The sequence below is a fragment of the Cryobacterium sp. AP23 genome (assembly GCF_054075385.1).
Genome location: NZ_CM133415.1, coordinates 336,033 through 797,405, shown reverse-complemented (window position 1 = coordinate 797,405; position 461,373 = coordinate 336,033). Strand labels below are relative to the sequence as shown.

At 67.5% G+C, this 461,373-nt stretch carries 408 protein-coding genes, 12 tRNA genes and 1 other RNA gene (2 of these 421 running past the window's edge); 210 read left to right on the top strand and 211 right to left on the bottom strand.

Annotation, left to right across the window (positions count from 1 at the left end; genetic code table 11):
- On the top strand, positions 1–85 hold the 3' portion of the coding sequence (locus ACU5E9_RS03680) for a fructose-bisphosphatase class II family protein (RefSeq protein WP_456812276.1). 836 nt of this gene lie to the left of the window's left edge; only the last 85 of its 921 coding nucleotides appear in the window; its start codon lies off the left edge, out of view; the stop codon is at positions 83–85.
- 74 nt (positions 86–159) lie between these two features.
- Here ACU5E9_RS03680 and ACU5E9_RS03675 read toward each other — a convergent pair.
- Positions 160–232, bottom strand: a tRNA-Val gene (locus ACU5E9_RS03675).
- A gap of 159 nt (positions 233–391) precedes the next feature.
- Here ACU5E9_RS03675 and ACU5E9_RS03670 point away from each other — a divergent pair.
- From ACU5E9_RS03670 to ACU5E9_RS03575, 20 genes are all read left to right on the top strand, one after another.
- Positions 392–463: transfer RNA gene (locus tag ACU5E9_RS03670), tRNA-Gly, on the top strand.
- A 58-nt stretch (positions 464–521) separates the two neighbouring features.
- Positions 522–595: transfer RNA gene (locus ACU5E9_RS03665), tRNA-Cys, on the top strand.
- Between the two features lie 38 nt (positions 596–633).
- Positions 634–705: transfer RNA gene (locus ACU5E9_RS03660), tRNA-Val, on the top strand.
- A 131-nt stretch (positions 706–836) separates the two neighbouring features.
- Positions 837–1,013 (top strand): DUF4383 domain-containing protein, encoded by a 177-nt coding sequence (locus tag ACU5E9_RS03655; protein ID WP_456812275.1) that lies wholly within the window; start codon positions 837–839, stop codon positions 1,011–1,013.
- A 101-nt stretch (positions 1,014–1,114) separates the two neighbouring features.
- Positions 1,115–1,186, top strand: a tRNA-Gly gene (locus tag ACU5E9_RS03650).
- Between the two features lie 57 nt (positions 1,187–1,243).
- A tRNA-Cys gene (locus ACU5E9_RS03645) sits at positions 1,244–1,317 on the top strand.
- Between the two features lie 24 nt (positions 1,318–1,341).
- Positions 1,342–1,413, top strand: a tRNA-Val gene (locus tag ACU5E9_RS03640).
- A 174-nt stretch (positions 1,414–1,587) separates the two neighbouring features.
- Complete coding sequence (gene thrS, locus ACU5E9_RS03635) at positions 1,588–3,579, top strand: threonine--tRNA ligase (protein ID WP_456813492.1); 1,992 nt, start codon at positions 1,588–1,590, stop codon at positions 3,577–3,579.
- Between the two features lie 3 nt (positions 3,580–3,582).
- The gene (locus ACU5E9_RS03630; RefSeq protein WP_456812274.1) at positions 3,583–4,227 is read left to right on the top strand and encodes an HIT family protein; all 645 of its coding nucleotides are present in this window, start codon (positions 3,583–3,585) and stop codon (positions 4,225–4,227) included.
- Positions 4,228–4,312: 85 nt separating this feature from the next.
- Positions 4,313–5,215, top strand: coding sequence for a pyridoxal 5'-phosphate synthase lyase subunit PdxS (pdxS, locus tag ACU5E9_RS03625; protein ID WP_456812273.1), 903 nt, complete (start codon positions 4,313–4,315; stop codon positions 5,213–5,215).
- Between the two features lie 11 nt (positions 5,216–5,226).
- Positions 5,227–5,820: a pyridoxal 5'-phosphate synthase glutaminase subunit PdxT gene (gene pdxT, locus ACU5E9_RS03620; RefSeq protein ID WP_456812272.1), complete on the top strand. Its 594-nt coding sequence runs from the start codon at positions 5,227–5,229 to the stop codon at positions 5,818–5,820.
- Positions 5,821–5,856: 36 nt separating this feature from the next.
- Entirely contained in the window at positions 5,857–6,390 is a 534-nt protein-coding gene (locus tag ACU5E9_RS03615) for a DUF1697 domain-containing protein (RefSeq protein WP_456812271.1), read from the top strand.
- A 142-nt stretch (positions 6,391–6,532) separates the two neighbouring features.
- Positions 6,533–7,297 (top strand): YebC/PmpR family DNA-binding transcriptional regulator, encoded by a 765-nt coding sequence (locus tag ACU5E9_RS03610; protein WP_456812270.1) that lies wholly within the window; start codon positions 6,533–6,535, stop codon positions 7,295–7,297.
- Between the two features lie 7 nt (positions 7,298–7,304).
- Positions 7,305–7,910: a crossover junction endodeoxyribonuclease RuvC gene (gene ruvC / locus ACU5E9_RS03605; protein WP_456812269.1), complete on the top strand. Its 606-nt coding sequence runs from the start codon at positions 7,305–7,307 to the stop codon at positions 7,908–7,910.
- A gap of 53 nt (positions 7,911–7,963) precedes the next feature.
- Positions 7,964–8,617 (top strand): Holliday junction branch migration protein RuvA, encoded by a 654-nt coding sequence (ruvA, locus tag ACU5E9_RS03600; RefSeq protein WP_456812268.1) that lies wholly within the window; start codon positions 7,964–7,966, stop codon positions 8,615–8,617.
- Positions 8,614–9,663, top strand: a complete 1,050-nt coding sequence (ruvB, locus tag ACU5E9_RS03595; RefSeq protein ID WP_456812267.1) for a Holliday junction branch migration DNA helicase RuvB — start codon at positions 8,614–8,616, stop codon at positions 9,661–9,663. Before ruvA ends, ruvB begins: the two co-directional genes overlap by 4 nt.
- Positions 9,664–9,764: 101 nt before the next feature.
- On the top strand, positions 9,765–10,202 hold the full coding sequence (gene yajC, locus ACU5E9_RS03590) for a preprotein translocase subunit YajC (RefSeq protein ID WP_456812266.1): 438 nt from the start codon (positions 9,765–9,767) through the stop codon (positions 10,200–10,202).
- 65 nt (positions 10,203–10,267) lie between these two features.
- Positions 10,268–12,019: a protein translocase subunit SecD gene (gene secD / locus ACU5E9_RS03585; RefSeq protein ID WP_456812265.1), complete on the top strand. Its 1,752-nt coding sequence runs from the start codon at positions 10,268–10,270 to the stop codon at positions 12,017–12,019.
- Positions 12,019–13,029: a protein translocase subunit SecF gene (gene secF / locus ACU5E9_RS03580; RefSeq protein ID WP_456812264.1), complete on the top strand. Its 1,011-nt coding sequence runs from the start codon at positions 12,019–12,021 to the stop codon at positions 13,027–13,029. The genes secD and secF overlap by 1 nt, the downstream gene beginning before the upstream one ends.
- A 95-nt stretch (positions 13,030–13,124) precedes the next feature.
- Positions 13,125–15,377, top strand: a complete 2,253-nt coding sequence (locus ACU5E9_RS03575; RefSeq protein WP_456812263.1) for a RelA/SpoT family protein — start codon at positions 13,125–13,127, stop codon at positions 15,375–15,377.
- Between the two features lie 15 nt (positions 15,378–15,392).
- Here the strand turns inward: ACU5E9_RS03575 and ACU5E9_RS03570 are convergent, their stop codons facing one another.
- From ACU5E9_RS03570 to ACU5E9_RS03560, 3 genes are all read right to left on the bottom strand, one after another.
- Positions 15,393–15,947, bottom strand: coding sequence for a hypothetical protein (locus ACU5E9_RS03570; RefSeq protein ID WP_456812262.1), 555 nt, complete (start codon positions 15,945–15,947; stop codon positions 15,393–15,395).
- Positions 15,948–16,078: 131 nt separating this feature from the next.
- On the bottom strand, positions 16,079–17,311 hold the full coding sequence (locus tag ACU5E9_RS03565) for a DUF349 domain-containing protein (protein WP_456812261.1): 1,233 nt from the start codon (positions 17,309–17,311) through the stop codon (positions 16,079–16,081).
- 160 nt (positions 17,312–17,471) lie between these two features.
- Complete coding sequence (locus tag ACU5E9_RS03560) at positions 17,472–18,278, bottom strand: peptidylprolyl isomerase (protein ID WP_456812260.1); 807 nt, start codon at positions 18,276–18,278, stop codon at positions 17,472–17,474.
- A 165-nt stretch (positions 18,279–18,443) separates the two neighbouring features.
- On the opposite strand from ACU5E9_RS03560, the gene ACU5E9_RS03555 reads away from it, so the two are divergent.
- From ACU5E9_RS03555 to ACU5E9_RS03495, 13 genes are all read left to right on the top strand, one after another.
- Positions 18,444–19,781, top strand: coding sequence for a replication-associated recombination protein A (locus ACU5E9_RS03555; RefSeq protein ID WP_456812259.1), 1,338 nt, complete (start codon positions 18,444–18,446; stop codon positions 19,779–19,781).
- A 246-nt stretch (positions 19,782–20,027) separates the two neighbouring features.
- Entirely contained in the window at positions 20,028–20,657 is a 630-nt protein-coding gene (gene rpsD / locus ACU5E9_RS03550) for a 30S ribosomal protein S4 (protein WP_066595696.1), read from the top strand.
- 107 nt (positions 20,658–20,764) lie between these two features.
- On the top strand, positions 20,765–21,130 hold the full coding sequence (locus ACU5E9_RS03545) for a DUF948 domain-containing protein (RefSeq protein ID WP_456812258.1): 366 nt from the start codon (positions 20,765–20,767) through the stop codon (positions 21,128–21,130).
- A gap of 152 nt (positions 21,131–21,282) precedes the next feature.
- Positions 21,283–21,504 carry a hypothetical protein gene (locus ACU5E9_RS03540; protein WP_456812257.1) on the top strand — a complete coding sequence of 74 codons (222 nt, stop codon included), beginning with the start codon at positions 21,283–21,285 and terminating at the stop codon, positions 21,502–21,504.
- Positions 21,505–21,597: 93 nt separating this feature from the next.
- Positions 21,598–24,252, top strand: a complete 2,655-nt coding sequence (gene alaS, locus ACU5E9_RS03535; protein ID WP_456812256.1) for an alanine--tRNA ligase — start codon at positions 21,598–21,600, stop codon at positions 24,250–24,252.
- Positions 24,253–24,255: 3 nt separating this feature from the next.
- Complete coding sequence (ruvX, locus tag ACU5E9_RS03530) at positions 24,256–24,735, top strand: Holliday junction resolvase RuvX (RefSeq protein ID WP_456812255.1); 480 nt, start codon at positions 24,256–24,258, stop codon at positions 24,733–24,735.
- A 2-nt stretch (positions 24,736–24,737) separates the two neighbouring features.
- Entirely contained in the window at positions 24,738–26,225 is a 1,488-nt protein-coding gene (gene mltG, locus ACU5E9_RS03525; RefSeq protein WP_456812254.1) for an endolytic transglycosylase MltG, read from the top strand.
- Positions 26,218–27,177: a shikimate dehydrogenase family protein gene (locus ACU5E9_RS03520; protein WP_456812253.1), complete on the top strand. Its 960-nt coding sequence runs from the start codon at positions 26,218–26,220 to the stop codon at positions 27,175–27,177. The genes mltG and ACU5E9_RS03520 overlap by 8 nt, the downstream gene beginning before the upstream one ends.
- Positions 27,178–27,182: 5 nt before the next feature.
- Entirely contained in the window at positions 27,183–28,391 is a 1,209-nt protein-coding gene (gene aroC / locus ACU5E9_RS03515; protein ID WP_456812252.1) for a chorismate synthase, read from the top strand.
- A gap of 1 nt (position 28,392) precedes the next feature.
- Positions 28,393–29,031, top strand: coding sequence for a shikimate kinase (locus ACU5E9_RS03510; RefSeq protein ID WP_456812251.1), 639 nt, complete (start codon positions 28,393–28,395; stop codon positions 29,029–29,031).
- A 5-nt stretch (positions 29,032–29,036) separates the two neighbouring features.
- Positions 29,037–30,125, top strand: a complete 1,089-nt coding sequence (gene aroB / locus ACU5E9_RS03505) for a 3-dehydroquinate synthase (protein WP_456813491.1) — start codon at positions 29,037–29,039, stop codon at positions 30,123–30,125.
- Positions 30,126–30,223: 98 nt separating this feature from the next.
- Entirely contained in the window at positions 30,224–31,822 is a 1,599-nt protein-coding gene (locus ACU5E9_RS03500) for a M1 family metallopeptidase (RefSeq protein WP_456812250.1), read from the top strand.
- Between the two features lie 181 nt (positions 31,823–32,003).
- A complete protein-coding gene (locus ACU5E9_RS03495; protein ID WP_456812249.1) occupies positions 32,004–33,359 on the top strand; it encodes a transcriptional regulator in 1,356 nt (451 codons plus the stop codon).
- 25 nt (positions 33,360–33,384) lie between these two features.
- Here the strand turns inward: ACU5E9_RS03495 and ACU5E9_RS03490 are convergent, their stop codons facing one another.
- Positions 33,385–34,059, bottom strand: a complete 675-nt coding sequence (locus ACU5E9_RS03490) for a DUF6518 family protein (RefSeq protein WP_456812248.1) — start codon at positions 34,057–34,059, stop codon at positions 33,385–33,387.
- Between the two features lie 170 nt (positions 34,060–34,229).
- Between ACU5E9_RS03490 and exaC the strand changes: the two genes are divergently transcribed.
- The 6 genes from exaC to ACU5E9_RS03460 all read left to right on the top strand — a co-directional run bounded on the left by exaC (position 34,230) and on the right by ACU5E9_RS03460 (position 38,975).
- On the top strand, positions 34,230–35,753 hold the full coding sequence (exaC, locus tag ACU5E9_RS03485) for an acetaldehyde dehydrogenase ExaC (protein WP_456812247.1): 1,524 nt from the start codon (positions 34,230–34,232) through the stop codon (positions 35,751–35,753).
- A gap of 96 nt (positions 35,754–35,849) precedes the next feature.
- Positions 35,850–36,317 carry a DUF779 domain-containing protein gene (locus ACU5E9_RS03480; protein WP_456812246.1) on the top strand — a complete coding sequence of 156 codons (468 nt, stop codon included), beginning with the start codon at positions 35,850–35,852 and terminating at the stop codon, positions 36,315–36,317.
- Between the two features lie 34 nt (positions 36,318–36,351).
- Positions 36,352–36,801: a type II 3-dehydroquinate dehydratase gene (locus tag ACU5E9_RS03475; protein WP_456812245.1), complete on the top strand. Its 450-nt coding sequence runs from the start codon at positions 36,352–36,354 to the stop codon at positions 36,799–36,801.
- 78 nt (positions 36,802–36,879) lie between these two features.
- On the top strand, positions 36,880–37,440 hold the full coding sequence (gene efp / locus ACU5E9_RS03470; protein WP_456812244.1) for an elongation factor P: 561 nt from the start codon (positions 36,880–36,882) through the stop codon (positions 37,438–37,440).
- Positions 37,440–37,859 (top strand): transcription antitermination factor NusB, encoded by a 420-nt coding sequence (gene nusB, locus ACU5E9_RS03465; RefSeq protein ID WP_456812243.1) that lies wholly within the window; start codon positions 37,440–37,442, stop codon positions 37,857–37,859. Before efp ends, nusB begins: the two co-directional genes overlap by 1 nt.
- A 123-nt stretch (positions 37,860–37,982) precedes the next feature.
- Positions 37,983–38,975, top strand: coding sequence for a DUF4190 domain-containing protein (locus ACU5E9_RS03460; protein ID WP_456812242.1), 993 nt, complete (start codon positions 37,983–37,985; stop codon positions 38,973–38,975).
- Between the two features lie 42 nt (positions 38,976–39,017).
- Here ACU5E9_RS03460 and ACU5E9_RS03455 read toward each other — a convergent pair whose 3' ends face one another.
- Together ACU5E9_RS03455 and ACU5E9_RS03450 are read right to left on the bottom strand one after the other, a co-directional pair.
- On the bottom strand, positions 39,018–39,755 hold the full coding sequence (locus ACU5E9_RS03455; protein ID WP_456812241.1) for a hypothetical protein: 738 nt from the start codon (positions 39,753–39,755) through the stop codon (positions 39,018–39,020).
- A gap of 397 nt (positions 39,756–40,152) precedes the next feature.
- On the bottom strand, positions 40,153–40,728 hold the full coding sequence (locus ACU5E9_RS03450; protein WP_456812240.1) for an HNH endonuclease signature motif containing protein: 576 nt from the start codon (positions 40,726–40,728) through the stop codon (positions 40,153–40,155).
- A 1,364-nt stretch (positions 40,729–42,092) separates the two neighbouring features.
- Here ACU5E9_RS03450 and pyrR point away from each other — a divergent pair.
- The 29 genes from pyrR to pyk all read left to right on the top strand — a co-directional run bounded on the left by pyrR (position 42,093) and on the right by pyk (position 76,652).
- Positions 42,093–42,638, top strand: a complete 546-nt coding sequence (gene pyrR, locus ACU5E9_RS03445) for a bifunctional pyr operon transcriptional regulator/uracil phosphoribosyltransferase PyrR (RefSeq protein ID WP_456812239.1) — start codon at positions 42,093–42,095, stop codon at positions 42,636–42,638.
- Entirely contained in the window at positions 42,635–43,585 is a 951-nt protein-coding gene (locus ACU5E9_RS03440) for an aspartate carbamoyltransferase catalytic subunit (RefSeq protein WP_456812238.1), read from the top strand. Before pyrR ends, ACU5E9_RS03440 begins: the two co-directional genes overlap by 4 nt.
- Positions 43,586–44,947 (top strand): dihydroorotase, encoded by a 1,362-nt coding sequence (locus tag ACU5E9_RS03435; protein ID WP_456812237.1) that lies wholly within the window; start codon positions 43,586–43,588, stop codon positions 44,945–44,947.
- Entirely contained in the window at positions 44,940–45,521 is a 582-nt protein-coding gene (locus tag ACU5E9_RS03430) for a PH-like domain-containing protein (RefSeq protein WP_456812236.1), read from the top strand. Before ACU5E9_RS03435 ends, ACU5E9_RS03430 begins: the two co-directional genes overlap by 8 nt.
- A 3-nt stretch (positions 45,522–45,524) precedes the next feature.
- Complete coding sequence (gene carA / locus ACU5E9_RS03425; protein ID WP_456812235.1) at positions 45,525–46,691, top strand: glutamine-hydrolyzing carbamoyl-phosphate synthase small subunit; 1,167 nt, start codon at positions 45,525–45,527, stop codon at positions 46,689–46,691.
- A complete protein-coding gene (gene carB, locus ACU5E9_RS03420) occupies positions 46,691–49,978 on the top strand; it encodes a carbamoyl-phosphate synthase large subunit (RefSeq protein ID WP_456812234.1) in 3,288 nt (1,095 codons plus the stop codon). Before carA ends, carB begins: the two co-directional genes overlap by 1 nt.
- A gap of 35 nt (positions 49,979–50,013) precedes the next feature.
- Positions 50,014–50,883 (top strand): orotidine-5'-phosphate decarboxylase, encoded by an 870-nt coding sequence (gene pyrF, locus ACU5E9_RS03415; RefSeq protein ID WP_456812233.1) that lies wholly within the window; start codon positions 50,014–50,016, stop codon positions 50,881–50,883.
- Positions 50,876–51,796 carry a guanylate kinase gene (gene gmk / locus ACU5E9_RS03410; RefSeq protein WP_456812232.1) on the top strand — a complete coding sequence of 307 codons (921 nt, stop codon included), beginning with the start codon at positions 50,876–50,878 and terminating at the stop codon, positions 51,794–51,796. The genes pyrF and gmk overlap by 8 nt, the downstream gene beginning before the upstream one ends.
- 139 nt (positions 51,797–51,935) lie before the next feature.
- Positions 51,936–52,193, top strand: a complete 258-nt coding sequence (gene rpoZ / locus ACU5E9_RS03405; RefSeq protein ID WP_066595628.1) for a DNA-directed RNA polymerase subunit omega — start codon at positions 51,936–51,938, stop codon at positions 52,191–52,193.
- 32 nt (positions 52,194–52,225) lie between these two features.
- Positions 52,226–53,488 (top strand): bifunctional phosphopantothenoylcysteine decarboxylase/phosphopantothenate--cysteine ligase CoaBC, encoded by a 1,263-nt coding sequence (gene coaBC / locus ACU5E9_RS03400; RefSeq protein WP_456812231.1) that lies wholly within the window; start codon positions 52,226–52,228, stop codon positions 53,486–53,488.
- Between the two features lie 86 nt (positions 53,489–53,574).
- Positions 53,575–54,768, top strand: a complete 1,194-nt coding sequence (metK, locus tag ACU5E9_RS03395; RefSeq protein WP_456812230.1) for a methionine adenosyltransferase — start codon at positions 53,575–53,577, stop codon at positions 54,766–54,768.
- A 31-nt stretch (positions 54,769–54,799) separates the two neighbouring features.
- Positions 54,800–57,073 carry a primosomal protein N' family DNA-binding protein gene (locus ACU5E9_RS03390; RefSeq protein ID WP_456812229.1) on the top strand — a complete coding sequence of 758 codons (2,274 nt, stop codon included), beginning with the start codon at positions 54,800–54,802 and terminating at the stop codon, positions 57,071–57,073.
- Entirely contained in the window at positions 57,074–57,991 is a 918-nt protein-coding gene (gene fmt, locus ACU5E9_RS03385) for a methionyl-tRNA formyltransferase (protein WP_456812228.1), read from the top strand.
- The gene (locus ACU5E9_RS03380) at positions 57,988–59,508 is read left to right on the top strand and encodes an RsmB/NOP family class I SAM-dependent RNA methyltransferase (protein WP_456812227.1); all 1,521 of its coding nucleotides are present in this window, start codon (positions 57,988–57,990) and stop codon (positions 59,506–59,508) included. Before fmt ends, ACU5E9_RS03380 begins: the two co-directional genes overlap by 4 nt.
- Positions 59,509–59,569: 61 nt before the next feature.
- Positions 59,570–60,235, top strand: a complete 666-nt coding sequence (gene rpe / locus ACU5E9_RS03375; protein WP_456812226.1) for a ribulose-phosphate 3-epimerase — start codon at positions 59,570–59,572, stop codon at positions 60,233–60,235.
- A gap of 68 nt (positions 60,236–60,303) precedes the next feature.
- Positions 60,304–60,567, top strand: a complete 264-nt coding sequence (locus ACU5E9_RS03370) for a phosphoribosyl-ATP diphosphatase (RefSeq protein WP_110127366.1) — start codon at positions 60,304–60,306, stop codon at positions 60,565–60,567.
- A gap of 49 nt (positions 60,568–60,616) precedes the next feature.
- Entirely contained in the window at positions 60,617–61,456 is an 840-nt protein-coding gene (gene hisG / locus ACU5E9_RS03365; RefSeq protein WP_456812225.1) for an ATP phosphoribosyltransferase, read from the top strand.
- A 47-nt stretch (positions 61,457–61,503) separates the two neighbouring features.
- Positions 61,504–62,268: an imidazole glycerol phosphate synthase subunit HisF gene (gene hisF / locus ACU5E9_RS03360; RefSeq protein WP_456812224.1), complete on the top strand. Its 765-nt coding sequence runs from the start codon at positions 61,504–61,506 to the stop codon at positions 62,266–62,268.
- Positions 62,265–62,627 (top strand): phosphoribosyl-AMP cyclohydrolase, encoded by a 363-nt coding sequence (hisI, locus tag ACU5E9_RS03355; protein WP_456812223.1) that lies wholly within the window; start codon positions 62,265–62,267, stop codon positions 62,625–62,627. Before hisF ends, hisI begins: the two co-directional genes overlap by 4 nt.
- Positions 62,624–64,147: an anthranilate synthase component I gene (locus tag ACU5E9_RS03350; protein WP_456812222.1), complete on the top strand. Its 1,524-nt coding sequence runs from the start codon at positions 62,624–62,626 to the stop codon at positions 64,145–64,147. Before hisI ends, ACU5E9_RS03350 begins: the two co-directional genes overlap by 4 nt.
- On the top strand, positions 64,148–64,756 hold the full coding sequence (locus ACU5E9_RS03345) for a Trp biosynthesis-associated membrane protein (RefSeq protein WP_456812221.1): 609 nt from the start codon (positions 64,148–64,150) through the stop codon (positions 64,754–64,756).
- Between the two features lie 75 nt (positions 64,757–64,831).
- A complete protein-coding gene (locus tag ACU5E9_RS03340) occupies positions 64,832–65,053 on the top strand; it encodes a DUF6704 family protein (protein WP_456812220.1) in 222 nt (73 codons plus the stop codon).
- Positions 65,054–65,057: 4 nt separating this feature from the next.
- Positions 65,058–65,840, top strand: coding sequence for an indole-3-glycerol phosphate synthase TrpC (gene trpC / locus ACU5E9_RS03335; protein WP_456812219.1), 783 nt, complete (start codon positions 65,058–65,060; stop codon positions 65,838–65,840).
- On the top strand, positions 65,841–67,082 hold the full coding sequence (trpB, locus tag ACU5E9_RS03330) for a tryptophan synthase subunit beta (protein WP_456812218.1): 1,242 nt from the start codon (positions 65,841–65,843) through the stop codon (positions 67,080–67,082).
- Positions 67,079–67,915 carry a tryptophan synthase subunit alpha gene (gene trpA / locus ACU5E9_RS03325; protein WP_456812217.1) on the top strand — a complete coding sequence of 279 codons (837 nt, stop codon included), beginning with the start codon at positions 67,079–67,081 and terminating at the stop codon, positions 67,913–67,915. The genes trpB and trpA overlap by 4 nt, the downstream gene beginning before the upstream one ends.
- 82 nt (positions 67,916–67,997) lie before the next feature.
- Entirely contained in the window at positions 67,998–68,972 is a 975-nt protein-coding gene (gene lgt, locus ACU5E9_RS03320; RefSeq protein ID WP_456812216.1) for a prolipoprotein diacylglyceryl transferase, read from the top strand.
- A 116-nt stretch (positions 68,973–69,088) separates the two neighbouring features.
- A complete protein-coding gene (gene gltB, locus ACU5E9_RS03315; RefSeq protein WP_456812215.1) occupies positions 69,089–73,666 on the top strand; it encodes a glutamate synthase large subunit in 4,578 nt (1,525 codons plus the stop codon).
- Positions 73,659–75,116 carry a glutamate synthase subunit beta gene (locus ACU5E9_RS03310; protein ID WP_456812214.1) on the top strand — a complete coding sequence of 486 codons (1,458 nt, stop codon included), beginning with the start codon at positions 73,659–73,661 and terminating at the stop codon, positions 75,114–75,116. The genes gltB and ACU5E9_RS03310 overlap by 8 nt, the downstream gene beginning before the upstream one ends.
- A 90-nt stretch (positions 75,117–75,206) precedes the next feature.
- A complete protein-coding gene (gene pyk / locus ACU5E9_RS03305; protein WP_456812213.1) occupies positions 75,207–76,652 on the top strand; it encodes a pyruvate kinase in 1,446 nt (481 codons plus the stop codon).
- Between the two features lie 334 nt (positions 76,653–76,986).
- On the opposite strand, the gene ACU5E9_RS03300 is transcribed toward pyk, so the two are convergent.
- Positions 76,987–77,072, bottom strand: a tRNA-Leu gene (locus ACU5E9_RS03300).
- A 38-nt stretch (positions 77,073–77,110) separates the two neighbouring features.
- Between ACU5E9_RS03300 and ACU5E9_RS03295 the strand changes: the two genes are divergently transcribed.
- Positions 77,111–77,716, top strand: a complete 606-nt coding sequence (locus ACU5E9_RS03295) for an ANTAR domain-containing response regulator (RefSeq protein WP_110127353.1) — start codon at positions 77,111–77,113, stop codon at positions 77,714–77,716.
- Positions 77,717–77,828: 112 nt separating this feature from the next.
- Here ACU5E9_RS03295 and ACU5E9_RS03290 read toward each other — a convergent pair whose 3' ends face one another.
- Positions 77,829–78,269 carry a PaaI family thioesterase gene (locus tag ACU5E9_RS03290; RefSeq protein ID WP_456812212.1) on the bottom strand — a complete coding sequence of 147 codons (441 nt, stop codon included), beginning with the start codon at positions 78,267–78,269 and terminating at the stop codon, positions 77,829–77,831.
- A gap of 84 nt (positions 78,270–78,353) precedes the next feature.
- On the opposite strand from ACU5E9_RS03290, the gene polA reads away from it, so the two are divergent.
- The 15 genes from polA to ACU5E9_RS03215 all read left to right on the top strand — a co-directional run bounded on the left by polA (position 78,354) and on the right by ACU5E9_RS03215 (position 99,016).
- A complete protein-coding gene (polA, locus tag ACU5E9_RS03285) occupies positions 78,354–81,014 on the top strand; it encodes a DNA polymerase I (protein WP_456812211.1) in 2,661 nt (886 codons plus the stop codon).
- Between the two features lie 128 nt (positions 81,015–81,142).
- Positions 81,143–82,819, top strand: coding sequence for a DUF885 domain-containing protein (locus ACU5E9_RS03280; protein ID WP_456812210.1), 1,677 nt, complete (start codon positions 81,143–81,145; stop codon positions 82,817–82,819).
- A 145-nt stretch (positions 82,820–82,964) separates the two neighbouring features.
- The gene (gene rpsA, locus ACU5E9_RS03275; RefSeq protein ID WP_456812209.1) at positions 82,965–84,422 is read left to right on the top strand and encodes a 30S ribosomal protein S1; all 1,458 of its coding nucleotides are present in this window, start codon (positions 82,965–82,967) and stop codon (positions 84,420–84,422) included.
- A gap of 157 nt (positions 84,423–84,579) precedes the next feature.
- Positions 84,580–85,224 (top strand): dephospho-CoA kinase, encoded by a 645-nt coding sequence (gene coaE / locus ACU5E9_RS03270; protein WP_456812208.1) that lies wholly within the window; start codon positions 84,580–84,582, stop codon positions 85,222–85,224.
- A 9-nt stretch (positions 85,225–85,233) separates the two neighbouring features.
- The gene (gene uvrB / locus ACU5E9_RS03265; RefSeq protein WP_456812207.1) at positions 85,234–87,297 is read left to right on the top strand and encodes an excinuclease ABC subunit UvrB; all 2,064 of its coding nucleotides are present in this window, start codon (positions 85,234–85,236) and stop codon (positions 87,295–87,297) included.
- A gap of 84 nt (positions 87,298–87,381) precedes the next feature.
- On the top strand, positions 87,382–90,252 hold the full coding sequence (uvrA, locus tag ACU5E9_RS03260; RefSeq protein ID WP_456812206.1) for an excinuclease ABC subunit UvrA: 2,871 nt from the start codon (positions 87,382–87,384) through the stop codon (positions 90,250–90,252).
- Between the two features lie 13 nt (positions 90,253–90,265).
- Entirely contained in the window at positions 90,266–92,269 is a 2,004-nt protein-coding gene (gene uvrC, locus ACU5E9_RS03255; protein ID WP_456812205.1) for an excinuclease ABC subunit UvrC, read from the top strand.
- A 59-nt stretch (positions 92,270–92,328) separates the two neighbouring features.
- On the top strand, positions 92,329–93,204 hold the full coding sequence (gene rapZ, locus ACU5E9_RS03250; RefSeq protein ID WP_456812204.1) for an RNase adapter RapZ: 876 nt from the start codon (positions 92,329–92,331) through the stop codon (positions 93,202–93,204).
- A gap of 56 nt (positions 93,205–93,260) precedes the next feature.
- On the top strand, positions 93,261–94,241 hold the full coding sequence (gene whiA, locus ACU5E9_RS03245) for a DNA-binding protein WhiA (protein WP_456812203.1): 981 nt from the start codon (positions 93,261–93,263) through the stop codon (positions 94,239–94,241).
- Positions 94,242–94,399: 158 nt separating this feature from the next.
- Entirely contained in the window at positions 94,400–95,026 is a 627-nt protein-coding gene (locus ACU5E9_RS03240; protein ID WP_456812202.1) for a superoxide dismutase, read from the top strand.
- Positions 95,027–95,103: 77 nt separating this feature from the next.
- Complete coding sequence (gene gap, locus ACU5E9_RS03235; RefSeq protein WP_104166280.1) at positions 95,104–96,108, top strand: type I glyceraldehyde-3-phosphate dehydrogenase; 1,005 nt, start codon at positions 95,104–95,106, stop codon at positions 96,106–96,108.
- Positions 96,109–96,122: 14 nt separating this feature from the next.
- Positions 96,123–97,337, top strand: coding sequence for a phosphoglycerate kinase (locus tag ACU5E9_RS03230; protein WP_456812201.1), 1,215 nt, complete (start codon positions 96,123–96,125; stop codon positions 97,335–97,337).
- The gene (tpiA, locus tag ACU5E9_RS03225) at positions 97,328–98,119 is read left to right on the top strand and encodes a triose-phosphate isomerase (RefSeq protein ID WP_456812200.1); all 792 of its coding nucleotides are present in this window, start codon (positions 97,328–97,330) and stop codon (positions 98,117–98,119) included. Before ACU5E9_RS03230 ends, tpiA begins: the two co-directional genes overlap by 10 nt.
- Positions 98,120–98,234: 115 nt before the next feature.
- A complete protein-coding gene (gene secG, locus ACU5E9_RS03220) occupies positions 98,235–98,486 on the top strand; it encodes a preprotein translocase subunit SecG (protein ID WP_066595498.1) in 252 nt (83 codons plus the stop codon).
- 161 nt (positions 98,487–98,647) lie between these two features.
- Positions 98,648–99,016, top strand: coding sequence for an RNA polymerase-binding protein RbpA (locus tag ACU5E9_RS03215; RefSeq protein WP_066595496.1), 369 nt, complete (start codon positions 98,648–98,650; stop codon positions 99,014–99,016).
- Positions 99,017–99,135: 119 nt separating this feature from the next.
- Here the strand turns inward: ACU5E9_RS03215 and pgl are convergent, their stop codons facing one another.
- The 6 genes from pgl to tkt are packed head-to-tail and all read right to left on the bottom strand — an operon-like array spanning position 99,136 to position 107,324.
- Positions 99,136–99,906 carry a 6-phosphogluconolactonase gene (pgl, locus tag ACU5E9_RS03210; RefSeq protein ID WP_456812199.1) on the bottom strand — a complete coding sequence of 257 codons (771 nt, stop codon included), beginning with the start codon at positions 99,904–99,906 and terminating at the stop codon, positions 99,136–99,138.
- Complete coding sequence (locus tag ACU5E9_RS03205; protein WP_456812198.1) at positions 99,903–100,868, bottom strand: glucose-6-phosphate dehydrogenase assembly protein OpcA; 966 nt, start codon at positions 100,866–100,868, stop codon at positions 99,903–99,905. The genes pgl and ACU5E9_RS03205 overlap by 4 nt, the downstream gene beginning before the upstream one ends.
- Positions 100,865–102,406 carry a glucose-6-phosphate dehydrogenase gene (gene zwf, locus ACU5E9_RS03200; protein WP_456812197.1) on the bottom strand — a complete coding sequence of 514 codons (1,542 nt, stop codon included), beginning with the start codon at positions 102,404–102,406 and terminating at the stop codon, positions 100,865–100,867. Before zwf ends, ACU5E9_RS03205 begins: the two co-directional genes overlap by 4 nt.
- Before the next feature lie 40 nt (positions 102,407–102,446).
- Positions 102,447–104,069 (bottom strand): glucose-6-phosphate isomerase, encoded by a 1,623-nt coding sequence (locus tag ACU5E9_RS03195; protein ID WP_456812196.1) that lies wholly within the window; start codon positions 104,067–104,069, stop codon positions 102,447–102,449.
- A complete protein-coding gene (tal, locus tag ACU5E9_RS03190; RefSeq protein WP_456812195.1) occupies positions 104,066–105,190 on the bottom strand; it encodes a transaldolase in 1,125 nt (374 codons plus the stop codon). The genes ACU5E9_RS03195 and tal overlap by 4 nt, the downstream gene beginning before the upstream one ends.
- 40 nt (positions 105,191–105,230) lie before the next feature.
- A complete protein-coding gene (tkt, locus tag ACU5E9_RS03185) occupies positions 105,231–107,324 on the bottom strand; it encodes a transketolase (protein WP_456812194.1) in 2,094 nt (697 codons plus the stop codon).
- Between the two features lie 267 nt (positions 107,325–107,591).
- Here tkt and ACU5E9_RS03180 point away from each other — a divergent pair, with 267 nt between their 5' ends.
- On the top strand, positions 107,592–108,542 hold the full coding sequence (locus ACU5E9_RS03180; RefSeq protein WP_456812193.1) for a heme o synthase: 951 nt from the start codon (positions 107,592–107,594) through the stop codon (positions 108,540–108,542).
- Positions 108,543–108,904: 362 nt separating this feature from the next.
- On the opposite strand, the gene ACU5E9_RS03175 is transcribed toward ACU5E9_RS03180, so the two are convergent.
- Positions 108,905–109,849, bottom strand: a complete 945-nt coding sequence (locus tag ACU5E9_RS03175; protein WP_456812192.1) for a COX15/CtaA family protein — start codon at positions 109,847–109,849, stop codon at positions 108,905–108,907.
- Positions 109,850–110,135: 286 nt separating this feature from the next.
- Between ACU5E9_RS03175 and sufB the strand changes: the two genes are divergently transcribed.
- The 7 genes from sufB to ACU5E9_RS03140 all read left to right on the top strand — a co-directional run bounded on the left by sufB (position 110,136) and on the right by ACU5E9_RS03140 (position 116,820).
- Positions 110,136–111,554 carry a Fe-S cluster assembly protein SufB gene (gene sufB / locus ACU5E9_RS03170; RefSeq protein ID WP_456812191.1) on the top strand — a complete coding sequence of 473 codons (1,419 nt, stop codon included), beginning with the start codon at positions 110,136–110,138 and terminating at the stop codon, positions 111,552–111,554.
- A complete protein-coding gene (gene sufD, locus ACU5E9_RS03165; protein WP_456812190.1) occupies positions 111,555–112,778 on the top strand; it encodes a Fe-S cluster assembly protein SufD in 1,224 nt (407 codons plus the stop codon).
- A 2-nt stretch (positions 112,779–112,780) separates the two neighbouring features.
- Entirely contained in the window at positions 112,781–113,107 is a 327-nt protein-coding gene (locus ACU5E9_RS03160; RefSeq protein ID WP_456812189.1) for a non-heme iron oxygenase ferredoxin subunit, read from the top strand.
- 74 nt (positions 113,108–113,181) lie between these two features.
- Entirely contained in the window at positions 113,182–113,946 is a 765-nt protein-coding gene (gene sufC, locus ACU5E9_RS03155; protein ID WP_120336936.1) for a Fe-S cluster assembly ATPase SufC, read from the top strand.
- Between the two features lie 4 nt (positions 113,947–113,950).
- Positions 113,951–114,280, top strand: a complete 330-nt coding sequence (locus tag ACU5E9_RS03150) for a metal-sulfur cluster assembly factor (RefSeq protein ID WP_088456233.1) — start codon at positions 113,951–113,953, stop codon at positions 114,278–114,280.
- A gap of 172 nt (positions 114,281–114,452) precedes the next feature.
- Entirely contained in the window at positions 114,453–115,103 is a 651-nt protein-coding gene (locus tag ACU5E9_RS03145; protein ID WP_456812188.1) for a TetR/AcrR family transcriptional regulator, read from the top strand.
- Positions 115,104–115,221: 118 nt separating this feature from the next.
- Positions 115,222–116,820, top strand: coding sequence for an ABC-F family ATP-binding cassette domain-containing protein (locus tag ACU5E9_RS03140; protein ID WP_456812187.1), 1,599 nt, complete (start codon positions 115,222–115,224; stop codon positions 116,818–116,820).
- Positions 116,821–116,926: 106 nt separating this feature from the next.
- On the opposite strand, the gene ACU5E9_RS03135 is transcribed toward ACU5E9_RS03140, so the two are convergent.
- Genes ACU5E9_RS03135 through ACU5E9_RS03125 form a run of 3 tightly spaced genes read right to left on the bottom strand, consistent with a single transcriptional unit; the run spans position 116,927 to position 118,364 of the window.
- Positions 116,927–117,769, bottom strand: coding sequence for an SURF1 family cytochrome oxidase biogenesis protein (locus tag ACU5E9_RS03135; RefSeq protein WP_456812186.1), 843 nt, complete (start codon positions 117,767–117,769; stop codon positions 116,927–116,929).
- Positions 117,766–117,993, bottom strand: coding sequence for a hypothetical protein (locus ACU5E9_RS03130; RefSeq protein WP_456812185.1), 228 nt, complete (start codon positions 117,991–117,993; stop codon positions 117,766–117,768). The genes ACU5E9_RS03135 and ACU5E9_RS03130 overlap by 4 nt, the downstream gene beginning before the upstream one ends.
- Complete coding sequence (locus ACU5E9_RS03125; RefSeq protein ID WP_456812184.1) at positions 117,990–118,364, bottom strand: DUF3099 domain-containing protein; 375 nt, start codon at positions 118,362–118,364, stop codon at positions 117,990–117,992. Before ACU5E9_RS03125 ends, ACU5E9_RS03130 begins: the two co-directional genes overlap by 4 nt.
- Positions 118,365–118,528: 164 nt before the next feature.
- Here ACU5E9_RS03125 and fabG point away from each other — a divergent pair, with 164 nt between their 5' ends.
- Positions 118,529–119,239 (top strand): 3-oxoacyl-ACP reductase FabG, encoded by a 711-nt coding sequence (gene fabG, locus ACU5E9_RS03120; protein ID WP_456812183.1) that lies wholly within the window; start codon positions 118,529–118,531, stop codon positions 119,237–119,239.
- On the opposite strand, the gene serB is transcribed toward fabG, so the two are convergent.
- The gene (serB, locus tag ACU5E9_RS03115; protein ID WP_456812182.1) at positions 119,236–119,883 is read right to left on the bottom strand and encodes a phosphoserine phosphatase SerB; all 648 of its coding nucleotides are present in this window, start codon (positions 119,881–119,883) and stop codon (positions 119,236–119,238) included. The genes fabG and serB overlap by 4 nt on opposite strands.
- Positions 119,880–121,124, bottom strand: coding sequence for a glucose-1-phosphate adenylyltransferase (gene glgC / locus ACU5E9_RS03110; RefSeq protein WP_456812181.1), 1,245 nt, complete (start codon positions 121,122–121,124; stop codon positions 119,880–119,882). The genes serB and glgC overlap by 4 nt, the downstream gene beginning before the upstream one ends.
- 81 nt (positions 121,125–121,205) lie before the next feature.
- On the opposite strand from glgC, the gene glgA reads away from it, so the two are divergent.
- The 3 genes from glgA to ACU5E9_RS03095 all read left to right on the top strand — a co-directional run bounded on the left by glgA (position 121,206) and on the right by ACU5E9_RS03095 (position 123,596).
- Positions 121,206–122,387 (top strand): glycogen synthase, encoded by a 1,182-nt coding sequence (gene glgA / locus ACU5E9_RS03105; protein ID WP_456812180.1) that lies wholly within the window; start codon positions 121,206–121,208, stop codon positions 122,385–122,387.
- 40 nt (positions 122,388–122,427) lie between these two features.
- Positions 122,428–123,210 (top strand): ABC transporter ATP-binding protein, encoded by a 783-nt coding sequence (locus ACU5E9_RS03100; protein WP_456812179.1) that lies wholly within the window; start codon positions 122,428–122,430, stop codon positions 123,208–123,210.
- 134 nt (positions 123,211–123,344) lie between these two features.
- Positions 123,345–123,596, top strand: coding sequence for a type B 50S ribosomal protein L31 (locus ACU5E9_RS03095; protein WP_066595443.1), 252 nt, complete (start codon positions 123,345–123,347; stop codon positions 123,594–123,596).
- Positions 123,597–123,689: 93 nt separating this feature from the next.
- Here the strand turns inward: ACU5E9_RS03095 and treS are convergent, their stop codons facing one another.
- Positions 123,690–125,450 (bottom strand): maltose alpha-D-glucosyltransferase, encoded by a 1,761-nt coding sequence (gene treS / locus ACU5E9_RS03090; RefSeq protein WP_456812178.1) that lies wholly within the window; start codon positions 125,448–125,450, stop codon positions 123,690–123,692.
- Between the two features lie 108 nt (positions 125,451–125,558).
- Here treS and ACU5E9_RS03085 point away from each other — a divergent pair, with 108 nt between their 5' ends.
- Positions 125,559–126,461: an alpha/beta fold hydrolase gene (locus tag ACU5E9_RS03085; RefSeq protein WP_456812177.1), complete on the top strand. Its 903-nt coding sequence runs from the start codon at positions 125,559–125,561 to the stop codon at positions 126,459–126,461.
- A 20-nt stretch (positions 126,462–126,481) separates the two neighbouring features.
- Positions 126,482–127,564, top strand: a complete 1,083-nt coding sequence (locus tag ACU5E9_RS03080) for a glycosyltransferase family 4 protein (protein ID WP_456813490.1) — start codon at positions 126,482–126,484, stop codon at positions 127,562–127,564.
- Between the two features lie 30 nt (positions 127,565–127,594).
- On the opposite strand, the gene ACU5E9_RS03075 is transcribed toward ACU5E9_RS03080, so the two are convergent.
- Together ACU5E9_RS03075 and ACU5E9_RS03070 are read right to left on the bottom strand one after the other, a co-directional pair.
- On the bottom strand, positions 127,595–128,161 hold the full coding sequence (locus ACU5E9_RS03075) for a histidine phosphatase family protein (protein ID WP_456812176.1): 567 nt from the start codon (positions 128,159–128,161) through the stop codon (positions 127,595–127,597).
- Between the two features lie 28 nt (positions 128,162–128,189).
- Positions 128,190–129,041, bottom strand: coding sequence for a Sir2 family NAD-dependent protein deacetylase (locus ACU5E9_RS03070; RefSeq protein ID WP_456812175.1), 852 nt, complete (start codon positions 129,039–129,041; stop codon positions 128,190–128,192).
- A gap of 204 nt (positions 129,042–129,245) precedes the next feature.
- Between ACU5E9_RS03070 and ACU5E9_RS03065 the strand changes: the two genes are divergently transcribed.
- Positions 129,246–130,058 carry a TrmH family RNA methyltransferase gene (locus tag ACU5E9_RS03065; protein WP_456812174.1) on the top strand — a complete coding sequence of 271 codons (813 nt, stop codon included), beginning with the start codon at positions 129,246–129,248 and terminating at the stop codon, positions 130,056–130,058.
- Positions 130,059–130,123: 65 nt separating this feature from the next.
- Entirely contained in the window at positions 130,124–131,347 is a 1,224-nt protein-coding gene (locus ACU5E9_RS03060) for a D-alanyl-D-alanine carboxypeptidase family protein (protein ID WP_456812173.1), read from the top strand.
- Here the strand turns inward: ACU5E9_RS03060 and ACU5E9_RS03055 are convergent.
- Positions 131,344–132,159: an SGNH/GDSL hydrolase family protein gene (locus ACU5E9_RS03055; RefSeq protein WP_456812172.1), complete on the bottom strand. Its 816-nt coding sequence runs from the start codon at positions 132,157–132,159 to the stop codon at positions 131,344–131,346. The genes ACU5E9_RS03060 and ACU5E9_RS03055 overlap by 4 nt on opposite strands.
- A gap of 223 nt (positions 132,160–132,382) precedes the next feature.
- On the opposite strand from ACU5E9_RS03055, the gene ACU5E9_RS03050 reads away from it, so the two are divergent.
- From ACU5E9_RS03050 to araA, 6 genes are all read left to right on the top strand, one after another.
- Positions 132,383–134,191: a DEAD/DEAH box helicase gene (locus ACU5E9_RS03050; protein ID WP_456813489.1), complete on the top strand. Its 1,809-nt coding sequence runs from the start codon at positions 132,383–132,385 to the stop codon at positions 134,189–134,191.
- 65 nt (positions 134,192–134,256) lie between these two features.
- The gene (locus tag ACU5E9_RS03045) at positions 134,257–134,736 is read left to right on the top strand and encodes an Lrp/AsnC family transcriptional regulator (RefSeq protein WP_265401035.1); all 480 of its coding nucleotides are present in this window, start codon (positions 134,257–134,259) and stop codon (positions 134,734–134,736) included.
- Positions 134,737–134,788: 52 nt separating this feature from the next.
- Positions 134,789–135,802, top strand: a complete 1,014-nt coding sequence (locus ACU5E9_RS03040; protein WP_456812171.1) for a LacI family DNA-binding transcriptional regulator — start codon at positions 134,789–134,791, stop codon at positions 135,800–135,802.
- A 90-nt stretch (positions 135,803–135,892) separates the two neighbouring features.
- On the top strand, positions 135,893–137,557 hold the full coding sequence (locus ACU5E9_RS03035) for a xylulokinase (protein ID WP_456812170.1): 1,665 nt from the start codon (positions 135,893–135,895) through the stop codon (positions 137,555–137,557).
- An 11-nt stretch (positions 137,558–137,568) separates the two neighbouring features.
- Positions 137,569–138,279 (top strand): L-ribulose-5-phosphate 4-epimerase, encoded by a 711-nt coding sequence (locus ACU5E9_RS03030; protein ID WP_456812169.1) that lies wholly within the window; start codon positions 137,569–137,571, stop codon positions 138,277–138,279.
- 8 nt (positions 138,280–138,287) lie between these two features.
- Complete coding sequence (gene araA, locus ACU5E9_RS03025; RefSeq protein WP_456813488.1) at positions 138,288–139,796, top strand: L-arabinose isomerase; 1,509 nt, start codon at positions 138,288–138,290, stop codon at positions 139,794–139,796.
- A 171-nt stretch (positions 139,797–139,967) separates the two neighbouring features.
- Here araA and cspE read toward each other — a convergent pair whose 3' ends face one another.
- From cspE to ACU5E9_RS03000, 5 genes are all read right to left on the bottom strand, one after another.
- Positions 139,968–140,171 (bottom strand): transcription antiterminator/RNA stability regulator CspE, encoded by a 204-nt coding sequence (cspE, locus tag ACU5E9_RS03020; RefSeq protein WP_035840308.1) that lies wholly within the window; start codon positions 140,169–140,171, stop codon positions 139,968–139,970.
- Positions 140,172–140,417: 246 nt separating this feature from the next.
- Positions 140,418–141,260 (bottom strand): DUF3097 domain-containing protein, encoded by an 843-nt coding sequence (locus ACU5E9_RS03015; RefSeq protein WP_456812168.1) that lies wholly within the window; start codon positions 141,258–141,260, stop codon positions 140,418–140,420.
- A 10-nt stretch (positions 141,261–141,270) separates the two neighbouring features.
- Entirely contained in the window at positions 141,271–144,672 is a 3,402-nt protein-coding gene (locus ACU5E9_RS03010; RefSeq protein ID WP_456812167.1) for an error-prone DNA polymerase, read from the bottom strand.
- Positions 144,673–144,698: 26 nt separating this feature from the next.
- Positions 144,699–146,288 carry a DNA polymerase Y family protein gene (locus tag ACU5E9_RS03005; protein ID WP_456812166.1) on the bottom strand — a complete coding sequence of 530 codons (1,590 nt, stop codon included), beginning with the start codon at positions 146,286–146,288 and terminating at the stop codon, positions 144,699–144,701.
- A 5-nt stretch (positions 146,289–146,293) separates the two neighbouring features.
- A complete protein-coding gene (locus ACU5E9_RS03000) occupies positions 146,294–147,025 on the bottom strand; it encodes a hypothetical protein (RefSeq protein WP_456812165.1) in 732 nt (243 codons plus the stop codon).
- Between the two features lie 84 nt (positions 147,026–147,109).
- Between ACU5E9_RS03000 and ACU5E9_RS02995 the strand changes: the two genes are divergently transcribed.
- The 3 genes from ACU5E9_RS02995 to ACU5E9_RS02985 all read left to right on the top strand — a co-directional run bounded on the left by ACU5E9_RS02995 (position 147,110) and on the right by ACU5E9_RS02985 (position 148,944).
- The gene (locus ACU5E9_RS02995; protein WP_456812164.1) at positions 147,110–147,838 is read left to right on the top strand and encodes an SOS response-associated peptidase; all 729 of its coding nucleotides are present in this window, start codon (positions 147,110–147,112) and stop codon (positions 147,836–147,838) included.
- A gap of 85 nt (positions 147,839–147,923) precedes the next feature.
- Entirely contained in the window at positions 147,924–148,088 is a 165-nt protein-coding gene (locus ACU5E9_RS02990; protein ID WP_456812163.1) for a hypothetical protein, read from the top strand.
- A gap of 7 nt (positions 148,089–148,095) precedes the next feature.
- Positions 148,096–148,944 carry an SMP-30/gluconolactonase/LRE family protein gene (locus ACU5E9_RS02985; RefSeq protein WP_456812162.1) on the top strand — a complete coding sequence of 283 codons (849 nt, stop codon included), beginning with the start codon at positions 148,096–148,098 and terminating at the stop codon, positions 148,942–148,944.
- Positions 148,945–148,956: 12 nt separating this feature from the next.
- Here ACU5E9_RS02985 and ACU5E9_RS02980 read toward each other — a convergent pair whose 3' ends face one another.
- Positions 148,957–149,604, bottom strand: coding sequence for a DUF1345 domain-containing protein (locus tag ACU5E9_RS02980; protein WP_456812161.1), 648 nt, complete (start codon positions 149,602–149,604; stop codon positions 148,957–148,959).
- 128 nt (positions 149,605–149,732) lie between these two features.
- On the opposite strand from ACU5E9_RS02980, the gene ACU5E9_RS02975 reads away from it, so the two are divergent.
- Positions 149,733–150,659: a J domain-containing protein gene (locus ACU5E9_RS02975; RefSeq protein ID WP_456812160.1), complete on the top strand. Its 927-nt coding sequence runs from the start codon at positions 149,733–149,735 to the stop codon at positions 150,657–150,659.
- A gap of 58 nt (positions 150,660–150,717) precedes the next feature.
- On the opposite strand, the gene ACU5E9_RS02970 is transcribed toward ACU5E9_RS02975, so the two are convergent.
- Positions 150,718–151,608, bottom strand: a complete 891-nt coding sequence (locus ACU5E9_RS02970; RefSeq protein ID WP_456812159.1) for a hypothetical protein — start codon at positions 151,606–151,608, stop codon at positions 150,718–150,720.
- A 65-nt stretch (positions 151,609–151,673) separates the two neighbouring features.
- On the opposite strand from ACU5E9_RS02970, the gene ACU5E9_RS02965 reads away from it, so the two are divergent.
- Together ACU5E9_RS02965 and ACU5E9_RS02960 are read left to right on the top strand one after the other, a co-directional pair.
- Positions 151,674–152,054, top strand: coding sequence for a hypothetical protein (locus ACU5E9_RS02965; RefSeq protein WP_456812158.1), 381 nt, complete (start codon positions 151,674–151,676; stop codon positions 152,052–152,054).
- Entirely contained in the window at positions 152,051–153,646 is a 1,596-nt protein-coding gene (locus ACU5E9_RS02960; protein WP_456812157.1) for an ABC-F family ATP-binding cassette domain-containing protein, read from the top strand. Before ACU5E9_RS02965 ends, ACU5E9_RS02960 begins: the two co-directional genes overlap by 4 nt.
- A gap of 9 nt (positions 153,647–153,655) precedes the next feature.
- Here the strand turns inward: ACU5E9_RS02960 and ACU5E9_RS02955 are convergent, their stop codons facing one another.
- From ACU5E9_RS02955 to ACU5E9_RS02935, 5 genes are all read right to left on the bottom strand, one after another.
- Entirely contained in the window at positions 153,656–154,375 is a 720-nt protein-coding gene (locus tag ACU5E9_RS02955; protein WP_456812156.1) for a hypothetical protein, read from the bottom strand.
- 105 nt (positions 154,376–154,480) lie between these two features.
- Positions 154,481–156,952, bottom strand: coding sequence for a GH36-type glycosyl hydrolase domain-containing protein (locus ACU5E9_RS02950; protein ID WP_456812155.1), 2,472 nt, complete (start codon positions 156,950–156,952; stop codon positions 154,481–154,483).
- 471 nt (positions 156,953–157,423) lie between these two features.
- A complete protein-coding gene (locus ACU5E9_RS02945) occupies positions 157,424–157,942 on the bottom strand; it encodes a hypothetical protein (protein WP_456812154.1) in 519 nt (172 codons plus the stop codon).
- Between the two features lie 114 nt (positions 157,943–158,056).
- Positions 158,057–158,398: a hypothetical protein gene (locus tag ACU5E9_RS02940; RefSeq protein ID WP_456812153.1), complete on the bottom strand. Its 342-nt coding sequence runs from the start codon at positions 158,396–158,398 to the stop codon at positions 158,057–158,059.
- Between the two features lie 298 nt (positions 158,399–158,696).
- Complete coding sequence (locus tag ACU5E9_RS02935; RefSeq protein ID WP_456812152.1) at positions 158,697–159,917, bottom strand: hypothetical protein; 1,221 nt, start codon at positions 159,915–159,917, stop codon at positions 158,697–158,699.
- A 927-nt stretch (positions 159,918–160,844) separates the two neighbouring features.
- Here ACU5E9_RS02935 and ACU5E9_RS02930 point away from each other — a divergent pair.
- Together ACU5E9_RS02930 and ACU5E9_RS02925 are read left to right on the top strand one after the other, a co-directional pair.
- Positions 160,845–161,591: a hypothetical protein gene (locus ACU5E9_RS02930; protein ID WP_456812151.1), complete on the top strand. Its 747-nt coding sequence runs from the start codon at positions 160,845–160,847 to the stop codon at positions 161,589–161,591.
- Entirely contained in the window at positions 161,591–162,055 is a 465-nt protein-coding gene (locus ACU5E9_RS02925; RefSeq protein WP_456812150.1) for a hypothetical protein, read from the top strand. Before ACU5E9_RS02930 ends, ACU5E9_RS02925 begins: the two co-directional genes overlap by 1 nt.
- Before the next feature lie 323 nt (positions 162,056–162,378).
- Here ACU5E9_RS02925 and ACU5E9_RS02920 read toward each other — a convergent pair whose 3' ends face one another.
- The 3 genes from ACU5E9_RS02920 to ACU5E9_RS02910 form a co-directional block, all read right to left on the bottom strand.
- The gene (locus ACU5E9_RS02920) at positions 162,379–165,264 is read right to left on the bottom strand and encodes a tetratricopeptide repeat protein (protein WP_456812149.1); all 2,886 of its coding nucleotides are present in this window, start codon (positions 165,262–165,264) and stop codon (positions 162,379–162,381) included.
- 132 nt (positions 165,265–165,396) lie between these two features.
- The gene (locus ACU5E9_RS02915; RefSeq protein WP_456812148.1) at positions 165,397–167,292 is read right to left on the bottom strand and encodes a hypothetical protein; all 1,896 of its coding nucleotides are present in this window, start codon (positions 167,290–167,292) and stop codon (positions 165,397–165,399) included.
- A gap of 1,563 nt (positions 167,293–168,855) precedes the next feature.
- Positions 168,856–170,472 (bottom strand): competence protein CoiA family protein, encoded by a 1,617-nt coding sequence (locus ACU5E9_RS02910; protein WP_456812147.1) that lies wholly within the window; start codon positions 170,470–170,472, stop codon positions 168,856–168,858.
- Between the two features lie 903 nt (positions 170,473–171,375).
- On the opposite strand from ACU5E9_RS02910, the gene ACU5E9_RS02905 reads away from it, so the two are divergent.
- The 3 genes from ACU5E9_RS02905 to ACU5E9_RS02895 all read left to right on the top strand — a co-directional run bounded on the left by ACU5E9_RS02905 (position 171,376) and on the right by ACU5E9_RS02895 (position 174,583).
- A complete protein-coding gene (locus ACU5E9_RS02905) occupies positions 171,376–172,014 on the top strand; it encodes a helicase associated domain-containing protein (protein ID WP_456812146.1) in 639 nt (212 codons plus the stop codon).
- Between the two features lie 389 nt (positions 172,015–172,403).
- Positions 172,404–172,925, top strand: coding sequence for a hypothetical protein (locus ACU5E9_RS02900; protein ID WP_456812145.1), 522 nt, complete (start codon positions 172,404–172,406; stop codon positions 172,923–172,925).
- Positions 172,926–173,437: 512 nt separating this feature from the next.
- Positions 173,438–174,583 carry an RES family NAD+ phosphorylase gene (locus ACU5E9_RS02895; RefSeq protein ID WP_456812144.1) on the top strand — a complete coding sequence of 382 codons (1,146 nt, stop codon included), beginning with the start codon at positions 173,438–173,440 and terminating at the stop codon, positions 174,581–174,583.
- An 853-nt stretch (positions 174,584–175,436) separates the two neighbouring features.
- Here the strand turns inward: ACU5E9_RS02895 and ACU5E9_RS02890 are convergent.
- Together ACU5E9_RS02890 and ACU5E9_RS02885 are read right to left on the bottom strand one after the other, a co-directional pair.
- Positions 175,437–177,314 carry a patatin-like phospholipase family protein gene (locus ACU5E9_RS02890; protein ID WP_456812143.1) on the bottom strand — a complete coding sequence of 626 codons (1,878 nt, stop codon included), beginning with the start codon at positions 177,312–177,314 and terminating at the stop codon, positions 175,437–175,439.
- Positions 177,314–180,532 (bottom strand): hypothetical protein, encoded by a 3,219-nt coding sequence (locus ACU5E9_RS02885; RefSeq protein ID WP_456812142.1) that lies wholly within the window; start codon positions 180,530–180,532, stop codon positions 177,314–177,316. Before ACU5E9_RS02885 ends, ACU5E9_RS02890 begins: the two co-directional genes overlap by 1 nt.
- Before the next feature lie 2,874 nt (positions 180,533–183,406).
- Between ACU5E9_RS02885 and ACU5E9_RS02880 the strand changes: the two genes are divergently transcribed.
- A complete protein-coding gene (locus tag ACU5E9_RS02880; RefSeq protein WP_456813487.1) occupies positions 183,407–184,546 on the top strand; it encodes a metallophosphoesterase family protein in 1,140 nt (379 codons plus the stop codon).
- 497 nt (positions 184,547–185,043) lie between these two features.
- On the opposite strand, the gene ACU5E9_RS02875 is transcribed toward ACU5E9_RS02880, so the two are convergent.
- Together ACU5E9_RS02875 and ACU5E9_RS02870 are read right to left on the bottom strand one after the other, a co-directional pair.
- Entirely contained in the window at positions 185,044–185,460 is a 417-nt protein-coding gene (locus ACU5E9_RS02875; RefSeq protein ID WP_456812141.1) for a hypothetical protein, read from the bottom strand.
- Between the two features lie 445 nt (positions 185,461–185,905).
- Positions 185,906–186,628 (bottom strand): hypothetical protein, encoded by a 723-nt coding sequence (locus ACU5E9_RS02870; protein WP_456812140.1) that lies wholly within the window; start codon positions 186,626–186,628, stop codon positions 185,906–185,908.
- Positions 186,629–187,128: 500 nt separating this feature from the next.
- On the opposite strand from ACU5E9_RS02870, the gene ACU5E9_RS02865 reads away from it, so the two are divergent.
- On the top strand, positions 187,129–187,944 hold the full coding sequence (locus ACU5E9_RS02865) for a metallophosphoesterase (protein ID WP_456812139.1): 816 nt from the start codon (positions 187,129–187,131) through the stop codon (positions 187,942–187,944).
- A 486-nt stretch (positions 187,945–188,430) separates the two neighbouring features.
- Here the strand turns inward: ACU5E9_RS02865 and ACU5E9_RS02860 are convergent, their stop codons facing one another.
- The 9 genes from ACU5E9_RS02860 to ACU5E9_RS02820 form a co-directional block, all read right to left on the bottom strand.
- Positions 188,431–188,955 (bottom strand): hypothetical protein, encoded by a 525-nt coding sequence (locus tag ACU5E9_RS02860; RefSeq protein WP_456812138.1) that lies wholly within the window; start codon positions 188,953–188,955, stop codon positions 188,431–188,433.
- Positions 188,956–189,212: 257 nt separating this feature from the next.
- Complete coding sequence (locus tag ACU5E9_RS02855; protein WP_456812137.1) at positions 189,213–189,983, bottom strand: hypothetical protein; 771 nt, start codon at positions 189,981–189,983, stop codon at positions 189,213–189,215.
- A gap of 522 nt (positions 189,984–190,505) precedes the next feature.
- Positions 190,506–191,048 (bottom strand): HAD domain-containing protein, encoded by a 543-nt coding sequence (locus ACU5E9_RS02850; RefSeq protein WP_456812136.1) that lies wholly within the window; start codon positions 191,046–191,048, stop codon positions 190,506–190,508.
- 216 nt (positions 191,049–191,264) lie between these two features.
- A complete protein-coding gene (locus ACU5E9_RS02845) occupies positions 191,265–192,437 on the bottom strand; it encodes a hypothetical protein (protein ID WP_456812135.1) in 1,173 nt (390 codons plus the stop codon).
- Positions 192,438–192,695: 258 nt separating this feature from the next.
- The gene (locus ACU5E9_RS02840; protein WP_456812134.1) at positions 192,696–193,598 is read right to left on the bottom strand and encodes a hypothetical protein; all 903 of its coding nucleotides are present in this window, start codon (positions 193,596–193,598) and stop codon (positions 192,696–192,698) included.
- Positions 193,599–193,678: 80 nt separating this feature from the next.
- Complete coding sequence (locus tag ACU5E9_RS02835; protein WP_456812133.1) at positions 193,679–195,175, bottom strand: type IV secretory system conjugative DNA transfer family protein; 1,497 nt, start codon at positions 195,173–195,175, stop codon at positions 193,679–193,681.
- A complete protein-coding gene (locus ACU5E9_RS02830) occupies positions 195,175–195,711 on the bottom strand; it encodes a hypothetical protein (protein ID WP_456812132.1) in 537 nt (178 codons plus the stop codon). Before ACU5E9_RS02830 ends, ACU5E9_RS02835 begins: the two co-directional genes overlap by 1 nt.
- A gap of 13 nt (positions 195,712–195,724) precedes the next feature.
- A complete protein-coding gene (locus ACU5E9_RS02825) occupies positions 195,725–196,642 on the bottom strand; it encodes a PP2C family serine/threonine-protein phosphatase (protein WP_456812131.1) in 918 nt (305 codons plus the stop codon).
- Positions 196,642–197,346: a vWA domain-containing protein gene (locus ACU5E9_RS02820; protein ID WP_456812130.1), complete on the bottom strand. Its 705-nt coding sequence runs from the start codon at positions 197,344–197,346 to the stop codon at positions 196,642–196,644. Before ACU5E9_RS02820 ends, ACU5E9_RS02825 begins: the two co-directional genes overlap by 1 nt.
- A gap of 1,025 nt (positions 197,347–198,371) precedes the next feature.
- Between ACU5E9_RS02820 and ACU5E9_RS02815 the strand changes: the two genes are divergently transcribed.
- Complete coding sequence (locus ACU5E9_RS02815) at positions 198,372–199,265, top strand: hypothetical protein (protein WP_456812129.1); 894 nt, start codon at positions 198,372–198,374, stop codon at positions 199,263–199,265.
- Between the two features lie 31 nt (positions 199,266–199,296).
- Here ACU5E9_RS02815 and ACU5E9_RS02810 read toward each other — a convergent pair whose 3' ends face one another.
- A complete protein-coding gene (locus ACU5E9_RS02810) occupies positions 199,297–199,980 on the bottom strand; it encodes a hypothetical protein (protein ID WP_456812128.1) in 684 nt (227 codons plus the stop codon).
- An 856-nt stretch (positions 199,981–200,836) separates the two neighbouring features.
- Here ACU5E9_RS02810 and ACU5E9_RS02805 point away from each other — a divergent pair.
- Entirely contained in the window at positions 200,837–201,949 is a 1,113-nt protein-coding gene (locus ACU5E9_RS02805; protein ID WP_456812127.1) for a DUF4062 domain-containing protein, read from the top strand.
- A gap of 19 nt (positions 201,950–201,968) precedes the next feature.
- Here the strand turns inward: ACU5E9_RS02805 and ACU5E9_RS02800 are convergent, their stop codons facing one another.
- The 6 genes from ACU5E9_RS02800 to ACU5E9_RS02775 all read right to left on the bottom strand — a co-directional run bounded on the left by ACU5E9_RS02800 (position 201,969) and on the right by ACU5E9_RS02775 (position 210,141).
- A complete protein-coding gene (locus ACU5E9_RS02800) occupies positions 201,969–202,595 on the bottom strand; it encodes a GIY-YIG nuclease family protein (protein WP_456812126.1) in 627 nt (208 codons plus the stop codon).
- Positions 202,592–203,239, bottom strand: a complete 648-nt coding sequence (locus tag ACU5E9_RS02795; protein WP_456812125.1) for a hypothetical protein — start codon at positions 203,237–203,239, stop codon at positions 202,592–202,594. The genes ACU5E9_RS02800 and ACU5E9_RS02795 overlap by 4 nt, the downstream gene beginning before the upstream one ends.
- A gap of 428 nt (positions 203,240–203,667) precedes the next feature.
- On the bottom strand, positions 203,668–203,898 hold the full coding sequence (locus tag ACU5E9_RS02790) for a hypothetical protein (RefSeq protein WP_456812124.1): 231 nt from the start codon (positions 203,896–203,898) through the stop codon (positions 203,668–203,670).
- Positions 203,899–204,281: 383 nt separating this feature from the next.
- Positions 204,282–205,472 (bottom strand): GIY-YIG nuclease family protein, encoded by a 1,191-nt coding sequence (locus ACU5E9_RS02785; protein WP_456812123.1) that lies wholly within the window; start codon positions 205,470–205,472, stop codon positions 204,282–204,284.
- The gene (locus tag ACU5E9_RS02780) at positions 205,469–207,439 is read right to left on the bottom strand and encodes a DEAD/DEAH box helicase (RefSeq protein ID WP_456812122.1); all 1,971 of its coding nucleotides are present in this window, start codon (positions 207,437–207,439) and stop codon (positions 205,469–205,471) included. Before ACU5E9_RS02780 ends, ACU5E9_RS02785 begins: the two co-directional genes overlap by 4 nt.
- Positions 207,436–210,141 carry a DNA methyltransferase gene (locus ACU5E9_RS02775; protein ID WP_456812121.1) on the bottom strand — a complete coding sequence of 902 codons (2,706 nt, stop codon included), beginning with the start codon at positions 210,139–210,141 and terminating at the stop codon, positions 207,436–207,438. Before ACU5E9_RS02775 ends, ACU5E9_RS02780 begins: the two co-directional genes overlap by 4 nt.
- Before the next feature lie 66 nt (positions 210,142–210,207).
- Here ACU5E9_RS02775 and ACU5E9_RS02770 point away from each other — a divergent pair, with 66 nt between their 5' ends.
- From ACU5E9_RS02770 to ACU5E9_RS02755, 4 genes are all read left to right on the top strand, one after another.
- Positions 210,208–210,900: a DUF1643 domain-containing protein gene (locus tag ACU5E9_RS02770; protein WP_456812120.1), complete on the top strand. Its 693-nt coding sequence runs from the start codon at positions 210,208–210,210 to the stop codon at positions 210,898–210,900.
- A gap of 812 nt (positions 210,901–211,712) precedes the next feature.
- Positions 211,713–212,132 (top strand): hypothetical protein, encoded by a 420-nt coding sequence (locus ACU5E9_RS02765; protein WP_456812119.1) that lies wholly within the window; start codon positions 211,713–211,715, stop codon positions 212,130–212,132.
- Between the two features lie 832 nt (positions 212,133–212,964).
- On the top strand, positions 212,965–213,849 hold the full coding sequence (locus ACU5E9_RS02760; protein WP_456812118.1) for a hypothetical protein: 885 nt from the start codon (positions 212,965–212,967) through the stop codon (positions 213,847–213,849).
- Positions 213,846–215,570 carry a hypothetical protein gene (locus tag ACU5E9_RS02755; RefSeq protein WP_456812117.1) on the top strand — a complete coding sequence of 575 codons (1,725 nt, stop codon included), beginning with the start codon at positions 213,846–213,848 and terminating at the stop codon, positions 215,568–215,570. Before ACU5E9_RS02760 ends, ACU5E9_RS02755 begins: the two co-directional genes overlap by 4 nt.
- 221 nt (positions 215,571–215,791) lie before the next feature.
- Here ACU5E9_RS02755 and ACU5E9_RS02750 read toward each other — a convergent pair.
- Positions 215,792–215,876: transfer RNA gene (locus ACU5E9_RS02750), tRNA-Leu, on the bottom strand.
- A 168-nt stretch (positions 215,877–216,044) separates the two neighbouring features.
- Between ACU5E9_RS02750 and ACU5E9_RS02745 the strand changes: the two genes are divergently transcribed.
- From ACU5E9_RS02745 to mshC, 3 genes are read left to right on the top strand one after another with little or no spacing between them, the layout of a single operon-like run.
- The gene (locus tag ACU5E9_RS02745; RefSeq protein ID WP_456812116.1) at positions 216,045–217,370 is read left to right on the top strand and encodes a M20/M25/M40 family metallo-hydrolase; all 1,326 of its coding nucleotides are present in this window, start codon (positions 216,045–216,047) and stop codon (positions 217,368–217,370) included.
- A 52-nt stretch (positions 217,371–217,422) separates the two neighbouring features.
- The gene (locus ACU5E9_RS02740; protein WP_456812115.1) at positions 217,423–218,277 is read left to right on the top strand and encodes an undecaprenyl-diphosphate phosphatase; all 855 of its coding nucleotides are present in this window, start codon (positions 217,423–217,425) and stop codon (positions 218,275–218,277) included.
- A 13-nt stretch (positions 218,278–218,290) separates the two neighbouring features.
- Positions 218,291–219,574: a cysteine--1-D-myo-inosityl 2-amino-2-deoxy-alpha-D-glucopyranoside ligase gene (mshC, locus tag ACU5E9_RS02735; protein ID WP_456812114.1), complete on the top strand. Its 1,284-nt coding sequence runs from the start codon at positions 218,291–218,293 to the stop codon at positions 219,572–219,574.
- A gap of 103 nt (positions 219,575–219,677) precedes the next feature.
- On the opposite strand, the gene ACU5E9_RS02730 is transcribed toward mshC, so the two are convergent.
- Positions 219,678–220,622 carry a PAC2 family protein gene (locus tag ACU5E9_RS02730; RefSeq protein ID WP_456812113.1) on the bottom strand — a complete coding sequence of 315 codons (945 nt, stop codon included), beginning with the start codon at positions 220,620–220,622 and terminating at the stop codon, positions 219,678–219,680.
- A 133-nt stretch (positions 220,623–220,755) separates the two neighbouring features.
- Between ACU5E9_RS02730 and ACU5E9_RS02725 the strand changes: the two genes are divergently transcribed.
- From ACU5E9_RS02725 to lnt, 10 genes are all read left to right on the top strand, one after another.
- Positions 220,756–221,433, top strand: coding sequence for an HAD family hydrolase (locus ACU5E9_RS02725; protein WP_456813486.1), 678 nt, complete (start codon positions 220,756–220,758; stop codon positions 221,431–221,433).
- Positions 221,430–222,431, top strand: coding sequence for a tRNA (adenine-N1)-methyltransferase (locus tag ACU5E9_RS02720; RefSeq protein ID WP_456812112.1), 1,002 nt, complete (start codon positions 221,430–221,432; stop codon positions 222,429–222,431). The genes ACU5E9_RS02725 and ACU5E9_RS02720 overlap by 4 nt, the downstream gene beginning before the upstream one ends.
- Positions 222,432–222,541: 110 nt before the next feature.
- Positions 222,542–223,468, top strand: a complete 927-nt coding sequence (locus ACU5E9_RS02715) for an FKBP-type peptidyl-prolyl cis-trans isomerase (protein WP_456812111.1) — start codon at positions 222,542–222,544, stop codon at positions 223,466–223,468.
- Positions 223,469–223,569: 101 nt separating this feature from the next.
- The gene (locus ACU5E9_RS02710; RefSeq protein ID WP_456812110.1) at positions 223,570–224,589 is read left to right on the top strand and encodes a helix-turn-helix transcriptional regulator; all 1,020 of its coding nucleotides are present in this window, start codon (positions 223,570–223,572) and stop codon (positions 224,587–224,589) included.
- On the top strand, positions 224,586–225,611 hold the full coding sequence (locus ACU5E9_RS02705) for a helix-turn-helix transcriptional regulator (RefSeq protein WP_456812109.1): 1,026 nt from the start codon (positions 224,586–224,588) through the stop codon (positions 225,609–225,611). Before ACU5E9_RS02710 ends, ACU5E9_RS02705 begins: the two co-directional genes overlap by 4 nt.
- Positions 225,611–225,952 (top strand): hypothetical protein, encoded by a 342-nt coding sequence (locus ACU5E9_RS02700; RefSeq protein ID WP_456812108.1) that lies wholly within the window; start codon positions 225,611–225,613, stop codon positions 225,950–225,952. Before ACU5E9_RS02705 ends, ACU5E9_RS02700 begins: the two co-directional genes overlap by 1 nt.
- Entirely contained in the window at positions 225,946–226,197 is a 252-nt protein-coding gene (gene tatA, locus ACU5E9_RS02695) for a twin-arginine translocase TatA/TatE family subunit (protein WP_456812107.1), read from the top strand. Before ACU5E9_RS02700 ends, tatA begins: the two co-directional genes overlap by 7 nt.
- A gap of 47 nt (positions 226,198–226,244) precedes the next feature.
- Positions 226,245–226,997, top strand: a complete 753-nt coding sequence (gene tatC, locus ACU5E9_RS02690; protein ID WP_456813485.1) for a twin-arginine translocase subunit TatC — start codon at positions 226,245–226,247, stop codon at positions 226,995–226,997.
- Positions 226,998–227,005: 8 nt separating this feature from the next.
- Positions 227,006–229,450 carry a DEAD/DEAH box helicase gene (locus ACU5E9_RS02685; RefSeq protein ID WP_456812106.1) on the top strand — a complete coding sequence of 815 codons (2,445 nt, stop codon included), beginning with the start codon at positions 227,006–227,008 and terminating at the stop codon, positions 229,448–229,450.
- A 9-nt stretch (positions 229,451–229,459) separates the two neighbouring features.
- Positions 229,460–231,055 carry an apolipoprotein N-acyltransferase gene (gene lnt / locus ACU5E9_RS02680; RefSeq protein ID WP_456812105.1) on the top strand — a complete coding sequence of 532 codons (1,596 nt, stop codon included), beginning with the start codon at positions 229,460–229,462 and terminating at the stop codon, positions 231,053–231,055.
- A gap of 53 nt (positions 231,056–231,108) precedes the next feature.
- Here lnt and ACU5E9_RS02675 read toward each other — a convergent pair whose 3' ends face one another.
- The 4 genes from ACU5E9_RS02675 to ACU5E9_RS02660 all read right to left on the bottom strand — a co-directional run bounded on the left by ACU5E9_RS02675 (position 231,109) and on the right by ACU5E9_RS02660 (position 233,821).
- Positions 231,109–231,471 (bottom strand): RNA polymerase-binding protein RbpA, encoded by a 363-nt coding sequence (locus ACU5E9_RS02675; protein WP_130177507.1) that lies wholly within the window; start codon positions 231,469–231,471, stop codon positions 231,109–231,111.
- A 105-nt stretch (positions 231,472–231,576) separates the two neighbouring features.
- Positions 231,577–232,368 carry a glycerophosphodiester phosphodiesterase family protein gene (locus ACU5E9_RS02670; RefSeq protein WP_456812104.1) on the bottom strand — a complete coding sequence of 264 codons (792 nt, stop codon included), beginning with the start codon at positions 232,366–232,368 and terminating at the stop codon, positions 231,577–231,579.
- Positions 232,358–233,350, bottom strand: coding sequence for an SPFH domain-containing protein (locus ACU5E9_RS02665; protein WP_456812103.1), 993 nt, complete (start codon positions 233,348–233,350; stop codon positions 232,358–232,360). Before ACU5E9_RS02665 ends, ACU5E9_RS02670 begins: the two co-directional genes overlap by 11 nt.
- A 3-nt stretch (positions 233,351–233,353) precedes the next feature.
- Positions 233,354–233,821 (bottom strand): NfeD family protein, encoded by a 468-nt coding sequence (locus ACU5E9_RS02660; protein WP_456812102.1) that lies wholly within the window; start codon positions 233,819–233,821, stop codon positions 233,354–233,356.
- Between the two features lie 93 nt (positions 233,822–233,914).
- Between ACU5E9_RS02660 and ACU5E9_RS02655 the strand changes: the two genes are divergently transcribed.
- The gene (locus tag ACU5E9_RS02655) at positions 233,915–234,673 is read left to right on the top strand and encodes an SDR family oxidoreductase (RefSeq protein ID WP_456812101.1); all 759 of its coding nucleotides are present in this window, start codon (positions 233,915–233,917) and stop codon (positions 234,671–234,673) included.
- A 73-nt stretch (positions 234,674–234,746) separates the two neighbouring features.
- Here the strand turns inward: ACU5E9_RS02655 and ACU5E9_RS02650 are convergent, their stop codons facing one another.
- The 6 genes from ACU5E9_RS02650 to dhaK form a co-directional block, all read right to left on the bottom strand.
- Positions 234,747–235,340 (bottom strand): HdeD family acid-resistance protein, encoded by a 594-nt coding sequence (locus tag ACU5E9_RS02650; protein ID WP_456812100.1) that lies wholly within the window; start codon positions 235,338–235,340, stop codon positions 234,747–234,749.
- Between the two features lie 368 nt (positions 235,341–235,708).
- On the bottom strand, positions 235,709–236,254 hold the full coding sequence (locus tag ACU5E9_RS02645; RefSeq protein ID WP_456812099.1) for a hypothetical protein: 546 nt from the start codon (positions 236,252–236,254) through the stop codon (positions 235,709–235,711).
- Positions 236,255–236,332: 78 nt separating this feature from the next.
- Positions 236,333–236,647, bottom strand: a complete 315-nt coding sequence (locus ACU5E9_RS02640; RefSeq protein ID WP_456812098.1) for a hypothetical protein — start codon at positions 236,645–236,647, stop codon at positions 236,333–236,335.
- A 53-nt stretch (positions 236,648–236,700) separates the two neighbouring features.
- A complete protein-coding gene (gene dhaM / locus ACU5E9_RS02635; RefSeq protein ID WP_456812097.1) occupies positions 236,701–237,432 on the bottom strand; it encodes a dihydroxyacetone kinase phosphoryl donor subunit DhaM in 732 nt (243 codons plus the stop codon).
- Positions 237,433–237,434: 2 nt separating this feature from the next.
- Complete coding sequence (gene dhaL, locus ACU5E9_RS02630) at positions 237,435–238,073, bottom strand: dihydroxyacetone kinase subunit DhaL (protein WP_456812096.1); 639 nt, start codon at positions 238,071–238,073, stop codon at positions 237,435–237,437.
- A gap of 10 nt (positions 238,074–238,083) precedes the next feature.
- Positions 238,084–239,085, bottom strand: coding sequence for a dihydroxyacetone kinase subunit DhaK (dhaK, locus tag ACU5E9_RS02625; RefSeq protein WP_456812095.1), 1,002 nt, complete (start codon positions 239,083–239,085; stop codon positions 238,084–238,086).
- 283 nt (positions 239,086–239,368) lie between these two features.
- On the opposite strand from dhaK, the gene ACU5E9_RS02620 reads away from it, so the two are divergent.
- Both ACU5E9_RS02620 and glpK read left to right on the top strand, forming a co-directional pair.
- A complete protein-coding gene (locus ACU5E9_RS02620) occupies positions 239,369–240,088 on the top strand; it encodes an MIP/aquaporin family protein (RefSeq protein WP_456812094.1) in 720 nt (239 codons plus the stop codon).
- Positions 240,089–240,232: 144 nt separating this feature from the next.
- On the top strand, positions 240,233–241,747 hold the full coding sequence (gene glpK / locus ACU5E9_RS02615; RefSeq protein WP_456812093.1) for a glycerol kinase GlpK: 1,515 nt from the start codon (positions 240,233–240,235) through the stop codon (positions 241,745–241,747).
- Between the two features lie 129 nt (positions 241,748–241,876).
- Here the strand turns inward: glpK and trpD are convergent, their stop codons facing one another.
- Positions 241,877–242,929, bottom strand: coding sequence for an anthranilate phosphoribosyltransferase (gene trpD, locus ACU5E9_RS02610; protein ID WP_456812092.1), 1,053 nt, complete (start codon positions 242,927–242,929; stop codon positions 241,877–241,879).
- 142 nt (positions 242,930–243,071) lie between these two features.
- Between trpD and ctaE the strand changes: the two genes are divergently transcribed.
- The 5 genes from ctaE (at position 243,072) to ACU5E9_RS02585 (ending at position 248,225) form a co-directional block, all read left to right on the top strand.
- Positions 243,072–243,701, top strand: coding sequence for an aa3-type cytochrome oxidase subunit III (gene ctaE / locus ACU5E9_RS02605; protein WP_456812091.1), 630 nt, complete (start codon positions 243,072–243,074; stop codon positions 243,699–243,701).
- Between the two features lie 24 nt (positions 243,702–243,725).
- Positions 243,726–244,538: a cytochrome bc1 complex diheme cytochrome c subunit gene (gene qcrC / locus ACU5E9_RS02600; RefSeq protein ID WP_456812090.1), complete on the top strand. Its 813-nt coding sequence runs from the start codon at positions 243,726–243,728 to the stop codon at positions 244,536–244,538.
- A gap of 81 nt (positions 244,539–244,619) precedes the next feature.
- Entirely contained in the window at positions 244,620–245,693 is a 1,074-nt protein-coding gene (gene qcrA, locus ACU5E9_RS02595; protein WP_456812089.1) for a cytochrome bc1 complex Rieske iron-sulfur subunit, read from the top strand.
- Positions 245,694–245,707: 14 nt separating this feature from the next.
- Positions 245,708–247,306: a cytochrome bc1 complex cytochrome b subunit gene (gene qcrB / locus ACU5E9_RS02590; RefSeq protein WP_456813484.1), complete on the top strand. Its 1,599-nt coding sequence runs from the start codon at positions 245,708–245,710 to the stop codon at positions 247,304–247,306.
- A gap of 136 nt (positions 247,307–247,442) precedes the next feature.
- Entirely contained in the window at positions 247,443–248,225 is a 783-nt protein-coding gene (locus ACU5E9_RS02585) for a methyltransferase domain-containing protein (protein WP_456812088.1), read from the top strand.
- 66 nt (positions 248,226–248,291) lie between these two features.
- Here the strand turns inward: ACU5E9_RS02585 and ctaF are convergent, their stop codons facing one another.
- From ctaF to ACU5E9_RS02560, 5 genes are all read right to left on the bottom strand, one after another.
- Entirely contained in the window at positions 248,292–248,714 is a 423-nt protein-coding gene (gene ctaF / locus ACU5E9_RS02580; RefSeq protein ID WP_456812087.1) for an aa3-type cytochrome oxidase subunit IV, read from the bottom strand.
- Positions 248,715–250,457 (bottom strand): aa3-type cytochrome oxidase subunit I, encoded by a 1,743-nt coding sequence (gene ctaD, locus ACU5E9_RS02575; protein ID WP_456812086.1) that lies wholly within the window; start codon positions 250,455–250,457, stop codon positions 248,715–248,717.
- Between the two features lie 2 nt (positions 250,458–250,459).
- On the bottom strand, positions 250,460–251,347 hold the full coding sequence (gene ctaC, locus ACU5E9_RS02570) for an aa3-type cytochrome oxidase subunit II (RefSeq protein WP_456812085.1): 888 nt from the start codon (positions 251,345–251,347) through the stop codon (positions 250,460–250,462).
- A gap of 235 nt (positions 251,348–251,582) precedes the next feature.
- Complete coding sequence (locus ACU5E9_RS02565; protein WP_456812084.1) at positions 251,583–251,939, bottom strand: HesB/IscA family protein; 357 nt, start codon at positions 251,937–251,939, stop codon at positions 251,583–251,585.
- A 126-nt stretch (positions 251,940–252,065) separates the two neighbouring features.
- On the bottom strand, positions 252,066–253,502 hold the full coding sequence (locus tag ACU5E9_RS02560; protein WP_456812083.1) for a M20/M25/M40 family metallo-hydrolase: 1,437 nt from the start codon (positions 253,500–253,502) through the stop codon (positions 252,066–252,068).
- A 39-nt stretch (positions 253,503–253,541) separates the two neighbouring features.
- Here ACU5E9_RS02560 and ACU5E9_RS02555 point away from each other — a divergent pair, with 39 nt between their 5' ends.
- The gene (locus ACU5E9_RS02555; RefSeq protein WP_456812082.1) at positions 253,542–254,138 is read left to right on the top strand and encodes a DUF3043 domain-containing protein; all 597 of its coding nucleotides are present in this window, start codon (positions 253,542–253,544) and stop codon (positions 254,136–254,138) included.
- A 63-nt stretch (positions 254,139–254,201) separates the two neighbouring features.
- Here the strand turns inward: ACU5E9_RS02555 and ACU5E9_RS02550 are convergent, their stop codons facing one another.
- On the bottom strand, positions 254,202–255,338 hold the full coding sequence (locus ACU5E9_RS02550) for an alkaline phosphatase family protein (protein WP_456812081.1): 1,137 nt from the start codon (positions 255,336–255,338) through the stop codon (positions 254,202–254,204).
- Between the two features lie 112 nt (positions 255,339–255,450).
- Between ACU5E9_RS02550 and ACU5E9_RS02545 the strand changes: the two genes are divergently transcribed.
- Together ACU5E9_RS02545 and ACU5E9_RS02540 are read left to right on the top strand one after the other, a co-directional pair.
- Complete coding sequence (locus tag ACU5E9_RS02545; RefSeq protein WP_456812080.1) at positions 255,451–257,937, top strand: DNA gyrase/topoisomerase IV subunit A; 2,487 nt, start codon at positions 255,451–255,453, stop codon at positions 257,935–257,937.
- A 130-nt stretch (positions 257,938–258,067) separates the two neighbouring features.
- Positions 258,068–258,778 carry an SDR family NAD(P)-dependent oxidoreductase gene (locus ACU5E9_RS02540; protein WP_456812079.1) on the top strand — a complete coding sequence of 237 codons (711 nt, stop codon included), beginning with the start codon at positions 258,068–258,070 and terminating at the stop codon, positions 258,776–258,778.
- Positions 258,779–258,848: 70 nt separating this feature from the next.
- Here ACU5E9_RS02540 and ACU5E9_RS02535 read toward each other — a convergent pair whose 3' ends face one another.
- The gene (locus ACU5E9_RS02535; RefSeq protein ID WP_456812078.1) at positions 258,849–260,927 is read right to left on the bottom strand and encodes a DNA gyrase/topoisomerase IV subunit B; all 2,079 of its coding nucleotides are present in this window, start codon (positions 260,925–260,927) and stop codon (positions 258,849–258,851) included.
- A 200-nt stretch (positions 260,928–261,127) separates the two neighbouring features.
- Here ACU5E9_RS02535 and ACU5E9_RS02530 point away from each other — a divergent pair, with 200 nt between their 5' ends.
- A complete protein-coding gene (locus ACU5E9_RS02530; RefSeq protein WP_130177536.1) occupies positions 261,128–261,364 on the top strand; it encodes a DUF7455 domain-containing protein in 237 nt (78 codons plus the stop codon).
- 48 nt (positions 261,365–261,412) lie between these two features.
- On the opposite strand, the gene ACU5E9_RS02525 is transcribed toward ACU5E9_RS02530, so the two are convergent.
- The 5 genes from ACU5E9_RS02525 to ACU5E9_RS02505 form a co-directional block, all read right to left on the bottom strand.
- Positions 261,413–262,150, bottom strand: coding sequence for a type 1 glutamine amidotransferase (locus ACU5E9_RS02525; RefSeq protein WP_456812077.1), 738 nt, complete (start codon positions 262,148–262,150; stop codon positions 261,413–261,415).
- Positions 262,147–263,421, bottom strand: a complete 1,275-nt coding sequence (locus ACU5E9_RS02520; protein ID WP_456812076.1) for a MurT ligase domain-containing protein — start codon at positions 263,419–263,421, stop codon at positions 262,147–262,149. Before ACU5E9_RS02520 ends, ACU5E9_RS02525 begins: the two co-directional genes overlap by 4 nt.
- Complete coding sequence (locus ACU5E9_RS02515; protein ID WP_456812075.1) at positions 263,422–264,750, bottom strand: RNA polymerase sigma factor; 1,329 nt, start codon at positions 264,748–264,750, stop codon at positions 263,422–263,424.
- Positions 264,751–265,004: 254 nt separating this feature from the next.
- Positions 265,005–266,339 (bottom strand): MFS transporter, encoded by a 1,335-nt coding sequence (locus tag ACU5E9_RS02510; RefSeq protein ID WP_456812074.1) that lies wholly within the window; start codon positions 266,337–266,339, stop codon positions 265,005–265,007.
- Between the two features lie 58 nt (positions 266,340–266,397).
- The gene (locus tag ACU5E9_RS02505) at positions 266,398–267,321 is read right to left on the bottom strand and encodes a proteasome assembly chaperone family protein (protein ID WP_456812073.1); all 924 of its coding nucleotides are present in this window, start codon (positions 267,319–267,321) and stop codon (positions 266,398–266,400) included.
- A 96-nt stretch (positions 267,322–267,417) separates the two neighbouring features.
- On the opposite strand from ACU5E9_RS02505, the gene ACU5E9_RS02500 reads away from it, so the two are divergent.
- From ACU5E9_RS02500 to sucB, 3 genes are all read left to right on the top strand, one after another.
- Complete coding sequence (locus tag ACU5E9_RS02500; RefSeq protein ID WP_456812072.1) at positions 267,418–268,905, top strand: leucyl aminopeptidase; 1,488 nt, start codon at positions 267,418–267,420, stop codon at positions 268,903–268,905.
- Between the two features lie 104 nt (positions 268,906–269,009).
- Complete coding sequence (lpdA, locus tag ACU5E9_RS02495) at positions 269,010–270,383, top strand: dihydrolipoyl dehydrogenase (RefSeq protein ID WP_456812071.1); 1,374 nt, start codon at positions 269,010–269,012, stop codon at positions 270,381–270,383.
- 68 nt (positions 270,384–270,451) lie between these two features.
- Entirely contained in the window at positions 270,452–271,927 is a 1,476-nt protein-coding gene (sucB, locus tag ACU5E9_RS02490) for a 2-oxoglutarate dehydrogenase, E2 component, dihydrolipoamide succinyltransferase (RefSeq protein WP_456812070.1), read from the top strand.
- 65 nt (positions 271,928–271,992) lie between these two features.
- Here sucB and ACU5E9_RS02485 read toward each other — a convergent pair whose 3' ends face one another.
- On the bottom strand, positions 271,993–273,519 hold the full coding sequence (locus ACU5E9_RS02485) for a hypothetical protein (protein ID WP_456812069.1): 1,527 nt from the start codon (positions 273,517–273,519) through the stop codon (positions 271,993–271,995).
- A 145-nt stretch (positions 273,520–273,664) separates the two neighbouring features.
- Between ACU5E9_RS02485 and lipB the strand changes: the two genes are divergently transcribed.
- The 3 genes from lipB to ACU5E9_RS02470 are packed head-to-tail and all read left to right on the top strand — an operon-like array spanning position 273,665 to position 276,042.
- Positions 273,665–274,300, top strand: a complete 636-nt coding sequence (lipB, locus tag ACU5E9_RS02480; protein WP_456812068.1) for a lipoyl(octanoyl) transferase LipB — start codon at positions 273,665–273,667, stop codon at positions 274,298–274,300.
- Complete coding sequence (lipA, locus tag ACU5E9_RS02475) at positions 274,297–275,283, top strand: lipoyl synthase (RefSeq protein ID WP_456812067.1); 987 nt, start codon at positions 274,297–274,299, stop codon at positions 275,281–275,283. The genes lipB and lipA overlap by 4 nt, the downstream gene beginning before the upstream one ends.
- A 48-nt stretch (positions 275,284–275,331) precedes the next feature.
- Positions 275,332–276,042 (top strand): DUF4191 domain-containing protein, encoded by a 711-nt coding sequence (locus ACU5E9_RS02470; protein ID WP_456812066.1) that lies wholly within the window; start codon positions 275,332–275,334, stop codon positions 276,040–276,042.
- 86 nt (positions 276,043–276,128) lie between these two features.
- Here the strand turns inward: ACU5E9_RS02470 and ACU5E9_RS02465 are convergent, their stop codons facing one another.
- The gene (locus ACU5E9_RS02465) at positions 276,129–276,572 is read right to left on the bottom strand and encodes an RDD family protein (RefSeq protein ID WP_456812065.1); all 444 of its coding nucleotides are present in this window, start codon (positions 276,570–276,572) and stop codon (positions 276,129–276,131) included.
- 146 nt (positions 276,573–276,718) lie between these two features.
- Between ACU5E9_RS02465 and glnA (ACU5E9_RS02460) the strand changes: the two genes are divergently transcribed.
- Positions 276,719–278,143, top strand: a complete 1,425-nt coding sequence (gene glnA / locus ACU5E9_RS02460; RefSeq protein ID WP_456812064.1) for a type I glutamate--ammonia ligase — start codon at positions 276,719–276,721, stop codon at positions 278,141–278,143.
- Positions 278,144–278,210: 67 nt separating this feature from the next.
- On the opposite strand, the gene ACU5E9_RS02455 is transcribed toward glnA (ACU5E9_RS02460), so the two are convergent.
- Entirely contained in the window at positions 278,211–281,246 is a 3,036-nt protein-coding gene (locus ACU5E9_RS02455) for a bifunctional [glutamine synthetase] adenylyltransferase/[glutamine synthetase]-adenylyl-L-tyrosine phosphorylase (RefSeq protein ID WP_456812063.1), read from the bottom strand.
- A 41-nt stretch (positions 281,247–281,287) separates the two neighbouring features.
- On the bottom strand, positions 281,288–282,625 hold the full coding sequence (gene glnA, locus ACU5E9_RS02450) for a type I glutamate--ammonia ligase (protein WP_066595282.1): 1,338 nt from the start codon (positions 282,623–282,625) through the stop codon (positions 281,288–281,290).
- A 114-nt stretch (positions 282,626–282,739) separates the two neighbouring features.
- Here glnA (ACU5E9_RS02450) and panB point away from each other — a divergent pair, with 114 nt between their 5' ends.
- Complete coding sequence (panB, locus tag ACU5E9_RS02445; RefSeq protein ID WP_456812062.1) at positions 282,740–283,612, top strand: 3-methyl-2-oxobutanoate hydroxymethyltransferase; 873 nt, start codon at positions 282,740–282,742, stop codon at positions 283,610–283,612.
- A 13-nt stretch (positions 283,613–283,625) separates the two neighbouring features.
- Here panB and ACU5E9_RS02440 read toward each other — a convergent pair whose 3' ends face one another.
- The gene (locus ACU5E9_RS02440; RefSeq protein WP_456812061.1) at positions 283,626–283,814 is read right to left on the bottom strand and encodes an SPOR domain-containing protein; all 189 of its coding nucleotides are present in this window, start codon (positions 283,812–283,814) and stop codon (positions 283,626–283,628) included.
- Between the two features lie 12 nt (positions 283,815–283,826).
- On the opposite strand from ACU5E9_RS02440, the gene map reads away from it, so the two are divergent.
- Both map and ppgK read left to right on the top strand, forming a co-directional pair.
- Positions 283,827–284,693, top strand: a complete 867-nt coding sequence (map, locus tag ACU5E9_RS02435) for a type I methionyl aminopeptidase (protein ID WP_456812060.1) — start codon at positions 283,827–283,829, stop codon at positions 284,691–284,693.
- Positions 284,694–284,709: 16 nt separating this feature from the next.
- Complete coding sequence (gene ppgK / locus ACU5E9_RS02430) at positions 284,710–285,477, top strand: polyphosphate--glucose phosphotransferase (protein WP_456812059.1); 768 nt, start codon at positions 284,710–284,712, stop codon at positions 285,475–285,477.
- Between the two features lie 114 nt (positions 285,478–285,591).
- Here the strand turns inward: ppgK and ACU5E9_RS02425 are convergent, their stop codons facing one another.
- From ACU5E9_RS02425 to ACU5E9_RS02395, 7 genes are all read right to left on the bottom strand, one after another.
- The gene (locus ACU5E9_RS02425; RefSeq protein WP_456812058.1) at positions 285,592–285,969 is read right to left on the bottom strand and encodes a TIGR02611 family protein; all 378 of its coding nucleotides are present in this window, start codon (positions 285,967–285,969) and stop codon (positions 285,592–285,594) included.
- A gap of 73 nt (positions 285,970–286,042) precedes the next feature.
- An RNA gene (rnpB, locus tag ACU5E9_RS02420) (RNase P RNA component class A) lies at positions 286,043–286,416 on the bottom strand.
- A gap of 57 nt (positions 286,417–286,473) precedes the next feature.
- A complete protein-coding gene (locus tag ACU5E9_RS02415; protein ID WP_456812057.1) occupies positions 286,474–287,211 on the bottom strand; it encodes a zinc ribbon domain-containing protein in 738 nt (245 codons plus the stop codon).
- Positions 287,212–287,266: 55 nt separating this feature from the next.
- On the bottom strand, positions 287,267–288,088 hold the full coding sequence (locus ACU5E9_RS02410) for a Nif3-like dinuclear metal center hexameric protein (protein WP_456812056.1): 822 nt from the start codon (positions 288,086–288,088) through the stop codon (positions 287,267–287,269).
- Positions 288,089–288,109: 21 nt separating this feature from the next.
- Positions 288,110–288,613, bottom strand: a complete 504-nt coding sequence (locus ACU5E9_RS02405; protein WP_456812055.1) for a DUF427 domain-containing protein — start codon at positions 288,611–288,613, stop codon at positions 288,110–288,112.
- Positions 288,614–288,618: 5 nt separating this feature from the next.
- Entirely contained in the window at positions 288,619–289,248 is a 630-nt protein-coding gene (locus ACU5E9_RS02400) for a response regulator (protein WP_297371442.1), read from the bottom strand.
- Positions 289,248–290,966, bottom strand: a complete 1,719-nt coding sequence (locus ACU5E9_RS02395) for a sensor histidine kinase (protein ID WP_456812054.1) — start codon at positions 290,964–290,966, stop codon at positions 289,248–289,250. The genes ACU5E9_RS02400 and ACU5E9_RS02395 overlap by 1 nt, the downstream gene beginning before the upstream one ends.
- A 92-nt stretch (positions 290,967–291,058) precedes the next feature.
- On the opposite strand from ACU5E9_RS02395, the gene ACU5E9_RS02390 reads away from it, so the two are divergent.
- Together ACU5E9_RS02390 and ACU5E9_RS02385 are read left to right on the top strand one after the other, a co-directional pair.
- Positions 291,059–291,991, top strand: coding sequence for a universal stress protein (locus ACU5E9_RS02390; protein ID WP_456812053.1), 933 nt, complete (start codon positions 291,059–291,061; stop codon positions 291,989–291,991).
- A complete protein-coding gene (locus tag ACU5E9_RS02385; RefSeq protein WP_456812052.1) occupies positions 291,988–292,848 on the top strand; it encodes a universal stress protein in 861 nt (286 codons plus the stop codon). The genes ACU5E9_RS02390 and ACU5E9_RS02385 overlap by 4 nt, the downstream gene beginning before the upstream one ends.
- Before the next feature lie 76 nt (positions 292,849–292,924).
- Here the strand turns inward: ACU5E9_RS02385 and ACU5E9_RS02380 are convergent, their stop codons facing one another.
- The 5 genes from ACU5E9_RS02380 to ACU5E9_RS02360 all read right to left on the bottom strand — a co-directional run bounded on the left by ACU5E9_RS02380 (position 292,925) and on the right by ACU5E9_RS02360 (position 295,463).
- Complete coding sequence (locus tag ACU5E9_RS02380) at positions 292,925–293,263, bottom strand: hypothetical protein (RefSeq protein WP_456812051.1); 339 nt, start codon at positions 293,261–293,263, stop codon at positions 292,925–292,927.
- 83 nt (positions 293,264–293,346) lie between these two features.
- Positions 293,347–294,057: a GAF and ANTAR domain-containing protein gene (locus ACU5E9_RS02375; RefSeq protein WP_456812050.1), complete on the bottom strand. Its 711-nt coding sequence runs from the start codon at positions 294,055–294,057 to the stop codon at positions 293,347–293,349.
- Positions 294,058–294,064: 7 nt separating this feature from the next.
- On the bottom strand, positions 294,065–294,796 hold the full coding sequence (locus tag ACU5E9_RS02370; RefSeq protein ID WP_456812049.1) for a GAF and ANTAR domain-containing protein: 732 nt from the start codon (positions 294,794–294,796) through the stop codon (positions 294,065–294,067).
- 58 nt (positions 294,797–294,854) lie between these two features.
- Positions 294,855–294,930: transfer RNA gene (locus tag ACU5E9_RS02365), tRNA-Val, on the bottom strand.
- 53 nt (positions 294,931–294,983) lie between these two features.
- Positions 294,984–295,463 carry a peroxiredoxin gene (locus ACU5E9_RS02360; protein WP_456812048.1) on the bottom strand — a complete coding sequence of 160 codons (480 nt, stop codon included), beginning with the start codon at positions 295,461–295,463 and terminating at the stop codon, positions 294,984–294,986.
- Between the two features lie 246 nt (positions 295,464–295,709).
- On the opposite strand from ACU5E9_RS02360, the gene aceE reads away from it, so the two are divergent.
- The 6 genes from aceE to ACU5E9_RS02330 all read left to right on the top strand — a co-directional run bounded on the left by aceE (position 295,710) and on the right by ACU5E9_RS02330 (position 303,371).
- Positions 295,710–298,436 (top strand): pyruvate dehydrogenase (acetyl-transferring), homodimeric type, encoded by a 2,727-nt coding sequence (gene aceE / locus ACU5E9_RS02355; protein WP_456812047.1) that lies wholly within the window; start codon positions 295,710–295,712, stop codon positions 298,434–298,436.
- A gap of 50 nt (positions 298,437–298,486) precedes the next feature.
- The gene (locus ACU5E9_RS02350) at positions 298,487–299,647 is read left to right on the top strand and encodes a PucR family transcriptional regulator (RefSeq protein WP_456812046.1); all 1,161 of its coding nucleotides are present in this window, start codon (positions 298,487–298,489) and stop codon (positions 299,645–299,647) included.
- Positions 299,648–299,760: 113 nt separating this feature from the next.
- Complete coding sequence (locus ACU5E9_RS02345; protein ID WP_456812045.1) at positions 299,761–300,681, top strand: ACP S-malonyltransferase; 921 nt, start codon at positions 299,761–299,763, stop codon at positions 300,679–300,681.
- 30 nt (positions 300,682–300,711) lie between these two features.
- Positions 300,712–301,713 carry a beta-ketoacyl-ACP synthase III gene (locus tag ACU5E9_RS02340; RefSeq protein ID WP_456812044.1) on the top strand — a complete coding sequence of 334 codons (1,002 nt, stop codon included), beginning with the start codon at positions 300,712–300,714 and terminating at the stop codon, positions 301,711–301,713.
- Between the two features lie 62 nt (positions 301,714–301,775).
- Positions 301,776–302,024, top strand: a complete 249-nt coding sequence (locus ACU5E9_RS02335) for an acyl carrier protein (protein ID WP_022883990.1) — start codon at positions 301,776–301,778, stop codon at positions 302,022–302,024.
- Between the two features lie 111 nt (positions 302,025–302,135).
- Positions 302,136–303,371: a beta-ketoacyl-[acyl-carrier-protein] synthase family protein gene (locus tag ACU5E9_RS02330; RefSeq protein WP_456812043.1), complete on the top strand. Its 1,236-nt coding sequence runs from the start codon at positions 302,136–302,138 to the stop codon at positions 303,369–303,371.
- 31 nt (positions 303,372–303,402) lie between these two features.
- On the opposite strand, the gene ACU5E9_RS02325 is transcribed toward ACU5E9_RS02330, so the two are convergent.
- Complete coding sequence (locus ACU5E9_RS02325; protein ID WP_456812042.1) at positions 303,403–303,924, bottom strand: DUF3145 domain-containing protein; 522 nt, start codon at positions 303,922–303,924, stop codon at positions 303,403–303,405.
- A gap of 287 nt (positions 303,925–304,211) precedes the next feature.
- On the opposite strand from ACU5E9_RS02325, the gene ACU5E9_RS02320 reads away from it, so the two are divergent.
- On the top strand, positions 304,212–304,814 hold the full coding sequence (locus ACU5E9_RS02320; protein ID WP_456812041.1) for a PadR family transcriptional regulator: 603 nt from the start codon (positions 304,212–304,214) through the stop codon (positions 304,812–304,814).
- Positions 304,815–304,850: 36 nt separating this feature from the next.
- Here ACU5E9_RS02320 and ACU5E9_RS02315 read toward each other — a convergent pair whose 3' ends face one another.
- From ACU5E9_RS02315 to ACU5E9_RS02295, 5 genes are all read right to left on the bottom strand, one after another.
- Complete coding sequence (locus tag ACU5E9_RS02315; RefSeq protein WP_456812040.1) at positions 304,851–306,599, bottom strand: bifunctional 3'-5' exonuclease/DNA polymerase; 1,749 nt, start codon at positions 306,597–306,599, stop codon at positions 304,851–304,853.
- 36 nt (positions 306,600–306,635) lie between these two features.
- Entirely contained in the window at positions 306,636–307,337 is a 702-nt protein-coding gene (locus tag ACU5E9_RS02310) for a hypothetical protein (RefSeq protein WP_456812039.1), read from the bottom strand.
- 40 nt (positions 307,338–307,377) lie between these two features.
- Positions 307,378–307,451: transfer RNA gene (locus ACU5E9_RS02305), tRNA-Ile, on the bottom strand.
- A gap of 50 nt (positions 307,452–307,501) precedes the next feature.
- Entirely contained in the window at positions 307,502–308,791 is a 1,290-nt protein-coding gene (locus ACU5E9_RS02300) for a glycosyltransferase (protein ID WP_456812038.1), read from the bottom strand.
- A 154-nt stretch (positions 308,792–308,945) separates the two neighbouring features.
- The gene (locus ACU5E9_RS02295) at positions 308,946–309,860 is read right to left on the bottom strand and encodes a DMT family transporter (protein WP_456812037.1); all 915 of its coding nucleotides are present in this window, start codon (positions 309,858–309,860) and stop codon (positions 308,946–308,948) included.
- 39 nt (positions 309,861–309,899) lie between these two features.
- Between ACU5E9_RS02295 and def (ACU5E9_RS02290) the strand changes: the two genes are divergently transcribed.
- Positions 309,900–310,466, top strand: a complete 567-nt coding sequence (gene def / locus ACU5E9_RS02290) for a peptide deformylase (RefSeq protein WP_456812036.1) — start codon at positions 309,900–309,902, stop codon at positions 310,464–310,466.
- A 6-nt stretch (positions 310,467–310,472) separates the two neighbouring features.
- Here def (ACU5E9_RS02290) and ACU5E9_RS02285 read toward each other — a convergent pair whose 3' ends face one another.
- The 15 genes from ACU5E9_RS02285 to recO all read right to left on the bottom strand — a co-directional run bounded on the left by ACU5E9_RS02285 (position 310,473) and on the right by recO (position 326,083).
- The gene (locus ACU5E9_RS02285; RefSeq protein WP_456812035.1) at positions 310,473–311,348 is read right to left on the bottom strand and encodes a sensor histidine kinase; all 876 of its coding nucleotides are present in this window, start codon (positions 311,346–311,348) and stop codon (positions 310,473–310,475) included.
- An 86-nt stretch (positions 311,349–311,434) separates the two neighbouring features.
- A tRNA-Asn gene (locus ACU5E9_RS02280) sits at positions 311,435–311,507 on the bottom strand.
- 84 nt (positions 311,508–311,591) lie between these two features.
- Positions 311,592–312,590, bottom strand: a complete 999-nt coding sequence (locus tag ACU5E9_RS02275; protein WP_456812034.1) for a D-isomer specific 2-hydroxyacid dehydrogenase family protein — start codon at positions 312,588–312,590, stop codon at positions 311,592–311,594.
- Positions 312,587–313,459, bottom strand: a complete 873-nt coding sequence (locus tag ACU5E9_RS02270; RefSeq protein ID WP_456812033.1) for an ATP-binding cassette domain-containing protein — start codon at positions 313,457–313,459, stop codon at positions 312,587–312,589. The genes ACU5E9_RS02275 and ACU5E9_RS02270 overlap by 4 nt, the downstream gene beginning before the upstream one ends.
- A gap of 5 nt (positions 313,460–313,464) precedes the next feature.
- Entirely contained in the window at positions 313,465–315,180 is a 1,716-nt protein-coding gene (locus tag ACU5E9_RS02265) for an ABC transporter ATP-binding protein (RefSeq protein ID WP_456812032.1), read from the bottom strand.
- The gene (locus ACU5E9_RS02260; RefSeq protein WP_456812031.1) at positions 315,177–316,244 is read right to left on the bottom strand and encodes an ABC transporter permease; all 1,068 of its coding nucleotides are present in this window, start codon (positions 316,242–316,244) and stop codon (positions 315,177–315,179) included. Before ACU5E9_RS02260 ends, ACU5E9_RS02265 begins: the two co-directional genes overlap by 4 nt.
- 2 nt (positions 316,245–316,246) lie before the next feature.
- Positions 316,247–317,347, bottom strand: coding sequence for an ABC transporter permease (locus ACU5E9_RS02255; protein ID WP_456812030.1), 1,101 nt, complete (start codon positions 317,345–317,347; stop codon positions 316,247–316,249).
- Positions 317,348–317,488: 141 nt separating this feature from the next.
- Complete coding sequence (locus tag ACU5E9_RS02250; RefSeq protein WP_456812029.1) at positions 317,489–319,123, bottom strand: ABC transporter substrate-binding protein; 1,635 nt, start codon at positions 319,121–319,123, stop codon at positions 317,489–317,491.
- A 180-nt stretch (positions 319,124–319,303) separates the two neighbouring features.
- Positions 319,304–321,160 carry a DNA primase gene (gene dnaG, locus ACU5E9_RS02245; RefSeq protein ID WP_456812028.1) on the bottom strand — a complete coding sequence of 619 codons (1,857 nt, stop codon included), beginning with the start codon at positions 321,158–321,160 and terminating at the stop codon, positions 319,304–319,306.
- Positions 321,148–322,428 (bottom strand): deoxyguanosinetriphosphate triphosphohydrolase, encoded by a 1,281-nt coding sequence (locus tag ACU5E9_RS02240; protein ID WP_456812027.1) that lies wholly within the window; start codon positions 322,426–322,428, stop codon positions 321,148–321,150. The genes dnaG and ACU5E9_RS02240 overlap by 13 nt, the downstream gene beginning before the upstream one ends.
- Positions 322,421–323,584, bottom strand: coding sequence for a tRNA dihydrouridine synthase DusB (gene dusB / locus ACU5E9_RS02235; protein WP_456812026.1), 1,164 nt, complete (start codon positions 323,582–323,584; stop codon positions 322,421–322,423). Before dusB ends, ACU5E9_RS02240 begins: the two co-directional genes overlap by 8 nt.
- Positions 323,585–323,690: 106 nt before the next feature.
- Positions 323,691–323,813 (bottom strand): hypothetical protein, encoded by a 123-nt coding sequence (locus ACU5E9_RS02230; RefSeq protein WP_456812025.1) that lies wholly within the window; start codon positions 323,811–323,813, stop codon positions 323,691–323,693.
- Positions 323,810–324,484, bottom strand: coding sequence for a DsbA family oxidoreductase (locus ACU5E9_RS02225; protein WP_456812024.1), 675 nt, complete (start codon positions 324,482–324,484; stop codon positions 323,810–323,812). Before ACU5E9_RS02225 ends, ACU5E9_RS02230 begins: the two co-directional genes overlap by 4 nt.
- A 52-nt stretch (positions 324,485–324,536) precedes the next feature.
- Positions 324,537–325,364 carry an isoprenyl transferase gene (locus ACU5E9_RS02220; RefSeq protein ID WP_456812023.1) on the bottom strand — a complete coding sequence of 276 codons (828 nt, stop codon included), beginning with the start codon at positions 325,362–325,364 and terminating at the stop codon, positions 324,537–324,539.
- Complete coding sequence (recO, locus tag ACU5E9_RS02215) at positions 325,361–326,083, bottom strand: DNA repair protein RecO (RefSeq protein ID WP_456812022.1); 723 nt, start codon at positions 326,081–326,083, stop codon at positions 325,361–325,363. The genes ACU5E9_RS02220 and recO overlap by 4 nt, the downstream gene beginning before the upstream one ends.
- A gap of 74 nt (positions 326,084–326,157) precedes the next feature.
- Between recO and ACU5E9_RS02210 the strand changes: the two genes are divergently transcribed.
- Positions 326,158–326,901, top strand: a complete 744-nt coding sequence (locus ACU5E9_RS02210) for a trimeric intracellular cation channel family protein (RefSeq protein WP_456812021.1) — start codon at positions 326,158–326,160, stop codon at positions 326,899–326,901.
- Positions 326,902–327,077: 176 nt separating this feature from the next.
- Positions 327,078–327,698 (top strand): hypothetical protein, encoded by a 621-nt coding sequence (locus ACU5E9_RS02205; protein ID WP_456812020.1) that lies wholly within the window; start codon positions 327,078–327,080, stop codon positions 327,696–327,698.
- A 71-nt stretch (positions 327,699–327,769) separates the two neighbouring features.
- Here ACU5E9_RS02205 and leuA read toward each other — a convergent pair whose 3' ends face one another.
- The 6 genes from leuA to ACU5E9_RS02175 form a co-directional block, all read right to left on the bottom strand.
- A complete protein-coding gene (gene leuA, locus ACU5E9_RS02200) occupies positions 327,770–329,536 on the bottom strand; it encodes a 2-isopropylmalate synthase (RefSeq protein WP_456812019.1) in 1,767 nt (588 codons plus the stop codon).
- Positions 329,537–329,693: 157 nt separating this feature from the next.
- Positions 329,694–331,115, bottom strand: a complete 1,422-nt coding sequence (locus tag ACU5E9_RS02195) for an FtsX-like permease family protein (protein ID WP_456812018.1) — start codon at positions 331,113–331,115, stop codon at positions 329,694–329,696.
- Complete coding sequence (locus tag ACU5E9_RS02190; RefSeq protein ID WP_456812017.1) at positions 331,112–331,870, bottom strand: ABC transporter ATP-binding protein; 759 nt, start codon at positions 331,868–331,870, stop codon at positions 331,112–331,114. The genes ACU5E9_RS02195 and ACU5E9_RS02190 overlap by 4 nt, the downstream gene beginning before the upstream one ends.
- A gap of 103 nt (positions 331,871–331,973) precedes the next feature.
- Complete coding sequence (locus ACU5E9_RS02185; protein ID WP_456812016.1) at positions 331,974–332,663, bottom strand: response regulator; 690 nt, start codon at positions 332,661–332,663, stop codon at positions 331,974–331,976.
- The gene (locus ACU5E9_RS02180; protein WP_456812015.1) at positions 332,660–334,585 is read right to left on the bottom strand and encodes a sensor histidine kinase; all 1,926 of its coding nucleotides are present in this window, start codon (positions 334,583–334,585) and stop codon (positions 332,660–332,662) included. The genes ACU5E9_RS02185 and ACU5E9_RS02180 overlap by 4 nt, the downstream gene beginning before the upstream one ends.
- A 103-nt stretch (positions 334,586–334,688) precedes the next feature.
- Entirely contained in the window at positions 334,689–335,573 is an 885-nt protein-coding gene (locus ACU5E9_RS02175; RefSeq protein WP_456812014.1) for a ketopantoate reductase family protein, read from the bottom strand.
- Between the two features lie 96 nt (positions 335,574–335,669).
- Between ACU5E9_RS02175 and ACU5E9_RS02170 the strand changes: the two genes are divergently transcribed.
- Complete coding sequence (locus ACU5E9_RS02170; protein WP_456812013.1) at positions 335,670–336,089, top strand: PPOX class F420-dependent oxidoreductase; 420 nt, start codon at positions 335,670–335,672, stop codon at positions 336,087–336,089.
- An 86-nt stretch (positions 336,090–336,175) separates the two neighbouring features.
- Here the strand turns inward: ACU5E9_RS02170 and ACU5E9_RS02165 are convergent, their stop codons facing one another.
- The 9 genes from ACU5E9_RS02165 to hrcA all read right to left on the bottom strand — a co-directional run bounded on the left by ACU5E9_RS02165 (position 336,176) and on the right by hrcA (position 345,158).
- Entirely contained in the window at positions 336,176–337,897 is a 1,722-nt protein-coding gene (locus tag ACU5E9_RS02165) for a DUF222 domain-containing protein (protein WP_456812012.1), read from the bottom strand.
- A gap of 162 nt (positions 337,898–338,059) precedes the next feature.
- Positions 338,060–338,962: a GTPase Era gene (gene era, locus ACU5E9_RS02160; protein WP_456812011.1), complete on the bottom strand. Its 903-nt coding sequence runs from the start codon at positions 338,960–338,962 to the stop codon at positions 338,060–338,062.
- On the bottom strand, positions 338,946–340,274 hold the full coding sequence (locus ACU5E9_RS02155; protein ID WP_456812010.1) for a hemolysin family protein: 1,329 nt from the start codon (positions 340,272–340,274) through the stop codon (positions 338,946–338,948). The genes era and ACU5E9_RS02155 overlap by 17 nt, the downstream gene beginning before the upstream one ends.
- A complete protein-coding gene (gene ybeY, locus ACU5E9_RS02150; protein ID WP_456812009.1) occupies positions 340,271–340,738 on the bottom strand; it encodes an rRNA maturation RNase YbeY in 468 nt (155 codons plus the stop codon). Before ybeY ends, ACU5E9_RS02155 begins: the two co-directional genes overlap by 4 nt.
- Entirely contained in the window at positions 340,735–341,748 is a 1,014-nt protein-coding gene (locus tag ACU5E9_RS02145) for a PhoH family protein (RefSeq protein ID WP_456813483.1), read from the bottom strand. Before ACU5E9_RS02145 ends, ybeY begins: the two co-directional genes overlap by 4 nt.
- Before the next feature lie 79 nt (positions 341,749–341,827).
- A complete protein-coding gene (locus ACU5E9_RS02140; RefSeq protein WP_456812008.1) occupies positions 341,828–342,190 on the bottom strand; it encodes a histidine triad nucleotide-binding protein in 363 nt (120 codons plus the stop codon).
- 19 nt (positions 342,191–342,209) lie between these two features.
- Entirely contained in the window at positions 342,210–342,956 is a 747-nt protein-coding gene (locus ACU5E9_RS02135) for a 16S rRNA (uracil(1498)-N(3))-methyltransferase (protein WP_456812007.1), read from the bottom strand.
- 12 nt (positions 342,957–342,968) lie between these two features.
- Complete coding sequence (gene dnaJ / locus ACU5E9_RS02130) at positions 342,969–344,078, bottom strand: molecular chaperone DnaJ (protein WP_456812006.1); 1,110 nt, start codon at positions 344,076–344,078, stop codon at positions 342,969–342,971.
- Between the two features lie 60 nt (positions 344,079–344,138).
- Positions 344,139–345,158 (bottom strand): heat-inducible transcriptional repressor HrcA, encoded by a 1,020-nt coding sequence (hrcA, locus tag ACU5E9_RS02125; protein WP_456812005.1) that lies wholly within the window; start codon positions 345,156–345,158, stop codon positions 344,139–344,141.
- 164 nt (positions 345,159–345,322) lie between these two features.
- Here hrcA and ACU5E9_RS02120 point away from each other — a divergent pair, with 164 nt between their 5' ends.
- Together ACU5E9_RS02120 and ACU5E9_RS02115 are read left to right on the top strand one after the other, a co-directional pair.
- On the top strand, positions 345,323–345,724 hold the full coding sequence (locus tag ACU5E9_RS02120; protein WP_456812004.1) for a DUF4870 domain-containing protein: 402 nt from the start codon (positions 345,323–345,325) through the stop codon (positions 345,722–345,724).
- 94 nt (positions 345,725–345,818) lie between these two features.
- Positions 345,819–346,193 (top strand): DUF4870 domain-containing protein, encoded by a 375-nt coding sequence (locus tag ACU5E9_RS02115; RefSeq protein ID WP_456812003.1) that lies wholly within the window; start codon positions 345,819–345,821, stop codon positions 346,191–346,193.
- Between the two features lie 80 nt (positions 346,194–346,273).
- Here ACU5E9_RS02115 and hemW read toward each other — a convergent pair whose 3' ends face one another.
- The 3 genes from hemW to lepA are packed head-to-tail and all read right to left on the bottom strand — an operon-like array spanning position 346,274 to position 350,005.
- The gene (gene hemW, locus ACU5E9_RS02110; protein ID WP_456812002.1) at positions 346,274–347,500 is read right to left on the bottom strand and encodes a radical SAM family heme chaperone HemW; all 1,227 of its coding nucleotides are present in this window, start codon (positions 347,498–347,500) and stop codon (positions 346,274–346,276) included.
- Positions 347,500–348,147 carry a DUF1990 family protein gene (locus ACU5E9_RS02105; RefSeq protein ID WP_456812001.1) on the bottom strand — a complete coding sequence of 216 codons (648 nt, stop codon included), beginning with the start codon at positions 348,145–348,147 and terminating at the stop codon, positions 347,500–347,502. Before ACU5E9_RS02105 ends, hemW begins: the two co-directional genes overlap by 1 nt.
- 4 nt (positions 348,148–348,151) lie before the next feature.
- Complete coding sequence (gene lepA / locus ACU5E9_RS02100) at positions 348,152–350,005, bottom strand: translation elongation factor 4 (RefSeq protein ID WP_456812000.1); 1,854 nt, start codon at positions 350,003–350,005, stop codon at positions 348,152–348,154.
- Between the two features lie 114 nt (positions 350,006–350,119).
- On the opposite strand from lepA, the gene ACU5E9_RS02095 reads away from it, so the two are divergent.
- The 5 genes from ACU5E9_RS02095 to ACU5E9_RS02075 all read left to right on the top strand — a co-directional run bounded on the left by ACU5E9_RS02095 (position 350,120) and on the right by ACU5E9_RS02075 (position 354,256).
- Positions 350,120–351,439, top strand: coding sequence for a sensor histidine kinase (locus tag ACU5E9_RS02095; RefSeq protein ID WP_456811999.1), 1,320 nt, complete (start codon positions 350,120–350,122; stop codon positions 351,437–351,439).
- Positions 351,436–352,077, top strand: a complete 642-nt coding sequence (locus ACU5E9_RS02090) for a response regulator (protein ID WP_456811998.1) — start codon at positions 351,436–351,438, stop codon at positions 352,075–352,077. The genes ACU5E9_RS02095 and ACU5E9_RS02090 overlap by 4 nt, the downstream gene beginning before the upstream one ends.
- 1 nt (position 352,078) lies before the next feature.
- A complete protein-coding gene (locus ACU5E9_RS02085; protein ID WP_456811997.1) occupies positions 352,079–352,903 on the top strand; it encodes an alpha/beta fold hydrolase in 825 nt (274 codons plus the stop codon).
- A 119-nt stretch (positions 352,904–353,022) separates the two neighbouring features.
- Complete coding sequence (gene rpsT / locus ACU5E9_RS02080) at positions 353,023–353,283, top strand: 30S ribosomal protein S20 (protein WP_456811996.1); 261 nt, start codon at positions 353,023–353,025, stop codon at positions 353,281–353,283.
- 142 nt (positions 353,284–353,425) lie between these two features.
- Positions 353,426–354,256, top strand: coding sequence for a hypothetical protein (locus tag ACU5E9_RS02075; RefSeq protein WP_456811995.1), 831 nt, complete (start codon positions 353,426–353,428; stop codon positions 354,254–354,256).
- A gap of 22 nt (positions 354,257–354,278) precedes the next feature.
- Here ACU5E9_RS02075 and holA read toward each other — a convergent pair whose 3' ends face one another.
- The 5 genes from holA to ACU5E9_RS02050 form a co-directional block, all read right to left on the bottom strand.
- Entirely contained in the window at positions 354,279–355,322 is a 1,044-nt protein-coding gene (gene holA, locus ACU5E9_RS02070) for a DNA polymerase III subunit delta (RefSeq protein WP_456811994.1), read from the bottom strand.
- Between the two features lie 170 nt (positions 355,323–355,492).
- Entirely contained in the window at positions 355,493–357,907 is a 2,415-nt protein-coding gene (locus ACU5E9_RS02065) for a ComEC/Rec2 family competence protein (protein WP_456811993.1), read from the bottom strand.
- A gap of 10 nt (positions 357,908–357,917) precedes the next feature.
- A complete protein-coding gene (locus ACU5E9_RS02060; protein ID WP_456811992.1) occupies positions 357,918–358,679 on the bottom strand; it encodes a ComEA family DNA-binding protein in 762 nt (253 codons plus the stop codon).
- Positions 358,680–358,810: 131 nt separating this feature from the next.
- On the bottom strand, positions 358,811–361,408 hold the full coding sequence (gene leuS, locus ACU5E9_RS02055; RefSeq protein ID WP_456811991.1) for a leucine--tRNA ligase: 2,598 nt from the start codon (positions 361,406–361,408) through the stop codon (positions 358,811–358,813).
- A gap of 73 nt (positions 361,409–361,481) precedes the next feature.
- Positions 361,482–363,122, bottom strand: coding sequence for an anthranilate synthase component I family protein (locus ACU5E9_RS02050; RefSeq protein WP_456811990.1), 1,641 nt, complete (start codon positions 363,120–363,122; stop codon positions 361,482–361,484).
- A 61-nt stretch (positions 363,123–363,183) separates the two neighbouring features.
- On the opposite strand from ACU5E9_RS02050, the gene ACU5E9_RS02045 reads away from it, so the two are divergent.
- On the top strand, positions 363,184–363,837 hold the full coding sequence (locus tag ACU5E9_RS02045) for a DedA family protein (protein ID WP_456811989.1): 654 nt from the start codon (positions 363,184–363,186) through the stop codon (positions 363,835–363,837).
- A gap of 58 nt (positions 363,838–363,895) precedes the next feature.
- Here the strand turns inward: ACU5E9_RS02045 and cydC are convergent, their stop codons facing one another.
- The 4 genes from cydC to ACU5E9_RS02025 are packed head-to-tail and all read right to left on the bottom strand — an operon-like array spanning position 363,896 to position 369,742.
- On the bottom strand, positions 363,896–365,671 hold the full coding sequence (gene cydC / locus ACU5E9_RS02040; RefSeq protein WP_456811988.1) for a thiol reductant ABC exporter subunit CydC: 1,776 nt from the start codon (positions 365,669–365,671) through the stop codon (positions 363,896–363,898).
- Entirely contained in the window at positions 365,664–367,313 is a 1,650-nt protein-coding gene (cydD, locus tag ACU5E9_RS02035) for a thiol reductant ABC exporter subunit CydD (protein WP_456811987.1), read from the bottom strand. Before cydD ends, cydC begins: the two co-directional genes overlap by 8 nt.
- A 5-nt stretch (positions 367,314–367,318) precedes the next feature.
- Positions 367,319–368,323, bottom strand: a complete 1,005-nt coding sequence (gene cydB / locus ACU5E9_RS02030; protein WP_456811986.1) for a cytochrome d ubiquinol oxidase subunit II — start codon at positions 368,321–368,323, stop codon at positions 367,319–367,321.
- Between the two features lie 9 nt (positions 368,324–368,332).
- Entirely contained in the window at positions 368,333–369,742 is a 1,410-nt protein-coding gene (locus tag ACU5E9_RS02025; protein WP_456811985.1) for a cytochrome ubiquinol oxidase subunit I, read from the bottom strand.
- Between the two features lie 92 nt (positions 369,743–369,834).
- Here ACU5E9_RS02025 and ACU5E9_RS02020 point away from each other — a divergent pair, with 92 nt between their 5' ends.
- Complete coding sequence (locus ACU5E9_RS02020; protein ID WP_456811984.1) at positions 369,835–370,215, top strand: BlaI/MecI/CopY family transcriptional regulator; 381 nt, start codon at positions 369,835–369,837, stop codon at positions 370,213–370,215.
- A 51-nt stretch (positions 370,216–370,266) separates the two neighbouring features.
- Positions 370,267–371,220: a M56 family metallopeptidase gene (locus ACU5E9_RS02015; RefSeq protein ID WP_456811983.1), complete on the top strand. Its 954-nt coding sequence runs from the start codon at positions 370,267–370,269 to the stop codon at positions 371,218–371,220.
- A 75-nt stretch (positions 371,221–371,295) separates the two neighbouring features.
- On the opposite strand, the gene ACU5E9_RS02010 is transcribed toward ACU5E9_RS02015, so the two are convergent.
- From ACU5E9_RS02010 to ACU5E9_RS01990, 5 genes are all read right to left on the bottom strand, one after another.
- Positions 371,296–372,222, bottom strand: a complete 927-nt coding sequence (locus ACU5E9_RS02010) for an ABC transporter substrate-binding protein (protein ID WP_456811982.1) — start codon at positions 372,220–372,222, stop codon at positions 371,296–371,298.
- Positions 372,223–372,263: 41 nt separating this feature from the next.
- Positions 372,264–372,983: an ABC transporter permease gene (locus ACU5E9_RS02005; protein WP_456811981.1), complete on the bottom strand. Its 720-nt coding sequence runs from the start codon at positions 372,981–372,983 to the stop codon at positions 372,264–372,266.
- Positions 372,980–373,657, bottom strand: coding sequence for an ABC transporter permease (locus ACU5E9_RS02000; RefSeq protein ID WP_456811980.1), 678 nt, complete (start codon positions 373,655–373,657; stop codon positions 372,980–372,982). The genes ACU5E9_RS02005 and ACU5E9_RS02000 overlap by 4 nt, the downstream gene beginning before the upstream one ends.
- Positions 373,654–374,508: an ABC transporter ATP-binding protein gene (locus tag ACU5E9_RS01995; RefSeq protein ID WP_456811979.1), complete on the bottom strand. Its 855-nt coding sequence runs from the start codon at positions 374,506–374,508 to the stop codon at positions 373,654–373,656. The genes ACU5E9_RS02000 and ACU5E9_RS01995 overlap by 4 nt, the downstream gene beginning before the upstream one ends.
- A gap of 125 nt (positions 374,509–374,633) precedes the next feature.
- Positions 374,634–375,293: a TetR/AcrR family transcriptional regulator gene (locus ACU5E9_RS01990; RefSeq protein ID WP_456811978.1), complete on the bottom strand. Its 660-nt coding sequence runs from the start codon at positions 375,291–375,293 to the stop codon at positions 374,634–374,636.
- Positions 375,294–375,488: 195 nt separating this feature from the next.
- Here ACU5E9_RS01990 and ACU5E9_RS01985 point away from each other — a divergent pair, with 195 nt between their 5' ends.
- On the top strand, positions 375,489–376,535 hold the full coding sequence (locus ACU5E9_RS01985) for an App1 family protein (protein WP_456811977.1): 1,047 nt from the start codon (positions 375,489–375,491) through the stop codon (positions 376,533–376,535).
- 120 nt (positions 376,536–376,655) lie between these two features.
- Here the strand turns inward: ACU5E9_RS01985 and ACU5E9_RS01980 are convergent, their stop codons facing one another.
- From ACU5E9_RS01980 to hisD, 3 genes are read right to left on the bottom strand one after another with little or no spacing between them, the layout of a single operon-like run.
- On the bottom strand, positions 376,656–377,690 hold the full coding sequence (locus ACU5E9_RS01980; protein WP_456811976.1) for a quinone-dependent dihydroorotate dehydrogenase: 1,035 nt from the start codon (positions 377,688–377,690) through the stop codon (positions 376,656–376,658).
- 6 nt (positions 377,691–377,696) lie between these two features.
- The gene (gene nrdR, locus ACU5E9_RS01975; protein WP_456811975.1) at positions 377,697–378,185 is read right to left on the bottom strand and encodes a transcriptional regulator NrdR; all 489 of its coding nucleotides are present in this window, start codon (positions 378,183–378,185) and stop codon (positions 377,697–377,699) included.
- A gap of 12 nt (positions 378,186–378,197) precedes the next feature.
- Complete coding sequence (hisD, locus tag ACU5E9_RS01970) at positions 378,198–379,517, bottom strand: histidinol dehydrogenase (protein WP_456811974.1); 1,320 nt, start codon at positions 379,515–379,517, stop codon at positions 378,198–378,200.
- Between the two features lie 71 nt (positions 379,518–379,588).
- Between hisD and ACU5E9_RS01965 the strand changes: the two genes are divergently transcribed.
- Positions 379,589–380,140: a flavin reductase family protein gene (locus tag ACU5E9_RS01965; protein WP_456811973.1), complete on the top strand. Its 552-nt coding sequence runs from the start codon at positions 379,589–379,591 to the stop codon at positions 380,138–380,140.
- A 34-nt stretch (positions 380,141–380,174) separates the two neighbouring features.
- Here ACU5E9_RS01965 and ACU5E9_RS01960 read toward each other — a convergent pair whose 3' ends face one another.
- Both ACU5E9_RS01960 and ACU5E9_RS01955 read right to left on the bottom strand, forming a co-directional pair.
- On the bottom strand, positions 380,175–380,720 hold the full coding sequence (locus ACU5E9_RS01960) for an N-acetyltransferase family protein (protein ID WP_456811972.1): 546 nt from the start codon (positions 380,718–380,720) through the stop codon (positions 380,175–380,177).
- A 2-nt stretch (positions 380,721–380,722) separates the two neighbouring features.
- Positions 380,723–381,499 (bottom strand): lysophospholipid acyltransferase family protein, encoded by a 777-nt coding sequence (locus tag ACU5E9_RS01955; protein ID WP_456811971.1) that lies wholly within the window; start codon positions 381,497–381,499, stop codon positions 380,723–380,725.
- A gap of 144 nt (positions 381,500–381,643) precedes the next feature.
- Between ACU5E9_RS01955 and ACU5E9_RS01950 the strand changes: the two genes are divergently transcribed.
- Both ACU5E9_RS01950 and ACU5E9_RS01945 read left to right on the top strand, forming a co-directional pair.
- Positions 381,644–382,144: a hypothetical protein gene (locus ACU5E9_RS01950; RefSeq protein ID WP_456811970.1), complete on the top strand. Its 501-nt coding sequence runs from the start codon at positions 381,644–381,646 to the stop codon at positions 382,142–382,144.
- A 326-nt stretch (positions 382,145–382,470) separates the two neighbouring features.
- Complete coding sequence (locus ACU5E9_RS01945; protein ID WP_456811969.1) at positions 382,471–384,000, top strand: hypothetical protein; 1,530 nt, start codon at positions 382,471–382,473, stop codon at positions 383,998–384,000.
- A gap of 147 nt (positions 384,001–384,147) precedes the next feature.
- On the opposite strand, the gene dnaE is transcribed toward ACU5E9_RS01945, so the two are convergent.
- The 21 genes from dnaE to ACU5E9_RS01840 form a co-directional block, all read right to left on the bottom strand.
- A complete protein-coding gene (dnaE, locus tag ACU5E9_RS01940) occupies positions 384,148–387,615 on the bottom strand; it encodes a DNA polymerase III subunit alpha (RefSeq protein WP_456813482.1) in 3,468 nt (1,155 codons plus the stop codon).
- A gap of 152 nt (positions 387,616–387,767) precedes the next feature.
- Positions 387,768–388,688 carry an RluA family pseudouridine synthase gene (locus ACU5E9_RS01935; protein ID WP_456811968.1) on the bottom strand — a complete coding sequence of 307 codons (921 nt, stop codon included), beginning with the start codon at positions 388,686–388,688 and terminating at the stop codon, positions 387,768–387,770.
- A gap of 8 nt (positions 388,689–388,696) precedes the next feature.
- Complete coding sequence (gene lspA / locus ACU5E9_RS01930) at positions 388,697–389,281, bottom strand: signal peptidase II (RefSeq protein ID WP_456811967.1); 585 nt, start codon at positions 389,279–389,281, stop codon at positions 388,697–388,699.
- The gene (locus ACU5E9_RS01925; RefSeq protein WP_456811966.1) at positions 389,271–389,951 is read right to left on the bottom strand and encodes a DivIVA domain-containing protein; all 681 of its coding nucleotides are present in this window, start codon (positions 389,949–389,951) and stop codon (positions 389,271–389,273) included. Before ACU5E9_RS01925 ends, lspA begins: the two co-directional genes overlap by 11 nt.
- 138 nt (positions 389,952–390,089) lie before the next feature.
- The gene (locus ACU5E9_RS01920; protein ID WP_456811965.1) at positions 390,090–390,386 is read right to left on the bottom strand and encodes a YggT family protein; all 297 of its coding nucleotides are present in this window, start codon (positions 390,384–390,386) and stop codon (positions 390,090–390,092) included.
- Between the two features lie 6 nt (positions 390,387–390,392).
- Complete coding sequence (locus ACU5E9_RS01915) at positions 390,393–390,905, bottom strand: cell division protein SepF (protein ID WP_456811964.1); 513 nt, start codon at positions 390,903–390,905, stop codon at positions 390,393–390,395.
- 19 nt (positions 390,906–390,924) lie between these two features.
- Positions 390,925–391,641: a YggS family pyridoxal phosphate-dependent enzyme gene (locus tag ACU5E9_RS01910; protein WP_456811963.1), complete on the bottom strand. Its 717-nt coding sequence runs from the start codon at positions 391,639–391,641 to the stop codon at positions 390,925–390,927.
- Positions 391,642–392,826 carry a cell division protein FtsZ gene (gene ftsZ, locus ACU5E9_RS01905; RefSeq protein ID WP_456811962.1) on the bottom strand — a complete coding sequence of 395 codons (1,185 nt, stop codon included), beginning with the start codon at positions 392,824–392,826 and terminating at the stop codon, positions 391,642–391,644.
- A 162-nt stretch (positions 392,827–392,988) separates the two neighbouring features.
- A complete protein-coding gene (locus ACU5E9_RS01900) occupies positions 392,989–394,206 on the bottom strand; it encodes an FtsQ-type POTRA domain-containing protein (protein WP_456811961.1) in 1,218 nt (405 codons plus the stop codon).
- A gap of 22 nt (positions 394,207–394,228) precedes the next feature.
- A complete protein-coding gene (gene murC / locus ACU5E9_RS01895; protein ID WP_456811960.1) occupies positions 394,229–395,662 on the bottom strand; it encodes a UDP-N-acetylmuramate--L-alanine ligase in 1,434 nt (477 codons plus the stop codon).
- Positions 395,663–395,793: 131 nt separating this feature from the next.
- Positions 395,794–396,876, bottom strand: a complete 1,083-nt coding sequence (gene murG, locus ACU5E9_RS01890; RefSeq protein WP_456811959.1) for an undecaprenyldiphospho-muramoylpentapeptide beta-N-acetylglucosaminyltransferase — start codon at positions 396,874–396,876, stop codon at positions 395,794–395,796.
- On the bottom strand, positions 396,873–398,258 hold the full coding sequence (gene ftsW / locus ACU5E9_RS01885) for a putative lipid II flippase FtsW (protein WP_456811958.1): 1,386 nt from the start codon (positions 398,256–398,258) through the stop codon (positions 396,873–396,875). Before ftsW ends, murG begins: the two co-directional genes overlap by 4 nt.
- The gene (gene murD, locus ACU5E9_RS01880; RefSeq protein ID WP_456811957.1) at positions 398,227–399,795 is read right to left on the bottom strand and encodes a UDP-N-acetylmuramoyl-L-alanine--D-glutamate ligase; all 1,569 of its coding nucleotides are present in this window, start codon (positions 399,793–399,795) and stop codon (positions 398,227–398,229) included. Before murD ends, ftsW begins: the two co-directional genes overlap by 32 nt.
- Positions 399,780–400,874, bottom strand: a complete 1,095-nt coding sequence (gene mraY, locus ACU5E9_RS01875) for a phospho-N-acetylmuramoyl-pentapeptide-transferase (RefSeq protein WP_456811956.1) — start codon at positions 400,872–400,874, stop codon at positions 399,780–399,782. The genes murD and mraY overlap by 16 nt, the downstream gene beginning before the upstream one ends.
- On the bottom strand, positions 400,868–402,304 hold the full coding sequence (locus ACU5E9_RS01870) for a UDP-N-acetylmuramoyl-tripeptide--D-alanyl-D-alanine ligase (RefSeq protein ID WP_456811955.1): 1,437 nt from the start codon (positions 402,302–402,304) through the stop codon (positions 400,868–400,870). The genes mraY and ACU5E9_RS01870 overlap by 7 nt, the downstream gene beginning before the upstream one ends.
- A complete protein-coding gene (locus tag ACU5E9_RS01865) occupies positions 402,305–403,876 on the bottom strand; it encodes a Mur ligase family protein (protein ID WP_456811954.1) in 1,572 nt (523 codons plus the stop codon).
- 13 nt (positions 403,877–403,889) lie between these two features.
- A complete protein-coding gene (locus ACU5E9_RS01860) occupies positions 403,890–405,650 on the bottom strand; it encodes a peptidoglycan D,D-transpeptidase FtsI family protein (protein WP_456811953.1) in 1,761 nt (586 codons plus the stop codon).
- 49 nt (positions 405,651–405,699) lie between these two features.
- The gene (locus ACU5E9_RS01855; RefSeq protein WP_456811952.1) at positions 405,700–406,338 is read right to left on the bottom strand and encodes a hypothetical protein; all 639 of its coding nucleotides are present in this window, start codon (positions 406,336–406,338) and stop codon (positions 405,700–405,702) included.
- Positions 406,335–407,324, bottom strand: coding sequence for a 16S rRNA (cytosine(1402)-N(4))-methyltransferase RsmH (rsmH, locus tag ACU5E9_RS01850; RefSeq protein ID WP_456813481.1), 990 nt, complete (start codon positions 407,322–407,324; stop codon positions 406,335–406,337). The genes ACU5E9_RS01855 and rsmH overlap by 4 nt, the downstream gene beginning before the upstream one ends.
- 146 nt (positions 407,325–407,470) lie before the next feature.
- On the bottom strand, positions 407,471–407,902 hold the full coding sequence (gene mraZ / locus ACU5E9_RS01845) for a division/cell wall cluster transcriptional repressor MraZ (RefSeq protein WP_456811951.1): 432 nt from the start codon (positions 407,900–407,902) through the stop codon (positions 407,471–407,473).
- A gap of 384 nt (positions 407,903–408,286) precedes the next feature.
- Positions 408,287–408,667 carry a DUF3040 domain-containing protein gene (locus tag ACU5E9_RS01840; RefSeq protein WP_456811950.1) on the bottom strand — a complete coding sequence of 127 codons (381 nt, stop codon included), beginning with the start codon at positions 408,665–408,667 and terminating at the stop codon, positions 408,287–408,289.
- Between the two features lie 73 nt (positions 408,668–408,740).
- Here ACU5E9_RS01840 and ACU5E9_RS01835 point away from each other — a divergent pair, with 73 nt between their 5' ends.
- Complete coding sequence (locus ACU5E9_RS01835) at positions 408,741–409,841, top strand: polyprenyl synthetase family protein (protein WP_456811949.1); 1,101 nt, start codon at positions 408,741–408,743, stop codon at positions 409,839–409,841.
- A gap of 21 nt (positions 409,842–409,862) precedes the next feature.
- On the opposite strand, the gene ACU5E9_RS01830 is transcribed toward ACU5E9_RS01835, so the two are convergent.
- The gene (locus ACU5E9_RS01830; RefSeq protein WP_456813480.1) at positions 409,863–410,168 is read right to left on the bottom strand and encodes an Rv2175c family DNA-binding protein; all 306 of its coding nucleotides are present in this window, start codon (positions 410,166–410,168) and stop codon (positions 409,863–409,865) included.
- A 285-nt stretch (positions 410,169–410,453) separates the two neighbouring features.
- Between ACU5E9_RS01830 and ACU5E9_RS01825 the strand changes: the two genes are divergently transcribed.
- Both ACU5E9_RS01825 and pknB read left to right on the top strand, forming a co-directional pair.
- A complete protein-coding gene (locus ACU5E9_RS01825; RefSeq protein WP_456811948.1) occupies positions 410,454–411,797 on the top strand; it encodes a LysM peptidoglycan-binding domain-containing protein in 1,344 nt (447 codons plus the stop codon).
- Positions 411,798–411,888: 91 nt separating this feature from the next.
- Positions 411,889–413,847, top strand: a complete 1,959-nt coding sequence (pknB, locus tag ACU5E9_RS01820; protein ID WP_456811947.1) for a Stk1 family PASTA domain-containing Ser/Thr kinase — start codon at positions 411,889–411,891, stop codon at positions 413,845–413,847.
- Positions 413,848–414,195: 348 nt separating this feature from the next.
- Here pknB and ACU5E9_RS01815 read toward each other — a convergent pair whose 3' ends face one another.
- From ACU5E9_RS01815 to ACU5E9_RS01805, 3 genes are all read right to left on the bottom strand, one after another.
- A complete protein-coding gene (locus tag ACU5E9_RS01815) occupies positions 414,196–415,524 on the bottom strand; it encodes a class II 3-deoxy-7-phosphoheptulonate synthase (RefSeq protein WP_456813479.1) in 1,329 nt (442 codons plus the stop codon).
- Positions 415,525–415,669: 145 nt separating this feature from the next.
- On the bottom strand, positions 415,670–416,359 hold the full coding sequence (locus ACU5E9_RS01810) for a lysophospholipid acyltransferase family protein (RefSeq protein WP_456811946.1): 690 nt from the start codon (positions 416,357–416,359) through the stop codon (positions 415,670–415,672).
- A gap of 48 nt (positions 416,360–416,407) precedes the next feature.
- Positions 416,408–417,355 carry an ROK family glucokinase gene (locus ACU5E9_RS01805; RefSeq protein ID WP_456811945.1) on the bottom strand — a complete coding sequence of 316 codons (948 nt, stop codon included), beginning with the start codon at positions 417,353–417,355 and terminating at the stop codon, positions 416,408–416,410.
- A gap of 202 nt (positions 417,356–417,557) precedes the next feature.
- Here ACU5E9_RS01805 and ACU5E9_RS01800 point away from each other — a divergent pair, with 202 nt between their 5' ends.
- Positions 417,558–419,408, top strand: a complete 1,851-nt coding sequence (locus ACU5E9_RS01800; protein ID WP_456811944.1) for an AMP-dependent synthetase/ligase — start codon at positions 417,558–417,560, stop codon at positions 419,406–419,408.
- Between the two features lie 100 nt (positions 419,409–419,508).
- Here ACU5E9_RS01800 and def (ACU5E9_RS01795) read toward each other — a convergent pair whose 3' ends face one another.
- From def (ACU5E9_RS01795) to ACU5E9_RS01785, 3 genes are all read right to left on the bottom strand, one after another.
- Positions 419,509–420,000, bottom strand: coding sequence for a peptide deformylase (def, locus tag ACU5E9_RS01795; protein ID WP_456811943.1), 492 nt, complete (start codon positions 419,998–420,000; stop codon positions 419,509–419,511).
- An 85-nt stretch (positions 420,001–420,085) separates the two neighbouring features.
- Positions 420,086–421,465 (bottom strand): MinD/ParA family ATP-binding protein, encoded by a 1,380-nt coding sequence (locus ACU5E9_RS01790; protein ID WP_456811942.1) that lies wholly within the window; start codon positions 421,463–421,465, stop codon positions 420,086–420,088.
- Between the two features lie 57 nt (positions 421,466–421,522).
- Entirely contained in the window at positions 421,523–424,927 is a 3,405-nt protein-coding gene (locus ACU5E9_RS01785) for a pyruvate carboxylase (RefSeq protein WP_456811941.1), read from the bottom strand.
- A gap of 77 nt (positions 424,928–425,004) precedes the next feature.
- Between ACU5E9_RS01785 and ACU5E9_RS01780 the strand changes: the two genes are divergently transcribed.
- A complete protein-coding gene (locus ACU5E9_RS01780; protein WP_456811940.1) occupies positions 425,005–425,817 on the top strand; it encodes a ParA family protein in 813 nt (270 codons plus the stop codon).
- A gap of 281 nt (positions 425,818–426,098) precedes the next feature.
- On the opposite strand, the gene ACU5E9_RS01775 is transcribed toward ACU5E9_RS01780, so the two are convergent.
- The 5 genes from ACU5E9_RS01775 to ku form a co-directional block, all read right to left on the bottom strand.
- Positions 426,099–426,650: a MerR family transcriptional regulator gene (locus ACU5E9_RS01775; RefSeq protein WP_456811939.1), complete on the bottom strand. Its 552-nt coding sequence runs from the start codon at positions 426,648–426,650 to the stop codon at positions 426,099–426,101.
- Between the two features lie 194 nt (positions 426,651–426,844).
- The gene (gene ftsR / locus ACU5E9_RS01770; protein WP_456811938.1) at positions 426,845–427,543 is read right to left on the bottom strand and encodes a transcriptional regulator FtsR; all 699 of its coding nucleotides are present in this window, start codon (positions 427,541–427,543) and stop codon (positions 426,845–426,847) included.
- Complete coding sequence (locus tag ACU5E9_RS01765; RefSeq protein WP_456813478.1) at positions 427,543–427,956, bottom strand: FHA domain-containing protein; 414 nt, start codon at positions 427,954–427,956, stop codon at positions 427,543–427,545. The genes ftsR and ACU5E9_RS01765 overlap by 1 nt, the downstream gene beginning before the upstream one ends.
- Positions 427,957–428,074: 118 nt before the next feature.
- Positions 428,075–428,659, bottom strand: coding sequence for a CDP-alcohol phosphatidyltransferase family protein (locus ACU5E9_RS01760; protein WP_456811937.1), 585 nt, complete (start codon positions 428,657–428,659; stop codon positions 428,075–428,077).
- Between the two features lie 34 nt (positions 428,660–428,693).
- The gene (ku, locus tag ACU5E9_RS01755) at positions 428,694–429,737 is read right to left on the bottom strand and encodes a non-homologous end joining protein Ku (protein WP_456811936.1); all 1,044 of its coding nucleotides are present in this window, start codon (positions 429,735–429,737) and stop codon (positions 428,694–428,696) included.
- Positions 429,738–429,871: 134 nt separating this feature from the next.
- On the opposite strand from ku, the gene ACU5E9_RS01750 reads away from it, so the two are divergent.
- Together ACU5E9_RS01750 and ACU5E9_RS01745 are read left to right on the top strand one after the other, a co-directional pair.
- Positions 429,872–432,445: an ATP-dependent DNA ligase gene (locus ACU5E9_RS01750; RefSeq protein WP_456811935.1), complete on the top strand. Its 2,574-nt coding sequence runs from the start codon at positions 429,872–429,874 to the stop codon at positions 432,443–432,445.
- The gene (locus ACU5E9_RS01745) at positions 432,442–433,281 is read left to right on the top strand and encodes a DUF1295 domain-containing protein (RefSeq protein ID WP_456811934.1); all 840 of its coding nucleotides are present in this window, start codon (positions 432,442–432,444) and stop codon (positions 433,279–433,281) included. Before ACU5E9_RS01750 ends, ACU5E9_RS01745 begins: the two co-directional genes overlap by 4 nt.
- 13 nt (positions 433,282–433,294) lie before the next feature.
- Here the strand turns inward: ACU5E9_RS01745 and ACU5E9_RS01740 are convergent, their stop codons facing one another.
- Entirely contained in the window at positions 433,295–433,744 is a 450-nt protein-coding gene (locus ACU5E9_RS01740) for an NUDIX domain-containing protein (RefSeq protein ID WP_456811933.1), read from the bottom strand.
- Between the two features lie 111 nt (positions 433,745–433,855).
- On the opposite strand from ACU5E9_RS01740, the gene deoC reads away from it, so the two are divergent.
- Complete coding sequence (gene deoC / locus ACU5E9_RS01735) at positions 433,856–434,569, top strand: deoxyribose-phosphate aldolase (protein ID WP_456811932.1); 714 nt, start codon at positions 433,856–433,858, stop codon at positions 434,567–434,569.
- Positions 434,570–434,609: 40 nt separating this feature from the next.
- Here deoC and ACU5E9_RS01730 read toward each other — a convergent pair whose 3' ends face one another.
- Positions 434,610–435,137: an adenine phosphoribosyltransferase gene (locus tag ACU5E9_RS01730; protein WP_456811931.1), complete on the bottom strand. Its 528-nt coding sequence runs from the start codon at positions 435,135–435,137 to the stop codon at positions 434,610–434,612.
- 64 nt (positions 435,138–435,201) lie between these two features.
- Positions 435,202–435,762, bottom strand: a complete 561-nt coding sequence (locus ACU5E9_RS01725) for a MarR family winged helix-turn-helix transcriptional regulator (protein ID WP_456811930.1) — start codon at positions 435,760–435,762, stop codon at positions 435,202–435,204.
- A gap of 75 nt (positions 435,763–435,837) precedes the next feature.
- Between ACU5E9_RS01725 and idi the strand changes: the two genes are divergently transcribed.
- From idi to ACU5E9_RS01685, 8 genes are read left to right on the top strand one after another with little or no spacing between them, the layout of a single operon-like run.
- Positions 435,838–436,389, top strand: a complete 552-nt coding sequence (gene idi, locus ACU5E9_RS01720) for an isopentenyl-diphosphate Delta-isomerase (RefSeq protein WP_456811929.1) — start codon at positions 435,838–435,840, stop codon at positions 436,387–436,389.
- A complete protein-coding gene (locus tag ACU5E9_RS01715) occupies positions 436,382–437,428 on the top strand; it encodes a polyprenyl synthetase family protein (protein WP_456811928.1) in 1,047 nt (348 codons plus the stop codon). Before idi ends, ACU5E9_RS01715 begins: the two co-directional genes overlap by 8 nt.
- The gene (locus ACU5E9_RS01710) at positions 437,425–438,348 is read left to right on the top strand and encodes a phytoene/squalene synthase family protein (RefSeq protein ID WP_456811927.1); all 924 of its coding nucleotides are present in this window, start codon (positions 437,425–437,427) and stop codon (positions 438,346–438,348) included. The genes ACU5E9_RS01715 and ACU5E9_RS01710 overlap by 4 nt, the downstream gene beginning before the upstream one ends.
- Positions 438,345–439,943, top strand: a complete 1,599-nt coding sequence (gene crtI, locus ACU5E9_RS01705) for a phytoene desaturase family protein (RefSeq protein WP_456811926.1) — start codon at positions 438,345–438,347, stop codon at positions 439,941–439,943. Before ACU5E9_RS01710 ends, crtI begins: the two co-directional genes overlap by 4 nt.
- 11 nt (positions 439,944–439,954) lie before the next feature.
- Positions 439,955–440,278, top strand: a complete 324-nt coding sequence (locus tag ACU5E9_RS01700) for a lycopene cyclase domain-containing protein (protein ID WP_456813477.1) — start codon at positions 439,955–439,957, stop codon at positions 440,276–440,278.
- Positions 440,275–440,640: a lycopene cyclase domain-containing protein gene (locus ACU5E9_RS01695; protein ID WP_456811925.1), complete on the top strand. Its 366-nt coding sequence runs from the start codon at positions 440,275–440,277 to the stop codon at positions 440,638–440,640. The genes ACU5E9_RS01700 and ACU5E9_RS01695 overlap by 4 nt, the downstream gene beginning before the upstream one ends.
- Positions 440,637–441,614: a prenyltransferase gene (locus ACU5E9_RS01690; RefSeq protein ID WP_456811924.1), complete on the top strand. Its 978-nt coding sequence runs from the start codon at positions 440,637–440,639 to the stop codon at positions 441,612–441,614. Before ACU5E9_RS01695 ends, ACU5E9_RS01690 begins: the two co-directional genes overlap by 4 nt.
- A 35-nt stretch (positions 441,615–441,649) precedes the next feature.
- Positions 441,650–442,018 (top strand): RNA-binding S4 domain-containing protein, encoded by a 369-nt coding sequence (locus ACU5E9_RS01685; protein ID WP_456811923.1) that lies wholly within the window; start codon positions 441,650–441,652, stop codon positions 442,016–442,018.
- 9 nt (positions 442,019–442,027) lie between these two features.
- Here ACU5E9_RS01685 and ACU5E9_RS01680 read toward each other — a convergent pair whose 3' ends face one another.
- Complete coding sequence (locus tag ACU5E9_RS01680; protein ID WP_456811922.1) at positions 442,028–443,539, bottom strand: lipase maturation factor family protein; 1,512 nt, start codon at positions 443,537–443,539, stop codon at positions 442,028–442,030.
- Between the two features lie 238 nt (positions 443,540–443,777).
- On the opposite strand from ACU5E9_RS01680, the gene ACU5E9_RS01675 reads away from it, so the two are divergent.
- The 5 genes from ACU5E9_RS01675 to ACU5E9_RS01655 all read left to right on the top strand — a co-directional run bounded on the left by ACU5E9_RS01675 (position 443,778) and on the right by ACU5E9_RS01655 (position 449,300).
- On the top strand, positions 443,778–444,875 hold the full coding sequence (locus tag ACU5E9_RS01675; protein WP_456811921.1) for a LacI family DNA-binding transcriptional regulator: 1,098 nt from the start codon (positions 443,778–443,780) through the stop codon (positions 444,873–444,875).
- A gap of 123 nt (positions 444,876–444,998) precedes the next feature.
- Entirely contained in the window at positions 444,999–446,318 is a 1,320-nt protein-coding gene (locus ACU5E9_RS01670) for an ABC transporter substrate-binding protein (RefSeq protein ID WP_456811920.1), read from the top strand.
- Positions 446,319–446,323: 5 nt separating this feature from the next.
- Positions 446,324–447,295 carry a carbohydrate ABC transporter permease gene (locus ACU5E9_RS01665; RefSeq protein WP_456811919.1) on the top strand — a complete coding sequence of 324 codons (972 nt, stop codon included), beginning with the start codon at positions 446,324–446,326 and terminating at the stop codon, positions 447,293–447,295.
- Between the two features lie 95 nt (positions 447,296–447,390).
- Positions 447,391–448,224, top strand: a complete 834-nt coding sequence (locus ACU5E9_RS01660) for a carbohydrate ABC transporter permease (RefSeq protein WP_456813476.1) — start codon at positions 447,391–447,393, stop codon at positions 448,222–448,224.
- Positions 448,225–448,226: 2 nt separating this feature from the next.
- Positions 448,227–449,300: a glycoside hydrolase family 130 protein gene (locus tag ACU5E9_RS01655; protein ID WP_456811918.1), complete on the top strand. Its 1,074-nt coding sequence runs from the start codon at positions 448,227–448,229 to the stop codon at positions 449,298–449,300.
- A gap of 119 nt (positions 449,301–449,419) precedes the next feature.
- Here the strand turns inward: ACU5E9_RS01655 and csrA are convergent, their stop codons facing one another.
- The 14 genes from csrA to ACU5E9_RS01585 all read right to left on the bottom strand — a co-directional run bounded on the left by csrA (position 449,420) and on the right by ACU5E9_RS01585 (position 460,814).
- Complete coding sequence (gene csrA, locus ACU5E9_RS01650) at positions 449,420–449,680, bottom strand: carbon storage regulator CsrA (RefSeq protein ID WP_456811917.1); 261 nt, start codon at positions 449,678–449,680, stop codon at positions 449,420–449,422.
- Positions 449,681–449,684: 4 nt separating this feature from the next.
- The gene (locus tag ACU5E9_RS01645; RefSeq protein ID WP_456811916.1) at positions 449,685–450,818 is read right to left on the bottom strand and encodes a hypothetical protein; all 1,134 of its coding nucleotides are present in this window, start codon (positions 450,816–450,818) and stop codon (positions 449,685–449,687) included.
- Positions 450,793–452,790 carry a flagellar biosynthesis protein FlhA gene (locus tag ACU5E9_RS01640; RefSeq protein WP_456813475.1) on the bottom strand — a complete coding sequence of 666 codons (1,998 nt, stop codon included), beginning with the start codon at positions 452,788–452,790 and terminating at the stop codon, positions 450,793–450,795. The genes ACU5E9_RS01645 and ACU5E9_RS01640 overlap by 26 nt, the downstream gene beginning before the upstream one ends.
- A 54-nt stretch (positions 452,791–452,844) precedes the next feature.
- Entirely contained in the window at positions 452,845–454,020 is a 1,176-nt protein-coding gene (locus ACU5E9_RS01635) for an EscU/YscU/HrcU family type III secretion system export apparatus switch protein (RefSeq protein WP_456811915.1), read from the bottom strand.
- Positions 454,021–454,779 carry a flagellar biosynthetic protein FliR gene (locus ACU5E9_RS01630; protein ID WP_456811914.1) on the bottom strand — a complete coding sequence of 253 codons (759 nt, stop codon included), beginning with the start codon at positions 454,777–454,779 and terminating at the stop codon, positions 454,021–454,023.
- Entirely contained in the window at positions 454,780–455,055 is a 276-nt protein-coding gene (gene fliQ / locus ACU5E9_RS01625; RefSeq protein ID WP_456811913.1) for a flagellar biosynthesis protein FliQ, read from the bottom strand.
- Positions 455,055–455,861, bottom strand: coding sequence for a flagellar type III secretion system pore protein FliP (gene fliP / locus ACU5E9_RS01620; protein ID WP_456813474.1), 807 nt, complete (start codon positions 455,859–455,861; stop codon positions 455,055–455,057). Before fliP ends, fliQ begins: the two co-directional genes overlap by 1 nt.
- 98 nt (positions 455,862–455,959) lie before the next feature.
- A complete protein-coding gene (fliO, locus tag ACU5E9_RS01615; RefSeq protein WP_456811912.1) occupies positions 455,960–456,436 on the bottom strand; it encodes a flagellar biosynthetic protein FliO in 477 nt (158 codons plus the stop codon).
- Positions 456,437–457,174: a flagellar motor switch protein FliN gene (fliN, locus tag ACU5E9_RS01610; RefSeq protein WP_456811911.1), complete on the bottom strand. Its 738-nt coding sequence runs from the start codon at positions 457,172–457,174 to the stop codon at positions 456,437–456,439.
- On the bottom strand, positions 457,171–458,079 hold the full coding sequence (locus ACU5E9_RS01605) for a flagellar motor switch protein FliM (RefSeq protein WP_456811910.1): 909 nt from the start codon (positions 458,077–458,079) through the stop codon (positions 457,171–457,173). Before ACU5E9_RS01605 ends, fliN begins: the two co-directional genes overlap by 4 nt.
- 71 nt (positions 458,080–458,150) lie before the next feature.
- Positions 458,151–459,056, bottom strand: a complete 906-nt coding sequence (locus ACU5E9_RS01600) for an OmpA/MotB family protein (RefSeq protein WP_456811909.1) — start codon at positions 459,054–459,056, stop codon at positions 458,151–458,153.
- Positions 459,053–459,871 (bottom strand): motility protein A, encoded by an 819-nt coding sequence (locus ACU5E9_RS01595; RefSeq protein WP_456811908.1) that lies wholly within the window; start codon positions 459,869–459,871, stop codon positions 459,053–459,055. The genes ACU5E9_RS01600 and ACU5E9_RS01595 overlap by 4 nt, the downstream gene beginning before the upstream one ends.
- Positions 459,872–460,147 (bottom strand): flagellar FlbD family protein, encoded by a 276-nt coding sequence (locus tag ACU5E9_RS01590; protein WP_456811907.1) that lies wholly within the window; start codon positions 460,145–460,147, stop codon positions 459,872–459,874.
- 142 nt (positions 460,148–460,289) lie between these two features.
- Positions 460,290–460,814 (bottom strand): hypothetical protein, encoded by a 525-nt coding sequence (locus tag ACU5E9_RS01585; RefSeq protein WP_456811906.1) that lies wholly within the window; start codon positions 460,812–460,814, stop codon positions 460,290–460,292.
- A 348-nt stretch (positions 460,815–461,162) separates the two neighbouring features.
- Between ACU5E9_RS01585 and ACU5E9_RS01580 the strand changes: the two genes are divergently transcribed.
- On the top strand, positions 461,163–461,373 hold the start of the coding sequence (locus ACU5E9_RS01580) for a DUF222 domain-containing protein (protein ID WP_456811905.1). Its footprint extends 1,286 nt past the window's final position; only the first 211 of its 1,497 coding nucleotides appear in the window; its start codon is at positions 461,163–461,165; the stop codon falls past the right edge of the window.

Sequence of the window (461,373 nt, the reverse complement as noted above, 5' to 3'; positions counted from 1 at the left end):
CGACCTCGACCGGGTCCTGACCCTCGACGACCTCGTCGCCAGCGACCAGGTGTTGTTCGCTTCAACGCCCGTGCAGCAGCACTAGGCCTGCATCGCGGCCTGCCGTGCAGGCCGCCGCTTAACGACGACAGCCCCCGGGATTCCCGGGGGCTGTTTCGGTGGGCGATGCGGGACTTGAACCCACGACCTCTTCCGTGTGAAGGAAGCGCGCTACCAGCTGCGCCAATCGCCCGAACCACACTCGAAAACCTCTCGACTGCGACATCTGATACTAGACCAGACCGGGCCTCGAACGCACATCGAGACGCCGCGACACGCTGCTTTCCCTCGGTTTGAATATGCGTCGCACTATCGGCTAGAGTCTTCAACGCACGCAGAAATGCGAGCAGTTGCGGATGTGGCGCAGTGGTAGCGCATCACCTTGCCAAGGTGAGGGTCGCGAGTTCGAATCTCGTCATCCGCTCGAATTGAATCGGCCGAAAGGCCGATTCTCTTTGGTATATGTACGGCACAACAAGCACGGTGGATTGGCCGAGAGGCGAGGCAGCGGCCTGCAAAGCCGTATACACGGGTTCGAATCCCGTATCCACCTCCAGCCTGAGAAGTATGGTTTTCGAATACTTTGCAGGACCTGGGCGATTGGCGCAGCGGTAGCGCGCTTCCCTGACACGGAAGAGGTCACTGGTTCGATCCCAGTATCGCCCACCGAAACAAAACCCCCGGCAAACCCGGGGGTTTTGTCGTATCTGCCGCTTGAAGGCGCCGTCAGTCGACCACCATGACAATGACCATGACCCTTGCGGTGACCCTGACCGCAATTTTTTGATCTGGGCGGAGTGATCTACCTCGTCCTGTGGCTCTACGGCCTCTTCATCGATCAGGACGCCGCGGCGAATTTCGTGCCGATGAACACCGCTGACAACTGGCTGCACCTGGGCCTCGGGGTGGTCATGATCATGCTCGGCGTCGCCCTGGGACGCAGCCGTACGAACGTCACATCGGACACGATGTGACGCGCCTGAAGCAACCTGCGGGCGCCGTTGGCGTGTCACGTGCACACGGCGCCCGTCGGGATGCAGTAGAGTCTTTCAAGCACGCAGTAATGCGAGCAGTTGCGGATGTGGCGCAGTGGTAGCGCATCACCTTGCCAAGGTGAGGGTCGCGAGTTCGAATCTCGTCATCCGCTCGAAGTGAATCGGCCGAGAGGCCGATTTTCTTTAGGTGTACACGCTTGACAGAACACGGTGGATTGGCCGAGAGGCGAGGCAACGGCCTGCAAAGCCGTCTACACGGGTTCGAATCCCGTATCCACCTCCAGCCCGCGAGGCAACACGCGGTCCTGGGCGATTGGCGCAGCGGTAGCGCGCTTCCCTGACACGGAAGAGGTCACTGGTTCGATCCCAGTATCGCCCACAGCACGTGCACACGAGTCAAACCCCCGGTTCTCGAACCGGGGGTTTTTTCGTGGCCGGCCGCCCCCGCATCCCCGCAGTCCCGACTCCACTAAAGTTGTCGGGTACGCAAACACAGGGAGATATACACGTGGCTGACGGCTTTGAGCTATTCACCGACCGATCCGTTGTCGCAATGCGCGTCAACGGCGAGCTCAGGGACCTTGCCACCACGGTGACCGAGACGGATGACGTCACCCCGGTGACCATCGACTCGCCCGACGGCCTCAACATCCTGCGGCACTCCGCCGCCCACGTGCTCGCACAGGCCGTGCAGACCGTGAACCCCGCGGCGCGCCTGGGCATCGGCCCGCCCGTCACCGACGGCTTCTACTACGACTTCGACGTGGCCGAGCCGTTCACCCCCGATGACATCAAGGCGCTCGAGAAGGCCATGGACCGCATCATCCGCCAAGGCCAGCGCTTCGTGCGCCGCGTCGTGACCGACGACGAGGCCCGCGCCGAACTCGCCGCCGAGCCGTTCAAGCTCGAGCTCATCGGCATCAAGGGCGGAGCGGCCGACACCGCCGACAACGAATCCGTCGAGGTGGGCGGCGCCGAGCTGACCATCTACGACAACGTCGACCCCAAGACGGGCGAGACCGTCTGGAAAGACCTCTGCCGCGGCCCGCACCTGCCCAACACCCGCATGATCGGCAACGGCTACTCGCTCACCCGCCTGGCCGCCGCCTACTGGCGCGGCTCGGAGAAGAACCCGCAGCTGCAGCGTATCTACGGCACCGCCTGGCCCACCAAGGACGAACTGCGCGCCTACAAGGCCCGCCTGGAGGAGGCCGCCAAGCGCGACCACCGCAAGCTCGGCCAGGAACTGGACCTGTTCTCGTTCCCCGAAGAGATCGGCTCCGGCCTCGCGGTCTTCCACCCCAAGGGCGGCATCATCCGCGCCGAGATCGAAAACTACATGCGCGAGCGTCTGCTCGCCAACGGGTACGACCTCGTCAACACCCCGCACATCACCAAGGGCCACCTGTTCGAGACCAGCCAGCACCTCAACTGGTACCGGGACGGCATGTTCCCGCCCATGCACCTCGACGAAGAGGTCGACGCCGAGGGCAAGGTCACGCGCCAGGGCCAGGACTACTACCTCAAGCCCATGAACTGCCCGATGCACAACCTCATCTTCAAGGCACGCGGCCGCAGCTACCGCGAGCTCCCGCTGCGCCTCGCGGAGTTCGGCACCGTATACCGGTACGAGAAGAGCGGCACCCTGCAGGGCCTCACCCGCGTGCGCGGCCTGACCCAGGACGACGCGCACATCTACGTGACCCAGGACCAGGTGCGTGCCGAAGTCGCGAGCCAGCTCGAGTTCGTCTTCGAGACCCTCCGCGGCTACGGCCTCACCGACTTCTACCTGGAGCTGTCGACCCGCGACCCCAACAAGTCGGTCGGCACGGATGAGCAGTGGGATGCCGCGACCGACACCCTCCGCCAGGTGGGCATGGATTCCGGGCTCGAGCTCGTGGCCGATCCCGGCGGAGCGGCGTTCTACGGTCCGAAGATCTCCGTGCAGGCCCGTGACGCGATCGGGCGTACCTGGCAGCTGTCCACCGTGCAGCTCGACTTCAACCAGCCGGAACTGTTCGACCTCGAGTACACCGCCTCCGACGGCACCCGGCAGCAGCCGGTGATGATCCACCGCGCGCTGCTCGGTTCCATCGAGCGTTTCTTCGCCATCCTGCTCGAGCACTACGCCGGTGCGTTCCCGGTCTGGCTCTCCCCGGTGCAGGTCATCGGAATCCCCGTGTCCGAGCAGTACGAGGACTTCCTCTGGGACGTCCTGGCGAAGCTCAAGGCCGCCGGTGTGCGCGTCGAGCTCGATTCCTCCAGCGACCGGATGCAGAAGAAGATCCGCAACGCCACCCTGCAGCGGATCCCGTTCCAGCTCATTGTCGGCGAGGACGACCGCGCGAACGGTGCGGTCAGCTTCCGGTTCCGTGACGGCACCCAGGAAAACGGTGTGCCCGTCGACGACGCCATCCGTCGGATCATCGCCGCTATCACGACCCGCGCGCAGGTGCTCGGCGCCGCCGACTTCGCCGAGCGCGGCCCTGCCGCCGCTCCAAGCGAGGAGCCCGCCGCCGACGTTCTCCCCGTCGGACTGAGCTAGCCGATGGCCGACACCGACGGGTTCAACACCGACGGGCCCAACACCGACGGGCCGCGCGACACCCCGTGGGACCGCCTGTCCGGCAACCCGCAAGACCTGGCCGACGGGGTCCAGGTGGAGAACTCCGGCGACTTCGCCGCCGTTCCGGATGCCTTCCAGCGCTTGTGGACCCCGCACCGCATGGTCTACATCCAGGGCGGCCAGCAGCCCCACCCCGATGACTGCCCGTTCTGCATCGCACCGTCGATGGACGACGAGAAGGCCCTCATCGTGGCCAGGGGCAAGTACGCCTATGTGCTGCTCAACCTCTTCCCGTACAACAGCGGCCACCTGCTGGTCTGCCCGTACCGGCATGTAGCCACTTATGACGAGGCCACCCCTGAGGAGGTTGCCGAGATCGGTAGCCTGACCCAGGTGGCCATGCGGGTGCTCAAGGCGACATCAGGCTGCGACGGGTTCAACCTGGGCATGAACCAGGGCCGCATCGCCGGCGCCGGTATCGCCGAGCACCTGCACCAGCACATCGTGCCGCGGTGGGCGCTGGACTCGAACTTCTTCCCCATCATCGCCGGCACCAAGGCCATTCCGCAGCTCCTGGGCGACGTGCGCCGCTCTGTCGCGGAGGGCTGGCCGGCCGGGGAATCCTGACCCGTCGTCCCCTCCGCTCTTCATCTTCACCCGTGCCAACGCCCCGGTCGGGGCGGCACCAGACGCAAGGAATAGAATCGTAGCTATGACTGACACCACCTCCACAGAGCAGTTCGGCTCGAGCCGCGTCAAGCGCGGACTCGCTGAGATGCTGAAGGGCGGCGTCATCATGGACGTCGTCAATGCCGAGCAGGCCCGAATCGCCGAAGACGCCGGAGCCGTTGCCGTTATGGCTCTCGAGCGCGTTCCCGCCGACATCCGCTCGCAGGGTGGTGTCGCCCGCATGAGCGACCCCGACCTGATCGACAGCATCAAGGCCGAGGTGTCCATCCCCGTCATGGCCAAGGCCCGGATCGGCCACTTCGTCGAAGCCCAGGTCCTCCAGGCCCTCGAAGTCGACTACATCGACGAGTCCGAGGTGCTGAGCCCGGCCGACTACGTCAACCACATCGACAAGTGGAACTTCACCATTCCCTTCGTCTGCGGCGCGACCAACCTGGGTGAGGCGCTGCGTCGCATCACCGAGGGCGCAGCGATGATCCGCTCCAAGGGCGAGGCCGGCACCGGCGACGTCTCCGAGGCGACCAAGCACATCCGCACCATCAAGGGCGAGATCGCGCGTCTGTCCTCGCTCACCAAGGACGAGCTGTACGTCGCCGCCAAGGACCTGCAGGCCCCGTACGAGCTCGTCGCCGAGATCGCCGCGACCGGCAAGCTTCCCGTCGTCCTGTTCACCGCGGGCGGCGTGGCCACCCCGGCCGACGCTGCCATGATGATGCAGCTCGGCGCCGACGGCGTCTTTGTGGGCTCGGGCATCTTCAAGTCCGGCAACCCGCAGGAGCGTGCCAACGCCATCGTCAAGGCCGTCGCGTTCTACGACGACGCCAAGATCATCGCGGATGTCTCCCGTGGGCTCGGCGAAGCGATGGTCGGCATCAACGTGTCCGACCTCGCCGCACCGCACCGTCTCTCCGAGCGCGGCTGGTAGCTCGCGCTTCCATGACGGTCGGAGTACTCGCCCTCCAGGGCGACTTTCGCGAGCATGCCGATGTTCTGCGCTCGCTCGGCAGTGACGTGGTACTCGTGCGCCGCCCGGAGGAACTGGCCGTCGTCGACGGCCTGGTGATCCCGGGCGGCGAGTCCAGCGTCATGGACAAGCTGACCCGCATGTTCGGCCTTGCCGAACCGCTGCGGGCGGCAGTCACGGCCGGCCTGCCGGTCTACGGCACCTGCGCCGGCCTGATCATGCTCGCCGACACCGTGCTGGATGGCATCAGCGGCCAGCAGAGCATCGGCGGCCTGGACATCCGCGTGCGCCGGAACGCCTTCGGATCCCAGACCGCGTCCTTCGAGACCGACCTCGACGTGCCCGCGCTGGGTGTGGAGCCCGTGCACGCCGTCTTCATCCGCGCCCCGGTGGTGGAGAGCGTCGGCCCCCGGGCCATGGCGCTGGCCACCGTCGCCGACGGCCGCTGCGTCGCCGTTGAACAGGGCAACCTGCTCGGCACGTCGTTCCACCCCGAGATCACGGGGGAGTACCGCTTCCACGAGTACTTCCTGCAGAAGGTACGGAGTGCCGGCTTCCGGGCCTAGACCCCGCAGGTCGTCGGCGTGCGCCAGACTGGGCGCATGACCCGGTACATCGCCCTGCTGCGCGGCATCAACGTCGGCGGTATCAACATCAAGATGGCTGCCCTGGCCGACACCGTGCGCTCCCTCGGCCACACCGGGGTCAAGACCGTGCTCGCCAGCGGCAACCTCGTCTTCGACAGCGACCAGGCGGATGCCGCCGCACTCAAGGCCGGCCTCGAACGGGCCCTCTCCGACGCCTTCGGCTACGAGGCGTGGGTGGTGCTGCTCACCCGGGAAGACCTCGGGGCGGCAGTGGCTGCCTACCCGTTCGAGGACCTCGACGGCTGGCATTCCTACGTCATGTTCGGTTCCGACCCCGCCATGCTCGACGAGCTGCTCACCTCCGCCCCCACCCTCGATCCAGCCGACGAACGGGTCGTGCCGGGCACCGGCGTGCTCTACTGGCAGGTCCGCCGTGAGGTGGGCATCAAGAGCCCCTTCAGCAGCCTCTCCGCCAAGACCCGCTACAAGGCCAGCACCACCAACCGCAATCTGCGCACCCTGCGGAAGATCCTCGACCTCCCTGGCTGAGCCATCCGTGCTCCGGAGCGGCGCGGGTCGGCACTGGGGCTGCCGGGCTAGACTGGCAGGGCACTGACCGGTCAGCACGATCGCGGTGCCAGCAGACGACGCATCAAGCGCGTCGCACGAGCAAGCGACACACGGGAGATTCATGTCCGGGCATTCCAAGTGGGCAACCACCAAGCACCAGAAGGCCGTCACCGACTCGCGTCGGGCCAAGGCGTTCGCCAAGCTGATCAAGAACATCGAGGTCGCGGCCCGCATGGGCGGCGCCGACCTGTCGGGTAACCCGACCCTCGTCGACGCGATCCAGAAGGCCAAGAAGACCTCGGTCCCGAACGACAACATCGACCGCGCCGTCAAGCGCGGCGCCGGCCTGTCCGGCGAGGTCGTCGACTACACCACGATCATGTACGAGGGCTACGCCGCCAACGGCGTCGCGATCATGATCGAGTGCCTCACCGACAACAAGAACCGCGCCGCAGCCGAGGTTCGCACCACGGTCAGCCGCAACGGCGGAAACATGGCCGACCCGGGCAGCGTCGCCTACAACTTCCACCGCAAGGGCATCGTCGTCGTCCCGAAGGGCAACGACGTCACCGAAGACGACGTGCTCGCCGCCGTGCTCGACGCCGGAGCGGAAGAGGTCATCGACGACGGGGACAAGTTCGAGGTCTTCAGCGAAGCGCAGGATCTGGTCGCAACCCGCACCGCCCTACAGACCGCCGGCATCGACTACGACTCCGCCGACATCGCCTTCGTGCCGCAGCTCAAGATCGAGGTCGACGCGGCGACCGCGCGCAAGGTGTTCCACCTCATCGACGCGCTCGAAGAACTCGACGACGTGCAGAACATCTACAGCAACTACGACCTGACCGCCGAGGTCCAGGCCGAACTCGAAGCCGACAGCGAATAGTTCACCGATGACGGTCAGGGTGCTGGGCATCGACCCCGGCCTGACCCGCTGCGGCGTCGGCATCGTCGACGTCGCAGCGAACCGCTCGGCGACCCTCGTGGACGTCCAGGTGCTGCGCAGCTCACCGGATCTCTCCCTCGAGCGCCGGCTGCTGCTGATCAGCGAGGGCATCGAAGAACTCCTGGACAAGCACAAGCCCGCCTTCGTCGCCATCGAACGCGTCTTCGCGCAGCAGAACGTCAGCACAGTGATGGGCACCGCCCAGATCAGCGGAGTGGCGTTGATGCTCGCCGCCAAGCGCGGCCTCACCGTGACCCTGCACACCCCCAGCGAGGTGAAGGCGGCGATCACGGGCTACGGCTCTGCCGACAAGAAGCAGGTGGGCACGATGGTGGCCAGGGTCCTCGGCCTGGCCGAGGTCCCGAAGCCTGCAGACGCCGCCGACGCCCTCGCCCTCGCCATCTGCCATGCCTGGCGCACCGGTGTGGGTGGGGGAGTGCTGCCCACCAGCGGCGCCGTGGCCGCCGGCCGGCGCTCCACCCCGTCCCTGAGCCCCGGCGCGCTCACGCCGGCGCAGCGGGCCTGGCGGAACGCCGAGCGCGGCGGCGTGTGACACCAGCGGCGTGTGACACCAGCACTGTCGGCGGCGCCCCGTAGTCTGTTTAGGTGATCTCTTCTCTGCGCGGCCCAGTCCTTTCCGCCCTGGGCACGACCGTGGTGATTGAGGTCGGCGGCGTCGGACTGGCCGTGCAGGTCACCCCCGCCACTGCCCTGACCGCGCGGATCGGCAGCGAGACGCGCCTCTCGACCACGCTGATCGTCCGCGAGGATTCCCTGACCCTGTACGGCTTCCCCAGCGCCGACGAACTCGCCGTGTTCGAACTGCTCGTCGGAGTCACCGGGGTCGGTCCGAAGTCGGCCCTCGGCGTTCTCGCCGTGCTCACGCCGAACCAGATCGCGCACGCGGTGAACGCCGAGGACGATGCGGTATTCCGTAAGGTCAGCGGGATCGGGCCCAAGACGGCCAAGCTCATCGTGCTGTCCCTGGTCGGCAAGGTCGCCGTCACCGCGGCCCCCGCCGCCCCGGGCCGCCCCGGAGTGGCGACGGCCACCGTCGGCGCCAGTGTGCAGGCCGCCCTGATCGGCCTGGGCTGGTCCGAACGGGTTGCGAGCCAGGCGGTCGAGGAGATCCTTGCCGGAAGCACCGCCGAGTTCGATGCGGAGGAGGCCGGTGTCGCCGCGGTGCTCCGTCTCGCCCTGGCCAAACTCGGCCCGGCGCAACACTCCGGAGCGGCCAACGCTGCGGAGCGCCGCTCATGACCCAGGGCAGCGTTGGTGAGGATCCCGGCGTCGAACTGACCAACCCGGCGCTCGAGGGCGACGCGGAGCTGGCTTTCGAGGGTGCCCTCCGCCCCAAGAGCCTGGACGAGTTCGTCGGCCAGCAGAAGGTGCGCGGACAGTTGCAGCTGCTGCTGACCGCCGCCTCGATGCAGCAGCGCACCCCGGACCACATTCTGCTGGCCGGCCCGCCCGGGCTCGGCAAGACGACCCTGGCCATGATCATCGCCTACGAGGGCAACCGCCCGCTGCGGATGTCCAGCGGCCCGGCGATCCAGCACGCCGGCGACCTGGCCGCCGTGCTCTCCTCCCTCGTTCCCGGCGAGGTCCTCTTCATCGACGAGATCCACCGCATGGCCCGGTCGGCCGAGGAGATGCTCTACCTGGCGATGGAGGATTTCCGCATCGACATCATGGTGGGCAAGGGCGCCGGGGCCACGTCGGTACCCCTGGACCTGGCCCCGTTCACCCTGGTGGGCGCCACGACCCGCTCCGGGATGCTGCCCAACCCGCTGCGGGACCGGTTCGGCTTCACCGCCCACCTCGAGTTCTACGCCGACCCCGAACTCGAACTCGTACTCGTGCGTGCCGCCGCGCTGCTCGGCCTCGCCATCGATCGCGAAGCCATCGCCGAGATCGCTGGACGGTGCCGCGGAACACCGCGCATCGCCAACCGGCTACTCCGACGGGTGCGCGACTACGCCCTCGTGCACGGCGGCGACGCCGACCTCGCTGCGGTGCACGCCGCCCTCGAGCTCTACGACGTCGACGAGATCGGCCTGGACCGGTTGGACCGCGAAGTCATGAACATCGTCCTCACCCGCTTCGCCGGCGGCCCGGTCGGCCTCAACACCCTGGCCGTGTCGGTGGGGGAGGAGCCGGAGACCATCGAATCGGTCGTCGAGCCCTTCCTGGTGCGGATAGGCTTCCTCACGCGTACCCCGCGCGGGCGGGTCGCAACGGCCGCGGCGTGGCGGCACTTTGGGCTGAGCAATCCTCAGGCTGCGCTCACCTTGGATGTCCTATAATTCAGGTTGGTCCGCATATTCGACGTACCCGTTCCCCCCACAAACCCTGCACCACTACTCTGCTGCGGTCTTGAACCGCTCCGGGAAGGTTTCACAGTTCTATGGATCCGTTGACACTCGTCATGCTCGCCGTTCTGGCGCTGCTTGTCTTCTTCATGTTCCGCAACGGCCGCAAGCGCCAGAAGGACACCTTGTCGCTGCAGTCGAAGATGGTTCCCGGCGCCGACGTCATGACCAACTTCGGCCTCTACGGCACCATTGTGTCGATCGATGAGGAAGGAAACAAGGTCGCCCTTGAGATCGCACCCGGCACCACCGTGCAGATCCACCGCCAGACCATCGCCCGCGTCGTCGAGCCCGTCGTCGTTGCCGACGACGTCGTCCTCGATGACACCGTCGACACCGACGCCGGCACCCCCTCCGCTCTGACCGAACCCGTCCTGGGTGAGCCCGAATACGGTCAGCGCACCGCATTCGAGCCGACGACCGATGAGTCAGACGCTGGCAACAACACCGAACCCAAAAAGGGCGACGCGTAACACATCCCCTCTCCGTGCCCACGCCGTTCGGCGTGGGCACGAGCAAAGAAAGCTGAGTTCAATAGGTGGCTAAGTCGTCTCCGACCAAGAAGGCCTGGCGCTCCCTGACCTGGCTTGGCGTGATCATCGTCGGTCTCATCGCTCTCAACGGAGCCGGGGTGCTCACCGGCGGCGGGTCGTGGACGCCGAAGCTGGCCCTCGACCTCGAGGGCGGCACGCAGATCATCCTCGCGCCCAAGCTCGAGTCCGGTCAGACGGTCTCCAACGAGCAGCTCAACCAAGCCGTGTCGATCATCCGGCAGCGCATCGACTCCTCCGGGGTCTCCGAGGCTGAGATCAACACCCAGGGTGGACAGAACATTGTCGTCTCGATCCCGGGCACGCCCGACGATGCGACCCTGAACCGCATCGAATCCTCCGCCAAGCTCGAGTTCCGCCCGGTCCTGGTGGCGTCCGCCCCCTCGGCCGACAGCGTCGGGGACGACTCGACGGCCACCCCCGGTGCCACGGATGCCGCGACGGACGCCGCTGCGGATCCCGCCGCGACGGAGACGCCGGCGCCGGCCACCACGCCGTCCGTCGCTCCCACCGACGCCAGCGACCTGAACAACATCACCCCGGCGCTGCAGGCCCAGTTCGACAGCTTCCAGTGCAGCGACATCGACACCAGCGTCGTCGCACCGGCCGACCAGCCGCTCGTCACCTGTGAGACCGACGGCAGCGTCAAATACATCCTCGGCCCGGTCGAGGTCAGCGGAGAGAACATCTCCGACGCCAGCAACGGCCAGGTCCAGACCCAGAGCGGCGCCACCACCGGCGAATGGGCCGTCAACATCGTCTTCGACGGCACCGGCACCAAGGCTTTCGCCGACGTGACCACCCGCCTCAGCGGCCTCACCGGCGCGCAGAACCAGTTCGCCATCGTGCTGGACGGCAGCGTCATCTCCGCCCCGCAGACCCTCGCCGTGATCACCGACGGCAAGCCGCAGATCACCGGGTCGTTCGACCAGGACACCTCCAAGGCACTCGCCGACCAGCTCAAGTTCGGCGCCCTGCCGATCAGCTTCACCGTGCAGAGCCAGGACAGCATCTCCGCAACACTGGGTTCCACCCAGCTGCAGAGCGGCCTCATCGCCGGCCTCATCGGCCTGATCCTCGTCGTGCTGTACTCCCTGGTGCAGTACCGCCTGCTCGGCCTGGTCACCGTCGCCTCGCTCGGCGTCGCGGCCGTGATCACGTACTTCCTGATCACGCTGCTCTCCTGGCGGGAGGACTACCGGCTCTCCCTTGCCGGTGTGGCCGGTCTGATCGTGGCCATCGGTATCACCGCCGACTCGTTCATCGTCTACTTCGAACGTGTCAGGGACGAACTCCGCGACGGCCGTGGCCTCGTCTCGGCCGTCGAGTCCGGCTGGCGCCGCGCCATCCGCACCATCATCGCCTCGGACACCGTCAACTTCCTCGCCGCAGCGGTGCTGTTCATCCTGGCCGTCGGAAACGTGCGCGGATTCGCGCTCACCCTGGGCCTGACCACCCTGGTCGACCTGCTGGTGGTGGCGCTGTTCACCCACCCGACGCTGCAGCTGCTGGCCCGCACCAAGTTCTTCGGCGACGGCCACAAGCTCAGCGGGCTCGACCCGCGCGCGCTCGGCGCTGTCTACCGGGGACGGGCGCAGTTCCAGGCCCCGGCCGAGGTAGCCGCACGGAAGCAGGCGTCCTCCAGCAAGGAAGCCGCCAAGCGCCAGACCATCGCCGAACGCAAGGCGGCTGAGCTCATCGGTACCGGCTCCAAGCCGACCGACGGGAAGGATTCCTAATGGCCAGCTTCAACCAGTTCGGTAACGACCTGCACACCGGCAAGCTGTCGTTCAACATCGTCGGCCGCCGGAAGCTCTGGTACTCGATCGCCGGCGTGATGATCCTCATCGCCGTCCTCGTCCCCGTTCTGCGCGGCGGATTCACCTTCGGCATCGAGTTCACCGGAGGCTCTGAGTTCGAGGTCTCCGAACTCTCCACCCAGGACCAGGGCCCGGCTGCCGACGCCGTCACCACGGTCGTTCCCGACGCCGTACCCAAGATCTCCGCGGTCGGCACCGACGGCATCCGGGTGCAGACCGACCAGCTCACCCAGACCGAGTCGCGTGGCGTGAGCGCCGCGCTGGCTGAGGCGTACGGGGTGGATGCGGCGCAGGTCACCTCGTCGTTCATCGGCCCGTCCTGGGGCCAGGACATCACCGGCTCCGCCATCCGCGCGTTGCTCACCTTCCTGGTGCTCGCCGGCGTCGTGATGGCCCTGTACTTCCGCACCTGGAAGATGGCCGCTGCTGCCATGGTCGCTCTCCTGCACGACCTCGTGATCACCGCCGGGTTCTACGGAATCACCGGTTTCGAGATCACCCCCGCCGCGGTGATCGGCTTCCTCACCATCCTCGGCTACTCCCTGTATGACACCGTCGTGGTATTCGACAAGATCCGGGAGAACACCCGGGAGGACGGGCCCGAGTCCCGGCGCACCTTCGCCGACTCGGTCAACCTCGCGGTCAACCAGACCCTCGTCCGATCGATCAACACGTCGATCGTCGCCGTGCTCCCGGTCGCGTCGATCCTCGTCATCGGAGCGTTCGTGCTCGGCGCCGGCACCCTGCAGGACATCTCGCTCGCCCTGCTGATCGGCATGCTGGTGGGCACGTACTCCACCATCTTCATCGCCGCACCGCTGTACGCCCAGCTGCGCGAGAACGAACCCGAGATTCGCAAGCGCGACAAGAAGGCCCTTGCCCTGCGGGCGAAGGCCGCCGGAACCCCGCTCGCGGACGTCCCCGCATGAGCCGCCGCGCACGCCGGGAATACGCGGCCCCGGCCGCCGGTTTAACGTTTATCCGCTAGTACAGGGATAATTGCGCCAGGGAATGAGGTACTGAGATGACTGAGACCACCACGCCATCCACCGCGTCCCTGCGCCGCCTTGTCCCGAGGATCTTCTCCAGGGCGCAGCCGGCCGGTGCCGTCGACACGCTGCTGAAGACCGTTCGCACTCACCACCCCAAGGTGGACCTGTCGATCATCGAACGGGCGTACACCGCGGCGGAGCGCGCGCACGAGGGCCAGAAGCGCCGGAGCGGCGAGCCGTACATCACGCATCCCGTCGCCGTCGCGCAGATCCTGGCCGACCTCGGCATCGGGCCCAAGACCGTGGCGGCCGCGCTGCTGCACGACACCGTCGAGGACACCGACTACACCCTCGACCAGCTGCGCGCCGACTTCGGCGACGAGATCACCATGCTCGTGGACGGCGTCACCAAGCTGGACAAGGTCAAGTACGGCGACTCCACCCAGGCCGAGACCGTGCGGAAGATGATCGTCGCGATGTCCAAGGACATCCGTGTGTTGATCATCAAGCTCGCCGACCGGTTGCACAACGCCCGCACCTGGGGTTTCGTGCCCGCGGAGTCCGCCATCCGCAAGGCCACGGAGACCCTGGAGATCTACGCCCCGCTGGCCCACCGGCTCGGCATCCAGACCATCAAGTGGGAACTCGAAGACCTCTCCTTCGGTGTGCTCTATCCGAAGCTCTACGCCGAGATCGAGAGCCTGGTCAAGCAGCGCACCCCGCAGCGTGAAGAGTTCGTGCAGTACGTCATCGACGCGATCAACGACGACCTCAAGGCCGCACGCATCCGCGGCAAGGTGGCCGGCCGGCCCAAGCAGTACTACTCGATCTACCAGAAGATGGTCGTGCGCGGCCGCGAGTTCGACGAGATCTACGACCTGGTCGGCATCCGCGTCCTGGTGAACTCGGTGCGGGACTGTTACGCCGTCCTCGGCGCCATCCACGCCCGGTGGACCCCGCTGCCCGGCCGGTTCAAGGACTACATCGCCACCCCCAAGTTCAACCTGTACCAGTCGCTGCACACCACAGTGCTCGGCCCGAGCGGACGCCCGGTCGAGATCCAGATCCGTACCCAGGAGATGCACGAACGCGCCGAATTCGGCGTGGCCTCGCACTGGAAGTACAAGGAACAGGTCAACGGCAAGAGCTCCGGCCCCGGCCCGCAGAGCGACACCGACATGGCGTGGCTCGCGCACATCTCCGACTGGCAGGCCGAAACGGCCGACCCGAACGAGTTCCTGGACTCCCTGCGCTACGAGATCGGCGCCAAGGAGGTGTACGTCTTCACCCCCAAGGGGCGCGTGATCGGCCTGCCCGCCGACGCCACCCCGGTGGACTTCGCCTACGCCGTACACACCGAGGTCGGCCACCGCACCATGGGCGCCAAGGTCAACGGGCGACTCGTTCCGCTGGAGAGCTCGCTCACCACCGGTGACGTGGTCGAGGTCTTCACCTCGAAGAACCCGGACTCCGGACCCAGCCAGGACTGGCTGAACTTCGTCAAGAGCCCGCGGGCCCGCAACAAGATCCGCCAGTGGTTCACCAAGGAACGCCGCGACGAGGCCATCGAGCAGGGCCGCGACGCCATCGCCCGCGCGATGCGCAAGCAGAACCTGCCGCTGCAGAAGCTCATGAACCAGGACTCGTTCGCCGAGGTTGCCGCGGTCATGCGCTACGAAGACGTGTCCGCCCTCTATGCCGCGGTCGGCGAGGGGCACGTCTCCACCCAGTCCGTGTTGGAGAAGGTCGTCGCCACGCTGCAGAGCGTGGAGGAGAGCGACGCCACCGACCTGCCGTTCGCCCCGAACGGGCGCACGCAGACGCTGCGCAACAACGACTCCGGCATCCTGGTGCGCGGCGCCCCTGACATCCTCGTCAAGCTCGCGCGCTGCTGCACCCCGGTGCCCGGCGACAAGATCGTGGGTTTCATCACCCGCGGCTCCGGTGTCTCCGTGCACCAGTTCGACTGCCACAACGTGCAGGAGCTGCTCAAGGAGCCGGAGCGGATGATCGACGTCGACTGGGCGCCGACCTCCAAGAGCCTGTTCCTCGTGCAGATCCAGATCGAGGCGCTTGACCGCTCCGGGCTGTTGTCGGATGTGACCCGGGTGCTGTCCGAGCATCACGTCAACATCCTCTCGGCCACGGTGCACACCTCCAGCGACCGGCTGGCCATCAGCCGGTTCGTGTTCGAAATGGGTGACACCACCCACCTCGACCGGGTGCTGAACGCGGTGCGCCGGATCGACGCCGTCTACGACGTCTACCGGGTCAGTGACGGTTAGCCGGTACGGCATCTTCTAACCCAGGAGCCCAAGAGCTTCCTGCAACTGCTGCTCGGCGATCCTGGTGAAGGAGATGCCCGGGCGGTCGGTCAGCAGCCGGCTGCCGGTCGCGCCCAGCCCGGCGCGGTCCAGCAGCTCGGCGATGAGCACGGTGTCCGCCCGGTGATGCGGCGACTGGCCCCACCGGGCCAGGTCGATCGCCGTGCGGAGCGGAGTGGTGACGACCAGGCGCCCCAGCAGCATGACGTCATCCGCACCGAGCCGCACCTCCCGGAGGCGCACAGAGGCGTCGGGCCGTTTGCGGGTTCGTGCGCCCAGGTCCACGCAGAATTGGTGTTCGGCCGGTTCGGGTGCCAGTCCGTAGATCCAGGCGGCCGTGAGCCGTTCGGCCGCCGCCCGCCGCGGGGCGAACCGCTGGATTGCTGCCGCGCGGGTCTCCGGCCCGTCCTGGGTGTCGACCGGACACCAACTCCCGCCGACAACGAAGAGTTCTCCGTCCAGTCGGGCGCAGGCCAGTTCGGCCATGGGCAGGTCGGTTTCGGTGAGTGCGGCGGGAAGGAGGGGAGTCATCATGCCAGCATGTGCGGACGCCCCGGCACGCAGAACGGGACCCGGGAATCTGTGGACAGATTCGCGTGGTCCCGTTCTGTGTAGAGCCGGTGCTGTGTATAACCGGTGCTGTGTAGAGCCGGCGCTGAGTGTTACTGGCCGATGGCCTTCAGCCACGCCTTGCGGGTTTCGAGGGCCTCGGTCGCGTCCTTGATCTTGCGGGCGTCCTTGGTCTCCTGCGCTGCGGCCAGTTCGGCTTCGAGCTTGGCGATGGCGTCGTGCAACTGGCCGGCGAGTCCCTCGGTGCGAGCCTTGGTCTCGGGGTTGTTGCGCTTCCAGTGATCGTCGTCGAGCTTGCGCACGGCGGCTTCCACCTTGCGCATGCGCTCCTCGACCGGCTTGACCTGGTCGCGGGGAACCTTGCCGGCGGCGTCCCAGCGACGCTGGACGGAGCTGAGCACCTCGCGGGCCTTGACCCGATCGGTCTCGGTGAGCAGCGCTTCGGCTTCGGTGAGCAACTCGAGCTTGACGACGAGGTTGCCGGCGAACTCTTCGTTGTCCTGGGCGTCGATCTCACTCTTGACGGAGTAGAGCACATCGCCGGCGGCCTTGAACTTGGCCCACATGGCGTCGTCCTGCTTCTTGCCGGAGCGGCCGGCGGCCTTCCAGTCCTCGAGCAGGTTGCGGTAGGCGGGGATGCCGTCCGCACCCTGCGGGGCGAGGGCTTCGGCCTTTTCGATCAGCTGCTGCTTGCGGTTGCGGACGTCCTTGTGGGCACTGTCGAGCTCGGCGAAGAACGCCTTGCGGTTCTGCTCGATGGTGGTGCGGGCGGCACGGAATCGCTTCCAGAGCTCGTTCGCCTCACCCTTCGGGATGCGCGGGGCGTCGTGCTGGTGGGCCTGCCACTTCGCGAAGAGCGCGTCGAGGGCGGCGCTGGTCTGCTTCCACTGCGTCTTGGCGGGGTCCTCGGCGGCGAGGCGCTCGGCCTCTTCGACGATGGCCGCACGCTCGGCGACGGCGGCGGCGCCGGCGGCCTTGGCCTCAACGCTCTGCTGCTCGGTGAGCTCGGTGACGGTGCCGCCCAGGGCACCGAGGCGCTCGGCGAGGGCGGCGAGGTTGCCGACGGCGTTCGCCGAGGCGACCGACTTCGACAGGTTCGCGACCGACTTGGCGATGTCCGCGGCCGGTGCTCCTCCCTTGGCGCGCTGTTCGAGCAGGGTGACCTGTCCGTTCAGCTCGACGTACTTGCGCTCGAAGTAGGCCAGGGCCTCTTCCGGAGTCGCATCGGGGTACTGGCCGACGGCGCGTTCCCCGTCGGCTTCGCGCACGTAGACAGTGCCGGTTTCGTCTACGCGACCCCATGGTTGCTGATCTGTCGTAGTCAAGAGCCTCACCTTAATGATTTGGTTGATTCCCCGCAGAGTCGGTTCCCTCAGCGGGTGAATCCCTGAACAAGCCAGTACTGACACAAGCCAATACCCGCACAAGCCTATTGCAACGCCGCGCGTCGGTCAGCGAATCGACCGAACTGTTATCGCGATCGCGTCATTGGAGGGTGAATCCGGTGATGGTGGTGGGCACGACGGGCGCGCCGTCAGTGGCGCCGTCGACGATGCCGCCGTCGACGATTCCGGTCTTGAGCTCGTCGAGCCCGCTGGTGACCCGGCCGATCACCGAATAGCCGCCGGCCTCATTCGCCGGGATGGTGGTGTCGTCGTAGACGACGAAGAATTGGCTGCCGTGGCTGTAGCCGTCGGCGGCCCGGGCCATGGCGATGGTGCCGGCCGGGTAGACGTCATCGGCCGGGGCGTTCTCGACCGGACCGTAGTAGTAATTCGGTCCGCCGCTGCCATCGCCATTCGGGTCGCCGCACTGCAACACGGAGAAGCCGCCGTTGGTGAGGCGATGGCAGGTGAGCCCGTCGTAGAAGCCGGACTGCGCGAGGCTGATCGTGGATGCGACGGCCTGCGGGGCGAGGGCACCGTCCAGCTCGACGCCCAGGGGGATGTCGTTGAGCGTCAGCGTGCCGGTCCAGGTGCGTCCCTCGGCCAGGTCGGGGGAGGGCACGTCACCCGCGTTCGCACCGGGAGTGGGGGTCACGGCGGCGTCCGTGGGCGACGCGGTGGGCGTGGCGGAGGCGTCCGGTTCGGGCGTGCCGGGGCCGCCATTGAAGTAGAACAGCTGCGCGCCGACGAGGACGGCCAGCACCAGCACGAGGATTCCGCCGGCCAGGATGTTGTCGCGCATGCGGCGCTTGCCCTGGTGCTCGTTGACGGCCTTTCGGGCCTGGTAGGCGCGCACGCGACCTCGTGCCTCGCGGGCTTCGCGATCCTGCTTGTTGCTCGGTGCCACGGGAATCCTCCAAGTGCCGCCTGGGGCGGGAAATCTCAGCAGCCGGGCGCCGACGGCCCGGGACACCTGAACTCTACGCACCCGGGGCCGACGGAGAAAATTCGTGCGGAATTGAGTGACCAGGGGCGGGATCGCACTGTCGGCGGCACAAACTACGCTTGAGCCATGTCTTCTGCCCAGCCCGGCCTGCGTACCGGAGCTACCCCACTCGCGGTGCGCATGCGCCCCAAGAGCCTGGCCGAGGTCGCGGGCCAGCGCCACCTGCTGACCCCCGGGTCACCGCTGGTGAGCCTGGCCAACGACAAGTCGGGGGAGCAGGGCTCGGTCTCGGTCATCCTCTGGGGCCCACCGGGAACGGGTAAGACCACCCTCGCCCAGACCATCGCGCACAGCTCCGGACGTCGGTTCGTCGAACTGTCTGCCGTGTCCGCCGGGGTGCGCGATGTGCGCCAGGTGATGGAGGAGGCACGCACCAGCCGGGACCTCTACGGGCTGTCGACGGTGCTCTTCCTCGATGAGATCCACCGGTTCAGCAAGGCGCAGCAGGATGCGCTGCTGCCGGGCGTGGAGAACGGCATCATCATCCTCGTCGCGGCCACCACCGAGAACCCGTCGTTCTCGGTGATCTCCCCGTTGCTCTCCCGTTCCCTCCTGCTCACCCTCGAGACGCTCAGCGACGACGACCTCGGTATCGTCGTCGACCGGGCCGTCACCGACCCGCGCGGGCTGGCGGACAGGTTCGTGCTCGACCCCGAAGCCCGCGGCGCCATCATCCGGCTCGCCTCCGGGGACGCCCGCCGGGCGCTGACGGCGCTCGAGGCCGCGAGCGTGTCCGCCGCCACGACCGAGGTCGTCGACGGTGACAAGCCCGTCATCACGACGGAGATCGTCTCCCTCGCCGTGGACCGCGCGCTTCTCCGCTACGACCGGAACGGCGACGAGCACTACGACGTGATCAGCGCCTTCATCAAGTCGGTGCGCGGTTCGGACGTCGACGCCTCCCTGCACTACCTGGCTCGCATGATCGAGGCCGGCGAAGACCCCCGGTTCATCTGCCGCCGGATCATCGTGCTGGCCTCGGAGGACATCGGCATGGCCGACCCGCAATCCCTGGTGATCGCCATCGCGGCCGCCGACGCCGTGCAGTACATCGGCATGCCGGAGGGGCGCATCCCCCTGGCCCAGGCCGTGGTGCACCTGGCCTGCGCCCCCAAGTCCAACGCCGCGTACATGGCCCTCGACGCCGCCATCGCGGATGTGCGGAACGGCAACACCGGCCGGGTGCCCAAGCACCTCCGCGACGCGCACTACCCGGGCGCCAAACGGCTCGGGCACGGCAAGGGCTACAAGTACCCGCACGACGACGCGCTGGGCGTGTTGCAGCAGGACTACCTGCCCACTGAGCTGCGTCGCACGCAGTACTACACGCCCACCGAGCACGGCAACGAACGCGACGTCTCCGCGCGTCTCGCCAAGTTGCGCAAGATCATCCGCGGCCAGTAGGGCAAAACAGGGGCCTCAGGCGTGTCGGAACCCCGGCTGAGCGGGCCGGCCTGTGCTAACCTTGACCTCGCCTACAACTGGTTTCGTCATGCGGCTGCGTCGCGACACCACTGTTGGAGTGGATTCGCCCTGTAGCCGGGCGGCCCGTGGCACCCACCCCTCTGATCTCCCATGACGTTCCGGCCTGCCAACAGGCGTGCCCGGTCGCCCTGGTATCCAATTTCCAGTTCCATCCGAAAGGACACTGTGTCTACCAAGTCACGTACCCGCAGTAAGACCCGCCTCTCGCGGGCCCTGGGCATCGCCCTGACCCCGAAGGCCGCCAAGTACCTCGAGAAGCGTCCCTACGCTCCGGGCGAGCACGGCCGCACCAAGCGCAAGACCGACTCGGACTACGCCGTGCGTCTGCGCGAGAAGCAGCGCTTACGCGCCCAGTACGGCATCCGCGAAGCCCAGCTCAAGATCGCCTTCGAAGAAGCGCGTCGCCGCCAGGGCCTGACCGGTGAGAACCTCGTTGAGATCCTCGAGACCCGTCTCGACGCCCTCCTCGTGCGCTCCGCCATCGCCCGCACCACCGCCCAGGCCCGTCAGATGGTTGTGCACCGTCACATCCTGGTCGACGGCCAGCTGGTCGACCGTCCCTCCTTCCGCGTGAAGCCGGGTCAGCTCATCCACGTCAAGGCACGCAGCGAGGGCACCGAGCCCTTCCAGGTTGCCGCGGCCGGCGGTCACGTCGACCTGCTGCCCAAGCTCCCGCCGTACCTCGAGGTCGAGCTCGACAAGCTTCAGGCCCGCCTCGTGCGCGCCCCGAAGCGCATCGAGATCCCCGTGACCTGTGAAGTCCAGCTCGTCGTTGAGTACTACGCAGCACGTTAGTCACCTCCGGGGCGGCCAGCCGCACCGGAACTGAACTACGCTGGAGGGCGGATCACCTAGGTGATCCGCCCTTTTGCGTTCTATCGACCTGAAATGGATGGTGTCGTATGACTGGTGGAGACATTGCCGGCCTGATTGCCGCGGGCGTGTTCGCGATTCTGGTGGCATTCCTCGCGCTCCCGCTGATCAAGCTCGGCCGAGTGTTCGACGAGACCACCCTCGCCATCCGCGACCTCAGTCGCAACGTGACGCCGCTGCTCGAGGAAACGACGAGCACGCTCGCCCAGACCAACCACCAGCTGGCGACCATCGACACCATCACCACGAATGTGGCCGAGGTCACCGGTAACGTGTCGGCCCTTGTCGCGCTTTTCGCCTCCACCGTCGGTGGACCGCTGATCAAGCTCGCCGGGTTCTCCGCCGCCGTGCGGGCCGGGCTCAGGGCGTCGCGTCCCCGGCGCGGCAAGAAGTAGTCCAGTACGCTTGAAACCCTGACCATCCAGGCCGTTTCTGCATCGTTGCAGGATCACCGGCCGACGGTCACCCCCTTCCACTCACACTGAAATTCCACTCACACTGAAATTCCATTCACACCGAGATTTCATTCACACAGGGAGTACATGCCATGAAGAACTTCATCTGGTTGGTCGTCGGCGTCGGCATCGGCTTCGTCGTGGCCCACGAGGTCAACAAGACCCAGCAGGGCAAGCGCTTCTTCACCGACCTCGACGCGAAGACCCGCGAGTTCGGCGAGGCCATCTCCGAGGGCTACCGCAAGCGCGAAGCCGAACTGCACGCCGCCCTTGGCGACGCCGAAGACACCATCGAAGAGCTGTCCAAGCCGTAACCCACGGCCAGTACCACCGGCCAGTTCCACCTTCCCACCGCATTCCCCCCCCCGATCGGATGTACTCCGATCCCCAGTAACAGTACGGACCCCATGCAGACTGCCGACATTCGCGGGCGCTGGCTCGACTTCTTCGCCGACCGGGGACACACCGTTGTCCCGTCGGCGTCGCTCGTAAGCGACGACCCCACCCTCCTCTTCACGGTTGCCGGCATGGTGCCGTTCGTGCCGTACCTCACCGGACTGGTTCCGGCGCCGTACCCGCGCGCAACGAGCGTGCAGAAGTGCATCCGCACCAACGACATCGAAGAGGTCGGCAAGACCCCGCGTCACGGCACGTTCTTCCAGATGAACGGCAACTTCTCCTTCGGCGACTACTTCAAGGAGCAGGCGATCAGCTACGCCTGGGAGCTGCTCACCTCGAGTGAGGCCGACGGCGGCTACGGCTTCGCCGAGAAAGACCTCTGGGTCACGGTCTACGAGAACGACGACGAGGCCTTCGGCTACTGGCGCGCGCTCGGTCTGCCCGAGAACCGCATCCAGCGACTCGGCATGGACACCAACTACTGGTCCACCGGCCAGCCCGGCCCCGCCGGACCCTGCAGCGAGATCTTCTTCGACCGTGGGCCCGCCTACGGCATCGACGGCGGGCCCGCCACCGACGACGACCGTTACGTGGAGATCTGGAACCTCGTCTTCATGCAGTACCTGCGCGGCGAGGGCACCGGCAAGAACGACTTCGAAATCCTCGGCGACCTGCCCAAGAAGAACATCGACACCGGCATGGGCCTTGAGCGCGTCGCGTTCCTCAAGCAGGGCGTGCAGAACATGTACGAGATCGACCAGGTCCGCCCGGTCCTCGACCGTGCCGCCGCGCTCTCCGGCCGCCGCTACGGCGCCGTGCACGACGACGACGTGCGGATGCGCATCGTCGCCGACCACGTGCGCTCCTCCCTCATGCTGATGAGCGACGGCGTCATGCCGTCCAACGAGGGCCGCGGCTACATCCTCCGCCGCCTCATGCGCCGCAGCGTCCGCGCAATGCGCCTGCTGGGCGTGGACACCGCCTCGTTCACCGAGCTGTTCCCCGCGTCCCGCGACGCCATGAGCGCCGCGTACCCCGAGGTCGCCACCGACTTCGACCGGATCAGCCAGGCCGCGTACGCCGAGGAAGAGACCTTCCTCCGCACCCTCGCCAGCGGCTCGAGCGTGCTGGACCTCGCCGTGGCGAAGACCAAGAGCGCCCAGAAGGCTGAACTGCCCGGCGACACCGCGTTCCTGTTGCACGACACCTACGGCTTCCCGATCGAGATCACCCTCGAAATGGCCGAGGAAGCCGGCCTGAGCGTCAACCGTGAGGCCTTCGACACCCTGATGGCGAAGCAGCGCGCCATGGCCAAGGCCGACGCCAAGGCCAAGAAGACGCACCTTGCCGACCTCTCGGTCTACAGCGCGTTCCGGGCACACGGCGAGACCGTGTTCACCGGCTACGACATGCTCCAAACCGAGTCCAGCATCCTGGGCCTGATCGTCGACGGCGCCTCCGTGAACCGCGCGGTCGCCGGCGACATCGCCGAGGTCATCCTCGCCGAGACCGCCCTGTACGCCGAGTCCGGCGGCCAGGAAGCCGACGCCGGCCTCATCGTGGGCCCCGGCTACGAGCTGGAAGTGCTCGACGTGCAGAAGCCCGTCAAGGGCCTGATCAGCCACAAGGTGCAGGTCTCCAGCGGCGAGGTGGGTGTGGGCGACCCCGCCACCAGCGTCGTCGACCCGAACTGGCGCCGCGGCGCCCGCCAGGCCCACTCCGGCACGCACATCCTGCACGCCGCCCTCCGCCAGGTCCTCGGCCCGAACGCGCACCAGTCCGGCTCGTACAACAAGGCCGGCTTCTTCCGCCTCGACTTCTCCTGGAACCAGGCGCTCTCCCCGGCGACCCGCAGCGAGATTGAAGAAATCTCCAACAACGCCATCCGCGACAACCTCGCGGTCACCACCCGCGAACTGCCGCTGGCCGAGGCCAAGGCGCTGGGCGCGATGGCCCTCTTCGGCGAGAAGTACGGTGACCGCGTGCGCGTCGTCGACATCGGCGGCCCCTGGTCCCGGGAACTCTGCGCGGGCACCCACGTGTCCTCCAGCGCGGAAATCGGCATGATCAACCTCGTCAGCGAAGCCTCCGTCGGCTCCACCAACCGTCGAGTCGAATCCCTCGTCGGCCTCGAGGCGTTCCGCGACCTCGCCGCCGAGCGGGCGATCGTGTCGCAGCTGACGAGCAACCTCAAGACCCCCCGCGAGCAGCTGCCCGCCAAGATCATGGATCTCATGCAGAGCCTAAAGGCGGCCGAGAAGAAGATCGCCACGTTCGAGGCCCGCGCGTTGAGCGACCGGGTGCCCGCCCTCGTGGCACAGGCGACCCGGATCGGCGACCTCACGGTCGTCGCCGAGGACCTCGGGGTGCTCAACTCCGCCGATGACGTGCGGATGCTCGTCACCGGTGCCCGGGAGCGCCTGGGCTCTGAGCCCGCCGTCGTGGCCCTCGCCGCGACAGTCGGCGACAAGCCCGTGGTGATCGTGGCGACCAACGCCGCGGCCCGCGACGCCGGAGCCAAGGCCGGCGCCCTGGCCAAGCAGCTCGCCGGGATCCTCGGTGGCGGCGGCGGCGGCAAGGACGACCTCGCCCAGGGTGGTGGAACCAAGGTGGAGTTGATCCCCGAGGCGCTGAACACCCTGCGAACGCTTGTGGCCCGCTAACCCATGCGAACTGGCGTGCGGGTGGGGATCGATGTCGGCACAGTGCGCATCGGGGTCGCCCGCAGCGATTTCCACGGCCTGCTCGCCACACCCGTCGAAACGGTGACCCGGGTGAAGGTGGCCGCGGCGGCTCCTGAGGACCTGGCCCGGATCTCGGCCATCGTGGCAGAACTCGACGCCGTCGAGGTGATCGTGGGCCTGCCGTTGGCCCTGTCGGGACGGCACACGGCCTCCACCGACGACGCCGTCGCCTTCGCGGACGCGCTGGCGTCGACTCTGCCGGTTCCGGTGCGTCTGGTCGACGAGCGGCTGTCGACGGTGTCGGCCCAGGCCGCCCTGCGTACCGCCGGCCGCAGCACCCGCACCCAGCGTCCAGTCGTCGACCAGGTGGCGGCGACTATCATCTTGCAGCACGCACTTGACACCGAACGGGCCTCTGGCAAACCGGCCGGCGCTCCCGTAGAACAGACCGGAAGGCCGTAACCGTGGCGAAAAGTCCTCCGGAGAACCCCGACGCATCCGTGCCGGGCAGCGCATCCGAACCCGGCACCGCATCCGAACCCGGGAGCGCGGGCTCACCCTCCTTGCCTTCGCGCCGGTCCATGCGGGATGCGGCCAGGGCTGCTGAAGCCGAACGCGATCGCGCCGCCGGTGTACCGGCCGGCGCCGCCGTGCCGTCCGCGACCGACGATGCCAGCAGCGCCCGGGCCACCCGGGACAACCCGTTCGCCGGTCTCGGCTTCCAGGCTCCGGGGTCCGAAACCCAGGCGACCACTCCCGGTGGCGCCCAGCCGGCCGACGGCCTCCCCGGCGCCGCCCCGGCCCGACCCGGCCGACCGACCTCCCGCACCAATCGCCGCGCCCAGGTCTCCGCCCAGCTCGCCGACCGTGTGCCGGCGCCGAAGAAGTCCCGCAAGGGCGGCTGGGGCTGCCTCATCGTCGTTCTCGTCCTGCTCGGCCTGATGGGGGCGGCCGCGTTCGCGCTGCAGGGCCCCATCACCCAGCTCATCGCGGCCACCCAGGAGCCCGAGGACTACGAGGGAGCCGGCAGCGGCGAAGTCCTGGTCATGATCCACGACGGCGAGACCGGATCGGACATCGCCCAAACGCTGCTGGACCAGGATGTGGTGAAGAGCTACGACGCCTTCTACGACCTGCTCCTCGCCCAGGCCGACGACCCGGTCTTCCAGCCCGGCGCGTACCTGCTGGCCTCGCAGATGAGCGCGCAGGCCGCGCTGGACTCCCTGCAGGACCCGGAGACCCGTCAGGAGCTCACCGTGGTGATCCCGGAGGGGACCGCCGCCGTTGACGTCCTGACTTCACTCTCGGAGGGCACCGAGATCCCGCTGGCCGACCTCCAGGCCGCGGCCGCGGACCTGTCCGGGTTCGGATTGCCGGCCGAAGCGACCACCCTCGAGGGGTTCCTGTTCCCTGCCACGTACACCTTCGAGCCCGGCACCGGTGCGCACGATGCGATCAAGACCCTCGTCGACCGGCAGTTCCAGGCCCTCGACGAGGCCGCCGTGGCCCCGGCAGACCGGTGGAAGACCATCGTGATGGCGTCGCTGATCCAGCGCGAGGCCGGACTGCGGGACGACTACTACAAGGTCGCCCGGGTGTTCTACAACCGGCTCGACCCGGCACAGTGGGAGAGCGGGCTGCTGCAGTCCGACGCCACGGTCGCCTATGGCACCGGCAATACCCACCTGGTGACCACGACGGATGCCGAGCGCGAGGACGCGAACAACGCCTACAACACGTATGTGCACCCGGGCCTGCCGGTCGGTCCGATCAGCAACCCGGGCGACCTCGCCATCGACGCCGCCCTGCACCCGGCCGACGGCACCTGGTTGTACTTTGTGACCTGGAACCTGGACACCGGCGAGACGATCTTCTCGACCACGTCCGACGAACACGAGGCCGGCGTGGACAAGTGGCTGGCCTGGATGGATGAGCACCCCGAATATGGCTGATTTCACTCCCGCTGATGACACCGCAGGTTCGCCCGATCAGGCCGTACCCGATCAGGCCGTACGCCGCCTGGCGGTGCTCGGTTCACCGATCGCGCATTCGCTGTCACCGGCGCTGCACAACGCCGCCTACCGGGCGCTCGGGCTGCCCTGGCGCTACACGGCCACCGAGGTTGCCGCACCGGAGCTGGACGGCTTCCTCGATAAGCTCACGCCGGACTGGCTCGGCCTGTCGCTGACGATGCCGTTGAAGCACCAGGTCCAGCCGCGACTGACTGACATCGACCGCGTCGCCGCCCTCACGGGCGCCGTCAACACCGTACGCATTAACACCGTCCGCATCGACACGTCCACGGCGGACGGCGTCCCGGTCCTCACCGGGTACAACACGGATGTGCCCGGGCTCGTGCGCGCCCTCGCCGAGGCCGGAGTCGACCGGGCGGTGCGCGTCACCCTCCTCGGTGCCGGCGCCACCGCCGCATCCGCCCTCGTCGCCGCCGCCGAACTCGGTGCGGAAGCCGTGGACATCATCGCGCGCACCCCCGCCCGCGCCGACCCCCTGGTGGACCTCGGCGGCCGGCTCGGCCTGGTCGTGACGGTGTCCGGCCTCGCGGCGATCGCCGCCGCCGACCGGGTCAGCGACCTCGTGATCAGCACCATGCCCGGCGACGCGGAGCTGCCCGCCGAGTTCCCCGCCCTTCTGCGCGCCGACACCCTGCTCTTCGACGTCGGTTACGCACCCTGGCCGACCGCTCTGGCCACGTCCTGGGCCGCGGCTGGCGGCCGTGCCAGCTCCGGGCTGACCATGCTGCTGCACCAGGCACTCCTCCAGGTGCGCATCTTCGTCGGCAACGACCCATTCCTGCCCCTCCCGGACGAAGCCGCCGTGCTTCAGGCGATGCGTGATGCCCTGCCCGCCGGGGCCGCCGGGGCCGGCCACCCTGTGGAAGGATAGAACCCATGCTTCGTTGGCTCACCGCCGGAGAGTCCCACGGCCCCGAACTCCTCGCCATTGTCGAGGGTTTGCCCGCAGGGATCCCGGTCACCCTTGATGAGATCCGCCTCGACCTCGCGCGCCGCAAACTCGGTTACGGCCGAGGCGCGCGCATGAAGTTCGAACAGGATGAACTGAACATCTCCGGCGGTGTGCGCCACGGCCTCACCCTCGGCGGCCCCGTCGCCCTGCGCATCGGCAATACCGAGTGGCCCAAGTGGGTCGACGTGATGAACCCCGAACCCGTCGACGCGGACAAGCTCACCCGCGGTCGCGGTGCTCCGCTCGTGCGGCCGCGCCCCGGTCACGCCGATCTGGTCGGCATGCAGAAGTACGACTTCGATGAGGCCCGGCCCGTGCTCGAGCGCGCCAGCGCCCGCGAGACCGCCGCCCGGGTGGCCCTGGGTGCCGTCGCGCGTGCGTTCCTCGCCGGTCTCGGCGTCGAACTGGTCAGCCACACGCTGTCGATCGGCCCGGTGCGCGTTCCTGAGGGCTCGCCCTTGCCGCACCCGAGCGACGTCGACGCCCTCGACGCCGACCCGCTACGCTGCTTCGACGCCGCCACCAGTGCCCTCATGGTCGCGGAGGTGGACGCTGCCCACAAGGACGGCGACACCCTCGGCGGCATCGTCGAGGTCCTCGCCTACAACCTCCCGCCCGGGCTCGGCTCATTCGTGCACTGGGACCGTCGGCTGGACTCCCAGCTGGCTGCCGCCCTCATGGGCATCCAGGCGATCAAGGGCGTCGAGGTCGGCGACGGCTTCCTCACCACGACCCGCCGCGGTTCGGAGGCCCACGACGAGCTCGTGCAGGTCGACGATCAGATCCTTCGCTCCAGCGACAAGGCCGGCGGCACCGAAGGCGGCATGAGCACAGGCACCGTCCTGCGGGTCCGCGCCGGCATGAAGCCGATCGCCACGATCCCGCGGGCGCTCCGCACCGTGGACGTGACTACCAGCGAAGCCGCACCGGCGCACCACCAGCGCTCCGATGTCTGTGCGGTGCCGGCGGCCGGCGTTGTGGCCGAGGCCATGGTCGCACTCGTGCTGGCCAACTCGATGCTGGAGAAATTCGGTGGCGACTCGCTGGCCGAGACCAAGCGGAACCTGGACTCCTACCTCGCCAGCATCCCGGCGAACCTGCGCACCGCCTCCGCCAGCGACGCTTCCGTCTAGCGTGCTGTTCCTGAGCCCGGAGGCGTCGCGCCCGGCCGAGGGCTGGCCGGCTGCGCCGACGCCCCAACCGGTGCGGGCGCCGGCGGCTGCGGCTGCGGACGCATCCTCGGCCGGTGAACCGCGCCGGGATGCCGACACACCGCTGTACCCGCTGGTCTTCATCGGGCCGATGGCGTCGGGCAAGTCGAAGATCGGCCGCCGGGTGGCCCGCAGCCTGCGTGTTCCGTTCGTGGACACCGACAAGGTCATCGTCGCCGCGCACGGTCCCATCACCCAGATCTTCGCGCAGCACGGCGAGGAGCACTTCCGGGTTCTGGAGCGCGACACCGTCGCACAGGCACTGCAACGACAGCGGGTGATCGTCTCGCTCGGCGGGGGAGCGGTGCTGGACCCGGCCACTCGCGCGCTGCTGCGCCGGTCCACCGTCATCTCGCTGAGCACCACAGCGGAAGCCGTGCGCACCCGTACCAAGAACGCCAAGCGTCCCCTGCTGGCCAACGACCCCGACGCCTGGCAGCGCATCTACGACGAGCGCCGCCCGCTGTACGAGGCGCTGGCCAGCATCCACTTCGATACGTCGACCAGACCGGTCGATGCCATCGCCGCCGACATCGTGAAATGGGTTAGAAAACAATCGTGACCGACATCATCCCCGCAGAGACCGGCACCACCACCATCACCGTCACCGGGGTCGACAGCTACCCGGTGTTGATCGGACGCGGCATCGTCGCCGACGTCGCCGAGCAGCTCGGCGACACCGTCAAGAAGGTGCTCATCGTGCACACCTCGCACCTGGGCGCCCGCGCGGTGGCCCTGCGGGAGAGCCTGCTCGACCGTTACGAGGTCCTCATCGCCGAGGTGCCGGATGCCGAACCCGCCAAGCGGGTCGAGGTCGCCGCATTCTGCTGGCAGGTGATGGGGCAGGCCGACTTCACCCGCACCGACGCCGTCATCGGCTTCGGCGGCGGCGCCGTGACCGACCTGGCCGGCTTCGTGGCCGCGACCTGGCTGCGCGGCGTCAAGCTCGTGCAGATCCCCACCAGTGTGCTCGGCATGGTCGACGCCTCCGTCGGCGGAAAGAACGGCATCAACACCGCCGAGGGCAAGAACCTCGTCGGAACCTTCTACGCGCCGGCCGCGGTGGTCTGCGACCTCGACATCCTCGCCGACCTGCCCCGCAACGAGATCCTCGCCGGTTTCGCCGAGATCGTGAAGGCCGGGTTCATCCAGGTCCCCGAGATCCTCGATATCGTCGAGGCCGACGTCGCCGCGGTCACCGACCCGACCACGCCCCAGTTCCGCCGGGTGCTCGAGCTGGCCATCAGCATGAAGGCCCGCGTCGTCGGGGTCGACTTCAAGGAAGCCGGCCTCCGCGAGATCCTGAACTACGGGCACACCCTCGGGCACGCCGTCGAACACGCCGAACGGTACGGCTGGCGGCACGGCGCGGCGGTCGCGGTCGGCATGATGTTCGCCGCCGAACTCGCCCGGCTCAGCGGCCGGCTGTCCGACGAGGCCGTTGACCGGCACCGCCGCATCCTGGAGTCGCTCACCCTGCCGACCACGTACCCGGTGGGCCGCTGGTCGACCCTGCTGGCCACGATGCAGCGCGACAAGAAGACCCGCAGCGGCATGCTGCGCTTCATCGTGCTGGACGACATCGGCAAGCCCACCGTGCTCGAGGGTCCGGACACGTCGCTGCTGTTCGCTGCCTACCAGGAGATCGGCTCCTAGCTCGTCTCAATCGCTTCCGGGGCCTTCCCGTTTCCGAGAGGCCGCACTACCGTATGGATTCCCTGCACTCCCAACGAAGGGAATGTCCGTTGAATTCAGTGAAGAAGCTCACAACCGTCGCCGTCGCCGGGTTGTCGGTGTTCGCGCTCGTCGCACCGGCATCGGCCGAAATCAGTGCGCTCGGCCAAACGGCGTTCGGTGCGACGGCAATCAGTGCAACGGCAGTCAGTACAGCGGCAATCAGTACAGCGGCAGTCAGTACAGCGGCAGTCAGTACAGCGGCACAGGGCTCCTCCGGGAAGGGCGGGCCGCGCTACACGCCCGGCGCACCGGGAAGCGGTGACGCGTACTTCCCCTACGCCGGCAACGGCGGCTATGACGTGCAAAACTACGACCTCGCGCTCCGGTACGAACCACCGGCCGATCCAGCGGTCCTGACCGGTCAACTGACCGGCGTCGCGACCATCACCCTGCGTGCGACGCAGGATCTGGAATCGCTCAACTTCGACCTGCGCGGCCTCACCGTCACCTCCGTGCGGGTGGACGGCAAGGCGGCGGCCCACGGGAAAACGAAGGGTTCGAACAACGCCGAGTGGTCACAGACCCAGGACGACGCGAACCGAATCTGGGAGCTCACCGTCTCACCTCGGCCAAAGCTCAAAGCAGGCCAGAAGACGACCATCGTTATCGAGTACGGCGGGACCACCGGGCGGCCGGTGGACACCACCGAGGCCCTGTACGGGTGGGTGACCACCGCTGATGGCGCGATGGTGGTCAACGAGCCCGACGGCGCGCCGACCTGGTACCCGGTCAACGACGACCCCCAGGACAAGGCGACCTACACGTTCCGCATCACGGTGCCGGCCGGTAAGACGGCGGTGGCGAACGGCCTGCCCGCCGGGAAGCCCAAGACCAGGGCAGGGTGGACGACCTGGACGTGGCGGGCATCCGACCCGATGTCCAGCTACCTGTCGACGGCGAGTGTCGGCGACTATGCCCTGTCCCGCGACGTGGGACCGCGCGGCCTGCCGATCATCAATGCCGTCGACGATGGCGTAACCGGCGACAACCTCGCCACAACGACGGCGGCTCTCGCGCTGCAGCCCGAGATGATCACATTCCTCCAGACCCAGTTCGGCCGCTACCCGTTTGAGGCGTTCGGCGCGATCGTCGATGACGACACCGTGGACTACGCGCTGGAGACCCAGACCCGTCCGATCTACTCCGAGGTCGCGGACGAACTCACGGTCGTGCACGAGTTGGGGCACCAGTGGTTCGGCAACGCGGTGTCTCCAGCGGATTGGAAGGACATCTGGCTGAACGAAGGCTGGGCGACTTACATCGAATGGCTGTGGGACGAACACCAGGGCACGGTGGAAATTTCCGACCACTTCGCCGAAGCGGTGGCATACCTGGATGCGAACAACCGCTGGGCGGTCAATATCGCGGACCCGGGTCGCGACAGCCTGTTCGTGGGTCCGGTCTACCTGAGGGGAGCGGCCGCCCTGTACGCGTTGCGTGCGAAGATCGGCGATGACGCCTTCTTCGCCGGCGCCCGCCTCTGGCTGGCCCGGTACAACGATTCGACGGCGACCACCGAAGACTTCGAAGCCGTGATGGAAGAGAGTTCGGGCCAGCAACTCGATGCCTTCTTCGACGACTGGCTGCGCGACGGAGACCGCCCGACACTGCCGTAACCCTGTGACGCCGGCCGGGCACGATTCCCCGTCGATTCGTTCCCAGCCGACTGCGCCCAGCGACTATGCCTAGAATGAAACACCCGACCGGCCGCTGAGCCAGGTCGCCGACGACCAGCGCTGATCGGAGGTAGATGTGAGCCGTGCCGTGAGCCACCGAGTCGGGGCCAGCCCATGGACCGTGACTCCCACTGACGCGGCCCTCGCTACCTTCGCCCGGCAAGAGCGTCAGCACGAGGCCGTGATCGGCGATCGGGTAGAGCTCCTGGCCACCGATGCCGCACGCGCCGGCGTGCGCCGCCTGGTGCGGGAGTCCTGGCAGCGGTCGCTCTCGCTACGGCTCGACCCGCTCACCGCCCAGGCCGCGCCGACCCTGGATGCCGACGAACTCAGTCGGCTGCGGGCGCAGCATCCGCTCGCGTCGGTGCTGCCGGTGATCAACCGGTTGCTGGTACGGCACGCCGCCGAGTTCGGCCTGATCGTTGCCGTCGCCGACGAGACGGGGAGGCTGCTCTGGATCGACGGCGACAGCGCCGTGCGCACCCGGGCGGAAGACATGCACTTCGTGGTCGGCGCGGACTGGTCAGAAGCCCGGGTGGGTACCAGTGCGCCGGGCACCGCGCTCACCCTCGACCACGGGATCCAGATCCAGCGCGCCGAGCACTTCAGCCAGCTCGCGCACCCGTTCAGCTGCACCGCCGTACCCATCCACCACCCGGTCACCGGGGCAGTGCTCGGCGTGATCGACATCACCGGGGGAGACGGCGCCGTCGCCCCGCAAACCCTGCCGCTGGTGGAGGCCGCGGTCGCGGCGCTGGAGGCCGAACTGCGCATCCAGAGCCTGAGTGCGCCGCGGCCGGTACCCGTGCGGCCGTCCGGTTTCACCGCGCCGCCTGTGCTGCTCAGCGTGCTGGGAACCGAGCACGGAGCGCTGCACGGGGCGGTGCCGGCTGGACTGCCCGGGCCCTTCGGTGCGCCGGTGCCCGGCACGGGTGACGGTATCGACCTGAGCCCGCGGCACGCCCAGATCCTGCTCCTGCTGGCCTGGCACCGGCAGGGACTCTCCGCGGAACGGCTGGCGGCATGCCTCAGCGACGACCAGCCGCACGCGGTGGAGAACCTGCGGGCGGAAATGGTGCGGTTGCGGCGGGTGCTGGCCCGCAGCCATCCGCAGGTGCGCATCGGCTCACGTCCCTACCGGCTCGAGACCGGCCTGGACACCGATGCCGGTCGCCTGCTCGGCCTGCTCGGTCGCGGCGCACACCGGATGGCCCTGGCCGCGTACCGCGGGCCGGTGCTGCCCGGTTCCACCGCGCCCGGTGTCTCCGAGATCCGCACCGAGGTGAGCGAGCGCCTGCGGCAAACCCTGCTGAGCGACGCCGCGGTCGAGGTACTGCTCGACTACGCACACACCGAGGAGGCCACCTGGGACAGCGAGGTCTGGCGGGCCTGCCTCGAACTGCTGCCGGCGCGGTCGCCGCAACGGGCCGCCGTAGTGGCCGCTCTCACCCGGATCGAGTCAGAGCTTCGCGGTTAGGTACGCGTCAGGCACCCATCAGTTCTCAATTCAGGATGAACGCCCAGACACCCACATAAACGAGCGTTCCCAGCAGCCAGACGCCGACCACCAGCGCGGCTGACCGCGGCGTGAGCCGGCACCGGACGACCGCTCCGAGCAGGAAGACGACCGACAGCACGATCTCGAGCCACCAGTAGACCGGGCTCGTGGTGTCTGCAATGGTGTTGAGCGCCCAGATGCCCTCGCCGAGCAGCACCGCGCTGAGTGGCGTGACCGCCAGAGCGCGCCACACCGGGGGTGCGTGACGGACCAGCGCGGCGGCGGCGCCCAGAAGCGGACCGGCTGCGAGGCCCACGATGGTCCACACCGACGTGAACGGATCCCCGTCGTCGAACCCCCGCCACTCTGTCACTACGCTGTAGGACTCGACGAGCAGTTGGAAGACGACGACGCCAAGGGCGGCGGCGAGCAGCGGCCGGGCGCGCCCCAACCAGACGATCAGAAAGCAGAACATCGTCCAGCCGCCGGCCGAGTTGCTCAACGAATTGAGCCACGCCGGCAGGTACTGCTGGCCGAAGCTGGTCAACCCGCCGAGCAGGACCGCCCCGATGACGGCGACCAGGACGGCGCGGACCGCTGAGGCCCAGGTCTCCCGGTACCACCAGCCGCGGTCGCGTTTCGTCGCTGTGAGGGATCGGGAGGCTTCGAGGGTTTCCATGTTCCCGAGGTTAGGGACAGCAGATTCTGCGGGTCGTCCACCCGGGGGATGACGACCGGGCGCCGCAGGAATGACTTCCGCAACGTTTCGCAACCTTGCTCTTCGTAGGCTCGCCCCATGGTCCGCACTGACGCGGAAGCCATCGACAGAGTCGTCGAACAAGGAGTGAAATGACCGTTTACGCCGCACCCGGCACGCCGGACGCCAAAGTCACCTTCAAGCCCCGCTACGAGAACTGGATCGGAGGCGAATGGGTACCGCCGGTGAAGGGCCAGTACTTCGAAGACATCTCCCCGGTCAACGGCAAACCGTTCACCGAGGTCGCCCGCAGCACCCACGAGGACATCGACCTTGCCCTCGATGCCGCGCACAAGGCCGCACCGGCGTGGGGCAAGACCACTGCCACCCAGCGCGCCGCGATCCTCAACAAGATGGCGGATGTGATCGACGCCAACCGGGAACTGCTCGCCGTGGCCGAATCCTGGGACAACGGCAAGCCCATCCGTGAGCCGCTGAATGCCGACCTGCCCCTGGCCGCGGACCACTTCCGCTACTTCGCCTCCGCCATCCGCGCGCAGGACGGCGACCACGCCGAACTCGACAACGACACCATGTCGTACCAGTTCCACGAACCGCTGGGCGTGGTGGGCCAGATCATCCCGTGGAACTTCCCGATCCTGATGGCGGTGTGGAAGCTCGCACCCGCCCTGGCCGCCGGCAACGCCGTGGTGCTCAAGCCCGCCGAGCAGACGCCGGCATCGATCCTGGTGCTCATCGAACTGATCGGCGACATCCTGCCGCCCGGGGTGCTCAACATCGTCAACGGGTTCGGCATCGAGGCCGGCAAACCGTTGGCGTCGTCGAACCGCATCCGCAAGATCGCCTTCACCGGCGAGACCACCACCGGCCGGCTGATCCTGCAGTACGCCAGCGCCAACATCATCCCGTCGACGGTGGAGCTGGGCGGCAAGAGCGCGAACATATTCTTCGAGGATGTGGCGCAGAAGGACGACAGCTACTACGACAAGGCGCAGGAGGGCTTCGTGCTCTTCGCGTTCAACCAGGGCGAGGTCTGCACCTGCCCCAGCCGGGCGCTGCTGCACAAACCGATCTACGACAGCTTCCTCGGCGGCGCGATCGAGCGCACCAAGCTGGCCAAGCAGGGCAACCCGCTGGACACCGACACCCAGGTGGGCGCCCAGGCCAGCAACGACCAGCTGGAGAAGATCCTCTCCTACATCGACATCGGCAAGAAGGAGGGCGCGAAGCTGCTCCTCGGCGGTGACCAGGTGGACCTCGGCGGCGACCTCAGCGGCGGCTACTACGTGGAGCCGACCATCTTCGAGGGCCAGAACAAGATGCGCATCTTCCAGGAGGAGATCTTCGGCCCGGTCGTGGCAGTGACCAGCTTCGACGACTACGACGATGCCATCTCCATCGCCAACGACACCCTGTACGGGCTCGGAGCCGGGGTGTGGTCGAGGAACGGCACCACCGCGTACCGTGCCGGCCGGGACCTGCACGCCGGCCGCGTGTGGGTGAACAATTACCACAACTACCCGGCTGGAGCTGCTTTCGGCGGCTACAAGAGCTCGGGTATCGGCCGCGAGAACAACAAGCTCGCCCTGGGGCACTACCAGCAGACGAAGAACCTGCTGGTGTCGTACTCCGAAGACGCGCTGGGTTTCTTCTAACCCTGCGTGACCCGTCGGCCGGGGCGATGACAGACGCTCGCCCCGGTCGGTGCCGATCAGGCGCATCCGCACCATCCATGCCTCCAGGAGGACGATATGACCGACACCATTCCCGCTGTACCCGCCGTGGCCGAACCGGCCGAACCGGTCGCTCCGGCGGCGGCGGTCGAGGCCAGCATCACCATCCCGGGGGAGACCCGCTCCAGGGTCGCACTGACCCAGGCCACCGTCGACCTGCTGCGGAGCCTCTGGGAGGAACACGGTCCGCTGATGTTCCACCAGTCCGGCGGCTGCTGCGACGGCAGCTCGCCGATGTGTTTCCCGGCGGGTGAGTTCATCACCTCCGACCAGGACGTGCTGCTCGGCCGGCTCGACATCGCGCCGGCGGGGGAGCCGGCGCAACTCATCGACTTTTGGATCTCCGCCGAACAGTTCGAGTACTGGAGCCACACCGCCCTGCTCATCGACACCGTTAAGGGCCGCGGCGGCGGGTTCTCGGCCGAGGCGCCGCGGGGGGTGCGGTTCATCATCCGCTCGGAGCTCATGGACTCCTTCAGCGCCTGACGGGTCGGGCCACTCGCGGGCCTAGGCTGGGTGCATGCGCTCAGTCCTCGTCCTCAACGGCCCGAACCTCGGACGCCTCGGCAGCCGGGAGCCGGATGTCTACGGTTCCGCCGACCTCGACGACCTGCGGGTGCTGCTCACCGAGGCCGCACCGGACGACGTCACCGTCGACGTGCGCCAGACCGACGACGAAGCCGAACTCATCCACTGGCTGTACGAGGCCGTCGACACGAACACTCCCGTCGTGCTCAACCCGGCTGCATTCACTCACTACAGCTACGCCCTTCGCGACGCCGCTGCCCTAGTCACCAAAGCCGGGGTGCCGCTCGTCGAGGTGCACATCTCCAACCCGCATTCGCGGGAGACTTTTCGGCACACCAGCGTCGTCAGCGCGGTGGCGACCGGTGTCATCGCCGGGTTCGGATTCGATTCCTACCGCCTTGCACTGGACCACATTGTCCGGCTGCACCCCGCTGTCGGCTAGAATGCTCTGAGGCCTTCTGGGCCCATCAGGCCTCACGGCCGCGCACCTTACCAATTGAATCGAACGGAACACCTTTTCATGGCATCTACCGCCGACATTCGTAATGGCGTCGTCCTCAACATCGACAAGCAGCTGTGGGCCGTCATCGAGTTCCAGCACGTCAAGCCCGGCAAGGGTGGCGCCTTCGTGCGCACCAAGCTGAAGAACGTCGTCTCGGGCAAAACCGTTGACCGTACCTTCAACGCCGGCGCCAAGATCGAGACCGAAAACGTCGACCGCCGCGACTTCCAGTACCTCTACGCGGATGGCGACTCCTACGTCTTCATGGACGTCGCGGACTACGACCAGCTCACCGTGTCCTCCACCGTTGTTGGCGACGCCGCCAACTTCATGCTGGAGAACCAGGCCGTCACCGTGGCCCTGCACGACGGCAACCCGCTCTACGTCGAGCTGCCGGCATCCGTCGTGCTCGAAATCACCTACACCGAGCCCGGCCTCCAGGGCGACCGCTCCACCGGCGGCACCAAGCCCGCCACCGTCGAAACCGGGTACCAGATCCAGGTGCCGCTGTTCCTCGAGCAGGGCACCAAGGTCAAGGTCGACACCCGCAACGGTGACTACCTCGGCCGCGTCAACTAGTGAGCGCCCGTACTAAGGCGCGTAAGCGCGCCATCGACATCCTGTACGTCGCCGACATCCGCCAGACCACGATTCAGCAGTCGTTGGCCATGGAAGCCGAGCGCGCGGCCAACGAGCCGGCCCGCATGGTGTCCTGGCTGTACGCCCGCGACATCGTGGACGGCGTCGTGGATCACCGCGACGAGATCGATGAGCTCATCGAGACGTACTCCCAGGGCTGGACGCTGTCGCGGATGCCCACGATCGACCGCGCCATCCTGCGGATCGGCATCTGGGAAATCCTGTACAACGACGCCGTGCCGCACGCCGTCGCCATCGATGAGGCCGTCGAGGCCGCGAAGGTGCTGTCCACGGATGACTCCGCGGGATTCGTCAACGGCCTGCTCGGCCGGATCGCCCAGACGGCGCCATCCGCCTGAACCGACAGCACGAGAACCGGCGCTGCCTGAACCGGCAGCGTCGGTAGTACAACCCGAAGGACCTGCACGACGAGTGCCCGTCCGGTTGCTCTGCGACCGGGCTGCACGAATGAGGGGGAGACCATGACCGTAGACGGCCACGACGAGACCGGGGACCAGACACCGTTCCCTCCGGTCGCTCCAGCGCAGCCGCAGAGCGACCCGGCACCGGCCGGTTACGGCTTCCCGGCCGCGCCGGGGACCTCGCCCCTTGGCGGGCCCGTCGCCCCGCGCACCAACACCCTCGCCATCGTGTCGCTGATCACGGGGTTCTTCTGCTCCATCGCCGCGGTCATCACCGGTCACCTCGCGCTGGGCCAGATCAGGCGCACCCGCGAGACCGGCAAGGGGCTTGCCATCGCGGGCCTGGTGCTCGGCTACTTCGGCATCGTGGCGACAACGGTGGCCGTCATCCTGGCCGTGCTCTTCGCCGCCACCATTGGGTCGTTCTTCTCCTCCGTGTCCGACTCGGCCGGTCCGGTCGGGCCGTCCACCGGTCTGTCCGGCCAGGTCGGCGCCGTCAACCTCGACGATGGCTACCTGCAGGTGGGCACCGGCAGTACTCTCGTCGACCTGTACATCGACCCCATGTGCCCGTACTGCGGCCAGTTCGAAATCGCGAATGGTGACACCCTGGCGGCTCTCGTTGACGATGACAGCATCACCCTGCGCCTGCACTCGCTCACCTTCCTCGACCAGGCTTCGCAGGGCACCGCGTATTCGTCGCGGGCCTCCGCCGCGCTCACGTGCGAGGCCGCGATCAACCCGGCTTCGACCCTGGACTACCTGGCCGCCCTCTTCGTGAACCAGCCGGCGGAGGGGACATCCGGCCTCACTGACGAGGAGCTCGTCGCCCTGTCCACCGGAGCGGACTCGATCGCGGAGTGCGTCAGCGATGGCGACTACGTCGCCTGGTCGCAGCAGAACACGGAAAATGCCATCACGGGACCGATCGAGGGCGCCGACATCCCCTCCATCCAGGGCACTCCGACGGTGCTCGTGGACGGCAGCCAGTACAACGGGGCAATCGACGACGCCCAGGCCCTCCGAGAGTTCATCGTCGGCACTATTTCCTGAGGCTCCGTCCCCTGAAGGCCCGACCCTTCAGGGTTGGGCCGATCACGTTGCCAGCGTGATGCTCGGTACGATCCCGGCAATGGATGCCCACAGTTTCACGTCGTCACCGTCCTGGCGGACATAGGGGTTCCCGTCGTTGTCGCGCGCCTCGAATGAGATCTGGGCCTCCAGGGCCACGCCGATGGCGTAGGTGTGCGATCCGCGTAGCTGAAGGGTGGTGCTGAGGTCGGTGAAGGCGTGCCGCTGGGAACTGATCGGTGATCCGCCCCGGCCGCTCTCGTCGAATGCGAACAGCACGCGAGAACCGAAGGGGCTCAACAGGCTCCAGGACCCGGTGACGGGATCAATCTCCCAGCCCGCGACGTAGGCCGTGCCGCGGTAGGCGAAGGCCGCAAAGCCGATCGGGCCGGTCGGGCGGAACCACCACCGGCTCTCGGCCACGAGTTCGATTTCGGCCGTAACAGAGACCGAGGACAGGCTCGCGCGAGGCACGAGGGCCACTCCGGTGCCGGCGAAGCCGATGTAGCCGGCGTCCATCGATGAGGCGTTCACCCAACTGAACAGCTGACCGGTGCGTTCGGATGCTTCGCTTCCATCCGGCTGGCCGTTGCGGGTGTTGGCCCACCGGTACCGGTACCGGTGGTCTTCGGGCGGGGGAGAGCTCCAGTAGGTGTCGGGGTCCGCGGCCGCGGGGATGTACAGGCTGTCCGGCCAGGTGGCGATGAACGGCGATCTGGGCCGGAAATAGTGCGCGAACAGGGCCTGACGATACTTCTGCACCCCCTGAAGAGTGCGTGCGCTATCGCCGGCCGACGCCTCGACCTCCTGGTGCACAACCTCGATCTCATGTCGCCGCACAAAGCTGATCGGCCCGGCTGGTGCACCGATCTCCGACTCCACGTGAGACGGCTCTCTCTGCTCGGAGCGTGACGTCGCCGCAACCTCCGTCGGTTCCCGCCTGTTTTCCCGGTGGGTACCTGGGGTCTCCCCAACCGAGAGGTCGTCGGCTGCGCTGGGGCCTTCTGTAGCTGGATCTTCTGTAGCGGGGCACACTTTCTTCACCTACTTCGCAGGCACTCGGTTCCGGTGGGGAATGGGTTATGCCCAGCAGGTTAATCTCGGCGCCGGGGTTCCGCGAGGTGGTCGATTCCCCGTGAGCCGGCCTGACAGCGCCGGATTAGAACGGCGGGTTCTCGGGTACCGGTGGCGACGGATGGCGCTGGGGCTGGTGCCGGGGCATCAGATACATGTCGCCCGCGGGTCGCTTCCGAGTTTTCGGTCCCACCGTCGGCGGTTTCGGCCGGGGTGGGCCGATCGGGTTGGCCGGGTCGGTGCGGTAGGTGCGCTGGCCCGGTGAGGTCCAGACCAAAACGCCGCCGGGTTCCTGGATGACCGACCACTGGGAGAGGTGTTTGAGTCGGTGGTGGCCTTCGCAGAGGTGGGCGAGGTTGTCCAGGTCGGTGCCGCCGTCGTATTGCCGGTCCTGGGTGTGGTCGATGTCGCTCTTCACTGCGGGGCGGGAGCAGCCGGGAAACCGGCAGGTCTCGTCCCGCACCCGCAACACCTTCCGCATGCCCTTGGTGATCTTCTGCTGCTTCTTGTCGACCGAGAGGATTACCCCGGATTCCGGGTGGGTGAGCACGCGGGTGAAACTGGGCGCGTTGGCCGTGATCCGCCGGGCCGCCTCGGGCGAGATTGGCCCGTAGCCTTCGAGGGTGGCGGGTTCCTCGTCCAACCCCAGCAGGGTCATCACCGGCGGTGATCATCACGGTGCCGCGGATGCCGGCGCCCAGCCCGGTCGAGGTGATCCCGTCCAGCAGCAGTGCGGCGGTGACGTCCGCGCGGAGCTGGTCGAGGGTGCGGGTCGGCGGTGCGTCGGTGGAGTTCTGCTGGTCGAGCCCGAACGCCTTCCCGGCCCCAGCACTCCCGTCTACGTCCCCGTCTCCGACTCCGATGCCGGCGCTGGCGAGGCGGGCGGCTGCGTCGCTGGCGGGGGTGTGGTCGCCGAGCTTCTTCAGACTCGCTGCTGTGCTGGTGATCCGGTCCCAAGCGGCCTTCGTCTGTTCGGCGGTGCCGTACCAGTGCAGCCAGCCCATCCCGTCGTGCGCGGGCTCCCAGAAGGTGCGTCGCTCCGCCAGAGCGTTCCGGGTGCGGGTGACGATGGACTCCGGATGCCGTCTTTCGCGGAGCCGGCGGGCGCGATCCTTGAACCGGCCGACCGGCTGTGACTTCGCCACCGGCAGCACGGCCTCTTCGAACGCGGCCTGCTCGTCGTCGGGGATGGCGCGGATCTGATCAAGCAGGGTGGTCGCGTGCCGGTAACTGATTTCCCCTTTCGACAGGGCGTCGAAAGTGAGCGGCGCGTAACTGTAAAGGAACCGGGCCTCATCCAGCTGCCGCTCGATGGTGCGTTCGGCCGTGCGGGTCAGGCACGCGGTCTCGGTCACGATGGTGCGGCGGGCAATCTTATGCTCGTCCCACCGCGCATACGCCGCGGCGCGCGCCTGATCGTCGGTCATCGTCGCCGCGTCACGGTCCGCCGTTGCAATGGACTCCCGGTCACCGTGCAGTCGCGAGGACACCCGGGGCTGCTCGCTCCAGTCCTGCAGCCCGACCAGAAGTTCGATCCGGCGAGCCTGCGCCTGCGCGATCAGGCGGTCTTCCGCCGCGATTCGCTCGGTCTGCTCGGCCAGTTCGTCCAGCACTCGCTGGTCCATGGTCGGATCGGGCTCGTACTGCTCGGACGGCGCCGCGGGTGCCGGCGTGGGTGCGGGTCCGGGCTCGGGTGTGGCTGTGGGTTGTTGTGGATCTTGTGGGACGAGTTCCGGAGAGTGGTCGTCATCATCCGGAGCGGGCGGTGGTGCCTGATCGGGGCTACTCATAGTGAGATCGTCTCACCTACCACTGACATTGCGACCCACCCGACCGACCACCTCCACGACGCGTGAGAAGAACCCCAAAACGGGCGGGAATCTAAGGGTTTAGCTCACGGCTCGCGGGAGGGGGCTGGGCTGGAGACGAGGCGGGGAAGGCAGAGACGGGGCCGGGGATGCTAGGGTCGTGAGGTACCTAGACCTACTTTAAGAGCCGTCCTGTGAGACGGGAAAGGAGGTTGGTTTGACGGAGCGCACTGTGCTCACCCAGGCTGACATCACCCGAGCGTTGACTCGGATCTCCCACGAGATCCTGGAGTCCAATCGAGGAAGCGAGAACCTGGTGATCCTGGGCATCCCCACCCGGGGAGTTGCCCTCGCCCAGCGGATCGCAGCGATCATCCAACGCATCGAGCCCGACTCCGCCGCCGTGCGCGTGGGTTCGCTCGACGTGACGATGTACCGCGACGACCTCAACCACACCCGCACGCGCACCCCGTCGCCCACCCAGGTGCCCGGCAGCATCGACGGCGCCACGGTGGTGCTCGTCGACGACGTGCTCTACTCGGGCCGCACCATCCGCGCCGCCCTCGACGCCCTCGGCGACCACGGCCGGCCCAGCGTTGTGCGGCTCGCGGTCCTCGTGGACCGCGGCCACCGAGAACTGCCGATCCGCGCCGACTTCGTGGGCAAGAACCTGCCCAGCGCCACCCACGAACGCATCAACGTGCACGTCACCGAGGTTGATGGCGACGAGTTCGTCAGCATCGACGGAGGCGACCAATCGTGAGGCACCTGCTCTCCACCAAGTCGCTCAACCGCGACGAAGCCATCGCGCTGCTCGACATTGCCGAAGACATGGCGGATGTCGCCAACCGCGAGGTCAAGAAGCTCCCGACCCTGCGCGGCAAGACCGTGGTCAACCTCTTCTTCGAGGACTCCACCCGCACCCGCATCTCGTTCGAGGCCGCCGCGAAGCGCCTGAGCGCCGACGTGATCAACTTCAGTGCGAAGGGCTCCAGCGTCTCCAAGGGCGAGAGCCTCAAGGACACCGCACAGACCCTCGCCGCGATGGGAGCCGACGGCGTCGTCATCCGCCACCCCGCCTCCGGCGCCCCGCAGGTGCTGGCCGCAAGCGGCTGGATCGACGCCGGCATCATCAACGCCGGCGACGGCACCCACGAGCACCCCACCCAGGCCCTGCTCGACGCGTTCACCATCCGCCGTCGCCTGCACGGTGCCGCTTCCCGCGGCCGCGCCCTCGACGGCGTCACGGTCACCATCGTCGGCGACATCCTGCACTCCCGGGTGGCGCGGTCCAACCTTTGGCTGCTCGACACCCTGGGCGCCCACGTCACCTTCATCGCGCCGCCCACGCTGCTGCCGTCGGACACCACCGCCTGGCCGGCGACCATCGGCTACGACCTTGACGCCGCGATCGACGCCGGTTCCGACGTCGTGATGATGCTGCGCATCCAGGCCGAGCGCATGAATGCCGCTTTCTTCCCGAACAGCCGCGAGTACTCCCGCCGCTGGGGCCTGGACGACGAGCGTTTCGCCCGGCTGTCGTCGCATAGCATTGTCATGCACCCCGGACCGATGAATCGCGGCCTGGAGATTTCCTCCGCCGCAGCCGACTCAGAACGGTCCACCGTGCGCGAACAGGTCGCGAACGGGGTCTCCGTGCGTATGGCGGCGTTGTACCTGTTGCTTTCCGGCGACCGAGAGGACCACTGAATGTCGACCGAACGATTCCTCCTGCGCGGAGCCCAGCTGAGCGACGGAACCACCACCGACCTTCTGCTGGCCGATGGCCGCATCAGCGAGACCGGCACCGGGCTCTCGGATGCCGGCGCCACCGTGATCGACGCCGACGGCCTGCTCGCACTGCCCGGCCTGGTCGACCTGCACACCCACTTGCGTGAGCCCGGCTACGAGCAGAGCGAAACCGTGCTCACCGGCAGCCAGGCCGCCGCGATCGGCGGGTACACCACGGTGTTCGCGATGGCCAACACCTCCCCGGTGCAGGACACCGCCGGCGTCGTCGAACAGGTTCTCGCCCTGGGGGAGAGCGCCGGCTACGTCACTGTGCAGCCGATCGGCGCCGTCACCGTCGGCCTGGCCGGCGAACGCCTCGCTGAACTCGGCGCCATGGCCGCCAGCCGCGCCAACGTGCGGGTCTTCTCCGACGACGGCTTCTGCGTCTCCGACCCGCTGCTGATGCGCCGGGCGCTGGAATACGTCAAGGCCTTCGACGGCGTCGTCGCCCAGCACTCCCAGGAGCCGCGCCTCACCGTCGGCGCCCAGATGAACGAGGGCGCCCTCTCCAGCGAGCTCGGCCTCACCGGCTGGCCCGCCGTCGCCGAGGAATCGATCATCGCCCGCGACGTGCTGCTGGCCGAACACGTCGGCTCCCGCCTGCACGTCTGCCACCTCTCCACCGCCGGCGCCGTCGACGTGGTGCGCTGGGCCAAGGCCCGCGGCATCAACGTCACCGCCGAGGTCACCCCGCACCACCTGCTGCTCACCGAGGAACTGGTCGCCGGCTACGACGCCCGGTACAAGGTGAACCCGCCGCTGCGCCGCCGCGAAGACGTGGAGGCCCTGCGCCAGGGCGTCAAGGACGGCACCATCGACATCATCGCCACCGACCACGCACCGCACCCGGTCGAGTCCAAGGACTGCGAGTGGGGCGCCGCGGCCAACGGCATGGTCGGACTCGAATCCGCCCTGTCGGTGGCACACGCCGCCCTCGTCGAGACCGGCTACCTGGACTGGGCCGACCTGGTGCGGGTGATGTCGAGTGTTCCCGCTCGCATCGGCCGCATCGCCGGCCAGGGCCAGCAGCTCGTCGTCGGCGCTCCCGCCGAAGTGACCCTTTACGACCCGAGCGCCCGCCGTGTCTTCGGCCGGGAGAACCTCGTGGGCAAGGGCGTCAACTCGCCCTACCTCGAGATGACCCTGCCCGGTCAGGTCATGGCGACGTTCCACCGCGGCTACGCCACCGTGCTCGACGGCGTGCTGCAGAGCACCGCACAGGTCAACGCCGCCCGAGCCGCCGCAGTCCAGTCCGCCGCAGTGAAGGCTGCCCATGAGTAGCCGCACCGTCGCCACGATCATCACCATCCTGGTGCTACTCGGCGTGCTGGCGCTGATGCTGCGCTCCTGGCGCCGGCGCAGCAAGCGCGACGCCGCACTGCCGGCCGGCTACCCGCAGCCCGCCGAGCGGGGCCGCGAGCTGGCCTCCGCCGCCGCGCTGTACGTGGCCACGACCCCGAGGGACCAGCCGCTGGAGCGGCTCGCGATCCCGGGGCTCGGCTTCCGCGCCCGCGGCGGCGTCTCCGTCACCGCGGCCGGCGTGCTGCTCGAACTGGCCGGCTCGCCCGCCCTGTTCATCCCGGCGGATGCGGTCGAACTCGTCACCGACGCCACCTGGGCCATCGACCGGGCCGTCGAGCCCGGCGGCCTGTTTCTCCTGGGCTGGCGGCTCGCTCCCGCAGGCGCAGACGCTGCGCCCTCGAGCGTCGACAGCTACTTCCGTTTCAGCGACCCCGCCGATCGCACCGCGATCAGCGCGGCCATCACATCTCTCGCGGTGCGTGCCCCCGGCACACCCAACGGCTCCACCGCATCCGGCTCAACAGAATTCGGCACCGAAGAAAGTGAGGTGTAGCCCGTGAGCTACCCAACATCCACACCGGCCCCGGCCGTGCTCGTCCTCGAAGACGGCACCCGCTACGTCGGGCGTGCCTACGGCAGCCAGGGCCAGACCCTCGGCGAGATCGTCTTCGCCACCGGCATGACCGGTTACCAGGAAACCCTGACCGACCCGTCCTACGCCGGCCAGATCGTGCTGATGACCGCTCCGCACATCGGCAACACCGGCGCGAACGACGAGGACATGGAATCGTCCCGCATCTGGGTCGCCGGCTTCGTCGTTCGCGAGCCCGCCCGCGTGCCGTCGAACTTCCGCTCGCAGCGCACCCTCGACGCCGACCTCGAATCCCACGACATCGTGGGCATCAGCGGCATCGACACCCGCGCCATCACCCGGCACATCCGCTCGCTCGGCGCCATGCGCAGCGGCATCTTCTCCGGCGACCGCTACGACATCTCCGAGAGCGAGCAGCTCGAACTCGTGCGCGGCGGAGCCAGCATGCGCGGCCGCAACCTCTCCGACGACGTCTCCACCGTCGAGCCGTACTCGCTGCCGGCCAAGGGCGAGCGCATCGGCTCGGTCGCGGTGCTCGACCTCGGCGTGAAGACCTCCACCCTCAACTACCTCGCCGAACGCGGCTTCGAGGTCTTCGTGCTGCCGCAGTCGGTCACGGCGGAGCACGTGCTCTCGCTGAATCCGTCCGCCCTGTTCTTCTCCAACGGCCCCGGCGACCCCGCCGCGAGCGACGCCCACGTCACCCTGCTGCAGGAGGTGCTGCGCGCCAATGTGCCGTACTTCGGCATCTGCTTCGGCAACCAGCTGCTGGGCCGGGCCCTCGGTTTCGGCACCTACAAGCTGCCGTTCGGCCACCGCGGCATCAACCAGCCGGTGCTCGACAAGGCCACCGGCCGGGTGGAGATCACCTCGCAGAACCACGGCTTCGCCGTCGACATGCCCATCGAGGGCGTGCACGAGTCCAAGACCGGGTTCGGCAAGGTCGAGGTGAGCCACTACAGCCTCAACGACCAGGTCGTCGAGGGTATCCGTTGCCTGGACATCCCGGCCTTCTCGGTGCAGTACCACCCGGAGTCCGCGGCCGGCCCGCACGACGCCAACTATCTTTTCGACAGGTTCAGGGATGTGGTGGTCGCGCACGCGGCCGCCGGAGCAGGAGACGCCAAGTAATGCCCAAGCGCGACGATATCAACAGCGTCCTCGTCATCGGAAGCGGCCCGATCGTCATCGGCCAGGCCTGCGAGTTCGACTACTCGGGCACCCAGGCCTGCCGGGTCCTCCGCGAGGAGGGCGTCCGGGTCATCCTGGTCAACTCCAACCCGGCCACCATCATGACCGACCCCGACTTCGCCGACGCGACGTACATCGAGCCGATCACCCCGGAGATCCTCGAGACCATCATCGCCAAGGAACGCCCGGACGCGATCCTGCCGACCCTGGGCGGCCAGACGGCCCTCAACGCGGCCATCGCCCTGCACGAGCGCGGCATCCTCACCAAGTACAACGTCGAGCTCATCGGCGCCAAGTTCGAGGCCATCCAGAAGGGTGAGGACCGCCAGATCTTCAAGCAGCTGGTGCTCGACGCCGGCGCGGATGTGGCCAAGTCCTACATCGCCCACACCGTCGAAGAGGCCGTCGGCTTCGCCGAGGACCTCGGCTACCCGCTCGTCGTGCGCCCGTCCTTCACCATGGGCGGCCTCGGCTCCGGCTTCGCGTACACCGAGGCCGAGCTCCGCCGCATCGTCGGCGACGGCCTGCACCAGAGCCCCACCACCGAGGTGCTCCTGGAGGAGTCCATCCTCGGCTGGAAGGAATACGAGCTCGAGATGATGCGCGACACCGCCGACAACACGGTGGTCGTCTGCTCGATCGAGAACGTCGACCCGGTCGGCGTGCACACCGGCGACTCCATCACGGTCGCCCCCGCGCTCACCCTCACCGACCGTGAGTACCAGAAGCTGCGCGACATCGGCATCGACATCATCCGCGCCGTCGGCGTCGACACCGGTGGCTGCAACATCCAGTTCGCCATCGACCCGGCCAACGGCCGCATCATCGTGATCGAGATGAACCCGCGGGTCTCCCGCTCGTCGGCGCTGGCCAGTAAGGCCACCGGCTTCCCGATCGCCAAGATCGCCGCGAAGCTGGCCCTCGGTTACCGCCTCGACGAGATCCCGAACGACATTACCGGCGTCACCCCGGCCAGCTTCGAACCCACGCTCGACTACGTCGTCGTCAAGGTGCCCCGGTTCGCGTTCGAGAAGTTCCCCAAGGCCGACGCGCGCCTGACCACCACCATGAAGTCCGTCGGCGAGGCCATGGCCATCGGCCGCAACTACGCCTCCGCCCTGCAGAAGGCGCTCCGCTCGCTCGAGAAGCGCGGCTCCTCCTTCCACTGGGGCACCGAGACCCGGTCGATCGAGGAACTCCTCGCCGTCGCCGAGGTCCCCACCGACGGCCGCATCGTCACCGTGCAGCAGGCGCTCCGCAAGGGCGCCACCATCGAGCAGCTCTTCGAGGCCACCAAGATCGACCCGTGGTTCCTCGACCAGATCGTGCTCATCAACGAGATCGCCGACGCCGTCGCCGCCTCGGACACCCTCGACACCGAGATCCTCCGCACCGCGAAGGACCACGGCTTCTCCGACGCCCAGATCGGCGAGCTCCGCGGCTTCGGCGAAGCGGATGTGCGCAAGGTCCGGCACATCCTCGGCGTGCGCCCGGTCTTCAAGACCGTCGACACCTGCGCCGGCGAGTTCCCCGCCCTCACCCCGTACCACTACTCGAGCTACGACCAGGAGACCGAGGTGGTCCCCAGCGACCGCCGCAAGGTCGTCATCCTCGGCTCCGGCCCGAACCGCATCGGCCAGGGCGTCGAGTTCGACTACTCCTGCGTGCACGCCTCGTTCGCCCTCTCCGACGCCGGCTACGAGACCATCATGATCAACTGCAACCCGGAGACGGTCTCGACCGACTACGACACCAGCGACCGGCTGTACTTCGAACCGCTCACCCTGGAAGACGTGCTGGAGATCATCCACGCCGAAAGCCAGAGCGGCGAGCTCGTCGGCGTGGTCGTGCAGCTCGGCGGCCAGACCGCCCTTGGCCTGGCCAAGGGCCTCGAGGCCGAGGGCATCCCGATCCTGGGCACCTCGCCCACCGCGATCGACCTGGCCGAGGAACGCGGCCTGTTCAGCGGCATCCTCGCCGACGCCGGCCTGCTCGCCCCGCGCAACGGCGTCGCGACCGACTACAGCGGCGCCGTCGTTGTGGCCGAAGAAATCGGCTACCCGGTGCTCGTACGCCCCAGCTACGTGCTCGGCGGCCGCGGCATGGAGATCATTTACGACAGCGCCAGCCTGGCCGACTACTTCACCCGCATGCAGGGCCAGGGCATCATCGGCCCGTCGCACCCGCTGCTGGTGGACCGGTTCCTCGACGACGCCATCGAAATCGACGTCGACGCCATCTACGACGGCCACGAGCTGTACATCGGCGGCGTGATGGAGCACATCGAAGAAGCCGGCGTGCATTCCGGTGACTCCAGCTGCACCCTCCCGCCGGTCACCCTCGGCCGCGCCGAGATCGACCGGGTGCGCGACGCGACCCTGGCGATCGCCAAGGGCATCGGCGTGCGCGGCCTGCTCAACGTGCAGTTCGCCATCGGCGCCGGCGTGCTCTACGTGCTCGAAGCCAACCCGCGCGCTTCCCGCACCGTGCCGTTCGTCGCCAAGGCGCTCGGCATCACGCTGGCCAAGGCGGCGTCGCTGATCATGGTGGGGACCACCATCGCCGAGCTCAAGGCCAGCGGCCAGCTGCCGCTGATCGACGGTTCCCGCGTGCCGATGGACTCCCCGGTCGCCGTCAAGGAGGCCGTGCTGCCGTTCAACCGGTTCCGCACCCAGGAGGGCCTGATCGTCGACTCCGTGCTCGGCCCGGAGATGCGCTCCACCGGCGAGGTCATGGGCATCGACCGCGACTTCCCGCGGGCCTTCGCCAAGAGCCAGCTCGCCGCCTACGGCGGAATCCCGCTCACCGGCACCGTCTTCGTCTCGGTCTCCGACCGCGACAAGCGGGCCGTGATCCTGCCGATGCTGCGCCTGCAGCAGCTGGGCTACACGATCATGGCCACCGAAGGAACCGCCGAAGTTTTGCAGCGGAACGGAATCGGGGCCACAGTGGTGGCAAAGTTCAGTGAAAAGGCCGATGAGTCCGTGGACACCGTCGTTGACCTGATCCGACGCGAGGAGGTGCAGATCGTGATCAACACCCCCAACGGGCGCACCGCCAGGGCGGATGGTTACGAGATCCGCGCCGCCGCAGTGGCGGGCGACCTGCCCCTGTTCACCACCATCGCAGAGCTCTCCGCCGCTGTCGGATCGATCGACTCGATCCGCACCGGCTTCGAGGTCACCAGCCTGCAGGAGTACGCGACGAAACGGGCGGCGGCGCTGTGACCCACGCCGGCGCTGTCAGCCCAGCCGAACCGGTCGTGACGACCGCATCCTTCGGCGAACGCCTCCAGGGCGCGTTCGACCGGTTCGGCCGGCTCTGCGTCGGCATCGACCCGCACGCCTGGCTGCTCACCGACTGGGGACTTCCCGACACGGCAGCCGGAGCTGAGAGCTTCGGCCGCCGGGTGGTCGAGGCCGCTGCCGGCCGTGCGGGCATCGTCAAGCCGCAGGTGGCGTTTTACGAACGGTTCGGCTCCGCCGGGTACGCTGCGCTGGAACGGGTGCTCGCCGATGCGCGCGCGGCCGGGCTGCTGGTCATCGCGGACGTCAAGCGCGGCGACCTTGGCACCAGCGTCGAGGCCTACGGCCAGGCCTGGCTCAGCCCGGATTCCGCGCTGGAGGCCGACGCCATCACCCTCAACCCGTATATGGGTGTGGGGTCGCTGGCCAGCACCATCGCCCTGGCTGCCGAACACCACAAGGGACTCTTCCTGCTGGCGGCCACGTCCAACCCTGAAGCCGCCGCACTGCAGCAGGCGGTGCTTGCCGGGGGAGCGCAGGCCGGCCAGACCGTGGCCGCTTCGGTGCTCAGCCAGGTCGCCGACATCAACGCCCAGACGCTTCCTGCCGGCTCGGTCGGCTCGGTCGGCGTCGTGCTCGGCGCCACCGTCGCCCTCGTCGATTTCGGCATCGACATCCACGCCCCGGCCACCGCCGTGGTCACCCCGGTCCTCGCCCCGGGCTTCGGCCACCAGGGCGCCAATCCCACCGATCTGACGACTTTGTTTGGCGGATACGCTCAAGGCGTTATCGTGAGTGAATCGCGCAGCGTGTTGTCAGCAGGTCCAGACCACGTAGCCGATGAGATAACACGCCGAGTAACTGAAGCTGGAGCGACCCGTGGCTGACAATCGCCCTACCCCACCCGATGTCGACCGTGTCGCGGCCTCCCGCGCCGCCGTAGCGGCCAGACGAGCCCGCGCCGCCGTCAAGGCCCAGGTCGCCGCCGGTGAGCGCACGTCGCTCGACGTGCTCGCCGCCGCCGTCAAGGACCCCAATGGTGTCGAGGGCAGGCTGCGCGTCACCGAACTGCTTGTGAGCATCCCGGCGATCGGCGTAACCAAGATGCAGCGCATCATGACCCGGCTCGAGATCTCGCCGTCCAAGCGCCTGGGCGGCCTCGGCAAGCACCAGCGCGACCGGCTGCGCGACTTCCTCGCCGCCCGGCCCACCGCCCGCCGCGGCGCCCCGGATTCCCGGCTCGTCGTGCTCGCCGGTCCCACCGCCGTCGGCAAGGGCACCGTCGCCGGTTACATCCGCGAACACCACCCCGAGGTTCACCTGTCGGTCTCCGCCACCACCAGGGCGCCCCGCGCCGGCGAGGTCGAAGGCGTCAGCTACTTCTTCGTGGACGACGCCGAGTTCGACCGCATGATCGAAGCCGGCGAGCTCCTCGAGTACGCCACCGTGCACAACGCCTACCGCTACGGCACCCCGCGCGGCCCGGTCGACGCCGCAATCGCCGACGGCAACAGCGTGCTGCTGGAGATCGACATCCAGGGTGCCCGCGCCGTGCGCCGGGCAATGCCGGAGGCCCGCCTGGTGTTCCTGCTGCCGCCCAGCTGGGACGAATTGGTGCGCCGCCTGATCGGCCGCGGCACCGAAGATTCGGCTGAACAGGCCCGTCGGCTGGAGACCGCGAAGCTCGAATTGGCCGCTCAGGGCGAGTTCGATTACCGTGTTGTGAACACCGACGTGGCCGAAGCCGCCGAAGAAGTCGTAGACTTGATGCAGATTCGCAAGACAGCGACGCCGTCGTAGCGCCCGCCGTTCTTGAATTCCTCGCGTCGAATAGGCGCATCATCGTGGCAAACGCAGCGGTTTCCGGCCACGGAAGCCCTCAGCGTGACACCGCGCAGCCCGTACATTTTGCTTGAACTGCATGAAGGAGTGTGACAGCGTGCCCAACAAGCCCACTGGCATCATTGACCCGCCCATCGACGACCTGCTGACCAAGGTCGATTCCAAGTACGCCCTGGTGATCTTCGCGTCCAAGCGCGCCCGCCAGATCAACGACTACTACGCCGACCTGCACGAAGGCAGCCTGTTCGACAACGTCGGCCCGCTCGTCGACTCCACCGTCGACGACAAGCCGCTCTCCGTGGCACTGCGCGAAATCAACGAGGACAAGCTCACCTCGAAGCCCATCGTCGAGTAGCTCGACTTTCGCTGTTCACGTAGGCGCGCAGGATGTCGACTGGTCGCACGATCGTCGTCGGGATAACCGGCGGCATCGCTGCCTATAAGGCCGTCAACGTCGTGCGCGCTTTTGTGTTGCTCGGGGACGACGTGCACGTGGTCGCCACGGCGGCTGCGCTGCGCTTCGTCGGCAAACCCACCCTCGAGGCCATCTCGCGGAACCCCGTGCACACCGACCTCTATGAAGGGGTCGCCGAGGTGCGTCACGTGGCCATCGGCCAGTCCGCCGACCTCATCGTCATCGCCCCGGCCACCGCCAACAGCATCGCCAAGATCGCCCTTGGCCTGGCCGATGACCTGCTCGGCAACACCATCCTCGCCAGCACCGCCCCGCTCGTGATCGCGCCGGCCATGCATACCGAGATGTGGAACAACCCCGCCACCGTGGCCAACATCCAGACCCTCCGGGAACGCGGCGTCACCATCGTGGGCCCCGGAATCGGCCGGTTGACCGGTGCCGACTCCGGACCGGGCCGGATGGAAGAGCCCGACACCATCGTGGAGGCGGCGTTGGCCGCCCTGGCCGCCCACATCGGCTCGACGGGTGTGGCGCAGGACCTCGCCGGCCGGCACGTGCTCATCAGCGCCGGTGGCACCCGCGAACCCCTCGACCCGGTGCGGTTCCTCGGCAACCGCTCCAGCGGACGCCAGGGCGTCGCCCTCGCCGAGGCCGCCCTTGCCCGCGGCGCCACCGTCACCCTGGTCGCCGCGCACCTCGAGGTGCCCGTTCCACCCGGCGTGAGCGTGGAGGGCGTCAGCAGCACCCTCGACCTGGAGCTGGCGATGCGCACCAACGCCGCCACCGCCGACATCGTCATCATGGCCGCAGCGGTCGCGGACTACCGCCCGGCGGAGGTGCAGGCGGACAAGATCAAGAAGGACGTCGCGGGGGACACGCTCTCCCTCGAGCTCGTCCGCAACCCGGACGTGCTCGCCGGCCTGGTGCAGGAACGGCGCCCCGACCAGGTGATCGTGGGCTTCGCCGCCGAAACCGAACCGGACGACGCCAGTCGCCGGGAGCTCGGCCGCACCAAGATCCAGCGCAAGGGCTGCGACCTCCTGGTGCTCAACCGGGTGGGCTGGACCCAGGGTTTCGCCACCGAACGTAACGCGATCGAGGTCCTCGACAGCGCCGGAGATATAGTGATGGAGGCCTCCGGCACGAAGCTGTCGGTGGCCCACCGTATTCTCGACAGCATCGTCGAACTGGAAATTCTCGACAGCATCGTCGAACTGAACAACGGCTCGCAGTAAGCCACTTCTGCCTGTCACGCGCACGACAGAAAACAGCACAACACTCAACCGCAGCACATTTACCACAAGAATTGAGACGAGCCCCGATGAGCGATCTTCGCCTCTTCACCTCGGAGTCGGTCACCGAAGGCCACCCGGACAAGATCTGCGACCAGATCTCCGACACCATCCTCGACGCACTCCTCACCGAGGACCCGCACAGCCGGGTCGCCGTCGAGACCCTCGTCACCACGGGCCTCGTGCACGTCGCCGGTGAGGTCACCACGGCCGGGTACGTCGAGATCCCGTCGATCGTGCGCAAGTGCATCACCGACATCGGGTACGACTCCTCCGACGTCTGGTTCGACGGCCGCTCCTGCGGGGTCGAGATCTCCATCGGTGGACAGTCGCCCGACATCGCCCAGGGCGTCGACGACGCCTACGAGAGCCGCGAACAGGACAGCCTCGACGACTACGACCGCCAGGGCGCCGGCGATCAAGGCATCATGTTCGGTTACGCCACCCGCGAGACCCCTGAGCTCATGCCGATCCCGATCTGGATCGCGCACCGCATGGCCGAGCGCCTCGCCGAGGTGCGCAAGTCCGGTGAGCTCAGCTACCTCCGGCCCGACGGCAAGACCCAGGTCACCATCGGCTACGACGGCATCATTCCCCGCACCGTCGAGACCGTCGTGCTCTCCACCCAGCATTCGCCGTCCGTGCGAACCGAGCAGCTCCGCGCCGAGATCGCCGAACTCGTGATCAAGCCGGTCCTGGAGCGCGTCGACCTCGACGCCAGCAGCCTGCGCACCCTGGTCAACCCCACCGGCCGGTTCGAAATCGGCGGCCCGCAGGGCGACGCCGGCCTCACCGGCCGCAAGATCATCATCGACACCTACGGCGGATCCAGCAGGCACGGCGGCGGCGCGTTCAGCGGCAAGGACCCGTCCAAGGTCGACCGCTCCGGCGCGTACGCCATGCGCTGGGTCGCCAAGAACGCCGTCGCGGCCGGCCTGGCCGAACGCCTCGAGATCCAGGTGGCCTACGCCATCGGCACCGCATCTCCCGTCGGACTGTACGTGGAGACCTTCGGCACCGGCGCGCTGCCGGAGAAGGACATCACCGCGGCCATCCGCGAGGTGTTCGACCTGCGCCCCGCCGCGATCATCCACGACCTCGACCTGCTCCGCCCGATCTACGCCCAGACCGCGGCGTACGGCCACTTCGGCCGCGAGCTGCCCGACTTCACCTGGGAGCGACTCGACCGAGTCGACGACCTGAGAAGCGCAGCCGGACTCTGACGCCCGAGACTCACAGACTGAGCGGCCGCAGATGACTCGCACCGGCCTGACCGCACGGGTGCTGATCGACTCACCCCTGCCGCAGCTCGACCATCTCTTCGACTACGCCATCCCCGACGAGCTCGCGCACCTCGCGCAGCCCGGCGTGCGGGTGCGGGTGCCGCTGCGCTCGGCGAATCGGGTGGCCGACGGTTACATCATCGACCTCATCGACCCCGCGCAGGAGGCCGACGGCCGGGTGGCTACCGGTGCCGAGTCGACAGGTGCTGCCGCGACCCTCGACGGTGTCGGCGCCGGCCCGGACACCGGATACAGCGGCAAGCTCAGCCCGGTGGACTCGATCGTCTCGGCCGTGCCCGTGCTCACCGCACCGGTCTGGCAGCTGGCCCGTCGCCTGGCCGACAGGGCGGCCGGCAACGCGAGCGACATCATCCGCCTGGCCGTGCCGCCACGCGCCGTGCGGGTGGAGAAGGCCTGGCTCGCGGCCCGGGAAGCCGACACGGGCACGGCACCGGCACCGGCTGCTACTGCCCTGCCCAAGCCCGGCCTGCCCAAGCCAGGCCTGGCCGCGCCCGACCTGGCCGAACCGGGCTTCGCCGAGTACCCACCCGAGACCCTCGGCACCATCGTGGCCGAACGCTTGCGAGTCTGCATCGCCGCCGTGCCCAGCCTGGTCCGGCTATCCGGCCCGGCTCCCGAATCGGTCCCCACACCGGCCCCGGATGCCGGCCCGGCCGCAAAACCCAAGGCCGACAACGGCAGCACCGTCGGCACCTGGGCGATCACCATGGCCGAGCTCGCCGTGTCCGCCCTGCGGCGCGGCTCGAGCAGCATTCTCGTGACGCCCGATTTCCGCGACCAGGACCAGCTTCAGGCCGCCCTGCTGATGCTGGCGCCCGCGGACGACGTCGTCCGGGTGGATGCCCGGCAGGCCAACCCCGACCGCTACCGGGGCTTCCTCACCCTGCTGGAGGGCAAGCCGCGCATCATCGTCGGCAACCGGTCGGCCGTCTACGCGCCCGCCCACAACCTCGGCCTGATCGTGATCTGGGATGACGGCGACCCCCTCTACGGCGAACAGCTCAGCCCCTACGTGCACGCCCGCGACGCCGCGCTGATCCGCCGGGAAGCCGCCGACTGCGCGCTCGTGTTCATCGGCCATTCCCGCAGCGTCGAGGTCGAACGCCTGATCGAGATCGGCTGGCTGCGCGCCGTGCACCCCACCAGGGACAGCCATCCGCGGGTGATCCCCACCACCTTCCAATCCGAACCCGACGCCCAGGCCAGGGCAGCGCGCATCCCGTCGGCCGCCTGGCTGGCCGCGAAGGAGGCCGTGCGCACCGGGCCGGTGCTGGTGCAGGTCGCGAGTCCCGGCTACGCCCCGATGCTGGCCTGCCGCTCCTGCGGCCAGTCCGCCCGGTGCACGAACTGTCAGGGCCCGCTGGCGCAGTCCGCCGCCAACGCCACCCCGGCCTGCCGCTGGTGCGGCCACCTCGCCGCCGGCTGGCGCTGCTCCCACTGCGAGGCCAGCCAGTTGCGGGTGGTGACCGTGGGCACCGGGCGCACCGCCGAAGAGCTCGGCCGCGCCTTCCCGGGCTCCCGGGTGATCGTCGCCGACGGCGAGCACACCGTGCAGACCATCGGACCCGAGCCGGCCCTGGTGATCGCCACCCGCGGCGCCGAACCGATACCCCGCAACGGCTACAGCGCGATCCTGCTGCTCGACGGCGAACGGATGCTCGCCCGCGAGTCCCTGCGGGTGGGGGAGGACTGCCTGCGCTGGTGGGCCAACGCCGCGGCGCTGGCCGGGCCCGGCGCATCCGTGATGCTCGCCGGGGTGGGCGGCGCCCTCGCCCACGCCCTGAACACCTGGCAGCCCGGCCCATACGCCGCCGCCGAACTCGCCGACCGCCGGCAGCTGCGCTTCCCGCCGGCCGTGCGGGTGGCCTCGGTCACCGGAACCAGCGTGGAGGTCGAGACCGCCATCGAGTCGCTCGCCGACCTGCCGGGCCTGGACGTGCTGGGCCCGGTCCCGTACGAGCCCGGCGGCGCCGGTGCGGGCGGCCCAGGTCCGGGCGGCCCAGGTCCGGGCGGCGCAGGTCGAACCGATCCCGCCGGACGGCCATCCGGACCGCCGCTGGTTCGCGCCATCGTGCGCTTCGGCTACCCGGCCGGCGATGAAGTCGCCCGCACGCTCAAGGCCGCGATCGTGCGGAACGCGGCCAGCCGCCGCAAGCCCAAGGGCGCCGCATTCCGCCCTGCACCTACACTCAGAGTACGATTCGACGACCCGGAGCTGCTGTAAATGAAACTCGTCTTCGCCGGGACCCCGCAGGTCGCCGTGCCCAGCCTGACCCTGCTGGCCGCCTCCGGCCATGAGATCGCGGCCGTCGTGACCCGCTCCGACGCCGCCCTCGGCCGGAAGCGCGTGCTCACCCCGTCGCCGGTCGCGGCCGCCGCCACCGAACTGGGACTGCCCGTCATCAAGGCCAACCGGCTCGACGCCGCCGCCACCGAGTCGATCACGGCACTGGACGCCGACCTCGGTGTCATCGTCGCCTACGGCGGCCTGGTGCGGGAACCTCTGCTGTCGGCGCCCCGGCTGGGCTGGATCAACCTGCACTTCTCGCTGCTTCCGCGCTGGCGCGGCGCCGCCCCTGTGCAACGCGCCATCATGGCCGGCGACACGGAAACCGGCGCTGCCGTGTTCCAGCTCGTCGCCGAACTCGACGCGGGCGCAGTGTTCGCACAACTCACCACCCCGATCGGCCGGCACGCCACCGCGGGCACCCTGCTCGATGCCCTCAGCCGAACCGGCGCCGAGCTGTTGCGCGGAGTGGTCGACGACCTCGCCGACGGCACCAGCCAGGCCGTGGAACAGTCCGGCGAGGTCACCCTCGCCCCCAAGCTCACCCTCGAGGACGCCAGGGTCAACTGGACGCTGGCCGCCGACCGCATCCACGCGATCATCCGCGGAGTCACCCCGGAGCCCGGTGCGTTCACGGAAATCGGCGGCGCACGCCTCAAGCTCCACGATGTGGCCCCCGCACACGGCCAACCCCGCCTCGCGCCCGGCCGCATCAACGAAATCGACAAACGGGTTCTGATCGGCACCGGCACGGAGCCGCTCGAACTCGTCAACGTACAACCGGCAGGAAAAACCCCAATGAAAGCAATCGACTGGTGGCGCGGAGTGGCAGCAACCGAGGTGATCGCATCATGAGCGGCGCAGGCGACAGCGGTGCTCGTCAGAACGGTGCTCGTCAGAACGGTGCCGGTCAGAACGGTGCTGATCGAAACAGTGCTGATCGAAACAGTGCCGGCCGGTCGCGCGCGCCCCGCCAAGGCGCCCGGGCCGACAGTCGGCCGACCTACGTGGTGCAGCCGGCCCGCCGGGTGGCCTACGAGGTGATCGCGGCCGTCCGCGAGTCCGACGCCTACGCCAACCTGCTGCTACCCACCCGCATCCAGCGCGCCGCCCTCAACACGGCGGATGCCGCGCTGGCCACCGAGCTCACCTACGGCACCCTGCGCATGCAGGGCTTCTACGACCGGGTCATCGCCGAGGCCGCGGGGCGGCCGGTCAGCGCCATCGACCCGGCCATCCTCGACGTGCTCCGCCTCGGCGCACACCAGCTGCTGGCCACCAGAGTCGCCACCCACGCCGCCGTGAACGAATCCGTGGAGCTGGCCCGCCAGGTCGGCTCCCGCTCGGCGACCGGTTTCACCAACGGCGTGCTGCGGGCCATCGCCCGGGTCAGTGCCGACGAGTGGCGTGAACGCATCCTCGCCGACACCACTACCCCCGACGACGCCCTCGCCGCCCTGTACTCCCACCCGGTCTGGGTAGTGCGCGCGTTCCGGCAGTCGCTCAAGCAGGAGGGCCGCGAGAACGAGCTCGAGGAGCTCCTCGCCGCCGACAACGCCGCCCCACGGGTGAACATGGTGGCGCTGCCGGGACTCGCCGAGGCCACCGCAGAGCTGGGCGACGCCAACGACTTCTCGCCCACCGGCTTCGTGCTGGCCGGGGGAGACCCGCACCACCTGATGAAGGAAAGCGACGGGCGCCTGCGGGTGCAGGACGAGGGCTCCCAGCTGGCCGCCCTCGCACTCAGCCGCGCCCGGCCGATCGTGGAGGGCGAGCGTTGGCTCGACCTCTGCGCCGGCCCCGGCGGCAAGGCCGCGCTCCTGGCCGCCGAGGCCCTCAACGGCGGCGCCACACTGGTGGCCAACGAGGTAGTGCCCGCCAGGGCCCAGCTGGTGCGAGCCGCCCTCGCGGCAGTGCCCGCGGATGTCCCGGTCTGGGAAATGGACGGCACCTGGGTGGGCGAGGACCAACCGGAGGTCTTCGACCGGATCCTGCTCGACGCCCCGTGCACCGGCCTCGGCGCCTTGCGCCGCCGCCCCGAGGCGCGCTGGCGGAAGCTACCCAAGGACGTCGCCGAGCTCTCCGACCTGCAGTCGGCCCTGATCCACGCCGCCCTCGGCGCGCTGAAGCCCGGCGGCATCCTCGCCTACGTCACCTGTTCACCGCACGTCGCGGAGACCCGGGGAATCGTGGCGACGGCCCGCAAGGCCTGGGGCGACAAGGTGACACCGCTGGACACCGCGGCAGTGCTCCAGGACCTGGCCGTGCATCCGCTCGACCTGGCCGGCGACCCGGGCAGCGTACAGCTGTGGCCGCACCGCCACGGCACCGACGCCATGTTCATCACCCTGCTGCAGCGCCAGGCCGACTGAGCGACTGCCGACTGCCGACCGACCGGCCGGCCGGCCGGTGGCCATTCGGTAGGGTGAAAGCATGGTTACCCGGATCAACCCGAGCATTCTCGCCGCCGACTTCGCCAACCTGGAGCGGGAGTTCGGCCGCATCAGCACCGCGGACCTCGCCCACGTCGACGTTATGGACAACCATTTCGTGCCGAACCTCACCCTGGGCCTGCCCGTCGTGGAGCGGCTGCTGCAGGTGTCGCCGATCCCGCTGGACATCCACTTGATGATCGAGGACCCCGACCGCTGGGCCCCCGCCTACGCCGAGGCCGGCGCCTACTCGGTCACGTTCCACGCCGAAGCTGCCACGGATGCCGTCGGTCTGGCCCGGCGGCTGCGCGCGATCGGTGCACGGGCCGGCATCGCGCTCAAACCCGGCACCCCGGTCGAGCCCTACCTTGAGCTGCTCGAAGAGTTCGACCAGGTCCTGGTGATGACCGTGGAGCCGGGCTTCGGCGGCCAGAGCTTCATGGCCTCGACCATGCCCAAAGTCGCCCTGCTTTCCGACGCCGTGCGCGAGCGCGGCCTCGACGTCTGGCTGCAGGTGGACGGCGGCATCACCGAGGACACCATCGAACAGGCCGCGAAAGCCGGCGCCAACACATTCGTCGCCGGCTCGAGCGTCTTCAACGGCGACCCGGCCGGCGCGATCGCGCGGCTGCGCGCGGCCGCGACGCTGCACTCCCACGCCCACTAACGCCCGCACGGCACCCGCAAGCGCCCCGCCCGCGCTCCGGGAGCCGTCCGGACCGGTAGCCTGTACAGGTGAAAACTTTCGACGACCTGTTCGCTGAGCTGAGCCGGAAGGCCGTAGACCGGCCGGAAGGCTCTGGAACCGTCCGCGAACTCGACGCCGGCATCCACGCGATCGGCAAGAAGATCGTCGAGGAAGCCGCCGAGGTCTGGATGGCCGCCGAGTACCAGAGCGACACCGAAACCGCGGAAGAGATTTCGCAGCTGATCTATCACCTGCAGGTAATGATGGTGGCGAAGGGGCTTTCCCCGGAGGACGTGTACCGACATCTTTGATGTCGTTCCCCCCTTGTGAAATCCACCCCCAACCTTCGGAAAGATTGACATGTTAAGAATTGCCGTGCCCAATAAGGGTTCGCTCGCCGAGACCGCCGCCCAGATGCTGAGCGAGGCCGGCTATAACGGCCGCCGCGACCCGCGCGACCTGGTCGTCGCCGACCCGCACAACGACGTCGAGTTCTTCTACCTGCGTCCCCGTGACATCGCCACCTACGTCGGCAGCGGCGCCCTCGACGTCGGCATCACCGGCCGCGACCTGCTCCTGGACTCCCGCTCGAGTGCCGCCGAGATCGCCAGCCTCGACTTCGGCGACTCCACCTTCCGCTTCGCCGGCCCGGCCGGCCGGTTCACCGACCTCGCCGACCTCCAGTCCTTGCGAGTCGCCACCAGCTACCCCGGCCTCGTCGGCACCTTCCTCGCCGGCCACGGCGTCACCGTCGACCTCGTCACCCTCGACGGCGCCGTCGAGTCGGCCGTGCAGCTGGGCGTGGCGGATGCCGTCGCCGACGTCGTCTCCACCGGCTCCACCCTGCGCAAGGCCGGCCTGCAGATCTTCGGCCCGGTCATCCTCGAGTCCACCGCTGTGCTGATCACCTCCGAGAACGAGAACCCGGGCATCAACACGCTGCTCCGCCGGCTGCAGGGTGTTCTCGTCGCCCGCCAGTACGTGCTCGTGGACTATGACGTGCACGTGGACAACCTCGACGCCGCCTGCCAGGCCGCGTCCGGCATCGAGTCGCCCACGATCTCGTCGCTGCGCGACCCGAACTGGGTGGCCGTCCGCGTGATGATCCCGCGCGTCGATACCAACCGGGTGATGGACCACCTGTATGAGCTCGGCGCCCGCGCCATCCTCGTCACCTCCATCCACAACGCCCGACTCTGAGCGGACCCCGGCATAATCGAGGAAAGACCCCAGGAAGCGATCAACCCATGAGCCTCGCCGTCAGAGTGATCCCGTGCCTCGACGTGGCCAACGGCCGTGTCGTCAAGGGAGTCAACTTCCAGAACCTGCGCGACGCCGGCGACCCGGTCGAGCTGGCCAAGCGCTACTACGAGCAGGGCGCCGACGAACTGACCTTCCTCGACGTCACGGCCACGGTGGATGACCGGTCGACCACCTACGACGTGGTGCGCGCCACCGCGGAACAGGTCTTCATCCCGCTCACCGTCGGCGGCGGCATCCGCAGCGTCGACGACGTGTCCCGGCTGCAGGCCTCCGGCGCCGACAAGGTGGGCGTGAACAGCGCCGCGATCCTGCGGCCCGCGCTCATCTCCGAGATCGCCGACCGGTACGGCGCCCAGGTGCTCGTGCTCTCGCTGGACGTCAAGCGCAGCCAGCGCACCGCATCCGGGTTCGTGGTCACCACGCACGGCGGCCGCACCGAGACCGACCTGGACGCCCTCGCCTGGGCACGCCAGGCGATCGAGCTGGGTGCCGGCGAGCTGCTGGTGAACAGCATCGACGCCGACGGCACCAAGGCCGGTTTCGACCTCGAGCTGATCACGATCATGCGCGAGCTCAGTAGCGTCCCGGTGATCGCCTCCGGGGGAGCGGGCCGGGTCGAACACTTCCCACCGGCGATCACGGCGGGTGCCGACGCCGTGCTGGCCGCCTCCGTCTTCCACAGTGGAGACCTGACGATTGGCGACGTCAAGCGTGAGCTTGCCGACGCCGGAATGGTGGTGCGCCGATGAACGTCGACGCCGCTCTGGACTCTGCTCTCTTCTCGCCCGACGGGCTGCTGCCCGCCGTGATCCAGCAGTGGGACACCCACGAGGTACTCATGCTGGGCTGGATGGACCGCGAGGCGCTCCGCCGCACCCTCACCGAGGGCCGGGTCACGTTCTGGTCGCGCAGCCGGCAGGAATACTGGCGGAAGGGCGACACCTCCGGGCACGCCCAGTTCGTGCGCTCCGCCGCCCTGGACTGTGACGCCGACACCCTCGTCGTGCAGGTCGAACAGATCGGCGCGGCCTGCCACACCGGCACCCGCACCTGCTTCGACGGTCGCGGCATCGATGTCACCGGCGTGATCCCCGAGGGCGCGCGATGAGCGCCGGCTCCACCACGCCCGCCCAGTTCAGCGACCTGCTCGCCGAGCACCGGGTGATCCCGGTCATCCGCGAGCTTTTCGCGGACGGCGAGACCCCTGTCGGCATCTACCGCAAGCTGGCCGGGGGCAAGCCCGGCAGCTTCCTGCTCGAATCCGCCGAACAGGGCGGGATCTGGTCCCGGTTCTCGTTCGTCGGGGTCTCCTCCTTCGGCGTCCTCACCCAGACCGGGGACGACACCGCCTGGATCGATTACGGCGTCTCCGCCGAGCGTGCCTTCGGCGGCGCCGCGGACCTGCCGCCGCTCGAGGCCCTCGGTTACCTGTACCAGCGCTGGCAGACGCCCCGGCTGGCCGAGCACCCGCCGTTGACCGGCGGCCTGGTCGGGTTCATCGGCTGGGAGGCCATCCGCCAGATCGAACGGCTGCCCAACCGGCCGCCGGCGGACTACGACGTGCCGGGGCAGGCGTTCAGCTTCGTGGCCGACCTCGTCGTGATCGACCACAAGCTGGGCACCGTACAGCTGATCGTGAACGTGCTCAACGACGGCGTCGACGCCACGGATGCGCTCTGGCCCGCCGCCCAGGCCCGCCTGGATTCCTTGCAGACCCGGCTCACCCAGCCGGCCGAGGCGTTCGTGTCCGAGGTCGACCTGGCCGCCCCGGCGTCTCCGGAGCATCGCACCGAACGCGACGACTTCCTGGCCGCCGTACAGACCTCCAAGCAGCACATCGTCGACGGCGACGTGTTCCAGGTCGTCATCTCGCAGCGCTTCGACCAGGACTGCCACGCCGACGCCATCGATGTCTACCGGGTGCTGCGCAGCCTCAACCCCAGCCCGTACATGTACCTGCTCAGCCTCGAATCCACCGCCGGTGAGCCGTACTGGATCGTCGGATCCTCCCCGGAGGCCCTGGTGAAGGTGGCCGACACCCGCGTCTTCACCCACCCCATCGCCGGCTCGAAGCCGCGTGGGGCGACCCCTGAGGCCGACGCCGACTTCGAGACCGAGTTGGCCGGCGACCCCAAGGAACGCGCCGAACACCTCATGCTCGTCGACCTGGCCCGCAACGACCTGCTCAAGGTCTGCCGCGCCGGCTCGGTGGAGGTGACGGAGTTCATGCGCATCGAACGGTTCAGCCACATCATGCACCTGGTTTCCTCGGTCGAAGGCGACCTGCTGCCCGAGATGACCGCGATCGACGTCTTCAAGGCCACCTTCCCGGCCGGCACGCTGTCCGGGGCTCCGAAGCCGCGTGCCCTGCAGATCATCGACGACCTCGAACCGACCCAGCGCGGCGTCTACGGCGGCGTCGTGGGGTACTTCGGTTTCGCCGGTGACGCCGACCTCGCCATCGCCATCCGCACCGCCACGATCATGAACGGCGTGGCGCACGTGCAGGCCGGCGGCGGCCTCGTCGCCGACTCCGACCCCGCGAGCGAGTACCAGGAGTCGCAGAACAAGGCCGCCGCACCGCTCCGCGCCGTCGCCGTGGCCAACTCCATGACCAGGGTGTACTGAGTGTCCTCCCGTCGGATCAAGCCGCTGCTGGTCCTGGCCGTGATCCTGGCCAGCGGCATCGCTCTGCTGGCCTGGACCCAGGTTTGGGTGACCGTGCGGCTCGCCGCCGACGGCACCACCCAGCAGGTGCTCGACGTGACCGGCAGCATCGCCGCCCCCGGCCTGACCGCCCTGGCGTTGGCCGGCCTCGCGCTGGCCGGGGCGCTGACCATCGCCGGCGTCGTGATCCGCATCATCCTGGGCCTGCTCGAGATGCTCCTGGGGGTCAGCGTCATCCTGTCCGCGGCGCTGGTCGTGTTCGACCCGGTCGGCGCGAGCGCGGCAGCGGTCACCACCGCAACCGGCATCGCCGGCTCCGACTCCACCCGGGCGGCGGTGAGCCAGGCCGCGCTGACCTTCTGGCCGTTCCTGGCCCTGGCCGCCGGTGTGCTGATGTTCCTCGTCGGCCTCCTGATCTGCATCACGGCCAAGCGCTGGCCGGGACCGACAAAACGGTACGACACCACCCGGTTCGAACCGGTGACGGATGCCGCCACCGGCCAGACCCGTCCGCGCGACGCCGTCGACGACTGGGACGGGCTCACCAGGGGCGACGACCCCACCGCCTGACTGAGCCCGCCTGAGTCGGGGCAACGCCCCGACAAGATAGACTTGACCCGCACGCCCATTGACCTTAGGAGAACCATGAGCTTCGAGTCGGCAGACCCCGGCCACGGCCATTCGACGGCGGCCTGGACCGCAGTCACCATCATGCTGATCGCGTTCGCCATCGGCACCGTCGCCTTCTTCTTCGAGGTCGTCTGGCTCGTCTGGGCCTCCGCGATCCTGCTGTTGCTCGGCCTCGCCGCCGGCTGGGTCATGGCCAGGGCCGGCTACGGCGCGGCCTCGGTCGACGGAAGTCACTGACTACGTGACCAGCGACCTACTAGCAGAACTGTTCGCCGGCTCGCTCGCCGACGCCGAATCCCGTCGGCTGGAGAGGCCGCACGCGGCGCTCGAAGCTGACGCGCTGGCCCAGGTACCGGCGCTGGACGCCCTGCACGCGCTCGCGCCCGCCGACCAGGTGAAGATCATCGCCGAGGTCAAGCGCGCCAGCCCGTCCCGCGGGCCACTCGCCGACATCACCGACCCCGCCGCACTGGCCGTGTCCTACGAATTCGGCGGGGCCAGCGCGATCAGCGTCCTCACCGAGGGCCGCCGCTTCCTCGGCTCGCTCGACGACCTCGAGCAGGTCAGGGCCGCGGTGTCGATCCCGGTGCTGCGCAAGGATTTCATCGGCAACGCCTACCAGGTGCTCGAGGCCCGCGCCGCCGGTGCAGACCTCGTGCTCCTGATCGTCGCCGCGCTCGACCAGGCGACGCTCGCGTCGCTGCACAGCCTTGTTCTCGAGCTGGGCATGACCCCGCTTGTGGAAACCCACAGCGCTGATGAGGTGGACCGGGCGCTCGACGTCGGCGCCAACCTCGTCGGCGTGAACGCCAGGAACCTCAGCACCTTCGAACTCGACCAGAACCTCTTCGCCAGCCTCGCCGACCGGATCCCGTCCGGCGTCGTGCGGGTGGCCGAGTCAGCGGTCAAGAGCGCGGCCGACGTCGCCCACTACCGGTCCGCCGGTGCCGACGTCGTGCTGGTCGGAGAAGCGCTGGTCACCAGCGACCCCATTCTCACCCTCACCGAATTCTTGGCGGTTTAAATGTCTACTGGAACAGAGTCCCTCGGCACCAATTCACTCCGCGCCCAAAGCGGCCCCTACTTCGGCGACTTCGGCGGCCGGTTCGTGCCGGAGTCCCTGGTGGCCGCGCTCGACGAGCTCTCCGCCGAATACGCCCTCGCCAAGGCCGACCCGGCTTTCGCGGCCGAGCTGACCGAGCTGCACCGCAGCTACACCGGCCGGCCGTCGCTGATCACCGAGGTGCCCCGGTTCGCCGCACACGGCGGCGGCGCACGCATCATCCTCAAGCGTGAAGACCTCAACCACACCGGTTCGCACAAGATCAACAACGTGCTCGGCCAGGTGCTGCTCACCAAGCGCATCGGCAAGAAGCGCGTCATCGCCGAGACCGGAGCCGGCCAGCACGGCGTGGCCACGGCGACTGCGGCCGCCTTGTTCGGGCTGGACTGCGTCGTCTACATGGGCGAGGTCGACACCGAACGCCAGGCGCTCAACGTCGCCCGGATGCGCCTGCTCGGCGCCGAGGTCGTGTCGGTGAAGACCGGCTCCCGCACCCTCAAGGACGCCATCAACGACGCCATGCGCGACTGGGTGACCAACGTGGAGACCACCAACTACGTTTTCGGCACCGTCGCCGGCCCGCACCCGTTCCCGGCGATGGTGCGCGATTTCCAGAAGATCATCGGCGAAGAGGCCCGGCAGCAGGTGCTCGACCTCACCGGCCGGCTGCCCGACGCCGTGACCGCCTGCGTCGGCGGCGGCTCCAACGCCATGGGCATCTTCCACGCCTTCCTCGACGACCCCGAGGTCGCGCTCTACGGCTACGAGGCCGGCGGAGAAGGCATCGAGGGGCTGCGACACGCCGCCACCCTCACCAAGGGACGGCCCGGTGTCCTGCACGGCGCCCGCAGCATGATGCTGCAGGACGAGGACGGACAGACGGTCGAATCCCACTCCATCTCCGCAGGCCTGGACTACCCGGGCGTCGGCCCGGAGCACGCCTGGCTCGCCAGCATCGGCCGGGCCACCTACCTGCCGGTCACGGATGCCGAAGCCATGGACGCGCTCCGGCTGCTCAGCCGCACCGAGGGCATCATCCCCGCCATCGAGTCGGCGCACGCCCTGGCCGGCACCCTTGAACTCGGCAAGCAGCTGGGCCCGGATTCGATCATCCTCGTCAACCTCTCCGGTCGCGGCGACAAGGACATGGAAACCGCCGGCCGCTACTTCGACCTACTCGACGCTGGAGCGCAGCAGCTGTGAACACGAGCACCACCGGCCACACCACCGGCAAGACCGTCAGCACCGTCGAGACCACGATCGCGGCCCGCCGCGCGGCCGGCGGCGGCGCCCTGATCGGCTACCTGCCCGTCGGGTTCCCCACCTTGACCGAGAGCGTCGACGCTGCCGTCGCGATCGCGAAGAGCGGCGTCGACATCATCGAGCTCGGCCTGCCGTACTCCGACCCGGTCATGGACGGCCCGGTCATCCAGGCCGCCACCCAGCAGGCCCTGGCCAACGGCTTCCGCCTGCGCCACGGTTTCGAGGCCGTCGCCGCGATCACCGCGCAGGTCGACACGCCCGTGCTGATCATGACCTACTGGAACCCGGTGCTGCAGTACGGCGTCGACCGGTTCGCCGACGACCTCGCCGCCGCCGGGGGAGCCGGGCTGATCACTCCCGACCTCATCCCCGACGACGCCGGCGCCTGGCTGGCCGCGAGCGAACGGGCCGGCCTCGACCGGGTGTTCCTCGCCGCCCCGTCCTCCTCGGACGAGCGCCTGGTGCAGGCCGTCACCCGGAGCCGCGGCTTCGTCTACGCCGTCTCCACCATGGGCATCACCGGCGCCAGGAGCGACGTCGACTCCGCCGCCCGGGTGCTCGTCACCCGGCTGCGCGAGGCCGGCTCCACCAGCGCCTGCGTGGGCCTGGGCATCTCCACGCCCGCCCAGGTGCGCGAGGTCCTGCAGTACGCCGACGGCGCTATCGTCGGGTCAGCGCTGGTCAAGGCGCTCTCCGACGGGGGAGTCGACGCCGTCGCGACCCTCGCGGCCGAGCTCGCCGCCGGTGCCCGCGATATCCGCGCGGCCATCTAGTCGTCACCCAATAGGGTAAATTGTCCGAGGCGGTCGACCGACCGGCTCGTGAGTGACGCTCGCGTCACGATGAAAGGTTGTTGTGGTGTCGTTTCCCTTGAGCATTCCGAGCCCGGAGTGGAGCTTCTTCGACCTGGGTCCGTTCCGCATCCACGCCTATGCGATCTGCATCCTGATCGGCATCTTCCTCGCCACCGCCGTCACCAGCCGCCGGCTGACCAAGCGCGGCGGCGAACCGGGAGTGGTGCTGGACATCATCCTCTGGGCGGTGCCTTTGGGCATCGTCGGGGCGCGCATCTTCCACGTGCTGACCCACCCGGATGACTACTTCGGCGCCGGGAAGAACCTTTGGGAGGTCTTCGCGGTCTGGAACGGCGGCATCGCCATCTTCGGCGCCCTCCTCGGTGGCGCCGTCGGCGCGTACATCGGCTGCCGCCGCGCCGGCATCCGGTTCTGGTCCTTCGCGGATGCGCTGGCCCCCGCGATGCTCCTGGCCCAGGCCATGGGCCGCCTCGGCAACTGGTTCAATCACGAGCTGTTCGGCGTGCCGACCACCCTGCCCTGGGGCCTCGAGATCGAAACCGCCAACGCGGCCTGGCCCGTCGGCCTCCCCGCCGGCACCCTGTTCCACCCGATCTTCCTCTACGAGATCGTCTGGAACCTCCTCGGCGTCGCCGTCATCCTGATCCTCGAGCGCCGTTTCCGCCTGCGCTGGGGCACCGCGTTCGGTTCCTACCTGATCTGGTACGGCGCCGGCCGCAGCGTCTTCGAGACGATCCGGGTCGACCCGAGCGAGATCTTCCTGGGCCTGCGCACCAACGTGTGGGCCGCCCTGTTCGCCGTCGTCCTCGGCCTGGTCATCATCATTGTGCAGAGCCGACGCCACACCGGCGTCGAACTCAGCCCGTACCTGCCGGGACGCGAGTGGAAGCCGGTCGACCCTGAGGTAGAATCTGGTGAAACCGATTCCGAGCTCGAGGATCACGGCAATGAGGCTGCTGAACCCGTTGAATCACGCGACGTCGACGCCACAAGCACAACCGACTCCCGCCCCTAACCGAGGTCATCCCACCCGGTCCACGGTTTCCGCCCCCATTACCGGGCGGCCGGTATCTCCTCTTCCAGCGGGCCAACGTCGTCCCCACCTGCCAGTCATTTTGTGAGGACGGTCTAATGACCCAGCAACCACTCTTCTCGCGGTTCAGTAGTGTGCCCCAAGAACAGGGTCTCTACAACCCGCACGACGAGCGCGACGCGTGCGGTCTCGCCATGGTCGCCACCCTTCGGGGCACGGCCGGACACGACATCATCACGCGCGCCCTCGACGCGCTCCGCAACCTCGAGCACCGCGGTGCCGTCGGGTCGGATGCCGGCACCGGTGACGGCGCCGGAATCGTCACCCAGATCCCGGACGAGTTCTTCCGCGCCGTTTCCACGTTCGCGCTGCCCGAGGCCGGTCGCTACGCCGTCGGCAACGTCTTCCTCCCCACCGAGCCCACCAGCCGCAGTGCGGTCAAGGGCGCGATCGAACGGATCGCCCGCGAGGAGAGCCTGGTCGTGCTCGGCTGGCGTGAAGTGCCCGTGCGCCCCGACGAGGTCGGCAACCTGGCCCGCGCCGCGATGCCCGCGATCCAGCAGCTCTACGTATCCAGCAGCCGCCTGGCCGAGGACGGACTGCCGCTGACCGGCATCCACCTTGACCGCCAGGCCGTCCGGCTGCGGAAGCGCGCCGAACGCGAACTCGAGACCTACTTCGCGTCGCTGTCCTGCCGCACCATCGTCTACAAGGGCATGGTCACGACACTCCAGCTCGAGCCGTTCTACCCCGACCTGTCCGACGAACGCTTCACCTCGAAGCTGGCGCTGGTGCACTCGCGGTACTCCACCAACACGTTCCCGTCCTGGCCGCTCGCCCAGCCGTTCCGCATGATCGCGCACAACGGCGAGATCAACACCGTGCAGGGCAACCGCAACTGGATGCGCGCCCGCCAGTCCCAGCTCGAATCCGAGCTGCTCGGCGACCTCGGCCCGCTGTTCCCGATCGTCACCCCCGGCGCCAGCGACTCCGCGTCCTTCGACGAGGTCGTTGAACTGCTCAGCCTGTCCGGCCGCTCGCTGCCGCACGCCGTCATGATGATGGTGCCGGAGGCCTGGGAGAACCAGCCGGGCCTGGACCGCGACCGCCGCGCGTTCTACGAGTACCACTCCATGCTCATGGAGCCGTGGGACGGCCCCGCCGCGATCGTGTTCACCGACGGCACCCTCGTCGGAGCCACCCTTGACCGCAACGGCCTCCGCCCCGGCCGGTATGTCATCACCGATGACGGCCTCGTCGTGCTCGCCAGCGAGATCGGCGTGCTCGACGTCGACCCCGCCCGCGTCGTGCGGAAGGGCCGTTTGCAGCCCGGCAAGATGTTCCTCGTCGACACCGAGGCCGGCCGCCTCATCGAAGACGAGGAGATCAAGGGCGAGCTCGCCGCCAGCGAACCGTGGGGTTCCTGGCTGGACGCCGGCCGGATCAACCTCAAGGACCTGCCGGAGCGGGAGCACATCGTGCACCCGCCGGCATCCGTCGTGCGCCGCCAGCGCACCTTCGGCTACACCGAAGAAGAGGTGCGGATCCTGCTCGCGCCGATGGCACGCACCGGCGCGGAGCCGCTCGGCGCGATGGGCAGCGACACACCCATCGCCGTGCTCAGCGAACGCCCCCGGCTGCTCTTCGACTACTTCACCCAGCAGTTCGCGCAGGTCACCAACCCGCCGCTGGACTCGATCCGGGAAGAGGTCGTCACCAGCCTCAAGCTGGGCCTCGGCCCTGAGTTGAACCTGCTCTCCGCCGGTCCGGAGCACGCCCGCCAGGTCGTGCTCGACTTCCCGGTGATCGACAACGACGAGCTGGCCAAGATCCAGCACATCGACACGTCACCGGGCAGCCGCACCACCACCACCATCCGCGGCCTGTACCGGTTCGACGACGGCCCCGGCGCTCTCTCCAGCCGGATCGAAGAGATGTGCCACGAGGTCGACGCGGCTATCGAGGCCGGCGCGCTGTTCATCGTGCTCTCCGACCGGGACAGCTCCAAGGACCTCGCTCCGATCCCGTCGCTGCTGATGATCGCGGCGGTGCACCACCACCTCATCCGCACCGAGAACCGCCTCAAGGTGGGCATCGTGGTCGAGGCCGGCGACGTGCGCGAGGTGCACCACGTGGCCCTGCTGATCGGCTACGGCGCCAGCGCGGTCAACCCGTACCTGGCGATGGAGACCTGCGAGGATCTCGTCCGCAGCGGTTTCATCACCACCGTCACGCCCGAAAAGGCCGTGAAGAACGTGATCAAGGCGCTCGGCAAGGGCGTGCTCAAGATCATGTCCAAGATGGGCATCTCCACCGTGTCGTCCTACGCCGGCGCGCAGACCTTCGAAGCGGTCGGGCTCAGCCAGGAATTCATCGACCAGTACTTCACCGGCACCACGAGCAAGCTCGGCGGTGTGGGCATCGACGTGATCGCCGCGGAGAACCTCGAGCGTTACGCCGGGGCGTACCCGCCGGATGCCGCGGTCACGGTGCACGAACGCCTCGCCACCGGCGGCGAATACCAGTGGCGCCGCGACGGGTCCCCGCACCTGTTCAACCCGGAGACGATCTTCCGGTTGCAGCACTCCACCCGCACCCGCCGTTACGACATCTTCAAGGAGTACACCAAGCTCGTCGACGACCAGTCGGAGAGCCTGATGACCCTGCGCGGTATGTTCTCGTTCAACGTCGGTGCGCGCAAGCCCGTGCCGATCGACGAGGTCGAATCGGTCGCGTCGATCGTGAAGAAGTTCTCCACCGGCGCGATGAGCTACGGCTCCATCTCGCAGGAGGCGCACGAGACCCTCGCCATCGCGATGAACCGCCTCGGCGGCAAGTCCAACACCGGTGAGGGTGGCGAAGACCTCGACCGCCTGCTCGACCCCGAACGGCGCAGCGCCGTGAAACAGGTCGCCTCCGGCCGGTTCGGTGTCACCAGCATGTACCTCACCCACGCCGACGACATCCAGATCAAACTCGCCCAGGGCGCCAAGCCCGGCGAGGGCGGTCAGCTGCCGCCGACCAAGGTGTACCCGTGGGTCGCCCGTACCCGGCACGCCACCGCCGGTGTCGGCCTGATCTCGCCGCCCCCGCACCACGACATCTACTCCATCGAAGACCTCAAGCAGCTGATCTTCGACCTCAAGCGAGCCAACCCGACCGCGCGCATCCACACCAAACTGGTCAGCCAGTCCGGTATCGGTGCCGTCGCGGCCGGTGTCGCCAAGGCGCTCTCCGACGTGATCCTGGTCTCCGGGCACGACGGCGGCACCGGTGCGAGCCCGCTCAACTCGCTCAAGCACGCCGGAACGCCCTGGGAGCTCGGCCTGGCCGAGACCCAGCAGACGCTGATGCTCAACGGCATGCGCGACCGGGTTGTGCTGCAGGTCGACGGCCAGCTCAAGACCGGCCGGGACGTCATCATCGGCGCCCTGCTCGGAGCGGAGGAGTTCGGTTTCGCCACCGCCCCGCTCATCGTCGAGGGCTGCATCATGATGCGGGTCTGCCACCTGGACACCTGCCCCGTTGGCGTCGCCACCCAGAACCCCGAGCTGCGGAAGCGCTTCAGCGGCAAGGCCGACTACGTGGTGAACTTCTTCGAGTTCATCGCCCAGGAGGTGCGGGAGTACCTCGCCGAGCTCGGTTTCACGAGCCTGGAAGAGGCCACCGGCCGCAAGGAGATGCTCAACATCAACGGCGCCCTCAACCACTGGAAGGCATCCGGTCTCAACCTGGCGCCGATCCTGGTCGGCCCGGACTTCTCCGCCCTCGAGCCCCGCCGCGCCCACCGCGAGCAGGAGCACGAGCTGGAGAAGCACTTCGACAACGAGCTCATCCGCCAGAGCAGCAGCGTGCTCGAGCACGGCGGTGAGGTGAAGATCGCCCTGCCGATCCGCAACACCGAGCGCGCCGTCGGCACCATGCTCGGCCACGAGGTGACCCTGCGGCACGGCGAGAACGGTCTGCCGGCCGGCTCCATCGACGTCACCCTCACCGGGTCCGCCGGGCAGTCCTTCGGCGCATTCCTGCCGAGCGGCATCACCCTGCGCCTCGAGGGCGACTCGAACGACTACGTCGGCAAGGGTCTCTCCGGCGGTCAGATCACCGTCCGCCCCGACCGGAGCAGCACCTTCGCCGCCGAGGACAACGTGATCGCCGGCAACGTGATCGGCTACGGCGCGACCCTGGGCAGCATGTTCATCCGCGGCATCGTCGGCGAACGCTTCCTGGTGCGCAACTCCGGCGCCACCGCCGTCGTGGAGGGCGTTGGCGACCACGCCCTCGAGTACATGACCGGCGGACTCGCCGTGATCCTGGGCAAGACCGGCCGGAACCTCGGTGCGGGCATGTCCGGCGGAACGGCGTACGTCTACGGCCTCAGCAGCGACCTGGTCAACCGGGACTCGCTGGACTCGGGCGAGCTGACCCTGTTGCCGCTGGGCAGCGCCGACATCGAAATCGTCGGGGACCTGCTCGAACAGCACCTGGCCCAGACCGACTCGGTCCTGGCCGCGCAGCTGCTTGCCGACCGCGACACCACAATGAAGAACTTCGTCAAGGTACTGCCGCGTGACTACGCGGCCGTCCTGGCAACCAGGCAGAGCGCTGTCGCCGAGGGGCTCGACCCCGACGGCGATGTGGTCTGGAACCGCATTTTGGAGGTAACCAATGGCTGACCCGAAAGGATTCCTGAAGACCACGGATCGGGAACTCCCGCCGAGGCGACCGGTATCCATCCGTCTGATGGACTGGAAAGAGGTCTATGAGGCCGGTGACTCCGCCGTGCTCAAGCGCCAGGCCGGCCGCTGCATGGACTGCGGTGTGCCGTTCTGCCACCAGGGCTGCCCGCTGGGCAACCTGATCCCGGAGTGGAACGACCTCACCTGGCGCGACGAGGGCCGCCAGGCCATCGAACGCCTGCACGCCACGAACAACTTCCCCGAGTTCACCGGCCGGCTCTGCCCCGCACCGTGCGAATCGGCCTGCGTACTGGGCATCAACCAGCCTGCCGTCACGATCAAGCAGGTCGAGGTGTCGATCATCGACCAGGCCTTCGCCGAGGGCTGGGTCACCCCGCAGCCGCCCGGACGCCTCACCGGTAAGACCGTCGCCGTCGTCGGCTCCGGCCCCGCCGGACTGGCCGCCGCCCAGCAGCTCACCCGCGCCGGCCACACCGTCGCCGTCTTCGAACGGGACGACCGGATCGGCGGGCTGCTGCGCTACGGCATCCCCGACTTCAAGATGGAGAAGAAGCACCTCGACGGCCGCCTGGCCCAGATGACCGCAGAGGGCACCCGGTTCCGCGCCGGCGTGAACATCGGCGTCGACATCACCTGGACCGACCTGCGCGCCCGCTACGACGCCGTCATCGTCGCCACCGGCGCGATGGTGCCCCGCGACCTGCCGATCCCCGGGCGCGACCTGCCCGGTGTGCACTTCGCCATGGAGTACCTGGTGCAGCAGAACAAGGTTGGCGCCGGCGACACCGTCGACAACCAGATCGTCGCCGAAGGCAAGCATGTCGTCGTGCTCGGCGGCGGTGACACCGGTGCGGACTGCATCGGCACCGCGCACCGCCAGCTCGCCGCATCCGTAACCAACCTCGCGATCGGCAAGCAGCCCGGCGACAGCCGGCCGGACCACCAGCCCTGGCCGATGTCGCCGACCCTGTTCGAGGTGTCGAGCGCCCACGAAGAGGGCGGCACCCGGCAATACCTGGCTTCGACGATCGAATTCCTGGCCAACGACGCCGGCGAGGTGCGCGCCATCCGCGTCGCCGAAACCGAATATCTCGACGGCCGGCGTGTCCCGAAGGCCGGAACCGAAAGAGAAATTCCCGCCGATCTGGTCTTACTGGCACTGGGTTTCACGGGTCCCGACAGCACCGAACTGACCCATGAGCTGCACGTACCGCTCGACGACCGGAGTAATGTCGTGCGTGATAGTGATTACCAGACCAGCCACGAGGGTGTATTCGTTGCCGGAGATGCGGGCCGAGGTCAGTCGCTCATCGTATGGGCGATCGCCGAAGGGCGCGCTGCCGCGGCAGCCGTCGATCGGTTTCTCGAAGGCGAGACTCAACTGCCCGCCCCGGTGAAGCCGACGGATCATTCGTTTGCCATCTGAGCGAACGAACTGAATTCCGCTGCCCATTTTCTCCACCCAACCGAACGCACCAATGCGCCATACCGGCGCGGAAACCGGAGATCCACCAGTATGAGACGCGCGAAAATCGTCGCCACCCTCGGGCCGGCAGCATCAAGCTATGAGCAGATCCGCGCCATTATCGACGCCGGCGTTGATGTCTGCCGCATGAACCTCAGCCACGGTGACTACACCGTGCACGAGAGTGTCTACGCCAACATCCGCAAGGCCGCCAACGACTCCGGTCGCGCCGTTGCTGTCATGGTCGACCTGCAGGGCCCCAAGATCCGCCTCGGAAAGTTCGAGGGCGGCCCGTACGACCTCGCCGTCGGCGACATCTTCAAGATCACCACCGAGGACATCCTCGGCACCAAGGAGCTGTCCGGCACGACCTACAAGGGCCTGCCGAACGACGTGAAGCAGGGCGACTTCCTGCTGATCGACGATGGCAAGGTCAAGGTCGAGGTCGTCGAAACCGACGGCACCGTCGTGACCACCAAGGTCATCGTCGCCGGCCCGGTGTCGAACAACAAGGGCATCAACCTGCCCGGCGTTGCCGTCAACGTGCCCGCACTGAGCGAAAAGGACGAGGCCGACCTGCGCTGGGGCCTCCGCCTCGGCACCGACCTGATTGCGCTCTCCTTCGTGCGCAATGCGGCCGACATCGACCGGGTGCACGAGATCATGGCAGAGGAGGGCCGCAAGGTTCCCGTCATCGCCAAGATCGAGAAGCCGCAGGCCGTCGAGGCCCTCGAGGGCATCGTCGATGCCTTCGACGCGATCATGGTCGCCCGTGGCGACCTCGGCGTCGAGCTCCCGCTCGAAGCCGTGCCGATCGTGCAGAAGCACGCCGTCGAGCTGGCCCGCCGCATGGCGAAGCCCGTCATCGTCGCGACGCAGATGCTCGAATCGATGATCCACAGCCCCGTTCCGACGCGCGCTGAGACGTCCGACGTCGCGAACGCCGTCCTCGACGGTGCTGACGCGGTCATGCTCAGCGGCGAGACCAGCGTCGGCGAGTACCCGGTGGTCACCGTGCAGACGATGGCCCGCATCGTCGCATCGACCGAAGACCACGGCCTGGAGCGGATCGCTCCGCTCACCAACAAGCCGCGCACCCAGGGCGGCGCCATCACGCTGGCCGCCATCGAGGTCGCCGAGTTCGTCGAGGCCAAGTACCTCTGCATCTTCACCGAGTCCGGCGACTCGGCACGCCGCATGGCGCGCCTGCGCTCCTCGATTCCGATGCTGGCCTTCACGCCCGAGCCCGGCATCCGCCGTCGCCTCGCACTGACCTGGGGCGTGCAGACGTACCTGGTCGACCGCGTGACCCACACCGACTCGATGTTCGGTCAGGTCGACGACATCCTGCTCGGCCAGGGCCTGGCAGAAATCGGCGACAAGGTCGTTGTGATCTCCGGTTCCCCTCCCGGAATCGCCGGTTCCACGAACGACATCCGGGTTCACCGCATCGGTGACGCCCACAACGGTGTCGCTCCGGCGTACGCCCAGCAGTAGGCACCACAGCTTCACCCGCACAGCTTCACCCGCACACCGGCCCCGCAGAGAAATCTGCGGGGCCGGTGTCGTTTGCAGGCGGTGATCGGGTCAAGAGCGGCCGTGCAACGCCGATGGACGCTTGTGCAGCCCGGCGTGGCCCACCAACCCGCCTGAGCGCCGCCGCGGCCTGAGAAGGGCGTGTACGGCCGCTGAGTGCGCGCCGGGCACCGCGCCGGAGGTTCCGGGCCGGTGGCGTCAGTCGGGGGAGTCAGGCCGGGGAGTCAGGCCGGGTGCTGGGGCGGATACACCGCACGCCCGCGGCCGGTATTCCGGCGACGGGCGTGCGATGAAGTGGTACCGGTGGTGGGACTCGAACCCACACGTCCTCTCGAACAAAGCATTTTGAGTGCTCCGCGTCTGCCATTCCGCCACACCGGCTCACAACACCTGCACCAGAATACCGTAGGCTTTTGGCTGTGACCGACCAAGAGACAACTCCAGCACCCCCCCGCCGCGTCGTCGTAGCGGAGGATGAATCCCTCATCAGGCTCGACATCGTCGAGATCCTCCGAGACAACGGATTCGAGGTCGTCGGCGAAGCCGGCGATGGCGAGACCGCCGTGGCCCTGGCCACCGAGCTCCGCCCGGACCTGGTGATCATGGACGTCAAGATGCCCCACCTCGACGGTATTTCCGCCGCGGAGCGCATCACCAAGGCGCACATCGCCCCGGTCGTGTTGCTCACCGCGTTCAGCCAGAAGGAACTCGTCGAGCGCGCCAGCGAGGCCGGCGCGCTGGCCTACGTGGTGAAGCCGTTCACCCCGAACGACCTGCTGCCCGCGATCGAGATCGCCCTCTCGCGCTACAGCCAGATCATCACCCTCGAGGCCGAGGTCGCTGACCTCGTCGAACGGTTCGAGACCCGCAAGCTCGTCGACCGGGCCAAGGGCCTGCTCAACGAGAAGATGGGCCTGACCGAGCCCGAGGCGTTCCGATGGATCCAGAAGGCGTCCATGGACCGCCGCCTGACCATGCATGACGTCGCCCAGGCGATCATCGAACAGCTGTCGGCCAAGAAGTAAGACGCCCAGGCCGGCCAACACCGCCGTCGAGCAACACCGCCGCCGAGCAACACCGCCGTCACGAAAAAAGCGGGTCCCTCCAGGAGGGGCCCGCTTTTTCGTGCGCTCCCGGTCAGGCGCCGGTCGGTTTGTCCAGGATCAGGTTGGTGATGCGGATGGTCGAGCACCGGCGGCCGCGGTCGTCGGTGACGACGATCTCGTGGGTCGTCAGCGTGCGACCGAGGTGGATCGGAGTGCACACGGCGGTCACCCAGCCGGAGGTGGCCGAGCCGGTGTGGCTGGCGTTGATCTCGATGCCCACCGCAAGCTTGCCCGGACCCGCGTGCAGGTTCGCCGACATCGACCCGAGCGACTCACCCATCACCACGTAGGCGCCGCCGTGCAGCAGCATCGCCGGCTGGGTGTTGCCCTCAACGGGCATCCGCGCCACGGCCCGGTCGAGGCTGAACTCGGTGAACTCGATGCCCATCTTGTCGGCCAGGTCACCGGCACCGCGCGCTTTCGTCCAGGCCAGGAAGTCTTCGTCGTGCTGGGGCCTGTCGTGATCGGTCATTGTCACCCTCGTGCGCTCGGCTCAGCCCCATCCGAATGCGGCTTGTAGGCTGGGACTGTGTCGGAATCCAAGAAGCCTACCCTGATGATCATCGATGGCCACTCGTTGGCGTACCGGGCGTTCCACGCCCTGCCCATCGACAGTTTCCAAACCCATGACGGGCAGCACACCAACGCTATCCACGGGTTCCTGTCGATGCTGCTGAGCCTGCTCCGCACCGAGAATCCGAGCCACATCGCCGTGGCATTCGACATCTCGCGGTTCTCCTTCCGCACCCGCGACTACCCCGAGTACAAGGGCACTCGTGCGGTCACTCCATCGGAGTTCAAGGGCCAGGTCCCGCTGCTCCAGGAGGCGCTCAAGGCCCTGAACATCACGACCCTGACCAAGGACGACTACGAAGCCGACGACATCCTCGCGACCCTGTCGGTGCGCGGCACCAACGAGGGCTACGACGTGTTCGTGGTGTCCGGCGACCGGGACACCATCCAGCTGGTCAACAACACCGTCACCCTGCTCTACCCGGCCAGCCAGGGCGTCTCGGCGCTCACCAGGTACGACCCGGCCAAGGTGCGCGAGAAGTACGGCATCGCGCCCGAACAGTACCCGGACATCGCCGCGCTCGTCGGCGAGACCAGCGACAACCTGATCGGCATCAGCAAGGTCGGCGAGAAGACGGCCGTGAAATGGCTGGAACGCTTCGGCAGCCTCGACGCGATCCTCGAGCACGCCGACGAGATCACCGGAGTCGTCGGAGCCAACCTGCGCGAGCAGAAGGACAACGCCATCCGCAACCGCCGCCTCAACCGGCTGGTGACCGACCTCGACCTGCCCGTCGAGCTCGGCGACCTGGAGCGCGGGCCGATCGACGAGGAGGCCGTGCGTGAGGTCTTCGGCCGGCTGGAGTTCCGCACCCTGCTGGAGAGGGTCATCAAACTCGAAAGCGCCAACGGCAACGGCACCAGCACCGACGGCACGGCCGCACCGGCACCGGTCGTCGAGGTCCCCGCGGCGGCGAAGGCCCCGGTGCAGCGCGAGCTGCTCGACGAGGAGCTCGCCACCTGGCTTGACCGGGTGACCACGGCCGGAACGGCACTGTCGGTCACGGTCGAGGTCCTGAACGGTCTGCCGATCGGCTTCGGCCTTGCCACCGCCACCGAGACCGCAACCGTGGCCTGGCAGCCCGGCCGCGCCGACTACCTGCCGCTCGAGGAGTGGCTCGCCGGCCCGAGCCCCAAGGTGATGCACGACGCCAAGCCGCAGGTGAAGGCCCTGATCCGCGCCGGGCTCACCCTGGACGGGCTCGCCATCGACACCCTGGTCGCCGGCTGGCTGCTGCGCCCGGGCGGCCCGGACAAGACCCTGGCCGACCTCGTCAAGCGTTACCTGGACGAGGTCCTGCCCGTGGCCGACCCGAACCAGCTGGTGCCCGACGAGAGCCTGGCCGGCGGCGTCGCCGTCGACTCCTGGTACACCGTGCGGCTCGCCGCCACCTTGACCGGGCTGCTCGACACCGGCTCGCTCAGCGTGCTGAGCGACCTCGAGATGCCCACCCTGATGACCCTGGCCGGCATGGAACTGGCCGGCGTGGCCGTCAACCACGAAGAACTCGCCGCCCTGTCGACCGAACTCGCCGGCACCGCCGCGGAGCTCGCCGCCGGCGCCTACGCCCAGATCGGCCGGGAGGTGAACCTCGGCTCGCCCAAGCAGCTGCAGGAGGTGCTCTTCGACCAGCTCGGCATGCCGCGCACCCGGGCCAACAAGACCGGGTTCACCACGGATGCCGGCGCCCTCGCCGACCTGCAGGCCAGCAACCCGCACCCGTTCCTCGACCTGCTGCTCAAGCACCGTGACGCGACCAAGCTCCGCCAGATCGTGGAGACCCTCGACAAGGCGATCGACGAGACCGGCCGCATCCACACCACCTATGTGCAGATCGGAACGGCGACCGGCCGGATCTCGTCCAACGACCCCAACCTGCAGAACATCCCGGTGCGCACCCAGGAGGGCCGCCGCATCCGCGCCGCGTTCCACGCCGGGACCGGCAGCGAGAGCCTGCTCACCGCCGACTACTCGCAGATCGAGATGCGCATCATGGCGCACCTGTCCGAGGACGCCGGACTGATCGAGGCGTTCAACGCGGGGGAGGACCTGCACCGGTTCGTGGGCGCCCGGGTGTTCGGGGTCGCCCCGGAGGACGTGACGGGCGAGATGCGCAACAAGGTCAAGGCCATGTCGTACGGCCTGGCCTACGGGCTCAGCGCCTTCGGATTGTCCAAGCAGCTGCGCATCGAGTCCCGCGAGGCCAAGCAGCTCATCACCGACTACTTCGCCCGGTTCGGCGCCGTGCGCGACTACCTGCGGCGCGTCGTGGAGCAGGCGAAGGTGGACGGCCACACGACGACCATCTTCGGCCGCCGCCGGCCGTTCCCCGAGCTGAACAGCCCGAACCGGGTGCTGCGCGACAACGCGGAGCGGGCCGCGCTGAACGCCCCGATCCAGGGCTCGGCCGCCGACCTGATGAAGATCGCCATGAACAACATCGCCGCCGACCTGCGCGATCAGGACCTGGCCAGCCGGATGATGCTGCAGGTGCACGACGAACTGATCTTCGAGGTCGCCCCCGGCGAGTGGGACGCCCTGCGCGCCGTGGTCACGCACCGGATGGAAACAGCCGCTGACCTGCTGGTGCCGTTGGACGTGCAGGTCGGCCGGGGCGCCAATTGGGACGACGCCGCGCACTGATCCGGTCACAGTGCTGGGCAGGTCACAGTGCTGGGCAGGTCACGGTGCTGGGCAGTTCACAGTGCTGGGCAGTTCACAGTGCTGAGCGGTTCACAGCGCTGAGCCGGCCCGTGTCCTAGGCTCTGAGGATGACAATCCACGAACAGCGGACGCCCACCCCCGTCGACCAGATTGCCGAGCAGTGGGTCGACACCCTGGTGGCGCTCGACCCCACCGTCGGAACCTACATCGGCCGCGACGCGGACGGTTCCGGCTTCGCGGACTACTCACCCGACGGCCACGCCCGCTACATCCAGGCGGCCACAGAGACGATCAGCGCCCTGGACAGCACGGCGCCGGCCGACGACATCGACCGGGTCACCGTCACCGACCTGCGCAGCACCCTCGCGCTCGACCTGGAACGCTCCAGTGCCGGACTGCAGCTGCGCGACCTGAACGTCATCGCCTCGCCGGCCCAGGAGATCCGCGAGGTCTTCGACCTGATGCCCACCGGCACCGTCGACGACTGGCAGAACATCTCGGCCCGGCTGAAAGCCGTCCCGGCCGCGATCGACGGCTACATCGAGACGCTGCGGGTGGGTATCGAACGGGGCGTCACGCCCGCCCGCCGCCAGGTGGTCGAGGTGCTCGGGCAGGCCAAGCGCAACGCCGCCAACGACGGTTTCTTCAACCACTTCGTCGCCGAGGCCGCCCTGGAGAACGGGTCGTTGCCGGCCTCCCTGGCCACCGACCTCGGCGCCGGCGCCCGGTCCGCCGCCACCGCCTACGAACGGCTCGCCGCGTTCCTTGCCGACGACCTCGCCCCGCGCGCGACCGAGCAGGACGCCATCGGCCGGGAGCTGTACGCGCTCAGCTCGCGCGGCTTCCTCGGCGCCACGATCGACCTCGACGAGACCTACGAGTGGGGCATCCAGGAGCTCGCCCGCATGGTCGAGGAGCAGGAGAGCGTGGCCAGGCAGATCAAGCCGGGCGCCAGCGTGCTCGAGGCGATTGAGTTCCTCGACACCGACCCGGCCCGCAAGCTGCACGGCACCGACGCGCTGCAGCGTTGGATGCAGGAGACCAGCGACCGGGCCGTCGCCGAACTGGGGGAGACCCAGTTCGACATCCCCGAGGAGATCCGGCGTCTCGAGTGCATGATCGCGCCCACCCAGGAGGGCGGGATCTACTACACCGGACCCACCGACGACTTCTCCCGGCCCGGCCGGATGTGGTGGTCCGTGCCCGTCGGCGTCACCGAATTCGACACCTGGCGCGAACTGACCACCGTGTACCACGAGGGCATTCCGGGCCACCACCTGCAGATCGGCCAGGCGGTGTACAACCGGGCGAAGCTCAACACCTGGCGCCGCCAGCTGGCCGGCACCTCGGGGCACGCCGAAGGCTGGGCGCTCTACGCCGAACGACTGATGGAACAGCTGGGGTACCTCGACGACCCGGCCGACCGGCTCGGCATGCTCGACGGTCAGCGGATGCGTGCCGCCCGTGTGGTGCTGGACATCGGTGTGCACCTGGGCAAGAAGGTGCCGGACGGGTCGCAGACCTGGGACGCGGAGTACGCCTTCGACTTCCTGGCCCGGAACGTGAACATGAACGAGGGCTTCGTCAGGTTCGAGGTCAACCGGTACCTCGGCTGGCCGGGCCAGGCGCCGTCATACAAGGTGGGCCAGCGCATCTGGGAAGAGCTGCGCGACGCCGCGGCCGCCCAGGCGGGCTCGGCGTTCTCGATCAAGGACTTCCACCGCCGCGCCCTCGACCTCGGCGGCGTCGGACTCGACACCCTCCGCTCCGCTCTCCTGCCGTAAACCGGGTTGCCCGGGCCGCCCGGAAACAGCTAAGCTTTACTGTCACGCTTGTGACGAACTAGCCGCTGCCAGTCGCGGATTATCCACATTAATCGCACGTCCATCCCTTCTGGCCCGAATATGTCCATCCTGGAGCAACTACTACATGACAATCGCAACGACCGAACGGGCACCCAAGCAGGTCGCCATCAACGACATCGGATCTGCTGAAGACTTCCTTGCCGCGGTCGAAAAGACTCTGAAATTCTTCAACGACGGAGACCTCATCGAGGGCACCGTTGTGAAGATCGACCGCGACGAGGTCCTCCTCGACGTCGGCTACAAGACCGAGGGTGTCATCCCCTCCCGCGAACTTTCCATCAAGCACGACGTTGACCCTTCCGAGGTTGTCAAGGTCGGCGACCTGGTCGAGGCCCTCGTTCTTCAGAAGGAAGACAAAGAAGGCCGTCTCATCCTGTCGAAGAAGCGCGCTCAGTACGAGCGTGCATGGGGCGACGTTGAGAAGATCAAGGAATCCGACGGCGTTGTCACCGGTTCGGTCATCGAGGTCGTCAAGGGCGGGCTCATCGTCGACATCGGCCTGCGCGGCTTCCTGCCGGCATCGCTCATCGAGCTCCGCCGTGTTCGCGACCTGACCCCGTACCTGGGCCAGGAGATCGAGGCCAAGATCCTCGAACTCGACAAGAACCGCAACAACGTCGTTCTGTCGCGTCGTGCACTGCTCGAGCAGACCCAGTCTGAGAGCCGCACCACGTTCCTCAACAACCTCCAGAAGGGACAGGTCCGCAAGGGCGTCGTCTCGTCGATCGTCAACTTCGGTGCGTTCGTCGACCTGGGTGGCGTTGACGGTCTGGTTCACGTCTCCGAGCTCAGCTGGAAGCACATTGAGCACGCCAGCGAGGTCGTCGAGGTCGGTCAGGAAGTCACCGTCGAGATCCTCGAGGTCGACCTGGACCGCGAGCGCGTCTCCCTGTCGCTCAAGGCCACGCAGGAAGACCCGTGGCAGGTCTTCGCCCGCACCCACGCCATCGGCCAGGTTGCACCGGGTAAGGTCACCAAGCTCGTTCCCTTCGGTGCGTTCGTTCGCGTCGCAGAGGGCATCGAGGGCCTGGTTCACATCTCCGAGCTCTCCGGCAAGCACGTTGAGCTCGCCGAGCAGGTTGTGTCCGTCGGCGACGAGGTCTTCGTCAAGGTCATCGACATCGACCTCGAGCGTCGCCGCATCTCGCTGAGCCTCAAGCAGGCCAACGATGGTGTCGACCCCGAGGGCACCGAGTTCGACCCGGCACTCTACGGAATGCTCACCGAGTACGACGACCAGGGCAACTACAAGTACCCCGAAGGCTTCGACCCGGAGACCAACGAGTGGCGCGAGGGCTTCGAAACCCAGCGCGAGAAGTGGGAGCAGGACTACGCTGCAGCCCAGGCTCGCTGGGAAGCTCACAAGAAGCAGGTTGCTTCCGCGAACGACGAGATCATCGCCCCCGGCGATGTCGCGTCCGCCGCTGGCAACACGTTCTCTTCTGAGACCGCCGGCGCCGGCACGCTTGCCGACGACGAGGCGCTTGCCGCCCTGCGCGAGAAGCTGTCCAGCAGCAACTAGCACCACCCACCCGGCCTTCCGCCGGGACACCACAGGCCGGGCCCCTTCGGGGGTCCGGCCTGTGGCCGTTAACCGCCCGCGAGCCGTGAGCACAACCCCGGGATCCCCGACTTGCAGGGGTCAAGCTCACGCCTCGCGAGGTCCTAGCATGGGGAGCGTGTATCTGATTGGGTTGACCGGCGGGATCGCATCGGGCAAGAGCACTGTGGCGAAGCGATTCGCCGAGCACGGGGCGGTCGTGATCGACGCCGACCACCTGGCCCGCGCCGCCGTCGCACCGGGCACCGATGCGCTTGCTCACATCGCGGACATCTTCGGGCCCGATGTCATCGCCGAGGACGGCAGCCTCAACCGGGCCCGCCTGGGCTCCATCGTGTTCGGCGACCCCGCCGCCCTCAGCGTGCTGAACAACGTCGTGCACCCCGCAGTCCGGGCTCTGTCGAGCGCCGCCATCGCCGCCGCCGAACGGGCCGATCCCGAAGCGATCGTCGTCTACGACGTTCCCCTGCTGGTCGAGGCCTCCGTCGGGCACCCGTTCGACCTCATCGTGGTCGTGCACGCCGACGCCGAAACCCGGGTGCGGCGCATGGTCGAGCTGCGCGGCATGGCCGAAGCGGACGCCCGCAGCCGGATCAACTCCCAGGCCGGCGATGCCGACCGGCTCGCCGTCGCCGACGTGGTGATCGACTCGATGGGTTCCCTGGACGACACCCTCGCCCAGGTGGACCGGTTGTGGGAGGGGCAGCTGAACGAGCACCGTAAGGATGCCCACTCCGACTCCAGTGTCGGTGGCGCTCCTTAGACTGGAAGCATGGAACCCACCCGCGCCGTTCACCCCTTCGAGGTCGTGAGCGAGTACACCCCCAGCGGCGACCAGCCGGCCGCGATCGCCGAGCTCACCGGCCGAATCACCGCCGGCGAGACCGACATCGTGCTGCTCGGCGCCACCGGCACCGGCAAGTCGGCCACCACGGCCTGGCTGATCGAGCAGGTGCAACGCCCCACGCTCGTGCTCGCGCACAACAAGACCCTGGCCGCCCAGCTCGTGAACGAATTCCGCGAGCTGATGCCCAACAACGCCGTCGAGTACTTCGTCTCCTACTACGATTACTACCAGCCGGAGGCGTACGTCCCGCAGACCGACACCTTCATCGAGAAGGACTCCTCGATCAACGAGGAAGTGGAGCGGCTCCGGCACTCCACCACGAACTCGCTGCTCAGCCGGCGGGACGTCATCGTGGTGTCCACGGTGTCCTGCATCTACGGCCTCGGCACTCCGGAAGGCTACCTCGAGGCCATGGTCGCGCTGCAGGTGGGACAGAAGATCGACCGGGACTGGCTGATCCGCCGGTTCGTGGCCATGCAGTACCAGCGCAACGACATCGACTTCTCCCGCGGCCACTTCCGGGTGCGCGGCGACACCATCGAGATTATCCCGATGTACGAAGAACTTGCCATCCGGATCGAGATGTTCGGTGACGAGATCGAGGCTCTGTACAGCCTGCACCCGCTCACCGGTGACGTTGTCAGGAAGCTCGACGCGGTCTCGGTGTTCCCCGGCTCCCACTACGTCGCCAGCACCGACGTCATGCAACGGGCGATGGTGACGATCCAGGAGGAACTGGCCGAGCGGCTGGGCCAGCTGGAGCGCGAGGGCAAGCTGCTCGAAGCGCAACGGCTGCGGATGCGCACCTCCTTCGACCTGGAGATGATGGAGCAGATCGGCTTCTGCTCCGGCATCGAGAACTACTCGCGGCACATCGACGGGCGAAGCGCGGGGGAGCCGGGCCACTGCCTGCTGGACTACTTCCCCGACGACTTCCTCGTCGTCATCGACGAGTCCCACGTGACCGTGCCGCAGATCGGCGCCATGTACGAGGGCGACTCGTCACGCAAGCGCACCCTGGTCGAGCACGGCTTCCGGCTGCCGAGCGCGCTGGACAACCGGCCGTTGAAGTGGAACGAATTCAAGGACCGGGTCGGCCAGACCGTGTACCTGTCGGCCACCCCGGGCAAGTACGAGATGGGCATCGCCGACGGCATCGTCGAGCAGATCATCCGCCCGACCGGGCTAATCGACCCGCAGATCATCGTCAAGCCGTCCGCCGGCCAGATCGACGACCTGCTCGAACAGATCAAGCAGCGTGTCGAGCTCAACGAGCGCGTGCTGGTCACCACGCTTACCAAGAAGATGGCCGAGGAACTCACCGACTTCCTCACCGAGGCCGGCGTGCGGGTGCGCTACCTGCACTCCGACGTCGACACCCTGCGCCGGGTGGAGCTGCTCACCGAGCTGCGACAGGGCCTCTACGACGTGCTGGTGGGCATCAACCTGCTCCGGGAGGGTCTCGACCTGCCCGAGGTGTCCCTCGTCGCCATCCTCGACGCCGACAAGGAGGGTTTCCTCCGCTCCTCCACGTCGCTGATCCAGACCATCGGCCGTGCCGCCCGGAACGTGTCCGGTGAGGTGCACATGTACGCCGACCGGATCACCGACTCAATGGCCAGGGCGATCGACGAGACCGACCGTCGCCGGGAGAAGCAGGTGGAGTACAACACCCTGCACGGCATCGACCCCACCCCGCTGCGGAAGCGGATCGCCGACATCACCGATGCCCTCTCTCGCGAGGAGGCCGACACCGCCGAGCTGCTCGCCGGTCGGGATGCGCGGCGCCGCAGTCCCACGCCGTCGGTGCGCAAGGGCCTCGCGGCCAACGGCGCCAACGACCTCGAATCGATCATCGCCGACCTCAACGCGCAAATGCTCGAGGCCGCCGGTGAACTCAAGTTCGAGCTGGCCGGGCGGCTGCGCGACGAGGTCTCCGAGCTCAAGCGGGAACTGCGGCAGATGGAGAAGGCCGGCCACCTGAACTAGCGCCGTGCCCCCGGCGTTCGCTGTGAGCGACCGTCAGGGGCACGTCGGTGGCACGGGAGTGTCGGTGGCACTGCATAGACTCGAATGGTGTCAATTTCAGAGGTAGAGCACGGCTCTCAACTCAGCGTCCGCGGCGCTCGCGTCCACAATCTTCACAACGTCAACCTCGACATCCCACGCGATTCGCTCGTGGTGTTCACCGGTCTGTCCGGGTCGGGAAAATCGTCGCTCGCCTTCGATACCATCTTCGCCGAGGGCCAGCGGCGTTACGTCGAGTCGCTCTCGGCGTACGCGCGGCAGTTCCTGGGCCAGGTCGACCGGCCCGATGTCGACTTCATCGAGGGCCTGAGCCCCGCGGTGTCGATCGACCAGAAGTCCACCAACCGCAACCCGCGGTCCACGGTGGGCACCATCACCGAGATCTACGACTACATGCGCCTGCTCTGGGCCCGCATCGGCGTGCCGCACTGCGCGATCTGCGGCGAGATCATCCAGTCCCAGACTGTGCAGCAGATCGCCGACCAGCTGATGGAGATGGAGGCCGGTGTCCGGTACCAGATCCTCAGCCCGATCGTGTCGCAGAAAAAGGGCGAATTCGTCGACCTGTTCAAGGAGCTCGCCGCCTCCGGCTACTCCCGCGCCATGGTCGACGGCACCCAGATCCAGCTGAACGAACCGCCCATCCTCAAGAAGCAGGTCAAGCACGACATCTCCGTCGTCGTCGACCGCCTCGTGGCCGGTCCCGACCTGCTCAGCCGCCTCACCGACTCGCTCGAGACCGCGCTGAAGCTCACCGACGGCCTGGTGCAGGTCAACTACGTCGACCTCACCGGTGACGACGCCTGGCAGAACTACTCCGAGAAGCTCTCCTGCCCGAACAACCACCCGGTGCAGCTGACCGAGATCGAACCGCGCACCTTCTCGTTCAACGCGCCGTTCGGTGCCTGCCCGGAGTGCTCGGGCCTCGGCACCCGGATGTCGGTGGACGAGGACCTGCTCCTGGGGGATCCCGACCTCAGCATCGCCGAGGGCGTCGTGCTGCCCTGGACCACCCAGGGCAAGGGCCTGTTCCAGTACTACGAGAAGCTGCTCGACGGCCTCGCCCGCGACCTCAAGTTCAAGCTCACCACCCCGTGGAAGAAGCTCAGCGAAGAGGTGCGGACCGCCGTCATGCGCGGCGACAATTTCGAGGTCAAGGTCAAGTGGAAGAACCGCTACGGCCGGGAGATGAGCTACACCTCCGGCTTCGAGGGCGTGGTGCCCTACATCGAGCGCCAGTTCCTACAGGCCGAGACCGACACCCAGCGGCAGCGCTGGGGCGAATACCTGCGTGAGGTGGACTGCCCCGTCTGCGACGGCACCCGGCTCAAGCCCGAGGTCCTCGCCGTGCTGGTGCACGACAAGAGCATCGCCGACATCTGCCGGCTCAGCCTGACGGATGCGCGCCAGTTCATGGACAAGCTCGACCTCACCGAGCGCGAGAAGACCATCGCCGCCCAGGTGCTGCGCGAAATCAAGGTGCGCCTGGACTTCCTGCTGCAGGTCGGACTGAACTACCTCAGCCTCGCCCGGGCCGCCGGCACGCTCTCCGGTGGTGAGGCTCAGCGCATCCGCCTGGCCACCCAGATCGGCTCCGGGCTCACCGGGGTGCTCTACGTGCTCGACGAGCCGAGCATCGGCCTGCACCAGCGCGACAACCGCCGCCTGATCCAGACCCTCGTTGCCCTCCGCGACCTGGGGAACACCCTGATCGTCGTCGAGCACGACGAGGACACCATCAAGACCGCGGACTGGGTGGTCGACATCGGACCCGGCGCCGGTGTCAACGGTGGTCACGTCGTGCACTCCGGCTCCTACGCCGACCTGCTCACCAACACCAAGTCGCTCACCAGCGACTACCTGTCCGGCCGGAAGTCGATCGCGACGCCGGCGACCCGGCGGCCGCTCGACCCCGAACGGGAGATCACCGTGGTCGGGGCTGAGGCGAACAACCTCAAGAAGGTCACCGTCAAGTTCCCGCTTGGCGTGTTCACCGCCGTCACCGGGGTGAGCGGCTCCGGCAAGTCCTCGCTCGTCAACGACGTGCTCTACCGAGTGCTCGCCAACCGGCTCAACGGCGCCCGCAAGCTGCCCGGCCGGCACACCAAGGTCACCGGCCTCGACCAGCTCGACAAGGTCATCCACGTCGACCAGGCCCCGATCGGACGCACCCCGCGCTCGAACCCGGCCACCTACACCGGCGTGTTCGACAAGATCCGCACCCTGTTCGCCGAGACGATGGAGGCCAAGGCTCGCGGGTACCTGCCCGGCCGTTTCAGCTTCAACGTCAAGGGCGGCCGCTGCGAGGCGTGCTCCGGCGACGGCACCATCAAGATCGAAATGAACTTCCTGCCGGACGTGTACGTGGCCTGCGAGGTCTGCGGGGGAGCGCGGTACAACCGCGACACCCTCACCGTGCACTACAAGGGCAAGAACATCGCCGAGGTGCTCGACATGCCCATCAGCGAGGCGGCCGAATTCTTCGAACCGATCTCGTCCATCCACCGCTTCCTCAAGACCCTCGTCGAGGTGGGCCTGGGCTACGTGCGGTTGGGCCAGAGCGCCACGACCCTGTCCGGGGGTGAGGCCCAGCGGGTCAAGCTCGCCACCGAGCTGCAGCGCCGCTCCAACGGTCGCAGCGTCTACGTGCTCGACGAGCCCACCACCGGCCTGCACTTCGAAGACGTGCGTAAACTCCTTCTGGTGCTCAACAGCCTCGTCGACAAGGGCAACACCGTCATCGTGATCGAGCACAACCTCGACGTGATCAAGTCCGCCGACTGGGTCATCGACCTGGGCCCGGAGGGCGGCTCCGGCGGCGGCAAGGTGCTCGCCACCGGCACCCCGGAGCACGTCGCAGCAGTGAAGAAGAGCCACACCGGAACGTTCCTGAAGGAGGTCCTCGCCGCGGGGTAGGCCGAGGAAGAACATGTCTGATGCGTTGAGCTATCGCCCCAAGCCTGGGGAGATCCCCACCGAACCCGGTGTCTACCGGTTCCGTGATGCCGGGCGACGGGTGCTGTACGTGGGCAAGGCCAAGAACCTCCGGGCTCGGCTGAGCAACTATTTCGCCCCGCTGAGCAGCCTGCACGAGCGAACCCGGCGGATGGTGACCACGGCGACGAGCGTCGAATGGACGACGGTGGGCACCGAGGTTGAGGCGCTCCAATTGGAGTGGACCTGGATCAACGAGTTCGATCCGCCGTTCAACGTGCAGTTCAAGGACGACAAGTCCTACCCGTACCTCGCGGTGACCCTCGCCGACGAGGCCCCGCGGGCGCTGGTCACCCGCACCACCGGCATCAAGGGGGCACGGTATTTCGGCCCGTACCCGAAGGTCTGGGCGGTGCACGAGACCATCGACCTGATGCTCAAGGCCTTCCCGATCCGCACCTGCAACAACGCCAACTACAAACGCGCCATGCAGTCGGGCAAGCCGTGCTTCGCCGGGCAGATCGGCCGCTGTTTCGGGCCGTGCTCCGGCAAGGTCGGCATCGAGGAGCACCGGGCGATCGTCAACGAGTTCGTCAGCTTCATGGGCAGCCAGGACCGCAAGCTCATCAACAGCCTCACGGCCCAGATGAAGGAGGCCGCGCTCACCCAGGACTACGAGACGGCCGCCAGGCGTCGCGACCAGGTGAAGGCGCTGAACGCCGTGCTGGAGAAGAGCGCCGTGGTGCTGCGCGACAACGTGGACATCGACCTGTTCGCGATCGAGCAGGACGAACTCGCCGCGGCCGTTCAGCTGTTCATCGTGCGCGGCGGCCGCATCCGCGGTGTGCGCGGCTGGGTGGTGGACAAGGAACTCGACCTGACGATGAGTGAACTCATCGACTCCATCATGCAGACCGCGTACACCGGCGACGCCGTGCCGCCGCGGGAGATCGTGCTGCCGGAACTCCCGGACGACGCCGAGGCCCTCGAGGGCTGGCTGGGCGAGATCGCGCACCGCAAGGTGCGTCTCGTGGCCGCCCAGCGCGGCGAGAAGGCCGCCCTGCTGACCACCGCCACCCAGAACGCCAAGCAGGCGCTGATGCTCTACAAGACCCGGCGCAGCTCCGACTTCGTGGCCAGGTCGAAGGCACTGGAGGATCTGCAGGAGGCGCTGGGGATGGACTCCGCGCCGTTGCGGATGGAGTGTTACGACGTCTCCCACCTCGGCGGCACGAACATCGTGGCGTCCATGGTGGTCTTCGAGGACGGCCTGCCGCGCAAGGACGAATACCGCCGCTTCGGGGTGCCGGAGTCCACCGATGACACCGACTCCCTCTACCGGGTGCTCACCCGGCGGCTGGCGTACCTGGTCCCGGACGACGCCACCCCGGAGGCGCTGCCCACCGGCGGTGTCATCACGGTGCCCGCCGACCCCGGCGCCGAGCTGCTGGTCGGCGACGGCCAGGACCCGGCCGGCACCGTCACCGTGGAATCCGCCGAGCCCGGCGCGGACGCCACGGCGGATGCCGCTGACACCCCCGAGGTCAGCGCGAAACGGAAGAAGTTCCGGTACCAGCCCAACCTGCTCATCGTGGACGGTGGCCAGCCCCAGGTCGCCGCCGCGGCCCGGGCGTTGCGCGAGTCCGGCGTGGAGGGCATCACCCTCTGCGGCATCGCCAAGCGACTCGAGGAGATCTGGCTGCCGGATTCCGACTACCCCGTCATCCTTCCGCGCAACAGCGACGCCCTGTTCCTCATCCAGCGCATCCGCGACGAGGCGCACCGCTTCGCCATCACGCACCAGCGCGCACGGCGCAAACGTGACATCAACACGATTCTCGGAGAAATCCCCGGCCTCGGCCCGGCACGGATCAAGGTGCTGCTGCAGCACTTCGGCTCGGTGACCCGGTTGCGGGAGGCCTCCGTCGACTCCATCTCCGAAATCCGGGGCATCGGACCGACCCTCGCCGAGGGCATCCATCGGCACCTGCGCGCCTGAACCGTGCCCCCGGTCGATAAGCTGGACATTCACTTGTTTCGACCGAAGGCATATCCAGCATGAGCACGGAGACCGAGAAGCAGGAGATGCTTATCGTTACGGGCATGTCCGGTGCCGGGCGATCCACCGTCGCAAACGCCCTTGAGGACCTCGGCTGGTACGTCGTGGACAACCTGCCGCCGCAGATGCTCCGTCCGCTGGTGGAACTCGTCGGCCGCGCCGGCACCAACCTGCCGAAGATCGCCGCCGTCGTCGACATCCGCGGGCGCGACTTCTTCGGCGACTTCCAGGAGCTCGTGCAGGCCCTCCGCACCGGTACCCAGGTGCGCGTCATCTTCCTCGAGGCGCGCGACGACGTGCTCGTGCGCCGGTTCGAAGCGGTGCGCCGGCCGCACCCGCTGCAGGGCGAAGGCACCATCCTGGACGGCATTTCCGCCGAACGCACCCGCCTGGCCGTGGTGCGCGAATCCTGCGACATCGTCATCGACACCTCAGACCTCAACATCCACCAGCTGGCCACGACCATCACCGAACGGTTCGCCGCGGAGAACGCCGCCGGCCTGCACCTCACCGTGATGAGCTTCGGCTTCAAGTACGGCCTGCCCACCGACGTCGACATGGTCGCCGACGCCCGGTTCCTGCCGAACCCGTTCTGGATCCCCGACCTCCGCCCGCACACCGGCCTCGACCCCGAGGTCAGCGATTACGTCCTCGGTCAGGAGGGGGCCAGGGAGTTCATCGACAGCTACGCGGCCGCCATCGGGCCGGTACTGGCGGGGTACCAGCGGGAGAACAAGCGCCATGCCACCATTGCCATCGGCTGCACGGGCGGCAAGCACCGTTCCGTCGCGATGGCCAGGGAACTGGCCCGGCTGCTCCAAGAATTTCCCGGCGTCGCGGTGAGCCTCAAACACCGCGACCTCGGAAGAGAATAACGACTTAGCCGGCGTCAGCACGACGTCCGGCCGGAACAACAGAATGGATATGACGATTGGCACTCACCATCGACGTCAAAGATGAACTAGCCCGCGTCGAGGTCTCCAAGACCACGGTCCGCGCGGCCGAACTGGCGACGATCCTGCGTTTCTCCGGCGGCCTGCACATGATCTCCGGACGCATCGCCATCGAATCGGAACTGGACACCGCGCTCCTGGCCCGACGGGTGCGGAAGGACCTCGCGGAGCTCTACGGCGTGCGCAGCGACGTGACCGTGATCACGGCCTCCGGGCTCCGCCGCACCAACCACTACCTCGTTCGGGTCCTCGACGGCGGCGAGACCCTCGCCAGGCAGACCGGCCTCCTCGACGCCCGCCGCCGGCCCATCCGCGGCCTGCCGAACCGGCTGACCACGGGTTCGAAGGAAGAAATCGCGGCCGTCTGGCGCGGGGCGTTCCTCGCTGCGGGCTCGCTGACCGACCCGGGCCGCTCCGCCGCCCTCGAGGTCGTCTGCCCCGGCAATGAGGCCGCCATGGCCATCGTCGGCGCTGCCGGCCGCCTCGGCATCGTCGCGAAGGCCAGGGAGGTGCGCGGCGTTCACCGTGTGGTCATCCGCGACGGCGACGCCATCGGCGCCATGCTCGTGCAGATGGGCGCGGCCGAGACCGTCCTGAACTGGGAAGCACTGCGCCAGCGCCGCGAGGTGCGGGCCACCGCCAACCGGCTGGTGAACTTCGACGACGCCAACCTGCGCCGCTCGGCACAGGCGGCGGTCGCTGCCTGCGCCCGGGTCGACCGGGCCATGGAGATCCTCGGCGACGACATCCCCAAGCACCTCCGGTACGCGGGGGAGCTCCGGCTGTCCTTCCGCGACTCCAGCCTCGACGAACTCGGCCACCACGCCGACCCGCCCATGACGAAGGATGCCGTCGCCGGTCGCATCCGCCGGCTGCTCGCCATGGCCGACAAGAAGGCCGTCGACCTCGGCATCCCCGGCACCGACGCCAACCTGCCCGCCGACCTCGACGACGTCTGACTCGCCGCGGCCGGCCCGCTTGACCATGTGCGGACTGGCAACGGGGGATAGAGGGGACTAACGTCCCCCGTTCACCTGACTAGACTAAAAAGGTCACTTACAGTGCAGATGGCCGGAGAAATCTCAGCCGCTGCCACATAAATGAGGAGATACGAGTTATGGCCGACTACACCCTGCCCGAACTGGCTTACGACTACTCGGCGCTCGCGCCGAGCATCAGCGGCACCATCATGGAGCTCCACCACAGCAAGCACCACCAGGCTTACGTGACCGGAGCGAACACCGCGCTCGCCCAGCTGGCAGAGGCCCGGGACTCCGGCAGCCTTGTGTACGTCAACAAGCTCGAGAAGGACCTCGCGTTCAACCTCGGCGGCCACGTCAACCACTCGATCTTCTGGACGAACATGTCCCCGAACGGCGGCGACAAGCCGGTCGGCGAGCTCGCCAGCGCGATCGACGACTTCTTCGGTTCCTTCGACAAGTTCCAGGCGCACTTCGCGGCCACCGCGTTGGGCGTCCAGGGTTCCGGCTGGTCAGTGCTGGCCTGGGACTCCATCGGGCAGCGCCTGATCATCCAGCAGTTCTTCGACCAGCAGGCCAACTTCGCGGCCGGCACGGTGCCGATCCTCATGCTCGATGTCTGGGAGCACGCCTACTACCTCGACTACCAGAACGTGCGCGCCGACTACGTCAAGGCGTTCTGGAACATTGTCGACTGGGAGAACGTCCAGGCTCGCTTCGTCGCGGCCCGGGAGAAGACCAGCGGCCTGCTGCTGCTGAACTAGCGTCTCCCTCTTCACACTTTCGGTTTTTTCTTTCCCACCACCCGGCGCCACACGCGTCATCAATAACAGGAGCTATTTTGTCTGTAAAGATTGGCATTAACGGATTTGGCCGCATTGGCCGCAACTACCTGCGCGCCGCACTGGCCCAGGGCAGCGACATCGAAATTGTCGCCGTCAACGACCTCACCGACACCAAGACCCTCGCGCACCTCCTCAAATACGACTCCATCACGGGCCGTCTGGACGCCACCGTCTCCGTCGAGGGCGACTCCATCCTCGTCAACGGCAAGCCGATCAAGGTTCTCGCCGAGCGCGACCCGGCCAACCTCCCCTGGGGCGCCCTGGGCGTCGACATCGTGATCGAGTCGACCGGCCGCTTCACCAAGGCTGACGATGCGCGCAAGCACATCACCGCCGGTGCCAAGAAGGTCATCGTCTCCGCTCCCGCCACCGGCGACGTTGCGACGATCGTCATGGGCGTCAACGAGGAGACGTACGACTCCGCGAAGTTCGACATCATCTCGAACGCTTCCTGCACCACGAACTGCCTCGCACCGCTGGCCAAGGTCTTCAACGACAACTTCGGCATCAAGAGTGGCCTGATGACCACCATCCACGCCTACACCGCTGACCAGAACCTGCAGGACGGCCCGCACAGCGACCTGCGTCGCGCCCGCGCCGCCGCCGTCAACATCATCCCGACGTCGACCGGTGCCGCCAAGGCCCTGGGCATCGTCCTCCCCGAGCTCGCCGGCAAGCTTGACGGCTTCGCGCTTCGCGTACCCGTGCCCACCGGCTCGATCACCGACCTCACCGTCATCGCCGAGAAGCCGGTCACGGTTGAGGCCATCAAGGCCGCGTACAAGGCTGCAGCAGAGGGCCCCCTCAAGGGCATCCTGATGTACACCGAAGACGAGATCGTCTCCAGCGACATCGTGACCGACCCGCACTCCTCGATCTTCGACGCCGGCCTGCTGCGCGTCCTGGGCGACCAGGTCAAGCTGTCCTCCTGGTACGACAACGAGTGGGGCTACTCCAACCGCATGGTTGACCTCACCGAGTTCGTCGCCGAGCGTCTCTAACTAGGGGACACGCAGTGACGCTTCGCACTATCGAATCGCTGGGATCGCTCCACGGCAAGCGCGTCATCGTTCGGTGTGATCTGAACGTTCCGTTGAAGGACGGCCAGATCACCGACGATGGCCGCGTGCGGGCGTCCCTGCCCACCCTCAAGGCCCTGGTTGAGCAGGGTGCCCGTCTGGTGATCGTTTCTCACCTCGGGCGCCCTGACGGCCAGGTCAACCCCAAGTACAGCCTCGCACCCGTCGCGGCTCGTCTGGCCGAGCTGATCGGTTCGCCGGTGGCCTTCGCCGCCGACACCGTCGGCGAAGCCGCCCAGGCCGCCGTCGCGGCACTGACCGACGGCGACATCGTCGTACTCGAGAACCTCCGCTTCAACGCGGGGGAGACCAGCAAGGTCGAGTCGGAGCGGGTGGCTTTCGCCACCGAGCTGTCGGCACTCGGCGATGCCCTCGTGTCCGATGGTTTCGGTGTTGTGCACCGCAAGCAGGCCAGCGTCTACGACCTGGCCCAGATCCTGCCGAGCGCCGCCGGCCTGCTGATTGCAGCAGAGCTCGACGTGCTCGACCGCCTCACCGAGAAGCCGGAGGCGCCGTACACGGTGATCCTCGGCGGCTCGAAGGTGTCGGACAAGCTCGGCGTCATCGGCCACCTGCTCCCGCGGGTGAACTCGCTCCTGATCGGTGGCGGCATGCTGTTCACCTTCCTCGCGGCCCAGGGCCACAAGGTCGGCGCCAGCCTGCTCGAGGCCGATCAGATCGAGACCGTGCGCGGTTACCTCACCGAGGCCGAGCGCCTCGGTGTGAAGATCGTGCTGCCGACCGACGTGGTCGTCGCCTCCAAGTTCGGAGCCGACGCTGAATACGTCACCACCCCGGCCAACGAGATCGAGAACACCCCGTTCGGTGCCTCCGGCCTCGGCCTGGACATCGGACCGGACACCGCGGCAGCTTTCGCCGCGATCATCCGCGACTCGAAGACCGTGTTCTGGAACGGCCCCATGGGCGTGTTCGAGCTGGCACCCTTCGCGGACGGCACCCGCACGGTTGCCGCCGCACTGACCGAGGTGAACGGCCTCAGCGTCGTCGGTGGAGGAGACTCCGCCGCCGCTGTGCGCATCCTCGGTTTCAACGATGACCAGTTCGGTCATATTTCTACCGGCGGTGGCGCCAGCCTCGAGTTCCTCGAGGGTAAGCGACTGCCAGGACTGGAGGTCCTCGGATGGCAGTAAACACGCGTGTTCCACTGATCGCAGGCAACTGGAAGATGAACCTGGACCACCTCCAGGCCATCGCCTTCGTGCAGAAGCTGGCCTGGAGCCTCAAAGACGCCGGCCACGACTTCAGCACGACCGAGGTCGCCGTCTTCCCGCCGTTCACCGACCTGCGCAGCGTGCAGACCCTGGTGGCAGCGGACAAGCTGCCCCTGGCCTACGGCGGCCAGGATGTCTCCACCCAGGAGTCCGGCGCTTACACGGGCGAGATCTCGGCTGCGTTCCTGGCCGCGCTCGAGTGCCAGTACGTGCTGATCGGTCACTCCGAGCGTCGCACCCTGCACAACGAGACCGATGAGGTCGTCGCCGCCAAGGTGACGGCAGCGTTGAAGCACAACCTGGTTCCGATCATCTGCGTCGGGGAGACCGCCGCAGACCTGGAGCTGCACGGCCCGAGCGCCGTTCCGGTGGCACAGCTGAAGGCCGCATTGGCCGGAATCGACGCCGCCGCGGACATCGTGGTCGCATACGAGCCGGTCTGGGCCATCGGCTCCGGACAGGCTGCGACGCCCGAGCAGGCAGAACAGGTCGCGGCCCAGCTGCGCCTGACCCTGGCTGAGGTTCTCGGCCAGGACGTCGCCGACAAGACCCGGATCCTCTACGGCGGTTCGGTCAAGGGCGTCAACATCGCCGGCTTCATGAAGGAGCCGAACGTTGACGGTGCCCTCGTCGGCGGCGCCAGCCTGGACATCGCCGAGTTCTCGAGCATCGTCCGCTTCCAGAAGCACGTCGGACTGTAACGTTCACCCGTCGTGCCCCCTCCGGGGGGCGCGGCGGGTTTCGTCTGCCGTCAGGCTATAATTGCCAGTGGTCTTGGTGGAGCTCTAGCGCCCATCGTTTTGTGAAAGGTTTCGCGTGGAGATTCTCCAGGTTGTATTGCAGGTCTTGCTCGGTATTACGAGCCTCCTGCTCACCATGCTCATTCTGTTGCACAAGGGGCGCGGTGGCGGGCTGTCGGACATGTTCGGCGGCGGAGTCACCTCGAACCTCGGCGCCTCCGGCGTCGCCGAACGTAACCTCAACCGCATCACGATCATCCTGGCCGTATTGTGGATTTCCTGCATCGTCGTGCTGGGCCTGATCACCAAATTCGACACCGGAGCCTGACTCCGGCGTCGGCTCCGGGTTCCCGCATCACGCGCGACCCGTAGCCCGGCGGATATTCACGCACCAGACTCGCGACACCGTCGCACCCGGTTCCTACGGCGGCACCGGACACGAGTTGAACAACCCGAACTAGCCGAACAGTTTTTTAGCGGAGGAACACAATGGCATCTGGTGGAAGCGCAATTCGCGGCTCGCGAGTCGGAGCCGGCCCCATGGGCGAGCAGGACCGTGGTTTTCACGCCGACCGTATCCGGGTGTCCTACTGGGACGCGCTCGGCAACGAAACCGTTCGCTATTTCGCGGCGAACCTGCCCGACGAAGAGATCCCCGACACGATCGACTGCCCGTCCTCCGGCCTTCCCGCCGGCCGGGACAAGGAGAACCCGCCGTCGGTGGTCAAGCTCGAGCCCTACAAGACACACCTCGCTTACGTGAAGGAGCGTCGCACCGAGGAAGAGGCCGAGTCCCTCCTCGAGGAGGCACTGCAGCAGCTGCGTGTTCGCCGCGGGAAGCTCAGCGCCACCAACTAGCTCCTGGGCGCATCCAGCGCCCCTATGGGCATCCAGCGTGATGCACACACGAAAAAGCGCATCGGTTCCGAGGAACCGATGCGCTTCTTCTGTGTCCGGGCGAGGCCCGCCCGGGTGGCTTAGTTCGGTGACGCGATCAGGTTCTCCGGCACCTCGGCCGCGGCCTCACCGTCGACGAAGAAATCGGTGTAGTGACGCCCACGGATACCAGCGACGGGCACCTCATCGCGGCTCGCACCGGCCAGGGCAAGGCCGAGTGCTGAGGCCTTGTCGGTCCCGGACACGACCAGCCAGATCCGCTCGGACGAGTTCAGCACCCAACGGGTGAGGCTGATTCGCTCGGACGGCGGCTTGGGGGAGTTCAGAACCCCGATGACGGTCAGGTCGTTCTCCCGGATGCCCTGCAGGTGCGGGAACAGCGAGGCGATGTGACCGTCCCGGCCTACACCGAGGAAGGTGAGGTCGAACTGCGGAATCAGGGAATCCGCGGCCGCCATCGACTTCAGCTCCGCCGCGTACCGGTCGGCGGCAGCGTCGATGTCCAGGCCCACATCGGAGGCGGGGAACGCGTGGATGTTCGCCGCGGGGATGTCGATGTGGTCCAGCAGGGCGGCGCGGGCCTGAACGTCGTTCCGGTCCCCGTGTCCGCGGGGCACCCAGCGCTCGTCTCCCCACCACAGGTCGATCTTCGCCCAGTTCAGGGTGTCGCGCTCCGGCGCGGCGTTGATCGCTTCCAGAACTGCGGTGCCGGCTTCCCCGCCGGACAGGACCACGTGGGCGTGGCCCTGCTCGTGCAGAATGTCGGCCATCTTGGTGATGAACCGGGTGGCCACCGAGGCGACCAGGGCCGCCTTGTCGTCGTGGACCAGTACGCGCCTGTCGTGCGTCATGACTTGTCCCCGACGGCTGCTGCGGGGGTGGCGGGGCCCGCCAGCTGGGGGAGCCCCTCCGTGATGACCTGGCCGTAGAGTTCGTCCGGGTCCAACCGCCGCAGTTCATCGCTCAGGCAGTCCCGCAGGCTGCGGCGCTTGAGCGTGAGGTCCTGCACCGGCTGTCCCGACTGGGTGAGCGTGGCGATCCCCGGCACCTCGCGCTCGAGCGAGATCACACCGGATGCCCGGGTGAGGTGCACCCCGCGGATACCGTTCGAGTTCTCGCCGGAGGTGAGTTCGTAGTGCACGGGCACCTGCAGGGCCAGCTGGAGCCAGGCCGCGAGGAGCGTCGTCGACGGGGAGTCCAGCGCCCCGGTGACGGAGACCGCCGTGATGCTCTCGTAGGGCGGCTGGTCCAGCACCGCGGCGAGCTGCGCCCGCCACAGGGTGAGCCGGGTCCATGCGAAGTCGGTGTCACCCGGACGGTACGAGGAGCAGATCTGGGTCAGCGCCGCCTGCGGATCGGCCTGGGCGGAGGCATCCGTGATGCGCCGGTAGGCGATCCGTCCAAGCGGGGACTCGGCGGGCACCGCAGGCGCCTCGCCGGGCCACCAGGCCACGACGGGAGCGTCGGGCAGCAGGAGGCCGGTGACCAGGCTCTCCGGGTCGCTGGCGGCGTCTCCGTAGGCGCGCAGCACGATGACCTCGCTCGCGCCGGCGTCGCCGCCGACCCGGATTTCAGCGTCGACCCGCGGTGCGACCTCGGCGGCAGCGGCCTCGGTGGAGAGCACGATGACTCGCATCGGGTGTTCCCGGGACGCGTCGTTCGCGGCTTCGATGGCCTCTTCCTCGTGGCCGAGCTCGGCCGCGATGATGAGGGTCAGCACCCGTCCGAGGGCGACAGCGCCGCCCTCTTCACGGATGCGTACCAGGGCCTTGGAAATCTTGGCAGTGGTGGTGTCCGGCAGATCGACGATCATGGGCGTCTCCAGTTCCGGCCGTCGCGTGACAGCAGTTCGTCGGCTGATGCGGGTCCCCAGGTTCCCGGCCGGTATTGTTCCGGCTGGCCCTGGGTGGCCCAGAATTCCTCGATCGGGTCGAGGATCTTCCACGAGAGTTCAACCTCCTCGTGGCGGGGGAAGAGCGGCGGGTCGCCGAGCAGCACGTCGAGGATCAGACGTTCGTAGGCTTCGGGGCTCGCTTCGGTGAAAGCGTGGCCGTAACCGAAGTCCATGGTCACGTCCCGCACCTGCATGCCGACGCCGGGGACCTTGGAGCCGAACCGGATGGTCACACCCTCGTCGGGCTGGACCCTGATCACGAGCGCGTTCTCACCGAGCGCGGCCGTCTGGCTCTTCTCGAAGAGGTACTGCGGGGCGCGCTTGAAGACCACGGCGATCTCGGTCACCCGACGGCCAAGGCGCTTGCCGGCCCGCAGGTAGAACGGCACCCCGGACCACCGGCGCGTGTCGATCTCCAGTCGCAGGGCCGCGTACGTCTCCGTGAGCGACTCCGGGTTCATGCCGTCTTCTTCGAGGAAGCCGAGGATCTTCTCGCCACCCTGCCAGCCGCCGGCGTACTGGCCGCGGGCGGTGCCGGTGGCCAGGTCTTCCGGCAGTCGCACGGAGGCGAGCACCTTTTCCTTCTCGGTGCGCAGGTCGGCCGCGTCGAACGAGATGGGTTCTTCCATCGCGGTCAGCGCGAGCAGCTGCAGCAGGTGGTTCTGGATGACGTCGCGCGCCGCGCCGATGCCGTCGTAGTAGCCGGCACGACCGCCGACGCCGATGTCCTCGGCCATGGTGATCTGTACGTGGTCGACGTAGTTGGCGTTCCAGATCGGTTCGTACAACTGGTTCGCGAAGCGCAGAGCGAGGATGTTCTGCACCGTCTCCTTACCCAGGTAGTGGTCGATGCGGAAGACGGAGTCGGCCGGGAAGACCGACTCGACGACGTCGTTGAGCTCGCGGGCCGTCTTCAGGTCGCTGCCGAACGGCTTTTCGATGACGACGCGGCGCCACTGCCCGTTCTTCTGCTCGGCCAGGCCGGAGCGGCGCAGCTGCTCGGTCACCTGCGGGAACGCCTTGGGCGGGATCGACAGGTAGAACGCGTGGTTTCCCATGGTGCCACGTTCCCGGTCGAGTTCCTCAATGGTGTCCTTGAGGAGCTCGAACGCGGCGTCGTCGTCGAAGGTGCCCGGCACGAACCGGATGCCCTCGGCCAGCTGGGCCCAGACATCCTCGTGGAATTCGGTGCGCGCGTACTCCTTGACGGAGTCGTGCACTACCTGCATGAAGTCCTGATTGTCCCAGTCCCGGCGGGCGAACCCGACGAGGGCGAATCCTGGCGGCAACAGACCCCGGTTGGCGAGGTCATAGACGGCGGGCATGAGTTTCTTCCGCGACAGGTCTCCGGTCACGCCGAAGATGACGAGGCTGGAGGGCCCCGCGATCCGGTTCAGGCGGTAGTCGGAGGGTGAACGCAACGGATTGAACTCCGGGGTGATTTCCACCGGGGACATGCAGCTCCTTAGAGGATGAAAGCGATACGAAAGGCGTGACTTACCGGACTGCGGCGAAGAGGGTGTTGATGTTCGCAGCCGGGTCGGTCAACGTGAGGGTGAGGACCGGGCGGCCCTGATCGGCGAGGACGCTGGCGTCACCACCGGCCTGGGCCTGGATGAGCTCACCGAAGGTGAACGGGCGATCCGGGATATCGAGGTCCTCCGCGGGGGTGCTGAGGATCTGCAGGAACACGCCCGTTGGCGTGCCACCCTTGTGGAACTGGCCGGTCGAGTGCAGGAACCGGGGTCCCCAACCGAACGTGACAGGACGCTTGGACAGTGTGGCGATGAGGCCGCGCAGTTCGGCGAGCTGGGGGAGCGCGAGACGGTCGACGTAGGCCTGCACGGCCACGTAACCGTCCGGGCCGAGCTCTTCCAACAGCGCGTCGACGGCGCTGGCCAGGTCGCTGGCCGCACCGATGACGTGCGGCGTACCGCGCACTTCGATGCCGTCAGAGATGAAGGCGGCGGGTTCCGGCTCCGGGCGGGAGTCCAAAAGGCCACGGGTCGCAATCTTGGCGGATTCGACATCCGGCTGGTCGAACGGGTTGATCCCGAGCAGCCGGCCGGCGACGACGGTGGCGTATTCCCAGACCAGGAACTGCGCGCCGAGAGTGCCGCTGACGCGGATCTCGCCGGCACCGTTCTCGCCTGCGCCGTCATGGTCCGGGAAGACCTCGTCACCGGCGTCGTCCACGACGCGCAGGATCTGAACGTCGGGGAGCTCCGCCGAGAGCTCGGGAGCGGCGAGGTCGAGGACGACGGGCAGGATGCCGGTGCCGTTCTTGCCTGTCGACTCCGCGATGAGCTGTTCGGCCCAGTCGGCCAGGCCCACGATGTGGGTGCCGTCGGAGACGATGGCCAGCTTGTCGCGCCGTGGGCGTGTCGCGGCGATGGCCGCGCCAAGGATGAGCCCTGGGTTGGCGACGGAATCGACGGCCAGCGCCAGCGAGACCGCGTCGGCCTCGTCGAGGAGCTGACCGATGTCGATGCCGGCGAGGCCGGACGGCACCAGCCCGAACGCGGTGAGCGCGGAGAAGCGCCCGCCGACGGTCGGGTCGGCGGTGAACACCCGGTAGCCGGCCTCGGTGGCGGATGCCTCGAGCGGCGAACCCGGATCGGTGACCACGATGATGCGGTCAGCGGGGTCGATGCCGATGTCGCGGAAGGCGCGTTCGAAGACCCGGCGCTGGCTGTCCGTCTCGACGGTGCCGCCTGACTTCGACGACACCACCAGGGCGGTCGATTCCAGCCGGTCGCCGAGCGCCGCCAGGACCTGGCCGGGCTCGGTGGCGTCGAGGACCGTGAGGTCAACGCCGCTGGTGAGCGTGATGACCTCCGGCGCGAGCGACGATCCGCCCATCCCGGCCAGGGCAATGTGGTCGACGCCCCTGGCCTGGAGTTCCTCGCGCAGGGCGAGGATCTCGGCAACAAGCGGCCGGGACGTGACGACAGATTCCGTCCAGCCCAGGCGCTTGCCCGCCTCAGCCTCAGCCTCGGGGCCCCAGAGTGCGGGGTCGAGGGAGGTGATGCCCGACGCGACGAGGTCGTCGACGAGGGCTGGCAGGGCGGCGCGGACGGCTTCGGCCGCCGCGCCGCTCACCGAGATCTTAAAACTCACTTGGCGGCTTCGAGCGCGGCGGTCACCGTGTCGAGCAGTTCGTTCCAGGAAATGATGAACTTCGACACGCCTTCCTCTTCGAGGACCCGGGTCACGTCGTCGTAGGAAACGCCCTGCGCGGCGATGGCGTCGAGGACCGCGTTGGCCGCGTCGTAGGCGCCGGTGACGGCGCCTTCAACGATGACGCCGTGGTCGAAGGTGGCCTCGAGGGTCTTCTCCGGCATGGTGTTGACAACCTCGGGGGCGACCAGCTCGGTCACGTAGAGGGTGTCGGGCAGGTCGGCGGACTTGACGCCGGTGGATGCCCAGAGCGGGCGCTGCTTGTTGGCACCGGCCGCGAGGAGACCGGAGGCGCGCTCGGTCGTGAAGGACTGCTCGAAGACCTGGTAGGCCAGCTGGGCGTTGGCGACGCCGGCCTTGCTCTGCAGCGCGAGGGCTTCGGCGGTGCCGACGGCCGCGAGGCGCTTGTCAATCTCGGTGTCGACGCGCGACACGAAGAACGAGGCAACCGAGTGGATGGTCGACAGGTCGATACCGGCCGCCTTGGCCTTCTCGAGTCCGCTGAGGTAGGCGTTGATGACCGCGCGGTAACGCTCGAGGCTGAAGATCAGGGTGACGTTGACGCTGATGCCCAGCGCGATCGTCTCGGTGATGGCTTCGAGGCCCTCGATGGTGGCGGGGATCTTGATCATCGCGTTCGGGCGGTTGACCTTGTTCCAGAGCTGCTGCGCCTGGGCGAGGGTCTTCTCGGCGTCGTGGGCGAAGCCGGGCTCGACCTCGATGGAGACCCGGCCGTCGAAACCGTTGGTGGTGTCGTAGATCGGGCGGAAGATGTCGCAGGCTGCGGCGACGTCATCCGTGGTGATCTCGAACACGGCGTCGGTGACGTTGGTGCCCGCGGCGGCCAGCGTGGCCACCTGGGAGGCGTAGGCCTCGCCCTTGCTGAGCGCGCCGGCGAAGATCGTCGGGTTAGTGGTGACGCCGACGACGTTCTTCTCCGCGATGAGGGTCTTCAGCCCACCGGACTGGATGCGCTGGCGGGACAGGTCGTCCAGCCAGATGCTGACGCCTGCGGCCGACAGTGCGGCGGTGGGGGTGCTGGTGGTGGTGGTTTCAGTCATGAAAATCAAATCTCCTTGATTACTGCTGCAGATGTCGCGCTCAGAGCGCGGCGAGGGATTCTTTGGCGGCGGCAACGACGGCTTCGGTGGTGATGCCGAATTCGCGGAACAGGGTCTTGTAGTCGGCCGATGCACCGAAGTGCTCGATCGAGACGCTGCGGCCGCGGTCGCCAACGTACTTATTCCAGGTCAACGCGATTCCGGCCTCAACCGATACCCGCGCGGTGATCGCCTTGGGCAGAACGGCCTCGCGGTACTCGGCGGACTGCTCCTCGAACCACTCGAGGCTCGGCACGGAGACGACGCGTGCATTCACGCCATCCGCCTTGAGTGCCTCGCGGGCGGCCACGGCGAGCTGCACTTCGGAGCCCGTGGCGATCAGGATGACATCCGGGGTGCCGTTCGGGGCTTCGGCGAGCACGTACGCGCCCTTGGCGACGTTCTTCGCCGAGGCGAAGGTCTCACCGCTGGCGTCGCCGTCGCCGCGCTCGAACACGGGGATGTTCTGGCGGGTCAGGACGATGCCGGCCGGGCCATTGCGGCGCTCGAGGATCGTCTTCCAGGCCCAGGAGACCTCGTTGGCGTCGCCGGGGCGCACCACGTCGAGGCCCGGGATGGCGCGGAGGGTCGCGAGCTGTTCGATCGGCTGGTGGGTGGGGCCGTCCTCGCCGAGGGCGACGGAGTCGTGCGTCCAGACGAAGATCGACGGCGCCTTCATCAGCGCGGCCAGGCGAACGGCGGGGCGCATGTAGTCGCTGAAGATCAGGAAGGTGCCACCGAACGGGCGGGTGTTGCCGTGCAGGACGATGCCGTTGAGGATCGCGGCCATCGCGTGCTCGCGGATACCGAAGTGCAGAACGCGGCCGTACGGGTTCGCGGTCCATTCTTTGGTGGAGTGCTCGCTGGGCACGAACGACGAGGCACCGCCGATGGTGGTGTTGTTCGACTCGGCGAGGTCGGCGGAGCCGCCCCACAGTTCGGGGATGACCTGGCCGAGGGCGGTGAGGACCTTGCCGGACGACGCACGGGTGGAGACCTCGGTGCCGGCGGGGAAGACGGGCAGGGCCTCGTCGACGCCGTCGGGCAGGTCGCCGGACAGGATGCGGTCGAGCAGGATCTTGCGCTCCGGGTTGGCGGCGGCCCACGCGTCGAAGCGCACGGTCCATTCGGCGTGCTGCTCCGCGCCGCGGTCGAGGGCCTTGCGGGTGTGCGCGATGACCTCGTCGGACACCTCGAAGGTCTTCTCGGGGTCGAAGCCGAGGATCTCCTTCACGCCGGCGAGCTCCTCGGCGCCGAGGGCGGAGCCGTGGATCTTGCCGGTGTTCTGCTTCTTCGGGCTGGGCCAGCCGATGATGGTCTTGAGGATGATCAGCGACGGCTTGTCGGTGACGGCCTTGGCCGCCTCGATCGCGTCGTTGAGAGCGGCGATGTCTTCGACGTACTCGCCGGTCTTCTTCCAGTCGACCGTCTGCACGTGCCAGTGATACGCGTCGTATCGCGCGGCGACGTCTTCGGTGAAGGCGATGTTGGTGTCGTCCTCGATCGAGATCTGGTTGGAGTCGTAGATCGCGATCAGGTTGCCGAGCTGCTGGTGACCGGCGAGGGAGGAAGCCTCGGAGGTGATGCCCTCTTGCAGGTCGCCGTCGCCGGCGATGACGTAGACGAACTGGTCGAACGGGCTGGTGCCGGTCTCGGCCTCGGGGTCGAACAGGCCGCGCTCGAAGCGGGAGGCGTAGGCGAACCCGACGGCGGACGCGAGGCCCTGGCCGAGCGGGCCGGTGGTGATCTCAACGCCGTCGGTGTGGCCGTACTCCGGGTGCCCGGGGGTCTTGGAGCCCCAGGTGCGCAGTGCCTTGAGGTCGTCGAGCTCGAGGCCGTAGCCGCCCAGGTAGAGCTGGACGTACTGGGTGAGTGAGCTGTGGCCGACCGAGAGGATGAACCGGTCACGGCCGATCCACTCGTTGTCAGCGGGATCGCGACGCATGACCTTCTGGAACAGGAGGTACGCGGCCGGAGCGAGGCTCATGGCGGTACCCGGGTGGCCGTTGCCGACCTTTTCCACGGCATCGGCCGCGAGGATGCGAGCGGTGTCGACCGCCTTGTTGTCGATGGAATCCCACTGCAATGCTGCCACGTGAACTGACCCTTCTGAATGCGTCAAAGGCGGCACGTGTTAATCCCGCGCCGCTGGAGAGTAATTGCCCGCCGACATCCTTATCGGCATCGAGGTGCGCAGGAGGACGCCCGTTTCAGGTGGCTCACAGCTGCATGCACCTTAGATTGGCGAGCCATTCCAGTATACGGACCCCGGCTCAGCGACGTTGTTTCGCGGGTATTGCGCCACTGTCGCGGTGGCGAGCCGGGCGTGAGAGGTGCAGTAATGGCCTAGAATCAAGGCAATATGCGAAGCGCACGAGAAGCAATCGACACGACGGCGGAGCCCCTGGAAAAGGGCACTCAGGACCGTTCCGCACGGGCCCGACGGACTTTCCTGGCGTATCTGTCGCTGACTAAGCCGCGGGTCGTCGAATTGTTACTCGTTGTTACCGCTCCGACGATGATCCTCGCCACCGGCGGCATCCCCGACCTGTGGCTGGTCCTGGCCACCCTGATCGGTGGTGCGTTCAGTGCCGGGTCGGCAGGGGCGTTCAACTGCTACCTCGACCGCGACATCGACCGCCTGATGAACCGTACGCAGGGCCGTCCCCTCGTCACCGGTGAGCTCAGCGACCGGCAGGCGCTGGTGTTCGCCTGGGTGCTCGGCGCCGTGTCGATCGCCTGGCTCTGGGTCTTCACGAACTGGGTCGCCGCGCTGCTCTCGCTGGGCGCCATCCTGCTCTACGTGGTCTTCTACACCATGATCCTCAAGCGCCGCACGGCGCAGAACATCGTCTGGGGCGGCGTCGCGGGCTGCATGCCCGTGCTGATCGGTTGGGCCGCCGTGACCGGTGACCTGTCCTGGCCGCCGTTCATCCTGTTCCTGATCATCTTCCTGTGGACCCCGCCGCACTACTGGCCGTTGTCGATGAAGTACCGCGACGACTACCAGGCGGCCGGGGTTCCGATGCTGGCCGTGGTGCGCGGCCGCGCCCAGGTCGGCCTGCAGGTCATCCTGTACGCCTGGGCCACGGTGGCGTGCTCACTGCTGCTCATCCCGATCGCCGACATGGGCGTGCTTTACACCGTGGTCGCTGCGGCATCCGGCGCGTGGTTCATCTACGAGACCCACCGCCTGTACAACCTCACGATCCGGCACGAGAATGTGTCGCCGATGCGCGTGTTCCACGGGTCGATCGGCTACCTCACGCTGGTCTTCGTCGCTGTCGGCGTCGACCCCCTGCTGCCCTTCTAGCCGTATCCTCAGGCTCGTACGCTCCTCTCGAGGTCTCGACACCCTCGACCAGCGAGTGCGCGCGACCGCTCACCGACCTGCGAAACGACCCCAACCGCTGGTCGAGCCCGTCGAGACCCGGCGAGACGACCTCCGGATGCCGCGGCAGCGACACACACCTCACGAGGTCTCGACAAGCTCGACCGGCGACTGCGCGCGACCGCTCACCGACCTGCGAAACGACCCCAACCGCTGGTCGAGCCCGTCGAGACCCGGCGAGACGACCTCCGGATGCCGCGGCAGCGACACACACTCACCTCACGAGGTCTCGACACGCTCGACCAGCGAGCGCGCGCGACCGACCGGGGCGAACGACTGGGGGCTCAGCGGGCGAGGGAATCCGCGGAGGTGCGCGGGGCCGGGGGAGTGAAGGCGGCCACGGCGGGCTGCTTGAGGTTCAGCACCACGGCGGTCATGGCCGCGGCGAGCACGCAGGCCAGGACCATGTGGATGCCCACGAGGACGGCCGGCAGCCCGAGGTTGGCCTGGACGAGTCCCACGGCCGTCTGGGCGAGCTCGACGCCGAGGAGCAGCAGCACCCAGCGGCGCAGCGGCAGGCGCAGCGTCACCGCCCCGGCAACGAGCACCAGGGTGAGCGCCAGCGTCAGGTAGGCAGGCCAGCTGTGCACGTGCTGCAGGAACTCGGAGTCCAGGCCGTTGCGGGGCGCGTCGGCGTCACCGGCGTGCGGGCCGGACCCTGTGGTGAGGATGCCCACGGCGATGGTCACGGCCACGACGACGGTGGTGAGGTGGGTCACGATCAGGAACCACAGCGGAACGACCCGCTCGCGCGGCCCAGGCGTCGTGTAGAGCCGGTAAACGAACGCGGTGCAGAGGCCGACCAGCCCGACGGAGATGACGAAGTGCAGGCCGACGACGTACGGGTTCAACTGGGTGAGCACGCTGATGCCGCCGATCACGGCCTGGGCGGGGATGCCCAGCCCGGCGAGCAGGGTGAGGCGGAACAGGTCCGTGCGGCTCCGACGCATCCGCAGCACGGCCACGAAGGCGGCGATCGCGACGAGGCCGAGCACGACCCCGAGCACGCGGTTGCCGAACTCGATGACGCCGTGGATGCCCATCTCCGGGGTGTTGACGATGGAGTCCGCTGTGCACTTGGGCCAGGTGGGGCAGCCCAGGCCGGAGCTCGTCAGTCGGACGAGCCCACCCGTGCCGACCAGAAAGATCTGCGCGGCGAGGTACACCCAGCCGAGGACGATGAGACGACGGTCCACTGTGGTGGGCAACCAGTCGATAATCCGCTTCACGGGTTCTGCTCCCTGCTTGTGCGCACGTATGTGAATACGCCGGGTCGCACTACTAATAACATCACTAGCCTGTAGAATTAGGTGTTTCACGGGTTCAGCGTGCGCGACGAGTGTTGTCACATCGCGGCGCGACCGGCCCTTGTTCATCTTAGGTACGCAACGTAGCCATCCACACAACTCACGCGCGCTCGAGCGCTGCACGTTCGACCATCCGGTCGTTTGCGCAGGCCCGGCGGGAATGACCGGACTGATATCCGGGTTGATGTGGGTAGGAGAAGAGGTAAAGATGTCTGACGTTCTACTGGACCGACCCGAGCTCGAGGGGCTGGGGGTGTACGAATTCGGCTGGTCCGATTCCGACGCCGCCGGCGCATCCGCACGTCGCGGTATCTCGCCCGAGGTTGTCACCGATATCTCGAACCTGAAGAAGGAACCGGCCTGGATGCTGGAGCGACGCCTCAAGGCGTTGCAGCTGTTCGAGCGCAAGCCCATGCCCACCTGGGGCGCCGACCTCTCCGAGATCGACTTCGACAACATCAAGTACTTCGTCCGTTCCACGGAGAAGCAGGCCCAGACCTGGGAAGACCTGCCGGACGACATCAAGAACACTTACGAGAAGCTCGGCATCCCCGAAGCGGAGCGCCAGCGCCTCGTTTCCGGTGTCGCCGCCCAGTACGAGTCCGAAGTGGTCTACCACCAGATCAACGAGGAACTCGAAGCCCAGGGCGTCATCTTCATGGACACCGACACCGCTCTCAAGGAGCACCCGGAGTTCTTCGAGGAGTACTTCGGCAGCGTCATCCCGTCCGGCGACAACAAGTTCGCCGCGCTGAACACGTCGGTCTGGTCCGGCGGTTCGTTCGTCTACGTGCCGCCCGGCGTGCACGTCGAGATCCCGCTGCAGGCCTACTTCCGCATCAACACGGAGAACATGGGCCAGTTCGAGCGCACGCTGATCATCGCCGACGAGGGCAGCTACGTGCACTACATCGAAGGCTGCACCGCGCCGATCTACAAGTCGGACTCGCTGCATTCCGCCGTGGTCGAGATCATCGTGAAGAAGAACGCCCGCGTTCGCTACACGACCATCCAGAACTGGTCGAACAACGTCTACAACCTGGTCACCAAGCGCGCCACGGCCGCCGAGGGCGCCACCATGGAGTGGATCGACGGGAACATCGGATCCAAGGTCACGATGAAGTACCCGTCCATCTACCTGATGGGGGAGCACGCCAAGGGCGAGACCCTGTCCGTCGCGTTCGCCGGCCCCGGCCAGCACCAGGACGCCGGCGCCAAGATGATCCACATGGCCCCGTACACGCAGTCCTCGATCGTCTCCAAGTCGATCGCCCGTGGCGGCGGCCGCGCCGGCTACCGCGGTGAAGTGCGGGTGGATGCCGGAGCGCACCACTCCGCCAACACCGTGCGCTGCGACGCCCTGCTCGTGGACACCCAGTCGCGCTCGGACACGTACCCGGCCATCGACATCCGCGTCGACGACGTGCAGCTCGGCCACGAGGCGACCGTCTCGCGCGTCAGCGAAGAACAGCTGTTCTACCTGATGAGCCGCGGCATGCCCGAGGACGAGGCCATGGCCATGATCGTGCGAGGCTTCATCGAACCCATCGCCAGGGAGCTCCCGATGGAGTACGCCCTCGAACTCAACAAGCTCATTGAAATGGGCATGGAAGGATCCGTCGGCTAAATGTCCGCCGCCTCAACTTCAACACCAGCCACCGCCGCACCTTTGTCGGAGGCCTTGCCCACCGCTGAACAGCACGGCATCAAGGAACACTCCGACGGCCGCTTCGGCTTCGTCCCGGTTCAGACCAGGTCCGCCCGGTTCAAGAGCTTCGACGTCGCCGACTTCCCCGCTGTCACCGGCAGGGAAGCCGTCTGGAAGCTCTCACCCGTCGCGAAGTTCACCGACCTCACCGCCGGCGCCCTCGACGGCTCGGCCTACGAGATCTCGGTGACCGAGCACGACGACGTCGACGTGTCCTGGGTCGACCGCACCGATGCGCGCATCGGAACGGCCGGAGCCCCGGAGGAACGCGCCGCCGCGAACGCCTGGAGCGCCTTCGGCCAGGCCCTGGCCATCACCGTCAGCGGTGAGGAGGCCAAGGAGGTCACCGTCACCCGGGCGGCGCTCGGCACGGCACCCCGGGCCGCGCACACCGTCATCGAGGCCCGCCCGTTCAGCCAGGCCGTTGTGATCCTGCAGAACACCGGCGACGCTCGCATCTCCGAGAACGTCGAAATCATCGTCGGCGAATCGGCCAACCTCACGGTCGTGACTGTGCAGGAATGGAACGCCGACGCCGTGCAGCTGGCCAACCACTTCGCCACCATCGGGCGCGACGCCCGCCTCAAGCACGTCGTCGTCTCCCTCGGCGGCGGCATCGTGCGGGTCAACCCGTCGGTGCACCTGGCCGGGCAGGGCAGCGACACCGAACTGTTCGGGCTGTACTTCGCCGACGCCGGGCAGCACCTCGAGCAGCAGGTGTACGTCAATCACGACGCCCCGAACAGCCGCAGCCGGGTCACCTACAAGGGCGCCTTGCAGGGCGTCGGAGCCCGCACCGTCTGGATCGGCGACGTTCTTATCGGCCGTACCGCGCCGGGAACGGACAGCTACGAGCAGAACCGCAACCTGGTCCTGACCGAAGGCACCCGCGCCGACTCCATCCCGAACCTGGAAATCGAAACCGGCGACATCCTCGGTGCCGGGCACGCCAGCGCCACCGGCCGCTTCGACGACGAGCAGCTGTTCTACCTGCAGTCCCGCGGCATCGGTGAGATCGAAGCACGACGCCTCGTCGTGCGCGGCTTCCTCAGCGAAATCGTGCAGCACATCGGATCGAAGCCGCTCGAGGAGCGCCTGCAGGGCGCCATCGAAGACGAGCTCCGCGGAACAGAAGGCAACTGAACATGGCGTCAACGAAGATTTGCGCGCTCGATGAACTCGAACCCAACGAGGCCATCAAGGTCGAGATCGGCGGCGTGTCCATCGCCGTCGTCCGCGACTCGCACGGCGCCGTTTTTGCCATCGGCGACACCTGCACCCACGGTGATATCTCGCTGTCCGAGGGTTTCGTCGAGGGCGACACTCTGGAATGCTGGGCGCACGGCTCCAAGTTCTCCCTCAAGACCGGCCGCCCGCTGACGCTGCCGGCCTACGAGCCCGTTCCCGTCTACCAGGTCGACCTGGTCGACGGCGACGTCTTCATCGACCCCCTGGTCACCATCGCCGTTTGACCCGCCCGGCCGCGAGGCCGCGCCCCACACACTGAACGCCCGCAGCACGCGGACAACGAAAGAGATACCGAAAAATGTCTGTTCTTGAGATCAAAGACCTGCACGTCAGCGTCGAGACCGACCAGGGCACCAAGCAGATCCTGCGCGGCGTCGACCTCACCATCAACGAGGGCGAGATCCACGCGATCATGGGGCCGAACGGCTCCGGCAAATCCACCCTGGCGTACACGATCGCCGGTCACCCGAAGTACCACGTCGACAGCGGTTCGATCCTGCTCGACGGCGCAGAGGTGCTCACCATGACCGTCGACGAGCGCGCCCGCGCCGGCCTGTTCCTGGCCATGCAGTACCCGGTTGAGATCCCCGGCGTCACGGTCACGAACTTCCTCCGCACCGCGAAGACCGCTATCGACGGCGAAGCACCGGCCATCCGCACCTGGATCAAGGATGTCCGCGAGTCGATGGTCAAGCTGCGTATGGACAAGAGCTTCGCCGAGCGCAACGTCAACGAGGGCTTCTCCGGTGGCGAGAAGAAGCGCAACGAGATCCTGCAGCTCGAACTGCTCAAGCCGAAGTTCGCCGTCCTCGACGAGACCGACTCCGGCCTCGACGTCGACGCGCTGAAGATCGTCTCCGAGGGTGTCAACCGGGCCAAGGAGAACACCGGCCTCGGCCTGCTCCTGATCACGCACTACACGCGCATCCTGCGCTACATCAAGCCCGACTTCGTGCACGTCTTCGTCGACGGCCGCATCGCCGAGCAGGGTGGCCCCGAGCTCGCCGACCGCCTGGAAGACGAAGGTTACGATCGCTTCCTCGCCGAGACGCCCGTAGGCTAGAAGCATGGTTTCGACACTCACACCGGCGCGCTTCGACGAGATCGAAGAAGCCCTCAAGGACGTCATGGACCCGGAGCTGGGGATCAACGTCGTCGACCTCGGCCTGATCTACGACCTCGGTTGGGACGACGAGAACGACGCCCTGATCATCCACATGACCCTCACCTCGGCCGGCTGCCCGCTCACCGACGTGCTCGAGGAACAGACGGCAGAGGCACTGGACGGCGTCGTCGAACAGTTCCGCATCAACTGGGTCTGGATGCCGCCGTGGGGCCCGGAAAAGATCACCGACGACGGTCGCGACATGATGCGCGCCCTCGGCTTCGCGATCTGATCCGATAACCGCCAGCCTGGCACCAGCCAGCCAGCCAGCCCGCACGACCCGCGCCCGCGCCGGGACGGATGCCCCGCATCCGCCTCCCAGCGCGGTTCGCGTTTAACGCCGCGCAGGTCGGAAACGCAGCTATGTAACGGCCATCCAGTTAGTAGAGGGGTATTCTACTGAGATGGACAGCCCCCGAACACGCAGCCAGATCCGGCGAGACACCCAGACGGCCGGCACCCGCGGAGACGTGATCGAGGCCGCCGGTGAGCTGATGCGGGAGCACGGCTACATGGGCACCTCGATCGCCGCCATCGCCGAACGCGGCGGCGTCGCCGTGCAGACCATCTACAACACCGTCGGTTCCAAGGTGGACGTCCTGGCCGCAGTGCTCGCCGCGGCCAACAGCACGTCGCGCGCCACCGGCCGATCCGTGGCCGACCTCGCGGCCGGCCTCACCGGCGCCGCCACCCCGGCCGCCGCCATCGGCGCGCTGGCGAGTTGGATCGCCGCCGACAACGAGCGGGCCGCCCCGCTCCACCGTGTCGTGAGCGAGGCCAGCGGGACCGACCCGGAGATCCGCGAACTCGAACTCACCATGGCAGCGCGCAGCCTGCACGCCTACGCGGAGGCGGTCGGTGCGCTCCGGTCCCAGCTGGGCCTGCGCCCCGGCCTGAGCGACCACGAAGCGGCGACGTCGATCTGGGCCCTCGGCCACCCCCAGGTGTTCCACACCCTGGTGGCCGGGCTCGGCTGGTCCACGGACACGTACACCGCCTGGCTGCGGTCCGCCCTCCCCGGCGTTCTGCCCACCGGGCGATTTCCGGCCCGCTAGGTCCACTCCGCCGGGTCTATTCGGGCACATCGGCACCGAAACCGGGCGCGAACAAATATACTGGTGGATTGGCCGTGTTTGGCCGCCCTCCCACGACTCCATCGAATGGACTATTGCTGTGCTCAGTGTGCAAGATCTCGAAATCCGAGTTGGGGCGCGCGTGCTCATGGAGGACGTGAGCTTCCGGGTATCCGCCGGCGACAAGATCGGCCTGGTCGGCCGGAACGGTGCCGGCAAGACCACGCTGACCAAGACCCTGGCGCGGGAGACCCTGCCCACCAAGGGCAAGATCGAAAGCTCCGGAGAGATCGGCTACCTGCCGCAGGACCCGCGCTCCGGTGACCCGGACATGCTGGCCCGCACACGCATCCTCGATGCCCGCGGCCTCGGCACCATCTCTCTCGGCCTCACCCAGGCCGGCATCGAGATGGGCTCGCCCGACACCAAGACCAGCGAACGGGCGATGAAGCGCTACGGCACCCTCACCGACGAGTTCAACGCGCTCGGTGGTTACGCCGCCGAGGCCGAAGCCGCGTCGATCGCCAGCAACCTGAACCTGCCCGACCGGATCCTCGACCAGCCGCTGCGCACGCTCTCCGGTGGCCAGCGCCGCCGAATCGAACTGGCCCGCATCCTCTTCTCTGCCGCCGAGACCATGATCCTCGACGAGCCCACCAACCACCTCGACGCCGATTCCGTCGTGTGGCTCCGCGAGTTCGTGAAGAACTACCGCGGCGGCTGCATCATCATCAGCCACGACATCGAACTGGTCGGTGACACCGTCAATCGGGTGTTCTACCTCGATGCCAACCGGATGGTCATCGACATCTACAACATGAACTGGAAGAACTACCAGCGTCAGCGCGTCGCCGACGCGGACCGTCGTAAGAAGGAACGCGCCAACGCCGAGAAGAAGGCCTCCACCCTGCAGCTGCAGGCCGCCAAGTTCGGCGCCAAGGCCAGCAAGGCCGCTGCGGCGCACCAGATGGTCGCCCGCGCCGAGAAGCTGCTCTCCGGCCTGGACGCCGTGCGCGCCGTCGACCGGGTCGCCAAGCTGCGCTTCCCCGAGCCCGCACCGTGCGGCCGCACCCCGCTGATGGCCACCGACCTGTCGAAGAGCTACGGGTCGCTGGAGATCTTCGCCGCCGTGGACCTCGCGATCGACCGTGGCTCGAAGGTCGTCATCCTGGGCCTCAACGGTGCCGGCAAGACCACCCTGCTGCGGATGCTGGCCGGCGTGGACAAGCCGGACACCGGGGAGATCGTGCCCGGGCACGGCCTGCGGATCGGGTACTTCGCCCAGGAGCACGAGACCATCGACGTGAAGCGCAGTGTGCTGCAGAACATGATCTCCTCCTCGCCGAACATCACCGAGATGGAAGCACGCCGGGTGCTGGGCTCGTTCCTGTTCACCGGCGACGACTCGCACAAACCGGCCGGCGTGCTCTCCGGTGGCGAGAAGACCCGTCTCGCCCTGGCGATGATCGTGGTCTCCGGCGCGAACGTGCTGCTACTCGACGAACCCACTAACAACCTCGACCCGGCCAGCCGTGAAGAGATTCTCGACGCCCTGGCGCACTTCACCGGCGCCGTGGTGCTGGTCAGCCACGATGAGGGCGCCGTCGAGGCGCTCAACCCCGAGCGGGTGCTCATCATGCCCGACGGCACCGAGGACCACTGGAACAAGGACTATCTGGACCTGATCACCCTCGCGTGATCAGGCTCGCCTGACCGGCCTCGACTGACCAGGCCAGGCCGCAGCGCGAAAAACCCGCCATTCCCGAAGGGGTGGCGGGTTTTCGCTGCCCGGCGGGCTGCCCGGGCTAGGAGTGCTGGTCGATCAGCTCATCCTCGATCTCGGCGTCGCTGCGCGGTTTCGCGGCCTGGCGCCTGGCCCGCTCGGCGGCCCTGACCTGTTCCTCCGGCACCTCGGCGTTGATGTTGCGGAATTCCTGCCTGGCGGCCCAGCCCAGCCCCACGAATGCCATCAGGGCGAAAACGAACCACTGGAACGCGTAGGACAGGTGCGGGCCTTCGTCCCGGACCGGCCGCAGGACCGCGGTCGGCCGCTCTGCGGCGGCCGGGTCCTCCGTCTTCATCAGGCCGTAGGCACCGGTGTAGGTGTCCCGGCCGAGTCGCTCCGCGATGCCGGGCAGGTCGATGGTGGCCACTTGGTTGCCGCTGGCGCTGCGTCCGGCCAGGACTGGTTCGCCCTGCTTGAGCCGGGCCACCACCGTCACCTCGCCGGCCGGTGCGGCGGGCACCGCGTCCGGCGAATCCTGGTCTTCCCCGGTGGGGACCCAGCCCCGGTCCACGATGAAGACGTCCCCGTTGGCCAGCAGCAGGGGAGTGAGCACCTCGAACCCGGGATTGATGTTGAAGGTCCGGTTGCGCACGAGCAGTTCCTCATCGCGCAGGTACGTGCCCGTGAGTTCCACCGGTAACCACTTCTGCGATTCGGTGAAGGAATCCAGGCTGGGCAGGGCATCGGTCACCGGGACCGCCTCGGCGTCGAAGTTGGCATCCACCCGGCTGATTTCGGCCTGGGCTTCGGCGCGCCGGGCCAGCTGCCACATGCCGAGCCCGGAGCACACCACGGCGAAGATGATCGTGAGCGCCAGATAGCCTGCCCACTGCCGCGAAAAGAGGAACCGCCAGCCGGTCATGCGTGCTCCGGTTCGGTCGGCGCGATGGAACTCACGGTGAGCGGGAAATCCCGGGTGGAGAGGAAGTTCGACAGGAAGTCGACGTGTTCGCCGCAGGCCAACCAGGTCTTCGTCCGGTCCGCGGCGTGGATGCGCGGGTTCCGCCAGTCCAGCCGCCAACTGGCGGTCTCGCGGCAGCCTGCCCGCGAGCAGTTCGTTTCCGGCGCGTCGCCGAAGCCGATCACAGCGAATCTCCGTCCGGTTGCGGCCGATCGGTGCGGGCCTGATCGGTGCGGGCCTGACCGGTGCGGGCCTGATCGGTGCGGGCCTGGCCGGTGTCACCGGGGGCGGGATCACGCCGGGGGAGCGGGACAACGGCCCCAGGTCGCAGCACCGTCGGCGTCGGCTGGGCGCCGTGCACGTTCGCGGCGACGACGGCGAAGTACGGCAGCAGGATCGCCCCAAGGGCGCACACCAGCAACCACCAGCCGTGCACGAAGAGCATCAGCACGATGCACACCATGCGGATGCCCATGGTCACGGCGTACCGGATCATGCGGCGGCGACGCTCTTCCTCGGGAGAAAGAGGGAGCGTCGTGATCGATTGCTGCTTCATCGTGCCCATCGCTTCACCCGGTGATCACACTCAGTAGGCCTGTCCATGTCGTGAATCCAGCCTACGTCCCCTCCCGCGTCTTCGGGGTCACTTCGGCAGACGCTCTAAGCTGAATAGATCTGTGCCCGCTTCCCCGCGGGCGTTCCCACTGAAAGGACCGCGCCATGGCGACCGCTCGAACAGTTCTGGTAACCGGAGGCAATCGCGGCATCGGCTACGCCATCGCCGAGGAATTCATCGCCCAGGGACACCGGGTGGCCATCACCGCCCGCTCCGGGGAGGGCCCCGCGGGGAGCCTCACCGTGCGCGCCGATGTCACCGACTACGCATCCATCGACGCCGCCTTCACCGAGATCGAGGCCGCCTACGGACCGGTCGAGGTCGTCGTGGCCAACGCCGGGATCACCAAGGACACCCTGCTGATGCGGATGTCGGAGGAGGACTTCACCTCGGTCATCGACACCAACCTCAGCGGCGCCTTCCGGGTGGTCAAGCGGGCGTCCAAGGGCATGCTCAAGGCCCGGTTCGGCCGCATCGTGCTGATCTCCAGCGTCGTCGGGCTCTACGGTTCCGCCGGCCAGGTGAACTACTCGTCGTCCAAGAGCGGCCTCGTCGGCCTGGCCCGCTCGGTCACCCGTGAGCTCGGCGCCCGCGGCATCACCGCGAACGTCGTCGCACCCGGCTTCATCGAGACCGACATGACCGCCGCCCTGCCCGAAGCCCAGCAGGCCGAGTACAAGCGGAACATCCCGGCCGGGCGTTTCGCCTCACCGGCCGAGGTTGCGCGGGTCGTCACCTGGATCGCCGGCGAAGACGCGGCGTACATCTCCGGTGCGGTCATCCCCGTCGACGGTGGCCTGGGGATGGGCCACTAGCCCCTGAGGCCCAGGAGGGGCAGCACCTGGCTGAGGTCCAGGCTGTCGATCACGAGGTCGGCGGAGCGACGCACGATCGGCTTGGCGTTGAAGGCCACGCCGAGTCCGGCCACCCGCATCATGGTCAGGTCGTTGGCTCCGTCGCCCACGGCCACGGTCCCGCACAGGTCGACGCCCTCCAGCGCCGCCCACTCGGTCAGGGCTGTGGCCTTCGCCGTCGCATCGATGATCGGCCCGACGAGCCCGCCGGTCAGGCGACCGTCGGCCACCTCCAGGCGGTTGGCCCGCCAGTGGTCAAGGCCCAGCGTCGCCGCGAGGGGGTCGAGGAGCTCGTGGAAACCACCGGAGACCACACCGATCCGGCTTCCGGCGGCGTGCAGGCCCGCGATGAGTTCGTGCACACCCGGGGTGGGGCGGATGAGCGTGCCGACCTCGACGAAGACGTCGGTCGACAGTCCCGCCAGGGTGGCCACCCGCTCGCGGAGGCTCTGGGCGAAATCCAGCTCCCCACGCATGGCGCGGTCGGTTACCTCGGCCACCTGGGCGAGGGAACCGGCCGCGTCAGCGAGAAGCTCGATGACCTCGTTCTCGATGAGTGTCGAATCGGCATCCAGGACAACGAGGAAACGGGCTGCAGGGATCACGGGTGTACGTGCACACCCTTCCCGACAACGGTGATGCCGGATTCGGTGACGCTGAAGCCGCGGGCGAGGTCGCGGTCACGGTCGACGCCGATGGCGGCGCCTTCGGCGACGACCACGTCCTTATCGAGGATGGCGCGGTGCACGACGGCGCCAGGACGGATCTGCACCCGATCGAACACGATCGAGTCCACGACGTGGGCGCCGGAGTCGATGACGGCCCACGGGCCGACAACGCTGCGCTCCAGGTGGGCGCCGGAGATGACGCAGCCCAGCGACACGATCGAGTCGATCACGGTGCCGAGCGATCCCTTGGCGTCCCGCACGAACTTCGCCGGCGGCGAGTTCAGCTGCTGGCTGAAGATCGGCCAGCTCTGGTTGTACAGGTTGAACACCGGCAGGGCGCTGATCAGGTCCTGGTGCGCCTCGAAGAACGAGTCGATGGTTCCCACGTCGCGCCAGTAGTAGCGGTCGCGGTCGGTGGAACCGGGAACGTCGTTGCGCTGTAGGTCGTACACGCCGGCCTCGCCGCGGGCGACGAAGTCGGGGACGATGTCGCCACCCATGTCGTGGCTGGAATCGGTGCGTTCGCCGTCGCGGCGCACCGCTTCGATCAGGGCGTCGGTGTTGAAGACGTAGTTGCCCATCGAGGCGAACACCTCGTGCGGCGCGTCGGCCAGCCCGACGGCATCCTTGGGCTTCTCCAGGAAGTCCTTGATCCGGTCGGGGGTGGCGGCATCCACTTCGATGACACCGAACTGGTCGGCCAGGCCGATGGGCTGGCGGATGGCGGCAACGGTCGCTTCAGCGCCGGAGTCGATGTGGGCCTGGATCATCTGACTGAAGTCCATGCGGTAGACGTGGTCGGCACCGACCACGACGACAATGTCGGGCTTCTCATCGTGGATGAGGTTCAGGCTCTGCAGGATAGCGTCGGCGGAGCCGCTGAACCAGCGCTTGCCGAGCCGCTGCTGCGCGGGGACCGAGGCGATGTACGAGTTGAACAACCCCCCGGACACGTGCCAGGTCTGCGACACATGCCGGTCGAGGCTGTGCGACTTGTACTGGGTGAGAACGACAACCTGGGTCACACCTGAATTGATCAGGTTCGACAATGCGAAGTCGATCAGACGGTAATGCCCTCCAAACGGTACCGCCGGCTTGGCGCGGTCTTCGGTCAACGGCATCAGCCGTTTTCCCTCGCCGCCTGCGAGAACGATTCCAAAGATCTTCTTGGCCTTCATAACTTCAGAGTAGGGCCATCCGGGGGTTCGGACCAGCGTGCGGGGGTGTGTCCCCGGTTCAGGCTGCGCTAGTTTTACTGCATGCGCGTCGATCTGCTCACCAAGGAATACCCGCCCGAAATCTACGGAGGGGCCGGTGTTCACGTTGCGGAGCTGGTTAAGGCCCTCCGCGCCGACATCGATGTGACGGTGCGGTGCTTCGGCGCCGCCCGGTCCGAGCCGGACACGTTCGCGTACGGCGTGCCGGCGGAACTCGCCGAAGCCAATGCCACCCTGACCACCCTCGGGGTCGACCTGCAGATGGCCCAGGACGTGCAGGGCGCCGACGTCGTGCACTCGCACACCTGGTACGCCAACGGGGCCGGCCACATCGCCAAGCTGCTGCACGGGGTGCCTCACGTCGTCACCGCGCACAGCCTCGAGCCGTTGCGGCCGTGGAAGGCTGAACAGCTCGGCGGCGGCTACCGCGTGTCGAGCTGGATCGAGAAGACCGCGTTCGAGGCCGCGGATGCCGTCATCGCCGTCAGCGGCGGCATGCGGGCGGACATCCTGCGCAGCTACCCGGCGCTCGACGAATCCCGTGTGCACGTGGTCTACAACGGCATCGACCTCGACCGGTGGAAGCCCGTCGACGACCGCGATACCGTTCGCGCCCTCGGCATCGACCCCGACCGCCCGTCGGTGGTCTTCGTGGGGCGCATCACCCGGCAGAAGGGCCTGCCGTACCTGCTTCGGGCCGCCGCGCTTCTCCCGCCCGAGGTGCAGCTCGTGCTCTGCGCCGGCGCGCCGGACACGCCCGGCATCCTCGCCGAGGTGACCGGCCTGGTCGAGGAGCTGCAGAAGGAACGCTCCGGCGTGGTCTGGATCGACCGCCTGCTTCCCCAGCCGGAGCTCTCCGCCGTGCTCACCGCCGGCACCGTCTTCGTCTGCCCCTCGGTCTATGAGCCCCTCGGCATCGTCAACCTGGAAGCCATGGCCTGCGGCCTGCCCGTCGTGGGAACCGCGACCGGCGGGATCCCCGAGGTCGTCGCGGATGGCGTCACCGGGCGTCTCGTGCCCATCGACCAGCTCACCGACGGAACGGGCACACCGACCGATCCGGAGGTTTTCGTCGCCGACCTCGCCCGCACCCTCACCGAGGTGCTGGCGAACCCGGAACTGGCCGCAGAGATGGGCCGGGCCGGGCGGGTGCGGGCCGAGGAAATGTTCAGTTGGGGCCAGATCGCCGCCAGCACGCGGGAGATCTACGCCGGACTGCTCTAGCGTGACACGGGGCCCCGGCGGCGCCCGATAACATGGGGACATGGTCAACGTTCTTCATTTCACCGGGGTTTCCGTCGTCCGGGGTGGCACAACCATCCTCGACTCAGTGGATTGGAGCGTAGACGGCGATCAGCGCTGGGTCATCCTCGGCCCCAACGGCGCCGGCAAGACCACGACACTGCAGATCGCCGCGGCCCTGCTGCACCCGTCCACCGGCACCGCCGAGGTGCTCGAGGAGCCGATCGGCGGCAGCGACCTGTTCGAGCTGCGCCCCCGGATCGGCTTCGCCTCCACGGCGATGGCCCGCCGGGTCCCGGCCAGCGAAACCGTGCTCAACGTCGTGATGACCGCTGCGTACTCCGTGACCGGCCGCTGGAACGAGGAATACGAGGAGATTGACGAGCGCCGCGCCCAGCGGGTGCTCACCGAGTGGAAGCTCGACCACCTCGCCGACCGCAAGTTCGGCACCCTGAGCGACGGCGAGCAGAAGCGCGTGCAGATCGCCAGGTCGATCATGACCGACCCGGAGATCCTGCTGCTCGACGAGCCGGCCGCCAGCCTCGACCTCGGCGCCCGTGAGGAACTCCTCCGGCTGCTCAGCGGCTACGCGAGCGAGCCGAACTCCCCGGCGATCATCATGGTCACCCACCACGTCGAGGAGATCCCGCGCGGATTCACGCATGTGCTGCTCTTGTCCGGCGGCACCGTCGTCAGCGCCGGCCCGCTGGCGGAGGCGCTCACATCCGACACGCTCAGCGAGGCTTTCGGCCTCCCGATCGAGCTGACCGAGACCGACGGGCGCTACGCAGCTCGCGCAATCTGAGCGTCCGCGAGTCCTGGCCACCCCGAGCGTCAAGATTCTGCTAAACTCACTAGCTGGTCCTCGTGACCGGAACACTTTTCTGCCGCAACCGGCGAGCCAGAACCCACCCACCGAAACGCACCAAGGAAGTCTCCATGAAGTCTGACATTCACCCCACATACGCTCCCGTGGTCTTCCGCGACCTCGCGTCGGGTGCGACGTTCCTTACCCGTTCGACGGTCTCCAGCTCGAAGACCATCGAGTGGGAAGACGGCACCACCTACCCCGTCATCGACGTGGAAATCTCCTCCGAGTCGCACCCGTTCTACACGGGCAAGCAGCGCATCATGGACTCCGCAGGACGCGTCGAGAAGTTCAACTCGCGTTACAAGGGCTTCGGCAAGTAGTCCGTCCCGTTTTTCTTCGGGCCCGTTCACGGGTCCGCCCCACAGGGTGATCAGCTTCGGCTGGTCACCCTGTCGTGTTCCCTGCTGGCCGTGTTACCTGCCGGCAGAGAACATGCCGGCGGCGTTCAGACCGCTGGCGTTGAGCCCGGCGGCGTTCGAGCCGCAGTGCAGCCAGTAGAAACTCTGCGCACCCAGGGTGAGCGTGAGGCTGCCCTGATCGTCGAAGGACGGGAACACGGCACCGCCGAACAGGTCGTACAGGCGGGTTCCGGCCATGTCCGGGTCGTCGATGTGCACGGCGACGGGATTGTGCGCGAAGCTGAAGACGCAGAGCACGGTCTCCGGCTGGTCGCCGAAACTGGAGCCTGATCCGGCGTACTCCCGCACGAACGCGAGGATCGACTCGTGGTCCGTCGCCAGCACCCGCAGGGAGCCCATCCCGAAGGTGGGATGCCCTTTGCGCACATGGATGACGTTCCGGATCCAGTGCAGCAGCGACCCGGACTGGGCGAGGTGGGATTCGACATTGGTCTGGGCATAGTTGTACACCAACGACTGCACGACCGGCAGGTAGAGCTTGCCGGGGTCGGCCGCGGAGAAGCCGGCGTTCCGGTCCGGTGTCCACTGCATCGGTGTTCGCGAGCTGTCCCGGTCCGGCAGCCAGATGTTGTCGCCCATCCCGATTTCGTCGCCGTAGTAGAGGAACGGGCTGCCGGGCAGCGCGAACAGCAGCGCATGGGCGAGTTCCAGCTCCGAGCGGGAGTTGTCCAGGAGCGGGGCCAGCCGGCGGCGGATGCCGATGTTCGCACGCATCCGGGGGTCGTAGGCGTACCAGCCGTACATCGCCTGGCGGTATTCCTCGCTGACCATCTCCAGGGTGAGTTCGTCGTGGTTGCGCAGGAACACCGCCCAGCCCGCACTGGCGGGGATATCGGTGGTTTCCGACAGCACCCGCACCAGTTCACCGGCCCGCTGGGAGCGGAGGGAGTAGAACACCCGCGGCATCACCGGGAAATCGAAGGCCATGTGGCATTCGGGCTCGTCCTCGGTGCCCAGGAACGCGGCCACCTCCCGCGGCCACTGGTTGGCCTCGGCGATCATGACGCGTCCGGGGTAGTCGCGGTCGAGGATGCTGCGCAGGTGCCGGATGAATTCGTGGGTGAGTGGTTCGCCCTCACCGTTGCCCTCATCCGATTCGTAGAGGTATGGGATCGCGTCCAGTCGGAACCCGTCGACGCCGAAATCCAGCCAGTACCGCACAACCTCGATGATCGCCTTGTGAACGGCGGGGTTGTCGAAGTTCAGGTCGGGCTGGTGGGAGAAGAAGCGGTGGAAGTAGAACTGGCGGCGCACAGAGTCGAATGCCCAGTTCGAGTCCTCGGTGTCGGTGAAGATGATGCGGATGTCCGGATACTTCAGGTCGGTGTCGCTCCAGACGTAGAAGTCGCCGAAGGGGCCCGCCGGGTCCTGACGGGACTGCTGGAACCAGGGGTGCTGGTCAGAGGTGTGGTTCAACGGCAGGTCGATCACGATCCGCATGTTGCGTTCGTGCGCCTTGGTGACGAGTTCCTTGAATTCGTCGAGCGTGCCGAACTCGGGCAGGATCGACCGGTAGTCGGCGACGTCGTAGCCGCCGTCCCGCAGGGGCGAGGTGAAGAACGGTGGGATCCACAGGGCGTCGATGCCGAGCCACTGCAGGTAGTCCAGTTTCGAGATCAGGCCGGACAGGTCGCCGGCCCCGTCCGCGTTGCTGTCGACGAAGGAGCGGACCATGACCTCGTAGAATACCGCCCGGCGATACCACCGGGGATCCAGGGTCAGCCCGGGGAGCTGTATGGGGGCGGTAAAGCTCACGGCGTTCCTTCCGGTCTCACGCGGGATGGTGCTGATGAGAGTGAGTCTAAATCGATCGGGCCGGTTTCGGTCCAGCCCCGTGAGCCCGGCCAGCCTAAACTGGGACCGATGATCGTTCCCTCGCCATACGCCGACCTGCTCACCGTGATGGATGCCCGTGCCCACACCAGATCCGTGCTGGGCAGCGACACCCGGTACTGGGAGTACGGCGACCCGGCCTCGCCCACCACGGTGGTGATGGTGCACGGTTTCCGCGGCGACCATCACGGCCTCGAAGCGGTCGTGGCCCAGCTGCACGGTCTGCGGGTGATCGCGCCCGACTTGCCCGGCTTCGGCGAGTCACCCGCGTTCGCCGGGCGAGGGCACACCATCGATTCCTACGCCGCCTGGCTCACCGAGTTCCTGCGCCTGTCCGCCATTCCCGGCCGCGTCGTCGTGCTCGGCCACTCCTTCGGCTCCATCGTCGTCGCCGCGGCCGCCGCGGCTCCGGGCGGGCTCCCCGCCGACGACCTGGTGCTCGTGAACCCCATCGCCGCCCCCGCCCTCGCCGGCCCGCGCGGGGTGCTGACCCGGCTGGCCGTGTTCTACTACTGGCTGGCCGCGAAGCTGCCGGAACGGCTGGGCTTCGCGCTGTTGCGCAACCGGGTCATCGTGCGGGTGATGAGCATCACCATGGCCAAGACCCGCAGTCGCCAGCGGCGCCGCTGGATCCACAACCAGCACGACCGGTACTTCTCCGCCTTCGCCGACCGCACGGTGGTTCTGGAAGCCTTCACCGCGTCGGTGAGCCACGACGTCAGCGAGTACGCCGACGCCATCGGCACCCGCACCCTGCTCATCGCCGCCGAAAAGGACGACATCACACCCGTCGCCGCGCAGGAGAGCCTGTGCACGCAGTTCCGCGACGCCCGGCTGCACGTCATCCCCGGCGTCGGGCACCTGATCCACTACGAGGTCCCGGAGGCCGCGGCAGAGCAGCTCCGCATTTTCCTGGACGAGGCCGAGTCATGAGCCGTCCGACCGACCGGCCGCTGCGGATCGTGTTCGACTGCCGGTACACCCGGACCGACCGGCACGACGGCATCAGCCGCTACACCGCTGGGCTCGTCACCGAACTCAGCCGGCTGCACCCGGTGACGATGCTGATCAGCGACCACCGCCAGCTCAAGCTGCTGCCGGCCGTGCCGTGGCAGCTGGTCAGCTCGCCGACGAGCCCGCTCGAACCGCTCGTCGCGCTCACCGTCAACAAGCTCAAACCCGACATCGTGTTCAGCCCGATGCAGACCATGGGCTCGTGGGGCCGGCGGTACCGCCTGGTCCTCACGGTGCACGACCTGATCTACTACCGCAACCGCACCCCACCGAGGGAGTTCTCCGCCGGCATCCGCCTGCTCTGGCGGCTGTACCACCTGTCCTGGGGCCCGCAGCGGATGCTGCTGAACCGCTCCGACGGTGTCGTGACGGTGTCGGAGACCACCGCAGCCCTGATCAGCCGGCACCGTTTGACGGTGCGGCCGGTGTCGGTGGTGCCCAATGCGGCCGATGCCGTGGCCGCGGGGGCAGAGCTCGTTCCGCGCGGCGCACCGGCCAGCAAACGTCTGGTCTACATGGGGTCGTTCATGCCGTACAAGAACGTGGACACGCTCGTGCGGGCGACCGCGGCCCTGCCCGGCTACGAGCTGCACCTGCTCAGCCGGATCGGTGACGCCGAACGTGCCCGGCTCAGCTCCCTCGCCCCGCAGGCGTCGCTGGTGTTCCACAACGGCGTCACCGACGAGGCCTACGTGCGGTTGCTCTCCGAGGCCACGGCGCTGGTGACGACGTCGCTGGACGAGGGCTTCGGCATCCCGTTGGTCGAGGCGATGAGCCTGGGCATCCCCGTCGTGGTCAGCGATATCGAGATCTTCCGGGAGATCGGCGGCGACGCGGCCAGCTACGCGGACGCCACCGACCCTGACGCCGTGGCCGGTGCTGTGCGCGCGCTGGAGCAACCGGGGGAGTGGGCCAGGCGCTCCCGGCTCTCGGTGCAGCAGGCGGCACGGTTCACCTGGGCGGAGTCCGCCCGGCGTCTCCTGACGGTTCTGCAGGGCACCCAGGCCGCCGCCCGGCGCTGACCCCGGCGCTTACCCGGCCGACCGGCCGGCTCAGCGCACCGAGGCGAAGCTCTCCAGTTCGAGCTTGCCGTCCTGCCAGCGGAAGTCGTGCACTGACCCGTTCGGGATGAGCTCGCCGGCGGCGGGACGTTGCCCGCCGGTCGCGTATCGCACCAGCGTGCCGATCACACCGCCGTGGCAGACCACGACGAGTTCCCGACCCGGATGCGCCGCCGCGAGGCGCCCGAGCGCCGGCAGTACACGGTCGAGCACGGCCTGCCGGGACTCGAGCCCGGGCACCAGGGCTCCGTCCGGGAACCGGACCTGGCGCTCGGCGAAGGTCAGGCCCTCGATCTCACCGTGGTGGCGTTCGGTCAACTCCGGCACGACCAGGGGCGCGGGATGGTCCAGCTCCCCGGCGATGATCCGGGCGGTCTCGAGCGCCCGCACGAGGGGGCTCGTGACGATGGCGTCCCAGGGCCTGCCGCGCAGCGCCAGGCCGGTTTCGGCCGCCTGCGCCCGGCCCAGCGAGTTCAGGGGGATGTCGGTGCTGCCCTGGATGCGTTTCTCCAGGTTCCAGTCGGTCTGGCCGTGTCGGACGATCGCGAACCTGGTCATCACAACGCCGCCTTCTGCTGCACGAGAACTAGTCGGTGAGTCGGGTCACCAGCCCGGCGAACGTCTCCGACGTGCCTGCCTCCAGCTTAACCAGGGCGCGGCCATCGCCCTTCGTCGCCCCGCGGTTGATCACGACGATGGGGAGCTTCCGGCGCCTGGCGAGTTCGAGCAGCCGGATGCCGGAATTCACCGCCAGCGAGGATCCCGCCACGATCAGGGCATCCGCGCTGCGCACCAGGGCGGCGGCCGCGCTGAACTTGCCCGTCGGTACGAGTTCGCCGAAGAACACGACGTTGGGCTTGAGCATCCCGCCGCAGACCGAGCAGTCCGGAACGATGAATCCGTCGATGTCGACGACGATGGCATCGCCGTCCGGGGCGATCTCCACCTGCTCGGGGTGCGCGAGTACCGGATTGTCCGCTTCCAGCCGGGCCGCGATGCTGTCACGCCCGAAGGCTTGACCGCAGGACAGGCACACCACGAGGTCCATCGACCCGTGCAGTTCGACGACGTGGGTGGAACCGGCCCGGGTGTGCAGCCCGTCGACGTTCTGGGTGATGACACCGCTGATCAGCCCCGCGGCCTCCAGTGCGACAAGGGAGCGGTGGCCGAGGTTGGGTTCGGCGGCGCGGAACCGGTGCCAGCCCAGGTGGCTGCCGGCCCAGTAGCGTTTGCGGGCGCGTTCGTCGGCGACGAAGGTCTGGAAGGTCATCGGGACCCGCACCGGGGCTCCGGCGCCGCGGTAGTCGGGGATTCCCGAATCCGTGCTCACGCCCGCTCCGGTGAGGACCGCGGTGCGCCGGTCGCGCAGGAGCGCGGCCAGGGCGTCGAGGGATTTCTCGGCGCCCACCGACGGTGTCACGAGTGTCTCAGCCGTCATCGTGCTCCATCCGCTTGACCGCGTCGTCGGCCGGGCCTGCTGGCCTGCCCCGACGACGATGTCCTTCGAGTCTAAACTGGTCAGTTTTCGGCCGTGTTACAGAAACTCCCGGCAGCTGACGCGCTCGCGCCCCGCCGGGCGCGGTTCGTGCCCGCGAACCTGACAGTCTGGAAGCACACACCTCCCAGAAAGGCGGCGGCCTCCGTGCAGATCGTCCCGATTACCGACCTCGACCAGCCGGGCCTGACCGACTATTCCCGGCTCACCGATGTGGCCCTGCGCCGGGTCAGCGAGCCGGCCAACGGCCTGTACATCGCCGAGTCCGCGAAGGTCATCGGCCGGGCGATTGCCGCCGGGCACCGTCCGCGGTCGGTGCTCGTGCAGGAGCAGTGGCTGCCCGACGCGGTGCGCCTGCTCGCGGACTGGCCGGACGTGCCGATCTACGTGGGCACGGCTGCCCTCCTCGAAAAGCTGACCGGGTACAACCTGCACCGCGGCGCCCTGGCCGCGATGCACCGGCCCGACCTCGCCGCCGTCGCCGACATCATCCGTGACGCCCGGCGCATCGTGATCCTGGAAGACATCGTCGACCACACCAACGTCGGTGCGATCTTCCGGTCGGTGGCGGGCCTCGGCGCCGATGCCGTGCTCATCACCCCGCGCTGCGCCGACCCGCTGTACCGCCGCAGCGTGCGCGTGAGCATGGGAACGGTGCTGCAGGTGCCGTGGACCCGGCTGCCGGAGTGGTCGGAGGCCGCGCCGGTGCTGCACGAGCACGGGTTCCACCTGGCCGCCCTCGCCCTCGCCGACGACGCCGTGTCCCTGGACACGTTCGCGGCCGACCCGCCGGAGCGCGTGGCCCTGATCCTCGGCACCGAGGGCGACGGCCTCAGCCGGCACGCGCTGGCGGCCGCTGACACCATCGTGACGATTCCGATGCTGCACGGCGTCGACTCCCTGAACGTGGCCTCCGCCAGCGCGGTCGCGCTCTACGCCCTGCGTCCCACACCGCGCTGAGCGGCCTGCCGCGGCACGCGGCGGCCTTGCCGATCCGGCGTCGCCGCCGTGGTTAGACTCATCGAATGTCTCTCACCCGGCGTCAGGTCTACCACCGTCGGCGCATCGCGTTCTTCAGCGCCCTCGCCGTGCTCATCGCGGCCATCGCCTACCTCACCAGCACCGGCCTCGCTCCCGTTTCCGCCTCCGCGGCCGCGCTGACCGAACCGGCGGCACTCACCCAGGCCGCCGCCACGCCTGCCTGGCCCGACGGCGGTGCCGGTGCCATCGGCGCGGTGGGCTACGACGGGCTGCTGGGGGAGGCGGGCGACCAGACCTCGGTGCCGATCGCGAGCATCACCAAGATGGTGACCTCGCTGGTCATCCTCGAGGCCAAGCCGTTGACCGGGGACGACCCTGGGCCGGAGATCACCTTCACCGATGACGACATCGACATCTACTACGACGCGATCGCCGAGAACGGCTCGGTTGCGCCCGTCGTGTCCGGCATGGTCCTCACCCAGCGCGAAGCGTTCGAGACGATGCTGCTGCCCTCGGCGAACAACTACAGCGTCTCCCTGGCGGTGTGGGCGTTCGGCTCCGTGGACGCCTACCTCGCCGCCGCCGCCGACTACCTCGCCGCGCACGGCCTGACCGGCACGACCGTCGCCGACACCAGCGGACTGTCCGCGGAAAGCGTCAGCAGCCCGGCCGACCTCGTCGCCATCGGCAAGCTGGTCGTGGCGAACCCGGTTCTGGCCGACATCGTGGCCATGCCCACCGCCGAGATCCCCACCGTCGGCACCGTGGTCAACACGAACAAGCTGCTCGGCATCGATGGTGTCGACGGCATCAAGACGGGCACCACCGACGAGGCCGGCGCCTGCCTGCTCTTTGCGGTCGATGTCCCGGTGGGGGAGACCACGGTCACGCTCGTCGGGGTCGTGCTCGGCGGGGACACCCACCCCGAGCTCAACCAGAGCATCCTCACCCTCATCGACAGCGTGACGCCGGGCTTCCGCGAGGTGGACCTGGTCGAGGCCGGCGCCTCCTTCGGCACGTACACGACCCCGTGGGGCCAGTCCGGACAGGCTGTCGCCGAGACCGCGGCATCCGCCGTCGTCTGGTCCGACACACCGATTGACACCGTCGTGGACGTCGAGCAGGTGCGCCTGGCCGACAAGGGCGACCCGGTCGGCAGCGTGGACGTGACCGTGGGAACGCAGACCGTCACCGTTCCCCTGGTGCTCGACACCGACATCACCGACCCCGGGCCGCTCTGGCGCTGGACGCACCCGGGCCAGGTCTAGCCGAGTTCTGCGGCCAACCCGTCCGGTTCGTCCAGCCGAGTCACCGGGTCGGCCGCCGGCCGCTTGGGCAGGATGTGGTCGCCGGAAGACTGGTGCCGCACCCGGCGCAGCACCCAGGGAACCAGGTATTCCCTGGCCCAGGCCAGGTCCTCGCTGCGCGCCTGGCGCCAGGTGGTTCCCGGCATCGGCTCCGGCACCAGCGGTTCGAGGGGATTGGGCACGTTGAGCACGTCCAGGACCATCCGGGCGACCGTGTGGTGCCCGAGCGGGTTGAGGTGCAGACGGTCCGGTGCCCACATCCGCGCATCCTGGATCTCGGTCAACGACCACATGTCCGCCACGATGGCGTCGCGCGCGGTCGCGATGGCACGGATGTTCTCGTTGTAGATCGCGACCTTGCCGCGCAGGCCCCGCAGCACGGGCGAGAAACGCACGTCGGTACCGGTGAACACCACCACGGTGGCCCCGTCGGAACCGAGCAGCCGCACGGCCTCGTCGAACCGGGCCGCGATCGCGTCCGGGTCGCTGCCGCGTCGCAGCACGTCGTTGCCGCCGGCGGAGATCGTGACCAGGTCCGGATGCAGGGCCAGCGCCGGCTCTACCTGCTCGGCGAGGATCTGGTTCATCAGCTTGCCGCGCACGGCCAGGTTTCCGTATGCGAAGTCGTCCGAGCCCAGGCTGAGCATTTCCGCGACCCGGTCCGCCCAGCCGCGGTTGCCGCCCGGGCTGGCCGGTTCGGCGTCGCCCACCCCTTCGGTGAACGAGTCGCCCACGGCGACGTAGCGGGACCACGGATGCTGCTGCTTCGTCATCTGATCCATTCTGCCCTCGTCCGGCGAGCGTCGTCGCTTCTTGATAGGTTCTTATGAAGTGACTACTGCACCTGATTTCGGATCCGCATTCCGGGAACCCTCGAATCGGGAGCCCTCGACTGCTGACAGCAGCGAACCCGGATTGTTCGCCCTGTCCGACGGCTTCGCCCCCGGTGGCTTCCCGACGAACAGCTCTCTCGCTGACGCGGTCGACACCCCGCCGGTGTTCGGCCCCGACCGGGGGCCCGCCGGCACCAGCGCCGCCGAGCACCTCTCCCCGTCGTTCCCCGAGCGCGCCGCCTGGGGCACAGCGAGCAAGCTTCGCGCCTGGCAGGCCGAGGCCCTCGAGGCGTATTTCGAGCACCAGCCGCGCGACTTCCTCGCGGCCGCCACCCCGGGCGCCGGCAAGACCACGTTCGCGCTGCGCCTGGCCGCCGAGCTGCGGGCCCGCAAGGTGATCGACCGCATCACCGTGGTTGCGCCCACTGAGCACCTCAAACGCCAGTGGGCAGACGCCGCCGCGCGGGCCGGCATCCGGCTCGACCCGTACTTCAAGAACGCGCACGGCCGCTACGGCAGCCACTACCACGGCATCGCCGTCACCTACGCGCAGGTGGCCACCCGGGCGGCGCTGCACCGCGAACTCACCGAGGGCAGCCGCACCCTGGTGATTCTGGACGAGGTGCACCACGGCGGTGACGCCCTGAGCTGGGGTGACGCGATCCGCGAGGCCTTCGACCCCGCCACCAAGCGGCTGTCGTTGACCGGGACCCCGTTCCGCTCGGACACGTCGCCGATCCCGTTCGTCACCTACCTGCCGGACAAGCACGGCATCCGGCTGTCCCAGAGCGACTACAACTACGGCTACGGCCGGGCGTTGGAGGACGGTGTCGTGCGGCCGGTGATGTTCATGGTCTACGCCGGGCACATGAAGTGGCGTACCCGGACCGGCGACGAGATGGAAGCCAAGCTCGGCGAGGGCAACACCAAGGACATCACCTCGCAGGCCTGGCGCACGGCTCTCGAACCCACCGGGCAGTGGATCCCGGCCGTGCTGCGTGCGGCGGACAGCCGGCTCACCGAGGTGCGGCACGGCATCCCGGATGCCGGCGGGCTGGTCATCGCGACCGACCAGACCACCGCACGCGCGTACGCGGCGATCCTCGAGGAGATCTCGGGGGAGCCGGCCACCGTGGTGCTCTCCGACGAGAAGGAGTCCAGCGACCGCATCGACGAGTTCTCGCACAACACCCGCCGGTGGATGGTCGCGGTGCGGATGGTGTCGGAGGGTGTGGACGTTCCCCGGCTGGCCGTCGGCGTCTACGCCACGAGCGCCTCGACGCCGCTGTTCTTCGCCCAGGCCATCGGCCGGTTCGTCCGGGCCCGGCGGCGCGGTGAGACGGCGTCGATCTTCCTGCCGAACGTGCCGGGCCTGCTGAGCCTGGCCAACGCCATGGAACTGGAACGGGACCACGCCCTGGATCGCAGCAACCGCGACGACGGCGACGACGGGATGTACAACCCCGAAGACGCCATGGTGGCGGCCGCGAACAAGACCGAGAAGGCCTCCGATGAGCTGGGCGAGGAATTCACCTGGCAGGCCATCGACTCGCAGGCCACGTTCGACATGGTCATGTTCAACGGCGATGAATTCGGTGAACTCGCCGAACCCGGCACCGACGAGGAATTCGACTTCATCGGCATCCCCGGCCTGCTCGAGCCCGAGCAGGTCTCCGAACTCCTCCGCCAGCGCCAGCACAAGCAGGCCAAGCGGGGCTCTGACCGGCGCACAGCCGCGGCCGCGGTGCCGGGGGCACCAGAGGAGGAGATGCCGCTGTACCGCACGCTCAAGGAGCAGCGGAAGCTGCTGGGCAGCCTTGTGGGCATGTGGTCGAAGCTGTCCGGGGAGCCGCATGCCATGGTGCACGCCGAGCTCCGCCGCCTGTGCGGTGGACCGGCCGTGGCCCAGGCAAGCGTCACCCAGATCCAGAAGCGGATCGACCTGCTCCGCCGCCGGCTCGGCCGCAGCTGATTCGCCCACCGGTTTCGGGATCGCAGAACGGTCGATAAACTGACTCGCAACGAAAGAGGGCGAGCATGGATTCCAAGAAAGCGGATCTCGACAGGGTCGACCGGGCCCTGCTGCGCGCCCTCTCGGTGAATGCCAGGGCCTCCGGCGCCGCGCTGGCCGCCGAGATCGGCGTGGCCGAGTCCACGGTGTCCCTTCGGTTGCGCCGGCTGCAACAGCTCGGCCACATCCGCGGCTACCGTGCCAACATCGACCTGGCCGCCCTCGGCGCGTCCCTGCAGGCGCTGATCTCGGTGCGGTTGGCCAAGCACGTGCGTGACCAGATCGACGACTTCCGCAACGCCGCCCCGCACTGGCCCGGCGTGATCGGCCTGTTCCACACCGCCGGGGCCGACGACTACCTGCTGCACGTGGCGGCCGCCGACGCGTCGGACCTCCGCGACTTCGTCCTCGAGCACCTGGCCGAGCATCCGGCCGTCGCCCACACCGAGACGAACCTGATCTTCGAGTACGTCGACGGCGACGGCTGGCAGGACCTAGTCAAGTAGCGGCACCGGCCCGTGGCGGGAGCCGGGGCCCGGACCCCGCGATAATCGACAGATGACTGCTCACTCCGATCCAGAGGACTCCCGGCCCCGCGCCGCGAGCGTGTTCGACGTGGCCAGGGTCGCCGGAGTGTCGCACCAGACGGTGTCGCGGGTGCTGAACGATCACCCCAGCCTGCGCGACGCCACCCGGCAGAAGGTGCTGGCGGCGATGCGGGAGCTGAACTACCGGCCAAACGCGGCGGCCCGCGCACTGTCCTCGAGCAGGTCCCGCATGATCGGCATCCTCTCGACCTCGAGCGGCGAGTACGGGCCGGCGTCCAGTATCGCGGCGGTGGAGACCGCCGCCCGCGCGCGCGGTTATAGCGTCACCATCGCCAACGCCGACGGCCTCGATCCGCAGTCGATCAATGAGGCCGTCAACCACCTCGCGAACCTGTCCGCCGAGGGGCTCGTGGTGGTGGCCCCGCAGGCCCGGGTGCTGGCCGCCCTCTCCGAACTCTCCATCGGGATTCCGTTCGTCACCCTGCAGGCCGCAGGCACCGACGCCCCGGACGATCGCCAGCTCGACCAGGTGGTCGGTGCACGGATGGCCACCGCCCACCTCGTAGCGCTCGGCCACCGCCGCATCGGCCACATTGCCGGCCCGGCCGAGTGGTTGGACGCGTCCCAGCGGCTCGCCGGTTTCCGCGACGAACTGGAGCAGCACGGCCTCGACGCGGGCCTCATCGCCACCGGCGACTGGAGTGCGGCCTCCGGCTACCGCGCCGCGATCGACCTCATCGAACGCGGGGTCACGGCCATCTTCGCCGGCAACGACCAGATGGCGCTCGGTGCGCTCAGCGCCGCCAGCGGCGCGGGGCTGGACGTGCCAGGGGACGTGAGCATCGTGGGCTTCGACGACGTGCCCGAAGCCGCCTTCTACCACCCGCCGTTGACCACCGTGCGGCAGGACCTCGCCGAAGCCGGGCGCCGCGCCGTCGCGTTGCTCCTCGGCGAAAGCGACGCCGTCCCCTCGGTGCACCCACAGCTCGTCGTGCGGGCATCCACGGCGGCGCCGCGCGGATAATCGATGCGACGCGCGACGGGTTGTGCCGTACACTCGTAACCGTGGTCAATCATGTGATCGATCACATTACGAGCCAAAGGAGTCCCGCGCATGACTGAGCACGCCGCAGCGACCGCCGATTTCGACGACACCGAGCGCACCCGTCCCGATCGGGACCAGGCCGCCAGGGACGCCATCCTCGGCGGGCGGGCCTCCCTCGGCATCGAACTGGGATCTACCCGCATCAAGGCCTGCCTGATCGGGGACACGCCGTCCGACGTCCTGGCCGTCGGCAGCCACGACTGGGAGAACGCGTTCGTCGACCGGGTCTGGACGTACTCCCTCGACGACGTGTGGACCGGCATCCAGGCCGCGCACGCCGCCCTCGTCGCCGACATCGAAGCCCGGTACGGCATCCGCCCCGCCGGCTACGGCGCCATCGGCGTCTCGGCGATGATGCATGGTTACCTCGCCTTCGACGCCGCCGACGAGCTGCTGGTACCGTTCCGCACCTGGCGGAACACCACGACCGGACCCGCAGCGGCCGAGCTGACCGAACTGTTCGGCGTGAACATCCCGCTGCGCTGGTCGATCGCCCACCTGCACCAGGCCGTGCTCGATCACGAACCGCACGTCCCGCAGCTCGGTTTCATCACCACCCTCGCCGGGTACGTGCACTGGCGCCTCACCGGCCGTAAGGTCCTCGGCGTCGGCGACGCCTCCGGCATGTTCCCGATCGACGCCGCGACCAGGGACTACGACGCCGACCTCCTCGGCCGGTACGACGGCGTCGTCTCCGTCTCCGCACCCGGTCTCCAGCTCGCCGCCCTGCTGCCCGAGGTGCTCGTCGCCGGTCAGTCCGCCGGTGAGCTCACTGCCGCCGGGGCGGCGCTGCTCGACCCGACCGGGGCGCTGCGGCCCGGCGCCGTGTTGTGCCCGCCCGAGGGCGACGCCGGCACCGGCATGGTCGCGACCTGCTCCGTCGCCCCCCGCACCGGCAATGTCAGCGCCGGTACGAGCATCTTCGCGATGGTCGTCCTGGAGCGCCCGCTCGGCAGTGTGCACCACGAACTCGACGTGGTCACCACCCCCGCCGGCGACACCGTCGCGATGGTGCACTGCAATAACGGCGCGAGCGAGCTCGCCGCCTGGGCCGGCATGTTCGGCCGCTTCGCCACCGCCGCCGGGTCCCCGATCGATTCCGACGCCGTGTTCAACACCCTGTTCCTGGAGGCCCTCGACGGCGATCCGGACGCCGGCGGCCTGCTCGCCTACAACCACCTGGCGGGGGAGCCGATCGCCGGCCTCACCGAGGGCAGGCCGCTGTTCGTGCGCACCCCCGACAGCCGGTTCACGCTGGCCAACTTCATGCGCGCGCAGCTCTACGGGGTGTTCGGCACCCTCAGCCTGGGCATGCGGGTCCTCGCCGAGGAAGGGGTCGAACTCGACGCCATGTTCGCGCACGGCGGGCTCTTCCGCACCGCGGGTGTGGCCCAGAGGTTCCTCGCCGGCGCCCTGGATGCACCGGTGTCCGTCGCCGAGACGGCGTCGGAAGGCGGCGCCTGGGGGATCGCGGTCCTGGCCTCGTACACGGCGGCCGTGGCAACCGGCGTGGACCTGGACCTGGACGGCTTCCTGCGCGAGCGGGTCTTCGGGGACGCTGAATTCGACACGACCGCCCCCGACGCCGCCGACGTCGCCGGCTTCACCGCCTACCTCGACCGTTACTCCGCCGGCCTCGCCATCGAGCGCACCGCCGTCGACACGCTCTCCTGAAAGGAACCACCATGGTCAGCTTCTCGCCCGACATCGACGCCGCCATCGCGCGCACCCGCACCGAGGTGGCGACCCTGCACGCCCAGCTCACCAAGTACGGGCTCGTGATCTGGACCGGCGGCAACATCTCCGGCCGGGTGCCCGGCGCCGACCTGTTCGTGATCAAGCCGTCCGGCGTCGAATACGACGACCTCACGCCGGAGAACCAGATCCTCTGCGACCTCGACGGCAACGTCATCGCCGGCACCCCGGGGTCGGAGCGCAGCCCGTCCAGCGACACCGCCGCGCACGCCTACGTGTACCGGAACATGCCGGAGGTCGGCGGCGTCGTGCACACCCACTCCACCTACGCCACCGCCTGGGCGGCGCGCGGCGAGGCGATCCCGTGCGTGATCACCGCCATGGCCGACGAGTTCGGCGGCGAGATCCCGATCGGCCCGTTCGCCATCATCGGCGACGAGTCCATCGGCCGCGGCATCGTGCAGACCCTCGCCGGGCACCGCTCGCGGGCGGTCCTGATGCAGAACCACGGTGTCTTCACCATCGGCAAGAACGCCAAGGACGCCGTGAAGGCCGCCGTGATGGCCGAGGACGTCGCGAAGACCGTGCATATCTCCCGCCAGCTGGGCGAGAGCCTGCCCATTCCCCAGACCGCGATCGACTCCCTGTTCGATCGCTACCAGAACGTGTACGGCCAAGACCCCAAAGGAGCACTGAAGTGACTAACTCGATCATCCCCGACCTCAAGGCGAACGAGGTCTGGTTCCTCACCGGCAGCCAGGACCTCTACGGCGAGGAGACGCTGAGACAGGTCGCCGAGCAGTCCCAGGACGTCGTCGACCAGCTGAACGCGTCCAGCGACATCCCGGTCACCATCGTGTGGAAGCCCGTCGTCAAGGACTCCGAGGCCATCCGCCGCGCCATGATCGACGCCAACGGTGCTGACAACGTCGTCGGTGTCATCGCCTGGATGCACACTTTCAGCCCGGCCAAGATGTGGATCCGCGGACTCGACGCCCTGGCGAAGCCGTTCCTGCACCTGCACACCCAGGCCAACGTCGAGTTGCCGTGGGCGGAGATCGACTTCGACTTCATGAACCTCAACCAGGCCGCGCACGGCGACCGTGAGTTCGGCTACATCGCCGGGCGGATGAACATCCCCCGCAAGACCGTCGTCGGCCACGTGTCGAACCCGGCGGTCGCCCTGCAGGTGGGCACCTGGACCCGTGCAGCCAGCGGCGCCGCGGCGGTGCGCAACCTCAAGCTGGCCCGGTTCGGCGACAACATGCGCAACGTCGCCGTCACCGAGGGTGACAAGACCGAGGCCGAGATCCGTTTCGGCGTCTCGGTGAACACCTGGGGTGTCAACGAACTGGTCGAGCGGGTGGATGCCGCCAGCGAGTCCGACGTGGACGACCTCATCGCCGTCTACCTCGAGGCCTACAACGTCGCGCCCGAGCTCAAGCCGGACGGTGACCGTCACGAATCCCTCCGCTACGGCGCGAAGATCGAGCTGGGCCTGCGTTCCTTCCTGGAAGAGGGCGGCTTCAGCGCCTTCACCACCAACTTCGAGGACCTCGGCGGTCTCCGCCAGCTCCCGGGCCTGGCCGTGCAGCGACTGATGGCCGACGGCTACGGCTTCGGCGGCGAGGGCGACTGGAAGACGTCGGTCCTGATCCGCGCGGCCAAGGTGATGGGCGCCGGCCTGCCCGGTGGCGCCTCGCTGATGGAGGACTACACCTACAACCTGGTCCCCGGTGAGGAGTCGATCCTCGGCGCGCACATGCTGGAGATCTGCCCGTCGCTGACGACCACCAAGCCGAACCTGGAGATCCACCCGCTGGGCATCGGCGGCCGGGAAGACCCCGTGCGCCTCGTCTTCGACACCGACGCCGGCGCCGGCGTGGTTGTGGCCCTGTCGGACATGCGCGACCGGTTCCGCCTCGTCGCAAACGTCGTCGAGGTCATCGACCTGCCCGCGCCGCTGCCGCACCTGCCCGTGGCCCGCGCCGTGTGGAAGCCCGCGCCGGACCTGGCCACCAGCGCCACCGCCTGGATCACCGCCGGGGCGGCCCACCACACCGTGCTCTCCACCGCGGTGGGCATCGAGGCCTGGGAGGACTTCGCCGAGATCACCCGCACCGAGCTGCTGATCATCGACGAGGACACCACCAAGCGTGGCTTCGCCAACGACGTCAAGTGGAACGCGGCGTACTACCGTCTGGCCCAGGGCATCTAACCGCCCGACCTGCACGCACGGCAACTGTGCCCCGTGCGGACAACTGTTCCCGGTACACCGGGTGCACATGTCCGCACGGGGCACAGTTGTGCGATCCGCCGGTTAACAAAACAACGCCCCCGCCGAAGCGGGGGCGTTGTTGACAGCTTTGTGTAGCTGACGCAGCTCTATTTAGAGGGCGCGGATGTTCTCAGCCTGGGGACCCTTGGGGCCCTGGGTGACCTCGAATTCGACCTTCTGGTTCTCGTCGAGCGACTTGTAGCCGTTCGAAGCGATCGCAGAGTAGTGCGCGAACACGTCGGCGCTTCCGTCGTCGGGAGCGATGAAGCCGAAGCCCTTTTCAGCGTTGAACCATTTCACGGTACCTGTTGCCATTATGAAACTCCTCCAGGAGTGTTAGAAAGGCCCCGACTTTCGAGGCCGTTCGTCGCGGTATTCGTCGTCCGCTTCCGAAAGGAATAAGCGCGCACCGACCGAGATCGATACGTTTTCTAGACGTGCAAGCACTACAACTACTTCGTCAACACTAGCCCACATCGCTCGGTTCTCGTGGGGATCTGTGCGAAAACGAGTTTAAAGTGTTACGAAATCTGACAGAAATGCTCAAATAGGCCTGCCGAGTCACTGTTCGACCGTGACGAAGTCGATGAGCTGCTCCACCCGGCCCAGGAGGGCGGGCTCCAGGTCGGCGTAGCTGCGCACCTGGCCGAGGATCTGCTGCCAGGCGCGGGCGATGTCGGCCTGGTCCTCGTGCGGCCAGCCGAGCGCCGCGCAGATGCCGTGCTTCCACTCGATGGACCGGGGGATTGTGGGCCAGACCGGCAAATTCAGTCTCGCCGGTTTGACCGACTGCCAGACGTCGACGTAGGGATGACCGACCACGAGGACGTGCCTGCCGTGTGGCCCGCGGGCGACGGCGTCGGCGATCCGGCTCTCCTTGGAGTTCGGCACGAGGTGATCCACGAGGACACCGACGCGGCGGGTCGGCCCCGGCTTGAATTCGGCCAGGAGTTCGGCGAGGTTGTCGACCCCCTCGATGTATTCGACGACGACACCCTCGATGCGCAGGTCGGCGCCCCAGACCTTCTCAACCAGTTCGGCGTCGTGCCGGCCCTCGACGAAGATCCGGCTGGCCCTGGCCACCCGGGCGGGGGCATCCGCTACCGCGAGGGACCCGGAGGCGGTGCGGGCCCGGCCGGCCCCAGCGGCCTGCTTCGGTGGCACCAGAACGACCGGCTCGCCGTCGAGGAGGAATCCGGCGCCCAGGGGGAACAGGCGCAGCTTGCCGTGCCGGTCTTCGAGGGTGACGACCTTCTTCTCCACCCGGATGACCGCGCCGCAGAACCCGGTGGCGACTTCCTCCACGACCAGGTCGCGCACTGCCTCGTGCTGGGGCACCACGCGGCGGCCGGCGTCCTTCCAGCCGTTGAAGAGCACGTCCTGGGAGTATCTGTCGTCGTTCACTGAATCGACGCTAGCGGAAGTCCCTCGATGACGTGTGGGCCGCCACGGTCAACGGTTCGAACCGGTCTGCGATGAGGTTCACCACTCCTTCCGGCGAGCGTTCCAGGATGCCGCGAATCATGAGGGCGGGGGACTCCCGGGCGATCCGGCGGAAATGGGTCCACACGCCGACGCTCACGACGACGTTCACGTTGCCGGTCTCGTCTTCGAGGTTGATGAAGGTGACGCCGTTCGCGGTGGCGGGCCGCTGCCGATGGGTGACGACCCCGCCGACCTCGATGCGCCGGCCGCTCTCGCTGGTCGCCAGCTGGTTCGCCGCCAGGGCTCCGCGGGCCTCCAGCCCTGCCCGTGCGTGCCGAATGGGGTGGTCGTCGGTGGACACCCCCGTTGCCCAGAGGTCGTAGGCGACCTGTTCGACCGGTGTCATCAGTTCCAGGAGCGGCGGCTGCACGGTCTCGAGCGAACCGCGCAGGTGGGCGTCGGTGTCGGCGGCGGCCTCACCGGCCGACCACAGTGCCTGGCGACGCTCCAACCCCATCCCCTCGAAGGCGCCGGCGGTGGCCAGCGATTCCAGCTGTTCCGTGCTCAGCCCGGCCCGTCTGGCCAGGTCGTTCATGGAGCGGTACGGCCCGAATTCCTCCCGCTCCGCCACGATCCGCTTGGCCACCGCGCCGCCGATCGCGCGCACGTCGGCGAGACCGAGGCGCACGGCGAGGGCGCCGTCCCTGCGGTGACTCCGATCGTCCACCGGCAGGGTCCGGTCGTAGTCCGGCACCGGCGGCTGGTCCGGGTCGAGGCAGGCGGGCCGTTCGGCCGGAACGCCCGAGCCGTCGGTGATCGCCTCAAGCACCGCGTCGGCGCCGGAGCGCTGCACGTCGGGGCGCAGCACCCGGACGCCGTGCCGGCGGGCGTCGGCGACGAGTGACTGCGGGGAGTAGAACCCCATCGGCTGTGCCCGGAGGAGGGCGGCGAGGAACGCGCCGGGGTAGTGCAGCTTCAGCCAGGCGCTGGCGTAGACCAGCAGGGCGAAGCTGATGGAGTGGCTCTCCGCGAAACCGAAATTGGCGAACGCCTCGATCTTCTCGTAGATGCTGTCGGCCAGGTCTCCCGTGATCCCGTTTCCGGCCATGCCCTGGTAGAGCGTGGCGCGCAGCGAGGAGATCTTCTCCACCCCACGCTTGGACCCCATCGCCCGCCGCAGCAGGTCGGCATCCTCGCCGGAGCATCCGCCCACCGCCATGGCCATCTGCATCAGCTGCTCCTGGAAGAGCGGGACGCCGAGGGTGCGCTCCAGCACCGGCTCGAGTTTGGGATGCAGGTACGTCACCGGTTCCTGGCCGAGCTTGCGGCGGATGTACGGGTGCACCGCGCCGCCCTGGATGGGACCCGGCCGGATGAGCGCGATTTCCACGACGAGGTCGTAGAAGCGCCGCGGTTGCAGTCGGGGAAGGGTGCCCATCTGAGCGCGGCTCTCCACCTGGAAGACGCCGATGGAGTCGGCCCGGCAGAGCATGTCGTACACACCGGCCTCCTCACGGGGGATGCTGCCGAGTGTCCACGTTTCGCCGAGTGCGTCCCGCACGAGGTCGAAGGTGTACTGCAGCGCGGCGAGCATGCCGAGCCCGAGCAGGTCGAACTTGACCAGGCCCATCCAGGCGCAGTCGTCCTTGTCCCACTGCAGCACGGTGCGGCCCTCCTTGCGGGCGTGCTCGATCGGGCAGACCTCGCCGACGGGCCGGTCGGTGAGCACCATGCCGCCGGAATGGATGCCCAGGTGGCGGGGGAACCCGAGCACCCGGCCGGCGAGGTCGGCGACCTGGTCGGGGATGTCGTGTTCGGGGCTGGACACCGCGGACCCCCAGCGCTCCACCTGCTTCGACCAGGCATCCTGTTGCCCGGTGCTGTAGCCGAGCGCCTTGGCCATGTCCCGCACCGCGACCTTGGGCCGGTAGGTGATGACGTTGGCCACCTGGGCGGCATTGAGTCGGCCGTAACGTTCGTAGACGTACTGGATGACCTCCTCCCGCCGGTCGGAGTCGAAGTCGACGTCGATGTCGGGTTCTTCCTCCCGCAGGCTGGAGAGGAACCGTTCGAAGGGCAACCGGTAGAAGATCGAATCGACGGCGGTGATGCCGATCACGAAGCACACCGCCGAGTTGGCGGCGGATCCGCGGCCCTGGCAGAGGATGCCGTTGCGCCGGGCGAACTGCACGATGTCGTGCACGATCAAGAAGTAGCCGGGGAAGTCCTTGGCCTCGATCACGTCGAGTTCCTTCTCCAGGCGGTCGCGCACATTGGCGTTGTAGCCCGGGTAGGCCCGTTCCGCGCCCTCCCAGACCAGGTGGCGCAGCCAGCTCATCGGCGTGTGCCCGTCGGGCACATGCTGCCTGGGCAGCCGGGGCCGGGCACGCCGCAGGGAGAAGGCGAGTTCGTCGGCGAGCGGCACGGTGCGCGCCACAGCGCCCGGGTACCGGTCGAACCGGGCCTTCATCTCCGCCCCGCTCCGCAGGTGCTGGGTCGGCGCCCCCGGCAGCCAGCCGTCCATGTCGTCCAGGCTGCGGTGCGCCCGCACGGCCGAAAGGGCGGAGAACAGCGGGAAGTCCGCCGGCTTGGCGTAGTGCACGTTGTTGGTGGCGAGCACGGGCAGCCCGGCCCGCTCGGCCAGGGCGGCGAGGGAGTCGTTGGTCACCGTGTCCTGGGGCCGGCCGTGATCGAACAGTTCCACGTTGACCGCGTCACGGCCGAAGAGGGAGACCAGGGTGTCGAGTTCGCGGGCTGCCGCCTTCTCCCCGTCGTGGCGCAGCGCCTGGCGCACGGCGCCGGATCCGGAGCCGGTGAGGATGTTCCAGTGTCCGCCGGAGAGTTCGGCGAGCTCCTCGATATCGTAGACGGGCCGTCCCTTCTCTCCTCCGCCCATCTGCCCGCGGGTGAGTGCGGTGGCCAGGCGGTGGTAGCCCTCTTGGCCGCGAGCCAGCACAACCAGGTGGGTGCCTTCGGGTTCCGCGACCCCGTTCTGCGGCCGGCTGAGCCCGAGGGAGAGTTCAGCACCGAAGACCGTGCGGAGTTCGGGGTAGCTTTCCGCGGTCTCGGCCAGGCGTACGGCCCCATAGAGCCCGTCATGGTCCGTGAGCGCCAGGCCGTGCAGGCCGAGCTCCCCGGCTTCCTCGAGCAACCGCTCCGGCGAGCTCCCGCCGTCGAGGAAACTGAAGTTGGAGTGGGCGTGGAGTTCGGCGTAGGCGACGGCGGCCTCGTGCTGTCGGTGAGTCGGAGCCTGGGGCGCGTAGGGCTGGCGGTGCCGCGACCAGGCGGGGCTGTCGCCGCCGTCGGCCTCGGGGGGAGGGCCGCCGGGGCGCCGGTCGGAGAGCTTGCGCTCCAACTCCGACCAGGGGATGGGCGGGTTATTGAATCCCATGGTGGTGAGCTTCTCTCCGGGAATGGTCAGTCATAACGCGCCTCCGCGCACCAACCCTGGTCGTCCAGGGCGAGCAGCCAGGCGTCGCCGGCATCGTCGACGATTTGCATCCGCTGCACGGTGCGGGTCGTCGCGGGGTCCCACCAGCGCTCCTGGACCGGCCAGGGACCCGCCCAGGCCGCGACCCGGCGGTCTGCGGTGCCGGCCGTCCCCGGGGGCGACGGCGTCGAGGTGAAGCCGGCCGGATCGCCGTCCAGCGCACCGCGGTCGTCCACGGCGACCTCGCGGCCATCGGCGGCGAGGAGGCTGACGGGGCGGCGCTGTCGGAACACCGTGGACGGGACCAGCCCGTCGAGGCTGCCGGACCAGGGCCGGGCCGGGCCTCGGGAATCGGCGCGGGGACCGGCGTCGTCACCCCAGGGCACCCAGCGTTGCCGGTCGGCGAGCATCCGCCCGCCACCGACCATTGCGGTGACGACCCCGGCATGGCCCACCAGCCCCTGCACCCGGGTGAGGGCGTGGTGGATGCGCTCATCGGGGCCGGTTCCCCACAGGCCGTCCTCGTGGTTGGCGACGGCGTCGACCCGGTCGGGGGAGAGGACCACGCGCACGATGCCCGCGGCGAGGCCGGACCCCGCCCGCCCGTCGCCCTGCAGCTGCCAGCGCACCCGGTCGATGAGGTCGGTGGCGCTGAACCAGCGCGGATGCCGCCAGGTCCGTTCGGTGATCGAGCCGTCCTCCGTGGTCACGAGGATGCTGACCGCGGTGCAGACGAGGGTCTGTTCCCGGAGGGCGTGCACGAAGGCATCCGCCGTGCTGCGGAGGGCGAAGGCGAGCTGGTCGATACGGTCAAGGGCAGGTTCGAAGTCCTGGCCGCGGTCGAAGACCGGGGTCGGGGTGCGGGGCACGACTTCCTCGCGTTCGTGGCCGGACGCCCGGGAGTGGGCCTGGGCCGCAGCGGCACCGAACCGGCGGTGCACGTCCAGTGCCGGCAGGGCGGCGAACTGGCCGAGGGAGTGCACGCCGAGACGGGCGAGCAGGGTGCCGAGTGCACCGTCGACGACCGCGGAGACGGGCAACGGGGCCAGGAAGGCTGCAGACTCGCCCGAGGGGATGATTCGGATTCGGTCGAGGACGCCCGGCCCGGGTGTCCCGCCTCGCCGGGCGGCCTGCTCGGCGGCGAACGGGCCGTCGGCGATACCGACCCGCGCTTCGGCCAGGCCGGCGGTGCGCAGGTAGTCGAGAAGCGCCAGGGCCGCGGCCTGTTCGCCGTCGTAGTAGCGCACCGGACCGCGCGCGCGGATGGCGCAGGTGCCCGGACGCACCACGGCCACGCCGGGCGTGAGCGCCTCGATGCCGTCGAGCACGGGATCGAACGCCCGGCGGTCCAGGACCGGGTCGTAGGGCAGCACGACGAGGCCGGTGCAGCGGAACTGAGCCTCCCGGAGGGTCAGTCCCCGGCGAACGCCGGCATGCCTGGCCTCGGGGGAACAGGCGTAGACCAGCCCGTGGTCGACCAGGGCCAGCGGGGCGTCCGGGGCGACGTCGGCGGCAGACCGTGCGGCGATCACCGGCCAGTCTGGGCACCAGAGCACGATGGTTCGTTCCCGGTTCATGGCCGTCATCCCGCCGCCGGATGCAGGTGGGCGCCGGTTCGTACCCCGGCGAGGGGTGGACGGTGGAGTGTCTCGGCGGGGCCCAGGTCCATGCCGGGGCCTGGCAGGTGCAGGGCCTCGGCACGACGGGGTCCGTTGCGGTCGGCGACGGCGACGCTGAGGTCACGCCCGGACAGGTAGCCGTGTCCGACACCCAGGCCCTCCCAGCGGGTGCCGGTGACCCGCAGCACGGCCTCGCTCTGCGCCCAGCCCCCTGCAACGATCAGGGTGCATCCCGTTTGCCGCAGGCGCGCGCCGAGCCTGGCCACCTCGGCCGCGCCGACGGTGCGCTCGGGGTGCACGACCACCAGCGGCAGGACGTCCACCAGCGCCGCCGTCACGGCCAGCCACTGGTCGCCGGGGGAGGGCACGAGCACCAGCCGCTCAAGGTCGATGCCGAAGCCGACCGCGGCCTCGACGCCGAAATCGGGCAGGCCGACCACGGCGCCCCACCCGCCGTCCGTGGTCGCCGCGCCCAGGATGGCCATGATCAGGGAGGTGGAATTGTCCACGCTGTAGGCGACGCCGGAGCGCAGCCGTCCCTGGGGCAGCAGTGCGGCCAGGCCGCCCGGGAGGGCGCGCCCGCGCGGCTCCCAGCGGTCGCGTTGCATGCCATTCATGCGTTCCCGCAGCTCGGTGACACGGTCGGCGGCCGTGGCCGGCGAATCGGGTGCAACGGAAGTCAGGGGAATGGACACCCTTCAATTTTCGAACACAGATTCGAATTAGTCAACCGGTGTGGATAACCCGGTCCGCCCCGACCAGCACGGTAACCTGAGCCTATGTGTGGGCGATTCATCATGACCGATTCGGCGCCTGACCTCGCCGCCATGTTCGACATCGAGCACGAGGCTGGCGAGCTGCCGGAGCCGTCCTGGAACGTGAAACCGACAGAGCAGATCCCTATCGTGCTCGAATCGATGAAGTCCGACCCGGCCGTTCGCCGGCTGGAATCGGCGCGCTGGTCGCTGGTGCCCACGTTCTCCCCTGAGCTGTCGGCCGCCTTCGCCACCTTCAACGCCCGGGCGGAGACGGTCGCGGAGAAGCCGACCTTCCGCACGGCCCTGGCCAAGACCCGCGCCATCATCCCCGCCACGGGCTATTACGAATGGCACACCGTCGGCACCCGCAAGACCCCGTACTTCGTCCACTCCGAGGACGGACTCCCGTTGGCGCTGGCGGGCCTGTATTCCTGGTGGCGCAACCCGGCCCTCGGCCAGGACGACCCGGCTCGCTGGGTCCTGACCGCGACCATCCTCACCGCCCCCGCCCAGGGCGCCCTCGCCGACATCCACGACCGGATGCCGGTGCTCTTGGCCGAGGAAGCCTGGGATCGCTGGTTGGACCCGCACGCGGACGGCGACCAGGCCCTCGTCGACGCGGTGGTGGAGGCGTCAACGGAGGAAGCCGCCGGGTTGGCCTTCTACGAAGTCGCGCCGATCACCGGCGAGGATGCGCCGGAGCTCATCGATCCGGTCGGCCCTGAGCGCGAGGTCGGCTACAGCGCGTAGCGACAGCCACACCGGGCGCCGTCGAACCAGTACGCTCGAAGCGAGCCCGGAACGCTTTCGCGGCACCGTTGAGAGGACCCAGCCCATGCACATTGTTTCCTTCGTCGTGGCGATGGCCGCGTTCGTCCTCGGCCTCTGGCTGTTCGGCCTGGCCTTCACCGTGACCGCCTGGCAGGGCCCGATCTTCATCTCCGGCATCCTGGCCGTCAGCGCGGCCATCGCCATCCCCGCACACGTCCTGCGCGACTGACCCCACGGTGCGCGCCGAACAGCTCACCGACCCGATCACCTTCCACGGGGAGGGGCCGGTCTACTCGGCAACTTGGGGAGGGCTTCGCCTGGTCGACCTGTTCGCCGGTGACGTACTCGCCCTGGCCGCCGACGGTGCGGTGACCCGGCGACACGTGGACGCGATCGCGGCAGCCCTCCGGCCCCGGGTCGGTGGCGGCGCCGTGATCGCCGGCGAGCGCGGCTTCATCCTGGAGGACCCGGACGGAACCCTGACCCGCCTGCCCGAGGTGTGGGCCGACCCGACCGTGCGCATGAACGACGGCGGCACCGCCCCGGACGGCTCGTTCTACTGCGGCTCGATGGCGTACGACCAGCGCACCGGCGCCGGGTCGCTCTACCGGTTGGCTGCGGACGGGTCCGTGGGTCTCACCATGACAGGCGTGACCATCTCCAACGGGCTCGAGTGGAGCCCGGACGGCTCGCTGGCCTATTACAACGACACCCCGACGGGACGGATCGGCGTGTTCGACTGGACCCCGGAGGCCGGCCTGACCGGGCTGCGCACCTTCGCCGAGATCCCCGAAGCCGACGGCTACCCCGACGGCCTCACCGTCGACAGCGCCGGCGGCGTCTGGGTGGCCCTGTACGCCGGCGGTGCCGTGCGACGGTATTCGCCGGAGGGAACCCTCGACGAGGTCATCGAGGTCGACGCCGGCCGGGTCACCGCCTGCACGTTCGGCGGCGACGACCTCCGCCAGCTGTTCATCACCACGTCCAGGGAAGACCTGGCCCCGGGGGAGGACCCCCTGGCCGGGTCGATCTTCACCGCCATGCCCGGAGTCGCGGGCCTGCCGGCGAAACCCTTCGCCGGCTAGTCCCGGCCGGAGCTACAGCCCGGCGACGAGGTTGATCAGCGTGGCCAGGATGATCGAGCCGAACAGGAACGACATCAGCGCGTGCCGGAGTGCGACCCTCCGCATGGCCGATGAGGTCAGTGAGGTGTCCGACACCTGGAAGGTCATGCCCAGTGTGAAGGACAGGTAGGCGAAGTCCTCGTAGCACGGCGGCTCCACCTGGTTGAAATCCACCCCGCCGTCGTCGTCCGCGTAATACAACGACGCGTACCGCAGCGTGAACAGGGTGTGCACCAGCACCCAGGACAGCGCAACGGTCACCACGGCAAGGGCCGCGAGCATGACCTTTACCGAGCCGAACGCCACCCGGGCCTGAAGGAGCACGATCAGGATGCTGCCCAGGCTGGCCAGGCTCGCCAGAATCAGGAGGAGATCGGTGATGCCCCGGGAGGGGTCTTCTCTGGTGGCGTGGGCCGCCGTCGTCGCCGCATCCATCGGAGCGATGGTGGCCCAGACCCAGCCGATGTAGAGCACCGCCGCCGCCGCCCAACCGATGGCCGGCGCCAGCAGCCAGTCGACGAACAGGCCGGTCAGGAGGCCGGCCACAACACCGACGACAACCATGACGATGAGGCGGGTGCTGGATCGGTGCACGCGGGGTACCGGGTACGTGGTGTTCACCCGCTGATCGTCCCACGGAATTCCCGGCAGGGCTTGCCGCCCCGACGGTGTCGGCGAGATGCCAGCAACGCTGGTTAAGCTGGTGGCCGAACGAATCTCCCGTTCCAGGCCGAAAGAGACCGCAGAGAATGTCAGACAGTCCGGCCGCGGCCAGCCCCTATGAGGTGCTGGGCGTGAGCCCCTCGGTGACCGACGAGGAGCTGCGACGCGCCTATCGTCGGAAGCTGCGCCAGTCCCACCCCGATGTCGGGGGCAGCCCCGCGTCATTCCACGCCGTGCAGGTGGCCTGGGAACGCATCGGCAGCCCGGAATCCCGCGCCGCGTACGACGGCGCCCGCTACCCGGAGACCTCCTACTCCGGCCCGGGTACACCCGCATCCGCGTCCGCCCGGCCGTCGTCGTCGGGCATGAAGGCCCGGATGCACGGGCACCCTGGCGGGCACTCCCGGCAGCGCTACCTGGCGTTGCTGCGCGAGTGGGCCGGCCGCGGCACCGTCATCGACGACCCCTACGCGCCCGATCTGATCCGGTCCGCGCCGCGGGAGATCCGGCACCGCCTCGCCAAGGCCCTCGCGGAGGAGTCGACCGCCCTGCTGATCTCCGGGCTCGGCATCGGCTACACGGCCTGGCACGACGTCGCCACCCGCGACGACGTCGAGAAGGTCGACCATGTCGTGCTCGGCCCGGCCGGGCTTTTCGCGATCCTCTCCGAGGACTGGGGATCGCCCGTGCAGCTCAAACGCGGCGAACTGGTCGGCGACGCGCTGGAAGCGGGCGAGGAACCGTTGGACGAGTTCGCCACGGCCGCGCGCGTGCTTGCCAAATCGCTGCGGGTGCGCTTCACCGCGCTGATCGTGGTGGCACCGGACGAGGCCGTGCCCGAGCCCCTGTCGCTGCCCGGCCGTGGCCGGCGCCCCATGGTGGTGGTGATCCCGCGCTCCCGCCTGGTCGGCGTGCTGCGCGACGGCATTCCCGGCATGGAACGGGGCAGCTTCGAGAAGGTCTTCGAACTGCGCAGCACCCTGCAGAACGGCATCCGCTTCGTCGAGGACTAGGCCGGCACCGGGACCGCCCGGCGGAGACGCCTAGGCGGGGACGGCTAGGCGGGGACGGCTAGGCGGGGACTGCCTCGCCGAGGCCGAGCTTCTGCACCCAGTAGCCCAGGAACGCGGCGCCGGCCTCATCGTGGATGAGGTCACCCTCGACGATGACCGGGTAGGGCTTGTCGAGGATGCCGTCGGCCGGGCGCACGTCCACGTGGGCCACGTCGTAGCCGGCCGCGTGCAGGTGGTCGGCCATCTTGTAGTCGCTGCGGGAGTCACCCACCGATCGCCACAGCCGGGGGAGTGCGCCGCCCTCGGCGAAGAAGGCCAACGCGCGCTTCGCGGCGTGGTCCTTGTCCAGGTCCACGGATTCGATGTCGGTGGAGATGATGGTGGTGTCGATGCGGAACGGCACCGCCCCGGTCGCGTCGGGGGAGACCGTGTCGCCGAAGCGCACGCCCAGCCCGTGCTCGACCATGATGGCGTACGCGGCCGCCTCGAACGCGGCCTGCGCCAGGTGATAGGCGTCCCGGTCGACATCCGTGCGCTGTTCCACCGACACCATGGCGAGCTTGGTCTCGTCGAAGAACATCGTGTCGGCGTAGTCGGAGGCGACAAGGTCACGGATACGGCCGGCTACGGCTGCCGGCAACGCCACGCTGTCGTCGACCACGACGTCGCCCATCCCGGCGTCGGTGATGGGGAACCACACCGCGCCCTTCTCGCAGACCCCGTACATGCGCATCTCGTGCGGCAGCCCGGCGGTGACCAGCGGGGTCACCACCTGCTCGCTGATGAACTGCGCGGAGCGCCCGGTGATGAAGCCGATCGGCACGTTGGCGCCGGCGAGGGTGATCAGGTCGGTGATGATGCTCGGGGTGGCGATGGTGCGGGTGTCCGGGCTGGCGATCGGGCCATCGACATCGAGGAGCAGGCCGAGGGGGGAAACGGTTTCAGGCATGGTTCATTGAACCAGTTCCCGCCCCGGACCGCTGGTGACGCCGCCACCGCCTATCGTTGAACCTGATGATTACCAGACGAGAAGCAGCGCTTCGCCTCGACATTCCCCTCGAGATGGCGCAGCGCCACGACCTTCCCAGCCGCATGACCGAAGCCCAGCTCGCCGAAATCGAGAAGAACCCACCGGCCTGGCTCGTCCAGTCGCGCGCCAACCGCACCGGCAAGAAGCCGGTCTGGATCGAGCTCACCTGCAGCGTCTGCGGCTTCACCGAGGCCGCACGGCCGAAGAAGTGGTGGCCGACGTTCACCTACCTCTCCTGCGATCACCACGGCTACGACGAGCTCCCGCCCGCCGCCGAGGGCCTGAGCCGCCGTGAGGTGGACGGCATCGGCAGCCGCTTCATCGGCATCGTCGACGCCGCCGAGCACGGGGAGCAGCCCTCATGAGCCTGATCCGGCTGAACGACGTCACCGTGCGTTTCGAGAACACCCAGGTACTCCGCGAGACCTTCTTCCGGCTCGAACCGGGCGACCGGGTCGGCATGATCGGCCGGAACGGCTCGGGCAAGACCACACTCATCAAGCTGATCCTGGGCCAGGTGACGCCCGACACCGGCACCGTCACCGTCGACGACGGCGTCAAGATCGGCTATTTCTCCCAGTTCTCCGAACTGAACGGAGAATCCACGATCACCGAGGTGCTCGACGCCCTGTTCGTGGAAATCAAGGCCGTTGAGGCCGAACTCGCCTCGATCGACGCCGCCATCGCTGCCGACTCCTCGGCCAGCGCCGAACTCGACCGGCTGATCCACCGCCAGTCCGAACTGTTCGAAGACATGGACCGGCTGGACGGCTGGGACTACCCGCGCCGGATCGACTCGGCCCTGACCATCCTGGGCTTCGACCAGGCCCACCGCAGCTGCGCCATCGACGAACTCTCCGGCGGCTGGCGCAACCGCGCCGCCCTGGCCAAAATTCTGCTCGAGGCGCCCGATGTACTCCTGCTCGACGAGCCCACCAACTACCTCGACGTGGCCGGCGTGGAGTGGCTGGAGAACTGGTTCCGCGACTTCAGGGGGGCCGCCGTGATTGTCTCGCACGACCGCACCTTCCTCGACGCCGTCGTGACCCGAATCATCGAGCTGGAGAACTTCCACCTGCACGAGTACCCGGGCAACTTCGGCGAGTACGTCGTGCAGAAGCAGTTCCGCCTCAAGACCCTGGAGGCGCAATTCGTGCACGAGTCCGAACTGCTCGCCTTCGAGTCCGAGGGCATCGCCGACCGGCGCGAGGCGCAGAAGAACGCCAGCCGCAAGCTCGGCGGCCAGCTGGCGACCATCAAGAAGTCCCGCACGCCCCGGCCCGTCGACAAGATCATCACCGAGATCTACGGCAACCTGCACGTGAAGGATGTGCTCTGCCGGGTCGAAATGCTCAGCAAGGCCTACGGCGACAAGGTGCTCTTCAACGACCTGAGCTTCGAGATCCGCCGCGGCAACCGCATCGTGGTGCTCGGCGCGAACGGCAGCGGCAAGACCACCCTGCTCCGGGTACTCACCGGCGAGGAATCGGCGGACTTCGGCGAAGTGGACTGGGCCAAGGGCGCCGGCATGGTGTCGTACAACCAGGTGCTCGCCGAGCTTGACGACACCGACACCGTCAGCCACGCCGTCAACGCGCTCGAGGGCAGCCTGGCGTTCACCGCCACCCGCAAGTCGGTGAACCGGTTCCTCACCATGTTCCAGTTCTCCGAGGCCGACCTCAAGCAGAAGATCGGCAACCTCTCGGGAGGGCAGAAGGCCCGGGTGGCGATGGCGCAGTGCCTGCTCTCCGGCGCGTCGGTGCTCCTCCTGGACGAGCCCACCAACCACCTGGACATGTCCAGCACCCAGGTGATGGAACGGGCCCTGCTGCACTTCCCCGGAGCGGTGGTCGTAGTCAGCCACGACCGGTTCTTCACCGACAAGATCGCCAACCGCCGCCTGGTCTTCGGCCAGCTCGGCGCCGAGCCCGGCGAGGTCGAGGTGGCCGTCGCCTGACCCTGCACCCTAGTCGTGGGGTCCGGCCCGGGTCCCGTCCGGCAGGGTGTCCCGGATGTCCCCGGCTCCGGCACCCAGGTACAACGGCCAGATCAGCTCCAGGCTCCCCGGTGGCTGCCAGACGAGTCCCTCGAGTGCGGCCGCCATGTACAGCGCTTGTCCGGCGGGCCGGCCGGCACCTGGGTCGGTCAGCTCCGTGACGTGATCCACTTCCTTACCGGATGTCTGCACACCGTCCCAGGCTGGCTTCAGATAGGCGACGATTCGAGTGTCGTCCGGCAGCGTTTCCGCACACGCCGTGGACAGGCCGGCCGGCGCGAACTCGATATACACATGCCCGTCGTTGGCGGAGTCCAGTGCGCCATCCACCACGGTGACGTCGCTCACCACGATCACGGAGTTGACCTGGGAACCCGGACCCGCCGGTGTGACGTCGGTCGACGTGCGGCCCGCCTGAATCCGTTCGATCCGGCCCTGCACCACCACCCTGCTCGAGGCCGCCAGGCTGGCCAGCGAGTCGACCGGGTCATAGTCCACCACGCCAGGCGGGGCGCACGCCGCATAGATCTCCGCGCCGGATGCGTCCGCGGCCGGCGGGCTGGACGGCCCGGCGGCGGCCGGTCCGGTCGCCGGCGCGAGAGAGGCGCATCCGGCAAGCGCCAGTGCCACGCCGGCTACCCCGACCAGCATCCGGCCGGGCGGCCGCGCCACACCTCGCGTGTTCTCCATACCCGGTAATGTCCGGCAGAGACGGCCCGGTTCCCCGGCCGGAACCGCCACAACGGGGAAGCGGCCCGGGGTTGTGCCCGAGCCGCCCGCGACCCCACCGGGCCCCTACAGGATCGCGCGCACCTGCACGGTCGTCCCAGCGGCCGCGTACGGCACGGTGCGGCCGTCAATGGCGACACCGTCCACCTCGAGGCTCGCCCGCGAGCCCTCCTGGCCCGAGTTCGCCACCGTGATCACGTACGTGGCCCCGCGCGCCTGCCGGGTCACCGTGAACTCCGCGACATCCGGCCCGATCTGCGGGTCGACCACGAGGCCGTCGTAATCGGTGCGCACACCGAGCAGGTACTGCGACACGGTCACGAAGTTCCAGGCCGCGGTTCCGGTGAGCCAGGAATTCTTGGCCTCACCGTGCCGGGAGGCCTCCTTGCCGGCGATCATCTGCGCGTAGACGTACGGCTCGGTGCGGTGCACCTCGGAGATGTCCTCCCGGTACGCCGGGGTGATCTTGCGGTAGTGGTCGAACGCCTTGGCGCCGCGGCCGAGGACGGTCTCACCGATGATCACCCAGGGGTTGTTGTGGCAGAAGATGCCGCCGTTCTCCTTGTAGCCCGGGGGATAGGTCGACACCTCGCCGAGTTCGATCCGATAGCTCTTGTAAGCCGGGTATTGCAGCACAAGGCCGTGCTCGGAGCCAAGCAACCGGTCCACCGAATCCAGCGCCCGGTACGCCGGGCTGCTCTTCGACGGGGTGCCGTCCTCGTTGTGCTCCACGCCGACGCCGGCCAGGACGGCGAAGCCCTGCGGTTCAATCCAGATCTGCCCCTCGGTGTCTTCGGCGGTGCCGACCTTGTTGCCGTAGAAGTCGTACGCGCGCAGGAACCAGTCGCCGTCCCAGCCGTGGGTGAGCAGAGCATCGCTCATGTCAGCGGCGGCCGTGCGGGCCAGGCCGGCCTGCGCGGTGTCCCCGCGACGGTCCGCAATGGTGGCGTACTGCCCGGCCGCGAGGACGAACTGCGCGGCGATGAAGGTGGACTCCGCCACCCCGCCGGCCTGGTTCTCGGTGGTCTGGAAGGACTCGCCCGGGGTGGTGGAGAAGCAGTTCAGGTTCAGGCAGTCGTTCCAGTCGGCGCGGCCGATCAACGGCAGCCCGTGCGGGCCGAGGTTGTTCCGGGTGAACTCGAACGACCGGGTGAGGTGGGTGTAGAGCGTCTCCGCCAGGTCGTCGTTGTTGTCGAACGGCACGATCTCATCGAGGATGCCGTCGTCGCCGGTCTCCTTGAGGTAGGCATCCACCCCGATGATCAGCCAGGCCGGGTCGTCGTTGAACCCGGAGCCGAGTTCATTGTTGCCCCGCTTCGTCAGCGGCTGGTACTGGTGGTACGCCGACCCGTCCGGCAGTTGGGTCGCGGCGATGTCCAGGATGCGTTCCCGCGCGCGGTCCGGGATCAGGTGCACGAAGCCGAGGAGGTCCTGGGTGGAATCCCGGAAGCCCATCCCGCGGCCGATGCCGGTCTCGAAGTACGATGCCGAACGGCTCATGTTGAACGTGACCATGCACTGGTACTGGTTCCAGATGTTGACCATCCGGTTGAGCTTGTCGTCGGGGGAGGTGACGGTGTACGCGGAGAGCAGGTCGGTCCAGTAGGCGCCGAGCGCATCGAACGCCGCATCCGCGGCCGCGGTGGTGGACAGCCGGGCCAGCAGGGCCTGCGCGCGGGTCTTGTTGATGACCTGCTTGGCGTCGTCGGCCCACTTCTCCTGCCCGTTCTCCGGCGTGTTCTCGACATAGCCGAGCACGAACACGAGGTCACGGCTCTCGCCGGGCTGCAGGGTGGAATCGACCTGGTGCGAGCCGATCGGGTACCAGCCGGAGGCCATCGAGTTCTGCGCCGTCCCGGCGTGCGGAACCTTCGCCTCGGCGAGGGTCTCGTAGAGGCCCACGAAGGTCTCCCGGTCGGTGTCGAAGCCGGCGATCTCCGCATTGACGCCGTACACCGCGTAGTGGTCGCGCCGCTCACGGTATTCGGTCTTGTGGTAGATCGCGCTGCCGTCCACCTCAACCTCGCCGATGGAGAGGTTGCGCTGGTAGTTGGTCTGGTCGTCCTGGGCGTTCCAGAGGCAGAACTCGAGATAGGAGAACAGCGAGAAGGTCTTCACGGTGTCGGAGGTGTTCGTGATGGTGACCTTCTGCACTTCAGCGGTTTCGCCGAGCGGCACGAAGTAGAGGGTGGAGACCTTGAGCCCGCCGCGTTCACCGGTGATGCGGGTGTAGCCCATGCCGTGCCGGGTCTCGAAGAAGTCGAGCTCCTTCTTCATCGGCAGCCAGCTGGACGTCCAGACGTCGTCACCGTCCTTGATGAAGAAGTAGCGTCCACCGGAGTCGGTGGGGATGTCGTTATAGCGGTACCGGGTGAGGCGGCGCATCTTCGCGTCCTTGTAAAAGGTGTATCCGCCCGCGGTGTGCGAGACGAGGGAGAAGAAGTCCTCGCTGCCCAGGTAGTTGATCCACGGGTAGGGAGTCACCGGGGTCTCGATGACGTATTCCCTGGCTTCATCGTCGAAGTGGCCGAACTTCATGCGTGCACCTTTTCAGTCTCGTGAGAGCGCTCTCACAGCGCTTGCGTTGACTCTAGCAGCACGATTGCGGGGCCAACGAGACAGGGGCGGATCCGAAGATCGGGCCACCTTAACGAGACAGGGCCGGATCCGAAGATCCGGCCCGCTTAACGAGACAGGGCCGGATCCTGAGATCCGGCCCGTGAACTGTCTCAACCAGTTCTCGTTGATCGTTGTCTTTCCAACAATCTCCGTAGGTCTTTCAGCAAATCTGGCATGCCTTGCCATTGCTGGGCGCATTTCACCGATGCAGTTTGCGGTTCCAAGCTAACGCCTTTTTCGTTCCAGCTAGGCAACGCCTCTTCCGCGATGTCCGGCCAGACTCCGCAGCAGCTGTGCCGGGATTCTCGGCGGCATAAATCTGCTGGTCGTGTGCTCCGTGCACCGGTTGCACTGTCGTATGGGCATCGACCCCGTTCGACATTACGAGGCTCAGCTTGTGGTCGGCACGCCTTGCCCGATGCAATCGTTGAGGCGCTGCTGTAGGCCGGGTATAAACGCATCCGGATTCGAGCCGATGACATCGAGGTGTTTCCCGAGCGTGGCGGCAAGCTCCCGAACCGTTTCTTCGAACAGCCTTTGAACGCGGTTCGCGTCTTCAATCATGTCGACCTCGGTATCGGGGCCATTCCAGGCATCCGACCACGCGCTGAAGAAGTGGTGAGCGAGACGGTTTCTTTCGCCAACTGCCATAGTCAGTTTCTCTTCCAAGCCTTGGTCGCACGCCAGGGCACGGAGCGCTGCGAACACGGTCCCCATTGTCGAGGTCGAAAGCGTATCGACGGCCTGTTGGAGTTCAGCCCGGGAGGTGAAGTCTTTTGACGCTACCCGCTGCACGTTGACCAAGACTCGCAGCCAGAACTCTAAGGCTTGCGATCCGTGCATTGCTCGGCCATAGGCAGCGAAGACCTTGTCGTCGTTGGCCGAGTGGCCTTGTTCTATAGAGGACATGAATCGACGATATCGGGTGGCCTCTCGCACGGTCGCTTCCGGGCGTTCCCCTCACACCGGATACTGGCTGATCCTCGCTGACCGGGCGCAGCGCGGGGTTCCGTTTGTTGACGCCTATTGCTCGGTGACCGGCTCTGTTGCGAGCTTCTCTGTCTGCTCCCGCACTTTCTTCCGAACCCATGCGACGTTCCCCACCAGATCCATCCAGTTCAGAGCACCTGAACGGTTGATCTCGAACACGTTCTGCTTCAGCAGTTCACGTAGCTCCTCTTCGGTGAGCGGCCCAATTAGGTCAAGCAGGTCCGGAGTGGTGGCAATAGCCCGCGTTGTTGCGTCGGCCCACTGCCGCTCGGCTGCTTTCCTCTGGAACCTGGCGAACAACGCCTTGCTACCCCACCAAATAGCTATCACGACAACAGCGATACCGGTGAGGAGGAGAGTCAGATCGAGCGGCATACTCGGAGTCTATGGCAGGCATTCTCGAGCAAGACCCGCACTGACCGGAGCGGCTCACGGACTGGCCCCCCGCGCCTGCTTCTGAGCGTGCCGGGCGTCGGTGGCGCGAGATCTATACGAAACGTGGAAGCAGCCCCGCGCCCGGACACCGTAAAGGAACCCTCAGCGCGCAGGAGATGCGCGATAGTGGTACCGCGATGCGCACCTGACAAGTGGACTGGGCTGTCGCCTGAAGTAAGGACGGACTCGGATTGGCCAACGTGGGTGCCAACGCTGAGCCTGGTACACGTGACTGTCTTCACGCCGAGGGTTTGGAGCCGCCGTTCTTCAGAACCAGTGTGAGAACGGACAGCCCTACGGCTCCGACCGTGCCAACTCCGATGAGTGCCTTCTGCCCGACTTCCTTTCCCGCGGTCATGCGCTGCTTCGAATCACTGAATGCCTCACGCCACGGGGTGGCGCTGAGTACGTCACGAGTGGACTCGATGCCGAGCGGGATGTGGAAGTCGTCCACGGTGGCTGCTGTGGAGTTGAGAGAGTCGATCACGGAACGCGCGGCCCTCGCGTGGAGGATGATGTTCTCGTTTGCGATGCCACCAGCGGCATCCATCTGAGCCATCAACCGAGACGTTTTTTCGAGCACGCTTGTCCGACGTTTATCGCGTGCAACCGCAAGTCCGAGCCGGTGACCTTCGATATTCTCCGGTGCTGTGGCGAGGACATGATCTAGTTCGACCACTCTGAACTTGTCCTGAAGTTCGAAGCAACGAGCGAGGACAGCGAGCTGGACGGTAACCTCACTCTCGATCTCTTGCGTCACCTTTTTCAGCGCTCCGGTCTTGCTTTTACCGTCTACCTTTTCGGCAAGGGCGCCCAGCGCGAGCAATGCCTCATCCTGCACGTTGAGTATCGTCCCGGACACACCGCTCACCTTGTCCCACAGCGTTTTCGGGTCGCCGCCGTGCTGACGAATCGTCATGGCCTCGTCGATCTCTGCCGCCGCGCTTTTCATTCTGGCGAGCACGGCGTCTCGTTGTGCCCGACGCACATCGTTGAGTTTCTCGTCAATACGGATCAGCAGCGTCTTGAGTTCTTGTGCCTCGGCCTGTTGGGCGACCTGGCTCAAGAGCCCTCCAACACCGGCAAGCACCGCCGGGTTCGTCAAGAGTGCGGCAGGGCCGTCTTGGACCTGAAGCCACTTGAGTGAGTTCTTACCCGTCTCGCCGAGCATTGCGTGGCTGATGCCGTTGGTCTTGGTTTTCATCAAACCGCCCGCGTCTTTCAGCCGTTTCGCGGACTCTGGCGTCAGCTTCAAATACAACACCGACTGCTCCACGACGCCGGACGCGGTCTTCAGGACGTCAGCACCAGCGTTCAGAATATTGCTGAGCTCGCCCAGATCGACCGCTTGTGCCTTCATCAACAGGCCCGCGTGAGCAAGGAACCGTTCTACAGTCGACCGATCACCGGCCACGAGAACCCCCTCGCCATCGCCGACTAGTTCAATTTCGTCTGCCATTGCCCCGCCCCTTCTTGATCTGCGGCAAACCTATCGGACGTCGCGGACATGAGATGCCGGTGATCCGGGACAAAAATCTCATCGACGCTCCCACAGAACCGATGGCAGGTTCTCGCTGACTTCTGTGAGATCCCGGTTCTCGCGTGAGGGCTAGTGGTTCGGCCCGATGTGCCAGCTACCGCGTCCCCAAACAGGAAGAAGTAGACCACTGTAAGGGCACCGCAGCTACTCACCGGTGGCGGATGAGCCAGTGGCTGGCATCCCTCCCGTCCACTCGCTAGGTCAACACCATGGCCCGCGGAACCGATGTGGCCCAGCCGGCGATTCCGAGGATGGCGAGCAGAAACAGCCAATTCAGGATGGGGAGTCCAGCAACTTGCTGGGCGAGACCTGACGGTGCTGCGACGAGCGCCGCGCAGACTGTGCCGGGATCGACCGCGCCAACGGCCCTTGGCATGGCAGCAACAATTCGAGGAAGGGGCCCCGCCCGCCCCGCGACCCAATGACTCAACGTCTGTCTACGAAAGAGCGGTCGGGGAGCGCCAAATGGGTTGACACCGCCGCCGGTCGGGCGGGCGACTCGTCCAAGCTGCTACCCAGTCCTGGTCCAAGTTCTTATGGCGGTGTTGGCGGCGGCACTGCTGGGGTTTCGACGACAGAGGACTGCACGGTTCCTTGCGGTGGCGGTCCGCATTCCGCTGTATTGGCGGTGTGATGGTACCTTTCGACGGGCCGGCGGCATCCAAGATGGTGTTGGGCCTGACACGAATGCTGGCTGGTGGAGGAAAAGGGTCTAACCCTACTCGACCCATGGCTCCTCGGGCTCCGTCGTTCCAACCGCCTTCAGCGCCGGCCAGCTGGTCGCTGAACGTACTTCTGAAAGACGCCTGACCTAAAAACCGCCGATGATCTTCAAGGGACCTATCCGTGACTGAAACACAATTGAACAATGCCCTGCAGCGGCTGTTTTCTTCCCAGGGCCCCGCGAAGCTGGCGCAAGAGGCACTCCTATCGACGCTCATGGTGGAGCATCGCGAAGTTCCATCAGTCGTGCTATTCGCTCAGCGTCTGCGTGACGGCGTGCCTTTTGATGCGGTCTCACCGCACGGAAACGCAGTACCTGATCTCGTCTTGGTAGGGGCGCCGGACGAGGATGGAGCCGCCGAGATATACGCAGTCGTGGAGGTCAAGCTCAATGCCCAGGGCAACGTACCGTACCTCAAAACCGCTGCTCTCCTGCCGGAGATTGATGACGCAATCGCGGCATCCATCCGAGCAGATCTCCTGAATTATCCTGAGTACGACAAGCTCTCTCAGATCGACTTATACAGGACACGCAAGTGGTGGGTGAGAACGGGATCGGCGCAGAAACGACGTCCTTCCAGCCCGATGAAGATGACCGACCCCAGCAACACCCTTTGGCTGCTTTTCGACAGCAGGGGACGATCCGCTGCCGACGCCTTTCTGGATAAGGCAGGGGTCGTCGCATCGTCTTCGGCCTATTGGCTGACTGTTGACTTATGGGAGTTCTACGACAACTTGCGACCGCGCTTGGACGACCTGTCCCTTCCCGCGCCCCATTTGGCCGTCATCGGCGAGATCCTAAGCCACATTGAGGCAACGCAGAAACATAGAAGAATCCTTCCGGGCAGTGAGCGCTCAGGGGTCTCGTAATGGAGAGATTCATTCCGACACGGCTCGAACCGCGGCCGGTCGACAAGCCTCAGGGCTCATCGGAGCATTATTACTACCGAGTCCACCACAAGGCTAGGGAATACCCAGGGCCCGAGGAATTGGTGCGCACCATCCGTGAGGACCTCGTCGAAGCCAAGATGGACGGGCGGCTACCACCGAAGCTTCGAACACGGGTGTCGCTAAATCGGCGATATCACCCGCGGCTTTCGGTGACGGTCGCGGGTCTCTCACGCGACGAGCTATTTATGGCAGATTCAGGGCAACTCTATCCAGAGTGGGCCCTGGTTCTCCTTCAGGTAGCTCTGATCGCGGGGGCCTACGAGTCAGGCGGGTACGTTGCTGGAGACGAAGTCGGGCACTCACGCTACTACGTCTCCTTCTACGTGGACAGCGCCGGTTTCTATACGTGGTCGGATCTCGCTTCAATGGTTGATGGAGAATGATGCGGTCCTGACTGCCGGCGTCCCTGCAGCTCCGACGCAACGGACTAAAGCACCAAACGTCGGCCGCAGTTCTGCATGATCCGGCAGTCCGGTAAGCAACTCCCGCGCCTCGGCTGCGCGCCAACTCCGGTCCACGGACGATGGCTGCGGCGGTCGGGTGGCGAACCTTAGGACCAAGGGGATTGGTCGAAAGCCGTCACACCCGCGCCACACGGGCGTTGCCCATAGACACTGCCTTCTAAGGGCAAGGTCCTGCGAGTGTCCGTCTCCGAGTTGGGCGCATGCAATTGCTGGACTGCCGCGTTTTGCCACGCGGCAAACTATTACTCGGGGATAAGCCGGTTCCGTCTCGATAGCCGTGTTACATCGAGCTGTCTCGCGAGCTCCACTGCGTTCAATCCGCGATCCATTGACCTCCCATCGAAGCCGACACCGGACGCTTCTGGGTAGTTCGTACGGATACCTTCCAGAATTAGTCGCGTCTCCTGGACAAGGGGGTCCGACGAAATCCGCGTTTCCAGCTGATACGCGAGTGTCTGCTCATACCACCCGATCGCCTGGTCCCACATGCGGTCGCTTACTAGCCTGGCCCCGCCATCCAGAAGGAATGACATCTTCCGTTCTCGGTCCTCTCGATGCCATTCTCGCTGGCGTTCGGGGTCGAACATGGACAGGTACAACTCGCTGGGGAGGACGTTCCCGACCGCTTCATACTCTGCGGTAAGCACGTCAAAAGTGAAAATCGCCTCGTCATTGGTCTTGCCCCAGGCACTCACTTGATCGTAGAGAATAGCCTCGTAAGTGTCGATGGCTACTTGCGTGGACCCCGCCAGCATTTGAACTTCCGCGAAGTCCATTCGCAGAGCGAATGCCTCGAGGCTTAGGGGGCTCATTCCGCTCGAACCCCACTCGAGCCTTCGCTTGCCCCACTCGTAGCACTCGTCTTTTCGGCCCATGTCGGCGAGGAGGCTTGTGTAGCTGTCCAGGATTTCTAAAGTCCAGGGGTGATTCGCACGGAGGTTCTCGATCGCCGCGTCGAGCGCATCGGCGTAGTGTTTCAGCGCTTCGTCGAGGTTGCCTGAGCACCACTCCACGTACCCCATCAACTCGGTAAATCGGGCGTACCATCCGCCGAGAGCACCTAATGTGTCCCCCTCGTCTGCAAAGAGAATGTTGAGTTTCACGTCCATGCAGAACAGCAGGGCCTTTTGAGGTGCATCCGCGTCGTTGGCGTACATTCGGGCAAGAGCGTATCGTTCAGCGAGCGCGATCTCCTCTAAGGGACCGAATTCTGAGTCCAAGGCTGCCACCACCAGTTCCCACACCTGCGCGCCCCGGATGGCCGCCCCAGAATTGCACAGGTCACGGGCGTATTGCCGTTTGATGTCCATACCTAGGCTGTAGAGCCGGCTCCCGTACTCGTGGTCAAAATTGGCCAAGGCATATTCAGCAATCCTGATCCGTTGCTCGCGGTCCGCTCTTGAGCTCTTGACGCTTACGAATTCGCTATTTGCGCTGGAACTCTTGACGGTCACGATCAGGAAGAACGCTGAAGATGCCAGGGCGTGAGCTGATATCTCTCCACCGGCCTTGTGTATCGCCAGGCTCAGGTACGACAGGAAACGCTCGTTGTCCTGTTCAAAGACGATGTCGCTGTCCCTCAAAGATGTGACTTCGGAAGCCAGAAATCCCGCGAACTCACTCCGTTCGTCTGAGTTGAAGTGATCACTTGTGGCAGCGATGGCCATTTGATCCGGGTCGCCGAACTGGCGAAGGTCGTCGGTGACCGACTTGATCCACGAGTATGACTTAGCGGGGTTGTTTAGGACGGCGGGTACGCCTTCCCTGACATCTTTGTCCATTTCCTCCAGAGCGGAAAGCAACAGGTTCACACTCCATTGAGTCGGCTGCCCGATTCCAGGGTCGATTAGTCCGGGGATGCCGAATGTGGCAAGGTTCAAGGCCTTGCGGGTGGCCTCGGGAAGTTCCTCCCAATGCTTCGCATGCAGCTTGGCAATCGTGTTGGGAAGTCTGTCGACTTGATCGCTGGTCAAACAGAGTTGGGTTTGCAATCGGCGGTGCTTGTCTGCGGAGCAGTAGGTTTCGAGGGCGAGCGGATTAGGGTACTTCGCGACCAGACGACGAAGAGTCTCTGGTTCGACGCCACCCTTCGGAAAGTAGAAAGGTGCGATTTTTTCGAGGTCAGCGTCAGGAAGTCGACGCAGCGATGCGTTCTCGCCGAAGAGATCGGAGAAATCGTCTGGGCTTGAACGAAGTACAGCGTCGGATGTGAATCGAATTATCCGCTTGGGGGCGTTGGCCATCGCACCTGCTATGCCGGCGTTGTCCCCGAGTTCCCCCGGATATGCCGTTGTGATGATTAATACAGCCGCGGAGCTGAGCATCAGTTTGCCCAATAGCTGAGCAATACTAGTGTCCGCGAGATGGGCGTCCTCGACCAGAATGACGACAGGGAGAGTGGTCGTCGCCAGTCCAGAGAGGATGTCAAAGGCCGCTGTTACCAAGTCGCTTTCGTCATCGCCTAGTGCACCGTCGTAGGAGAGCCGTCCCTTGCGGTCTAGCGTTCGTGAACCGAGCGCGACGATATTGCTGGCGAGTCTTTGGACGATTCCCAGCCCCGGCAAACCCAATCCAAGCGCCTCCAGAATCAGAGACTTGAGTTCGCTTTCAGCGGCGCCTGCACCGCCGGTGAGCAGCGCTTTCGCTTCCTCAACGACTCCTTTGGCAAAAGACCGGCGGGAGATCCACGCGTCGGCGAGATACGCGTCATGAGTCCTGAACTGGCGTAGGTCTGTAGCCAGAGGGCCCAGCCCGTTGGTGACGCCCGCAGCGACACCCCACCACATGAACGAGGGCAGACTGCCGTGTGCATATTCAAAGGTCGGATAGAGCTGCTTCCTCCTCGCAGCCACGCTCAGAAGAGTGGAAGGATCGCCATGCAAGATCGTGGGCGGCCAATAATGGGGAGCGGCCTGGCGTTCAGCTGAAAGTCGCTTGTAAAACTCGCGGGCCACTCGCGTTTTTCCCCAGCCTGACGGCGCCTCAAGCGATACCCACAGTGGGCCGCTCGAGCCTGACAAGATCCGGTCATAGCTATTGAGTAGACCCCGAACAAGAGCCTCCCGACCGGCTCCCTGGAACTCGGGTTCCACGGGCAAGGGGTTGGGTTCAGTGGTGCGGGGTTCCATGCTCTGAGGCTATCGGCGACTTCTTGACACCTAGCAGATTGACGCCACCCCCCGTTGTGCCGGACCTCTGCGGCAAGCGCACTAATGTGTCGACGCAGCATGGACCTGTCATGGAGCGGTACCAAATAACACTCAGCGCCGAACACCCAGCACTGGCATCAGATCTGGTTCTGGTTCTGGCTCCATCAACGGCGTTGCGTCGCTCTGTCGCTTGTTGAGAATGTAGAAAACCGCCCAGACTCCGATTGCGAACGCCACGTAGCCGGCAAAGATGGCAATCCAAATGATCAACGGTTCAGATGTTGTCTCCCAGGAGGTCGGCATTGGTACCAGCACGAATGAGTAGACAGCCAGACCGGCCGCATAGACGAGCCCCCATACCCAGCGCTTCCATGCCCAAAGGGAGGCTCCGCCGAAAAATGCGAGTGGCAAAAGCGCGATCGGTACCGTCGAGATTGCTTCCACGACCAGAACACTTGCGAGCTCCCCGAGCGCGACTTGTGCAAATGCAACCGAACTGTAGACCGTGAACGTGTAATCCGTGGATAGCCGACTGAGATCGGACACTGATTCCAGCGTGAAACCAACCAGCGCACTGTAGCCAGCCCAGGCGGCCAAACCGACAACAAGCAGGTAAATGGCGCCAACGATGGTCACCGCTGCGCTGCGGGCTTTGGAGAGCCGGCTGCCGAAATCGATAGCGAGGACGGTGCCGAAGATTAGTGCCGGTTCGACGTGCAGAAGCCGAGCGAACAACACGGTCACGAGCACCAAGAGCAGAAACAAGGGCCGCGCTGTCATTCGGGGGCGATCCGACCTGGTGCGCCGCCTCGTCACCGACCAAGCGAAGAACGTGCCGCCTAGGTTCACGATGACAAAGGCCACAAACAGAGTGATCAGGAGCCGGAGCGACATCCAGTTCACGCCAAAATTCGGTTCGGCAAAGCCGGCAATAACTGAGCCGGCGAGTAGAACGGGCATCGCCCACCAGCCGGACACTCCGCGAGAGAGTCGCTGCAATAGAGGTGGCTTGCGCGCTGGCAACACGCCATTCACCGGAACCGACACCTCAACTCCTTTGGAGCGGCGCCCATTGGGGAAGAGCCACCGGAGGAACCTGTCGATCTTCGAGCCATTTTCAGACATCACCGAATTAAGCAGCTCCGTCGGAAGCGCGATCAAGATCGCAAGCACGAGGGCCAGCGCAACGGTAAGCCCGACGTGTATTGCAACGGATTTCGAATCACTTGCGGATGACGATGCTGTCCCGTCTGGAAGTGTGCTGAATACAGTCTGGTCAAAGGCCGATCCCTCCTCAACGTCCGGTCCCGGCAGGACCGATCCTGTGGCCGGAGGAAACGGCACGGTGACCGTGAAATAGTCAGGCGAAGACGAGAAGGTGTAAACCGGAATTTCGCACCATTCCCAATACCCGTCTTCCCATCCGACCGTTGGGCACTCGCCAAGCCGGTCATAGCTATATGTCCGCTCTAATCCGAGGGTGAAAAGTTGGTGCGTTCCAGGCCCAATCAAACTCAGGGGAATATTCACGACGATATCGCCCGACTCGGCGTTGGACATGGTCACTTGGGAAGAGCTCCAGTCGGGGGTGCATGCCGCGCTCGCATCGACAAACGCCTGGGTACTCCAAGAGCTCTCCGGATCGGTACTTTCATTGTGCTGGTCCGACTCGGCCTTCGAGCCGTAGGGCGCTAAGGACTCGTTGAACAAGGAGAGGTAGCAGTCACCGCTGACCTCGAGGGCGGCCTGAGCCTCATCGGCGCTCGACCAGAGACCGGACTCACGTTCCCAGCTGGCAATGTAGCCGGCCTCCGCATCGAGCGTGACTTGCCAGAACCAGGAATCGTCCTTTGCTTGGTGCAGCTCGACGAGGCCGGTCGCTGGCGGCGAGACGACGACCGGATCGTTATCGGTCTCAGCATGCGCAGGCGCGGCAAACGCGATCGAACCGAAGACGAGGCCAGTTACGCTGAGCGCCCGCAGAAGACTATGACCCCGACGAAACATTCCCAACCCCCATTGACGACACAATATGTGCAGCTGATCTGACGCTAGCGATGTTGATGACGCCAGGCCGCCAGAGGGTCACCCCAGTACGGGTGACGTTCTTCAAGGTGAACTCGCTGTTGTCCGACGAGGAAGACGATGCGTCACCGGGGACCCCAGCTCAAGTCCAGCCGACTGTCCTTGGTCATCAGCGATCGTGTTCCAGGTTCACCACGGAACGTCACTCACGGTACCTGGAGATCTCTTCCTGGACTCGTTTCAGGCGGAAGAGTCGACGCCACGAACGTTTCCTCAGCGAGAGGTGGCTCGGGTGACCGGTGTCCGTCGCAGGTAACGCCTGCGTATGCGTTTTCGGCCGGGCCCACACAGCAAGAGCGAAAGGCTCGGACGTCACCCGATGGGCCTGGTTGCACTGTCTGAACCCGTGCTCGTCCGGCTTCACCCAGAATCTCGATAAAACGTGCGGCCTAAAGACGAATTCATCACAGCGGATGCTGCTTGGAACTCGGGGGTAGTCCGTGGGCGAACTAGCTCACGCTAAGGGTCTACTACCAGAGACAGTTTTCCATGCTCATCAGCATGGAGATTGGGCGCAAGCGTTGTGGTTCTATACCCACTGATATCTGCTGGTCCACCCTGTTCGACGACTAGGAGTAATTCACCAGTCTCGGGATCGACTCTGACAGCTCTCGCATTTGGTCCGGCAACGCCGGCCACGATGGATTTCGCGTACCATTCCCCGTTTCTAAGCTCGAAATTGTCAAGGAGATTGGATGCTCGACTCGCGCTCAATGGGATCCCTTCGGTGAAGCATTTGCCAGGTGTCGTGTACAAGCTACTGCCGACAGATGCCTCTCCGTTCGCTTTGCACCGCCCCATAACTGGTCACGACGAAGAAGGCAGGTTCGGCTACGCGAGTCTGTTGCCCAACGATCGTTTCCTCAATTGCTGACGGCGCAAGTTCGACGTCGCGCGCTCACCCACGTTCCCGCGAAGTTCGCATGTTCGATGGAACTCATCCTGTCGGTCAATATGTTTCGGCATCATCGGGAACGTTGGGTTCAGGGCAGGCCGGGGCACCGTCGCGGCACGGGGATTTCAGATGATGGCTGGCTCTTCGGATGTCACGTTGCCAAGGTGCGTCCTGCTCGTTCATTTCGAGACACATGCTCGCCGTTTGATTTTGCAGGACCCCGGTGCTTCAGCTGACGGTGGGCAGCTGACAGGAAGTGCAAAACCAATAGGGGTGCTTTGCGGTCCCCGCTGCTTCGCAAGTCCGGAGGCAAGTGGGGCACCGCGGAGCAACTATCGATTCCAACTCGTCGTCCACGTCCTGGACCCTACTCCTGTGTAAGGACAAGCACGCTTCTGGATTTGGCGCTGAACACCTCCAGTCCTCGCATGGAAGTTATTCGCTATCTACGCCAACGGCATCGGAGCCGCTGGTAGCCCAATCATCTTCTGAATGGCGACCTTCGTCTGGTTCAGCCTGCCGAACCTCTCCCACCGGAAGGGACTAGGAGCGTTTTAGCGACGAGTTCGGGCACGGTCGGTCAGGTGTCCCTAGCCATTCGGCGTAGATGCCCCGATGCACCCGTGAAGCGCTGAGGCGCAACCCCGGTGGTAGCCGAGGTAGCTTTCTAGGGTCTCTACTGCCCCATAGCAGTGGTGGCAGTGGCGCCCGTCCTGCAACGCTAGGGGCAGGTCCTGAACGGTGTAGCCAGCAGCGCGGAGTTCGGGGACAGATCGCAGGGGCACGGCGGCTATAGCCTCCCGACGGTGCCGGTCACGGGCCTTCTGTTCTGCGACGCGCTTAGTATGTTGCCTTCGCTCTGCTTCAGCCAGTGTGACCGCCGCCCGCTCGCCGGCAACAACACGGACGTCCCGAGTGACATAGCGAATGCTTCGCGAACCGTCACGCCGGGTCGATTCCACGCGTTCCACCACCCCGAGCTTAGCCATGGCGTGGAACCAGCTCGTGACGGCTTCCTTGGCGAGGCGGACGTCCTGGTCGAGCGTCTCCAAATGGGCAGCGCACTCCGTGATCGTGACCGACGACCTATCAATTTTGCCGTGCATGAACCGGAGGTAGAGCATGGTCTGCCATTGCTCGTCGGGGAACGGCAGGTAGATTGCTTCACCACGGTGGTCGTAGCCGCCTGTCGGCGCGATGCTCAGGAACCTCGGCCATTTGGAGTCAAAGATGTTGAAGATCAGGCTTCGTTCAGGACTCTCCAGCCACCGTTCCCGGTGGTCAACGGCTTTTTGTCGAACGCGCTCCCTCCAACTGGCGGTGTGCGTAGCTTTCCTGATGGCGGCAGCCTCGGATGCCGCAGTCTCACGATCAGTCCGTAGGCGTACCTCTTGGACGAGACGCTCGTATTCCGTTTGATTCCGTCGTAGCGACTCGACCCGATCCGATGTGAAGCCGAGGGTGCCATCCAACCGGTAGGCAGTGAGCGGATCGGCAACAAAGCGACCTCGCCCATGCGTTGCCATGACTTCGTACTCGAGGTGGCCGGTCTCCAGCCTTCGGGTGTTGGTCGCCGTTCCGATCCGGCTCAGCTCAGGGTTGATCCAAAGTAATGGCAGACCGGCCGCCGCTGTTGCGACGAGGGTTGGATTGAGCTCTAGGTCGCTTTCGCTTTCGCGCGATCGGCGTAGGTGGGGCGCGGTGTGGCCCCAGAGCCACACGTCGACAATGCCGAGGGCGGCGTACGAGTCGTGACGTTCCTGCCAAGCCCGGGGCGTAATCGCGGCGTACTGGATCTCGAAGGCAGCTTTGCGTCCCCGCGGCGACGTTAGCATGACGTCGGCGCGCCGCTGACTGTCTTCGGTCGTTTCCTCGAGTTCGACTCTGCACTCTGGATACCGTTGACGCAGCCAATCCGCGACTAGCAGTTGCGACTGAAGATGATGCAGGCCCATCCCAGCGTGACCACCGGCGTTGGCACGGTGCGCGAACCCGTGGCGGCGGGCGCCGCGGTTGAAGGCAACAAGACGTCGATTTTGACAGTCCGGGACGATGCAAGTGAGCTCTCCCGATCGCGTCCGCTCACGAAACTCTTCAGCCTGCCCGTCCGGCATAAACACGACCGAGCTGTCGGACGCCCGAGCAAAGACTAAGCGTGACTCACCCTGGGCCTGGAACAGGCGGAGCGTTGAGGCATCGTGGATCACAGGTCGATGCTATCTAGCGCGTCCACAGTTTCGCGCTTCCCGTTTCGGGGCTGCCGATTTCCGCAAGCGGCCGACGGGATGTGCGTGGTGGTGCAGCCACACTAGAACAGGATGGATCCTCACCGAGTTTGATGGTGCCGTGCGCTTGAGGGGGCACAATGGCCAGTGCCGCGGACCGCGGCCATCCACCAGAAAAGGACGTTGAGGGGCGCGATCATCACGACTCTTCAACGTCGCTGCCCAATCGAGGTGCCAAGCGCTCAATGGCGGTCACCGGGGTGGTCCAACGTACGGTGGCAACGACGCCTGGAACTTCGAGGTCAATGACATACTGCATGGAACGCCCGAGGGTGCACTCCATGACGAACAACAAGCGCACGGAACGACCATCGCGACGCAAGCCGTTGCTCCATGCGAGGTCACCGGTCTTAGGTGATCGGCATAGCTCGTGCCGGTCCAGATCCAGCACGTACGTCGTACCGGACTCGGTTCGAACGGCGAACCGACCTGACCTCTCGTTCGCCAAGGTCCTCGCCGAGGACATCAACGCCCCTGCTCGGCTCGACTTGTGGCCTGGCTGACTCTGGTACAGGCGAAAAGAATTACCTTCCCGGCTGGCGGAAAAGGCAGGCACACCCAATTGGGAAATCCTGCGACCACATTGGTTTCCCTCGCAGCGCGCCTGGGCCAGCCTCTGCCCGAACGACGCCGCCCACTACACAGGTGACCTAACATTTGCGAACCTCTGTCTTCTCCGACCCGGGTGAAAAGTGTCGGTGTGAGGACGCTAGCCGGGTCTCCCGGCCTAGCGGGTCCGTGCAGGAATGCACCTTGCATGCCTTCTGAGAACCCGCCGCGCATGACTTCTCCGACTCCCACGCCGTGCGAGTCGGAAAGGTCTAAATGTCCGAGCCAGTGCTCATCAAGCACCTTCATGCCGAATACGCGCAGCTGCAGTGCCAGCCCTCATCCAGCCTCACCCAAGATCAAACGAGGTCCCTCGTCTTCTTCAGCGCCGAAGTTGCCGCGCTCGACGATCAGGGCGTAGCTGACGGAATTGCCGGGGTCGAGTCCCACGAAGCCGTTTCTAACGACGTCACCAGCTGGATCCGCCAGCTCTTTGCTCTAGAACGCTTTGTTCACCGTGAAGGCCGATTGCCACGCGAGAACCGTCGCCTTCCAATGGGAGCAATCTCGGCCGAAGAGAAACGATGCACCTACATTGTGCGGGCTCAACGCCGAGCCTTCATGGCAGGCCGTCTCTGCTCGTATCAGGTGCGCAGGCTGCAGTGCATCCCGGCCTTCACCTTCCAGCCGCGGGCAGATGCCTGGCACGCGAAATACGCGGCATATGCAACCTTCACCGCGTCCCACGGAGAGGCTCCGAAACTGAGCAGTATCGACACGTCGGAGCGGGCGCTCGCCGGGTGGGCAGCAAAAACCCGTATGGCGTACCGGGCTGGGACCCTTGCCCCTAGCCGGATCGAGGCGATGAACGCTCTCGCGATCTGGGCCTGGGGAAGTGGGAGCCGCCCGCGCTGAACTTGGACGCGGGATTATTTCGGCTGATGCGTCAAGCGCAGGTGGGGAAAGGCCCGGCGTTTGACCGCCGGGCCCCCTGCACTGTCTCAACCAGTGCTCGTCCGGCTTTCACCGGAAGTCGTTCCTGATTATACGGTTCAAAACGGACGTTTACCCAAAAGGACCCCTGCGTCTCGCCGGCGTCCTCTCCCGAGAGAGCATCTTCGTCTGCTGCGCCCTGGGACGTTCTGCCCACGGCATCGCCGACGGCATGGTCCAGACATGCGGGCTACCATCCCGCTCAGATGCGACAAGACGAGCGCGTCCCTGGCTGTGCAGCGAATTGCGTGCAGGAATGCACTCATGATAATTCCACGACCTCCGGTGGCGAGCGAGTCCAGGATAGGAATGTGATCGACAAGGACTGCAGGGCTGGTGCCGACGGCGCCAGCGAACCGCACAACACGTACAACGCTCGCGGCGCTCCCCGTAAGACGAGCGACGGAACAGAGTCATCTGCCTCGCCGCAGCTCATCCGAAGTCTTCAAGCGACTGAGGACGCCTGGCAGCGCATCGAAGCTGAGTTCGGGTTGTTGACCGCCGAAGACGTCGCTGGGATTCTGGGCGCCACGACGACCAACTGGAGCACACTGTTTGTACTGCGCAACACCGGCAAGGTCATCGCCGTGAACCGCGGTTCTTCTATTCGGTATCCCGCCTTCCAATTCGATCATGCCCAGCGGGTCATTTTCCCCGTCATCGAGCCACTCATCGAGGTCGCCTGCGCCAATCAATGGTCCTGCGAGGACCTGACTCTTTGGATGATCGGCCCGACCACCTCCTTCGACAACGAAGACCGGCCGGTGGACCACGTTCGAGAGCCAGAACTACTGCTGGCCGCGGCGCACAGCCACATGGAAGCCCTAGGCTGACCAGCTGGGATCGGTGCGGGGGCGCGGTCGAGTCTCCGAGGACCTTGGTGGACGGTATGGAATTACATCGGTGCAGAGACCAGGACGCACCGTGGGCAGCTCTATGAGACTTCTTTGAAACTCGCTCAACCATTTCGACTGCGATCATGTGGCTCGGCTAGATCCACACGCGCACGCACAACGCCTGAGGCAACTGCCTGCCGCTAGTGGGAACGTGGCCGCTAGGACCTCCTGTCAAACCCAGTCCCTTCGCCGAGATCGAGGTTCTAGTCGGGCGGCGTTTACGATCATCCGGGGTTACCGAACGTCGCCGCTCTCGCTTGGACCGTGTACTCCTCCGTGTCGGTCGCGCTCTGGTTGGTTAGACCCCCAAATGTGTGATTGGACCTCGAGGGTTGCACCGAGCCCGGGTAGGGGCGTCCGCAGTGCAGCGCCACGGGTGACCACGTTCGACCAGGGCACCGGGGGAGCCACCGGCCAAGGAGCCGTCGGCGTGGGGCTACGATTTCGACATGGGAATGAGCGACATCTTGGAGGAACGCCGCGCGCGTGGCTTCAATGGCACGGACGGCGAACGGGTCTGCTTGGAGTGTGTGCTCAATGCGCAGTTGCGCCATAACCTGGCTGCAGTAGTCGACGATGTCGGGATCGCCTGTGTGGGATGCGGCCGCTTTGGTGTCAATGTCGATGCGGAGGAGATCCTAACCGAGATGGTTGACGCGGTGCGGCTGAGATATGGCTACGCACTCAACTTTATGCCGATCGAAAGCGGCTCTTTCGTCTTCGATACGACGGACACACGGGAGCTCGTCCAAGCGGACTTTTATGATGACCTCATCGAACCTGCCTTCGAAGCGCTGATCGGCTACGTGGATGATGAAGTACCAGTCGCCAGAGACCTCGACCGGTCGGATGACTTGAATCATGCGTGGGAAGAGTTCGAGACGTTTGCCGTTCGGGGCAAAAAGCCTGCTTGGGGTTCAGGTAGTGCGTTTCTAGGCGATTTCGGCGAATTCCTCAGTCGAAACCCAAAGTTGCTTAAGAATGCACCGCCGAAGGGCGTCTACTGGCGCGTGCGAGAACTCCACTCTCCTAAGAGCTTGGTCGACTACGACTCCGCCGATCAAATGGGATCACCCCCACCGACGTACGCGTCGGATAGCCGATTCAGCCCGAAGGGCACACCCATGTTTTACGGCGCCGAGGACGCCCGGACCGCCGTTGCCGAAGTATTTCAGGGCGGAGTGGCCGGCACCGCCATCGTCGGCTCTTTCGAAGTATCACGAGCGTTGACGCTCCTCGACCTTGTCGCGCTTCCGGAGCCTCCAAGCATCTACGATCGATCAAATACCGAGCTTTTCCTGGCGCTACGGTTCCTCAGAAACTTTGCGCGTGAGGTGAGCAAACCAGTGGTGAAAACGATGGGATCAAATCATTACGCCGCCACACAGGGGCTCACCAAAATGATCAAGTCGTTGGAGTCGCTTTCGGTCGACGGAATCCGGTACTCGAGCTCGCTCACCGACCAGCCATGCGTCGCCGTGTTTGCCGAGGCGGTGAACTGCGCGGATTCTGGTGCTGCATCCATCGTGACCTTGCTTGTTTACCAAGGGTCGTATTCAGAATGGGTGGCCGGTCCTACGGGCGCTTCCGTGTAGGGTTCAACTCTGGTGCTGAGGCTCTGCCTCCCAAGTGTCCCCATCTTGCGGGCGCCCATAACGGTAAGTGACAGATGGCGGAGAAGACGACAGCAGTCGCGTCGCAGTACACCGACGAACCTACGGGAGATCGTGCCGACAGGAGCGGATACAGCCGGCTGACGCCGTCAAGGGGCGTTTTGGGCGATCCTGAGTCTGACGATGATGGAGCAGCGTGGGTCACAGAGCGCGGGCGTCGTCTACCCACTGGCCCTCAGCATTTCCCATTGGATCCTGCCTTATGAAATCGGAGGATGCCCGCTTCCCATGGTGAGCCGTCCGCCAACAGCACCCCGCCCTAGCCGGAACCCTAAGCTGAGTATCCGCTTCCGTGCGCACCACGTATGGTGCGCTCGAGCACCGACGCGCGGTGGCGCGATTGATGTGACTGAGCAGCACGGTCGGCGTGATTGAGCGCCACCTCGATCGGCTATCACCAATAATCGGCGGCCGCCCAATCTGAATTGAGATGCGCAGCGACGGCTGGGGGCCGGCGAGTCACGACAGAGCGATAAACTCGGTCCAGTTTCGTCCGCGATTGTGATCCTGTTCAGCTGCCTTCCCCTGTCTCCAGGTTTTCGCGGATGAGGCACCATTCCGGGCATTTGTGCCGGGCGGGGGTATTCGGGCTTCGCGCAGTCGGCACGCATCGGTCGACCTGAGCCAAGGCCGAAGGTTTGGTGAAGGACCGCCTCACGGGCGCGCTTCTTCCTAATATTCTGTCCATCAACAAGCTCATCAAAGCTGACTCAATTTGCGGCGGCGTTGCCGGTGGGCGGATCCGCATCCCTGGCGGCATGGCGACGTTTCGCGGTCATCTCACGAGGGCTAGCACGTCCGAACGCAGCGAAACCGGCGTGGTCACCACAACCTTGGTGGGGGGAAGTCTCAGCTCGTCGATGAACGGGCGCCACTCGTCGTCGTCGTTCGTACGGCCGTCGTGCTTCTGGTTGATGAGCAGCCCGCCTGTCTTTGCGAACACGGGATGGCCGGAACTCTGAGCCTTGCTCAACCCCGACGATCCCGCCTTCGCTTCGACCAGCCGCCAAGTGTCCGGCTTCATCGAGGTGCCCACAATCAGGTCGATCGAGAACCGTCCGCCGCGGGTTCGGACGTACAGCGGCGCGGGACTGACCACGGGGAAGTATCTCCGGAACTGCGCGCGCGCCATCGCCTCGAAAAAGTCCGGATCTACATCATTCGGATTGGCTTGCCCGGTGCTCCACGCCGTAACAAGCGTGTTTATCTTCGGCGGTGCCTCGAAATACTCCCCGGTCCTCCGGTAGGCGGTGTCGATAGCTCGATCGATATCGCCGGTCCGCCGGTCGACGAAATCGAACGTGGACAGCTCGCTGGTTCGCAGCGGCACCACCTGGGCGCCATCCGTCTCAAGGAGAAACTGGCTGTTCATGGGTTGATCGGCCAGGATGCCGAAAACCTCGCGGGATATCTGGGCCACGCTCGTGCCGATCGTCGTCCCGGATCTGAAGTCCGGGTCCTCAAATAGAGCGAATGCCAGCGTACGAGGGTGCAGGCTGAGCGACGTCGGACGGGTGAACGCCCGCAATGGCAAGTTATTCACCATTCCGCCATCGAGGTAGCGACCGTTGTAGTGGTCAGGCATGACGCGCGTCCCCCCTTGGCTTTGGCTCACCGAGACAGGTTTGAAGAGCAGTGGGAACGCCATCGACATGCACACCGCCGGAACAATGCCGAAGTCGGGAGTGGTCCGATAGGAGAACAACCTCCCGCGACGTTGCAGGACCTGGGTCGCGCTCACGGCCAGCTCGACGTTCGTCCGAAGGTACAGATCGCGGAAGGTGGTGAGGCCCTTGCTTGAGCCTGCGAGTCCCAGCGGCTTGCCCAGGGTCTTAAGGGCGTCGGTCACGAACCGGTGCAGTGCCCATCCCGGCAGGATCCCCTCGCCCTCGAGGAACGACGCAAGGTAAGTCCGGAATGCGGCCGCGTCGCGTGTAAAGACTCTGAACTGGCCGCCCCTGTCGCTCTGCGCAAGCCTCCCATCGAGGATGAGCCGAATCCCGTTCGCGATCGATACGAAGTTCGAGGTCTCGTCGTCGTGGAACATGTTCGCGAGCATCCACATCGGATGTGGTCTCGCCGACTCGAGCAGATCTGCGGCGATAAGTGCCCCGGGAGATCCGAGGCCTCCGACGAGCTCGAGCAGACTGAGCTTCAGGTACTCAGCGAAGCCGTCCTCGGTCGAGATCGTGGGGGTGCTCGTGCCCTGGTATGCGAACTGGCCATCCCGCACCGCCGGCCTCGAATGCAGATTCGACGTTCCGGGCGGTTGCGTCGTCACAGCGAATCGCTCGTCATCCAACAGCGCAGGAACCATGATGGCGCCGACTTGTCGCTGACCGAGGGCTTCCTCTGCCAGCTTCCTGATCGTCGAGTGCGTCGCGCCCAGCGCTACGCACATGGCGATGAACGCTCCGATAGACGCCCCCGCGCATCCCCGGATTCCCGAACCCGGCGGCTGATTGGGAAGAGGAAAATCTCTCCTCGGGCCGATGCTGACTCTCGTGGGCTGCACCAAGGGCGCCCTGGTGAGTCGCTCAAGCTTCTTGATGGCACCGATGTGCGCCCAGCCTCGACCGCCGCCTCCGCCAAATACGAGATAGCGGACCTCCGCGGGAGCGGCGATCGCCCGCACCTCGACGGGAGCGGCCATCAGAAGAGCGCCTTGAGAGCGGCGCGGTTGTCGGCCAGTGTCACCAGCGTTGTCGGCAGCCGGACAGTCCAGGGCTTGCCGACCGCGATGCTGCCGATCGCGTAGTCGACCTCGCCCGTCGCCCCCGGGTACGGACGGTCCACCGTGAACTCATCCGTTTCCAGCCCGCCTCCTCGCAGGGCGGTGATCGAGTAGACCTCACCGGCGATGTACAGTTCTCGGCCGATGTCGCGCGCTGACACCCGCTCCGCCATGCCGATGAGCTTCATGTCCGCGCTGGCGGAGGTCACGCTGAGTCGCCCGGCACCGCGGAGCACATCGGGCTTGTGGTACTGGAGCAACTCCAGCCAGAGGCTGGGGAACTTCAGGTCCTCCACGTCCGACTCCGACAGGGTGGCCAAGTCGAGGGCGTCGGGCGCGATCCGTTGCGTGGGCGCGTCGAGCGGACTCGTGACCGTACCGCTCACCCATTCGGGCAGCGTCAGGGGCGCGCTGAGATACCGCAGCACCCTAGCTTCGTTGCCCGGTGCGACGGGCACGATCACGCGTGCGGATCCGGCCCGTAGGAAGGCTTCGTGGGTCGGATCGTTCGGTACGGAGATCGCACGGCGGACGCGCCAGGATTCGGTTCGCCCCCAGAAGTAGGGGTGGAGCATGTAGCTCATCTGTGACCACTCGAATGACTGCTCGAAGAATCGCACAATTGGGGCCTGAGAGTCGGCGGCAACCGGATCGAGTCCCTGCTCGACTCCCATGCTCGCGATCGCATGGAACTCGAACGCTTTGCTCCTCATCAGCGCGATCGACCACTTCCGAAGCTCCTCCCGCTCGAGGGCGCGATTCGCCATCATGGGGCGAGCGCCGAACTGCTGCCGCGCCGACTCCTCCTCGTTCCGGCTCAGTGCGACGTCTCTGCGATAGTCAGCCTCCATCTCCTCGTGAGCATCCAAGATCTTCTGATAGGTGTCCAAGCGCCACGCGTTCATCAAGCTCCCACTTCGCACACACGTGAGCGAAACGTTGACCGCACCGATGGAGTGAGAGGCGCGACTTACCCGCACAGTCACAGGCACGCCCTTCTCGTCGATCACGATGGGTGATTCCAGTTCGAACCCTCCCGAGAAGCTCGGTAGGCCTTCGGAGATTTGTGAGCCTTGGAGGTCGACGACGGTGTCTACCACGCCCTGACCCAAGATCGCGATATAGGCGTGGATCGCGTCGTCATTCACTTCGTAGCGGTTGGGTGACGGCCAGGTGGCATCGACCCAGTCTCTTTGCTGGCCGCGCCCCGTGGCAGCCCAACGCCCGCTGATCGGGATGTATCCGGCAGGTACGGGAAGGTGTCTGCCGAATACGAAGTCCCCCTCCGCGGCCTCACGGTCGACAGTCCCGACGAACGTGTCGCCCATCGCGAGCGAGTGCGGGGGCGGCGGGTTGACCCCGCGCGCGCCATAGCGCTCGGTGAGACACAAATAGTTCGTCTCGTTGATGTCGCCCGGGCCAATCTCCAGCGGCAGCGGCTTGCGATACCGGCCCACGACCGGCTGACTTGCCTCGATTAGCGACAGGCCGGGCTCCGGGATCGTGAACTCGATCATCAGGCGTGTGCCGTACCGGTGCAGCTGCAGACGGTGGATCTTCTCGAGCCAGAGGTACACGGCGCTCCGAGGTACCGGGTTAGGGCCGGCGCCCGTCACCGTGTTCTCCACCGCCCGCTGCGCTCGATCCCGGATGCTCTCCGTCACGGTGCGCCGGCGCAGCTGCCTGACCCTCTCGAGCGTGCGTTGCACTGACCTCGACATGACGTCTCGAACGGTCGAGAGGGTCTGGGCGGTCGACTCGTCGCTCGTCTGGGAGAGGGCGATATCTGTCGATGTGTCGACCTGCGTGACGCCGTACTTCCCGGACGTCGTGACGCCGAACGCCAGGCTCGCAGCCTCGTGCAGCGTCTCGCCCGTGCTTGTGTGGAGCTCGAACCGGTCGGTGGTCACCAGCTCCCGCTCGATCTCAGTTTCCAGCAACGACTCAGTCTCGGTGAGCTCGACCGCCTCGAAACGGCGATCGTAATCCTTCGAGAAGCTCTCGCCGGCGAGCACGTTCTCGATGTGCGAGATCTCCCGTGCCTCGTAGCCGACGAGCTCTTCTCGGACGACGAACAGATCTCCCCACCCGAGCGCGCGAATCGCGGGTCTCGGGCCCGGTGCTGGCTGTCCGGGCGGGGGGAGGACGGTTCCATGCTCCGACTCATAGAGCTGCAGCCGTGAGCAGAGCCTATTCTCCGTAACCACCCCGGCATCCGCGGCGGCGTCCGCGCCCGTCACAAGGTCGCCAACTGTTCGTGCTTCTCCCGGACCGCCAAGTAGGCTCAACAGTTCGTTTTCGGACCCCGCGGACAGACGCGCCTTCAGCTCTTTAACAAAGGCGTCGTCGATCGGTAGCTGGCCCCCCGAAACACCGCGACGATCGGCGATCACGCGAGCCGCGAGCGCGATCTCCCGGAGCCCTTCCACCGTGGGCGCTCGGGTCGACAGCCCGGCCATTTGCTCCTCGGGACGGACCGCGAAACTTGTATCCCCGAGTTCAGCCGCGCCGATGGGCCCGAGTGCCGCCCCCGGTCCGGATTCGCGTGCGACGAATGCAGACGCGGCGGCGGTTTCCGAAGTCGCACCTGTACCAGGTCTTGCATTGTTTGCCGGCCACCACCGCTCGGGGACCACGAGAACAACATCGCCAAGCTGTGCGAGCGGTGGCCGGGCGTCAAGCACTCCTCTTTGAAGCACGATCCCAGCCTTGAGCAGGAGCTCGTGCACCTCCAGAAGCTCCACAGGATACGGCTGTCTACAGCGTCGAAGCGCGCGCAGGACCACCCACGACGCCGTCACCGTCGCGAACGAGTCTGCGAACTCGGCGGTTCGCACGTACTGCGAGGTTTCCATGCTGGAGCCTGGGCGCGACACCCGCGACGGGATTGCCGCCGGATCCGCTTCAACAATCCCCGCGGTGGTGAGCCAGGGCACACGGACGGGGAGCTCCGCCGCGCGGAGGAAGACCAGCTTGTCGACCGCCTTGGCGAGTGCCTCGCGGTTCGACCAGAACGGGCCGAGGTCCGGCAAGGTGCGTCGGCGGCTGTGCTCTACCATGTCGACCGGGCTGAGGGTATTCGTCGGATCCGCACTGCGCAGACCCACCAGCCGGAATACGTCCCTGGAAGTTGGCATTTTCGCCTCCTACTAGCACTTCGAGCCAGTTTCCTCCAAAATCGCGTCCTCCAAAAGGTGGCGGCAATGCAGTTTTCCCTGGATGCCAGAGATAGGAACGCCGCTGCCAACGTGAAGGGATCCTTACCTGGCAGCATTCCGAACATGGAACTCGCAACGCTGCGCACACTTTCAGCGAAAGACCAGCAGGCCTTTCTCCTTAGCCGAAGCGCGTCTAAGACGACGAGCATGGACGCAGCTCCCTACGCTTCATAACGCCGCGCTCCGAGGTCACCGCAATGTGGACGCGTATCTCGACGCACCGGATTTTTTCAGCGCCAACGCCAAAGAGTGGCGGAAGCTCCTCAAAAGACCATCCGGAGTTGACCGCCGAGACGCGAACAGCAGTGCTCGGGGCTGTGTCAGCAGGCTCGAAGAGTTACACGCGACGAAATCGATATGTGCAGGACCTCCTGCGGGGAGACCTTCTTGATACGTCGTGGGAACCCCTCTGTCTCGACGGCCCGAAGGCGCACCCGAGACCGTGCCGTTGGACGACATGGTTGCCCGGGTCCGCGAAATAATCACCTCGACCTGGCGGCTACGCGGATCCGCGCTTTACATCCTGCAAGGAACTTGAAAGGGCATGACTTTCGGCGCTGTCGAAGGAGAGCGGGACGGCAGCGATAGTTACAGCCGATAGGTGGCGCATGGAGACGCTTCCCTCCCGCCTCGGATGACCATGCGGTCCACCCTCGCCCTACAGACGGTACGGCGGACCACGACCCGTCCGTCGCTTCGCCATCGACGGCTATGAGCGACGGAAACCTTCTTGTATTGGGAGGATCGGCTCCTGGGCGTCCCGGACGGAGGCCCTGCCCGCGCAAGGTCGTCGCGCGTTCCTGTGTCCCGAAGACGACCTCGGCGACACTGTCACGGTCGGGATGCCGTTCGGCGCCCTGCTGGAGCCGGACCGGAAGCTGGTCGGCCGACTCGATTTTCCTTTCAGCCGCCCGGATGTTGGAGAGCATCGCGGGATTCGCCAACAAAAGCGATCGCGGACCGCAACCACCTGCTCCACGGGTACTGGACCGGCGGCGGCACCAAAGATGTGCGGGTGGTGGCCGGAGCCCTTGCCGACACCAGCGATCAGTTGTTCGTTCTCTGGTTGGTCCTCACCTGCACCGCCGATAACACCACGGAGTGACCGGCCGTGGACGCGCATTGCCATCGCGGTCCGATAAACCATCTCCTATTGAAACGGTCACTTGAGGAACTGGGCACCGCTCCGACGAGGGGCGTGTGCTCGGTCAAGCTCACCTTCGCCGTCGCGATTCTTGGCCGTAGTCACGATGTGCTAGGACTTGTGCGGTCGGCGGGGTGCGTTAGGGATGGTACATAGTCCAGTCCGACTTATGCACCTTCGAGGCCCTTGGACACGCTCGAATCCGTTGTCTACGTCACTCGTCTCACCGAGGTTCCTTGCCAGGTTGACCCTGCGTCCATCTTTCGGCAGCCAGAAGCCAGCTGATCATCAGCCGCTCAACCAAGGCCAGATCATGCTCCCATAAACCGTAAGTCAGCTGCCGACCATGGAATGGCATAACTCCTATCGCCTTCGTCCCTCCGAGGCCAGCGGGAAAATCCACGAGGCCCGGGCCAGGGTGGCGATCCTCCGTCTGATTTAGGGGTCCGTACACAAGCCTTCCGAGGTTGAGTTTGAGGTGCGTCTGCGACAGGTCCATGGGCCTAGCGTCCGTGAAGATAAGCACCTCCATCTGCTGCCCACCTTCCTCCTTGTCTCCCCAGGTACCCGCCAGCAGCCATGCATAGCCGAGAGTCGCCGTGTAGCGGTAGGCGCGATACGGCTGCGTGGGGGATCCCAGACCTACGAGCGAACGGTCAACGAAACCGCAATCCTCAAATCTGACTACTGGCGCCGGTCGGATGCGAGTTCGGGCTGCCTCAGTAACAAAGTCACGAGTCAATTTCCGAACATCGCCTTCACGGGCGGCTCTTTGCCGCTCAACCACTCGCGCGTTCTCTCGTGCCAGTGCTGCCGCCCTGGCAAGCTCCACACGCCGCAGTTCGACCTTGCCCGCCAAACCTGTCATCTTCTCCACTTCCCAAAACGCAGAGCCCAGTGTGGAATGTAACCCCAGTTAGTGAGAAAAACACGTGTCGGTTTTGCAACTGCACGGTCGCAACACGGCAGCGTCGAACTCGTTCCTTCAGCGATCCACTTCCGACGTGCAGTCGCGCCTATTGGTATGCGGGTCCTTCTGATCAACCGTGGAATCGAAGCCGCGGGGCGTTGCGATCGAAATTGAGGATTCAAACGGCGGACAGCCCTGCGCCGGCCACTTACGACAGATCACTTTGGCTCTCTTCCTCGAGCAGAGGAGCAATCACCGCGGTCAAAAGTGCATTCCAGCACGGGAACATCCACCACACAGAGTTCGCTACCGTTCCAGCAAAGACCGCAACGGTCCGTTGGAGGCGTGAGGGCATTTTGGGAGACAGCGGAAACCGTGAAGGATCAGGGCAGGAACAACATCCCAGCGGTGGCGGAGGGCGGGTTCTTGTCTCCACGCTCAGCGGCAGGATTTACATAGTTGACTGGGGCGCAATGCGCCCTAAACACACCCGTGCTCGCACCGTGGAGTCGGATGCGGTGCCGAAGGCGCCCCTGTCGAAGCCGCTGCTTCGTGACGGGCAGTGGATGAGAATAGGCCATCCTTTGCGCATGATTGTGGGCAATCGTCCCGAGCTGGTCTTGGAACCGCCCGGCGATTCGCGCCTGGTGAGCCTCACCCATCGGCTCTCTACCGACGTAATCTCCGTCTCCCCAATGGAGACGCACCCTCGCTTCGTCGGCGAGAGGACCTTCACGTGATGTCCGATGGCAAGAAGAATAGAGCGCCGCACCGGCACACGCTCGAAGCGGCACCGCGCATCGGTCTGATCGGTGACCTTCACGGAGACATCGGCGCGTTGCTCACCATCGCCGACAATTTGCGAGAACGCGAAATCGATGTCCTCCTTGCATTGGGCGATGTCGGCGTGCCCTGGCCGGGCGAGAATTCGTCAAACCGTCTTAGCAAGGTGTCGAAGCGGCTCGCCTCTCGATCCCAGACTCTCTACTTCGTCGACGGAAATCACGACGATCATCGGCTACTACGCATATTCCAAACAGGATCCGAAGGGCCGCGAGAGTTACGGCCCAACATCTTCCACCTGCCCCGAGGATATCGGACCGTTCTTGGGTCTGGCATGTCACTCGCAGCCCTTGGAGGCGCCAACTCAATCGACGTCGAACACCGAGAGGAGGATGTGTCCTGGTGGCCTCAGGAATCGATTACCGACGACGACCTCGAAGCGCTAGGCCAGGAGCACGCCGACATCCTGGTGGGCCACGACGCGCCTCTCGATGTATCAACGTTGGACGCGATGCTGGCCGACACTGACCAGAACTGGTCGAGTCAGGGGCTCGAGTACGCCCGCCGAGGCCGACAACAGTTCCACACGGGTTTTCTGCAGGTGACGCCGCGCCTCTATCTGGGTGGCCACTATCACCTCCCGGTGGACGAAACGGTCGGATACTTTGACGGGCGGCGAGGCTTCGCCGCCCGAGTGGTCCTCCTTGACATGGTTCAAAGCGAAAAAGCCAGCAGCGCGATCCTCGACACGGCCTCACTCAACCTGGAATTCTTCACCACTGGGGGAAGAACGGTCCCCGGGATCGCCTCACAGGCAACCGAGCTCACCGTGGGCATGGGTGGGCGGTGGATGGTGCACACTTTGGGCAGCCGGCATGTTTTCGACCTCGACAGGCTGACCGTCGAGCGGCTTCCAGGACCGTACTCCAAGGGCTTAAGCAGTGACGGAATTCATCAGATCAGAAGCCTCGATACCGTCCAAATCGGAAGTCCTGGCCGGTGGACGATGCACGGTGACGCCCTGGTCGAGTACTACTGGCATGTCAGCTCCGTAATTCGGCATATCCAACATTTGCCTCCTCTGACCGAGCCATGAGAAATCCTGATCAGACAAGGCGGCCCGCATACCCTTGCATGTCGTTCGTGTATCCCGCTTAGCCTGCAAAACTATGCAGGAATACCACGGCTGCTGCATGCACGAACGATCCTCACAATCCCATCGGGAGGCTTCAGTCGAGCCGCAGCCTGCGACCAAACACGAGCGGCTTTCCTTACCGTGAACCGCACTAGAGCCGACGATCTGGTGTCTACCGCCGGTATCTTGCGAGGGGTTACTCGAAAGATCAAATACCTCTTCGTTCTGGACTTCGAACGGTATCGAGAAAACCGGGGACGGAAGTCGAGCGGACGGAAGCGCGGCGCTGAGTCCACGAGGACGGAATTGCCTCGCCTAGGGCCGCAGCGACAGGACAGAAATCGGAGTGGACGGAAATCGCAAGGCAGCCGCGGCACGTCTAGCGGCATGATCCCACCGCGATCTGGATCCGAGCAGACATGGCCCGATTGAAACGTCTTGTCGCTGCCGGGTGTCAGCTACCGCGACCAGCGCCGGGCGTCCCGTGCCGCATCAGCGATTACTCGCTCCGCGTCACCGTCACGGAGCATCGTCGCTGCAGAACGTCCGCCGTATCGGTCCACGGGCGCAGTCAGCCACTGGGCATGACCCCAATCGTCCCGTCCCGCTAGACGCAGTGCCGACAGGACGTCTGTCAGATGCGGCAGCAAGTCGCCTGCCGGGCCGAATTGAAACTGTGGGTACAGCCTGGTTCCATCCGCGGTGACGGTGCACAGGACAGCACCGGTCACGACGTGACGGAGCAACGTTTCGGGCGTCATCCCAAGGATTTGCGCGAGGCCGACGTCATCATGGAACGGCCCGATGAGCGCGTCCCAGGGATCCAGCTGTGCTTCGCCTGAGGGCGCCAGATCGCGGCTGGGCGGATCGCTCATGAACCGGAGCCTACGCCCACCTGTCGTTTTATTCTTGTTCATGGCTAGCGAACCACGGCCGCACCGGTTTCGACGTTCGCCTCGGACTCCGGTCGTCAATAGGTGCTCACGCGGCGTCGGCCAGGGGTCGTTGTCGTCCCGGTCAATCTTTAGCGCGATGGGGAGCGGCAGCCTACTTTTTTGCAGACACCGGGCATGGCAGGACCGCTGGGAACGTGGGCGAGGCACGCTTCGGTTTCCGACCGAAGTCGTCGAGGCGAACTTTCGCGCGCTACGCCGATATTCCCGGCAACGTTGTGAGCGCGGTTTCCGATAACGTAATCGGCTACGCGCTCGGGTAGACGCCGGCCGACGAGAGTCCGCCTCGACGCCCGGGGACCGGGATTTTGGCAAGCGCGTCTGCCAGCTGTGCGGGAGTCCTGATTACGCCCGGAGGTGTCTCGGTTCAGCTCGACACTACGGCTTTCCCTATGAAGTCCAGGAGCTGATCGCCGAAGGAAGTCGTGCGTTTCTGTACGGTCCCTGCATCAGTCATACTCGCTTGTAGTGGCACATCCGCGACGCCATCAAGCGGGAAGCGGGCGAGTGCCGTCGTAACGCTTGGCCGCCAGTCGGTACCGTTCGTGAAAACGTAGTCACCGAGGATCGTATCGATCCCGGCCATCATGTACTTGCCTGGTCGCCAATCGGGAGCATTGGCTGTCAACCAGGCCGTAGGGTCACGGAAGTATCCCAGCAGGAAGATCTGGAGATCGTCATACGTCGCGACGAGATCCAGGAGGCCTTGTCGCCGAGTGGGGTCGATGCTGCTCCATGGCCCCATGCGGGTCAACGCTGCTGCCAGTCGCTGCCGTTTGTCGGCACTCTCCGTCTCGGCTGCGACTCGCGAAGCTTTCGCGTAGGCGGCCATGAACTCATCGGACTCAACCATCGACTGGGGAGTGATTCCTGCCACCTGCTCGGCGAGTCGAGTCACTTCCAGCGCGACCAGAGTGTCGAAGGCGTGTTGGCGCTCCTCGGACTTTCTCGCGATGATCCCTCGTGCCAGATCTGCGATCCCAGAACCGACTATGGGGACGAAGGCGTTGACGGCAGTCAGGCCGTAGTCGATCAATGCATCCTTGTCCGGATTGCTTTCGGGTACAGCTGCGACAAGGTTGTTTTCCATGGCTCAAATGTAGGTGCGACGGCCGACATCTTCCGCCGGTTTATCCCATGGTGATCGGCTCGGCACCGTGTGGCTCCGAGTACGGTACGACAATGGCACCCACCGAGCTGGCTGCGCCTAAGCAGCTGCTCGAGTAGGCCGCGTCAAAATATGGCATGGCGGAGCTTCCGACCTCCGTCCCGGCAATCTGATTCTTCCTCCACTACTGGTGCCGAGAGCATGCGGCAGGAACCCTGCCGATGCCGACTTTCACCGTGTTTTCACTGCTCCAGACCTCGTTTACGTCGCCACAGAGCGTGAACTCGCGCGGGCCATAGCCGCTCACTGGGCCAAGAGACGCAAGGGCCATGGTCGCGGTTGGGTCTATCGAGTATCTCTGGACGACGTGGGCCAACCGGCAGCCGGTGCTGTCTTGCCTATGACGACCGTTGCGGTAACGCGAATCGGCGCGCCCAGGAGGCGGGCTTGACATTAGCGTGGTCGCGCGAATGGATAGATGAATGAGCTCAGTCCCCGACTTAACGCTGCCGGGTGAGTCGTCTGTCGTGATCGCTGGCGACTGGCACGGAAGCATCACTTGGGCGCAGCAGGTTTTTCCCTTCCTGCGCCGGACGGTGCCCGGCGTTCGAACGGTCTTGCACCTCGGCGATTTCGGGTATTGGTCGGAACGCGAGGGTCACGGGTTTGCGGACACCGTCAGCTACTGGGCGCGTGCCGCCGGGCTTGAGCGCGTGCTAGTCAGCCCGGGGAATCACGAGAATTGGGACAAGCTGGACCGGCTGTTCGCCGCGGCGCCGGGGGAGCCGGTGGAGGTCGCCGCTAGGGTCTTCATGATGCCGCGGGGCTATCGGTTCACGCTCGCCGGTAAGCAGTACGCCTCGTTCGGTGGCGCAGCGTCACTCGACCGCGCCGACCGGGTGCCGCTCAAAGACTGGTGGCCTACGGAGGTGCCGACAGAGGACGACGTCGCGCGCATGACCTCCGGTGGCCCGGCAGATGTTTTGCTCTGCCACGAGGCGATCGACGGTGGCGCTGACCTGGTAGAGCGGGTGTTGAAAGCTAATCCGCTCGGCTGGGATGAGGACGCCCTCGCCTACTCGGCACTTTCGCGTCACCGCGTAACTAGGGTGTACGAGGCACTGACCCCTAGCGTCATGGCACACGGGCACCTGCACCTGAAGGCCGAACGCACATTCGAGGACGGCCGCCGAGTTTACTCGGTGGCAGCTGACGGCGACGCCGGAAACCTCGCGGTGCTCGATTTGCACACGCTTCGATGGACCTGGCTCGGCGACCCCCGCGCGTGGAAGCGGTAAACGGGAGGTCACTGCAAACCTCGCACGCGCGGCCGCTTTGGCGGCATAGCCTGAGCGAATAGCGCGACGAGATGCCAGAAGCCTCGAAGGCCAGTACGTGATTGCGTTCAACACCCAGCGCATCCGCGAACATATGGAAGAACAAGGGGTCACGGAGTCATCGAAACAGGCCGGCTCGCAACGCCTGCGGGAGATAGCGGGCCTGATAGACAAGTACGGCGACGCTTTGCGTCGAGTTCTCGGGGCAGACCCACAGCACCTGCTGTATCTGAGAACGTTCGGTCAAGTCACTCTCGATTGCGCCTCCGGCGGCAGGCCTGGCCTCCCTCCGCAATGACTTCAGTTCGCGGCACACTCATCTCCTACGCACGCACCGCCAGAGACTGGCGCCAGCTGCGCCTCACATCTCATGCGTCGAGGCGTTCTGACGTAATCGTCCTTATCGGGCGCCTTCCGATTGAGGCGGGGTCTCTGTGGCATTCGGGCCTACGCGCTGATCTTGAGTGTCCGTCGAACGGCGAGGACGAATACATTCTTGGCCTCGTCGGTGGCGCCGGCGTCATCGCCTTCGAGCGTGTCGGTGTATCGGTTGAACGCTTCGAGTACGCGGTTCGGTCCGAGGATTTGAAGGGTCCCTTCCAAGTCCTGGAGCTCGTTAAACATCGGCTTGACTGCCTCCATGTTGCGATCCATCGCCTCACCGAGGTCGGCCAACTCCTCGGCATCGGATGGATGTTGGCCCGATACTCCATGGCGGATCGCCTGCGAGCGCGCCATGAGTGCTGTTCCGTCCGCGCGGTGGTGACTATACCGACCCGCGAGGGCAAGAATGCGTGTGAAGCTGTCATAGCGTCGTTCGCGAACCCAGCGAGCGTGGTCCCGATTGGACTGCCAGATCGCTAGTGCGAAACCCGCGACCGCGGTGAGGAGCGCCGCGCCGAAAATGTACAGGATGGCGAGCAGAGTTGGGTCAGTCGAGGACGCTTGCTCTGCGGTGTTGGCCATGATCACGGGGAGAGCTTATCCTCGCGTCAAGACGGGCGGTCTTAAGCGTAACTGGGTCAGGGCGGATAAGAACCTATCCCAATGACGGCCCGGCTGTTCAGGGTCACGGCGGAAGCGCCGCCCCACTGGCTAGCTTCGGCCGCAAGTCGCGCAAAGGGGTATCGACAGCCCGGAATTCCGCGGCCGCCGTGGCCGTGTCTGCACTGATTGGCACTGCCCCGGCGCTCGAAATATGCGTAATTTAGAGCTCCCGCGCTCGCGACCTACTTCGCGGTAATGAAGGGAAGCACGAACGTCGTGACCGTGATCGTGAAGGTGATCACGTTTACCAGCCCCTTCACGAGCATGTCAAATATCCTCCGACTGGGCTGAATCGCAATCCCCGGCAATGATTGACCGCTGTAGGACCAATCCCGAAGGAGGGTCAACACCTCGACGGTGCGAACAAGGTTGAGCGCTTCCATGAAGCCGCCAATGTTCTGGCGCGCAAGACATAACTCCGCGAGCCCCAATTGATGCCCGGCCCGGTGGCGCCAAGCGCGGTCGATCTCTCGAGCACTTCGAGTTTGGTGGGTGCGACCGAATCGCCATCCCTGACGCAATCCGCTCTCCGCTCGCCGCAATCGGCGAGCTAACTCCTTGAGCTGATGGCTGCTCGGTCGCGAGATCCCGAAACGCTCCTTGCGCGTAAATTTTGTCAGGTCGATTCCAAGGATCCTCAGTTCGTCAGCAGCAACGTAAAAAGGGTTTGCAAGCTGTCCCACAAACCGAGCGGTTAACTGGACTGCGTTAAACACCGACCACCCGACGATTAGGAGGACCAATCCCTCAGCGAATCCGAAGAAAGTGGCCCGCTGGTCATTCCAGCCAAGCGCCATCCGAACCTGTTCCCCGAAGACGAACAAAATAACTCCTCCGAGCACGGCGATGGCTATTCCGAGCACTCTGCTGGCGGTCCGAAATATGCGGCCCCGTTCGGCCGCCCGATACGCTTTCAAGATTTTGGCGACGGCTTCATCGGTGTTGTAGCCCATACTCGCGACAATCGACGCGGCGGCAGTCGCCAGTGATTCAAGGTCTCTAGCCCTTGCCGATCGGGCTTCCGCCGCCCCTAAATCGCGGATTACGTAATGCTCCGAGCTCGACAACAGTGCTGGCTCAACCCCGTATCGTTGCGCAACCGAGTGGAAGTCGTCACCGTTTCTGAGATCGAGGACGGCCGAGTCGAGAACCTGATTTGGTCGTGGCACATAGCCTCCCGTCCTCGGATGTGCCAACTATGACATTCGGCGGGTACACCGTCTAGCAGGGAGACCGGGACCAGCGATAACGGCACGGACTATCGTTGAGCGCTCACTGGGCTTCATCTGGGCCCGCTGAAACGGTCTTGGTCGCACGCCATCGCAAGGCAGCGATAGTCGCAATGGCGGTAAAACCTCCGGAGTCGCCATAAAGCTCTTGAGGGCCGTATGACCACAAGTGGAAGTGCGCACATAGGTGGGCCCATGCTGTGAATGGTGCAACTCGCGCGGGTCACGAGAGGACAAAAGCAGCTGTCAGAAGCCAACGCCAGGCAGACCTCGACCGTTCTCCTCCGCCGGCTCAGAGTTCCGATGGCTCGCGAGTTCTTCTAGGAACTTTCGAACCGTTGTAAGGTGTTCCGCGGTAAGTCCGATTGTCGGGTCGGGTCTGACGAGAAGAGTTGGGTGCGGTGAAGTCTGTGCCCAGTCGGATGCGTCCGTCTGAAGCTGGTCGTCGATCCAGATAACCGCCGTGGACGGCGAGAGCTCGTCGCTCATATTGCGGTTGACCCAACGGGACACCCAGTGCAGTTTCGGTGTCGGTGCAGGGTTATGCGGGTCGATATGGAGATTGGGCGGGAAAGCGATCGCGGCCATGTTGCCGGGCAGTCCTATGGCTTGGGCGAGGTGATAGACATGCGCTGCTGACCAGGTCGTAGCCCACGTGATAGATCCGAGGCGGGAAAGTTGTTCGACAAGAGCAGCTCTCGACGGGTCGATAACGAGCTTTTGCATGACCATCTGTGGATTCAGAACGCCGTCGACATCGAGAAGGATAAGCGCCGAGTTGGAGTCCATGGACCGAGTGTAAAGCCGCGGTTGATCTGTGGTGGCCGGTCCGCCAGCTCTTCTGTCGCGCGGATTCAACTTCATGGTCTCCGGCAGTAGCACTTCGATTCGGCGACAGGGGGCGTGCGAGCCTCTGCAGCAAAGCGCTAGGGCCCTGTCATTCGTGTGATGCAGCTCATGCGATACAGATGAATATCGAAGGCGAGAGATTTCTGTCCGGACCTACTATGGGTAGTTGACGAGGTCCACGATTAGATTGCCGCCGTCGGACGTGGGGGCCCAGAAGCCGGCGCCGCCTGAGACGGTCGGTAACCCATTGCTCTCGGGTGGGCCGTTGATGACTTGGCCGGCCGGTGCGTCGACGTAACCGAGTTGTTCCCAGCCACGATAGATCACGAGGCGGTTACATCCGTCAATGCCGCTGCCTTCACTGCGCGCCGTGTGCACTTGCCAGAGGCTCTCGACCCCCGCGTCGTCGGCGACCATCGCCGAGCTCACGCCGCAGGAATAGAAGTTGTCGTCGAACGGATACTCCGTTGTGCGCAGCAAGACGCCGGTCCTTTCTTCCTCGGTGTTCCACATGTCGATGGCCCAGGGCATCCCAACAACGCAAACCAGAAGAAGTGCCAGACTGCTGAGAGCTCCAACGATGATGCGTCCGGTCCACTTCTGACAGATGAGGATGATGGCCGCTAATCCCACGATGGTGAACGCTCCGCCGAAAAAGAGCGACGGAGCGTAGGCGCCAAGTTCGCGGCCGTCGGTATCGAAGACCGCGGATCCCGTCCTGAAAAATACGTTGTCACGCAGCACGAAGTAGCCGACAAGGCCGCTCGGAATGACAGTGATGACCGCGGCCAACGTTGTGGTGATTATGCGAGCGTCCAGCCGCGTGCGACGCCCCAAGAACTGCCGCACTCGGGCGCGCCTTATCTGCCGCTGTCGTTCGATGGCCGGTGGGGTCGGTGGCAGCAGCTTTGTCGCGGCTGTTGTGAGGACGACGACAGTGGGGATGGCAAGGAAAGCAACGGTGACGCCTCCGCTCTGCAGATTTGTCAGCACCCCATCGAGCGCCGCGGGAACAGGAAGCGGCAGCATGGGAATCGGAACGGCGGGAATCGCGGTGAGAGCGCCGATGAGAAGGCCGAGCGCCGGAAGCCAGTGGGCACGTGCTCCGGCTACGGCAGTGAGCGCGCCGAACAGAGCCGCGGTTCCGAAATAACTGCGCTGCACCGACTGTGCTGTGGCGAGGGTCGATTCGATAATCGAATTGTTGGTCGCTTGGGCAACGACCTGACTAGCGACATACGCGAGGAATACCGCGATGAGTAGGCCGGTTGCCGTGAACAAACCCGAGAAGAACCGGTGGACCGGACGGTAGTGGTCTGCCCAGCTCACTCCTGCTGGACGGCCAATCGATAGCCGCGAGGAGAGTGAACCGGGCACAGACGTAGACCCAATTGGAGGCGACGGTGGAGCCGCGGCCGGACCTCGCAATGAGGCCGTGATCGTCGTCGGGGCCGGCAGCTTCCTCTGTGTCCGTACCCGGACAGTGGCCGCGCTTGCCGTGTGCGCGCGGTTGATCTCGCACCACGGGCACTTCTTATTGTGAGGTGGATAGACGTGCAGCGCATCAACCTTGCAGGTAGTCACGGCCTAAAGCGTCTTGATCATCTTCTGGAGAGCGACGCGCCACTCGGTCGCCGTCGGACGCGCATCCGGTGTCTTTGCTCCAGTCTTGAAGGCGCGTTCAAAGAGGTTTTGCACCTCAGGGGGAAGAATCTTTGGCGAGGGGGCGGTTGGCTGCGGCGCAAGCGGGGAGTTGGGCCCGCCTGCCCAATGTCCGGCTTTTGCCAGGACAGCAGCTTTCGGTTTTTCGCCCGGCCTCTCCCACGCTCCGGACTGGAAGGGGTGCGCGCCGTCGAGCAGGAGCATGTAAATGTGAACGGCGAGAGCAAAAAGATCGCTGGTGAGCTGGCGCTCGATGGTACGTAAGTTCGCGTCTAGCAGCTCGGGAGCGGTGTATTCGAGGCGACCGACCCGACAGGTGTGTACCTTGCCATCGGCTGACCTGAACTGCATTGAGTCGCAGTCAATGAGGGTGACCGTAGTCGACTGGGAAACGAGAATGTTGCGCTCATTGAAGTCGCCAATCACTGCTCCAACGCTGTGCGCTAGGTCGGTCGCGATGCAGAGATTCACCGCGGTATTTGCGAGGTACAGCCAGGAAAATCCTCTTACCCACTGTGGCCCCGATGGTGGCGGATTGTTGCGGTCACTGCTGTTCGAAATTTGATGGATTTCGACCGCCTCGGCCATGTTCACTTTCGTCATGACGAAGCCCACGATTGTGCCGTTCTCGGAAAGCGTGTCTTCAGGCCAGGCAAGCACGACCTGCCCACCACTTTGCACTCGCCCGATCGGCTTGTGGGTCACCATCGCGGGAAGTTTCCTACGCTTCGCGTCTAGGTCCTCCTGCTTCTCGCGCTGGTCGTGTACTGAGCCTCCGTCAAAGGTGGTGTGGAAAATCTTCGCAACCCAGTCGGGGTGGCTGTTCACGTCATACACGGTACCTTCCCCCGCCTTTGCGAGCTGGTCGCCGAGTGAGACGAACCCGCCTCCTGAGAGTTGTAGGCGGCTCACGAGACTGCACCTAGGTCGGGGCGCCCGAGATCGACCAGGATCGGCGCCGAGGATGCCTCTGCGCAATGCACGAGCGCGCTCCGTCCACCCCAGGGCGGGTCCATTACCTCGCGGTGCCCGAGTACGGCAACCGAAGTAGACGACCGTGAATAGGCGGTGGTGCTTCGGCCAGTGCCGCCGACCTGCAAATTAGTGCTCAGGGTGCTCTGCTGTCGCTGGCCGAGGCGTGAAATAAAGTAGTCGGCCGACTCCTTCGAGGGCGTCGGCAGCGTGATGAAAGTGGCGCAGTTATCGAGAATCGCGGCGCGCTCACTTGGGTCCCTGAACTGGCTCACGGTCTGCGCCGCAAGAACCACGCTTATGCCGGCCCCGCGAGATACGGACAACAGTTCTTCGAAATTTATGCGGTCGGTAAGTCGGGCGGCCTCGTCGAGAAATAGGAACACTCGGCTGGGCGAACTCTGACCGAATCGCGTGTAGAGCTCCCGTACTATCTGCGAGATCATTAGGGACGACAAGGACACACTGGTGCGTCCGCCCTTTAGGGGTGCGCCGATGACGATGAGGCTGGGCCGGTCAAATATCGAGCGTTTTGTGAATTCGATACGGGAAGTCACGTGCCGAACGTCGCTGTTGTCGAACACGTCAAGCGCATTCACGATGCCGCTCATGGCTTTGCCAAAGTCGGCTGGATCCAGTTGCACGACCTCGGCCAGGCGCGTTTCGGGCCGTGGGGCGAGAGCGACAAGCCTTTTGAACATCGACTGGTTTGTTGCCGCGTTTATTAGTGTTGACAGTTGCGGGTTCGCAGAGACCTGCCGGACTACGTCGATAAGGCCTCGAAGCACGCGCCGGTCCCGTTGCGCGAAGAACGGCTGGGGATCGTTCGGGTTCTCACGGCCGATTAGCGCGTCGACGGCGGCGATGACTGAGTCGTCGGTGTCAAGGTCAGCTAGCCAGTTCCACGATACTGAGGTGTTTGGGTCGGAGAAGTCCCACTTGCCGGCAAGCGCGCCCAGCGGCCCCACTACCGCACGGTAATCGAGCACTTGCTCCAGGAGATCGCCGGTCACATCGACTGCAACCACCGAGTTCCCCGCCTGAAGGGCGCTGGCGATCCAGGGGACGATTATTGACCTGGTCTTGCCAGACCCGGAAGGGCCGATTACTGCAGCATGCCTGGCCAAGTAATTGCCATCGAGCCCGATTGGGGCGCCGAGCCCGCGGCGTACGTCGCGCACTCTCCCAAGTGTGAACGGCAGCCCTACCAGATGCCGGAGGTCCTTGGGCCTAGATATTCCGCGGTAGTCGAAGAAGTCGGGAGAATTAGGCGGCGGATCCGAGTCTCCTGGCCCGAGAACCCCAGAGCGCGCTGGGCCACTACCGCGAGAGGCCGCAGCGTGCTCGATGCCGTTCGTTAAAGCGCCGCTGATCGCGTTGCTGGCCTTCCATGTTCCCTTCGCGGCTGCTCCGAAGAGGCGCCACCCATCCATCAGCGTTCACGCTCGCGAAGGCGCTCGAAGCTTCGCTCCGGATCAGGGGTCAATTCGTTCACGATCCCTCGTTCCAGGCGGGCTTCGCGGTGCGTTTGTTCTAGGGCGCGGTGAGTCACGACCAGCCCAGGGTGGGTGATCGCGACTTCGTGCTCGAGCTGCTCACTCAGGCGGGCAAGGGTCTCATTGTCGACTGCGCGCACGTGCACTGGAAGGAATGGAACGCCGATCTTCTGGGCGGCCAGAGCCCGGTGTCGCCCTTGGGTAAGTACGAGGCCACGCTCGTCGATGAACTCTGCCTCGATCCGCTGAGCAGTCCGGGATGTTGAGAAAAGGTGGCGGTACGTCTCGGCGATCTGCTTTTCGTCCGGAGTGAGGGGAGAGGCTGCCATGGCGCGAAAATCGGATTCGGTGAATCCTTGTTGTAATCGGGCGTACACATCAGCGACGTGCCGCACATAGGACTGCAACTCCGCGGACGTTGCCTTTGGTGATTCCCCGAGGGTGTCGTCGTGCACAAGCGCCGACAGCGGCACCGCAAGAAACTGCCTAGGCCAAACCATGGAAATCCGCTGCCGGGACGGGGACGGGGACACCTAATTCGTCGGCTGATTCAGCGATCGCCACCTCCCGCTTGGGGATAAACGCCGGCCGCCCGCTCCAATCGGCAGACAATGAGCCTTCGTCGGCGTCGCGCATCGGCCGCAAGATGCCGATCACCAAGGTTTTGTCATCGCCGGTCTGCGCATCGCCGAGAGCATTGATCGCCGCTGACAACTCGGCGCCCATGATGTCGCGCTCGTAAACGCGGTCCCATAGGCCGGCGAAGAAAGGGGCGTAGGGCGCACCGGTATCGAGATGCAGGACGCGGTAGCGCAGCCCGTCGGTACTCAGCCCAAATGCCGTGACACCATCGACAACCTCGATTCGGAGGTCACTATCGATGGCGCGCTGAGAGGTCAAGAAGACGGTTTCATTCGCGTACTCGCCCTTGTCCTCGGGGATGTGGGTCGAGATTCCCGCATTGCGGTCCGACACGACAATGCCGTCACCAACCTGACCGAAAATTGTGTGCAGGGGAGTCACGAGTGCGACGGCGAGCGTGGCTGAGAGCGCGGAAGTCGAGACGCCATTTTCGGCTGCGGCCGCCTCGATGCCCATGAGCGCTTCCTGGAAAAGTAGCCGCATTCGCCGTTCGAGTTGGTCAGCATCTTCGGCCGACACGGTACTAACGAACTCTGGGCGGGTGGCGGCGGCCACGATTGCCTGACAGGCGGAGTATGCGCCGAGTGCCGATGTGCCCGAGCGGCTGCCAGCGCCGTCCGATACAGCCGCAAGCGCGACGCCCCCGCCAGGCAGAACGTAGGCGAAGGCGTCGTCGCAACCGATTCCCGCGTCGAGATGGCTGGTGCCCGGGACCGAAGCGCCCACGACAAACCACTCCTGAGCCTCGGGAGCCTCAACCATTAGGCGACTGCACCCCACGTGGGAGGCGAGAGCTGAATCTGCTCGGTCACGGCGGCAAGATCTGCCTCGTTCGCGCCCGAATTATTGGACGTCGAGACAGCCTGCATCGAGTTCGAGAGCCACGAAAACATGGCGGCAAAGTTGAGCCCCTCAAGCAGCAATGGAACACGGTCCTTCGAGAGCAAGCGCAACTGCTCAATGTCCACGGCCTGGCCCACGCCAACCGCGAAGACAACCACGCCGCGCTTGGCCTCGACCGCGTTCAGCCGAGCGATGGCCTGGTCCAACTTGGAACCGCTGTTCGGGCTTCCATCAGAGAGCAGGAAGACCCACGGGCGGAAGTACTCGATCCCGCTTTCGCGGTACTGCTGCTTGCGTTCCTCGATCTGGTCGAGCGCGAGATCAATCCCAGCCGCCATGTTGGTTGACCCATCAACGACGAAACTGGCTGACTCTAGATTGCGCGCTTCCTGAAACGGAACGAGCAGATTCGCCTCGCTGCCGAACGTAACGACCGCGATCTCCGCTCTCTTGCGCGCAAGCGGGTCCTCGTTGATCTGGGTGATGAAGAGGTTGTACCCGCGCTCTAGCTCCTGGATCGGTGCGCCCGACATCGAGCCAGAGACATCGATCACTAAGACACAAGCGGCCCTCGGATCACGGTTGCGCGTGTTCACTTCAAGAATCAGATCATCATCGTTCACTGCGTGTCCTGCCGGGTCAGTGGATCAGAAGAGCGGAGCGTATTTAGACTAAGGGTGGGATGCAGATTGGCGGTATGACCCATTCGGGCCACAAAAGGTGCGCTAACTTGCCAGCATCACACCGCGAACGCCGAGCCGCAGACTGGGCAATAGGCCTTTGAAGGTTGCCCCTCGGGGACTTTTGCGGGCTCGTTCGGGTGGCACGGGGGCTAGGCGATCATCATGTCGGCCGATTCAGCGAGGGCATGCGGAGTGTCGATGTCGAGCGAGAACAACGTGTTGGGTTTGAACTTATTCCCTTTCACCCCTTGGCTAGGCAGTATTCAGTCTGGAAGTTTGAATCGCAGTAGGTCTGTACGAACACTTTCCCTGCGCATGGCCGATAACGAGTGCGTCGCCCAAGTCGTCACAGGGATAGTGGTCAGTGACCTTCGCGGTCTGCCCTGGCTTTACTGCGTCCTGGCCTTCCTTGCCGTCAACCACGGCCTCGCTCCAAAACCCGAGATTCCAGTCACGGTATGCACAGAATGATCATTGTGAACTTCGAGGTCAACAAAATCTGACGGGCGCAAATAATTCGCTCGCCGACGGTGATACGTCCAAGTTCTATAACTTCGCTATCCGAATTATTGGTGAACGCGAATCCAATAACGTAAACCTCACCGGTGCCCGGAGATTTCACACGGCCTACCTCCGAAGCAGTCATCTCGAACTCACCGCCTTCCGAGGAAAAAGCTGCTTCCCCAGACGCGCACCCTGACGTGGCCCCAAGCAGCGCAAATCCAAAAACCGCAGGGACGGCGACGGACAATCGACGGGATAGGGGCACGAGCGAAACTTATCCTGGAGTGCACATTTCCGAGATCAGAATTGGTATCCACCTCAGGCGCGGGGTCATCGGTGTTCGATTCGCAGATTCGTGGCTTGGTATTCCTTCCGTGGGCTCCAGCAGCGGGTGGAGTGCAGTGAACGGACAAGACTTTGCCACCGATGTTCCCGTGTTTGTGCTGGACTAGGAGCCCGCAGTGAGCCTTATCGACCCGGAAGCCGAAATGCCCGATAATTTCTCGATTGAACATCCTGCTGCGACCGAGATCAACGACGTAGACACAGCGATCGAGGGGCACCCAGGGTTACGAAGCGCGCGCCGTCTGAAAGACCTAGAGCGCGTCTTCGCGGCGTGGTCCGCATTCTCAATCGCTCTCAGCGGGGTGCTCCAGAAATGCGAGACCGATGAAGCCACCATCGTAGAGCTTGTGATTCGCAACATTGGAGACACTTCCAAGCAGGTAGAGATAACGAACATTCTCGATCAAGCCACCATTGCCTATGTCGCTGGGATAGGAGCCCTCATCGACCAGGCTCGAACAGTTGCGGAGTCACAGAGCGAGGAGCTGCAAGCTGAGTATGCAACGCGCGTCGCCGTGTTAGCGGAGAGTGTTCCAGGGGCGGTGTTCTTGGGAAAGCTGCGTAACTACGTGCTGCACTACGTCGTCGCCCCTTGGGAGTTCAGTGCCGAGCAGCGCGGTAATGAGTTGGACGCGAAGGTAATGCTCAGTTCGACCGAACTACTCAAGATGAAGAAGTGGCCGGCGCCGGCGAGGGACTTTATTGTGTCGACCGGCGAGCAGCTGCATCTATCGCCTCTCCTGCCGCCGTACTTGTTGGCGCAGCAGGATCTAATGACTTGGCTTCTCGATAGATGCTGGGATGACAACAGCGCTGTGTTCGATGAGGTCGATAACCTCACCCGTAAACGCAATTTGTTACTCAGCGGCGGCGTGACCGACGGCCACGACTGGGAGGCCCGCGTCGCCAACATGACTAAGAACACTGCACGCGTCAAACGGGGCGAGGCCCAGATTAACTTTGAAACAGGTGAACCGGTGCGATCCAGAGGGCTTCCAGGAGGTCCATAAAATCGGGGCGGGGGAGCCGCCGGGGTATTTGTCAGACGGGCCCCCCGGCGGCACCAAGCGCGTCGATCGCCCTGCCCCAGGCGTAGGCCTCTATGGCCGCGGGAAATATGGGACCCGAGACCCGTTCGCCAAGCACCATCTTCGTGCGCATATCGAACAACTGCACCACGCACGTATTCCTGGCCGGGTCGGCGGAAAATTCCAGGCGCACGGGGTGGTCTTCGATGGACCCGAACACGACCACGCCGAAGGGCCCGGCGGGTTGCGCAGCGGAGGTCACGAACTCGGCCCCGGCTCGGGCAACTTGGACCTTGACTAGCTCGACCAGCGGCTCTACCTCGCGCGCGCTCAGGATGTCCACCGGTCGCCGTGGAGGAGCGGTGGGCTGGCTCGGCGCTGCGCGCTCGACGGCCGGAGCCCAGATCCAGGCCCGGTGAGTGCCGCTGTCCTCCCACTCGACGTATACCGCGCGCGGGGTCCACGCCAGGGCCAGGCCGTGAACGTGGCGAGATATAGCGGGATATCTCACCCAGGCGCGCACGGACGTAGGTTCGCTGGCCAGCGTGGCCGGCAGCCCGCCCAGCTCGGCCGAAGTCAGGCTCATTGGGTGAGGCACGAACTCGGCTCCATAGGACGGCTCGACTTGTTCGAGGGTGTCCGCCCGCACTGAGCGCTGCACGTGCGGGGTCTCGGGATGCTGAGACTCCGAATCCATGTACCTATTAGAACATAGGTTCGAATTTTTCAAACGTGTTCGGAGCGAGCCTGGCGGCTAATGCGCCGGTGCGCGTGAAGCATCAGGTAGTTGGCCGGGGTCACAGCGTGCAACAGCTCGATTCTGGCGGCCGGGCAGAAATGCTGGCGGGGACCAGCTCCCGTCCGGTTGGTCACAAGGAGGATTGCGACGGGGCATGGGCCGTTCGCCGTAAGGGGTAGTTGTACCCATTCACCATCTGGATTCCAACCCGTTCCGCGCGGCGGCGATCACGGCCTCCGGCTCGACTATCCAGTGGTCGACCGGTCGGTCCTCGACAGGAAACTGACGAGTGCCGGGAGTCGCAGGCCGACCCGTAGCCACTAATCGAATCGAATCTCTCCTGCGACTCGGCGAACCTCAGCCTCATGCTCGGCTCTGCGAGCATCTTCTGCCAGCTGCTCTCGCTCTTCCCTTGCAAACTGAGATGCGTACTCGGCATTCGAGGCGGCGACTGCTCCCCGGACCGTCGAGACGTGGACGTCTCGCACCTCCTCTATGGTCGTGCCGTCCAAGATCAGAGTGGACCCCGAAACTCGAGCGATACCACGCCTATGCATCGTCGACCACGACGTCGGATGGTCCCAAAAATGAACCAACAGCTCCGCTTCCCGTGCAGATAGCACCCGTGAAAGTTTCACTGGCACGGCATACAAGCCGGACCCAGGTGTCCCATCGTTTCGGGGACGTCCGACGTGCTCCGTGTCAATTCCTACAATGCTGAAGGGTTCGTACATACCGACATGGTCCCACTCGCCTGACACAAAGTTGCAGAGGACGCGCCCCATCCGTCAGAGGGGTGCACCACACTGTGAAGGTGAAGATATTTATCAGCAGTGTCAGAAACGGTCTGGAAGCAGAGCGCGACGCTCTGCCAAGCCTCATCAAGGTGCTAGGCCACGATCCGGTGAGGTTTGAGGACTTTTCGGCACAGGCCGTGCCCAGCCGCGAAGCCTGCATCAGGGCTGTCGAGTCAAGCGACGCGTATTTGCTGCTGCTGGGACCCCACTACGGCACAACCTTTCCCGAGACCGGACAGTCCGCGACGGAAGACGAATGGGTCACGGCTCAGCGCCTCGGTATCCCACGTTTCGTTCTCCGCAAGACCGGCGTCGACTTTGACGCGCCGCAACGCGCCTTCGAGGCCACCCTCGGAGACTACGGGTCGGGACGTTTCTACAAGACTTTTGCGGATGTCGCCGAGGTCTTGGTGGCTGCAGCCGGCGCTGTTCATGAGCTTGAGCAGGTGCCAGGCGTACTTGAATTCGAGCCGCTTTTGGAGGGGCCCTCAATCCGCTGGCTCACCGACGGCACGGGCAATCGGGGATCCGGAGCATCTCACCACCCGCTTCTCGAGGTGCACGTCGCGCCACTAGACGGTAATCCTTTGTCGTCACGAATCCTTGAGCAGGTGTTGGGAGGGCTGCCCGTACGGGTCCGGAGCGCCGGCTTGGTGAGTATGACCGAAGCGCTGGAGACAACTCAGCAGGGAGACGCAATCCAGCTGAGCGCTTCTCCGCCCCCGACGGGTAGTTGGAACAGCGTTACAAGCGGGTCCCTTGCGACGGTAAGGGTGCTCAAAGACGGCCAAACTGCAGTGGCATTCCGGCTTCCCGGCGACCATATGGGCACGATCATCGACGCCCAAGACGTCACGACTCGGGTCGCATCGGCGCTGCGGCTGACCGGTCAGATTGACATGACAGGCGCCACCAAACTGGCTATCGGCGTCGGTTTGACGTCGAGGTCGATGACCGCGATCGGCCTTGCCGGTCAACAAAGTCGGAGCAGCGTATCGCTGTCGTCCAGGAGTGAACCTGTACGCGTTGAACCTGATGAGTCGATCGGCCGCGCTGCACTTGATCGTGGGGCTGACGAAGTGTCGGCAACCCTTGTGCGTTCCTTTGTCCGGAACTTCCAAGATCGGTGACGCCTTCGGGAGGGGGCTGTCAAGCCGCCTGCCGGGCTGCATGGCGGGCTTGCTTCCGTCTGGCGGATAGCGACGCCGCGAAGGCGTCGATGCGCCCGTCCACGTTCAGTGCCAGTGGCGTCCCTGCCAGCAGCTCTTCCTCAATGACCCAGGGCGTCTCGTCAACGACCCAGCTAATTCGTGCGTGCTCGTTCATCCAGCGGGTGAGCCGGGGTTCGCCCGCCGGGCCCCAGTTCGCCCTGCCTTTGTGTATCCCAAGGACGAGCCCCAGTTCGTCCGCTAAGAGGACTCCGAGGCTCAGTCGAAGCGTGGATCGGGAGGCATCTTTCATTGCGTGCGCGGTGATCCGGGCCTTGAGGTGACTGGCGCTGACTCCGCCGGCAGCGCTCGGCTTCCGGGGGGCGATTCCGATGTATAGGAGCTCGCGGCCTTCTGCCGTGGTGTACGCGATCGATGGGACCTTAAGGATGCCGGGTGTAAACCACCAGCCGTACACTCCTTTTTTGCTTGGAACCATACCGATGTCGACGAGATTCGTGAGCGCATCCGGGGACAGCAGTCGAGCGCCCGATGGCTTGTCCAGGGCGCCATTCTGGCGGGCTTCACTCGGCGCGATGCAGGCAGGCGAAGGCTGCTCGTCGCTCAATCTTTCGTTGACTCCTGCTCGGCGAGCAGCGCCTCGCGAGCTGTCGTCTCGGCCGTGAGAGTGTCGTGTCCACCTTCATAGCCGGTGCAGCTCGCTGTGGTGTCGGCATCGAGGCCGAGCTGATAACGGATCTCTTGCGCCGCGGTACCCGCGGCGGTGAAGTCCGGCCAAGTCGCGTAGTAGGCATCCTCATAGCTGACAGCATTCACGATTCCATCCAGCGTGCTCAGCTCGGCAACGCTCGAATCTCGCACAAGCGGAATCTGGTCCCTGACTTCCTCGGGCCACAAGAAGTACTCGGCATCGAGGAAGTCGACGACGAGGCGGGCGGTCACGATCCTGTCGGCGGCGGATGCTTTCACAGCGGCGGGATCAGGGTCTCCCCCCGCGCGGAACTCGTCCTCTCCTGCTGAGAAAGCATCGGTGAGGGCCTGAACGCCGAAGTTCTGTGGGCAGATGATGTTCAGGTAGCGGGTCCCGGCCTCATCCGAGGTCAGCTCGACTGGCCCAGCATCAATCGCCGCGACGGCCGAAGCGCTGGCAGTGGAGGTCTCCGATACTCGGTCATTGGGTGCGTTCGAGCAGCCCGCGAGTGCGACCGCCACGGCGGTTCCGACAACGAGTCGAGCAATGAATTTGGTCATGGTTCCCCCTGGAACGTGTCGTGTAGCCGCCGACCGTTCCCATAGATGCACGGGGTGTTCGCTCTGCTCAGTTCTGACAATAGCGTGCACTGCAGGCGCGTGATTTCGTGAGCGACCAGGGCGCCGAATCCCGGGTCCCGCCCTCACCGGACGTCCATGCGCTGCGTCAGCGGTGGACATCAAAGTTCGCGCGGTGGTGTTTCGGGCGAGCGGCAGTGCCGACTGCTCTGTGAGCGTCTGGTTACTCTCGCTGACGGCGTCGAGCCGCGCGTTGAAGCGCGCTGCAGTCGCGCGATACGCACTTAGTCGATGACGCGGGGGCCAGGGAGCGTTCGCCTTCACGATCAAGAGGGAGCGCTGCTGACATACGCGCTGTTATCGGCTCCGACCCACCCGCCGTGCTGCTGGGTCCCCCTGGGGGATCCGCCTCAACGTCGGCGCCGGGAGAGTGGAAAAAAGCGCAGGCCCACCGCGTGCGCGGACGCGGCCTGTGATGCCGATTCCGGCGATTGGCCCTGATCCGACGAGCTGATCGGCTCGGCGGCGGAGGCGGCGAACGCGGCCGCCGCCGCGTCTGCCTCGGCGTAACGCTTGGTGATGGCCGCGTCGTACGCGCGAAGCGCCGTCGAGTAGTTCACCTGAGCTAGTGATCGGTTCATTGCGGATGTTTCGAAGAAGATCATCTAACGCACTATGCAGGGGCACTGCGAACTGCTTGCCGCGACCATGGCCTTGATTGCTGCCGACCGCGAATCCGAGCCAGTTCTGCCGCACCTCGCTGAAGCAATATCAGCTCTTGATGCGAGCGGAATTCAGAGGTTCCCGCGCATGATCTCGTAGAAGATATAGGTAGTCCACGATCTGCTGATGAAGCGCTTGATACTCCTCCTCGTCACTGTTGAGAGCAAGAAGGGATCGATGAGGACGGGGAGCCGGTGATGACAGAATCGACGGATGCGCCCCAGTTTTCGACCCGGGGGATACGTTGAACCTATCGCTGAAATAGACACCGCCAGGGTCAGTAGACCACGGGACTAGCAATTCAGCCGCGCTCAACCAGCCGGTGCTGTGTTTTGTCGTACGCGTAATCGGTTATCTCGCCGGACATGATCATCGAGATTGCTGTGTTGATCGTTTCCAGCGGTACAACGAACCACTCCGAGGGATCATAGTCGCGGCTCTTCTGATCGATTTGCGTCAGGTCGAGGCGCACCTCGGCAAACACTCGATGCAGCAAATGTTCGAGCAAAGAGGCGCGGGTGTTGTAAAGGCGGTAGTCCGCCAGCACCTTGACAGGGGCCATCAGATACGTCGGCGACTTCGAGGCGTTCTTGAGACGCTGCTCAACACTGGTTGTAGAGAACCCGATCTTGTGCAGATTCTTGATAGCCGACACCTGCGGGTCATCGCTCAACGAGCTCAGCACGTAGATGTGCCCGCTTTCTACATCTGCATCGAGGGCCTCGCCTGCATCATGCCCCGTACGCGCTAGAACCTGTCCCTGAGCCTCGTACAAACGCGTCATGAGACTCTGCCTATACATTGCGGATTCTGTGCCGTTCTCGAAGACCACGCGCAATCGCTGCTTTTGCTTCGGCTTTCCACCGACGACCAGATCCACATCCATCCCGACCTCGGCGACGAAGCACATCACACCGCTGAGCACGAAGAAAACACCCTCTCGGATGAGATCCATGCCGGTGAATGGCATCAACTGGAAGGTCCCGTCAGCGAGCTCGGCATGTTTTGCCTTGAACAGAGGCTCGAAGAGGTCGAAGTCTTGAGCTTTCACCCGCTGAGCGACCGAGTCCGGCGACTCAGGGCGCTTGAGCACGGGCAGGTCCGACACGTCAAGGATGCCGCTCTCGTCACCGAGTAAAACGTCGAGATCGTCGTCATCAAGTAGATCCTCGAGGGACGACGGTGCTTCGGGGACCTCGAGCATCCCGAACTCGTCGAGCGGCTTGAGCTCTTCGAGCTTTGCTTCGTCTGCGAGGATGCCATCGAGCCGGGCTCCGAGCTTGCGCTCAGCGATGACCCGCGTGGTTGCACTCGGCAAACGGCCATGCGAACGACGGAACTCTACGATCTCCAGGAAGGCGCGCTGGAGCCGATCTGTCGCCGTCAACTTCTTCGGCTTTTCTGGGACGTCCAGCAACCCATCAAGGTCGTTGTCGATGAGATCCTGTAGCGATGCTGGCGCAGCCTCGAACTCGTCTTCGTGTTCTGTCATTCGCCAGTCACCATCTCTGTTGCTCGTTTCTCTGCCTCGAGCTTCTGCTTGGCTCGCTGGAGCCAGATCAGCGCGTCCGCGTAACGCTTTTCTGTCGGATCATCGGTGCGAGAGTCGGGCTTGCGGGCATTGACCTTGATCCAATTCTTAATCCGCGGCACCAGGGCGAGCGCCTCTTCCTCGGTGAACTCGATCCGCGTCGCCGAGATGGCGTCCGTAATGATCCGCAGAACATTCGTTGTCACCGACTTCGACATGACCTCGAAAGCACGCTGGAACGGGTTGACGGAGTCGATGAGGTTGATATTGATCTCGTCGATGTTGACGAACTTCTCGCTCATTTTGATGAACCGTTGGTCGCCGACAGTACGCACTTCACCGTTCTTGATCACCGAGTCCACGACAACCTGCTGGCGGATCTCTTCGATTTCGGTTTCGTTTAGGTCCGGGTAACGCTCACGGATGATCTTCGGGATCAAGACCTTGTTTGTGGTCTCAGGATCGATGCTTCCGGCAGCGGCACGAGCGAAGGTGTCATCCTGGAGGATTGTGGCCTTCAGATCGTTCAGGTCGGTGTCCACGATCTGCTTCACACGTTCAGTCGAGGGCTCTTTGAAACCCTTAATCCGCAACGTGCCCGGCTCCGGTGCATCCCCATCGCGCTTGGTCTTGAAGGTGAAGTTCTGTGCCAGCACCTGCTCCATCAGTAGCGATGCCGTGATCGCTTTGAGCATGTTGTTGACCGAGACCTTAACCTCGGTTTGTGACGCATCCGGTTCGGCGATGAGGTTCGTGAACTGGGCATGCGTCTTGCCGGGGCTGTCGCGGGTCACGCGACCAATGATCTGGATAACTTCAGTCAGCGAGGCGCGGTAGCCCACCGTCAGAGCATGCTCGGCAAACGGCCAGTCGAAGCCTTCCTTCGCCATCCCCAGCGCCAGGATGATGTCCACTGCATCTTCTTGCTTCGCTGCGACGGTCGAGAGGTAATGCAGTGTGTCAGCGCGCGCCTTCTGGTTGTTGTCGTCAACGAGATCAGCCACACGCAGGATCTGGCCAGTGTCTATGCGACGGATCCGGATGATTCCGGTGTCCTCTTCGGTGTCCAAGACCTCACCGATCGCATCGATGATGAAGCCGACCTCTTCGATCTTGTCCTTTGTTGACTCACCGGAGTTCACGCTGGGGATGTGGAGGATCGTCTTCTTGTCGAGGTCCAGCACCTCGCTGATCGCGTCGGTGTAGCGCCCTTGGTAGAAGTGGTGACCGATACCCAGAGATTTCAGGTGCTCATAGCCGTTCAGCTGGTCGTAGTAGTTGAACGTCACCGGCGTGAACTGTGCCTCGTCATCGGGGGAGAGCACGGGCACTGAGTCGCCGCGGAAGTATGAGCCAGTCATGGCCACGATGTGCACGTCAGACCCAGCCATGACGTCACGCAGCAATGCGCCGAGTCGGTTCGATCCGGTGTCCGCGGAGACGTGGTGGAACTCATCGATCGCTAGGACAGTGCTGTTGAACGCTTCGGGGGCGAGCTTCTCGAAGGCAAAGCGCAACGTCGCATGCGTACACACCAGCGTTGCGTCCGGTCCGTTGAGGAAGTCTACGAAGGCTTTGACCTTGCCAGACGATGACCCGGGCGTGCAGAGGTTGTGTTCGTCCTTGATTTCCCAGTCGGCGAAGAAGCCGTTCTTGGTCAGCGGCGTGGTGGCAAACGATGCGCCGATGGACTTCTCTGGCACCGCGACGATGACCTTCTTGCGGCCCTGGTTGTAGAGCTTGTCGAGCGCCACGAACATCAGCGCGCGGGACTTACCCGAGGCCGGGGGAGCCTTCACCAGCAGGTGCTGCGCATCACGCTTCTCGAAGACGCGCTGCTGCATCTCGCGCATACCCAGTGCATCAGTATGCACCGACGCCCCCGTCTGGGAATACGTCACATCGACGATGTTCTCGGGCTTGCTCATTTCTTCTTCTTCCCCTTCAAAGCCTCAGCCGCAGTCATGGCCTCATACATACCGAACAGGTCCGACAATCGCTGTTCGTCCGTCTCGTAGCCGCTCTTCGAGTAGATCGAATCAACGAGGTCGTCCACCGTGGTGTGCGCAGCACGGAGGTCCGCCGGCATCTTGTCGGGGTCATACAGCTCAGCCAGTGCCTTTTCGCAGTGGTACTCGCGCACATCCAGCACACGCAGTGCCGCGACAGTGAGCTTTTCCTTCACGATGTCAGAGAGAGGCGGTACGGGGAAATTGTTGTAGACGATCGTGTTCGAATATCGAAAGTCAGTTTTCATCCGACCGCCGACCGCTCGAGTCCAGACCATATGCGTAGCAGACGTGAGTAGGGCGAAGACCCACGGTTCGGCATCGTAGGCGGCGTATGCCTGGTCATTGATGACGTAACTATCATCGAGATAGCCCATTGGGATGTATGCCCGTCGTTCCGATGAGACTCGTGGAACGAAGATAGAGTCTGTCGATTTGTAAGCGATCTGCTTGAACCTGTACGGGCGGCCAGCGAACTCCACAGTGCTCCCCGCCTTGCTCTCGAGTCGCCAGGCAGTGAGCTTCTCCAGCCGGTCGTTGATGGGCGGAATGCTACGGGCTGCGCTGGCTTCACGATCGGTGATCCAAAGACAGTAACGCTCGGTGTCGTTTATGAAGTCCGACGCACCCACATACCGCTTCACGAACTGAGCGGCTTCGGGGTACTCGTCGAGTAATCGTATTTTCTCGGCCGGATCAAGAACGAGATATCCGCCGTCAGTCGGTTTTGAACCGAACGCCATGGTGGGGAGACCTGTCGAGATTGGCTTCATCTGGCGACCCGCGATGATGTTCGGAGCATCCGCAAGGTACCCGTTGATGTTGGACGCATCAAGCCGAAGTCCATCCGTGTATATGAACTTCGGTGCAGTCGATGTGTTCCTCAGACTAATTACGGCTACCGTAACGCCGGCGTTTCGCTTCGCGTTGTTCTCCCATTTGAACGATGTGTATGAAAAGCCGATCTCGATACCCATGCTGAAGATCGTCGGAAACATCAAGCTGACGTGTTCGCCTTGCGCGACCGAGTTCGTCGTAACGAACGCCAGCTGCGCAGCCGTTCCGCGGATGAAGTCTGCACCCTTGACGAACCACAACGTGATGTAGTCGAGATTCTTTGAGAAGGTCCGGCGGCCAAATACGACCGAGAAGTCTGCCTTCTGATCCGTAGACTGCATGCTCGACCCGACATAAGGCGGATTCCCAATCAGATAGATCTCGGACACACCGTCGTTCTGGCAGACGTCGTTCCAGTCCACTCGTGTCGCGTTACCTACCTTGACCTGGCCGGTCTCCTTGAGTGGGATCAAGGGGATCGTGAGCCTGAACTTCTCCTTGAATTCGGTGTTCATCTGGTGCTTCGCGATCCACAGCGAGAGGATCGCTACCTCGACCGCGAAGTCATCGATCTCGATGCCGTAGAAGTTCTCGATGTTGATCCGAGACTCGGCGTAGAGCATCTGGTGTTTGCTGTCGAGCTGGAAGAGGCGCTCAAGGATGCCGTGCTCGAGGCGACGCAGCTCCTTGTAGGCGATGATGAGGAAGTTCCCCGAGCCACAGGCCGGGTCGAAAACTTTGATCTCGCTGATCCGGTCCAGCAGGGCGCTGAGCTTCTTCACACTGTCGAATCCAGCGTCAAACTGATCACGCAGCTCGTCCATGAACAGCGGCTCAATCGTCTTCAAGATGTTTGGCACCGAGGTGTAGTGCTGGCCCAGATCTGAGCGCTTACCGGGCGTGACGATCGCCTGGAACATCGAGCCGAAAATGTCGGGGTTGATCTCACGCCAAACCAGTGTGCCCAGCTCGATGAGCAACTGTCGTGCCGACTTCGTGAACACTGGCACGAACTCGTCATCGGCCACGGAGAAGAGACGGCCATTGACGTAAGGGAAGGCCGCGAGGTGGTGCGGCTTGTCCTCGGGGCGCTCGGTATCAAGCGCGAGGAACACGTCCCGCAAGAAGTCCGCGGCGTCGGACCCATCGGCTTGGGTGTGCGACCCCACAGCGTTGGTGAACTGGCTCTCGTTGAAGATCTCGGTGTCCTCAGCGAAGAAGCAAAAGAGCAGCCGCGTGAAGAACACATTCAGCGAGTGACGACCATTGTGCTGCTCGAGCACGCCGGGGTTCGCAGCCAGCAACTCGTCGAAGAGCTTGCCCATGCGCTCGGCGGCCTTGACGTCAGCGATCCTCTCGGCGACGTATTGTGCCTTCTCCATGCCAGCCCAGGGCAGGAAGAACGTGAAGTGCTTGATGATGTCGCGAATAGGGAAACCGATGGTCTCGCGCACCTGCGTGTCAATCGCAACGACCTCGTCGTAGTCCGTGACGATCACGAATCGCGGGCTGTACCTCACCACTGCGGCCGAGATGCGTAGTTCCTCGAGCTCGGCTAGTGGGTCGCCGTTGGTCTCGCGGAAGTAGACAACGTTCTTCTGAGCGACCTCTCGCGACGGGTCAGCTGCAACGTTGAGCGACGTGCCGTTCTTCAGACGAGTCACATTGCCTTTAGGTTTCCCGTAGGCCAGAAGCAGATCGAAGATGAATTCGCGGTCGTACGATTCTCGGTCTGCAAGTGGAGCGACCCGTTCCTCTACGGCCTTGAGGTTTAGTTTTGCCATCGTTCTCTCGCTGATTCTTCACGGGCGCGCCGTTGCGGCTGCGTGTACTCGCAACCGGAACGATCGATGATCATTCCGCTCATCTCAGATCTTATCGGTGCGGTAGTGTCGGCCCCGGAAGACTCTTCCGAGGCTCCAGTGCGCGTGAATGGGCAACCACGCTTGAACGGAGCGACCGAACTTCTTGATAGTCCTCAAAGAACGGTGTTGCTCATGGCGCTGGCGTATCCGCAGGGTAGCGAGGCGACTTTCTGGAAACCGGCACCGCCGGAGGCAAAGCGGCGCTTCGCCCTTGGAAACGACGCTGGCTGGTCGCTCGGCAACCCTCCGCTCATAGCGCTCTGCATGAATCCGTCGCACGCCAGCGAGCAGGTGTCAGACAAGACGATCAACCGCCTGATCAAAGCGAGCATCGACCACGGCTACAGAGGCTGGGTCATGCTCAACCTGTATCCCGAGCGGGCTACAGACCCGGCGAATCTATGTGACTACGATGCCTCACTTTCGCAGGATAACTGTGATGCGGTCGAGGAAGTGATCGCGAAGTATCAAGTCACCGAGATTCTTGGGGCCTGGGGTGGGAACCCTAAACCGACAATTCGGCAAGCCAAACGCGACGTGCTTGCGCGGCTCAGGTCTCTCGGCGTGCAGGTTTTCAGCTTGGACTCGCTTACCGCTGACCGTAACCCTAGGCACCCCACCCCGAGGACTGGCCTGCTACCGATGCTCGGCCCGAAGGTGTACCTGCCGCTGCCATGAAGTGAGCCTATCCGCCGTCCTCACTCCGGATCAGCGGCGAGAAGCCGCCCAGCGCCTCAGGCGACGCGCACGTGATACAAAGAGTTAGCCCGAAGTCCAAACACAGCAACAGCTCATCCCGGTCGTGACCGGTGTGCCAGCTACCTGTCAGCTGGAAGCCCTCGGGGACTACTCCGCAGTGGGGAACAGATCGAGCGCCGGCCGGCGCTGGTACAAGTGGTGAACTTCTTTGGTGACAGGGCTTGTGTTGAGCACTGTGTCATCCATTACCGACATTTGAGATTCATTGGCAGACTGATTAGTCCGAACTAGGTGGCAAGAGCCCGAACTAGCCTGTCACGTGACGCAAAGGACCGGTTCTTTGGAAACGTACCTGAACGTGGCCCCGGGAAGCAGGGTGGCGTCCCTCCAGTACTGGCCACGCACCCGACCATCATCCCGGCAATCAAGAGTACTTGACTTGCTGACCGGGCAGCTTCGCCCACCCAATTGGGAGTCGCACGCGTCGAGTAGCGCCAGCGGAGAACTGACTTGGACGCGAGGTCAGTTCCTCCTTGAGAACTGACGCGTTCAAGGTACGGCGCCCAGCACTGGAATGGGAGCCTGCTGCAGACTCAGCTCAGGGGGAGCTTTGGTTGCTCTGGGCCGTACCACTCGGGATTGTTCGCGATGGGATAAGACATATCTCTCCGCGCCCACGACCTCGACCTCGACCACGACCACGACCACGACCACCGCAACGACAACGACAACGACAACTACAACGACAACGACAACGACAAATCGTCAGACGTCGCGGCACAATTGTTTACATGACCATCCCTCAGTTTCGCCCACGCCAGTATTCAGTAGAACCAAGCGTGTTTGGCAAGACTTTGAGTGTGCGTTGGATTCGTCCCGCTTCAATGGAGGCATACGATCGGGTCGAACTCGCCAAAATCCAGAATCACTACTCGGTTCATATTCAGAACCGACTTCGCGCGCGCGGTGAGACCATTAAGGAATTCGCGATGCTCACTGAGCAACCGTATGACCGATGGTCGAAGGTCTTGCGCGGCGATTCGCTAATCACACTCGAAGAAATACAAAAAGCCAATCGCATCCTAGGGGGCATTCCATCCGCGATGCCGAGTTCCGTCCGCTGGAACGCGTCGAACAATCTCCGCCGGAAACAGCGGTTGGACACTCCGAGGCAAACTTGGCCGACCATTTCTCCAATCTCGTTTCAATGACCTGACCGATCATGCTGCTTCGGCACCACGATGTGCCCTAGGACACAAATAATGTCGCGGCCCAAGAAGATGTGCAGCAGCTACCAGGCCGATTTACGCTGATCTGGAGTAGCAGGTGCCGGCCGACATCACTCGTGACATGCCCTGCTGACGCCGACATGAGACATTCAGCCTTGGGCGCAATAGCGTCGCCCCGCCCCCAGAAGTCGATCGCGCGGAACCGCGAGACCGGCTCGCGTCTGCCCTATTTCGACCCGCAAGCATGGCTTGTGCTAGTCGGATTTGCCCGCCGCGAGCGCCCAGCACGTTGCACCTTCGGGCATCGCCATCACTCAACGCAGGTGCGAACTGGCCCAGCGGCGTTGTCCAGCGCCGCCCGACCCACCCCAGATCGGCAGATGGAATCAAGATGAGTTCCACAATCGGCCCCGCGGGAGACCGTCTAGTCCACGATTCGGGGCCAGATTCCCCGTTCGAGCCCAAGTTCGAGCTTGGCGACGGTGACAATGTCAGGCCAGGACAAACCATTCAAAAAAGCGCCGATAGTCGCACGGTCAACCTCAGTGATCAGGGCCACCTCTCGGACGCTGCGTCCAGCCATGGCGGTTCGGAGATTCACAACGAGCTGCCGCGCATACTCGGCGACGGCGTCGTCGCACGCGGCGTTCGGCCAGTCGATACACGACTCCTTTGGGGCGACACGAGCTGGGCGAGGACTCATGCCGCGAGCCTAGCGCCATTGCTTGGCGCCCTTGCTGAAGACGACAGGTCGGGGCATCCTTTTCTCATCGGCTGTAGCTACAGCCGCTTGAGCGAAGGAGTGCGTGAGGCAATGGCGAACTTCATCGCGCGGGGCGACGCAGAGCACTGGGAGGAGATTGAGCCTTTTGTCCTCGACGCTGTCGCTCTCGCAGCTCCGCAAACTGCATACACCGCCACGCATCTAATTTCAGTTACCAAGACGTTTGTCTTGTGGGGCGTGTACACGCAAGGGTGGCCCCTCACCACCGAGGTCATTTTCAGCCGCCAGGCCATTGAGCTCTTTTGCACGAGTCCCAGGTTGCGTTTGAGCCCGGGAACTAGACGAAATTACCGGTCAATGCTTCTCAGAATCTCCGAGGTGCTCCTTCCGGAGGAGCACCCGGAACCGATGCGTCCGCTGAACGACAGGACATCACAACCCCCTTACACAGCGGCGGAGATGCAACAGTTTTGCGACTGGGCACTTGGACAGAACACTGCCGTGAAGCGGCGTAAGGCGATAACCATGCTGGCCCTCGCAGCGGGTGCCGGACTGAAATCAGCGGAGATAGGCGCGGTCCTCCGTGAGGACGTGCAAGCTGACGATGACGGGGTCGTTGTCACCGTGCGGGGTAGGAACCCCCGAATAGTTCCACTCCTCGAGGAATGGGAGAAGTGGTTGGTGCCCATACTCGGGTCGATTCCCGCCGGCGCTCCGGTGTGGGGATCACCGAACCGTATTAATTCAACGAACATGCTTAGTAGCTTCACCGCCACCACGACCGGGCGTGCGCCCCGCGGTGACCGCCTCCGCGCCACCTGGCTTGTAACTCATTTGCACTCGGGAACCCGAATGAAAGAGCTCCTCAGTGCCAGCGGGATCCGCAAGTTCGAGAACCTAGCTGTCTACCTTGAATACTTGCCCGAGCTGGAGATCTCTGAATACCGCCGAGCGCTTCGAGGCGGAGCTCCATGATCGGCTCAAATGTGGGTGGGCCGGCTGCGTTTCTTGAAAGGCGCATGCAAGAAACCTTCCGGACCGGTGCGGAGAGTTTTGAAAGGGAACGCGGCCGTGGTCCCATACCGAAGGCTTATCTCAATACCTCGATTCTCATAGTCAATAGGTCTGGGATCATGCCGCAGATTGAGAAGTGGCGCGCTTCGGAGCGGAAGTCAAGGGCTGGCCGAAAGCCCGAGATACCCGTCTACGCCGTTATGGTCCTCTTCGTACTTGAAGTGCAGCTGGGCGACGGAATCAGCTACCACAGCATTGCTGACACTCTCAACAAGCGAATGGACGCGCAGGACTTTGAATGCCTGGGTATTCGGGACACGCCCGGAGACCACGACGACTGGTACCAACGTGCGTGGCGTTCAGCAAATCGCCTGCTCTCCCTCCTCGACCCGTTCCCAGCGCCGCGCAACAGGAGGCTCACTCCAGAGGAGTACGCGGATTTGCGCGCGCGTGAAAGTACTGAGACAGCTCGGAGGAACTGCCGCCGAAAACTAGAACGTCTCGACTGGATCTGCGAGCAACTAATCCACGCCTCCGTTCGGCTGCTGCCCCGCTACATCTGGTGCAAGTACGAGGGGAACATCGCCATTGATGCCACGGAGATAGAAGTCCGAGGCAATCCCAATCCGAAGGACGCGAGTTTTCGACGCGGAAACGCAGATCCGCATTCCGGTCGCTACCGACGTGAAGGAAGTCACGATGGTCAGGGTGCCAAGACTGACGATGCCGCATACGAACAGGAAACGAGCGTGATGGTCTGGAACCGGCCGGGTGAAACCATGGACTTTCCCAATCTCATCACTGCGGTCAGCTTCCATCGACCCGGTGAGATCAGCGGTCATGCCTTGAAACTTGTCGAGTCGCATCAACGACTCGGCTTTACTCGACTCAAGCTAATATGCGACAGGGCCTACAACAACGAACGCCCACAAAACTTTCAAATACCCGCACGCAAGCTCGGGGTCGAGCTCGTTATCGACTACAAGCACCCCGATCTCGGCCAACAGGGATTTTACGAGGATCTGATCCTTGTGGACGGGAACTGGTACGTGAAGTGGATGCCCAAGCGTCTAATCACGGCCACGAGAGACTTTCGCAAGGGTCTCATAAGCGAGGACGAGGAACAGGCATGTGTGGCCTCGCGCTCCGCCTACCGCATGACACCAAAGGGGCTCCCGGACGCCGACGGTTATCAAAGGTTTAGTTATCCAACTCCTGGATACATGGCCATTGATCCATTGACTGGTGCACGAGTGAAGCCAGTGACCCGAAGTAGCCTCACCGTTCCGACGTGTATTCCAAGCGGCAAGGCCGCTGATATGGGACAGCAGAAGAACGAACCCATCAAGCACGTTCAAAAATATCCCTTCAGATCACCGGAATGGCAAGATCAGTACCACATGCGGCCCCTGGTCGAGTCGTCCCACAAACTGATGAAGGACGTTGGCGCCGAAGACCTTGGCAACCCCGCAAAACGCTCTGGTCGCGGGTTCGCCTTTCAATATCTTGCTTCGACGATTGCCGCGGTGTCCTCGAACATTCGTAGAATCTTCACGTTCTTCAAGACCGACGCCGAGCGGACTTCTGGCGGGAAGCGATACCGCTCCCGAAGGCGCAAGGGACCAGACGAGGCGCCGCTCCTTCGTCCACCGGAGCCACCGTCGCTTGCGCCTCCAAATTAGACCTTCCAAACGCTCTGCTTGGTATCCGGATTCACGATTGCAGCAGGCGGGTGTTCACCGTTGGCAAAATCAGCTATTGAAGGCGCAGCGCCTCCTAGGGGTCTAGTCGCAGGCGAGCGTTGGATCTTAAACGCAAAAAGGTCAATACAGCGTCTAGCTGGATTGACCTCTAAGTGCGTATTTCATGAAATCAAAACCCAGATTCCGTGAAACACCTTCCGTGTCCGAAGGGGGACTTGAACCCCCACGCCCTATACGGGCACTAGCACCTCAAGCTAGCGCGTCTGCCATTTCCGCCACCCGGACTGGATGTTTTCGGCCGCAGTTATGTTTTGCTGCCGGGGAATAACTTAGCACGGATCGGAACCCCTTCCTGACACCAGACGGTTCCTCCAGCGCCCCCGGCGGCGACCATTACCCCGGATGAACCACGCCACAGGCGGACCGGCCCCGATGCCCGGTAGCGTGAACTGCATGACAGCCACCGCCCCCACGCCTCCCGCGGTCGACACCCTCGACCTGACCGCCGAGATCGCCCGCGACCTGATCCGGTTCGACACCACCAACTACGGCGAGGGTCGCTCCAACGGCGAGACGGATGCGGCCGAATACGTGGCCGAGAAGCTGAGCAACCTGGGCCTCACGCCCGAGCTGATCGATTCGGAGCCCGGCCGCACCAGCGTGGTCGCCCGCGTGCCCGGCCGCGATCGCGCCAAGGGCGCTCTCGTCGTGCATGGCCACCTCGACGTGGTCCCGGCGGAACCAGCGAACTGGTCCGTCGACCCGTTCGGCGGCGAGATCCGCGACGGCATGCTCTGGGGCCGCGGCGCCGTGGACATGAAGAACATGGACGCGATGATCCTGGCCTCGCTGACGGACGTGCTGGCCTCGGGCGGCCAGCCGGAGCGGGACCTGGTCATCGCGTTCTTCGCCGATGAGGAAGCCGGCGGGGTATTGGGCTCGCACTACCTCGTCGACACCCGGCCGGACCTGTTCGCGGGCGCGACCGAGGCGATCAGCGAGGTCGGCGGCTACTCGATCAGCATCGGCGGGGAGCGGGCGTACCTCCTGCAAACGGGTGAGAAAGCTCTCATCTGGCTCAAGCTCGTCGCCCACGGCCCGGCCGGGCACGGCTCGCGACTGGTCACCGACAACGCGATCACCCGTCTCGCCGAGGCCGTCGCCAAGGTGGGCCGGCGGGAGTGGCCGATCCGCCTGACCAACACCACCCGGCAGCTGCTCTCCGAGATCGCCCGGATCCTCGGCGTCGAACCCCAGGCGATGGGACCGGACGAACTGGCGCTGGCCACCGGCACCGCATCCGGTTTCATCCAGGCGAGCCTGCGCACGACCATGAACCCGACGGTCTTGCAGGCCGGCTACAAGCACAACGTCATCCCCGACCGGGCCGAGGCGCTCATCGACCTGCGCTCCCTGCCGGGCGAGGAGGACGCCGTTTTGGCCGAACTCGCCGAGCTGGTCGGGCCGGATATCGAGATCGTCGTGATGCACCGGGATGTGGGCCTCGAAACCGAATTCGCCGGACCCCTGATCGACAAGATCGTGCAGACCCTCGGCACCCACGACCCCGGCGCCCCCGTGCTGCCGTACCTGATGCCCGCCGGCACCGACAACAAGGCCCTGAGCAAGCTCGACATCAAGGGGTATGGTTTCGCTCCGCTGAAACTCCCAGCCGATTTGGATTTCCCGGCGCTGTTCCATGGCGTTGATGAGCGTGTGCCGTTGGACGCATTAGTGTTTGGCAGGACGGTTTTGACCGATCTGCTGTCGACGTACTAGCCCACCGCCTGAGCTACCCGCCAGCACTCAGCACAAGCGAAACGAGTATCACGTGGACTTCATCAACGCGGTCATCCTGGGCCTGGTTCAGGGGCTGACCGAATTCCTGCCGGTCTCTTCCAGCGCCCACATCAGCATCGTCGGGCAGTTCCTCGGCACCGGTGAAGACCCCGGCGCCCGGTTCACCGCCATCACGCAGATCGGCACCGAGGCTGCCGTGGTGATCTTCTTCTGGCGCGACATCGTGCGCATCATCGGCCAGTGGGCCAAGTCCCTGGTGGGCAAGGTCCCGCGCAGCGACGACGACGCCCGGATGGGCTGGCTGATCATCCTCGGCACCCTGCCCATCGTGGTCCTCGGCCTGCTCTTCCAGGACCAGATCGAGACCAGCCTGCGCAACCTCTGGGTCACCGCGATCATGCTCATCGCCTTCGGTGTGCTCCTCGGCATCGCCGACTACGTCGGAGCCAAGCGCCGCCAGCTGGGCGACCTCACCGTTGGCCACGGCATCATCTTCGGCTTCGCCCAGGCGCTGGCACTCATCCCGGGCGTCTCCCGATCTGGCGGCACCATCACGGCCGGCCTGTTCCTCGGCTACGAACGCGCCGCCGCGGCCCGCTACGCCTTCCTGCTCGCCATCCCCGCCGTTCTCGGCAGCGGCTTCTACCAGGTCTACAAGTCGATCAAGGAGCCGTGTGTCGCGGCGGCAGCGACGTGCACGCCCGAGATCTTCGGCCCGCTGGAGACCCTGGTCGCCACCGTCGTCGCGTTCATCGTGGCCCTGTTCGTGATCGGCTTCTTCATGAGCTACATCTCCAAGCGCAGCTTCATGCCGTTCGTGGTGTACCGCATCGCGCTGGGCATCGTCGTGATGATCCTGCTCGGCACGAACACCATCACGGCCTAGTTAGGCTGGAAGCATGCGCGCCTGGTCAGTTCCCGTCATCCCGTCGATCCCGGGACGCTCAGACGCACCGCGTCTGCACGACACCGCGACGGACTCCATCGTCGAAGCCAAACCGGCCGATGTCGCCCGGCTCTACGTCTGCGGCATCACGCCGTACGACGCCACCCACCTGGGCCACGCGGCCACCTACCTGGCCTTCGACACCCTGCAGCGGGTCTGGCGCGATGGCGGATACCGGGTGCACTACGCCCAGAACGTGACGGATGTCGACGACCCGCTGCTGGAGCGCGCCACCGCGACCGGTGTCGACTGGCGCGAGCTCGCGGAGGAGCAGACCGACCTGTTCCGGGCCGACATGGAGTCCCTCGGCATCATCCCGCCGGACGACTTCGTGGCCGTCACCGATGTCATCGACGACATCTCCGCCGCCGTGCACACCCTGCGCGAGGCCGCCCTGGCCTACAAGGTGCCCACCCCGGACGCCCTGGACACCCCGGACGGGCCCGGAGCCGACCTGTACTTCGACATCCGCGCGGCCGAGCGCCAGGCCCCCTGGGCCCTCGGCGACGAGAGCAACCTCGACCGGGCCACCATGCTCGGGCTGTTCGCCGAACGCGGGGGAGACCCCGACCGGGCCGGCAAGCGCGACCAGCTCGACCCCCTGCTCTGGCGTGCCGCCCGGGCGGGCGAGCCGTCCTGGGAGTCCCCGGTCGGCGCCGGACGCCCCGGCTGGCACATCGAGTGTTCGGTGATCGCGCTGGCCGAGCTCGGCACGGACTTCACCGTGCAGGGCGGCGGCAGCGACCTGATCTTCCCGCACCACGACATGAGCGCCGGTCATGCGGCCGCGCTGTCTGGGCATCCGCTGGCGCAGGTGTACAGCCACACCGGCATGGTGGCCTACCAGGGCGAGAAGATGAGCAAGTCGCTGGGCAACCTCGTGCTGGTCTCCAAGCTCCGGGCCGGCGGCAGCGACCCCCGGGCGATCCGCCTGGCCCTGCTGGCGCAGCACTACCGCACCGACTGGGAGTGGACCGCCGAGCAGCTGGTGCAGGCGGAGTCCCGCCTGGCGGCCTGGACGCTCGCGTTCGGCCCGATCGCGGTTCCCGCGGCCATCGCCGCCGAGACCGCCACGGAGAGCGCGGCGGCGGTCATTGACCGGATGCGGACCGCCCTGGTGAACGACCTCGACACCCGCGGCGCCCTCGCGGCGGTGGATGCGGCAGTGTCGGCGGGCGTGGACGATCCCGCGCTGCTCGGCCTCGCCATCGACGCCCTCCTGGGCATCAAGCTCTAGCCGCCACACGACGCACAGGCCGGTCACGAGGTCTCGACAAGCTCGACCAACGAGATGGTCGCGACCAGCCGCTGATCGAGCTTGTCGAGATCCCGTGTGCCTGTTACGGCTGGCGGGGCTCCGGACCGGGGCCCTGGCGCCCATCGGCCCAGCCGTCCCGACCGTCGCCGCGCTTGCGGAGGTACCGTTCGAACTCCTGCGCGATCGCCTCACCGCTCGCCTCCGGCGAGTCGACGGTGTCCCTGGCCTGCTCGAGCTGGCCGATATACGCGGCCATCTCCTCGTCCTCTGCGGCGAGGGCATCGATGCCCGTCTCCCACTCGGACGCGTCGGTGACCAGGTCGCCGCGGGGGATGACGACGTCGATGATCTCCTCGAGCTTGTCGATCAGGGCCAGCATCGCCTTGGGCGACGGCGCGTTGTGCACGTAGTGCGGCACGGATGCCCAGATCGACAGGCTGGGAATGCCCACCGATTCCGCCGCTGACGCGAGCACGCTGAGGATCCCGACGGGTCCCTCATAGTTGCTGCGCTCGATCTGCAGCTCGGCGCGCACCTCGGGGTTGTCGCTGGAGACGAAGATCGAAATCGGTCGGGTGTGCGGCACGTCGGCGAGCATCGCACCGAGGAACACGATGCCGCTCACGTCGGCGGCCAGCACCGAATCCAGGATCTCCGCCGTGAAGCTCTTCCAGCTGCGCGACGGCTCGGTGCCCATCAGCAGGTAGATGTTGCCGGCGTTGGTGCCGCTCACCCTCAGCTGGGCGTCCTCGGCCAGCGGCACGCCGCTGCTGCCGGGCACGGCGGGGCCGTACATCACGGCGCTCGGCCATTCGATGACCCGGTGGCCGTCCTCGTCGGTGGAGATCGTGGGCCGGTTGAACTGGTAGTCGAAGTAGAGCTCCGGGTCGATGCGCTTGACCTCGTCGACATCGAGGAGGTCCTTCAGCGTGTTCACGGCGCCCGTGGCGGCTTCGCCCGCGTCGTTCCAGCCTTCGAAAGCGACCACCAGAAGTCGCCCGCTGAGGAACCCATTGCCGTCTGTCACTGCGTGAAACCCCTGCATTCCGGCCGCCTCAGACTGGGTGGCCTCCTTCAAGGATAGGCCGTGCCCCCTAAACTTGAACCCCGTGACACTGATCCCCGCATTCTCGTCCCCACCTGCCGCTGTTCTCTGGGACATGGACGGCACCCTGGTCGACACCGAACCGTACTGGATGCGCGCCGAGCACGAACTCGTCGAATCCTTCGGCGGCGTCTGGACCCACGACGACGCGATGCTACTGGTCGGGTCCGGCCTGCTCGGCTCCGCCGCCATCCTGCAGAACCGCGGGGTGAACCTCGCCGCCGACGCCATCGTCGACGTGCTCACCAACCGGGTGCAGGAGCAGCTGCGCTCTGCGGGCATCCCCTGGCGGCCCGGTGCGCACGAGTTGCTCACCGAACTGCACACGGCCGGCATGCCGATGGCCCTTGTGACCATGTCGGAGGAACGGATGGCGCGCCAGATCAGCGACATCGTCGGCTTCCCCGCCTTCTCCACCATCGTCTCCGGCAACATGGTGCAGCAGAGCAAGCCGCATCCAGAGTCCTACCTCATGGCCGCCGATGTGCTCGGCGTCGACCCCCTGCACTGCGTCGCGATCGAGGACTCCCTTCCCGGCGTGGCCGCCGCTGTTGCGTCCGGCGCCGTCGTCATCGCGGTCCCGCACATGGTGCCGATCGAACCCAGCGAGCACTACACCCGGCTGGACACCCTCGCCGGGACGACCCTGGCCTTCCTCAGCGAGCTCTACGCCACCCGGCGACCTTCCCCCATTTCCCACCCCACCACCTCCAAGGACGCGACAACCGCATGAGCGACAACCAGGTCATCCAGAACAGCGGCCCGTTCCGCGCCGGCGACAGAGTGCAGCTGACCGGCCCCAAGGGCAAGCTCAACACCATCACCCTCGTCCCCGGCCAGAACTTCCACACCCACCGGGGCATCCTCGAGCACGACGACATCATCGGCAAGCCCGACGCCTCGGTGGTCACCAACAACGTGGGCGTCGAGCACCTGGCCCTGCGACCGCTGCTCATCGACTTCGTGATGAGCATGCCACGCGGTGCGGCCATCATCTATCCCAAGGACGCCGCCCAGATCCTGGCCCAGGCCGACATCTTCCCCGGTGCAACCGTGGTCGAGGCCGGCGTCGGCTCCGGCGCCCTGTCGCTCTGGCTGCTGCGCGCGATCGGCCCCGCCGGCACGCTGGCCTCCTTCGAACGCCGCGAAGAGTTCTCGGATGTCGCCCGCTCCAACGTGGCCACGTTCCTGGGCACCGACCCGAAGAACTGGACCATCACCCTCGGCGACCTCGCCGACACGTTGCCCGAGACCATGCCGGCCCAGTCGGTAGACCGGGTGGTGCTGGACATGCTGGCGCCCTGGGAGTGCATCGACGTCGTCTCCGACGCCCTCAAGCCCGGGGGAGTGCTGCTCTGCTACGTGGCCACGGTGACGCAGCTCTCGCGCGTGGCGGAGGCCATCCGCGCCACCGGCAACTACACCAACCCCGATTCGCACGAGACCATGGTGCGCGGCTGGCACGTCGAGGGCCTCGCGGTCCGTCCGGACCACCGCATGATCGGCCACACCGGTTTCCTCATCACGGCCCGCAGGCTCGCGCCGGACACCATCCTGCCCGAGCTCAAGCGCCGCCCGTCAAAAACCGACTTCAGCGACGCCGATGTCGAACTGTGGACGCCGGGCGCGCTGGGCGAACGCTCCGTCAGCGCCAAGGTGATGCGCAAACGCAATCGCACCGCTGAGACCGGCGCGGCGCTTTCCAAGGCCCGCGACCTCGACGCCGGTTAGAATGGATGTCGGCCCGCCGCCCGCACCAGGCTGCTCCCGCCAGCACTTTCCCCGCAATTCACCTCGCCAGCATCACGCTGCGCTCTTCCCCTGTATCGAAATGAGGACTCGTGCGTAAAGTTCCCGCACTCATCGCAACCGCCGGCCTGGTGCTCGTGACGCTGACCGCCTGCAGCCCCGGCTCGGCGGCGGCAGACTGCACACCACCGGTGTCCTCCGGGGACGCGTCCGACCTGGTGTCGGTGACCGGCGATGTCGGGTCGGCTGCCACCATCGACTTCCCCACCCCGTTGAAGAGCGCCACCACGCAGCGCAGCGAGATCATCGAGGGAACGGGGCCCGGCCTCGTCGAAGGCCAGGTGGCAGCACTGGAACTCTCCGTCTACGACGGCACCACCGGAGAGGCAGTCCAGGAAAGCGCGCACGACGGCTCGACGGCAGCGCCGTACATCATCGGCGGCAACATGCCCGACAGCCTCACCGACAGCCTGCTGTGCGCGCAGGTCGGCTCGCGGCTCGCCGTGGTCACCGCGCCCGGCGTGGACAACACCGGGGTTGATTCCGCCGACTCCCTCATCTTCGTGATCGACGTCGTCAAGAGCTACCTGACCCGGGCCGATGGCGCCGCGCAGCTGCCCGTTGCCGGACTCCCGTCCGTGGTGCTCGCCGACGACGGCACCCCCGGCATCACGGTGCCGTCCAACGATCCGCCCACCGACCTCAAGATCGGTGTGCTCAAGAAGGGCGACGGCGAGAAGGTCGCGGAGGGTGACAAGGTCATGGTGAACTACACGAGCGTGCTCTGGAAAGAGAAGACGGTCCTCGGTTCCACCTGGGCGGACGGACAGCCCGGCGTGCTCACCGCCGACGATACGGCGGAAGTTGCCGGCCTGACCGACGCGCTGGTCGGCCAGACCGTCGGATCCCAGATCGTGGCCGTCATCCCCCCTGACCTTGCGTACGGCACCGAGGGTAACGCCGAAGTCCCGGCCGATTCCACGCTGGTCTTCGTGATCGACATCCTCGGCGTCGGCTAGGGGCAGACCCGCCCAGCCGGCTCCCCGGCCCCTCGGCTCCCGGCCCACCGGTCCGCGAGCCGGTGGGCCGGGCGGCAACCAGCACCGATAGGATCGCGTACGTGTCGCCCACCCCAGAACACCAGCATCCCGTCACTGTCGAGGAACGCCTTTTCAGCCTGGTCCTTGCGCTCATCGCGACGCAGATCGGCTTGACCAAGAGCGAAATCCTCTCCACGGTGCAGGGTTACCGCCAGCGTTTCCAGGTCGGCGGTGACAACGCCAGCCTCGAGCGCCAGTTCGAACGCGACAAGGACGACATCCGCGAGCTCGGCATCCCGCTGGAAACGATCGAGTCGCCCGACGACCCCGGCAGCAATCATCACCTGCGCTACCGCATTCCCAAGGGACTGTACGACCTGCCCGCGGATATCACTTTCTCCGCCGACGAGATCATGCTGCTCAAGCTCGCCGCCACGGTCTGGCGCGAGGGTTCCCTCTCCGCGGAGTCCCGGCGGGCGCTCACCAAGCTGAACTCCCTCGGAATCGACTCGACCGACCCGATCGTGGGATACGCCCCGTTCCTCCGTGCCCGCGAGGCCTCGTTCGAGCCGCTCAGTAAGGCCATGGACCGCGGCCAGGTCGTGGCGTTCCTCTACCTGAAGCCCGGCGAGAGCGCACCGCGCCGCCGGGTGGTGTCCCCGCTGGCGGTCGTGCTGCACGAGGGCCGCTGGCACCTGTACGGCACCGACCAGGATGCCGACGCCACCCGCACCTTCCTGCTGTCCCGGATCGTCGGTCCCGTTGTCGCCCTTCCCGGCGCCGGCGGGCGGCGCGCCGACGACGGCCAGGGCGAACAGGCCCTGGCCGAGCTGGATGCCCTGTGGCAGGCGCAGACCGCGACGATCACCGTGGAGCCCGGCTCGGATGCCGCGGTACGGCTCGGCAAACGCGGCGTCCCCGGCGCCGGGAGCGACAGCGTCGAGCTGCACTACACCGACCTCAACATCCTCGCCGACGAGCTCGCCGGGTACGGCCCCGAGGTCCTCGTACACTCCCCGGCCGCCCTGCGCACGGCCGTCCTGACCCGCCTGCGGTTTGTGCGCGACAGCCACGCCGCCCTCCCAGAGGCCGACCGATGACCGCAAAGCCCGCCGCGTTCGGCGCCTCCGACAAGCTCACCTTCCTGCTCTCCCTGGTTCCGTACCTGATGGACCACGACAGGGTGAGCGTCACCGCGGTGGCCGACCACTTCGGGGTCACACCGGAGCGGGTCAGGGACGCGGTGAACCTGATCGCGATGTCCGGTGTGCCGGGGGAGACCCGGCAGTACCTGCACGGCGACCTGTTCGACATCCAGTGGGACGAGTTCGAGACCAACGACACCATCGTGCTCACCCACCTGGTCGCAATCGACGATTCCCCCCGGTTTTCCGCCCGGGAGGCGGCGGCGCTGATCGCCGGCCTGCAGTACCTGTCAGCGCTGCCCGAAAACGGCGACAAGGACGCGATCGCGTCCCTGATGGCCAAGCTCACCCGCAGCTCAACGGGCTCGCCCAGCCAGCTTGCAGTGTCCCGCACCGATGCCGACGTGGCGATCTCCGTCATCCAGGCCGCGGTGCGCGCGGGCACGCAGGTCGAGTTCGATTACCTGAGCGCCCGCGGCAGTGCCGAGCATCGCCGGGTGGACCCGTTGCGCATCGAGTCCGTCGACAACGACTGGTACCTGCGCGGCTGGTGCCACCTGCGCGAGGCCATGCGCACCTTCCGGCTCGACCGGATGAGCGACCTGCGCTCCACGGATGTGGCCGCCGATTCGCATGACGAGGGTGTGCTGCTGCCGGACGGGTTGTTCGTGGGTTCGGCGGACGACCTGACGGTGACGATCGAGGTTCCCGCGTCCGCGCTCGGCCTCCTGGCGGATTACGGCCCCGTTCCCACCACGCCCGCGGCAGACGGGTCGCTGACCCGGGCGCTCGTGCGGGTCTCGCACTTCCACGGTCTCAAACGCCTCGTCGCCGGCCTGGCCGGGGTCGTCACCGTTGTCGACCCCGGTGAGGCCAGGCAGACCGTCGCCGACTGGGCAGCGGCCGGGGCGGCCCGCTACGACGCCGAGTCCGATGCGGATGCCGGACCCGACGCTCCGGGACCGGACCAGCCGTGATGCCGGTCTGGTCCTGGATCCTGATCTGGACCCTGTTGGGCGCCGGCCTGATCGGTATGCTGGCCTGGTTCGCGGTGCACCTGTTCCGGAAGCTGATGGGCACGCTGGGCGCGCTGGAGGATCTCGGTGACCAGCTCGCAGAGCTGGACCTGGATCGCGAGCTGCCGCGCCCGGTCTTCCGGCCCGCGGTTTTCCAGAACCGGCGGGCCCTGGCCGCCGCAATCGACCAGGCGCGGATCGAGCGCGCGTACCGGCGGGCGCATCGGCGGGATCTCGCAATCAGCCGGGGTAAACTACTCCAACACACTCCCTACAAGCCAGAGGATCGACCCCCATGTTGAGCAATCTGACCGGATGGCATTTCCTGATCATCCTCGTCGTCATCCTGCTGTTGTTCGGTGCACCCAAGCTGCCCGGCCTGGCCCGCAGCCTCGGCCAGTCGATGAAGATCTTCAAGAACGAGATCAAGTCCGACACCGTCGACGAGAAGGTCGACCCGGCCGACCCCACCAGCACCACGGCACGCCCGGAGTCCGCTGACGGCACGACACGGCCCGTCGGCCCGGGCGACCAGACGAAGTCCTAATCACCGTGGCCGTACGCACCTCCAAGCGTGCGAACCGGGCCGGCACCATGTCGCTCGGCCAGCATCTGGTCGAGCTCCGGAAGCGCCTGTTCCGCGCCGCCGCCGGCATCGTCATCGGTGGCATCATCGGCTGGATGCTCTCCGAGGGAGTCTGGGATGCGCTGCGCCAACCCATCTACGCCATCATCGAGGCGCAGAACCGGAACGCGCAGATCAACTACCCCGACATCACCAGCGCCTTCGACCTCCGGCTGAAGATCGCGTTCTACGTCGGCATCGTCGTGTCCAGCCCAGTGTGGCTGTACCAGCTCTTCGCGTTCCTCATGCCCGGCCTCACCCGCAGTGAGAAGAAGTACGTCTACGGCTTCGTGCTCACGGCGGTTCCGCTGTTCCTCGCCGGCTGCGCCGCCGGCTGGTATGTGCTGCCGCAGATCGTGGGACTCATGACGAGCTTCGCGCCCCCGGAGGACGCGGCATTCATCAATGCCCAGAACTACCTCGATTTCACCCTCAAGCTGATGGTCGCGATCGGGATCGCCTTCGTGCTGCCGGTCCTCGTGGTCCTGCTCAACTTCGCCGGGGTGATCAGCGCCCAGTCGATCATCAAGTCCTGGCGTGTCGCCGTGCTGGTGATCATCCTCTTCACCGCCATCGCCACCCCGGCCGCCGACGTGGTCTCCATGTTCATGCTCGCCGTGCCGATGGTGGTGCTCTACTTCGCGGCCTACGGCGTCGCCTACCTGCACGACAGGCGTGCCGCCCGGCGCGCCCTCGCCCTCGAACGGGAGTTGGCGCTTTAGCGCACCAGATGACAGACCTTCAGTCGCCGGCCGACCGGTACACGGCAGCACGCCTGCGGGCCCAGACCCCCAAACTCGAAACCTTCCGCCGCGGCCTGCGCTTCGACCTGGACGCGTTCCAGCTCGCTGCCGGCGCGTCGCTCGAGGCCGGCAACAGCGTCCTCGTCGCAGCGCCCACCGGCGCCGGCAAGACCGTCGTGGCCGAGTTCGCGATCTTCCTGGCCATGCAGCAGCCCAGCGCGAAGGTGTTCTACACCGCGCCGATGAAAGCGCTGAGCAACCAGAAGTTCCAGGAACTCGTCGCCGAGTATGGCGCCGACCAGGTGGGCCTGCTCACCGGCGACACCAACGTCAACGCCGGCGCGCGGATCGTGGTGATGACCACCGAGGTGCTCCGCAACATGCTCTATGCGGATTCCGACCTGTTGCAGAACCTCGCGTTCGTGATCATGGACGAGGTGCATTACCTGGCCGACCGGTTCCGCGGCGCGGTCTGGGAAGAGGTCATCATCCACCTGCCGCAGTCGGTGCGGATGGTCTCCTTGAGCGCGACGGTGTCCAACGCCGAGGAATTCGGTGACTGGCTGCAGGCCGTGCGCGGCGACACCGACGTCATCGTCTCCGAGGAACGCCCGGTGCCGCTCGACCAGCACGTCCTGGTCAAGAGCAAGATGCTCGACCTGTTCGACTCCTCCGGCCTGGCGGCGACGCACCGGGTGAATCCCGAGCTGGTGCGCCTGGCGCAGTCCGGCGGCCGCCCGGTGCTGGACCGCTCCGGCGGCGGTCGCCGTGGCTCGAACCAGAACCGCTACCACCAGCAACGCGCCCAGGCGGAGTCCGGGCGGATGGACCGCGCCGAGATCGTGCGGATGCTCGAGGGCAAGCACCTGCTGCCGGCGATCTTCTTCATCTTCAGCCGGGTCGGCTGCGATCAGGCCGTGCGCCAGGTGCTCAGAGCCGGCGTGCGCCTCACCGACACGGCCGAGCGCGACGAGATCCGCCAGATCGTCGACGAACGCTGCCGCACCCTGCTCGACGAGGATCTCGCCGTTCTCGGCTACTGGGAATGGCTGGACGGGCTGGAACGCGGTGTCGCCGCCCATCACGCCGGCCTGCTGCCCGCGTTCAAGGAAGTCGTCGAAGAGCTCTTCCAAAAGAAGTTGGTCAAAGCTGTTTTCGCCACGGAAACCCTGGCGCTGGGCATCAACATGCCGGCGCGCACAGTGGTGCTGGACAAGCTGGAGAAGTTCAACGGTGAGGCGCGAGTGCCGATCACGCCGGGGGAGTACACCCAGCTCACCGGACGCGCCGGCCGGCGCGGAATCGATGTGGAAGGGCACGCCGTCATCCAGTGGCAGCAGGGCCTGGATCCTCAGGCCGTCGCCTCGCTGGCGTCCCGGCGTACCTATCCGCTCAACTCCAGCTTCAAACCGACCTACAACATGGCCGTGAACCTGATCGACCAGTTCGGCCGGGAACGCACCAGGGAGGTGCTGGAGTCCTCGTTCGCGCAGTTCCAGGCCGACCGTGCGGTGGTCGACCTGGCCCGTCGGGTGCGGCAGCAGCAGAGCTCCCTCGACGGCTACGCCACCTCGATGGCCTGCCACCTCGGCGACTTCACCGAGTACTCCGGCATCCGCCGCCGGCTCTCCGACCTTGAGCGCGAGAACGCCGCCGCGGACTCGAACGCGCGGGGCCGGGACCGCCGGCAGAAGGAACTCGCCGCCCTGCGGAAGCGCATGCGCGCGCACCCCTGCCACAGCTGCCCCGAGCGGGAAGCGCACGCCCGCTGGGCGGCGCGCTGGTGGAAACTGACCCGGGAAACCGAGGCGCTGACCAGCCAGATCACCGCCAGGACCGGTGCGGTAGCCCGGGTGTTCGACCGGGTCACCGACGTGCTGCTCGGATTCGGCTACCTCGTCCCCGGCGAGGGCCGGGCGGTCACACTGAGCGAGAGCGGTCGCATCCTGCGCCGGATCTACGCCGACCGCGACCTGCTCGTGGCCGAATCGCTGCGGCGCGGCCTATGGAACTCGCTCGACGCCCCCAGCCTGGCCGCGATGGCCTGCGCCCTGGTGTTCGAACCCCGCCGCGACGAGGGCCTCACCGACGACCGGTTCCTGCCGAAGGGGCCGTTCCGGCCTGCGATGGATGCGACCCAGACCCTGTGGAGCCAGCTGGACGACCTCGAACGCGACCACAAGCTGCCGGGCAGCAACCCCCTGGCCGGCGGACTCAGCCTGGCGATGTGGAAGTGGGCCAGGGGCGATTCGCTCGGCCTCGTTCTCGAGGAAGCCGAAATGGCCGCGGGTGACTTCGTCCGCTGGACCAAGCAGACCATCGACTTGCTGGACCAGCTGTCCCTGGTGGCCGACGGCCCCGTCGGCCGCACGGCCCGGGTCGCGATGGACTCCATCCGCCGCGGCATCGTGGCATATTCCTCGGTCGCATAGGCTGTCGAAGTGAAAACAGCCAGACCGCACAGCACCGGCCTGCCCCTGTGGGCGGCGGTCCTGCTTGCCGCCGGCGCCGGCGCCATCCTGGACGGCGGGTTCCCCGACCGGTCGTGGTGGATCCTCGCCCCTGTCGGTGTCACCCTCATGCTGCTCGCCCTGCTCGGCCGCGGTCCCTGGACCGGGCTCCTGGTGGGTGCGGTCGCCGGGCTGTCCTTCTGGCTCATCCACATCAGCTGGCTCACCCTGTACCTGGGGCCGGTCCCGTGGCTGGCCCTGGCCGGACTGGAGGCCATCTTCTTCGCCGTCGGGCTGGCGCTCACCGCGGTGGTCCTCAACACGGGCCCCCGCGTCTGGCCCACCGTCGCGGGCCGGCTGGGTATGGTTCCGGTCGTCGTCGCCGGGCTGTGGACGGCGCGGGAAGCGATCTCAGCGGTCTGGCCGTACGGCGGGTTCTCCTGGGGCCGGGTGGCGATCTCCCAGTCCGAGAGCCCGTTCAGCGGGCTCGTCGCCTGGGTGGGGATGTCCGGACTGAGCTTCCTGATCGTCTGGCTGAGCGCCCTCGGACTGCAGTTGTGCCGCGAGCAACAGCTGCGCGTCGGCATCCGCTCCGCCGTCGCGATCGCCGCGGTTGCGCTCCTGCTGGCCTTTCCGGCCTGGCCGACGGTGCAGAGCGGCACCTCCCGCATCGCCGCCGTGCAGGGCGCCTCTGACGCCGGCCTGTTCGCGCAGAACGCGCCAGGCCAGATCCTCTCCGACCACGTCTCCGCGACCCTGCCGTTGGTGGGGGAGCCGGTGGACTTCGTGGTCTGGCCCGAGAACGGCATCGACGTGGACCCGCTGCGCTCCGCCGAATCCGCCCGCGTCGCCGACTACATCAGCGAGGCCATGGATGCTCCGCTGATCGCCGGGACCATCACGGAGCGCGACGGTAAGTACTACAACACCTCCCTGCTGTGGAAGGCGGGGCAGGGCGCCGTCGATCTGTACGACAAGGTGCACCCGGTCCCTTTCGCCGAATACATGCCTGACCGGGCCTTCTGGCGTCCGTTCGCTCCGGAGCTGATCGACCTGGTGTCCCGGGACTATGAGATCGGCACCAGGGACAACGTCTTCGACATCAATGGGATCATCGCCGGCATCGCCATCTGCTTCGACATCGCCGACGATCAGTTGGTGCACGAGATGATCGACGACAAGGCCGAGATCATCCTGGCGCAGACGAACAATGCCGATTTCGGGCGCACCGACGAATCGGTGCAACAGCTGGCCATCGCCCGGTTGCGCGCCATCGAGGCCGGCCGCACCGTGGTCAACATCTCCACCGTCGGCACGAGCGCGATCATCACTCCCGACGGAAAGACCCTGGACTCCCTGCCCACCTGGGAGGCCGGCGCCATGGTGCAGACCGTTCCGTTGAGCACCACGGACACCCCGGCCATGGCGGCCGGCCGGCCGGTGGAGTGGTTCGTGTCCGGCCTGGGCCTGGCCGGGCTGCTCTTCTGCCTGCTGGCCGGACGCGCGGTCCGCGCGAGCGGCGTCCGGTTCCCGGTCGCGCAGACCGCCCCCGACCGGGCGAAGATACGCAAACGGCGCCGGGGTTAGCCGGCGCCGTTCAACGAAGGGGTGGGCGGGATGCGAGGCATCCCGCCGGTCGGCTATGCGCCGACTTTCTGGCCTCGACGCTGCCGCAGGACCGTCAGGCGTTCCTCCAGCAGTTCTTCGAGCTCGGCCCGGGTGCGACGCTCCAGGAGCATGTCCCAGTGCGTGCGGGCGATCTTCTCGTCGGAGTGGTCGACGACCACGGGCTTCGAATCGACCAGCCGGGTTGCGGTCTGGGAGCAGAAACGGCACTCCCATTCGTCGGGTGCTTCTGCCTCGGCGGAGAAAATCATCACCGTCTCGCGCTCGCACGTTGCACACAAGTACGTGTGACTCACGCGTGGGGAAAAGGTCACGCCCTCTTCGCTCTGCAGGCTCTGTGAACCCAACCTCATGCCACGCAAACTACGATCTGCCATCGTGTGGTCTCCTCTCGCGATGCATTCCTAGTTGTAAACCATCAAGCTGGACGTTATCTTTCCGTAATCGCCGATCTGGTGGGGTTCTCTCAGGAATGCGCCCCGTCAGGCGGGTGCGTCGGCATCGTCGGACGGGCCGGCGCGGAGGTTCGTGGCCAGTCGCGCGGCCAGGTCACAGCGGTCGGTGACGAGCCCGTCGACGCCGAGGGCCAGCAACCGCCGCATCTGCGCCGGGTCGTTCACCGTCCAGACGTGCACCTCGATGCCGAGGGCGTGCATGTGCCGGATCACCCGGGGGGTCACGATCTGCAGGGGACCGGCACGTTCAGGCACCTGGATGGCGCTGACCCCGGCCAGCAACCGGGGGAGCGCCCAGCCTTGGCGGAGTGCCACCGCGAGCAGCAACATCGCCACGCCCGGGGCGGAGGCCGAGCTGACCGTGCCGGGTGCCGCCCGCACCGCGCGCCTCCTCCTGGTCTCCGAGAAGGAGGTCAGCAGCACCCGCTTCCCGGCCCGGGCGGCCCGGATGGCTCGGGCGGCGGGCAGGACCGCGTCGGCGGACTTCACGTCGACGTTGAACAGTGCCGACGGGAACGCGTCCAGGGCCTCGGCCAGGGAACAGTAGGTCTGGCCGTGGCCCAGGTCGATGCGGGCGAGCTGCGCCATGGTGAGCTGGTTCAGGGCCGGCCCCTTGTCGGGCAGGGTCGGGTCGTGGCTGAGCACCGCCACTCCGTCGCTGGTGGCGTGCACATCCGTTTCCAGGTGGGTCGCCCCGGCCGACAGCGCGGCGAGGAACGCGAGCAGGGTGTTCTCCGGTGCCTCGAGGCTGAGGCCCCGGTGGGCGAGGATCCGTGGCCCCGCCGGGGCCAGGTAGGTGGCGGCCACGTCAGCGTTCATTCCCCGGCACCGGTGTGTCCGCAGCCGGCTGCACGGTGCCAGTGTCGGAGGGCTGGCCGGCGTCGGACGCGGGACCGCCCGGAACGGCGTTCGGTCCGAAGGCGCGCCCGATTCCCTTGAGGGCTTCGGTCAGTTCACTGGGCACGATCCACAGCTTATTGGCGCTGCCGTCGGCCAGCCTGGGCAGCGTCTGCAGGTACTGGTAGGCGAGCAGTTTGGGATCGGGGTCACCCGCGTGGATCGCGCGGAACACCGTGGTGATGGCTTCCGCCTCGCCCTGCGCCCGCAACACCGCGGCCTTGGCCTGGCCCTCCGCCTGCAGGATGGCCGCCTGGCGCGCGCCCTCGGCGGTGAGGATCGCGGACTGCTTGGTGCCCTCGGCCGTGAGGATCAGGGCCCGCCGGTCGCGTTCGGCCCGCATCTGCTTCTCCATCGAGTCCTGGATGGAGTGCGGCGGGTCGATGGCCTTCAGCTCTACCCGGCCCACCCGGATGCCCCACTTGCCGGTCGCCTCGTCCAGCACGATCCGCAACTGCCCGTTGATGTTGTCCCGGCTGGTCAGGGCCTCCTCCAGGTTGAGGCCGCCGACTACGTTGCGCAGGGTGGTCGTGGTGAGCTGCTCGACCGCGCCCAGGTAGTTGGCGATCTCGTAGGTGGCCGCGCGGGCATCCGTCACCTGGAAGTAGACCACGGTGTCGATCGACACCACCAGGTTGTCCTCGGTGATCACGGGCTGCGGGGGAAAGGACACCACCTGCTCGCGCATGTCGATCAGCGGGCGCACCCGGTCGATGAACGGCACCAGGATGTTCAGGCCCGGCATCAGCGTCTTGTGATACTTGCCGAGGCGCTCGACGACCCCGGCGCTGGCCTGGGGGATGATGCGGATGGTGCGGATGAGCACCACCACAACGAACACCAGGACGACGATGACGAGCAGCAGAACGAAGAGCTGGAGGATGAGCTGGTCGGGACTGGGCACGGGTCAGGTCCTTTCTGCGGGGACGACGAACGCGGTGGAGCCTTCGATGGCCAGCACCCGCACCCGGTCGCCCGGGTCGATGTGCGAGGCTTCCCAGCCGGGGGAGAGGTGCGCGGTCCAGGTCTCACCGTTGTCGAGCTTCACCAGGCCGCCGAGTTCGCCGACGGTGGAGGAGACCCGGCCGCCCATGCCGATCAGGGCGGCCACGTTGCTCGGCGGGACCACGCCGCTGCTCCGGGCCATCGCGCGCAGCAGCACCGGCCGGATCAGCAGGAGCAGAAGCACCGACACGGCGGCGGCGACAAGGATCTGCACCCACCAGTCCCAGTCGAGCAGGTTCGCACCGAGACCCGCCACACCGCCGAGGGCCAGCATCAGGAAGGTGAAGTCGAGGGTGAGCAGCTCGATGATGACGCAGACCAGGATGAACACCAGCCATGCAATCCACAGGTAATCGGTCAGATCCACCATCTCGTTGCCCCTCGAGGGTCGGTTGTGTAGTGAAGGTAGCACCGGGAGGCGCGAGCCATGTTGGTAGTCTTTATGACCGTGAGCACACCTTCGATGAATCCCCTCCAGCCCGGCAGCCTTTCGGGAAAGCGCATCCTCGTCACGGGTTCGTCCCGGGGGATCGGAGCCGACACCGTCGCCTACTTCGCCGAGGCCGGCGCCAAGGTCGTCATCAATTACCGCAACAAGGAAGCACGGGCCAACAAGCTCGCCGCCGCCATCCGTGACGCCGGTGGCACGGCCATCACGGTGGCCGCCGACCTCACCGACGCCCAGTCGGTGTCGGCGATGTTCGAGACGATCCGCGCCGAGTACGGCGGACTCGACATCCTGGTGATGAATGCCTCCGGCGGCATGGAGAGCGGCATGGCCGAGGACTACGCCATGCAGCTGAACCGGGACGCCCAGGTGAACTTGCTCAACGCCGCCGTGCCGCTGCTCAGCGACGGGTCCCGGGTGGTCTTCATCACCAGCCACCAGGCGCACTTCGTCGACAGCGCGCAGAACGTTGCCGTGTACGAGCCCGTCGCCCGTAGCAAGCGCGCCGGCGAGGACGCCCTCCGCGCGGTCATCCCCGAACTGGCGGAGGCCGGCATCGGCTTTGTCGTCGTGTCCGGCGACATGATCCAGGGCACCATCACGGCCGTGCTCCTCGAGCGCGCCAATCCCGGCGCCATCAGCGCCCGCCAGGACTCGGCGGGGAAGCTCTACAACGTCAGCGAGTTCGCCGCGGAGATCGTGCTCGCCGCGGTCGAGCCGGTTCCGGAGAATAACACCCGGTACGTCGGCGACACGTCCGACTTCACCAGCTGAGCCCATCCAGGCACGGACCAGTTTCAGCACTGACCAGGCTCAGGCACTGACGAAGTTCAGGCACAGACGCGGTTCAGGCACTGACGCCGCGCCCGAAGGTGAAGGCGCGCACCAACTGCACGAGCCCGGAGATGATCAGCATGATCCCTCCGATCGTGACGAGGACCCCGATGGTTTCCACCGGTGCGAAGAGCACGATGACGCCGGCGACGACACCGACGACGCCGAGCAGGATGCCCGGCCACCGGCTGGAGTCCGTGCTGTATTCAACCAACGCGGCGACGCCATCGACGATCCACACGATGCCGACCAACAGCCCGAGCACGGTCAGGGATCCCTCCGGATTGCGCAGGGCCAGTATCCCCAGGACGAGCACCAGCACACCGAAGACGATGTTGAGCACCCTGGCGCCGGTGGACACCCCGGTGCTTGCCACCCCGCGAACGATCCGGACGACACCGCTGAACAGGAAATAGAGCCCGAAGAGCACGGCGATGACGGCGAGGGTCGCCTCGGTCCAGACCAGCAGGATCGTGCCGATCCCGATGGCCACCAGGGCGCTGACCGCGAACGCCACCCGGAGTCCCGTGATTTCGCGGGACGACAGGTTTCGGGGGTCCAGGGCGAGCCCGATGACCGCGCCATGCGTGACGGTGTTGTGCGACATGCTGCTCCTTCGGGATGTGCCGGCGGGGGAGACGCCGATCGAACTGGCGACACCCTATTCCCAACCCAGTTCCCCGGCTACGGCGACCTCCGGCCGCGCTCGGACGGCCCTGAATTAGTTCTACCGCGAAACTAACTAGTGACGCGTGCTGCGGATCAGATCATCCGAGAATTTGCTCGCCAGAACCTCTCGCCGCCGAGCCCGAGTGCCTCACCGCGGACACGTGTCGCCGCGGGACGGTCACGCCATCCACCATGTGCTGACCGCACTGAGCATCAGCCGAGTTGTGGAGCAGAGATTCCGTGAGCAGTGCGCCCGGATTCCCCTCTTGGACTCCTGCCTCGATATGACCGATAATGCACATTATGTCAACAAGCTGATTCACCGGCACTCCCCGGCGGCTTTTCATAAGCCGCGAATGCGCCCGGCCGCCTCAAGTCTGCGACAACAAGGGCCACGTCGTCGACAGGCGTGACGAAACGCACCGCGAGCCGCCGCTCCATATCAACCGTCAATGTGGCCTGCAATCCCTCGAACTCGCGATGAGTCAGGTTGACCGTGACGACGTTGCCCTCTTCCTCCGCCGAAACCATTCGCCATTCGTCCCCCTGACGATCCCAGATCAACAGGGCGAGGGGGAATGCGATCCGCAGCTCAAAAGGGATGCGGTCTGACCCTTCCTCGACGCTCACGATGCGGGAGCCCCTACGCTCCCTGACCGTTCCGAGATGGTCGCGGGACATGACCCTGGGTTTCGACCTGTACTTGTATTCCCACTTACCGGTCAGGGCGTCCGCGGTGAAGGGGATCTCGTGGGTTTCTCCGCGTGACGTGTACACGATCACGCCGGAAAGGGGTGAGCGGGGAACGTCGTCGAGCAGAGCCCCAATCGCCTTGATCAGAGCGTCACGCATCTGTCCTCCGGGTTCGCTTTCGTGAACCATACCGAAGGACTGCGGGGGAAGCACGCCCTCAACCAGGAGTTGAAGGTTTCAGTCCTTCTCCTGCGGGTGATTGCGGATCACCATGCCGTACTCATTGACCGGCTCGAACGCGTCCCGATCCCAGGCACCTGGGTGCGGCACCGGACAGTTGAGGACGGTGTCATGGGCGGAATGCTCGATGGTGTGCTCGGTCATCGGTCGGCCGCAGACCGGGCACTCGGACAGTCCCGTGGTTTCGGCGGCGTCGTAGGTACCGACCGGCGGCGACTCGAATGCCGGCCGGATCCGGTCCTCCACCCAGTCGAACAATTGGCGTGGGCCCAGGCGGTGCACCTTGGCCGAGGGTTTCTCATTCTGGACCATGCGGCCAGCGTACGCCCGTCGACCGCCGGAATTCTAGAGCGGCCGTAGCCGGGTCATTCCTCCCCGAAACCCGTTTCGATCAGGTCGGCCAGGGCGTCGATGGCCGGGCGGGAACGTTCATCCGGCCCGGAAATCTCCACGCTCATCCCCCGGGTCAGCCCGAGCGACATGATCCCGAGCAGGCTGTGCGCGTCTTTGCCGTTCACGGTGACCTCGGCATCGAAGGTGCTCGCCAGTTTGACGAAGTCGGCGGCCGGTCTGGCGTGCAGACCGTCCCGGTTCCGCAGCGTCACGGTACGCGAGACCACACCGGCCGTTCCCGGTTCCGCCGCCGCAACGCTCGCGGCGGCCGGCGCCCACTCGGAGCCGGCGGACTCGGCGGCCGCCAGCACCGCAGCCAGGTCTCCCCCGACCTCCGCCGCGACAGCGGCCGCCACTCCGCCCTCGACGAGCGGTGCATCGGCGATGCGCACACGGGCCCTGGCCTCGTCGTCCAGGAACTCCACCGCGGTCTCCGCCGTGAGGATCGCCGAACCGAGGTCGCAGAGCACGACGACGCCGCGACCGGCGTCGGCCTCGGCGATGGCGGTCGAGATCTTGTCGAAACTCGTACCGATACCGTCGTCATCCATTCCGCCCGCAGCGACCAGCGTGGTCGCCGGAGCCATCTGCCGGGCCAACGCCACCAGCCCGGCGGCGATCAGCGCGCTATGCGAGACGAACACCAGGCCGACCCGGTCCTGGTCCCGGCCTGCGGCGCCGCCGCCGGTCTCGGACTCGGCCACGGTCAGGACTGGGCGGCCGCGTCGGCGGCGCAGCGCAGGATGAGTGCGGTCGATGTGGCGCCGGGGTCACGGTGCCCGATGGCGCGCTCCCCCAGGTAGCTGGCGCGCCCCTTACGGGCGACCAGGGGCTCCGTCGCGACCGCTCCGGCCTCCGCGGCATCGGCGGCGGCGGCGAGGATCAGGTCGGGACTGGCTCCGGCGGCCTCGGCCTCAATGGCCGCATCCACCGCCGGGGTCCAGGCGTCGATCATGGTCTTGTCGCCGGACTCGGCCTTGCCACGCAGCACGATGCCGTCGCGCCCAGCCGTCAGGAGCGCCACCAGGGCGGCTCCGTCCAGCTCGGTCGCGCCGGTGACGGCGCCGCCTGCCTTGAGGTAGGCAGTGCCGTAGAGCGGTCCGGCGGCGCCGCCGACGGTGGAGATGAGCGTGGCGGCAAGGGTCTTCAGCAATTCAGCCGGGGTTGCCGCGTCGGTCAGGGCGTCGAGCTTGGGCAGGATCGCCTGGAAGCCCCTGTCCATGTTCTCGCCGTGATCGCCATCGCCGATCTCCCGGTCCAGGGTGTTCAACTCGGCGCGATGATCCGACAGGACCTTCGCGCTGCTCCTGATCCAGGCTTCTGCCCATGCGACGTCTACGCTCATCCGGTCTTCCCTACTTTCCCCACCGCAATGCGGCCGTGTGCACCGGAGCGTCCCACAGGGCGGTCAACTCGTCATCGAGTGTGAGAACCGTGATCGACATGCCCTGCATCTCCAGTGATGTTGTGAAATTGCCGACGAGAGTGCGTGTCACCTCGATGCCGCGTTCGGCGAGAACTTCGGCGGCCCGTCGAAATACAATGTACAGCTCCACCTGGGGGGTCCCGCCCATTCCGTTGACGAAGAGCAGCACCTTGTCGCCACGGTTGACGGGAAGGTCGTCGAGAATCGGGCCGAGGATCCGGTCGACGATGGCGTCAGCGGGTTCCAGCTTGATGCGCTCGCGCCCCGGTTCTCCGTGGATGCCGATGCCGATTTCGATCTCGTCGTCCGCCAGGGTGAAGCTCGGCTCCCCCGCGTGCGGCACGACGCAGGGTGTGAGGGCCACACCCATCGAGCGCACCCGCCCAATCACCTTCTCGGCGACGGTGGCCACCGCGGACAGGTCATCCCCGCGTTCAGCGGCAGCGCCCGCGATCTTCTCCACCAGCACGGTGCCGGCCACTCCCCTGCGCCCGGCCGTGTAGAGCGAATCTTTCACCGCCACGTCGTCGTTGACGATCACCGTGCGCACCTCGATCTCGTCGGCCTCGGCGAGGTCGGCTGCCGTTTCGAAGTTCAGCACGTCTCCGGTGTAGTTCTTCACGATGTGCAGCACACCGGCTCCGCTGTCGACGGCCTTGGTGGCCGCGAGAATCGGGTCGGGAGTCGGCGACGTGAAGACCGCTCCGGGAACCGCCGCATCCAGCATGCCGAAACCCACGAAGCCGCCATGCAGCGGCTCGTGCCCGCTGCCTCCGCCGCTGACGATGCCGACCTTGCCCGCAACCGGCGCATCGGAGCGCACGATGAAAACGGGATCAAGGGACACTCGCACGATGTCACCGTGCGCCGCGCCGAATCCGGCGACGGCTTCGTCGACAACGTTCTTCGGGTCGTTGACAAGCTTTTTCATGACCATTCCTTCGTTCGGCGAAATCGAACGGCACGAGCACACTCGTGCCGGGCACCCACAACAGGCTCACGCACAACCTACGCGCTGCCACCGCTCTCGGTAAGAGGCAGGTTATCCCCGTAATCGGGTCCGTTTCGCATCCGTCCCTGCCGCGCTATGGTGACTGCACATTCGCGCAGCGCGAAGGGATTGCTCCGGTTCTGCCGGCATCTCGCTCCCTACAAGAAAGGTCATCGTGGACAATATCGGTCTTGTGTTTTTGTCGGAGGTGCTGGGCACAGGGATGCTTGTCCTCCTCGGTTGTGGCGTGGTGGCCAACGTTGCCTTGACGAAGAACAAGGGCTTCGGCGGCGGCTTCCTCATGGTCACCTTCGGTTGGGCCTTTGCCGTCTTCTCCGGCGTGCTCGTCGCCTACAACTCGGGTGCGCACCTCAACCCGGCCGTCACCCTCGGCCTCGTCGCCTCCGGTGCCGAAACCTTCGGCGGTGCTGCGGACGTTCCGGTGAACTTCTTGTCGGTGCTCGTCTATCTGGCCGGGGAGTTCCTCGGCGCGTTCCTCGGCGCCGTCGTGGTCTGGTTGGCGTACAAGCAGCACTACGACGAGGAACCGGAGCCGGCCAACAAGCTCGGCACGTTCTCCACCGGACCCGCCATCCGTTCCTACGGCTGGAACCTGGTCACCGAGGTCATCGGCACCTTCGTGCTGGTCTTCGTCATCCTCACCTTCAGCCATCAGAACAATACCGCCGGTGGCCTCGGCGCCCTGGGCGCCCTGCCCGTGGCCCTGCTCGTTCTGGTGATCGGCGTCTCGCTCGGTGGCCCGACCGGGTACGCCATCAACCCAGCTCGTGACCTCGGCCCTCGAATCGCGCACTTCGTGCTGCCGATCAAGGGAAAGGGCTCCTCGGACTGGGCGTACTCCTGGGTTCCGGTCGTCGGCCCCGTCGTCGGCGGGCTGCTCGCCGGGTGGGCCTCGCTCATCTGGCTCCCCACAATCGGCTAACCCTGCAGGCCGGTCCGGCAACGGACCGGCCTGCCTCGCTGCCCACGGCGCCTGCGAATCGGGGCGCTGTAATGCCCGCGCGGAATTCGCCGCACGGTTTTATAGTTTGTCCAAGCCATCATGCAACGTACAAGGAGGTACACCATGGCAAAGTATGTTCTCGCCATCGACCAGGGCACCACGAGTTCGCGCGCCATCATCTTCGACCACGCCGGGTCGATCGTCTCCACCGGCCAGCTCGAGCACGAGCAGATCTTCCCCCGCGCCGGCTGGGTCGAACACGACCCGATGGAAATCTGGGACAACACCCGTGAGGTGATCGGCCAGGCGCTCTCCAAGGCCAACCTCACCCGGCACGACATCGCCGCCGTCGGCATCACCAACCAGCGCGAGACCGCCGTGGTCTGGGACCGCACGACCGGCAAGCCCGTCTACAACGCCATCGTCTGGCAGGACACCCGCACCCAGCCCATCGTGGACCGGCTGGCCGCCGACGGCGGGGTAGAGCGATTCAAGCCCAAGGTCGGCCTGCCGCTGGCGACCTACTTCTCCGGCACCAAGATCGTCTGGATCCTGGAAAACGTCGAGGGCGCCAGGGAGAAGGCAGAGGCCGGTGACCTGATGTTCGGCACCACCGACACCTGGGTGCTGTGGAACCTCACCGGCGGCCTCGACGGCGGCGTTCACGCCACCGACGTCACCAACGCCAGCCGCACCCTGTTCATGGACCTCGAGACCCTGCAGTGGGACGACGACATCCTCGCCGCCTTCAACGTGCCCAAGTCGATGCTGCCCGAGATCAAATCCTCGAGCGAGGTATACGGCACGGTGAGCACGCAGAGCCTCCTGCGTGAGGTCCCGGTTGCGGGCATCCTCGGCGACCAGCAGGCCGCCACGTTCGGCCAGGCCGCGTTCGACCAGGGCGAAGCCAAGAACACCTACGGCACCGGTAACTTCCTGATCTTCAACACCGGCACCGAGATCATCCACTCCAAGAACGGCCTGCTCACCACGCTGGGCTACAAGCTCGGCGACGCCGAACCGCACTACGCCCTCGAGGGCTCGATCGCCGTCACCGGCGCCCTGGTGCAGTGGCTGCGCGACAACCTCGGCATGATCACCACCTCCGAGGAGATCGAGACACTGGCAGCCACTGTCGACGACAACGGCGGGGCCTACTTCGTGCCGGCGTTCAGCGGCCTGTTCGCCCCGTACTGGCGCTCGGATGCCCGCGGTGCGCTCGTTGGGCTCACCCGGTTCGTGAACAAGGGCCACATCGCCCGGGCGGCACTGGAGGCCACGGCCTTCCAGACCCGCGAGGTGCTCGACGCGGTCAACGCCGACTCCGGTGTGCCACTGACCGAGCTCAAGGTCGACGGCGGCATGATCAAGAACAACCTGCTCATGCAGTTCCAGGCCGACATCATCGGCGTGCCCGTGGTTCGCCCGGTCGTGGCCGAGACCACCGCGCTCGGCGCCGCCTATGCAGCCGGGCTCGCGGTGGGCTTCTGGAGCACGCTGGACGAGCTGCGGTCCAACTGGCAGGAGGACAGCCGCTGGACGCCCCAGCTCGGCGAGGAGGAAAGCGCACGCCAGCTGCGGAACTGGAAGAAGGCCGTCACGAAGACCTTCGGCTGGGTCGACGAGGACGTGCTCTAGCAACCATCCGTCGCAGTCATAACTCCTGCAGAATGCGCACCAGTCCGGCCGCCGGCCCCGGAATCACGGGGTGGGCGGCCGGCCATCGGCGATTCTGCAGGAGTTGTGCTCGACCGCGCGGGATGCCGGTCAGGCGTGGCTGGCCTCTACCCACTGGGCGAGCTTGGCGGCCGCCGCGCCGGAGTCGATGGCGTCCGCCGCAACGAGCAGCTTGGCCCGGAACCGGTCCAGGATGCTCACCTGGGACTGGGCGGGATCGTGCGCCAGGTCGTAGGCCACCAGGCCGGCAGCCGCGTTCAGCAGCACGATGTCCCGCACCGGACCGGTCTCCCCCGCCAGGACCGCGTGCACCACGCCAGCGTTGTGCTCGGGCGAACCGCCGACCAGCTGGCTGATCGTGGCGCGCGGGATGCCCAAATCCCGGGGATCGATGTCGTGCTCGGTCACCAGGCCCCTGGAGACCTCCCAGACGTGGCTGTGGCCCGTCGTCGTGAGTTCGTCCAGTCCGTCGTCACCCCGGAACACGAGAGCCGACGCGCCCCTGGTCTGGAACACGCCGACGAAGAGCGGAACCCGGTCGAGGTTGGCGACGCCCACCGCCGACGCCTCCGGCCGGGCTGGGTTCACCAGCGGGCCGAGGAAGTTGAACACGGTCGGGATGCCGAGCTCGGCCCGGACAGCCGCGGCGTGCCGGAAGCCGGGGTGGAACGCGGCGGCGAAGGCGAAGGTGATGCCGGTGGAATCCAGCACCGAGGCGACGATCTCCGCGGACAGCGTGAGGTCGATGCCGAGCGCGGCGAGCACGTCGGAGGAGCCGGATGCGCTGCTGGCCGCCTTGTTGCCGTGCTTGATGACCGGGACCCCCGCGGCGGCGCAGACGATGGACGCCATGGTCGACACGTTGACCGTCCCGAACCGGTCGCCGCCGGTCCCAACGATGTCCAGCCCCATGGAATTGACGTTGAGAGGTACCGCGTGGTCCAGGATCGCATCACGGAAACCGACGATCTCATCCACCGTCTCCCCCTTGGCTCGGAGCGCCACCAGGAACCCGGCAATCTGGGCCTGCGTGGCCTCCCCCAGCACGATGCGTTCCATGCACCAGGCGGCGTCGGCGACGCTCAGGTCTTCCCCGCGCAGCAGGGCATCGAGAATATTTGGCCAGGACTGGGATTCGAGCATGACCCAATCGTAATCAACTCGGCTCACAGCCCCGCAATTCCGCCCCCATCAGCCACTAGTTAGGGTCACCTAACCTGCAAATCAGGACGTATGGCACTTCAGGTTGAGAAAAACCTGTGCAGTAATCGGCCATAATGGAATAGTGACGACGACCTCAATTACTCCTCGGGCGACCCTCCCCGTAGTGAACAGGCCCAACAGCGTGGCGGTTGGCACCATTGTCTGGCTGGGCAGCGAGGTCATGTTCTTCGCCGGCCTGTTTGCCATCTATTTCACCCTGCGCTCCACCTCTCCTGAGCTGTGGCAGTTCGAGACCGAGAAGCACAACTTCACCTTTGCACTGGTGAACACGCTGATCCTGGTCTCCTCTTCCATCACCTGCCAGTTCGGCGTCTTCGCCGCCGAACGCCTGCAGGCCAGGTCGACGGGCTGGAAGCCCAGCCAGTGGGGCATGGTCGAGTGGTTCTTCCTCACCTACGCCCTTGGCGCCATCTTCGTCTCCGGCCAGGTCCTCGAGTACGCCACTCTGGTGTCCGAGGGTGTGACGCTCGCGTCGAACGCCTACGGTTCGGCCTTCTATCTCACCACCGGTTTCCACGGCATCCACGTGACCGGCGGACTCATCGCCTTCCTCCTCGTGATCGGCCGTGGTTTCGCGGTCAAGAACTTCGGACACAAGGAAGCCACCAGCGCCATCGTGGTTTCGTACTACTGGCACTTCGTCGACGTCGTCTGGATCGGGCTCTTCCTGGTCATCTACGTTCTTAAATAACAAGCAGGAGCGGACACACTCAGTATGCCCAGGACTAAGAAACCTACCAACGGCACGTCACGTCGTTCCGGCCGGCGCAGCCCTCTCGCGAGCGTTGCCCTCATCGCCATCGGCCTGCTCTTCACCGGCGGCGCCTACGCGGTATTCAGCACCACCACAGCAAGCGCGGCCACAGACACCGCGTCCCAGCAGACCGTGGCCGAGGGCGAGAAGCTCTTCGCCGCAAACTGCGCGACCTGCCACGGCCTCAGTGCCGACGGGACCACTGCCGGTCCCAGCCTGATCGGCGTCGGAGAGGCTTCCGTCGACTTCCAGGTCGGCACCGGCCGTATGCCCATGCAGATGAACGGTCCGCAGGCCGAGGTCAAGCCGGTCCAGTTCACCGAGGAACAGACCGCAGCCCTCGCCGCCTATGTGGGCTCGCTCGCCCCCGGCCCCGCCATTCCGGAGGCCGAGTACCTGGATGCCCAAGGTGACGCCGCTGCCGGTGCCGAACTGTTCCGCATCAACTGCGCGATGTGCCACAACGTCGCCGGTGCCGGCGGCGCCCTCACCGAGGGCAAGTACGCGCCCTCCCTCGACGGCGTCAGCTCGCAGCACATCTTCGAGGCCATGCTCACCGGCCCGCAGAACATGCCGGTGTTCAACGACATGAACATCTCGCCCGAAGACAAGCGCGACATCATCACGTACCTCAAGTACGTGGAGAACAACCCGTCACCGGGTGGATTCGCCCTGGGTTCCCTCGGACCGGTGTCCGAAGGCCTCTTCCTGTGGATCTTCGGTCTGGGCGCCATCGTCGCCCTCACCGTCTGGATCACGGCGAAATCGAATTGATCGGCACCCGGATGACACAGCGACTACTACCAGCGTCAACACAGACAGCGTCAATACAGACAGCGCCCATGAAGGAGAACAATGGCCAGCGATGAGACCAGCGGGAAGGACCTGACCGCTGCCGACTCCTCGAGCGTCGAGCACGGTTCTGCCGCCGCGGGTACCGCCGTCGTCACCCGTGACGCCGTGGCCAACCCCGGCTTCCCGCCCCACCGGCCCAGGGTCACCGACCTCGACCCCCGTGCGGAGAAGCGCGCCGAGCGCACCGTGTACACCCTGTTCTACCTGTCGATCGTCGGCAGCGTGTTCGCGATCGCCGCGTACATGCTCTTCCCGATTGTCCCGGAGGACCCGGGTTCCGTTCGCCTGAACAACCTCTTCATCGGCATCGGCCTGGCGCTGGCGCTACTGGCTCTCGGCATCGGCGCCGTGCACTGGGGCAAGGCGCTCATGCACGACGAAGAGGGCATCGACATCCGCCACCCGGTTCGCGGTAGCGAGGAAACCCGCGCCCGCGCCGTCGAGATCTTCCAGGAGGCGAACACGGAGTCCGGCTTCGGTCGCCGCACCCTGATCCGCAACAGCCTGATCGGCGCGCTCGTCGTCTTCCCGCTGCCGGCCGTCGTCCTTTTCCGCGGCCTCGCGCCGCAGGACCAGGACCCTGTCGCGCTGCTCAAGCAGACCATGTGGGAGAAGGGCACCCGGCTCACCCTGGACCCCTCCGGCACCCCGATCAAGGCATCCGATGTCACCCTGGGCTCCTCGTTCGCTGTCATTCCCGAGGGCCTGACGGACCTCGAGCACGGCAAGCTCGAGGAGAAGGCGAAGTCGGCCGTGATCATGGTCAGGATGAAGCCGGAAGACCTCATTCAGTCCCCGGAACGCGAATCCTGGTCGTACGACGGCATCGTCGCGTACTCCAAGATCTGCACCCACGTCGGGTGTCCGGTCGGCCTGTACGAGCAGCAGACGCACCACCTGCTGTGCCCGTGCCACCAGTCGCAGTTCGACGTGGCCGACCACGCGAAGGTCATCTTCGGACCGGCCAAGCGTCCGCTCCCCCAGCTACCCATTGCGGTGGATGCCGAGGGATACTTGATTGCACAGAGCGATTTCCTTGAACCAGTCGGACCGAGCTTTTGGGAGCGACAGTGAGTACGACAACTGATATGAAACCCGCCGACACGAAGAAGTCCGGCGGCTTGACTGGCGCCGCGGCGAACTACCTCGACGAGCGCACCAGCATTTCCACCGCGGTCAAGGAGCTGGGTCGCAAGATCTTCCCCGACCACTGGTCGTTCCTGCTCGGTGAGGTCGCGCTGTACAGCTTCGTCATCATCCTGCTGTCGGGATCGTTCCTGACGTTCTTCTTCCAGGCGTCGATGGCGGAAGTGCACTACGACGGCTCCTACGTTCCCCTCAAGGGCGTCGAGATGTCGGTCGCGATGGCCTCCTCCCTCGACATCTCCTTCGACGTGCGCGGCGGTCTGCTGATGCGCCAGGTGCACCACTGGGCGGCGCTGCTGTTCGTGGCCTCCATCGGGCTGCACATGCTCCGCATCTACTTCACCGGCGCCTTCCGCAAGCCGCGCGAGCTCAACTGGGTGATCGGCTTCGTGCTCTTCATCCTGGCCATGGCCGAGGGCTTCACCGGCTACTCCCTCCCCGACGACCTGCTCTCCGGTAACGGCCTGCGGATCATCGACGGAATGGTCAAGGGAATCCCCGTCGTCGGTACCTGGATCTCGTTCCTGCTCTTCGGCGGCGAGTTCCCTGGAACCGACATCGTCGGCCGGCTCTACTCCCTGCACATCCTGTTGCTGCCCGCCATCATCGTCGCGCTGATCGCGCTGCACCTGCTCTTCGTGGTCGTGCACAAGCACACCCAGTACCCCGGAGCGGGTCGCACCAACAACAACGTCGTCGGCTATCCGGTCCTGCCGGTCTACGCCGCCAAGGCTGGTGGGTTCTTCTTCATCGTCTTCGGCGTCGTTATGCTGCTTGCCTCGTTCTTCACGATCAACCCGATCTGGAATTACGGGCCCTACGACCCGTCCCCCGTTTCGGCAGGAACCCAGCCCGACTGGTACATCGGCTTCGCCGATGGTGCCCTTCGCCTGATCCCGCCGGGGTTGGAATGGGTGATCTTCGGTCACACCTACTCGTTCAACATCCTCATCCCCCTCGTGGGCCTGGGCCTGTTCATCGGCGTGGTGCTGTCCTACCCGTTCCTCGAGGCTTGGGTCACCGGCGACAAGCGCGAACACCACGTGCTGGACCGTCCGCGCAACGCCCCGACCCGCACCGCCATCGGCGCGGCCGGTGTCACGTTCTACGCCGGCCTCTGGGCGGCGGCATCGTCGGACATCATCGCGACGCACTTCAAGCTCACCATGGAGGGGGTCATCCACACCCTCCAGGCCATTGTCATCCTCGGCCCGTTCATCGCGTACTTCATCACCAAGCGCGTCTGCCTGGCCCTGATGAAGAAGGATCGCGAGATCGTTCTGCACGGTTACGAGTCCGGCCGCATCGTGCGCCTGCCCGGCGGCGAATACATCGAGGTGCACCAGCCCGTCGACGAGTACGAGCGCTGGAAGCTGGTCAGCTACGCCGACTACAAGCCGCTCACCCTGACCCCGAACGCCAAGGGCAAGATTTCGCCCGCGCAGCGGGTACGGGCCGGCCTGTCCCGGTGGTTCTTCGAAGATCGGATCGCTCCGGTCGGCAGCAAGGAACTGGAAGAGAGCCACGGCGATCACCACTGATTCCACGGTGCAGCCGGTTCGGGCACCGCTGCCACTCACGACTCTGTCGGAGTGGCTGCGGTGCCCGAACTGTTTTGCCGACCTGCAACCGGCTGACCCGCTCGTGCTGTCCTGCCCGAACGGTCACCGCTTCGACGTGAACCGGCGAGGGTACGCCTCGCTGATAGCCGGCTCCCGCCGGCTGATCGGCGACTCCCCCGCGATGCTGGATGCCAGGGACATGTTCCTGGAGCGCGGCTGGTACGCCGACCTCCGCACGGCCCTCAGCGACCTCGTAGCGGCCGAATCCGCCCACCGGGTGATAGATATCGGCTGCGGCACCGGCTACTACCTCAGGGGCGTCCTGGCCGCCCTCGCCCGGACACTGCCGGCCGCCGGCGGTCCGGGAGCCGGTGAACTGAGCGCGCTGGCCGTCGACCTCTCCGCCCCCGCCGTCGCTCGCACGGTACGTGCCGCTCTGCAGGCGCCCGGCAGCCACACCGCAGGCCTGGTCGCGGACGTCTGGTCGCCCCTGCCCGTCCGGGACGGCGCCGCCGACGTGCTCATCAACGTCTTCGCACCACGCAACCCGGCCGAATTCCACCGCATCGTGGTGCCGGGCGGCCTCCTGGCCGTGGTGGTGCCGCATCCGACCCACCTGCAGGAACTGCGCGCGGATGGCCTGGCCCTGGACGTGCACGAGAACAAGACGGCGGACCTGACCGCCAGTCTGACGGGCCTGTTCAACCTGGAGCACAGCCGGGATCTTTCCGCCGTGCTCTCCCTCTCCCCCGCCGACGTCACCGCCCTGATCGGGATGGGGCCCTCCGCCCACCATCCGCGCTCTCCGGAGGGACCGGGGTCGGCTGAGGACCCTGCGGCGGCCAGGCCGGTAACCGTCGCCTTCCGCCTCCTGGCCTTCCGCCGCACCGCGTCCTGATCGCGCGGCGCACACGACAAAGCGCCGCCAACCCTGAGGTTGACGGCGCCTGATGTGCGCGGACGTCTAGCGGGCGAACAGGCCCCGGTAGTACTCGTAGACCCAGCCGACCAGGCTGATCACGCCGATGCCGATGCCGATGAACGCGATCCAGAAGCCTGCTGCCAGGCCCAGGAAGAGCAGGGCCGCGCTGGCTGCGAGCATGATCGGCCACCAGCTCCAGGGGCTGTAGAAGCCCATTTCCGGGTCACCGTCGTCGATGTTGGCGTCGAGCCGGTCTTCGGGCAGGTCCCCGCCCTGCGCCTGGAACACCTTGGACAGGTAGAACGCGACGAACGCCACCAGCACACCGCTCAGGGCGATGCCGAAGGTGCCGACCCATTCCACGTGTCCCTGAAGCGGGTCGAGGAGGCCCCAGACGACATAGGCGACCGCGAGCAGTGCGAAGAAGACCGCGAGGATCCAGTAGAGGTTGATATTGGCTTTCATCTACTTGACCTCTTCCGATGCTGCGTCGTACGTCGGAGCGTCGGGCGCGTCCTTGGCCGGACCGATGCCAACGGGCATGCCGGCCTCCGGGTGATTCAGGTCGAACGCGGGACGCTCGGATCGGATCCGCGGGATCGACGTGAAGTTGTGTCGCGGCGGCGGGCAGGATGTGGCCCACTCCAGCGAGGCGCCGTAGCCCCACGGGTCGTTCACGGTGACCTTGGGTGCGTTGCGGGCCGTGATGTACACGTTCAGGAAGAACGGGATCATCGACACGGCGAGGATCATCGAACCGATGGTCGACACCTGGTTCATCCAGGTGAAGCCGTCATCGGGCAGGTAAGAGGCGTACCGGCGGGGCATGCCCACCACGCCGAGCCAGTGCTGCACGAGGAATGTGGTGTGGAAGCCGATGAACAACAGCCAGAAGTGCCACTTGCCCAGGCGCTCGTTGAGCATCTTGCCGGTCCACTTGGGCCACCAGAAGTAGAACCCGCTGAACATGGCGAACACGACGGTACCGAAGACCACGTAGTGGAAGTGCGCCACGACGAAGTAGGTGTCGGAGACGTGGAAGTCCAGCGGCGGCGATGCCAGGATCACGCCGGTCAGGCCACCGAAGGTGAACGTGATCAGGAAGCCGATCGCCCAGAGCATGGGGGTCTCGAACGTGATCGAGCCGCGCCACATCGTGCCGATCCAGTTGAAGATCTTCACACCGGTGGGCACCGCGATGAGCATCGTCATCAAGGAGAAGAACGGCAGCAGCACCGAACCGGTGACGTACATGTGGTGCGCCCACACCGTGACGGAGAGCGCCGCAATGGAGATGGTGGCGTAGATCAGGGTCTTGTAACCGAAGATCGGCTTGCGGCTGAAGACCGGGAAGACCTCGGACACGATGCCGAAGAACGGCAGCGCGATGATGTACACCTCGGGGTGGCCGAAGAACCAGAACAGGTGCTGCCAGAGGATGGCTCCACCGTTGGCCGGGTCGTAGATGTGGGAGAGGAAGATCCGGTCGCTGGCGGCGGCGAGCATGGCGGCGGCGAGGACCGGGAAGGCCATCAGCACGAGCAGCGACGTGACGAGGATGTTCCAGGTGAAGATCGGCATCCGGAACATCGTCATGCCGGGCGCGCGCATGGTGATGACCGTGGTGATGAAGTTCACGCCACCGAGGATGGTGCCGAAGCCGGAGAGTCCGAGCCCCACCATCCAGAGATTACCGCCGATTCCCGGCGAGAACGTGGTGCTCGCCAACGGTTGGTAGGCGAACCAGCCGAACGATGCCGCTCCCTGCGGGGTGAGGAAGCCGCCGACGGCGATCAGGCTGCCGAAGAAGAACAACCAGAACGAGAAGGCGTTCAACCGCGGGAAGGCAACGTCGGGGGCGCCGATCTGCAGCGGCATCAGCGCGTTGGCGAAGCCGAAGAACAGCGGCGTCGCGAACATCAGCAGCATGATCGTGCCGTGCATGGTGAAGAGCTGGTTGTACTGTTCCTTGGTCTGCACGATGTTCAGGCCGGGCTCGAACAGTTGCGCGCGCATCACGAGCGCCATCACGCCGCCGAGGCAGAAGTAGATGAACGAGGTGATCAGGTACATGTACCCGATGACCTTGTGGTCGGTGGAGGTGATCCACCGGACGATGACGTTGCCCTTACGGTCGACGCCGGTGGGGCGCGGGGCCGGGGAAGCGGCAGCGGCGGGTGCGCCCGCCGGAGCTGTTGTGGTGCTCATGTTCAGTTGCCTTCCTCAGCCGAGGGGGCCTCGGTGCCCGGGAGATTCGAGTTGCGGTCGTACTCGTTGGAGACCTGACCGTCGTTGCCGGCGGCCCGGAGGGACTCGACGTACGTCTCGTAGTCGGCCTCTGAGACGACCTCGACGTTGAAGAGCATCAGCGAGTGGTACTCGCCGCAGAGTTCAGCGCACTTTCCGGCGTAGGTGCCGATGCGCTCCGGGATGACCGACATGTAGTTGGTCTTGCCGGGGATCATGTCCTTCTTGTAGAGGAAGTCGATGACCCAGAAGGAGTGGATGACGTCACGAGCTTCGAGGGCGATTTCGATCTTCTTACCGACCGGCAGCACCAGGGTGGGAATCTCGGACTCGACGAGCGCGCCCTTCTCCCCCTCGAGGTCGGGCTGGCCCTGGATGCCCTGGGTGAACACGTCGTCGGTGACGTAGTTGAAGTCCCAGGCCCACTGCTTGCCGATGACCTCGATCTGCACGTCGGGCTCATCGAAGCGGGCCTCGATGGCGTTCTGGTCGCGGGCGGTGAACGCGAAGAAACCCAGCACCAGGATCAGCGGCACGATCGTGTAGAAGATCTCGATGGGCATGTTGTAGCGCAGCTGCACGGGCAGGCCGGTCTGGCCCTTGCGGCGCCGGTACACGACGACGGCCCAGATGGTCAGGCCCCAGGTGATGAGACCGACGATGAGCAGCACGATCCAGGAGGTGGTCCAGAGACCGGCGACCCGCTCGGTGTTGTTCGTTACCGGGGACTCACCCTCCTCGAAGCCGGGCAGGTATCCGTGGAGTTGAGCCTGGGTGCATCCGGCCAGGACGAAGGCGAGAGTTGCTGCGACCGGGATGACGGCCCATCGGAGACGGCGGTTTTTGAGCACCGGTGACCTTTCGGGGAGACGTGAGGGCACTACACAGGAAGTGCGTTTATCATCATTAGCCTACTCCGCGCGGGTCCCTACTCTGTGCACGATCGACGGGCCCGTCGCAATTATCCGCCGGTCGGCAGCCCAGCTAACAGGGTCGAAGGGCCTGTTCCGGGCCGTTTCTGCGCGTCGTGAGACAGCTGAAGGAGACCACCCAACGGATGGTCTCCTTCAGTGAGGTGGGTTGCTCTTAGTGGAAGGAATCTCCACAGGCGCAGCTGCCGCCGGCGTTCGGGTTGTCGATGGTGAAACCCTGCTTCTGAATGGTGTCCTCGAAGTCGATCGAGGCGCCCTCCAGGTACGGAACGCTCATCTTGTCGACGACGACCTCGACACCGTCGTAGTCCCTGACAGCGTCGCCCTCGAGGGTGCGCTCGTCGAAGTACAGCTGGTAGATCAGGCCGGAGCAGCCACCAGGCTGCACGGCGACGCGGAGACGAAGGTCTTCGCGTCCTTCCTGGGTGAGCAAGCTGCGCACCTTCGCGGCGGCGACATCGGTAAGACCGACGCCGTGGGCGGTGGTGCTGGTTTCGATCGTGTCGGTCATGGTACTCCTCGGTATTATCCGGTTTCGCTTCGGTGAGCGTCCCATGCGCGGGGTTCGGCCGGCGAATCTCGTCCTAGTGTAACCGCCGATCCCGTGTGTGCGCTGGAATGTCCGTGCGGGTCGTGGTCAGTGGCCGGTGCGGGCGTTCAGGCGGCCCAGGAGGAAGGCCTCGCTCAGGACGGCCCGCTTGAAAACGCCCAAGTGGAGGGACTCGTTGGGGCTGTGCGCCCGCGAATCCGGGTCTTCCACCCCGGTGACCAGGATCTGCGCCTCCGGGAACTCCCGTACGAGGTCGGCGATGAACGGAATGGAACCGCCCACGCCGATGTCGACGGGTTCAACACCCCACGCCGCCGTCATCGCCTGCCGCGTGTCCGCGACGGCCCAGCCGCTGGTGTCCACCAGGAACGGTTCCCCGGTGTCGAGGTCGTCGATCTCGATCTGCGCGCCGAAGGGGGCGTGCGAGCGCAGGTGCGTCTCGATGAAGGCAGCCGCTTCCTGGGCGGACTGGCCGGGTGCGATGCGCACGCTGATCTGGACGCTGACCGACGGGGTGAGCGTGTTGGAGGCATTCGCGACTGTCGGCGCGTCGATGCCGGTGACGGTCAGGGACGGCTGCGACCAGATCCGGCTCAGGATGGAACCGTGACCGATCGGAGAGACCCCGTCGAGCAGGCCGGTCTCCTGCCGAAGCGCGGATTCCTCGTATGGCGGGGTGGATGCGTCGTGGCTGGTGAGGCCGTCGATGGCGACGGATCCGTCGGCGGCGTACAGGGTACCCAGCAGAAGGATGGTCGCCATCATGGCATCCGGCACCGCCCCGCCGAACATACCGGAGTGGGAGGCGTGAGCCAGGGTGCTCACGGTCAGCCGGAACGTGACGTTGCCGCGCAGTCCGATGGTGATGGCCGGGGTGTCGATGTCCCAGTTGTTGGAGTCGGCCACAACGATCGCGTCGGCGCGGAGCGCGTCCCGGTTCTCGGTGAGGAAGGTGGCGAAGGACCGGCTGCCGAACTCCTCCTCGCCCTCGATGAACAGGGCCAGGCCCAGGTCGATGTCACCGTCCGTGGCCGTGACGAGTCCGCGGAGGGCGGCGACGTGCGCCATCACGCCGGCCTTGTCGTCGGCGGCGCCCCGGCCGTAGAGCCGGTCGCCGCGCAGGGTGGGTTCGAACGGTGGGGACTCCCAGTGGTCATCCTGCCCGGGCGGCTGCACATCGTGGTGGGCGTAGAGCAGCACCGTGGGCCGGCCGTTCTTGGCGGCGCGGGTGGCGAGGACAGCGGGTTGGCCCGGCTCGTCCGTGCCGGGAATGCCGGCCTGGGTCACGACGACGGAGTCGAAGACACCGATATCCCGCACCAGGGCGGCAACGGCGTCGGCGCTCGCGCGCACCTCGGACCGGTCGAACGCCGCCCAGGACACCGACGGGATCCGCACCAGTGCGCACAGGTCGGCCACGGTGCGCGGGAGTTCCTTCTCAACGGCCGAGCGCAGCTCCGCCTCGAGGGGACCGGCCGCATCCGGCTGGCTGTTTACTGAACCTGTCTGCACGGTATCCGTCATGCGAGTAATCTTAAGGCAACCTGACTGCAAGGAACTGATGTGGCTAAGCAACCTGTAACTCCCGGCGCAGAACCGTCGGCCGAGACCGTCGACGAGACGAAGGCCCGGTTGGCCGGCGCTCCGACCGGCAAGGGCCAGCCGACGCCCAGCCGGCGCGTGCAGGAAGCCGCGAACAAGCGCCCGCTCGTGCCGGACGACCGCAAGCTCGCCGCCAAGCAGGCTCGGGCGAAGTCGGCCGAGGCCCGCGAGAAGGCCCGCCTCGGCATGGCCGCCGGTGAAGACAAGTACCTGCCGATGCGCGAGCGTGGACCGCAGAAGCGGTTCGCCCGCGACTACATCGACGCCCGGTTCAACGTCGGCGAATTCATGATCCCGGTGATGTTCCTGGTGATTCTGCTCACGTTCTTCCCCGACCCGAACGTGCAGACCTACGGCATCCTGGCTCTGTGGGCGTTCTTCCTCGTCGCGATCGTCGACTGCGTCATCCTCGGCTTCATCCTCACCAAGAAGATCGAGGCGAAGTTCGGCTCGGACCGGGCCGAGAAGGTCCGCTGGTACGCGGCCATGCGGGCCCTGCAGTTGCGCGTTATGCGCCTGCCGAAGCCGCAGGTCAAGCGCGGCGAATACCCGGCCTGATCCCCCGCACCACACCGAACACCCCCCTGAGCCTGCTCAGGGGGGTGTTTCAGTGTGAGCCGGTCAGCGCCGGTACGCGCCCAGCCGGACGACCGGCACGCGCAGCTCCTCGTCGGTCAGCGACCCGTGCTGGCCGACCATGCTGCGGGCGGACTGGTTGGGTTCGCGGGAATCGTAGTAGGCGACGAGCTTCCGTGCCGCCACGATGACGTCGCCGATCCGGTCGAGGGCGTCGGGCCGCACGGCCCCGAACAGGCCCTCGGCAACGGCCTGGGCCCGGGTGAAGATCCACGCCCGCTCCCCCTCCACCGTTCGCCAGGCGTCGGCCAGGGCGTCGGCATCCACACCGGGTTCGGTGTAGAGCTGCAGGCACCGCGGGTCGCCGCCGATGTGGCGCACTCCCCGGACGAGTTCCGGAACGGTGTCGAAGAGCACCTGCTTGGCGGCGGGCACGTCGACGACGCCGTGGTCAGCGGTCAGGATCATGCCCTCGTCCTTGCGCAGGGTGCCGGCGAACGCGGCCGCCTCGGAGTCCAGGCTCTCCAGCTGTGCGAGCCAGCGATCCGACTCCCAGCCATGCGCATGCGCGTTGATGTCGAGTTCCGGCACGTACAGGTAGATGAGCGCACGGGGTTCGGCGTCGAAGATCTCCCTGGCGGCGGCGAAACGGGCCGCGATCGTTTCCGCCGGCACGTAGGCGGCGCCGCGCAGCACGGCCTGGCTGAAGCCGGACGCCGTGAACCGCTTGGGTCCCACCGCGAAGCTGGGAATGCCGGCTTCGGCAGCGCGGTCGAACACCGTCGGCTGGTTCTGCCAGTTCGACGGTTCCATCCGGTCGTCCCAGCCGGTGAGCTGGTTGACGACCCGGTCGTTCGCCGCGTCGAAGACCTTGTATCCGACCAGCCCGTGGGTCCCTGGCGCTGTGCCGGTGGTGAGGGACGCGATGCCGGCGGCCGTTGTCGCGGGGAAGACCCCGTCGACGACGTCGGACTTGCCCAGGTGGCCGGTGAGGAACCGGGCGTGCCCGGCGCGCGCCCGCAGGCTGCTGATGCCCAGGCCATCCGCCAGCACCACGACCGCCTTGGCCGCCGGTGGCAGGCCGAGGGGATTGGCTCCGGCCTGCAGCGACGCCAGCGAACTTGTCAGGACGTCGGCAAGGCGAACGGCGCTGAAGGGCCGGACCGGTAACATAGGGGGCATCTGGCCCAGTCTGACATAGACCGGGCCGCACAGTACGTAGCGTACGTTTCGTGCGCATCAGCCTGGTGCAACCGGCCGTGCCGGCCCCGTGCCACCTCAGCAGAATCTACGAATGAGCCGCTCAGACAAAACCGTGCCCGCCGCATCCACCGAGCGCATCGAAGACGTCGATGTCTCCACGGAGATGCAGGGATCGTTCCTCGAATACGCCTATTCGGTGATCTATTCGCGCGCACTGCCGGACGCCAGGGACGGCCTCAAGCCGGTGCAGCGCCGCATCCTGTACCAGATGAGCGAAATGGGGCTGCGGCCGGACCGCGGCCACGTCAAGTCGGCGCGAGTGGTCGGCGAGGTGATGGGCAAGCTGCACCCGCACGGTGACACGGCCATCTACGACGCCATGGTGCGGATGGCGCAGGCGTTCACCCTGCGCGTGCCGCTCATCGACGGGCACGGCAACTTCGGTTCCCTCGACGACGGGCCCGCCGCGCCCCGGTACACCGAGGCCCGCCTCGCGGCCCCCGCCCTGTCGATGACCGAGCACCTCGACGAAGACGTCGTGGACTTCGTGCCCAACTACGACAACCAGCTCACCCAGCCGGACGTGCTGCCGGCCGCGTACCCGAACCTGCTCGTCAACGGTGCCAGCGGCATCGCCGTCGGCATGGCCACGAATATGGCCCCGCACAACCTGGTCGAGGTCGTCGGCGCGGCCAGGCACCTCCTCGCCCATCCCCGCGCCACCCTGGACGAGCTGATGGAGTTCGTGCCCGGGCCCGACCTGCCCACCGGTGGCACCATCGTGGGACTGGCCGGCATCAAGGACGCCTACCTGACCGGCCGGGGCAGCTTCAAGACCCGCGCCAAGGTGTCGGTGGAAGCGATCACCGCCCGCAAGTCCGGCCTGGTCGTCACCGAGTTGCCCTACCTCGTCGGCCCCGAACGCGTGATCGAGAAGATCAAGGACGGCGTCAACTCCAAGAAGCTCAGCGGCATCTCCGACGTCACCGACCTCACCGACCGCACCAAGGGCCTGCGCCTGGTGATCGGCATCAAGACCGGCTTCAGCCCCGAAGCCGTGCTCGAACAGCTCTACCGGGTCACCCCGCTCGAGGACTCTTTCAACATCAACGCCGTGGCCCTGGTGAACGGCGGCCCGCAGACGCTCGGGCTGGTGGAACTCCTGCAGGTGTACGTCAACCACCGGGTGGATGTCGTTACCCGGCGCTCCGCCTACCGGCTCGCCCGCCGCCGCGAACGGCTGCACCTGGTTGAGGGGTTGCTCATCGCGATCCTCGACATCGACGAGGTCATCCAGGTGATCCGCGCCAGCGACGACACCGAACAGGCCCGCGTTCGCCTGATCGACGTGTTCGACCTTAGCCAGATCCAGGCCGAATACATCCTCGAGCTGCGGTTGCGCCGGCTCACCAAGTTCTCCCGGATCGAGCTGGAGGCCGAGCGGGACCAGCTGCTCGCCGAGATCCGCGAGCTCGAGGCCCTGCTCGCCAGCAAGCAGGCCATCCGCACCCTCGTCTCGGACGAGCTCGCCACCGTGTCGGACCGTTTCGGTACCCCGCGCCGCACCCTGCTCACCGAGGCTCGGCCGAGCATCGCCGGCGCCGCCGCGAAGCGCAGCGCCGCCGTTCTCGAGGTCAGCGATACTCCCACCCGGGTGTACCTGAGCACGACGGGCCGCATCGCCAGGGTCGACCTGCCGCAGACGGGCGACGACCAGGCCGAACGTATCCTGCCCGCGCATCGCCGCAGCAAGCACGACGCCGTGCTGAGCGCGCTAGACACCTCCAGCCGTACCGAGATCGGTGCGGTCACGAACCGCGGCCGGCTCATCCGCTTCTCCCCCGTCGACCTGCCGGTGATGCCGCCGACGTCGATCCAGCTCGCCGCCGGCGTGCGCGTGCGCGACTACCTGTCCCTCGGAAGCGGCGGCGAAGTGGTCCTCGCCCTCGTGTCACTCGCCAGCGACCGGGCGATCGTGCTCGGCACCAAGCAGGGCATCGTCAAACGCCTCACCCCCAACGACTGGGCCAACAAGCCTGACTTCGAGATCATCGCGCTCAAGCCCGGTGACGAGGTCATCGGTGCGGTGCAGGGTGCGGAGGACGACGAACTTGTGTTCGTCACTTCGGATGCCCAGCTGCTGCGGTTCCCGGCCGCAGTCGTGCGCCCGCAGGGCCGCACCGCCGGCGGTATGGCCGGGATCAAGCTGAGCCCGGAGGCCCGGGTGGTCTTCTTCACCAGCCTCGCCGCCGCCGACGCCGAGGACGCCGTCGTCGCGACGATCGCCGCGAGCAGCCAGACTCTGCCGGGAACCGATCCGGGCAGCGCGAAGGTGTCAGCCTTCACCGAGTACCCGGCCAAGGGCCGCGCCACCGGAGGTGTGCGCTCGCACCGGTTCCTCAAGGGTGAGGACACTCTCGCCCTCGCCTGGGTCGGTGGCGCACCGGCTCGCGCGCTCGGCGCCGAAGGCTCGCCGCGGGTGCTGCCGGAGGCCGGTGCACGCCGGGATGCTTCCGGCACCATGCTCGACGCCGTCATCGGCTCGATCGGCTCCGGCATCGGCGTCGGCCTGGGCTGACCCGCTCCAACTGTTCCCCATGCGGACAATTGCGCCCGGCACACCGGGACCATTTGTCCGGAATGGGAACAGTAAGGGCGCAGTCAGCGGTCGGCGGTCGGCGGTTGCCGGCGGCGCAGTAGGGTGAGGCATGGCTGAACTGCGCGGTTCCACGATCCTCGTCGTCGGCGCGACCGGCGGACTCGGCCGGGAAATCGCGCGGCTCCTCGCTGCTGCCGGCGCGACCCTGGTGCTCAGCGCCCGGGACCCCGATCAGCTCGTTGCCCTCGGGCTGCCCGGCACCTTTGTCGCCGCCGACCTCACCGACCCCGCCGCGATCCGCGGCCTTGTCGATGCGGCCGTGGCGGTCACCGGCCAGCTGGACGGCGTCGTGGTGGCTGCCGGGGTTGTCGCCTTCGGACCGGCCGAGACCCTGAGCCCCGATGTCGTCGACGAGCTCTTCACGGTCAACAGCACGGCGCCCATCCTGTTGTTCCAGGCGGCCCACGCCGCGCTTGTGGAATCGGCGTCCGCCGGTCGGTCGCCGTTCCTGCTCACCCTCAGCGGAGTCGTGAGCGAGAGCCCCACCGCCAACCTCGCGGCATACTCCGCGTCGAAGGCGGCCGTGGCGGCATTCGTCGCCGCGGCCGGCCGCGAAGTGCGCCGGGCCGGCATCCGCGTCATCGACGCGAGACCCGGGCACACCGAAACAGCACTGTCCACCCATCCGGTGGCCGGCACGGCGCCACGCTTCCCCGCGGGCCTCGACCCCGTCGCGGTGGCCGAACGCATCGTGCGCGCGATCGTAGACGGGGAACGCGACCTACCCAGCACGGCCTTCACCCCGGCGGCTCCGGCCTAGCCCCACAACTGGTCCCCGTGCGGACAAATGCACCCGGTGTGCCGGGTGCACTTGTCCGGAACGGGAACCGTTAAACGTCGATGCGGTCGCGGCTGAGCTTGTCGGAGCTGTCGATGATGAATTCCTTGCGCGGGGCGACGTCATTGCCCATCAGCAGTTCGAAGACCTTGCCCGCCATCTCGGCGTCCGCCACCCGCACCCGGCGCAGGGTGCGGTGGGAGCGTTCCATGGTCGTGGTCGCGAGCTGGTCCGCGTCCATCTCACCCAGCCCCTTGTACCGCTGGATCGGGTCCTGGTACTTCTTGCCGCTCCGTTTGAGCGCCGTGAGCACCCCCTGGAGCTCGGCTTCCGAGTAGGTGTAGATGGTCTCGTTGGGCTTGCTGCCGGGGTTCATCACGACCACCCGGTGCAGGGGCGGAACGGCAGCGAAGATGCGGCCGGCTTCGATCATGGGCCGCATGTAGCGGAAGAACAGGGTCAGCAGCAGGGTACGGATGTGCGCGCCGTCGACGTCGGCGTCACTCATGATGATGACCTTGCCATAGCGGGCCGCGGAGAGGTCGAAGCTGCGGCCTGAGCCGGCCCCGATCACCTGGATGATCGACGCGCACTCGGCGTTGGAGAGCATGTCGGACACCGACGCCTTCTGCACGTTCAGGATCTTGCCCCGGATCGGCAGCAACGCCTGGTGCTCGCTGTCGCGGGCCAGCTTGGCCGTGCCCAGCGCGGAGTCGCCCTCGACGATGAACAGCTCGCTCAGTTCGACATCGTTGCTGCGGCAGTCCACCAGCTTCGCCGGCAGCGACGAGCTCTCCAGGGCGTTCTTGCGCCGCTGGGTCTCCTTGTGGGCGCGCGCGGAGATCCGCGACTTCATCTCAGCGACGATCTTGTCGAGCACGACAGCCGATTGGGTCTTGTCGTCGCGTTTGGGCGACGTGAACCGCTCGGTCATGGTCTTGTTGATCACGGCGGCCACGATCGCCCGCACCGCCGGGGTGCCGAGCACCTCCTTGGTCTGGCCCTCGAACTGCGGCTCGGGCAGGCGCACGGTGAGCACGGCGGTGAGCCCGGCGAGGATGTCGTCCTTCTCGAGTTTGTCGGAGCCGACCTTCAGACGGCGGGCGTTCTGCTCGACCTGGCCGCGCAGGAATTTGAGCAGTCCAGCGTCGAAGCCCGCCTGGTGCGTGCCGCCCTTCGGGGTGGCGATGATGTTGACGAAGCTCTTGATGACGGTGTCGTAGCCGGTCCCCCAGCGCAGCGCGATGTCCACCTGGCAGTCGCGCAGGAGTTCGGTGGGGATCATGGCGCCGGAATCGGTGAGCACCGGGACGGTCTCGGTGAAGCTGCCGGAGCCGCTCAACCGCCAGGTGTCGGTGATCGGGGTGTCGACGGCGAGGTGGTCGACGAACTCCGAGATCCCGCCGGCGAAGGAGAACGACTCGGCGACGGGTTCGGCACCGCGACGGTCGTCCACGTTGATCGTGAGGCCCGGGATCAGGAAGGCGGTCTGGCGGGCCCGCCCCATCAGGTCTTCGGTCTGGAACGCCGCGCCCTTGGTGAAGATCTGACGGTCGGCCCAGTAGCGGATCCGGGTGCCGGTGACGCCCTTCCGCACCTTGCCGACGACGCGCAGCTCGCTCTTGTTCTCGAACGGCGTGAACGGGGCGTCCGGGCTCTTCTCGCCGGTGTCCGCGAAGATGCCGGGCTCGCCGCGGTGGAAGGACATCGCCCAGGTCTTGCCGTCCCGGTCGACCTCGACGTCGAGGCGCTCGGACAGTGCGTTCACGACGGACGCGCCGACACCGTGCAGGCCGCCCGACGCGGCATACGAACCGCTGCCGAACTTGCCACCGGCGTGCAGCTTGGTGAAGACCACCTCGACGCCGGACAGTCCGGTCTTCGGTTCGATGTCGACGGGGATGCCGCGGGCGGTGTCGCTGACCTCGACGCTCTCGTCGGCGTGCAGCACGATCCCGATCGCGGAACCGTGGCCGCTGAGGGCCTCGTCGACCGAGTTGTCGATGATTTCCCACAGGCAGTGCATCAGTCCGCGGGAGTCGGTGGAGCCGATATACATGCCGGGGCGTTTGCGCACCGCGTCCAGGCCCTCGAGGACCGAGAGGTGGCGGGCGGAATAGTCAGAACTCACAACTGTTAAGAATACTGTCCGGTGTGGTTCCGGCCCCGATCGACACTCGATCGGGCGCCAATGCCGGATTCTCGCCGCGGCGAATGCTACGCGGTGAGCGAAATGTCACCCAACTGTGGCCCAATCGGGCCGAAGCCGTGTTTACATGGTCAGTAAGGATTCAATTGGTATCACCTGGTATCAGTCTGGAGGAGGAGAATATGTCCCAGATCGCCACCGAAAATGGTGCCGTCGACCAACAGGGCGCCCCCCACCAGCTCACCGCGGCCGACCGCTGCGACGCTTGTGGCGCTCAGGCCTACATCCGTGTAGTCGTGAACAACAGCGAGTTGCTCTTTTGCGCCCACCACGGGCGCAAGCACCAGGAGAAGCTCGCGGCTATTGCCGAAAGCTGGCACGACGAGTCGAGCCGTCTCTTCGACGACCAGAAGTCTTAGGTTCCACCCGGCGTCGCACCTCGGTGCGACGCCGGGGGTGACCGGACCTTAGTCGGAAGCAAGACCAAGCCGCACTGCAACCTGGTTGCGTGCGGCTTTTGCTATGTCATCGACCGATTCTGCCCGGGCGGACGCGGGACGCTCCAGCCCCTTGGCTGTGCAGGCGAGTCCAAGCATGCGGTCGGCGAGTCCGGGGTTCCGGGCCAGCACCGGCCCGTGCAGGTGGGTGCCGATGAAGTTGCCGACGACAGCGCCCTCGGAGCCGTCGCCGTTGCCGGTGCCGGACTGGACACGGCCGAGCGGTCGCCTGGCACCGGAGAAGCCCCTGGCGTGGTTCTCGAAACCGATCAGCCGGGCCTCGTCCGTTCCGACGACGATGTCGTCGGTGGCGCGGGCCGGCAACACGGTGGCCCGGCCCGGGATCAGGCCGAGGCCGTCGACGCTGGTTCCGCCGGCGAGATCGAGTCCGTCGCTGAGCAATTCCCAGCCGGTGCCCACCGCGAGTATGGGCACTCCCCCGGCGAGCCAGGCCCGCACGGCGTCGGCCAACGGCAGCAGGGCATCACGAGTGGACACCAAGTCGGCGTCGGTGCCGGAACCGATCACGACGAGGTCGGCGGTTTCGGGCAGGTCGGTGACGGTGTGCACCGGAACCACCTGGGCGTCGAGGCCGGCCCAGCAGGCGCGCTGGGCGAGCACCCTGGCGTTGGCCGCGTCACCGTTGGTGTCCAGCAGCCGGGGCAGGAGGCTCACGATGGTGAGCTGTCCGGTGGGGGCGAGCGTCATGACGGGTCCGCTTCGTTGGTGGCCAGCCCGAGGTGGGCGCGGGTTCGCCGCATGGAGTCGGCCGAGAAAATAATCGTCTTCACACCAGCGACCGGCTCCGGCAGGGCGAGGAAGTCGTCCAGCGCGCGGCCGAGGTCCGGCTCGATCCGATCGACGGTGACGCCGTCGTACATCAGCTGCAGGCCGATGTCGTTGGCCTTGGAGCCGGAGGCGATCAGCACGTGGCCGAGTCCCGAGGTGTCGGCCGGCCAGAGATAGGACGGGTCGCGCACGTCGGAGCCGACGGCGACAAGGATCTGCTCGGTGCCGGCGGCGAGACTGTCGACGTTGAGCTGGAAGCTGGCCGGGTTCTGCACCAGCACGAACTCCACCGTGGTGCCGCGGACACTCACGACCTCGCCCCGCCCGAAGACCGGCGGGATGCCGGAGATCGCGGTGACGGCTCGTGCGGCGTCGAACCGTCCGCCGAGCGCGGCGCGGGCGGCGGCCAGCGCGGTCAGCGCGTCGACGGCGTAGTGGGTTCCCCGCGCCGGGAGGCGCACGGCGTGCTCCACACCGTCCACGGCAACCGTCGCGTCGCGACCGTCCACCCCGGTCAGCAGCATGCCGCCGATGGCCTCCAGCCGGATGGGCGACGTGAGGGTGTAGCCCAGGCCGCGCGGGTTGGCGTCAAGGACCTGTTCCGTGACACCGTACCTGGCCACCGTGACGGGGGCCGCGATGGCGTCGCCCAGGCGGGCGAGGTACAGGTCGTCGGCGTTGACGACGACGGTGCCGGTGGCGCGGCGGGCGATCTTGGTGAGCATCGCCGCCACCATGTCGGAGTCGTGGAACCGGTCGATCTGATCGACCATCACGTTGGTCAGCACGACGACCCGGGGCTCGAGGGAGCCGGAGATGAGGGCGCCGTGGCCCTCGTCCATTTCGAGCACCGCGATGTCGCCGGCGATCCGGCCCGACAGGCTGACCTGCTCGAGCAGGGCCGAGGTGAGGCCCTGGCTGATGTTCGCCGTCGACTGGTTGGTGAACACCGACGAGCCGTGCGCGCGCAGGGCGGCCACCAGCATCTTCGTCGTTGTCGACTTACCGCTGGAGCCGGTCACAATGACCAGGCCATCGGGGAAGCTGTTCAGCGTACGGGAGAGGAACCCGGGCGCGACCTTGTTGACCACGAGCCCGGGGACCGCGGAACCGCCGCCCGGCTTGCGCCAGCGCGCGAGAGTCCGGGCGACCCTGCCGAGCAGGATCGCCGGCGCATACCGCACAGGCATTTACTCGAGGTAGTCGCGCAGCGACTGCGACCGGGACGGGTGACGCAGTTTGGCCATCGTCTTCGACTCGATCTGGCGGATCCGCTCACGCGTGACACCGAAGGTGTCGCCGATCTGGTCGAGGGTCTTGGGCATGCCGTCGCCGAGGCCGAATCGCATCCGGATGACGCCGGCCTCACGCTCGGAGAGCGAGTCCAGCAGGCTCTCCAGCTGCTTCTGCAGCATGGTGAAGCCCACGGCATCCGCCGGCACGACGGCCTCGGTGTCCTCGATGAGGTCACCGAATTCGCTGTCGCCGTCCTCGCCGAGAGGGGTGTGCAGGGAGATCGGCTCGCGGCCGTACTTCTGCACCTCGACGACCTTTTCAGGGGTCATGTCGAGCTCGCGGCTCAGCTCTTCAGGGGTGGGCTCGCGACCGAGGTCCTGCAGCATCTGGCGCTGCACGCGGGCGAGCTTGTTGATGACCTCGACCATGTGCACCGGGATGCGGATGGTGCGGGCCTGGTCGGCCATGGCGCGGGTGATCGCCTGGCGGATCCACCAGGTGGCGTAGGTGGAGAACTTGAAGCCCTTGGTGTAGTCGAACTTCTCGACCGCACGGATCAGGCCCAGGTTGCCCTCCTGGATCAGGTCGAGGAACTGCATTCCACGGCCGGTGTAACGCTTGGCGAGGGAGACGACGAGGCGCAGGTTGGCACCGAGCAGGTGGCTCTTGGCCCTGGCGCCGTCCTTGGCGACCCACTGCAGTTCCCGGCCGAGCGCGCTCTTCTTCTCTGCGTCGGTCATCTGAGAGAGCTTGTCCTCGGCGAACAGGCCGGCCTCGATGCGCATGGCGAGCTCGACCTCTTCGGCGGCGTTCAGCAGCGCCACCTTACCGATCTGCTTGAGGTAGTCCTTGACCGGGTCAGCCGTCGCGCCGGTGATGGCACTGGAGTAAACCGGGACTTCGTCTTCGTCGTCAACCATCGACAGCACCAGCGCGCCGCTGGGCAGCGGCTCGGCGGGAGCGACGCGCTTGGCCTCGGCGTCGTCGTCTTCGGTGTCGTGCTCGTCCGTGGCGGGAGCACCGTCGTCGTCGGCGTCGGAATCCCCGGCCTTCTTCTTACCGGCGGCGGGGGCCTTCGTCTTGGTGGCGGCTGCACGCTTGCGCGGCGCAGCGGTTTCCGTCGAATCGGCCGAGTCGGCCGCGAGGGCCTTGGCAGCCTTGGTGGCGGCACGGGTCGCGGCGGCCTTCTGCGCGGGCGTCTTCGCCGCGACGGCGGTGGTCTCGTCGGCGGGCGTGGTCTCAGGGGTTTGCAGTGCGGGCTCTGTCTTCGTTGGGGTTGCCATTCGAACACCTCTCATGCCGTAGATCGTGCGCGTGCAGCGCGCCCCGTCCGCCATGGCCACTCGGCGTGGGCCACGGTGAAAGTGAAGCGGGGATTTTGGGCAGTACGTTTTTGGGCAGTACGTCTTTTGGGCAGTACTAGGACCCATGTCAAGTCCCCGGGAAGGCATCGGCGAGATGCCCATGTACCCAGGAACCAGAACGGGTCCTATTGACAATTATTGCACGGATTGTGTATAGAACGAGCCACGCTCGACTATTCTCCCCGCGCGCGCCGCCGCAGCTTTCGTGAAAGTTCAACCCAGAGCGGGGCCACTTCTATTCCCTCGTCGCGGGAGAGCAGCCGGCGGGTCCGGCGGCGGGTTGCGACGAGCATCACCACGCCGAGTCCGATGACAAGGAATTGCACGGAGAAGGCGATCCGGAAAGACTCCAGGGAGTAGAGGTCGCTCGCGCCGCCCTGGGCCTGACGCCATCCGTCCTGCAGGTCGAGAAGCACGCCGATCAGGAACATCATCACGAAACTGGCCAGGAATCCGCCGACGTTCACCACGCCGTTGGCGGAGCCCAGGCTGCGCTGCGGGTTGAACGTGCGGGCGAAGTCGAAGCCGATCAGCGAACCGGGACCACCGCCGCCGATCACGACGAGCAGCAGCACCACGAGCCAGAACGGCGGGGCGGTCGGCCAGAGCAGGACCAGCGCCCACGCCGCGCCCATCGCGGTGACGATGGCGAGCACGATGTTGCTGCGGCGCAACGGATGCCGTGCCGTCAGTACTCCGAGGACCGGGCCGCAGACGATGGCGGCGGCGACCGGGATCGTGAGCATCGCGGCCGCCACACCGGTCTCGTAACCGAGTCCGTAGACCATGAAGGGGAAGCCCCACAGCAGGGTGAAGACGGTTCCGGAGGACTGGGTCACGAAATGCGACCAGAAGCCGAGTTGGGTTCCCGGGCGGCTGAAGCTGTGCCGCAACTGGGTGAGCGCCCCTCCCCAGGTCGTCGGCCGGGGCTGGTCGGTGGACCCGGCCGGGCGGTCCTTGATCGCAACCACCACGATCGCGAAGGCGATGAAGGCCACGAGGGTGGCGGCCAGGAAGGCCGGGGTCCAGCCGAAGTCGTGAAGCACCCAGGCCAGCGGCAGCGCGGACAGGACCTGGCCGAGCTGTCCGATGTTGCCGAACCACTGCGACAGCTGGGGCACGATGCGTCCGCTGAACCACGAGGTGATCAGCCGGATCATCGAGATGAAGATGGTGGCGTCACCGGCGCCCACCAGCATCCGTCCGATCACCGCGATGGTGATGGACGGTGCGAAGGCGAGGGTCAGCTGGCCGATGACCATCAGTGCGGTGCCGGAGAGCATGAGTACCCGGGGGCCGAACCTGTCGATCAGCACTCCGACCGGGATCTGCGCCCCCGCGTAGACGATCAGCTGCACTACGGCCAGGCTGGACAGGACGGCCGCCGATCCGCCGAATCGTTCGGTAGCCGACACTCCCGCGATGCCGAGCGAGGTGCGCTGCAGGATGGCGGACAGGTACACGAAGGACCCGAAGGCAAAGATCAACCAGGATCGACGAGAGTTCACTCCCCCCAATCTAGCCGGACGGATACCCGGTCACCGACCACGCTCCCCCGGGCGGGGGTCAGGACTGCGGGCCCTCGTCACGACCGCGACGGGTGGCGAGGAATTTCTCCAATTCGGCGGCGATCTCGTCGGCGGTCGGCAATGCTCCGTCTTCATCCGTCAACGGGGAGCGCAGGGTGTTGCCCTCCATATATGCGTCGTAGCGTTCCTCGAGTGTGCCGACGAGCTTGGCCAGCTCCGGGTTGTCGCCCACCTGTTCGTCGATCCGTGCGACGAACTCCCGGTTCTTTTCCCGCAGCGTGTCGGTGGGGAAGATCAGGCCGGTCGAGGCGCTCGTGCTCTCCAGCGCGGACAGCGCCGCCGACGGGAACTCGGTGTCGGCCAGGTAGTGCGGGATGAGGAGCACGTAGCCGATGATCCAGGCGCCGATCTCCTGCAGCCGGTACTCGACCAGGTGCAGGGCATTGGCCGGCACCTGGGTGTGCGGCCGCCACACCGACATGCTCTCGATGAGGTCGGTGCGGTTGCCGCTGACGGTGACACCGATGGGCCGGGTGTGCGGCACGGGCATCGGGATGGCGTGCACCCAGGTGGTGGAGGAGACGTTGAACCTGCTCACCAGGGCGAGGACGGCCGCGGTGAACTGCTCCCACCGGAAGTCCGGTTCGAATCCGGCCAGGAGCAGGAACGGCTGTCCGATCTCGTCGTGCGCCAGGTAGAGCCGCAGCCGGGGCGGCTGGTAATCGGTCAGGTGGTCTTGGTCGAAGTAGATGATGGGACGCCTGGCCCGGTAGTCCAGCAGCAGGTCGGCGTCGAAGTCGGCGATGACGGTGTGGTCGAGGGTGTCGAGCAGGTATTCGGTGAACTGCGACACGGCACCACCAGCGTCGGCGAATCCGGTGAGGCCCGCGACGAGATTCAACCCCTCCGGGACGACGGCGGCGTCCGCGGTGAGCTCGTAGATTTCATCTGGATCTCGCATTCCTTAACTCTAAACGGAGCGCTCGCCCGGCGGCGGTGAATCGCCACGGCCACAGTGGTGCCCAGAGCGAACAGCTCGCCCGCGTAGCATCGAGGCATGACCGTTCCCCGTATTTCCGTGTCCGCAGTGCCCTCGATCGAATCCACCGCCGACGTCCTCGTCGTCGGTGCGGTGCAGTCCCCGGACGGGCCGGTCCTGTTCGCCGACCCCGGCTTCGAAGGCCTCGCCGACCAGTTCTCCGCCGTCGCCGTGACCGGCGCCAAGGACCAGGTGGTGCGTTTCGCGCCGGTCGCGGGAGCGGCCCGCAGCATCGCTGTCGTCGGGCTGGGGTCCGTCCTCTCTGCTGAGGCGCTGCGCTACGCGGCCGGGTCGGCCGTGCGCCAGCTGACCGGGGCCCAGGCCGTCGCGTTCGCCTTCCCGGTGACCGATGCCGACCAGGCAGCCGCCGTGCTCGAGGGAGCGGCGATGGGCGCATACGCGTTCACCAGCTACCGGAAGGCCTCGCTGGCGGCGACCAAGCTCCCGGCCGGCGACATCACCGTACACACCGACCAGGCCGACGACTCAGCCGCCGAGCGTGCCGACGTCGTCGCGGGCGCCGTGAGCCTGGTCAAGGACCTGGTCAACACTCCCCCGCTCGACCTGTACCCGGAGTCGCTGGCTGCGCTCGCCGCCGCCGCCGCGGAGGGCCTCCCGGTCACCCTGACGGTGTGGGACGAGGACCAGCTCGTGGCCGACGGCTTCGGCGGGATCGCCGGGGTCGGCCAGGGCTCCACCCGCCCGCCCCGCCTGGTGAAGGTCAGCTACGACCCGATCGAGGCGATGAAGCACGTGGCGCTGGTGGGCAAGGGCATCACCTTCGACACGGGCGGACTCTCGCTCAAGCCGCCGGCATCCATGGTGGGCATGAAGTACGACATGACCGGGGCCGCGACGGTGCTGGCCGTGACCCTCGCCGCCGCCCGCCTGCGCCTGCCCGTGCGCCTGACCGCCTGGCTCTGCATCGCCGAGAACATGCCATCCGGTTCCGCGATCCGGCCCAACGATGTGCTCAGCATCCGCGGCGGGCGTACCGTCGAGGTGCTCAACACGGATGCGGAGGGCCGGCTGGTCCTCGCCGACGGCCTCGTCGCGGCCGGCGAGGAGCAGCCCGATGCGATCATCGACGTGGCCACCCTCACCGGCGCCGCCGTGGTCGCGCTGGGCACGCGCTACTCCGCGGTCCTCGGCGACGACGACCTGGTCGCCCACGTCCTGACCGCCAGCAAGGCGGAGGGCGAGCTGGCCTGGCCGATGCCCATGCCCGAGGAACTGCGCGCCCTGCTGAACTCCGACGTGGCCGACATCGCGAACGCCAAGATCGGCAACACCGGTGGCGGGATGCTCCTCGCGGCCGTCTTCCTGCGGGAGTTCATCCCCACCACGGGCGAGGGCGCCGACGCGCGGCCCATCCCGTGGGCCCACCTGGACATCGCCGGAAGCGCCCAGCTCGTCGGTGGCGGGCTCGGATTCACCGCCCCCGGCCCGACCGGAGTGACGGTTCGCACACTGCTGCGACTGGCCGAGGACTTTTCGCGCCCGTAGTAAGGTCGTATAGGCAGGAAAATCCTTGCCGTTCAACGCCCACCCGCGCACAACATGCGCTGGTGGGCCGTGAAAGTGTATGTGATGCACGAGGGAGTATCTGGGTGTCTGAACAGAATTTTGACCTTGTAGTTCTCGGTGGCGGCAGCGGCGGATACGCGGCCGCATTGCGCGCCGTTCAGCTCGGCCTGACCGTCGGCCTGATCGAGAAGGACAAGCTCGGTGGTACCTGCCTGCACGTCGGTTGCATCCCGACCAAGGCGCTGCTGCACTCGGCCGAGGTCGCCGACGTGAGCCGCGAGTCCTCCAAGTACGGCGTCACGACGTCGTTCGAGGGCATCGACATGGCCGCCGTCACCGCTTTCCGCGAGGGTATCGTCGCCAGCAAGTACCGCGGCCTGCAGGGCCTGGTCAAGGCCCGCGGCATCACCGTGATCTCCGGCGAGGGACACCTCATCTCCCCGACGACCGTCCAGGTCGGCGAGGACACCATCGTGGGCAAGAACGTCGTGCTGGCCACGGGTTCGTACTCCCGCTCGCTTCCGGGCCTGGCCATCGAGGGTCGCGTCATCACCAGCGAGCAGGCTCTCGAACTCAACTACGTGCCCAAGAAGGTCGCCGTCCTCGGCGGCGGCGTCATCGGCGTCGAGTTCGCCAGCGTCTGGAAGTCCTTCGGCGCCGACGTCACCATCATCGAGGCCCTCCCGCACCTGGCGCCCAACGAAGAAGAGTCGGTGTCGAAGCAGCTCGAGCGGGCCTTCCGCAAGCGCGGCATCAACTTCTCCCTCGGCGTCCGGTTCCAGTCCGTCACGCAGGATGACTCCGGCGTCGTCGTGACGCTCGAGAACGGCACCACCATCGAGGCCGAGCTCCTGCTCGTCGCCGTCGGTCGTGGCCCGTCCACCGCGGGCCTGGGCTTCGAAGAGGCCGGTATCACCATGGACCGCGGCTTCGTCATCACCGACGAGCGCCTCGCCACCAACATCCCCGGCGTCTACGCCGTCGGCGACATCGTCCCCGGCCTGCAGCTCGCGCACCGCGGTTTCCAGCAGGGCATCTTCGTCGCCGAGGAGATCGCGGGCCTGTCCCCGATCGTCGTGGACGACCTGAACATCCCCAAGGTCACCTACTGCGACCCCGAGATCGCATCGGTCGGGTACACCGAGGCCAAGGCCGTCGCCAAGTTCGGCGCCGACAAGGTCATCAGCTACGAGTACAGCCTGGGCGGCAACGGCAAGAGCTCGATCCTGGGCACCACCGGCTCGATCAAGGTCGTCCGCGAGGCCGATGGCCCCATCATCGGCATCCACATGATCGGCGCCCGCGTGGGCGAGCTGATCGGCGAAGGCCAGCTCATCGTGAACTGGGAAGCGTACCCGGAGGACCTCGCGCCGCTCCTGCACGCGCACCCCACCCAGAACGAAGCGCTCGGCGAGGCCTTCCTGGCCCTGGCCGGCAAGCCCCTGCACGCGATGTAGCCCGCTTTCGGCACAGAGTTTCTCACTAACATTGGTCAGACATTAATGGTTTCAAAGGAGACAAACGCATGAGCGAATCCGTCAACCTCCCGGCACTCGGGGAGAGTGTCACAGAGGGTACGGTCACCCGCTGGCTCAAGAACGTGGGAGACCGCGTCGAAGTCGACGAACCGCTGCTCGAGGTATCGACCGACAAGGTCGACACCGAAATCCCATCCCCGGTCGCGGGCATCATCGAAGCCATCCTCGTGCAGGAAGACGAGACCGTCGAGGTCGGAACTCCGCTCGTGACCATCGGCGACGGTTCGGCTCCGGCCGCGGCCCCCGAGGCTGAGGCGCCCGCCGCCGAGGAGCCCGCCGCGGAGGAGCCCGCAGCGGCTCCCGCCCCGGCAGAGGTGCCCTCAACGGACGCTCCGGCGCCCGCCGAGGCTCCCGCCGCCGCCGCGGCACCGCCCGCACCGGCAGCCGTCGAGCCGCCGCCCGCCGCAGCACCTGCAGCACCTGCCGCACCCGCCCCGGCTGCGCCGGCTCCCGCAGCACCGGCTCCGGCAGCACCGGCCGCTCCGGCACCTGTCGCCGCAGCACCCGCTCCGGCAGCACCCGCCGCCCCGGCCGCCCCCGCCGCTGAGCCCGCTCGCGGCGCTCACGCCGGACCCAGCGGCTACGTCACGCCCATCGTGCGCAAGCTCGCGAACGAGGCCGGCGTCGACCTGTCCACCATCACCGGTACCGGTGTCGGCGGACGGATCCGCAAGCAGGACATCGAGGCCGCTGCAGCTCCTGCCGCAGCAGCCCCGGCCGCAGCCGCCGCCGTCGTCGAGGTGTCCCCGCTGCGCGGAACCACCCAGCCGATGTCGCGCCTGCGCAAGGTCGTCGCCGAGCGCGCTGTCGCATCCATGCAGCAGACCGCCCAGCTGACCACCGTCGTAGAGGTGGATGTGACCCGCGTCGCCATGCTGCGCGACAAGGTCAAGCTCTCCTTCCAGGAGAAGACCGGCAACAAGCTCTCCTTCCTGCCCTTCTTCGCCCTGGCCGCGGCCGAGGCGCTGAAGTCGAACCCGATCATCAACGCGACCGTTGACGGCACGTCGATCGTGTACCCGGCGCAGGAGAATATGAGCATCGCCGTGGACACCGAGCGTGGACTGCTGACCCCGGTCATCCGTGACGCCGGTGAACTCGACCTGGCCGGCTTCGCCGCCCAGATCGCCGACCTGGCTGCCCGCACCCGCGACAACAAGCTCAAGCCCGACGAGCTGTCCGGCGGCACGTTCACGCTGACCAACACCGGTTCGCGTGGCGCGCTGTTCGACACCCCCGTTGTCTTCCTGCCGCAGAGCGCCATTCTCGGCACCGGCGTGGTCTACAAGAAGCCCATCGTCGTCTCCGACAAGGGCCTGGACTCCATCGCGATTCGTTCGACGGTGTTCCTCGCACTCTCCTACGACCACCGCATCATCGACGGAGCGGACGCCTCGCGCTTCCTCACCACGATGAAGGCGCGGCTGGAAGCCGGAGCGTTCGAAGCGAACCTGGGGATCTGATCCACCAGTAACGCAACTGACAATCTGATCCACCAGTAACGCAACTGACAAGCTGACCGCAGCAGTCAGTAGTCGAAGAGTTCCCGTAGTCGCCAGCCGGCCTCGCCCTTGATCACCAGGGCAGAGGCCGGTTGCGCGTTAACGTCACTTCCCGCGCCGTCCAGCACGACCAGAGCCGCGTTGCCGGTGCGCTCCTGCACCACCGCCGTCCGCGGGCCGGCCGGCACCGGCGCGGTCGTTGACGGAACCGCCTCCTCCTGCATCTGCCTGATCCGGTAGCCGTCGGCGGCCATAGCCACGGAATCGGGCTGGTCGACTCCGTCCAGGCACAACACCGAGCCCTCCGCCAGGCAGGCCTCACGCTGGCGTAGCAGCTCCAGCACGGCGGCGGCGGGGTCGTCACCCGTCAGCACGGCGAGCTCGGGTGCCGCCGACGCCGTGCCGCGCACCGTGTCCGGGTACTCCCCCGGCGCCGTCGGCCCGGGCGCACGGGACCGGGTTGCGGTGGGCTGCCCTGATCCGGCCGCGGGCGGAAGGGCCGACAGTGCGGCCAGTCCCCCGACCGAGAGCACCGACACCACGCCGAGCCCAACGATCAGCGGACGGACGCCCGGGAGCCGGCGTGCCGCCGCCCCGGCTCGCTGCCGGACCGACTGGAGACGCACGCCCTGAGCCCGTGCGGCCACCCCGAGGCCGGAGTGCACGACCCACCGGACAACCTCGCCCCGCAGCCGTCCCGTCCGCCTGGCTGCCGCCGGAGCTCCCGCAGACCGCACCGCGTTGACAGGTGCGGCCTGCACCTGCAGAGCCCTGACCCGCAGCGATGGGACCTGCGGAGCTTGCGGAGCGTCCGGCTCCCGTGCCGGCTCGTGCACTGCAAACCGCACCTCCCCGGCCGCCGCCCAGGCGAACAACGCCGATTCCAGGGCGGCCAGGGTGGCCGGGAACGGCCTGGCCGTTGTCGCCGTTTCGAACTCGGCCAGCAGCGCCCCCGCTGACGGCGCCGCCGCATCGCCTGGGTCCAGGTAGGACAGCAGGGACCGGAGGAATCCGGTGAGTCCCACGACTGCATCCCGTTTCATTCCCACGCCGGCCACACCATCGGGCAGGGCCGCCAGGGCGCCCAGTCCGAGCAGTACCGGCCTGCCACTGCCGTCGAACCTCACGCAGGATGCGTTCACCTCCGGATGGCTGAATCCGGCATCGTGCAGGGCCTGCAGGGTCGCCGTGACAGTCGCGGCCACCGTGACGAGCTCGCCGGCGGCTACCGTGCCCCGCCCGTCCAGCAGCCGGTCGAGGCCGAGCCCCTGCAGGTGTTCGAGCACTAGGCAGACCCGGTTCTCCGGTGTCGTCGCCACATCGCAGAGGCGTGGCAGCGCCGCCGTCGGGCAGGCCAGCATGGCCTGCACCTGGCGCCCGATGGCGCCCGGATCGGCCTCCGGCCGGAAGATCTTCAGGGCCACGGACGGGTTCCCGGCCGCATCGTCCGGATCCCTCGCCAGGAAGATCTCCGACGACCGGCCGGAGCCGATCCGGCGGACCAGGCGATATCCCGCCACGGTGTCCCTGCCGGTGCGCACCACGCTGTTCATTTCCGATCTCCCTCCGCCCGGCGCACTCACACCGGACCTGGTCCCACCGTGCCGCTGTGGCCCGGCCCCGAGATGGTGCCGGACCTGTTCTGTGGGATCGCCTCGACCCGCCCCGCTGGGGAGGAGCGGCCGCTAGGCTTGCCGAATGCTCGACTTTGTCGTCGCGGGGCTAAGCGCCAACTCCGTGCCGTATTTCGAGGGCCTTGAGCTCCAGCGCGCCGTCCATCGCATGGTGGTGTCCGGTCAACGACCGAACACCGTCCTGCTCCTCGAACATCCCGCCGTGTACACGGCCGGCAAACGCACCCAACCGGAGGACCGTCCCACCGACGGAACCCCGGTCGTGGACGTGGACCGGGGCGGCCGGATCACCTGGCACGGCCCCGGGCAGTTGGTCGGGTATCCGATCCTGCGGCTGAGTGAACCGATCGACGTCGTGGGCTATGTTCGCCTGCTCGAGAGCATCCTCATCGATGCCTTGGCCGATTTCGGCATCGACGGCCGCAGGGTGGACGGCCGCAGCGGGGTGTGGGTCGGTCCGGCCGGCGCCGAGGACAAGATCGCCGCCATCGGCATCCGGGTTGCCGATGGGGTGACCATGCACGGTTTTGCCCTGAACTGCGACAACTCCCTCGAACCCTACGACCGCATCGTCGCCTGCGGCATCGTGGACGCCGGCATCACAACGATGTCCCGGGTACTCGGCCGGACGGTCACGACGGCGGACACCATCGATTCGATCACAGCGCACTTCAACGCGAAGTTCCTGGTGAGCGCGTGAGCGCCGCACCCGAGGGGCGCCGGATGCTGCGCCTGGAGATCCGCAACGCCGAGACCCCGATCGAACGGAAGCCCTCCTGGATCAAGACCCGCGCGACGATGGGCCCGGAATACCGTCAGCTGCAGGACCTCGTGAAGAGCGAGAGCCTGCACACGGTCTGCCAGGAGGCGGCCTGCCCCAACATCTACGAATGCTGGGAGGACCGGGAGGCCACCTTCCTCATCGGTGGCTCCCAGTGCACCAGGCGGTGCGATTTCTGTCAGATCGACACCGGCAAACCCGCGGACTACGACACCGACGAACCCCGCCGGGTCGCCGAGTCCGTGCTGGCGATGAACCTGCGCTACGCGACCGTGACCGGCGTCGCCCGGGACGACCTGCCCGACGAAGGCGCCTGGCTGTACGCGGAGACGATCCGCCAGATACACCAGCACTGCCCGGGCACCGGCGTGGAAATCCTGGTGCCGGACTTCACCGGCAATGCGGCCCACCTCGCCGAGGTGTTCTCCGCCCGGCCCGAGGTGTTCGCCCACAATGTCGAGACCGTGCCTCGCATCTTCAAGCGCATCCGCCCCGCGTTCCGCTACGACAGGTCCCTCGATGTGCTCAGCCAGGGGCGCGACGCGGGCCTGATCACCAAGTCGAACCTGATCCTGGGGATGGGCGAGGAACGTGCCGAGGTGAGCCAGGCCCTGCAGGACCTGCACGACGCCGGCACCGACATCATCACCATCACGCAGTACCTGCGTCCGAGCCCCCGGCACCTGCCGGTGGCCCGGTGGGTGCGGCCGGAGGAGTTCGTCGAGCTCAAGGCCGAGGCGGAGGAGATCGGTTTCCTCGGCGTGCTGGCCGGCCCGCTCGTGCGCTCCTCTTACCGGGCCGGCCGGCTGTGGGCGCAGTCCATGATCGCCACCGGCCGACCGGTGCCGGAGCCCCTGCAGCACCTCGCCGACGCCACGCTGGGTTTCAGTCAGGCCGTTTGACCCTAAATCCGTCACGCGCAGATCGACCGACTGGGTAGTCTTAGAACCATGGCACGCAGCAAGGACACGACTCCCCGCACCCCCAAAGAACCCGGCCGCTTGAAGCAAATGTGGCAGGTCTTCCAGATGACCCGACGCTACGACTCGAACATCGTCCTGTTCATGGTCCTGGGGTTCCTGGTTCCGGTCGTGATCGCCCTGGTGCTCGCGCTCCTGCTCACCCCCGGCAATGGTTTCACCATCGCGTTGTGGATCATCTCCGGCGTGCTGGCCGGAATCCTGGCCATGCTCATCATCCTGGGCCGCCGGGCAGAGAAGGCCGCGTACTCCCAGATTGAGGGCCAGCCCGGCGCCGTCGGCGCGGTGCTGCGTTCCTCGCTCAAGCGGGGCTGGGTGGGCAGCGAAATGCCCGTGGCCGTCAACGGCAAGACCCAGGACGCCGTGTACCGTGCCGTGGGCCGCGGCGGCGTTGTCCTCATCAGCGAGGGCCCGCGCACCCGCACCGCCCGGATGCTCGACGAGGAGAAGCGTTCCGTGGCCAAGGTCGGCGGCAACGTCGCGGTCACCGTCATCGCCGTCGGGCCGGACGCCGATGCCGTTCCGCTGCACAAGCTGGCCCGCCGCCTCACCAAGATCAAGCCGTCCCTGACCAAGGCCGAGGTGCTCGCGGTGAACAACCGCCTCAACTCCATGACCAAGAAGCTGCCGATCCCCAAGGGCGTCGACCCGACCAAGGCACGTCCGCAGCGCGGCAACTAGTCCGACGCAGTCAGCGTCACACAGACAGCGGCACGGAAGAAGGGCACGGGGTGAACCCCGTGCCCTTTCGTGTGCCCCGGAGACCGCTAGCGGCGGATCAGGACCGTTCCGGGGATCTTGTCGTGGAACCCTCGCTGGTCCGAGTCCCAGACCAGCGCCGGAATGGCGAGCCCGAGGAGAACCGACCGCACGACCGGCCGCCAGAGGCCCGCGCGTCCGCCGGTGAGGCTGATCAGGCGGAGGCCCAGGAGGCGGTGGCCGACGCTGGCGCCGAACACGGTGAGCAGCAGCGCCTGCAGGACGACGAAGACCGCCAGCACCACGAAGCCGTCGTAGTTGAGCAGGGTGTACCCCCAGATCACGCACGTCAACGCCAGCGCGATGGCCCAGTCGATCACCAGCGCCGCGACTCGCCGACCGACCCGCGCCACGGAATGCGGTCCGGTGCGGGGAAGCCCGAGCCTCTCCCCCGGCCAGGTACTGGGCGGAAGCTGCCCGAATGTGGTGGGTCTGGAGGGCGTCGAATTCACCCGATCAGTGTACCGGGCGACCCCCTCTGTAACATGGAGGAAACATAAGCGTCATTCTTAAGTAACCCGCCCGTAATAGGGTCGGGGAAGCCGCAGTGTGCGACATTTCTAGTCACCCACGCCTACGTCGTTTGGAGTAAACCCGCATGTTCCGCGATTCGTCCGAAGTGCTCTCGTTCATCAAGGACACCGATGTCAAGTTCCTTGATCTCCGTTTTACCGACCTGCCCGGTGTGCAGCAGCACTTCAACATCCCCGCATCGACGGTTGACGAGGACTTCTTCACCGTCGGCCAGATGTTCGACGGCTCCTCGATCCGCGGTTTCGCGTCGATCCACGAATCGGACATGCAGCTCATCCCCGACGTGACCAGCGCCTACATCGACGCGTTCCGCGCCGAGCGCACCCTGATCATGCTGTTCGACATCTACAACCCGCGCAACGGCGAGATCTACGCCAAGGACCCGCGCCAGGTGGCCAAGAAGGCCGAGAAGTACCTCGCCTCCACCGGCATCGGCGACACTGCCTACTTCGGCTCTGAGGCCGAGTTCTACATCTTCGACGACGTGCGCTACGAGGTCAACCAGCACACCAGCTTCTACTCCGTCGACTCCAGCGAAGGCGCCTGGAACTCCGGGCGCAAGGAAGAGGGCGGCAACCTCGCCAACAAGACCCCGTTCAAGGGCGGCTATTTCCCGGTCAGCCCGGTCGACCAGCACGCCGACATGCGCGACGACATCTGCCTCAAGCTCATCGACGCCGGCCTGATCCTCGAGCGCAGCCACCACGAGGTCGGCACCGGCGGCCAGGGTGAGATCAACTACAAGTTCGACACCATGGTGCACGCGGCCGACGACCTGCTGAAGTTCAAGTACATCGTCAAGAACACCGCCCACGAGTGGGGCAAGACCGCAACGTTCATGCCCAAGCCGCTCTTCGGCGACAACGGCTCCGGCATGCACACCCACCAGTCCCTCTGGGCCGACGGCAAGCCGCTGTTCTACGACGAAGCCGGCTATGGCGGACTCTCCGACGTCGCCCGCTGGTACATCGGTGGCCTGCTCAAGCACGCGCCGGCCGTTCTGGCCTTCACGAACCCGAGCGTCAACTCCTACCACCGCCTGGTCCCCGGCTTCGAAGCCCCGGTCAACCTGGTCTACTCGGCCGGTAACCGCTCCGCCTCGATCCGCATCCCGATCACCGGCACGAACCCCAAGGCCAAACGCCTCGAGTTCCGCGCCCCCGACGCCTCCGGCAACCCGTACCTCGCGTTCGCCGCACAGCTGATGGCCGGCCTCGACGGGATCAAGAACCGCATCGAGCCGCACGAGCCCGTCGACAAGGACCTCTACGAGCTGCCGCCCGAAGAGGCCAAGAACATCCCCCAGGTTCCCGCTTCCCTCGAAGAGGCCCTGCAGGCGCTGGAGGCCGACCACGACTTCCTGCTCGCCGGCAACGTCTTCACCCCGGAGCTCATCGAGACCTGGATCGACTACAAGCGCGAGAAGGAAATCAAGCCCCTCGCGCAGCGCCCGCACCCGTTCGAGTTCGAACTGTACTACGGCGTCTAAGCACCACCCAGTTCACCACTGAGTGAACGACAGCGGGACCGCACCTTCCGGTGCGGTCCCGCTGCAGTTAACCCGAGAACGGGCCTGGACGCTCCACCGGGCCGTAGAACCGGCGCTCGAACACGGCGCGGGCCCGGCGAGTGACAGACATGTAGTCCTCCTCCAGCTGGTTCGCGGAGCCCGGCGGGTACTCCAGCAGGCGGGCCACCCCGTCCAGCTGCATCCGGTCGCTGGGCAGCACGTCCGCGGTCTTGTTCGACCACAGCGTGATGGCCGAGCGGCACCGGGAGGCGAGCAGCCAGGCCGCCCGGAGGGTGCCAGCTTCGGCGTCGGTCACGAAACTGTGCCGGGCGGCTTCCTCGAGTGCATCCAGCGTGGACGTGGTGCGCAACGACGGCAGCGCAGCGGCGTGCTGCAGCTGGAGCAGCTGCACGAACCATTCCACGTCGCTCAATGAGCCCCGGCCGAGCTTGAGGTGCCGGTTCGGGTCAGCGCCCTGGGGCAGCCGTTCGTTCTCCACGCGCGCCTTGATGCGCTTGATCTCACGCACGTCCTGTTCGGCGATCGCCGCCGGGTAGCGCACGGTGTCCATCACCGCGTGGAAGTCCACCAGCAGGGCGGGCTCGCCCGCGATACCGTGGGCGCGGAGCAGCGCCTGCGCCTCCCAGGTCAACGACCACCGGCGGTAATACGCCTGGTAGGAGTCGATGGAGCGCACCACGGCGCCGTTCTTGCCCTCGGGGCGCAGGCCGATGTCGAGGTCGAACGGCAGCCTGCTGTCGTCGGTGAGCCGGTTCAGCTCCCGCACGATGAAGGTGGCCCGGTCGTGCGCCGCACCGCCCTCCAGAGCGCCGGGGCGGAAGACGTACATCACGTCGGCGTCGGAACCGAAACCCAGTTCGGCTCCCCCGAACCGTCCCATCGCGATCACCGCGAACTCGATACCGTCCGGGGCCAGCGGGCCGTCGTCGCCGGTGAGCCCGGTGCCGCGGATGGCGCCGAGCACACCCTGGATGATCACCGTCGCCACATCCGTCAGGCCTGCCGCGAGCTCGTCGATGCTGATCCGGCCGAGGATGGCGGAGAGGGCCAGGCGCAGCATCTCCCGGCGCCGGCTGGTGCGCAGCACCGATGCCGCCGCATCGGGGCTGCCGTGCCGGGCCAGGACGGCGCGGGCCTCGTCCTGCAGGACCGCCAGCGGGCGTGGCCGCAGTTCGTCGTCGTGTTCCAGCCAGGCGACGGCCTCCGGAATGGTCTCGAAGAGCTCCCCCACGTACCGGGAGGCCGAGAGCACCTTGGTCAACCGTTCGGCCGCGCCGGAGGAGTCCCGCAGCATCCTGAGGAACCAGTAGGTCGAGCCCAGGCTGTCGCTCAGGCGGCGGAAGGCCAGCAGGCCGTAGTCCGGGTCGGCGCCGTCGGACAACCACTGCAGCATCACGGGCAGCAGGTGCTGCTGGATGGTTGCGCGGCGTGAGACGCCGCCGGTGAGAGCGGCGATGTGGGCCAGGGCTCCCGCCGTGTTCCGGAAGCCGATGGCGGCGAGCCGGGCCTCGGCCTGGGCACTGGTGAGATTGAGTCCCTCGGCCGGCAGCGCGGCGACGGCGGAGAGCAACGGCCGGTAGAACAACCGTTCGTGCAGGCCGCGCACACGATGCTTGGTGGCCTCCCACCGGGTTGTCAGCGCGGCCGCGCTGGTGGCCAGCCCGGTCGCCCGTGCCAGCACCCGCAGGCCGGCCTCGTCCCGAGGGAGCAGGTGGGTGCGGCGCAGCCGGTCCAGTTGCAGGCGGTGTTCCATCAGCCGGAGCATCCGGTAGTCCTGGGCGAATTCGGCGGCCTCCGCGCGTCCGACGTAGCCGGATTCGGCCAAAGCCGCCAGGGCCGGGAGCGTGCCGGGTTGGCGAACGTCGGGGTCCGCCTGGCCGTGCACGAGCTGGAGGAGCTGCACGGTGAACTCGATGTCCCGCAGCCCGCCCGGGCCGAGCTTGAGTTGCACGGCGACCTCGTCCGCCGGGATGTTGCTGGTGACGCGTTCGCGCATCCGCTGCACGGAATCCACGAAGTTCTCCCGGCTGGCGCTGGTCCAGACCTTCGGGGCGACGGCGGCGACGTAGCGCGAACCGAGGTCCAGGTCGCCTGCCAGCGGATGCGCCTTCAGCAGCGCCTGGAACTCCCAGCTTTTCGCCCAGCGGTCGTAGTACGCGATGTGCGAATCGAGGGAGCGCACAAGCGCGCCGGATTTGCCCTCCGGGCGGAGGTTGGGGTCGACCTCCCACAGTTCGGGTTCCATGCTCGGTTGGTTCAGTCCCCGCATCATGAGGATCGCGAGCCGGGTGGCGATGTCGACGGCCCGGCCGGTGGCGAGCCCGGCGGCTTCGTCGCCCTCGGCGACGAAAATGACGTCGACGTCGCTGACGTAGTTGAGTTCGCCCGCCCCGGCCTTGCCCATGCCGATCACGGCGAGTTTGGTCCGGCGCACCTCATCGACGAGGAAGACACCGTGCGCGGCGACCGGCCCGGAGATCATGCCCCTGGCGACGGCGAGGGAGGCCTCGAGGGCGGCGGCGGCCAGGTGCGCCAGCTGGCGTGCGATCAGGTCGAGCCCGGCGATGGGATCGGCCTGCTCCAGGTCGTACGCTGCCAGTTCGGCGAGCCGGCGGCGGTACCGGACCCGCAGCGCCACCCAGCCGTCGTCCTCGAGGAGGTCGGCGAATCCATCCGTCGCGTGCACTGCGGCGAGGAGGTCTGCGGTCAGCGCGGCCAGGCTGGGCAGTACCGTCGTCTTCTCGTGCAGCACGGACAGTTCGGCCGGGTGCCGCAGGAAGAAGTCGGTCAGCCCGGTCGACGCCCCCGCCACGAGGACCAGCCGCTGCAGCGCACCGGGATGCCGCCGGAGGGCGTCGAACTCGGCCGGGGCCTGGCGCACGAGCGACAGCACGGCGAAGAGCGCCGCGTCGGGGTTCGCGGCCCGGCTGAGCAGCGGGAAGAGGTCGGAAGGATCCGACCCGCCCAGCTCGCTCACCTCGTCGAGACGGGCGCGGGCCTCGCCGAGATCGGCGAAGCCCACGCGAGCGAGGTCTGTCAGGGTCAGCTGTTCTCGCGCCATGTTCTGTCCCTTAACCGAGCTGCCCTGTCGTGGACGTGTCCCTAGAGCATCTCGAGGTTCTTATTGAGTTCGAAGGGGGTGACCTGGGAGCGGTACTCGCGCCATTCCTGGCGCTTGTTGAGCAGCACGTAGTTGAAGACGTGCTCCCCCAGCGTCTCGGCGACGAGCTCCGACTCCTCCATGTACTGGATGGCGTGGTCGAGGCTGGCGGGCAGCTGGTGGTAGCCGAGCGCACGACGCTCGGTGTCGCTGAGCCCCCACACGTTGTCCTCGGCTTCCGGGGGAAGCTCGTAACCTTCTTCGATGCCCTTGAGCCCGGCGGCGAGCATCAACGAGTACGCGAGGTACGGGTTCGCTGCGGAGTCGATCGCGCGGTACTCGATGCGGGAACTCTGGCCCTTGTTCGGCTTGTACAGCGGCACCCGGATGAGCGCGGAACGGTTGTTGTGCCCCCAGCAGACGAAGCTGGGCGCTTCGTCGCCACCCCAGAGCCGCTTGTAGGAGTTGACGAACTGGTTGGTCACTGCCGTGATCTCCGGCGCGTGCCGCAGCAGCCCAGCGATGAACTGGCGACCCGTCGTGGACAGCTGGTACTGCGCGCCGGCCTCGTAGAAGGCGTTGGTGTCGCCCTCGAACAGGGAGAGGTGGGTGTGCATGCCGGAGCCGGGCTGGTCGGAGAGCGGCTTGGGCATGAACGTCGCGTAGACGCCCTGCTCGATCGCCACCTCCTTGATGACGGTGCGGAAGGTCATGATGTTGTCGGCCGTGGTCAGCGCATCGGCGTAACGCAGGTCGATCTCGTTCTGGCCGGGGCCGGCCTCGTGGTGGCTGAACTCGACGGAGATGCCGAGATCTTCCAGCATGCGCACGGAACGGCGGCGGAAGTCGTGCGCGGTGCCGCCGGGCACGTTGTCGAAGTAGCCGGCGGAATCGACCGGGACGGGACCGTTCTTGCCGAACTTGGACGACTTGAGCAGGTAGAACTCGATCTCGGGGTGTGTGTAGAACGTGAAGCCACGCTCGGCCGCCTTGGCGAGGGTCCGCTTGAGCACGTTGCGCGGGTCAGCGACCGCAGGCTGGCCATCCGGGGTGGTGATGTCGCAGAACATCCGCGCCGTCGGGTCCACCTCGCCCCGCCAGGGCAGGATCTGGAACGTGGTGGGGTCGGGGTGGGCCAGCACATCGGCCTCGAACGAGCGGGTGAGGCCTTCGATGGCGGAGCCGTCGAATCCGAGGCCCTCGGCGAAGGCACCCTCCACCTCGGCGGGCGCAATGGCCACCGACTTCAGGGTGCCGACCACGTCGGTGAACCATAGTCGAATGAACTTGATACCCCGTTCCTCGATGGTCCGAAGAACGAAGTCGCGCTGCTTGTCCATTCACGCCCTTTCTTGTTGCACCTAGGCTACCGGCTGCCGTCCGTCCGCGGGTCATAACCGGCTGATCGCAACGATGAATGGGTCGCGGAATCGGGCGCTGAGTACACTGAAGCCATGCCAGAATCACCCACACCGGACGCCGCCAACGCCGTCGAGGTGCAGAACCCGTACGTCAGCGCTCCCCCCGGGCCCAAGCGGGTGCGCACCAGACATTTCCAGAACGCGAAGCAACAGGGCATCCCGATCACGGGCCTGACCAGCTACGACATGATGACGGCGCAGATCTTCGACGAGGCCGGCATCGACTTCCTCCTCGTGGGCGATTCTGCGGGCAACAACGTGTTCGGCTACGAGACCACGCTGCCGGTCACGGTCGACGAACTCATTCCGCTGACCCGCGCGGTGGCGCGCGCGGTCACCCGCGCCCTGGTCGTGGCGGACATGCCCTTCGGCAGCTACGAGACCGGGCCGTCCGAGGCTCTCCGCACCGCGGTGCGGTTCATGAAGGAGGCCCAGGCGCACGCCGTGAAGCTGGAAGGCGGCGTACGCAGCCGCAAGCAGATCAAGCGCATCGTTTCGGCCGGGATCCCGGTGATGGCGCACATCGGTTTCACTCCGCAGAGCGAACACGGCCTGGGCGGGCACATCATCCAGGGCCGCGGCGCCGGTGCTGACGCGCTGATCGCGGATGCCCTCGCCGTGCAGGATGCCGGTGCGTTCGCTGTGGTGCTGGAGATGGTGCCCTCAGAGATTGCGGCGCAGGTCACCGAGCGCCTGGACATCCCCACCATCGGTGTCGGTGCCGGCCCCGGCGTCGACGGCCAGCTGATGGTCTGGACCGACTTCGCCGGCCTGACGGCCGGGCGGGTGCCGCGGTTTGTGCGGCAGTACGCCAACCTGCGCGGCGTGCTCACCGACGCCGTCCACGCCTTCAAGGACGACGTGGACTCCGGCGCCTACCCCGGCGCAGAGCACAGCTACGAGTAGCGAGGACCGCGACTCAGCGGTCGTCGGCGGCGTCGTCCTCTGCCCATTTGGCGCTGTTCGAGCGCAGCTTGTCGAGGGCGTGCGTCGCCTCATCGAAGGTCGAGAACGGTCCGACCCTGTCGATGGACGGCGACAACAAACCCTGCTCGACGGCGCCCGTGCGCATGTTGTACCAGAACTGGTGTTCAGTATCTTCGGCCATAAGCTTGATCCTATGCCTAAGGATTCTGCCGGTCACCTCATTCCGGGAACCGTGTCCAACCACCGTTCCGTTCCCGCCCACATCGATCGACCGGAATACGTCGGGCACACCGCGCCCGCCCGCTTCACGGGCTCGGACGTGTACTCCCCCGAACGCATCGAACTCATCCGGGAGTCCGGCCGGATCGCCGCCGAAGCGATCCAGGCCGTGGGGAGGGCCGTCGTGCCCGGCGTCACCACCGAGGAGCTCGACCGGGTCGGCCACGAGTTCCTGCTGCGCAACGACGCGTACCCGTCGACCCTCGGTTACCGGGGTTACCCCAAGTCGCTCTGCTCGTCGGTGAACGAAGTGATCTGCCACGGCATCCCCGATGACACCGTCCTGGAGAACGGCGACATCGTCAACATCGACATCACCGCGTACAAGAACGGCGTGCACGGGGATTCGAACGTCACCTTCATCGTCGGCGAGGCCTCGGAAGAGGTCACCCAGTTGGTGGAGCGCACCAGGGAGGCCCTGGCGCGTGGCATCAAGGCCGTCGCGCCCGGCCGTCAGGTCAATGTGATCGGTCGCACCATCGAGTCGTACGCCCGCCGGTTCGGCTACGGCGTTGTGCGGGACTTCACCGGCCACGGCGTCGGCGACGCCTTCCACTCCGGCCTGATCATCCCGCACTATGACTCCGCACCCCAGTACGACACCGTGATGGAGGTCGGGATGGTGTTCACCATCGAGCCGATGCTGACCCTGGGCACCAGCGAGTGGGACATGTGGGCCGATGACTGGACCGTGCTGACCCGGGACCGCAGCATCACGGCGCAGTTCGAGCACACCCTCGTCGTGACCGAGCGCGGCGCCGAAATCCTCACCGTCGTCTAGCCGGTAGATTGTTCCAATGAGTTCATCCACTGCCATCGGCATCGATATCGGCGGAACCGGCATCAAGGGAGCAGTGGTGGACCTCTCCACCGGCGCCCTGCTTTCCGACCGCGTCAAGCTGCCCACCCCCAAGGGCGGCCGCCCGCAGGACATCGTCGAGACCACACGGCAGATCCTGGCCACCGTCTCGGCCGGCGCCGGGGACCTGCCCATCGGGGTCTGTTTTCCGGCCATCGTGAAGAACGGCCACACCATGTCCGCGGCCAACGTCTCGGACAAGTGGATCGGGCTCGCCGCTGAGTCCCTGTTCGAGAAGGGGCTCGGCGTGCCCATCCACTTCGTCAACGACGCCGACGCCGCCGGCTACGCCGAAGCCACCTTCGGTGCCGCCAAAGGCGTCGACGGGGTCGTGCTGCTCACCACCCTGGGCACCGGCATCGGCACCGCACTGATCAACGACGGCGCACTGGTGCCCAACACCGAGTTCGGCCACCTCGAAATCGACGGTGTCGACTACGAGACCCGCGCCGCGTTCTCGGCCAAGGAACGCGAGGACCTGAGCTGGTCGAAGTGGGCCGGCCGGCTGCAGAAGTATTACTCCCGCCTGGAGGCCCTCTTCTCCCCCGACCTGTTCATCGTCGGTGGCGGCGTCTCCAAGCACCACGAGGACTTCCTCCCGCTGCTGAAGTTGAACACCCGAATCATCCCGGCCGTGCACCGCAACAACGCGGGCATCCTGGGCGCGGCGGCCCTGGCCGCGACGCACGCCCCGCGCACTGTCTGACGCGGACCGGTCTGAGGCCGGCTGGGTCTGACGCTGGCTCGGCCTGAGGCAGGCTCGGCCTGAGGCCGGCTCGGTCTAAGGCAGGCTCGGCCTGTGGCAGGCGCCGGCGGCGGGTCAGGCGGCCGATTGCGTGCCGGGCCGGGCCGAGTTGCGTTCCTGGCGTGCGCGCCACCACTCCTGCACCCGCCGGGCCTGGCGGCGGACCAGCTGGGTGAGCCGGTGCGCGGCAGGGAACTCGGTGCCGAGGACGGCGACGCCGACGAACACGATCAGCCAGCCCGGACCGGGAAGGGGCACCAGGATCAGGCCCACCGTGATGACGGCCAGGCCGGCAACGGCAACGAGCACACGATACGGCGCCCGGATACGCGGGTGCCGGTGAATCCAGGCCCGTGAACTGGTGAGCGCCCCACGGAGGCGGGACCAGCGTCTGGCCGGGGGCACCCGGAGGGGCGTCACCGCGGCGCTGGTCTGGGTCCCGGATGTGCTCATGGGGCCAGCGTAGGAGCCCCGGCTGGGAATGCGCCAACTCTTCGCCGACGTGCATCCGATTCCCAGCAAGAGTGGAATGGGCCGGCTATTACGCCGGGTTCTGTCTGGGCTTTCGCCCTGGACGGCCATCTATCTCGGGACTACGTTGCCGCAGCCCTCTAGCGGTCTACCCGGAAACTCGGCGAGCCGCCTTGGCGTTTCCTGTTCGACCTTGCTCCGGACGAGGTTTACCTAGCCGGCCAGGTCACCCTGGCCGCTGGTGGTCTCTTACACCACCGTTTCACCCTTACCGCGGGCCTGGGCCTGCGGCGGTCTACTTTCTGTGGCACTGTCTCGCGGGTTGCCCCGGGTGGGTGTTACCCACCGCCCTGCTCTGTGGAGCCCGGACGTTCCTCGGCATCCCCGGCTCCGAAGAACCCGGGATGACGCGACCGTCTTGCCGACCCATTCCGTTGACCGAGCCTACAGGCCCGCGGCGCCGATGCGTAAACCGCGGGCCGGTGCTCAGATGCCGGATTCTTCGGTGCGCACCAGGATCGCGCCGCAGTCCGGGCAGAAGACGATCTCGTCGGCCGGGGCAGCCCTGACCTCTTCGAGGTCGCTGCCGGTGAGGGTCATCGTGCAGCCGCTGCAGGTGCGGGCGCGCAGCAGTGCGGCAGCGTTGCCGCGGCCCACCACCCGGCGCTTCTCGTAGAGCGCGGCCAGGTCAGCACCGATGGCGGATGCGATGGCCGACCGGTCCCTGGCCAGTTCGCCCAGTTGCCGGTTGAGGTCCACCAGCAGGGCGTCCCGCTCGGCCTCGATGCCGGCCACCTCCGCGGCCGTGGTGGCACGCTCGGCCTCCGTCTCCGCAACGCGAGCTTCCTTCTCCTCGAGCCGCTCCATCACGGCCAGCTCGATCTCCTCGAGGGCGCCGAGACGCTTGGCCAGGGCGGCGAGCTCGGTCTCGAAGGCATGCACGTCCTTGATCGACGAGGTGTGCTGGGCCCGCTCGGTGTCCCTGGCGATGCGCTTCTCGACGACCTCGACATCGGACTCGATGCGGCCGAGCTCGATACGCGCGTCCTCGACCTCACCGGTACGGCCGGTCAGGACGGTCTTGGAGGCGTCGAGGGTACGACCCAAAGCCGCGAGAGCAGCGTGCTGCGGGAGCGCCTTGGCCTGGTGCTCGACCTGCTGAAGCTTGGTGTCCATGGCCTGGAGCCGCAGGAGCTCCTTCTGCTCAACTGGAGATGCCTTCACAATGACCTGACCTTCATGATTATGGAGTTGGAAAAAACCGGGGGTGGGCCTTGGCTCACTGGGTGACGACGAAATCCCACGGATCGGTGCGCAGGTCGCTGACCGAGATGGCGACGCCGGGCAGCCGTTCGGCCAGCTGCGCGGCCGCAGTGTCCAGCCAGAGCCACTCGCTGGCCCAGTGTGACACGTCGATGAGGGCTGGACCACCACCGGCGACGCCGGACTGCTCCCGGGATTCGGACGCCGGGTGGTGGCGCAGGTCTGAGGTGATGAAGACGTCGGCGGAGAGCACGAGGGATTCCCGCAGGAGCGAGTCCCCCGCGCCGCCGCAGAGGGCGACGGTTTCGATCACGTCCGAGTATCCGCCGGCGACCCTGACACCCGACGCCGTCGGAGGCACCAGCTCGGCCAGGAGCCGGGCGAGGGTGCCAAGGGTCACTGGTTCCGGCAGGCGGCCGACCCGGCCGATGCCGGTGCCGGCTGCGGCGCCGGCGGTGATCGGACGCACGTCGGTCAGGCCCAGCCTGCGGGCGAACACGTCGGAAACGCCGTCGGCGACGACATCGGCGTTGGTGTGCGCAGCCAGGAGGGCGCAGTCGGCCCGGATCAGGCGCGCCAGCAGCGCGCCCTTGTAGCGGTCCTCTGCCACGCTGGTGACCCCGCGCAGGAGGAGGGGGTGGTGGGCCAGCAGCAGATCGGCCCCGGACTCGACGGCCTCGGCGACGGTGTCGGCGACCACGTCGACGGCCAGCAGGATGGAGTCCACCCGGCTGGCGGGGTCGCCGCTGAGCAGGCCCGGCGCGTCCCAGTCCTCTGCACCGGAAAGCGGCCACAGGTCATGGGAAATCCGGGCTACATCAGCGAGCGAGAATGACACCACGCCAGCCTACTAGCCGACTCACCAGCCGAGCGTGCCCGGCGCGCCCTTGAACGGTCCGACGATCCGGTCGGTGATCCAGCCGCCGTAGAAGTCGCCCGGCTGGGCGCGCACGATCTCACCGTCCACCCGGCACTCGTCCAGCCGGCCCGGGTACACGGCTACCCGGCCGGCCAGGGCCTCGAAGCCCGGCTCCGGGGTGGGGTAGTACCAGGCGACGGCGTCCAGCCGGCGATCACCCACGACGATGGCCAGGTACCCGGCCAGGCCCTTGTACTCGCAGATGCTGTGCCCGTTGACGGGCCGCAGAACGCCGGGGGCGAAGGCGTCCCTTGGCAGGTAGTAGGTGGGCGGATGGCTGGTCTCGAGCACCCGGACGCTGTCCCGGGTGTCGAGGATCACCGCTCCGTTGAACCGAAGCACGATGTGTTCCCGGCTCGGTTCGACCCGGGGCGGGCGCGGGTAGTCCCACACCGACTCCTGGCCGGGTCCAGGCGCCGGATGGCGCAGAGCGGAACCGCTCATCATCGCTACCGTGGCCGCAGGCCGGCGCCGTACACGGCCGCCTGCGTACGCCGGGCCATTCCGAGCTTGGCGAGCAGGCCGGAGACGTAGTTCTTCACGGTCTTCTCGGCCAGGTCGAGCTGGTCGCCGATCTGCCGGTTGGTCAGGCCCTCCGCGATGAGCTCAAGGACCTGGCGTTCCCGGGTGGTGAGGTTGGAGGTGGGCGAGTCCGCGGCGGTTCCGGTGAGCTCGGTGACGACCTTGCGGGTGACGGCCTTCTGCACGAGGGACTCCCCCCTGGCGACCCGGCGGATGGACTCGACGAGGTGCTGGCCGCGGATGTCCTTGAGGACGTAACCGGCGGCCCCGGCCAGGACGGCGGAGTAGCTCGCCTCGTCGTCGTCGTAGGCGGTGAGCATCAGGCACTGCACCTCGGGGTTCGCCGAGCGGATGGTGCGGCAGACGTCGATTCCGCTGCCATCCGGCAGCCGAACGTCGAGCACGGCGACATCCGGCACTGTTGCCGCGACCCGCGCGACGGCCTGCCGGGCGGTGGAGGCCTCGCCGACGACCTCGAGGTCGGGTTCGGCGTTGATCATGTCGGCGATTCCGCGTCGCACGACCTCGTGGTCGTCCACCAGGAAGACTCGGATCATCACGATTCCTTTCGTACAGGTTCAGGTTCGATGGGGGCGGTCCAGCGCAGGCGGCTGCCGCCCCTGGCCCGGTTCTCGAGCACGAGGTCGCCGCCCCACTGCTCGGCGCGCACCTCCAGGTTGGCCAGCCCGCTGCGACGGTCCGATTCGACCACGCCGACCCCGTCGTCGACGATCTCGATGACGACGAGATCGTCGGCCACGCTGAGGTTCACGACCGTCTCGGTGGCGCCGGCGTGACGGATGACGTTCATCAGGCCCTCGCGGATGACCGCGGCGATGTCGTCGGACATCGCAGGCGGGGTGAGGAGGTCGATCGGCCCGGTGAAGACCAGCCGCGGCGTCTGCTCGAACAACGAGGCGAGTTCGCTGAGCAGGTCGATGACGCGGTGCCGGATGGAGCCGCGATCCCGGCTGGTCTGGGCGGTGAGGGCGAAAATGGCGGTGCGGATCTCCACGATGGCGACATCGAGGGCGACGACTTCCTCGATGATGCGTTCGCGCACATCCGGGTCCTCGACCGAACCGCTGATGGCCTGCAACCCGATCCCCGCGGCGAAGACCCGCTGGATGACGTTGTCGTGCAGGTCCCTGGCGATGCGGCTGCGGTCCTCCAGCAGGGCGAGCTTCTGCCCGGCGCTGCGTCCCCTGGCCAGCTCGAGGGCGACGCTGGCCTGGCCGGCGAAGTCGGCGGCCATCTCCAGGTCGCTTGTCGTGAAGCGGGGGCGCCCCGTGGAGCGGGACACTGTCATGACCCCGTGGGTACGGCCGGCGGCGAGCAGCGGGATCACCATGGTCGGTCCGAGCACCAGGCGGGCATCCGCCTGGTCGAGGCTGGCTCCGCCGTCGGCGGTGAGGATCGGCTGGCCGCTCTCGAACGCCCGCCCGACCGTGGTGCCGGCCGCGGGGATCACCAGGCCCTTGACCTGCTTGCCCTGCTTGCCCCGCGCCGTGTCGACGATGAGGTTGTCGACACCGGCGGCCAGGACCACGCAGACCAGGTCGGCATCGGCCAGGGAGGCGAACCGCTCGGCCAGCAGCTCGAGTGACGCATCCGCCCGGTCGGACAACAGTGCGGCACTGATTTCGGCGGAGGCGGCCGACCAGCGCTGGCGGCGGCGGGTCTCGTCGAACAGTCGGGCGTTGTCGATGGCGATGCCCGCGGTGGCGGCCAGCGCGGTCAAGAGCTCTTCGTCCTCCTCGCTGAAGGCACCGGAGATCTGGTTGGACAGATAGAGGTTGCCGTACACCTCGCCGCGCACCCGGACGGGAACACCGAGGAAGCTGTCCATCGGCGGGTGGTGCGCGGGGAAGCCGGAGGACCTCGGGTCGGCACCCAGGTGGGTCAGTCGGATGGCGTGCGGGTCGTCGATCAGGGCGCCGAGGAGTCCATGGCCGGCGGGGAGGTGCCCGATCTCGGCGGCCTCCTCATCGGAGATGCCCACGTGGATGAACTGCTCGAGCATGCCGCTCGGGGCGATGACGCCGAGGGCGCCGTACCGGGCGCCGACGAGGTCGACCGCGACGTCGACGATGCGGCGGAGGACGGCGGCGAGGTCGAGTTCTTCGACGACGGCCTGACTGGCCTGGAGCAGGCTACGGAGCCGGCCCTGGGTGGCGAGCACCTTCTGGGCGTTCAGGACCAGTTCGGAAAGCGCCTGGTCGAGGGCGGACCGCGGGCCGTCGGGAAAGGAAAGCCTGGTCTCAGGAACGGTCACAGAATACGTCCCCTTTCGGTCGGCGCTAGCCCAAAGTGTACCTGACTGGGACCTTCGGCCCTTTCGTTGATTTCCGCCCCGGCGCATTCTGGATGTGTGACATCTCCCGAAGCACCACGGGAAGAAGAACTGGAGATCAACTCATGGTTGAGAGAGTGATCGTAGCCGTTGACGGGGGTCCCGCGAGTCGCGCCGCCCTGGATTGGACATTGGCCAGGGCCAGGTCCATGCCCATCCACCTGGAGTTGACCACCGTCGTCGAACTCGGCTGGTCACCGGTCGAGGGCGCAGACGATGACTTCCAACCCGCGTACGAACGTGCACTGGCCGAGGCCGCCGGGTACGTCGACGGGGCAGACGCCGGGCTGAAGCCCACCAGTGTGGTCCGGCGCGGCGCTCCCGTCGACGAACTGGTGCGTGCATCTGCCGGCGCGGACCTGCTCGTCATCGGCACGAACAAAACCGGCGTCCTCGTCGGCGCGGTCCACGGCACCCTGCCGCTTCGCCTGGCGGCTCACGCGCGGTGCGCCGTTGCCGTCGTGCCCACCGGCTGGACCGCCGGTGGTGACAGCGTTGTCGTCGGCGTCGAGGACGACGTGTTGATGGACGCTCCCCTGGCCGCCGCCGCGGCCGAGGCCACCGTGCGCGGCCTGCCCCTCACGCTCGTACATGCCTGGTCGATCCCGGCCACCCTCGGCGTCGATTTCGGTGCCTCGGTGCCGTTCGATGCCCTCATCGAGGCGCACACCGACATCCTGGCGCGCGCGCTGGACCGGGTCAGGTCGACCCATCCGGCACTCGAGGTCAGCACTGAACTCACCCAGGGTGCCGCGGCACCGGCCCTGGTCGGCGCGGCCGCGTCGGCCGCGGTGCTTGTGGTCGGAACGCACGGCCGCGGAGCGGTCGCCGGGCTGATCCTGGGGTCGGTGAGCCACGATGTGCTCCTGAACATGCCGTGCCCGGTGATCGTCGTTCCCCGAACCCCGCGGCGTGCCGCGGCCGAAGAGCCGGGCGTGTCCCGGTGAACGCCACCTATTACATCGGCGTCGACGGATCCGGCCCGAGCCGCGCCGCGCTGCGATGGGGTGTGCGCCGGGCCGCCGAACGCAACGCGGCAGTGGTATTGGTCAACACCGTCGACGACGAGTGGGGCCTGGTCGGCCGCGACGCCTCCGCCGACGCCGAACGCCAGGCCAGGGAGCTGCTCGCCGAGGAGTCCGACCGGGTCGCCGCCCTGCACACCGGGGTGACCCTGACCACCCGGATCGTCCACGGCGGTACCGCCTGGGAACTGGCCCGGCTGCCGCAGCCGGAGGACCTCCTGATCGTCGGCACACACAAGACCGGGTTCCTCCGCGGCCGGGTGCTCGGCTCCCGCAGCGTGCAGATCGCCTCCGCGGCCAGGTGCTCCGTCGCCATCGTGCCCGACACGACGCTCGAGTCCCGCCACGACGTGGTCGTCGGCGTCGACGGCAGCGAGGGCTGCCTGCCGGCTGTGCGGATCGGAGCCCAGGAAGCCGACCGGCTCGACCAGGACCTCCTGCTCGTCTACGCTCCCCCCGGCCGCTCAGAGGCGACGGACGAGCGCAGCCCGCAAACCGCCCGGCTCCTGATCAACGCTGCGGCGGTCGCATCGGCCACCGCGAACCGGATCACCGTGAGGCGGCGGGTGGCGCACCGGGACCCGGCGGAGGCGTTGCTGGACGCCAGCTTCGACGCCGCCCTGCTCATCCTGGGAGTGTCGGCCAGGCACGGCGACCACGCGCTGATCGGTTCGGTCACCCACGACGTCCTGATGAACATCAACGTGCCGGTCCTGATCGCCAGGGGAACGGGTTCCGCCGCGGAGTCCCAGGCGCTGGCGTCAGCCGCCAACGCCTGAGTTGTCCCTTACCCGTCGCTGAGACTCAGTAGTCGAAGAGACTCAGTAGTCGAAGAGGCTCAGTAGTCGAAGGGGCTCAGTAGTCGAACTCGTCGAACTGCGGCGACCCCTGCGGGGCGCCGGCCCAGGCCAGCGACGCCAGGCGGGCGCCGAAGCGGGCCTTGTCCCTGATGGCGTCGCTCGTGGCAGGCTCGGTCAGTTCCCTGACGCCGTCGGCGCTGGTGACGCTCATCAGCGCGCTGGACGAGCCGATCAGGATCTGCGCGCGGCCGTGGCTGCCGTCGGCGGCGAGGACGGGGATGTCGATCAGGTCGGTTTCATTGCGGTTGCCCAGGGCTTCCGCGTAGAGCATGACCGCGTCGGCCAGCTCATTGCCGGTGACGATTGAACCGCCCGAATGGAAAATACGTTTCATGATGCACCCCTGCGGACTCTCGAGATTGGAGACGTGGCGCAACCGGGGTCTGGGGCTGTAGCGCAATACTACGACGGCGGGGACTAAATGGCGAGGTCTCCGCTGACGATCCGGGCGGCGACCTCCGCCAAAGGGATGCCGTTCTCCCGCGCGTGCCGGCGGATCATGGTGAACGCATCGTCCATGTTCGCGGAGTGGGTGTATGACACGACGCCCTTGGCCTGTTCGATGACGACCCTGCTGTTGAGGGCGTATTGCAGCTGCTGGCGGGCGATGTCGCTCCGCCGCAGCGCACGCTCCTGCAGGATGCCGATGGTGGCCACGTCGGCCAGGGCCTGGACGGTCGGCGCGTCTACGGCCGGGATGCCGCCGGTGCGGTCCCAGAACAGGTTGAGCGAACCGATCGTGTCCGTCCGCAGCCGCATCGGCACCGAGAACATCGACGCGAACCCCTGCTCGAGCGCACCCGCGCGAAACCGCGGCCACTTCGGCCCCGAGGCGTCGATGTCGGGGACGGCGACGGGGTGTCCGGTGACCACGCTCTCCACGCAGGGTCCGCTGCCACTGCGCAGCTGGAGGATCTCGACGAGGCGGCTGCGCTCGTTGGTGGAGGCGACGACCTCGAGCTCGGTGTTGTCGGTGAGGATGATGCCGGCGGCGGACGCGTCGAACAGCGGGACGCACTGCGACACCAGGGTGTGCAGCAGGTCCACGAGGTCGTAGCCGACGACGAGTGTGTCGGCGAGCGTCACGAAGGCCTCGACAAGCTGGCCTTCACGGGTCTGGGTCGCCATTACTCCATCATAAGGACTCGGGCGGGGGCTCCAACGGGTCGGCCCATTCGCTGGCGAAGTCGATCCTGCGGGCGACGATGTCGGCCGCGACAGCGCGCACCGTGCGGCCCCGCGCGAAGGCGTAGGCGTTGATGACCAGGATTGCGTCGGACGCGCTCACCCCCAGCTGCGCGAGCACCATGCCGGTGGCCTGGTGCACCTCGCGGCGGGAGAAGCCTTCCGCAGGCCCGTCATCCTCGGCGTCGTGGGCAGGAAGGGCGGCGATGCTGCGCCGGAGCACCTGCCGGGCGCAGATGCCGGAGAGGGCCGTGGCGTCAGCGATCTGGGCGTCGCTGAGCGGGCCGGGGCGGGTGTTGTACAGGTCGACCGCACCGATGTTCAGTGCCCCAAGGACCAGCGGGAAAGCGAACAGCGCCCCGGCCTGGCTGCGGTCGAGGGCCTCTCCGAACAGGGGCCAGCGTGAGCTGTCCCGGCTGAGGTCAGCGGCGAACACGGGGCGCCGTGCCGCCATGGCATCCCAGCACGGGCCCTCGCCGAGGTCGAATTGCAGCTCGTCGATCCGCGCCGCGGCGGTGTCGCTGGCGCACACGGTCTCGCTGCCGAAGGTCGGCCCGAGGGTGGAGATCGCGGCCCCCGTGACGGGAAGCGCCCGCAGGAAGGGGCGGCACAGGCTGGTCCGTCGTTCGAAGGCCATCGACAGGTCCCTGGCCGCGGCGCTGAACGCGAGCCGGTCAGCCATGCCTGCACCCGACCGGCAGCCGCGCCTGTTGCTGTGCTGCCATGTCGACCCTCGCAACTGGTGGGCCCTACCGGGCTCGAACCGATGACATCCACGGTGTAAACGTGGCGCTCTACCAACTGAGCTAAAGGCCCCGACCGGCACGTGCCGGGAAGGATGGAATCAGCCTAGCGGCAATTCCGGACGGCTACGAAACGTGCGCGGCGGGCTGCAGCTCCTCCAGCGCGGCCCGGTACGCGTCCAGCGAACGTGCCTGGCCCGGTGCGGTGATGAAACTCGCCCGGATGATGCCGCGGGTGTCGATGAGGAACGTCGCCCGGTTCGCGAATCCCTTGTCCTCGAGGAAGACACCGTATTCCTTCGCCACGGCGCCGTGCGGCCAGAAATCCGCCAGCAGGGTGAAGCCGTACCCTTCCCGCTCACCCCAGGCGCGCAGGGTGTGCCGGGAGTCAACCGAGATGCCGATCAGTTCCACGCTGTTGTCGGCGAACAGCGCGAGGTTGTCCCGCAGTTCGCACAGCTCGCCGCTGCAGATACCGGAGAAGGCCAGCGGGAAGAACACCAGCGCCACGGCTTTCTCGCCGCGGTACCGGCTGAGCTGGATGCGCTCTCCGAACTGGCTGACGAGTTCGAAGTCGGGTGCCTGGGTGTCATTCTCCAGAGCCATGGGTGCGTGTCCTTTCCGGCCATCGGGGAACGATGGCTGAATCCGAAAGTGCAGCCTAGTCGCCGGATCCGGCTTCACCAACCCGGAGGGGACCCGCCCGCGTGTTCCCGTACGCGCTACCCAGCAAGAATCACTAGGCTGACGGGGTGCCTTTCGGAAGCGATCCTTTCCAAAGCTGAATCCGGCACGCCTAATCCAGGCATGATCTTCCCCCAGCACGATCTGCCCTACAGAAAGAGGTCGAGTGTGACTGTCAACGACCAGGACCCGTACTCCATGGACAACTCGGACGCCGATCCGGCCGAGACATCCGAATGGTCGCAATCCCTCGACGCGCTTGTCGCCGCCAACGGCCCCGGCCGGGCGCGCGAGATCATGCTGAGCCTGCTCAAGCGCTCCAAGGAACTGCACCTCAACGTTCCGATGGTGCCCACCACGGACTACATCAACACCATCGCCTCGGCCAACGAGCCTGAGTTCCCCGGCGATGAAGACATCGAGCGCCGCTACCGAGCATGGATCCGCTGGAACGCCGCCGTGCTCGTGCACCGCGCCCAGCGTCCCGGCATCGCCGTCGGTGGCCACATCTCGACCTACGCGTCGTCCGCCGCCCTCTACGAGACCGGCTTCAACCACTTCTTCCGCGGCCAGGACCACGCCGGCGGCGGAGACCAGATCTTCATCCAGGGCCACGCCTCCCCCGGCACCTACGCCCGCGCCTTCCTGGAGGGCCGCCTCAGCGCCAACCAGTTGGACGGGTTCCGCCAGGAGAAGTCGCACGCCCCCGACGGCATCTCGTCGTACCCGCACCCGCGCCTCATGCCGGAGTTCTGGCAGTTCCCGACGGTGTCGATGGGCCTGGGCCCGATCAACGCGATCTACCAGGCGCAGCTGAACCGCTACCTGACCAACCGCGGCATCAAGGACGCCAGCGACCAGCAGGTCTGGGCGTTCCTCGGTGACGGCGAGATGGATGAGGTCGAAAGCCGCGGCCAGCTCCAGGTCGCCGCCAACGAGGGACTCGACAACCTCAACTTCATCGTCAACTGCAACCTGCAGCGCCTCGACGGCCCTGTGCGCGGTAACGGCAAGATCATCCAGGAGCTGGAGAGCTTCTTCCGCGGCGCCGGCTGGAACGTCATCAAGGTGGTCTGGGGCCGCGAGTGGGACGACCTGCTCGCCCGCGACACCGACGGTGCGCTGCTGAACCTGATGAACGTCACCACCGACGGCGACTACCAGACCTACAAGGCCGAGAGCGGCGCCTACGTGCGCGAGAACTTCTTCGGTCGCGACCCGCGCGCGCTCAAGCTCGTCGAGGGCTACTCCGACGACGAGGTCTGGAACCTCAAGCGCGGTGGCCACGACTACCGCAAGGTCTACGCGGCATTCAAGGCCGCCTCGGAGCACAAGGGCCAGCCCACCGTCATCCTCGCGAAGACCGTCAAGGGTTACGGCCTCGGCCCGAGCTTCGAGGGTCGCAACGCCACGCACCAGATGAAGAAGATGACGCTGGACAACCTCAAGACGTTCCGCGACAGCATGCACGTGCCGATCACGGATGCGCAGCTCGAGGCGAACCCGTACCAGCCGCCGTACTACACCCCCGGTGAGAACGACGAGGCGATCCAGTACATGCACGAGCGCCGCCGCGCGCTCGGCGGGTACCTGCCGGAACGCCGGAGCAAGTACACCCAGATCAACCTGCCGGACGACGCGACCTACGCCGTGACCAAGAAGGGCTCCGGCACGCAGGAGATCGCCACGACCATGGCGTTCGTCCGGCTGCTCAAGGAGCTGCTGCGCTCGAAGGACTTCGGCCACCGCATCGTACCGATCATCCCCGACGAAGCCCGCACCTTCGGCATCGACGCGTTCTTCCCGAACGCGAAGATCTACAACCCCAACGGCCAGCACTACACCTCGGTGGACCACGCTCAGCTGCTCGCCTACAAGGAGAGCCCGCAGGGCCAGATCATCCACGTCGGCATCAACGAGGCCGGCGCCCTCGCCGCGTTCACCAACGTCGGAACGTCCTACGCCACCCAGGGCGAACCGCTCATCCCGGTGTACGTGTTCTACTCGATGTTCGGCTTCCAGCGCACCGGCGACGCCATGTGGGCCGCCGGCGACCAGATGACCCGTGGATTCATGATCGGCGCCACCGCCGGCCGCACCACCCTCACCGGTGAAGGCCTGCAGCACGCCGACGGCCACTCGCCGCTGCTCGCGTCGACCAACCCGGCCGTGGTGTCGTACGACCCCGCATTCGGCTACGAGATCGGCCACATCGTGCGCTCCGGCCTGGAGCGGATGTACGGCGGGACGCACACCGACCCGAACGTCATGTACTACATCACCGTGTACAACGAGCCGCAGGTCCAGCCCGTCGAACCGGCCGGTGTCGACGTCGACGGCATCATCCGCGGCATCCACCGCGTCTCCGAGTCCACGCAGGACGGCCCCAAGGCCCAGCTGCTGGCCTCGGGCGTGTCGGTGCCGTGGGCGCTCGAAGCGCAGGCCCTGCTCGCCGCGGACTGGGGGGTGTCGGCCGATGTCTGGTCCGTCACGTCCTGGTCGGAGCTCCGCAGGGATGGCCTCGCTGCGGAGGAGCACAACTTCCTCTACCCGAACGAGGAGCCGCGCACCGCGTACGTCACGGACAAGCTCGCCGACACGGCCGGCCCGTTCGTTGCGGTGTCCGACTTCATGCACGCCGTACCCGACCAGATCCGGCAGTTCGTGCCCGGCGACTTCGCGACGCTCGGCGCCGACGACTTCGGCTTCTCCGATACCCGTCCGGCCGCACGCCGGTTCTTCAAGATCGACAGCCCGTCGATCGTGGTGCGCACCCTGCAGCAGCTGGCTAACAGCGGTGAACTCGACCGCAGCGTCATCCAGCAGGCGATCGACAAGTACAGCCTGCACGACGTCTCCGCCGGCAACACCGGCTCGGCCGGTGGCGAGAGCTAACCGCCCCCGTGGCAGCGGCGCCGAAGACTAAGGAACAAACCCTCACCTGGTTGCGCACGATTTCAGGTGAGTTGTCCACGGCGACGCTGAAACGACTCGAGGACACGCTGCCCTGGTATGGCGATATGCCACCAGGGCGGCGGTCCGCCGTCGGCCTGGTCGCCCAGGCCGGCATCACCTCGTTCATCTCCTGGTACGACGACCCGCGCTCCACCCCGTGGATCGCCGCCGACGTGTTCGGCGCCGCCCCGCGCGAACTCCTGCGCTCGGTCAGCCTGCAGCAGACGTTGCAGCTGATCCGGGTCACGGTCGAGGTCGTCGAGGAACGCGTCAAGGACGGCTCGGAGACCCTCCGGGAAGCGATCCTGCTGTACTCCCGCGAGATCGCGTTCGGCGCCGCGGATGTCTACGCCCGCGCCGCAGAGGCCCGCGGCCTTTGGGACGCCCGGCTCGAAGCCCTGGTGGTCGACTCCATCCTCAGCGGCGAGTACGACGACGAACTGCCCAGCCGGATCGCGGCGCTCGGCTGGCACGGCCACGGCGAGGTCTGCGTCCTCGTCGGCACCACCCCGAAGATGCTCGACGTCGACCAGCTGCGCCGCTCGGCCCGGCACATGACCGCTGACGTGCTCATCGGAGTGCAGGGCAACCGGCTGGTGCTCGTGATCGGCCGCGCGCACCCGATCACCGCTGACACCGAGGACTCCGCCGGCGCGCCGCCCCTCAGCTTCATGGACATCGCCCTCCAGCTGGAGCCGAGCTTCGGCCCCGGCCACCTGGTGCTCGGCCACGAGGTGCCCAACCTGGTGGACGCGTCCAAGAGCGCCAAGGCCGCGCTGGCCGGGTTCGCGGTCGCGAGGTCGTGGCGGAACGCGCCGCGACCGGTCGCGGCCGACGACCTGCTGCCCGAGCGTGCCCTCGCCGGCGACCCGCTGGCCCGTGCCACCCTCATCCACCGCATCTACCGCCCGTTGCAGGCGCACTCCACCGAACTGCTCACCACGCTGTGGTGTTACCTCGACAACGGGCGTTCCCTGGAGGCCACCGCGCGCGAGCTGTTCGTGCACCCCAACACCGTGCGCTACCGGCTCAAGCGGGTGTCCGAGGTCATCGGCTACGACGCCACCGGCGCCAGGGAGGCGCTGATCCTGCAGGCCGCCCTGATCATCGGTTCGATCAGCGACCACGACGGATCCAGCCGCCGCCGCTGACACCGCAACCGGCGCCGCAGCACACCGGTCTTGCGCATTCGCACAAACGGTTCGCCGATACTCGGTAGATTGTCCACACACGCAGCCTTCGGGCAAGTTGGGAGACTTAGGAAATGCTTGTTGTCGTCTGTCCCGGTCAGGGTTCCCAAACACCCGGATTCCTCGAACCCTGGTTGGCCGACCCGGCCTACGCCGAACAACTGCGCGCGATGTCGGAACAGTCCGGGACCGACCTCGTCTCGGCAGGCACCGTCGGTGACGCCGACACCATCCGCGACACCGCCATCGCTCAACCGCTCATCGTCGCCGCCGGTGTGCTGGCCCTCGGCGCCCTGTTCGCCGACGGCCGTCGCGCCGCCATCGGCGGCATCGCCGGCCACTCCGTCGGCGAGATCACGGCCGCCGCCGGAGCCGGAGTGCTCACGAGCGCCGACGCCCTCACCCTGGTGGGGGAACGCGGTCGTGCCATGAAGGCCGCCGCTGCCGCCCTGCCTACCGGCATGAGCGCCGTCCTCGGCGGTGACGAGGCCGAACTGCTCGCCAGGCTCACCGAACTCGGGCTGGAGCCGGCCAACTTCAACGGCGGCGGTCAGATCGTCGTCGCCGGCGAACTGCCCGCGCTTGCCGCCCTCGCCGCCGAACCGCCCGCCAAGGCCCGGGTCATCCCGTTGCAGGTCGCCGGCGCCTTCCACACCCGGCACATGCGGCCCGCCGTGCAGCACCTGGCCGAGATCGCCGGCGGACTCTCTCCCCTCGATCCCACCCTCCGGCTGTGGACGAACCGGGACGGCAGCCAGGTAACCGACGGGTCCGCTTTCCTCGACCTGCTCGTCGGCCAGGTCTCCTCGCCGGTACGGTGGGACCTGTGCATGCAGGCGTTCAGCGACGCCGGGGTCACCGGAATCATCGAGGTCGCCCCCGCCGGCGCCCTGGTCGGACTGGCCAAACGAGCCCTCAGGGGTATCCCGACCGTGGCCATCAAGACCCCGGACGACCTGCCCGCTGCATACGATCTGATCGACCAACAGGCCTGAATCAGCCAGAATCGCCACCGGAAGAGACGAATGACACAGCCACACCTCCTGCAGTCGCAGGGCGCCCAGTACACGCGCATCCTCGCCGTCGGCGCCGCCCGCGGTGACCTCGTCGTGCCCAACGACGACTTGGTCGGACCGATCGACTCCTCCGACGAGTGGATCCAGCAGCGCACCGGCATCATCACCCGCACCCGGGCCAGCAAGGATGTTGACGCCGTCGACCTGGCCACCGCCGCGGCGCTCGAGGCCATCGCGAAGAGCGGCATCGACGCGTCCCAGATCGACGCGATCATCATCGCCACGATCAGCAACGGCCGCCAGACCCCGTCGATGGCCGCCGTCGTGGCCGAACGCATCGGCGCCGTCCCCGCCGCCGCCTTCGACCTGAACGCCGCCTGCGCCGGCTACGCCTACGGGGTGGCCCAGGCGGATGCCCTGATCCGCTCAGGCGCCGCGCACTACGCCCTGGTCATCGGCGCTGAGAAGCTCTCCGACATGGTCGACGGCACCGACCGCAGCATCTCCTTCCTGCTCGGCGACGGCGCCGGCGCCGTGGTCATCGGCCCGAGCGAGTTCCCGGGCATCTCGGCCTCGGTCTGGGGCTCGGACGGGCGCCCGGATGCCGTCGGCATGAACGGCACCCTGCAGGAGTACCGCCGCGGCGAGAAGGAATGGCCGACCCTCCGCCAGGAAGGCCAGACCGTCTTCCGCTGGGCCGTCTGGGACATGGCGAAGATCGCCAAGCAGACCCTCGCCGCCGCCGGCATCACCGCCGACCAGCTGGCCGCCTTCATCCCGCACCAGGCCAACATGCGTATCGTCGACGAGTTCGCCAAGCAGCTCAAGCTGCCGGAATCCGTCGTGATCGCCCGCGACATCGCCACGACAGGAAACACCTCTGCCGCGTCGATCCCCCTCGCCACCCACCGCCTGCTCGAGGAACACCCCGAGCTCAGCGGCGGTCTCGCCCTCCAGATCGGCTTCGGAGCCGGCCTGGTTTACGGCGCGCAAGTAGTTGTGCTGCCGTAGCAACCCCCTGTCCCTCTAAACTGAGTCTCGGTCAAACGAGACACCCCCCAAGGAGAAACAACATGGCATTGTCCACCGAAGAAGTTCTTGCCGGCCTGGCCGAGCTCATCAACGACGAGACGGGCATCGCAACCGACACGGTTGAGCTGGACAAGTCGTTCACCGACGACCTGGACATCGATTCCATCTCGATGATGACCATCGTCGTCAACGCTGAAGAGAAGTTCGACGTCAAGATCCCGGACGAAGAGGTCAAGAACCTCAAGACCGTCGGCGACGCCGTCGAGTTCATCGTCAAGGCCCAGGACTAGGTCCACGCCCGAACGGGCCGGCCGGCACCAGCCGGTCGGCCCGTTCTTCAGGGACGCTCCATCCGGGGTTTCCACCTCGCTTCGCGCACGTTCTCACGGAGAGTCGTTGTTATGACCAAAAAAATCGTCGTCACCGGACTGGGTGCCACCTCCCCGCTCGGCGGCACCGCCACAGACACCTGGAACGCCCTCCTCGCCGGCGAGTCCGGCGCATCCACCCTCGACTACGAGTGGGTCGAGCGCACGCAGCTCCCCATCACCTTCGCCGCCCAGGCGCGGGTACGCCCGAGCGAGATCCTCGCCAGGCACGAGACCAAGAGGCTCGACCCCTCGAGCCAGTTCGCCCTGATCGCCGGCCGTGAGGCCTGGGCCGACGCCGGCATGCCGGAGGTCGAACCCGAACGCCTCGCCGTGGACTGGGCCACCGGCATCGGCGGCGTCTGGACGCTGCTCGACGCCTGGGACACCCTGCGCGAGCGCGGCCCCCGACGGGTGCTGCCCATGACGGTGCCGATGCTGATGCCGAACGGTCCGGGAGCGGCCATCGGAATGGACCTGCACGCCCGCGCCGGCATCACCACGGTCGTCTCGGCGTGCGCGTCAAGCACCGAGTCGCTCGTGAACGCCTACAACCGACTGCAGGCCGGCCTGGCCGACGTCGTCATCGCCGGGGGCTCAGAGGCCGCCATCCACCCGCTGCCGATCGCCTCGTTCGCTGCCATGCAGGCGCTCTCCAAGCGTAACGACGACCCCGCGACGGCCTCACGCCCCTACGACATCACCCGCGACGGCTTCGTGCTCGGTGAGGGCGCGGCCGCCCTCGTCGTCGAAACCGAGGAGCACGCGCTCGCCCGCGGTGCCCACATCTACGCCGAGCTGCTCGGCGGTTCGATCACCAGCGACGCGTACCACATCACCGCCCCGGACCCGGAGGGCTCCGCAGCGGCGCGGGCCATGATCGAGTCGATCCGCAACGCGGGCGCCGACCTGTCCGAGGTCTCGCACATCAACGCGCACGCCACCAGCACCCCGGTCGGCGACATTGCCGAGTACAACGCCCTCCGGCGCGTCTTCGGTGACCTGCTCGACGGCATCCCGGTCTCGGCCACCAAGGCGTCCACCGGACACCTGCTCGGTGGAGCGGGCGCGATCGAGGCCCTGTTCACGGTCAAGGCCCTCTCCGAGCGGATGCTGCCGCCGACCATCAACCTGACGGAGCAGGACCCGGCGATCCCGCTGGATGTCGTCACCTCCCCGCGCGCAGCGGGTGCCGGGGACTTGCTGGCGATCAGCAACTCCTTCGGCTTCGGCGGGCACAACGCCGTCGTCGCGTTCCGCTCGGTCTGACCGTTCGGCTGACCGGCCCCGCCAGGGCCGGTCAGCCCACCCGGTGCAGCCAGACGACGCTGGTGAAGTCGCCGGCGTGCCGGAACACCTCGAGCTCATCGTCCCAGGCCTGCCCGAGAGCCGCACCGAGTTCCCGGCCCAGCAGTGTCGAATCCGTGCCGGCCGCCTCGATGGCCGCGCGCACCCGGTCCTCCGGCAGCACGACGTTGCCCGCCGTGTCGGTTTGCGCAAAGTGGATCCCGAGGGCGGGCGTGTGCAGCCAGCGGCCGCCGTCCCGCCCGGGGCCCGGGTCTTCGGTCACCTCGAAGCGCAAGTGGTCCCAGCCCAGCAGTGCCGAGGTGAGCGCCGCCCCGGTGCCGGCCGGGCCCTCCCAGAAGAACTCGGCGCGCTGCGCGCCCGCGAGGACCGGCTGCTCGCTCCAGTCGAAGCTGACCGGCTCGCCAATGGTCCGGCTGGCCGCCCATTCCACGTGCGGGCAGAGGGCACGCGGCGACGAGTGCACATACAAAACGCCCCGTGCTGCCGGTGCCAGACGAGTGTGGGGTGCCGTCATCGTGTTCTCCGTTCCCTGATTGTTGTTCGAGGTGCGTCTTCCCCAACGTTCTCGACGTACAACAATCCGGAAATCCGAAAGAACTCATTTCCAGCGGAGCGGTATTAGCTCAGATTATGCCCCATCGACCCGGGAATTCACAATGAGCGCGGTGCCACCGGGCGGCGCGGGTGGTCCCGGTTGGTGAAGCGGCGGCGGATTATGTATATTCGGTATATCTTTCCGAGTGGCCGCGGTCGCCGTCAGCAGGCAGGCACGACGCCCCGGACCGACTCCTCGGAGGCCCCGTGTCAGTGCGCAGCTCACTCCTGGCGATCCTGACGATGGGCCCCGCCTACGGCTTCCAGCTGCACGGCGAGCTCGACGCCCGCACGGCCGGCCGGCGCAGCGTGAACGTCGGCCAGATCTACAGCACCCTGGAGCGTCTCGTCGCCCAGGGCGCGGTCGAGTCGGCCGGCAGCACCCCAGACGGCCTGCCGCTGTACCGCCTCACCGCCCCCGGCCGGGCCGAGGCCGTGGCCTGGCTGCACGACACCACCAGCGCTCCCGGAGACGACTGGAACGAGATGCTGGAGCGGGTGCTGATCGCCTCGTCCCTGCCCCACGTGGACGTCACCCGGATCATCGACGGCTACCGGGCCGCGTGGGCGGCCCGGTCCTCCGCCGCCGTTTTCGCCCTGGCCGACGCGGCTGCCGCGGGCGGCCAGGCCGGGTTGGGCCGGGCCGCCGATCACGCCCAGGCGCAGGCCGCCCTCGCCTGGCTCGACACGGTCGACGGCCTCGTGCGGCTCCCGGCCGGTACCACGGCCGGTGAGCATCCCTACCACCGGGAGCTGAGCCTGGAGCGACCCAAGCGCGGACGTCGCCCAGCCCTCGCCCCGACGGCCTGACCCACGCCGACGGCCGGCCCGGCCTCGTACCTCGCGTTACTTCGCGTCCGCGTAGCTGTCCACGATCACACAGGTGAGCGGGAAATCGACCGGGAAGGCGCCGAAGAGCAGCCGGCCGGCCGTGCCGGCGGCAGCGGTGACGATCTCGGCGACCCGGTCCGCCAGCGCGGCCGGTGTGTGCACGATGACCTCGTCGTGCAGGAAGAAGACGAGGTGCGGCGCGGTGGCGAACGGGTTCGGCGCCGGCTCCCCCGCCGGGCCGCGGTCGCCGTTGGTCTCGCCGCTGCCGCTCGCGCCGTGTAGCTCCCACAGTCCCTTGCGAATTTCCGCCATCCAGCACAGTGCCCATTCGGCGGCGCTGCCCTGCACGATGAAGTTGCGGGTGAACCGGCCCCAGTCGCGGGCCTGGCTGCGGGCACGCCGTTCGTCACCGATGGTGGCTCCCGCCTCCGTCGCCCGTCCCTGGTCGTCCTGCCAGGCGGCACCAGGGCGGGGAGATGAGCGGCCCAAGCGGGTGCTCACCACGTCGCCGCGTTCCCCGGCCCTCGCCGCGGACTCGGTCAGGGCGAGGGCCCGCGGGTAGGCGCGCGCCAGCCGTGGCAGCAAGCGTCCACTCTCCCCCGACGTGGCGCCGTACATGGCTCCGAGCATGGCCACCTTCGCGTGCGCCCGGGTCTCCACCACCCCGCTGGCCACGATGCCGGCGTAGAGGTCGGTGCCGCGACCGGCGGTCGCCATGGCCGAGTCGCCCGACAGCGCCGCCAGGATCCGCGGTTCCAGCTGCGCGGCATCCGCCACGACGAAGGTCCAGCCGGGGTCGGCGACCACGGCACCGCGCACCTGCCGGGGCAGCTGCAGGGCACCGCCGCCCCTGGTCGCCCACCGTCCGGTGACCACGCCGCCGGGCAGGTACTCGGGGTGGAAGCGGTCATTGATGATCCAGCTCTCCATCCAGAACCAGCCGTTGTTGCTCAGGAGCCTGGCCAGCTTCTTGTACCGCAGCAGCGGCTCGATCACGGGGTGCTCGATCTTCTCGAGCTCCCACGCCCGCGTCGATGCCGTCGCCACACCGGCCCGGTTGAGGGCCCGCAGCAGATCCGGCGGGGAGTCCGGGTTGACGCTCTGGTCGCCCAGCGCCGTGCGGATGTGGGCGGCCAACTCCTCGAGCCGCTGCGGCCGCAGGCCGGCCGCCACCCGGGTGCCGAGTTCGGCCGTGAGCAGCTTGTCGTGGATGGCGCTCCGCCAGGGCAGGCCGGCGAACTGCATCTCGGCCGCGATGAGCGCCCCCACCGACTCCGCTGCCAATAGCAGGCGCAGCCGGCCGGGTTCGGCGCTGGAGGTCACGGCGTCCAACTGGGCGCCGAACTCCGCCAGGTCGTCGTCTTCCCCGCTGGGCTCCCCCATGCGGGAGTCGCCGGGGTCCAGGTCGAACAGGGTCGCTCCGGTCACCGGCGCCGCCACGACGACCGGCGCGGACGCATCCCAGCCGCTGGCCGGCGCGTTCGCCAGGGCGCTGCCGGCGGTCGCCTCCGACAGGCGCAGGATGGCGTGGCAGAGCCGCAGGTCGTGGGCGCGCCTGACCCGCACGCCGCCGGCCAGCAGCACGGGGTACAGCGCTGCCGTGTCGGGGAACACCCACCGCGGCATCGACCGCTCGGCCTCCCCGGCGAACGCCCTGAACTCTGCCTCGGACAACAGCCTGTCCACCCCGTCCGGTGCCCCCCGGTCATCGAGCTGCCTGACCCGCAGCAGCTCAGACCCCGCCCGGGCCACCAGAATATACACAGGTCAAGTCTCCCGCAGGTTGGACCGCGACCCGGCCTACGCTGTCGGGAAGATGGCGACAGGCACAGGGATGTGCACGACCTGGGTGGTGTACACACCACCACCCGCCGCCGCCTCACTCGAGATCGTCATCGCGAAGTCGAGCACTACGCCGTAGGTGTCCGGGCTCAGCTGGCCGATCTGATTGGATTCGAGCTGGAAGCCGCCCTTGGGCGAGGTGATGAGCAGGCCCTTGTCGGAACGGAGCGCCTCCGGGTCGAGGGTGACCAGCAACGGGTCGGTGTCGAGCACGAACGGGGACACGCTGGCACCGCTGGTGGTCGACGTCGTGGCCGTCACGGCGATGTTGGACATGTAGACGTGTCGCTTGGTCTCGAAAGGCGCCTCGGCGGGCACGGCGCCGTCATAGACGTTGATGACGAAGGAGAACAGCTTGTCGCCATCCGTGGTCCACTCGTGGGTCTTCTGCTCCGTCCACATGTCCAGTTCCAGCTCCAGCTGGGGGCCGATCGTGAGGGTGGGGTGGATCGATCCCATGTCGCTGAACACCGAGTCGAAGACGAGCGCCGACGTAGTGCTCGGTGCTGGAGTGGCCACGGAGACATTCTGCTGCACCGTGCCCGTACCCAGCAGGGGCGAGAAGGTGCTGCAGCCGCCGAGACCGAGGGCCAGGGCGGTGAAACCACCGATGAGCACGGCGCGGGACGCGCGCTGACGAGGAATTGACCATCCGGGCATGGCAGTGACTTTCGGAACGTGGGTGTGCAGGGTTACTTAGTAGGGTGGACGGGACTTGAACCCGTGACCGTGCGGTTATGAGCCGCGTGCTCTAACCAGCTGAGCTACCACCCCGTGCCCCACCATCGTACTGGGCGTACGGGCGGAGTCAGTCGCAGGCGGAGTCAGTCGCGGGCGGGCGTGGCGTCCATGACCGGCGGGTGTGTTTCGGCAGCGGCCGGTGCTCCGGCGGCCGGATCGATCGACTCCCCGCGGTACAACCGCTCGAACGTCGTCAGGGTGCGCTTGATGTCGTGTGCCTCGATCAGTCTGAGCGACTCCCGCTTGAGGGCTTCGAGGGCCTCGGGCGGCAGGGTGAGCACCCGGGTGATCTTGTCGGCGAGGTCCTGTGCGTTCCCCGGTTCGAACAGGTACCCGTTCTGACCGTCGTGCACCAGGTGCGGCAGGGCCATGGCGTTCGCCGCGACGACCGGCAACCCTGAGGCCATCGCTTCCATCGTCGCGATGCTCTGCAGCTCCGCGATCGACGGCATCGCGAACAGGGTGGCCCTGGCGTAGGCGGCGCGCAGTTCCTCATCGGTGACGTAGCCGGTGAAGGTGAACCGGCCGCTCATGCCGAGTGATTCGACGAGTTGTTCCAGGTTACGACGCTGGTCACCGCCGCCCACGATCTCGACCTGGGCGTCGAGGTTCGCATCCAGCAGCGCGACGGCCTGGACGAGCACGTCGATCTGCTTCTCGCCCGTGACCCGGCCGACGAAGAGGATGCGGTTCTCGGTGCGCGGCGCGAAGCTCGGCGAATAGTTGTCGGCGTCGATGCCGCAGGAGATGGCCTGGACACCGCTGAGCCCGGTGTATTTCTCGAGGAACTCGGCCGCGCGCCTGGTCGGCGTCGTGACGGCTTCCGCACGGGCGAAGGTGTGCTCGGCGTCCTTCCACAGCGCCCTGACGAGCTGGTCCTGGAAACCCTTGGGGACGAGCGAGAACTGGAGCATGTTCTCCGGCATGAAGTGATTGGTGCCGACAATGCGGATCCCGCGCTTCTGCGCCTCGATCGCGACCCCGCGGCCAACGACGATGTGGGACTGGAAGTGCACGACATCGGGCTGGAAGGAATCGAGGATGGCGCGGCTCTGCCGGCGAACGATCCACGGCAGGGCGAAGCGCAGCCAGTCGTGCGGGCGCCAGCGCCAGCTGTGCAGGCGGTGCACGGTCATGGATTCACCCTCGTGCACCTCCGTCCAGGTGCCGTGCTTCCGGGTGGGCGCCGGGGCCATGATCTGCACGACGTGGCCTCGGCCGACGAGGCCGGCAGCGAGTCGCTCAGCGAACCGGGCGGCACCGTTCACGTCCGGCGCAAAGGTGTCTGCGGCGATCAGGACGCGGATCGGTTTCGACGCGACCGGGGCGACCCGGTCGGACGATGTGCCCGGTGAATCAGATGAAGCGCTCAAGTGGCGTTTTCCCTACGTAGATGGGCCGGGGATGGTCATCCGGCACGAAGTCTGGGTGTGGACGGAACTCGCCGTCGAGGTCTATGTGCACCCTATTCTAAACCGGCGGCGCCACGGCAGCCCCCAGACGCGGCCGGTGAACGGAAACCGCGGGTCAGCTCTGGGATTGCGGATGGTACTTCGACAGCACGAACACGCCCCAGATCGCGACGGCCCCGGCGACGGCGAAGAGCGCGGCGGCCCAGATCGGGGCCTGGGACGCCTCGCCGAGAACGATGATGCCGATGCCCACTGCGATCAGCGGGTCGATCACGGTCAGGCCGGCGATCACGAGGTCCGGCGGGCCGGACGAATACGCGTTCTGCACGAAGTAAGCCCCGGATGCGGCCGCGAGCAGCAGCCCGAGGACGCAGACCAGGGTGAGCCACTCGAAGTTGCCGTTCTGGGTGCGGTTGATGATGACCTTGGCCAGGGTGGCCACGAATCCATACAGCACGCCGGCGCCGATGATGTAGAAGATCGCCTTGAACCGGGTGCGGAGCATGACGAACGCGGCGGCGAAGGCCAGGAGCACGACGCCGAGGACGATGAGGATGGTGACGAGGTTCGCATCGGTGACGGGCTTGTCGACGGCCGTGAAGGCTGCGACGGTGACGAAAAGCCCTACCCCGCCGACGCACATCACGATCGCGATGACCGACCCCCGGTTGAGCTTCACCCGGCTCACCCTGGCGTTCAGGACGGCGGTGATCACCAGGGCGACCGCTCCGAGCGGCTGCACCACAATGAGCGGGGCGAAGGCCAGGCTGGTGAGCTGAAAGACGATGGCCAGGCCCAGCATCAGGGTGCCGAACACCCAGGACGGCCGCGAGAGCAGCAGCAGGAGCTGCTTGGTGTTCAGGCCCCCGGTGACTTCCACGGTGGACGCTTCGACCTTGGTCACACCACGGTGCTGGAATTGTGCGCCCAGCGAGAGGAACACCGCCCCGATCAGCGCGAGCGGAATTCCAATTGCCTGGCGCGGGTCGATCGCGATCTCCACAGCCAGGTCGGTCAGGTCGGGACTCACCCATCGAGACTATCGAGATTTAGCCGATATCCTTGCCGAATGGCCGTGCGACCGATAGTAATTTCAGGTGAACCCGTCCTGCACTCCCCCGCCAGGGAGGTCGTCGTGTTCGACGATGCCCTGCGGACACTGGTGCAGGACATGTACGAGACGATGGATGCCGCCCCCGGCGTCGGTCTCGCCGGCCCCCAGGTGGGTGTCGGGCTGCGATTGTTCACGTTCAGCTACATGGACGACGACGAGGTGGAAACCAGGGGTGTGGCCATCAACCCGCAGCTGTGGATCACGCCGGTGCCTGCGGCGGAGGCCGACGAGGATGAGGACGTCGAGGGCTGCCTGTCCTTCCCCGGTGAACGCTTCCCGCTGCAACGGTCCGGCTCGGCGATCCTGCGGGCGGTGGACCTCGACCAGAACCCGTTCGAGATCCACGCCGACGGGTGGCTGGCGCGCATCTTCCAGCACGAGTTCGACCACCTCGACGGCACCCTGTACGTGGACCGGCTCGAGCACTACTACGCGAAGATTGCCGCAAAGGTCAGCCGCAAGCGCGGCTGGGGCGTTCCCGGCCTGACCTGGCTGCCCGGGGTCGACGACCTCGAGGGGTGACGGCGACTAGCGCGACAGGTCGACGCCGTGCACGCCGTTGTGGAAGCGCAGTGACGGGAAGACCGCCGACACCGAGAATCCCACCCCTGGGACCGTTCCGGCGTTGAAGATTCCGCCGAAGAGCGCGGCGCGGTCGCGCATCTGGCTGATGCCGGCGCCCGAGATACTCTCGCTCAGTGCCCGGAGGTCGTCGTCGATGGTGTACGCGGTCCTGGCGGCGAAGTCGTTCGCGCTGGAGGCGTCCCGGCGGGCGGCGGCGCGGATGCCGTCGTCGTCGATGAGCAGCTGCAGGCCGTCCTGGGTCCAGGTGAACGTCACCCGTGCCTGCGTGCCCGCTCCGCCGTGCTTGAGCGAGTTGGCGAGGGAGGCCTGCAGGATCCGGTAGATCGCGAGTTCGGCGCCGGGCTTGAGCGGGAAACGGTCGCCGGACTCGGTGACGTCGACGGCGAGGCCGGCGTCACGCATGACCCCGAAGAGACTCTGGGCCGACTGCACCCCTGGCTGCACAGCCTGGACGGATTCGCCCTCCCTGGCGATCGTCAACACCCGCCGCAGGTCGGCCAGGGTGACCCTGCCGTCCTCCACCAGGCCCGTAGCGGCCCGCACGGCCGTTGACGGGTCGCTCTCGGCGGCGTAGCGCGCCCCTTCCGCCCGGGTGATCAGGCGGGCCAGGGAGAGTACGGCGATGTCCTGCAGTTCGCGGATGATCGCCAGCCGGCCGTTCTGTTCAGCGAGGGCGAGTTCGAGGTCGATGCGCACCCGTTCGGCCGCGGACCGGTCCAAGCGGTTCCGCCGGCTTCTGGCCGCGGCCAGGAGCCAGAGCACCAGGAAGACGACGGTGAGCACGGCCAGGACGGCGCTGAGGTTCTGCCAGGGGAACACAGGCCCACCTTTCGGTACTTTCGTTCAATCCACACTAGCGGGCACAAAAAAGGCCACCGGGGGTGGAGCCCCTAGTGGCCTTTTCGCTCCCCGACTTGGACTCGAACCAAGAACCTGCGCATTAACAGTGCGCTGCTCTGCCAATTGAGCTATCGAGGAATGCGTGCTCAGCGTGTTGTGCGTTGCTTGAACAGCGTTGCTACTTTACCAAAAGATCGGCGTGCGCCAAATCCGACGGTTCCGTCAGTAGCCGGCGGCGGGGTCGACGACCCCGACGAACGGTGATTTTCCAAGGAATGCGGCCACGTTCAGGCGAATTCGCTCGGCCAGCAGGGGCGCTGTCATCTCGGGCGTGTCGGCCATGTGCGGGGTGATCAGGCAACGCGGCTCGCTCCACAGCGGGTGCGAGTCCGGGAGCGGCTCGGGGTCGGTCACGTCCAGGGCGGCCCCGGCCAACGAGCCGCCGGCCAACGCCGCGACCAGCGCGTCGGTGTCGATGAGCGGACCCCTGGCGATGTTCACCAGGTAGGCCGTGCGCTTCATCAGCGCCAGCTCGGCGGTGCCGAGCAGGTGCCGGGTGCCACCGGTCAGCGCCGCGGCAAGCACCACCACATCCGCCAGCGGGAGCTCGTCGCCCAATCTGTCGGCCGTGACCGTGCGCTGGGCGCCGGGGACGGCCTCGGCGCTCTGACGCACGACCACGATGGCGGTGCCGAAGGGTTCCAGCAGCCGGATGAGCTCCCGGGCGATGCCGCCGGCGCCGACGATGAGGACGGTGCGGCCGTAGAGGGATTCGCCGGCCGGTTCGGCGTTCCAGGAGGTGGCCCTGGCGCGCTGGGGCAGCAGCCGCATCGACGCCAGCAGCAGGGCCAGGGCGTGCTCGGCCACGGGTTGGGCGTACGCGCCCTTGGCGCTGGTCACGATGAGATCGTCCCGCCCGTGCCGGGCCAGCACCCCGCTGAACGCGTCTACGCCGGCCCAGGGCAGCTGGAGCCAGCCGACCTGGGGGTTCTGCTCCAGGACGTCGCCAAGCTCCGCTGCGCGGGCGTAGGAGAGCCAGATGACGCCCCTGGTGGCATCGGAGAGGGGCGCCACCACTCCCCCGGCCTGTTCGACGGCCGCGGTGAATTGCGGCGCATCCATCGGCAGGATGGCGATCGGGCCAGGCGCCGGGCGCCAAGCGTGCGGGTCCCGCTCCGGTTCCCCGGCGAGGACCGCCTGGTGCTGGCCGACCACGGTCACGACTCCGGCGCCGGGTCGATGGCGCCGGCTAGTGGCTCCGGCTCTCCCGTGCCGAGGGCCAGCGCCTGGGCGAGTTCGGCGACGTAGGGGTGCCACGGGTTGTCGAACACCTCCGCGATGCTGCCGAGGCCCACCAGCACGCCCTCGTGCATCACCCCGATGCGGTCGGCGACGCGCTCGAGCACGGCAAGGTCGTTGCTGATCAGCACGGCGGAGAAGGCTCGCTCGCGCTGCAGTTCGCCGATCAGGTCGATGACGTCGTCCCGCACCAGCGCGTCCACCCCTGCGGTGGGTTCGTCGGCGATCAGCAGGGACGGCCCGAAGACGAGTGCCCTGGCCAGGGCGACACGCTGGCGTTGGCCGCTGCTGAGCTCGTAGGGGTATTTGCCGAGCAGGGACAGCGGCAGCCTGACCGCGTCGACCATTGTGGCGACGGCGGTGTCCAGGGCGTGCCGGTTGTACCGCCGGTCGCGCTCGAGCACCGGTTCGGCGACGATGTCGGCCACGGTGAGGCTGGCCGGCAGGGTCGCCGCCGCATCCTGGCTGAGCATCCCCACCCCGAAGGTGAGCCTGGCGAGTTTCCGGCGGCTGATCCGGCGGAGCGGATACCCCTGGACGCTCGCCTGCCCGCCCGTGATCTGCGCGCGCACGTCGCCGTGGCCGCTGCCCGCGTCGGCGCCGGAGAGCACCCTGGCCAGGGTGCTCTTGCCTGAGCCGCTCTCGCCGAGGAGGCCGAGGACCTCACCGCGGCCCAGCGTGAGGGTGAATCCACGCACCGCGACGAACGCGGAACTGGCTCCGTGCGCCGGGTATTCGATGGTCAGGTCGCTGGCAACGATCGGATACGGCTCAGGTTCGTCGCGTCTCATGGCACCTATTCTGCCGCACGCAGCTTCGCGAGCTCCTCACGTCGGAGGGCCTGGGCCGCCGGATCCGGCACGGGCAGGGAGGCGAGGAGCCGCCGGGTGTATGCATCCTTCGGCGCGCCGAGAACCTCTGCGCCGGTGCCTTCCTCGACCAGGCGGCCGTGGTACAGCACCGCGATCCGGTCGGCGAGGATGTCGACCACCGCGAGGTCGTGGCTGATGAACAGGGCGGCGAATCCGAATTCGCGTTGCAGTTCGGCGAACAGTTCGAGCACCCTGGCCTGCACCGAGACGTCGAGGGCGCTGGTCGGTTCGTCAGCGATGAGGAGCGCCGGCTCGAGGGCGAGTGCCCTGGCCAGGCTGGCCCGCTGGCGTTGCCCGCCGCTGAGTTCGTGCGGGTACCTGTCGCCGAATGCACGCGGCAGTTGCACCGCCTCGAGGAGGTCGTCCACCCTGGTGCGTGCGCCGCGCGCGTTCTCGACCCTGCCATGCACCACGAGCGGCTCCGCCACGCATTCCGCGATGGTGAGCAGCGGGTTGAAGCTCGACGCCGGGTCCTGGAACACGAAACCGATCTGGCTGCGCAACGGCTTGAACTTGCGCTCCGAGAACCCGTTCATCTCGTGCCCGAGCACGCTCAGCGAACCGTCGGTGACCCGGGTGAGGCCGGCGAGGGCCCGGCCGATGGTGGTCTTCCCCGAGCCGCTCTCACCGACGAGGCCGAGTACCTCGCCGGGGCGGATGGCGAAGCTCACGCCGTCGACGGCCACGAAGCCCGGACGGCCGAACCGGCCGGGATACTGGATGCGCAGGTTGTCGGCGACCACCACGGGCGCCTGGGCGGCCCATTCGGGACTCCGGGCCTCTGCGCGTGCCGCCGCGCGCACGACGCCCTGGCCGACGTACGGCACGGCGGCGAGCAGCTTCTGGGTGTATTCGTTCTGCGGGGAGGTGAACAGGGTGTGAGCATCCGCCTCTTCGACGACCTTGCCCTGGTACATCACGGCGACCCGGTCGGCCAGGTCGGCCACGACGCCCATGTTGTGGGTGATCAGCACGATGGCGGTGCCGAATTCGTCCCGGCAGCGCCGGAGCAGGTCGAGGATCTCGGCCTGGACGGTGACGTCGAGCGCCGTCGTCGGCTCGTCGGCGACGATCAGCCCGGGTTCGAGCACGAGCGCCATGGCGATCACGACGCGCTGCTTCTGACCGCCGGAGAACTGGTGCGGGTAGTAGTTGATCCGCACCTCCGGGTCGGGGATGCCGACCCGGCCGAGGATCTCGATCGCCTTCGCGCGGGCGTCGGCACGGTTGACCGTGCCATGCGCCCTGATGCCCTCCATGATCTGCCAGCCGACGGTGTACACCGGGTTGAGGGCGGTGGACGGCTCCTGGAACACCATGGACACGTCGGTGCCGCGCACCTGGCGCAGCTGCTTGCCGCTGAGCGAGATCACGTCGTTCGTGGCGTCGCCGCTCCGGCTGCTGAGGATGACGGCGCCCTCGGACACCGCGGTCTCCGGGAGCAGGCCCAGGATGGTCTTCGCGGTGACGGTCTTGCCGCTGCCGCTCTCGCCGACGATGGCGAGGACTTCGCCGCGGCGCACGCTCAGGGTGACGCCGTCCACTGCGCGGACGGCGCCGGCGTCGGTGGAGAAGGACACGCCGAGGTCGTTGATGCTCAGCACGGTCGGGCCGGGCTGGCTGGTGCGGATGTCGCTCATGAGGTGGCCTCGCCGTCGATGGTGTGGGTGGATCCGCTCTCGAGTCCGTTGAGTCCGCCGGGGCCGGCGCTCAGGGTGCCGCCGGGGACCACGGAGGTCTCCGCGACGAGGCCGGAGGACTTGCCGACGGCGCGGCGGCCGCGGAGGCGTGGATCGGCCAGGTCGTTCAGGCTCTCCCCCACCAGGGTGATGCCCATGACCACCAGGACGATGGCCAGGCCGGGGAACAGGGATGTCCACCAGATGCCGCTGGTGACGTCGGAGAGCGCCTTGTTGAGGTCGTAGCCCCATTCGGAGGCCGCGGTCGGTTCGATGCCGAAGCCGAGGAAGCCGAGCCCGGCGAGCGTGAGGATGGCCTCGGACGAGTTGAGGGTGAAGATCAGCGGGAGCGTGCGGGTGGCGTTCCGCAGCACGTGCCGGAACATGATCCGGGTGTTGCTCGCGCCGAGCACCCTGGCCGACTCGACGTAGGCCTCGGCCTTGATGCGCACGGTCTCGGCCCGGATCACCCGGAAGTACTGCGGGATGAACACCACGGTGATGGAGATGGCCGCGGCCATCACCCCGCCGATGAGGTCCGATTTCCCGCCCGAGATCACGATCGACATGACGATGGCCAGCAGCAGCGACGGGAACGCGTAGACCGCGTCGCAGACCACCACGAGCACCCGGTCGAGCCAGCCGCCGAAGTAGCCGGAGAGGAGGCCGAGCAGGACTCCGGCGAAGAGGGAGAGCACGACGGCCACGACGATCACGAACAGGGCCGTCTGGGCGCCCCAGAGCACCCGGGACAGTACGTCGTATCCGCCGACGGTGGTGCCGAGCGGGTGCGCTCCGCCTGGAGCCTGCTGGGCGCCGAAGACCCCGTCCGGCCCGCGGAGCTGGCTGTAACCGTACGGCGCCAGCAGCGGCGCCAGGATGGCGGTGAGGACGAACACCGCCGTGATGATGAGGCCGGCCACGAGCATGCCTCGCTGCAGGCCCATGCTCTGCCGGAGCTGGTGCACGATGGGCAGCCGGGCCAGGATGGAGGGCTTGGTGGGCTTGGTGTCGGTCGCACTCATGATCAGTACCGCACTCTCGGGTCGATGATCGCGGCGATGATGTCCACGATGAAGTTGGTGAGGGCGACGATCACGGCCAGGAGCGCCACGATTCCCTGCACGGCCACGAAGTCACGCGCCTGGAGGAACTCGGAGAGCATGAAGCCCAGTCCCTTCCATTCGAAGGTCGTCTCGGTGAGCACGGCGCCGCCGAGCAGCAGGGCGATCTGCAGGCCGATGACGGTGATGATGGGGATGAGGGCCGGGCGGTAGGCGTGCTTGCGCACAAGTCGGAACTCGCTGACGCCCCTCGACCTGGCGGCGTCGACGTAGTCGGTGCCCAGCGTGCCGATGACGTTGGTGCGAACCAGTCGCAGGAACACCCCGGCGGTGAGCAGGCCGAGGGCCAGTGCCGGGAGCACGGCGTGCGAGAGCACGTCGGTGAGAACGGCAACGTTGCCGGTCTGGATCGCGTCGATCGTGTAGAAGCCGGTCTTGCCCGGCAGCAGCTGCATCTGCAGCTCGGACCCGGTCGTGGCGCGGCCCGCGACGGGCAGCACCTTCAGCCAGACGGCGAAGACGAGCTTGAACAGCAGCCCGGCGAAGAAGACCGGGGTCGCGTAGCAGAGGATTGCGAAGATGCGCAGGAACGCATCCGGGGCCTTGTCGCGCCAGTACGCGGCGACCATGCCCAGCGGGATGCCGACGATGAAGGCCACCAGCAGGGAGTAGAAGGCCAGTTCGGCGGTCGCGGCGCCGTAGGTGAGCAGCACCTCGGAGACGGGCCGGTTGGTGCTGATGGTGGTGCCGAAGTTGCCGGTGAAGATCTGGCCAAGGTACTCGACGTACTGCACCAGGATCGGGCGGTCGTAGCCGGCGGCGTGGATGCGCTCGGCCAGCTGGTCGGGTCCGAGGCGGCCACCGAGGGCCGCGGTGATGGGGTCGCCGGTGGTGCGCATGAGCCAGAAGACCATGGAGACGAGGATGAAGATGGTGGGGATGATCAGCAGGAAGCGCACCACGATGTAGCGCCCGATGCCGCCGCCGGAGCCGCCCTTCTTCTTGGGTGCCGGCGTGGCCGGCCTGGCTGCCCCTGCCGCTGGCGTTGTCGCTACAGTCGTCATTCTTACCTCACTCGTTCCGGGGCGTCTGACCCGGGCCCAAACATCCGTGCACGCCACGTGGCGTGCAGACAAAGAGACGGGAGCGTTCAGCGAGTTATCGCGCCGAACGCCCCCGTCGTCTAGCTGGTGTGTACCGTTCTATCAGCCCTTGGCGAGAGCAGCGTAGCGGAACTTGAACGACGCGTCGAGCGTGTCGGAGGCTCCGGTGACGGTGGTGCCGGTCACGGCGACCTGGGCACCCTGCAGCAGCGGCACGGTCGACAGCTGAGCTGCGACCTTGTCCTGGATCTCTTCGATCAGTGCGGTGCGTGCGGCGGGGTCGACGGTCACGGCCTGCTGCAGGATCAGGTCGTTCACTTCCTGGTCCTCGTAGTGGTTCTTGAGGAAGTTCTCGGTGAGGAAGAACGGGGTCAGGTAGTTGTCGGCGTCGGAGTAGTCCGGGAACCAGCCGAGCTGGTACTCCGGGTACACGTCAGAGGAGCGGTCCTTCGAGTACTGCACCCACTCCGTGGTCTGGAGGTTGACGGTGAAGAGTCCGGAGGCCTCGAGCTGGTCCTTGACCAGTGCGTACTCGTCGCCCGACGAGGGGCCGTAGTGGTCGTTGCTGTACTGCAGGTTCAGCACGACCTTGTCGGTGATGTCGGCGGCCGTGAGCGTCGCCTCGGCCTTGTCGGCGTCGGGTGCGCCTTCGCCGTCGCCGTAGAGGCCCTTGAGGGACTCGGTGGCGCCGGTCAGACCTGCCGGGACGTAGGAGTACAGCGGGGTGTAGGTGCCCTTGTAGACCTGGTCGGCGATCTCGTCACGGTCGACGAGGTCGGCGACGGCCTGGCGCACGGCGAGGGCCTTGGCCGGGTCGGCTTCCGGGGTTGCCGCGCCGAAGGGCTGGGTGTCGAAGTTGAAGACGATGTAACGGATCTCGCCGCCGGGTCCGTCAACGACCTCGACGTCCTTGTTGCCGCGGAGGTCCTCGACGTCGGTGGCGGACAGGCTGCGGAACGCCACGTCGATGTTCCCCTCCTGCACGTCGAGCTTGAGGTTGGACGAGTCGGCGTAGTACTTCACGTTGACGACGTCGGTCTTCGCGGCGCCGAGGAGGCCGTCGTAGTCCGGGTTGGCCTTGTAGCCGATCAGGTTGTTGAAGTCGTAGCTGGTGATGACGTACTGGCCGGCGAAGGCTTGGGCGTCGACGATGTCGGCGTCTGCGGTGAGCTCGGTCGCGGAGAAGGAATCCTCGTCCACGATCGGCCCGGCCGGGCTGGACAGGATCTGCGGGAAGATCTGGTCGTCCGGTGCGAGCAGGTTGAATACGACCGTGGTGTCGTCGGGCGCGTCGACGCTCTCGAGGTTGTAGAGCAGCGACGAGGGACCGTTGTCGGCGGCGATGGCCAGCTGGCGGTCGAAGCTGAACTTGACGTCGGAGGAGGTGAGCTCGTTGCCATTGGCCCAGACGAGGCCGGCCTTGAGCGTGACCGTGTACTGGGTCGGGGTGGTGTACTCGGCCGACTCGGCGATGTCGGGCTCGACATCCGGGCTGCCGTACGGGGTGTTCATGAGGAACGGGAAGACCTGGTTCTGCACGGCGAATGAGCCGTTGTCGTAGGAACCGGCCGGGTCGAGCGTGGTGACCTTGTCGGTCGTGCCGATGGTCAACGGCGCCGAGCCGTCATCGGTGGTCGTGGTGCCGCTGCTGGAGCAGCCGGCGAGTACGAGTGCCGCGGCCGCGAGACCGGCGGTGACGCCGATGTAGCGGCCGCGCCTGGTGGATACAAAAGCCATAGTCGAATGCCTCTTCCTCAAGGTGATTGCTTCTGGGTCTGTCCGCGCAGAGTGGTGCAGGCGCAGAAATGCGTTGCTGTATTCCAAGAATTAGCACACTATGCGCGTTGAACGGTCACTGGATGGAGCATCTTAATACAGCCGCAATATAGCGTTCCGGGCCGGGGAGCCGGGCGTCGGTCAGGATTCGCGCAGGTTCCGGCGTTCGGCTTCCACCCGGACGAGCTCGCGCTGGATGGCCACGTATACCTCGCGGTTGGTCGGATCCGCGCGCTGCAACCGGCCGAGCAGGTCGGCTTTCTGGCGCAGCAGGTCCTTCTCGATCAGCACCGTGGTGATGTCCCGCACGTAGCGGGTCACCTCCCGTTCGGTGCGTTCGGGCAGCGGGGCCATCGCGAGCTCTGTGACCAGGTTCGCCAGCGGGGCCGGGGTCTCCGCGACCACCCGGGCGAGCCAGTCGCCGGCGGCGGCGTGCGGCAGCGCGGCCGCAAGGGCGTCACGCACCACGGCGAGAGAGGTGTTGCTCATGCTGGTCTGTACGGCGCGCTGGACGAGGTCGATGCCCACCTGGGTCGGGTGCTGCAGCATCGCCATCAGCGCGTCCCGTTCGATGCGGGTGACCGGGTCGGCGGGAAGGTCGGCGAGCGAGAACAGGTGCTCCCGCACCACCGGGGCGGGCTCCCCCGCACGCCGGGTCTCGGCGGCAGGGGCGGTACGGGACCGCGACTGGGCCTGGCTGACCGCGCGGGACACCTCGGCCATGTCGACGCCGAGCATGCGCGACAGTTCGTGCACGTAGCCGGGCCGCATCGAGGGGTCGCGGATGTCGCTGACGATCGGCGCCGCCGCCCGCAGGGCGGAGACCCGGCCCTCGACGGTGTCCAGGTTGTACTGGGACAGCAGCTGCCGGATCATGAACTCGAACATGGGCTTCTTGGCCTCGATCAGCCGGCGCACGGCGTCGTCGCCGCGGTGCAGCCGCAGGTCGCACGGGTCAAGGCCCTCCGGGGCCACGGCGACGAAGGTCTGGGCGGAGAAACGCTGTTCCTCGGCGAAGGCACGCACGGCGGCCTTCTGGCCCGCGGCATCCGGGTCGAAAGTGAAGACGACCTCGCCGACGCCGCTGTCGTCGCCGAGCACCCGGCGCAGCACCTTGATGTGGTCGACGCCGAAGGAGGTGCCGCAGGTGGCGACGGCAGTGGTGACGCCGGCCAGGTGGCAGGCCATGACGTCGGTGTAGCCCTCGACCACGACGACCTGGTGGTTGCGGGAGATGTCCCGCTTGGCCAGGTCGAGGCCGTAGAGCACCTGGGCCTTGTGGTACACCGGGGTTTCGGGGGTATTGAGGTACTTGGGGCCCTTGTCGTCCTCGAGCAGCTTGCGCGCGCCGAAACCGATGGTCTGCCCGGTGATGTCCCGGATGGGCCAGACCAGCCGGCCGCGGAACCGGTCGTAGATGCCGCGGTCGCCGGCGGAGACGAGGCCGGAGAGGGTGAGTTCCTCGGTGCTGAAGCCGCGTCCGCGTAGGTGCTTGGTCAGTTCGTCCCAGCTCTTGGGCGCGAAGCCGATGCCGAAGCGTTCGGCGGCCTGCGAGTCGAAGCCGCGTTCGCCGAGGAAGTTGCGGCCCACCTGGGCGCCGGGGCTGCCCAGCTGGTCGACGAAGAACTCCGCTGCGGCCTGGTTGGCCGCCAGCAGCCTGGCGCGGTTGCCGTGGTCGGGTGCGTTGCCGCCGTCTTCGTAGTGCAGCTCCATGCCGGCCCGGCCGGCGAGCCGTTCGACGGCCTCCGAGAAGCTGACGTGGTCCATCTTCTGCAGGAATGAGTAGACGTCGCCGCTCTCCCCGCAGCCGAAGCAGTGGTAGAAACCGACCTGCGGGCGCACGTGGAAGCTCGGGCTGCGCTCGTCGTGGAAGGGGCACAGCCCCTTCATCGAGCCGACGCCGGCGGACTTGAGGCTGACGTAGTCGCTGATGATGTCGGCGATGTTGGTGCGGGCCTTGACCTCTTCGATGTCGCCCTGGCGGATCAGTCCTGCCATGCGTCGACCCTCACGCCCCTGGACAGGTGCAACCGGCGCTGCAGGGCGATGGCGCTCTGGTCGGTGAGGCTGGCCACCTGGTCGACGATCACCCGCTTGCGGGCCCCGTCATCGACGGCATCCGCCCAGTCCTCCCGGAAGCCGGGGTCGAGGTGTTCGTCGCCGCTGGCGAGGAGGGTGTCGGCCAGGTAGGTCAGGGTTTCGCGCTGCTCGACGTAGAGCGGCTGGCGCACGTGGGTGGACATCACGAACGCGGCGACGATGCCCTTGAGCACGCCGATCTCGGCCTGCACCTCGCGCGGCACCACCACGTGGGCGCTGAAGCGGATGAGGTGCCGGTCGGGGTAGGCCGCCCTGGTGGCGGCGACAGCCGCGCCGCTGAACCGGCCGATGAGCTGGCTGGTCAGGTTCTTCAACCGGCCCTGGTCGCGCCGGCCCGCGGTCCAGCCGTGCAGCCAGACGTCGAGGGAGTCGAGCCGGTCGAACGCGGCCATCAGCTCGTCGTGGCTGAACTGCCCGCCGGTCCACTCGTACATCGAGGTGACCAGGGCGGCGTGCTCGCTGCGGCTGCTCAGCAGCTCCACGTCGAGGTAGCCGCTGACGACGGCGTCTTCGAAATCGTGCACCGAGTAGGCGATGTCGTCGGAGAGGTCCATGACCTGCGCCTCGACGCAGAGCTGCCGGGCCGGCGCGCCGTCCCGGAGCCACTCGAAGGCGGCCCGGTCGTCGTCGTAGAAACCGAATTTGGCGCGGCCGCTCGGGTCGGCGACCGAGGCGTCGGCTGCCCACGGGTACTTGCAACTGGCGTCGAGGCTGGCCCGGGTGAGGTTCAGTCCGAAGCTTTCGCCGTGGTCGCCGAACACCTTGGGCTCCAGGCGGCTGAGCAAACGGAGGGTCTGCGCGTTGCCCTCGAAACCGCCGATGTCGTGCGCCCAGGTGTTGAGGGCCTTCTCACCGTTGTGGCCGAACGGCGGATGGCCGATGTCGTGCGCCAGGCAGGCCGTGTCGACGATGTCCGGGTCCAGGGCCAGTCGCAGCGCGAGCTCCCGGCCGATCTGGGCGACCTCGAGGGAATGGGTGAGGCGGTTGCGGGCGAAGTCCAGCCCGGCGGCGGGGCTGAGCACCTGGGTCTTCGCGGCGAGTCGGCGCAGCGCGCTGGAGTGCAACAGCCGGGCGCGGTCGCGGGCGAAGTCGCTGCGGCTGGAGTCGTGTTCCTCCGGCTTGAACCTGGCCTCGTCGTGGGTGCTGTAGCCGGTCTGGTTAACCACCGCTGGTGTCCCCTTCTCCCTCGGTCAGGTTGGTGCGCTCGGCGCCGATGATGTCGCGCGAGTCGAGCCAGCGTTCGGGCAACGAGGTCTTCTTGGGGCTGCCGGCCCGGCCGCGTTGGCCCTCTGCTCCGATGCCGGGGTATGGCTGGTCGGGGTCGAGGGTGGCCAGCAGTTCGTCGAGTTGCTCGAGCGACACGACGGAGGCGAGGGCGGCGCGCAGGTCGCCGCCGACGGGGTAGCCCTTGAAATACCAGGCCACGTGCTTGCGCACGTCGCGGCAGGCGCGTTCTTCGCTGTCGAAGAACTCGGTGAGCAGCTCGGCGTGCCGGCGGAACGCATCCGCCACCTGGCCGAGACTCGGCTCGGCCTTGACCACTTCGCCGCGGAACGCTGCAGCAAGGTCGCCGAACAACCAGGGCCGGCCCAGGCAGCCACGGCCGACGACGACGCCGTCGCAGCCGGTCTCGTCCACCATGCGGAGCGCGTCGGCGGCGGACCAGATGTCGCCGTTGCCGAGCACCGGCACGCTGGTGATGGTGTTCTTGAGGGTTTCGATGGCCGACCAGTCGGCGTGCCCGGAGTAGTAGTCGGCCGCGGTGCGGGCGTGCAGCGCGATGGCTGCCACGCCGGCGCCCTCGGCGACCCGGCCGGCCTCGAGGTAGGTGAGGTGGTCGGAGTCGATGCCCTTGCGCATCTTGACGGTGAGCGGGATGGTGCCGGCCGCGGTGACGGCGGCTTCGACGATCTCGCGGAAGAGGGTGATCTTCCACGGCAGCGCCGCTCCCCCGCCCTTGCGGGTGACCTTGGGTACCGGGCAACCGAAGTTGAGGTCGATGTGGTCGGCACGGTCCTCGGCGACGAGCATCGTGACGGCCTCGGCGACGGTTTTCGGGTCGACGCCGTAGAGCTGGATCGAGCGGGTCTTCTCGCTCTCGTGGTGCGTGATCAGCCGCATGGACTCCGTGGTGCGCTCCACGAGCGCCCGGGAGGTGATCATTTCACTGACGTACAGGCCGGCACCGTATTCGCGGCAGAGCCGGCGGAAAGCGGTGTTGGTGATGCCGGCCATGGGCGCGAGGACCACGGGCACGTCGAGTTCGATGTCACCGATGCGGAGCGGTGACATCAGGTTCTGCGTGGGAGTCGAAGTGTTCATCTCGGTCAATTCTCCCAGACCCGGCCGGGCAGGAACGCCACGCCCGGCCGGCGGTGGAAAACCGCGGGCCGGGCGGGGCTGTGCAGGACGGTGCTGTACGGGTGGCTCAGATGCCGCAGGAGCCGCCGCCGCAGCATCCACCAGCGTCGTCGGACTGCTCGAGCAGTTGGATGATCGGGCGGGGAGCAGCGTCGGTGTCGGTCGCGGTGCTGGTGCTGTTCTCGCTCATGCGTTGGTCTCCTCGGGGATCGCGGTTCCTGCTTTTTCGCTTTGCACCTGGCGCAGCGCTTGCGCAAAGGTATCAGGGTCCTGGGCGCCGGAGATTCCGTACTTCCCGTCGATCACGAAGAACGGCACCCCCTGGATGCCGTACTCGGTGGCCTGGGCGACATCCGCCTTGACCGCGGCGAGGTACTCGTTTTCGGTGAGGGCGCGCACCACATCGGCCCGGTCCAGGCCGATGCCGGCGGCGAGGTCGGCGAGGTCCTCGATGCGACCGACGTGGCCGCCGTCGACGAAGTACGCCTTGAGCAGGCTCTCCTTCATCTCCAGCTGCAGGCCGTGCGCCTTGGCGTAGTGCAGCAGTTCGTGCGCCTTGATGGTGTTCGTCTGGTGCACGGAGTCGTAGTCGTAGTGCAGGCCGACGCTTTCGGCGATGCCGGTGACCCGTTCGAGCATCTCGAGGACCTGCGGCACCGGGATGCCCTTGCGGTCGCTGAGGTAGTCGACGGGGCTGCCCGCGAAGTCGACCGGGGTGTCGGGGGCCAGCTCGAAGGAGTGGTACTCCACCTCGACGTCGGCGCCATATGCGGCGACACCCGCCTCGAACTTGCGTTTGCCGATGTAGCACCAGGGGCACTGCACGTCGGACCAGATGTCTACTTTGATGGTTTCGCTCACGTCAGGCCCAACCCGAGCGACCCCTCCAGTTATTCCCGTACTGGATTCCGGCTCAGGCGGTGGGCGTGTCCACGGCGCCGCCGTAGCGGCGGTTGCGGGAGGCGTAGAGCTCGATCGCGTGCCAGAGGTCCACGCGGGAGAAGTCCGGCCACAGGGTGTCGAGGAAGACCATCTCGGCGTAGGCGCTCTGCCAGAGCAGGAAGTTGCTGGTGCGCTGCTCCCCCGAGCTCCGCACGAACAGGTCCACATCCGGTAGTTCCGACGTGTACAGGTGACGCTGGATGGACTTCTCGGTGATGCCGGAGGGCTTCAACCGGCCGGCCGCGACGTCCTCGGCCAGGGCGCGTACCGCATCCGCGATCTCGGTGCGCCCGCCGTAGTTGACGCACATGGTCAGGTTGAGCACGTCGTTGCCGGCGGTGAGCTTCTCGGCGAACTGCAGTTCGTTGATCACCGAGGCCCACAGCTTGGGTTTCCGCCCGGCCCAGCGCACCCGCACACCCCAGTCGTTGAGCTGGTCGCGGCGCCGGTGCAGCACGTCACGGTTGAAGCCCATCAGGAACCGCACCTCGTCCGGGGAGCGTTTCCAGTTCTCGGTGGAGAAGGCGTAGACGCTGAGGTGCTTGACGCCGATCTGGATGGCGCCGGCCACGACGTCGAGCAGCGCGGCCTCGCCGGCCTTGTGGCCCTCCACCCGGGAGAGGCCGCGGGCGTTGGCCCAGCGGCCGTTGCCGTCCATCACCACGGCGACGTGCTCCGGCACCACCTTGGTCGGCAGGGCCGGCGGGTACAGGCCGGTCCAGTCGACGGGCTTGAACGGAACGGCATCCTTGTGGGTGAACGGTGTGGCGGGGGCGGAACGGAAGGGGTTCGGCGTCATGCGCGCACGTGCTCCAGTGATCGAAGGCCCCGGCCGAGGTGCCACTGCGTGTACGCGGCGACGACCCCGGTGGCCTGGGCTTGGGTGGTGGCGGGGGCCTGGGCGGTGTACGCCCAGTCGCCGGTGAGCAGTGCGCTGAGCAGGGCGATGGTGGCTGGGTCGAGTCGGGGTGACCCCGGCGCGGCGCAGTTGTCGCAGACGATGCCGCCGACCTGCGCCACGAACGCCGAGTGCGGACCCGGCGCGCCGCAACGGGCGCAGTCGTGGAAACTCGGCGCCCAGCCGGCCATGGAGAGGGAGCGCAGCAGGTAGGAGTCCAGGGTGGCGCCGGAGCCGTGCTCGCGGCGGGACAGCGACCGGAGCGCGCCGACCAGGAGCAGGTACTGCTGCAACGACCCCTCGGACTCGGTGAGCTTGTCGGCCGTCTCGACCATGGCACTGGCCGCAGTATAGCTGCCGTAGTCCGCCGTGATCTGCGCCCCATAGGACGCAATCGATTCCGCCTGGTTGACGATGTCGAGGCTGCGGCCCTCATAGAGCTGCACGTCGACGACCATGAACGGTTCGAGCCTGGCGCCGAACTTCGACGCGGTGCGGCGCACGCCCTTGGCGACGGCACGCACCTTGCCGTGCTGCCGGGTGAGCAGCGTGATGATGCGGTCCGCCTCACCCAGCTTGTGGGTGCGCAGCACGACGGCTTCATCACGATAAACAGGCACGGTCAATTCTCCCACTTCCGCCGGCCGGATGCCCGCGCCCGCGCCGTGTGATGCGGGCGCGGTAGATTTTGGGGGTGTCCTCCACCCTTTTCGCGATCCCGCTCTGGACCGACCTCGTCGCCGTCGCCATCGGCGCCATCCAGGGCGCCATGTTCGCCGGCCGGTTCACCGACCGCAGGATGGACCTCCTCGGCATCGCCCTCATCGGGATCACGGTGGGGCTGGGCGGCGGCCTGCTGCGCGACGTCCTGCTCGGTGGGGTGCCCGCGGCGCTGCAGAGCAACTGGTACCTGCCCGTCGCGGCGGCGTTCGCCCTGCTCGGGATGCTGCTGCAGAGCCTGTTCAACAGGCTCGGTCCGTTGATCATCACGCTGGACGCCGTGACGATCGGCCTGTTCGGCGTGATCGGCACCACCAAGGCGCTCGCCGCGGGGCTGCCGGAGATTCCCGCCCTGTTCGTGGGCATGATCTCGGCGGTCGGCGGGTCTGCGCTGCGCGACATGATGCTGAATGTGCCCATCGCCGTGATGCACGTGGGTTCGTTGTACGCCGTCGCGGCGCTCGTGGGCTGCGGACTGCTCGTTGTCCTGGTGCTGTTGGAGGTGCAGATCACCGTGGCCGCGGTGATCTGCGTGATCGCGACGACGGTCATCCGGGTGCTCGCCGCCCGCTTCGGCTGGAGCCTTCCCCAACAGCGCGCCCTGGCCAGCTGGCCGCATTGGCGCCGCCGCGGAACGATCCCGTCGTTCCGCGGGCGCAACCCGCGTCGCCGGGTCGTCGTCGAGCCGGAGAACCCGGAGAACACCGGCCTTTCCTGAGGATTTATCACCCGACTACGATTTGCCCTCGCCTTTCCCCAAATCTGGGGTCACTATTGGGGTACAACCACGTCGCAGGGAGGTACTCCATGAAACGATTAGAGGGCACTGTGCCCGACCTGTTGCCCGTTCTGGCCAGGGGCAAACACAAGAGTCCGCGCAGTGGCGCTTGCTTCATGGAATTCGCCTCGCACCTCTCCGGCGAAGCCTGGAGCGACCACCCGGCGTGTACCCACCCGGTTCTTGCCTCGCTCGCGCGCATGGTGAACGACTGCACGTCTGACGACGCCAGGTCGCGCCTGATGACCCTGATTCCATCCGTGATCGGCCTGCGCGGCGACGACCAGCGAGTTCGCCTCGTCGTGGCCCTCCGGGCTGCGACTGCCGGCCTGCCGGTGGTCAGCGCGGACCACCAGCGGGCCCTGGCCGTCGGCATCCTCAATTGCCAGCGGCACCTGTCCCGCTCGCACGAGGGCGGCGCCATCGACGTGTCCGACCAGGTGCGGGAGGCGTTCGACCGTGCGCCGCAGACCGAACGGTGGGCGCGGGAGTTCATGGGCTCGGTGGGATCCTGGTCCCGCACCCGGTTCACGGACCGCACCGCGGAGTCGATCATCCGCATTTCGGTGCAGGGCATCGCCGAGGCGTGCATCCCTGACACCGATGAGCGCCTGCACGACCTGCTGGCCGCCGCGATCGACGACTGCACGCTCGTACTGGGCAAGCCGAAGGGCGAACCGGTGCAGGTCCCGGAGCCACTGGCTCCCGAGGCCGCGCGGAAGGCCCTGCGCGTCTAGAGGCAGCGCACCAACAAGACAACGTCCCCGGCGGGGCAGCGCCGGGGACGTTTCTGTGTGCCTGCTTCTGGCTAGACGGCGGCCAGTTCGCGGTCGCCCGTCTCGGCGCGGATGCCGCGGTTGACCGCTGACACCACTGCCTTCAGCGATGCCGTCGAGATGTCCGGGTCGATGCCGACGCCCCAGAACCGCTTGCCGTTCACGTCGAGCTCGACGTAGGACGCCGCGGTCGCGTCGCCCCCGGCGGACATGGCGTGCTCGACGTAGTCGTAGAGCGTGATCGCGATGCCTCGCTCGGCCATGACGCCGAGGAACGCGGCGATCGGGCCGTTGCCGGTGGCGGTGGCGCTCGCGACGGAGTCCGAGTCGCGCAGGTCGACCGTGAGGTTGACCGCGCCGGCCAGGTCGCTGGAGGTTCGGGTGGAGAACAGCTCGAACCGGCCCCACTTGGCGTCGGGGTTGGTGTGAGTGGCGGGCAGGTACTCGTCGTTGAAGATGTCCCAGATCTGCTCACTGGTGACTTCGCCGCCGTCGGCGTCGGTCTTGGCCTGCACCACGCCGGAGAACTCGATCTGCAGCTTGCGGGGCAGGTCAAGGTGGTGGTCAGTCTTCAGCAGGTAGGCGACCCCGCCCTTGCCGGACTGCGAGTTGACCCGGATGACGGCCTCGTAGCTGCGGCCCAGGTCCTTGGGGTCGATCGGCAGGTACGGCACGGCCCAGAGCAGGTCGTCGACGTCCTTGCCAGTCTCGGCGGCCTCGGCGGCCATGGCCTCGAAGCCCTTCTTGATGGCGTCCTGGTGCGAACCGCTGAAGGCCGTGAAGACCAGGTCGCCGGCCCAGGGGCTGCGCTCGGGCACGGGCAGCTGGTTGCAGTACTCCGCGGTGCGCTTGACCTCGTCGATGTTGCCGAAGTCGATCTGCGGGTCGATCCCCTGGGTGAACAGGTTGATGCCCAGCGCGACCAGGTCGACGTTGCCGGTGCGCTCGCCGTTGCCGAAGAGGCAGCCCTCGATGCGGTCGGCACCGGCCAGGTAGCCGAGCTCGGCGGCGGCGATCGCGGTGCCGCGGTCATTGTGCGGGTGCAGCGACAGGATCACGTTCTCGCGGTGGGCCAGGTTGCGACTCATCCACTCGATCGCATCGGCGTAGACGTTCGGGGTGGCCATCTCGACCGTGGCGGGCAGGTTGACGATCACCTTGCGGTCGGGCGTCGGCTCGAAGATCTCGATGACCTGGTTGGTGATGTCCACGGCGAATTCGAGCTCGGTTCCGGTGAAGCTTTCCGGCGAGTATTCGTAGTAGACGGTGGTGCCGGGCACGGTGGCTTCGAGGGCACGGCAGGTGCGGGCACCGAACAAAGCCAGGTCGATGATGCCCTGCTTGCCCTCGCGGAACACGACGTCGCGCTGCAGCACGCTGGTGGAGTTGTACAGGTGCACGATGGCCTGCTTGGCGCCGGCGATGGACTCGTAGGTGCGGCGGATCAGGTGTTCCCTGGCCTGGGTGAGCACCTGGATGGTGACGTCGTCCGGGATTGCACCGTCATCGATGAGGCTGCGCACGAAGTCGAAGTCTGTCTGGCTCGCTGACGGGAAGCCGACCTCGATCTCCTTGTAGCCCATCCGCACCAGCAGGTCGAACATGATGCGCTTGCGCTCGGGGCTCATCGGGTCGATGAGCGCCTGGTTGCCGTCGCGCAGGTCGACGGCGCACCAGCGGGGCGCCTCGGTGATGCGGTTGGCCGGCCAGGTGCGGTCCGGCAGGTCGACGCTGAACTGGTCCTGATAAGGACGGTACTTGTGCACGGGCATCGTGGATGCGGCCTGGTTGTTCTTCATGGTCTGTTTCTCCTCGCAAAGTGGTGGTCAGCCGACGACGAACTCCGCGACGAGTGAGGCCTCAGATTAGGACTCGTCGCGGCAGCTAAGGAGGAGCAGACCGAACAGCACAAGAAAAAGGGTAACACCGTTTGCCGCTCAGGTCTCGTCCCGGTTCTCAGGTCGCGGCGAGGGCCGTCACCGGCGACACGCATACCGCCCGCCGGGCCGGCACGATCGTGGCTGCGACGGCCAGCACGGCGGTGCCGGCCACGGACAGCACGACCAGGAGCCACGGCACCGCGGGGGCGACGAGCCCGCCGCCGGCAAGCGAGCCGAACAGGGACTGCGCGGCCGCCCAGCCGTAGAGCACCCCGAGGGCCAGGCCGAAGGCGACCGCGGCCACGGTCATCTGGAGGCTTTCCGCGAGGATCATGGCGCGCACCTGGGCGCCGGTGAACCCCAGCGCGCGGAGCAGGCCGATCTCGCGGGAGCGCTGCAGCACGCTCTGGGCCAGGTTGTTCACCATGCCGACGGCCGCGATCAGGGCGCTGAAACCGACGAGCGCCGAGATGACCGCGAGACTCATGGCAACGGTTTCGCTGATCGCCTGCCGCACCGCCGGCTCCTCCATGGCAGTGTCCATCATCCGCTCGAACGTGGCGCCGGCCACGGCGAACATGGTGATGAGCGTCACCCCGATGACCAGGCCGATGGTGGCGCGGGCGCTGCGTTCCGGATGCTGCTGCGCGTTCGCGGCGGCGAGGCGGGCGGGTGCGCTGCGGCCCAGTGCCCGGCCGGACAGGGCCAGGATGGGCGGCATGATCAGGTGGGAACCGAGTGCCAGCCCGCTGAAGGAGAGAATCCCACCGATCAGGCCGAGGAAGACACCCTCAGGAGCCTGTTGGCCCACGAGCACTCCCCCGGCCAGGAAGAGCAGCCCGGTCAGGATCAGCAGGATCGCGATGGTGTTGCGGGCGGGGCGCCGGGCGGCTTCGTCGAGGGAACGTTCCTGGGCCGCTCCGACGGCCTGCATGGGGCTGACCGTCAGGACCCGGCGCGAGCCGACCCAGGCGGCGCACCAGGTGGACAGCACTACGACGGCGACCGGCAGCGCCAGTAGCGGTTCGAGAAGGGTGTAGCGGAGGTCGGGCAGCACGCCGGTCGACACCAGGATGCGCAGTCCTGCGGCCGTGAGCACGGTGCCGGCGACCGCACCGATGCCGGCGCCGATCGCACCCACGGTGAGGCCGTCCCTGGCGACGGCGCGACGCTGGTCCCTGGCGCTGGAGCCGATCAGGCGCATCAGGGCGATCGTGCGGGTGCGGCCGGCGATGATGGTCGCGACGGTGTTCGTGGTGACGATCGAGCTCACGTACACGGCAATGGTGATGAACAGGAACGCGACGATCGACAGCGCGGTGCGGACGGCGCCGATGCCGGACGCGTCACCCGCGCTCACCGCGACGGCGATGATGCCCGTGACCTGCAGCAGGACCACGCCGAATGCCGAGGCCAGCGACGCCACGAGGAGGCTGGCCCCGCGGCCGGCGGTCCCCTGGGCAAGGCCCGAGCTGCGGTGTCCGCGACGGCGGCTCATGCGCGCAGCTCCATGCCGAGCATGATGGCGGAGATCTGTTCGGCCGAAGTCCGTGCCCTGTCCTCGACGACCCTTCCGTCGGCGAGGAAGAGAATGCGGTCGGCATAGCTGGCCGCGATGGGATCGTGGGTGACCATGGCGATGCTCTGTCCGTATTCGGCATTCGCCGCCTTGAGCAGGGCGAGAACCTCCCGGCCGCTGCGCGAGTCGAGGTTGCCGGTGGGCTCGTCGGCGAAGACCAGCTCGGGCCGCGTGGCCAGGGCGCGGGCGATGGCCACGCGCTGCTGCTGACCTCCGGAGAGCTCGTGCGGGCGGTGCGCCAACCGGTCACCCAGGCCGAGTGACTCGATCAGCCGGTCGATCCATCCGCTTTCATCTGCGGTGGGCCGGCGGCCATCCAGGGCGAACGGCAGCAGGATGTTGCCGCGTACGTCCAGTGTGGGAACCAGGTTGAAGGCCTGGAAGACGAAGCCGATCCGGCGCCGCCGCAAGACGGTCAGGGCGGCGTCGGGCAGGCTGCTGATCTCGGTGTCGCCGAGCCAGGCGCGCCCGGCCGTGGCCGTGTCCAGGCCCGCCATGATGTGCATGAGGGTGGACTTGCCCGAACCGCTGGGGCCCATGATGGCGGTGAACTGCCCGCGGCGGATGCCGATCGATACGTCGTCGAGTGCGGTGACCGCCGTGCTGGCCGATCCGTAGTCCTTGCGCAGGTTGGTGACCCTGGCAGCGAGGCCGGGTTCTGAGGTGTTTTCCATGCCCTCGACGCTACGGAGCGCACCACGGCCGGCACATCGGGCGCGGGATGGCTGCACCCGGCCGCGAGGATGATTCGCTCCGGGCGCCGGTCATCCGCGGGGACTACTGGGTGAGGCGGTGCTGGAATGCGAAGACGACAAGTTGCACCCGGTCGCGCAGGGAGAGCTTCGCGAGGATCCGGCTGATGTGGGTCTTGACGGTGGCTTCACTGAGGAACTCCCCCGCCGCGATCTCGGAGTTGCTGAGGCCCAGGGCGGCCAGGGCGAAAATGTCGCGCTCCCGGCTGGTGAGGGTACGGTAGGCCGCCGGTTCCTCCTGTTCCGGAGCCGGCGCATCGAAGTGCGCGAACAGTTCACGGGTGGCGGAGGCAGCGATCACGGCGCTTCCGGCGTGCACGGTGCGGATGGCCGCCAGCAGGAACTCCGGATCGGCGTCCTTGAGCAGGAAGCCGCTGGCACCGCCACGGATGGCCCGGCCGGCGCTCTCGTCGAGTTCGAAGGTGGTGAGGACCACGATGCGCGGTGGCGTCGTTCCGGCGGCCTCTGCCGCGGCCAGGATCGCGACGGTGGCGTCGATGCCGTCCATGACGGGCATCCGGATGTCCATCAGGATCACGTCGGGCCGCACGGCCGCGGCCATGGTGACCCCGGCCGCCCCGTTGCCGGCTTCGCCGACAAATTCGAGGTCGGGTTGTGAGGACACCAGCATGCGGATGCCGGCCCGGAACAGCGCCTGGTCGTCGACAAGCGCCACCCGGATGCGCGGGGAGTCGGACTGGTCCACGTCGCTCATGCCGGTGCTCCGTTTCCGGGCAGCGGAACAACCGGGCCCATCGGTGTCGCCGGGTTCGGTTGAACCAGCGCGTTGGTGGTGAGGGCCGGGAGCCGGGCGGCCACGATGAACCGGCCGCCGATGGATTCCGCCGCCAGGGACCCGCCGGCCAGGAGCGCACGCTCGCGCATGCCGGGTAGACCGTGCCCGATCTCGCCGTCCCGGTCGGTGACGGGGTCGGCGCGCACCGCGTTGTCGATCGTCACAGCGACCCATCCGTCCGTCCAGGCGAGGGTCAAATATACCGCCCGACCAGCATCGCCGTGGCGCAGGGCATTGGTGAGCGCTTCCTGCACGATGCGGTAGACGGCCAATTGGGCGCCGGAACCCAGCGTTGTGGCAGCGCCCGTGGTCGTCCACTCGATGTCGAGCCCGGTGCTCTGCATCTGGGCAACGAGGCGATCGAGGTCGGCGAGCACCGGCTGCGGCCCGGCGGCATCGTCCTGGCGGAGCCGGGTGAGCAGGATGCGCACATCACCGAGCGCCTCCCTGGCGGTGGAGGAGATCGTGGTCAGCGCCGCATCCACCGCGTCGGGGTCCTGGGCGCGGGCGTACCGGGCGCCGTCGGCCTGCGCGATCACCACGGCCAGGGAATGGGCGACGACGTCATGCATGTCCCGGGCGATGCGGTTGCGCTCCTGCTCCACGACCACGCTGCGCTGCGCCACTTTCTGCTCCTCGACCGCGCGGTACTGGCCGAGCCGGCCGGCCCTTGCGGTTTGCCAGGTGCGCATGAGCAGACCGAGGGTCCAGGACAAGCCGAGCACGGCGAGGCTGGCGACGAAGGTGGCGACCACGGACCAGACCAGGCCGCCGACGTCGCCCTGCCCCACCGCCTCGGCGATGGAGGAGGTGCCGCGCTGGGTGATGCCGAGATAGCCGGCCGCGAGGAGCGCACCGACGCCGACCGAGAGCAGGCCCGCCCAGCGCACCCATCGTTCGGCGTAGGCCGCCGTGGCGTACAACACGGCAAGGATGGCGATGTCGCTGGTGAGCACCGGCAGTCCGGCCAGCATCTGCGCCAGCGCGGCGATCCAGGCCAGGGCCAGGGCGAGGGCCGGCGAGAGCCGGCGCACGGCGACAGCGACCGCGAGTGCGGCCAGGACGTACAGGGATAGGACGCTGCTGTATGGGTCGGTCAGGATGCCGACGAGCAGGAAGCCGCCCGCGATGCCCACGTCGACGAGCAGGGTGCGTCGCGGCAGCGGGCGGAAACCACGGCGGCCGGCGAACACGTTCGGGCTGGCGGCCAGCCAGGCCGGCGGCGGCGGCAGCATCAGCCAGGTCTCCGCCGAGAGCCCGTCGGCAGGCAGCACTCCTGGCGGGTAGTCCTGGGCGGCCTCGCGACGGTCGGCCCGGCCGCGCAGGACGAACGCGCCGACCCAGCCGGCCACCAGGACGGCGGTGAGCAGGAACCCGCCGGCGAGCCGGAGGCCGAACTCGACGACGAATGTGACCATCCCGTCGAGGCCGTTCCGGTTGGGCGCATAGACCGTCAGGAGCAGCAGGCAGCTGAGGAGGGCGCTGACCAGCAGGCCGCTGCCGAGGGCGACGAACCGGATGGCGGGCCGCCCGGCCAGGCATACGCCCCAGGTGACGAGGCAAGCGCTCACGTACAAGAGCGTCAGCCCTAGAGCGTCACCAACAGCGCTGCCGGTCACGACGACGGTCGCGACCGTGGCTGCCACGATCATTACGATCGCTGCTGTCGGCACGAGCCGCGAGAGGGCGACGGCACCCGCGAGGAGGCAGACGACGAACAGCGACCGAACGCCGAAGGCCAGTGCCGCACTCCCCCACACCAGCGCCACGATGACACCGAGAGCCGGTTCGAGAGCCCAACGGTACGGCGCCATGCGCGTGAAGAAGCCTTGAGCAGCCATCACACCAGCGTAGGCCTCGGTGGATGCGGGGCTCTCGCGGGGCCGGAGAGATCATCCCGGGGTGGCCCCGATGTCATCCCAACGATGTAGCCGCGCCCGGCGGTCACCGCGCGGCGAGCTCGGCGACCAGGCCTTCTACCGTCGTGGCGGTCACACCGACGCTACGGCCGCGGCGGGCGAGAGCCCCGCCGATGGCGTCCAGCTCGCTCTCCTGCCCGGCTTCGAGGTCGTTCTGCAGTGACGAGCGCATGGCCGGTGGAAGCGCGCCGAGGGCGCGGGTCAGCTGCTCGACCTCGGTCGGCACGCCGTCCACGGTGGCGATGTCGGCGATCTCGGCCAGCAGGGCGGAGGTGAGCGCCGGGTCCCGTTCGATGGCCGCTCCGACCGGCATCCGCCAGTACGAGGTGAGGAGGGCCAGCGGGGCCAGGAACCGAAGCTTCGTCCAGAGGACATCCGCGTCGGTGCCACCGACCGTGACATCGAGGCCGGCCGAACGCCAGGCCGTGGCGATGGCTGAATCGGCCGCGTGGGCGGGCACCCTGAGGCGAAGGAACGGGCTGCGGTGTTCGATGACGGTGGGGCTGAGCCGGGTCGACTCGACGGCGACCGAGGCGCCGGCCACCATGGCACCGGGCGTGACGGCGCGGAGGACCGGCAGGTGCTCGATGCCGTTCACCAACGACACCACCTCGGCCGGGTGTGAGGCGCGGAGGTCGTCAGTGACGGCGGGCAGGGCGAACGCCTTGGTGGCGATGATGACGTTCGCACCGGTGGGGACCGACGTGACTGCCCGGATTCTGGCCACGCCGTCACCGAAGTGCCGGCTGCGGATGGTGAGTCCCTCGTCGGTGATCGCCCGGGCGGTGGCGGGGCGGGCAACGGCCACCACGTCCACACCGGCGCGGTCGAGCAGGGCGGCGATGAGGCCGCCGACGGCGCCGGCACCGACGACGGCGATGACGGGCTCGGGCATTGGTTCCTGCAACATTGGGGCTCCCTGTTTCTCCGCTGGGCGTGCCGGTTCCGGTCGGAGCGCGGCACCCGTCCATTGTGGCAAACTCGCCGGGCGGCTTAGGGTGTGGAAATGCCCAATTCTGCTGCCGCCCTCGCCGGTCTCGCTGACGAGCGCTTCGTCTCCCTCACCACCTATCGCCGCTCCGGCGCAGCCGTGTCCACCCCGGTCTGGATCGCCAGTGACGGCGGCGACCTCATCGTCACCACCCCAAAGGAAAGCGGCAAGGTCAAGCGCCTCCGCAACAATGGCAGTGTGCAGTTGCGACCGTGCTCCCGGACCGGGTCGGTCAAGGACGACGCCGTGACGGTGGATGCTCACGCCACTGTCGTCGACGACGACCACAGCCGCGCGTTGCTCACCCGCGTCTTCGGCGGCAAGTACCGCCTGGAGTACCGGGTGTTCCTGTTCATCGAACGACTGGGCAAGGCCGGCGCGAAGCAGCGCGTCATGCTGCGAATCAGCGATTCGAGCACACCGGCCGCCTCGTAGCCCGCGCGCTCACTGCCACCCACGGATAGCCGCCTACAGATAGCCGTTCGGCATCAGATCGGCAGGTCACTCCGTGCCGGGTACCGTCACTCTGTGTGCGGCGGTTTGAGGGTGCGCGGATCGTGGGCGCGGTGCGGGTCTGGTTTTCGCCATGGCCCGGTCGGGTCGATCCACCGGGGTGCTTTGACTTGGGGCACGCCTGTGACCATGCGGATTTCCCAGCCGGAGGTGTCGATGGTGTGGTGGTGGTACCAGCAGAGCAGCACCCCGTTGGACACGTCGGTGGGTCCACTCTTGAACCAGGGCACGACGTGGTGCACTTCGGCCCATTGGGGTGGGGAGCTGCAGCCGGGGATGATGCAGCCGCCGTCGCGGGCGGTGATGGCTCGGCGTTGCGCCCGGTTGAAGAACCGGGTTTTCCGGCCCAGGGCGAGGACGGCCCCGTTTTTGGCCAGGTACACGGGTTGCATGCCGCCGTTGTCGATCATCTGGTTGACGGTTTTCATCGATACCGGCCCGTCGATGCCGTCGATCCAGCCGACGCCGACTCCGGCGAGCAGGTCGGTCGCGTTCACGTGCACCATCACCGTCGGCGGCATCCCGCCCATGGTCGGGGTGCGGGGGTCCTGGGCGACCTGGGTGAGGATGCCGCGGAGGATGTCTGCCCGTTTCTCGCCGCCGGTGCGCTCGTCGAGGATTTCGCCGGGGACCAGTTCGCCGGCCTCGATACGCAGCTGGTCCTCCGCGGAGGGGAACTTGGGGGCGGAGCGGGCGGATTGGAAAGTGTTGAACAGGGCTTCGATGGTGCCCTTGAACTCGGGGGTGACGCCACCGCGCAGCGGGTAGAGGCCGTCGCGTTTGGTGCCGAACGAGAACGTGGACTTCGCTTCGAGGAGCGGCGCGTTCGGGGCGGCCCCGTCGGGGTTCAGCCGGGCTTGCCAGGGCTGGGTCATCTCGCGGATGCGGTCGGCGGTGAAGGTGAACCCGTCCGAATCGCCCAGCCGGACGACCGGTCCGTCGGGACCGGTGGCGCGGTCGAAGCGTGACCCGGTGGCGCACTCGACGAGGTCGCGCTCGGCGGCGTCGACATCGGCCGGGTTGGCGTCGAAGCGGCCGTGCACCGTGAAGTCGGCGAGGCCGGTGACGATGTTCTCTGCCGCGTCCATGCCGAGTTCCCCGGCGGCCAGGGCCGCGGCCACGATGGGGAACAGGGGCTCGAGGACGTTGCCGGCCACCATCCGTGGCGCGACTTTCGCACCGAGGGCCACCCTCCGTTTCATCTCCGGCACCGAGGCCCGGGTCAGCAGGGTGAGTAGTTCGTTCTCGTGCGAGGCTCCCATCCGCCAGGCCAGCGACTCGGCGCCCAGGCCCCGGTGGCCGCGGTCGCTGATCGTCGAGGCCGTGGTGACGCGGGCCGCGTCCACCGGGCGGCCGATCCGCTCGACGGTCTGGGTCAGCGCGACCGCTTCCGCGTCGCTGAGCCCGCTGGCATCGATCGACGCCATCACGGCTTGCACCGTGCGTGCCGCGTCGGAGAGGGCGCTGAGCTTCTCACCGAAGGCCCCGGTGCGCGCCTGCTGCACCGCGGGAAGCTCGTCGGGCTCCCGCCACTCGGGCTGTGGCTTTCTGCGTTTCGGAGCCTTCGGGACGGTGGAGGTGGTGTCGGAGGTGCCGCCACCAGTCGCGCCGAGCGGCGTCGAAGCAGCGGGCGCTGGGACGGCGAGGCTGGTGTTCCAATCGGCCGCCGGCTGAGCGGCGGGAGGGCCTCCCGTCGCTGCTGTGGAACCACCTGCCAAGTCTTCGTCCATACCCACATTCTCCCACGAATGAGAGATTTATGTGAGGAAATGTCACCTTATCCACAGGGCAATATCGCAACTGTTTCCCAATCGGACAAGTGGTCCCGGTGTGCCGGGACCACTTGTCCGCAGCGGGAACAGTTGGGCTGCGTGGGGCGGGAGACTGCGGGGCTAGAAGCCGAGGCGGCCGAGCTGCTTCGGGTCGCGCTGCCATTCCTTGGCGACCTTGACCCGCAGCGACAGGAACACGCGCTTGCCGATCAGGGGCTCGATCTGCTTGCGGGCGCGCATCCCGACGTCTTTCAGCCGGCTGCCCGACTTGCCGATGATGATGCCCTTCTGGCTGTCGCGCTCCACGAACAGGTTGGCGTAGATCTCCACCAGCTCCTGGTCGTCCCGCTCGATGATGTCGTCGATGGTGACGGCGATCGAGTGCGGCAGCTCGTCGGTGACGCCCTCGAGCGCCGCCTCCCGGATGTACTCGGAGATCCGGGATTCCAGGCTCTCGTCGGTGACCGCATCCGCCGGGTAGAGCGGCGCGTCGCTGAGCGGCAGCAGGCGCAGGAGCTCGGTGCTGAGCACGTCGAGCTGGATGCGGCTGGTCGCCGAGATGGGCACAATCGCCTCCCACTCGCGCAGCTGGGAGACCGCGAGGAGCTGGTTGGCGACGCTGGTCTTGGAGGACATGTCGATCTTGGTGACGATGGCCACCTTCTTGGCGCGCGGGAAGTTGTCCAGCTGCTCGTTGATGAACTTGTCGCCAGGGCCGATCGGTTCGTTGGCCGGGATACACAGGCCCACGACGTCGACACCGCTCAATGTGGATTGCACGAGGCTGTTCAGCCGTTCACCCAGCAGGGTGCGCGGCCGGTGAATGCCGGGGGTGTCGACCAGGATCAGCTGGCCGTTCTTCTGGTGCACGATGCCGCGGATGGCGCGACGGGTGGTCTGCGGCTTCGACGACGTGATCGCGACCTTCTCCCCCACCAGGGCGTTCGTCAGCGTGGACTTGCCCACGTTCGGGCGCCCGACGAACGAGACGAACCCCGCGCGGAAATCAGGTTCTCTTGTCATGGCCGTGTGCTCCTTCTGTGTCCGGCATTCCCAGGAATGCGGACTGTGCGTCTCTCAACGCCTCGTCTGGTTCAACCAGCACTGTGCTGATTCGTTTTCGTCGACCCTCTGTGCGTTCTGCGGTGAGGATCAGCCCGCTGGTCCTGGCTTCCGACCCGGCGACCGGCAACCTGCCGAGCACCTTGGCCAGCAGTCCGCCGACGGAGTCGACGTCGTCGTCGTCGAGGTCGAGGTCGAAGAGCTCGCCGAGTTCGTCGACGGGCAGGCGGGCGCTCACCCGGAACCGGCCGGAGCCGAGGTCTTCGATCTCGACAACGTCGCGGTCGTACTCATCGGAGATGTCCCCGACGAGCTCCTCGATCAGGTCCTCGAGCGTGACCAGCCCGGCGATACCGCCGTACTCGTCGACGACCATGGCCAGGTGATTGGATTCGAGCTGCATCTGGCGCAGCAGGGCGTCGGCCTTCTTGGACTCTGGCACGAACTGGGCCGGCTTGGCCAGCTCCCGCACGCGTAGGGTCTCGAGGTTGCGGGGCCGTTCGTAGACCAGCCTGGCCACGTCGCGCAGGTAGAGCACGCCCAGCACGTCGTCGACCTCGCCGTCTACGACGGGAACGCGGGAGTAGCCCTTGCTGAGGAACAGGCCCATCGCCGCGCCGACGCTGGCGTCGGCTTCGATGGTGACCATGTCGGTGCGCGGGATCATCACCTCGCGCACCACCGTCTCGCTGAACTCGAAGATGGAGTGGATCAGCTCACGGTCGTCTTCCTCGATCACGTCGAGTTCCGTCGCCTCGTCGACCATGCTGAGCAGCTGGTCTTCGGAGGTGAACGTGGCCAGCCGGCTGCGCCCGGGCGTCACCCGGTTGCCCAGGGCGACGAGGGCGTTCGCGACCGGGCCCAGCAGAACACGGAGGAAGTGCACGAGCAGCGCAGTGAGCACGACCAGGGTCTTCGGATGCGCCCGCCCGACGCTGCGGGGGCTGGCCCCGACGAGCACGAAGGACACGGCGGTCATCAGCAGGGCCGAGAGCAGCAGGGCCAGCCAGATCGCTTCGATCGTGGTGGCGAATACCAGGGTGACGAGCACCGCAGCAGTGGTCTCCGCGATGATCCGCACGAAGTTGATGGCGTTCAGGTGCGCGCCGGTGTCGGCGGCGATGGCCCGGAGGGAGCGTTTCGCCCTGGCCGTGACGGCGAGTTCATTGATGTCGGCCCTGGACTGGGCCGTGATTGCGGAATCGACGGCGGCCATCAGCCCGCCGAAGGCGACGAGCAGGATGGCGGCCGTGAGGAACCACCCGACGATCATGTGTCGCGGCGTCGTTCCTGCATGGCGAAGCCGATCAGGATGTCGCGCTGGATGCCGAACATCTCCTTCTCTTCTTCGGGCTCGGCGTGGTCGAAGCCGAGGAGGTGCAGCACGCCGTGGGTGGTGAGCAGCAGCAGTTCGTCGAGGGTGCTGTGGCCGGCGGTCTCGGCTTGGCCCTGAGCCACCTGCGGGCACAGCACGATGTCGCCGAGCAGGCCCGCCGGGGTCTGGGCGTCTTCGGTGCCGGGGCGCAGCTCATCCATCGGGAAGCTGAGCACGTCGGTGGGGCCCGGTTCGTCCATCCACTGCACGTGCAGCTGTTCCATCGCACCCTCGTCGACGAGCACGATGGCCAGTTCGGCATCGGCGTGCACGTGCATGGCGTCGAGTGCGAAGGCGGCCAACCTGAGGATGGCCGCTTCGTCGACCGGGATGGCCGACTCGTTGTTGATTTCGATGCTCAACTGGATCTCCGTTTCGGGGTGCGATCGCGCGGGTTCCCCTGGTGCGGAGCGCGGGCGGCGAAGTCGCGGGCCTGTTCGCTTTCGTAGCGTTGGGCCTGCTTCTGCGCGTCGTATTCGGTGTACGCATCGACGATGCGGCCGACAAGGCTGTGGCGGACGACGTCGGCGCTGGTCAGCCGGACGAACTCGATGTCGTCGATGCCGTCGAGGACTTTGGTGACCAGGCGGAGGCCGCTGGCGCCGGCGGGCAGGTCGACCTGGGTGATGTCGCCGGTGACGACCATCTGCGAACCGAAACCGAGCCGGGTCAGGAACATCTTCATCTGTTCCGGCGTGGTGTTCTGCGCTTCGTCGAGCACGATGAACGCCGAGTTGAGGGTGCGGCCGCGCATGTACGCCAGCGGAGCCACCTCGATGGTGCCGGCCGCGAGCAGCTTGGGCACCAGCTCCGGGTCCATCATCTCGAACAGGGCGTCGTAGAGCGGGCGCAGGTACGGGTCGATCTTGTCGGTGAGGGAGCCGGGCAGGAAGCCGAGCCGTTCACCGGCCTCGACGGCCGGCCGGGTCAGGATGATCCGGTCGACCTCCTTGCGCTGCAGCGCCTGCACAGCCTTGGCCATGGCGAGGTAGGTCTTGCCGGTACCGGCCGGGCCGATGCCGAAGACGATGGCGTTCTCGTCGATCGCGTTGACGTAGTTGCTCTGGCCGAGGGTCTTGGGCCGCACCGTGACACCACGTGAGGTGAGGATTGCCTGGCCGAGAACCGTGGACGGGCTGGACGAGCTGTCGGCGTCGAGCATCCGGGCGGAGGTGCTCACCTCGGCCTCACCGAGGTCGGCGCCGGTGCGCAGCAGCAGCTCGAGCTCCTCGATCAGCCGCACCACGGCATCCACCCCGCCGGCGGGGCCGGTGAGGGTGACCTCGTTGCCGCGCACGTGCAAGGTCACGGCCGGGTATTCCTTCTCGATGGTGCTGAGGAAGCGGTCCTGCGGGCCGAGCAGCCGGACCATGGCCACTCCGTCGATGAGGACCTTGCGCACCACCGGGAGCGCACCGCCGTCGGGCACCTGCGGGTCAGGCGCCTGCGAGTCAGCCGGTAGCAAGCGTGCCCTCCTCAAGGCCGCCGCCGAGCACGTGGGCGTGCACGTGGAAGACGGTCTGGCCGGCCGATGCGCCGGTGTTGAAGACGAGGCGGTATTCGCCGGCGCAGTGCTCATCGGCGACGCGCCCGGCCACGGCGACCAGTTCGGCCAGGAGGGCGGGGTCGCCGGCGGCGAGTTCGCCGACGTTCCGGTAGCGCTGCGTTTTCGTGGTGACCACGACATGTACGGGCGCCTGCGGGTTGATGTCGTTGAAGGCGATGACATGATCGGTTTCCGCCACGATGGTCGCCGGAATTTCGCGCGCGACGATGCGGCTGAAAATGGTGGGTTCTGCAGCGGGGGAAGCCATAGCTCTATCTTAAGCGTTACTACCAGCGGCCGAGGGCTGCGTTCAAAATGGCCACGGCGGCAGGTCCCGCCGTCGAGGTGCGGAGGACCGTGTCCCCCAGGCGCACCCGGCTGGCTCCGGCCTGCTCGAGGATGTCCAGCTCGGAGGGGGCGATGCCGCCTTCCGGGCCGACGACGAGCACGATGTCCCGGTCGTCGGCGGGAGAGGCGATCGTGGTGAGCCGGGCGGATGCGGTCGGCTCCAGCAGCAGCATCCGGGTGCTGCCGGCCAGCACCGCCAGCTGTTTGGTGCTGGTCAGCGCGGAGACCTCCGGCAGCCACGGCCGGATCGACTGCTTGCTGGCCTCGCGGACGATCGCGGCCCAGCGGGCCTGGCCCTTGGCGACTTTCACGCCTTCCCAGCGGGCCACCGAGCGGCTCGCCGCCCACGGCACCACGCCGTCGATGCCGAGTTCGGTCGCGGCTTGCACGGCGAGTTCGTCGCGGTCCCCCTTGGCCAGCGCCTGCACCAGGACGATGCGCGGCGCGGCCGGCGGGGTACGCCGCACCGAGTCGACCCGCACCGTCAGCTCGGCCGGAGCCGCGCTGAGCACGGTCACGCCGAGCATCAGGCCGGCACCGTTGCCGAGCAGCAGGGTCTCGCCCTGGCGCACCCGGCTGACGGTGACGGCGTGCTTGGCCTCGGCACCGGTGACGCTCACGGTGGCCCCGACCGCCGGGTCGACCTCAGAGGCCCCGAGCGTCTCCGACAGGAAGAAGTGCGCCATCGGTTACGCCGGTCAGCCCAGGAACCGGTCGCGAAGCTTCGCGAACAGGCCCTGCTGGAAGTGACTCAGCGCGGGGGCGGGGACCTTGTGCCTGGCCGCGAACGCCTCGATGAGTTCGCGTTCCTTGTGGTCGAGCTTGGTCGGAGTCAGCACCTGCACGCCGACGCGGAGGTCGCCGCGGCCGTTGCCGCGCAGGCGCGTGACGCCGCGGTCCTTGATGGTGAGTATCTCGCCGGCCTGCACGCCGGGGCGCAGTTCCACTTCGATGTCACCGTCGAGGGCCTTGACCGTGGCCGTGGTGCCGAGGATGGCGTCGGTCATCGGCACCGTGAGGGTGCAGAGCAGGTCGTCGCCGTCGCGGCTGAAAACGTCGTGGTGGCGCACCTTCATCTCGAGGTACAGGTCGCCGTTGGGTCCGGCGGCCGGGCCGGCCTCACCGCTGCCGGGCATCTGCAGACGCAGGCCCGTGTCGACGCCGGCGGGGATGTCCACCGGAACGGTGCGGCGGGCGCGCACCCGGCCCTGGCCCTGGCAGGTGACGCAGGGGGTGGCGATGATGGTGCCGTAGCCGCGGCAGGAGCCGCACGGGCTGGAGGTCATGACGTTCCCGAGCAGCGAGCGCACGGCGCGCTGGATGCTGCCGGTGCCGTGGCAGATGTCGCAGGTGACGGGGCTGGTGCCGGGCTGGCAGCAGGTGCCGGAACAGGTGGCGCAGACGACCGCGGTGTCCACCTCGATGTCGCGGTGGGTGCCGAAGATGACCTCGTCGAGGTCGAGCTCCACCCGGATCAGGGCGTCCTGGCCGCGTTCGCGCCGGGACCGGGGTCCCCGCATCCCGCCGCCCCCGCCGCCACCGAAGAAGGTCTCGAAGATGTCGCCGAAGTTGCCGGCGTCGAACCCGCCGCCCTGGCTGGATCCCGAACCGCCGCGGTCGTAGTTCTGGCGCTGCTTGGGGTCGGAGAGCACGTCGTAGGCGTGCGTGACGGTCTTGAACCGCTCGGATGCCTCTGCACCGGGGTTGACGTCGGGGTGCAGCTGGCGGGCCAGCTTGCGGTACGCCTTCTTGATCTCGTCGGTGGAGGCGTCGCGGGCGACACCGAGTGCTTCGTAATGGTCAGCCAAAAGTGGCTCTCCTTGGGTTCTGGGGTGAAATGTCGTCGTCGGGATACGTGGTGGGGCCGGCTAGTTCTCGCCGAGCAGGCGGGAGAGGTAGCGGGCGACGGCGCGCACGGCCGCCATGTTGTTGGAGTAGTCCATCCGGGTGGGGCCGAGCACGCCGAGGCGGGCGGCGTCACCGCGGGAGGTGTAGCCGCTGGTGAGGACGGACGTCTCGCCCAGGCCGAACGGCGCGTTCTCGCGGCCGATGCTCACCGAGACGCCGTGCTGGTCCGTGGCCATTTCGCCGAACAGGCGCAACAGCACTACCTGCTCTTCGATGGCCTCGAGGACGGGGTAGATGCTGCCGGTGAAGTCTTCTTCGGTGCGCACCAGGTTCGCGGCGCCCGCCATCACCAGGCGGTCCTGCCGGTTGGCGCCGACCTGGTCGTGCAGGGTGCCGGTGATGAGATCGACGAGGTCGGTCTGCTCCGGCGCGCCCAGGCCGGTCGGCCCGTTGAGGGCTGTCGCGGCCTGCGCCATCCCGAGGCCGCCGATCACGGCGTTGAGCCGGGAGCGGAGTTCGGCCAGGGCGGCTTCGTCGATGGGGCGCGGCAGTTCCACGACCCGCTGTTCCACCCGCCCGGAGTCGGTGATCAGGACCGACAGCACCCGGGTGTCGCTGAGCGGGACGAGCTCGATGTGGCGCACCGACGCGCGCGAGAGCGAGGGGTACTGAACGAGGGCAACCTGATGGGTGAGCTGGGACAGCAGCCGGACGCTGCGGGCGAGAACCTCGTCGAGGTCGGCGGACTGGCCGAGGAAGACCTCGATGGCCTGCCGCTGCGCCCCGGTGAGTGGGCGCAGGTCGGCCAGGTGGTCGACGAACAGCCGGTAGCCCTTGTCGGTGGGAATCCGCCCCGACGAGGTGTGCGGCGCGACGATGAGTTCTTCCTCTTCGAGCAGGGCCATGTCGTTGCGGATGGTGGCGGCGGATACGCCGAAGGCGTGCCGGTCGACGATGGACTTGGACCCCACGGGTTCCCGGGACGCCACGTAGTCCTGCACGATGACGCGGAGGACTTCGAGGCTGCGATCAGACACCATTTATTCGATCGCCTCCCTCTTCCGGTGTGCCGCCGGCGGCTGGCACTCTCGTCGTTTGACTGCCAATCATATCGCGGGTGCCTGGCATACCCGTTGCTCCCGGTGGAATTGCCGCAGTACCGTGGGGGCACACGCATCATCATCGTTCGTCGAAGGGCATCGTCATGAGCAATCCCTATGGACCGGCAGGGTCGGCCGGGTCGGGCACCGGCGCGCCGCTGACACCGGAGCAGGACCGACTGTGGGCCTCCCTGGCGCACCTGGGCGGCATCCTCTCGTTTCTGCCGTCCCTGATCATCTGGCTGGTGCTGCGCACCCGCGGCCGGTTCACCGACACCGAGGCGAAGGAAGCCCTCAACTTTCAGATCACGCTGTTGATCGGCTACGTGATCATCAACGTTGTCAGCACCATCCTGGCGCTGGTCACCTTCGGCCTGCTGGGCGGCCTCGGCTCGCTCAGCTGGGTGCTGTGGTTGATCGGATCGATCTTCTCGGTGCTCGGCTTCGTCAGCGCTCGAGCCGGCCAGCCCTACCGCTACCCGTTCTCTCTTCGCCTGATCAGCTAGTTTGCAGGTGTCGTGCGGCACCAGCGGCGCTACTCTGGTGTCAGCGGCACCCGCACCATCCCGCTCCCCTACGAGTGTCCACGAAGGAGATCCAATGTCTGAGGCAACCCCTCCCCCCGCCAGCCCGTATCAGGCCCCGAGTCAGCTGAGTCCGGCCGACGAGAAGTTGTGGGCCACCCTGATCCACATCGGCGGAATCCTCTTCGGTTTCCTGCCCGCGCTGATCGGTTACATCGTGCTCAAGGACCGCGGCCCGTTCATCCGCGCGCACACCGCGACCGCCCTGAACTTCCAGATCACCCTGGCGATCGCCTATATCGTCGGGTCGATCCTGACGGTGATCCTCGTCGGCATCTTCATCCTCGCCGCCGCCTGGATCCTCAGCATCGTGTTCAGCATCATGGCAGCGATCGCCGCGAACAAGGGCGAGTGGTACACCTACCCGCTGACGATCAAGTTCGTCAGCTAGCCGCCTCGACCCCGCGAACCGTGAGGTGAGCACCCAAAACGCGCGCGTTTTGGGGCTTGTCTCACGGTTCGCGGGGCTTGTTAATCGGTGAGGAGGCGGCGCACCACGGCGTCGGCGAGGAGCCGGCCGGTGAGGGTGAGTTCGATGGTTCCGCCGATGGCGGCGCGCCCGTCGATCAGCCCGTCGTTGATCAGGCCGGCAACCTCGCGGCGGCCGAGCGGCGACAGCGTGGCCACGGGGATGCCCTCGCGGATGCGGGTGAGCAGCAGCACGCGCTCGGTCTCCCGGGTGGCGTCGTCCAGGGTTTCCCGGCCCGCGGCCGGCGAGTGGCCGGCGAGGACCCGGTCGGCATACGCTGCCGGGTGCTTGACGTTCCACCAGCGCACCCCGCCGACGTGGCTGTGGGCGCCGGGGCCGACGCCCCACCAGTCCGCGCTCCGCCAGTAGGACAGGTTGTGCCGTGACCGGTGCGCGTCATCCGTCGCCCAGTTGCTGACCTCGTACCAGCCGTAGCCGGCGGCGCCGAGCATGGCGTCGGCCAGTTCGTAGAAGTCGGCCTGCAGGTCTTCGTCCGGCTGCACGAGCTCGCCGCGACGGATCTGCCTGGCCAGCTTGGTGCCGTCCTCGACGATGAGCGAGTACGCGCTGATGTGGTCCGGCTTCTGCGCGATGGCGTGCTCGAGGCTGGCCCGCCAGTCCTCGATGGTCTCCCCCGGCGTTCCGTAGATGAGGTCGAGGCTCACGTCCAGGCCGGCCTCACGCGCCCAGGCCACCACGAGCGGAACGCGCTCGGGGTCGTGGGTGCGCTCCAGGGTCGCGAGAACGCGGGGAACGGCGGACTGCATGCCGAAGGACACCCGGGTGAACCCGGCCTGGGCGAGCTGGCGCAGGTAGGCCAGGTCGACGGAGTCGGGGTTGGCCTCGGTGGTGACCTCTGCGCCGGGCACGATGCCGAAGGTGTCGCGCACGGCGTGCAGCATCCGAACCAGGTGGTCGGCCGGCAGCAGGGTGGGCGTGCCGCCGCCGAAGAAGACCGTGGCGGCGGGCCGGGCGGGCACGCCGGAGGCGCTGAGGACCCGTGCGGCGGCTTCTACCTCGAGGATCGCCTGGCTGGCGTAGTCGCTCTGTTTCACGCCGCGGAGCTCGGTGGCGGTGTAGGTGTTGAAGTCGCAATAGCCGCAGCGCACCTTGCAGAACGGTACGTGCAGGTAGACCCCGAAGTCCCGGGTATCGGCGCCGGTCGCCGCGGATGCGGGAATCAGCCCGTCCAGCGGGGCGGGATCGCCGACCGGGTGCGGTCCGGCCATCAGCCCATTCCGACGGGGTGCAGGGCGAGCAGGTAACGCTTGGTGTAGCGCTCCTGCTGGAAGCGCAAGAACGGCCAGGCCAACCGGTAGTACCAGGTGCTGGGGCGGGAGAAGGAGCGGACGGTGAGCCAGACCGAGTCGTCGGCGCGGCGGTCCACGATGAAGCACTCCTCACCGTTCTGCGGGTGCCCGCGCATGGTGCCGTAGGCGAAGCCGATCTTGTCGACCTCGTCGATGACGTACACGACGCGGACCGGCGCGGCGACGGTGAACGGGCCGTTCGGGATCTTCAGCACTGCGGTCATGCCGTTGCTGATGAACGGGGTGCCGTCATCGGCGAAGGTGGCCTCGTTCACCGGGTGTTCCTGGTTGGGCGCCGGGGTGCCCTCCTCGGTGAAGACGATGCCGGTGTACTGCACGCCGGTGCCGGCGTCGAGGTCGGTGACCTCGATGCCGGCACCACGCTGGATGCCCCAGGTCATCAGCGACGTCGTCGCCACCCGGAAGCGCTCCTCGCCGCTGCCGAGGCGAACGGTGCGCTCCAGCGGGCGGTGGCCCTTGGGCGGGTAGCGCATCAGGTCGGGCGCGAGCGTGCCGCCGATGGCGGCGTAGGTGACGGCGGCGTCGGTGAAGGTTGAGCGGCGCATCCGGCTACTTCTTTTCCTTCTTGGCCGGCTCGTCGCCGGACAGCGCCGCGATGAACGCCTCCTGCGGAACCTCGACCCGGCCGACCATCTTCATGCGCTTCTTGCCTTCCTTCTGCTTTTCGAGCAGCTTGCGCTTGCGGGAGATGTCACCGCCGTAGCACTTGGCGAGCACGTCCTTGCGGATGGCGCTGATCGACTCGCGGGCGATGATGCGGGCGCCGATGGCGGCCTGGATGGGCACGTCGAACTGCTGGCGCGGGATGAGCTTGCGGAGCCTGCCGGTCATCAGCACGCCGTAGTCGTAGGCCTTGTCGCGGTGCACGATGGCGCTGAACGCGTCCACCTGTTCACCCTGCAGCAGGATGTCGACCTTGACCAGGTCGGCCTCCTGCGAGCCGATGGGCTCGTAGTCGAGCGACGCGTAGCCGGCGGTCTTGCTCTTGAGCTGGTCGAAGAAGTCGAAGACGATCTCGCCGAGCGGCATGGTGTAGCGGATCTCGACCCGGTCCTCACCGAGGTACTCCATGCCGAGGAGGGTGCCGCGGCGGCCCTGGCAGAGTTCCATGATCACGCCGACGTAGTCCTTGGGCGCGAGGATCGCGGCCTTGACGATGGGTTCCTCGACAACGGCGATCTTGCCGTTGGGGAACTCGCTCGGGTTGGTCACCGTGACGGTCTTCTTGTCGTCGGTGGTGACCTCGTAGATCACGCTGGGCGCGGTGGTGATGAGGTCGAGGTTGAACTCGCGGTCGATGCGCTCGGTGATGATCTCGAGGTGCAGCAGGCCGAGGAAGCCGCAGCGGAAGCCGAAGCCGAGCGCGACGGAGGTCTCCGGTTCGTAGACCAGCGACGCGTCGGAGAGCTTGAGCTTGTCCAGCGCCTCGCGGAGGGCCGGGTAATCGCTGCCGTCGATCGGGTACAGGCCGGAGAACACCATGGGCTTCGGTTCGGTGTAGCCGGGCAGCGCCACGGTGGCGGGCTTCATGGCGGTGGTGACGGTGTCGCCGACCTTGGACTGGCGCACGTCCTTCACGCCGGTGATGAGGTAGCCCACCTCGCCGACGCCCAGGCCCTTGCTGGGGGTGGGTTCGGGGCTGGTGACGCCGATCTCGAGGATGTCGTGGGTGGCGCGGGTCGACATCATCTGGATCTTCTCGCGCGGGCTGAGCTGCCCGTCGATCATCCGCACGTAGGTGACGACGCCGCGGTAGCTGTCGTAGACCGAGTCGAAGATCATGGCGCGGGCGGGCGCATCCGGGTCGCCGACCGGGGCGGGAATGAGGCTGGTGGCGCGGTCGAGCAGCTCGGACACGCCGACGCCGGTCTTGCCGGAGACGCGGAGCACGTCGTCGGGGCTGCCGCCGATGAGGCTCGCGAGCTCCTTGGCGTACTTGTCCGGGTCGGCGGCAGGCAGGTCGATCTTGTTCAGCACCGGGATGATGGTGAGGTCGTTCTCCAGCGCCAGGTACAGGTTCGCCAGCGTCTGGGCTTCGATGCCCTGGGCAGCGTCGACGAGCAGGATGGCGCCCTCGCAGGCGGCCAGGCTGCGGGAGACCTCGTAGGTGAAGTCGACGTGGCCGGGGGTGTCGATCATGTTCAGCGCGTAGGTCTGGCCGTCCATCTCCCACGGCATCCGCACGGCCTGGCTCTTGATGGTGATGCCGCGTTCGCGTTCGATGTCCATCCGGTCCAGGTACTGGGCGCGCATGGACCGATCGTCGACGACGCCGGTGATCTGCAGCATCCGGTCGGCCAGCGTGGACTTGCCGTGGTCGATGTGCGCGATGATGCAGAAATTACGGATGAACGCGGGGGCGGTGGCGGCCGGTTCCAGCGCCTTGAGAGCTCTCGGTGACATGATGGGCCCAATTCTCCCATGCCCCGCCCTGCCGGTGTGACCTGTCGGGGTGACGGGCCGATCATCCATTCGACGGATGCCGCCCCCAGCGGTCCTGATTAGGCTGGGCGCACCATGTCCAGCCTTGCCCTGTCCGCCACCCCCGTCCGCCGGGATCCCACCCCGCCCGCCAGCATCGGCGAGGGCCTGCCGCACTCCGCCCTCACCCCCGTGTTCTCCGGGCTGCGCATCGGATTACACCTGCTGATCATCGGCCTCACCGGGCTGGTCATCGTGCGCACCCTGCTCGGCGCGGTGCCGAACCCGTTCGCCGTGATCGGCCTGGCGCTGGTGTTCCTCGCCAGCTATGTCGGCGGCAGCGAGCTCGCCCGCCGGCGGCCGTGGCGCTGGGTCGTGCCGGTCTGGATGGCCGTGCTGCTCATCGAATGGCTGGCGCTGACCCTGCTGGCGCAGGACGCCGCATTCATCGTCTTCCCCCTGTTCTTCCTGCAGCTGCACGTGCTGCCGCTGCGGGCGGGCATCCCGCTGGTGCTGCTCAGCGTGCTGCTGACCATTTGGTCGATGAGCCTGCACGTCGGCCTCGGCCTGGGCGCCACCCTGGGTCCGATCGTGGGCGCCGCCGTCGCCGTGGCCGTCGGGCTGGGCTACCGGGCGCTGCTGCGAGAGGCCGCGGAGCGCCAGAGCCTCATCCAGGACCTGCTCGCCACCCGCGCCGAGCTCGCCGCCACCGCCAGGGACGCCGGCACCGTCGCTGAACGGGAGCGCCTGGCCCGGGAGATCCACGACACCATCGCGCAGGGCCTGTCCAGCATCCAGCTGCTGCTGCACGCAGCCGAGCGCACCGTCACCGACCCGTCCGCGCTCGAGCACCTGCGCCTGGCCAGGGACACGGCGGCGGCCAACCTGCAGGAGACCCGGCGGTTCATCCGCGAGCTCACCCCGCCGGCGCTGGAGACGCAGACCCTGCCCGGTGCCCTCGCCCGGCTCGCCGCGTCGGTGGAGCGCACCATTGCCGGCAGCGGCCCGGCCACCACGGTCACCCTGCACGTCACCGGGGACGCGATCACCCTGCCGATGCCGCTGGAGACCACGCTGCTGCGGATCGCCCAGGGCTCCCTCGCCAACGTCGCCCAGCACGCCGGCGCCACCCGGGCCGAGGTGACCCTGAGCTACATGACCGACGAGGTGGCCCTGGACATCGTCGACGACGGCCGCGGGTTCACCGTCACCGAGCCGGGCTCCCGGAGCGCCGACTCCTTCGGCCTGGTGGCGATCCGGCAGCGGGTGGAGCAGCTCGGCGGCAGCTTCGTGCTCGAATCCGCGCCCGGGCAGGGCACCGCGGTCGCCGTCACCTTCCCGACCGGGCAGGCGCTCCCGACCGGCGAGGCGCTCTCGACCCGCGAGGCGCTTTGGACCGAGGGGCCACCGGCATGATCCGGGTGCTGCTCGCCGACGACCACCCGGTGGTGCGGGCGGGCCTGCGCGCGCTGCTCGGCGCCGAACCCGACCTCGTCGTGGAACTGGAAGCGGGCACCGCCGAGGAGGCCGTGGCGCTCGCCGCATCCGGCCGGGTGGACGTGGTCTTGATGGACCTGCAGTTCGGCGGCGGCCCGTCCGGGTCCGACCTGCAGGGCGCCGAAGCCACCCGCCGGGTGCGCGCGGTCGCGGGAGCCCCGCATGTGCTCATCCTCACCAACTACGACACGGATGCCGACATCCTCGGCGCCATCGAGGCCGGGGCCAGCGGCTACCTGCTGAAGGACGCCCCGCCCGCCGAACTGATCGAGGCCGTGCGCGCGGCCGCGGCCGGGCAGAGCGCACTGGCGCCGGCCATCGTCACCCGGCTCGCCGACCGTTCCCGGATCCCGGAGGGCCGGCTGTCGCCGCGCGAGGTGGAGGTGCTCGGCCTGGTCGCCGCTGGTCGGTCGAACCGGCAGATCGGCCAGGACCTGTTCCTCAGCGAGGCCACGGTGAAGTCGCACCTGGTGCACATCTTCGGCAAGCTCGGCGTCAGCTCCCGCACCTCTGCCGTCGCCAGCGCCAGGGCCTCCGGCACCATCCGGGGATCCTGACGTGTCCGCCGGCTCCGACCTGCCCGTCGGCTTCACCCGGCCTGGTGCGGTGCCGGCTGCGGGTCCGGTGCCGGCTGCGGTTCCGGTGCTGCTGGTGCACGGTATCCGCACGTCGGCCGGCATGTGGCGCCACCAGCGGGAGTGGCTGGCCAGGGAGGGCCACCCGGTGCTGGCCGTCGACCTGCCCGGCCACGGGGCGCGCCTGGGCGAGGAGTTCACCGTGGCGGGCGCCCTCGATGCCATCGACGCCGGCGTGGCAGCCCTGGGCGGCAGGGTGGTGCTCGTCGGGCTGTCGCTCGGCGGCTACTACGCCATGGCCTACGCCGCCAGGCACCCCGACCGGGTCATCGCCCTCGTCGCGGCGGGGTCGGCGTACGAACCCGGCGGCGCCGGGCTGGCCGGCTACCGCCTGCTCGCCCGGCTGATCCGCCGGCTGCCGGACCGGGGCCTGGCCCTGCACACCTTCCTGGTGCGGCAGATGCTGCCGCCGGCCGGCGTGGCCGACGTTATGGCCGGGGGTGTGGCCTTGGATGTGATGGACGCCGGGTTGCGCTCGACGGGCACTCTCACTCCCCTGGCGGACCTTCGCGCGTTCCCCGGCCCGGTCTGGCTGGTCAATGGGGCCTGGGACCACTTCCGGTTGCACCAGAACCGCTTCCTGGCCGCGGCCGCCCACGGTACTCTGGTCACGGTTCCCGGAGCCGGGCACCTCGTGAGCCTGCACCGGCCGCACGCCTTCGACACCGTCCTCAGGCGCATTCTCACCGAGGTTTCGGCGCAGCCTGGCGGCGATCGCCCCGATTCGGTCAGCCATCCGCCCCGATAGCTGGTATCGTTGCCTGTTGGCTTGCGTGTTGGGTCCCACCCCACACGATTATCGCCGCACGGTGCCCTCTATCACCGGGCGGCCCATCCGAACAAGAACCTAACGAAAGCGTATAAAACGTGGCAAATATCAAGTCGCAGATCAAGCGGATCCTCACGAACAAGAAGTCGCAGGAGCGCAACAAGGCCGTCAAGAGCGAGTTCAAGACCGCCATCCGGTCGACCCGCCTCGCCGTCGCCGCTGGTGACAAGGACAAGGCTGTCGCCAGCCTCGCCATTGCTTCCAAGAAGCTCGACAAGGCCGTCAGCAAGGGCGTCATCCACCAGAACCAGGCAGCGAACAAGAAGTCCGCTATCGCCAAGTCGGTCAACGCGCTCTAACCTGTCACCGTTCTGGAGCCGATAACGCTCCGGAGCCTGATGCACAGACACACCCCCGCCCCCTGGGCGGGGGTTTTCTGCGTCCCGGCAACGCCCCGCGGGCCTTCCCGATGCACTCAGCCGACGCTATGGTGGCGGCGTGATGAGCGAACACGACGAGCGAGGCACATCCGCCGACCGGGACAACCAGGCCGACCGGGAAGACGAGGTCGACTGGCGCCGGCAGGCCGGATTCCTCGGCGCGGCCTTCGCGATCGCGGCCGCCGTCATTGCCGCCGGCCTGCGGTTCGCGCCGCAGGTGTCGGCGTATTCCGGCCTCAGCCCGTGGGTGATCTCCGGCCTCCTCGGCTTCGTCCTGGTGCTGGCCGGGGCGTGCGTGCTGTTCTCCGCGTCGCTGCCGTCCTCGCCGGCTCCGCGGCCTCACGCGCAGACCCCGACCCCGCAGCCTCCGGCAGCCCCCCAGGCGTTCCCCGACGGCTCGTTCCCCGAGGGCTCCTTCCCCGGCGGCTCCTCACCGGACGGCTCTGTGCCGTACCGTCCCGCACCCGGAGCCCAGGCATCCGCCGGCCCCGCGTCGGGTGTCCCGGCAGCCGGCGCCGGCAGCGTGGCGGGCCGACCTCCCGGCAGCGGCGTCGAGACATCCCCTGGACGAGCCCGGACCATGCTGGGCGCCCTGCTCGGCACCGTCGGCCTGGCGCTCGCGGCCATCGCCGTCGCCCTCGCCGCTCTCCTACCGGCGCCGACGGAGTCGATCATGGTGCAGTTCACCGATCTTGTCGGTCGGGTGCAACTGGAATACTGTCCGGACCTGCCCGGGTCGTTCCCCGGGACGGCCTCGCACGCCGACCTGGTCGGGTCGGACACCATCCTCCCGGTCAAGGTCAGTGCGGAGACCTGCGGAAACCCCGACTACACCGACGGTGTCTGGATCTACCTCAACCGCGCGTCGATCACCATCTCCGACCGGCCCTGAGCAGGCGCAAGCGCTGGGCGGACTATTCGCCGCGCTTGGCAATGACGGTCACGAGTCGTTCGAGCGCGAAGACCGGGTCCCGGCCGGCACCCTTCACGGCGGCATCCGTCTCGGCCAGCATCACAATGCACCGCGAGAGTCCCTCGTCGGTCCAGCCGCGCAGGTCGCGTTGGGCGCGTTCGACCTGCCAGGGAGCGAGACTGAACGTCGCGGCCAGCTGGGCCGACCCGCCGCGCACCCCGAAGAGCTTGGCCATCGTGCGGATCTTGCTCGCGAACGCGGCCACGATGGGAACAGGGTCCGCCCCGGACGCCAGCGCGTGCCGGAGGGTGACCAGGGACTCGCCGAGCCGGCCGGCGATCGCGGAATCCGCGACCTTGAAGGCGTTGGTCTCCACCCGTCCGCCGTAGTAGCGGTCAACGGTGGTCTCGGTGACCTCGGCACCGGTGTCGGCGATGAGTTGCTGGCACGCGGCGGAGAGTTCGGCGAGGTCGTCGGAGAACGCCGCCACGAGGGACCTGAGGGCGCTCGGTGTGACCCGCTTGCCCGCGGTGCGGAATTCGGCCGTCGCGAACTCATGCTTCTCGGCGTCCTTCTTCAGCTCCGCGCACACCACCTCGACGGCCCCGCCGACACCGCTGCGGATGGTGTCCAGGAGCTTCTTGCCGCGCACTCCCCCGCCGTGCCGCAGCACCACGTAGGTGTCCTCGGCCGGGTTCTGCAGGTAGTCGATGGCCTCGGTCAGGAAGGTGTCGCTGCACTTCTCGACCGAGCTGACCCGGATCAGCCGCGGCTCGCCGAACAGGGACGGGCTGGCCAGGGTGAGCAGCTCTCCGGGGGCGTAACTGTCGGCTTGGATGTCGCTGACCTCGAGGCTGGGGTCTTCCAGCTTGAGAAAGTCGCGGAGAGTGCGGATGGCCCGGTCGGCGAGGAAGTCCTCGGTGCCGGAGACCAGAACCACGGGGGCGGGTCGCACCTGGTGCCAGGCCAGCTGGGGAATCTTCGCTGCCGACGCCTTCGCGGCCGGTTTGCCGGCTCGTCCCGATGCGGTTGTTCGTGCGGCCACGCGGCTCCCTTCGCTACAGAACCAGCCTAACCGGCACCCACGACGTTCCCCGCCCAGCCGCCCGGCCTCGCTCGCTCGCTGCACCCCACTCGCTGCACCCCGTATGGCTCACGGCGCCCGCTATAGCGGGCGCAGTCCGCCACAGGGGGCGCGGCGGCAGCACAGCCGGCCTACCCGGCACCGGGGACCTTTTCGGTCCAGACTCGGAGCGGGGTGCCGGCCGAGGCCGCAGTGGTGGGTGCGACCACGGCCAGCCCGTCCTGGTCGGTGCGCACCACGGCGGTGCCCACAGCGCCGAGCAGGTCGAGCAGCGATCGGGTGGGATGCCCGTAGCCGTTGTCGGCGCCCACCGAGACCAGCCCGACGCTCGCCCGAAGCTCCGCGTAGAGGGCGGCGCTCTGGTCGCCGGAGCCGTGGTGGGCGACCTTGACCACGTCGACGGGTCCGATCGGACCGGCCGCGAGCAGTGCAGCCTGGGCCTCCTCATCGAGGTCGCCGAGGAACACCGAGCGGATCCCCCGGCCCTCGAACAGGACCGTCACGCTGCCGGCGTTGCCGGTCGCCAGCTCGTCCGCGCCCCGGATCGGCCACAGCACCCGCCAGGCCAGGCCGCCGAGGGTGCCGTGCTCCCCCCGTGCGGTCTCCGTGACCGTGGCGCCACCCTGGCTCAGCCGCTGCTGCAGCCGGGAGTCCTGCCCGTTCTCGGGCGGACCGACCAGGGCGGTGTCCACCCTGCCGACCACGGCGTCGAGTCCGCCGACGTGATCCAGGTCGTAGTGGGTGAGCACGAGCAGGTCCACCCGGTCCACCCCGAGCGCGGCCAGGCATCCGGTGAGCAGCGCCGGGTCGGGCCCCACATCGACGAGCGCGACCTGCTCGCCGTCACGTACGACCACGGCGTCGCCCTGGCCGATGTCGCAGGCGGCGATCTGCCAGTTCGCGGGGAAGACCGCGGCCCGGCCGAGGCCGGTGCCGACCATGGCGCCCACGGCGCAGCCGGCCGCGAGGCAGAGCAGGGCGCCGCTGCCGACCCGCAGCATTGCCTGGCGTCGGCCCGGCCGGCGGGCCGACACCAGCACGAGGATGGCGGCGGTGCAGGCCACAGTGAGGACGATTCCGACCGCCCCGCCCAGCCAGGGCAGGCTGCTTCCCGGCAGGGCCGCCGTGGTTCCGGCCACAGCGGCGATCCAGGTCGCCGGCAACCAGGCCAGCCACACCAGCGGTGTCGCCAGGCCGGGCAGCACGGGAAGCAGCAGGCACGCGGCGAGGCCGGCGATGGTGGCGACGGGCGCGGCCGGCGCGGCGAGCAGGTTGGCGGGCACCCCGTAGGCGGGCAGGGTCGGGCTGAGGAGCACGAGCACCGGCTGGCAGGCCAGCTGCGCGGCGAGCGGGATCGCCAGCATCGCCGCGACGGGTGCGGGCAGCCAGCGCCGGAGCCGGCGGGCCAGGGGCACCGTGAGCACCAGCAGGCCCAGGGTGGCCAGCACGGAGAGGACGAAGCCGTAGTTACGGCTCAGCCACGGGTCGGTCACCAGCAGGCACAGGGCCGCAAGCGCCAGCGCCGGGAGTCCACGCCCCGGCCGGCCCAGCGACCCGGCCACCAGCACGATGGTGGCCATCGCGGCGGCGCGCACCACGCTGGGCTCCGGCGTCACCAGGACGACGAAGCCGGCCAGCACCACGAACCCGGCACCGACCCGCCACCGCCGGCCCAGGCCGCAGGCCGCCGCGACCCCCAGCGCCAGGGCGAGCACGATCGCGCAGTTGGCGCCGGACACCGCGGTCAGGTGGCTCAGCGAACTCGTTTTCATCGCGGCGTCGAGGTCGTCGGTCACCGCGGTGGTGTCCCCGATCGCGAGGCCGGGCAGGAGGCCGGCGCCGGCGCCGGGCAGCTCTCCGGCGGCGGCGGCGAAGCCGGCGCGCAACCGGTTGGCCCAGTCCAGCCAGGTGGGTGCCGGACGGACCTGCTCGGCCGGATCGCGAGCGAAGAACAGCGCCGTCGCCGCATCGCCCGGTTCGGTCGACACGAGAGTCCCGCTCAGCCGGATCTCGTCGCCGATCGCCGGCGGGCCCTCCGGGGCTGCGACGAAGACCACGATGGGCACGGACAACCCACGGACATCCTGCCTCGTCGCTGTCGAGCGGCCGGCTGGGCTTTCCAAGGCGCCAAGGGTGGCCCGGAAGCGCACCTGTGCTCCACCAGCGAAGGCCACCCCGGTGCGGGGCACCGGTGCCGAGGTGACCGTGACGAGGGCGGTGATCCCGGCCGGTCCATCCAGCACGGCGCGCACGGCCGCCGGCAGCCGGAGCGGGGCCTGGACCGCTACTGACGACCCCGCCAGTGCGGCCGCCGCGCAACACACAGCCAGCGTCCCCAGCACCGGTCCCGGGCGGCGCCCGGAGCGGCGCGGCAGCACGGCACCGCAGAGAAGGGCCGCGGCACCGGCCCAGAGCGCACCGGCAGCGACCATCGCGGCCGACGGGACCGCCACCAGCACGAGGGCGGCCGCCCAGCAGGCCACGGCCGGCCACACCAGGCGGAAGTCCGGGCCCGACCGAACATTCGCGAACCCGGCGGCGCTCACCCGCACCCGGTCACACCGCGATCAGGTCTTTGAGCGCGGCAAACGTCTTCTCGCCGATCCCGGTGACGTTCCGCAGGTCGTCGATGCTGGCGAACCTCCCCTCGGCGGCTCGGTAATCCAGGATGCGCTGCGCCATCGCCGGTCCGATGCGCGGGAGCGTGTCGAGGTCGGCAATGGTCGCGGTGTTCAGGTTCACCTTGGCCGTCACCTCGGCCCCGGCTCCCCCGGCCGCCGTCTCGGGACCGCCGGCGGCGCCCGCTGTGCCGGCCGGCGGTGCCGTCACCACCTCGCCCTGGGCCGGGACGTAGAACTGTTCGCCGTCCGTCACCAGCCTGGCCAGGTTGACACCGGACTGATCCGCCGTGGGCAGCAGCCCGCCGGCCGCGGCCACGACGTCGACCACCCTGGCGCCGTCGGCTACCTCGAACAGCCCCGGATGCGCCACCGCGCCGAGGACATGCACGAAGATGATCGGTGCCTCACCCGTGTTATCGGGCGGGGCAGCGGACGCGTCGGAGGACGACGCGGTCGGCACGGCCGTGCCTGACCCGTCACCCCCTGGCGCTGCAGCGGTGTTCCCGGCGACCTCCACGCTGTGGCCGACCTGGCCGACCGCGGTCACCGCCACGGCGACCCCGAGAGCGGCGAGGAGCAGCACGACCGCGGCGCCGACGCCGATGCGCATCCGGCTTCGGCCGGCGGACCGGCCGTGCGGCGACACGGACGTGGCGCGGGACGACGGGTCGAGGCTGCTGTACGGGTCGAAAACCATGCCGGCAGGCTATGCGCCGTTGGGCCGGGCATCGGTCCCGACGCCGGAAGCTGTGCGGAAACGCCGCCGGCCCCGCCTGTGGAGGCGGGGCCGGCGGACGCGTTCGGGGCCGATCCGGCCCGGGCGGGCCGCTACGCGGCGGGCTTGGTGACGATGCTCACCATGCGCGGCGCCCGGACGATCACCTTGATGATCTCCCGGTCGCCGATCGACCGGATCGCAGCGGCCGACGCGCGGGCGAGGGCCTCCAGGTCGTCGGTGGTGATCTTCGGGGAGACCTCGAGGCGGTCGCGCACCTTGCCGTCGACCTGCACCACGGCGGTCACCGATTCGGCCACGAGCAGGCTGCGGTCGGGCTTCCGCCAGAGCGCGAGTGCCACGCACGGCTCATAGCCCAGGCGCTCCCACATGTCCTCGGCCGTGTACGGGGAGAACAGGTTCAGCGCCATCGCCGTGACCTCGGCGGCTTCGCGCACGGCTGCGTCGGCCGGGCCGGCGCCGGTGTCGATCACCTTGCGGGTGGCGTTGACGAGTTCCATCATGCGCGCCACGACGACGTTGAACTTGAACGACTCGATCAGCGACGGGGCGTCGGCGAGGAAGCGGTGGGTTACGCGGCGAAGGGCCACGTCTCCGGTCTTCCACTCCACGTCGGGGGCGCTGGTCACGTCACGGGCGACCCGCCAGGCGCGGGCGAGGAACTTCGCCGAACCGACCGGGGACACGTCGGCCCAGTCGATGTCGTCTTCCGGCGGGCCGGCGAACGCCATGGTGAGGCGAACGGCGTCGACGCCGTACTTGTCGACCTCTTCCGTGAAGTAGACCAGGTTGCCCTTGCTCTTGCTCATCTTGGCGCCGTCGAGGATGACCATTCCCTGGTTGAGGAGCGCGGTGAACGGTTCGGTGAAGGTGACGAAGCCCAGGTCGAAGAGCACCTTGGTGATGAAGCGGGCGTAGAGCAGGTGCAGGATGGCATGTTCGACGCCGCCGACGTACTGGTCGACGGGCGCCCACTTGTCGGCTTCCTTCGGGTCGAACGCCTTGGTGTCGTCGGTGGGGTTCAGGAAGCGCAGGAAGTACCAGGAGCTGTCCACGAAGGTGTCCATGGTGTCGGCGTCGCGCTTGGCCGGGGTGCCGTCGATCGGGTTGGTCACGTTCACCCAGTCGGTGGCCCCGCCCAGCGGCGAAGTGCCCTTGGGCTTGAGGTCCAGGCCGTCGGTCGGCGGCAGCAGCACGGGCAGCTGGTCCTCCGGGACGGGGATCTCAGTGCCGTCCTCGCCGTGGATGATCGGGATGGGGGTGCCCCAGTAGCGCTGGCGGGAGATCAGCCAGTCGCGCAGCCGGTAGTTCTTGGTGGCGCGGCCGGTGCCGTCGGCAACGAGCTGTTCGATCATCCGCTTGATCGCGTTGCTCTTGGTGAGCCCGTTGAGGGCGCCGGAGTTCACCAGCCGGCCTTCACCGGCCAGGGCGGTGCCGGACTGTGCGGGGTCGAGCGCGTCGGTGTCGAGGGCTGGCAGCTCCTCCGAGCCGTCCAGCATCCCGGGGGTGATCACCGGGATGACCCCGGTGACCGGCGCGGTGGTGTCGACGACGACGCGCACCGGCAGGTCGAAGCGCAGGGCGAAGTCGAGGTCGCGCTGGTCGTGGGCGGGGACCGCCATCACGGCGCCGTGGCCGTAGTCGGCCAGCACGTAGTCTGCGGCCCAGATGGGCAGGCGCTCCCCGTTGGCCGGGTTGATGGCGTAGCGCTCGAGGAAGACGCCGGTCTTCTCCCGGTCGGTGGCCTGGCGCTCGATCTCGGTGCTGTTCTGCACCTTGACCAGGTAGGCGGCGAAGTTCTCGCGAACCTCCGGGGAGGCGTCGGCGACGAGTTCGGCGGCGAGGTCGGCGTCGGGGGCGACGACCATGAAGGTGGCGCCGAACAGGGTGTCCGGGCGGGTGGTGAACACGCTGACGGGTGCCTCACGGCCCTCGATGACGAAGTCGACGTCGGCGCCGATGGAGCGGCCGATCCAGTTGCGCTGCATGTTGAGCACCTTGGTGGGCCAGGTGCCCTCGAGCTGGTTGAGGTCGTCGAGCAGGCGATCGGCGTAGTCGGTGATCTTGAAGTACCACTGGGTGAGCTTCTTCTTCACCACGACGGCGCCGCTGCGCTCGCTGGTGCCGTCGGCGAGCACCTGCTCGTTGGCGAGCACGGTCTGGTCGATCGGGTCCCAGTTGACCCAGCTGTCCTTGCGGTAGGCCAGGCCCTTCTTGTACAGCTGCAGGAACAGCCACTGGTTCCACTTGTAGTACTCGGGGTCGCTGGTGTGCAGTTCGCGGGACCAGTCGAACGAGGCCGCGTAGAGCTTCATGCTCTTCTTCTGCTGCGCGATGTTGTCGTAGGTCCAGCCGCGCGGGTCGATGCCGCGCTTGATGGCGGCGTTCTCGGCGGGCAGGCCGAACGAGTCCCAGCCGATCGGGTGCAGCACGTTGAAGCCCTGCTGGCGCCAATAGCGGGCGACGATGTCGCCGAGCGCGTAGACCTCGGCGTGGCCCATGTGGAGGTCGCCGGACGGGTACGGGAACATGTCTAGCACGTACTTGCGCGGCCGCTTGTCGTCGGGGTCGCTGGTGCGGAACGGTTCGAGTTCCTCCCAGATGGGCGCCCACTTCGCCTGGATGGCGGCGAAGTCGTAGCCGTCTTCGTCCTCGGGACCGCTGGAGTTGGTGTCGTGCTCGTGTGCCACGTGGCTCTCATTCATTGTGGTGAGGTGGCGTTTCGCGCGCAACGGATTCGGCCCGGTGGCGACGCCCAAGCTCCTAGGTTACTAAACCCTGGCTGTCCGGCGGGTCCGGCGGCTCCGGGGCGTCCGTGAGGGCCCGGATCAGGGCCGCAGCCTTGATGCGGGTCTCCTCGATTTCCTCCTCGGCCACAGACAGGGCGGTGATGCCTCCGCCGGTGCCGATCGATGCTCCCGCGGGGCCGAGCACGATGCTGCGGATGACCATGGCCAGGTCGAGCGCACCGTCGTCGGCGATGTAGCCGAAAGCGCCGGCGTACACGCCGCGCTCGCCGCCCTCGAGCTCGTGCAGGATGGCCATGGCGCTGGCCTTGGGCGCCCCGGTCATGGACCCGGCGGGGAACGCTGACTCGACGGCGTCCACCGCCGTGAGACCCGCGGCGAGGCGCGCCTCGACGGTGCTGACCAGCTGGTGCACGTGCGGGTAGCTCTCCACCTGCAGCAATCCGGTGACGGCCACGGAGCCGAGCGCGGCGACACGGCCCAGGTCGTTGCGCATGAGGTCGACGATCATGAGATTTTCCGCGCGTTCCTTGTCGCTGGCGAGCAGGTCAGCGCGGAGGGCCCGGTCCCGGTCGGGGTCGCTGGAGCGCGCCCTGGTGCCCTTGATGGGCCGGGTGCGCACGCGGCCGGCCGGGCTCACCGAGAGGAATTCCTCCGGGGAGGCGCTCAGCAACGCGTACTCGCCGAACCGGAGCAGCCCGCCGTGGTGGCTCGGGCTCGAGGCGCGCAGCCGCCGGTAGACCTCGAGGGGATCGAACCGGCCGGCGACGGTGACCTCGTTGGTCAGGCAGAGCTGGTAGGCGTCGCCGGCCGCGATGCGTTCCTGGCAGCGCCCGATCAGGCGGGCGTAGTTGTCGGCGTCGTGACGCCAACGCACCCCGGGGGCGTCCGGTGGGGTGGCGGCGGGCCCGCGCGGCCGCGCGGGCGGCACGGCGGGCGGCACGGTCGGGCCGGTCCGAACGCCTGCCAGTCGACGCCTGGTGTCGGCGGCCCAGGCCTCGACGTCGGCATCGGTCTCCCCTGCACCGGGCCGCGCCAGAAGGGTCACCGTTCGCTCGGCGTGGTCGAAGGCGATGGCGCGGTCCACCCGCAAGAGGGCCGCGTCCGGCGCCTCGTCAGGAGCGGCCGGCATCCCGGGCACGATGGCAGTCTGGGTGACTTCAGGCTGGGCGACGCCAGGCTCGGCGACTCCAGGCTCGGCGAGGCCGTAGCCGAGCCAGCCGATCCAGCCGAGCCGGAAACCGACCTCGTCGGTTCCGCCGGCCGGCGTGCTGCCGGTCGGCGACGCATCCGCCTCGGCACGGAGCAGGTCGAACACGGTCCCGGTCGTCGTCACCACGGTGTCGGTCGACGCCAGCGGGCGGAACCGGGTCACCGTTCCGGCGCGGGCGGATGCCGTCACGACCCATGAGCCCTCGTACGCGCCGGCCAGGTAGCTCATCCCCGTGGTCGCCCCGGCACCGGCGTCGAGCCAGACGGAGTACCGCGACCCGGCATAGAGCTCGTCGAACGCCGCGGCGGGCTCGATCCAGTGCGGCAGCGTGAAGCGGCGAGGTGCCGGACGGCCGTGATCCTGGCGGTCGTGATCCTGGCGGTCGTGATCCTGGCGGCCGTGATCCTGGCGGTCGTGATCCGGGAAGCTGGGAGTCGGCGGCACGCGTCCAGCCTAGGGGCGTGGACGGGCCGCGGGATATCACGGTGCGGCCTAGGCTGGCGAGGTGAACGACGTACTCAACTGGATCCTGGGCGCTGTCGGCGCCGTCGACCCCGTCGTGCGGACCCTCCTCGCGGGCGTCGGCATGTTACTGGAGACCTCGATCCTGATCGGCCTGGTCGTTCCCGGCGACACCATCGTGATCGTGGCCAGCACCGCCGTCGACGGTCCGGTCGAATACTTCGCCCTGATGCTCGCGGTGATCCTCGGCGCGCTGGCCGGCGAAAGCATCGGCTTCTACCTGGGTCGCCGGTTCGGCCCGTGGATCCGCCAGAGCTGGCTCGGCCGGCGCATCGGTGAGAAGAACTGGGCGGGCGCCGAACGCTACCTCGCCCGGCGGGGCGGGATCGCCGTTTTCCTGTCCCGGTTCCTGCCGGTGCTGCACTCGGTCATCCCGCTCACCGTCGGCATGAGCACGATGCGATACCGCACCTTCCTGGCCTGGACGGTGCCGGCCTGTGTGCTCTGGACCGGGGCGTACGTCTCGGTCGGCGCCGCGGCGGCGGAGGGCTATCGCAGCATCGCCGATCAGCTGCACTTCGCCGGCTATCTCTTCGTGGCGGTGATCGCCGTGTTCGGTGTGGCCGTGGTGGTCGTCAAACGGTGGCTGAAGCACCGGGAAGCCCGGTTCATGGAGCGGGAGACCCCGCCGGAGTAGCGCGGCCCGCGCGTGGCCGCGGTGTGGTTTACGGCGGTGTGGTTTACGGCGGTGCGGTCTACGGCCGGAACCTGGTGCTGAGACCCACGCCGGCGTGGAGGGTTACCGTGCGGGTGATCAACTCGGCCGGTACGGGGGTGTGCGAGATCAGGAGCACCGCCCGGCCGGCGCTCGCCGATGCGGTGAGGATATCGCGCACCAGCTTGTCGCCCAGACCCGCGTCGACGTTCGCCGTCGGTTCGTCGACGATGAGCACCGGGAACTCGGCCAGCAGCGCACGCGCGAGCGCGATCCGCTGGGCCTGCCCACCCGACACCAGGGCGCCGCGTTCACCCACCCGGGCGTCCAGTCCGCCCCGTTGCAGCACCCAGTCGGCGAGGCCGACCCGGCCGAGCACATCGAGGAGGTCCTCGTCCGTGGCCGTGTCCCTGGCGAAGAGCAGGTTTTGCCGGATGGTGTCATCGAACAGCCACGGTCGTTGTTCACACAGGCCGACGACCCGACGGACGTCGGCGGGGGCCAGGTCCCTGGCCTCCACCCCGTTGAGGCGGTAGGAGCCGGTGTAGTCCAGGAATCGCACCAGCGTCTGCGCCAGCGTCGTCTTCCCGGCACCGCTGGCCCCGGCCAGGTGCACGCTGTCACCGGCAGCCAGGCGCAGGGTCACGCCGGCAACAGCCGGCCGTTCCGCTCCCGGCCAGCTGGCGCCGACCCCGGCCAGTTCCAGCAGCACGCCGCCGTGGTCGGGCAGGCCGGATGCGGCGTGAGCGTCGGCGGGTGCGGCCACTGACCCGGTCGTGGCAGCGGTGGACGGCTCGGCCGGGATTTCGGCGGGCACCCTTTCCGGGACCGCCGTCGCCACCCGTTCGGCGCTGGAGCGCACCTGGCGCCAGGCGCTCAGGGCCGGCGGGATCATGGCGAAGACCTCGAACACCGCCATCGGGACGAGCACGACCACGGCGAGGGCCGGTCCGTCGAACCCGCCGGCGCCGAGCGCGGGGATCGCGGCGACCAGTGCCAGCACCGTCGCGGCACCGGCGCAGAGCGAGATCACGGCCGCCTGCACACCGGTTCCGGTGGAGCGCCGCAGCGTGGCCCGGCGCAAGCGCTCGTCCACGATGGCCAGGTCGCGGAGGCGCTGGTCCAGAGCGCCGAACGCGGTGAGCACATCGAGGTTCTCAACCACTTCGAGCACCTCGTCGGCCAGGGCACCGCGCAGGGGCGCCAGGGCGCGCTCGGAGCGTGCGGACAACGCGGTGGCGGTCAGGGTGCCGACGACCCCGGCGACGACGAGGCAGGCCAACAGGGTGAGGCCGGCCGCGGGCAGCACCAGCCAGACACCGACGACGCTGAGCGTCGCGACCAGGCCCGAGGTGGCGAGGGGCTGCACGACCCGAAGGGGGAAGTCCTGCAGGTCGTCGACATCCCGCACCAGGCGGGTGAGCAGGTCGCCGCGGCGGGTCGCGGACAGGCCGGCCGGGGCGAGGGGCAGGAGCCGGGCGAAGATGCCCAGTCGCAATACGCCGAGCTGGCGGAAGGCGGCGTCATGGCTCAGGAGACGTTCGAGGTACCGGAAGGCCGATCGGAACAGCGCGAACGCGCGCACGCCGACCACGGCCATGCCCAGGAACATGATCGGCGGCATCTCCGCTGCCCGGGTGATCAGCCAGGCGGAGCAGGCCAGGAGCGCAACCGCGCTCGCGGCGCTGGCCACGCCGGCCGCGAGGCCGGGCAGGCTGCGGCGCGCGGAGGGTTGGGCGAGCCGAAGAACGGCCCGCGTGGCGGCCTCGGGCAGCCGGGTGGATGCGGGCCGCCGGGTGGATGCGGACTCAGACATGCGCGGCCTCGAACAGTTCGACCACCTTGTCGGCGGCGTGGAGGAAGGCCGGCCGGTGGCTGACCACGATGACAATACGGCCCTGTGCGGCCAGGGTGGCCAGTCCCCGGATCAGGGCGCCCTCCGCATCCGTGTCGAGCGCTGAACTGGGCTCATCGAGCACGAGCACCGGGGTGTCCAGCGCCAGGCAGCGGTAGATCGCCCGGGCGGAGGCCACCCGCTGCGCCTGTCCGCCGGAGAGTCCGGCACCGTTCACGCCGAGCTGGACGGCAGCGTCCAAGCCGCTGGCGCCGGCCAATGCCAGTGCGGTGTTGACGAGGCCGCCATCGGTGGATGGTGAGCCCAGCGAGACGTTGGCGGCGATGCTTCCGCTGAACAGGCCCGGTCGTTGTCCGGCCCAGGCCAGCCAGGTGCGGGCGTCGCCGGCCGCGACCGGCGAGCCCCCCAGCTTCAGGGCGCCGTCGAAGGGTACGAAACCCTGCAGCACGCCGACCAGGGTGGACTTGCCCACACCGCTGGGTCCGCTCAGCACGCTCAGCTGCCCGGCCGCGAAGTCCTGGCTGAAGCCGTCGATGATGGTGGACTCCCCCCGCCGGACGGTGACGGTGTCGAAGCTGAGCAGGGCCGGGCGGGCGCCGGTCCTGGCCGGCAGGGCGGCAGCTGTTGCCGGCGCCCTGGTCGGCAGCGCGTCCTCGTCCTCGAGGATGGCGAAGACCTCCTCGGCTGCCGCCAGGCCGTCGGCCGCGGCGTGGAACTGCGCCCCGACCTGGCGCAGCGGTAGGAACGCCTCCGGGGCCAGCAGCAGCACGAACAGGCCGACACCGAGCAGCAGGGAGCCGTCCACGAGGCGGATGCCGATCGACACGGCGATCAGCGCGACCGAGAGGCTGCCGGCCAGTTCGAGCACGAACCCGCTCAGGAAGGACACCCGCAGCACCTTCATGGTGCGGCCGCGGTACTCGTCGGTGAGGTCGGTCAGACGGACCGTCTGGCGGCGGTCCCTGCCGAAGATCTTGAGGGTGGCAAGTCCCCCGACGACGTCGAGGAAGCCGGCGGACAGCCGCTGCAGGGCATCCCACTGGTTACGCTGCACGACCTGGGTGGCCTGGCCGATCAGGATCATGAAGACCGGGATGATCGGCAGCACGATGATCACGGTGATGCCGCTGGGCAGGTCCTGCCACAGCATCAGGAGCACCAGGATCGGCGTGGCGATGGCGGTGAGCAGCAGCTGCGGCAGGTACCTGGCGAAGTAGTTGTCGAGCGCGTCGAGGCCGCTCGTGATGACGGTGGCGACCCTGGCGTCCTGCTGGCCGGCGAGCCAGTCCGGGCCGCGCTCGGCGAGCCGGGCCAGCACCGCGGTGCGCAGCTGGCTCTTCACGGCGGCGGCACCGCGGTTGGCGGCCACCTCGAGCAGCCACACGATCAGAGCCCGCAACACGACCACCGCGGCCAGGGCGGCCACCGTGCTGCGCAGCCGGTCGAAGGACTCGCCGTCAACGGCGAGGGTGATGCTCTGGCTGAGCAGCCAGGCGAAGGCCACGACGGTGAGGGTCTGGGCCAGGCCCAACACCGCGCCGACAAGGAGGAACCAGCGCGCGGCGGTGGCGTGCTTGAGAAGCCGTGGATCGAGGGGACGCATCCCGATCAGTGTACGGCGGCTTCGATGTGCGCCCGGCCGATCCGCTTGCGGAACACCCAGTAGGTCCAACCCTGGTAGAGCAGGATCACGGGCATCGCGATCAGCGCCGTCCAGCTCATCACCTGCAGGGTGTACGGGGTCGATGAGGCATTCTCGATGGTGAGGCTGTTGGCCACGTCATTGCTGGCCGGCATGACGTCGGGGAAGAGCGAGGCGAACAGGGTCAGCACGGCGAAACCGATGGTGACGGCCATCAGGCCGAACGCTGTGCGTTCCTTGCCGCCGAGGTTCGCCAGGTAGGCGGCGATGAGTGCCACCGCGGCGACCGCGGCGAGGATGCCGGAGGCCAGCGTGCCGTAGGCCAGAGTGGTCCAGACCAGGAAGGATGCTGCGACGACGATGGTGACGATGCCGGACCGGATGGCCAGGGCCCGGGCACGCACGCGGATCTCGCCCTCGGTCTTCGCGGAGACGAAGATCACGCCGTGGGTGAAGAAGAGCATCAGGGTGGTCAGGCCGGCCAGCAGCGCGTAGGGGTTCAGCAGGTCGAAGAAGGTGCCGATGTAGTTGAAGTTCGCATCCAGCGGCACGCCGCGGACGACGTTGCCGAAGGCCACGCCCCAGAGCAGCGCCGGCACGGCAGAGCCCACCACGATCATGGTGTCGAAGGATTTCTTCCACTTCAGCTCCGGCCGCTGGTGGCGGTACTCGAAGGACACTCCCCGGGCGATGAGCGCGAGCAGGATCAGCAGCAGGGCCAGGTAGAAGCCGCTGAACATCGTGGCGTACCACTCGGGGAAGGCCGCGAACAGCGACGCGCCGGCCACGATGACCCAGGTCTCGTTGAGGTCCCAGACCGGGCCGATGGTGTTGATGAGCACCCGCCGGTCGGTGTCGTCCTTACCGAGGAAGGGCAGGGACATGCCCACGCCGAAGTCGAAGCCGTCGAGGACGAAGTAGCCGATGAACATCGCCGCGATGATCCAGAACCACAGGGTGTTGAGTTCCATTGTGTGCTCCTAGTAGACCGTGGTGGTGTGCTTGATTTCGCCGGACACGGGGTCTGGCACCGGGGCGTCGTCCGGCCCCTTCTGGACGGCCTTGAGGATGAGGCGGAATTCCACCACGGCCAGGGCCCCGTACAGCAGGGTGAAGGCGATGAGGGAGATGAGGATCTCGAGCCCGCTCACGTTCGGCGAGACGCCGTCCGCGGTCTTCAGCAGGCCGAAGACGAGCCACGGTTGCCGGCCCATTTCGGTGAACACCCAACCAACGCTCATGGCCAGCAGCGACATCGGGAAGGACCAGATCGCGATCTTCCAGATCCAGGTCTTGGGGCTCTTGCCCTTGCGGGTCACCCAGAGACCGGCGACGGCGACGAGGATGTGTGCGATGCCGAGGCCGATCATCCAGCGGAACGACCAGTAGGTGACCCAGATGATCGGGGCATAGTCGCCGGGGCCGTAGAGCTGGGTGTACTGCTCCTGCAGGTTGTTGATGCCCTCGACAGTGCCGTCGAAGGTGTGGGTGGACAGGAACGACAGCAGGTACGGAATCCGGATCGAGAAAAGCTCGTGGACACCGTCAGGGGTGCCGAGGGTGAAGATCGAGAAGGACGCGTTGGCGCCGGTGGCGGTGTGGTACATCGCCTCGGCGGCAGCCATCTTCATCGGCTGGGCCGCGACCATGGCCAGGCTGAGCTGGTCGCCCATCAGCGTGGTGAGCGCACCGGAGATCACCATCATCCAGAGGCCGAACTTGAGCGCGGGCCGCATGGTCTCGAGGTGCTGGTTGCGCGACAGGTGCCACGCGGCGACCGAGATGATCAGGCCGGCGGACACCATGAAGCAGGCGAAGATCGTGTGCGGGAAGGCCGCGAGGGCGATCGGGTTGGTGAGCAGCTCACCGATGCTGGTGAGCTCGGCCCTGCCCTTGACCTCGTTGATCTGGTAGGCGACCGGGTTCTGCATGAACGCGTTCGCGGCGATGATGAAGTAGGCCGACGCAATGCTGCCGGCGGCGGTGAGCCAGATGGTGGCCAGGTGCAGGCCCTTGGGGAGCTTGTCCCAGCCGAAGATCCACAGGCCGATGAAGGTAGCCTCGAGGAAGAACGCGGCGATGCCCTCGAACGCCAACGGGGCGCCGAAGACGTCGCCGACGAACCGGGAGTAGTCCGACCAGTTCATGCCGAACTGGAACTCCTGCACAATGCCGGTCACGACGCCCATGGCGAAGTTGATCAGGAAGATCTTGCCGAAGAAGTGGGTGAGCTGCAGGTACTTCGCCTTGTTGGTGCGGAACCAGGCGGTCTGGAAGATCGCCACCGTGGTGACGAGGCCGATGGTGAGGGGCACGAACAGGAAGTGGTACACCGTCGTCAAGCCGAACTGCCAGCGTGACAGAAGCAACGGATCAAGCCACTCGTTCATATGCCCTCCAGGACGTGGTACTTCTACGTGTCGTAGAAGACTACTATTCTACGTTCGGTAGAAAAGCCCATTCCGCTTGATATTGTTCTTTTATGGGAAGTTTGGGTGTGCTCGAGAGAATGTTGATGGACCTGCTCTGGTCGACCGACCGCCCCTTGACGGCGAACGAATTGCGCGACGCGCTGCTCGACCCGGCGTCTTCCGGCACAAAGCCGCTCGCGACGACGACGGTGCTCACCGTGCTGTCCCGCCTGGAGAACAAGGGCTTCGTCACGCGTGACCGCGACAGCCGGCCGCACGGCTACAGCGCGGTGAGCTCCAGGGCCCAGCACACGGCCGAACTCATGCACGAGGTCCTCGGCACGACGAGCGACCGCACGGCCACCCTGGCCCGGTTCATCGGCAACGTCAGCCCGCAGGAGGCGCAGACCCTGCGCGCGCTGTTGGCGAGCACGAGTCCGTCGCCGGAATGACCACGGCGCTCCCCCGCTGCCCACGCGCCGATTCCCGGGACAGGTAACGCCGTGCTCGGCACCGCCCTGGCCCTCATGGCGCTGGCCGTCATCCTGGCGTGGCCCGTCCCCATCCTGCTTGCCGGTGCGTCCTGGCCGCCCCGCGCGCCCGGTCTGGCACTGGCGTTGTGGCAGTCGATCGCCCTGGCCGGCGGCGCATCGATGATCGGCTCGCTGCTGGTCTTCGGCTTGATCCCCTTCGGTTCCACCCCGCTGGCCGCCCTGGTCGCCCTCGCCGGCCACGTCGCGGCAGGCACCCTTCCGGCCGGCGCCACCCTCGGCGGGGTGATGGCGCTCTGCCTGGCGTTGATCCTGGCGACACACCTGCTGCTGAACCTCAGCGCCACCTTCATCCGCGCCGAGCGGCAGCGCCGCCGGCACCACACCCTGATCGGCCTGCTCAGCGACCCGCTGCCGTTCGATACCGCCGGCACCCGGGTGATCGACCATGCGGCCCCGATCGCGTATTGCCTGCCCGGCGGCACCCGTTCGGCCACCGTGCTGTCCCGGGGGCTGCTGCGGCTGCTGGATGCCGACCAGCTGCGCGGCGTCGTGGCGCACGAGCGCGCCCACCTGCGCCAGCAGCACCACGTGGTGCTGCTCGCCTTCAAGTCCTGGCACAGTGCGCTGCGTTGGTTTCCCATTGCCAACCGCGCCGAGAACGCGGTGGCCCTCCTGGTCGAGATGATGGCCGACGACCAGGCCAGGCTGGAGGTCGACGACCGCACCCTGGCCCGCGCCATCGCACTGGTGGGCACGGCCCACCTGGCGGAGGTCGCCGGAACCCAGTCACCGCGCGCGGCGGCCGGCGGGCTGGACGACGATTCCTCCGCCGACCTCGTCGGGCCGCGGGTCAGCCGTCTCCTCAACGACGTGCCCGGGCTCACTCCGGCGGCTCGCACGCTCGTCCTGGCCGCCACCGCCGCGTTGTTGCTGCTGCCGCTCGTGTTGCTGGCGACGACCTGATCGCCTCGCCGGCACAGACGAACGGCCCCGTCTGGATGACGGGGCCGTTCGGGTGCAGCAGGTGAAACGGGACGGTTAGATCAGTCCCTGTTCGGTGAGCCAGTCCGTCGCGATCGTGTCCGCGGCGGCCTCGTCGTTCACGCTCTGGGCGTTCAGGGCCACGAGGGTGTCGGCGTCCAGGGCGGCGCTGACCTCGTTGAGGATCTCGGCGGCCGAGTCGTCGACCTTGTCGGAGACGACGGGCACGACGTTGTCCGGGAAGAACAGGCCATCGGGGTCGTCGAGCGCGACGAGGTCGTTCGACGCGATGTTGGGGTCAGCGGTGTAGATGTTCGCGAGCTGGATCTTGTTGTCGACCAGCGCCTTGACCGTCAGCGGTCCGCCGCTGTCCTCCACCGGGGTGAAGCCGGCGATCTCGATGCCGTACTTCTCCTTGAGCGCGGTCGGCCCGTAGGGACGGGTCTCCAGCTCGGAGTTGCCGCCGACGGTGATCGGTTCGGTCACCGCGGTGAGCGAGGCGATGTCGGTGAGGTCGTAGGTGTCGGCGAAGGCCTGCGTGACCGTCCAGGAGTTCTGGTCGCTGGCGTCGGCGCGGTCGAGCACGCTCAGGCCGTCGGGCAGCGCGGCTTCGAGGGCGGTGTAGACCTCGTCGGCGGTTCCGCCGGCGGCGTCGGCCTCGAGGGCCTGCAGCAGGCTGCCGGTGTACTCGGGGAACACGTCGATGTCGCCGGATTCGATCTCGGGAAGGTAGGCCTCCCGCTGGCCGATGCGGAACTGGCGGTCGACGGTGAAGCCGCCGTTTTCCAGCGCCTGCGCGTAGATTTCCGCGATGATCTCGTTCGAGTAGTAGTCCTGTGATCCGACGACCAGGGTGTCGGATTCTTCGGTGCTGCTACTTCCCTCGTCCAGCGGATCGCCGGACGCACACCCTGCAAGGGCTACGACAGCCCCAACCGCGACCGCGCTGACAAGCGCGAGCCGGCCTCGTGTGATTGTGAACATGCTGTTGTCCTTCCTCAGGTACCGAAGTTTCGGTAGATATGTCACCGGGCTGCTGTGGTTCGTCCGGTGCGAAGCGTGCTGGCTGTGGGGGTGCTGAGGCGTCCGGAAACGCCCCGTGGTACGACAAACCGTTGGATCAGCGCAAAGATTCCCTCCAAGACCAATGCGAGCAGGATCACGAGTATCGATCCGCCCAGCATCTCGGCATAGTCGCGGGTTTTCAACCCCGAGAAGAGGTACCGGCCCAGGCCGATGTCGGCCACGTAGGCGGCCAGGGTGGCGGTGGCGATCACCTGCAGGGTGGCCGAGCGCAGGCCGCCGATCAGGAGGGGCAGGCCCAGGGGCACCTCGACCTTGCGGACGATCTGCAGCTCGGACATGCCCACCGCACGGGCGGCATCGATCGTGCGTCGGTCGATGGCCTCGAACCCGGTGTACGCACCGGCCAGGATCGGCGGGATGGCAAGCACCGTGAGCGCCACGTACGGGGCGACGACGCCGATGCCCACCCAGAGGGCGACCAGGGTGAGCAGGCCCAGGGTGGGGATGGCGCGCAGCCCGCCGGATGTGGTCACCGCGAGACCGCGTCCGCGGCCGGTGTGACCGATCAGGTAGCCGAGCGGGATGGCGATGGCCGAGGCGATCACGAGGGTGACCAGGGTGAAGATCAGGTGCTGGGCCAGCCGGAGCGGGATCGCGTTGAGCCCGGTCCAGTTCGCCGGGTCGAGGATCCAGTCGATGGCGTCGGCGAAGAGGTTCATGTGGCGCTCACCTCGATCGGAGTGCCGGACTTGTTCTGGGGCACCCGGCGGGTCCACGGCATCAGCACCCGGCCGGCGAGCACGAGTGCGCCGTCACAGGCCAGGGCGAGCGCCACCGTGGCGACCAGCCCGGCGATGATCTCAGCCTGGATGCCGCGCTGGAAGCCGTCGGTGAACAGGCTGCCGAGGCTCTGCACGCCGATCACAGCGCCGACGGTCACGAGGCTCACGGTGCTGACCGCCACCACCCGCATGCCGGCCAGCAGCACCGGTCCGGCCAGCGGGAGCTCCACCTGCCAGAACCGGGACCAGGTGGAGTAGCCAACCGCCGACGCCGACTGGCGCACATCGGCGTCCACCGAATCGAGGCCGTCGGCCACCACTCGCACCATCAGGGCGACGCCATACAGGGTGAGCGCGATGATCACGTTCAGCGGCGATCGCAACCCGGTGCCGATCACGGCGGGCAGCACGAAGAACAACGGCAGCGACGGGACGGCGTAGAGCAGGCCGGCGCCGGTCAGGATGATGCCCCGGCTGACCTTGTAGCGGCGGGCCAGCCAGCCCAGCGGCACGGCGATGACGAAGCAGAGCAGGATGGGCGGCAGGCTCAGCACGATGTGGTCGAGCGTGCGGGCCCAGATCAGGCCCAGGTTGGCCAGCGCCCAGGTCATCGGGCGCCCTCTGGGCCGGCCGCGGCTGCGGCCCGGCCGTCGCGGTTCAACACGCCGGCCAGGCGGCCGTCGCTGTCGACCACGACGTCCTCGTCGCCGTGACGCTCGACGTGGAGGGAGCGCCGGCCGCGGTCGGCACCGACGAAACTGGCCACGAAGTCGTCGGCGGGGTTCGCCAGGAGTTCGGCGGGTGAGCCGACCTGGGCGACCTTGCCGCCCTCACGCAGGATGACGATCTGGTCGCCGAGGAGGAACGCCTCCTCGATGTCGTGGGTGACGAAGACGACGGTCTTGTCGAGCTCCTGCTGCAGGCGCACCAGCTCCTGCTGCAACTCGGCCCGCACGATGGGGTCGACGGCCCCGAACGGTTCGTCCATCAGCAGGATGTTCGGGTTGACGGCCAGTCCGCGGGCCACGCCGACGCGCTGCTGCTGGCCGCCGGAGAGCTGGCTCGGGTACCGGTCGGCGAGGCTGCGGTCCAGGCCCACGGTGTCCAGCATCGTGAGGGCATCCTGCCGAGCCTGGCGCTTGGGCGTGCCGCGCAAGAGCGGCACGGTGGCGACGTTGTCGACGACGGTGCGGTGCGGCAGGAGTCCGGAGTTCTGCATGACGTAGCCGATGCCGCGGCGCAGCTTCACCGGGGGCAGGGTGGCGATGTCTTCGCCGTCGATCTCGACCGTGCCGCTGGTCGGATCGACCATGCGGTTGATCATGCGCAGCAGGGTGGTCTTGCCCGACCCGGACGAGCCGACCAGCACCGTGGTCTTATGCGAGGGCAGCACGAGGCTGAAGTCCTCAACGGCCAGGGTGCCGTCGGGGAATCGTTTGCTGACGGAACGGAACTCGATCATGGCTGGCTCAATCCTCGATGCGGGCGCTGCACCCGCTCACCCGGGGTCGGCGAGTGCGGATGACCAGCCAATCATTCTTCGGAGCCAGAACCAAAGCGGATTGCCGCTTGTGTGTTGAAAAATGTCTAGTCGGCGTCCGGGCCGTAGTAGCCGATGAGGTAGTCGTGCATGATGCGACGGCACTCGGCGATGAAACGCTCGTCGCCCTGGCTGTTCCAGGTGAAGGCGCGCGACAGCAGCGAGTCGGCCATCTCGACCGCGACCTCGAGGCGGAAGATCAGGTCCGGCCCGCCGTCGAGTCCGTATTCCTCGGACAGGACGGCGGCGATCTGGTTGGCGAAGAAACCGGAGTCCAACTGGTCGGGAGTGCTGGACTGGGCACGTTCCCGGTCGGCGAAGTGCAGGATCCGGAAGCCGGGCTCGGCGCGGTACAGGTCGACGAACGCGGTGATGCCGCAGTCGACGGCCTCCCACCAGGTTTCGGGCTTGGCGGTCTTGAGGTTGTCGGCGACGCGCTGGCGGAAGCGCAGAACGGCCCGCTCGCGCAGTCCTTCGAGCACGGCGACCCGGTCCGGGTAGTACCGGTAGACGGTGCCGATGGATGCGCCGGCACGTTCGGCCACCATGGCGGTGGTGATCCGGTCGAAGCCGACCTCGTCGACGACCGCTGCGGCCGCATCGAGCAACGCGCTCAAGCGGGCGGCACTGCGCTGCTGAATGGGTTCGGTGCGAACCTGCCGGCCTTGAGCGAGCGAGTCTTCACCGAATAGGTCGATCAGCGCCACGTGTCCTCCTTGAATATAAGTCACAATCTTACGGGCCCGCGCAAGCCGACACGCGCAGAACTCGCCCCCCAAACGGAGCGAAAACTCCGGCCCGGGCGGGTCGCCGGCCGCGGGCGGGCGGGGCCCGTGCTCATGAGAGACTGAAGTGTGTCTAAGTTCCCCGCCACGGCCGCAGCTCCGCTGAACCCTGCACGCATGATTCATCGCGCCGCCCGGATCGAGGACTGGCTGCACGAGAAACGTGAGAAGTTCGCCCGGCGGCGCGGACACCTGCCCGTCGTGATCCCGTACACCGGGTATGGCACGCCGGAACGGGTCCGGATTCTTTGCCGGGTGCTGTTGGCCAAGCCGGTGAAGGCGGGCGCACGCACCAAGCGCCGGGTCGCCGCCCGGGATGCGAGCATCCGCGGTTGGCGCAGCTTCACGAGCGTGCCGGTGAACGATGTCACGGTCACCATCGACATCGGCGGCAAGGCGCACCGGGTACAGGCCGACCGCGGCGGGGTCGTCGACACCGTCATGCAGGTCAACCTCGCGCCTGGCTGGCACACCGCCCACCTGCACACCGAGGCATCGGGAGCCGTCGAGGCCCCCGTCTTCATCGTCTCCCCCGAGGTGCGCCGCGGGATCATCTCCGACGTCGACGACACCGTCATGGTCACCACGCTCCCCCGGCCGCTGCTGGCCGCCTGGAACACTTTCGTGCTCGACGAGCACGCCCGCGTGCCCACTCCCGGCATGGCCGTGCTGCTGGACCGCCTCGCCGACGCGACTCCGGGGTCGCCGGTGATCTACCTGTCGACGGGGGCGTGGAACGTCGCGCCGACGCTGAGCCGCTTCCTGTCCCGCAACCTGTACCCGGCCGGGGCGCTGTTGCTCACGGACTGGGGCCCCACCCACGACCGCCTGTTCCGTAGCGGCCGCGAACACAAGCACGACAACCTGCGCCGGTTGGCGCACGAGTTCCCCGACATGAAGTGGATCCTGGTCGGCGACGACGGACAGCACGATGAGGCGATCTACAGCGAGTTCCAGCGGGACTTCCCCGATTCCGTCGCGGCCGTCGCCATCCGCCGGCTCTCCCCCAGCGAGGCCGTGCTGGCCGGCCGCCGGCCCAAGGATGCCGTCGAGGTCAAGCCGGACGCGCTCTGGGTCTATGGCCCGGACGGGGCGAGCCTCGCCGAGCAGCTGGCCGAGCTGGGCCTGATCACGGATCCCGGACTTCCCGGCCCGATCGACTGAACCCGGGGCGAACCGCCGCGGGCCGCCGCGGGCCGCCGGCATCCGCTAACTAGGACATGGTGAGTTCTTCAGGACGCAACAGCCGAACTGGTCCTTGCAACCTCGCGATGTCCTTATTTTCTAACGGGCGGCGAGCAGCCGGTCGAGGCCGCGGTTGATCTGCCGGGCCCAGAGCGGACCGCGGTAAAGGAATCCGGTGTAGCCCTGCACCAGGGTGGCCCCGGCGGCGAGGCGCTCGGCAACCTGCTCGGCGGTTTCGACGCCGCCGACCGAGATGACGCAGAGGTCCGCCGGCACGGTGGCGCGGATGAGCCGCAGCACCTCGAGCGAGCGTGCGTTCAGGGGCGCTCCGGACAGACCGCCCGCGCCGGCCGCGGCGACGACGGCTGGGTCGGTGGCCAGGTTGTCCCGGCTAATGGTGGTGTTCGTGGCGATGATGCCGTCCAGTCCGAGTTCCACGACCAGTCCGGCGATCCGGGTGACCTCGTCGTCGGTGAGGTCGGGGGCGATCTTGACCAGCAGCGGCGTGCGGCCGGCGGCGGCCTGCACCGCGCGCAGCAGCGGGGCGAGCTGGTCGAGTTCCTGCAGTCCGCGCAGCCCCGGAGTGTTGGGGGAGCTCACATTGACCACGAGGTAGTCGGCGATGGGCGCGAGCGCCGTGGCGCTGACCAGGTAGTCCGCTGTGGCGTCCTCGACAGCGGTGACCCGGCTCTTGCCGATGTTGATGCCGAGCACCGGACGTGCCGTGGTGGCGCGCACCCGGGTGAGCCGATCGACGGCGGCGGTCGCGCCGTCGTTGTTGAAGCCCATCCGGTTGATCACGGCGCGGTCCGGAATGAGCCGGAACAGGCGGGGTTTCGGGTTCCCCGGCTGGGCGACGGCGGTGAGAGTACCTACCTCGACGTGGCCGAAACCGAGCCGGCCGAGGCCGATCACGGCGTGGCCGTCCTTGTCGAAGCCCGCGGCGACGCCGAACGGGGACTCGAAGTGCAGCCCGAGGGTATCGACGCCGATGTCGGTGCGCGGCCGGGTGAAGCGGTGCGCCAGGCCGCCCAGCCCGAGCCGGGGCAGCCAGCGGATGACTTCGAAGGCCAGGTGGTGGGCCTGCTCGGGGTCGATGCGGGTGAGGACGAGCTTGAAGAGCGTGGGGTACACGGGTCCCTAGCGTTCGGGCTCGGCGTCGGCATCCGCCGCGGCCGCGGCAGCGTGCTCGGTGCGGAGCTGGAAGATGGCAGCCTCGAAGTCGTCGAGGGAGTCGAACGCCTGGTACACGCTGGCGAAGCGGAGGTAGGCCACCTCATCGAGTTCACGCAACGGCGCCAGGATCGCCAGGCCGATGTCGTTGGCCTCGATCTGGGACGCCCCGGTCTGCCGGATGGTCTCCTCCACCTTCTGCGCCAGCATGGCCAGGTCGGAGTCCGTCACCGGGCGGCCCTGGCAGGCCTTGCGCACACCGGAGACGATCTTCTCGCGGCTGAACGGTTCGACCACGCCGCTGCGCTTGATGATGTTCAGGCTGGCGGTCTCGGTGGTGCTGAATCGTCGGCCGCATTCCGGGCACTGCCGGCGGCGACGGATCGAGAGCCCGTCATCGCTGGTGCGCGAGTCGATGACACGGGAATCGGGGTGACGACAGAACGGGCAATACATGGTGCTTCGAGCCTACCGTTCCGCGGGTTTGGGGAATCGCGCGGTGACAGCGTCGCCGTGCGCCGGCAGCGCCTCAGCGGCGGACAGGGCCAGGATGTGGTCGGCCACTCCGGCGAGCCCGTCCCGGCTGTACCGCACCACCTGCTGCGGGCGGAGGAAGGTGTACGCGCCGAGGGCTGCGGAGAACCGGGCCTGGCCTCCGGTGGGGAGCACGTGGTTGGAGCCGGCCGCGTAGTCACCGAGGCTGACCGGGGCGTACGGGCCGAGGAAGATGGCGCCGGCGTTGTCGATCAGCGTGAGCACCGCGTCGGGGTCCTCGGTCTGGATCTCGAGGTGCTCGGGTCCGAAGGCATTGCTGAACGCGGCCGCCTGTTCGAGGTCGTCGACGAGCACGATCGCCGACTGGGTTCCGCCCAGCGAGGCGGCCACCCGTTCGGAGTGGGTGGTCGTGGTGACGAGGGTGCCGAGGAGGGCTTCGACCGAGTCGGCGAGCTCGGCGGAGTCGGTGACGAGCACGGCGGCGGCGAGCTCATCGTGTTCGGCCTGGCTGACCAGGTCCGCGGCGACGAACGCCGGGTCGGCCGCGGCGTCGGCGATCACGAGGATGTCGGTCGGCCCGGCTTCGGAGTCGATTCCGGTGACGCCGCGCACGAGGCGCTTGGCGGCGGCGACGTAGACGTTGCCGGGACCGGTGACCAGTTGGACGGGGTCGAGACCGAGCTCCGGAACGCCGTAGGCGAAGGCACCGACGGCGCCGGCGCCGCCCATGGCGTAGATCTCGTCCACGCCGAGGAGCCCGGCCACGGCGAGGATGGTGGGGTGCACCCGGCCGTCGAAGTGGCTTTGCGGCGGCGACGCCAGGGCGATGGAGGTGACGCCGGCCACCTGGGCGGGAACGACGTTCATCACCACGCTGGACGGGTAGACGGCCTTGCCGCCGGGCACGTAGAGGCCGACGCGCTGCACGGGCCGCCAGCGCTGCACGATCTCGGCACCCTCGGCGATGGTGGTGGTGACCAGCGGCGGCACCTGCGCGGCACTGGCGAGGCGCACCCGCCTGATGGTCTCTTCGATGGCCGTGCGCACGGCGGGGTCGAGCGCGGCGAGGGCCTCCTGAACGTGCTCGGCCGGAACGCGGATGTGGTCGGGCCGGACCCGGTCGAGACGTTCGGCCTGGTCGAGCAGGGCCAGCTCGCCGCGGGCGCGCACGTCGTCGATCAGTTCGGCGGCGACGTCGCTGGCCACGGTGACGCTGGTGGCCGCCCGGGGCACTGAGGCCAAAAGTTCGGCCGGAGCAGGCCGCGTTCCTCGAAGGTCAATCGTCTGGATCATGTCACTCCAGCCTATCCAAGAACCGGGCAGCACACGGGAATAGGCTGGTGGGTGAAACGATTGGCACCACTATGACCGAACGCACCACCGAGCCGGCCGGCCTGCCCGACGCGGCCTCGCTCGACACCGATCCGAACGCTCCGGCCGACCTTGCCGCGTTCAAGAACGCCTTCCGCCGGCACGCCGCCGGCGTCGCCGTGGTCACGGCGCTGGACGCGCAGGGCATGCCCGTGGGCTTCACGGCGACGTCCCTCGCCTCGATGTCGGCGGTGCCGCCCCTGGCCACGTTCAACATGGCCAAGTCGGCCAGTTCCTGGCCGGCGGTGAACGAGACCGAGCGGGTGGTCATCCACCTGCTCGGCCTGCGCAACCGCGGCCTGGCGGAACGCCTTGCCGGCCCGAACACGGAGCGGTTCGTCGGTGACCACTGGCGGGTCGGCCCGCACGGCCTGCCCGTGCTGAACAACGTGACCTCCTGGATGGTCGGCCGGATCGTGGAACGGGTGAGCGTGCACAACGCCGCGGTCGTCGTGGTGCAGATCGAGGGCGGCGGCCTGGGCGAGGACGACGAGGCGCTGATCTACCACGAGCGCCGGTATCGCGCGCTGGGCGAGACGCTCTAGCCTCGCCGGTCCGAACGGTTCGGCCGCGAGCCGGTCAGCATCGAGCTGTGCCGTCTCCCTGCAGGTCGAGGACGTAGGCCTGTGTCGGCCGGTGCAGCAGCGAGTGGTCGTAGGGCTCTCCCAGCGGTCGCCATCCATTGCCGGCGTAGAGCCGCACGGCCGGATGATTGTCCAGCAGGACGTGCAGCACGGCGCGCTGGTGGCCGGCCCGGGCGAGCTCGTCGGCCACGGCACGCATCAGGGCTCCCCCGAGCCGGTGTCCCTGCGCTGCGGGCGCGACGGCGATCAGCCCGACCACGGGCGCACCAGGGGGATCGCCGGGCAGGCCGCTGCCCGGCGTGGTCGCCAGCACGAACCCGAGGATCCCCGCATGCGGGCCCTCGGCCACGATCCAGCGTTCTGCCTGGTCGAACTTGGGGCGCGCCCGTTCCGAGACACCGGCAATGGCGACACCGTCGCGCACCGCGCAGGCGTCGATCCAGAGCGTGAGGCACTGCTCGGTGTCATCCGGCGTACCGGTACGGAACACGATGCCCGACGACGCGGTCGGCTTCGGTGTCGTCTCGATCGGCCCGGTCATCGTCAACTGTTGGCGGCCCTGGCGGCGGCCTTCCGGAGCTGGCGCTCCGCTTCCGTTGCGGCGGCCTCTTCGGGCGTCGGCGCGGTTCCGCCCAGGTGGGCGGGCTGCCACCAGCGCCCGGATCCCGGCACCGGGTACCGGGCCTGCAGGCCGTCGACGAGTCGCTGCAGGGTGCCGTGCAGCGCCAGCGTGACCGCCTGAGGATCGTCGGAGGAGCTGACCTGGATGGGAGTGCCGACCGCGAAGCTGACCGGGGTGCCGTAGGCCTCCCGGAGCGACGGCTTGTGGTTCTTGGTGAGCAGGCGGTGGCCGCCCCACACGGCGATGGGCACGATGGGAACGTCGGCTTCCTGCGCCATCCGGGCGGCGCCGGTCTTCAGCTCGCGCACGGTGAATGACGCACTGACCCCGCCCTCGGGGAACACGCCGACCACTTCCCCGGCGCCGAGTGCCCGCACGGCGTCGGCGTACGCCTGGGCGCCGGCGGTCATGTCCACGTTGATGTGACGCATCCCGCGGAGCAGGGTGCCGACGAGGGGCTTGTCGAAGGCGCCCTTCTTGGCCATGAAGCGGATGTGGCGGCGGTTCTTCCGCCACATCATCCATTCGACGAGGGCGAAGTCGGCGTAGCCGAAGTGGGTGATCGCGAGGACCGCTCCCCCGGCATCCGGCAGGTTCGTCAGGCCCGTCACGGTGGGCCGCAGCCGGAACAGGCCGAAGACGGTTCGACCGGCCGCGATGGCCGTGCTGTAGATCGGTTCCTTGGCGCGCGTTCTCATGGCTCCAGCGTATGGCCCCCGGCTGTCAAAGGGCTGGTCAGACGAGGTCCGATGGAACGGATTTGCGGTGCCACCGCCCGGTACCCCCGCCGATCGGGATCCCCCGGCCGCGCTATCGTGTCGGCATCGAAGCGAGGGGTGGCCATGGACGACACGCTGACGGCGGGCTGGAGCGACTTCGCGGTGGCGTTGGCGGGCGCCGCCGCGGCCCTTGCCGGCCTGGTGATGGTGGCGATCTCGGTGAACATCAGGGAGATCCTGGCGCTGCCCGGTGTGACAGCCAGGGCAGCCGCCGCCGTCGGGTCGCTGGTGCTGGTGGTCGTGACGGCCGGGCTGCTCCTGGTTCCCGGCCAGCCCGCAGCCGTGCTGGGCGTGGAACTGCTGGCCACCGCCGCGCTGGCCATCACGCTGCACGCGGTGTCCCTGGTCAAACGGATGCATCCGGCCACGGTCCCGCGATTCACCCGCGGCATCGCCATCCCCATCGCCGCCGGGCAACTCCTCCCCGTCGTGATCGGCGCCCTGCTCCTGGTGCTCACGGACGGTGGTGGCGGCGGCCTGTACTGGGTGGCTGCCGGGCTGCTCCTCACCATCGCCGGCTCGATGCTCGACGCTTGGGTCCTGATGGTGGAGATCCTCCGCTAACCTCACCATGCATCCCCGCCCCGCCCCGCGCCGCGAGCCGCGAGTTAAACCCCAGATTCCGACTTTTTTTGGGGTTCTTCTCACGGGTCGCGGATGGGGTCGGTCGGGTGAGTCGCAATGTCAGTGGTAGGTGAGACGATCTCATTATGAGTAGCCCCGATCAGGCACCACCGCCCGCTCCGGATGATGACGACCACTCTCCGGAACGCGTCCCACAAGATCCACAACAACCCACTGCTGCACCCAAGCCCGGACCCGCACCCACGCCGGCACCGGCACCGGCACCGGCACCGGCACCGGCCGCGGCGTACCAGCCCGATCCGACCATGGACCAGCGGGTGCTGGACGAACTGGCCGAGCAGACCGAGCGAATCGCGGCGGAAGACCGCCTCATCGCGCAGGCGCAGGCCCGCCGCATCGAGCTTCTGGTCGGGCTGCAGGACTGGAGCGAGCAGCCCCGAGTGTCCTCGCGCCTGCACGGTGACCGGGAGTCCATCGCAACGGCGGACCGGAACGCGGCCACCATGACCGACGATCAGGCTCGCGCCGCGGCCTACGCGAGGTGGGACGAGCACAAGATCGCCCGCCGCACCATCGTGACCGAGACCGCCTGCTTGACCCGCACCGCCGAACGCACGATCGAGCGGCAGCTGGATGAGGCCCGGTTCCTTTACAGTTACGCGCCGCTCACTTTCGACGCGCTGTCGAAGGGTGAGATCAGTTACCGGCACGCGACCGCCCTGCTCGACCAGATCCGCGCCATCCCCGATGCGGAGCAGGCCGCGTTCGAGGAGGCCGTGCTGCCGGTGGCGAAGTCACAGCCGGTGGGCCGGTTCACAGATCGCGCCCGTCGGCTGCGGGAACGACGGCATCCGGAGTCGATCGTGTCCCGCAGTAACGACGCTCTGAAGGATCGGCGCACGTTTTGGGAGCCCGCGCACGACGGGATGGGCTGGTTGCACTGGTACGGCACCGCGGAACAGACCAAGGCGGCTTGGGACCGGATCACCAGCATGGCCACGGGCTTGAAGAAGCTCGGCGACCCCACCCCGGACAGCGACGCGGCCGCCCGCCACGCCAGCGCCGGCACCGGAGACACCGGGGCCGGAGCGGGACAGACCGGGGCGGCGTTCGGCCTCGAGCAGAACGCCACCCGCGAAACGCCCGCTCGCACCCTCGACCAGCTCCGCGCCGACGTCACCGCCGCGTTGTTGTTGGACGGGATCACCCCGACCGGGATGGGCGCCGGCATCCGCGGCACCGTGATGATCACCGTGCCGGTGATGACCCTGCTCGGGTTGGACGAGGAACCCGCCACCTTGGAAGGGTACGGGCCGATCTCGCCCGAGGCGGCCCGGCGGATCGTCGGCGACGCGCAAAGTTTTACCCGCGTGCTCACCCACCCCGAATCCGGGGTGATCCTCTCGGTCGATAAGAAGCAGCAGAAAATCACCAAGGGCATGCGGAAGGTGCTGCGGATGCGGGACGAAACCTGCCGGTTCCCCGGCTGCTCCCGCCCCGCGATGAAAAGCGACATCGACCACACCCAGGACCGGCAATACGACGGCGGTACCGACCTGGACAACCTCGCCCACCTCTGCGAAGGCCACCACCGGCTCAAACACCTCAGCCAGTGGTCGGTCGTCCAGGAGCCCGGTGGGGTACTGGTCTGGACGTCGCCCGGGAACCGGACCTACCGCACCGACCCGGCCAACCCGATCGCACCACCGCGGCCGAAGCCGCCGACCGTGGGACCGAAAAATCGGAAGCGACCCGCGGACGACATGTATCTGATGCCCCGGCACCAGCCCACACGCCACCCGTCGCCACCGGTACCTGAAAACCCGCCGTTCTGACGAGCAGCAGCCGTCTTCGCGGACCACGACACGCGCGAATTACGTGGCCGATGAGGCGCCGCCCCCGATCCGCTGGGTCGAGCTCGTCCAAACGGCGGGGGCCATCCGTGCACGCAGATAACCGGCCCCCGACAGCGGGCTAACGGGTCAGGTGAGGCAGTAGGGGCCGAGCAGGCTTTTCAGTTCGCCGAACAGATCGGCGGTAACTGTCACGCGTGCCGGGAGCTCGAAGACCCGGGCGGTGTCGCCCTTGATCAGCTTCAGCCGCACCTCGGAGGTGCCGCCGTGCCGTTTGAGGACCTCACCGAGCTGGGTGACGGTGTCGGTGGTGGCCCGCGCCTCGAACAGGGTGATCGAGAGAGTGCCGTGGTCGGACGCCTGGCCGAGCTCCGGCGCGAAGATGCTGTACGCGTGCAGGTTCATGCCGTCGTCGCGCATGCTCACCCGGCCGCGCACCACGACCACGGAGTCGCTGACGAGGTCGAGGGAGAACTCCTGGTACGCCTTGCCCATGAACATGACGTCGATCTCACCACCGAAGTCCTCGACCGAGATGATGCCGTACTGGTTGCCGGACTTCTTCGCGATGCGGTGCTGCACGTTGGTGATCAGGCCGGCCACTGTGACGGTGTCCGCGTCCTGGGTGTGCTCCGAGCTGATCAGGTCGGTGATGGTGGTGCTGGCGTGCTTGGCCAGGGGGATCTCGAGTCCGGCCAGCGGGTGGTCGGAGACGTAGAGCCCGAGCATGTCCCGCTCGAGCGCCAGCTTCTCTTTCTTGCTCCACTCCGGCCGATCGGGCACCTGCTCGGTTTCCTGCGGGTCGTCGAAGAGGCTGTCGAAGTCGAACCCGACCATGCCGTGCGACTCGTCGCGCTTGATCTTGACGGCGGAGTCGACCGCACCCTCGTGGATCTCGAACATGGCCCGGCGGGTGGCGCCGAGGGAGTCGAAGGCGCCGGACTTGATCAGCGACTCGACGGTGCGCTTGTTCGTGACCTGCAGCGGCACCTTGCGCAGGAAGTCGTGGAAGGACTCGAAGTCGCCCTTCTCGGTGCGGGCGGCCCGGATGGCCTCGACGACGTTGAATCCGACGTTCCGCACGGCACCCAGGCCGAAGCGAATGTCGGTGCCGACGGCGGCAAAGAAGCCGATCGACTCGTTCACGTCCGGCGGCAGCACCTGGATGCCCATCCGGCGACACTCATTGAGGTACAGCGCGAGCTTGTCGCGGGCGTCTCCGACGCTCGTGAGCAGGGCCGCCATGTACTCGGCCGGGTAGTGCGCCTTGAGGTACGCGGTCCAGTAGGACAGCACGCCGTAGGCGGCCGAGTGGGCCTTGTTGAAGGCGTAGTCGGAGAACGGTAGAAGGATGTTCCACACGGTGGTAACGGCTTCCATCGAGTAGCCGTTGGCCATCATTCCGCCGGAGAAGCCCTCGAACTGCTTGTCCAGCTCGGACTTCTTCTTCTTACCCATCGCACGGCGCAACAGGTCGGCTTGGCCGAGCGAGAAGCCGGCCAGCTTCTGCGCGATCGACATCACCTGCTCCTGGTAGACGATGAGTCCGTAGGTACCGCCGATGATGTCCTTGAGGGGCTCCTCGAGCTCCTTGTGGATGGGGATGATCTCCTGCTGCCCGGTCTTCCGCAGGGCGTAGTTGGTGTGCGAGTTCGCACCCATGGGGCCGGGCCGGTAGAGCGCGATGACGGCCGAGATGTCTTCGAAGTTGTCAGGCTTCATGCTGCGCAGGAGCGCGCGCATGGGCCCGCCGTCGAGCTGGAACACACCGAGGGTGTCGCCGCGGGCGAGCAGCTCGTAGGCCAGCGGGTCGTCCAGGCCGAGGTCTTCCAGCACCGGCCGGTGGCCGCGGTTGGCTTCGATGTTGTCGAGGGTGTCGTCGATGATGGTGAGGTTGCGCAGCCCCAGGAAGTCCATCTTGATCAGCCCGAGGGACTCGCAGGCCGGGTAGTCGAACTGGGTCACGATCTGACCGTCGGCCTCGCGGCGCATGATCGGGATGATGTCGATCAGGGGGTCGGACGACATGATCACGCCGGCGGCGTGCACGCCCCACTGCCGCTTGAGGTTCTCGATGCCCAGTGCGGTGTCGAACACCGTGCGGGCCTCTGCGTCCGTCTCGATGACGGCGCGGAAGTCGCCGGCCTCGCGGTACCGCGGGTGGTCCTTGTCGAACATTCCGGTCAGAGGCATGTCCTTGCCCATGATGGGCTGCGGCATGGCCTTGGTGAGCTTGTCACCCATGCCGAACGGGAAGCCGAGCACTCGGCTGGAGTCCTTGAGGGCCTGCTTGGCCTTGATGGTGCCGTAGGTGACGATCTGGGCGACCCGCTCTGCGCCGTACTTCTCGGTGACGTAGTGGATGACCTCGCCGCGGCGACGATCGTCGAAGTCGACGTCGAAGTCGGGCATGGAGACGCGGTCGGGGTTGAGGAACCGTTCGAAGATCAAGCCGTGCACGAGCGGGTCGAGGTCGGTGATGCCCATGGCGTACGCGACCATCGAGCCGGCGCCGGAACCGCGGCCGGGGCCGACCCGGATGCCGTTGTCCTTGGACCAGTTGATGAAGTCGGCGACGACGAGGAAGTAGCCGGGGAAGCCCATCTGGGTGATGACGCCGACCTCGTAGTCGGCCTGCTTGCGGACGGCCGCGGAGATGCCGTTCGGGTAGCGGCGGATCAGGCCGAGCTCGGTCTCCTTGATGAACCAGCTTTCCTCGTTCTCGCCCTCCGGCGTGGGGAAGCGGGGCATGTAGTTGGCCTGGGTGTTGAACTTGACCTCGCACCGCTCGGCGATGAGCAGGGTGTTGTCGCAGGCCTCGGGGTTGTCCCGGAACAGGTGCCGCATCTCGGCGGCGGTCTTGAGGTAGAACTCGTTGGAGTCGAACTTGAACCGGTTCGGGTCATCCAGGGTGGAGGCGGACTGCACGCAGAGCAGGGCGGCGTGCGCCGTGGCGTCGTGGGCGTGGGTGTAGTGCAGGTCGTTGGTTGCCACCAGCGGCAGATCGAGTTCCTTGGCCAGCTTGAGCAGGTCGGTCATGGTGCGGCGCTCGATGTCGATGCCGTGGTCCATGATCTCGCAGAAGAAGTTGTCCTTGCCGAAGATGTCGCGCAGCTCCCCCGCTGCCTGGCGCGCCTCGTCGTACTGGCCGAGCCGCAGCCGGGTCTGCACCTCGCCACCGACACATCCGGTGGTGCCGATCAGGCCCTTGGAATAGGTGCTGAGCAGTTCCCGGTCCATGCGCGGCTTGAAGTAGTAGCCCTCCAGCGAGGCGAGCGACGACAGCCGAAAGAGGTTATGCATGCCCTCGGTGTTCTCGGAAAGCAGCGTCATGTGCGTGTACGCACCGCTACCACCGACGTCGTCGCGGTTCTGGGCGTTGGTGCCCCAGCGCACCCGGGTCTTGTCGCGCCGGTCGGTACCGGGGGTGATGTAGGCCTCGGTGCCGATGATGGGCTTGATGCCGGCGTCGGTCGCGGTCTTCCAGAAGTCGAAGGCGCCGAACACGTTGCCGTGGTCGGTCACCGCGATCGCGGGCATCTTCTGCTCGGCGGCGGCCGCGATCAGGGGCTTGACCCGCGCGGCACCGTCGAGCATCGAGTACTCGCTGTGCACGTGAAGGTGGACGAACGAATCATTCTGCGACGACACTACTGCTCCAGCTGCTCTGGGTTGTCTCTGATGGAGGGTGGGGGTGCTGGACTTCCAGCCTAAGCGCCCAGCGGCGCCGCTGTTCTGATCAACGCGGGTTAATCGCCGCGCAGGATGCTCAGGGCGTTGGCGAGGTCGACCGGGTACTCGGCGTCGAAGGTGACCCACTCACGGCTCGACGGGTGTTCGAAGGAGAGCTGCTTGGCCACCAGCCACTGCCGGGTGAGGCCCAGCCGGGCCGAGATCTTGGCGTCGGCGCCGTACATCGTGTCGCCGACACAGGGGTGCCGCTGGGCGGCCATGTGCACCCGGATCTGGTGGGTACGCCCGGTCTCCAGGTGCACCTCGAGCAGCGACGCCGAGGGGAAGGCCTCGAGGGTCTCGTAGTGGGTGATGGAATCCTTGCCGCCGGCGATCACGGCGAACTTCCAGTCGGAACGCGGGTGGCGGCCGATCGGCGCGTCGATGGTGCCGCTTGACGGGTCGGGGTGGCCCTGCACGACGGCGTGGTAGATCTTGTCGACCTCGCGGTCGTGAAAGGCGCGCTTGAGGTGCGTGTATGCGGCCTCGGACTTGGCGACGACCATGAGGCCGCTGGTGCCGACGTCGAGCCGATGCACGATCCCGGCGCGCTCGGAAGCGCCGCTGGTGGAAATCCGGTAGCCGGCGGCGGCGAGGGCGCCGAGCACGGTCGGGCCGGTCCAGCCCATACTCGGGTGCGCGGCGACACCGGACGGTTTGTTGATCACGACGATGTCGTCGTCGTCGTGCACGATGGTGAGCTCCGGCACGTCGATCGGAACGATGACCAGGTCCTGCTTGGGCGCCCAGCTCACGTCGAGCCAGGCCCCGGCGCGCAGCTTGTCGGACTTGCCGACGACGACGCCGTCCTGGGTCACCCCGTCGGCCTCGGCGATCTCGGCCGCGAAGCTGCGGGAGAAGCCGAACAGCTTGGCGATGCCCGCGTCGACGCGGACTCCGTCCAGGCCGTCGGGCAGGGGAAGGGCTCGGTTTTCCATGATGCCGTTCAGTTGGGGGTGACGAGAGGAGCGGGGGCGTCTGCGCTGCCGGCCGTGGCCGGATGCGGTTTTCCCTCACGGGGTGTGCGGCGGCCGTCGAGGCCAATGCCGAGGAGGGTGAGCAGCATGAAGAGCACCATGCTCACGACGATGCAGGCATCCGCGATGTTATAGATCGCCGGGATCATCCACGGCGTGCTGATGAAGTCGACCACGTGGCCCATGCCGAAGCTTGGGCTTCGGACGAGGCGGTCGGTGAGGTTGCCGAGTACACCGCCGAGCAGGAGGCCGAAGACGACGGCCCAGGCCAGCGAGCGGATGCGGCGGGCGAACCACACGATGAACACGACGACACCGGCGGCGACGAGGGAGAACACCCAGGTGAGGCCGGTGGCGAAGGAAAAAGCAGCGCCCGGGTTCCGGATGAAGTGCAGTTGAAGCACATCACCCAGAACCCGGACGGTGTCGCCCTCAGTCATCGTGGTGACGACGAGGACCTTGCTGATCTGATCGAACGCAAACCCGACGCAGGCGACGAGGCCCAGGACAAGGATTGCGCGGTAGTTGAGCTTCGCGCGGGTGTTACGCGCCAAAGCCCTGGAAGCTCGCCTTCGGCGAGTTTCCCGAGTCCTTGCCAGCGCCGGCACCGACGGGTGAGGCGGAATCGAGGTCGCGGAGCTGACCCTCGATGTAGCTCTTCAGCTTCTGGCGGTACTCGCGCTCGAAGGTGCGCAGTTCCTCGATCTTGTTCTCGAGAACCGAACGCTCCTTCTCGAGGACGTTGATCTGGGCGCGCTGCTTGGCTTCGGACTCCGCGATGACGCGGGCTGCCGTGGCGTGGCCCTCGGCGATCAGGGCGTCGCGCTTCTCGGCGCCTTCCTTGACGTGCTCCTCGTGCAGGCGGCGGGCCAGCTGCAGCAGGTTGGTGGTGCCGGCGGTCTCATCGATCGGCTCGGCAACCGGTGCCGCGGCGACGGGCGCTGCCGCGACGGGCTCGGGCACGACGGCAGCAACGGGCTCTGCGACGGGCTCGGGGGTGTTGACGGGCTCGGCAACCGTGGCCGGGGCCGCGCTGACCGGAGCGGCGGGTGCGCCTTCTCCACCGGAGAGACGGGCCTTGAGGTCCTCGTTCTCCTGGGTCAGGCGTCGCAGCTCGACAACGACCTCGTCGAGGAAGTCGTCAACCTCGTCCTGGTCATATCCCTCACGGAACTTGGTCGACTGAAACCGCTTGTTGACTACATCTTCCGGAGTTAGCGCCATGGCTTTCCACCTCAAAACTTGTTAAAAGAACAGTTGTTGCGAACACGTGCGTGCGACCAACTGGCTCTCGGTGCGGTACCGGGCCGGTTGGCCGTCATCGATCCAGAATACATGCCGGGACACCGGCACGGCTGCGGGTCAGCGCAGAAACCCCGTAATCGACATTGCGATGATTGTGCAGAGCATGGTCAGGCTCCAGCCGAAGTCGAACGCGATCGGACCGATCCGCAGGGGCGGAAAGATACGGCGAAAGAAATTGACGGGCGGGTCGGTGACCGTGTAGACGAACTCGATGAGCACGAGCACGAACCCTTGCGGGCGCCAGGCACGGTTGACTCCGCGGACCAGGTCCACGATGAAACGCCCCCACAGTACGAAGAAGTACAGCAGGAGGGCGAAGTAGGCGATCGAACCGATCAGCGCGATTGGGGACACGCTCGGTTACGACTGGGTGAAGAAGGAGGAATCAGCGTCCCCTTCTTCGGCGGCGGCGTTGTCGCCGGAGATTACGACGTGTGACGGCGACAGCAGGAACACCTTGGCCGTGACGCGCTCGATCTTGCCGTACAGGCCCTGGGACAGGCCGCTGGCGAAGTCGATCAGGCGGCGCGCATCCGCGTCACTCATCTGGGACAGGTTGATGATGACCGGAATCCCATCACGGAAGGACTCGGCGATCACCTGGGCGTCGCGGTACTGGCGGGGGTGGACGGTGAGGATCTCGTTCATTTCAGACACGACAACATTCTTGGGGGTGGAGGTCTTGTGCAACGGCGTCACCGGTGCTCGGCCCGAGGTGTGCGACCCGGTCACGGGTGCAGCTGCGTGGGTGTTCGCGGCGTGCGCGGACTGGGTGGGGAGAGTGGAGACGGGAGCCGCGGCGGGCTCCTCATAATCCAGCTCTTCGTCTGCCAGACCCAGGTAGACCATGGTTTTCTTGAGCGGGTTGGACATCTCGACCTCCGTGTTGGTATTACGACGTTTTCAGATTAACCGGTGCCGGGCGATTCCCGGTGATTGCGGTGCCAATTCGCAGGTGTGTCGCGCCCTCGGCGATGGCTGCGGCGTAGTCCTGGGACATTCCCATCGACAGGTATCGCGCCTGGGGTGCGATCGACTGCATCTGGGAGCCCAGTTCGGCGACCAGGCCGAACGACCGACGCGGGTCGGCGCCGAGCGGTGCGACGGCCATCAGGCCCAGCAGGGTGAGCCCGGGGGTGCCGAGCACCCGTTCGACCAGTGGAGCGAGGTCGGGGATGGACACGCCACCCCTGGCCGGGTCCTCGGTGAGATTGACCTGCACGAAGCAGTCGACCGAGCGCTCCGCCTCGACGGCCTGAGCCTCCAACGGTGTGCCGAGGGCGTTCACCAGGGACTCGCGGTCGACGGAATGCACGACGGACGAGTACGCCCGCACCTGCCTGGCCTTCTTGCCCTGCACCTGGCCGACGAAATGCCAGGTGATGCCGGAGCCGGCCAGTTCGGCCGCCTTGCCCTGGGCCTCTTGATGACGGCTCTCGCCGAAGTCGCGGATGCCGAGCTCGAGAAGCTCCTGCACCAGCGACACCGGCTGGAATTTCGTCACGACCACCGTCGTGATGTCGTCGACAGACCGGCCGGCGGACCGTGCGGCGTCGGCAATGCCGGCGCGCACGATCGCCAACCGCGAGGACAGGTCTGGCTCGCTCATTTACTTGAGGAAGTCGGGGATATCCAGATCGTCTGAATCGTCCTCGAAGGCCGGGTCGGCGGCCGGGGTGCTCGCGGCGGAGTCCACCGTCGACCAGACCGAAGCGGCAGGGTCTTCCACGGTGTACGCGGAGCCTGACGCCGCCTCGGAGCCGGCGGCTGCGCCACCGGATACCCCGGCGGCGACGCCTGCGGCGACCAGGTCGGCGCGGCGCACCTCGACGGCCTTGGCGCCGGGTTCTCCGCCGTCGAAGCCGGCGGCGATGACGGTGACCCGCACCTCGTCACCCAGCGTGTCGTCGATGACGGCACCGAAGATGATGTTGGCTTCGGGGTGAACGGCCTCCTGCACCAGGCGGGCGGCGTCATTGATCTCGAAGATGCCGAGGTTGGAGCCACCCTGGATGGAGAGCAGCACGCCGTGGGCGCCATCGATCGACGCCTCGAGCAGCGGTGAGGCGACGGCGAGTTCGGCGGCCTTGATGGCGCGGTCTGCGCCTCGCGACGAACCGATGCCCATGAGGGCCGAGCCGGCACCCTGCATGACCGACTTGACGTCGGCGAAGTCGAGGTTAATCAGGCCGGGGGTGGTGATCAGGTCGGTGATGCCCTGCACACCGGCAAGGAGCACCTGGTCTGCGGTGGCGAACGCCTCGAGCATGCTGATGCCGCGGTCGCTGATTTCCAGCAGGCGGTCGTTCGGCACGACGATGAGGGTGTCGACCTCGTTCTTGAGCGAGGCGACACCGGTCTCGGCCTGCGCCTGGCGGCGCTTGCCCTCGAAGCCGAACGGCTTCGTGACGACACCGATGGTGAGGGCGCCGATGGACTTGGCGATGCGGGCGACGACGGGGGCGCCACCGGTTCCGGTTCCGCCTCCCTCGCCGGCGGTGACGAAGACCATGTCGGCCCCGGCCAGCGCTTCTTCGATTTCCTCGGCGTGATCCTCGGCGGCACGACGGCCGACCTCGGGGTCCGCTCCGGCGCCGAGACCCCTGGTGAGGTCGCGGCCGACGTCGAGCTTGACGTCAGCATCGCTCATCAGGAGTGCCTGGGCATCCGTATTGATGGCGATGAATTCGACCCCACGGAGGCCGAGCTCGATCATGCGGTTGACGGCGTTGACGCCGCCGCCGCCGATTCCAACAACCTTGATGACTGCTAGGTAGTTCTGATTAGTTGACACGTCCGGCCTCCGGTGGAACTCTAAACCTCTAGTCGAAGCTTAAAGTTATGCTGAGTATGCAATTCCTAAATTCGAAGTTAGGTGCCACATCGGATGCCTTGGGGAGGCGCGCCCGCGTGTCGCGAATACCCGGGTGGATCTCAGGCATCCGGCTCCATCTGCCTAGCGGACCACGGCGCTGTCCGGCGAGGACACGTCGTATTCGGTCACGCTTCCCACCGGGTGGCCCACGAGCAGGGCGGACAGCACGATTGCCTTGTACTCCGCCCGTTCCGAGTTGCCCCAGACCACGCGCGCTCCCCCGACCAGGGTGAGCGTGACGTCATCCTTGGTGGCCGCGGTCACGGTGTCGAGCTGACTGCGGATGCCCTCAGGGAGCGCGCCGACCACGGCGACGGCGGCCTGGAAGCCGGCTCCGCTGGCGCCGTTGGCCGCGTCGATGACCGGGTAGCCCTCGGTGCGGTCGGCTCCGCTGGTGATGACGACTCCCGCGGCGTCGACGAGGTCGAAGCCGGCGGCGGAGGTGATCATGCCGATGGGTTCGCGTTCGACGATGCGCACGACGAGGGTGTCCGGGGGCCGGCTTTCGGTGACGTAGCTGCGGATCAGGCTGAACTGGCTCAGTTCCTCCTTCACCTCGGCGAAGTCGATCAACGGCAGCGGCGTGTCCAGCTGCCCGTCCAGGGCCTGGGCGATGTCGGCTGCCGGGATGCGGTTGGTGCCGGTCACCTCGATGGTGCGGAGGGCCATCAGGGGTGAGTAGACCCCGACGAGGACGAAGGCCACCAGGGCGACCACGGTGCCGGCGGCTGCGATCCAGAGGTTGCGGCGGCGCCGTGACCGGGACGTGAAGCGGCGGACCTCGCTGCGTTCGTACTGTTTGCGGGCCCGCCGGGCGGCCCTGAGGCGTTTGCGGGCCAGGCGGGCCGTGAGCGGCTTCTCCTGGGCCGGGGTGCTGCGTGGGCGGGCGGCGAGCCGGGCCAACAGGCCGGGGGCGGCGGTCGGTGCAGCCGTGTCAGCCTCGCGGACAGGTGATTGCGTGCGCGGCTTCTCGGCCGGGCGACGGGCGGGCGCGCCGGGCTCGGACGGGTTCGCCGGGTCGGCGTCCCGCGTGGCTGTGGGTGTGGCGGTGCCGGTGGTGGGGACGGTGATCGGTTCCGTCGTCGCGTCTGGCTCGGACCGGGCCGGAGCGGTTTGCGACGCGGCTGAACCCGCCGGAGGCGTCGTCGGTGCCGATTTCGCACCGGCCGGTGCGGCCCTGGGCCTGGCCGGCGCCGTTCGTCCGGCGGCCGGTGCCGTCGCGGACCGATCGGAGGAGCGTTCGGGCTCCCGCGGCGACGCCGGCCGGGGCGCCTGAGGGACGCCGGGGGGACGCTTCATGCGCGCGGGTCCCTGGCGAGCCTCATCCGCGGTCCCCGGCGACGGGCGCGGCCAGGCCCGACCCGGTGGGCGCTCCCAGCGATTCGAGCAGCTGGGGCACGATGCGGTAGACGTCGCCGCAGCCGAGTGTCACGACGAAGTCGCCGTCCCTGGCGATGGTGCCGAGGTAGTCCGCGGCATCCTGCCATTCGGGGATGAACGCGACGTGGGAGGGATCGGTGAAGCGTTCGGACACCAGGGCGCCGGTCACGCCGGGCTCCGGGTCTTCCCTGGCGCCGTAGACGGCGAGCACGATGGTCTCGTCCGCGTACTTCTCCAGGGTGTCGGCGAATTCCTGGGCGAACAGCCGGGTGCGGCTGTACAGGTGCGGCTGGTGCACGGCGATGATGCGGCCGGAGCCCACGACGGTGCGGGCGGCGGAGAGGGCGGCGGCGACCTCGGTCGGGTGGTGGGCGTAGTCGTCGTAGACGCTCACGCCGCGCACGGTGCCGTGCAGTTCGAAGCGGCGCTGGGTTCCGCCGAAGGCGGAGATGGCCTCGAGGGACGCCGCCGGGTCGAAGCCGAGCCCGACCAGGACCGCGAATGCCCCTGCGGCGTTGATCGCGTTGTGCTTGCCGGGGATGCGCAGGGTGGCAGTGTAATCGGCGCCCTCCCAGTTGACGGTGAAGCTCACCGGGCCGGTGGTGGTGATGGAGTGCACCCGGACGGTGGCGTCCTCAGCCTCACCGAACGTGACGATGCGCGGCCCGTTGAGGCGCCCGGTCACGCGCACCGCGCCCGGGTCGTCGGAGGACACCACGACGAGTTCGTTCGCGTTCTGGGCGAACTCGACGAAGGCGGCTTCGAAGGCCTCGAGCGAGCCGTAATGGTCGAGGTGGTCCGGGTCCACATTGGTGATCAGCGCGATGCTCGTGTTGTACAGCAGGAACGATCCGTCGGACTCATCGGCCTCGACGACGAAGAGGTCGTCGGCACCACTGCCGGCGCTGACGCCGAGGGATTCGATGACCCCGCCGTTGACGAAGTTCGGGTCCTGGCCGAGGCCGAGCAGGCCGGTGACGATCATGCCGGTCGAGGTGGTCTTGCCGTGGGCGCCGGCGACGGACACCAACCGGTGCGAGCGGATCAGCCAGGCGAGGGCCTGCGCCCGGTGCAGCACAGGCAGCCCGCGTTCGGTCGCGAGCACGTACTCGGGGTTGTCCTGCCAGAGGGCGCCGGTCACGACGAGGCTGTCGGCGTCGCCGACGTTCGCGGCATCGTGCCCGATCGTGATGGTCGCCCCGAGGGCACGGAGGGCCTGGACGTTGTCGGAGTCGCGGGAGTCTGAGCCGGTGACGGTGTGGCCGGCGGCCAGGAAGAGACGGGCGATGCCGCTCATGCCCGAACCGCCGATGCCCACGAAGTGCACGGTGCCGAGGTCTTCAGGAACGATGAGGGTCAGGTCTGGCTTGATCACGTGACGGTCTTTCTGGCTTACGGAGCGCGGGTGGTGCGGCTGGAGCTGCTGGAGCGGGGTGGTGTCAACGTTACGCGGCGGCGAGGCCGTCGTCGAATGACCGGGGACGCCGTCGGTGTCGACGATCGGGGCTAACGCCGGGGCGGATGCGCCGCCTCGTCGATGAGGGCGATCATGCGTTCGGTACCGTCCAGGACGCCCACGGAATGTGCGCCCTCCCCCATGGTGTGGATAAGGGCGGGGTCGGCGAGCACCGGAAGGAGCGTGGAGCTGACCCAGTCGGGCAGGAATTCGGCGTCGTCGACGAGGATGCCGCCGCCGGCCTGCACGACGTCAACCGCGTTGAAGCGCTGTTCGCCGTTGCCGACCGGATACGGGATGTACACGGCGGGGATGCCCAGGGCGCTCAGTTCGCTGACCGTCGCCGCTCCCGCGCGGGAGACGGCGGCATCGGCGACGGACAGGGCGAGGTCCATCCGGTCGCAGTAGGCGATCATGTGGTAGCCGGGCACGTTCGGGTCGGTGACCTCGGCGGAGTTCCCGGTGATGTGCAGTACCTGCCAGCCCGCGCCGGTGATCAGCGCAGCGGAGTCCACGATGGTGCGGTTGATGCGCCTGGCACCGAGGGAGCCCCCGGTGACCAGCAGGGTCGGGCGCTCGGGGTCGAGGCCGAAGAATTCCAGCGCCGCAGGCTTGGTGGCGGACCGGTCCAGCTGCACGATCTCGCGACGCAGCGGCATGCCGACGACCCGGGCGTGTGCGAGCCGGGTGCCGGCGAAGGCGACTCCGACGCTCGTGGACATCCGGGAGCCCAACCGGTTCGCGAGTCCCGGTTTGGCGTTGGCCTCGTGGACGGCGATGGGCACGCCCGCGCGGCGGGCCGCCAGGTATGCCGGGCTGGCGACGTATCCGCCGAAACCGACCACGACGTCGACCTTGCGTTCGCGCAGCATGGTGGCGACGTCGTTGATGGCCCGGTTCATCCGGGGCAGGAAGCTGAGCGCGGCCCGGTTCGGCCGGCGCGGGAACGGCAGCCGGGGCACGACGAGCAGCTCGTAACCGCGGGCGGGAACGAGCCGTGACTCCAGTCCCTCCGCGGTGCCCAGCACGAGTACGGTGGCGCTCGGGTCGCGCAGCTTGAGGGCGTCGGCGATGGCGAGCAACGGATTGACGTGGCCGGCGGTGCCGCCGCCCGCCAGGAGGTACGTCGTCATCGGGTGGATCCTCGTTTCGGGGCGGTGCGCTGCGGTGCTGTGCTGTGCGGGGCGGTGCGCTGCGCTGCGCTTCGCTGCGGTGATGTGCGCTGCGGTGATGTGCGCTGTAGAGCGGTGCGCGGCGGCTCGGTGCGCTGCGGTGATGTGCGCTGCGATGAGGTGTCCTGCTGCTGCTCGTGGTCGCTGCGCGCGAAGGAGAGCACCACTCCGATCGCGGCGAGTGTGGTGAGCAGGGCGGTGCCACCGGCGGAGATGAGCGGCAGGGGCACCCCGAGCACGGGAAGCACACCGAGGACCACGCCGATGTTGACGAGAGCCTGGCCGATGATCCACACCATGACCGCGGAGGTCGTCACCTTGATCTGCATGGTCGACGCGCCGCGCAGGATGCGGATGAACGAGAACGTCAGCAGCACGAACATCAGCAGCACGACGATGGCGCCGATCAGGCCCAGTTCCTCGCCGATGATGGCGAAGATGTAGTCGTTGTCCGCTGCCGGCAGCCAGGACCACTTGGCCTTGGAATTGCCGAGGCCGACCCCGAAGACTCCCCCGTTGGCCAGCGCCCAGGTTCCGTGCAGCGGCTGCCAGCAGGCGGCGGAGATCGTGCCCGTCACGGTGTCGCAGGAGTCGACGGCGAAGCTCAGCAGCCGGGTGCGGCGGTTCTCGCTGGAGATGGCCAGCAGGCCACCGGCGACGACGCCGACGACCAGCGGTACGGCGAGCATCCGCAACCGTACCCCGGCGAAGAACATGGCGCCGAAGAGGATGCCGGCCATGATGATGACGGTACCGAGGTCGCCGCCGATCATGACCAGCAGCACGGAGCCGCCGCCGACGCCGAACACGGGGATGAACACGTGCCGCCAGTCGTCGAGCTTGTCCTTCTTCTGGCCGAGGATCACGCCGAGCCAGATCACCAGGGCCACCTTGATGGCCTCGGAGGGCTGGAACTGCACCCCGGCGATGTCCAGCCAGTTGGTGTTACCGGCGACGGTGACCCCGAGCGGGGTGAAGACCACCAGGCACTGGAAGAAGCAGGCGATCAGGAGCGCTGGCCAGGCGATGCGTTTCCAGAACGCCACCGGCAGCCGGCTGATCACGAGCATCAGCGGGATGCCGATCAGCGCGAAGATGCCCTGCCGGAAAAGCCCGCCGAAGAAGCCGGCGTTCTCGAGGTAGGAGTCCACCGAGGAGGAGGAGAGCACCATGACAAGGCCGAACACCACGAGGAACAGGGTCGTGCCCAGCAACAACAGGTAATTGGTGGATTCCGCCCGGAAGACCTTGCCGAGGTTGACCCGGCTGAGCGCGACGCGTGCGGCGTTCGGTGCGGATTCGGTGCCGGACTCAGGCACCCGGGTACGAGGACGAGTCGTCATCCGACCCACCTCCCAAATAATCGTGCACGGCCTCTGCGAATTTCGCTCCGCGTTCCGCATAACTCGCGAACTGGTCCATGGACGCCGCAGCGGGCGCCAGCAGAACCACGTCACCGGCCTCGGCCAGGGCCGCGGCCAGGCTGACCGCGGTCGGCATGACCTCACCAGTGTCATCCGAGTCGATCTCGAACACGCGCAGGGCGGGGGCGTGTCGCTTAAATGACGCGAGGAGTTCCTCGCGGTCGACGCCGATCACGACCGCGCCCCGGAGCCGCCCGATGTGCTTGGCGACGAGGGCGTCGATGTCGACGCCCTTGAGCAGTCCGCCGACGAGCCAGACGACCGACTCGAACGCGGCCAGGGACGCATCCGCGGCGTGCGGGTTGGTGGCTTTCGAGTCGTCGATCCAGCTGACGCCGTCGTGCGTGGCGACGACCTCGATGCGGTGGGCGTCGAGGTGGAAGGATTCCAACGCCGAGCGGATGGCGGCCGGCGCGACGTCGAAGGACCGGGCCAGGGCCGCGGCTGCCAGGATGTTCGCGATGATGTGCGGCGCCGCCAGTCCGGCCGCGGCGAGGTCGGTCACGGTGCTCAGCTCGATGGCGGTGTCGAAGCGGTCCTCGAGGAACGCGCGATCGCAGAGGATGCCGTCGACGATCCCGAGGTCGCTGGGGCCGGGCACGCCGAGCCCGAAGCCGATCGCCCTGGCCCCGTCCTGCACGTCGGCGTCCTCGACCATGCGCATGGTGGCGAGGTCGGCCTTGTTGTACACGCAGGCCACGGCGGTGTTGGTGTACACCTTGGCCTTCGCGTCCCGGTAGGCGGCGGCGGAGCCGTGCCAGTCGAGGTGGTCGTCGGCGATGTTCAGGCACACGCTCGAGAAGGGCGCCAGCGCGCCGGGTCCACCCTGGGGCAGGTGGTGCAGCTGGTAGCTGGACAGCTCGACGACGAGGACGTCCCAGCCCTGCGGGTCGCGGATGGCGTCCAGAACGGGCACGCCGATGTTGCCGCACGGCGCCACCCGGTGTCCGGCGGCGGCCAGCATGGTCGCCGTCAGCTGCACTGTCGTGGTCTTGCCGTTGGTGCCGGTCACGAGGATCCACGGCGCCGGGGTGCCGACCTTGTCGCGCAAGCGCCAGGCCAGCTCGATGTCGCCCCAGACGGGGATGCGTTCGGCGGCGGCCCACTGCAGCAGCGCGTGGTCGGGGTGGAAACCGGGAGACACGATCACGAGCTCGGCGCGGTGGGCGATGAGTTCGGCCGGCGGGGTGTCGAGGTCGGCGGTGACGAGGGGAATCCCGAGCACGTCGAGCAGCCTGGCCCGGTCGTCCGGGGCACGCCCGGCGACGACGAGGACCTCTGCGCCGAGTTCGGCCAGGGTGTCGGCGGCGGCGAAGCCGGTCATGCCCAGGCCCAGCACCGCGACCCGCAGGCCGGACCAGTCGGAGTGCCAGCTGGTGAGCCGGTCCAGCGGGTTCTGCTCCGTCGTGTCGGCGGAATCGTCGTAGGAGTGCGCGCCCACTAGCGGGTCAGCCATTCGAGGTAGAAGGTCCCGACGCCGGCGGCGACGAGTAGGCCGCCGATGATCCAGAAGCGCACGACGACGGTGACCTCGGCCCAGCCCTTCAGTTCGAAGTGGTGATGGATCGGGCTCATCAGGAAGATGCGCTTGCCGCGGGTGACCTTGAAGTACGCGCGCTGCACGATGACCGAGCCGGCTTCGATCACGAACAGGCCGCCGATGAGCACGAGCAACAGCTCCGTGCGGCTGAGGATGGCCAGCGCGGCCAGGGCGCCACCGAGGCCCAGCGAGCCGGTGTCGCCGAGGAAGATCTTGGCCGGCGAGGTGTTCCACCACAGGAAGCCGATGAGCCCGCCGACGATGGCGGCGGCCACGATGGCCAGGTCGAACGAGTCGGGACCGGCGTAACACTTGTAGACGTCCGCCACCGCAGCCCCGCCGGCGTTGCAGGACTGGTTGGACTGCCAGAAGCCGATGATGATGTAAGAGCCGATCGCGAACACGAGCGAACCGGTGGCGAGGCCGTCAAGGCCGTCGGTGACGTTGACTCCGTTGGAGGTGGCCGCCACGATCAGGCAGATCCAGATGATGAAGGCGGCGATGCCGATGAACGTGCCGAGCTTCATGAAGTCCAGCGGCAGGTCACGGATGAAGGAGATGTGCGTGGATGCCGGCGTCTGGCCATTCTTGTCGGGGAACTGCAGCGCCATCCAGCCGAATGCGCCGGCGACGACGACCTGGCCGGCGATCTTCTGCCAACCGCCGAGGCCCAGGCTGCGCTGGTTGCGGGTCTTGAGGTAGTCGTCGAGGAAGCCGACCAGGCCCAGGCCCACCATCATGAACAGCACGAGAAGCGGGGAGGCCGTGAGTGGCCGCTGCTGCAGCCACATCGCGAGGAAGTAACTGACCAGCACGCCGACGATGATGATGATCCCGCCCATGGTGGCGGTACCGCGTTTGGCGTGGTGGCTCTTGGGACCGTCGTCCCGGATGAACTGCCCCCAGCCGAGCTTATGGAACAGCCGGATGAACAGCGGGGTCAGCAGGAGCGTGAAGACGAGGGACATCGCTCCGGCCAGCAGAAGGGCTACCACGAGTACAACTTTCCCAGTCGGTCTCCGAGGAATCGGAGTCCGGCTGAATTTGATGATTTGACGAGCACAGTGTCGCCGGGCTTGACGGTCTCGCGCAACAGTTCGAAGGCCGCATCCGGGGTCTCGACGTAGGCCGATTCCCCGTCCCACGAGCCCTCGTTGATGGTGCTGATGTGCATGCGGCGTGCGGCGGGACCGACGACGACGAGTTGGGAGATGTTGAGCCGCACGGCGAGGAGGCCGATCCGGTCGTGTTCGTCACCGGCCAGCTCCCCCAGTTCGCTCATCTCGCCAAGCACGGCGATGCTGCGCCCGGTGGGCGTGCGCACCTGGGCGAGCGTCTTGAGCGCCGCGGTCATGGAGTCCGGGCTGGCGTTGTAGGCGTCGTTTATCACCGTGATGTCGTCACGCCCGCCCATCACCTCCATGCGCCAGCGTTCGGCCACGGTGACGGACTCGAGGGCGGAGACGATGTCGTCGATGGGTACGCCGAGCTCGGTCGCGGCGGCGGCGGCGGCCAGGGCGTTCATGACGTGGTGCTCGCCGAGCACCCGGAACGAGACCGGGCGGCTCTCTCCGGTGGGCAGGTGCAGGGTGAACGTCGTTCCGGTGCGGCTGCCGTGGATGTCGGACGCGCGCACGGTCGCACGGTCGCCCTCCCCGAACCAGACCACGCGGGCGGCGGTGAGGTCGGCCATCCCGGCGACCCGGTCGTCGTCGGCGTTCAGCACAGCGACATCCTCCGGGCGCAGGTCGGTGACCATCTCGGACTTCGTGCGCACGGTGGCCTCGATGCCGCCGAAACCGCCGGCGTGGGCGAGCCCGACCTTGAGCACGATGCCGATGTCCGGCCGGGCCATGCGCACGAGCCGGGCGATTTCGCCTTCGGCGCTCGCGCCCATCTCGGCGACGAGGAACCGGGTCTCCTCGGTCACGCCGAGCATGGTCAGCGGGGCGCCGACCTCGTTGTTGAAGGAGGCCTTCGCCGCGACGGTGGGGCCGACGTGCTGGAGGATGGCGTGCAGCAGGTTCTTGGTGGTGGTCTTGCCGTTGGACCCGGTCACGCCGATGATCTTGAGGCGTCCGGCGGCGCGCACGCGGCTGATCACGTCGGTGGCGAGGTCGCCGAGCGCGATGACGGCGTCGGGGACAAGGATCTGGGCGACGGGCACGTCAAGAAGTCGCTCGACGATGATCACGGCTGCGCCGTTGGCGACGGCGGCGGGCGCGAACAGGTGCCCGTCGGTCTCTTCGCCGGGCTTGGCGACGAAGATGTCCCCCGCAGTCACCTCGCGGGAATCCGTGTGCACGGTTCCGCCCACAAGCGAGTCGGCGGCCAGTGCGCCGTCGGCGGGTGCACCGTCGGTCGTCTGCAGGTGCAGCTCGCCGTTCATGGCGGCGGCGATGTCAGTGAGGCTGAGGGCGATCATTTACAGCCACCCGGCTTCCTGCAGTGCGGCGCGGGCGTCTTCACGCGCCGAGTATGGAATCTTCACTCCGGCAACTTCCTGGTAGTCCTCGTGGCCGGGCCCCGCATAGAGCACGACGTCGCCGGCCCCCGCGAGGGAGAGCGCACGGCGGAATGCCGTGGCCGGGTCCGGCACTTCATATAGTTCCCCGCCTGGCGCGGCAATCTTGGCCGCCGCCATCAGGGTCGCCCTGATCAGGGCGGGGTCTTCGAACCGGGGGTGGAAATCGGTGATCACCACGGCGTCTGCGCCGCGGGCCGCGATGGCGCCCATGTCGGCTCGTTTGGTCTTGTCCCGGTCGCCGTCGGCGCCGAACACCATGATGATGCGGCCGGTCGTCGATGCACGGATCGCCGCGAGGGTGTTGAGGAACGCGTCGGGACTGTGCCCGTAGTCGATGTAGACCAGCGGCCCCCGCTCCCCCGAAATGAGCTCCGCCCGGCCGGGGACGTAGGCGGTGATACCGCCGTCACGGCTGAGGACCTGATCGATGGTGGCGAAATCGATGCCGGATTCGACCAGCAACACGATGGCGAGGGCGGCGTTCGCGGCCATGTACCAGCCGAGCAGCGGCACCCGGGTCTGCAGCCGGCGCCCGTCCGGGCCCTCGAGGACGAATTCGGTGTAGCGGGCGTCGGAGTCCAGCACGGTCATCCGCCAGTCGGCCACCGAACGGTCAGCGTCGTCGGTGGACGCGCCGCAGGGCTGGTTGGAGAGGGTGGTGACGGGGATGCGGGATTCGGCGGCGATCCGGCGACCCCATGGGGAGTCGACGGTCACCACGCCGCGCGTGGCCCGCGCGGGCTGGAAGAGTTCCAGCTTCGACTGGTAGTAGCTCTCCATCGAGCCGTAGTCGTCGAGATGGTCGTGCGAGAGATTGGTGAAGGCGGCGAGGTCGAAGACCAGGCCGTCGATCCGGTGGCGGCTGATCGCCTGGGCGGAGACCTCGACACCGACGGCGCGGACCTCGACCTCGCGCATGCGGGCGAGCAGGGCGTGCAGCTCGGTCGCCTCCGGGGTGGTCAGGGTGCTGGTCACGGAGACGGCGCCGATCCGGCGCTCGGCGGTGGAGGTGAGCCCGGCGACGACACCGAGCTGGGTGAGGATCGCGAACAGCAGGTAGACCACGCTGGTCTTGCCGTTGGTGCCGGTGACGGCGAACAGGGTGGCCGGGTTCACCTCGGAGCGGTGGACCCAGCCGGCCACGGCACCGAGGGCCGCGCGGACGTCGGGCGTCACGATCAGTGGCAGTCCGCAGCCGGCGGCCAGGACAGCTCCGGCGTCGTCGGTGAGCACGGCCACCGCCCCGGCGTCGCGGGCTGCGGCCGCGTGGGACGCGCCGTGGCCGAAGCTGCCGGGCACCCCGACGAAGAGGTCGCCGGGCTGCACCGCACGCGAGCTCAGGCTCACGCCGGTCAGTTGCACGTCGCCGGCGTCGCCGCGCAGGTCAAGGCGCATTTCGTCGACCAGTTCCGACAACGACCGCGGGACCGGATGCTGAGGGCGGAGAGCCGAGGGTGCCAAATCGGTCACGGGGCTCACTTTCTTACCAGGAACCGGAGAGATCAGGCGCGGCGGCACCCGAGGGAACTGCCCGGTACTTTTTCAGCACCTGACTCATGACCTCTTGGAAGATCGGAGCGGACGCTGCTGACGAATTCATGTTAACAGGATCGGCCAGACTCACCGAAACGACGTACTGCGGGTCGTCTGCGGGAGCGAACCCCGACACCGACACGAGGTAGCCCTTGCTGTACCCGCCGTTGCCGTCGGGCATCTGCGCGGTACCCGTCTTGGCGGCGACCCGATAGCCCGGGATGTTCCAGGTATCGGCGAGCCAGCCCTTCTGGTAGACCATCTCCAGGACGTCGGCAGTTTCGCGCGCCGCGGAGGCGGAAACGACCTGGGTGCCTTCGGCGGCAGGAACATTCGTGAGTGTGCCATCGGCCTGGCGGCAGCCGGACACCAGCTGCACGGGCATCCGGACTCCCCCGTTGGCGATGGTCTGGTAGATGCTGGACACCTGCAGCGCAGTGGTGGTGAGACCCTGGCCGAACATCGTCGCATAACGGGTCTGCGCATCCCACTCGTCGTAGGGGTGCAGGATTCCAGGATCTTCATACGGGAAGCCGCTCTCGGTGGCGGTGCCGATGCCGAACTTGGTCATGTAATCGAATCGCTGCTGGTCGGTGAGCAGCTCGCCGAACTTCGACATGCCGGTGTTCGATGACTCGATGAGCACGCCGGTCATGGTGAGATTCTCGTCGGCGTGCTGGTGGCTGTCGTTGACGTCGGCGCCGTCCTTTGTCAGGTAACGGAACGGAGCGACGATCCGCGAGGACGGGTTGGCCAGGCCCGCATCCATGACGGAGGCCGCGGTGAGCGTCTTGAACGTCGACCCCGGCTCGTAGGATTCCGTGAAGGCGCGTGACCCGCGGTCCTCGGCCTCGGTCAGGCTGACGTCGTTGGGGTCGACGGAAGGGTAGTCGGCGACGGCGACGAGTTTGCCGGTCTTGACTTCCTGCACCACTACGTTGCCCCAGGCCGCGCCGGTCTTCTGCGCCTGCTCGGCGAGGACTCCCTGCACGAACCACTGCAGGTCGGAGTCGATGGTGGTGACGACGTCGCTGCCGTCGACGGCGGTTTCGGTGGTGACGGTGCTCTCCGGGAGCCGGACCCCGTCGGCGCCGCGCTCGTAGGTCTCGGTGCCGTTGTCGCTGGCCAGGCAGGCGTCCTGGCCGATTTCCAGTCCGGCCTGGGCCTCCCCCTCTGAGGAAACGAACCCGATCAGGTTTCCCGCTACGGCCCCGTTGGGGTAGACCCGGCTGGGGTTCTTGGCGAAGGTGAGCCAGGGGATCTCGAGGTCGTAAATGGCCCGGAAGGCGTCGACGTCGACCTGCTTGGAGACGTACGCGAAATCGGAGTCGGGGTTGTCGGCCAGGGCGTCGGCGATGATGGCCTCGATCTGCTCCCCGGTCTGCCCGGTGATGGCGCCGATCTCCGCCGCCGCCTCCGCCACCGTGACGGTGGTGTCGACGCCATCCACCTCGCGGCTGAACTGCTTGGCGTTCTTGGGCGACAGCTGCACGTCGTAGCGCATCACCGTGCCGGCCAGGACGACCCCGTTGGCGTCGAGGATCTCGCCCCGTGAGCCGTAGACGGTGTTCTCCACCGACCGGTTGCCGAGGGAATCGGCGCTCAGGGTGTCGGCGCGCACCACCTGGATATCGACCAGGCGGACGACGAACAGCCCGATGATGGCAACGAGGACCACGACTGTCGCCGCGATCCTGCGCTTGCTGGACATGTTTGTTTTCGCCACCTGGTAGACCTCCTGTAGGGGACTGTACCGGCGATTATCGGGTGGTCGGCGAAGGCAGGCCGTCGGTCACCGCAACTGCTGCCGCCGTCGCCGCGCCCGCGGTCGCGGTCGACGTTCCCGTCGCGGCTGCGGTCGATGCTGCGGTCGTGGGGGCCGCGGCGACGACGCTGGCGCCGGTTCCGCCTGCGGCCTGCTCGGTCACCAGCGGCACCCCGGCCAACAGCGAGTTGGGGACGAGGCTTGCCGCGCCGACCTCGCTGCCGGTCGCCGAGGCGGGGGCCCCGAGCACGGCACCGTCGGAGAGCCTGAGGTAGGCGGGGGTGGAGTTGCTCACCATGCCGAGGGCTTCCGCGTTGGCTGCGAGGCTCTGCGGGGAGGAAACCCGGATGAGGTCCTCGCTGACGCTGTCGGCCGTGCGGCCGAGCTCGACCTGGCTGGCGCGCAGGGCCGAGATCTCGTACGCGCCCTGGGAGATTCCGACGCTCAGCAGCAGCTGGGCGACGACGACGGCGCCGACACAGGCCACGGCCGAGAGCGCGTAGACGACGCGGGGCCGGGCGTGCTTGCTCGGAGCGACGATCTCGATGTGGCGACGCTCATCCGCGCCGGGACGCCCGAGGATGTCGGGACGTGATTCGTGGGTAGGCAGCACCCGGGCCAGGTTGTCGCTCATTCGGCTCTCCTCAGTCGTTGCGCGGCACGCAGGCGAACCGACGTTGCACGGGGGTTGATCGCTTTCTCGTCATCCGATGCCAGTTCGGCACCGCGGATGAGCAGGGTGAACAGCGGTTTGTGTTCCGGAAGCTCCACCGGCAGACCGGCGGGAGCGCTGGAGGTCGACGCGGCGGCGAACATCCGCTTGACGATGCGGTCTTCGAGCGACTGGTACGCCATCGATACGATGCGGCCGTCGACCGCGACGGCTTGCATCGCGGCGGGGATGGCGCGTTCGAGAACGGCCAGCTCCTGGTTGACCTCGATCCGCAGTGCCTGGAAGACCCGCTTGGCGGGGTGCCCCATGCGCTGCACGGCGACCGGGGTGACCTTAGTGATCACCTCGACCAGCTGTGCGGACCTGACGAAGGGGGTGGTGACCCGCGCTTCCACGATCGCCTTGGCGTACCGTCCGGCGAGCTTCTCCTCGCCGTACTCCTGGAAGATGCGGCGGAGGTCGGCTTCGCTGTACTCGGCGAGGATGCGCTCGGCGGTCAGCGATGAGGTGCTGTCCATCCGCATGTCCAGCGGCGCGTCCTTGGAGTAGGAGAAACCGCGGTCGACCTGGTCGAGCTGCATGCTGGAAACGCCGAGGTCGAAGAGGATGCCCTGCACCTCGCTGATGCCGAGGCCGGCGAGGGCGTCGAGGATACCGTCGTAGACGGTGTGCACCAGGTGGATGCGGTCGGCGAACGGCTTGAGGCGCTCCTCGGCCACCGCCAGCGCGTCGAGGTCACGGTCCAGGCCCACCAGGGTGAGGCCGGGGAAACGGGTGAGCATGGCTTCGGCGTGGCCGCCCATGCCGAGGGTGGCGTCGACGAGGACGGCGCCGGGCTTGCCGATCGCCGGGCCGAGCAGCTCGATGCAGCGCTCGAGCAGCACCGGAACGTGGATCTCGTTCAGCTGCGGCCGGTCGGCCGGGGTTGAGGGGGTGTCGTTGTTCATCTCGTCGTTCGGGTTGTCATTCGTGGTGTTGTTCGCGTCATTGTTCATAGCTACCGGGGCGGGTCCTGCTGCCTGATCCCCATCCGTTCTGCCTGGCACCGGGGAAGTGTGTCAGGAGTAAACGGCTGGGAGTCACGCACCAGGAATCAGAAGAGTCCCGGAATCACCTCCTCCGTGATGTTGGCGAACGAGGCTTCCTGCTCAATGAGGTAGGCGTCCCAGACCTCGGTGTCCCAGATCTCGACCCGCGTGCCGACACCGATGACGGTGAGGTCGCGGCCGAGGCCGGCGTAGGCCCGGAGGTTGGCCGGGATGGTGACCCGGTTCTGCTTGTCCGGCGTTTCGGCGCTGGCACCGGAGAGGAAGACGCGGAAGAAATCGCGGCCCTCCTTGCTGGTGATCGGCGCCTGGCGGATCTTCTCGTGCACGTCTTCGAAGTCACGCGTGGTGAAGACGTACAGGCACCGTTCCTGGCCGCGGGTCATGACGATGCCGGTCGAGAGTTCCTCGCGGAACTTGGCCGGCAGGATGACGCGTCCTTTTTCGTCGAGCTTGGGGGCATAGGTCCCGAGGAACATTCATCACCCCTCTCTTCCGGCCAAGGTCAGGTGTTGCTCCACTTTACTCCACTATCAACCACCGTGTCTGGAAAACGGCGGATATTGCTGCGAATGTGCCCAATTATTCCCTGAAATCACAGGGAATCACCGGGTGGAGGGAAATCCCACAATTTCGGCCATTCCTGCCGGTTTTTGGGCACAAAAAAAGGACCGACCTCGTGGTCGATCCGATTGCTGCGGTGAGTGGGTGAAAAGGGAGGCCGGTGGAAGCCGGCGGTCACACCGAAAACGCCCGCCGTCCTGACCGGGTCAGGGGCGGACGCTACCGAGGTTCGCTGTCACGGGTGGGCCGGGCGCAGTGCAGAGCGCTTGGCCTACTGCGGGACGATTACTGCGGGACGATTACTGCTGACCGTCCTGGCGGCGGTCCCAGCGATCGTTGAGCTTGTCCATGAAGCCCTGCTGGTTGCGCGCCTGCGCCGGACGGCGGGGCGCTCCGGACGACGGCTTCGTCGCCCGTGACCCGCGGCCGGGAGTGATGGCGAGCAGCACGCCGCCGAACATGATGATGAATCCGATGACGCCCAGCCAGAGCTGCTGGACGGCAACGCCGGCAACAAGAGTTGCTATCCCCACGACGCCCGCGAGTACCCCGAGAACGATGGAGCGGTAATTAGGGCGGAGGCGGGTGCCTCCAACGCTCGCCACGAATTCGGCATCGTTGTGATAGAGACTGCGCTCCATCTCTTCGAGGAGTCGCTGCTCTTGTTCTGAAAGCGGCATCTCATTCCTCCAATTGGGGATCGAGCGGATTAGACCCTAATTCTAGTCCCGCCGAGATGGCTAGGCTAGGCAAGTGGCACAAAGCACCCGACTGGTCGATCTGGTTCATTCTCGCATCGACGAATTCATCAACACGCGTGAGTCAATTGTGACGACCATCAGCCCGGACCTGGCTGTGCTGGTTGACTACTCACGGCAGTTTCTCAGCGGCGGCAAACGCTTCAGAGCGCAGTTCGCCCACCTCGGTTGGCAGAGCGTTCCGGCGGCCTCACCGAGCGACGTCCCGGCCGGTCTCGACGGTCTCGTTTCGGCCGCGTCGGCGCTCGAGGTCTTCCACGCGGCGGCCCTGGTGCACGACGACATCATCGACAATTCCGACACCCGTCGGGGCGCGCCATCCGCGCACCGGCGCTTCGAAAGCCTGCACGGCGCCCAGGGCTGGGCCGGCGCCCCCGCCGACTTCGGCCGGGCCTCAGCGATCCTGCTCGGCGACCTGTTGCTGGGCTGGAGCGACGAGCTGCTGGACGAGGGCCTCGACGACGCCCGCGACCGGGTCAGCGCACGGCGCGCCAGGGCAGAGTTCAACCGGATGCGCACCGAGGTGACGGCCGGTCAGTACCTCGACATCCTCGAGGAGCGGGCCTGGCTCACCCAGGCCGAGTCGGAACTGCTCGATCGCGCCGTGCGCGTCATCGTGTTCAAGTCGGCGAAGTACAGCGTGCAGGCCCCCCTCGTGATCGGTGCGGCCCTCGCCGGCGCCGATGACGACCACCTCGACTCCCTGCGTGCGTTCGGGCTGCCGCTCGGTATCGCCTACCAGTTGCGCGACGACCTGCTCGGGGTGTTCGGCGACGCGGCCGTGACCGGCAAGCCGAGCGGCGACGACCTGCGGGAGGGCAAGCGCACCGTGCTGATCGCTCTGGCCAGGGAACGCCTCGACGGCCCCGACCTGGGAACGGTCGATCGGCTGCTCGGGCGTCCGGACCTGTCCGGCGAGCAGATCGAGTGGCTGCAGCGGACCATCGTGGCCAGCGGAGCCGTCGACAGGGTCGAGACGATGATCCAGGAGAACGTGGCCGAGGCACTCGCGGTGCTGCACGGCTCCCCCGTCGATCCAGGCGTGGCCGGTCAGCTCTCCGAGTTCGCGGACACGGTGACGCGCCGCGCGTTCTAGCGCCTCAGGGCAAGCGTCAGGTCAGGCCAGGGCCTGCGCGACGCGACGCACTTCGGCCTTCCGGCCGGCGAGTAGGGCGTCGATGGGGGGCACACCGAGGCTGTCGTCCACCTCGAGCAGCCATTCCATGGCCTGCTCGTCGGTGAACCCGTCGTCGGAGAGCACGATCAGGGTGCCGCGGAGCTCACCGACCGGCGACCCGTCCCGGATGAAGGAGGACGGCACGCTCAGCCGACCGTCCCGGCGCACGGCGAGGAGGTGCTTGTCTTCGATCAGCTGCCGGACCCGGCTCTGGCTGATGCCCAGCACCTCGACGAGGTCGGGGATCGCGAGCCAGGCGGGGCCGGATGCTGCGGCGCCGGCAGCCGAGGCTGCGGAGGTGTCGGTGGAGGAAGCGGAATGCGTTTGAGCGGAAGACGAATCGGTCACCTTCCAAGCCTCCCACGATTGGGCGATCACGACAAACCCCTCATCGCAACGGTGAATCGGCGGATTATGCGGCAATTCGGGCCGATTCCGGGAGGTATCGGGCGGCCCTCCCGCGTGGTTAATTGACTCGGCATATCATCTGTGTCAGCGTTGAGGACGTATCAACTATGAAGAGGGTGTGGAATGTCGGTTAGAGCCAGCAAAATCGAAGCGAGGACGGCCCCGGCCGACTCCCCTGTCGAGACGACAAGCTCGCCCGCCGAGGCGGCCCGGCACCGTCCGACCCCGACGGGAGTCCGGCGCTCGCTGGGCGCCGTCGCGAGCATCCCCCTCGTCGTCGTGAGCACCATCGCGATCGTGCTGAACCTCGCCTCACCCGCCCAGGCCGCGACGGCGCTGAAGAAGCCCCTCAAGGCACGCACCACCCTGCCCCAGGCCGTCGCCAAGCCGGTCCAGGCCGTGCAGCCGGTCTCGGCCGTCGCCGCGCCCAGCCAGTACACGGTCGTCGACGGCGACACCGTCAGCGCCATCGCCGGGCGGTTCGGGCTGTCCACGGCCTCCGTCCTGGCCCTGAACGGCCTCGGCTGGTCAGCCGTCATCTTCCCCGGCCAGGTCCTCACCCTCGCCACGACCGAGGTCGCCCCCGCACCGGCGCCCGCGCCGGTCGCGACGGAGATCACCCGGTACACGATCCAGTCCGGCGACACCCTGAGCGGCATCGCCGCGTCCCATGGCGTGTCGACCGCATCCGTCTTCAGTGCGAACGGTCTCGGCCAGAACAGCATCATCTTCCCCGGCCAGGTCATCGTGCTGCCCGCAGCGGGCTCGGCCACCGGCGTCGTCCCCGTGTCCAGCGTCGCCGCGGTCCACGTGACCGCCGTCATCGGCACGGGCGGCGCCCACACCGTCGTCTCCGGTGACACCGTCGACAAGATCGCGGGCGACGCCGGCGTCTCCGTGCAATCCGTGCTCGAGGCCAACGGCCTCGGCTGGTCCAGCATCATCCAGCCCGGCCAGGTCCTCACCATCCCCGGCGCGGCCCCCGTGCTGCAGGCGAGCCCCGCGGTGCTCGTCACGCCCGCCGCCGAGGCCCCGGTCGCCCAGCGCGACACCGTGACGCCCCTCACCTCGGAGATGGCCGGTAACGCCAGCCTCATCATCCGTGTCGGCCGTGAAGCCGGTGCCAGCGACGCTGCCCTCGTCGTGGCCCTCGCCGCCGCCGCCCAGGAGTCGGGCCTGCGCAACATCGACCACGGCGACCGGGACTCCCTCGGCCTCTTCCAGCAGCGCCCGAGCTCCGGCTGGGGAACGCAGGACCAGGTCATGGACGCCGACCGCGCCACCCGCGCCTTCTTCGGCGGACCGGTCAACCCCAACCCCGGCGTCACGCGCGGACTCCTGGACATTCCCGGCTGGGAATCCATGAGCGTCACGCAGGCCGCGCAGGCCGTGCAGATCTCCGCCTACCCCGACCTGTACGCCAATTGGGAGACATCTGCCCGCGGTTGGCTCGCCCAACTGGGCTGATCCGCCCGGCGGGCACGTCGGTGACCGAATCGTTGCCCGCCGCGCTGTTCCCCCTCCAGAGGAACGCCCGAGATTTCCGTAGACTCGACGAGTGACCGATAGCCCCATTGACCCCATGATCGGCCGTCTCATCGACGGCCGCTATCAGGTGCGCTCCCGGATCGCCCGTGGCGGGATGGCCACCGTGTACCTGGCGACGGACTTGCGCCTCGAGCGACGGGTGGCGATCAAGATCATGCACGGCCACCTGGCCGATGACAACGCCTTCCGCAGCCGGTTCATCCAGGAGGCCCGCTCGGCGGCCCGTCTCGCCCACCCCAACGTGGTGAACGTCTTCGACCAGGGCCAGGATGCCGACATCGCCTACCTGGTGATGGAGCACCTGCCCGGCATCACGCTGCGCGACCTGCTCAAGGACTACGGCCGGCTCACTCCCGAGCAGACCATGGACATCCTCGAGGCCGTGCTCTCCGGCCTCGCCGCCGCGCACAAGGCCGGCATCGTGCACCGTGATGTGAAGCCGGAGAACGTGCTCCTGGCCGACGACGGCCGCATCAAGATCGGCGACTTCGGACTGGCCCGCGCCGTGAACAACAACACCGCCACCGGGCAGGCGTTGCTCGGCACCGTGGCGTACCTCTCCCCCGAACTCGTCACCCGCGGCATCGCGGATGCGCGCAGCGACATCTACGCGCTCGGCATCATGACCTACGAGATGCTCACCGGCGAGCAGCCCTACGTGGGCGAGGCGCCGATGCAGGTGGCGTACCAGCACGCCAACGACACCGTGCCGATGCCCAGCCTCGTCGCCCCCGGCGTGCCCGTCGAACTCGACGAGCTCGTGACCTGGGCCACGGCCCGCGACCCCGAAGAACGCCCCCGCGACGCCCGCGTCATGCTTGACCAGCTGCTCGAGGTGGAGAAGCAGGTTCGGCCCGGCGCCGAGACGGCGATGCAATCGACCATGGTGCTGCCACGCACCCTCGGGGCATCCGCCGACGCCGACACCCAGATCATGGGTCGGGGCGCGCTGGCCTCCGCCGGCACGGCCACGACCACGGCGTTCGCGCCGCCGCCGGTGGACGAACCCGATGACGACCCGGTGACCCAGCTGGCTGACACGGCGAAGAAGCGTCGCCGGCGCGGCTACTGGCTCCCACTGTTGATCCTGCTGATCGCCGCCGTGGTCGGAACCGCCGGCTGGTACTTCGGACTGGGCCCTGGCTCGCAGGTCGCGGTCCCCGCCTTGGTCTCCACCACCCCGGAAGACGCCACGGCCCAGCTGGAGGCCATCGGCCTCGAGGCCGAGGCCGGCACGGTGTACAGCACCGAGATCGAATCCGGCCTGGTCGCCGGCACCGACCCCGGCGACGGCAGCCGGGTGCCCAAGGGCAGCACGGTGACCCTCAACGTCTCCCAGGGCCCCCAGCCGATCGTGGTGCCCAAACTGCGCGGGCTCGACGAGGACGCCGCCATCGCGGCCATCAACGACGCGCTCGCTGTGCCCGGCACCGTGGACAAGATGTTCAACGCCGAGTTCGACGACGGCATCGTCTTCTACGCGGCCCGTGCCAGCGACGGCGCCGATGTGTCCGAGGGCGGCGACGCGTTCGAAGGCAGCACGATCAACTACGTCGTCTCCCTTGGCGACGTCATCGACGTGTCGGGCGAGTCACTCGACGACGCCATCGACATCCTCGCCGGGCAGGGCCTCGAGGGCCAGTCAGGCGAAGAACGCTACAGCGACTCCGTGCCGGAGGGCGACGTGATCTCCGCCGCGCCCGGCGCAGCCGGACCCATCCGGGTCGGCTCCCCCATCACCCTCACGGTCTCCCGTGGGCCGGAACCGGTCATCGTTCCCGACGTCGTCGGCGTGGGCTGGTCAGAGGCCAAAGAAACCCTGTCAGACCTCGGCTTCAAGCTGAGCTACAACCCGGGGGCCGACGCGATCGCGGCGCTCCTGAGCGTGGAGTCGATGGACCCGGTAGCGGGATCCGCCCTCGCCAAGGGCAGCACGATCACCCTGCAGCCGACCAACCCCTTCGGCTAGCGTCGGCGCCAGCCCTGGCTGGCGCGGCACACACGCACGTCGCGGGGTCTCGACAAGCTCGACCAGCGAGACGGGGACGACCCACAGGAACGTCACGACCCCGTCGACGTGGCTCGACCATCTCGACCATCTCGACCATCTCGTCGGTCAAGCCTGTCGAGACCACGCGAGACGACAAAAGGATGCCGGGCAGCGGCACACACGCACGTCACCAGGTCTCGACAAGCCCGACCAGCGAGACGGGGACGCCCCCTATTTACGCGAGTTGCCCCGGTGCGGACGAGTTGCCCCGGTGGAACGGGGCAGCTCGTCCGCAACGGAGCAGCTGGGTGACGCGGGTGGTACGGGTTAGCGGGCGGCGAGTTCCTCGGCCACCAGGAACGCGAGCTCCAGGGACTGCATGTGGTTCAGGCGCGGGTCGCAGAGCGACTCGTACCGGGTGGCCAGCGCGGCCTCGTCGATGTGCTCCGAACCGCCGAGGCACTCGGTGACATCGTCACCGGTGAGCTCCACGTGGATGCCGCCGGGGTGCGTCCCGACGGAGCGGTGCGCCTCGAAGAAGCCCTTGACCTCGTCGACGACGTCGTCGAACCGACGGGTCTTGTAGCCGGTGGGCGTGGTGACGCCGTTGCCGTGCATCGGGTCGGTGACCCACAGCGGCATCGCGTCGCTGGCCTTCACGGCCTCCAGCAGCGGCGGAAGGGCGTCGCGGATCTTGCCCGCACCCATCCGGGTGATGAAGGTCAGGCGGCCGGGCTCGCGGTTCGGGTCGAGCTTGTCGATCAGGCGCATCATGTCGTCGATCGAGGTGCTCGGGCCGAGCTTGACGCCGATCGGGTTGCGCACCCGAGACAGGAAGTCCACGTGCGCGCCGTCGATCTCCCGGGTGCGTTCGCCGATCCAGACGAAGTGCGCCGAGGTGTTGTACGGCGTGCCGGTGCGGGAGTCGATGCGGGTCATGGGCCGCTCGTAGTCCATCAGCAGGCCTTCGTGGCTGGTGTAGAACTCGGTGCGGCGCATGGCCTCGAAGTCGGCTCCGCAGGCGATCATGAACTTGATCGCGCGGTCGATGTCCTTGGCCAGGCCCTCGTAGCGCTGGTTGGCCGGGTTCTTCGCGAAGCCCTGGTTCCAGCTGTGCACCTGGCGCAGGTCGGCGAAGCCGCCCTGGGTGAAGGCGCGGATGAGATTGAGGGTCGATGCGGACGTGTGGTACGCCTTGACCAGCCGGTCGGGGTCGGCCTCGCGGGACTCCGGGGTGAAGTCGTAACCGTTGACGATGTCGCCGCGGTAGGCCGGCAGCGTCACGTCGCCGCGGGTCTCGAAGTCGCTGGAGCGCGGCTTGGCGAACTGCCCGGCCATGCGGCCCATCTTCACCACGGGCATGGATGCGCCGTAGGTGAGCACAACGGCCATCTGCAGCACGGTCTTGACCCGGTTGCGGATCTGCTCGGCGGTGGCGCCGCTGAAGGTCTCGGCGCAGTCGCCGCCCTGCAGCAGGAACGCCTCGCCGCGAGCGGCCTGGGCCAGGCGGTCACGCAGAATGTCGACCTCGCCGGCGAAAACCAGCGGAGGCTGGGTGGCGAGTTCGGCGGAGGCGGCCGCGACGGCATCGGCATCCGGCCAGGCCGGCTGCTGCTTGATGGGAAGGGTGCGCCAATAGTCCAGTCCGGCGATCACAGCTTTGTCTGCCACTACTACCGGTTCGGTGGGGTCTACCACGGGACTGAGCCTGCTTATCTTCTGGTGGCCTGCGCGGGCGCGGGCCTGGGTGATCTGGATCGGGATGAGCCGGTGCGGCTTGTCCCGACGGGGATATTCGAGCCTAGCGCGAAAGGCTGGCGCGCTTCTCCTTGACGCTGGTGGCGTACACGTCGACGTACTCCTGCGTGCTGAGGCGGCGCAATTCGTACATCAACTCGTCCGTCACGGAGCGCAACACGAACCGGTCGCCCTCCATTCCCTCGAACCGGCTGAAGTCGAGCGGCTTGCCGATCACGATGCCGATGCGGCGCACCTTGGGGATCCGGGTGCCGGTCGGCATGGCCTTCTCGGTGTCGACCATGGCCACCGGTACGACGGGGACACCGGCCTCCAGCAGCATCCGGGCCACGCCGGTGCGGCCGCGGTACATGCGGGCGTCTGGGCTGCGGGTGCCCTCGGGGTAGATCCCGAGCGCTCCCCCGCCGTTCAGCACGGCGAGGCCGGTGTTGAGCGAGTCCTCGGATGCCTTGCCGCCGGAGCGATCGATGGGCAGCTGCCCGGTGGCCTTGAAGAACTGGCGCGTCGCCCAGCCCTTGAGGCCCTTACCGGTGAAGTACTCGCTCTTGGCGAGGAAGACCACCCGGCGCGGCACGACCAGCGGCAGGAACACGGAGTCGATGAAGGACAGGTGGTTGCTGGCCAGGATGACGCCGCCGGTCTTGGGGATGTTGTCGAGCCCGATCACCCAGGGGCGGAAGACCCCGAGCAGGAGCGGGCCGGCCACAATATTCTTCATGAACCAATAGAACATCGGTGTCCTCCCTATCTGCGCTGCCGGGCGGGAACGGCTGTCGCCAGCCTACTCACCGGTGACGTGCCGGCGGGCGAGGTCGGCCGCACCGACCACCCCGGCGTCGTTGACCAGCTCGGCGATGGCGAAGGCGGCCTCGGGGTGGTAACCGCGGGCCGGGAGGTTGTCGAGGTACGCCGCCCGGATGGGGTCCAGCAGCTGGTCTCCGGCCGCGGCCACGCCGCCGCCGAAGACGAACACCTGAGGGTCGAGCACGGCGGCGAGGCTTGCGCAGGCCTGGCCGAGGGAGGCACCCAGCTGGCGCAGGGCGGCAAGCGCCCCGGGGTCGCCGTCCTGGATGAACCGGCCGACGTCCTTGCCGGTGAGCTTGCCACGCTTGGCGCGAGCCGCGGCCAGGCCAAGGCCGATGCCGCCGGCATCCGCGAACTCGTTAGCGATGCGCAGCAGCGCCCGGCCGGAACCGTACTGTTCTATACAGCCGTGCGCGCCGCAGCCGCAGGGCAGCCCGTCGGGCACGACGCGCATGTGGCCGAGCTCGGCGCCCACGCCGAAGCCGCCGCGGAACAGGCGGTCGTTGGAGACGATGGCCCCGCCGACGCCGGTGCCGATGGTGAGGGTGACCATGTCGCTGTACAGGCGGCCGGCCCCGAAGCAGAACTCGGCCCATCCGGCCGCGTTGGCGTCGTTCTCGATCACGATCGGCAGGGACAGCCGCGCCTCGAGCTTCTCGCGCAGGGGTTCGTTGCGCCAGTTGATGTTGGGGGCGTAGTACACGGTGGACTGCGCGGCGTCGATGAACCCGGCGGCGGCGACCCCGGCGGCTATGACGTTCTCGCCGGCGGAGAGGCCCTCGATCATTTCCACGACCGCGTCCTCGATCTCGCGCGGGTCCGCGGCTTCGGTCGGGCGGCGGTCCGATTTGATGATGGTCCCGAACTCGTCGACGAGGGCGCCGGCGATTTTGGTCCCGCCGATGTCAATCCCAATGGCGTGCACGACTGACACCTTTCGTTGGTGGAGCAACTAGCAGTTCTTCTGAGCCGGCAGACACTGGCCGAGGGCGCGCAGCGACCTGAACGACCACGGAGGCACCCCCTAGAGTGTAGTAAGAGACCACGCCGCCGGGAGAATCGACTGCTCGGGTCGATTCAGCGGCTAGAGTGGTCGCACTTACCCGTCCGGTGCCAAAGGAGTTACCGTGAAACAGTTCGATGAGCCCGCCGTCGTCCCCGCCGACCCGAACGCGAACGTCACCGACCTGTTGGTCGACCGGCTCGCCCAGACCCCGGAGCTGGTGCTTTTCTCCCGACCGGACGGCACCAACGGCTGGCTACCGGTCACCACCGCCCAGTTCCACGCCGAGGTCATCGCACTGGCCAAGGGATTCGTCGCCGCCGGCGTGCAGCCCGGCGACAAGATCGGCCTGACCTGCAAGACCCGCTACGAGTGGACGCTGATCGACTTCGCCGTCTGGTTCGCCGGGGCCGTGCTGGTGCCCGTCTACGAGACCAGTTCGCCGAGCCAGATCCAGTGGATCCTCAGCGACTCCGGAGCAACGTCGCTCATCGTGGAGACCGCTGACCACTTCGCCCGCTTCGACGAGGTACACCCCGACCTGCCCGAGGTGGCGACGGTCTGGCAGATCGACCTCGGCGACCTGGGCAAGCTGGCCGCGAAGGGCGTCGACGTTCCGGATGCCGAGATCGAGCGCCGCCGAAACCTGGCCGTCTCCGCCGACATGGCCACCCTCATCTACACGTCGGGCTCCACGGGCCGCCCCAAGGGCTGCGTGCTCAGCCACGGCAACTTCGTGGAGACCAGCCGCAACGCCGGGATCGCGCTCAAGCCCGTCCTCACCGACGAGAAGGGTGCATCCACCCTGCTGTTCATCACGACGGCGCACGTCTTCGCCCGCTTCATCGCGGTGCTCTGCGTGCACGGCGGCGTGCGGGTGGGCCACCAGCCCGACACCCGGCAACTGCTGCCGTCGCTGGGCAGTTTCAAGCCCACCTTCCTTCTGGCCGTGCCCCGGGTGTTCGAGAAGGTCTACAACTCGGCGGAGCAGAAGGCCGAGGCCGGCGGAAAGGGAAAGATCTTCGCCGCGGCGTCGGAGGTCGCGGTCGAGCACTCCAAGCTCGTCGAGCAGAACGCCAAGATCCCGCTGGGGCTCAGGGTCAAGTTCGCCCTGTTCGACCGGTTGGTCTACAGCAAGCTGCGCGCCGCGATGGGCGGCAACGTGAAGTTCGCAGTGTCCGGCTCCGCGCCGCTCGGCGCCCACCTCGGCCACTTCTTCCACAGCCTGGGCATCGTGATCCTGGAGGGCTACGGCCTCACCGAGACCACCGCGCCGGCCACGGTGAACCTGGCCACCAAGGCCAAGATCGGCACTGTCGGCCCGGCGCTGCCCGGCGTGTCCGTGCGGGTCATGGACGACGGCGAGATCGAGGTGAAGGGCGTGAACGTCTTCACCGAGTACTGGCACAACCCCGAGGCCACCGCGGCCACCTTCGATGACGGCTGGCTCAAGACCGGCGACATCGGCAACCTGGACGACGACGGGTTCCTCACCATCACCGGGCGAAAGAAGGAGATCATCGTCACCGCCGGCGGAAAGAACGTCGCACCGGCGGCACTGGAGGACCCGATCCGCGCGAACCCGCTGATCGGCCAGGTGATCGTCGTCGGCGACCAGAAGCCGTTCATCGCAGCGCTGGTCACCCTCGACCCGGAAATGCTGCCGGTCTGGCTGCACAACAACCACGAGGATGCCGCACTGTCGCTGATGGACGCGTCGGTGCACCCGAAGGTGCTCGCCGAGGTGCAGCGCGCCATCGACCACGCCAACGAGTCGGTGTCCCGGGCGGAGTCCATCCGCAAGTTCACGATCCTGCCGATCGAGCTCACCGAGGACGCCGGCTATCTCACGCCGAAGATGAGCATCAAGCGCGACGTGATCCTGCGGGACTTCGCCGCCGACATCCAGAACCTCTACGGGTCCAACCCGATGACGGCCGCCGTGCCCGTGCGGGAGTCGACCGCGCAGGACTGACAACCGGGCACCGAGTTGCCCCGGTGCGGTCGAGTTGCCCCGGCCCGCCGGGGCAATTCGTCCGTCCGGGGGCAACTCGGTGCTAGGGGTAGGGTGCGGGCTAGAACCAGTCGGACTCGCGGACTTCCTTCATCGCCGCGCGCCGGTTCTCCTTGTCGAGCCGGTCCAGGTAGAGCAGCCCGTCCAGGTGGTCGGTCTCGTGCTGCAGCGCCTGCGCCATCAGCCCCGAGCCGGAGACCTCGATCGGCTCGCCGTCGAGGTTGATGCCCGTGACCCGGGCGAACGGGTACCGCTTGGTGGGGTACCAGAGTCCCGGCACCGACAGGCAGCCCTCGTCGACGAGTTCCGGCTCCCCCGACAGTTCGACCACGACCGGGTTGAGGATGTAGCCGATGTCGCCGTCGATGTTGTAGCTGAAGGCGCGCAGGTTCACGCCGATCTGCGACGCCGCCACCCCGGCCCGGCCGGGCAGCATCACGCTGTCGACGAGGTCCTCGACGAGGCCGCGCACCCGGGCGTCGATCGTGCCGATCGGTTCGGAGCGGGTCTTGAGGACGGGATCGCCGAGGAGGCGGATCTGGCGTTCGGGCACGGGGAACTCTCTTCGAAACGGGGCGCCGAAGGGAACTGCGGCGCGCTCTGGTGCGGATGCGGGGTGGTGCGGGCGGTGGCGGGGCTCAGGCGCGGCGCTCGGCCGGCAGTCCCTCCACCACGAGGGCGGCGAGGGTGCGTGAGGCCAGTCGGGTGATGGGCTTGAGGTTCTTGTACGACACCACGCTGCCGGCGGCGAGCTGCGGGTCGTACGGGATGCGCACGATTTCCCGCACGCGCGACCGGAAGTGCGACTCGATCTCCTCGAGCTTGACCAGGTTGGTGCCCTGGGTGGCGGTGTTCAGCGCGACGATGCAGTTGCGCACCAGGTCGCCGTACCCGTTCGCCTCGAGCCAGGTGAGGGTCTCCGACGCCAGCCGGGCCTCGTCGACGCTGCCGCCGGAGACGATGACGATGGAGTCGGCGCGTTGCAGCGTCGCCCGCATCACCGAGTGCACGATGCCGGTGCCGCAGTCGGTGAGCACGATGGAGTAGAACCGGGCGGCGAGGTCGGCGACGACGTTGTAGTCGTTCTCGTCGAACGCTTCGGACAGGAGCGGGTCGGTGTCGCTGGCGAGGATGTCGAGCCGGGTTTCGTCCCGGGACACCAGGGCGGAGAAGTCGGTGAAGCCGCCGATCGAGGCCGCCTTGGTGACGACGTCGCGCACGGTGGACCTGGTCTGCTTGCTGACCCGTTCGCTCAGGGTGCCGCGGTCGGGGTTCGCGTCTACCGCGATGATGCGGTCCTCCCTGGCGTCGGCCAGGGCCATGCCCAGCAGGGCTGTGACGGTGGTCTTACCCACCCCGCCCTTGCGGGTGAGGATTGGCACGAAGCGGGCGCCGCCCTCGAATTCCTTGCGGATGCGTTCGGTCAGGGCGTCGTGGGCGCGCACCGCCGCGGAGTCGCCGAGGTTGATCAGGTGGAAAGAGGCGTTGTAGACGAACCGGTTCCAGGCACCGTTCGGGGCCCGGCGGGTACGCCGGTTCACCTCGAGCAACCGGTCCGAGGTGAGCATCGACGCGGACTCCGGCGCGGGCGTCTCCGTGCGGGTGCGGTCACGCCGACTGGCGGTGGTGGCAGCGGTGGGTCCGGTGTTCAGCGCCTGGGCGGCCGCGGCGGCGTTTGACCGGGCGCGCTGGGGGGTCTGGATCTCGATGGTGTGGGTGCCGGGGTGCGACGTCGCCCGCCGGGCGCCGGCCGGACGGGCGACCTCGCCTCGCGCCGACGCCGGACGGGGACCGCCGTCGTCGCCGTTCGCGCCGAAGCTGTCCGGCAGGGCGGCCGCGAGGTTGTCGTAGGTGTGCGGCGGCAGTTCGCTGTGGTACTCGACGGTGTCGTATTCCACCCCGCTGAACTCACCGGTGCGGGTGCCGTCGGTCCCGGCCCCGGCCCTGGTCGGGGCCGGGGCGAGTTCGCCGTCGCCTTCGTCGTACGGCACGGCGTCGTCTGTACCTTTATCTGACACAGCAGACTCCTCGTCGGGTTCGGCCCGCACGTCGCGGGCCACAAATCAGGGCTCAGCCTAGCGCGGACGCACCACCACGAGCAGGTCACCGGCGTCGACCTGCTGGGTGGCGGGGATCGCCACCCGGTCCACGACGCCCGCGATGGGCGAGGTGATGGCGGCTTCCATCTTCATGGCCTCGATCGACGCCACGCTCTGGCCGGCGACGACGAGATCGCCCTCGGCGACCTGCAGGGTGACGACACCCGAGAACGGGGCGGCAACCTGGCCGGGCTGGTTCGCATCCGCCTTCTCGGCCGCCTTGGTGACCACGGCGATGCTGCGGTCGCGCACGAAGACCGGGCGCAACTGCCCGTTGAGGATGGTCATGACGGTACGCATGCCCTTGTCGTCGGCTTCACCGATCGCCTCGAGCCCGACGTACAGCCGCACACCCTTGTCGATCTCGACCGAGTGCTCGGTGCCCTGGCGCAGGCCGTAGAGGTAGTCGACGGTGTCGACCACCGACAGGTCGCCGAACAGTTCCCGGATCTGCTGGAAGTGGCGGGTCGGCGCGGGGAAGAGCAGCTGGTTGAGCATGCCGCGTCGGGTGGCGCTGTCGGCGCCGAGGGCGGTGCGTTCTTCCTCGGTCAGTTCGGTGGTGCTGACCCGGACGTTGCGGCCCTCGAGCACCTTGCTGCGGAAGGGCTCGGGCCAGCCGCCGGGCAGGTCACCCAGTTCACCGGCCATGAAGCCCACCACGGAATCCGGCACGTCGTACTTGGCCGGGTTGGCCTCGAAGTCGGCCGGGTCGGCGTTGACGGCCGCGAGGTAGAGCGCGAGGTCGCCGACGACCTTGGAGGACGGCGTCACCTTGGGCACGCGGCCGAGGATGCCGTTGGCAGCCGCGTACATGTCCTCGATGAGTTCGAAGTCGTCGGCCAGGCCGAGCGCGATCGCCTGGGTGCGCAGGTTGGACAGCTGCCCGCCCGGGATCTCGTGCTTGTAGACCCGGCCGGTCGGCGCGCGGAGGCCCGATTCGAAGGGGTGATACACCCGGCGGACGTCTTCCCAGTACGGTTCGAGGTCGCAGACGTTCTGCAGCGAGATGCCGGTGTCGCGCTCGGTGTGCGCCAGGGCGGCGACGAGGGACGACGCCGACGGCTGGCTGGTGGTGCCGCCCATCGGGGCGCTGGCCACGTCGACCGCGTCGGCGCCGGCACGGGATGCCGCGAGCAGCGTCGCGAGCTGGCCGCCGGGGGTGTCGTGCGTGTGCACGTGCACCGGCAGGTCGAACCGCTCGCGGAACGCGGCGACGAGCTTCTCGGCCGCGGCCGGGCGCAGCAGTCCGGCCATGTCCTTGATGGCCAGGATGTGCGCGCCGGAGGCCACGATCTGGTCGGCGAGACGCAGGTAGTAGTCGAGGGTGTAGAGGTCCTCGGCCGGGTCGAGCAGGTCGCCGGTGTAACAGACGGCCACCTCGGCCACGCTGTTGCCGGTGTTGAGCACGGCGTCGATGGCCGGGCGCATCTGGTTGACGTCGTTGAGGGCGTCGAAGATGCGGAAGATGTCCACACCGGAGTCGCTGGCCTCGCGGACGAACGCATCCGTCACCTCGGTGGGGTATGGGGTGTAGCCCACCGTGTTGCGGCCGCGCAGCAGCATCTGGATGTTGATGTTGGGCAGGGCCTCGCGGAGGGCGCCGAGGCGCTCCCACGGGTCCTCGCCGAGGAAGCGCAGGGCCACATCGTAGGTGGCGCCGCCCCAGGCCTCGACGGAGAGCAGTTCGGGGGTGAGCCGGGCCACGTGCGGGGCCACGGCGACAAGGTCCTTGGTGCGCACCCGGGTCGCGAGCAGCGACTGGTGGGCGTCACGGAACGTCGTGTCGGTGACGGCGAGGGCGGTCTGCGCGCGCAGGGCGCTGGCGAAACCGACCGGGCCGAGCAGCTGCAGCTTCTGCCGGGACCCGTCCGGCGCGGGCACGGACAGGTCGATCTTCGGCAGCTTCTCCGCCGGGTTCAGCAGCGTCAGCGGCACCCCGTTGGGCTGGTTGACGGTGACGTCGGCCAGCCAGTTGAGGATCTTGGTGCCGCGGTCCTTGGAGGCGCGGCCGCGCAGCAGCTGCGGGCGCTCGTCGATGAAGGAGGTGCTCAGGTCACCGTTGGCGAAGTCGGGGTCCTCGAGCACGGCCTGCAGGAAGGCGATGTTCGTGGAGACGCCGCGGATGCGGAACTCGGCCAGCGCACGCTTGGACCGGGTGACGGCCGAGGCGTAGTCGCGGCCGCGGCAGGTGAGCTTGGCGAGCATCGAGTCGAAGTGCGGGCTGATCTGCGCGCCCGGGTTGATGGTTCCGCCGTCGAGGCGGATGCCGGCGCCGCCGGGTGAACGGTAGGTGGTGATCTTGCCGGTGTCCGGCCGGAAGCCCGCGGTGGGGTCCTCGGTCGTGATGCGGCACTGCAGGGCGAAGCCGCGCAGCTTGATCGAGTCCTGGCTGAGGCCGAGGTCGGCCAGGGTCTCCCCCGCGGCGATGCGGATCTGGGACTGCACGAGGTCGACGTCGGTGACCTCTTCGGTCACCGTGTGCTCCACCTGGATGCGCGGGTTCATCTCGATGAACACGTGCTGGCCGGCGCGCTCACCGACGGTGTCGAGCAGGAACTCGACGGTTCCGGCGTTGACGTAGCCGATCGAGCGGGCGAACGCCACGGCGTCCTTGTGTAGGCGCTGGCGGATCTCCTCCGGCAGGTTCGGGGCCGGCGCGATCTCGATGACCTTCTGGTGGCGGCGCTGCACGGAGCAGTCCCGCTCGAACAGGTGCACGGTCTCGCCGGTGGCATCCGCGAGGATCTGCACCTCGATGTGACGCGGGCGGAGCACGGCCTGCTCGAGGAACATGGTGGGGTCACCGAAGGCGCTGTTGGCCTCGCGCATGGCTTCCTCGAGGGAGCCGCGCAGGTCGGCCATGGTGGCGACGCGTCGCATGCCGCGTCCGCCGCCGCCGGCGACGGCCTTGGCGAAGATCGGGAAGCCGATTTCCTCGGCCGCGGCAATGAGTTCCTCGACGTCGCGCGACGGTGCGCTGGACTTGAGGACCGGGACGCCGGCCGCAATGGCGTGCTCCTTGGCGGTGACCTTGTTGCCGGCCATCTCGAGCACGTGCGAGCCCGGGCCGATGAAGGTGATGCCGGCGGCCTTGGCCGCTTCGGCCAGGTCGGGGTTCTCGGAGAGGAAGCCGTAGCCGGGGTAGATGGCGTCTGCGCCACTCTCCTGGGCTACGCGGATGATCTCGGAGACGTCGAGGTAGGCGCGTACGGGGTGACCCGGTTCGCCGATCTCGTACGCCTCATCGGCCTTCAGCCGGTGCAGCGAGTTGCGGTCTTCAAACGGGAAGACGGCGACAGTTTTCGCTCCCAGTTCATAGGCGGCGCGGAACGCGCGGATGGCTATCTCTCCACGGTTGGCGACGAGGATTTTGGTGAACATAGAGACCTTTCGATCCGGGAGCGGCACACAGCTGACGGTTAGGTTCTCTAAGACTAGTGAAGGTAACGTATCTACTTGTGCACGTACTTAGCGTTAGCTCCCTCAAGGGAGGGGTAGGCAAGACCACGGTAACCCTTGGTCTGGCTTCTGCCGCCTTCGCCCGCGGTGTTCGGACCCTCGTGGTCGACCTCGATCCGCAATCCGATGTCTCAACCGGGCTCGACATCCAGCTCGCCGGCCACCTCAATGTCGCCGACGTGCTGGCTTCGCCGAAGGAGAAAGTCGTGCGCGCCGCTATTGCGCCCAGCGGCTGGACCCGCGGACGCCCCGGCACCATCGACGTCATGATCGGCAGCCCGTCGGCGATCAATTTCGACGGCCCGCACCCCAGCATCCGCGATATCTGGAAGCTCGAGGAAGCCCTCTCCACTGTGGAGAAGGACTACGACCTGGTGCTCATCGACTGCGCGCCGTCGCTGAACGCGCTCACCCGCACAGCCTGGGCCGCGAGCGACCGCGTCGCCGTGGTCACCGAACCGGGCCTGTTCTCCGTCGCCGCCGCCGACCGTGCCCTGCGCGCGATCGAGGAGATCCGCCGTGGCCTCAGCCCCCGGCTGCAGCCGCTGGGCATCATCGTCAACCGGGCCCGCACGGCCTCGCTCGAGCACCAGTTCCGCATCAAGGAACTCCGCGACATGTTCGGCCCGCTCGTGCTCAGCCCGCAGCTGCCCGAGCGCACCAGCCTGCAGCAGGCCCAGGGCGCCGCGAAGCCGCTGCACACCTGGCCCGGCGACAGCGCCCAGGAGATGGCGCACTACTTCGACCAGCTGCTGGACCGCGTCCTCCGCACCGCCCGCATCGGCGAATACGCCGAAGCCCCCACCCGCTAGCTCCCGCTGCACGGCCGCGACACCCACGCACGTAACGCTCGCGGATCCACGGGACGCAACCATCGCTGGTCGAGCCTGTCGAGACCCGGCGAACGGCTCCCGAGACAGTACCGATCAGCGAGGGCGGGGCGCGGCACACACGCACGTCACGGGGTCTCGACAAGCTCGACCAGCGAGGACGGGCGGGCACACACGCACGTCACGGGGTCTCGAACCCCGGGACAGCACCGACCAGCGAACGGGACAGGTTGGCGCTGGGTAGCGCGGGGGTGGAACCGGGGTCAGGAGACCCGGCGGGAGACGCGGCGCACGGCCAGTTCGTCTGCGGGGTCGGTGCTCTGGGTGTCCAGTTCGACGAGGGTGGTTTCCACCTCGCGGAGGACCTTGCCGACGGCGATACCGAAGACACCCTGGCCGCGGCTGACCAGGTCGATGACCTCGTCGTTCGAGGTGCACAGGTAGACGCTGGCGCCGTCGCTCATCAGGGTGGTCTGGGCCAGGTCGTTCACGCCGGATTCGCGGAGCTGGTTCACGGCGGTGCGGATCTGCTGCAGGGAAATACCGGTGTCGAGCAGGCGCTTCACGAGCTTGAGGACGAGGATGTCGCGGAAGCCGTAGAGCCGCTGGGTGCCGGAGCCGGAGGCGCCGCGCACGGTGGGTTCCACGAGTTCGGTGCGGGCCCAGTAGTCGAGCTGGCGGTAGCTGATGCCGGCGGCGCGGGCGGCGACGGCGCCTCGGTAACCCGAGTTCTCGTCCAGCTCCGGCATGCCGTCGGTGAAGAGCAGTCCCTGGCCATACCGCGAGGAGTCGTCTCGGGGATTGAGTTCACTCATACGAAAAAGCCTCTCGGGATGGATGCGAACCTTCAGGCCGCACTTCAACGTTAGCGAGGCCGACGGCCCGAACCCATGACATCCGCTGGAATGACCCGGCGTGTCGAGAGAACCGTGATTCTTCCGAGACCTGGCGCACCATCGTCCGGTGAACCCAGTCGCGAATGTCGTGCGTTGAAACGCCAGTCTACGACCTATTTGGTCAGGCGGCCCAGGGCGGAACGGATCAGACTTCCACGGATGACCTCGAGCTGGCCGGCGATCTCGACGGCCATTTCGGCGGCCTTCGCGCGGCTGGAGGCGTCCTTGCGGCGGGCCAGCGGCACGAGGGCGCTCTCGATCAGTCCCAGTTCGCGTTCGGCGGCACCGCGGAACCCGCGCAGGTGCCGGGGTTCGATGCCGCTCTTCTGCAGGTCGACCAGGGCGCGAAGCACGGAGAGGGCGTCATCGCCGTAGTGCTCGGCGGGCAGGATGATCGAGGACGAGACAGCGTCGTGCAGCAGGGCGCCGGTGGCTCCGGCCTCGCGCAGCAACTCATCGCGGCTGAAGCGGCGCGCCGTGGTGAGCATGGTGGGGCCGGCTTTGCCGCCGCCGGGAAGCACGGGTGAGCGCCCGGCATCCAGGTCGTCGAGGTAGGCCTTGATGACCTTCAGCGGCAGGTAATGGTCGCGCTGCATCGACAGGATCAGGCGCAGCCTGTCGAGGTCGCCGGCGTTGAACTTGCGGTACCCGGACTCCGTGCGTGCCGGCGACACCAACCCTTGCTCCTCGAGGAAGCGCAGCTTGGACGGGGTCAGGTCCGCGAACTCCGGTGTCAACCGGGCCAGGACCTGGCCAATACTGAGGAGTGACGTCGCGCCCGTCGATCGTGCCTGGGCGGAGGACGCCGGCACTAGTCGCTCGCCAGGTGAACGAGGTCGAGCCGCGAGGCGTAGAACGTGAGACGGAACTTGCCGACCTGCACTTCGGAGCCGTCGGTGAGGACGGCGTGATCGATGCGTTCGCCATCGAAGTACGTGCCGTTGAGCGAGCCCAGGTCCTTGACCTGGAACTGGCGCCCGTTGCGATGGAACTCCGCGTGCCGACGGGACACGGTGACGTCATCGAGGAAGATGTCGGCGTTCGGGTGCCGGCCAACGGTCGTGAGGTCCGCATCCAGCAGGAAGCGCGCACCGGAGTTGGGTCCGCGGCGCACCACCAGGAGTGCAGAGCCGGCGGGCAGGGCCGCAATGGCATCCTGCTCCTCGACCGTCACGTTCGAATCGAGAGCCGCCAACGACGCCGCAAACTCCTGGCTGAACGTCATCGTGGTATCGACGTTGCCTGGCGAGTTCTCGGGCGCCACCTTACGCTCGGGTTCTTTCTTGTCGGAATCGACCACCGTGCACCTCCTACCGGTAAATCGTATCGGATCGAACGGGCCTTCAGACGCGCGGCAGCCGAATCACCCGAACCGTTTCAACCGCGTAGATGATGCCGGCCCACCAGTACAGGTACGCGCCCCACAGACCGAAGGCCCACCCGACGGGCTGCGACCACCAGGAAAGCTCGGGGAACGCCTGCCCGAGCATGATCATCGGCAGGGCGTAGAAGAGGCAGAAGGTGGCGACCTTGCCCAGCTGGTGCACCGGAAGCGGGCCGAAACCGTAGTTGGCCAGCACAACGCCCAAGCCCAGCAGGAACACGTCCCGCCCGACGACGATGACGACGATCCACCACGGCACCAGGTCGCGCCAGGCCAGTCCGATCAGCGCGGCGAAGATATACAGCCGGTCGGCGGCGGGGTCGAGCAGTTGGCCCAGCCGGGTGATCTGGTTGAACCGGCGGGCGATCCAGCCGTCCAGGAAGTCGGTGAGGCTGGACACGGCCAGGACCAGCAGCGCCCACGCGTCGGCGCCTTCGATGAGGAGCCAGAGGAAAACCGGGACGAGCGCGAGGCGCATGAAACTGAGCACATTGGGCACCGTCAGTACCCTGGAGCTGAGGTCGGTCGGAGCGGGCCGGGTCACGACACGAGTCTACCGAGGCACCACAATGGGGCCCTCATGCCTCGCGGCGCTCCGCTGCGGTCTCGTCGGTCTGGGCGGCCGGGGCCTTCTTCTTCCTGGGCTTGGCGGAATCGGCGGCGGCGTCCTTCCCGGCCTTCGCGCTCGTGGACGCGGTCGACCTGGTCGGGGATTTAGTCCCGGTCGTTTTGGCCGCGGAGGTCTTGGACGCGGCGGTCTTTGATGCGGGGGCCTTGGATGCGGGGGCCTTTGATGCGGCGGCCTTCTTCTCCGGCGGCGTGTCGGCGGCCTTGCCGGACCGGCTGCGGTCGACACTGCGGCGCAGGGCCTCCATCAGGTCGAGCACCTCTCCCCCGCCGGCCTCGTCCTCCGTCGCTCCGAAGGTGGCCTCGGTGTCGATGGCGTCGCCCTTCTCGAGCTTCTCCTCGATCAGCCGGCGGAGTTGCGCCTGGTACTCGTCGGTGTAGTCGCCGGGCGTGAAGTCGGCGGCGAACGAGTCCACGAGGGCCGAGGAGAGATCCAGTTCCCGGTCGGAGATCTTCACGGTGGTCTCGAGCGCCGGGAACTCGGCGACCCGCACTTCGTCGTCCCAGAGCAGCGTCTGCAGCATCAGCACGTTGTCGCGCACCCGGAGGGCGGCGAGCCGGGTCTTTTGGCGCAGGGCGAAGTGCACGATGGCGGTGCGGTCGGTCTGCTCGAGGGTGCGGCGCAGCAGCACGTATGCCTTGGGCGAGGAGCCGTCCGGTTCGAGGTAGTAGCTGCGGTCGAACATGATCGGGTCGAGCTGGTCGCTCGGCACGAACTCGACCACGTCGATCTCCCGGCTGCGTTCTTCCGGCAGGGACTTGAGGTCGGCATCCGTGATCACCACGGTCTTGTCGCCGTCGGTGAAGGCCTTGTCGATGTGCGCGTAGTCCACGATCTTGCCGCAGACCTCGCAGCGGCGCTGGTAGCGGATGCGCCCGCCGTCCTCGTCGTGCACCTGATGCAACTCGACGTCGTGGTCCTCTGTGGCGCTGTACACCTTGACCGGCACGTTGACCAGCCCAAAGGTGATGGCACCCTTCCAGATCGATCTCATCGCTCTCGCCTCCTCAGTCCAGTACACACCTCGACGCGCTGGTGGGGCTAGGTTTCTGGAGTTAGCTGTGGGTTGGCTGAATGCCACGGTGCGGGAGGCTAGACCGCCGGGTGCGCCGGGAGCAAGCTGGGCACATGAACTCTGGCGAGGTTGCAGGCGGCGGGGGCCCCGCCGCCCAGCGGGAAGTCGTGACCGTCGGCGGCCGCCGTGTCACCCTCACCCACCTCGAGAAGGTGATGTACCCGGAGACCGGCACGACCAAGGCCGACATACTGGGCTACTACGCGGCCGTGTCGGATGCGCTCATCCGGCACGCTCGGGACCGGCCGGCGACCCGGAAACGATGGGTGCACGGGGTGGGCACCGCGGACGAGCCGGGGCAGGTGTTCTTCCAGAAGAACCTGGGCGACGGCACGCCGGAGTGGGTGGTGCGCCGGGAGCTGGCGCACACCTCCCGGGTCACGGTGTACCCGCTGGTCAATGACCTGGCCACGCTGACCTGGCTCGCGCAGATCGGCACCCTCGAGTTGCACGTGCCGCAATGGCGCTTCGACGTCGACGGTCAGCCCGCCCCGCCGGACCGGCTGGTGCTGGACCTCGACCCGGGCGAGGGCGTGGGCCTGGCCGAATGCGCGCAGGTCGCCGGATGGGCGCGGGCGCTGCTGCTGGACATGGGCCTGGACACCGTGCCCGTGACCAGCGGCAGCAAGGGCATCCATTTGTATGCGGCGCTGGAGGGCACCCACAGTTCGGACCAGGTGAGCGAGGTGGCGCACGAACTGGCGCGCGCCCTCGAAGCCGACCACCCCGGGGAGGTGCTCAGCGCCATGACGCGGTCGCTGCGGCCGGGCAAGGTGTTCGTGGACTGGAGCCAGAACAGCGCCAACAAGACCACCATCGCGCCGTACAGCCTGCGCGGCCAGCTGCGGCCGCTGGTGGCCGCCCCGCGCACCTGGCGTGAGCTGGAGGCGCCCGGGCTGGAACAGCTCGACTACCGGCAGGTGCTGAAACGGCTGGAACGTCGCCCCGACCCGCTCGCCGCCGTTGCGGAAGCGATCGAGCGCGGCACCGTGCGCGGCTCGGCGACGACCGGCGAGACCACCGGCGGCGAGGACCGCCTGCACACCTACCGCAGCAAACGCGACGCCCGGCGCACACCCGAACCCGTGCCGGCGGCCTCTCCGGCCCCGGCCGCGGGGATCGGCGGGGCGGCGTTCGTGATCCAGGAGCACCATGCCAGGGCCCTGCACTTCGACCTGCGGCTCGAGCATGACGGGGTGCTGGCGTCGTGGGCCCTGCCCAAGGGAGTGCCGACCGACCCCACCCACAACCACCTCGCAGTGCACACCGAAGACCACCCGATGGAGTACCTCGCATTCGAGGGCGACATTCCGGCAGGGGAATACGGCGCCGGTTCGATGTCGATCTGGGACTCCGGCAGCTATGAGCTGGAGAAGTGGCGCGACGACGAGGTCATCGTCACCCTGCACGGCCAACCGGACGGCGGCCTGGCCGGGATGGTGCGGGAGTTCGCGCTCATCCGCACCGGCGGCGCGGAATCGCGCAACTGGCTGATCCACCTGATGAAGCCCAAACGGGCCGAGCCGGCCAGCGCACCCGAGCAGGTCTCCACCCCGGCGACCGTGCCCGCGGCGGAGACCACCGAGCGCGCTCCCTACTCCCCCATGCTCGCCCGGCCGGGCAGCCTGGCCGAGTTGTCGCCCGATACCGACTGGGCCTACGAGATGAAATGGGACGGCATCCGCATGCTGGCCTACCTCGCCGCCGGCGACGACGGTGAGGTGCGATTCCTCACCCGCAACGGCAACGACGTCACGGCCTCCTTCCCCGAGCTGGTTGACGACCTGCGCCGCGCGGCCGGCCATCAGGCGGCCGTGCTGGATGGTGAGGTCGTGGCGCTGGACCGGCGGAACCGGCCGGATTTCTCGTTGCTGCAGTCCCGGCTCGGGCTCACGGCGGCCGCTGACGTGCGGCGGGCGCAGCGCGGCGCACCGGTGCACTATTTCGCCTTCGACCTGCTGGAGCGCGCCGGGGCGGTGCTGGTGGACCTGTCGTACGCCGACCGGCGCGCGGCGCTGGAGGAGTTCGTCACCGCCGGGGGCACGGTGCAGGTTCCACCGGCCTTCGACGGCGAGGCGGCCGACGTGCTCGCCACCAGCCTGCGGCTGGGCCTGGAGGGAGTGATCGCGAAAGAGAACCGCAGCAGCTACCAGAGCGGGCGCCGCAGCGACCGGTGGGTGAAGATCAAGCACGTGCGGGCGCAGGAGGTCGTGATCGGCGGCTGGCGCACCGGCAAGGGACATCGCGGCGGCACACTGGGATCGCTGCTCGTCGGCGTGCCCGTGCCCCGGCAGCCCGGCGACACGGGTGCACCGCGGTTGCGCTACGCCGGCCGGATCGGCTCCGGCTTCAGCGACCGTGACCTGGCGACGTTGCGTCGCCGGCTCGACGAACTCACCCAGGACGAGAACCCGTTCGACGATGTCCCACCGGCCGACGCGACCGACGCCACCTGGGTGCGGCCCCTGCTGGTGGGCGAGGCGGAGTTCGGCGAGTGGACACCGGCCGGCCGGCTGCGGCACCCGACCTGGCGCGGACTCCGGGTCGACAAGGAGCCGGGCGACGTCGTCGTTGAGGACCCGCCCGAGGCCGCCGACGGGCATCCGGTGCGGGCGGTGCCCGAATGACCACCGCCTCCGCGGCCCTGGTGGTGTGCGCGGCCGCGGCCCTGGTCGCGACCGGCACCTCGTGGCTGCTGTCCGTGCTCACCCGGGAGTACTCCTGGGTCGACCGGTCCTGGTCCCTGCTGCCGCCGCTCTACCTCTGGATCTTCGCGATCGCCGGCGGGGCGGCCGACCCGCGGCTCACCGTCATGGCCGTGCTCGGCACCCTCTGGGGCCTCCGCCTCACCTACAATTTCGCGCGCAAGGGCGGGTACCGGCCCGGCGGGGAGGACTACCGCTGGGCCGCGCTTCGCCGCCGGATGACCCGGCGCCAGTTCGCCCTGTTCAACCTAGCCTTCATCGCGGTCTACCAGAACCTGTTGCTGCTGCTGATCTCGTTGCCGGCCTGGACGGTGCTGCAGCACCCCGGCGCGCCGTTCGGCGCCGCCGACCTCGTCGTCACCGCGGCGTTCCTGGCCGCCCTGGCCGGCGAAACCATCGCCGACCAGCAACAGTGGAACTTCCAACAGCGCCGCGCCGTGCTGCGCGCTCAGGGCGCCGCGGACCCCGGCTTCCTGCGCGACGGCCTGTTCCGGTTCTCCCGGCACCCGAACTACTTCTTCGAGATCCTGCAGTGGTGGCTGATGGCGGGCTTCGGCATGATCGCGGCGGGCACCGCCCTGCAAGCCGGCAGCCTGGGCGCCGTGCTGCTGACGCTGTTGTTCCTCGGCTCGATCGCGTTCACGGAGAGCATCTCGCTGGAGCGGCATCCGGACTACGCCGCCTACCGGCGCGCCGTCTGGCCGCTGATCCCCTGGCTGCCCAAACGGCGCGTCGGGGTCAACCAGCCGTCCGGTTAGAGCAGCCTTCCGGTTAGACCAGCCGGTCCCGCAGCGCCGGCCAGCTGGCGGCGAAGCCCGGATGCAACGGCAACCGGTCGACGTCGGCCGGCGGCACCCAGCGCAGCGCGATGCTCTCGGTGTCGTTGATCACCGGTTCGAAGGGCTCAAGCGCCTCGACGACCACGGTGGTGTACGACCAGAAACCCAGGTCGATCACCGAGCTGAAGCTCACCCGCACCAAGTGGGCGGGCACGCCGGCTTCCTCTTCGGCCTCGCGCAACGCGGCGTCGAGCGCGCTCTCGTTCTGATGCCGCGCGCCGCCCGGCACACCCCAGGTGTCACCGTGGTGACTCCACGCCGCCCGGTGCTGCAGCAGCACGCCCCGCTCGGCATGGTGCACGAGCAGGCCGGCGGCCCCGTACAGGCCCCAGAACCTGACCCCGTCCGGGCCGTAGACCCACGCATCACCACTGCCGCTCATCACTTAAGCATGCCGTACTCCCGCGCCCTGGCTGCCCGGCCACGATCCACGCCCGGCGAGTATGATCAAGCCCGGCGCACACACCACCGCCCCTCCCAAAGGATTGCCCGAATGACGTCTTCCAGCTCCGCCACCGCCCTCGACGCCGCCGGCCTGGCGCGCTACATCGACCACACCCTGCTGAAGCCGGAGGCCACCCAGGCCGACGTCGCCGCACTGGTCGCCGAGGCGATCGAACTGGGCGTCTACTCCGTCTGCGTTTCGCCGTCGATGCTGCCGGTCATCATCCCCGAGGATGCCGACCTCAAGGTCGCCGTCGTGTGCGGGTTCCCGAGCGGCAAGCACGCCAGCGCGATCAAGGCCGCCGAAGCCGCGCTCTCCGTCTCCCAGGGCGCTGACGAGGTCGACATGGTGATCGACATCGGCGCGGCCAAGGCCGGCCGGTTCGACCTGGTGGAAGCCGACATCAGCGCCGTGCGCGCCGAGATCCCGGCCCCGCGCATCCTCAAGGTCATCATCGAATCCGCCGCCCTCACCGACGACGAGATCGTCGGCGCCTGCCGGGCCGCTGCCGCCGCCGGCGCCGACTTCGTCAAGACCTCCACCGGGTTCCACCCGACCGGTGGCGCCACGGTGCACGCTGTGCGGCTGATGTCGCAGACCGTCGCCGGCGCCCTCGGCGTCAAGGCCTCCGGCGGCGTGCGTAGCCACGAGGACGCCCTCGCCATGATCGAGGCCGGCGCCACCCGCCTGGGCGTCTCCGGTACCCGTGCGGTGCTCTCGGGCGCCCCGGTCGAGCCGACGGCGAACCCCGCCGCCTACTGACCCGCCAGGCGGCCCGCCGGGTGACCCGCCGGGCTGTCGGTCAGACCGAGACGATGGTGTGCACGGGCACGTCGCCGAGGCGGCTGCGGCCGTCGAGTTCGGCGAGTTCGAGCACCACACCGACGCCGATGGACAGGTAGCCGGCGCGCTCGATGAGGCGCGCGGTTGCCGCGACGGTGCCGCCGGTGGCGAGCACGTCGTCGACGATGAGCACCCGGGAACCGGCAGGCAGCTGCCCGACCTCCAGCTCCAGGCGGGCGGAACCGTACTCCAGGTCGTATTCCTCGGTCAGGACGGTGCCGGGCAGCTTGCCGCCCTTGCGCACGGCGAGCACAGCGCATTCCGCCGCGTAGCCGATGGCGGCCGCCAGCAGGAATCCGCGCGCTTCGATTCCGGCGACGGCGTCGAACTGGCCACGGTACCGCTCGTTCAGGGCATCGATGATCGACCGGAAGGCCGCCGCGTCCGCGAATACCGGGTTGAGGTCCTGGAACAGGATTCCCGGTTGGGGGAAGTCCGGGTAGGAGGCGAGGAGGGTCTGAACGTGCTGGGCAGCGGGAACAATCACGTACTCAAGGGTACTGCGCGGCCTCGGCGGCTTCCGCCGCCGCCGCTGCGCCGGGCCCGGTCGGTCAGGGGGCTGCGGGCGCTTGAGCGGGGTCGGCGTCAACCGGTTCGTCCATCGCTCCGCTGAGCTCGTCGAGGAAACGCACGACGGCGAGCTGCTCGGAAGCCGTGAGTTTCTCGGCGGCGGCCAGCATCCGCTGGTGGGCTGCGCCCAGCACCCGCTTGATCTCGGCCTGCGCACGCCCGGTGGCGTGCAGCACCTGCGCCCGCCGGTCGGTCGGGTGCGGCTCGCGATGCAGCCGGCCGGCGCCCTCCAGCCGGGTCAACAGCTTGGCCGTCGCGGCCGAGGAAATCCCCAGCAGCACGCTGAGATCCTTCGGTCCCATCGATTCCGACCGCTCCTCCGCCGCAATCAGGTGCCGCAGCGCCACCATGTCGGTGTCATTCATGTCCATGTCGGCGCGGGCCCTGAGCCGCATCGCCACGTCGGCCGCGCGGAACCGGCGCACCGCCCGTAGCACGGCGACAGCGGCCGGCCCGTCCGAGCCGGGCGCACCGGCTTCCGGGTACCAGTAGCCGGGCGAACCGGAATTCGGCTTCGCGGCAGGTTCGTCGTCGGCGGGCATAGTCACCATGCTAGATTATCGCTAACTCAGTTAGGTACTTTTTCGAGTATCTTTGCTGCACGAGAGGGAGCACCGATGCACACAGCAGAATCCACCATTGAGCTTGTCGAAGATATGGTCGTTCTGCTTGACGAGGACGGTGCGGAGATCGGCACCGCTCCCAAGAGCAGCGTGCACGGCGCCGACACCTCCCTGCACCTGGCTTTCTCCTGCTACGTGTTCAACGACCGCGGCGAGGTGCTGATCACCCGCCGCGCGCTGGCCAAGAAGACCTGGCCCGGCGTGTGGACCAATTCCTTCTGTGGTCACCCCGCCCCGGCCGAAACGCTGACGGATGCCGTTCGCCGGCGCGCCGACTTCGAGTTGGGGCTCGACCTGGCCGGGATCGACCTGGCACTCCCCCTGTTCCGCTACCGCGCCACCGACAGCAGCGGCATCGTCGAAAACGAGGTCTGCCCGGTCTACCTGGCCCGGGCCGTCGGTGATCCGCTCCCCAACCCGGACGAGGTGATGGAGTTCACCTGGACCGAACCCGAGGCCCTCCGCCGCTCCGTGCTGGCCAGCCCGTTCGCGTTCAGCCCCTGGATGGTGCTGCAGATGCGGGAATTGGAGACCTTCCGTGCATGAGATCGCGACGCTGGGCGTCGAGACGGAGCTGCACCGCTTCTTCGCGGCGGCCCGCCTCCGCGCCAGCGACTACGGCGAACACTATGTGGCGCTGTGGGACTCGCTCGACCAGGCCAGCCGCGGCGGCAAACGGGTGCGCCCGGCCTTGGTGCTGGCCGCCTACGACGGCTTCGGCGGCACCGACCACACCCTGTCCACGCCCGTCGCGGTGAGCTTCGAGCTGCTGCACACGGCGTTCCTCATCCATGACGATGTCATCGACCGCGACCTGTCCCGGCGCGGCATGGCCAACATCGCCGGCCGGTTCACCGAACGTGCCATCGCGCACGGTGCCGGGATCGGGCAGGCCGAGGCTTGGGCCGCGACGGCGGCCATCCTGGCCGGTGACCTGGCCCTCAGCGAGGCACACCGCGCGCTCGCCCTGCTTCCGGTGGATGCCGGGCTGCGCGGCCGGCTTCTCGACCTTCTCGATCGTGCCGTCTTCGTGTCGGCCGCCGGCGAACTGGCGGATGTGACGAACACCGTCAGCCGCACGCCCCTCACGATCGAGCAGGTCGTCACCACGCTCGAACACAAGACCGCCATCTACTCCTTCGAGGCCCCGCTGCAGGCCGGTGCCGTGCTCGCCGGCGCACCAGAGGATGCCATCGACGCGCTCGGCCGGTTCGGCCGCCTGATCGGCATCGCCTTCCAGCTCACCGACGACCTGCTCGGCGTGTTCGGCGACCCCGCTGCCACCGGCAAGAGCGTGCTCGCCGACCTGCGGGAGGGCAAGCAGACCGCGCTCATCGCCCACGCCGGGTCCACCGACCGGTGGCCGCTGATCGCGCCGTTCGTCGGCAAGGACGACCTCACCGAGGCGGAGGCCGACACTGTGCGCACCCTCCTCCGTGACTGCGGGGCACCGGAAACCGCCGACGGGCTCGCCCGCGAGTACGCCCGCCAGGCCGTGGAGGCCCTACAGATCGGTTCGGTGCCAGAGGTACTCCGCACCACCCTGACCCAACTGGCGTCCAGCGCCGTCAGCCGAGACAAATGAGCCGGGACACCGCCGCACCCCGCATCGGAGCGACCGACGCCGCCGCGCTGCCCACCTCCCTGGGCACCTACGACGCTGCCGCCCTGGCCAGCGCCACCACGGTGATCGGGCACTACTCCACCTCGTTCGGGCTGGCGGCCCGACTGCTCAGCCCCGGTGTGCGCGATGAGGTCCGCACCATCTACGCCCTGGTGCGCATCGCGGACGAGATCGTCGACGGGGCCGCCAGCGAGGCCGGCATCGACCTGGCCGGCCAGCGCGAACTGCTCGACGACCTGGAGAAGGAGACCGAGCGCGCGATGGGTCGTGGCTTCAGCACGAACCTCGTCGTGCACGCGTTCGCCGGCACCGCCAGGCGGGTCGGCATCGACCCGGCCCTCACCCGGCCGTTCTTCGCGTCCATGCGGCGTGACCTCGACCCGGCACCGTTCACGGCCGCCGGCGTCGCCGAATACATCTACGGCTCCGCCGAGGTGGTCGGGCTGATGTGCCTGCGCAGCTTCCTGCGGGAGTCCCCGCGCACGCCGGACCAGGTGGCCGTCCTCGAGCACGGCGCCCGCAGCCTGGGCGCCGCCTTCCAGAAGGTCAATTTCCTCCGCGACCTGGCCGCCGACCGGGATGCGCTCGGCCGGAACTACTTTCCCGGCGTCGACCTGAGCCGGCTCACCGACCAGCAGAAGGACATCCTGCTCGACGACATGGATGCCGACCTGCTCGCTGCCGAACGGGTGCTGCCGCTGTTGCCGCCCGGAAGCCGGCGCGCGGTGACCGCCGCGCATCGACTGTTCGCCCGGTTGTCTGCCAAACTGCGTCAGACCCCCGCCCACGACTTGATGAGCACCCGCGTCCGGGTGCCGGATCCGGAGAAACTCATGATCGCCCTCTCGTCCTCGCTCGGCCCGCAGGCGTGGCGACGGTGACCGCCGCCCCAATCCGGACCGTGGTGATCGGCGGCGGCATCGCTGGGCTCGCCAGCGCGGCGCTGCTGGCCAGGGAAGGCCACCAGGTCACCCTGTTGGAGGCGCACGACACCCTCGGCGGACGCGCGGGTTTCTGGGAGGCCGACGGGTTCCGGTTCGAAACCGGCCCATCCTGGTACCTGATGCCCGAGGTGTTCGAGCACTTCTACCGGCTGCTGGGCACCACCGCGGCGGAGCAGCTCGAACTCACCCGCCTCGACCCCGGCTACCGGGTGTTCTTCGAGTCCGACACGGCGCCGGTCGACGTGCGCGCAGACCGCGCCGACAACATCGCACTGTTCGAGAGCCTGGAGCCCGGCGCGGGTGCCCAGCTGGAGAAGTACCTGGCCAGCGCCAGGGAAACCTACGACATGGCCGTGGACAAGTTCCTGTACACCAGCTTCGCGTCGTTCAAGCCGCTGCTGGTGCGCGACGTGCTGAACCGGATGGGCCGGCTCGGCCGGCTGCTGTTGCAGCCCCTGGACACGTTCGTGGCCGGGTATTTCCGTGACCCGCGGATTCGCCAGATCCTGGGCTACCCGGCCGTGTTCCTGGGTTCGTCCCCCGACCGCACCCCGTCGATGTACCACCTGATGAGCCACCTCGACCTGGCCGACGGCGTGCTCTACCCGCAGGGCGGGTTCACCCGCCTCATCGAGAGCATCGTCGACCTCGCCCGCGCCGAGGGCGTCACAATCGAGACCGGCGCCCGCGTCCAGGCCATCCGCTCGGGCCGTGCCCCGGCCCGGAAGGGCGGCATGGCGGCCGTGGAGGGCGTCACCTACACCGACGCCGCCGGGGAAACGGTGCGGCTGGATGCCGACATCGTCGTGTCGGCCGCCGACCTGCACCACACCGAGACCCAGCTGGTGGAACCGGGCAAGCAGACCTACCCGGAGCGGTGGTGGCAGAAGCGCACCTCCGGCCCCGGCGCCGTGCTCGTGCTGCTCGGCGTCAGCGGCGACCTGCCCAAGCTCGCCCACCACACCCTGTTCTTCACCGAGGACTGGGCCGACAACTTCGACCGCATCTTCGGCAAGGAAACGTCGGTGCCGAACCCGGCGTCGTTCTACGCCTGCCTGCCCAGCGCCACCGACCCGGGCGTGGCCCCGGACGGCGCGAGCAACATGTTCCTGCTCATCCCGGTGCCCGCCGACCCCGGCATCGGCCACGGCGGCATCGACGGCGCCGGTTCGGCCACCGTCGAGGCCATCGCCGATGCCGCCATCGGCCAGCTCGCCCAGTGGGCCGGCATCCCCGACCTCGCCGAGCGCATCCTGGTGCGCCGCACGATCGGGCCGGCCGACTTCGCCGACGACCTGAACTCCTGGAAGGGCGGCGCGCTCGGGCCCGCGCACACCCTCCGGCAGAGCGCCTTCTTCCGCGGCACCAACGTGTCGAAGCACATCGAGGGGCTCTACTACGCCGGCGGCACAACCATCCCGGGCATCGGCCTGCCGATGTGCCTGATCAGCGCCGAGATCCTGCTCAAGCGCATTCGCGGTGACGTGAGTACGGGCCCGCTGCCCGAGCCGCGGCCCGCCGTTCTGCGGTGACCGGGGGCGTGCTGGGTTTCGCGTACCTCCTTGCCCTGCTGGTGTCACTGACCGGGATGGTCGTGCTCGACCGTCGGTTCGGGCTGTTCTTCTGGCGCTCCCCGGGCGTGGCCGCCGTGGTGCTCAGCGTGGGTGTGCTGTTCTTCCTGGCCTGGGACCTCATCGGCATCACCGCGGGTATCTTCTACCGCGGTGAGACGGCGTTCATGACCGGTCTGCAACTCGCTCCGGAGCTGCCGGTCGAGGAGGTCTTCTTCCTGACCTTTCTCTGCTACCTGTTCATGAACGCCCTGCAGGGCGCCCGGATGCTGCTGGACGCGAGGCGCGCCTCGTGACCTACCTCGGGCTCAATACGATCTTCCTCGGCCTGGCGGTGCTGCTGGCCGTCGCCACGCTCTGGCTGCGGCCGTCGTCCCGGCGGCTGATCCCCGCTGCGGGGCTGGCCCTGTTCGCCGTCCTGCTGCTCACCGCGGTGTTCGATAACATCATGATTGGAGTGGGACTCGTCGCGTACGATCCGGAGCTCATCTCCGGTGTGTTCGTGGGCCTGGCCCCCGTGGAGGACTTCGCCTACCCGGTCGCCGCGGCCCTGCTGCTGCCGGCCCTCTGGTCGCTGCTCGGCGGCGACACCCGGCCCGGCGACCAGCATCGGCGGGCAGCCACCGCACCACCGCACGGAGAAGGACAGGACGAATGACCCAGCCGGCACACCCCAACGGCACCGACCCCGATGGCACCGCCCCCGATGGCACCGCCCCCGATGGCATTGCCCGCAACGGCGCTGCCCCGGCGGGCGGCCTCGGTCACATCGTGCGGCAGGTGCTGCTCTCCTCCCGTCCGCTCAGCTGGATCAACACCGCATTCCCCTTCGCCGCCGCGTACATCGTCACGACGGGCCGCGTCGACGCTCTGCTCGTGGTGGGCACCCTGTTCTTCCTGATCCCCTACAACCTCCTGATGTACGGCATCAACGACGTCTTCGACTACGAGTCCGACCTGCGCAACCCGCGCAAGGGCGGCGTCGAGGGTGCCATGCTCGAAAAGGGGCTGCACCGCATCGTGCTCGTCTCCGGCGTCGTGACGGCGCTTCCCGTGCTCCTGGTCATGATCCTCCTCGCCGGGATCAACCCCTGGTCCTGGGTGGTGCTGGCGATCAGCCTGTTCGCCGTGGTCGCCTATTCGGCGCCCGGGCTGCGGTTCAAGGAACGGCCGGTGCTGGATTCGGTGACCTCGAGCGTGCACTTCGTGAGCCCGGCCGTCTACGGCCTCGCCGTCGCGGGCGCCGTGGTGACACCGGACCTCATCGCCCTGCTGGCGGCGTTCTTCTTCTGGGGCATCGCCAGCCACGCGTTCGGTGCCGTTCAGGATGTCGAACCGGACCGGCAGGGCGGCATCAGCTCCATCGCGACAGCGTTCGGGGCGGCGCAGACCGTGCGCGTGGCGATCGGGTTCTGGGCGCTGGCCGGGCTCCTGATGCTCGTCACCGACTGGCCGGGGCCGCTCGCGGCGCTGCTGGTGATCCCCTACATCCTCGCCGCCTGGCCGTACCGGTCGGTCAGCGACGCCGACTCCGAACGCGCCAACAACGGCTGGAAGAGGTTCCTGCGGTTGAACTTCTTCACCGGCTTCCTGGTCACCATGCTGCTCATCCTCTGGGTCGTGCTGCGCTGACCCTGCCGGCCCGCACCGCCGCGTAGAGTCGAGGCATGGAATTGCTGAGCGCTCGGGTGGACAGCTGGACCTGGGCGGTGCGGATGTACAAGACCCGTTCCCAGGCGACCGCCGCCTGCCGGGCCGGGCACGTGCGGGTGAACGGCGAGCGGGCCAAGTCCGCCCAGGCGATCAAACCGGGCGACGAGGTGCGCATCCGCGCCAACGGCTTCGACCGGGTGCTCGTGGTCTCCAGGATCATCGTGAAGCGGGTGGGCCCGAGCGTGGCCGCCGCGTGCTTCGTCGACAACACCCCGCCACCGCCGCCGCGCGAGGAGGTCGCGCTGGTGCCCATGCGCGACCGCGGGGCCGGCCGGCCCACCAAGCGCGAGCGCCGCGAGATCGAGGAGCTGCGCGGACGCTGACCCGAGCGGTCATGGCCCGGCGTCCGACCCGGCATCCGACGCCGCATCGGGCCCGGCATCCGGCCCGGTATCCGGCGGCAGCGTCACCGGCGGCACCAGCGTGCCCACCTCGGAGCGCACCCACCAGTCGCGGCTGGCCCGGCGTTCGGCGGGTGTGCTGAACCGGTAGAGGAACACCCGGGCGCGCACATACCGCGGCGGATGCCCGGCGAACGGGTTGCGGGCCAGCAGACGCAGGGTGGGCCGGTCGTCCTGCAGCAGCCGCGCCAGGAACACCTCGAACCACCGGGTGTCCCGCGCCCCGAGGGCCAGGAACCACATCAGCCAGTCCAGCCGCAGGTGATAGGGCGCGAACTGCCCGGGCAGCCGGGACACGTCGCCGGGCTTGCCACGGAACTCGTAGGCCTGCCAGGCGGTCTCATCCCGCGGGTCGGCGGAGTCGCTGCCCTCGACGATGATCTCGTAGCGTTCCTTCGTGACGGTCCCGAACGCCCCATAGGCGTTGACCAGGTGGAACGGATTGAAGCTCGCGTTCATGAGCTGGCGCCGGCGCAACAGGTTGCGGGCCGGCCAGTAGCTGAGCACCACGAGCAACACGGTCACGGCGAGCACTACCACCACGAACCACAGCGGCGACTCCCCCGCGGTGCCGCCGTCCACCCGCGCGTCCCGCAGGGCGGGCACGACCAGCCCGCCCAGCCACCGGAACGCCGCATCGTCGACGGCCGCGGCAGCGAGAACGATCGTGATCCAGTTCAGCCAGGCGAAGTTGCCGGTGAGCACGAGCCAGAGCTGGCTGAGCACGATCAGGCCGGCGGCGATCGACGCCACCGGTTGTGGCGCGAAGAGCAGGATGGGCAGCCCGAGCTGCACGGCGTGATTGCCCAGCACCTCACCCCGGTGCACCCATTTCGGCAGGTGGTGCACGAACCAGCTCACCGGGTTGGGCATCGGCTGGGTCTCGTGGTGATAGAACAACGCGGTGAGGTCTCGCCACTCCTGACCGCCGCGCAGCTTGATCAGCCCGGCTCCGAACTCGAGCCGGAACACCAGCCAACGCAGGAAGAACAGCACCGGCAGCGGGGTGGCGACGGCGGCGGAACCGAGGAACGCGACGACGAAGCCGGCCTCCACCAACAGGCTCTCCCAGCCGAATGAATAGAACGTCTGCCCCACATTCACGATCGACAGGTAGGCCGCGAACAGGAGCAGGAAGACGAACAGCGGCAGCCAGGCCGGGCCGGATTGCGCCAGTCCCAGCAGGACCGTTGCCGCCAGGGCGACCCCCGACCACGCGACGACGCGCAGCAGCGCATCCGAATAGCGCCACTGGAACAGGCTGGGCGCCCGCCAGAACGGCACCAGCGCCGTGTAGCGGCGCACCGGCAACAGCCCGTTGTCGCCCAGCAGGGCCGGGAACTGGTTGAGCGCCGACACGAACGCGATCAGGAACAGCGCGGCGACACCGCGCTGCAGGATCTCCCGTGCAACGTCGTAGTCGCCCGTTGCGAACCAGTCCATGGTGCAGTTCACCCTAGGCCCGCGCCCCGTCCGGTTCAAGAATGCCTGCCCCCGCCGTTCCTTCTGCGGAGAAGTTCCCCCTGCGGACAATTGCACCCGGTGTGCCGGGACCAGTTGTCCGCAGGGGGAACAGAAGCCGTGCTTGACGACGATGCCTAAACCGGTATAGGTTTTGTCTAAACCGGTTCAGGCATCCACGGACGTCACACCCCGGCATCGCCATCAACGAGGAGGCCCCATGGATTCGCCTGCGGATTCGACGACGGCTTCCCCCACCGGCACACCCATCGCCGCACCCATCGACGCAGCCAAGACGACGACCGCCAAGGTCACCATCGCCGACGTGGCCAGGGAAGCCGGGGTCAGCAAGGGACTCGTTTCCTTCGCCCTCAACGACCGGCCCGGCGTCTCCGCCGAAACGCGATCGCGCATCCTGAGGGTGGCCGGCGCGCTCGGCTGGACGCCGTCGCTGCGCGGCCGGTCGCTGTCGTCGAAAAGGTCCTTCGCGCTCGGACTCGTGATGGCGCGCAACCCGGAAATCCTCGGCTCCGACCCGTTCTTCACCTCGTTCCTCGCCGGCGTCGAGACCATCCTGGCCCCGCAGGGACTCGCCCTGGTGCTCAGCGTCGTGCCCGACGGCTCGACGGAGCTGCAGACCTACCGCACCCTCGTCACCGACGGCCGGGTCGACGGCGTCTTCCTCACCGACCTGCGCCACGACGACCCGCGGATCCCCCACCTCGCCGAGCTGGGGCTTCCCGCCGTAACCCTCGGCCGACCCGACCAGCCCAGCCCGTTCCCCGCCGTGTGCATCGACGACACCCACGGTGTCGCGGAAACCGTGCGGCACCTCGCCGGGCTCGGGCACCGCCGGATCGCCCACGTTGCCGGCAGCCCCTCGATGCTGCACGGCAGCCGGCGGCGCACCGCGTTCACCGTCGCGATGCGCGAGGCCGGGCTGGGCGACGGCCAGGTCGTCGAAACCGACTTCTCGATTTCGGCCGGGGCGGATGCCACGCGTCGCCTGCTCAGCCAGGACCAGCCACCGACCGCCATCGTCTTCGCCAACGACCCGATGGCCATCGCCGGGATCGGCGTCGCCCAGGAACTCGGGGTCAGCGTGCCGGACGACGTGTCGATCACCGGCTTCGACGACATCGAATTCGCCCGCTACGTCTACCCGGCGCTCACGACCGTCGGGGCCACCCCGCTGGTCTGGGGCCGGACGGCCGCGACCACCCTGCTCGGACTCATCCGGACCGGGAGCGCCGACGACGTCGAGCTTCCCGCCGCCCGCCTGATCATCCGCGGTTCGGCATCCGCGCCGCACCCCTGAGTCCCACCCTCCCAACCCGCACCATCCCACCCACCACGACCGATACCCGCACGAGTTTTACGCAGTACCAGCACGAAACATGCCGCAGCAGAGCCGCTGCGGATTCATGAAATGGAGAGAGACATGCACAGCACAATCCGTCCGCACAGCACTCCTCGAAAGACCAGGCGTGTCCTGGCCGCCGCCGCCACGTCCGCTGCCATGATCGTCGCCCTCGGCGCGTGTTCCAGCGGCGGCGACTCCGGTTCCGCCGAGGGCCGCGGCGACATCACCATCTGGTACTCGAACAATGAGAACGAGGTGAAGTGGGGCAAGCAGATGGTCGAGGCCTGGAACGCGGACAACCCCGATGAGCAGGTCAAGGCCCAGGAGATCCCGGCCGGGAAGAGCAGCGAAGAGGTCATCGGCGCCGCCATCACCGCCGGCAACGCGCCCTGCCTGATCTACAACACCGCCCCCGTGGCCGTACCGCAGTTCGTCAAGCAGGGCGGACTGGTGGACCTCAGCAGCTTCGAGGACGGCGACTCCTACATCGCCGAACGCACCGGCGACCTGGCCGACCAGTACCAGAGCGACGACGGCAAGTTCTACCAGATGCCGTGGAAATCCAACCCGGTGATGCTGTTCTACAACAAGGACCTCTTCGCCAAGGCCGGGCTCGACCCGGAGAACCCGAAGCTGGCCACCTACGACGAATTCCTCGACACCTCGCGCGCCCTGGTGGCCGCGGGCGTCTCGCAGTACGCCATCAACCCCGCCGCCACCAGCCAGTTCTTCCAGAGCTGGTTTGACTTCTACCCGACCTACGCGGCCGAGACCGCTGGCACCCTCTTCGTCGAAGACGGAGAGGCCACCTTCAACTCGGACGAGGGCGTCGCTGTCGGCGAGTTCTGGAAGACCATCTACGCCGAGAACCTCGCCGGCAAGGAGCAGCACCAGGGTGATTCGTTCGCCGACGGTACTGCCGCCATGTCGAGCGCCGGCCCCTGGGCCGTGTCGGTCTACAAGGATGTCGTGAACTGGGGTGCTGTTCCCTTCCCGACCAGCGCCGGCACCGACCCCGCGGCCGCGTACACCTTCAGTGACGCGAAGAACGTCGGACTGTTCTCGGCCTGCAAGAACCAGGCCACGGCCTGGGACGTGCTGAAGTTCTCCACCAGTGAAGAACAGGACGGCCAGCTGCTCGAGCTGACCGGCCAGATGCCGCTGCGCCAAGACCTGACCGAGGCTTACCCCGACTACTTCGCGGCCAACCCGGCCTACGAGCAGTTCGGCGACCAGGCTTCACGCACGGTCGAGGTGCCGCAGGTGGCCAACTCCGTCGCCGCCTGGCAGGCCTTCCGGGATGCCTGGACGAAGAGTGTCATCTCCGGTGAGGGCGATGTTGCCGACGCCTTCGATGCCGCGGCCGACAAGGTCAACGAACTGATCGCAGAGCCGTAAGTCTCATGTCAACGACCGTCTCCTCCGGGAGCGTCACCCCGAGCCCCGCCGCCAGGCCCGCAAAGCCTGGCGGCGGGGGCCCCCGCCGGGGCCGCCGGCGCCAGTTGCTGGGCAGGAACCCGCTCGGGCTCCTGCTCAGCACCCCCTACCTGATCTTCGTCCTCCTCGTCTTCGCGTACCCGCTGGTCTTCGCGTTCTACATGTCGTTCCACGACTACTTCTTCGCCGCCCCCGGCGCGGTGGTGGATCGTCCGTTCGTCGGGCTCGCGAACTTCCAGGAGGTGCTGAGCGATCCCGCCGTCATCCGCTCGTTCGGCAACGTCGGCATCTTCCTGCTGATCAACGTGCCCCTCACTGTGGTGCTGTCGCTCGTGCTCGCCACGGCGCTGAACAAGATCGTCCACGCCCGCACCTTCCTGCGGGTGGCCTTCTACGTGCCGTACGTCACGGCCAGCGTCGCCGTCGTCGGCGTCTGGATCTTCCTGTTCAGCGGCAACGGCCTGGTCAACCAGATCCTCGGCCCGCTCGCACCGGACCCGGCCTGGTTGATCAACGAGCAGTGGGCGATGCCGACCATCGCCATCTTCGTCACCTGGAAGGGCATGGGCTTCTTCATCCTGCTCTACCTGGCCGCCCTGCAGAACGTCTCCGAGGAACTGTACGAGGCCGCGGCGACGGATGGTGCCGGCAAGATCCGCATGTTCTTCTCGATCACCGTGCCGGGCGTGCGGCCGGCGACAGTGCTGGTTCTGTTGCTGGCCACGGTCACCGGCGCGAACCTGTTCACCGAGCCGTACCTGCTCACCGGCGGAGGCGGCCCCAACGGGGCCTCGTCGTCGCCTGTGCTGATCATGTACCAGCGCGGCATCGAACAGGGCGAACCGGGCATTGCCGCCGCGATCGGGGTCATCCTCGTGATCGGCGTGCTGATCCTGGCGTTCATCCAACGCAAGCTGGCCGGAGGCGACGAATCATGAGCAACGCGCAGAACCCAGCAGTCACCGCCGGCCTGGCGAACACTGAACCCGCCCGGACGAAGAAGGTGCGCACCAGAGCCCGTCAGGTCGACGGCATGAGCCGGAACCAGAACATCCTTCGCTACGTCGTGCTGTTCATCGGCGCCCTGGTGTTCTTGTTCCCGTTCTACTACATGGTGATCGGCTCCCTACAGACAACGCCGGACCCCACCGTGGCCGGGGCATTTCCCAATCCGGCGAACATCACCGGCCAGAACTACGTCGACATCAACAGCCGCATCAACCTGGTGCAGGGCCTGGTCAACTCCGGGATCTTCGCCGGCGGCGTCATCCTCTGCACCGTCGTGTTCGGTGTGCTGGTCGGCTACGCCCTGGCGCAGCTGGAGTGGCGGGGACGCGGAGTCACGTTCTCCCTGATGCTGCTCGTGCAGGTGGTGCCGTTCCAGCTGCTGATGATCCCGCTCTATGTGATGATCGCCCGCGACTACGGCCTCGCCGACAGCTATGCGGGCATGATCCTTCCGTTCGCGATCAACTCGACGGCGGTGCTCGTCTTCCGGCAGTACTTCCTTCAGGTCCCCAAGGCCCTCTTCGACGCCGCCCGGATCGACGGCGCCGGCGAGCTGAAGATCCTGTGGAGCATCGCGATTCCGCTGGTGCGGCCGGCACTGCTGACCGTGGTGCTGCTCACCTTCATCGGCCCCTGGAACGAGTTCCTCTGGCCGTTCCTGATCACCAAGGAAGCGTCGCTGCAACCGCTCGCGGTCTCCCTGGCGAACTACCTCACCAACATCGCAGCCACCGCCGCGAACCCGTTCGGCGCCATCCTCGCCGGCGCGTGCGTGCTGGCGGCTCCGATGGTCATTCTCTTCATCATTTTCCAACGGCATTTCGTCGCGAGCGACATCAGCTCCGGCGTGAAAGGTTAGTCATGAGCTCCACCGCACCATTCCCGTACACCCTCACCAGGATGGGCGTCGTCATGACGCCGGAGGACGGCAACGAACTCGAGGCCGAGGGTGTTCTCAACCCCGGCAGCGGGCACACCCCGGACGGCACCCTGTACCTGCTCCCCCGGCTCGTCGCCACCGGCAACGTCTCCCGGGTGGGCCTGGCCCGGGTGATCATCGAGAACGGCGTGCCCACCGGCGTCGAACGCGACGGCGTGGTGCTCGCACCCGACCAAGGCTGGGAGCGCGGCGCGAACAACGCCGGGGTCGAGGACCCCCGGGTCACCTTCATCCCGAAGCTCGGCCTGCACGTGATGACCTACGTCGCCTACGGTCCGCTCGGCCCCCGCACCGCCATCGCGGTGTCGGAGGACCTGCGCGACTGGCGGCGCCTTGGGCCTGCGCTGTTCGCCTACGACGAGGCCCTCGACATGGACCTCAACCTGTTCCACAACAAGGACACCGTGTTCTTCCCCGAGCCGGTCACCGCGCCCGACGGCGTGGTGAGCTTCGCGGTGCTGCACCGGCCGATGTGGGACCTGGACGAGACCAAGGAGGGTGAGGGCATCCGGGTGCCCGCCGGCGTCACCGACCAGCGGCAGAGCATCTGGATCAGCTACGTGCCCGTCGCCGACGCGTTGGCGGATGTCTCCGCGCTCACGCTCTGGCGCGGGCACCGGTTCCTCGCCGGCCCCGAGTTCCCGTTCGAGGAGCTCAAGATCGGCGGCGGCCCCGCCCCGCTGCGGGTGCCGGAAGGTTGGCTGCTGCTGCACCACGGTGTCACGGGCATCCTCGCCAAGGCGTTCGACCAGCAGCAGAAGGTGAACTACGCTGCCGGCGGCATGATCCTCGACGCCGACGACCCGACGATCGTGCTCAGCCGCACCAGCGAACCGCTGCTGAAGGCCGAGACCGCGGATGAAACCAGCGGGATCGTGCCCAACGTGGTGTTCCCCACCGCGATCGAGGAGATCGAGGGCCAGTTGTTCGTGTTCTACGGCATGGCCGACTCCAAGATCGGCGTGGCCAGGCTCGATCGCCGCGCGGACGCCTAACGCAGACCCCACGCCAACTGGTCCCGCTGCGGACAAGTGCACCCGGCACACCGGGTGCACTTGTCCGCACGGGGAACAGTTGCGGGGCCGGTGGGGCCGCGGGGCGGCTCGCCCGGCGGCTAGGCCGGCGGCGCGGTCGGGAGCAGGCCGAGGCTGGACTTGAGCCGCGCTGCCGCGGCCTCGTCGTCCTCGCCGACTGCGCTGTTCGCCTCGAGGTTGGCCTCGGAGACGGCTCGAAGGATCTCGGCGCGCTGGATCGAGATGCCCCGCGGGGCGTCGACGCCGATGCGGATGCTGTCGCCGCGAACGTCGAGCACGGTGATGACGATGTCGTCACCGATGAGGATCTTCTCCCCGAGTTTGCGCGTGAGAACCAGCATCCGATCAGCCTATCGCGATCGGGTTCGGCGGCCTGGCCGCTGCACGCCGACCGGTCGATGGCCGCGAGGCCGGAGCTCCCGCTGGGGCGATCCAGCCGATCGGGAGCGCCAATTGGCGCACCGTGCCGGGCGTGCCGGTGCGCTCGATCCCGACAACGGCCACGGCGTCGACGGTGAGATTATCCCCTACGTCTCGCACCCAGCGCGCTGTGTCTGCGGTCTTGCGGCCGGCATCAACCACCACCCAGACCTGGTCAGCACCCAGTGCCTTGAGGTCGGCAGCCCAGCCGGTAAACGCGGGCTGGTCCCGCCCCCCGGGCAGTTCGCAGGCCACGAGCACGCTCCGCCCGCTCTCCACTCCCCGCGCCCGCGCGGCCAGGGCCGCGCGCCGACTGTGGGGACGCTCCGTCCCGGCCAGGATCATCGCGACGCGACCGGCGGACAGGTGGCCGGCGGCCTCGATGATCTCGGCACCGGGTCCGATGAGCAGCACCAGGTCACCCGCGCCGACCGGTAATCCCGGGTGCCCCGCCGTGACGGCGGGCGGTATCTCGGAGGGGATGGATGCCTGCTCAGACATCTGGTCGGCCGACGACCTCGGCGCGAGCCGAGCGCCGGCCTTCCCGGTGGAACTCGCCGCCGGTGACGCCGGGGCGGCGGACGTGGCGAAGGTCAATTCGTCCATCAGCCGGGCGAAGTCGGGGCTGGCGGTCGACGGCACATCGATCGGGGCACGCCGCGTTGCCTCGGGCCGTGGTTCGGGTGCGCCGGGCGAGCCCGGTTCCGCTGCGCCGCCGGCCTCACCAGCGAGCAGGAGTTCGGTCTCGTCGGCAGCGTCCAACAGGGCGGCGATTCCGAGCCTGGTTGTCAGCTCGGTGCGTGCGTGGGCCGCCCGGCGGCGCTGCCTGGTCGTGGCTGCGTCCGGGCCGGGCGAGTCGTCGGGCCGCGACTCGTCTCGTTCCGGGCCCTGGACCTCGACGGTGACTTCGATGTGACGGCGGGCGAAGAATCCGCGCACCCCACCCACGGTGACCCGTTCGGCCGACACGATGCGGGCGGAATCTCCGTGTTCCGTGCGAACCCTCGCCTGCAGCTCGGGCAGCGACGCACCCTCAAGCCGAAATCGTCTCGTTTCCACGCACCACCCCCACGGTCTCGATTGCGACCCGTGCCGACGTGACCTCGTCGTAGGACAACACCGGCACGCCGCCGGATTGCGCGGACACGAGGCGGCGGATGGCCGGGCGCAGCGACGGGGCACAGACGAGCACGGCCGTGAGCCCCGCCGCCTCGACCGTGGCGATGGCGCCGCGCAGGGACCCGAGGATCGCATCGATCGTCGACGGATCGAGCAGGATCTGGCTGCCTTGGTCGGCGGGCCGCATCCCCTCGAGCATGAGCTGCTCGAGGCCGGGTTCGATCATGATCACCCGGAGTACGTCGCCGTCGAGGTACAGCGCGGTGAGCGCCGGTCCGAGAGCCTGCCTGGCCGCCTCGATGAGGCCCTCGACGTCGACCGAGACCTTGGCCCGGACCGACAGCGCTTCGTAGATACGGGGCAGGTCGTTGATCGGGATCTGTTCCCCGAGCAGTCCCTGCAGCACTCGCTGCACCTCGGCCAGCGAGAGCAGGTTGGGGATGAGGTCGTCGACGGCCGATGGGCTCACCTGGCGCACGCCGTCCGTGAGCACCCGCACGTCTTCGCGGGTGAGCAGCCGTGCGGCGTTGCCGGAGATCACCGAGGACAGGTGGGTGACGAGCACCGATACCCGGTCGATCACGGTGGCGCCGGCCATCTCGGCGCGCGGCCGCATCTCGCTGGGCACCCACTTGCCGGCCAATCCGAAGACGGGTTCCACCGTCGCCGTGCCCGGCAGGGCCTCCAGGTTGTCGCCGAGGGCGAGCACCTTCCCGGCCGGAGCGACGCCGCGCCCGGCCTCGACCCCGGCGATGCGGATCGAGTAGGTGGACGGCGGCAGGTCGATGTTGTCGCGGGTGCGTACCGGCGGCACGACCACACCGAGGTCGAGGGCGATCTTGCGGCGGAGGGCGCGGACCCGGGCGAGCAGGTCGTCCGATGCCCCGGAGACGAGGTCGACCAGGTCGGGCGCCAGCTGGATCTCGAGGGCGTGAACCCGCATCTGTTCGATGAGCTCCTCAGCGGTGTCGGACCGGGGGGCCCGGCCCTCCACGGCGGCCGCGGCCGCCCGACCGGCCTGAGCCCTGGCCTCCGAGCCCTTGATGCGCTGGGCGATGAGCAGGAGGGCGGCGCCGACGATCACGAACGGGATGACGGGCATGCCGGGGATGAGCGACATCAGGATCGCGGCGGCGCCTGCGATCATCAGGGCGTTGCGGGACTGGGTCAGCTGGGCGGCGGCCGTGGCGCCGATGTCGGATTCGGCGTTGGACCTGGTGACGATCATGCCGGTGGAGACGGCCATCAGCAGCGCGGGAATCTGCGTGACCAGCCCGTCACCGATGGTGAGCAGCGCATACGTGTTCAGTGCGTCGCCGATCTCCATACCGCGCTGCAGCATCCCGATGGCGATGCCGCCGATGAGGTTGATGATGATGATGATGATGCCCGCGATGGCGTCACCCTTGACGAACTTGGAGGCACCGTCCATGGCGCCGTAGAAGTCGGCCTCGGCGGAGACCTCGGCGCGCCGGTCCTTGGCCTGTACGTCGGTGATCAGGCCGGCGTTGAGGTCGGCGTCGATGGCCATCTGCTTGCCCGGCATGGCGTCGAGGGTGAACCGCGCACCCACCTCGGCGACGCGTTCGGCGCCCTTGGTGACCACGACGAACTGGATCACGACCAGGATCAGGAAGATTACGGCGCCGATGATGATCGAGCCGCCGACGGCGACGTGACCGAAGGAGGCGATCACCTGTCCGGCGTAGCCTTCGCCGAGAACGAGCCGGGTGGAGGCCACGTTCAGCCCGAGCCGGAATAGCGTGGCGACCAGCAGCAACGACGGGAACACCGAGAAGTCCAACGGCTTCTTCACGAACATGGTGGTGAGCAGCGTCACCAGGGCGAGCAGGATGTTGACGATGATGAGCACGTCCAGCAGCACGGCCGGGATCGGCACCACGAGCAGCATGATGATGCCGACCACGCCGACGGGCACGGCCAGTTTCGAGAGGGTGCTGTTCACTTAGGTGGCCTCCGAGGTGCGGATTCGTGTGTTCGGTGCGGACTGGGCTGTCTGGGGGTGCGCGTGCCGGCGCGGCGGCGGCACGGGCGGGGTGCCCATAGGTGGGGTCGCCATGGTGTGCACCCCGGCGCGGGACCCGCGGGCCTTGAGCGCGAGCACGAAGGCGAGCACCCTGGCGACCGCGTTGTACAGCTCCAGCGGGATCTCCTGGCCCAGCTCGCACGCGCTGTGCAGGGCGCGGGTGAGCGGGATGTCCCTGACGATCGGGACCGCATCGGTCTCGGCCTGCTCCCGGATACGGGCGGCGATCACCCCGGCGCCCTTGGCCACGACCCGGGGCGCGGACTTGCCCGGTTCGTAGCGCAGGGCCACGGCGTAGGTGGTGGGGTTGACCAGTACGACGTCGGCGGTGGCGACGGCGGCGATCATTCGATTGCGGCTCATCGCCAGTTGCCGGGCGCGACGCTGGGACCGGATCAGCGGGTCACCCTCTGAGCTCTTGTGCTCGTCGGTGACCTCCTTCTTGGTCATCCGGGTGCGCTTTCGGTTGCGCCGCATCACGACGAACACGTCGGCGGCGGCGAGCACGAGCCCGGCGATCACCGCCGATTGCACCAGTGCGGCGGTGCCGTCACGGGCGGCACCGATCAACACGGTCACCGGCAGCCCGCCGGCGGTCATCAGCACCGGCGTCATGCCCTCGATCACGAGGGTCAGCACGACGCCGACGACCACGGTCTTCAGCAGCGCCTTGACGCCCTGCCAGAGCGCCTGGGTGCCGAACGTGCGGGCCATGCCGGTGACCGGGTTGAACTGGTCGTACTTTCCGGCGAGCTTCTTGATGTGGATGCCACCCTGCGCGATCGACCCGGCGAGCACGGCGATGCAGACCACCGCGAGCATCGGGGTGAGGATGCCTCCCATAGCGCCGAGCCCGGCGCTGAGCATGTCCAGCGCCCGCTGGGGGTCTGGATTCTCCGCGATGGCCCGGATGTCGAACAACTGCGCGCGCCCGGCGGCAGCTCCGGCCTCGATGGTCATCGGCATCATCACGGCGGCCGCGCCGATGCCGACCCATGCGGTGAGGTCCTGCGAGCGGGCCAGCTGGCCCTTGGAGCGGACCTCGCGCATCCGTTTTTCTGTGGCTTGTTCGGTACGTTCGCCGGAGTCGGACATTTAGCGCACCCCCCACATGCCGGCGACCGCGTCGTCGGTGAGCGACGCGACGATACCGGGCAGGGCCATGAACCCGGCGGCGCCGAGGGTGAGGGTGATCAGGATCTTCAGCGGGAAACCGAGCGCGAAGGCGTTGAGCGCCGGCGCCACCCTGGTGAGCAGGCCGAGCCCGGCGTCGGCCAGGAACAGCACAACGATGAGCGGTCCTGCGATCTGGACGGAGGCGAGGAGCATCTGGCCGACCGCGGCGGTGACGGCCTCCAGAGGTGTGGCCAGGTCTATGCCGCCGCCGACGGGCAGGGCGGCGAACGACCGGGCGAGTCCGCCCAGAATGAGCTGGTACCCGCCGGATGCGAACAGGAGCGCGAGCGCGGTCATCTGGTAGAGCCTGGTGAACTGGGCGCCGTTGACCATCGACTGGGGGTCGAAGCCCTGGGCGAGCTGGAACCCGCCGAACAGGTCGATGAGGTTGCCTGCGGACTGGATGGCGGCGAAGACCACCAGCACCAGGAAGCCGAGGATCCCGCCGACGACGATCTCCAGGATCAGCGCGAGCACGAAGCCGCCGGTATCCGGCGAGGCGTACCCGGGCACCACCCTGGGCGCCACGGCCAGGGCCAGGCCGACCGCGAGCATTCCCTTGATCCGCAGCGGGAAGGCGTTGAAGGAGAACGGCGGCGCGACGACGAGGAAGGCCACCATACGCACCCCGGCGAGCATGACGGCCTCCAGCCAGGCGAAATCGATGCTGATGTTCACCTAGCCGCCGCCGATCAGGCCGGGGATCTTGTCGAAGAGGTTAGTGGTGAACGAGACGATCTCGGAGATCATCCAGTGCCCGCAGATGAGCATGGCGATGCAGACCGCGATTGCCTTGGGCACGAAGGAGAGCGTCACCTCCTGGATCTGGGTGATCGACTGCACCAGGGAGATCGCGAAACCGACCACCAGGGCGGTGATCAGGATGGGGGCGGACAGCTTGGCTGACACGATGATGGCTTGCAGGCCGATGTCGAGCACGGCGTTCGAGTCCATCAGCCACCCCGGTAACTGTTGACAAGGGTGGTGATGATCAGGCCCCAGCCGTCCACGAGGATGAACAACAGGATCTTGAACGGTAACGAGATCATCACCGGCGGCAGCATCATCATGCCCATCGACATCAGCGCCGCGGACACGACCAGGTCGATGACCAGGAACGGGATGAAGATCACGAAGCCGATGATGAACGCCGCCCGCAGCTCGGAGATCATGAAGGCGGGGATCAGGGTGAGCAACGACACGGCAGCCGGGTTGGCCGGGTTGGGCTGGTCGGAGGCTCGCACCATCAGAGCGAGGTCTTCTTCCCGGGTGTGCGCGAGCATGAACGTGCGCAGCGGCTCTGACCCGACGGTGACAGCGTCGTCGAAGGTCATCGAACCGTTGAGGTAAGGCTGCAGGGCGTCGGTGTTGATGTCGGTGAGCACGGGCGCCATGATGAACAGCGACAGGAACAAGGCAAGGCCGGCGAGCACCTGGTTGGGCGGGATCGACGGCAGCGCGAGGGCGTTGCGGGTCATCGCGAGCACCACGAAGATCTTGGTGAACGACGTCATCATCAAGAGCAGCGCCGGGGCCACTGAGAGCAGCGTGATGCCGATCAGGGTCACGATGGCCGACGACGGGGCACCATCCGGCCCGTTGATTTCCACGGTCAGCCCGGCGCCCGGGGTGGCGACGGGTGTGGGGGTGGCCGGGTCGGTGGGAGCGATCGGCTCCATCGGCGCCATGGGGGCCGCGTGACTCGCGGTGGACACGAGCAGGACCAGCGCGGCCACGATCAGCACCAGGAGCGCCGCCATGAGGGCCAGGCGTGCCAGCCGGCGACGGCGTTCGCTGACGGCCGTGGCGCTCGGCCGGGTCGGCCGAGCGGACCGGACCTGGGCACCGAGGGTGGTGGTCACCGGCCCTGCCGCAGCATCGCGGCGGTCTGCTGCCAGGTGGACGGTGACAGGATCGATCCGGCCAGGCGTGGCGGGTGCCCGCGGTCCCGGCGGGGGCGGAATGCCAGCGGGGGTTCGGTGGCTTTCTCGTCGCCGTCGGTGTGCGCTCCGGCCGAGGCCGTTGCCGCGTGCAGGGAACGGCCGAAGACCGTTGCGGAAGTCGCGGGCACGGCGGCGACGTCGAAGGGGTCTGGCTCGCTGTTGTGCAGCACGCTGATCGATTGTTCGGTCACCCCGAGCACGAAGCGTCGGCCGTCGACATCGACCACCACCACGGATGCCTTCTGGCCGAGGCCCTGACGGCCCACGATGGTGACCACGTTCGCGGAGCGGGTGCCGGAGCGTGTGCTGAGGCGTCGTTGCAGCACCCAGAGCAGCCCGAGCACGACGGCCAGGGACAGCACAACTCTGAGGGCGACCACGACGGTGTCCACCTAGGTGAGGCTCTCGGCGACGTCGAGGATCTGGGTGATGCGCACGGCGTAGTCCTGGTCGACCACGACGATCTCGCCGTGGGCGATGAGGCGGCCGTTGAGGAGGATGTCGGCCGGCGAACCGACCGAGCGGTCGAGTTCGATGACCGCGCCCGGCTCGAGGGCGAGGACGTCGCGCACCGTCATGCGGGTGCGGCCGATCTCGACAGTCAAGGCCATTTCAACGCTATTGATCCGACCGAGGTTGCCCATGACGGCATGGTCGTCACGCTGCAGCGGAACATTGGCCTGGCGAAGGCGGATCGCGAACCACCCCAGGCTGACGCCCTCTCCGACGAGGTCGAAGACGACTGTCGCCTGGTCATGGAACAGGGCGCTGGCGTCGTCGATCCTTGCGTCGCCCAGCACTCCGAGACCCAGCGTTGCGGCCGCGCGCTCGAGCGCGGGACGCAGGACGTCGTCACGGGAGACCAGGCCGGATTCGGTGCCGGCCGCGGCGTCGAGCGCGCCCGGGTCGACCAAGACTACGGCGAGGTCAGCCGACGTCGCGCCGACGAAAGACGCCACGACGGCCCCTGCAAGGGACACGCCTGACCTGTCGACGGCGACACCGGTGCTCCGCACTGCGGTGAGCACGCTTGCTGTGGGAAGCACGGTGAGCAGGGCCTCGACGGCCGCATCGGCACTGGCGTTGATGGATGCGGTGGGCGCGGTCTGGGCGGAACTTCGAAGCGTCATGGCGTCTTTTCCTCGGTATCGATGATGATGCAGGCCAGGCGGGATCCGGTGGAGCCGACAGCCGCGCGGGCCAGGGAACGGCCGTCCACCACCACGTCGAGGGGACGATGCGTGGGATGCGGGATCGGCAGGACGTCGCCGACGGCAAGGGCCAGGATGGCGCTCGGCAAGACACTGGCGTGCGCCAGTCGGAGCGACACGTCAACGGGCACCCAGCCGAGCTGGGCGCGGAGCAGGTCGACCGGAGGTACCGGCGACGGAAGGGGCCCGGGCTCGCCCAGCTGCGGCAACAGCGCCTCGGCCGGAACGGCGAGAGTTGCCGCCGCGACCTTGTCGCCGACCTTGATCTCGAAGGAGGCCACAATCATGAGGTCCGCCGTTGCCGCCGCCTGAGCGAATTGCGAGTTGTACTCGATGGTGCCGACCGTGACCGTCTGGGTCAGCAGACCGCCGAAGGAGTACTGCAGGTCCTCGATCGCATCGTCCATGAGCCGGCGCACCAGAGCCAGTTCGATCTGGGTGAAAGGGCGTTCCGGAGCATCCGGGGCGCCGGTGCCTCCGAGCATGTGGGACACGCAATACAGCGCAGCGGAGGAGGGAAACTGGACGACGGCCTTGGCCTCGAGCCCCTCGATGGGGCACAGGACCATTGTGGTCGTGGCCGGGAGCGAGGCGGCGTATTCGTCGTACCCACACATGAGCACCTGCTCGCAGGTAACCTGCGAGATCACCCGGACCTGGGCGGTGAGCTGGGTTCCCCACTGGCGAGCAAAGGTCTCGAACGCCAGTTCAAGTACGCGGGCGTGGTCGCGGGCCAGCGTCGTCGGGCGGCTGAAGTCATAGACGTCCACCGCGCGTGCCGGTCTTCCGGGCACGCCAGAGCTGATGTGTTCCTGGACCGTCACGACTGGCACTATCGGCCGCGCCAGCCCGGATGTTAGCGGCACCGCCGAATCAATCGGAGAAAGTTCGCCGGCTAGTGCCCGGCTGACACCGTGCCTGCTGGAACCGTCTCTGCCGGAGCCGGGTCCGCCGATTCGGCATCCGTTGGCGACGGCGTTTCCGGGACCGCCGTTCCATCCAGCACGGACGGGATCAGGGCGCGCACGCTGTCCGGCTGGTCCGAAAGTTGCACAACGTCGACCCGCCGATTGCGGGCCATCGCCGCCAGGTCATCGCCCGTATCCGCCGGCCGGGCTGATCCGTAGCCGATCGCGCCGATGCGATCCTGGGCCACGCCGGTACGTTCTACCAGGTGCCGGAGCACCTGGGTGGCCCTGGCGCTGGAAAGCTCCCAGTCGGTCGGGTAGTTCACGGTCACGCCGTGGCGGTCAGCGTGCCCCTCCACGGAGACCTCCCGCCCGGTGCCGGCCAGGATCGGCCCGATCGTGTCCAAGACGGAAACGGCCTTCGCGCTGAGTGTCGCCACGTTGGGTTCGAAGAAGGTCTCCGACCCGACCAGGCCAACCGTCAGTCCGCGTTCGTCGATGGTGTAATCCACGAGGTCGTCGAGGCCGGCCGCGGCGAGGGCTGCCTCCATGGCCGCTTGCACAGCGGTGAGGTTGTCGACCTCGACCCTGGCGAGGTCCAGGGCGGTGAGGCCGACATCCTGCGCGGCCGGGGTGTCGATGAGGTCAGCCGGGACCACGATTCCCTCGGCGGTGTCGATCTTGCCAACGTCGACGGCGCCGAACCCGGTCGCCAGCGAGTTCTTCAGCTGAAAGAACTTGGCCTCGTCAACCGTCGACATGGCGAAGAGCACAATGAACATGCACATCAGCACGGTGACCATGTCCATGTACGACGCCATCCAGCGTTCGTCGACGTGCTCCTCGTGTTCCTCCTCCAGACCTCTCCCCCTGGTCCGGCCGCGTGCGCTCACGCCGCCTTCTTGAGCGGCTTGTCCTGGGCGGATGCCGCGCCGGACTTCGGGCCCTTCGCGGACTTGGCGGGCGCTGCGGGCACCATGGCCTGCAACCGTTCGCCGAGCAGGCGGGGCTGACTGCCGGCCTGGACGGCCAGGGCACCCTCCATCAGCAGCGTCATCCGCTCGGCTTCGATGTCGGAGAGCCGCTTGAGGCGATTGCCGATCGGCAGCCAGAGGAAGTTCGCGGACAGCAGTCCCCAGAGGGTGGCGACGAAGGCAGCGGCGATCATGGGCCCGAGGGTGGACGGAGTGTCGAGGTTCTCCAGCACGTGGGTGAGGGAGATCACGGTGCCGATGATGCCGACGGTCGGCGCGTAGCCGCCGAGGGTGGTGTAGAACTTGGCCGCATTACGACTTGCCTTGGTACGGGTTGCGATTTCGTCCTCAAGCATCATCCGCAGCTCGTCGCCATCCGTACCGTCGGCGATGTTCTGCAGGGCACCGCGCAGGAACGGGTCCGAGATCGAATCGGCCTCCTGTTCGAGGGCGAGCAGTCCCGCACTGCGCGCCTTCTCCGCGAGGCCGACGACCTGGTCAATGAGCTTTTGCGGCGGGGTGGTCTTGCCGAGGAAGGCGCTGGGCAGCGCCTTGATCGCCTGCACGGTGTCGCGCAGGGTACCGCCGGCGATGCCGACCGCGATCGTGGCGCCGAACACCAGCACGATGGGCGCTGGCAACAGGATCGCGGTGACATGCGATCCCTCGATGGTAATCATCGCGAACAGCGCGCCGAATGCGAGGGCGATGCCGACCAGGGTTGCGGGATCCATTTAGAGCCTCCGGGGGCGCAGGGGGACGACGGCGTCCGGACGGGTGTCGGGGTCGGTGTCGGATCCGGTGCTGTCTTCTCCGGCCCGGTAGGCCAGGCCGATCACGTGTGCCCGATAGGCGGCGATCTTCTCGATCACCTCGGTCAGGCTCTCGGTCACGATGAACTTGGCACCGTCGACCATCACGAGGGTGGTGTCCGGATTCGCGTGGATGCGTTCGATGAGGTCAGGATTGATCGCGAACTGACTGCCGTTCAGCCTGGTTACAACGATCATGGACCCGTCCCTGGTTCCCGGACGGCTCCAGCAGCCGTCGACACCACTGTCGGCCAGCGGCTGGGTTCCGTTAGCTGCGTGGTGTAGCGGAGGGGTCGCCGGTCAACGCGTGGCCCGCCGGAATCCTTGCACTCGCGACGGCCTAGAACGCTGCGGTGCTATTCTCGCCGCCCTCAACGACGGACACTGTGAACGGCCCGCTGACCGACGGCGCGCCGACGGCGGCCAGAGCGGCCTGGCGAGTCGCCGCGTCGTCTCCGGTGATCGTGACCACGATCGCACCGGGCGAAACCGTGGGATCTGTGCCGATCTCGAACCCGGCAGCCGGCATGAGGTCGCTATCGGAAAGGGCATCGGAGACCTGCACTACGACACGGTTCGCAGCCGACTGGTACTCGGTCGCGGAGAAGTCGACGCCTTCGATCGTGGAGTAGGGCAGTCCGGTCTCGTCGAGCTGGGCGATGGCGCCGGCCGGCGCTTCCGCAGAGAAACCGATGGTGAACGTGCGGGCCGGCCCGAAATAGGCGAACGCAAAGTCGTCGGCGAATTCGGTCTCGATGACGCCTGCGGCATCGCCCAACGGCTTCTGGTAGAGCGCCCACTCGGTTTCATCCGCCGAGTAGTTGAGCTGCTCGAGGGTGTATCCGGGATAGATCTCCCGGGCCATGAGCGAAGCATTGTCGGTCGGAAGGGCCGCGCCGGGGTGCTCAGTGACCCGCCATGTGCTGGCGGCCACGTCTGGCTCGTCGGATGCAGAGGACGAAGCCAACGCGCCGCCCAGGCACAACGCCGCCAGAACAACGGAAATCCCAGCCAGGAACGCCGGCCTTGTGACTCGTGCCATGATTTCCCCTTGAGTTGTGCTTCACTGTCCTCAGGAGAGAAGATATCGCTCACAGGCGCCAAGGGCAAGCAGGCAAAACGCAGGTCAAGCCGTGAATCAGCGCCGGCAATCAGTTGTCCACAATCTGAAACTTTCTCACACAAACCTTCGTTATCGGGCTACTTTGAAGGCATGACAAACCAGTCCACCATCGCAGACACGTTCGCCCGTTCGGGCGACGATGCGTTGGTGGATGCGGCGGGTTCGGTGGCCCGGCTGGGCTCGTGCAGTGCCGATTACGACGCCCTCTCGGATGCCGATGTCCTGGCCGGTCAGAAGACTCTCGCGCAGGCCCAACGTGAGCTCGATACCCGCAAGGCGTGGATGGCGAAGACCCTCGCCC

What these genes read in the sequence shown, in the direction of transcription:
- ACU5E9_RS02205 (WP_456812020.1), top strand. Translation starts at nt 327,078, where the DNA reads ATGGAATTCGCCTCGCACCTCTCCGGCGAAGCCTGGAGCGACCACCCG.
- fabG (WP_456812183.1), top strand. Translation starts at nt 118,529, where the DNA reads ATGGCGACCGCTCGAACAGTTCTGGTAACCGGAGGCAATCGCGGCATC.
- ruvX (WP_456812255.1), top strand. Translation starts at nt 24,256, where the DNA reads ATGCGAACTGGCGTGCGGGTGGGGATCGATGTCGGCACAGTGCGCATC.
- ACU5E9_RS01925 (WP_456811966.1), bottom strand. Translation starts at nt 389,951, where the DNA reads ATGGCGCTAACTCCGGAAGATGTAGTCAACAAGCGGTTTCAGTCGACC.
- cydC (WP_456811988.1), bottom strand. Translation starts at nt 365,671, where the DNA reads ATGTCTGAGTCCGCATCCACCCGGCGGCCCGCATCCACCCGGCTGCCC.
- ACU5E9_RS01585 (WP_456811906.1), bottom strand. Translation starts at nt 460,814, where the DNA reads ATGGCCCGGGAGATCTATCCCGGATACACCCTCGAGCAGCTCAACTAC.
- secF (WP_456812264.1), top strand. Translation starts at nt 12,019, where the DNA reads ATGGCCAGCTTCAACCAGTTCGGTAACGACCTGCACACCGGCAAGCTG.
- ACU5E9_RS02025 (WP_456811985.1), bottom strand. Translation starts at nt 369,742, where the DNA reads ATGAACGAGTGGCTTGATCCGTTGCTTCTGTCACGCTGGCAGTTCGGC.
- ACU5E9_RS02825 (WP_456812131.1), bottom strand. Translation starts at nt 196,642, where the DNA reads ATGGTTGAGGCTCCCGAGGCTCAGGAGTGGTTTGTCGTGGGCGCTTCG.
- fmt (WP_456812228.1), top strand. Translation starts at nt 57,074, where the DNA reads ATGAAACTCGTCTTCGCCGGGACCCCGCAGGTCGCCGTGCCCAGCCTG.
- ACU5E9_RS03135 (WP_456812186.1), bottom strand. Translation starts at nt 117,769, where the DNA reads ATGACCGGCTGGCGGTTCCTCTTTTCGCGGCAGTGGGCAGGCTATCTG.
- ACU5E9_RS02375 (WP_456812050.1), bottom strand. Translation starts at nt 294,057, where the DNA reads ATGGCGACCCAGACCCGTGAAGGCCAGCTTGTCGAGGCCTTCGTGACG.
- ACU5E9_RS02560 (WP_456812083.1), bottom strand. Translation starts at nt 253,502, where the DNA reads ATGACGGATACCGTGCAGACAGGTTCAGTAAACAGCCAGCCGGATGCG.
- ACU5E9_RS03570 (WP_456812262.1), bottom strand. Translation starts at nt 15,947, where the DNA reads ATGACTCCCCTCCTTCCCGCCGCACTCACCGAAACCGACCTGCCCATG.
- ACU5E9_RS03240 (WP_456812202.1), top strand. Translation starts at nt 94,400, where the DNA reads ATGGCCGACTACACCCTGCCCGAACTGGCTTACGACTACTCGGCGCTC.
- metK (WP_456812230.1), top strand. Translation starts at nt 53,575, where the DNA reads ATGAGCGATCTTCGCCTCTTCACCTCGGAGTCGGTCACCGAAGGCCAC.
- tatA (WP_456812107.1), top strand. Translation starts at nt 225,946, where the DNA reads ATGTTGAGCAATCTGACCGGATGGCATTTCCTGATCATCCTCGTCGTC.
- ACU5E9_RS01810 (WP_456811946.1), bottom strand. Translation starts at nt 416,359, where the DNA reads ATGTTCTATTGGTTCATGAAGAATATTGTGGCCGGCCCGCTCCTGCTC.
- ACU5E9_RS01665 (WP_456811919.1), top strand. Translation starts at nt 446,324, where the DNA reads ATGTCAACGACCGTCTCCTCCGGGAGCGTCACCCCGAGCCCCGCCGCC.
- sufB (WP_456812191.1), top strand. Translation starts at nt 110,136, where the DNA reads ATGTCTGACGTTCTACTGGACCGACCCGAGCTCGAGGGGCTGGGGGTG.
- ACU5E9_RS01945 (WP_456811969.1), top strand. Translation starts at nt 382,471, where the DNA reads ATGGACCAGCGGGTGCTGGACGAACTGGCCGAGCAGACCGAGCGAATC.
- lepA (WP_456812000.1), bottom strand. Translation starts at nt 350,005, where the DNA reads ATGTCACCGAGAGCTCTCAAGGCGCTGGAACCGGCCGCCACCGCCCCC.
- ACU5E9_RS03475 (WP_456812245.1), top strand. Translation starts at nt 36,352, where the DNA reads ATGCGCTCAGTCCTCGTCCTCAACGGCCCGAACCTCGGACGCCTCGGC.
- ACU5E9_RS03390 (WP_456812229.1), top strand. Translation starts at nt 54,800, where the DNA reads ATGACTCGCACCGGCCTGACCGCACGGGTGCTGATCGACTCACCCCTG.
- ACU5E9_RS03030 (WP_456812169.1), top strand. Translation starts at nt 137,569, where the DNA reads ATGGTCAGCTTCTCGCCCGACATCGACGCCGCCATCGCGCGCACCCGC.
- ACU5E9_RS02155 (WP_456812010.1), bottom strand. Translation starts at nt 340,274, where the DNA reads ATGATCGTCGGGTGGTTCCTCACGGCCGCCATCCTGCTCGTCGCCTTC.
- deoC (WP_456811932.1), top strand. Translation starts at nt 433,856, where the DNA reads ATGACGTCTTCCAGCTCCGCCACCGCCCTCGACGCCGCCGGCCTGGCG.
- ppgK (WP_456812059.1), top strand. Translation starts at nt 284,710, where the DNA reads ATGAGTTCATCCACTGCCATCGGCATCGATATCGGCGGAACCGGCATC.
- mshC (WP_456812114.1), top strand. Translation starts at nt 218,291, where the DNA reads ATGCGCGCCTGGTCAGTTCCCGTCATCCCGTCGATCCCGGGACGCTCA.
- ACU5E9_RS03630 (WP_456812274.1), top strand. Translation starts at nt 3,583, where the DNA reads ATGGCCGACACCGACGGGTTCAACACCGACGGGCCCAACACCGACGGG.
- tal (WP_456812195.1), bottom strand. Translation starts at nt 105,190, where the DNA reads ATGACTGAAACCACCACCACCAGCACCCCCACCGCCGCACTGTCGGCC.
- pdxS (WP_456812273.1), top strand. Translation starts at nt 4,313, where the DNA reads ATGACTGACACCACCTCCACAGAGCAGTTCGGCTCGAGCCGCGTCAAG.
- ACU5E9_RS02700 (WP_456812108.1), top strand. Translation starts at nt 225,611, where the DNA reads ATGCCGGTCTGGTCCTGGATCCTGATCTGGACCCTGTTGGGCGCCGGC.
- ACU5E9_RS02565 (WP_456812084.1), bottom strand. Translation starts at nt 251,939, where the DNA reads ATGACCGACACGATCGAAACCAGCACCACCGCCCACGGCGTCGGTCTT.
- carB (WP_456812234.1), top strand. Translation starts at nt 46,691, where the DNA reads ATGCCCAAGCGCGACGATATCAACAGCGTCCTCGTCATCGGAAGCGGC.
- ACU5E9_RS02330 (WP_456812043.1), top strand. Translation starts at nt 302,136, where the DNA reads ATGACCAAAAAAATCGTCGTCACCGGACTGGGTGCCACCTCCCCGCTC.
- thrS (WP_456813492.1), top strand. Translation starts at nt 1,588, where the DNA reads ATGCGCGTCAACGGCGAGCTCAGGGACCTTGCCACCACGGTGACCGAG.
- ACU5E9_RS02975 (WP_456812160.1), top strand. Translation starts at nt 149,733, where the DNA reads ATGTCAGACAGTCCGGCCGCGGCCAGCCCCTATGAGGTGCTGGGCGTG.
- ACU5E9_RS02705 (WP_456812109.1), top strand. Translation starts at nt 224,586, where the DNA reads ATGACCGCAAAGCCCGCCGCGTTCGGCGCCTCCGACAAGCTCACCTTC.
- ACU5E9_RS01985 (WP_456811977.1), top strand. Translation starts at nt 375,489, where the DNA reads ATGATTCATCGCGCCGCCCGGATCGAGGACTGGCTGCACGAGAAACGT.
- ACU5E9_RS02170 (WP_456812013.1), top strand. Translation starts at nt 335,670, where the DNA reads ATGCCCAATTCTGCTGCCGCCCTCGCCGGTCTCGCTGACGAGCGCTTC.
- yajC (WP_456812266.1), top strand. Translation starts at nt 9,765, where the DNA reads ATGGATCCGTTGACACTCGTCATGCTCGCCGTTCTGGCGCTGCTTGTC.
- ACU5E9_RS02360 (WP_456812048.1), bottom strand. Translation starts at nt 295,463, where the DNA reads ATGGCTCTGGAGAATGACACCCAGGCACCCGACTTCGAACTCGTCAGC.
- trpD (WP_456812092.1), bottom strand. Translation starts at nt 242,929, where the DNA reads ATGCTCGAATCCCAGTCCTGGCCAAATATTCTCGATGCCCTGCTGCGC.
- fliP (WP_456813474.1), bottom strand. Translation starts at nt 455,861, where the DNA reads ATGGCGGCGCTCCTGGTGCTGATCGTGGCCGCGCTGGTCCTGCTCGTG.
- ACU5E9_RS02675 (WP_130177507.1), bottom strand. Translation starts at nt 231,471, where the DNA reads ATGGCAGATCGTAGTTTGCGTGGCATGAGGTTGGGTTCACAGAGCCTG.
- ACU5E9_RS03160 (WP_456812189.1), top strand. Translation starts at nt 112,781, where the DNA reads ATGGCGTCAACGAAGATTTGCGCGCTCGATGAACTCGAACCCAACGAG.
- ACU5E9_RS02250 (WP_456812029.1), bottom strand. Translation starts at nt 319,123, where the DNA reads ATGGCTTTTGTATCCACCAGGCGCGGCCGCTACATCGGCGTCACCGCC.
- ACU5E9_RS01595 (WP_456811908.1), bottom strand. Translation starts at nt 459,871, where the DNA reads ATGGATCCCGCAACCCTGGTCGGCATCGCCCTCGCATTCGGCGCGCTG.
- ACU5E9_RS02895 (WP_456812144.1), top strand. Translation starts at nt 173,438, where the DNA reads ATGGGAATGAGCGACATCTTGGAGGAACGCCGCGCGCGTGGCTTCAAT.
- ACU5E9_RS02960 (WP_456812157.1), top strand. Translation starts at nt 152,051, where the DNA reads ATGAGCCTGATCCGGCTGAACGACGTCACCGTGCGTTTCGAGAACACC.
- ACU5E9_RS01590 (WP_456811907.1), bottom strand. Translation starts at nt 460,147, where the DNA reads ATGATCGTTGTAACCAGGCTGAACGGCAGTCAGTTCGCGATCAATCCT.
- ACU5E9_RS02770 (WP_456812120.1), top strand. Translation starts at nt 210,208, where the DNA reads ATGATCATTCCGCTCATCTCAGATCTTATCGGTGCGGTAGTGTCGGCC.
- ACU5E9_RS03310 (WP_456812214.1), top strand. Translation starts at nt 73,659, where the DNA reads ATGGCTGACCCGAAAGGATTCCTGAAGACCACGGATCGGGAACTCCCG.
- dnaE (WP_456813482.1), bottom strand. Translation starts at nt 387,615, where the DNA reads ATGCTCGACGGTGCCGCGCGGGTCAAGCCCCTGATCGCGGCCGCCGCC.
- ACU5E9_RS03280 (WP_456812210.1), top strand. Translation starts at nt 81,143, where the DNA reads ATGACAATCCACGAACAGCGGACGCCCACCCCCGTCGACCAGATTGCC.
- ACU5E9_RS02405 (WP_456812055.1), bottom strand. Translation starts at nt 288,613, where the DNA reads ATGAGCGGTTCCGCTCTGCGCCATCCGGCGCCTGGACCCGGCCAGGAG.
- ACU5E9_RS03435 (WP_456812237.1), top strand. Translation starts at nt 43,586, where the DNA reads ATGTCGACCGAACGATTCCTCCTGCGCGGAGCCCAGCTGAGCGACGGA.
- glnA (WP_456812064.1), top strand. Translation starts at nt 276,719, where the DNA reads ATGTTCCGCGATTCGTCCGAAGTGCTCTCGTTCATCAAGGACACCGAT.
- ACU5E9_RS01950 (WP_456811970.1), top strand. Translation starts at nt 381,644, where the DNA reads ATGGACGACACGCTGACGGCGGGCTGGAGCGACTTCGCGGTGGCGTTG.
- ACU5E9_RS02905 (WP_456812146.1), top strand. Translation starts at nt 171,376, where the DNA reads ATGTCCGAGCCAGTGCTCATCAAGCACCTTCATGCCGAATACGCGCAG.
- rpe (WP_456812226.1), top strand. Translation starts at nt 59,570, where the DNA reads ATGGTTACCCGGATCAACCCGAGCATTCTCGCCGCCGACTTCGCCAAC.
- ACU5E9_RS02885 (WP_456812142.1), bottom strand. Translation starts at nt 180,532, where the DNA reads ATGCCAACTTCCAGGGACGTATTCCGGCTGGTGGGTCTGCGCAGTGCG.
- hemW (WP_456812002.1), bottom strand. Translation starts at nt 347,500, where the DNA reads ATGGCCGGACCGCACCCGGTCGGCGATCCCGCCCCGCTGGACGGGCTG.
- ACU5E9_RS03520 (WP_456812253.1), top strand. Translation starts at nt 26,218, where the DNA reads ATGGCTGATTTCACTCCCGCTGATGACACCGCAGGTTCGCCCGATCAG.
- ACU5E9_RS03145 (WP_456812188.1), top strand. Translation starts at nt 114,453, where the DNA reads ATGGACAGCCCCCGAACACGCAGCCAGATCCGGCGAGACACCCAGACG.
- ACU5E9_RS02255 (WP_456812030.1), bottom strand. Translation starts at nt 317,347, where the DNA reads ATGACGACTGTAGCGACAACGCCAGCGGCAGGGGCAGCCAGGCCGGCC.
- ACU5E9_RS03045 (WP_265401035.1), top strand. Translation starts at nt 134,257, where the DNA reads ATGGATTCCAAGAAAGCGGATCTCGACAGGGTCGACCGGGCCCTGCTG.
- ACU5E9_RS02380 (WP_456812051.1), bottom strand. Translation starts at nt 293,263, where the DNA reads ATGAAACGTATTTTCCATTCGGGCGGTTCAATCGTCACCGGCAATGAG.
- ACU5E9_RS01870 (WP_456811955.1), bottom strand. Translation starts at nt 402,304, where the DNA reads ATGATCGCCCTCAGCCTCACTGACATCGCCGCCGCCATGAACGGCGAG.
- ACU5E9_RS03180 (WP_456812193.1), top strand. Translation starts at nt 107,592, where the DNA reads ATGCGAAGCGCACGAGAAGCAATCGACACGACGGCGGAGCCCCTGGAA.
- ACU5E9_RS01680 (WP_456811922.1), bottom strand. Translation starts at nt 443,539, where the DNA reads ATGGACTGGTTCGCAACGGGCGACTACGACGTTGCACGGGAGATCCTG.
- hisF (WP_456812224.1), top strand. Translation starts at nt 61,504, where the DNA reads ATGAGCCTCGCCGTCAGAGTGATCCCGTGCCTCGACGTGGCCAACGGC.
- ACU5E9_RS02915 (WP_456812148.1), bottom strand. Translation starts at nt 167,292, where the DNA reads ATGTTTCGTCGGGGTCATAGTCTTCTGCGGGCGCTCAGCGTAACTGGC.
- ACU5E9_RS02650 (WP_456812100.1), bottom strand. Translation starts at nt 235,340, where the DNA reads ATGTCGCACAACACCGTCACGCATGGCGCGGTCATCGGGCTCGCCCTG.
- ACU5E9_RS02260 (WP_456812031.1), bottom strand. Translation starts at nt 316,244, where the DNA reads ATGAGTGCGACCGACACCAAGCCCACCAAGCCCTCCATCCTGGCCCGG.
- ACU5E9_RS01635 (WP_456811915.1), bottom strand. Translation starts at nt 454,020, where the DNA reads ATGTCCGACTCCGGCGAACGTACCGAACAAGCCACAGAAAAACGGATG.
- ACU5E9_RS02760 (WP_456812118.1), top strand. Translation starts at nt 212,965, where the DNA reads ATGGCGAACTTCATCGCGCGGGGCGACGCAGAGCACTGGGAGGAGATT.
- ACU5E9_RS02810 (WP_456812128.1), bottom strand. Translation starts at nt 199,980, where the DNA reads ATGGATTCGGAGTCTCAGCATCCCGAGACCCCGCACGTGCAGCGCTCA.
- ACU5E9_RS02880 (WP_456813487.1), top strand. Translation starts at nt 183,407, where the DNA reads ATGTCCGATGGCAAGAAGAATAGAGCGCCGCACCGGCACACGCTCGAA.
- ACU5E9_RS02060 (WP_456811992.1), bottom strand. Translation starts at nt 358,679, where the DNA reads ATGGTTTTCGACCCGTACAGCAGCCTCGACCCGTCGTCCCGCGCCACG.
- ACU5E9_RS01995 (WP_456811979.1), bottom strand. Translation starts at nt 374,508, where the DNA reads ATGATCGAGTTCCGTTCCGTCAGCAAACGATTCCCCGACGGCACCCTG.
- ACU5E9_RS02345 (WP_456812045.1), top strand. Translation starts at nt 299,761, where the DNA reads ATGCTTGTTGTCGTCTGTCCCGGTCAGGGTTCCCAAACACCCGGATTC.
- ACU5E9_RS02090 (WP_456811998.1), top strand. Translation starts at nt 351,436, where the DNA reads ATGATCCGGGTGCTGCTCGCCGACGACCACCCGGTGGTGCGGGCGGGC.
- glgC (WP_456812181.1), bottom strand. Translation starts at nt 121,124, where the DNA reads ATGAAGGCCAAGAAGATCTTTGGAATCGTTCTCGCAGGCGGCGAGGGA.
- ACU5E9_RS01900 (WP_456811961.1), bottom strand. Translation starts at nt 394,206, where the DNA reads ATGAAGCGTCCCCCCGGCGTCCCTCAGGCGCCCCGGCCGGCGTCGCCG.
- ACU5E9_RS02970 (WP_456812159.1), bottom strand. Translation starts at nt 151,608, where the DNA reads ATGCCTGAAACCGTTTCCCCCCTCGGCCTGCTCCTCGATGTCGATGGC.
- pgl (WP_456812199.1), bottom strand. Translation starts at nt 99,906, where the DNA reads ATGACGCACGACAGGCGCGTACTGGTCCACGACGACAAGGCGGCCCTG.
- ACU5E9_RS03100 (WP_456812179.1), top strand. Translation starts at nt 122,428, where the DNA reads ATGGTCAACGTTCTTCATTTCACCGGGGTTTCCGTCGTCCGGGGTGGC.
- ACU5E9_RS02185 (WP_456812016.1), bottom strand. Translation starts at nt 332,663, where the DNA reads ATGAGCGACGTGGACCAGTCCGACTCCCCGCGCATCCGGGTGGCGCTT.
- ACU5E9_RS03545 (WP_456812258.1), top strand. Translation starts at nt 20,765, where the DNA reads ATGACTGGTGGAGACATTGCCGGCCTGATTGCCGCGGGCGTGTTCGCG.
- dusB (WP_456812026.1), bottom strand. Translation starts at nt 323,584, where the DNA reads ATGAACACTTCGACTCCCACGCAGAACCTGATGTCACCGCTCCGCATC.
- ACU5E9_RS01840 (WP_456811950.1), bottom strand. Translation starts at nt 408,667, where the DNA reads ATGCCGCTTTCAGAACAAGAGCAGCGACTCCTCGAAGAGATGGAGCGC.
- qcrC (WP_456812090.1), top strand. Translation starts at nt 243,726, where the DNA reads ATGCCCAGGACTAAGAAACCTACCAACGGCACGTCACGTCGTTCCGGC.
- dhaL (WP_456812096.1), bottom strand. Translation starts at nt 238,073, where the DNA reads ATGAGCGTAGACGTCGCATGGGCAGAAGCCTGGATCAGGAGCAGCGCG.
- coaBC (WP_456812231.1), top strand. Translation starts at nt 52,226, where the DNA reads ATGTCGACTGGTCGCACGATCGTCGTCGGGATAACCGGCGGCATCGCT.
- ACU5E9_RS02990 (WP_456812163.1), top strand. Translation starts at nt 147,924, where the DNA reads ATGCACATTGTTTCCTTCGTCGTGGCGATGGCCGCGTTCGTCCTCGGC.
- ACU5E9_RS03085 (WP_456812177.1), top strand. Translation starts at nt 125,559, where the DNA reads ATGATCGTTCCCTCGCCATACGCCGACCTGCTCACCGTGATGGATGCC.
- ACU5E9_RS02425 (WP_456812058.1), bottom strand. Translation starts at nt 285,969, where the DNA reads ATGAGCACATCCGGGACCCAGACCAGCGCCGCGGTGACGCCCCTCCGG.
- ACU5E9_RS02640 (WP_456812098.1), bottom strand. Translation starts at nt 236,647, where the DNA reads ATGGTCCAGAATGAGAAACCCTCGGCCAAGGTGCACCGCCTGGGCCCA.
- ACU5E9_RS03615 (WP_456812271.1), top strand. Translation starts at nt 5,857, where the DNA reads ATGACCCGGTACATCGCCCTGCTGCGCGGCATCAACGTCGGCGGTATC.
- ACU5E9_RS03095 (WP_066595443.1), top strand. Translation starts at nt 123,345, where the DNA reads ATGAAGTCTGACATTCACCCCACATACGCTCCCGTGGTCTTCCGCGAC.
- ACU5E9_RS02400 (WP_297371442.1), bottom strand. Translation starts at nt 289,248, where the DNA reads ATGATCCGAGTCTTCCTGGTGGACGACCACGAGGTCGTGCGACGCGGA.
- ACU5E9_RS01915 (WP_456811964.1), bottom strand. Translation starts at nt 390,905, where the DNA reads ATGTCCAACCCGCTCAAGAAAACCATGGTCTACCTGGGTCTGGCAGAC.
- ACU5E9_RS02145 (WP_456813483.1), bottom strand. Translation starts at nt 341,748, where the DNA reads ATGGTCCGGCTGCTCGGCCCGCAGGACCGCTTCCTCAGCACCATCGAG.
- ACU5E9_RS01935 (WP_456811968.1), bottom strand. Translation starts at nt 388,688, where the DNA reads ATGGAAAACCGAGCCCTTCCCCTGCCCGACGGCCTGGACGGAGTCCGC.
- rapZ (WP_456812204.1), top strand. Translation starts at nt 92,329, where the DNA reads ATGAGCACGGAGACCGAGAAGCAGGAGATGCTTATCGTTACGGGCATG.
- ACU5E9_RS03010 (WP_456812167.1), bottom strand. Translation starts at nt 144,672, where the DNA reads ATGGGATTCAATAACCCGCCCATCCCCTGGTCGGAGTTGGAGCGCAAG.
- csrA (WP_456811917.1), bottom strand. Translation starts at nt 449,680, where the DNA reads ATGCTGGTTCTCACGCGCAAACTCGGGGAGAAGATCCTCATCGGTGAC.
- ACU5E9_RS02620 (WP_456812094.1), top strand. Translation starts at nt 239,369, where the DNA reads ATGCTTGTCCTCCTCGGTTGTGGCGTGGTGGCCAACGTTGCCTTGACG.
- murG (WP_456811959.1), bottom strand. Translation starts at nt 396,876, where the DNA reads ATGACGACGTACCTCCTGGCGGGCGGCGGCACCGCCGGCCACGTCAAT.
- ACU5E9_RS02795 (WP_456812125.1), bottom strand. Translation starts at nt 203,239, where the DNA reads ATGACCAAATTCATTGCTCGACTCGTTGTCGGAACCGCCGTGGCGGTC.
- ACU5E9_RS02325 (WP_456812042.1), bottom strand. Translation starts at nt 303,924, where the DNA reads ATGACGGCACCCCACACTCGTCTGGCACCGGCAGCACGGGGCGTTTTG.
- idi (WP_456811929.1), top strand. Translation starts at nt 435,838, where the DNA reads ATGCACACAGCAGAATCCACCATTGAGCTTGTCGAAGATATGGTCGTT.
- gltB (WP_456812215.1), top strand. Translation starts at nt 69,089, where the DNA reads ATGACCCAGCAACCACTCTTCTCGCGGTTCAGTAGTGTGCCCCAAGAA.
- ACU5E9_RS02940 (WP_456812153.1), bottom strand. Translation starts at nt 158,398, where the DNA reads ATGCCGCTCGATCTGACTCTCCTCCTCACCGGTATCGCTGTTGTCGTG.
- ACU5E9_RS03055 (WP_456812172.1), bottom strand. Translation starts at nt 132,159, where the DNA reads ATGACGAAGCAGCAGCATCCGTGGTCCCGCTACGTCGCCGTGGGCGAC.
- ACU5E9_RS02540 (WP_456812079.1), top strand. Translation starts at nt 258,068, where the DNA reads ATGGCTGAACTGCGCGGTTCCACGATCCTCGTCGTCGGCGCGACCGGC.
- alaS (WP_456812256.1), top strand. Translation starts at nt 21,598, where the DNA reads ATGCAGACTGCCGACATTCGCGGGCGCTGGCTCGACTTCTTCGCCGAC.
- leuA (WP_456812019.1), bottom strand. Translation starts at nt 329,536, where the DNA reads ATGAAGAACAACCAGGCCGCATCCACGATGCCCGTGCACAAGTACCGT.
- uvrB (WP_456812207.1), top strand. Translation starts at nt 85,234, where the DNA reads ATGGAACCCACCCGCGCCGTTCACCCCTTCGAGGTCGTGAGCGAGTAC.
- ACU5E9_RS01745 (WP_456811934.1), top strand. Translation starts at nt 432,442, where the DNA reads ATGACCACCGCCTCCGCGGCCCTGGTGGTGTGCGCGGCCGCGGCCCTG.
- ACU5E9_RS01675 (WP_456811921.1), top strand. Translation starts at nt 443,778, where the DNA reads ATGGATTCGCCTGCGGATTCGACGACGGCTTCCCCCACCGGCACACCC.
- ACU5E9_RS02000 (WP_456811980.1), bottom strand. Translation starts at nt 373,657, where the DNA reads ATGACCTGGGCGCTGGCCAACCTGGGCCTGATCTGGGCCCGCACGCTC.
- ACU5E9_RS02190 (WP_456812017.1), bottom strand. Translation starts at nt 331,870, where the DNA reads ATGGAAAACACCTCAGAACCCGGCCTCGCTGCCAGGGTCACCAACCTG.
- lipB (WP_456812068.1), top strand. Translation starts at nt 273,665, where the DNA reads ATGCTCGACTTTGTCGTCGCGGGGCTAAGCGCCAACTCCGTGCCGTAT.
- ACU5E9_RS02685 (WP_456812106.1), top strand. Translation starts at nt 227,006, where the DNA reads ATGACAGACCTTCAGTCGCCGGCCGACCGGTACACGGCAGCACGCCTG.
- ACU5E9_RS02525 (WP_456812077.1), bottom strand. Translation starts at nt 262,150, where the DNA reads ATGACGCTCGCCCCCACCGGACAGCTCACCATCGTGAGCCTCCTGCCC.
- uvrA (WP_456812206.1), top strand. Translation starts at nt 87,382, where the DNA reads ATGGTGTCAATTTCAGAGGTAGAGCACGGCTCTCAACTCAGCGTCCGC.
- dhaK (WP_456812095.1), bottom strand. Translation starts at nt 239,085, where the DNA reads ATGAAAAAGCTTGTCAACGACCCGAAGAACGTTGTCGACGAAGCCGTC.
- ACU5E9_RS02780 (WP_456812122.1), bottom strand. Translation starts at nt 207,439, where the DNA reads ATGAGCAAGCCCGAGAACATCGTCGATGTGACGTATTCCCAGACGGGG.
- ACU5E9_RS01685 (WP_456811923.1), top strand. Translation starts at nt 441,650, where the DNA reads ATGGAATTGCTGAGCGCTCGGGTGGACAGCTGGACCTGGGCGGTGCGG.
- ACU5E9_RS02950 (WP_456812155.1), bottom strand. Translation starts at nt 156,952, where the DNA reads ATGAAGTTCGGCCACTTCGACGATGAAGCCAGGGAATACGTCATCGAG.
- ACU5E9_RS02220 (WP_456812023.1), bottom strand. Translation starts at nt 325,364, where the DNA reads ATGACGCCGAACCCCTTCCGTTCCGCCCCCGCCACACCGTTCACCCAC.
- ACU5E9_RS02165 (WP_456812012.1), bottom strand. Translation starts at nt 337,897, where the DNA reads ATGGACGAAGACTTGGCAGGTGGTTCCACAGCAGCGACGGGAGGCCCT.
- murD (WP_456811957.1), bottom strand. Translation starts at nt 399,795, where the DNA reads ATGGCTGACCCGCTAGTGGGCGCGCACTCCTACGACGATTCCGCCGAC.
- ACU5E9_RS02270 (WP_456812033.1), bottom strand. Translation starts at nt 313,459, where the DNA reads ATGAGACGCGACGAACCTGAGCCGTATCCGATCGTTGCCAGCGACCTG.
- ACU5E9_RS02095 (WP_456811999.1), top strand. Translation starts at nt 350,120, where the DNA reads ATGTCCAGCCTTGCCCTGTCCGCCACCCCCGTCCGCCGGGATCCCACC.
- ACU5E9_RS03070 (WP_456812175.1), bottom strand. Translation starts at nt 129,041, where the DNA reads ATGACGGCTGAGACACTCGTGACACCGTCGGTGGGCGCCGAGAAATCC.
- ACU5E9_RS02175 (WP_456812014.1), bottom strand. Translation starts at nt 335,573, where the DNA reads ATGTTGCAGGAACCAATGCCCGAGCCCGTCATCGCCGTCGTCGGTGCC.
- ACU5E9_RS03290 (WP_456812212.1), bottom strand. Translation starts at nt 78,269, where the DNA reads ATGACCGATCACGACAGGCCCCAGCACGACGAAGACTTCCTGGCCTGG.
- ACU5E9_RS02335 (WP_022883990.1), top strand. Translation starts at nt 301,776, where the DNA reads ATGGCATTGTCCACCGAAGAAGTTCTTGCCGGCCTGGCCGAGCTCATC.
- ACU5E9_RS02370 (WP_456812049.1), bottom strand. Translation starts at nt 294,796, where the DNA reads ATGGCTGACCGGCTCGCGTTCAGCGCCGCGGCCAGGGACCTGTCGATG.
- ACU5E9_RS02850 (WP_456812136.1), bottom strand. Translation starts at nt 191,048, where the DNA reads ATGGACTCCAACTCGGCGCTTATCCTTCTCGATGTCGACGGCGTTCTG.
- ACU5E9_RS01765 (WP_456813478.1), bottom strand. Translation starts at nt 427,956, where the DNA reads ATGACGTTCAGCCAGGAGTTTGCGGCGTCGTTGGCGGCTCTCGATTCG.
- ACU5E9_RS03060 (WP_456812173.1), top strand. Translation starts at nt 130,124, where the DNA reads ATGTCTCTCACCCGGCGTCAGGTCTACCACCGTCGGCGCATCGCGTTC.
- ACU5E9_RS02655 (WP_456812101.1), top strand. Translation starts at nt 233,915, where the DNA reads ATGAATCCCCTCCAGCCCGGCAGCCTTTCGGGAAAGCGCATCCTCGTC.
- ACU5E9_RS03540 (WP_456812257.1), top strand. Translation starts at nt 21,283, where the DNA reads ATGAAGAACTTCATCTGGTTGGTCGTCGGCGTCGGCATCGGCTTCGTC.
- ACU5E9_RS02645 (WP_456812099.1), bottom strand. Translation starts at nt 236,254, where the DNA reads ATGCGTGACGCTCTGATCAAGGCGATTGGGGCTCTGCTCGACGACGTT.
- ACU5E9_RS02965 (WP_456812158.1), top strand. Translation starts at nt 151,674, where the DNA reads ATGATTACCAGACGAGAAGCAGCGCTTCGCCTCGACATTCCCCTCGAG.
- nrdR (WP_456811975.1), bottom strand. Translation starts at nt 378,185, where the DNA reads ATGTATTGCCCGTTCTGTCGTCACCCCGATTCCCGTGTCATCGACTCG.
- def (WP_456812036.1), top strand. Translation starts at nt 309,900, where the DNA reads ATGGCCGTGCGACCGATAGTAATTTCAGGTGAACCCGTCCTGCACTCC.
- ACU5E9_RS02875 (WP_456812141.1), bottom strand. Translation starts at nt 185,460, where the DNA reads ATGAGCGATCCGCCCAGCCGCGATCTGGCGCCCTCAGGCGAAGCACAG.
- ACU5E9_RS02660 (WP_456812102.1), bottom strand. Translation starts at nt 233,821, where the DNA reads ATGGTGGATCTGACCGATTACCTGTGGATTGCATGGCTGGTGTTCATC.
- pdxT (WP_456812272.1), top strand. Translation starts at nt 5,227, where the DNA reads ATGACGGTCGGAGTACTCGCCCTCCAGGGCGACTTTCGCGAGCATGCC.
- ACU5E9_RS02765 (WP_456812119.1), top strand. Translation starts at nt 211,713, where the DNA reads ATGACCATCCCTCAGTTTCGCCCACGCCAGTATTCAGTAGAACCAAGC.
- ACU5E9_RS02775 (WP_456812121.1), bottom strand. Translation starts at nt 210,141, where the DNA reads ATGGCAAAACTAAACCTCAAGGCCGTAGAGGAACGGGTCGCTCCACTT.
- ACU5E9_RS02720 (WP_456812112.1), top strand. Translation starts at nt 221,430, where the DNA reads ATGAGCGACAACCAGGTCATCCAGAACAGCGGCCCGTTCCGCGCCGGC.
- dnaG (WP_456812028.1), bottom strand. Translation starts at nt 321,160, where the DNA reads ATGGCAGGACTGATCCGCCAGGGCGACATCGAAGAGGTCAAGGCCCGC.
- ACU5E9_RS01660 (WP_456813476.1), top strand. Translation starts at nt 447,391, where the DNA reads ATGAGCCGGAACCAGAACATCCTTCGCTACGTCGTGCTGTTCATCGGC.
- ACU5E9_RS02500 (WP_456812072.1), top strand. Translation starts at nt 267,418, where the DNA reads ATGACCGTTCCCCGTATTTCCGTGTCCGCAGTGCCCTCGATCGAATCC.
- ACU5E9_RS02670 (WP_456812104.1), bottom strand. Translation starts at nt 232,368, where the DNA reads ATGAACGCTGACGTGGCCGCCACCTACCTGGCCCCGGCGGGGCCACGG.
- qcrA (WP_456812089.1), top strand. Translation starts at nt 244,620, where the DNA reads ATGGCCAGCGATGAGACCAGCGGGAAGGACCTGACCGCTGCCGACTCC.
- uvrC (WP_456812205.1), top strand. Translation starts at nt 90,266, where the DNA reads ATGTCTGATGCGTTGAGCTATCGCCCCAAGCCTGGGGAGATCCCCACC.
- zwf (WP_456812197.1), bottom strand. Translation starts at nt 102,406, where the DNA reads ATGTCCCCGGTGGAAATCACCCCGGAGTTCAATCCGTTGCGTTCACCC.
- ACU5E9_RS02120 (WP_456812004.1), top strand. Translation starts at nt 345,323, where the DNA reads ATGAGCAATCCCTATGGACCGGCAGGGTCGGCCGGGTCGGGCACCGGC.
- ACU5E9_RS01910 (WP_456811963.1), bottom strand. Translation starts at nt 391,641, where the DNA reads ATGAGCGAGCCAGACCTGTCCTCGCGGTTGGCGATCGTGCGCGCCGGC.
- tatC (WP_456813485.1), top strand. Translation starts at nt 226,245, where the DNA reads ATGTCGCTCGGCCAGCATCTGGTCGAGCTCCGGAAGCGCCTGTTCCGC.
- ACU5E9_RS02890 (WP_456812143.1), bottom strand. Translation starts at nt 177,314, where the DNA reads ATGGCCGCTCCCGTCGAGGTGCGGGCGATCGCCGCTCCCGCGGAGGTC.
- efp (WP_456812244.1), top strand. Translation starts at nt 36,880, where the DNA reads ATGGCATCTACCGCCGACATTCGTAATGGCGTCGTCCTCAACATCGAC.
- ruvC (WP_456812269.1), top strand. Translation starts at nt 7,305, where the DNA reads ATGACGGTCAGGGTGCTGGGCATCGACCCCGGCCTGACCCGCTGCGGC.
- ACU5E9_RS02530 (WP_130177536.1), top strand. Translation starts at nt 261,128, where the DNA reads ATGTCCCAGATCGCCACCGAAAATGGTGCCGTCGACCAACAGGGCGCC.
- rpsA (WP_456812209.1), top strand. Translation starts at nt 82,965, where the DNA reads ATGACAATCGCAACGACCGAACGGGCACCCAAGCAGGTCGCCATCAAC.
- era (WP_456812011.1), bottom strand. Translation starts at nt 338,962, where the DNA reads ATGACAAGAGAACCTGATTTCCGCGCGGGGTTCGTCTCGTTCGTCGGG.
- ACU5E9_RS02515 (WP_456812075.1), bottom strand. Translation starts at nt 264,750, where the DNA reads ATGGCAACCCCAACGAAGACAGAGCCCGCACTGCAAACCCCTGAGACC.
- ACU5E9_RS02745 (WP_456812116.1), top strand. Translation starts at nt 216,045, where the DNA reads ATGACAGCCACCGCCCCCACGCCTCCCGCGGTCGACACCCTCGACCTG.
- ACU5E9_RS02020 (WP_456811984.1), top strand. Translation starts at nt 369,835, where the DNA reads ATGGGAAGTTTGGGTGTGCTCGAGAGAATGTTGATGGACCTGCTCTGG.
- ACU5E9_RS02105 (WP_456812001.1), bottom strand. Translation starts at nt 348,147, where the DNA reads ATGCGCCGCTCAACCTTCACCGACGCCGCCGTCACCTACGCCGCCATC.
- map (WP_456812060.1), top strand. Translation starts at nt 283,827, where the DNA reads ATGCCTAAGGATTCTGCCGGTCACCTCATTCCGGGAACCGTGTCCAAC.
- exaC (WP_456812247.1), top strand. Translation starts at nt 34,230, where the DNA reads ATGACCGTTTACGCCGCACCCGGCACGCCGGACGCCAAAGTCACCTTC.
- fliN (WP_456811911.1), bottom strand. Translation starts at nt 457,174, where the DNA reads ATGACGCTTCGAAGTTCCGCCCAGACCGCGCCCACCGCATCCATCAAC.
- glgA (WP_456812180.1), top strand. Translation starts at nt 121,206, where the DNA reads ATGCGCGTCGATCTGCTCACCAAGGAATACCCGCCCGAAATCTACGGA.
- ACU5E9_RS01955 (WP_456811971.1), bottom strand. Translation starts at nt 381,499, where the DNA reads ATGAGAACGCGCGCCAAGGAACCGATCTACAGCACGGCCATCGCGGCC.
- ACU5E9_RS03150 (WP_088456233.1), top strand. Translation starts at nt 113,951, where the DNA reads ATGGTTTCGACACTCACACCGGCGCGCTTCGACGAGATCGAAGAAGCC.
- ACU5E9_RS03340 (WP_456812220.1), top strand. Translation starts at nt 64,832, where the DNA reads ATGAGCTTCGAGTCGGCAGACCCCGGCCACGGCCATTCGACGGCGGCC.
- ACU5E9_RS02790 (WP_456812124.1), bottom strand. Translation starts at nt 203,898, where the DNA reads ATGAACCGATCACTAGCTCAGGTGAACTACTCGACGGCGCTTCGCGCG.
- ACU5E9_RS02920 (WP_456812149.1), bottom strand. Translation starts at nt 165,264, where the DNA reads ATGGAACCCCGCACCACTGAACCCAACCCCTTGCCCGTGGAACCCGAG.
- ACU5E9_RS02945 (WP_456812154.1), bottom strand. Translation starts at nt 157,942, where the DNA reads ATGTCCTCTATAGAACAAGGCCACTCGGCCAACGACGACAAGGTCTTC.
- ACU5E9_RS02550 (WP_456812081.1), bottom strand. Translation starts at nt 255,338, where the DNA reads ATGCCCCCTATGTTACCGGTCCGGCCCTTCAGCGCCGTTCGCCTTGCC.
- ACU5E9_RS03005 (WP_456812166.1), bottom strand. Translation starts at nt 146,288, where the DNA reads ATGAACCGGGAACGAACCATCGTGCTCTGGTGCCCAGACTGGCCGGTG.
- hrcA (WP_456812005.1), bottom strand. Translation starts at nt 345,158, where the DNA reads ATGGTGTCTGATCGCAGCCTCGAAGTCCTCCGCGTCATCGTGCAGGAC.
- ACU5E9_RS01740 (WP_456811933.1), bottom strand. Translation starts at nt 433,744, where the DNA reads ATGAGCGGCAGTGGTGATGCGTGGGTCTACGGCCCGGACGGGGTCAGG.
- cydB (WP_456811986.1), bottom strand. Translation starts at nt 368,323, where the DNA reads ATGGAACTCAACACCCTGTGGTTCTGGATCATCGCGGCGATGTTCATC.
- ACU5E9_RS02935 (WP_456812152.1), bottom strand. Translation starts at nt 159,917, where the DNA reads ATGGCAGACGAAATTGAACTAGTCGGCGATGGCGAGGGGGTTCTCGTG.
- ACU5E9_RS02505 (WP_456812073.1), bottom strand. Translation starts at nt 267,321, where the DNA reads ATGCGAGATCCAGATGAAATCTACGAGCTCACCGCGGACGCCGCCGTC.
- hisG (WP_456812225.1), top strand. Translation starts at nt 60,617, where the DNA reads ATGTTAAGAATTGCCGTGCCCAATAAGGGTTCGCTCGCCGAGACCGCC.
- ctaF (WP_456812087.1), bottom strand. Translation starts at nt 248,714, where the DNA reads ATGAAAGCCAATATCAACCTCTACTGGATCCTCGCGGTCTTCTTCGCA.
- cspE (WP_035840308.1), bottom strand. Translation starts at nt 140,171, where the DNA reads ATGGCAACAGGTACCGTGAAATGGTTCAACGCTGAAAAGGGCTTCGGC.
- ACU5E9_RS02310 (WP_456812039.1), bottom strand. Translation starts at nt 307,337, where the DNA reads ATGCCCGGATGGTCAATTCCTCGTCAGCGCGCGTCCCGCGCCGTGCTC.
- ACU5E9_RS01825 (WP_456811948.1), top strand. Translation starts at nt 410,454, where the DNA reads ATGTCGGTTAGAGCCAGCAAAATCGAAGCGAGGACGGCCCCGGCCGAC.
- ACU5E9_RS02455 (WP_456812063.1), bottom strand. Translation starts at nt 281,246, where the DNA reads ATGGCGCGAGAACAGCTGACCCTGACAGACCTCGCTCGCGTGGGCTTC.
- ACU5E9_RS03350 (WP_456812222.1), top strand. Translation starts at nt 62,624, where the DNA reads ATGAGCGCCGGCTCCACCACGCCCGCCCAGTTCAGCGACCTGCTCGCC.
- ACU5E9_RS02470 (WP_456812066.1), top strand. Translation starts at nt 275,332, where the DNA reads ATGGCACGCAGCAAGGACACGACTCCCCGCACCCCCAAAGAACCCGGC.
- ACU5E9_RS03035 (WP_456812170.1), top strand. Translation starts at nt 135,893, where the DNA reads ATGACTGAGCACGCCGCAGCGACCGCCGATTTCGACGACACCGAGCGC.
- ku (WP_456811936.1), bottom strand. Translation starts at nt 429,737, where the DNA reads ATGAGATCGATCTGGAAGGGTGCCATCACCTTTGGGCTGGTCAACGTG.
- polA (WP_456812211.1), top strand. Translation starts at nt 78,354, where the DNA reads ATGATCATCGATGGCCACTCGTTGGCGTACCGGGCGTTCCACGCCCTG.
- ACU5E9_RS03075 (WP_456812176.1), bottom strand. Translation starts at nt 128,161, where the DNA reads ATGACCAGGTTCGCGATCGTCCGACACGGCCAGACCGACTGGAACCTG.
- ACU5E9_RS01725 (WP_456811930.1), bottom strand. Translation starts at nt 435,762, where the DNA reads ATGCCCGCCGACGACGAACCTGCCGCGAAGCCGAATTCCGGTTCGCCC.
- ACU5E9_RS02440 (WP_456812061.1), bottom strand. Translation starts at nt 283,814, where the DNA reads ATGGCCGAAGATACTGAACACCAGTTCTGGTACAACATGCGCACGGGC.
- ACU5E9_RS01785 (WP_456811941.1), bottom strand. Translation starts at nt 424,927, where the DNA reads ATGTTCACCAAAATCCTCGTCGCCAACCGTGGAGAGATAGCCATCCGC.
- ACU5E9_RS01775 (WP_456811939.1), bottom strand. Translation starts at nt 426,650, where the DNA reads ATGAGTGAACTCAATCCCCGAGACGACTCCTCGCGGTATGGCCAGGGA.
- ACU5E9_RS03215 (WP_066595496.1), top strand. Translation starts at nt 98,648, where the DNA reads ATGGCATCTGGTGGAAGCGCAATTCGCGGCTCGCGAGTCGGAGCCGGC.
- glpK (WP_456812093.1), top strand. Translation starts at nt 240,233, where the DNA reads ATGGCAAAGTATGTTCTCGCCATCGACCAGGGCACCACGAGTTCGCGC.
- ACU5E9_RS02785 (WP_456812123.1), bottom strand. Translation starts at nt 205,472, where the DNA reads ATGACAGAACACGAAGACGAGTTCGAGGCTGCGCCAGCATCGCTACAG.
- glnA (WP_066595282.1), bottom strand. Translation starts at nt 282,625, where the DNA reads ATGGACAAGCAGCGCGACTTCGTTCTTCGGACCATCGAGGAACGGGGT.
- ACU5E9_RS01655 (WP_456811918.1), top strand. Translation starts at nt 448,227, where the DNA reads ATGAGCTCCACCGCACCATTCCCGTACACCCTCACCAGGATGGGCGTC.
- ACU5E9_RS02075 (WP_456811995.1), top strand. Translation starts at nt 353,426, where the DNA reads ATGAGCGAACACGACGAGCGAGGCACATCCGCCGACCGGGACAACCAG.
- ACU5E9_RS03205 (WP_456812198.1), bottom strand. Translation starts at nt 100,868, where the DNA reads ATGATCGTCGATCTGCCGGACACCACCACTGCCAAGATTTCCAAGGCC.
- ACU5E9_RS01750 (WP_456811935.1), top strand. Translation starts at nt 429,872, where the DNA reads ATGAACTCTGGCGAGGTTGCAGGCGGCGGGGGCCCCGCCGCCCAGCGG.
- ACU5E9_RS02485 (WP_456812069.1), bottom strand. Translation starts at nt 273,519, where the DNA reads ATGAACAGCGTGGTGCGCACCGGCAGGGACACCGTGGCGGGATATCGC.
- ACU5E9_RS01690 (WP_456811924.1), top strand. Translation starts at nt 440,637, where the DNA reads ATGACCCAGCCGGCACACCCCAACGGCACCGACCCCGATGGCACCGCC.
- ACU5E9_RS03555 (WP_456812259.1), top strand. Translation starts at nt 18,444, where the DNA reads ATGTCTTCTGCCCAGCCCGGCCTGCGTACCGGAGCTACCCCACTCGCG.
- pyk (WP_456812213.1), top strand. Translation starts at nt 75,207, where the DNA reads ATGAGACGCGCGAAAATCGTCGCCACCCTCGGGCCGGCAGCATCAAGC.
- ACU5E9_RS02755 (WP_456812117.1), top strand. Translation starts at nt 213,846, where the DNA reads ATGATCGGCTCAAATGTGGGTGGGCCGGCTGCGTTTCTTGAAAGGCGC.
- tpiA (WP_456812200.1), top strand. Translation starts at nt 97,328, where the DNA reads ATGGCAGTAAACACGCGTGTTCCACTGATCGCAGGCAACTGGAAGATG.
- ACU5E9_RS02140 (WP_456812008.1), bottom strand. Translation starts at nt 342,190, where the DNA reads ATGGCTTCCCCCGCTGCAGAACCCACCATTTTCAGCCGCATCGTCGCG.
- ACU5E9_RS02390 (WP_456812053.1), top strand. Translation starts at nt 291,059, where the DNA reads ATGTGTGACATCTCCCGAAGCACCACGGGAAGAAGAACTGGAGATCAA.
- sucB (WP_456812070.1), top strand. Translation starts at nt 270,452, where the DNA reads ATGAGCGAATCCGTCAACCTCCCGGCACTCGGGGAGAGTGTCACAGAG.
- sufC (WP_120336936.1), top strand. Translation starts at nt 113,182, where the DNA reads ATGTCTGTTCTTGAGATCAAAGACCTGCACGTCAGCGTCGAGACCGAC.
- ACU5E9_RS03480 (WP_456812246.1), top strand. Translation starts at nt 35,850, where the DNA reads ATGACCGACACCATTCCCGCTGTACCCGCCGTGGCCGAACCGGCCGAA.
- ACU5E9_RS02010 (WP_456811982.1), bottom strand. Translation starts at nt 372,222, where the DNA reads ATGTTCACAATCACACGAGGCCGGCTCGCGCTTGTCAGCGCGGTCGCG.
- ACU5E9_RS03430 (WP_456812236.1), top strand. Translation starts at nt 44,940, where the DNA reads ATGAGTAGCCGCACCGTCGCCACGATCATCACCATCCTGGTGCTACTC.
- aroC (WP_456812252.1), top strand. Translation starts at nt 27,183, where the DNA reads ATGCTTCGTTGGCTCACCGCCGGAGAGTCCCACGGCCCCGAACTCCTC.
- ACU5E9_RS01670 (WP_456811920.1), top strand. Translation starts at nt 444,999, where the DNA reads ATGCACAGCACAATCCGTCCGCACAGCACTCCTCGAAAGACCAGGCGT.
- cydD (WP_456811987.1), bottom strand. Translation starts at nt 367,313, where the DNA reads ATGCGTCCCCTCGATCCACGGCTTCTCAAGCACGCCACCGCCGCGCGC.
- ACU5E9_RS02005 (WP_456811981.1), bottom strand. Translation starts at nt 372,983, where the DNA reads ATGAACCTCTTCGCCGACGCCATCGACTGGATCCTCGACCCGGCGAAC.
- ACU5E9_RS01860 (WP_456811953.1), bottom strand. Translation starts at nt 405,650, where the DNA reads ATGTCCAGCAAGCGCAGGATCGCGGCGACAGTCGTGGTCCTCGTTGCC.
- ACU5E9_RS02835 (WP_456812133.1), bottom strand. Translation starts at nt 195,175, where the DNA reads ATGGATGGGTGGCGCCTCTTCGGAGCAGCCGCGAAGGGAACATGGAAG.
- ACU5E9_RS02230 (WP_456812025.1), bottom strand. Translation starts at nt 323,813, where the DNA reads ATGAGCGAGAACAGCACCAGCACCGCGACCGACACCGACGCTGCTCCC.
- ACU5E9_RS03575 (WP_456812263.1), top strand. Translation starts at nt 13,125, where the DNA reads ATGACTGAGACCACCACGCCATCCACCGCGTCCCTGCGCCGCCTTGTC.
- ACU5E9_RS02545 (WP_456812080.1), top strand. Translation starts at nt 255,451, where the DNA reads ATGAGCCGCTCAGACAAAACCGTGCCCGCCGCATCCACCGAGCGCATC.
- ACU5E9_RS02925 (WP_456812150.1), top strand. Translation starts at nt 161,591, where the DNA reads ATGGAGAGATTCATTCCGACACGGCTCGAACCGCGGCCGGTCGACAAG.
- ACU5E9_RS03460 (WP_456812242.1), top strand. Translation starts at nt 37,983, where the DNA reads ATGACCGTAGACGGCCACGACGAGACCGGGGACCAGACACCGTTCCCT.
- ACU5E9_RS03125 (WP_456812184.1), bottom strand. Translation starts at nt 118,364, where the DNA reads ATGAAGCAGCAATCGATCACGACGCTCCCTCTTTCTCCCGAGGAAGAG.
- ACU5E9_RS01855 (WP_456811952.1), bottom strand. Translation starts at nt 406,338, where the DNA reads ATGAGCGACAACCTGGCCCGGGTGCTGCCTACCCACGAATCACGTCCC.
- ctaD (WP_456812086.1), bottom strand. Translation starts at nt 250,457, where the DNA reads ATGAGCACCACAACAGCTCCGGCGGGCGCACCCGCCGCTGCCGCTTCC.
- ACU5E9_RS02195 (WP_456812018.1), bottom strand. Translation starts at nt 331,115, where the DNA reads ATGAGCCGCCGTCGCGGACACCGCAGCTCGGGCCTTGCCCAGGGGACC.
- rsmH (WP_456813481.1), bottom strand. Translation starts at nt 407,324, where the DNA reads ATGAACAACGACACCCCCTCAACCCCGGCCGACCGGCCGCAGCTGAAC.
- ACU5E9_RS01710 (WP_456811927.1), top strand. Translation starts at nt 437,425, where the DNA reads ATGAGCCGGGACACCGCCGCACCCCGCATCGGAGCGACCGACGCCGCC.
- ftsW (WP_456811958.1), bottom strand. Translation starts at nt 398,258, where the DNA reads ATGACGACTCGTCCTCGTACCCGGGTGCCTGAGTCCGGCACCGAATCC.
- ACU5E9_RS01960 (WP_456811972.1), bottom strand. Translation starts at nt 380,720, where the DNA reads ATGACCGGGCCGATCGAGACGACACCGAAGCCGACCGCGTCGTCGGGC.
- hisD (WP_456811974.1), bottom strand. Translation starts at nt 379,517, where the DNA reads ATGATCCAGACGATTGACCTTCGAGGAACGCGGCCTGCTCCGGCCGAA.
- ACU5E9_RS02520 (WP_456812076.1), bottom strand. Translation starts at nt 263,421, where the DNA reads ATGCCTGTGCGGTATGCGCCGGCGATCCTGCTCGGCAGGGTCGCCCGG.
- ACU5E9_RS01965 (WP_456811973.1), top strand. Translation starts at nt 379,589, where the DNA reads ATGACCGAACGCACCACCGAGCCGGCCGGCCTGCCCGACGCGGCCTCG.
- ACU5E9_RS02340 (WP_456812044.1), top strand. Translation starts at nt 300,712, where the DNA reads ATGACACAGCCACACCTCCTGCAGTCGCAGGGCGCCCAGTACACGCGC.
- hisI (WP_456812223.1), top strand. Translation starts at nt 62,265, where the DNA reads ATGAACGTCGACGCCGCTCTGGACTCTGCTCTCTTCTCGCCCGACGGG.
- ACU5E9_RS03610 (WP_456812270.1), top strand. Translation starts at nt 6,533, where the DNA reads ATGTCCGGGCATTCCAAGTGGGCAACCACCAAGCACCAGAAGGCCGTC.
- panB (WP_456812062.1), top strand. Translation starts at nt 282,740, where the DNA reads ATGCCAGAATCACCCACACCGGACGCCGCCAACGCCGTCGAGGTGCAG.
- trpB (WP_456812218.1), top strand. Translation starts at nt 65,841, where the DNA reads ATGTCTACTGGAACAGAGTCCCTCGGCACCAATTCACTCCGCGCCCAA.
- ACU5E9_RS02955 (WP_456812156.1), bottom strand. Translation starts at nt 154,375, where the DNA reads ATGGAGAACACGCGAGGTGTGGCGCGGCCGCCCGGCCGGATGCTGGTC.
- ACU5E9_RS02855 (WP_456812137.1), bottom strand. Translation starts at nt 189,983, where the DNA reads ATGGGCTACAACACCGATGAAGCCGTCGCCAAAATCTTGAAAGCGTAT.
- ruvB (WP_456812267.1), top strand. Translation starts at nt 8,614, where the DNA reads ATGACCCAGGGCAGCGTTGGTGAGGATCCCGGCGTCGAACTGACCAAC.
- ACU5E9_RS03380 (WP_456812227.1), top strand. Translation starts at nt 57,988, where the DNA reads ATGAGCGGCGCAGGCGACAGCGGTGCTCGTCAGAACGGTGCTCGTCAG.
- ACU5E9_RS02995 (WP_456812164.1), top strand. Translation starts at nt 147,110, where the DNA reads ATGTGTGGGCGATTCATCATGACCGATTCGGCGCCTGACCTCGCCGCC.
- ACU5E9_RS02180 (WP_456812015.1), bottom strand. Translation starts at nt 334,585, where the DNA reads ATGGCTGCTCAAGGCTTCTTCACGCGCATGGCGCCGTACCGTTGGGCT.
- mraZ (WP_456811951.1), bottom strand. Translation starts at nt 407,902, where the DNA reads ATGTTCCTCGGGACCTATGCCCCCAAGCTCGACGAAAAAGGACGCGTC.
- fliQ (WP_456811913.1), bottom strand. Translation starts at nt 455,055, where the DNA reads ATGGACTCGAACGCCGTGCTCGACATCGGCCTGCAAGCCATCATCGTG.
- qcrB (WP_456813484.1), top strand. Translation starts at nt 245,708, where the DNA reads ATGAAACCCGCCGACACGAAGAAGTCCGGCGGCTTGACTGGCGCCGCG.
- ACU5E9_RS01640 (WP_456813475.1), bottom strand. Translation starts at nt 452,790, where the DNA reads ATGCTGCTCGTGGTGCCGATCCCGGCCGTGCTGCTGGACGTGCTCATC.
- ACU5E9_RS03040 (WP_456812171.1), top strand. Translation starts at nt 134,789, where the DNA reads ATGACTGCTCACTCCGATCCAGAGGACTCCCGGCCCCGCGCCGCGAGC.
- ACU5E9_RS02870 (WP_456812140.1), bottom strand. Translation starts at nt 186,628, where the DNA reads ATGGAAAACAACCTTGTCGCAGCTGTACCCGAAAGCAATCCGGACAAG.
- ACU5E9_RS02265 (WP_456812032.1), bottom strand. Translation starts at nt 315,180, where the DNA reads ATGAGCGACATCCGCACCAGCCAGCCCGGCCCGACCGTGCTGAGCATC.
- ACU5E9_RS02115 (WP_456812003.1), top strand. Translation starts at nt 345,819, where the DNA reads ATGTCTGAGGCAACCCCTCCCCCCGCCAGCCCGTATCAGGCCCCGAGT.
- sufD (WP_456812190.1), top strand. Translation starts at nt 111,555, where the DNA reads ATGTCCGCCGCCTCAACTTCAACACCAGCCACCGCCGCACCTTTGTCG.
- ACU5E9_RS02135 (WP_456812007.1), bottom strand. Translation starts at nt 342,956, where the DNA reads ATGGCGCACTTCTTCCTGTCGGAGACGCTCGGGGCCTCTGAGGTCGAC.
- ACU5E9_RS02865 (WP_456812139.1), top strand. Translation starts at nt 187,129, where the DNA reads ATGAGCTCAGTCCCCGACTTAACGCTGCCGGGTGAGTCGTCTGTCGTG.
- ACU5E9_RS03490 (WP_456812248.1), bottom strand. Translation starts at nt 34,059, where the DNA reads ATGGAAACCCTCGAAGCCTCCCGATCCCTCACAGCGACGAAACGCGAC.
- ACU5E9_RS02725 (WP_456813486.1), top strand. Translation starts at nt 220,756, where the DNA reads ATGGACGGCACCCTGGTCGACACCGAACCGTACTGGATGCGCGCCGAG.